The following is a 461,373-nucleotide window of genomic DNA, read 5'->3' on the forward strand; positions in this document are numbered from 1 at the left end:
CGCGTTTTTTTATATAGAATAAAATAAAACTAAGTTTTACTGTATAAAATAAATTGAATAAATTAAAAAAAAGAAATAAAAGCGGAGGATAAAATGGGGGAAGAAAGCAGGGGGAAGAAAATCGTAATAAGCGATTATTACTATGAAAATCTGGACTTGGAGCGTCGGGAAATTGCACAGATTAAGGATGCTGAGCTATTCGATTACCACTGTAAGACGGAGGAGGAAGTGATTGGGGCAGCCAGGGACGCAGACGTGCTGATTGTGCAGTTTGCTCCGATAACGAAAAGAGTCATAGAAAGTCTGGAGCACTGCAGGCTCATCGTCAGGTATGCGATTGGTGTGGACAACATTGATGTGAAAGCGGCTTCCGAAAAGGGAATCTATGTAGCCAATGTCCCTGATTACAGCCTGGATGAGGTGTCCAACCATGCGATAGCCCTCTTAATGGCCTGTGCAAGAAAACTGCCATCCCTGGCGTCGTTGGTAAAAGAGGGGAAATGGGATTACAGTCTCGTGAAACCGCTTTACCGCATGGAAGGAAAAGTTCTGGGACTGGTTGGTTTAGGAAGAATTCCGGCTCTTGTCGCAAAAAAAATGGCCGGTTTTGGCATGAGAATGATTGCATATGACCCCTATATGCCGGCTGAAACGGCAAAAAAGCTGGGCGTAGAGCTGGTGGCCTTGGAGACGCTCCTGGCGGAAAGTGATTACATATCGGTACACTGCCCACTGAACGGGGAGACGCGCCATCTGTTCGACTATGACAAATTTAAGAAGATGAAAAGAACCGCTTTTATAATTAATACGGCCAGAGGTGGCGTAATCTGCGAGGAGGATTTGATAAAGGCGCTTAAAGAAGGGGAGATTGCGGGCGCAGGAATTGATGTCTGTGAAAAAGAGCCAATCGATCCGGACAGTCCGCTGCTTAAAATGGAACAGGCCATCGTAACGCCCCATGTGGCTTGGTATTCGGAGGAGGCAGTTAAGAGCCTGCAGAAAAAGGTTGCCGAGGAGGCAGTCAGAGTACTGAATGGTGAAAAACCGCTGCATCCGGTCAATGTGCCGAAGTCTTAAAAGTCAGTTGAAAATGACGGGAGGGTTAAATATGTTTGCTGTAATTGATTGCGGAACAACCAATACGAGAATTTACATCGTGGATCGGAACAGAACAATTGCGGCCTGCGGCAGCCGGAAAGTAGGGGTCAGAGATACCTCTATTACGGGAAGCAGGGATGCCTTAAGGCAGGGAATCACGGAACTGTTTTTTGAAATCCTGAACGAATATGGAATCAGGGATGAGGATGTGGAATTTGCCGTGGCGTCGGGGATGATTACCTCTGAAATCGGCCTGATAGAGATTCCGCATTTGGTGGCTCCCGCCGGTCTGTCGGATTTGTCGGAGGGAATCCTGGAAGTCAATGATGAAACGGTGCTTCCAATTCACCGGCCGGTTTATTTTATCCGGGGCATTAGAAACCGGTATCCGGAGAATGCACGTGCGCAGGATTTGCGGGACGTCGACTTTATGAGAGGGGAGGAGGTGCAGTGCATTGGAATCATAGAAGAAAAAAAGATAAAAGAACCGTGCAGCATTGTTGCCTTAAGCTCCCATACTAAGGTGATGTATATTGACGAGGGGCAGAGAGTGACCGCCAGCAACACGACAATCAGTGGGCAGTTTTATGAGGCGCTTCTGAATTCCACGAACATCGGAAAAAGCCTGATTAAGGCAGAGGGGGAGGAAGCAGGCGGGTATTCCTTTGAAGAACTTGTGGATACGGCCGTTGACTGTGTGGAGCATGCGGGGCTTGGACGCACGCTTCTTATGCCACGTTTTTTGCAGGTACTTTTGAAAACGGACAGCCGGGAACGCGACATTTTTACCAATGCGGCGATTGCCGCCGATGATTTGAAAGCATTTGAGGAAATGAGAAATAAAGGGTATGACAGCAATCATTACATTTTTTACGGACATGAGAGCCGGTGCCGCATGTATGAGTATCTCCTAAAAAAAAGGTTTGGGGAGGAGCTTGTCATCGAATTTATTTACGATAAAGAGGAGATAGGAAAACTTACAGTTCGGGGTGCAGTTGAGATCGCTTTAGACAAGATAAGGGAAAGAGAAGGGGAGGGGAAGACATGTTTCAGATGAAAGGCGTTATTCCGCCGATGATTACTCCATTTAAGGAAAATGGAGAAGTGGATTATGAGGGAATCAAAACACTGGTCGGTTTTTTGCGCGGTAAAGTGGACGGCGTATTTATCACGGGCTCTTACGGAGGCGGAGCGCTCATGACTCAGGAAGAGAGGATGCGGGTAACGGAAACGGCAATTGAGGCGGCACAGGGGAAAATTCCGGTGATTGTCCAGGTGGGCACTGCGGACTCTTTAAGCACGGCAAAGCTTGCCGTACACGCCAGGACGGCCGGGGCTGCTGCGATTTCTGCCGTCGGACCATATTATTACAAGCATAACGAAGACGAAATCTGCTCCTTTTACCAGACGATCGTAAAAGCGGCAGGCGGGGAAATCCCGGTCTATGTGTATAATAACCCGCAGTTTCAGGGCTACCCGATGGAGTTAAAGCTGATTAAAAAGCTGAAAGAGGACGTGGGAGTTGGGGGGATCAAGGACGCTACCTTTGATATTATGCTCCATGCAAACTATATGCGTCTGTTAAAGGATGAAAACTTTGACGTGGTTCTGGGGACGGAGGCAATGTGGCTGTCTGCATGCTCCCTTGGCTGCAGGGCATTTATTCCGGGAATCGCCAACGCATTTCCAGAAATATGTGAAAAAATGTACCACGAGGGAATCGAAGGCCGGTACGCGGACTGCAGAAAGACACAGTTTGAAGTGAATGAAATGCGGGATATCATGTATCTGGCGCGCTCGACGCAGCTTGCAATATATGCCATGCTGGAAATCAGGGGGATTATCAAGTGCAGCCCGAGAGGCCCGTTTATTCCGGCTACAGAAGAAGAGAAGAGGGCGATAAGCGGCCGGTTAAAGGAGCTCGGGGTGATGAACTAATGCAGACTAACACAACCGTATAAAAAGGAGAGGGAATATGAGAAAAAAATCATTTGCATTATTGACCATTTTAGCAATAGCAGCAGCGCTTGCAGGCTGTTCTGGTAAAAAACAGGGCTCGGGGGAGACGCAGGCGCAGGGATCGGCAGAGAAGGGGGAAACAGGGAAAGAAGCAGCGGAGCAGGAGGCGGCAGGCAATGAAGCGCCAGGGACTAAGGAGACCGAGTATACCCTGAAAATTGCCGTCGGAATCCCGCAGTCCCATAAAGATATCGGAAATATCATGAAAGAAGTGATTGAAAAGGAGACGGGCGGAGCGGTCAAAGTCAACGTATTTGCCGACAACGCCCTGGGCTCCGACCGTGAAGTCCTGGAGGCCGTCCAACTGGGAGATATCGACATCACACTTTCCAACATGGCGCCTCTGGCGGCCGCCTACAGTGATCTTTACCTGTTTGACACGATGTTCCTGATCAGCGACAGGGACGAGGCATATGAAATCCTGGACGGGGAGATAGGACAGAGCATTGCAGAGGGACTGAAGGCAAAGAATTTGAAGACGCTGTCATATCCGGAGAACGGCTTCAGAAACCTGACGACAAACGACAGGGAGGTACATACCCCGGAGGATGTGAACGGTCTGAAGATCCGCGTGATGGAAAATGAAATCCAGATTGCCTACTGGAAGGCCCTTGGCGCCAACCCGACTCCCATGGCGTTTGGCGAGGTGTTCACGGCCCTGCAGCAGAAGACAATCGACGGTCAGGAAAACCCGGTGGAGCTCATCTATGACAACAAGCTGAATGAGGTCCAGAAATATATGATTATGACGCAGCATATTTACAATCCGTTAATTTTAGCAATGAATAATGAAAAATTCGATGCCATGCCGGAGGAATATCAGCAGGCCATCGTGAAGGCGGCAAAGGAAGCAACGGATTATGAGCGCAAGTCGGCTCAGGAGTATGAGCAGGACAGAATCAAAAAGATTGAAGAGGACAAGACGACGGAAGTGATTTATCTTACGGACGGAGAGAGAGCCCAGTTTAAGGAAGCGGTAAAAGAGGTCAACTCGGTCGTAAGGGAAAAGATGGATCACCCGGAATTGTTTGACAAGGCAATGGAAGTCGTGGGAGATTAAGCGCGGATGTAGTCTGGGGGAACGTAATATGTTGAAAAAAATAGATGAACATTTGGAAGATATCCTGCTGGTGACCTTATTATCACTGATGAGCCTGATTATTTTCGTACAGGTTATTATGAGATATCTGATGCATAACTCCCTGAGCTGGTCTGAAGAACTGGCGAGATATCTCTTTATCTGGTCGATCTACCTTTCTGTCAGTTATGCGGCGAAAGAACGCAAGCATATTAAAATTGATGCCGCCCTCTACCTGTTTCCGAAGAAATGCAGGCCGTTTATCCGAATCATCGGGGATATCATCGTTCTGTGCTTTGCCGGTTTTATCATAGCAACCTCATTCAGGCTGGTTCAGAAGATCGGGATGCTGGGGCAGGTATCGGCCGCATTGTCCATACCGATGAATTATATTTATATGGCCCCGCTTATTGGGTTCGTACTGACATTTTACCGGACGGCCCAGAATATACGGCTGCGGATTGTAAATCTGAGGAAAGGGGTGGAGATGGATGACTAGCGCTGTTTTGTTTGGAACCTTTGTCGTCATGATTATATTGAATGTCCCGGTGGGGATTGCACTTGGGATCTCCTCCCTTGCTACCGTCATGCTGAATGCGGAGCTTGGTCTTGGAGGCGGATATATTGCACAAAACCTCGTGACGGCGGTGGATTCGTTTCCTGTTATGGCGGTTCCGTTTTTTATCCTGGCAGGGGAATTTATGGGAGGCGGAGGAATATCCAGGCGTCTGCTGAACGTATGTAACGTTTTCTTTGGAAGAATCACGGGCGGGCTGGCTATTGTGACGGTCGTGGTGTGCATGTTTTTTGCTGCGATTTCCGGCTCCGGTCCGGCGACCGTGGCGGCTGGCGGAGGAATGATTGTGCCGACCATGATTGAGAAGGGGTATGACAGACGGTTTGTGCTGGGGCTGATTGCCGCCGCCGGAAGTATCGGCGTAGTGATTCCTCCCAGTATTCCGATGGTCGTCTACTGCACGTCCACCGGACAGTCGATTACGAAACTGTTTGCCGCCGGATTTATCCCCGGGCTGCTGATAGGACTGGCGCTGATCGGAGTTTCGTATTTTATCTGTAAAAAGCGGGGATATAAGGGTGACGCGGAGGCATTCACCTGGAAAGGGGCGGGCCGGGCAATCTGGGATGGTAAATGGGCCTTAATCAGCCCCATTATTATCCTCGGCGGAATCTACGGCGGTATTTTCACCCCGACGGAGGCTGCGGCGGTATCGGTTATTTACAGCTTTGTGATCGGCGTTTTCGTCTATAAGGAGCTGAAACTGTCGGAAGTGTTTTACGTTATCAGAAGCGCTGCCCTTACCACGGGGACGGTACTGGTGGTAGTCGGATGCGCGGCGGCATTTACGAAAATTCTGACGGTGGGCCATATTCCGCAGCAGGTAGCACAGGCGATCATGCAGTTTACCGACAATAAATGGCTGATTTTCCTTCTGATTAATCTGATGCTTCTGGTAGTGGGATGTTTTATGGACACGATGTGCTCGATTATGATTCTGGCGCCTCTGTTTCTTCCGATTATCCAGAGCTTCGGGATTGACCCGATTCACTTCGGCCTTGTCATGGTGGTCAACCTGGCAATCGGATTCATAACGCCTCCGCTGGGAATTAACCTTTTTGTGGCGGTCAGAGTGGGAGAGGCGACCCTGGACGATGTAATTAAAGGGGTGATTCCGTTCTTAATTGTCATGCTTGTGGTCCTGATGCTGTTGACGTATATACCGGCTATCACGATGTTTATTCCGGATTACTTCTTTTGACGGATGCGCCCGGAAACCGTGAGGGATAAGCGGAATATAGTTTAAAAAGAAAAAGCTGTTTCAAGGAGAAGTTTTCCCCGAAGCGGCTTTTTCTTTTTTTATGAAAATGAAAGATTCGCACTATGAGTTTCACATGGCCGGCATCCACGGCCTGTGTAAGGAGCGTATAGACATCAAAGGGTATTACCGGCTCTTCTTATGCAGCAGAAGCAGCCCTCCCCCATACAGCACACAGACAATCAGCGCCTTCACCACGATAAACAGGAACTCGGCGGGAAGCGCCTGCCGCAGTGTTTCCAGAGACGGTGTCGCGGCATACAGTACCCCGATGGAAACCAGGAGACAGAGGGTCGGTTTCACAATCATGGTGCCCGCATTCAGGCGCACGGGCACCTGGCCGGCCAGGGTGTGGATGTGCAGCCCTGCGAGAATCAGTTCGCTGACGAGGAGTCCCACCAGATAGGCATGGATTCCGTATAAGGGGATGCAGAACACGACGACGGCCAGTGTAATCAGCATGGAGACGGCATTGTGAAGAAAGATAGTGGACGTCATTCCAAGGCCGTTTAAGATGCTTCCCATAGTCGTGGAGAGGTACATAAAGGGACAGAGCCAGGCCAGTATCGTGATAAAGGTTCCGGCGTCCTCATTGTGGTAGACGCTGATTCCAAGGCCGTCGCCAAAGAGTGTGAAGATGCCGATACAGAGGATTCCCATGTAGAGGCTGTAGCGGAGGGCCATAGCGATGGTCCGCTCAATCTTGCGTTCGTTTCCCTCGGCCTGCGCCTCCGATACAGTAGGCAGAAGGACGACCGCCAGGGAGTTGGTGATAGCGGACGGAAAGAAGATAAAGGGCAGCGCCATACCGGTCAGGACGCCGTATGTACTCAGGGCCTCGGCATTGGTAAGGCCGAATTCCAGCAGCTTATTCGGGACGAAGATGGCTTCCAGGCTCTGCAGGCAGTTGAGGATCAGCCGGTTGCCCATCAGAGGCAAGGCCATGGCCATCAGGGGAGCCGCCAGGGAGAGAAAACTGTAAGACGGCCGCGCTGAATGCCCGTTCTTTTTATCTTCCGTTGTAAAGGAGTAGACAAGGAAACTGAAAACAGCGGATGCCGCTTCACCAATCAGCATACCCCAGACAGCCAGGGACACGGAGATTTCCTTGCCGTTTGTCGCCGCCACACTGGCAATCAGGAAGACGGCGCCAATGCGTATAAACTGTTCCAGGAGCTGCGAGAGCGCCGGAACGGCCGTTTTCTTCATACCGTAGTAATAGCCGCAGATACAGGCATGAATCGCCGAGAATGGGATGGACAGCGCCATCACGGGCAGAAGAGGGGCGCACTGGGGTTCCAGAAGGACGCGCTCGGCCAGAAATGGGGCGGTAAGGCGGATTCCAAACATCAGGATGACGGAAATCGTCAGTGATATCGCCAGCCCGGCCCGGAAGGTGCTCCGGCCTTTCTCTGCGTTGGCCGCGGCCAGACGTGAGATAGAGGTCTGGATCGGACCTGCACAGAGGGCAAATGCAATACCGTGGATGGGAAAAATCATTTGATAAATGCCCAGACCTTCCGCACCGATCGTCCGGGACAGGAATATGCGATAGAAGAAACCGAGAATCCGGCTCAGGAATCCGGCGGCTGTGAGCAGCAGGGTTCCGGTGATAAGTGGATTTTTTTTCATATGGACTCCGGAAAAGAGACTTATTATTATATATATTTTACGGAAGGAGAATTATTCGTTACTGTTCATAGGTAACAATAATTTGCTTCTGTTGAGAACTGATACGCCATGCGGTGAATCGAACCGGCCAAAACGGCGCCGCGTACCGTCCAGCGCAGGAAATTTATATATTTTCCAGGTGCAGAGGTAAAATGAGGATAATAAAGGATCGGTCAGGGAAACATAGAAGCGGAAAGTATGCTCTGCGGCGGATAGGATTTATGCTGCTAAAGCGCCCGCCTGCTTTAAATTGGGAAGATGCGGTTCTCCGCCCGGAAGGCACTGATTGTAACCTGTTTTCATACAATAATATAGTTACTGTTCACACCGCATTGCGCTGTGAACAATAACACGCTTCGCGATGCACAGAAACGGCAAAAAGCGCCGTTTCGCGCCGTGTAACTCGGGATTTTCACGCAAGATACGCGCGAAAACGCCTCGCGGGACATGACCTGTGAACAGTAACATAATATATGCCATCGGACACTTTTTGGAGGTAAAATATTATTTTTTTATAAATTAGTAATCATTCCTACTTGTATTTTCTGGATTTTACTATATAATAAGAAGCGTAGATGAAGCTTTTACCTTTATTACTACAAATAAGAAGAAAGGCGGATTTTTATTATGAAACAGATTATTTATCTGGACAATGCAGCTACAACGAAGACGAGACCGGAGGTTGTAGACGCGATGCTTCCGTATTTTACGGAATTTTACGGAAACCCATCCTCCGTATACGATTTTTCGGCAGAGCCTAAGAAGGCGATTGCGGTTGCGAGGGAAACGATTGCCGGAGCGCTCGGCGCAAAAGCGAATGAGATTTATTTTACAAACGGCGGTACCGAGTCGGACAACTGGGCGCTCATTGCCACGGCGGAGGCCTATCAGGCGAAAGGAAACCATATTATTACTACTAAAATCGAACACCATGCGATTATTCACACCTGCGAATATCTGGAAAGCCGCGGTTTTGAAGTGACTTACCTGGATGTGGATGAGTTTGGCGTTGTGAAATTAGATGATCTGAAGAAAGCGATCCGTCCTGAGACGATCCTGATTTCAGTGATGTTTGCCAACAATGAGATCGGAACAATCCAGCCGATCAAAGAAATCGGCGCGATTGCGAAGGAGCACGGAATTCTGTTCCATACCGATGCGGTACAGGCATTTGGCCATGTTCCGATCAATGTGGACGAATGCCATATCGACATGTTAAGTTCCAGCGCCCATAAATTAAACGGCCCCAGAGGCGTCGGATTCCTGTATATCCGGACCGGAGTGAAGGCAAAGGCCTTTATCCACGGCGGAGCCCAGGAGAGAAAACGCCGCGGCGGCACAGAGAACACCCCGGGAATCGTGGGATTCGGCAAAGCGGTAGAGATTGCCATGGCCACGATGAAGGAGAGGACGGAGAAGGAGAGAGCCCTCAGGGATCACCTGATCGAGCGTGTGATGAAGGAAGTTCCTTTCGTGCGTCTGAACGGCCATCCGTCAAAACGTCTTTCAAATAACGCCAACTTTGCCTTCCAGTTTATTGAGGGTGAATCCCTGCTGATTATGCTGGATATGGACGGCATCTGCGGTTCCAGCGGTTCCGCCTGCACATCGGGCTCCCTGGATCCTTCACACGTGCTTCTTGCAATCGGCCTTCCTCATGAGATTGCCCATGGTTCACTCCGTCTGACCCTGAATGAGGAGATCACGATGGAACAGATTGATTTTACCGTGGAGAGCATCAAGAAAATTGTGGAGCGTTTAAGATCTATGTCTCCATTATATGAGGACTACATGAAGAGACAGGCAGTGGCGCACGCATAAGCAGGCTTTTTATCCGCGGGCCGGGAGAAATCGGGTAAAACCGCGGATAGAAACATAACAGGCGCCGCCACATGCATAAAATTTGAGATACGGGCTGAAAGGAGCAAAATACATGTATTCAGAAAAGGTAATGGATCATTTCCAGAATCCGAGAAACGTCGGAGAGATAGAGAATGCAAGCGGAATGGGAACTGTCGGCAACGCGAAATGCGGTGATATCATGAGGATTTACCTCGATATCGACGACAATCAGATTATCCGCGACGTCAAATTTAAAACGTTCGGCTGCGGGGCCGCAGTGGCCACCAGCAGCATGGCAACAGAGCTCGTAAAGGGCAAATCCATACAGGAAGCAATGCAAATTACCAACAAAGCTGTGATGGAAGCACTTGACGGATTGCCCCCAGTTAAGGTACACTGTTCTTTGTTAGCAGAAGAAGCGATCCATGCTGCACTCTGGGATTATTCAGAGAAGCATGGCATTAAAATAGAAGGACTGACTAAGCCAAAGACAGATATCGGTGAGGAAGAAGTCGAAGAAGAGTACTGATACATGGAAAAGAAAAAAGTGGTAGTCGGCATGTCCGGAGGAGTAGACTCCTCCGTGGCGGCCTGGCTTTTGAAAGAACAGGGATATGACGTAATCGGCGTCACGATGCAGATATGGCAGGATGAAGAGCCGGAAGTTCAGGAAGAGAACGGGGGCTGCTGCGGCCTGAGCGCCGTGGACGATGCCAGAAGAGTGGCGGAGCGGCTTGGGATCCCCTATTACGTCATGAATTTTAAAAAAGAATTTAAAGAGAATGTGATGGATTATTTCGTGCAGGAATATATCGGGGGGAAGACTCCCAACCCTTGCATTGCCTGCAACCGTTTTGTAAAATGGGAGTCGCTTCTGAAGAGAAGCATGGATATCGGGGCCGACTATATCGCCACCGGCCACTACGCCAGAATCGAGAAACTGGAGAACGGCCGCTTTGCACTGCGCAAATCAGCGACGGCGGCGAAGGACCAGACCTACGCGCTTTACAATCTGACACAGCATCAGCTAGCCCATACGCTCATGCCGGTTGGTGAATATACAAAAGACGAGATACGTGCGATTGCGGAGAAAATCGGGCTGACAGTGGCGAATAAGCCGGACAGCCAGGAGATTTGTTTCATTCCGGATCACGATTACGCAAAATTTATTGAGGAAAATACCGATTGCCATCTACCGGAAGGCAATTTTGTAGATAAAGACGGCAACATACTGGGCCGTCACCAGGGCATTACCCACTATACGATCGGACAGAGGAAGGGGTTGAACCTTGCCATGGGCCGTCCCGTATTTGTGACGGCAATCCGCCCGGAGACAAATGAAGTAGTAATAGGAGACAATGAAGACGTTTTTTCCAGAAGACTTATCTGCAGTAAGCTGAACTGGATGGCAGTGGACGGACTTCCCGGGGATGGGATGAAAGTGTCTGCCAAGATTCGTTACAGCCATAAGGGCGCACCCTGCATGATCCGAATGATTGGTGAGGATCTGTTGGAGTGCGTATTTGACGATCCACAGAGAGCTGCAACGCCGGGACAGGCCGTGGTATTTTATGATGGGGAATACGTGGTCGGAGGAGGAACTATCTTATGATAAAAACAGCAGGACGCAGGGGGGCGGCATTACTGCTTGGTATGTTCCTGATAGCTTCTTCCGTGGCGGGCTGCGGCGGCAAGTATGAACCGATTACTTTGCAGGCGCAGGAGACCCAGGCTTCGGAGGAAGAGAGCAGGCAGATTCAGGCCGAGAGTGTTACGGATGACGGCAACTCACAGGACGCGGCAGATAAAGCAAAGCAGGAGCGGATGCTGGTGCTGGGGGATGCACAGGACGCGCAGGCGGCGAAAGAAGCCGACGGCGCTGCGGTGGCGGAGATGAGTTCGCTTGAGAATGAACGCACGACTGCCAACGGGTTTACGGACGTGGATGAAACTGTATTTGTAGTGGAGGACCATGTCAATCTCAGGAAGGGATGCGGAACGGAATTCAGTATTGTGACGCAGCTTAAGACGGGCGACAGCATTAAGAGGACCGGGTACAGCGACGGATGGAGCAGAGTCGTATATAAGGACACCACATGCTACGTTATGTCGGATTTTGTCTCCACGGAGGATCCTTCCGGAGAGAACGGGGAGAATGTGATGGCTCTTGAGAACCAGCCTGCCCCGGCCAGCGCCGACGGTTCGGCTGCCGTGAGTAACGGCCGTATTGTGGCAATTGACGCGGGACATCAGGCAAAGGGCAACAGTGAAAAAGAGCCAATCGGTCCGGGTTCCTCCACCATGAAGGCCAAAGTGGCGTCCGGCGCGGAGGGAATCAGCACAAAGCTTCCGGAATACAAGCTGACGCTGTCGGTGTCCAAGAAGCTTAAGAGGATTCTGGAGGAGCGCGGATATAGAGTGGTTATGATCCGTGAGACAAACGATGTGAATCTGAGTAATGCGGAGAGGGCGGAGATTGCCAATAAGAGCGGAGCCTCCATCTTTGTCCGTGTCCATGCCAACTCTCTGGATAATAACAGTGTCCACGGGACACTGGCCATGTGCCAGACATCGGGGAATCCTTACAACGGAAACCTTCATGAACAGAGCTATTCACTTTCTAAGAAGATCACGGACTATGTCTGTGCCGCAACCGGTTTCAAGAACCGGGGCGTGCAGGAAACGGACAGCATGAGCGGCATTAACTGGTGTACCATCCCGGTATCCATTGTGGAGATGGGATTCATGAGTAACCCGGAGGAAGACCAGAAGATGGCGCAGGAGGACTATCAGGAACTGATAGCCGCCGGTATTGCCAATGGTATTGATGCCTATTTCGGTCAATGATTAAGTGAAAAATAAAATGAGACGGCCTGCAGGCCCTGTGATTGTGATATACAATACTTTCGCGGGAGGCTTGCAGGCCGTCTTTAATTGAGCGCGGTGACCTGTGCGGGAAGTGTGCAGGTCACCATTCTCTAGCGATGAAACGGTTGTGCAGAGGAAATTTTGTATTTTGAAGGCGGCTTTACGATCCGGAGAATGCGGCTTCTTTCTTTTCCTCGGAAATCTGCTGTACAATCAGGTTAAACGGAACCTCCTGATTGCCCAGCCTGAATCGCAGACGGTAAGTGCCGGGGGCAATAGCCTCGGGTACGGTTACTGTGATTTCCTGACGTCCCTGGGTGTCCGTCAGGCTGGTATTGCCTGCCGACGTCCAGGAAGGGGTAAGCTCCGTATATGTCCCGTTTACCTTCTGCTCAGCGGCTACCTCGATGGAATGCTCCGACGGAACCGCATTTTGCATGGAATACATCACACTAAAGGTGAGATCGCTTCCCGGCGCAGCCGCACGGCTGCCTGAATCCAGAGAGACATGGAGGCCGTAGGAAGGATTCGGACGGACGGAATAGGCGGCGCTGACATTGAGGGTGTCAACGGCTGCCGCATTTTCTCCAAGAGGGAAAATCCGGGCGTTTAAAGTATATCTGTCTCCTGAAAGGCCGGCGGTTTTCCGGGTATCCATTTCCAGAGTGTAAGCCCCCGCTCCGTTCAGCGGTATATAAACATTCCCTCCATTCGGATAGTAATTAGAGCCGTTTACGGTAAATACCACATTTTCCGGGAAGGAGCTTCCGTCTTCGGGCGACAGGACGGCGGCTGCACCGCCGGAAAAACGCGTGTCACTGCCTGGTGTAACCGTCAGTGTGAATTTATGTGTGCCTTTAGAGAGGCCGTCTCCTCCGCTTCGGCTCAGAGAGGCGGAGGCGCTGCCGCCGTCTACGGTGAATCCAGCCCCCATATTGTCCGCTCCCATGCTGTCACGCAGGCGCAGGCTGTATTCCCCAGGCATGGGAGGTGTGGATGCAAAACCAAAGTCCAGGATTACGGTGAGTGTCCCGCTGAGCATTCCTGCCGGATTGCCCCGGCCGCTCATGGAGGTAAAATCGGCCAGCCTGATTTTTTGCTCCGCTTCCGTCCCTGTAGCCTGATAGAGGTAAAAATCCGTGCTTCCTAACAGTGTCACTTTGGTTCCGGCAGGTAGATTCTCTTTATTTCCATCCTTATCCTGCAGTTCCAGCCACAGTCCACCCGCGTCTGTCGACGAGGATACGGTAAAGGAAGCTGTTACCGCGCTTTTCTGGGATATGGCGGCGCTGCTGCCGGAGGGAGTTTGGTTGTATTGCCGTCCCGCTCCTGAGGTGACACTGGAAACGATGGATTTGCTCCAGTGTATGCGTACCAGGATAGTAAAAGCAGAATCAGATTCGTTTAAGTCCTCCAGCAAAAGCGTTACCACATCGGCAGATTCTTTCGGGTCGAAGCCGGGGGCATTTTTCAGGGTGAAATCAATCTTGGCTTCATGCCGGCTGTCGGTCGAGCCAATCCTGACCGGGCTCGTAAAACTGCCTAAATCACACGCCTCCTTCATCAGACCCGACGACAGCCATCCCTGTTCCTTTGAAGGCAGCATAGAGAGGGAGAAGAGCTGGTCTTTTATATCAGCGCCTTCGGCGGCAAGATTAGCTCCTTCGGAAGCCGTTACACTGTTTAAAATAAGATTTCTGCTTCCGGCCGGGATAAAGAGACTGCCCGTGTATGTTCCGCCTTGTGTCGCGTAAAGATCGACGGTCAGTGAGGAGAGGGACGATGCCGTGGTGACAATCTCTATGTTCATGACGGTCGTTTCCTGGCTCTGTCCGTCTACGGAACGTTCTATCACGACCTGTACCGTACCGAGGTTCTGGCTGGCGGTAATATCGTTCTTATAGGTTAGATAAAATTCTATCTGCGGTACAACATGGTCGCCGGAGAGCGTTCCGGTCGTGGACTGACCAATCACGGAATTTGTTCCGCCGCCGGATGAAGAGGCATTGGAAATGATTTTGCCGTCTGACGCCCCGGTGGTGAGAAAACCTGCGCCCGGTGTCATATAAAGCCCGAACACACTTAAAGGATTTTGGGATATCGCAGTTTTCTCGCTGTCCAAATCAATCGCCGTGCCGCCCTGCGTCTGATTGATTTCTGAAGTTACCCAGGCGCCGCTTCCGTCCCCTCCGTTTTTCGCAGCATCCGCCAAGGTAAAACCTGCGGCAGATGCAGGCAGGGTAATGCTCTTTATGGTATAAACAGAGCCGCTGTCAGCAGGAGAAAGTTCAATCACGCCTGTGGCAACGGAAAAACCGTCGCTGCCGTAACCCGGCTCATTTTCCGTGAGTGTCTTTGCCGTGAGTCTCGCATAACGTACCACCTCCCGGTCGCCGGTTCCCTGAACCTTCCAGTATCGGTATGGAGGAGTGGCCGCCGTCACAGAGGTAAAACCGATTTCCTGCCCCTCTCCGTCCGAAAAACCGCCGTCCGGTGTACTGTCTGATGGGCTGATCCGGCCGTAGACATATCCTTCTGTCGATTCACCGGCCAGCAGATAGGTGTAACCGGATACAGGGCCGTATACCGTGTTTCCAGATACGGCATCGGTATAGGAGATACGGAAAATAGTGCCTGTGTCGAGCAGCAGAGTATTGGGCGTTTGTGAAATTGTATCCAGTGAAACCCCATTTCCGTCTGAATTTACGCTTGCGAACCGCGCAAGCTCAATGGCGGCCGATTCTAAAACGAGAGTGCTGCCGTTTTGAAGCACCAGACCGTTTTCCAGGTTTCCCAGAGATACGGAGTTTCCGTGATCTCCGATTCGGTTCAGAGAATAGAGCGCCGTCTGGTTGGCATTGGCTACGTCAGACCGTCCGGTGAGGCAGACATGTGAGTTGACAAGCAGAACCCTGTCAGCCCTCTGGATTGCGGTGAGAGTGCGCGTCGCTCCCGTGGCTGCATTACCGTCATCCCTTATCTCACTGCCATAGTTAAATAATGTAACAATGCGTGTTTTTCCTGCGTCGCAGGAAGAGCCGCTTCCAAACACACCGCCTGCGATATTCATAGCCGGATTGCCTGTGCTGTTCCCGCCGCCGGTATCGTACCCTGTTCCGTCAATGTAGACATGTGAGGTGCCTGCTACCGTGATGGCATCGTAATCAACCTGCTCTCCTCCGAAGTCTCCGCCGGCGTAGACAGAGTTTTCAAGTGCTAAAGCAGAGGCAGAGAGAGTCGGTATTTCATCCGGATGCTGCCTGTAATAGCTGCATGCCTTCAATGCATTCAACCCCACGTGCACATGGGTGGAGCCGTTTACAGTACCCATGTAGCTGCCGCCGAATACGTTTTCCTGAACGGAGCCTCCCGTCAGGTTGACAAAGACTAAATCGGGGATTTCATTTTCGTCGCTCAGTGGTTTTCCGTCGTCACTCAGTTTGCTTCCGCCGTATAGACTCCCTATTACAAGACCACCTGTCATATTCAGCGTGGAGCCGCCGGTGACAAGCACGGAGCCGCTGGTACCCACTGCGCCTCCGAAAACAGACTGCTCCACCGTGCCCCCCGTGATATTTACGGTGGTGGATCCGTTAACAGGACCGTATTCGCCGCCGCCGTAAACATCGCCCTGAATGACAGCAGAGCCGGAGATTGTAATAGAAGAAGAGCCGTCAATGCGGGCACACGTTTCATAACCGCTTTCACCGATGCCTTTGCCTCCTCCGTAAACGTTTCCGGTAATGGTGCCTCCGCTTATAGTAACGGAACTGCTCCCTTTAACATAGGCATTTGCTTTGGTATTGTTGACGCTGTGATCCGGGCGCGGGACGCCTTCACCGCTGGAATAGATATTTCCGACCGTACCTCCGGTGATTTTAATAGCAGCGGTGCCGGTTAAGCTTCCGAGGTCGGAGGCAGGCCGATTCAATTCTTTGGGAACAGGAACCACATCGGTACTGAGGCCGAAGTTATTGGAAGGATCCCAGCCCCGGCCTGCGGCAAACAGATTTGCTACCGTACCGCCGTTTACAGTTACTTCAACAGAGGAGGCTGTATTGCCGCTGGTTATATAGGCGGCGGAACCGGCGCCGTATAGATCGGTTACCGTACCGCCGTTTACCGTAATTTTCAGTGCACCCTCATAGGTTGGAACGCTTAAATTTCTTCCGGAACCCGCCCCGTAGACAGTGGAAACCGTGCCGCCGCAGATGTTTATATCAGTGGTGCCTGTATAGGGGGACGCATTCGACTGATAGCCCTGGTTCCCTCCAATGATTTGAGGCACAACTCCGTTATAAACGTTGATTTTTACATTTCCGTTGAGGATAGCGCCGCTGGCGCTGCCGGCTACGATGGAATCCACCTGGGCATTTCCATCTATTGTGATCCTGGATTCACTGTTCAGGGCGTCAAGGCTGGTGGAGGATCGGATGTATCCAATCAGTCTGGTCACTCGGCTGCTGAGAACCGTAATATTTCGGCCCGCGTCGCTGCAAAGCTGGCTTTTACCGGCGCCATAGAGGTAGAAAGCAGAAGGGGCTGCAACATTTTTACCTATGGTAAGATTATGTCCCTGTGCGTAAATATGCAGGGGGGAGCCGAGCAGTGTGATGGATTCAAAACACAGATCGGAGTACAGGAAGAGTGCATAATCACTGGAATCCTTTGATTCTGTGATACACTGTAAGTTAGCATTGCCGTCATTTCCTGCAATGGTAACATTAACAGGGCAGGCCTGAAGGATATGGCAGCTGTCAATAGTATACGTTCCGCAGATTATAATTCTGTTTGTTGTAACAGTCCCGTCCGGATTAAGCGTTTTAAGCTTTTGGGCTGCCGTGTCAAACGTTTTTACGGCAGAATCCTGACTGCTTCCGTCGCCGGAATCATCCCCATTCTCCGAGTCCAGATAAACAGTATGGATTTCGGCCAACACATCGGCAGGATCGGAATACAGCGTGGGCAGTTCGGCCGTGGGAAGCGATCTCATAAGCCGTATTGCCATCACCCGGCACCGCAGCTGCATTCCTTTGTCCATTGGATCCAGCACGCGGCGGAGGACCGCCTCATTTGCGCCATCAAGATTTTCCCATTCGGCGGTCGTATCATCGCTTTTCGGAGCGATCTGCCACTGGTAAATAAATGAAAATCCGTCCGGGGCGGAAAATGTCCGTCCATCATTTTTATCGGTCAGGGTATAAACGGCAGTTTCCCCATCCAAATCCGTCATAACCTTGAACTGATACCTGGAAGTGGCTTCCCAGACGGAATAAAGATACAAATGTTCAGTTTCTCCGACCTCCAGATAGGCTCCGGCGGCAAGATAATCCCCATCTGCGAGAGGAAGTGCAGATGCGCCGGAAGGTGAATCTGCTTCGGAGGGAGAAGCGGTCTCAGGTGAGTAATTATTCCTGGCTGAGGAAACAGTCTCGGAGGGAGAAGCGGCTTCAGCCGAGGAAAAAGCTTCGATTGAGGAGATAGTCTCAGCCGAAACAGTCTCGGAGGGGGAAGCGGCTTCGGAGGGAGATGCCTGCCTGCCGGAGCGGGTTCCGGCCCAGCCTGAGAATACGTAGGTGATCAGGCCGCTTTCTTCATAAGGGCCTGAGAGTTCTTCCGGACAGTCCGGGAGGCGGAGCAGGCCGTCTGTCAGCGGAAGTTCCAGCTCCAGTCTGTCATCCAGTGTTACCAGAATAGTGTCGTCGCCAGGCTGGTATCCGGCAGCCATGGCGGCCTCTAAAAAGGTAAGATTATCATCAGAGCAGATTACGGTTCCTGACTGGCCCGGGTAAAAAAGAGTTTCCGGACGGGATATATCCTGCTCTGTAATGTCTTCGATTATGTAAAGGTCTTCAGGCTCTTCTTCCAGATCTTCCGGCAGTTCCTCCTGAGTTTCCTCTTCCGGCAATTGTTCGGGGGTTCCTTTGGATTCTTCCTCTATTTCTTCTGAGGGCTCTTCCTTTAAATCCTCCTGCGAATCTTCTTTCGATTCTTCCTGTGCAGGTAGCTCACCACTGCCGGGTTTGGAGGTTTCTCCGCCGCCACTGGAATCAGAGGAGTCGTTTCCGCCGGAATTACTGTCATTGCACCCGGAGGAGTCATTATCACCGGAATTGCTGTCACTGGACCCGGAGGAGTTATTATCACCGGAACTGACGTCATTAGAGCCGGAGGAATTATTATCATCGGAATTGCTGTTATTGGAATCAGAGGAGCCGTTTCCGCCGGAATTGCTGTCACTGGACCCGGAGGAGTTATTATCACCGGAACTGACGTCATTAGAGCCGGAGGAATTATTATCATCAGAATTGCTGTTATTGGAATCAGAGGAGCCGTTTCCGCCGGAATTGCTGTCACTGGACCCGGAGGAGTTATTATCACCGGAACTGACGTCATTAGAGCCGGAGGAATTATTATCACCGGAATTGCTGTCACTGGACCCGGAGGAGGAGTTTTCACCGGAACTGACGTCATTAGAGCCGGAGGAATTATTATCACCGGAATTGCTGCCGCTGGACCCGGAGGAGCCGGTATGCTCCGGTTTATCGCTGCCGGAGAAAGAATCTTCGGAGCTGTCTGAACTGCTGCCGGAAGATATGTGTTCATCGGATTCAGGGTCCGTCCCGCTCAGAGATTTAAAAGTTAATTGAGTTGGACGGTCTGTCACAGACACGGTTTCTGCGTTTGAATCTGTGGCAATCGGTTTGCTGTCTTCAGGATCTTTTACGGGATTATGTTTGTCGGGTTTCCTGCCGCCGTTTGCGTTTGTATCCTCCGAACCGTCTGTATCTTCCGTCTCCTCAAGCCGTGTAATTTCACCGAATTCAAATAGATTGCGGATTTTTGTAAAATGAGGCGCTGAATCCTGTGTGTCACCTGAAAAAGCGTAATCACCGAAGCCTATTATGCTTTCAGGAAGCAGCAGTTCACCTTCCAGTTCACCGAGGCCGTAAAACAGGTATGACCCGATGTAGGTAATCCCTTTCTCAATGACCAGGGTATGGATTTCTCTGCTATAGTCCAAAAACGGGGCTGTGCCTGCATGATAATCATCGGTGTCTCCGGTTCCGGAAAGAGTCAGAACACCGTCCCTCAGTCTGGCGGTAACATTTGTGCCGATATGGAAGATTTTAGATTTGCTGCCTGTTGCGTAGGCGGCCATGAAGCCGAGATTCAGATGGCTCAACAAAAGGCAGAGAATCACCAGGAACGCCAAAAAGCGGCGCCGCGGGCCTCTGCGCGAAATTTGTTTTTTCAGAGATGTTATCCTCATGGCTATTCCTCCATTAGAAATCGGAACGGACCGTTCCGGTTATGATAAATTTAAAGTTATTGAAGATTGATCTGCCCGGCAAAGAGTGTGCTGTCCCGGCTCAGATCAGCCGACGGGGTCAGTTTTAAAAGGACCAGTGAATAAACACCGGAACCGGGAGATTTAAAAATATAACTGCCATCCGCAGTTACGACGCGGTCGTCGGTGGCATCGGGAATCACATGGCCGGGGAGCAGAAGAGGGATGTCTCTTGCCGAGTCGGTACAGGTTATAATAAGTACCGCCGCTGTATCGCCTGCATGATCCTCCACCAGATATTGATTACCAAGGGTCATTTTAAATGTGGCTGTGAGTGTTTTTTTATAAGGGGACGAGGCGGTTACGGTAACGGTAACATCACTGCTGCCTTGTATTGGGTAAACCGTAATGAGCCCTGTATTTTCAACGCCACCCTGTAAAAGCCCGGAACCTTCCGATCCGGAGCTGCCGTCTGTTCCATTGACGATGGTGTAGGTATATCTGATGTCTGCGGAAGTAGTTCTTTGTGAATCGGCATAGTTATAGACATTTACCTGAAAACTTCCGGCTTCGGGATCCATATAATAAAATGCGCCTTCCGGGGGATTTTCTTTCAGCAGATCACTAGTGAAATAGAAATCCTGAGCCGATGCGATTCCGGCTTTCTGATGCTGTGCCATGTAACGGGCAGCGGTAATACCCGCGAAGGATATGAAAAGGATGACCCCCGACAGTACCGCTGCCGGCAGGAGGCGCCTTCTGAAAAAGGTGTCTGGAGCAGATTGTTTCATTCATTTTCCTCCTGTCCGTTACGGTGCGGCGTCCGGCAGAGCCTGTTTCGCATCAATTGTCATAGTTACCAGATCAATTTCGTCCGAGAGGCTTTCATCAGCGTAATCCAAAGGCCATATGACGGTTAAGACATAGATATGGGTGACACCGGATGAAGAATAGGGCAGCAGGCCTCCTGACCAGGAGAGCGCCCCGTCCTCTGCGGCATAACGGCCTTCCGGAGCGGAAGTACCTGCGCCCTGCAGCTTATAGGTAAGCGGAAGATTGCCGGTAGTGGAGATGGAGATGGAATACTCCTGGGCGACTTCACTGACCGTACTGTTTTTAGTATTTGTGACTGCAAAGGTAATCTCTTTTTCCTGTGACGGCCTCATACCGGCCAGTTCGGCGGTAAGATCCACCTGATTTTGATGAGAATCTGTTACATCCAGGGCAAATGCGGCCGTTATTGCATTTGCAGAACCGGAAACACTGCTGCTGTAAAAGGCATAGGTAGTTCCGATAACCAGCGCACCCGCCGCGGACAGACAGAACAGGTATGCGACAATTCTGATAGCCGACAGATGTTTTCTCATTTTCTGCACCTCTTTCCGTAACCATTCATTCTATTTATCAAACCGGGGAGAAACCAAATCAAAAGTCCCAGCAATAATATCATCAGTATACCAATCGGCGTGCGCAGAAAAAGCAATATATTTCCAGCGCCGGGGAGAACCAGAACGACACGCCCTGCAATCTGTTCCGGCCTCACAGGCGCTTCGTCCCGGGTATTATTGTTATCGCCTTTTGTGATACTTCCCTCATCGGTCTGTTCAACCAGGCGATGCGTAATCAGGATATCATCACTCCAGAAGCTTATTATATCGCCCGGTTCATATTGTGTTTTGCGCCGGATAATCAGTTGATCTCCGGCTGAAAAAGCAGGTTCCATGCTGCCGGATAATACCGTGACAGAAGAATAACCCAAAACAGAGGGCAGCTTTTGTCCCGAAACGGCAAATGCGGCAATCTGATAGAGGCACGCTGCCGAAAGGAGGATAAGGAGAAGGAAAATCAAGCGGCGTAAAAATCTGATTATTATTTTCATGGTATTGTCAGTTCTCCTCGGCATGAATTAAAAGCTGAAGCGTGTATATTCCGCCGGTTTCCCCTATTGCGGTATCAGCTGTGTCATTGCCAGCAAACGGCCATTCCCAATCCAACTGGTATGTAATAAATTCATTAGCGCCGATTGTATCCCGCAAGGTCAGTTTACCGTTCGTGACGGAGCCGGAAACTGCCTGACTGGTGATTTTGCCGCCATTTGTTTTTAATGGAGTCAGCGTAATTCGGAGAGGAAGATGAATCTCTCCCTCGGAAATATCCAATGTAAGATTTAACTCTGTGGAGAGCGTGTTTTTCAATTGAAAACGATAAAAACCGGATGAGCCCGGGGCTACTTTTTCCGTAAGTCCGCTTGTTCGGTTATAGAACAGATCGATTATATCGCCCTGGTTCCATGGGGTATAGTGAGCGGAATCTTTCACATTTCCCCAAAAAGTCAGTTCTCCGTCTCCACTTTCAGTGCTGTCCTCAGTACTTTCAGCGCTGGCTTCGGTGCTTTCAGTGCTGGCCTCGGTACTTTCGGCGCTGTCCTCAGTGCTTTCAGTGCTGTCTTCGGTGCTTTCAGTGCTGTCCTCGGTGCTTTTGTCTTCAGTGCTTTCAGTGCTGTCCTCGGTGCTTTCGGCGCTGTCCTCAGTGCTTTCGGTGCCGGGCTCGGGGTTTCCGGTACTGCCTCCAGTATTTCCGGAGTGGCTGCCGCCGTGTCCTCCGCTGCCGGGTTTGGGGCCGCTGCCTCCGGCTGAAGGTTCAGAGCCTCCTGATGGAGCCGGATCGGCAGGCGAAAGGGATGGCGTCGGATCGTATGGAAAAGCGTCAAGACCGGCATCGGTATTTGAATTGGCGGAGGGACTGTTTCCTTCGGGGACGCCCGCTGTCTCTGATGGGTTGTCGGCCTCTGACTGACGCTCTTGTATCGGTGAAGCGTTTCCGCCTATTGGTATAACTGCCTCATTATTAATAATCACTCCGTTTTCACCTGGCGCCTGTACTTCCGAACTGGGGAGCGTTATAGTCCCATCCGGGCTAATGAATGTTTCATCCGACAGGGTGACGGTCCCGTCCGGTTCAATGGTATAACCGTTTCCTGTTATTTGTCCGTTCGGATAAATTACAGTGTCATCCGGTAAAATAACCGCGGCGGCGTTTCCGCTGCTGTTAGGGATGACAATAGTCCCATCCGGCAGATGGACGGCGCCTCCCGGCGTTACAATAACGCCGCTGCTGGTAGATGCCGTGCCGTACGGTGTTGTGATCCATCCTCTGTCATCAGCATAAAGCTTGCTGTCAGGCTGAAGCGTGATTTGGCCGTCATCCAGCTCAATGACGAGTTCCAGGATTCTGATATCGACGGCAACGGTGATGGCGTAGTCCTGGTTAGAGTCTCTGGTGATAATCACGCCCTGCTCATCTTTATCGGGGGAAATGGTAACCGGCTGTTTCGCATCCACGGAGCCGTCCTGGTTATAAACAGTGATAGTGTGATCACCAAACGAAACATTGGGAAATAAAAAACGTCCGTCCGAATCGGTAACCGTAGAGACGGGATCACTGTGAAGTTCGATATGCCGCCCGGCTGCCGGGGAACCGTCTGAATAGAATATGCGCCCTGTAATATGGGTCCTGGTTCTGGCTGCAGTTTCATCCGGGGTAAGTAAAATCGTGTCGATGATTTGCCCCGCCGGCTTTTGTCCGGCGCGTTTTCCCAGTAAATAACCGGCAACACAGGAGGTAATAAGGGCCAGGAACAGCAGAAGAAGCAGAATCAGCCACCGCCTTTTCGTTTCATCTTCCTTCGGATCGGGGAGAGGTGTAGTATTATAAACTCGTGCCATTTTTCCTGTATCCTCCTTAATATGTATCGGTAACAATCTGATTTCAGCCTGCAGGAAAAGGCATCACCGTTTGTGATGCCCTTTCCTGAGGGCTGATTTCATCCCATGAGGGGACCGCCCCGGCACAGGGGGCGGAAAATGGATGGTTGATATGATATATGGTTTAAGGAGTGGGTGACGTAGGAGCAGTCTGTTTGCCGGTGACGGTGATATCCAAATCCCAGGTCTTTCCGGCATAGGCGTTGTCATTACCGGTTTTAGTATCGTTCTCTCCAAATCCCCATACCCAGTAGATTGTGATGTCCTTTTTCATATCATCGGCTGTAGTGGAATAGGCAATATTACCGGTTGGAATCGTTAAGTTATCCAGAGCGACACCTGGTTTTGAAGTGGTGATTTCTTCTGTTGAAAACAGTAAATCATCCGGTAAGTTGGTTCCGGATGCGTCAGGTTTTGTCGTCGAAGCTTTGATAGCTACATCGTAGTCAATGCCCACTTCACTGCCGCTGCCATCGATCTCAATCGTGAATTTTCCGCTTGCACCGGGAGCAATAACGCCCTCTTTCAGAGTCGTTTCATCATAACTGGTTCGATTTGCAGTGTCGCCCAGGTCAATAGGAGTAGTAGTGGTTACTTCAGCTCCGCCATGATTGGCTTTAAAACTCCAGGCGGCTACCGTAGCTGTGGCTGAGCCGGTTACTTCAGTTACATATCGGGCCATGGTTCCGCCCAGGAGACAGGTGGTGATTACAGTCAGCATCAGGGCAAGGGCGCCAAGGCGGCCTACATAAGACTTTTTCTTCATTATGTACTCTTCCTCGCTTTCTTTATTAGCTGGGAACCGTGTTGCGGTTATGTATCGCCCAGGCACGGTTCCCGCATGTGCCTGCGGCAGTCTGCACCCAGTCAGGAGTCTGGTTATTGATACAGCTTCAGTCTGCGCTGTGCCCGCAGGCAGAAGCTGGTGCATGAACAGTTATTCTTTTTGTTGCTCCGGTCCCTTTTGGGCGGCGGCCTGGCCGGAGCGGAGTTCTTCCAGTTCGGCTTCCAGCCTGGCGGTACGGGCGGCATCTGCTTTATCCAGGCGGCGCCGCTGCCGGATATCCCAGAGAATAAAAAGGAGGAGAGGACAGAAGATGAAAAGAATCATGCCCACGGGTGTTTGGATAAAGAGGATTACATTTCCCAGTCCGCCAATTCTTCCTCCTCTCCAGATACCTTCAATCTGTCCGTCGGTGACCGCCAGACGGTCAGCCGTATTATTGGCGTCGCCCTGAGTTACATACCGGGGTAAACCGTCCTCTCCGGCGGTAATGTCCATGATTCGGTGAGTCACGGCTTTTCCGGATGTAAGATAGCAGATGACATCACCTTCCCGAAGCGCCGACGGTTCCGTTTCGTGAATAAAAATCAGGTCGCCCGTATGAATTTCGGGTTCCATGGAACCCGAGAGTACGATGGCCGGTTTAACTCCGAATATCCCCGGAAGTTCATCGGGATTCAGATAGGTACGGGTGATTAGGATTATATTCATCAAAATAATCGGAACAAGAAGGATACAAAGTATGGTTCCGGTCATTGCCGACAGCGGAAGTTTGTTTTTTTTAATCATGTGCCTCCTCCTTCCGGTTCACCTCTTTTGGGGACAGAGTATTTTGGAGGTTCTGCCGGATTCGGAAAATATCACGGCAGTATTTGGCATAATTGAATGCCGCGTCGGTATTGCCGTTCATTTCCCCTTTCTCACAGGGAAGATTTATGTTTACATTGAGTTCAACTTGAACGGTTGCTGTTTCTTCCATGGCCGCCTATCCTCCTTATCGGTTTTTGTGGTTTTCCTATACAGGAACGCTGGCTTATCACATAATCGACATTATGTGATGAAACAGCGGCGGAACTCACATCCAACGGTACGCTTCCCAAATTCTCATCAAAAAAACAGCCGGTTTTTACCTGCTGTCAAGAAAAAATACAATATAATAGTGGAATTTTTACCAATAACAGAATATTCGGGCTGCGTTAATATTTGATTCAGCCGGAATCTTTTTTGAGTGCCGGAAAATTGCACGCGCTCAGCGCCTCTTCCCGTTTCGCATGCTGGTTTAACACGTTTCGCGTTATCTACTGATAAATGGGCACAAAAAGCCAGAGGTATACCATATATTTCTAAATATATCTTGCAAAAATCCCCTTACTGAGGCATAATAATTTGGTAAAGAGTTGCTTTTTTATGTAATTTCATCACATAATGTCGATTATGTTATATTTAAACCAGATTCTCTCTTGCAGTAAGATGGCTCATCTATAGAAGCAGGTTTAATCTGGACAGGGAGCGGATACATTCTTCTTCAGTTGTAGAAGTATAGATTCGGGTTGTTTCTATATTTGTGTGTCCCAGTATATCTGCAAGCCGTACAATATCCTTTTCCAGCCGGTAATAGGTCAGGGCGAAAAGATGGCGCAGATTATGAGGAAACACTTTTTTTGGCTCAATACCCGTGTTTTTACACAGCGCTTTCATTTCTGCCCAGATATTACATCGGTTGAGAGGCGTTCCATTCTTCGTCACAAAAACAGGACCTGTGCTGATGTGGTTTTCCTTACAGTATCTGGCCAGTATCTGTCTCAAATTTTTCGAAAGGAAAATGGTCCTTTCTTTCCCCTTATTCGATATGCGTACGCTGCCGGTGCGGAGCGATTCTGCCGTAATATAACGGTGTTCACTCACTCTGATTCCCGTGCTGCAGATTGTTTGGATGAGGAGGCAGAGCCGTTCATTTTTATTCCGTTTTGCTTCCAGGATTAGTTTCTTATATTCTTCTATGCTCAGTTCTTTGTCCTGCTCCCGGTAAGAGCGGCGTTGGATTTTTAGTAACTTCACCTGTAAATCGTGATATCCGCAAAAAGATAAAAATCTGTTTAAGGCAACCAGCATACTGTTGGCGCTGGTTGATTTGTATTTTTCAGACAGGATTTTTTTATATTCCAGAATCATGTCCTTAGAGAGCTCTGTCTTAAAAGCCGGGGAGCATAGAAAGGCGCGTATATCCCTCAGATATTTTTCGATGGTAGATGCAGCACACTCCTCGTTGATGAGATGCTGCTCAAATTGTTTTAACTGGATTTCGTTAAGCAGTGCCATTTCGTATCAAATGTCCTTTCGTTTTTTTATTATTATAACCAATATGCTCTTTATTCATTTGTAAATTTAACAAAAATTTACCAGCTGAAAGGGAAAGAGGGATTATTTCACCGCCCGGGAGCAAAATAATGGATGACAAATATCAAAATGTTTAGTATAATATCAGAGGTGCAGTAGCCGGGAATGTCTGCTGCTTCAAAATATGGAGATGTACCCAAGTGGCTGAAGGGTCCGCACTCGAAATGCGGTAGGTCGGGTAACCGGCGCGAGGGTTCAAATCCCTCCATCTCCGTTATATAATAACCTGGGTGTGCGGCACAGAGGTTATCAACATTCAAAAAAGGCTGCATTGCGGTTCTGTGGATACAGAATTGCAATGCAGCCTTTTTTGTGGATAACAAAATTTCAGCATGAATAAACATAGTCATGATGTGAGAGGGGAATGAACGTAAAAATACAGTCAATAATCATATATATGGAAGGATTACACCTATGCCAAACGGTCCGGAGATGTACAATGCGTCTGAACTTCATATTAATAGTATGTACCCGCTCAGGAAAACAGGTAATGCCGCAGTATATCCTGCAGCATTACCTGCCGGCTCAGATACCGGATACTTGTAAAAGTCTGTATCATAATTTGCTGTTACCGATACCTGGGCGTCAGTTTTCACCTTCCGCTACGATCTCTTCTAATACCTTGATTAGATCAAAAATACTTTCCAACCGGACATTGCGTTCCAGAATTGAATTTTTCAAATCAACAGACAGTGATTCGAATTTTTCCTGGACGGCCGGAGCTACATAGGATGCCATATTATCACCTCTTTGATAGGGTGTCACACAAGATAAAAAAATATGCACAAAAATTGTATATTTTGGTGGGACCAGAACTTAAATTTGGAGGAAACAATAAATGAACATAGAATCGGGAATTTTATCGGCGGCCGTGATACTTGTGATAGCGGTTTTAAACTGTTTTTACGGATATCGGTTAAAAGAATTGTGGATTGGCCTGTCGGGATTTATGGTGGGAGCGCTGTTTGGCGGCAATATCGCATGGAAGCTGAGCGGAAGCGGCTGGATTACCGCAATGGCGGCTCTGATTGCGGGGCTTATATTGGGTGCGGCTGCATTCCGGCTGTATTTTGCGGGGATTTTTATCCTGGCTTTTCTTATGGTATTTGAAACAGGAAAAATCCTGCTTCAGGAAGAAGGAACTCTGCTGTTCCTCCTTCCTGTTGTTTTAGGCATAGCTGCCGGATTTCTTGCAATTAAATTTACAAAAGCAGTGATTGTATTGACGACCGCACTTGGCGGCGGTTTTTCCATTGTGGACAGCAGCATGGGACTTTTTAATGTGCAGCACACGGGATTTTCTATTATTTCTACTGTGGTAGTGGGAATGACATTTGCGGTAATCGGGGTCTGCGTTCAGTTTTGTATTACAGCAAATGGCAGATAATCATTCTATTTGCCAAGCATCTTCCTTAAATCCTCTTCCGGAGTCCCTGTCGGTGAAATGTGGAAGTTCTCTACGAGATAATTTAGCACATTTTCAGAAAGGAAAGCGGGGAGCGTCGGACCCAGGTAAATTCCCTGCATGCCCAGATGAAGCAGAGACAGCAGAATGCAGACTGCTTTCTGTTCATACCAGGACAGCACCAGGGTCAGAGGAAGCTCGTTGACGCCGCAGCCGAAGGCATCAGACAGGGCCAAAGCCACCTTGACGGCGCTGTAGGCATCGTTGCACTGTCCCATATCCATCAGGCGGGGAAGTCCGGCAACGGTTCCTAAATCCAGATCGTTGAAGCGGTATTTGCCGCAGGCCAGGGTGAGAATTACGCTGTCGGCAGGGGCCTGTTTTACAAAGTCGGTATAATAATTTCTTCCCGGGCGTGCGCCGTCGCAGCCGCCCACGAGGAAGAAATGGCTGATTTGGCCGGATTTTACGGCTTCCACTACTTTATCTGCCACGGAGAGAACGGTTCCGTGACCAAAACCTGTAGTGACCTCTTTTCCTCCGTTAATGCCTGTGAATTCCCGGTCTTCCTCATAACCGCCGAGTTCCAGGGCTTTTTCAATGACAGGGGAAAAATCTTTATCATCCCCGATGTGAATGAGTCCCGGCCAGGCTACAACTTCGGTTGTAAATACACGGTCGGAGTAGCTTTCTTTTACCGGCATCAGACAGTTGGTGGTGAAAAGTACGGGAGCCGGGATGCCTGCAAATTCCTTCTGCTGATTCTGCCATGCCGTGCCGAAGTTTCCTTTCAGGTGTGAATATTTTTTCAGGAGAGGATAGGCATGGGCCGGGAGCATTTCACCGTGGGTGTAGATATTGACGCCTTTTCCTTTTGTCTGCTCAAGCAGCAGCTTCAGGTCATACAAATCGTGGCCGCTGATGACAATAAACGGTCCCTTTTCCACGGTAAGGGAAACCGTAGTGGGAGCCGGGGTTCCAAAGGACTCCGTATTCGCCCGGTCCAGCATCTCCATACAGCGTAAATTCACCTCGCCTGTCTCCATCACAATAGGGAGCAGTTCTTCCATGCCCCAATCCTCGCCGATGGCGAACAGGGCCTTTAAAAAGAAGCGGTTGACCGTGTCGTCGCCGTATCCCAGCACCATGGCATGGTAGGCATAGGCGGCCATGCCCCGGATACCGAACAGAATCAGGGATTTCAGGGAACGGACGTCCTCATCGGCATTCCAGAGGCTGTTCATGTCGTAATCGCTGTTATGGCCGCAGGGAGAACCGCAGGCCCGGCAGCCAGGCACGATGGAATTCTTTTCTTCCTGCACTTGTTTTATCATCTGCAGGATGGAATCCTCATCAAAACTTACGTTAGTAACAGTGGTAAAAAGTCCTTCCAGAATAATTCGGAAGGTTCTATCCGTGGCCGGATTGCTGGAACAGGATCTGGCAAGGCCTATCAGGGCGCAGGTCAGTTCATCCTGAAGTCCGGCCACTGAGGCAGTTTTTCCACAGACACCAGCTCTGCCGGTACAGCCGCTGCATCCTGCGGTCTGTTCGCATTGAAAACAAAACATTTTATCGTTCATCTATTTTCTCCTTATTATGTTGGTATGGCTGACTGCTGTGATGAGAGAAGACTGTTACGCTTCTTTATTAAATGGGAAAACTACGACAAGAAGCATCTTAAAGGGTTCTTGCGCATACACGGCATGCGGTTTTTTAGCCGGCATCACCAAAGTTTCACCTGCGTTCAGGACATGGATTTTGCCGTCCACGGTAAACTGGCCGGTTCCTTCAAGCACGGTGACCATAGCGTCACCCTCGGAATCGTGGGTGCTGATTTCTTCATCTTTGTCAAAGGCAAAGAGAGTGATGCTGACGGCGCTGTTCTGGGCCAGGGTTTTGCTGACAATCTGTCCCGGCTGAGTTGTGACCTGACCGCACAAAGTAACGGCTTCCTCATGGGCGATATTTTTAATATAGGGATATTTCATGTTTTTCTCCTTTCACACGGAATTTGCATGGAATTAAATTACCTTTTACTCTGCGCTCAGTCCAGAATCCTGCCGTCGGTTGTGATGGTTACAACCTGCCATGGAATGAATTTTCCGCTGGCCTGCAGCGCATTTCTAGCCGCGTGTTCGATTCCGCCGCAGCACGGAACTTCCATGCGCACTACGGTGACGCTCTTAATATCGTTGTTCCTGATAATTTCCGTCAGCTTCTCCGAGTAGTCCGCGGAATCCAGCTTCGGACAGCCAATCAGGGTGATTTTGCCTTTAATAAACTCGTTATGGAAATTAGCATAGGCATAAGCGGTACAGTCCGCTGCAATTAAGAGCTTCGCTCCGTCAAAGTAAGGCGCCCTGACCGGAACAAGTTTAATCTGAACTGGCCACTGGGATAACTGACTTGCCGGGAGAGGAATTTCCTCGCCGGAATGCTCCCCAGCCGGTGATTTTTTTGCGGCTTTAGCGGCAGTTCTTGCCTTAACGGCAGCTTCATCGTAGGGCGCCGCCTCTCTTTCTTCAAATGTGATGGCTCCTGTCGGACAGGCTGGGAGACAGTCCCCAAGACCGTCGCAGTAATCGTCCTTTAAAAGCTTTGCTTTTCCATCCACCATGCCGATGGCTCCTTCATGGCAGGCAGCGGCGCAGATACCGCAGCCGTTACATTTTTCTTCATTGATTTTTATAATTCTTCTTATCATAATAATTCCTCACTTTCTGAACCGGTTATATAACGGTAAGTTCTTTTTCCTGTACCTCTTGAACTTGTGGTTACAGTATATTAAAATGATTGCAATATGTCTGTTGTAATTACAACATAAAGGAGAAAAATTATGAAAAATAATTCGATGCCGGATAACTGCCTTTTTCGGGGTTTTACGGAGGAGGAGACGGAGAGTGTCCTGAAATGCCTGTCCGCTGTCAGCCGGTCCTATAAAAAAGACGAATATATTTTCCGAATGGGCGATACGATTACCACCGTTGGAATGGTAATTACCGGTTCGGTCCAGGTGATGCGGGAAGATTACTGGGGGGACAGACAGATCATTGCAGGGATCGGAGCGGGGCAGATATTCGGCGAGAGTTACGCCTGCGCCGTCGGGGAACCCCTGATGGTCAGCGTTATGGCGGCGGAAAATACGGAAGTTATGTTTCTGGAAGTCAGGAAACTTTTGACGGTCTGTTCGATGGCATGTCAGTTTCATTCCAGGGTAATACAAAACCTGCTTACCGTGATCGCGGGCAGAAATCTCACCCTGACGACGAAGATTGACCATATGAGCAAGAAGACGATCCGGGAAAAAGTACTTTCTTACCTTTCCTATCAGGCCGAGAAAGTGGGGAAAGGAAGCTTTGACATCCCGTTCAACCGGCAGCAGCTGGCCGACTATCTGGCCGTGGACCGGAGCGCCCTGTCTGCCGAACTGTCTAAAATGCAGAAGGAAAAGATCATATCATATGACAAAAACCATTTTGTACTGTTATAGCGCTGCGGGCGGATATGGAGAAAAGCTTCCGCATAAAATTCACAAGCCGGGAGCTCAGTTATTAATAATGTAAGAAAATAGTAATACGATTGGAATTGACAATATCGAATATCGATAATATAATAAATGTATAAATATCGATATTCGATATTTATGATTAAAGAACTCATTTAAACTTACAATTTAGGACTGCCGACAGCTGGAAAGTCAAAACAGAAAGGTCAAAACAGAAATTTAAAACGTAAAATCGAAATAGAAGCACAAAATCGAAACACAAAATCGAAACAGAAGCACAAAATCGAAACAGGAATCAAATTATAGAAGAAAGGGGGACGGCCATGGCAAGGGAACAGTTTCAGAGTCTTACGGAACAGATGTATTACATCCTGCTGGCTCTTTTAGAGCCGAGATGCGGAGTTGATATTTCCAGAAAGGCCATGGAGATATCAAGAGACAGAATCCAGATAGGGCCGGGAACCCTGTACACGCTTCTGGCGAAGTTTGAAAAAGAAGATATAATACAGGAAGTAAAGGTCGAAGGAAGAAAGAAATACTACCAGATAACTGTTCGCGGAAGAACGATGCTCCAGGAGGAATACAGACGCCTGGAGACGCTGGTGGAGGAGGGCCGTGAATATATGAAGGGAGGCAGTTTATAATGGCAGGAAGAAGATACCGGTACTGCAATTTCAGGGAATACGAAGGCGAGGCATTTGCCATATATCTTGAAAAGATGGCGGCAAAGGGCTGGTATATAGACAGGAGCATGTTAAATAATATCTGGTCTTTCAAAAAAGGGGAACCTTCAAAGCGCCATTACAATGTGGTTCTGATGCCGGGCAGCAGCCGGTTTGATATCGAAGAGAATGAAGGCAGCGGCCAGTTCCGCGAATTTTGTGAACAGGCCGGATGGAAACTGGAACATGGAGGCATCCTCTGGCAGATTTTTTATACGGAGGAGGAAGGCCTGCTTCCGGTGGAGAGCGATCCGGAGACAAAACTGGAATTAATCAGAGATATCATGATGGCGCCCTGGCGCCTGGTTCTCGATTTCCTGATTGTCTGCTGTCTGCTTGCTCCCTTGGTAAGTGTGCTGTGGAAAACAGGAATCGGCTCTTTGTCTATTTTACAGGCGGCAGGCTGCGGTCTTCTGGCTGTTTGGGCAATTTACAGGGCTTACAGCCGGTTCAGCATGATTAAATGGTACAAAAAGGCATGTCGAAGTGTGGAAAGAGGAGAGGGGATTCCGTCCGGAGATGTAAAACTGGTCATGTTCAGAAGCGGCTTGGAGCTTGTTTTTTCAATTATTATCATTCTGACGGCATTTCAGATATATTCACTGTTCATTACTCTCATTTGGATAGAAATGGTCAGAAGTGTCTGTAACGAAGTGTTCAGATACAGGAGGGACAATGAAGAGAATTCTGGAGTAGAGAAGAGCTGGGCCAGAATAACTCTCGTCATAATTGTCCTGACTATGGTGTTTTTCAGTGTCTTTTATTACATCACAAGGGTAACCCCCGAATGGCTTGAGCTTGGAAAACAGAACCGGATAAACATAGAAGAGACAATGGACTGATTTTCTATCTTTCTATCACAAAGAAGGAGGAAAATCAGCAGAGGGAGAGGAGGCGGCCTGCTGTGGCAAAGAAAAAGTATACATTTATAACATTCAAAGAATATGAGACGGAGGCCTTTGCCGAATATCTGGAAAAGATGGCGGCAAGAGGCTGGTTTCTGAAGAATATCCGCCAGAACTGCATTGAATGCTTTGAAAAGGGAGAACCAAAAAAACTTAAATTCTGTGTAGCGGTCCTGCCGGGCGGCTCGGAATTTGAGAGCGTGGAAAGCATAGAAGCACAGCAGTTCCGTGAATACTGCGAGGAGGGCGGCTGGAAATTACAGTACGGCGGAGCTCTCTGGCAAATCTTTTATACGGAAGAGGAAGACACGGTGCCGATAGAGACAGATCCCGGAATCCAACTGGAGATTCAGCGGAAAGTCACGCTTTCCTGGGGCAAGGTACTGTGCCAGCTGTTTATAATCGGCGCCTGGCTGTGGATGCTGAAGTCCATGCTGAAGAATCCGGGAACCCAGTTTTCATCCTACGAACAGCTGATAACCATGTTTTTTTACTTTCTGCTGATCCTCATAGTGGCAGGCCAGCTGCTGGGTCCGGTAATCTGGTATCACAGGGCCGGAAAAATGATTGATGAAACCGGGACACTTCCCCATACTTCCTGGCAGAAGGTGAAAAGAAGAAATACCCTGTATGGCCTGTTTATTCTGGCTGTTCTGTTACTGCTTGCATTTTCCCAGGGCAGAACGGGCGCACTGCTGTTTGTAACCGAGATTTTTGTCATGATACTTTTCATCCTCTACTGCGGCAAAGTCCTGGAAATGGTCAGAGAGACGCAGGAGACGACAAAGGCGGGAAAAGTCATGATTTATATAGGCGCTACAGTCATAGTGGGAACCCTGGCCCTGATTTATATTACAATGCAGATTATCTCTGTTTTTCCATACAGAGGCGAAGAAAAGCGGTACGAACGGATAGCCGGATTCCCCGTAGAATTCGAAGAGCTGGGCGGTTATACATTCGAAGAAAGCTGGGGAGAAAAGAGCCAGCAGACCATATTCTGTTTTTACCAGAGAGAGGGCGGCGTCAGACGCGACCCCTCCGGAAAAGAACAGGATCTCAGGATGGAGTATTACAAAAGTCCTTTCCCATGGATCATTCGCTCCACAAAAAAAACATACCCAATCAACAGAGGAAACGTCTGGAACATAGAGAAAAAAGAGACCTGGAAAGATGGTGACGCCGAAGTAATCCGGTACCACTACACCCTGGACCGTCACGACAACGACGCCGAACTGACAAACGCCATCGAAGAGTCCTGGAACAGCAGAGAGCGGGATGTATATATCATATCCAACCAAACCGAACTCCTGTCCCTGGAATTCTCCACCCCAACAGACCGCGACACAATAAAACCGGCAGTAGAATCCCTGAAAACCTCCAACACACAATAAGCCCTAAACTACTGTAAGTTCCAACAATCCTCAATAAGCCCCAGTAAATCCCAACAACTAAACCTTCAGCACCGCTAAGAATGTTTTATAGTCATTTCATATAATACAAATACGCTCCCTCAAATCTTTCTTCGCATTTCCCCCCTCTATTTCCCAAAAGAAAAACGAGGAATCAGCGATGCCAGGATGGCGGGCGGGGCAGCGCACTCCGCGTCTTCAGTCCTGTCATAACCTGCCCGAATCCCTCCGCCTCGATTCCCACCCCAGGACTGAAGACTCATAACCATCCACTCCCCGTCCGCCCTCCCCGCTCAGCGTCCTCATTTTTCATCCCTCCCCCACCCTTTACTTTCCCCCCTCAATGTAATATAATGACTTAAATTGGCTTTTTCTGCCCTGCATAAGAACGGAGGAATTCAGATGGAATTTGCAAAGAGAATGGACCGGTTTGGGAAAGGCGTTTTTTCCATGCTGGCCCAGATGAAACAGAGGAGACTGGAAGAAGGAAACATGATTGTGGATTTGAGCATCGGAGCGCCTAACATCCCGCCGGCCCCGCATATACTGAAAGTTTTGAGCGAAGAATGTCTGATACCGGAAAATTACATATATGCAATCAGTGACCGGAAAGCGCTTCTTAAAGCCGTTTCCCTGTGGTACAGGAACCGCTATGGAGTGGAGCTTGATCCGGAGACGGAGATATGTTCTCTTCTGGGTTCCCAGGAGGGACTTTCCCATATTGCCATGACAATTGCGGATGAGGGAGACCGGATTCTGGTTACGGATCCCTGTTATCCCGTGTTCGCGGATGGTCCGTCCCTTGCCGGCGCATCGCTCTATTACATGCCGCAGAGGAAAGAGAACCACTATATTATCGATCTGAAAGAAATTCCGGAAGAAGTGGCAATGGAAGCAAAACTGATGGTGGTATCCTATCCGAACAATCCGACCGCCGTCATGGCGCCGGACAGTTTCTATCAGGAGTTAATTGCATTTGCCAAAAAATATGATATCATCGTGCTTCACGACAACGCATACAGTGAACTGGTCTTTGATGGGAAAACCTGCGGAAGTTTTCTGCGGTTTCCGGGAGCCAGAGAGGTGGGTGTGGAGTTTAACTCACTCTCCAAAACATATGGCCTGGCCGGAGCCAGGGTTGGCTTCTGTGTCGGCAACCGTGAAGTAGTCGGCCGCCTTAAAACGTTAAAATCTAATATGGACTACGGCATGTTCCTGCCGATTCAGAAAGCGGCCATCGCGGCGATCACAGGAGATCAGAGCTGTGTGGCGGAGACAAGGGCGGCTTATGAGAAACGGCGCGACCTGCTTTGTGACGGCTTTAACGCCATCGGGTGGCAGATAGACAAGCCGGAGGCCACCATGTTCGTCTGGGCGAAGATCCCGGATCATTTTAATGATTCACTTGAATTTGTAACAGAATTATTTGAGCGGACCGGTGTCCTTGTGACTCCGGGGAGCGCTTTCGGCCCGTCAGGGGAAGGCTATGTGAGAATGGCCCTGGTCCAGGATGAAGAGGCGATTGGGAAAGCGGTGAATGCCGTAAAAGAGAGCGGCATTCTGGATGAAAACGGCAGATGCCGTACGGAGCAGGGAGGCAGAGGATAGAGGCAGTGACTTTTGTGAAAAAAAAGATGATTTGGCATGTCCTGTTATTTGCCTATATTATATTCATATTTTCAAATTCTTTGACCCCGGCGGACGAATCGTCTGCAGAGAGCGGCTTTGTGCTCCGTCTTGTCCATCAGGCAATCAATGCAGTTGGGCTCAGCGCCCCATGGCTGACGGAACATATCATTCGAAAATGCGCCCATTTTGGAGAATATACGGTTCTCGGCATCCTTCTGTTTAAAAGTATGAGGAATCTGGATTTAGGCGCCGCAGTCCGAAGGCAGATCCACATGCTCTTCATATTTTTCATCCCCTTTGTGGATGAGACACTTCAGCTTTTTACGGAGGGACGTTCCGGACAGATCAGCGATGTGTGGCTCGATATGAGCGGTGTTATTACGGGAACAATTTTGTACCTCTGTATGTGTTTACTCGTAACAGGGAAAGCTGAAAGAGGAAGGAAAGAAAAGAACGGGGAGAAACTTTGGAAGACAAAAATATAAAAATTATTTTACAATATGACGGCACACGCTACGACGGCTGGCAGAAACAGGGAAATACCGTGCAGACAATCCAGGGAAAGCTTGAAGCCGTCCTGGAACGGATGGCGGGGTGCCCGGTGGAAGTCCATGGTTCGGGCCGGACGGATGCGGGCGTCCATGCGCTGCGTCAGGTGGCTAATTTTCATCTGCCTATGTCATATTTTAGAGGGAAAGAAAATTCCTCCGCTTTGGCGTCCGTTAAAAATTATCTGAATGAGTATCTGCCGGAGGATATCAGAATCCTGGATGCACAGGAGGTGCAGCCCCGGTTTCACAGCCGCCTGAACGCCGTTTCAAAGACTTATATTTACCGGATCGAGACGGCGGAGAAAAAAGATGTATTTGAGCGCAAATACAGATACGGATTGGGAACCATGCCGGATCTGGAGGCCATGAGAAGAGCGGCGGACCTTCTGATTGGAACCCATGACTTCAGGGCATTCTGTTCGGTTAAGAAGATGAAGAAGACCACGGTTCGGACCGTCAGCCGGATTGACATCCGCAGGGAGGGGACACAGCTTGAACTTCTGTTTGAGGGAAACGGCTTTCTCTATAATATGGTTCGGATTCTGGTGGGGACGCTTCTCGAAGCAGGACTCCACGAGCGGAGCGTAAATTCTGTCAGGGAGGCGCTTTTAAGTCTTGACAGAAGTCAGGCGGGAAAGACGGCTCCTGCGGAGGGACTGTTTCTGGCAGACGTCGCATACGAAGAAAAAATTTCCCAAAGTATGCAATAAGAAACGGATCCTTTGCATTAAACTAATAGAAAGGAAATTTAGTCCATGTTTTTGATGGGGATATTTACAACCCTGGAAGAGGCGGTCGCTTATGATAAGATGAGCGATGAGAAGCTGCTTTTACGCGTTGCCACAGGTGACCGGGAGGCGTTTCAGAGACTCTATCAGAATACGGATAAAACCATATATGGCTTTATTCTGTCAATCCTGCGCAGTCCGCAGGACGCGGAAGAGATCATGCAGGAGACTTATTTAAAGATATGGACTTCTGCAGGAAGCTACAAGTCCCAGGGGAAACCGCTGGCCTGGATGTTTACGATTGCCAGAAACCTCTGCTACATGAAGTTCCGCGACCAGAAAAGGGAAGCCGATATAGGTCTTTCTGACCTTTCAGAAGGCGAGATGGGGGAATTCTGCCCGCAGATAGAAGACGCGGCGGATAAGATGGTGCTTCGCACAGCGCTCCAGATCCTGAATGAAGAGGAGCGGCAGATTGTGCTGTTACATACGACAGCAGGCATGAAACACAGGGAAATCGCGGCGGATCTCGAGATGCCGCTTGCAACTGTGCTGTCTAAATACAATCGTGCCATGAAAAAATTACAGAAACATCTGAGAGAGGAGGGAGAACATTGACCGATCACTCAGACTTACAATGGAATAACGATGAGATAGCAAAACATCTGAAATCGGCAGTGGACACCCTGACTCCCGATGTACTTGATAAAATTGATCTGACCACCCCCCAGGATATCTATACCGGACCGTCCAAGGTGACGAGGATATACCGGAGGATGCGCACTGCGGCAACCGTTATGGCCGCCTGCCTGTGCGTGGCTGTTTTAGGCGGAGGAGTTGCCAGATATCAGAACAGCCGGATCGATTCCGTCGTCGGCATTGATGTCAATCCGAGTATTGAACTTTCAGTCAACCGCAACGACAAGGTCCTGAAAGCCGAGGCGCTGAACAGCGACGCAGAGGAGATCCTGGATGACATGGATCTGAAGAATGTGGATGTGGACATTGCGGTAAACGCTCTCATCGGTTCCATGGTACGTCATGGTTATCTGAATGATTTGGATAACGCAATTCTTGTAACCGTAGCCAACGACGACAAGAAGAAAGCTTCCGAGCTGCGCCAGGATGTTGTTGTGGACATCGAGGCATCACTGGAAGAACATAAAGTACAGGCTGTAGTTTACGATCAGCAGGCCCCGGTTTCCAACGAAGTCAGGGAACTGGCCCAGGAATACGGAATTTCCTATGGAAAAGCATATTTCCTGCAGGAACTGATTGATGAAAATGATCTGGGCGAAGAGGATATGAAAGAATTCGCCGGGATGACGATGGAAGAGATTGCAAAGGAAATCACCGAGCGTTCCTACACCGTGCGCCGCGATGACAACGATGCAAATGAAGAGACTTCCGAGAAGAGCAGCGCCGATCACACAAGCACCGCCGCCACCAGGGCGGAGACTGCCGTCTCCACACAGGAGAGCCTGACCGAAGAAGCATCATCTTCCGAGACGAACGCAGAGACACAGCGTCCATCCACGGAACCTCACACCACCGCTCCGGCAGGAACGACGGAAACGGCCGAGGAGACGGAAGAGAGCAGTTCGGGGAAAAAGGCCAAGATCGATTATGTGGATTTTGAAGACGGTAAGCTGAACGTTGTATTTAAAGGGAAAGTCAAGTGGAAGAATCCAACTGTGTCCGTGAAGGATGAGAACGGGGGAAGTTATTCGGCGATGATAACCGATACCAGTCCTGACTCCTGTGAGATTACTATCAAGGGTCTGGATGGAGGAACCGACTACGAATTTATCCTGGCCGGCGTAGCCCCAAGGGACGGCGGTTCCTATGCAAGCATTACGGGATACTTTGATACACCCGATATTGCCGATGAGGTGACAGACGGGGATGACGAAGACGAGACGGAAGAGACTGAGACAGTCAAACCGACAGAACCTCAGGAAAGTGCATCCGTACCATCCGATACACCTCCGGCGCCGGAAACACTCCCTGTCACAGAACCGGAGAGCCAGACCACCGCTCCGGCAGGTGATCAGACCAGCCCGCCTGCCCAGATTGAAGCGGGTACGGGACAGTGAAGGGAACGAATTCAACATTTTGTTTAAAAAATTACAAAAAATGCTAAAAAAGCCCTTGACGAAATCTGGTAATATGATATAATAGATTCCGCAGCCAACAAAAAATGGTTGCGGAATTTTAAATATTGGGCCATCGCCAAATGGTAAGGCAACGGACTCTGACTCCGTCATTTTCAAGGTTCGAATCCTTGTGGCCCAGCTAACAGAAAGAGGGAAGCCCTGCATCGCATATGTGATGCAGGGCTTCTCTCTTTCTGTATATTCTATTTGTACTCTATTTCTATTCTCTTTCTGTATATTCCATTTCTGTATATTCTAGTTCTATATATTTATATAGGAAAGTTCTTGGAACTCTCCTATATAATATAAATCCCTTTGGTCGGTTATTTCATACAATCTTTTAAATATGTTACGAAGCCGCGGACCGCTTTTTCCGGAGTTGCCCATGAGGTGACAAAGCGGATCGCCATATCGCCGTTGTCGAATACCCGTTCCGTCTCATAGGTGTATTCTTCCGCCAGTTTTTCTGCAAGCTGTCTGCTGACAATCGGGAATATCTGGTTGGAGGAGGTATCGGACAGGAAGGAAAAACCGCAGTCCTTAAAACCCGTTCTGAGAATTTCGCTCATATCGTTGGCATGTTTGCCCAGCTCATAATAAAGTCCGTCGGTGAAGAGCGTTTCAAACTGCAGGCCCAGGAGCCAGCCCTTTGCCAGCATCGCGCCCCTTTGTTTTAATTGGAAACGGAAGCAGGATTTCAGTTCCGGATGGCAGATTACCAGCGCCTCCCCAAACAATGCCCCATTTTTAGTTCCGCCTATATAGAACATATCCGTAAGCTCTGCCAGATCTTTCAGAGTGAGATCATTGGCGGAACTGGTCAGAGCCGAAGCCAGCCGGGCGCCGTCCAGGAACAGATAGAGATGGTTCAGGCGGCATAAGTGGCTCAGTTCCTCCAGCTCCTGTTTTGTATACTGTGTCCCCAGCTCTGTTGTATTGGAGATATAAACTAATTTTGGTAGTACGGTGAACTCTGCGTTGTGTTTTTTTAGCATCTGTGCGACGTCGGAGGCATGAATTTTTCCGTCGGCTGACGGAATTGTGAGAATTTTATGGCCGGTCGCCTCCACGGCACCTGTCTCGTGACAGTTGATGTGACCGGTTTCAGCGGAAACCACAGCCTCGTGCGGGCGCAGAGCCCTTGCAATTGCCAGCAGGTTGGTCTGGGTGCCTCCCGGAATAAAATGGACGTCGATATCACTGCGCCCGCATTCCTTTTTAATCAGAGCGGCGGCGCGCTCACAGTGGCCGTCTTTTCCATATCCCGGATTCTGCTCCAGGTTTGTATTCATCATCGCTTCCAGTACGCGCGGATGGGCTCCTTCGCTGTAATCATTGGCAAAACTGTACATGTTATATTCCTCCTGTTGTCTCATCATTTTCTGCAATAATTCCTCTACCTGATATGGAGTCCGGCGCTCGGCCTCTTTTGCAATGACAGTCCGAATCGGCCGCTGGTGCCGTCTCTCTGTGTAGAAGATCCTATCCCTCTATTTTGAGTGCAGAAGGGGAGGTTGTCAAGTGGAAAACAGGGAATAGAAGGGAATGGTAATCAGGGACGGCAAAAGGAGACGCAGCGCTTTAATGTAAATCTACAGCCCCTATTTCTTTATCTCACGAATTAAATTTATCATTTCAATCGCACCTGCAGCACAATCATATCCTTTGTTCCCTGCCTTGGTTCCAGCCCGTTCAATAGCCTGCTCAATATTCTCGGTGGTCAGTACGCCAAACATAACCGGAAGGCCGCATTTTAATGAAACAGCAGCAATGCCTTTTGATACTTCATTGCAGACATAATCATAGTGGCTGGTAGAACCTCGGATAACTGCGCCCAGGCAGATGACTGCATCATATTTTCCGCTCTCCGCCATTTTCGATGCGATCAATGGGATTTCAAAAGCCCCCGGAACCCATGCAACCTCAATGTCCTCCTCCTTTACATCATGACGGAGCAATCCGTCCATGGCGCCGCCTAACAGCCTGGAGGTGATAAATTCATTGAAACGGGCGGCTACAATTCCTATTTTGATTTCCTTCGATACAAGCTTTCCCTCAAATGTTTTCATAACGGTTTCCTTTCTTTCATCTAATACTTTAAAATGTGACCCATGCGTTTTTGTTTTGTTTTCAAATAAAACAGATCATGGGAGGTGGCATCCATCTGAATCGGCACGCGTTCCGTGATATCAAGTCCAAATTCTGCAAGCTGATAGATTTTATCGGGATTGTTTGTTAAGAGACGTATACTTTTTACACCCAACGCTCTTAAAATCTGGGCGCCGATATAATACTCCCGCTGATCTCCGGCAAAGCCCAGCGCTAGATTTGCATCAAGCGTGTCCATACCCTGTTCCTGCAGTTCATAGGCTCTCAGCTTATTGATCAGGCCAATTCCACGGCCCTCTTGGCGCATATAGAGCAAAATTCCACGTTCTTCTCTTTCAATTTGAGCCATGGCGGCAGCCAATTGCTGACCGCAGTCGCAGCGCAGAGAACCGAATGTGTCCCCTGTTAAGCATTCAGAATGGACGCGGCATAAAACATTTTTTCCATCGCCGATATCTCCCCTGACCAGAGCCATATGGTGTTCCCCATTTAAACGGTTTACAAATCCATAGGCCATAAAATCACCATATTTTGTAGGCAGTTGTACAGCAGCCTTCTGGTCAATCAGCGTTTCATGGCATTTTCTGTAATTTTGTAAATCGCGTATTGTAATAAATTTTATGTCCCATTTTTTCGCCAGCTCCATTAATTCGGGAGTACGCATCATCGTTCCGTCCTCCCGCATAATCTCGCAGCACAAACCGCATTCTTTCAAACCGGCCAGCCGGCATAAATCAACAGTTGCTTCGGTGTGGCCGTTTCGTTCCAGTACACCATTGGGTTTTGCTAAAAGTGGAAACATGTGTCCCGGCCTGCGGAAATCTTCCGGTTTTGCATCATCCGATACGCAGCCTATGGCAGTTATAGAACGCTCTGCAGCAGAAATGCCGGTGGAAGTCGTTACATGATCGATGGAGACGGTAAACGCAGTTTCGTGATTATCTGTGTTCTGCGTTACCATTTGAGGAATTTTCAGCTTTTCTATGTATTCTTCTGACATGGGCATACAAATCAGGCCTTTGCCGTAGGTTGCCATAAAGTTGATATTGGCGGTTGTGGCATATTCCGCTGCGCAGATAAAATCTCCTTCATTTTCACGCTCCGGGTCATCCGTTACAAGAATTATTTTTCCGCTGCGAAGCTCATCAAGCGCTTCTTCGATTGAGTTGAACTGTGCCATTACTTTTCCTCCTTAAAATCCGTGTTGAGATAGAAATTCTCTTGTTAGTGTGCTTTTTTTCTTCTGTTCTTCAGCAGGAGAGAACAGCTTTTCTACATATCTGCCTATCAGGTCTGTTTCCAGATTGACAATATCGTTTTCCTTTCGTTCTTTTAAAACCGTCCTGCTTACTGTATGAGGAATAGCTGAAATAGAAAAGTCAGTTTGCGTGACCGCTGCAACAGTCAAACTGATGCCGTCTATGGTCACAGACCCTTTTTCTACAATATACCGCATAAGTTCCGGTTTTGCCTGCAGCGTAAACCAGATGGCGGTATCATCACGCTGTATACGGACAATTTTTCCGACTCCATCCGCATGTCCTGCAACAATATGACCGCCAAAACGACCGTTTGCCGGCATGGCACGCTCCAAATTGACATGACTTCCCTGTGCCAGATCCGCCAGGGCGGAACGGTTTAAGGTTTCGTGCATGATATCTGCGGAAAATCCATTGGGATACAACTTCGTAACAGTTAAGCAGATTCCGTTTACTGAAATACTGTCACCAATCCCTGTATCCTCCAGAACTTTTTTAGCGCGGATTAACAGTACGGCGGAATTTTGGCCGCGTTTTATTTGCTCCACCGTTCCAACTTCCTCAATAATCCCGGTAAACATCGCTGACCACCTCACTTTCTATCAAAAAGTCATCACCCAAACGTGTCCATGTACTGTTTTTCAGGTGGTATGCATTGGCAGGGGATTCAACACCCATCCCTTCTATCGGTGTCTTAGAAGCCTGGCCGCCAAATAGTTTTGGAGCGATATAGGCCTGTATTTTCTGTACAATACCGCTCTCTAAAGCGGACCAGTTCAGTGTGCCGCCGCCCTCCAGCAAAATGCTGTCGATTTGTTCCTGTCCCAGCTGCGTCATAAGGTGCCTCAGATCTACATGTCCGTCTTTTTCCCTCAGACGCAGAATGCGGCATCCGGCTGACACATAAGCAGACTGTCTTTTGGCATCTGGGCAGCAGGTTGCAAAGATAGTTGGAATCTGCCTTGCAGTCGTGACCACCTGTGCCGTAACCGGTGTACGCAGATGGGTGTCGCAGATGATGCGGATTGGATTTTTTCCTCCGGCGATGCGGCAGGACAGCATTGGGTCATCGGACAATACCGTCCCCGCACCAACCATAATAGCCGAATAACGATGCCTCTGCTCCTGCACATGATTTCGGGCGGTTTTTCCGGTAATCCATTTGGATGCACCCGTATAGGCAGCGATTTTTCCATCCAGCGTCATGGCATATTTCATCACCACAAAAGGACATCCGGTCTTAACATAGTGAAAAAACACTTCATTAAGCTGCTTGCAGTCTTCCTGAAGAACGCCTTCCGTTACTTCGATACCATAGGCCCGCAGGATTTGAATTCCTTTTCCGCGGACCAGCGGATTGGGATCCTCAGAGCCAACAACGACCCTCTGGATGCCGGCTTCTAAAATGGCGTCCGTGCAGGGAGGCTGTCTGCCATAATGGCAGCAGGGTTCCAGTGTGACATACATTGTCGCACCCTCAGGCGATAATTTACAGGAATCCAGCGCATTGCGCTCTGCGTGGGGCTGTCCGTATTTTTCATGCCAGCCCTGCCCGATGACTTCTCCGTCCTTTACGATAACAGCGCCAACCATAGGATTTGGCGTAACCCATCCGCAGCCCTTTCGGGCAAGCTGCAGAGCTAACTGCATATACTTTACATCGTTCACAGGTTCACCTCCATAAACAATGAAGAGCACGCTTCGCGAACTTTTCATTGCCACTCAATAAAAATGCCCTGAACAAAATCGTTCAGGGCAATGCAGAAAGGGCACAGGCCTGCACCTGTGCAAAAATAAAACTCCGGAATGTAAAAAACAATCCAGAGCACGCTTTCTGTACACAGAATGGTATACTCCATCCTGTGCATAATGATCTTCTTCTATCCAGACTATACTGTCGGTTTTGGACTTTCACCAAATCCTGACTTGAACCTATGTCAAGTCCTGCGCTCTCGCGCTCGCGGACTATACCGCCGATCGGGAATTTCACCCTGCCCTGAAGATTTTATTCAATTCATGAAATATAGTATATATATCTGCTTTGTCTTTGTCAAGTGAATTTGCTTGAGAAAATTCTGACACAGATGGCAATAAGATTGTTTTGTCAGACATATGGGCTGTGATTGCCGGAGAACACGGCCGAATAATATTAGTATGATGTTTCAGCGGAAGATGATCTTATGAAAGTGAATAGAAAATGGAAAAATGTAGCCGAAGAAAAAAGAACAAATGTTCCGCCTTGTGGCTATACATTTTAAACGTACCATGTTATAATTTTATTGTTCTTTAGGAATACTGATTCCGCCGGCTTTTATAGAGTGCGGTGGTGCTTCCGGCGGCAAGCTGCTGATGATTGAAAAGAAAGAATGAACTTTATAATTGAATATATGTCTGCGTATAAAGAAAAGATAAAAATGGTAAATAAGGGTAACATATAATAAATAATTATAGTTTTAATAATTAACATCCGCAGAAATTTGAAAGTTCGTCTATAAGCCCGCTTCCTGAATACGTGGTTTATGCATTATTATGAATTTCTGCCTAATAGCCGAACTTTTTCACTAGTCACCAAGGAGGTAAAACTGCATTATGGAGTTTAAATTACACAGTGAATTTCAGCCCACCGGCGACCAGCCGCAAGCCATCGAGCAGCTGGTGCAGGGCTTCAAAGAAGGCAACCAATTCCAGACGTTACTAGGGGTTACGGGCTCTGGCAAGACCTTTACCATGGCCAACGTCATCCAGCAATTACAGAAACCGACCCTCATTATCGCCCACAACAAAACCCTCGCTGCCCAGCTATACAGCGAATTTAAGGAGTTCTTCCCCGAGAACGCGGTGGAGTATTTTGTGAGTTATTATGATTATTACCAACCGGAGGCTTATGTCCCGTCCACCGATACCTACATTGAGAAGGACTCATCCATCAACGATGAGATAGACAAGCTGCGCCACTCTGCGACGGCGGCTTTGTCTGAGCGGCAGGATGTTATCATTGTCGCTTCAGTTTCATGTATTTATGGCCTGGGAAGCCCCATAGACTATAAGGAGATGGTCATTTCACTGCGTCCCGGCATGATTAAGGACAGGGATGAGATCATCCATAAACTGATCGACATCCAGTATACGAGAAATGATATGGATTTCAAGCGAGGCACCTTCCGCGTCCGCGGCGACGTGCTGGAGATCTATCCGGCCTACTCGGGCGGAGACGCCTACCGCGTCGAGTTCTTCGGCGATGAGGTGGATCGAATCACCGAGATTGACACGCTCACCGGGGAAATTAAGACCCAGCTGGGCCACATCGCCATTTTCCCGGCCTCTCATTACGTTATCCCGAGGGAGAAGATGGAACTGGCGGCAACCAATATTCTGGAGGAACTGAAGGTCCGTGTGGAGGAATTCAAGAGCGAGGATAAGCTCCTTGAAGCACAGAGGATCTCAGAACGTACGAATTTTGATGTGGAGATGATGCGTGAGACGGGATTCTGCTCGGGAATTGAGAACTACTCCCGTCACCTGACCGGCTCCCTTCCGGGAGAGCCGCCGTGTACCCTGATCGACTATTTTCCGGAAGAGTTCCTGATTATTGTCGACGAGTCCCATATTACCCTGCCGCAGGTGCGCGGCATGTACGCCGGTGACCGTTCCAGAAAAACCACGCTGGTCAACTATGGATTCAGGCTCCCGTCAGCCCTGGATAACCGGCCTCTCAACTTTTCAGAGTTTGAAAGCAAAATTGATCAGATGATGTTTGTGTCCGCAACCCCATCCAAATATGAGGAAGAACACGAGATGCTGAGGACGGAGCAGATTATCCGTCCTACGGGTCTTCTGGATCCGCCGATTGAAGTGCGTCCGGTCGAAGGACAAATCGACGATCTCGTATCAGAAGTGAACCGGGAGGTGGAGAAGGGTAATAAAGTCCTGATTACAACGCTGACGAAGCGCATGGCCGAGGATCTGACGGACTATATGCGCGAGGTGGGAATCCGTGTGAAATACCTTCACTCCGATATCGACACCCTGGAGAGGGCGGAAATCATCAGGGATATGCGTCTTAATGTGTTTGACGTCCTGGTCGGAATCAACCTTCTGCGCGAGGGGCTTGATATTCCGGAGATTTCCCTGGTGGCAATCCTGGATGCGGATAAGGAAGGGTTCCTGCGTTCGGAGACTTCCCTGATTCAGACGGTCGGACGTGCCGCCAGAAACTCGGAAGGCCATGTTATCATGTATGCCGACAACATCACGGACTCCATGCGCGCCGCCATCAGCGAGACGGAGAGAAGAAGGAAGCTGCAGCAGGAATATAATGAAGCACATGGAATCACGCCGACCACGATTAAAAAAGCGGTCCGTGATTTGATTACGATATCCAAGGCAGCAGAGGGAATCACGAACGAAGTGACCAAGGATCCTGAGTCCATGAACAAGCAGGAACTGGAGAAGATCGTAAAGGAGCTGACAAAGAAGATGCACAAGGCGGCAGCGGAACTGAACTTCGAGGAAGCCGCCGCGCTGCGTGACCGGATGACGGAAATCAAAAAAATGCTTCTGGAGCTGGAAGATAATTGACAAGGCCTGACGGGACGGTTACAATTGATAAAGCGATAGGGGAGGAGTGACTAACCATGAAGCTTTATGAAGGCGAAATAGGAAAAAGTTACATTGTCCAGGAAGTTATGATTGAGGAGCGTCTGACCAGGCGTCTGGAGGCTCTGGGAGTCAATGAGCATACAAAAGTAACCGTACTGAATAAGAAGAAAAGCGGAACCCTGATTATCAACGTCAGGGGAACGAGACTGGCTCTGGGCCAGAAAATAGCCGATGGAATCGAGATCAGAGAAGCAGCGTCGGCACAAGAACGGAGTCAGGGAGGGAACCGGCTATGAATGCAGCAAACGGACAGATAACAGTCGGTTTTGTCGGAAACCCAAACTGTGGAAAGACAACACTGTTTAATGCTTTTACCGGAGCCAAGCTGAAGGTGGCCAACTGGCCCGGCGTTACGGTTGAGCGCGTGGAGGGGGAGACCAGCTATAAAGGACGGCCCATCAAGGTAATCGATCTGCCGGGAATTTACAGCCTGACCTCCTACACGATAGAAGAGCGGGTCACCAGAAAATGCATTGAAGATAATGAAGTGGATGTGATTATCAATGTGGTGGATGCATCGTCCCTGGAGAGAAATCTCTATCTGACGCTGCAGCTTTTGGAACTCAAGAAGCCGGTTATCCTGGCCCTTAATATGATGGATATCGTGGAGGACCGCGGTATGGAGATCGATCTGCACCGTCTGCCGGAGATGTTAGGGCACATTCCGGTGGTACCGGTGTCAGCCAGGAAGAGGACGGGACTGGATGTCCTGATGCATGCCGTTGTACACCACTATGAGGAGGAACCCCAGGGAGTCGTTGTGCGGTATTCCGACGCGATAGAGGACAAAATCGCCAAGATAGAAGTAGTGCTGAAAGCGCACTTCGGCAGGCTTGACAACATGCGCTGGCATGCTATCAAGATGATGGAGTATGACGAAGAAGTCTGTAAGGACCACCCTGTGGACTTGAGTGATATCATCGATAAAAATTACGAGAAGAATATTATCAATGAAAAATACGATTATATAGAAGAGATTATTGATGAATGCCTGTTTAACAAAGCGGAAAAATCGGCTTTTACCGACAGAGTGGATCAGATTATGACGCACCCTGTATGGGGAATCCCCGTTTTTCTGGGAATCATGGCCCTTGTATTTTTCTTCACCTTTACGGTCGGGGATTTCCTGAAGGGGTACTTTGAGAGCGGCCTGAACTGGTTTTCAGCCTCGGTTCTTTTACTTCTCCAAAATCTCCATGCCACCGACTGGGTCATCTCCCTTGTAGTGGACGGTGTCATTGCCGGTGTCGGCGGAATCCTTACCTTTCTGCCCAACATATTTATCCTGTTTCTGGCTCTGGCTTTTCTGGAAGACAGCGGATATATGTCGCGCGTCGCTTATGTTATGAATGAGACGATGGGAATGGTGGGGCTGTCCGGCAAGGCATTTCTTCCGATGCTGCTGGGATTTGGCTGTACGGTTCCTGCCGTCATGGCGACGAGGGCTTTGGAGAGCGTGAAGGATCGAAGGAGGACAATCCTGATTACTCCGTTTATGTCCTGCTCGGCCAGACTTCCGATTTACGTCCTGTTTTCGGAGATGTTTTTCCCGAGGAAAGCGCTTTTGGTGGCCTACTCCCTCTATGTCATCGGACTTGCCGTGGCGATTCTGGTTGCTTATATTGTACATAAGAATTCCAATGAAAAGTATGAGAACATTCTTCTTATTGAGCTTCCTGAATACAAGACGCCGAACTTGAGGACGGTTACCATCTATGTGTGGGACAAAGTAAAAGACTATCTGACCAAAGCCGGAACCACAATTTTTATTGCGTCCATTATTCTCTGGTTTATCCTGAATATCGGACCGTCCGGTCTGATCAGCAATGTCACCGACAGCTTTGCGGCAATTATCGGCCACAGCCTGGCCCCGATTCTGGCGCCGGCCGGACTGGGAAGCTGGCAGATCGTAGTGGCTCTGATTTCCGGTATATCGGCGAAAGAAGTGGTCGTTTCCAGCTTCTCCGTACTGTACGGAATTAATAACATCAACTCGGCAGCCGGTATGACACAGCTTCATATCATGCTGGGCGGCGCGGGCTTCGGGGGAGTCAACGCTTATGCATTGATGATATTCTGCCTTTTATATACGCCTTGCATTGCTACGATAGCGACAATCAGGAGAGAGACACAGTCCACAAGATGGACCCTTCTGATGATGGCGTTCCAATTGGCGGTGGCATGGACTGCTGCGGTCCTGGTGTTCCAGATTGGCAGCAGAATATTCTAATCGGCGGCATGAGAGTGTACGCGGTCTCGCCGTTGAAAATTACTATAAATGGGGTACCGGGAGATGGATTATCAGGAACTGATAGAGATGGCTGTGCAGGCGGGGGAAATTATGCTGGTCAGCGGAGCCGAGGTATACCGTATCGAGGATACGGTCAGCCGGATTATGAAAAAGTCCGGTTTGGAGGGGATAGAGGTTTTTGCCCTAGCAACAGGGATATTTGCAACACTTTCCGATCCATCGATCAGCGCGATCACGGTTGTTAAGAGAGTCAATAAAAGATCGACGAATTTAAACAGGGTATATCGTGTAAACAATATATCCAGAAAGTTTTGCGCCGGTGAGATGACCGTAGAAGAGGCACGGGCAGAACTGAGGGAGATCAAAACCTCCATCGAGTATGGATTTCTTCATAAGTGCATCGGTTATATCATGACATCGGCTTTTTTTGCCATTCTTTTTGAAGGAAACTGGCTGGACTGTGTGGCGGCAGGCGTCGTGGGGCTGATTTTGGCCCTGGCCGTCACGGGAGCGTCACGCCTTAAGTTTAATGATTTCTGCCAGAATGCGGCCGGTTCTTTCGCCCTGGCGGTGACGGCGCTGCTGATTCAGAAGCTGGTGTATTTTGATATGAACATCGATGCTGTAATCATCAGCGCCATCATGCCGATGGTTCCGGGCGTGACATTCACCGCGGCAATCCGCGATACGCTGAACGGGGATTACAGTTCCGGCGTAGCCAGGATAGCCGAGGCAATTGTCGTGGCTCTCGGCGTGGCGTCGGGAGTCGGTGCAGCAATGGTTGTGTTTCAGATGATTGGAGGTGCCGTATGACAGCGCTTGCAGTGCAGAGTTTGTCTGCTTTTCTTGCTATATTCGGTTTCTCCATCATCCTGGATGTGCCAAAAAAGTACCTGGTTTATGCGGGGGCGGCCGGCGGAGCGTGCTGGTTTGTCTATCTGCTGGCGCTTCAGTCGGGCCGATCCCAGATTATGGCCGCCTTTCTTTCCAGTCTGGTGGTATCCATCCTGAGCCATATTTTTGCAAGACTTTTAAAGGCTCCGGTAACGGTGTTCCTGGTGGCCGGCATCCTTCCGACCGTGCCCGGAGCGTCCGTGTACCGCTGCGTCTATTTTATGATACAGGGGCTTGCCGATCTATCTACCTATCACCTGATACAGACGATACAGATAGCGGGGGCTATGGCTCTTGCCATTTTTATTGTGGATTCTCTGTTCCGCCTGGTTCAGAAGAGCTAGAGGAGAACGGCGTGGGAGGGCAGATGCAGTTCTGTTCCCTGGAATAGTAATAAATATGATCGGAGAGACGGTCCTCCATCGGGACTTCAGAACGGTTAATATAGTAGATCATTTCATTTAATTCATCGTAAGACAGCGCTTTTTTTGATGGCGCCAGCAGAACTTCGTGGATGCTGGAGGGCAGGATGACGAGATCGTCCCCCACCTGTTCTGCGAAGTTTTTTAATACGTCCCTGTATAAAAGGCAGGCTGCGCCGTTGATTCCCCTCTCATTCGACAGGACATAGAGATCAACAGGGAAGATGTCGGCCGCTTCATCGGACAGCTCATACACACCGCCGGGCAGTTCTTCCTCGTCGATGGCCAGGATTGCATCTTCGATTGGCGTGATCCGGCAGGGCAGCAGAGTGGCCATGTTCTTTTCCGCAAAATCGGACAAATCTTCCCGGGTAACGTTCCACATACCCAGATGTTCATTGTGAATCAGCGCTGTCATCTGACCGTCGTCGCTCTCGGAGACAATGATATAGAAGACAACGGCAAGATCCAGATAGCGGAAATGAGGTACCTCCGACAGCAGGACGGCGTTATCCTCCGCATTAATGAGCTTATAAGCGATCCGCTCCCTGATTTTCTCAAAATCCTTTAACTGCTGTGCCAGCTCCGACGGCAGTCCGTTTTCCTCCTCATAAAGAAGCAGTATCTGTTCGGCAATAACGGGAAGTGAAAGACCTTCTTCCTCCTCGTCATAGTAGGAGTTCAGATAAACGGTCGGTGAGAAGGCGGAGGACGGTGAAGAAATTGACAGTCCGTCCAGAAGAAGTCCATTATTCTTCAGCACACGGCGAAGGGAGACCTCGGCCCGGCCCTCCAGTTTTTCCTGGACAAGTGAGTGGATGGTGGTGAGAAATGTTTCATAGATCATAGAAATACCTCCTGAATAGATTATTATGTCAACTGCCATGGCGGCAGATGCATGAGATGTGAAAATAGACATGAGTATGAGAACAGGAATAGAATGCCGGTAAGCAGGCATGGAGACCTGAGAATAAAGAGAAGCAAAAAATATGAGAGAAATTTACAGATGAAAATAGAAAAAAGATGCAAGCAATGATATAAAAAAGAAGCAAAGAAAATAAAAAGAATAGTAAACAGAAAATTGTATATGAAGATATAAACAGATTGAGCCGTTAGGGGGATACCATGGAAATAAAAATTGTAAAAGAGGATAAAAAACAGTTTATGGATCTGCTTTTGCTTGCCGATGAGCAGGAATCTATGATAGATAAATATCTAGAACGCGGAGAGCTTTTTGCCCTGTATGACAAAGAACTGAGAAGTATATGCGTAGTCACAGAGGAAAGCCCGGATACATGCGAACTTAAAAATATAGCAACTTATGAAGCGTGGCATGGTATGGGATATGGCAGCAGCCTCATTCAATATATTTCTACATTTTACAAAGATAAGTATAAGACTATGACTGTCGGGACGGGGGATATGCCGTCTATTCTACGGTTTTATGAAAGAAACGGTTTTCATCTTTTCCACAGGGTTCATAACTTTTTTACAGATAATTACGATCATCCCATGTACGAAGACGGGGTACAGCTTGTGGATATGGTTTACTTAAAAAAAGACTTATAACCATAGTACTACAATCAACGGAAAATAAAAGGATTACAGAATATATACGATACTACTGATTGAAGAATAGAAGAGTGCCATAAGAATTAAATGTGATGCCTGAGTATCGGAGGTTGAAATGTCCGGAGGTTTTGGAATGCATTCTCCAAACGTATTACTCATTATAGCGGAAGAAGAGAAAATTTACAAGCCGCTTTTGTAATTAATTGTGCCTCCAGGTTTTTTAGTTACTGTACTCAGGTAATGTCCTGCGCGGTGTTTTTGGGCGTGTTTTACGTGAAAATCCCGAGTTACACTTTATTGAGGCGAACCGGGGAGAGGAAAACTGGACTGTGCAGCATAAAGCGCCGTACGCGTAGGAGTCGGCAATGACACAAAAGTCTGATAATATAGTAAAAGCTGAATAATTCTGAAAATATAGACAAAATACACTATAAATAATAGAATATAATAACGTTTTTAGATATAAGTATAAAATAATAGGACAAAAACTGTAAAAAGTATTGACAAAATGCCTGCTGGTAGCTATAATAAAGACATCAAAAGAAATAAAAAATCTTTTAAAGAACCAAACCAAATCTAAGTAAAGGAGGTACGGTCCACCAAAACAGTTAAGTTCGTCTGATTTATCTTTTTAAATCAGGCATAGGAAAAACAACAACCTTTAAAAAAGAAGTAAGAAAAGAAATAAAAAGTCAAACGATAAAATCTATATAAATGTCAAAGAAAAAGAGTCGGTTTAGTAATATGACGAGAAAGTATTATTAAAAAGAAGAGTATTCGGAGAAGATAATAGATACGATATGTAAAAGAAAAGTTTGATGAATAAATAAAAAGGTTGTTGGTAAAAAATTTCATATAGATGTCACTGGTAGATGTAAGTGAGGTAAAAACCAATGGACGAGATAGTTTGAAGTGGGTATCGATGAGAAATTAAGTAATCGGTACCCACTTCTACGTTGTTTTGTTTTGCAGATTTATGTTCTGATTTTCTCGGCACGGATGTGCTTCTCATTACCATTCCCTATGTGTTCGCTTTAATTTCTATGCGGCTTTTTCTTATTGTATACTTTATGAGATTCCCTATGTCATTCCCATCCGTAGCATATCCTTGTAACTTCCTCCGGGGGCCAGCCCGCCGCCCGGCTATATTCCTTCCAGTTCAAAGGGCGGTGTATATTCTTCCTTCGCACTGCTTTTTTCCTGCATGAATCCATCGGTCAGGCCAAGTTTTATGGCGGTATCCAGCACTTTTTGATATTCATATGTCGTGATTCGCCGGTTGATTTCGGGATATTCACTGCTTCTGTAAAAGGGGGTATACTGGCTCATCAGACTGATCAGGAACTGCCCTTCCGGCAGATTCCTGCGGAGCCAGTGCATCAAATTGATGGAATCATCTTTATGTCCGGGCAGAATCATATGGCGTATGATAACGCCTTTTTTCATCAGACGGCAGGCACAGCCGGTGTCCGGATCCTGATATTCTTCGAATACAGGAGGTCCTGACAGGTGGATCATGCGGCTGACGGCCCGTGAAGCGACTTCAAAATAGTCTTCTGCCTGAGAATACTTTTTTGAAAGAACGGGACTTAAATATTTAAGATCCGGGAGCCAGATGTCGACGAACCGGGCCAGGGCGTCTATGGTTTCCAGTGTCTCATATCCGCCGCAGTTGTAGACGACAGGAATCCTCAACTTCCCTTCTACGGAGGCAAGCGCGTCGAGAACGGAGGGCAGGTATTGGGTGGCGGTCACCAGATTGATATTATGGGCGCCCTGTGCCTGAAGTTCCAGAAAAATTTCAGAAAGGCGTCCGGTGGATATTTCCCTTCCAAAACCTTCGGAACTGATCTTGTAGTTCTGGCAGAAGCAGCACCGGAGCGTACAGCCGGTGAAAAAGACGGTGCCGCTCCCGCGGATACCGCTGATGCAGGGCTCCTCCCACTGATGAAGAGCCGCCCTGGCTGCGGTGATATTTGCAGGACTCTTGCAGTAGCCCGTGTGTTTAGAACGATCGATTCCGCAGCTGCGCGGACAGAAATTGCAGGATTCATAACGGAATGAATGATTGAAGTCGGATTTCATTTTCGATACTCCTATTGACATAATTATTAATCGCAGATAAAATTAAAAACTATAATATTATTTCAGGTTATACCGGAGGGAGTCTTCTGCTCGAAAACACCTCGGGGCATAAGACATGTGAACAGTAACCACAGTATAACAGTATCAGAATGAAAAATAAAGTGTCGGGGATGAAAAGATGAACGGGGAGAATGACGAAAGAGAACATAGTATGGAAAAAGAACAGGGAAGCACGCTGCGTTATGTTTTTCCGAAGACGGTGCCTGTTATGGTCGGATACATATTTTTAGGGACGGCGTATGGAATTTTAATGAGTGTCAATGGATTCGGAGTTGGTTGGGCGCTGGCGATCAGTATTATTGTATATGCGGGGAGCCTTCAATATGTGGGGATTAATCTGCTCCTGGCTGCGGTCAGCCCGCTTGCGGCATTTCTGATGGCTCTGATGGTTAATGCGCGTCACCTTTTTTATGGAATTTCCATGCTGGGAAAGTATCAGAATATGGGGAAAGCCAAACCTTATCTGATTTTCGGGCTGACGGATGAAACGTTTTCCGTTGTATGTAATGAAAAGATTCCGGAGGGTGTCCATGAGGAAAGGGCCTACTTTCTGCTGACCTTTCTGGATCAGTGCTACTGGGTGCTGGGGACGCTCATCGGAGCGGTTGCGGGAAGCGTCATCACATTCAATACGGCAGGCCTGGATTTTGCGCTGACCGCTCTCTTTGTCGTGATATTTACGGAGCAGTGGATGTCGCAGAAAAAGCATGGCCCGGCTTTAGCAGGGGTGGCATGTTCTGTGCTCTGCCTGTGGATATTCGGGCAGGATGCATTTATCATTCCGGCGATGATTGCAATTCTTTTTGTGGTGACCGCGGGGTATAAGAGAGAGGGGAGAAGCAGAGAATGAGCGACAGTTATATTTTATGGATTGTGATTGCGATGGCGGCCGGAACGGTGATTACGAGATTTCTTCCGTTCTTACTGTTTCCCCAGGGGAAAGAGATGCCTAAATATGTGGAATATCTGGGACAGACGCTGCCTTATGCCACAATGGGGCTTTTAGTGGTGTACTGTCTGAAGGGCGTAAAACTGTTTGCCTGGCCCTTTGGCCTGCCCGAGTTTATTGCATCTGCGGTCGTTGCGGCGCTCCATGTGTGGAAGAAGAATTCTCTTTTGAGCATTGGCGCGGGAACGGTTTTGTACATGGTATTGGTTCAGGCTGTATTTTAACAGTTCCATAGAATTACAGACGGCGAAAAGAACGCATTGCGGACTTTTCGCCGTCTTTTAAAATGGTGGAGTGGAGATTAGTCTTTTTCACTCTTATTTGTTGCCCTCGGCAGAAAGTGGTAGAGCTGTTCGTAAGACGTAATCTCGCTGTCGGACTGCGGCATGGCCGGAATCAGGCCGGTGCAGTCGGTGGCGGAGCAGATATCCAGATCGAACATGGTCTCACTCTCATCGAATTCGGGGGTTTTGTCAGCGGTAACATCGGCCTTGCCGTCTGCCTTATAATTTTTTTCCATATTTCTCACCTCAGTATTATTGTGGTGAGACCGGGTAAAACTATGTCAGGAAAATAGAGGCAGATGACGATTGACGCATTCCCATGACAAAATAAGTTTTTCAAGCGATGAGGCCGCATTAGCAGGACTGGTGGAGGGAAGTTTAACGGCTTCCATCCCGGTTAAAGGGAGACAGTACTTATCATAAAGCTTCCCTGAAACGCCGCCGTTTGTATAAATCTGCTTTACAGGCGCCGTTTTAAGAATCAGGTTCAGATTGTTGGGGACGGCGTTTTTAATGGAGCTGTCGCTGGAACCTTCGATATCACAGCTCTCTATCACATCCCAGACGGCAATCCGGTTTCTGAGCAGAAATGCTTTTTTTTCTCCCACGGAGACGGGCACCGGCTCTCTGCGGATAGCCGCGAGCACAGGCCAGAAGCGGTTCCTGGGGTGCCCATAGAAAAAATGGGCTTCCCGTGATTTTACGGAAGGGAAGGAGCCGAGAATTAAAATTGCGGAACGGCTGTCGAATACGGGTTCAATGCCGTGGATCACGTGGTTTAACATAATTTACCTCATCTTTAACTGATAATAATAGAAACATATATACCGGCCGGTAATTCTGCTTTGGTTTGTCATTTATAACCCTGCAAATCCATTTTATCACAGATAAGCAGGGGGATAAAGGAAAACAGGGGAAAATTGCACCAAAAACAATTATTTTGTTTATAACATTTTAATATTTCAGTTCTTGATTTATAAGGAATGTCACACTATAATGGTATAGAATAGATCGGGCTGTCTCTGCGATAATCAAGCCATGCATATGTCTGGCGGCGGAGATGCACTCAGGCCATAAAGAGCATGGCCTGGCGTCTGCCGGACCCGGTGAGCGCTTAGAATGCGCATGAATACACCAAACGGAAGCTGTCAGGCGGACTGTAATGTCTATTCGGAATGGAGAACACATATGGATAACAACAACAACCAGAATAAGAATGGTAAGAATCCCAAGGGCGGGCAAAATTACATGGTTCTTATCATTACTATGATTTTTACATTACTCTGTGTCAGCGCGATGCATAATCTCTGGCAGCAGAGCAGGACGCAGCTTGTGCCCTACAGTGAATTTAACCAGATGTTAAAGGATGGGGAAGTGGATTCGGTTGTCGTGAGCAGCAACAAGATTCAGATTACCCCTAAGAAGGATTCCAAGAAGTATACCGGAAGCCAGAGCAAGTACGGCGGACTGATTGGAATTGAGTATTATGCAATTCCCATGTATGACCCGGATCTCCAGGTGAAGCTGGATAAGGCGGGGGTAGCCCAATATGAACAGGCGCAGGTGGACGCTACGGCCAGCATTATCGTGCTGATTCTGGAATGGGTGCTGCCGATTGGTCTGATGGTTCTTCTCCTGAACTTCATGATGCGCCGTATGGGCGGCGGCAACGGCCTGATGGGCGTCGGAAAGAGTAACGCTAAGGTCTATGTCCAGAAGGAGACGGGAGTTACATTTAAGGACGTGGCCGGTGAGGATGAGGCCAAGGAATCCCTAACCGAGATTGTAGATTTCCTCCACAATCCCGGTAAGTATACGAAGATTGGCGCAAAGCTTCCTAAGGGCGCCCTTCTTGTGGGTCCTCCCGGAACCGGTAAGACACTTCTTGCGAAGGCAGTAGCGGGCGAGGCAAAAGTACCGTTCTACTCCCTGTCGGGTTCCGACTTTGTGGAGATGTTCGTCGGCGTCGGAGCTTCCCGTGTCCGTGATTTGTTTAAACAGGCACAGCAGTCAGCACCATGTATTATTTTCATTGATGAGGTGGATGCCATTGGTAAGAGCCGTGATTCCCGCCTCGGGGGCAACGATGAGAGGGAGCAGACTCTGAACCAGCTTCTTTCCGAGATGGATGGATTTGATTCCTCCAAGGGTCTTCTTGTCATGGCGGCGACAAACCGTCCTGAGATTCTCGATCCGGCGCTTCTGCGTCCGGGCCGTTTTGACAGACGTATTATCGTGGATAAACCTGACTTAAAAGGCCGTATCAATATTTTAAAGGTTCATTCCAAAGACGTGAAGCTGGATGAATCCGTTAACTTTGAAGAAATTGCACTGGCAACTTCAGGCGCAGTGGGCGCCGACCTGGCTAATATGATGAACGAGGCGGCTATCACGGCCGTTAAGCATGGCAGACATGCGGTAGCCCAGAGCGACCTGTTTGAGGCCGTGGAGTTAGTATTAGTCGGCAAGGAGAAGAAGGACAGAATTCTCAGCAAGGAAGAGCGCCGTATCGTTTCCTACCACGAGGTGGGCCATGCGCTGGTGAGCGCCCTTCAGAAGGATGCGGAGCCGGTTCAGAAGATTACGATTGTGCCCAGGACGATGGGCGCCCTCGGTTATGTCATGCATGTTCCGGAAGAGGAGAAATACCTCAATACGGAGAAAGAGATACGCGCCATGCTGGTTGGATATCTGGCAGGACGTGCGGCGGAAGAAATCGTATTCGATACGGTTACGACCGGCGCTTCCAATGATATCGAGCAGGCTACGAGAATTGCCAGAGCCATGATTACCCAGTACGGCATGTCGAAGAAATTCGGCCTGATGGGCCTTGAAACAAGGGAAAACCAGTATCTGAACGGCCGCACCGTACTGAACTGCAGTGATGTGACGGCAGCCGAGATTGACCAGGAGGTTATGGGCATTCTAAAGGATTCCTATGAGGAGGCTAAGAGGCTTCTTCTTGAAAACAGGGATGTAATGGATAAGATTGCCGCTTTCCTGATTGAGAAGGAGACGATCACGGGTAAAGAGTTTATGCAGATTTTCCGCAAGGTGAAGGGACTTCCTGAGCCGGAGGAGAAAAAGAGCGAAGCAGCCGGCTCCGACGGCAGCGAAAGTAAAGCAGATGCAGCAGTAAGCGCTGAGACTGCCGAGATTACTGAGACAGCTAACAACTCTGAGACGGCCGGAAATACACGGCAGGCGGAAGTTTCCGACAGCCTGGAAGCGGACCGGGAGACGGGGACTGTCGTAGAAAACGGAAAGAACGAACCGGAGGCAAAGGGTTCGGACGCACCGGCGGCAGAGAATGAGACAAAAGAAATTTAAAAGAAACAGGCCTGAATGTGATTCGGGCCTGTTTCTTTGATTCGTCCTGTTTTATAAAATTTAATGGTATAGTCTGTTATGTTCATACACCGGTTCCGATGTAAGTCCGATTCCCAGCTTCTGGAAGGTTTTGATATCAACTTCCGACAGCATGACGGAGGTATGAACCTGGCAGTGTTTCAGCTTGGGAAGCTGCTCCAGGGCAATCTGCGCATTTTTGTCGGTTGCGGCACACATGGAGAGGGCAATGAGGACCTCGTCCGTGTGGAGGCGCGGGTTTTTGCTGCCGAGGTAATCGACCTTCAGCTTTTGGATCGGCTCAATAGCGGTGGGAGAAATCAGGTGCGTGCCGTGAGGGATGTTCCCCAGGGCCTTCACTGCGTTGAGCAGAAGAGCGGCGGAGGCGCCCAGCAGGTTGGATGTCTTACCGGTCTCAATCCTGCCGTCCTGCAGTTCAATGGCAGCGGCCGGAGCGCCCTCCCTCTCGGCCTCGGCCAGGGCGGCCGGAACCACCTTGCGCATATCGGTGGAAATTTTAGCCTGTTTCATCAGAAGTTCAATCTTATAAACTTCCTCTTTGCTGCCTTCTTCCTTGGCAACACGGTTCAAAGCCTGGTAGTAGCGTCGGATAATTTCCTGTTTGGAAGCTTCGCAGCAGGCTTCATCGTCAAAAATACAGTTACCGGCCATGTTAACGCCCATGTCCGTTGGAGATTTATAGGGATTATCCCCATAGATTCCCTCAAAAATAGCGCTGAGTACCGGGAAAATTTCGATATCGCGGTTATAATTAACCGTAGTCACCCCATATGCTTCTAAATGGAAGGGATCAATCATATTGACATCGTTCAAATCTGCGGTAGCAGCCTCATAAGCCAGGTTAACCGGGTGCTTAATCGGAATATTCCAGATTGGGAAGGTCTCGAATTTGGCATAACCGGCCTTGATGCCGCGTTTATTTTCATGATAAAGCTGAGACAGGCAGGTAGCCATCTTCCCGCTTCCGGGGCCGGGGGCGGTCACGATCACGAGAGGTTTGGAAGTTTCGATATAATCATTCTTACCGTACCCTTCATCGCTCACAATCAGCGGCACATTGCCGGGATAACCGTCAATTGTATAGTGGCGGTAAACACGGATTCCCATATGTTCCAGTTTCTTCTTAAACGTATCAGCGCTGGCCTGCCCGGAATAGTGGGTAATCACGACACTGCCCACATAGAGCCCTTTATCCGTAAAAGCCTGGATGAGGCGGAGTACGTCCACGTCATAAGTAATACCGAGATCAGAGCGGATCTTATTCTTCTCAATATCCGCAGCGCTGATGGCAATTACAATCTCAGCCTGATCAGCCAGCTGCAGCAGCATCCGAAGCTTACTGTCTGGGGCAAACCCCGGCAGCACCCTGGAAGCATGGAAATCATCAAACAGTTTCCCGCCAAACTCGAGATAAAGCTTATCCCCAAACTGATCAATACGCTCGCGGATGTGATCCGACTGCGTCTTCAGATATTTGTCATTGTCAAAACCTAATTTCATAACGTCCCATCCTTATCTATAAGTAATATTTAAAAATACAAACCCACCCTATTATCCTACAAAAAAGAGGATTTGAGTAGGGGGAAAATGAAAAAAGTTAAAAAAAGTGCGGAAAACGGCGGAAAAGTTATAGAAAGTGATAGAAAAATGAGTTGGGGCTGGAAAAGATGGGGGGGAGGGTGGTATAATATCCGCGTAGGCAATGAGCCGGGTGAACAGAAAAATAAGCAAGTTCCCGAACGGGAGCTCGTTCCCGTTCGGGAACTTGCTTATTTTTCTGTTCATAGGGCGAAGCCCGTGATTCAGGAAAGCAAAGCTTTCCTGAATCCCCCCGGCCCAGTAGTGAAACGCGATGCTCGTTCCCGTTCGGGAACTTGCTTATTTTTCTATTCATAGGGCGAAGCCCGTGAATCAGGAAAGCAAAGCATTCCGGCTCCCCGGCCCCCGCCCCAGCAGTGAAACGCGCTCCTAGTTCACAGCCCGCCCTTTCCACCCCAGTCACCCTTCCACCCCCTCATTCCAAGAAAGAAGGTCTCCCATATGCGATACACAATCCAAATTCAAACCCCAATCGGCCCGCTCCTCCTTGCAGAGGAAAATAACGCCTTAACCGAGATATCATTCGCTGTAAAAGAACCAAAAACTTTTCAGGCCGGCCGCCAGGCGGAGTCTGTCGAACAGGAGACACCTTTGCTTTTGGAGACAAAACGCCAACTGGAAGAATATTTTGCCGGAACGCGAAGGACATTTGACATCCCGCTCTCCATGCGCGGAACCTCCTTCCAGAAACAGGTTTGGGATCAGCTTCTGACGGTCCCATACGGAGAAACGATCACATACGGAGAAATTGCAGCAAGAATAGGAAATCCGAGAGCCGGCCGTGCAGTCGGCATGGCGAATCATCATAATCCAATCCCGATCATTGTGCCGTGCCACCGTGTAATCGGCGCTGACGGCCGTCTGACAGGATACGGCGGCGGGCTGCCGATTAAAGAAAAGCTCCTCGAATTAGAACAGAAACACAGGGGAACCAAGTGATGAGAAAGTGGCTGATTTTAAGCATATGCGCCTGTCTGCTGACCGGGTGCACACGGTATAATCCGGCGGAAATGCCGGATATCGTCCAGGAAGAGACGGAAAACGGAGCCATGGAAAATGCTGCCACGGGCAGCGATGCCGTCGGAAACCCGGTTGAAACCGGGGCCGACGGAGAGCAGAGCCGGACAGGCCAGACCCCGGAAAATTCCGGCAGTGCGGAAAACACCCCCAAGGGACCGCTGGCGGTCAAGCTTGAGAAGATTCTTCAGATTACCGATGGGGACGATCTTCTCGATCAGCGCGAACCGGTAAAAGTAAAAGGCATCTATGTTTCTGCCTACGTGGCTGGGAATGAGAAGATGATGGATAATATTATAGCGCAGATCGATGCGACGGAACTGAATGCGGTAGTCATAGATTTCAAAAATGACGACGGCCGCATCACCGCGCCCACAGATTCGGAGATGTTCAGTGAGATAGACGCATGTAAAGCTTATATCCCGGATCTGGAAGCATTGCTTCAAAAACTGAAAGAACACGATATTTATACCATAGCCCGGATAGTGGCCTTTAAAGATCCGTATCTGGCTGAGAAAAAGCCGGAGTGGAGCCTGAAGAAAGCGGACGGTTCCCTCTACAGGGATAAAAAAGGCCTAGCCTGGGTAAACCCATACAGACAGGAAGTGTGGGACTATCTGGTGGAAGCCGGGACAAAAGCGGCCGATGCCGGTTTCGATGAGATACAGTTTGACTATATCCGCTTTGCCACCGATTCCACGATGCGCGAGGTCGTGTTCGATGAGGAGGAGACAAAAGGGCGTTCCAAGACAGATATCATTGCGGAATTTACCGAATACGCCTTTGATAAGCTGACGCCTCTCGGAGTATTCGTATCCGCCGATGTCTTCGGCGCGATTATCGGGAGCGAGGAGGACGCCGGCGCGGTAGGCCAGATTTACGGCGAAATGGCGCAGAATCTGGATTATATCTGTCCGATGATTTACCCATCCCATTACGGCGACGGTAACTTTGGCCTGGATCACCCGGATATGCATCCCTATGAGACAGTTCTCGGGGCGCTCAAGAAGTCGGAGGCCGAGCTTTCATCCTATCCTGAGGAGGAACGCCAGGCAATCGTCCGTCCGTGGCTCCAGGACTTTACGGCAACTTATCTGAAACATCACATTAAATATGGCAACGAAGAGATACGCAGGCAGATCCAGGCCGTATACGATGCGGGATATGAGGAATGGATTCTGTGGAATGCATCAAACAACTATCATTACGGAGGGCTTGAACAATGAATGCAGTTCCAAAACCAGGTGAATTTTACAGACACTTTAAAAATAAAATGTACCAGATCATGGCAGTGGCAAACCACTCGGAGACTGGTGAAAAAATGGTGGTTTACCAGGCGCTTTACGGAGATTACAGCGTCTGGGTCCGCCCTCTTGCCATGTTTATGGAAGAGGTGGACCAAAGCAGATATCCGGATGTTGTGCAGAAATACAGATTCGAGCGGGTATATCCCGGGCAGGAACAGGATGCCGCAAATCATGCTGCAGGGACGGCTGAAAGCCCGGCTGCGGACAGGGAAATGCACCCATATACCAGACCGGAGGAGGCGGCCGTCAGCCCGATGCTCTTAGAATTTCTGGACACGGAATCTTTTGAGGAACGGCTGGCTATCCTTCAGCGGATGAAAGGCAGGGTTGGGCAGAGAGAGGTAGACAGCCTGTGCCTTTGCCTGGACGCAAAACCGTCCGACGGAACCATCGAGGAACAGCTTGACGGATTGAAACAATATCTGAGAATGCAGCAGAGATACGACGCATCCAGACTGCGCCGGGGATAAGAAGATGTTTAATATTGAAGAAGAACTGAAGAAACTTCCGGCCCAGCCGGGAGTTTATATTATGCATGACATAAAAGACGAAATTATCTATGTAGGAAAAGCCATCAGCCTGAAAAACCGTGTGCGCCAATATTTCCAGAGCAGCCGGAACAAGACTTCCAAGATTGAGCAGATGGTGTCGAGGATTGCACGGTTTGAGTATATTGTGACAGACTCGGAGCTGGAAGCGCTCGTTTTAGAGTGCAACCTGATCAAGGAACACAGGCCCCGCTACAACACCATGCTGAAGGATGACAAGACTTATCCTTATATCAAGGTGACGGTGGCAGAGGATTATCCCAGGATCCTGTTTTCACGAATCATGAAGAAAGATAAAAATAAATACTTCGGGCCGTTTACCAGCGCAGGGGCCGTGAAGGACACGATTGAGCTGATCCACAAGATTTACCATATCAGGACCTGCACAAGAAAGCTGCCCCAGGACATCGGAAAGGACAGGCCCTGCCTGTATTATCATATCCACCAGTGCGACGCCCCCTGTCAGGGGTATATTTCAAAGGAGGAATACCAGCAGTCCGTAAAACAGGCCCTGGATTTTCTGGGTGGAAAGTACGAGCCGGTGATGAAATATCTGGAAGACAGGATGATGGCCGCCTCGGAGGAGATGGAGTTTGAAAAGGCCATCGAATACAGGGAACTGCTTGGCAGTGTCAGGAAAGTGGCGCAGAAACAGAAGATTACCAGTCAGAGTATGGACGATCGGGATATCATCGCCATGGCAAAGGACGACAGGGACGCGGTGGTCCAGGTATTCTTTGTCAGGGACGGCCGTCTGATCGGCAGGGAACATTTCCATATGTCCATTTCCTCGGCCGAGGAGGACCGGCAGATTTTGAACAGCTTTGTCAAACAGTTCTATGCGGGGACACCGTTTATTCCGCATGAGATATGGGTGCAGGAGGAGCTGGAGGACGAGGAGGTCATCAGCAGTTTCCTGACATCGAGAAGAGGGCAGAAGGTAAAAATCGTCGTTCCGAAAAAAGGCAGCAAGGAACAGCTCGTGGAGCTGGCTGAAAAGAATGCGAAAATGGTTCTTTCCCAGGATAAAGAGAAGATTAAGAGGGAAGAACTGCGCACCATCGGGGCGATGAACCAGGTGGGAGAATGGATTGGCTTAAAAGGCGTCAAGAGGATAGAGGCTTATGATATTTCCAATATCAGCGGTTTTGAATCGGTCGGTTCCATGATTGTTTATGAAGACGGCAGGCCAAAGAGGAATGATTACAGAAAGTTCCGCATAAAAACTGTTAAAGGACCCAATGATTATGCCTCCATGAGAGAGGTGCTGACACGCCGTTTTTCACATGGACTGGAGGAGACGGAAAAACTGAAGGCGGAGGGCGGCGACACGGCCTTTGGAAGCTTTACCAGATTTCCGGACCTTATCATGATGGACGGCGGAAGAGGACAGGTAAACATTGCCCTGGAAGTGCTTGAGAGCCTGCAGATCGTGATTCCAGTATGCGGTATGGTTAAGGATGACAACCACAGGACGCGGGGACTCTATTATAACAATGTGGAGATACCGATTGATCACCATTCGGAGGGATTCCGGCTGATTACAAGAATACAGGATGAGGCTCACCGTTTTGCGATCGAATATCACAGAAGCCTGCGCAGCAAGGAACAGGTGCGCTCCGTTCTGGATGATATAAAGGGAATCGGGCCTGCCAGAAGAAAAGCCCTGATGCGTCATTTTAAGACGATTGAGGCGGTCAGGGACGCGGGAGTCGAGGAACTGGCCGGAGCGCCGCAGATGAACCGGAACGCAGCCGAGGCCGTATATAATTTCTTCCATGGAGAAGAATAAGCGAAACAGTTTCCGTCCTCCGCAAGCTGTTTTTGGCAGCCTGTAAAACAGGAACGGGGAGTGAAACGGAACCGTCCTGCCGCAGTTGATGACAAGCGGTAAAAGTTGTGATAGGATAAAGGAAAGATTTCAAAGCTGCCGTACACGGGCGTGAACGGCCAGATTCTGAAAAAATGCCACAGAGAAGGAGAATGAGGACCATGTATGGAGTTACGATTACGGAACTGATAGAAAAACTGGGGCTTCGCAATATGACAATGGAGCTGGATACGGACGCGATTGTGTTGGTACATCCGGATATTAACCGCCCGGCTTTACAGCTGACCGGATTTTTTGACCATTTTGACAAGGATCGAGTTCAGATTATCGGATATGTGGAGCGCGCTTATCTCGATAAGCTGACCCCAGAGCGCCGCCATGAGGTATATGACGCCCTGATTTCCAGCCAGATCCCCTGTCTTCTTTACAGCCGGGGAATGATGCCGGATGAAGATGTGCTGGAGCTCTGCAACCATTATGAAGTTCCATGCATGGTTTCGGAGAAGACGACTTCAGATTTAATGGCGGAAATCATACGCTGGCTCAATGTCAAACTGGCTCCAATGATCAGCATCCATGGGGTGTTGGTGGACGTATTTGGCGAGGGAGTCCTGATTATGGGGGAGAGCGGGATTGGAAAAAGCGAGGCTGCGCTTGAACTGATTAAGCGGGGACACCGTCTTGTAAGTGACGACGTGGTGGAGATACGCCGCGTCAGCGACGAGACGCTCATCGGTTCGGCGCCCGATATCACCAGGCATTTTATTGAACTCCGCGGCATAGGTATCATTGACGTGAAAACACTGTTTGGTGTGGAGAGCGTTAAGGACACTCAGTCCATCGATATGGTAATCAAACTGGAAGAATGGGACAGAGAGAGAGAGTATGACAGACTAGGAATGGAAGATCAGTATACGGAATTCCTTGGCAACAAGGTAGTCTGCCATTCAATCCCGATTCGCCCGGGCAGAAATCTTGCCATTATCGTGGAATCGGCGGCTGTCAATTACAGACAGAAGAAAATGGGGTATAATGCGGCCAGGGAGCTTTACAACCGCGTCCAGGCCAACCTCGCGAGAAAAGATTGAAAACAGAAAACAGGCAGGATATAACATGAACAATTTTTTTGAGAGACTTTGTCTGGCAGCAGGAGACGGTCAGGTGAAAAAAGACGAGATGATGAGCGGGCATACCACGTTCCGCGTGGGAGGGCCGGCATCCTATTTCGTGTCGCCGGACGGTGACGAAGCGCTTAGAAATGTGCTTCTTCTCTGCCAGGAGGAACAGATGCCGTATTATATACTTGGCAACGGAAGCAATCTTTTAGTAAGTGACAAGGGTTATGACGGCGTTATGATTCTGATGGGGGAGAGCTTTTCGGGGATCCGTGAAGATGAGCCGTGTGAGATTACGGCCGGTGCAGGAGCGCTGCTCTCCAGAATCGCCAAAGAGGCAATGGAGCGTTCGCTGACGGGCTTTGAGTTTGCTGCCGGAATTCCGGGAACGCTAGGCGGCGCGGCTGTCATGAATGCAGGAGCCTACGACGGAGAGATGAAGGATGTCTTAAAGTCGGTCAGGGTCATGGATAAATCGGGCAGGATTCTTACTCTTACCAGAGATGAACTGGATCTGGGCTACCGTCACAGCTGTATCCCGGAGAGGGAATACACCGTCCTTTCCGCCGTTATTTCCCTGAAGAAGGGCGATCGGGAGAAGATTCAGGAAAAGATGGCCGAACTGGCGAAAAAAAGGCGCGATAAACAGCCGCTTGAGTATCCGAGCGCGGGAAGCACATTTAAAAGACCGGCCGGTTATTTTGCCGGTAAGCTGATAGATGATGCCGGAATGCGGGGCTACCGGGAAGGCGGCGCCCAGGTTTCCGAGAAACACTGCGGTTTTGTCATCAACTGCGGAGGCGCTACGGCGGAAGATATCCGTTCCCTGTGCCGTTCTGTGCAGAGAAAAGTAAAAGAGACATCAGGGGTGGACCTGGAGACAGAAGTACGTATGATAGGCTGGGATTAATACCATCAGCAGATACGGCGCTAAACGGACACAGGAATGACAGAAGGAGAAAAAAATGCGGCTTGTAATTGTTACCGGAATGTCGGGAGCAGGGAAGACGGCGGCTCTCAAAATGCTGGAAGATATGGGATTCTACTGCGTAGATAACCTGCCGATTCCGCTCGTCGGTAAGTTTGCGGAGCTGGTGGAGAGCAGCAGCGGAGATATAAAAAGCGGCGCGTTGGGAATCGACGTCAGGAGCGGCGAGGAGCTGTGTGAACTTGAAAAAACACTGTGTGAGTGGGATCGGCTCAAATTCCCGTATGAGATTTTGTTTCTGGATGCCAGCGATGAAATTCTGATTAAAAGATATAAAGAAACAAGGAGAGCGCATCCTCTGGCAGGCACCCAGCGGCTGGACCGCGGGATTGCCAAAGAGAGGGAGAAACTGAAGTTTTTAAAAATACGGGCGGATTACATACTGGATACCAGCAAGCTGCTGACAAGGGAGCTGAAGGTGGAGCTTGAGAAAATTTTTGTGGACCATGAAAGATTTTCCAGTCTGTTCGTAACCGTGCTGAGTTTTGGATTTAAATATGGAATTCCTTCCGATGCGGATCTTGTTTTCGACGTCCGTTTCCTTCCGAATCCCTACTATGACGACGCTCTCCGTTACCTCACCGGTAATGAAGAAGGGGTTCAGGAATTTGTGAAGCAGGGAGGAGCTGCCGATATTTTCCTTGATAAGCTTTATGATATGATTGGCTTTCTTCTGCCATACTATGTCCAGGAGGGTAAAAACCAGCTGGTTGTCGCCGTCGGCTGTACCGGAGGCAAACACCGCTCCGTTACCATCGCAAACATGCTGTATGAGAAGCTTGAAAGCCACAGGGATATCGGACTTAAGATAGAACACAGGGATATTGAAAACGATAGTAAGGTTAAGAAATAGAGGTGGAGAGATGTCATTTTCTTCCCGCGTGAAAGAGGAACTGTCGCGGCAGATCAGCTCGGCCAGACACTGCCAGATAGCGGAAATTGCCGCTATCTTAAGCCTGTGCGGCAAAGTGCATATTGATGAAGAGGATCATTACAGCATCCGTATCCACACGGAAAATGTGGCGGTTGCGAGAAAATACTTTACATTATTGAAAAAAGCATTTAATATAGGAACTGATATTTCTATCCGGAGAAACGCATTCCTGAAAAAGAACAGGACTTATACGGTGGTAATACGGAAACATGAAGACGCAATCCGCGTACTGGAGGCGTGTAAGCTTCTGGATGAACACGGGGAAGTGTGGGAGAATTTATCCGTAGTGAAGAACCTGGTTGTCCAGAATCCATGCTGCCGCAGAGCTTTCATAAGGGGTGCATTTCTGGCAGCTGGATCTATCAGTGATCCGGAAAAGTTTTATCATTTTGAGATTGTCTGCGCTTCGACGGAGAAGGCGGAACAGCTCAGGGCCATGATAGCAACTTTTTCAATTGATGCGAAAATAGTTGTCAGGAAGAAGTATTTTGTGGTATATATAAAAGAAGGAAGTCAGATTGTGGAGATTCTTGGCGTGATGGAAGCACATGTAGCCCTGATGGATCTGGAGAATATCAGGATTCTGAAGGAGATGAGAAACAGTGTGAACCGTCAGGTGAACTGCGAGACGGCCAATATTAACAAAACAGTTTCGGCTGCCGTAAAGCAGCTGGGGGATATTACGTACATCCGGGATACAGTGGGGCTTGACTATTTGCCGGAAACACTGGCAGAGATTGCTGAGGTCAGGCTGGACAGGCCGGATGCGACGCTAAAAGAATTAGGAGAGAGCCTGGATCCCCAGGTAGGTAAATCCGGAGTAAACCATCGGCTTAGAAAGATCAGTACAATCGCAGAAAACCTGAGAGCTCAGAAGGAACAGGTATAAGGAAGAAAGCGATGGTGTAAGTTCTTTTGGAAGATGAGGAGGATATTATGAAGAGTAAGGAAATCAAAATTCAACTTGAATCAGGTCTGGAAGCAAGACCGGCCGCTATGCTCGTTCAGGTTGCCAGTCAGTATGCCAGCAGCATCTATCTGATAGACGGAGATAAAAATATCAATGCCAAAAGTATCATGGGCATGATGACTCTCACTCTGCAGGCAGGCGAGGAAGTTAAGGTACAGGCCGACGGCGAGGATGAAGATACGGCAATTGAAGGAATCGAAAAATATCTGACGAACAGTTAAGTTTACAGTAGGGGCTGCTGCAGGGAAACCATTGCAGCAGCCTTTTTAATCGGCGGTGTATGGCCGGCTGAATCGGAATCGCCGCGGGAAAGGAGAACAGGGGAGTGGCATTTACTCATCTGCATGTGCATACGGAATACAGTCTGCTGGATGCGTCCAGTAAGATAAAGGAATTGACAGCCAGGGCCAAGGAGTTGGGAATGGACAGCCTGGCTATTACCGATCATGGCGTTATGTACGGAGTGATCGATTTTTACCGGGCCGCAAAGGAAGTGGGCATTAAGCCGATTATCGGCTGCGAGATATATGTGGCGCCGGGCTCACGTCTGGACCGCGAGAATGTGAACGGGGAGGATCGGTATTACCACCTGATTCTGCTGGCGGAAAATAATGTGGGCTACCAGAACCTGATGAAAATTGTTTCAAAAGGCTTTGTCGAAGGTTTTTATTATAAACCGAGAGTCGATTACGAGGTGCTTAGCCAATTCAGTGAGGGGCTCATCTGCCTCAGCGCCTGCCTGGGCGGTGAGGTGCAACGTTACCTCTCCCGCGGTATGTATGAGGAAGCATGCAAATCGGCGCTCAAATACCAGGAAATTTTCGGCAAGGGGAACTTCTTCCTGGAGCTTCAGGACCATGGAATACCGGCACAGAAGACGGTGAACCAGGGGCTTCTTCGCATGAGCCAGGAACTGGATATCCCGCTGACAGCCACGAATGACTGCCATTATATTTATAAAGAAGACGTGGAATCGCACGACATTCTGCTCTGTATCCAGACGGGCAAGAAGGTAACCGATGAAAACAGGATGAGATATGAGGGCGGCCAGTTTTACTTAAAATCGGAGGAGGAGATGAGGAATATCTTCCCATACGCCGCCGATGCACTGGACAACACTCATAAGATAGCCGAGCGCTGCAACGTGGAAATCGAGTTCGGCGTGACAAAGCTGCCGCAGTTCGACGTACCGGAGGGATACACTTCATGGGAATATCTGCAGAAACTTTGTTTTGACGGGTTCCATAAACATTACCCGGACGACGACGGGACGCTTAAGGAAAGGCTCGAATATGAGCTGGGGGTCATACAGTCCATGGGATATGTAGACTATTTCCTGATAGTCTGGGATTTTATCCATTTTGCAAAAGTACACGATATCATGGTGGGGCCGGGACGCGGTTCCGCTGCCGGAAGTATAGTGGCATACAGTCTGGGTATCACCGATATCGATCCCATCCGCTATCAGCTTCTCTTTGAGCGTTTCCTGAACCCGGAGAGAGTTTCGATGCCTGATATCGATATTGACTTCTGTTTCGAGCGCAGGCAGGAAGTTATTGATTACGTGGTGAGCAAATACGGCAAGGACAGGGTGGTGCAGATTGTCACCTTCGGTACGCTGGCCGCAAAAGGCGTGGTCCGCGACGTCGGACGCGTGCTGGACATGCCCTATGCCAAGTGCGACTCGATTGCCAAGATGATCCCCGGTGACCTGGGAATGACGCTCGACAAGGCGCTAAAAGCCAGTCCCGACCTCCGCAATGCCTATCAGGAGGATGAGGAAGTCAAATACCTGATCGACATGAGCCGGAGGCTGGAAGGCCTGCCAAGGCATACTTCCATGCATGCAGCAGGAGTCGTAATCAGTAAGGCGTCGGTGGACGAGTATGTGCCTCTTTCCAGGGCGGCTGACGGTTCGATTACGACCCAGTTTACGATGACGACGCTGGAGGAGCTTGGACTTCTGAAGATGGACTTCCTGGGACTGCGTACCCTGACGGTGATCCAGAATGCGGTCCGCCTGGCTGAGAGAACATGCAATAAGACAATCGATCTCTATCAGATTGATTATAATGATAAAAATGTGCTGAATTCCATTGGAACGGGAAAGAATGACGGCGTATTCCAGCTTGAGAGCTCCGGTATGAAGAGCTTTATGAAGGAGCTGAAACCGGAGAACCTGGAAGACATCATAGCCGGTATCTCCCTCTACCGTCCGGGCCCGATGGACTTTATCCCGCGATACTTAAAAGGAAAGAACGACAAGCAGTCCATCACCTACGAGTGCCCGCAGCTGGAACCGATTCTGGCGCCGACTTACGGCTGTATCGTATACCAGGAGCAGGTAATGCAGATCGTGCGGGATTTGGCCGGATATACGCTCGGACGAAGCGATCTGGTGCGGCGCGCGATGTCGAAGAAAAAAGGTTCCGTCATGGAGAAGGAGCGCCAGAACTTTGTTTACGGCAATGAGGAGGAAGGCGTTAAAGGCTGTATCGCCAACGGAATCGACGAGAAGACGGCAAACCACATTTACGACGAGATGATCGACTTTGCAAAGTATGCATTTAACAAGTCGCATGCGGCGGCCTATGCGGTAGTCTCCTACCAGACTGCCTATCTGAAATATTACTATCCGGTAGAGTTCATGGCGGCGCTTATGACTTCAGTTAAGGATAATGTCTCCAAGGTATCCGAGTATATCATGGCCTGCCGCCAGATGGGGATGAAGATTGTGCCTCCTGACATCAATGAGGGAGAGGGCGGTTTCTCTGTTTCCGGCGGTTCTATCCGCTATGGCCTGTCCGCGATCAAGAGTATCGGCCAGTCCGTTGTGGGAGAGATCGTGAGGGAGCGTGAGGAGAGAGGGTTTTATAAGAGCCTGGAAGACTTTGTCGACCGGATGAGCAGCAAAGAGGTAAACAAGCGGACGCTGGAAAGTTTTATCAAATCGGGCGCCATGGATTCGCTGCCCGGTACCAGGAAACAGAAATTCCTCGTGTCGGCCCAGCTTCTGGACCAGAAGAACAAGGAAAAGAAAAATTCCATGGAAGGGCAGATGTCCATGTTCGATATCGTAGGGGAAGAGGAAAAAGAAGATTTCCAGATTACGTTCCCTAATGTGGGGGAATATACAAAAGAGGAACTTCTGGCATTTGAGAAGGAGATGCTGGGCGTTTACATCAGCGGCCATCCTATGGAGGCCTATTTCGGCCTGTGGGAGAAGAATGTGACGGCTAAGACCTCTGACTTTATGGTGGATGAGGAGACCGGTGAGGCGGAAATCAGGGATGGTGCATTTGTGACTATCGGCGGCATGGTGACGGCTAAGACGGTGAAAACCACAAGAAATAATAAGATGATGGCTTTTGTGACGATAGAGGATCTGGCCGGAAGCGTGGAAGTCCTTGTGTTCCCGAGGGATTACGAAAAGAAACGGCAGTTTCTGGAGCAGGATGCCAAGATATTTATTACCGGCAAGGCATCCATCGGAGATGATCCAGTAGGCAAGCTGATCTGCGAACAGGTAATCCCGTTTGACGCGGTCCCAAGGGAAGTGTGGCTTCAGTACCCCGACAAAGAAACGTATTTTTCCAGTGAGCAGGAACTCCTGAATATGCTCAGGGGATATGAGGGCAGCGACCAGGTGATTGTCTATCTGGGAAAGGAAAAAGCCAAAAAAGCGCTTCCGCGGAACTGGAATGTGGAGGCGAAGGAAGAACTTCTGGCTGCCCTTAGGGAGAAACTGGGGGAAAAGAATGTGAAGGTGATTGAGAAGACGATTGATAAGGCGGCAAGGAGATAAAGGGGGAGTTAGTTGAGGTGTGAGGACGCCTCTGTAAGACGGCGGACGGGGGAGTGGGAGGGTGTTGATGAGTCTTCAGTCCCGGTTGGTAGGGTGTGGTGAGGGGGGGAATCCAGGAGAAAAAATTCCTACGGGGACTCGCTCTCGCTTGTGGAATGCGCAGCGGATGCTAGATTCGAAAAGACCTCATCAAGCACCGGCGGATTCCAAGGTCCCCTTCGGAAAGTTTTCTCCTTCCTTCCCCGGGCAGGTTGTCGGCGGGACTGAAGACTCAGCGAAGGTTGTTGCCCCGTCCGCCGGCTTCAGGGGCTGATTGTCTCTTTCGTCAAGGGGGAGGAGGTATTGTCGCTTCCACGATATAGTCGTGATTCTTTTACTTTCTGACGACATCCTGGGCGGCATAAAAAGAGTATCAGAATAAACACTCTAAGATTATAAGATTATAAGTTTACATGGTCTCATAGTGAACAGGATGTAGTTTTCAGGCAGCCTGAGAAACGTAGTGGCAGCGGCAAGCGCCTCCCTTTTTGAAGAAAGAGGACAGATCAGCCGCCGCAGGCCGGGGACCGGGCCGCTATCCTGGGCTGAGTCTTTCGTCCCGGTCATAACCTTCCCGCGGGGAAGAAGGGAGAAAAAGATTCCGGAGGGAACCTGGGAGTTCATTGGTACTTACCGAGGTTTTTTCGAGGTTAGTACCATTATGTACTCCAACGAGCGCAAGCGTTTCCCGGAGGAACTTTTTCTGCCCGGATTCCCCGCTCACGACAACTTGACGCCCGGGACGAAAGACTCATCGATCTTCCTCACCACCCCGGTCCCCGGCCTGACGGCGGCGTCCTCATTTCTCAATTAAATCCCTAGTTAAAAAAATATCACAAACCCCTTGAAAAGAAGCATAAAATGCATTAGAATAAGATGAATTGAGGAAAAAACCAGATTTGCTGACAGAAATAGCGGGATGGAGGAATATGCTATGACAAAAGAGGTAAAGACGATCGGTGTTTTAACCAGCGGTGGGGATGCGCCGGGAATGAATGCGTGTATCAGGTCGGTTGTGAGAACAGCCATCAACAAGGGAATGAAGGTAAAAGGCATTATGAGAGGTTATGCCGGACTGCTTCAGGAAGAGATTGTTGATATGGACGGTACAAGCGTTGCGGATACCATCGGACGCGGCGGCACGATTCTTTACACGGCACGATGTCCCGAGTTTACCACAGCCGAAGGACAGAAAAAGGGTGCTGAGATTTGCAAGAAACATGGAATCGACGGTCTGGTGGTAATCGGCGGCGACGGTTCTTACCGCGGTGCGGGAAAGCTTTCCGCCCTGGGTGTGAACACGGTAGGCCTTCCGGGAACCATCGATCTTGACATAGCCTGTACCGATTATACGATTGGTTTTGACACCGCAATTAATACGGCGATGGAGGCCATTGATAAAGTAAGGGATACATCCACATCCCATGAGCGATGCAGTATTATAGAAGTTATGGGACGTCATGCAGGTTATATCGCCCTCTGGTGCGGTATTGCCAACGGTGCGGAGGACATTCTTCTTCCGGAGCGATATGACGGCAATGAACAGGTTCTGATTAACAGAATTATAGAGAACAGGAAACGCGGCAAGAAACACCACATTATTATCAATGCGGAGGGAATCGGCCATTCGGCTTCCATGGCAAGAAGAATTGAGGCGGCTACCGGTCTCGAGACGAGGGCTACAATTCTCGGATATATGCAGAGGGGCGGTGCGCCGACCTGTAAGGACAGGGTTTACGCATCCATCATGGGCGCAAAGGCGGTGGAACTTCTGGCAGAGGGAAAGACAAACAGGGTTGTTGCTTACAAGCACGGCGAATTTGTAGACTTTGATATTCAGGAAGCGCTGAATATGACGAAAGATATTCCGGAAGATCAGTACGAGATCAGCAAGCTCCTGGTGAGATAAACGGTACGGTTTTAACGATAAAAAGAAAGAAACGGTGAAGGGAAGACTTTCAGACTTCTCACCGTCATCGACAAAGGCATGATGTCCGGAGGACAGAATGCCTTTTGATGTGTAACGGAGGCAGAAAAGCAACGGAGGACAGAAAAGTAACGGAGGGCGGAAAAATGGAACATATGGCAGGCCGGAACGAAGGGGAGAATATAGTTCTCTGCGGAGCCAACTCCTATGTGGAAAAATATTATTTTAACGAGCAGTTTGCAGGACTCCCGGAGGGAGTAAAAGAGGAATTGAGGATTATGTGTGTGCTCTTCACGGAAGATGTGGGAGGCACGATGATGCTGGAATTCACCCCGGAAGGGACACTGGAATTCCGGGTGGAGGCCGAGGAGACGGATTACCTTTTTGATGAGATAGGCAGCGGCTTAAAGATCAGGCAGTACCAGAGAGAAAAAAGGGAGCTTTTGGAATCGCTGGAACTCTACTATAAGGTCTTTGTCCTCGGAATGCCGGCGGACGGGCTGCTTGACGATACAGAGGAAACGGATTAAATAAAAGTTGCGATTCACATAATAAAGGCAGGACAGATGAAGTTAAAAATAGGAAATGTAGAGCTGGAGAATAATGTGACGCTGGCCCCGATGGCCGGTGTGACGGACCTTCCGTTCCGGCTGCTGTGCAAGGAGCAGGGATGCGGCCTGATGTGCACGGAGATGGTCAGCGCCAAAGCGCTTCTTTATAATAACAGAAATACGAAGCCGATCCTTGAGATGAGGGAGGAAGAACGCCCGATTGCAGTCCAGCTGTTCGGTTCCGATCCCGGCATTATGAGCGATATGGCTCTTAGGCTGGAAGAGGGACCGTATGATATCATCGACGTCAATATGGGCTGCCCGGTCCCGAAGATTGTGAATAATGGAGAGGGTTCGGCTCTGATGAAGAATCCAAAGCTGGCGGAGGAGATACTCACGGCAATGGTGAAAAAACTGCACAAGCCCGTAACAGTCAAATTCCGCAAGGGATTTAACGATGACTGCGTCAACGCGGTGGAATTTGCACGGATGGCGGAAAGCTGCGGAGTGGCTGCGGTCGCCGTCCACGGCAGGACGAGGGAGCAGTACTATTCCGGCAAAGCGGACTGGGACATCATCCGGCGGGTAAAAGAGGCCGTGAAAATACCGGTAATCGGAAATGGAGATATTTTCACACCAGAAGATGCCGGACGTATGATGGAAGAGACCGGCTGCGACGGAATCATGGTAGCCAGAGGAGCGAAGGGAAATCCATGGCTGTTCAGGCGCATTAACCATTACCTCGACACGGGAGAGCTTTTGCCGCCTCCGACTAAGGAGGAACTGAAGGCAACAATCATCCGGCACGGGGAACTGCAGACGGGATACAAAGGCGAAGAGATTGCAATGCGGGAAATGCGTAAGCATGTGGCGTGGTATACGGCGGGGTATCCGAATTCGTCTTCGCTGAGAAATGACATTAACAAGGTCAGTACGATGGAGGAATTAATCGCCCTGATCGAAGAACGGATTTAAATGCGGAGGACGATGGTAAACCCTTGTTACTGTTTACACAGGATGTATTCCGCGAGGTGTTTTCACGTTTTTTCGTGAAAATCCCGAGTTGTGCCGCGCGAAACGGCGTTTTGCCGTTTCTGTGCATCGCGAAGCGTGTTATTGTTCGCAGCACAGCTGCTTTCAGCTGGGATGTGAACAGTAACAAACCCTTGTAAATAAACGGAAAACGCCGTTTCCGATTCTTGACAAGGGGGACTTTATCAGTTATAATAATGCGATGCAATATTAGAACGATTTCGGAGACGAATTATCGGAAGGAAGGATAGTTGTCATGGCAGAGAAGAAAAATATTTTAACGTATGCAGGTCTTAAGCAGTATGAAGATGAACTGCAGGATCTGAAGGTGAATAAACGTAGAGAGATCGCCCAGAAAATTAAGGAAGCAAGAGAGCAGGGAGATTTATCCGAGAACGCGGAGTACGATGCAGCGAAAGATGAGCAGAGAGACATCGAGGCCAGGATCGAGGCCCTTGAGAAGCTTCTCAAGAACGCAGAAGTCGTTGTGGAAGACGAGATCGACCTTGACAAGATCAGCGTTGGCTGTAAAGTAAAACTTCTGGATGTGGAAGAGGACGAGGAGATGGAGTTTAAGATCGTCGGTTCCACAGAGGCGAACAGCCTTCAGAACAAGATTTCCAATGAGTCTCCCGTAGGCCATGCACTGCTTGGCAAGAAACAGGGCGAGACGGTAAAGGTAGAGACACAGGCAGGAATGATTCACTATAAAATCCTGGAAATTCAGAGAGTATCATAATCTAAGTTCACAAAGGAGTGGAAGAAATTGGCAGAGCAGAATCAGCAGAACCAGCAGAATAAGAAGGAAGAGCAGGATTTAAACCAGCTTCTTAAGGTGCGCCGCGACAAACTGGCGGAGCTTCAGGAGAGTGGCAGAGATCCGTTTCAGATTACGAAATTTGACGTGACGGCACACAGCGCCGACGTGAAGGATCACTTTGAGGAGATGGAAGGCAAAGAGGTAACCCTGGCAGGACGCATGATGTCCAAACGTGTCATGGGTAAGGCATCTTTCTGCAACATCCAGGACTTAAAGGGAAATGTTCAGTCTTACGTTGCCAGAGACAGTATCGGCGAAGAGTCCTATAAAGAATTCAAGAAGATGGATATCGGTGACATCGTAGGAATCAGAGGCACGGTATTTAAAACCAAGACAGGAGAGATTTCCATCCATGCGGAGGCCGTAACCCTTCTTTCCAAGAGCTTACAGATTCTGCCGGAGAAATTCCACGGCCTTACTAATACAGATATGCGTTACAGACAGCGTTATGTGGATCTGATTATGAACCCGGAGGTGCGTGATACATTTGTAAAGCGTTCCCAGATTCTTAAGGAAGTCCGCAACTTCCTCGACGGCCGCGGTTTTATGGAAGTTGAGACACCAATGCTGGTTCCGAACGCAGGCGGCGCAGCCGCAAGACCTTTCACGACACACTACAACGCACTGGACGAGGACGTGAAACTGCGTATCTCCCTGGAGCTGTATTTAAAGAGACTGATTGTAGGCGGTCTTGAGAGAGTATACGAGATTGGACGTGTATTCCGTAACGAGGGCGTGGATACGAGACACAACCCGGAATTCACCCTGATGGAGTTATATCAGGCATACACGGATTATTACGGAATGATGGAACTCGTGGAGACTATGTTCCGCGAAGTGGCGAAGAAGGTTCTCGGCACAGCGAAGATCGTGTACGACGGTGTTGAGATCGATTTGGAGAAGCCGTTTGAGAGAATTACAATGGTGGATGCCCTGAAGAAATATAAGGGAATCGACTTTACAACCATTAAGACGGACGAGGAAGCAAAAGCTCTGGCCGATCAGTACCATATCGAATATGAGGCCAGACATAAGAAGGGCGATATCCTGAGCATGCTGTTTGAGGAGTTCGTAGAGGAACACCTGATACAGCCTACCTTTATCCTGGATCATCCGATCGAGATTTCTCCTCTGACCAAGAAGAAACCGGAGAATCCGGAATACACGGAGCGTTTTGAGCTGTTTATCACAAAGAGAGAGATGGCGAACGCATATTCCGAGTTAAATGATCCTCTGGATCAGATTGAACGTTTCAAGGCACAGGAAGCGCTGCTGGCGGCAGGTGACGAGGAAGCCAACTCCATGGATGACGACTTTGTCAACGCGCTGATGGTAGGTATGCCTCCAACAGGCGGAATTGGCATCGGTATGGACCGTTTTATCATGCTGCTTACCGACTCCTATGCAATCAGAGATGTTCTGCTCTTCCCGACGATGAAGACGCTCGGCGGCTCCGACACATCTGCAAAAGCAGAGAAGACGGCACAGGAGGGCAGAGTGCAGGAAACTATCGATTTTTCAAAGGTAAAAATCGAACCGCTTTTTGAGGAAATGGTGGATTTTGAGACATTTGCAAAATCTGATTACAGGGCTGTTAAGGTGAAAGACTGTACGGCAGTTCCCAAGAGCAAGAAACTTTTAAAGTTTACTCTAGACGACGGTTCCGGCACAGACCGCACGATTTTAAGCGGAATCCATGAGTATTATGAGCCGGAAGAGCTGATTGGTAAGACTGCAATAGCAATCGTGAATCTGCCTCCGCGTCCTATGATGGGCATCGACTCCTGCGGAATGCTGATCTCAGCAGTTCATGAGGAGGATGGAAAAGAAGGTTTGAATCTTTTGATGGTGGATGACCGTATCCCAGCAGGCGCAAAGCTGTACTAAAATTTCCTGATTTTTATCTCTCAAATCGGATACCGAACAGGCATAGGCGAAAAGAACGGTAAATGAATAAAATTAATTCAGGACATTTCCTATTTTTGGGAAATGTCCTTTTTACTTATTTTACTTCATAGGACGTATGTACTATGAAGTAAAATAACGCTCCGTATAAATTGTACAGCGGCAGTGATTTCTCTTGCCAGGAGATGAAAACGGCGATGGATAAAGCCGAAGTCAAATGCCTACGTATCAAAAAAATCTCCCTGTATCTCATAGATATCATCAAAAAGGATTTTCGTATTGATAATTTTCAGGATCCGGCTGGTCAGTTCTAAAGAGGAGACCATGCCGGTGATTTTGATATATTCACCGTTCCGGAAATAGATAACCGTGATAATGTCGTTCTTTTTTATCTGACGGAGCCGCCGGTCGAGCTCTTCCTTGCTCTCTTCAGAAAGTTCGGAGCGGGGAACGATGATGCGCTCCTTCTGTGCCAGCGCCTCTCGGAATCCCTTCAGACAGTCGAAGGGAGCAAAGATTTTCGCACGTTCTGTTTTTTCACTGCTCACCGCTTTTGTGACCTCCTATCTGCTGATTGCGTTCCAGCGTTGTGGCTGCCTTCTGTAAATCCATGCCCTTTAAAATAGCGTTATTCCCGAACTTCTTTTTAATATTCAGGACGGCCAGCTGGACATCCCGGTCCTTCTGTAATTCGGCCGGATCTGTAAACAGATCATACTGTTCATAAGCCTCGTCCACCAGTTTATTAAATGAGATGCCGATCCGGCGGATGGGGATGAGACGGTTGACAATGTTCTGGTACAGTTGTGTAAAATGCTTTGTGATGACCTTCACCGAATTAGTCGTAACCGGCATTGTGACGCTGCCCCTTGACGATTTCATCCCTTTTTGGGTGTAGCCCACATAGAGGGACAGGGAGTTGGTAACGAGGGTTTTATCAACCAGATCCAGACAGAGCAGATCTACCATCTCTTTGAGAATCAGGAGGCCGTCGTCATAGCTGTATTCTGTCATAAGCACCTGGACCGTGGACAGGGAACTTTCCTTGGGACGGTATGCCTTGATCTCGGCAATGGTTGTAGGTTCACGGCCCCAGGCATGATCGATCAGGTATTCCGCGTCTACCCCAATCAGCTTATAGAGTATGGCTTCATCAACATGGGCGATATCCTTCATCGTATAAATTCCAACGCCTGCAAGACGGCTGGAAATGCCCTTTCCGATCCGCCAGAAGTCGGTGAGAGGCTTGTGGTTCCAAAGAGTCTTCTGATACAGGGACTCATCCAGGTAACCGATATTATCCTCCGCGTGTTTTGCTGTAATATCCAGGGCGATTTTACTAAGATATAGATTCGTACCAATCCCGCAGGTAGCCGTAATACCCAGGAAACTACGGATGTCGTCCATGATTCGCACGCCCAGCTCCTTTGCCGTAAGCTGGTAGAGCTCCAGATAGTCGGTGACATCCATAAACGCCTCATCCACGGAATAGACGTAGATGTCTTCTTTTGAGATATATTTCAGATAGATGGCATAGATCTCTGCAGAATATTCGATATAGAGCTGCATCCGCGGAGGGGCCATAATATACTCAATTCCCTGCGGAATCTCATATACCCTGCACCGGTTGGGAACGCCGAGCGCTTTCAGTGAGGGTGAGACGGCCAGACAGATTGTGCCCCGCTCGCGTTCGGGATCGGCGACCACAAGATTTGTTGTTAGCGGATCAAGGCCGCGCTCGGCGCATTCGACCGAGGCATAAAAAGATTTTAAATCAATACAGAGATAGATATGATCCGACATGGCATCCTCCCGTTGATACTTAATTATACACTAAAGAATAATACAGATTCTTTATACAGGAAATTCCCAAAGGAGTTCTAAAAATATTATAACAAACAAATGTTCGTATGTAAACAGGGAAACTTTTACTGTTCTATTTTGTCAGATTAAAGTCTAATTTGGACTAAATTACAAGAAATATAAGAATTTTACTTTTATTTAACGATATATTATTATGAATCCAAGTAAACGGAATGTGCACAATCTGCTTAATAAGACTTAATTATTAGATACAAACGAAAGGAGTTTCTCTTTGAAATCAGAAAATATAAAAATCCATAAGATTCTCGACGAGGCATATGAATCTGCAAATGCTTTGGTTGGAACTGGTCAGATGCCTGATTTTATTCCTGCTTTAGAAGACATTGACCCAAAAAGAATATCTATCAGCCTGACAGATATGAGCGGTAATACATACTGTGCCGGAAATTATGATGGCAAATTCTCTATTCAGAGTATATCAAAAATCATACTTCTTGAACTGGCTATAAGAGAGGTTGGTGAAGAAACAGTTTTTTCAAAAATTGGCGTTGAACCGAGCGGTACTGGGTTTAACTCTCTGTTTCGACTGGAACTTTTAGAGAAGAAACCGGCAAATCCCTTTATCAATCCTGGCGCGATGGTTTCAGCAAGCTGCATCAAGGGACGTAGTCTCGAAGAGAAGTACGAAAAGTTTCGAAATCTGGCGGGTGAATTGCTCGGTAATCCTGATATTTCTTACTCAAAAGAGGTTTGTCATTGTGAAATGACTACAGGCCATAGGAACCGGGCTCTGGCCAGTCTCCTGATTGCTAATGGCATCTATGACGGAGATCCTGAGGAATATCTTGAATTGTACTATCGCGGATGTGCGTTTTATGCCAGTACATCTGAGGTGAGTAGGTTTGGAGCTATTCTTGCTAATGACGGAATAAAGCCAGGCACGGAAACACGCCTCCTGCCTAAACATCACTGTGAACTATTCCGATCACTTATGGCGACCTGCGGAATGTATGATTCTACTGGTAAATATGCAGTGGAGGTTGGTATACCGGCGAAAAGCGGCAGTGGAGGCGGAATCATTGCGGCAGCTAGGGGAAAAGCAGGGCTGGCTGTATATAGTCCTGAATTGGACGGAAGAGGAAACAGTGTTTGTGGAATGCAGGCATTAAAGTACATTTCAGAACATCTGAATCTTAGAACATATTAATGATAGATGGCAAACTCAAAATACAGCAGACAAATCGGGGGAATATTTATGAAGGATAGGCCAGTATATGAAAAAAGTTCTCTGTCAACAAAATTAAAATCGATGGGGCCGGCGCTTGTAATTGTTGGTTCTTTCATCGGACCGGGTTCCATCACCAGTTCCACAAAAGCAGGAGCAAATTATGGATTCGCACTTATATGGTGCGTAACATTTTCAATAATTGCCGTTGTAGTTTTGCAAGGCATGGCTTCACGCCTGGGTATTGTGACCCATAAAGGAATCTGTGAAAATTTGATGGATGATTTTAGTGATAGACCTACATTAAAATGGATTGTGGCAATAGGGGTGACCGTACCAATCGCTTTAGGCGGACTTGCCTACATGGGAGGTGATCTTACAGGAACGGCATTGGGAATCAGCGCTTTAACAGGTGTTCCTATTAGAATTGTTGCAGCTATTTGGGGCGTTGGAGTTCTGATTATCAGCATGAAAAACAATGCACTGAAATGGATTGAAAAACTACTTGGCTTGTGTGTCGCGCTTATGTGTGTGGTTTTCACAGTTACTATGTTCGTAGTAAAGCCGGATTGGGGTGTAGTCTTCAAAGGTGCATTTGTCCCGTCTGTTCCCAAAGGTTCATTGATGACCTGTATCTCCATGATCGGAACAACAGTGGTTCCTTACAACCTGTTTCTCCATGCCAAGAGCTCCGCTGAAACTTGGGATAATCCTGCCCGTGATATCCCCATCTCTGAGTTTGGAGACAGGCTGACGATGATTCTTGGTGGCTGTGTAACCGCCGCCGTTGTAGTAACGTCTGGTGCGGTTATGCGCGGAATGCAGGTTGAGAATGCGATTGATATGGCTCAGCAGCTCAAACCAACCTTGGGAGGGTTAGCCGTTCCCTTTATGGCTACCGGTCTTATTGCCGCAGGCATTTCCTCAGCAGTTTGCACTCCTTTGGGCGTATCCTATGTTTGTGCAGGGCTTTTTGGATGGAAGTGCGATAAAAGCGATAAGCGTTTTGCCGCGACCAATATTATCGTGGTAGTATTTGGTATTTTTATTGCTCTGTCCGGCTTTTCACCGACCTCAATTCTCATGACTGCGCAGGCAGTCAACGGCATCTTCCTTCCTACAAGCGTTCTTGCCACAATATTTCTCACAAACAGGAGAAAGATAATGGGTGAATACGTTAATACCCCGCTCCAGATTGCGCTTGGGCTATTTGTGTTTGCGGTAGCTCTCATTATGGGTGTTAGCAGTGTAGTTTCGTTGTTCTAAAAATAGTCGCGACTCAAAGCACAATTTTTACTTCCGTCCGTCCGCCAGACAGTGAAAATTATGATCCCATATTGACAAAATACTTTTTGATTTCATCTATAAAAATAGGGGCAAACGCATTGTTCAAACGATTGTGATAGACTACGTAAACTTCGTGTTTAGGGCATGGAACATCAAGGTCATACGAAATAAAACTGCGCTCCTCAAGCTCATGGGCTATAGATGTCGGCAGAATAATCCAGCTCTTTTCTTTTTGCAAATAACGTTCGGCGGTATGCGTTACATTTACGCGGTTTTTGACCAATTCCATTTTCCACCACGTTTCATGCCAGTTCTTAAAAGTATTTCCAAAATCCTCGTAGATTTCATCTTTGGGCGAGAGCATACTTGGGTGAATACGTGTATTTGGGGCTGGAGAATTATTTGTTTTTCTCATCACAACACGATAAGATTCCTCATACAGCATTTCAGATTTAAGATCAGAAAAGGGAGCCGGTGCGTGGGTGATGCCAATCTCTACGATTTTGTCTTCTACAAGACTGAATATTTCATTTGTATGATGATCCTCCAGCGTAACGTGGAGCGTCGGATATAAATCCTGCAAAGAGTGTATCAGCGGCGGAAGAAGGTATTCCTGTACGCTGTTGATACAGGCAATCGAAAGAGAAAAAAGCCCTTCACGATACTTTAGGTTTTGCGCCTGTTCATAAAGAAGCAATATTTGAGACGCTATTTCTGCCAAAGATTCTCCTGCTGGCGTGGGGATGCAGGATTGCCCCCGGTTTCTTATAAAAAGGTCAATCCCAAGTTCATTTTCCAATTGCCGTAACCGCTTACTCAAGGCCGATTGGGATATAAACTGATGGACTGCCGCTTTTGTAATATTTTTACAACGATAAATGGACAGGAAGATTTCAAGATCATCCATTGTCATTTTATTCACCTCCAGCGGGAGTAATTAAATACTTATATATTATAACACAATTATCATCAATACAACTTTTTTATTGAAAGGAGCGGTTATTTAGCTGTTTTCTATAGACGGAATAAAGAAAGCACAAGTCAGAGTCAAACCATATATAGATGAAAACCCGTTTGTGCGCTTGCAGAATTTGGATGAATACTTCAGTTGGAAAAGTCTACGTAAAATTGGGCTGAATCAGATTTACGCTTTCGAAGATATAGTATTAGATGTCCATATTTTATCAGCATGTAAATAAAAACACCAAGGCTCTTGGTAATATAAGGAGGTAAAACAATGAAAAACAAACCAGTGTGTTATGAACCCGGAGTAATCCGCCCTGAGCTTTACCCTGGCATTCCGACTTTTATTGGGCTACCGGCAGCCAGAAGCAAAGACGATATCAAAGGTCATGATTTTTGTATCATGGGCAGCCCCTGGGAAGGCACATCCACCTATGGCGGAATCAATGGCGCCGATACCAGTACGCAGTACATTCGCTCCGTGTCTTCCCGCTACAGCGGATATCTGCCAGATTTTGATTTTGACATTTTTGATGAGCTCTCTGGCTGCGATTACGGCGACTGCGCGACAAAACACGGAGATCGTGATTTCACCTTCCGAAGTGTTGAAAATCATGTGACAGATATTCTTGAGGCGGGTGCAATTCCCATCATCTTTGGCGGAGATCACGGTCTTTCCTATCCTCAGTTTAAGGCATTTGCGAAGCATTATGGCGGTAATGTCGGGTTGATTCATTTCGACGCCCATATGGACAACTGCAACACCTTTGGCGAAGACCCCTATGCTCGATGCTGTCCGTTCCATCGCTGCTATGACATTGAGGGATTTGATCCCAAGAATATGGTTTCCATTGGTATTCGTGGTCCACGCAATCACTATAATGCTCTGAAAGAAGCGAAAAAGTATGGCGCTTCCGTTATTACCGCGTGGGAAGCCAGGGAAATCGGCATCAGGGAAACAATCCGAAGAGCAATTGAAATTGCTTCCAATGGCACTGAAACGTTCTATGTGACTGTCTGTTCCGATGCACTGGATGTGGCCAACAATCTGAGCGGTCCCAATGATCATTGCGGTTTCACGACTTATGATCTGGCTTATATGCTCCATGAGTGCGGTTTGAATGGCTGCAAGGGCTTTGACTTCATGGAAGTTCTTCCCTGTACAGATCTTCACAACGCATCCAGCCATGGCGCCTGCTGGATGGCCATTTACATGATGTCGGGTATGGCGAAACATATACTAAAAGAAAAGAAATAACCATGCTTTCTAAGATTATCAAGATCTTACTATAAAGTGAGGCTGCGTTTATTCTTTATTTTGCGGATTTGAAGATATCTATTAATGAGGTGTATAATGCAAGAATTGATTCAAGACGCAATCAAACTGACTGGCCGATATGCAAGTGAGGGCAGTCCGGCAGAGTATCTTTCCACTCTGTCAGATGGGGACTTCTCTCAGTTTGGAATATGTCTCACGGACTGTCTGGGAAACACTTACGCAGGAGGTGACAGCAATTTCCTGTTCAGTATCCAAAGTGTTATAAAGGTTCTTATTCTGGCAGCGGCCCTGCAAGACAGCGGACTTGAAAAATTACACAAAGCAGTCCGCTTTGAACCAACGGGCGATAGCTTTAATTCAATTTTACGTCACGAAGACGCCACACAACGCCCTTTTAATCCGATGATAAATGCTGGAACATTTGCTGCAATATCGGTTGTTGCCGGAAATGCTGAAACACGTTTCGGGAAAGTTCTTTCTTTGCTCCGTCAGATGGCTGATGATGACAGCATTGATTATGATCGTGGAATTTATCAGGCGGAGTACATCAGTGGTGACCGCAACCGTTCGCTTGCATATATTCTTCGTTCCGGAGGCATTTTTAAAGACTCAGTAGACGAAATTCTGGATGTTCATTTCAAAACATCTTCAATTCTTGTCAATTGCGTCCATCTGAGCAGGATTGGCGCTGTTTTGGCAAATGACGGCATATCGCCTCTTACAGGCCGATTGATACTGCGCAGTGAGCATGCCCGCCTGATACGTACGGTAATGGCAACTTGCGGGTTATATGACGGCTCCGGTGAATTTGCTGTTTCTGTCGGTATTCCCGCTAAAAGCGGTGTTTCCGGTGATATTATGGCATCTGTAAAAAACAAGGCCGGTATCGGGGTTTATTCCCCTGCTCTGGATCCGAATGGAAACAGCGTCTGTGGAATGAAAGCAATACAGTATTTAGCCGAACAGTTAAATCTGGCTATTTATTAAATATATTGAGAAGACCATGATTAGTATCTCCCGTCTTTCAGATTATCATTTAATTACGTTTCCAGACAGAGAATAATGATTGACAGATATATGGCTGCGATTATATCATAGGAATGGAACATCACTATAATAAGCTGATTTCCCGACATGGGAAGCGGCCTGGGAGAAGAAAATGGCAATGAAAGAGGAAAAAGACAAATCAAAAAACCTTCAAACGGTGGAGCGCGCGCTGGATGTGCTGTACCTGTTTCATAAGTACAATGGAATTACTCTAAGTTTTGTGGCGGAGGAGATGAATATGAGCACTACGGTGGCCTACCGCCTTTTGTATACATTGGCGGACAGTGGTTTTCTCAGGCAGGAGAAGGCCAGTAAAAAATATTACCTGGGCGAAAAGAGCCTGCTGCTAGGCTACCGGGCGATTCAGTCCCAGGAACTTGAGAAGACGGCATACCCTATTATGAAAAACCTGGTGAGGAAATGCGGACTGGGGGTAATTTTGACCTCCTGTGCGGACATGCAGAGCCTGTGCGTGGAAAAGATTGATGTAGAGGATGATCTGCAGCTCTCGATGAAAGTGGGAGGGATTTACCCGATCCACAAAGGGGCGTCGAACCGGCCCCTGCTTGCATTTATGGAGCGGGAGAAGGCCGACACTTATATTAATTCCCTGGACATCCCTGAGGAGGAGAAAGAAGCCATGCGGCTTGAGATGGAGGAAATCAGGAAAAGAGGCTTTGATCACACCCAGGGCCTGCTGACTCCGGGGCTTTTTTCGATCGGATTTCCTGTGTTTGGGATGAGAAACAAACTGATTTTTTGTATCAGTATCGGCGGGTACTGTTTTGATATGAAAGAAGAGCAGCGTCTGCTCTACCTTTATGAGACAAGAAAAGCGGCGGCGGAGCTGAGCCGTCTGTTCGGCGCGGAGGAATATCCGGGAGAGTGATGGTGTATAATCCGGGCGGGATGAAAGAACGCAAAATGCGTCCTTCATCCCGCTTTTTTCGTGCACCTCTGTCTCTAAAGCCGATAATTACATTCTATTCCCTGAGAGTTATTGCAAAAGTGACAAAAAACAAGGTAATTTTTTGTATAATTATTCAATAAAAATCGATTGACAGAAATGCTTTAGTGATTTATCATAATAACATAATTACGATTTAAGAAAATGATTTCCGCAAATAGGAAAAATAAAGGGGTGAAATAATGAGAGGAGGCAATGAAAAAGCAAAAGGCCTCCAGACGGTGGAACGGGCGCTGGACGTGCTATACCTGTTTCGTGAGTACGAGGGAATCACCTTGAGTTTTGTGGCTGAAAAACTCAATATGAGCCCGGCTGTGGCCTACCGTCTGCTTTATACGCTGACCGACAGCGGATTCCTGCGCCAGGAGAGAGCGGGGAAACGGTATTACCTGGGTGAAAAAAGCCTGCTGCTCGGCTATCAGGCAATACGTTCCCAGGAAATCCGGCAGACAGCATATCCCGTTTTGGAAAAACTGAAACAAAGGTGCGGCCTGGATGTTTTTCTCACGGTCAGTGTGGACATGCAGAGCCTGTGTGTAGAGAAGCTTGATGTGGAGGATGATCTGCAGCTGTCGATGCGGGTAGGAGGTATCTATCCTATCCATAAGGGAGCTTCCAACCGTCCGCTTCTGGCATTTGCAGAGGAGGAAGCAAGGAGGGAATATCTTTCATCCCTGAAGCTTGGGGAGGAAGAGTGTAAAAAGCTTGAGAGTGAGATGGAAGAGGTGAGAAAAAGAGGCTATGACTATACCAGAGGCCTCCTTTCACCCGGACTTTTTGCCATAGGATTTCCCGTATTTGGGATGAGAAATAAGTTGGCCGGCTGTATCAGCGTCGGGGGATACAGTGTCGCAATGAAAGAGGAGAAATTCGACTCTTACCTGAAGGAGATCGCGGCTGCGGCTGCGGAGATAAACCGTCTGTCGGGAGCCGAGGAGCAGGGTATGTAAAGAGCAAGAAAAATAGTTCAAGAGGAACAAGGAGGATATAATGGCTAAACTTAATTTGACAATGGAACATCTGGAGGCAGCGGTTTTAGGCGGCTGCGTTCTGGGCGGAGGCGGAGGCGGCTCCATGGAAAAGGGAATGCGAACGGCAAAACTGGGACTGGAGCTTGCTCCTGTAACACTGGTGGATCCGGAGGACATGGATGAGGATGCGGTTCTTGTGAACGTGTCAAACGTGGGAGCGCCGTCCGCTACGGAAGCCTGGGTGGATCCGATGGATTATGGACGCGTTGTCACCGTACTCTGTGAAAAGATGGGAATTCAGGCGGGCGGTATCATAACCAACGAGGCGGGAGGAAGCGCATCGGTCAATGGATGGCTCCAAAGCGCCCTGTTAGGACTCCCTCTGGTAGACGCCCCCTGTAACGGCAGGGCGCATCCTACCGGCGTGATGGGGTCCATGGGACTTCACCGGATTCCTGATTACTATTCCTACCAGGCGGCAGTCGGCGGAAAACGTGAGAACGGAAAACGGATCGAGATGGCGGCGGGCGGCAGTCTGGGCAGTGTTGCCAGACTTGTACGTGAGACGGCCGTGGAAGCGGAGGGCCTTGTGGCGGTAGCACGAAATCCGGTAACTCTCTCCTATGCGAAAGAGAACGGAGCCTGCGGTGCGGTAAGGCAGGCAATTGAACTGGGGCAGGCTATGATAGCCGCAAAACAGGAAGGCGCTGACGCAGTTCTGAAAGCAGTCTGTGATTTCCTGGGAGGCAGCATAATCGCCAGGGCAAAAGTAGAGCAGGTGGATTTAAAATGCAGCGGCGGATTTGACACGGGTGTTGTGAAGGTCGGAGATGTGGAACTGACTTTCTGGAATGAATATATGACAGCGGAAAAAAATGGTGAGAGGCTTGCAACGTTTCCAGACCTTATCATGACCTTTGATGCGGATACAGGAACTCCTGTTACTTCGGCGGAGGTAAAAGAAGGGATGACTGCAGCGGTTCTCGTAGTTGACAGGACGAAGATCAAGCTGGGAGCCGGCATGAAGGATCCGGAATTATTTGTTCCATGTGAGAAAGCGGTGGAGAAGGAGATAATCTCCTATGTCTTTCCAGCGGCAGAATGCAACAGCAAGTAATACGAAAGAGGAAGGTGGGTTAACAGTATGAAAGAAGAAAACAAGAATGTTGGCAAAGTGAAAAATGAACATATATCGGCATTTGAACCGCAGATTATCGGAATTGGCGTTCTTCTGGCAATCCTTTCCGCAATCATCTGTATGCAGATTATCGGAAAAGTCGGCGTAACTCCGAATACTTCCCTGATCGGGGCAATTTTTGCCATGCTGCTTGCGAGGGTACCGCTTGCATCCATGACAAAGTTCCGTTCCCTCGAAAGACAGAACCTGCTTCAGACAATCGTGTCAGGAGCCGGATTCTCCGCGGCAAACTGCGGATTTATCGCAGTCGGTATTTTGTACGGAATCGGTAAGGCCGAATACATCATGCCGATGGCAGTAGGGTGTATCGTGGGAACAGGTATTTCCGTTATCGTGGTTGGAAGACTTTTCGATTCCAAGATATTCCCGGCACGCGGAGCATGGCCTCCCGGAGTTGCCACAGCCAGCGCCATCCAGGCAGGTGATGAGGGCGGAAAGAAAGGAAAAAGGCTGATAGAAGGTCTTGCCTTAGGCGTAGTCGGAAGCTACTTTAAGATTCCGATGGCTGGAATCGGTATCGTATTTATTGCAAATATTTTCTCTATGGCAGGACTTGGAATCGGTTTAATCCTGAGAGGCTACTCCACCGTTATTTTCCGCGGGTTTAACATGGGAGCATCCAATATCCCACAGGGTGTTATGATTGGCGCCGGCGGCGTTGCTTTAATCCAGTCTCTTCTTATTATATTTAAAGATAAAAAGAAGGCAGACCCCGTGAAACCGGTTGTGGACGACGTGACGGTATCGGCGGGAGCCGCCAAGAAGACGATTTTCACAAGCTTTGGAGCCTACGCGCTTGGAGCAATGGTTACTGCGGCAGTGACAGGCATCATCGGAGGAATGGCTCCGGGAAAGATTGTTATCTGGGTCATCTGGGCGGCATTCTCCTCAACCGTAGCTATGATGCTCGTCGGCATGGCGGCCATGCACTCCGGCTGGTTCCCGGCTTTTGCTATAACGACCATCTTTATGACACTCGGAATTTTCATGGGCTTTGAGCCGCTTCCGCTGGCAGTGCTGACCGGATACATCGGTTCTGCGGGACCGTGCTTCGCAGATATGGGATACGATTTAAAGACAGGCTGGATCCTTCGGGGCGAGGGTAAAGACCGTGAAAGAGAACTCTACGGAAGAAAACAGCAGGTTATCATTGAATTTATTGGTGTTGTAATCGGTATTGTGGTGGTAATGTTCTTCGCCATGATGTTTATGAAACAGGATATCATGCCTCCGATCAGCAAGGTGTTTGCAACGGCCGTATCAGCAGGAGCCGATGCCGCTATTATCAGGGAACTTCTCATCTGGGCCGTACCGGGAGCAATTATCCAGCTTATTTTCGGAAACAAGATGGTGGGTGTGCTTTTTGCCACAGGACTTCTTTTAAACAACCCCACATACGGAATCGCAGTATTAATCGCAGTCGTGGTCCGCATGATTTTCGGTACGGAATTCATGGAAGTAAGAGACGCCGGTTTTATTGCAGGAGACGGACTCTTTGGATTCTTCTCCAACGTACTCAAGGCATTCTTCTGATAATGTGATATGTTTACATAGTTGATTACACAGCCGTGCTTCTGAAAAAGAAGCCGCAAAAGAGAAGCTGTATTTAATGAAAAAGTGCTGCATATTCTCCGGGCCAAACAGAGAGTATGCAGTATTGAGAATTTTACCATTTGGAGGGTATGCAGGATTAAGTATTTATAACCGGGAGGACAATGCAATGTTATTAAAACAGTTAATAGAATTATACGACATATTGGACAGCAGTACGGCCAGCGGAGCAGCGGTGAAAGATTATCTCTGCGGCGTCAATGAAAACGCCGATGTAACCGTCTATGAGCTGAAGGGAGCACGCGGGAAAACCGACATGATCCGGATCCGCGTCAGCGGCACAAATGGAAAGTCGGCCGGAAAAGACGCCCCTACAATGGGAATTCTCGGAAGACTCGGCGGACTGGGAGCAAGGCCGGAGAGGCTCGGCTTTGTGTCTGACGGCGACGGCGCCCTGGTTGCCCTGGCAGTGGCGGCAAAGCTTCTGGATATGCAGAAAAAGGGGGATTATCTGGACGGCGACGTAGTGATATCCACCCACATCTGCCCCAATGCACCAACCCAGCCTCACAAACCAGTGGCATTTATGGGTTCTCCGGTCGATATGGCCCAGGTGAATAAGGAGGAAGTGAACGGCGAACTGGATGCTATTCTTTCCGTAGACACGACAAAAGGCAACCGGATTATCAACCACCGCGGCTTTGCTGTTTCTCCGACGGTCAAAGAAGGCTATATCCTGAAAGTAAGTGATGATTTACTGGATCTGATGCAGATTACAACGGGAAAACACCCGCAGGTGTTTGCGCTGTCCCTACAGGATATCACACCTTATGGAAACGATGTCTATCACCTGAACAGCATTCTTCAGCCGTCAACGGCAACGGACGCGCCGGTTGTGGGAGTCGCCATAACGACCGAGACGGCGGTTCCGGGATGCGCGACGGGAGCAAGCCATATCACCGATTTGGAGGAGGCGGCCCGCTTTATGCTTGAGGCGGCAAAGGCGTTTGGCCGCGGAGAATGCAGACTGTATGACGAGGAAGAATACGGAAGGCTCAGGAAACTCTACGGTTCCATGAAGCGTTTTCAGACACTCGATGGGAAAGAGGCTCAGTAGAGGAGAGAGGGGAAGGCAATGAAAATAGGGGCGATTACCATTGGCCAGGCTCCCAGGGAAGATGTGACCTGTGATGTACTTCCGTTTCTGGGGGAAGGGGTTACCCTGATTCAGGCGGGAGGCCTGGACGGATTGACCAGAGAAGAGATTGAGGCATTTGCGCCGGAACCGGGAGACTATGTGCTTATTTCAAAGCTCCTGGACGGAACTTCGGTTGTATTTGCCGAAAAATATATCCTGCCGCGGCTTCAGTCCTGCATCGAGCGGCTGGAGGAACAGGGCGTCAAGTTCATCATGTTCTTTTGTACGGGCAAGTTTCCGGACTGTTTCCGGAGCCGTATCCCTCTGATTTTCCCCTGTGACCTGCTCAATGCCGTTGTGCCGGTCCTCACTCCGAACTCCAGCATCGGCGTGATTACCCCAAAGACGGAACAGATAGACCAGGCCAGAGGCAAATGGCAGGAGCTGGTGAAACAGGTGAAGGTACTGGCGGCCTCTCCCTACGGCGATCCGGCCGAGCTTACGCGGGCGGCGGAGCAGATGCGGGAGGAGCCGGTAGACCTGATTGTAATGGATTGTATCGGGTATAATGTTTCCATGAAACAGGAGATGGAGGCGCTCAGCAAAAAACCGGTGGTGCTTGGAAGAACGCTCCTGGCCAGGATAGCCGGTGAGATTGCCGGTTAACGCAGCAGAAAAGGGAGGCAGCAGATAAAATGGATATTATCAATTGTGCAAAAAGGATTCTGACCGGATGCATGGATGTAAAACCGGAAGAAACGGTTCTTGTGGTGACGGACGACAACAAAATTGCCATTGGACAGGCATTTTATGAGGCGGCGAAGCAGCTGGGCTGTGAAGCGCTGCTGATGACGATGAAGGAGAGGGAGTTCTCGGGCCAGGAGCCTCCGAAACCGGTGGCTGATGCTATGCTGAATGCCGATGTGGTTCTCTGCCCGACGGCGAAATCCTTGACCCATACAAACGCAAAAATTGCGGCGGCAAAGAACGGAGCACGTATCGGGACCATGCCTAATATTGCGGAAGAAATGCTCTACCAGGGAGCCATGACTGCCGATTATGCCCGCGTCGAGGAACTGACCGGACAAGTGACGGAGCTTCTGACGAGTGCAAAGACGGCCAGGATCGAAAAAGAGGGCTATGTCCTGACTATTGATTTGGAAGGCAGAAAAGGCGTGCCCAGCACAGGAGTCTACAGGACGAAGGGAGCCGCCGGCAACCTGCCGTCGGGTGAGGCATATATCGCTCCGCTTGAGAACGGTTCCAACGGAGAGATGAAGATAGACGGCTCCATGGTGGGCCTCGGCAAACTGGAAGATCCGCTCTTTGTGAAGGTGGAGAACGGAAAACTGAAAGAAATACGCGGTAAGAGAAGCGAGGAACTGTCCGTACTTCTGGCCAACGAAAACAACGCCACACTCGGAGAACTGGGAATCGGCACAAATGAGAAAGCTATTCTCTGCGGTGTCATTCTGGAAGATGAAAAGGTGTACGGGACAGTCCATATCGCCTTCGGAACCAACGTGTCCTTCGGTGGGACGGTGAAAGCGGACTGCCATATGGATGGAATTATCCTGAAACCGGATTTGTATCTGGATGACCGGCTGATTATTAAGGGCGGGGAGTTTCAGATTTAATCCGGGAAAATTAAGGAGAAATGCGTTCCGGAAATTTACTTTGTCATCAATAATAAAATACCGGTTTCCATGGGAACTCCCTCGGAAGCCGGTATTTTTTGTATCTTTTTTCTATCCGTTTTTTCAAGGTTCCTGCGTCCAGTGATCCTTCATCCAGCGGCAGACGGCCTGTTTTACGGCCGTCTGCTTTTTCAGGATCATGTAACTTCTAAGCTCCGGAACATTCAGCTCAGGGACCGGAATTTCAATCAGTGTTCCTTTAGCTAGTTCTTCGGAAACAGCGCTTTCCGGCAGAAAGCTGAATCCCATACCTTCTTCCAGAAATGAGATCAGTTTATTTCCCACATCGATTTCCAACGGGTAGACGGAGTGTTTTGGAAAAACCTGATGAAACCAAGAGGATTCGGTCGCCTCAACAAAGTCGGAATAGAAGAGCGGAAGGTTTCTTAGTTCTTCATTTGATACACCCTTTTGATACACCCCGTTATTCTGTCCTGTCACCAAAAGAATCCGTTCCGTTTGAAAGGGCAGGCACTGATAGTCAGGATGTGGAAAACGGCGATAGGTGAAACAAAGGTCGATAATATCATCATAGAGCATATTCAACAGGTTTCTGGAATGATCCAGTAAAACTTTGACCGATATATCCGGATACTTTTTAAGGTAAGGAACAAGGCAGCGCCCCAGGTGACAGTCATACAGCGTATGGACGGAACCGATACGCAGGGAATCGGAATAGACGCCAAGCATATTGACTCCGGACAGAGCGTAATCTTCTAGTGTGAGAATCTGCGTGGCATAGGTCAGAAAATACTCACCGGCTGGAGTAAGACGGACGTTTTTGCGCTCCCGGATGAAAAGAGGAGTTCCGATTTCACGTTCCAGTTCCCGGATCCGACTGCTGACCGTGGACTGAACGATCATATGCTGTTGGGCCGTCTGGGTAAAATTACCGAGATTTGCCAGAGTGACAAAGGTTTTCAAGTTTTCCAGGTCCATACTTTCTCCCTCTTTTATAATCGAAAAAAACGATAGTAACAACCATTTATTTGCGTTGTACAAATTATAACGGATGAAGTATAGTTATGTCAAGAGATAAGAAAAAGAAAAGGAGAAGAGCCATGAATACCAGAATAAGCAGGATGTACTGTATTCAATGTGGAGCTGTCCTGGAAACGGGGGATTATCCATATGGATGTCCGCATTGTCTGAAGGCGGGACATCCATCCAGCGTGTCTTTTCATTATGACGGAGAGTGGGAAGTGCGGGAAGAAGTTCGTGGAATGAAACGTTATGCCCGGATGCTTCCCTGTGATGATTTCCCGTCTCTTGGGGAGGGAAATACGCCCCTCATCTCAATCCCGCCGCTGGCAGATAAATATGGGGTGAAGGAGCTATGGTTTAAGAATGAGTTTCAGAATCCGACCGGTTCCCATAAGGACAGAATGAATCCGTTTATCGTTACCAGGGCAAAGGAGACGGGGCATAAAGTCGTCGCCGCGGCTTCCAGTGGAAATGAGGGCGTATCATTGGCCTGCTATGCGGCCCTTGCCGGGATTGAATGTAAAATTGTGGGGACGGATGCCATCAACCCTATCTGGAGAGCCGCGATTATTTCGGCGGGCGCCGAACTCATCATTATGCCTACGGCGTCCGGACGGTGGACGTTTCTCAGGGAAAAGATGGAGACGGCTGGCTGGCTCAGTGCAACGAACGTGATGGATCCGCCGGTGGGAAGCTGCTGCTTCGGTCTTCAGGGTTACAAGACGATATCCTATGAACTTTATGAAGAAATGGAAATACTACCCGACTACATCATGGTGCCGGTGGCCAGGGGAGATCTGCTTTGGGGCATTTATGAGGGATTTGCAGAACTGAAGGCGGCAGGACGGATAGGAAAAATCCCGCATCTGATTGCAGTAGAACCATTTCCGAGGATTGAAACAATAAATGGAGTGGAAGAATGTCAAAAAAATTTTGAGGGGGAATATGAAAAAACACCTTCCATTGGAGGTACGACAGCGACCGTCCAGTCTGTGACGGCACTTAGGGAAAGCGGAGGATTTGCTGTAAGCGTCCCGCAGGACCTGGTTGAGCCATCTATAAAAGAGTTGGGAGGATACGGCCTGTATCTTGAATCTTCGTCGGCGCTCCCCATTGCCTGCTTAAGGAAGCTCAGGCAGGAAGGAATGATACCGGAGGGGGCCGGAGTGCTGGTGATTGCGACATCGCACGGATTTAAAAATCCGCCGGAAATGATGTTAACGTAATATGGCAGTAAGAGGGATACTGTAAATACAGAGGAGGGGGAACCACTATGAAACGGGAAAAAACAAAGACATTTGAATTGCCGGATACAATTGTAATCTTGATAGGAATGATTGTGCTGGCCGCCATACTGACCTATTTTGTTCCATCCGGAACCTATGACAGGCTCGAAGATCCGGGCACACAGCGCATGGTAGTCAATCCGGAGTCTTTTCATTATATAGAACAGACGCCGGTCGGAGTCGGAGATATGCTACTGGCGGTGCCGGACGGAATTATTGCTTCGGCCAGTATTATCGTGCTGACCATACTCTCGGGAGCCGCCTTTCATATTATAAATAAAACGGGTGCCATTGATGCAGGACTTGGTACGGCCATGAAAAAATTGCAGGGCGGAAAAGTATATATCATGTTGTTCGGAATTATGGCAATGGGTGCCCTGCTGGGCCTCAGGGGCAGCGCGGAATCCCTTCTTCCGTTTATACCGATAGCGGTGACAGCGGCAATGGCAATGGGGTTCGATTCAATCACAGGCGTCGCCCTTATGCTGGTGGGAGGGATTGGAGGATATTCGGTGTCCTTTATCGATAGTGCATTTATAATAGGACAGGGAATTGCAGGCCTGCCGGCATTTTCCGGGATTCCCTTCAGGATGGCGGCTTTTGTGCTCTTGACACTCCCATGTGCCCTGTATATCTTCCTTTATTGTCGGAAGATACACAAAAATCCGTTATCCAGCTCCATGTATGAGGCGGATAAAAACCTGGAAATTGCAGTTGATACATCCCTGGCTCCGCCGTTAACCGGACGGAGAAAACTGGTTCTTTTTATTTTTCTGGGAAGTTTTGTAGTTCTTTTCTATGGAATATTCAAACTTGGTTTCAATGTAAGAAAAATATCAGCAATGTACTTTGCCCTTGCTGTTGTGGCAGGCGTTGCGGGCGGTTTTACCGCCAATGAATTTGCAGGGCATTTTGTGGATGGGGCAAAATCCATGATGTACGGCGTGCTTGCGGTAGGGTTGGCGAGAGTTATTTCTGAAGTGCTGACAAACGGCAATATTCTGGATACGATTACCCATTCGGCTGCAGACGTGGTGGGGAATTTGCCGGGCTGGGCCAGTGCCTCGGGCATGTTCATTGTACAGATGATCATCAATATTTTGATACCATCCGGTTCTGGTCAGGCTGCGGTTACGATGCCGATTATGGCCCCCCTGGCGGATCTGGTCGGGGTAACCAGACAGACTGCCGTGCTGGCTTTCCAGATGGGCGACAGTATTACAAACTTCATTTCCCCCACCGTCGGATATTTTATGGCAGCTATTGCAATCGGCAATATCCCCTGGCTTAAATGGGCAAAGTGGGTGTCTCCCCTTCTTATCATTTTAACGGTGGAATGCTGTTTGATTTTGTCCGTTGCCACAATGATTGGGTATGGGCCTTTTTAAATGGGGAAAGTAAGCGCAGTAATAAGAAAATAATTTACAGATGGATGTGATCAGTAATCAGAGTCGGAGAAGGAGACTTAGGATGGATATTACAAAGGCAGCAAAAGCATATCAGAATTATAACAGGGAACTCAGGAGGGAATTCCACCGTCACCCTGAAGTAAGCGGCAGTGAATTTGCTACGGCGGATCGGATTGAAAAGGAACTTAAGGAGCTTGGGATACCATGTGACCGCTGTTTGAAAAATGGGGTGGTCGGTATCATAAAAGGAGAAGGCTCGGGAAGAACTCTGGCTCTGCGCGCCGATATTGACGCACTGGCGGTCAGCGAGGACACAGGACTTGCCTTTGCGTCCGAGAACGAAGGGGTTATGCATGCCTGTGGCCATGACGGGCACATTTCCAGCCTATTGACGGCATCTAGAATTCTGAAGGAGACGCCGGGATGGAGCGGAACGGTGAAACTGCTGTTCCAGCCCAACGAGGAAAAAGCGCCCAGCGGAGCGCAGGCCTTTATCGATGCCGGGGTGATGGACGGAGTGGATGGAGTGATGGGCCTGCATCTGTGGAATGACATTGAGGTGGGGAAAATTTCGGTGGAGTCAGGAGTCCGGATGGCCACATCGGCTAGGGTGAAAATCCATGTGATAGGAAAAGGCGGTCACGGAGCGATGCCCCAGTCCGGCGTAGATGCTGTCTTAGCAGCATCTGCCCTTGTGATGAACCTGCAGGGGATGATAACGCGGGAGTTTAATGCGTTGGATCCGGTTATTCTGTCCGTCGGCCTCTTCCATGCAGGGACGGAATTTAATGTATTGGCTCAGGACGCCTGGCTGGAAGGGACCGTGAAATTTTTTAATGCGGAGCTGAGTCAGGCACTGGATGAAACGATTACCCGTGTGGCGGTGGAGACGGCAAAGACTTACCGGGCCGTCGCGGAAGTGGAGTTTATACCCGGCTCAGGCCATCCGATCGTGAACCATCCGATGATGTCGGCGGTTGCAGAGAAAAGTGTAACAAAACTTTTTGGTGAGCAGGCGCTGATCCGCTTTGAAAAAATAACGCCGAGTGATGATTTTTCCAGGCTGAGCAGCCTTGTTCCTGGGCTTTACGCCTTTATAGGCACAAAAAACACAGAGAAAAAAGAGTATTATCCACATCACCACGCTAGATTTGATATTGATGAGGACGCGCTGACGTATGCTGCGGGGCTGTATGCGCAGTTTGCGCTGGATTATCTTGGAAAAGAATGAAACAGACAGAAAGGCGGACGTCGAGAAGGAAAGGAAAAGACAGGCAGTATTGCAGAGGATGCCCATACCGCATCCTCTGCAATACTGCCTGTCTTTTTCTCTGGAAGAAACGTCCAGAAATCTTACAATTTCCTGAATATCGCGGAAATATATTGTATTTGAAGTAATCCTTTGCCATACTTCGTTTATTAGATTAGAAAACAAAAAATTTAAAAATAGAAAACGGGGAGCAAGATTATGTGGCATAAAAGTAAAAAAGATGAGAATGAAAGCATGTACGATGAAATGTATGATGAAACCGCTTCTCAGGAAGAGGCGGAAACAGAATTAGAGGAGAATACGGAAACAGAATCAGAGGAGAACGCAGAAACAGACGTAAAGAAATCGTCTGATGAAAAAATCCAGCCGGATTTCGCCGAGCAGAAAAATGAGGCGGTAGTCGAGCAGGAACTGGAAGAATATCTGAAGGAAGATCACAGCGGCGGCAAAAAGAAAAAGAAAAAATTCGGCCATTGGAGCAAAAAGAAAAAGCTGATTGTGGGCGGATGCGCCGTACTTCTGGTGTTCGTTGGAGGCCGCATTGTCCTGGGCGGCAATAAGCAGGTGGTTCCCGTTGTAGCGGCGATGCCTCTGGCAAAGGGCGATGTGATTGAAATGCTGAGCCTCAGCGGTCCTGTTTCCGGGACGGAGAGCGCGGATGTGGTTTCCAATCTCCATGCGGAAGTGCTACAGATTATGGTCCGGGAGGGCGACCGTGTGGAAAAGGGACAGACACTGGCTGTCATCGACAGCAGCGACGCCCGTAAAGCAGTCGATATCGCACAGAATTCCTATGACCTTGCCGTCAGCGAATACAATGAAAATATCAGGGATACGCAGCACAAATACGAAAAAGCGGTTCAGGATTACAATACGGCAAAGCTGAATTACGACAGAAATAAGGTTCTGTTTGACGCAGGCGATATCTCCTCGGCTGATCTGGAGGCGGCCAGCAACGCGCTTAAGGATGCCGCCAGGGAGAAAGACTCCTATACTGTGGAAAAAGGAAAGGCCCTTCCCGATAAATCCTATGAGTTAAAGGTCAAATCGGCACAGTTCGAGCTCGATCAGAAAAAGACGGATCTGGAAAATGCCGAAGTGAAAAGCCCGATCACGGGTACGGTAGTCCGCGTCAATTCCAAGGTGGGACAGTTCGCGGATAAACCGGAGGATGAAAAACCGATGTTTATCGTAGAGAACCTGGATAATCTGGAGATGGAGATTGCCGTCAGCGAATACTCTATTTCCAAGGTAAAAGTGGGGCAGAAGGCGCAGATAGACGCCGATATTTTAAACGGCGTGAGCCAGGAGGGAGAGATCATCTCCATCTCGCCGACCGGTGAGGAAAAGGGCGGCGGCTCCTCGGAACGAGTGGTTCCCGCAACGATCCGGATTGAAGGCGGAGCATCGAACGGACTGATTGCCGGAATTACAGCTAAGGCATCCCTTGTCACGGGAGAGGCCAAGGGAGTGTTTACGGTTCCTCAGACGGCCATTGTGACCGCCGAGGACGGCAGCATCAATGTGGCTTCCGTCGACGCTTCTACGAACACAATACATATGATCCCGGTAACAACGGGAGTGGAGAGTGATCTCGACGTCGAAATCATTCCTGTCGAGGAGGGCGCGCTTACGGAGGGGATGAAGATTGTCGTTTCTCCGGCAGGATTGATGGAAGGAATGGCGGTGACGGCCCGATGAGAGCAGTTGGAATGAGAAAAGTTCCGGTGAGAACGGCACTCTCGGAGATGGAACAGAATGAGGGAGGCGCAGACTATGTTTGACAGAGAAGAACTCCGGAGCAAAATCAGAAAAAGACTGGACCGGAAAGCGGAGCTGCCGGAAGTCGATACGGATGAGTTGATTAAAATTGTCAATCTCTGCAAGGTGTATGATACGGGCGCGGTCAAGGTAATCGGCCTTAAGAATATAAACCTGACCATCAAGAAAGGTGAATTTGTGGCAATCATGGGCCAGTCCGGTTCAGGAAAATCCACGTTGATGAACATTATTGGCTGTCTTGACAGACCGGTAATGGGACATTACTATCTGGACGGAATCGACATTGCCGCCCTGAACCAGGATCAGCTTTCCAGAATCAGGAACCAGAAGATAGGATTTGTATTCCAGTCCTTCAACCTGATATCCAGGACATCGGCGGAAAAGAATGTGGAACTTCCGATGACCTATGCGCATCTGCCGAAAAAACTCCGGCATGAACGCGCCGTGGAGCTGCTCGGCCGTGTGGGGCTCGGCGAGAGGACGGAGCACATGCCCAACGAGATGTCGGGCGGACAGCGTCAGAGGGTGGCAATCGCCAGAGCGCTGGCTAATGAGCCGCCTCTGATATTAGCAGATGAGCCGACCGGAAACCTGGATACGGCTTCGTCGGTTGAGATTATGGAACTCTTTTCCCAGCTTCACAAAGAGGGAGCCACGGTGGTTGTAGTCACCCATGAGGAAGATATAGCGGCGTTTACGGAGCGGATCATCCGGTTCCGTGACGGCGAAATCGTAAGCGATGTGAGAAACAAGAAGAAAGAGGATCCGGAGAGGGAGGTGGCGCCATGCTGTTAGAAAATATGTTCATGGCTTTTTCAGCCCTCAGGGCCAACAAGATGAGGTCGTTTCTAACCATGCTGGGCATTATCATCGGCATCGGATCCGTTATCTCCATTGTATCCATCGGCGATACGATGAGGGGAATGTTCTCAAGTCTTTACCAGGATATCGGTATTACCCAGGCATATCTGGGAATCGGTTACTGGGTTGATGATACAAGACAGAGCGATTACTTTACAATGGATGAATTAAGCCGCATCAAATCGGTCTTTGGCGATAAAATCAGCTACATAGACAGCGCCATGTCCACCTCGGCCGACGCTATTGCCGGACGCAATAAGATTAAGTTTAACTTTGAGGGAATCGACTATAATTACAACGATGTGCAGCCCGTGGACATTCTGTACGGAAGATACTTAAATGAGGGCGATGTCAAGGCAAGAAGAAACAATGCGGTCCTGGAAGTGGGCAGCGCCAAAATGCTGTTCGGAACGGATAACGCCGTGGGCCGGACCTTCAGAACCCAGCTTTATGGAAATGTCCAGGAGTTTACGGTGGTGGGCGTCTATGAAAAGAAACAGAGCGCCTTCCAGAAACTGATGATGGGCACTCCGAGTGATAAGGGAAGCGCATACATACCGTGGACTCTCTTAACCTGGCCCAATGATTATTTCTATTACTGCCACTTCTTTGCGGATACGACGATGAGTGAGGCAGAGCTGAATATCTTTTACGATGATCTTCTGACCTATGTGGCAAAGACAAAAGGGCGTGAGAAGTCAGAATTTTACATGGAGACGGCTATCAGCCAGATGGGGCAGGTAGACTCCATGATGGCGGGACTTTCCATGGCAGTGGGCGGCATTGCCGCTATTTCCCTGATTGTAGGCGGTATCGGAATCATGAACATCATGCTGGTATCCGTGACGGAGAGAACCAGGGAAATCGGTATCCGTAAAGCGCTGGGAGCAAGAACCAGGGATGTCCTAATCCAATTCCTTACGGAATCTGCGATTCTCTCAGCCTGCGGTGGGCTGATTGGAATCCTTCTGGGCGGCGGGCTGGTCACCCTGGTCGGAGCCGTAATCGGCGTGCCGACCATTGTTAAGCCGGGCGTCATTCTGGTGGCCGTCACATTCTCGGCTGTTGTCGGAATCTTTTTCGGCCTCTACCCTGCGTCGAAAGCGGCGAAATCTGACCCTATTGATGCACTGCGGTATGAATAAAAGCAAATTTTCATTATTTGTTACTATTCACAGCCCTGCAAAAACCGCAGTTCTGTGAACAGTAACACGCTTTGCGATGCACAGAAACGGTAAAAAACACCGTTGATTGTAATGAAAAGTCCGCATCGCGCACTTTTCGTTGCGTCGCGCCGTAGAACTCGGGATTTTCAAGCAAAATAAGCGTGAAAACACCTCGCGGAATAACGGCTGTGAATAGTAACCATTTTTTTACAATTTTATGAAAATTATTTAAGGCACTCGCCATTTACCTGAACTTATGCTATAATAAATTGATACGTTTATGGTAAATGGGGAGTGAACTTATGCTCAATGAAGAGAAGATCAGGCTGATGACCGACCTGGCCGTTTTTGAGAAAAAGAACGGTGGCCGGATGACATCCGTTACCAGCTACTTCAAAGGTGATTATATCAGCCGGAACATGATACGCGGTTTTATAAGCTACACTCTATGCTGCATGATGATTCTGGCCATATGGATTTTGTTTAATATGGATGTTTTCCTGAGCACCATAGGTATCGATGCTCTTACAGGCATTGCCTGGAAGGGAGGAGCATTTTACCTTGTGGGGCTTGTTCTGTATATGGCGCTAATCTGTGCCGTTTACAGCAGGAGATACGATTATCAGTCGAGAATGAACCGTATTTATATTGCGAAATTGAAACATCTGGACAAGCGCTATGACTACCACCGCCGCTCCAGGGAACTTGCGAGGGAGGGCAGACGCGTATGAAGGGACTTCTGGTTTTTAAAGAGAGGCTCAAAGCATTTTATGGTAAAAACAGCGCATTTGTAATCCCTGTACTGAAGTTTATTGTAGCCTTTACCGCTATATTTCTGATAAACAGGAATGCCGGTTTTATGCCTAAGATATCGGGCTCCCTGGTACCGGTGGCCATGGGACTTGTAGCCACCTGCCTGCCGTACGGGACCATCGCGTTTCTGGCCGGCGGTTTTCTTTTAATACAGCTGTATGCCGCATCCCTGGAGGTGGCGGTGATCACATGCATTTTCCTTTTTATTGTGGTCCTGCTCTATTACGGGTTTCAGCCGGGGGACAGCGTCCTTCTTCTGGTGACGCCGATCCTGTTCTTTTTTAAGATACCGTTTGCCATTCCGCTCTTAGTGGGACTGGCCGGCAGCCTTGTGTCGGTGATACCGATGAGCTGCGGGATTTTCGTTTATTACGTAATCATGTATGTGAAGCAGAACAGCAGCTTCCTGGCGGGAAGCGAACAGGTTGAGATGACCCAGGTCTTTGCCCAGGTTGTGAAAAGCCTGATTGGCAACCAGACCATGCTCGTCATGATTGCGGCAGGATGCCTGGGGGTCCTGGTGGTGCACGTTGTTAAAAATCTTTCAATTAACTATTCCTGGGGGGCCGCGATCACGGCCGGTTCCATTATCCAGTTAGTTGTAATCTTTATCGGTGATTTTAAGTTCGGCGTATCAGTATCGGTGCCGGGCCTTATTATTGCGATTTTATTGTCGGCTGCGGTCGCGGGCGTGTATCACTTTTTCGTATTTGCCGTAGACTATAGCAGGACAGAGTTTGTTCAGTTTGAGGATGATGATTATTATTACTATGTGAAGGCGGTTCCGAAGATCGCGGTGACAAAACCCGATGTGAAGGTGCAGAAGATTAACACGCGGAGAACGCCGAGACAAAAATAAAAAATAGATTAAAAAGATAAGAGGAGGTGAGCGCATGGCCGATATTATTAAGGAACTGTATTCCTGGATAGCATTTGTGCCGGAGATTACTTTCAAAAACTTCATAGAAATTGCAATTATTACGATAGTTGTATATGAGATGCTGGTATGGATTAAGAATACAAGAGCATGGACCCTCCTGAAAGGTATTCTCTTTATTTTTGCGTTCGTCCTTGTGGCCGCCATATTGGAACTTGATACGATCCTGTGGCTGCTGGAAAAGATTTCTTATATCGCGGTGACGGCTATCCTGATTATTTTCCAGCCGGAGCTCCGTAAGGCCCTGGAACAGCTTGGCAGCAAGAATGTCCTGACCAACCTGTTTACAGCGGATGACGTGAAGAAGAATGAAAGTTTTACTGAGAAGACAATTAATGAACTGGTGAGAGCCAGCTTTGAGATGGGTAAGGTAAAGACCGGAGCCCTGATGGTAATTGAGAAAGCGACCTCCCTGGGAGAGATCGAGAGAACCGGAATCGAAGTAGACGGCATCGTAACAAGCCAGCTTCTGATCAACATATTTGAACATAATACACCCCTGCATGACGGCGCCGTCGTTATCCGGGGAAACCGTGTTACGGCTGCAACATGTTATCTGCCTCTGTCCGACAACATGGCTATCAGCAAAGACCTGGGAACAAGGCACAGGGCTGCCGTCGGTGTCAGTGAATCTACGGACAGTGTGACGATCGTTGTCTCCGAGGAGACGGGACGCGTGTCGGTGGCATCGGGAGGCCAGCTGCGCAGAGTTGCAAGCGGAGACGAGCTGAGAAGCCTTCTGTCGACCCTGGTAAAACATGACGAGACGAGCGCAGGCAGATTTAAGATTTGGAAGGGAAGGCGGAAGAATGAAAGAAAAGCTGACTAAAAATTCCGGACTGAAGCTGATTTCCCTGCTCTGTGCATTTTTTGTATGGCTGGCTGTTGTGAATGTGGCCAATCCGGTGACGACAGATACGAAAGAGGTTCCGGTGGAACCGATCAACGAACAGGTTCTGGAAAAAGCAGATCTGACCTACGACATAGTTGGGAAGAAGACGGCGGTGATTACCTACCGAATCAGAACCAAGGATAAGTATAAGATAAAACCCAGTGATTTCAGGGCATATGCAGATCTTTCCGAGATGTATGATGTGACGGGGGCGATTCCGATCAAGGTTGAGGTTGTAAACAACAATGAATTGTTTGAGACGACTCCGACGGTTAAATCACCGGAGGTCATCAAGATACAGACTGAAGCATTGCAGACGAAGGATTTCCCGTTAAAGGCGCTGCCATACGGCAATCTGGCCGAAGGATATCAGCCGGGTGAGATTACGATGTCTCCGGATCATGTGAGCATCAAAGGACCGGTTTCAATGATTGGGCAGATCAACAGTGTCGGTATAGAGTTTAAGATTGACGGCGTCAGCAGCGATATTTCAGGGACGGAAACTCCTGTATTCTATGATGCCAACGGAAACAGCCTGTCAGAACAGCTGGGAGACAGTGTGAAGGTGCTGGGCGGAGATATCAGCTACACAATGCAGGTTCTCAAAACCAAGACGGTACCGCTCGATTTTGTGGTTACGGGCGAAGTTGCCCAGGGATACAAGTACACGGGCGTTGAGACAAGCGTCAAGAACGTGGAAGTGGCAGGACTTAAGTCGGATCTGGCGGGTATGAGCACGATTACGGTTCAGGATCCGCTTCTCAATATTGACGGCGCCACTACGGACAAGGTATGCGAGATCGATTTGAAGGATTTCCTGGAGCCAAACGTCACGATAGCCGGTATGAGTGATACAGTCATTAAGGTAGTTCTCAAGGTGGAGCCTCTGAGAGAGAAGACGTTTACGGTAGATACGAAGGACATACCGATGAACGGTAAGTCGGACAGCTACGCCTATACGTTTGACGATGAGAAAACGGAGATCAAAGTGCGCGGGCTCAAAGAGGATCTGGACAGCCTTTCCACGGCAAAGATGAGCATTAATGCCGATGTGACGGGGCTGGGAGTGGGAACCCACAAAGTCAGGGCAGCGCTTCAGTTGGATGATGCGTTTGAAGTAATCGCTTATCCTGAAGTGTCGATTACGATTGCCGAGAAGTCGCCGGCCGATGAAGTTTCCGGAACCGCGGCTGAGACAAAAGCGGGCGAATCGAAACCAAACGAAACGAAAGCAAATGAGACAAAATCAGCAGAAAGCAGCGCGGCTGAGACAAAACCTGCTGAAAGTAAGTCGGAACAACAGTAAAGAGGGGTTATTTTGTCATGGTTAAGGCAAAAATAAAAATTAGGAATCCAATCGGCCTCCATTTGAGGCCGGCCGGGATTTTCTGTAATGAAGCTGGAAAGTTTGACTGCTCCATTATGTTCAGTTTCAGAAATTCAGTATCGAATGCCAAGAGCGTGCTGAGCGTTCTGGGAGCCTGCATCAAATGCGGGGATGAGATTGAATTTATCTGTGACGGTAAAGACGAGGAGGAAGCATTGTCCGCGATGTTAAAGATCGTGAACGATGGCCTCGGCGAGTAAAATAATCCGGAAAGAGGAGGAACCACAATGGCAAGAGGAACAGGCGCATCAGCCGGTATCGGCATTGGCAGGGCTGTCATTCTGAAAGAAGAACAGCTCGTGATCGAGAATACCGCGATAGAAGATGCAGAAGCAGAGAAATTACGTTTTAAAAAGGCAGTGGAACAGAGTATCGCGGATGTGGGCGTCCTGGCAGAGGACATGGCATCCAGAATCGGTGAAAAAGAAGCTGAGATTTTAAACGGCCATTTAATGCTTTTACAGGATCCGATGCTGACGGGCGAGATCGAGAACCAGATTGAGAACGATAAAGTCTGCAGCGAATTTGCGGTGGAGACAGTCTGCAATATGTATGCGGATATGTTTGCTTCCATGGATGATGAACTGATGCAGCAGAGAGCTGCGGATATGAGAGACATTAAGACAAGAATGCAGAAGCTGCTTCTGGGAGTCCAGTCGGTGGACGTATCCCTTCTTCCGGCCGGGACAATCCTGATGGCGGAGGACCTTACCCCGTCCGTGACCGCGGGAATCAATCCTTCCAATGTGACCGGTATAATCACGGAACTCGGAGGACGCACTTCCCACTCGGCTATCCTGTCCAGAGCGCTGGAAATCCCGGCCGTTGTGGCGGCAGCGGGAATCCTTAGCGAGGTGAAGGACGGAGACGAACTGATCCTGGACGGTGAGACGGGGGAGATTTTTGTGAATCCCGACAGCTCCCTGCGCGCAGAGTACGAACAGAAGAGAAGTGTTTATTTACAGGAAAAAGAGGAACTTAAGAAATATATCGGCATGTCCAGCACCACGAAGGACGGCGTGACGGTGGAAGTGGCGGCTAACATCGGAAAACCGGAGGATGTGGACCGGGTGCTTGCCTATGACGGTGAGGGCATCGGCCTTTTCAGGACGGAATTCCTGTTTATGGACCGGAACGAGATGCCGACTGAGGAAGAGCAGTTTGAGGCGTATAAGAAGGTAGCCGTTGCCATGAAAGGCAAACCCGTGATTATCAGGACCTTGGATATCGGCGGTGATAAAGAAATCCCTTACATGGGGCTTAAGAAGGATGAGAATCCGTTCCTGGGCTACAGGGCGATCCGTTTCTGCCTCGACAGAAAAGACGATATCTACCGCCCTCAGCTTCGCGCCCTCTTAAGAGCCAGCGCCTTTGGCAATATTAAGATTATGGTGCCTATGGTTACCTGCATTGAAGAATTCAGGGAAGCAAAGGCTCTTGTAACCGACATCATGAAAGAACTGGATGAAAAAGGAATTGACTGCAATAAAGAGATTCAGGTCGGAATTATGGTCGAGACGGCGGCAGCATCCCTGATGGCGGATGTGTTTGCCAAAGAAGTTGATTTCTTCAGTATCGGCACCAATGACCTGACACAGTATACGATGTCGGTAGACCGCGGCAACGATAAGGTATCTTACCTTTATTCCACATTCAACCCGGCTGTCCTGAGAAGCATCCGCCACATTATCGAGTGCGGACGCAGCGAGGGTATCATGGTGGGAATGTGCGGTGAGGCTGCCAGCGATCCGCTGATGATTCCACTGCTTCTGGCCTTTGGGCTTAACGAATTCAGCATGAGCGCATCGGCTATTCTGAAGGCGAGAAAATATATTACCGAACACAGCGTGGAAGAGCTGAAAACGGTTGCGGATAAGGCCATGAGCCTTGTGACGGCGGCCGAGATTGAACAGTTAATGAGAGAATTTGTCAGGGGTTGAGAAAGTGGCCGAAACACGGGATACCGCCTTTTTTCCGACCGTGAATGAACGGATATTCTGCCGGTTGCAACACTGCCGTTTATAGCAGAGCTGTGAACCGTGACATTTATCTGACTGAGGAGAAGAGGTGCCGCATAATTATAATTGTATCATTACAAATTATGATTATGCGGCATTTGGCATTGAGTGGCAATGAAAAGATCGCGAAGCGCGCTTTTCGCTTTTGATGCCTTTAAAAAAATACAGAAATACCGTAAAGGATGAAATTATGACAGTTTACCTATTGTGTTACGCGGCCGCATGGCTGTTTTCATTAAGCGGCCATTACTATTTGTCCGGGGGCGGACTGATAGGGGCGGCCGTGTATCTCTATATGCAGGATTACAGAAAAACAGAAAATATGCTGAATCTGCGGGGGCTCTTTGCACTCTCCTGGGTGGGAGGGCAGGGACTGGCCTGTTTAAAGCTAAGCAGACTGGGAGCAAGCTGGTCCCCCATGACCTGGCTCTGCTTTCTGGCGGCGTTTGCCGGATTTTACTTCACCTACCTGTTCCTGGAGCATTACCTGGGAGTGGATCGGGTGAGTCCGCTGCGGTACAACGGGTTCGGCAATTATGAGCAGTCCGTTTTCTTCTGCGCCTGCGGTCTGACGATTGTCTCCTTCGGATGTTTCCTGATCGAGGCGGCGGCTTTGGGCTTTGTGCCGCTGTTTGTCAGGGGAGTGCCGCATGCCTATTCGGCCTTTCATCTGACGGGAATCCACTATTTTACCGTATCCTGTGTTCTGGTGCCGTCCATATGCGTAATATACTTTTGTATTAACAGGGGAAAGGACAGGATAAAAAGCATCATGATGGCGGTGATGGGCCTGCTGTCCTTGGCGGTTCCGATCCTCTGCGTTTCCAGGTTCCAGCTGATTCTTGCGGTGATTCTGGCCGTCCTGACTTACATACAGATGGACGGAAGGCTGAACCTCCTGTATGCGGTTTTTGCGATGGCGGCCCTGGTGCCTCTCTATCTCCTGCTGACCGTTGCGAGGAGCCATGACGTGTCCTATCTGAATGCGGTCTTTGAGATGAAGAATGAAAATATGCCGATTTTTATTACCCAGCCCTATATGTATGTGGCAAATAACTATGACAATTTCAACTGTCTGGTGGAAGGACTCGGCAGCCATTCCTGGGGCCTCAAGATGCTGGCTCCGCTGTGGACTTTAACGGGGCTTAAATTCAAATTCCCTTCGCTGACGAATTTCCCATACTTTGTCAACCGGGAGGAACTGACTACCCTGACCATATTTTATGATGCCTACTATGATTTCGGAATCATTGGAGTGCTCGGTCTTTCCTGCATTCTCGGGGGACTGGCTTTCTATTTGATGCAGAAGATGAAAAAGGTGCGCAATCCGATTACGTATCTGTTCTATTCTCAGATCGCAATTTACATGATGCTGTCTTTTTTCACCACCTGGTACAGCAACCCGACAACCTGGTTTTATCTGGCGGCCACGGGGGCGATTGCATTTGCGACGTCCAGGCGCTGGGGAACTATCTGATTACCACGAAGCAAAGGGGATATGAGAGATGATTTCAAAAAAAATGATACCGCTTATGCAGAACAACTCTGCAATTAGAATGATGTTTGAAGAAGGAAAAAAACTTGCCGCCATCCACGGAGCCGAAAATGTATTTGATTTCAGCTTGGGAAATCCCAGCGTGCCGGCGCCTGCCGAAGTAAATCAGGCAATTGCGGATATAATAAAAGAGGAAGATTCCCTTTTTATCCACGGTTACATGTCAAATGCAGGATATGAGGATGTCCGCGAGACGATAGCGGATTCCCTGAACAGGCGGTTTCACACGTCGTTTGGAGAGGCGAATATCCTGATGACGGTGGGGGCGGCCAGCGGCCTTAACGTGATTTTAAAGACTGTTCTGGATCCCGGCGACCAGGTCATCACATTTGCTCCGTATTTTGTGGAGTACGGCTCCTACGTGCGCAATTACGACGGAGAACTGGTGGTGGTTCCCCCGAACACGGCCGATTTCCAGCCTGATTTAAGGAAACTTGAGGAAAAGATTAACGGCAGGACGAAAGCCGTTATTATCAATACCCCCAACAATCCCACCGGCGTGATTTATTCTGATGAAACGCTGAAGAACATCGCCTCGGTACTGGAAAAGAAGGAGAAAGAGCTGGGAATTTCTATCGTCCTGATCTCGGATGAACCGTACAGGGAGCTGGCTTATGACGGAGCCGTGGTACCTTGGGTGACAACGTATTACCACAATACCGTGGTCTGCTACTCCTACAGCAAATCTCTGTCCCTGCCGGGAGAGCGTATCGGCTATCTGGTCATCCCGGACGAGATGGAGGACAGCAAGAGCGTGATTCAGGCCGCTACGATAGCGAACCGGGTTCTGGGCTGCGTCAATGCGCCTTCCCTGATGCAGAGAGTCATTAAACGCTGCGTGGATGCGGAAGTGGATGTGGCTGCCTACGACAGGAATAGAAATCTGTTATATAACGGGCTGAAGGAATACGGATTTGAATGCATCAAACCGGAGGGGGCATTCTACCTCTTTGTGAAATCACCGGTGGAGGATGAAAAAGAATTCTGTGAGACTGCAAAACAGTTTAACGTGCTCGTAGTTCCGGGAAGCTCGTTTGCCTGCCCGGGTTATGTGAGAATTGCCTACTGTGTTGCTTATGAAAGAATTGAACGCTCTATGGCGGCATTTAAAAAGATCGCGGAGCATTACCATTTAATTTAAGCCGGAGTAAGCCGGCTTCGGGAGGTGTCGTGCGTTGGAGGATATAAAAAAATATCTCAGGATGATTTTAAATATTGTAATTCCTCTGGCAGGACTTTGCCTTGTATGCTTTCTGGGGCCAAAGCTGCTGAGCTTCTTTATGCCCTTTGTGATCGGCTGGATTATTGCAATGATTGCCAATCCGCTGGTGAGGTTTCTGGAGCGCCACTTAAAGCTGGTGCGGCGCCACGGTTCCATGGTAATTATCGTGGGCGTGCTTGTCCTGGTAATCGGTCTTCTCTACCTGGCTATTACCTGGATTTACTCGGAGTTAGCCGGCTTTGTCGGAGATCTGCCGCTGCTCTATGAAAACGCGCTCAGCGAAATATCGAATGCGATTCAGAACAGCCAGAAGCTGCTCACCTATCTTCCGGACAGCCTCCAGAAACCCCTCCTGGAAATCTCCAACAACCTGGGAGGAACCATCGGCACACTGTTTTCCAAAGCCGCCGCCCCAACGGTGGAGATTGCGGGAAATGTGGCGAAACGGATCCCCAATGTCATGGTAAATACGGTCATCATGATTCTGGCATCCTATCTGTTCCTGGCGGAGCGTGAGAAGATTCTCCGCGTCCTGAGAGCGGTTCTGCCTCCTTTTGTATTCCGCTACTTGGATTATCTGAAAAAAGACGCCAGAGGCCTGATTGGCGGCTACTTCCTGGCGCAGTTCAGGATCATGTTCGTGGTGGCCGCCATCCTTGCGGCCGGACTTTTAATACTGGGAGTCAAATACAGTCTGCTGCTGGCAATCTTTATCGCCTTGTTAGACTTCCTGCCGATCTTCGGAACGGGAACCGTCCTGATCCCCTGGGCTGTTGTAAAGCTGTTTTCTGCGGAGTATCCTTATGCCGTGGGCCTGATTCTGATTTACATCACAACCCAGGTAGTCCGCCAGATTATCCAGCCAAAGATAGTCGGAGACTCCATGGGGCTGCCGCCCCTTCTCACGCTCTTCCTCCTCTACATGGGATTCAAGCTGAGCGGAATAGCAGGAATGATCCTGGCGGTGCCGATTGGGCTTGTGTTTATAAACTTCTATAAATATGGGGCATTTGACTCGATGATTGAGAATATGAAGATGTTGATTAAGGAGATTAGTGAGTTTAGAAAAGGGGGAGGGGATTGAGGAATGAGAACGCCGCCGGGACGGCCGGGGTTCGGGATGGTGAGGTGAGGTTGTGAGTCTTCAGTCCCGGTTTGCAGGTTGTCGCGGGTGGGGAATCCGGGCAGAAAAAGTTCCTGCGGGAAACGCTTGCGCTCTTTGGAGTACATAACAGTACTAAGGCGTCTGAGAAACGCCGCCTAAGTGCTGATGAACTCCAGGTTCCCTCCGGAATCTTTTTCTCCCTTCTTCCCCACGGGAAGGTTATTGACCGGGACTGAAGACGCGAAGGTTTTTGCCATCCCGTAGCCCGGCCTGCGGCCGCTGAATTGTTCTGTTTTTTCAAGGGGGGAGGTATTGTTGCGGTCACTACGTTATCTTGAGAGGCTGGAGAATGCCTCCTGTTTGGTATGGGATTTAGGGGATTGTTTTGGCTTATTCTGTTTCATTCTACGTTGTTTTGGTTTGATTTATTTCTATTTAGCCTTTTTGTCCTAAATGTTTCGGTTAAAGATATTTTGATTAAGCCATTTTGTTCTAAGTGGTTCGGTTTGAGTCATTTAGTTTAAACAGTTTTGTTCTAAGTGGTTTCGTTTTAAGCCGCTTCTCAAAAAGTCATTTCATAGTATTTCTTCTAATATTTATTTCTCTCTAAACATCATTAGAATCATCAAGAGAAAACGTCAGCACGTAAAAGTATTGCAATTATGTAGTGGCTGCGACAATACCTTCCACCGCACTTGACGAAAGAGACAATCAGCTCCTGAAGCCGGCGGACGGGGCAACACCCTTCGCTGAGTCTTCAGTCCCGTCGATGATCTGCCCGGGGAAGGAAGGAGAAAACTTTCCGAAGGGGACCTTGGAATCCGCCGGTGCTTGATGAGGTATTGCCGAATCTAGCATCAGTTGCGCATTCCACAAGCGGGAGCGAGTCCCCGTAGGAATTTTTTCTCCTGGATTCCCCCTCACCACAACCTGAAACCGGGACTGAAGACTCATCCACACCCTCCCACTCCCCCGTCCGCCGTCTTACAGAGGCGTCCTCGCATCTCAACTAAACTTACCCCCCTTTTTTCCCGCCTTAGGATTCTCCCCAAACGTCTTTTTATAGGCACGCAGAAATGCCGCATAGTTCCTGAACCCGCAGCGGTAACAGACCTCGGTGACCGGGACGCCGCGGTTTAGGAGTTCTTTGGCCATCAGGAGGCGTTTTTCGTTGATGTAGCCGGTGATGGTGTAGCCTGTCTCCTGTTTGAAGAGGCGCATCATGTGGTATTTGCTCAGGTAGAAACGGGATGCCAGGCTGTCTATTGTGTAGTCGGACGACGGGTTTTCGGAGATATAGCGCATTATTTCGAGGACTTTTTCACTGCCCGGGCTGGTGCTTACATATTCCAGATGGTTTTCTACGGCGGCCCTGTTCAGGTGGATCATGAATTCCAGAAACAGGATCCGGCAGTACAGCTCTTTGGCATAGCCATCCTCACGGCAGGCTTTTTCCAGGCGGAGCAGACTCTCGTACAGGGAGCTGATTTTCAGCGAACTGATACGCAGGACATCGGAGCAGTGCTCCCTGGCATCCTGAAAGCAGCGGCTTAGATCGCAGTTTTCGGAACGGAAGCTGTCCACGTAGTCGGGGGAGAGATATACGACAATGCGTTCATAGATTTCATCGGAGCCAATCACCGGTTTATGGATGGCGTGGTGGCCGACCAGGACGATGTCGTAGGGGTTCAGATGGTAGGAGCGGCCTTCGATAATATAATCCACGTCGCCCTTTAAAAAGATCAGGACTTTGTCAAAATCATGGTAATGGTAGTTGATGTCGTCGGGCAGACAGGCCGCCAGATGGAACAGCCGGAATTCCCGGTCCAGATAGCCGCGTTTTTCATAGGAATCCATATTTCCCCTCCTTTCTGATATTCGTAACCATTATAGCATTATTTGTAAGATTTGCAGCACAATAATTGTAGAAATTTATTTTTCTTCAGTATATAATGGATATAAACAGAGGTGTGTCTGTTAAGTCGGATGCCGAGAGCGCCGTGGAGAAGGACAACGCAGCCGTTACTTAAAAGTGCAGACATTGTGTAGTTAATAGCCGCCATAGAGCGCCGGAACCGGGAGGATACGTCAATGAAGAAGGTTACATTTGAGAAATACCATTGCATGGGAAATGATTATCTCGTATATGATCCGAATAAGAATGAGCTGGAACTGAGTGAGGAGAACATTAAACTGATCTGCGACAGGAACTTTGGAGTGGGTTCGGATGGAATTCTTGCAGGTCCCTATCTGGATCAGGAGAAGATGTATGTGAAGATTTTGAATCCGGACGGAAGTGAAGTGCCGAAGAGCGGAAACGGCATGGGGATTTTTGCAAAGTATTTGAAGGATGCCGGTTATGTGCAGAAGACCAGCGTTTCATGGATGACCATGAGCGGGGAAGAGAATGTTTTTTACCTCAATGAGGAGGGAACCAGGGTCAAGATATCTATGGGACGCCCGACCTTCTGGAGCGATGAGATTCCCGTGACGGGCGAGCGCCGTGAGATGGTCAACCAGACTATGATGTTTGGGAAGATTCCTTATGTGACCACCTGTCTTTCCATCGGCAATCCGCACTGCGTAATCTGGATGAGCGAGATTTCCAGGGAGCAGGTGTGCAGGATTGGTGAGCATTCCGAGAATGCAGACTATTTCCCTGAGAAGGTGAACACACAGCTTCTCAATGTGCTGGACAGGACCAATATCCAGATTGAAATTTATGAGAGAGGGGCAGGGTATACTCTGGCATCCGGAAGCTGTGCCTGTGCGGCTGCCTGCGCGGCGCTCAAACTGGGGCTGGCGGATAATAACATGTATGTCCATATGCCCGGCGGAGTCCTGGAAGTGGAGATTAAAGAGGACGGAACCGTATACATGGTAGGCGAAGTCGGCTATGTGGGAAGCATCACACTGGGAGCCGAACTGACCGAAAAACTGCGTGCGATGCACGGAAAAAAATAATTGACAGAGAAAAAACAGACTGCTATAGTTTAAGCAGGTCGGGGAGCTGTGCCGGAACCGGTACAGCTCCTTTTGACGTTATTTTGGAAAACGGTGTGAGGCGTACAGGGCGGCCGCAGCTCACGGGCAGCATACCCGATAAAGCGGGCGCGTTGTCCTGCGAAGCGTCTTGTTGTCTGCCCTGTATCGCATAAGGAGAAATAAACATGGATAAAGAGAGAATAGACGGATGTTTTTTAGAGGAAGAAGCCGACTTAATTAAATTGCAGTTTACGGATTTATTCGGCCGGCTCAAGATGGTGGAGATGACCCGCGGACAGTCCAAAAAGGTAACGGCGGACGGTTATCCAATCAACCGTTTCGCTCTGGGCGGCCTGAGAAAAGAAGGGGCGGTTCTTCCGTTTCCCACCGGTCTGCAGGACAAGGCGGAGAATACGGGGCTTTACCTGAAACCGGATATGGCTACATACCAGATGCTTCCCTGGGATTCGGGACAGGAGAATGTGGCCGGGGTAATCTGTGACGTTATGGACTCCAACGGCAGCCCTTCTCCGATTGATACAAGGAACCTTTTAAAAGAGACGATCAGCAGAGCCGAACAGTTGGGGCTTAGTCTTTATTTTGATTTTCAATGCGAGTTTTATTTATTTCATACAGATGATGAGGGGAGGCCGACGACGGTCACCCACGAGGTCGCAGGATATTATGATGCAGGGCCGATTGACCTGGCCGAGAGCGTCCGGCGCGACATAATGCTCAGCCTTTCGGAGGCAGGGATGGAGGTGGAGAGCAGCCATCACGGAACAACCCCGGGACAGCACTGTTTTCTGCTTCCCGTACGGTACGGTGTGGAAGCTGCGGACTACCTTCAAACTTTTAAGACGGCGGTGAAGAGAATTGCAAAACGCCACGGGCTCCACGCGGCATTTATGCCGAAGCCGAGCGGTAACGGAGATGGTTCCGGACTTCATACAGGCATTGTAATCCGCGATAAAAATGGCAATACTGATAAAGAGACTGCCATGCACTTCCGCTGTGGTATATTAAAACATTTACGGGACATGATGATATTTACCAACCCTTTAATTAATTCATACAAACGCCTTGCCGCGGAGAAATGCAATGCAGTCCAGCCCGAGTTCCCGGCGACCATCTGGGAGGAAGGCAATGACAAGGCGGTGCGCTATACGGAGGATAGAAACGGGATTGTAACTATCACAGCGCTCTTTCCCGATCCGTCGGCCAATCCTTATCTTGTCCTGGCTGCGCTTGCGGCCGCGGGGCTCGATGGAGTTGAGAAAAAGATGCGGACCCCGGAATGTGATGAAAACCCGAAATTCCCGGAGACGCTGGGCGTGGTCCTCAGAGAACTGGACAAAAATGCATTTGCCAAAACAGCGTTCGGGGAAACGCTCTGTAGAATGTACCGGGAGGGCAAACAGGAGGAATGGGACCGTTTCTGTTCCTTTGTGACCGACTGGGAGATTCAGGAATACCTTTACCGCTGCTAAACGCGTGTAAATGAGGACTTAAATATAGTGTAAATGAGGCCTTTTATCGCAGCAGGAGACCGGGGACACAGGGTGCGGCATGAAAACAGCGAGGTGAAACTGTGTGATCAACGTCATAGTGGCATTTTCCAGGCCGGAAGATGGAAGAAATATTAAAAATATACTGATAAAAAACGGACTGCAGGTGACGGCGTCCTGCACATCCGGTTCCCAGGTCCTCGCTCAGGCGGATGATCTGCAGAGCGGGATCGTGATCAGCGGTTTCAGGTTCGGCGACATGACCTGCCGCCAGTTGAGCCGTCAGCTTCCGCCGGGCTTTGACATGCTCCTGATCGCTTCACCCGCCAGATGGAGCGGTGAAAATATGGGAGAGATTGTATGTCTGCCGGCGCCGTTTAAAATGTGTGACCTGATGTCCACGGTGCGCATGATAGAGCGGATGCAGACGGAGAGGCGGAAGCTGAAAAGAAACCGTATGTCCATGAGAAATGAGGACGACAAAAAGGCCATTGACCAGGCAAAGGGACTCCTGATCAGCCGCAACAGCATGACGGAGCCGGAGGCGCACAAATATCTGCAGAAATGCAGTATGGACAGCGGAACGGGGATTGCGGAGGCGGCCAGGATGGTGCTGAGCCTTTACAGATGATAAATTGATTTGGCGTTTCACCGGATACGCGGAGAATCAGGGAGGATAATATGAAATTTACAAAGATGCAGGGAATCGGCAATGACTATGTATATGTGAACTGTTTTGAGGAGAAGGTGGAGGATGCGTCCGGGCTGGCGGTTGCGGTGAGCGACCGACATTTCGGAATCGGTTCCGACGGCTTGATTCTGATTAAACCGTCGGATGTGGCGGACTGTCAGATGGATATGTACAACCTGGACGGCACCAGAGGCGCCATGTGCGGCAACGGAGTCCGCTGCGTGGGAAAATATGCCTACGACCATCATATCGTAGACAGGCCCCAAATCAGCGTTGAGACGGCGTCCGGGATTAAATACCTCGATATGAAGGTGAAGGACGGAAAAGTGACGGCCGTCACCGTGGATATGGGAAAGCCGGTTCAGACCTCGGACCTGTTTGAAGAGATAGAGGTGGGGGGGAAGAAATATCATTTTATCGGAGTTTCCATGGGAAACCCCCACGCTGTGCTGTTCGAAAATGAATTCGACGCCCCGATTGAAAAACTGGATCTGGAGAAAATGGGTCCCGGTTTTGAACACCACGATAAATTCCCTGACAGGACGAACACGGAGTTTATCCGGGTGATTGACAGAAAACACATCAAGATGCGCGTCTGGGAGCGGGGGTCAGGTGAGACGATGGCCTGCGGAACCGGCGCCTGCGCCACCGCAGTGGCCGCCATTCTGGCCGGGTATGCGGACGACACGGTGGAAGTGGAGCTTTTAGGCGGCTGTCTTACAATTACATGGGACCGGGAAAAGGACACCGTGTATATGACGGGACCGGCCGTGGAAGTATTTAACGGCGAATATACGCAGTAACGGCGGCCTTGTAAATTTATATATCGGTTTTTCATCTTTAAAAGCAGGAATAAGGCAACTTTTAACTCTTTTCACATACTTTAATAGTACAAAGGTATGTGAGAGGAGTTTTTCTTTTGGATATAAGGAAGAGAGTGGTTATAGATGCCGGTCACGGCGGCGAATACGATCCGGGAGCGGTTTTCGAAGGAAGACAGGAGAAGGACGACAATCTGAGACTGGCGCTGGCCGTCGGAGATATACTGGAAAATAACGGTGTTGAAGTGATTTTCACAAGGGTCACGGATGTGTATGATTCGCCTTATGAAAAAGCAGATATGGCAAACGCGGCCGATGCGGATTTTTTTGTTTCCCTTCACAGAAATGCAGCCGCAGAGCCGGGAACAGGCTCCGGCACAATGACGCTGGTGTACAGAGAAGAAGGACTTGCCAAAGAACTGGCTTCTTCGATCAACAGAGAACTTGCCAAAACGGGATTCACGGACCTCGGAACCTTTGAAAGACCCGGTCTGGTGGTCCTTCGCAGGACGCAGATACCGGCCGTACTGGTAGAAGCGGGTTTTATCGACAATCCCGAAGATAATGAAAGGTTTGACGCACAGTTTGACGAGATTGCAAATGCGATTGCAGCCGGAATACTGAATGTGATCAGACAGCAGGAAGAGGAAGAGCAATTCTACATGATCCAGACGGGTGCCTACCGCATCCGCTCCCTGGCTGAGCAGCAGCTCGAAGAACTGAAGTCGGAAGGATTTCCGGCATATCTGGTATCCGAGGACGGCCTTTTTAAAGTCAGAGTCGGAGCTTTTAGCGACATTGACAATGCTGCAAAGATGGAACAGGAACTGAGGGAAATGGGATTCCCGACGGTAATGGTTCATGGACCGGCGGTGAATTAGGAACTGCCGGCTATCCCTGGCTTTCAATGATTTGATTAGAAATCTGCTTTGGCTGTTTGGCTATTGTAAATGAAGTGGGGGACTCCGGATATTCGGGGTTCCCGGTAAGGATTTAAGGTGTTTTTTAGCTGCGCCCTCCTGTGTGTAACGGGAGGGCTTTTTGAAATGCGGGTTGGGAAAGCAGGGGCTGATATTGTTGGTTTTAAGGATGTAATTGAAGCTGAGGGTAAGGTGTAGTATGATGGTAGGAGATAAGGGGGGATTTAGTTGAGATGCGAGGACGCCTCTGTAAGATGGCGGACGGGGGAGTGGGAGGGTGTATATGAGTCTTCAGTCCCGGTTTATAGGTTGTGGTGAGGGGGAATCCAGGAGAAAAAATTCCTGCGGGGACTCGCTTCCGCTTGTGGAATGCGCAGCGGATGCTAGTGCGCCCAGAAAAGGGTGTGATATTTAACAGGTGGAAACCCTGTCCGGCAAGGTGCTAACCACACCACCGGTAGCGAGTCTTGGGCTGACAACAGTAATGCGGCCAGTTAAGCGTAGACAGCCAGGTAATAGGGTTGAGTGATAGAGCACCGAAACGCTGTGAAAATCCAGCAGGCCGACGCTTTTAGTGTAGTGGAAGGCAATATGTGGGCTTATCGATAGGGTGAGATTTTCCACACTGCTGCGGTGTCCGAGAGCCAATCATGTTATACAATGATATCATGTCAACTGGGGAGAGCCTGCCGTCTCCCCTCCTTGTGTGGGGAAGGGGTATGCCGACCGGAAAGGGAGGCAAACGGGTGGCAGGCAGTCGGAAGGCCGAATAGTACCGAAAAGGCGGGGAACCGCACCGCTAAAGGGAAGTCGAGAGGGGGCCGGGGAATCCTCCCGGCCCTGCCTTATAAGGCAATATCAAAGAGGAAACATCAACTGCACACAGAGGTAGGAGAAAAAAAGATGGAAACGAAATTGGCGAGAATATCACAGATGTCAAGCGAAAATCCGGACATGGTATTTACGTCCATCGGGCATCTCATCAACAAAGAGCTGTTGAAGAGCTGCCATGAAAAGATGGATGGAAAGAAAGCAGTGGGAATCGATGGAGTGAGCAAAGCGGAATACGAAAAGAATCTGGAAGGGAATCTGGAAGATCTGGTACTGCGGCTGAAAAAGAAATCGTATAAGCCAAAGGCAGCCAGAAAAGTGGAGATACCGAAGGAGAATGGGAAAACGAGGCCGCTGAGTATCTACTGCTATGAGGATAAGTTGGTACAGGAAGCGTTAAAGGAACTGCTGGAAGCCGTGTTTGAACCCCATTTCTATGAAGAGATGATGGGATTCCGTCCGGGAAGAAGCTGCCATCAGGCAATAAAGAAACTGAACGGGATGCTGGAACGGGAGAAAACGAATTATGTACTGGATGCAGATATAAAATCCTTCTTTCAACATCTTGACCATGACTGGATTGTACGGTTTATAGAATCCAAAATCAAAGACCCAAATATCACGCGCCTGGTAAGGAGAATCCTGAAGAGTGGAATCCTGGAGGATTACCAGTACCATGAGACCGTGGAAGGATGCGTCCAGGGTTACGTATGCTCCCTTGTGCTGGCCATCTTGTATATGCATTATGTGCTGGTATGGTGGTTTGTGGAGAAGGTGAAGCCGGGGATGAAAGGCTACTGCGGCCTGGTGGTGTACGCCGATGATTTTGTAGTGTGCTTCCAAGATAAAGAGGAGGCGGAAGAATTCTATGAACGGTTGAAACGTAGGCTGGGGCACTTTGGGCTGAGCCTGGAAGAGGATAAAAGCCGCCTAATTGAATTCGGGAGGTATGCGAAGGAACGCAGCCAAAAAGAAGGGAAAAAGGCGGGGACATTCGACTTTCTAGGCTTTACACACTACTGTAGCGAGAACCGGAACGGGAAGTTCAGAGTGAAGAGGAAAACCAGTAAAAAGAAGTTGGCGAAGAAGAGCCGGGAAATGAACGCGCATATTAAGCGGAAGAGACATGAAGACCCCAAGGAGCTCATCAAAAAGCTGAACGAAATTTTAATTGGCTACTACCATTACTACGGAATCACAGATAATAGCCGAAGTATCTGGTGTTTCTACGAGCGTGTAAAAAGACGGCTGTACTACTGGCTGAACCGAAGAAGCCAGAGAAACAGCTATACGTGGGAGGGATACAGGGAGTTGTTAAAACAGTATCCCCTCAAACGGCCAAAAATCTATGTCAACGTATACGCATGATAGAAGTGAACGATGCGCCTTATAAAGAGCCGGATGCGGGAAAGCCGCACGTCCGGATTTCTGTGAGGGGTGTGCCCTGTAAGGGACACATCTACTCGACGATTCGAAAAGACCTCATCAAGCACCGGCGGATTCCAAGGTCTCCTTTCGGAAAGTTTTCTCCTTCCTTCCCCGGGCAGGTTGTCGACGGGACTGAAGACTCAGGGAAGGCTGTTGCCCCGTCCGCCGGCTTCAGGGGCTGATTGTCTCTTTCGTCAAGTGTGGGGGAGGTATTGCCGCTGCCACGATGTAGTCGTAACTATTTTACATTCTGACGACATCTTGGCTTGGGCTGCATAAAAAAGTATCAGAATAAACACTCTAAGATTATAAGATTATAAGTTTATAAGTTTGTAAGTTTACATAGTCTCATAGTGAACAGGAGGCAGTTTTCAGGCATTCTGAGAAACGTAGTGGCAGCGACAAGCGCCTCCCCCGTTGAAGAAAGAGGACAGATCAGGCGCCGCAGGCCAGGGGCCGGGCCGTTATACTGGCTGAGTTTTTCGTCCCGGAAATAACCTTCCTGTGGGGAAGAAGGGAGAAAAAGATTCCGGAGGGAACCTGGGAGTTCATCGGCACTTACCGAGGTCTTTTCGAGGTTAGTGTCCGTTATGTACTCCAACGAGCGCAAGCGTTTCCCGGAGGAACTTTTTCTGCCCGGATTCCCCGCCCACGATCACCTGACGCCCGGGACGAAAGACTCATCGATCCCCCTCACCATCCCGGCCCCTGGCCTGACGGCGGCGTCCTCATTTCTCAACTAACTCCCCAAATGATTAAACAGGAGGAATAAACAATGAAAGTACATAAAATAGCAGTAATACCCGGAGACGGAGTCGGACCGGAAGTAATCAGGGAAGGAGTGCGGGTTCTGGAGAAGGCAGCTGAACTGGATGGAAGTTTCCGGTTTGAATTCACCTGGTTTCCCTGGGGATGCGAATATTATCTGAAAAACGGCCGCATGATGGATGAGGATGGAATCAGCCAACTGGAGAAATTTGATGCAATCTATCTCGGGGCTGTGGGGTATCCGGGAGTTCCGGATCACATTTCACTGTGGGACCTTCTGCTTGTGATAAGGAAGAGTTTCGACCAGTATGTGAATCTTAGGCCGATTGTGCTTTTGAAGGGTGCGCCCTGTCCTCTGAAGGATGTGAAGCGGGAAGATATTGATATGATCTTTGTGCGGGAAAACAGTGAGGGTGAGTATGCAGGAAGTGGAAGCTGGCTGTACAGGGGGAAACCGAATGAAGTGGTAATACAGGACGGCGTTTTTTCGAGAGCAGGGTGTGAGAGAATTATGCGGTATGCTTTTGAGCTGGCAAGGGAAAAGAAGAAATCCCTGACCAGCATCAGCAAGGGAAATGCGCTCAACTATTCCATGGTATTCTGGGATCAGATTTTTAAGGAGGTCAGCGCGGAATATCCTGATGTGGAAACACACTCCTACCTGGTGGATGCAGCAAGTATGCTGATGGTAAAAGAGCCATGGAGGTTTGAGATTGTCGTGACTTCCAACTTGTTTGGTGATATCTTGACGGATCTCGGAGCTGCCATAGCCGGAGGAATGGGACTGGCCGCAGGAGCCAACCTGAATCCGGAGCGAAAATATCCCTCCATGTTTGAACCGATTCACGGCTCCGCCCCGGATATCGCGGGTCAGGGAAAAGCAAATCCCCTGGCGGCGATATGGTCTGCCAGCCAGATGATGGATTTCTTCGGCCATGAGGACTGGGGAAAAAAGATTTTGTCTTCCATTGAGGCAGTTTTGGAAGAGGGGAAATCCCTGACGCCGGATCTTGGAGGCACCGCAACAACGGAGGAGACAACAGGAAAGGTTATTGAGATGCTTTGCAGCAACATTAAATGCATGGGCAAATTGGAATAAGATGGAAAATTAATAGAAAACAAAAAGATAGTGTGATATAATGTAGTTACAATAAAATTGAATCAATGAGAAGGGGAGGCGTTACTATGGCAGGGAAAAAAGTAGTTATCACCATCGGCAGACAGTATGGCAGCGGCGGCGCAGATACCGGCAGACGGCTGGCGGAAGAACTGGGACTTGGTTTTTATGACAAGAATATCCTGAGGATGAATTCAGACGAGAGCGGAATCAAGGAAAGCTATTTTCACCTGGCAGATGAGAAGGCGGGAAATAAGCTGCTCTATAAGATTATCAGCAGTTTGACACCTGAGAAAGGTTCACCTTCCTTTGGCTCAGACCTGATTTCAGCCGACAACCTGTTCCGTTTCCAGTCCGAAGTAATCAGGAAGCTGGCGGCGGAAGAATCCTGCGTGATTATTGGAAGATGTGCTAATTACGTCCTGAACGGAATGGATGGGCTGGTGCGCGTTTACCTGTATGCGGATATGGAAGTGAGAGAGGCCAGAATCAGGGAAAAGGATCTCTATGATGAGAAAGAGATATTAAAGAACATCAAACGGATTGACAGAGAGCGCCGTGATTATCACAGATATTATACAGGATGCGACTGGGAGGATTTGGATAATTATGATTTGATCATCAATACGACCAAGATTGGCGTGGATGGTGCGGTTAAGATTATTAAGAATTATCTGACTGTGATGGGGTATGATTTGGAGAAGGATTTTCCGGCGGAATAAGAGATAAAAGTGTTTGAATGAAGGTATTTAAATGAAAGTATTTGAATGAAGGTATTTGAATGAAGGTATTTAAATAAAGGTATTTGAGCGGGGATATTTGCAGGAAGTTATTTGAATAAAGATATTTACATAATAACATTCAACTAAAAATACCTCAATGAAGATACGGCGTGATGAAAAAAGAGAGAAAACTATGCAGGCAGGGCTGGAATGCCCTGCCTGTAACTTTTACTAACGGTATTTTCTGCTTTTCTGCAGTATTCTGTATATTGGACGCCCTGGTTACGGCATTACCATTCCAGTTCCACCGGTGTGTATTCGTGATGGATGGCCGGAAGAATTTTCTTAAGCAGGTCTTCCGTCTTGATTTTCAGGCTGGTTGTGTTCATACACGGATGACAGCCGATATATTCATCGTTTAAAATGTCCTGGTCTATCACAAGGCGGACATGATTTTCATGGTCGTTCATCAGTCCCAGAACGCTGACGGAGCCGGGAGTGATGTCGAGATATTCTTCCATGTGTCCTGCATCGGCAAAGGAGAGGCGTGAGCAGCCTATTTTTTTCGAAAAAACTGCGGTGCGGAACTTCTTATCACCGGGCATCATCAGAAGGTAAAAATTAGTCTTCTGCGTGTTGCAGAGAAAGAGGTTCTTGCAGATGCGGATATTAAGAAGCTGCTCCACCTCGTGGCAGCTCTCGATGGTCTCCGTGGGATCGTGGTCGATTCTCGTGTAGGGGACATTTAAAGCGTCCAGCAGCGTATATACGCGCTGTTCCTTTTGCAGGCGGTCTGAAAAATTATCCGGGCGGCCTGTATATAATGTTCTATCAATGTAGATCTCCTGTGGGAGAACGGATGCTTGTGCGGCTTCTGTGTTCATTTTATCACTCCTGTTTTGTGGTTGATATCGCGGTGATACCGCTTTGTAAATCGGTATCGTATCCTTCTATTATACAAAGCTTTGCCTGAAAATCAATATTTAATTGCGGTTCATATTGATCTGGCAGAGCATTTCGACTATAATAACGAAGTTTGGAAAATGTCGAAAATATGGATAAAATAGAATGGATAAGGACGAAGAATGAGATATCAGACTGATATAGATAAAATGAATACCAACAGGAACCTGTTTTTTATGTCACTGCCGATTTTTGTGGAGCTGCTTTTACAGCTTTTGGTGGGAAATATTGACCAGATTATGGTCAGCCGCGTTTCCCAGCAGTCGGTGGCATCGATTGTCAATGCGAACCAGATAATGAATCTGGTGATTATCGTGCTCAGCATGGCGGCTACCGCAACAACGGTTATTCTGTCACAGTATCTGGGAGCGGAGGATAAAGATAATTCATCCAGAACATGCATGGTGTCACTGCTGATGATTGGAGTGGTCGGCATTCTGTCGACGGTCCTTGTGTTTGTGGGATACAGGCCCATATATAAGGCCATCCGTGTGCCGGAGGAGATATTTGACGAGGCATCGCTGTATCTGCTTATCGTAGGAGCGTTTATAACGGTTCAGGGACTTTATCTTACGTTTTCAGCCATTATCAGGGCCTTTGCCATGATGAAGGAAGTAATGATTGTTTCAATTGTCATGAACGTATTGAATATCATCGGAAATGCAATCCTGATCAATGGCTGGTTTGGTATGCCGAGACTAGGAGCGGTGGGAGCGGCCATTTCCACGGACATCAGTAAACTGGTGGGGCTGGGACTCATGATTCTGCTCTTTATGAAACGGACGAATGTAAAGCTGGGGATGCGTTTTTTGAAACCGTTTCCAACGCAGATTATGAAGAATCTCTGCTTCCTGGCGGTTCCTTCCGGAGTGGAGAGCTTTTCCTATAATATGTCACAAATGTGCATCCTGGGAATTGTCAATTCCTTTGGCACTATGGTTACGGTCACAAAGGGATATTGCAGCATATTTGCAAATCTGGCTTATGTTTATGCAATGGCGATTGCATCGGCGACACAGATTGTGCTTGGGTATCTGATTGGCGCAAAGAAAATCGATTTAATCCAGAAACGTGTGAACGCCACGATGAAGGTGGCGCTGGCGGCCTGTGTGGGACTGGCGATTCTGCTGTTTCTGGGCAGCAATTATGCATTTTTAATATTTACGGACAATCCGGAAATTATTGCCCTAGGGCGGAGAATTCTGTTTATCGAAATTTTCTTGGAAGTAGGACGGGCTGTCAATATTGTTATGACAAAGTGCCTGATTGCAGTCGGGGATGCCGTGACCCCGACCGCCGTAGGCGTCATCTTCCAGTGGGGAGTGGCTTTTGTGGGCGCCTGGGTATTTGGAATTATCTTCGGCTGGGGCCTGGAGGGCGTCTGGGTGGCCATGGCGATTGATGAGTGCCTCAGAGGTCTGATATTCGCCGTGCATTTTAAGAAAGAACGGTGGAAAAAGGTGTTCAGGAGTGTGGATGCCTGAGCGGGATACAGACAAAATTGTGGATTATCTGTTCGTGATTGATAGATGGAATGTGGAAAAGTGGATAAAACACGCGAAAAATGTGGATAAGATAAAATTTGAATGGAATTTTCTGAGAATTATGGGTTCATAGGGAAAATATAATGGGAATGTTTGGGCGTTGGGGAAAAGTGGGAGAATTTTATGAGAGAAATAACAAACCGGCTGCTGACAGGAGCGGATTTAGCGGCGGCTGGTAAGTAGATTGCAGTAAGTTATAACTCTGCATATTATGGGCTGATGGTGTATTGTAATTGAATGAGGAAAAGATTGAAGCTGGATTAAATGGACTTGGAATGTGAAATTTAGTAAGATGGATTTAGACAGATGAGCATGGATTGATGGAGCATGGATTGATGGAATATGGATTGAAGTTAGTGAAAAATGATTGGCGGAAATGACTATAACTAATAATAAGGCATTTGGATTCGGAGGCAGGAATGGAGAAAAGAGAAGTGGGAAATAGAAGCAGCCAGGCAGGAAGACAGGAGAGAACAGGCGGTCAGATGAGAAGGCAGACGAAAGCAGAGCCGGGAACTAAACGGTTTGGCGAAGACCGGAAATGGAATGAAAAGTCGGATAAAGATTTCAAAGCGGGAAAAAAGCAGGAGAGTCACGGGAAAAGAGAGTTTAAGGGCGATAAGGCTGTAGATAGAAAGGGATTTGGAGGAAATAGAGGGGAAGGCAGTACCGGGGATTTTGAAAGAAAGATGGGTGGAGAAGGCAGGACGGGAAGAGATGGAAAGCCTGCGAGAGAGATGAAGGCGGTAAGAGACGGAAAGTCTGCGAGAGAGATAAAGACAGCAAGAGATGGGAAAGATACTGATAGGGGAAGCGTATCTGAACGAAACGGCGGGAATAAAAATGCTGGAAGAAGAAAGTCTCCGTGTCCTGTTTACGAGCAATGTGGCGGTTGTCAGCTTCTGCATCTTTCCTATAAGGAGCAGCTTGCTAAAAAACAGAAAATGATGGAGGAACTTTTGAAAGGCATTTGTCCTGTTAAGCCGATTATCGGAATGAAGAATCCGCTGCATTACAGGAATAAAGTTCATGCCGTATTTGGACACGACAGGAAGGGAAATCCTCTTTCCGGTGTATATAAGGAAGGGACACATATTCTTGTACCGGTGGAATCATGTCTGATTGAGGATGAGAAGGCGGATGAAATTATCGGCACAATCAGAGGAATGCTGAAATCGTTTAAGATCCGGACGTATGACGAGGACACGGGCTACGGATTTCTCAGGCATGTGCTCGTAAGACGAGGATTTGCTACGGGTGAGATTATGGTTGTTCTGGTAACGGCCTCTCCGGTATTTCCTTCTAAAAATAACTTTGTGAAGGCACTCAGGGAAAAATATCCTGAGATTACGACCATTGTCCAGAATATTAACAATAGAAACACCAGCATGGTTCTGGGTAATAAGGAACATGTGCTTTATGGTAAAGGATATATCGAAGATGTTCTCTGCGGGCTGCGTTTCAGGATTTCATCCAAATCGTTTTATCAGGTAAATCCTGTTCAGACAGAGGTGTTGTACAATAAGGCACTGGAGCTGGCCGGGCTGACCGGCAAAGAAAGAGTGCTGGATGCATACTGTGGGATTGGCACGATTGGCCTTATTGCCAGCAGGAAGGCAGGAGAGGTGATTGGCGTGGAGCTGAATCCCGATGCGGTGCGTGACGCGGTTCAGAATGCCAGGATGAACGATGTGAAGAATATCCAGTTTTACTGCAACGACGCCGGACGTTTTATGGTGAATATGGCGGAGAAGGGCGAGACCGTGGACGTGGTACTGATGGATCCGCCAAGAAGCGGCAGCACGAAGGAATTTATCGATGCCGTTGCCAAGATGGGACCGAAACGGGTGGTTTACGTGTCATGCGGGCCGGAGACGCTTGCCAGGGATTTGAGGATGTTTGGCGGGAAAGGGTACCGGGCTGTGGAGGCTTGGCCGGTGGATATGTTTGGGGGGACTGGGCATACGGAAAGTATTGTCCTGTTGCAAAAGAGTGTTAAATGATGATTAGGTGAGGTTGGATAGTTGTCGTGTGTTGAGGCGTAAAGGCTTTTGGCTTTTGCGCCTTTTCTTTATGGATGAGACGAGGTGGGGTGTTGTGAAAAAGATATATTATATACCTGTGGAAAAAGAGAATACGGAACCGCTGCGTGTGGCGGCATATTGCCGCGTCAGCACTAAGAAAGAGACGCAGCTAGCCAGTTTGGCTCATCAAATTATGGCATATACAGAACAAATATCAGATCATCCTGGTTGGGTATTTTCAGGGGTGTTCTGGGATTGTGGAAGAAGTGGATTAAGGCAAAAGGGCCGTGACGGATTGAAACATATGTTAGAAAGTGCTACAGAGGGGAAAATCGATTACATAATCACTAAATCAGCAAAACGAGTATCCAGGAATACGGTAGAGCTATTGCAGATTATGAGATATTTGAAAGAAAGGGGTATTCAAATGTATTTTGAAATTGAAAATGTGAATTCGTTTGATCCGGATGCAGAAGCGGCAATAACCTTATCAGGAGCAATGGGACAAGAAGAAAGCAGAAACTTGAGTGAGAATATTCAGTGGGGTATTAAAAGAAAATTTGAAGAAGGATTATTTAGCAGCTACAAACATTTTATGGGGTATCGGTGTGTGGAAGGGGAATTGGTAATTGTTCCTGAACAGGCTAAAGTAGTACGATTAATTTTTGAGTTATATTTGAGGGGATACACATTTTCATAGATTAAAAAATATCTGGAAGGTAATGGTATAAAAACGGTTACAGGTAAAGAGGTATGGAGTGCAAATGTAATACAACAAATGCTAAAGAATGAGAAATATAAGGGAGACATGATGCTTCAGAAAACATTTACAGAGGATTATCTAAATGGTATACGAAAGAAAAATGTAGGACAGCGTACCAGATATTATGTAAAAGGAAGTCATCCGGCCATTATTTCTTCGGAAATATTTGATAAAGTGTAGGCAGAAATGTTTAATAGAGCCAGACTGCTCAGAACAGCTGACGGCAATCAGATTAGCAGTGGTAACCGATATAGCAGCAAATATTTGCTTAGTAATTTATTGGTATGTGGGGATTGTGGGGGAGGATTCAGGCGTAGAACGGAGCGTGGGAAGATTGTATGGAGATGCGGGACAAGGATGGAAAAAGGAAAGACGGAGTGTAAAAATTCACCTACCTTGAACGATCAATATGTAAGAGATATGCTGGGAAAAGTTGTGTGTAATGGGGAATATGATGAAAATGTCGTAAAGGTTAGAGTGAAGAGAATAGATGTTTATGATAAGCAGTTGATAATTTGCTATGCTGAAAAAGAGCGATATCAGATATGTGAATTAGAATAATAGACAGATGAGATTGTTTGATTGAAGAGGTACGGGTTAAGGGAATGAGAAAATTTTTCAGATGGTAAAGGCGGGGGGAGTATGGTAAAATTAAGAAAAATGGGTATTGGAAAAGGACTTTGCTCCAGATGATGAACGTTTAAAAAACTTTGCAGTGGAAATTATTTTGATGGGTTGTTGGAATGTATTCGGAATATAAGGTATTCAAGAAAACGTGATGAAAGTTTATACGATCAGTATTGATTATAATTCAAAAGTGGAAGAACTCGTTTTTGTATATATTCCAGTTTTTTCGTGGGAATTAAATGAATTTTTGTGGGAGGAAAAGAATGGCTATTCAAAAGATTGAACTTGGTTCAGAGGGTATAAAGCGTGTATTGAAAAAATATAAGCCAGAGGAAGCTATTGCTGAATATGTATGGAACGGATACGATGCAACAGCTACTAGTGTTAGTATAAGAATTTTACAGAATAGTATTTATGGTGTAGAAAAAATAAGTATTTCCGATAATGGATACGGTATTCCTTATGGTCAACTAAATACAAAATTCAAGCCGTTTTTTGAGTCAAATAAGATTATTATACGTAATAGCGAATCAAACAGTTCTAGTTATCATGGGAAAAATGGTGTTGGTAGATTGACATTTTTTACTTTTGCAGGTAAAGCGTTATGGGAAACAGTGTATAAGGAGGACGGTAAAAAGTATAAATATTCAATTAAAATAGAAAGAGATGGTCTAAATGATTACACTGCAACGGAACCAAAAGAGGTGGATAGTAATATTGAGTTGGGAACAGAGGTTATATTTTCACAAATTAATGAAGATTTCCAAGTTGGTGTTATGAAATATTTTTTAAATATTGAATTTTGCTGGTTTTTAGAGTTAATGAGAAAAAACAATTTTAAATTGCTGATTAACAATGAACCGATTGACTATTCTGAAATTCTTGAAGAGCGTGACGTAAGGGATTATAAATATAATAATCTGCAATTTAATGTAATTTTTTGTCGATGGTCACAAAAATTAAATGGCGAGTATTCCAAGTATTATTACTTGGATAGTAGCAACAAAGAGAAATTCAAGGAAAATACAACTTTGAATAATAAGGGAGACAATTTTTATCATAGTGTATATGTAACAAGTACATTATTTGATGATTTTGATTTTACTGTAGTGACTGGGCAAATGCGATTGAAAATTGCTGGAAGCAATAGGGAAGATGAAGCTTTTAAATATATAAAAAGGGAGATTGATAATTTAATAAGGGAAAAAAGGACACCATTTATAAAAAAATATGCAAAAAAATTTTTAAAGACGGTTGAAGAAAAAGAAGCATATCCCGATTTTGATGAAAATAGTCCTGTAGATAACTTTAAGAAAGAATGTTTAGATGCATTAATTTCAACAGTATATTATGTTGAACCCCAAATATTGTCAGGGTTGAATAAAACACAATTAAAGACTATTATAAGGATGTTTGCGTTAATAATGGAATCAGGAGAAAAAGACAGTTTTGTTAAAATAATAGACAGTGTTGTAAATATGTCAAAAGATGAAAGAGTAGAGTTAGCCGAAGCATTAGAATACACGACGATGTCGAATATTTCTAGAACTATTATAATGTTGAAGGATAGGGCGCAGGCTGTTGCCGATTTAAAGGAATTGGTTTTCAATAAGGATCTTGGTGCGGGTGAAATTAATGCAATACAACCTTTTATAGAGAAACATTATTGGTTGTTTGGTGAACAATATCATTTAGTTACGGCAGAAGAACCTGATTTTGAAGAGGCATTGAGAAGATATATTTATATTCTTGATGGTGATACATATACGAAAAAAGATATAATAATTAATGATCCAGATAAACGGAAACAAATGGATATTTTTGCTGTGCGCCAAATGAAAAATGGTGATGTCAAAAGTAGTATTATTGTAGAATTAAAGCATCCTAAAGTAACATTGGGTTATAAAGAATTAGAGCAAGTTAAAAGATATAAAGATGTTATACTTCAAGAACCGCGTTTTAATGCACCTAGTATAGAATGGAAATTTTATTTGGTTGGTAATAAATACAACAATCAAATTGAGAATGAAATAAGGAATCTAAAACATAATGGAGAGAGATCTCTTGTATATTCAGTGGATAATTTCAAAATATATGTTAAAACATGGAGTGAAATATTTACGGAGTTTGAACTCAATTATGATTTCTTGTTTGATAAATTACAAATTGAGCAAAAAAAGATAATTGATAGTAGAGGAAAAACAAAAGAAGAAATAGTTGCGGCACAGGAGAATAATTCGGCAAGAGCGGAAGAAGAATTAACCGTATGACAGGTCAAAATATATGAAGAAATTCAATTGTTATAGTGATTATACGTGGGAACTTATGTAGAGATAGGGAATTGACGCCAATGGGAATTCAAGCTTTAACTCAAAAATTGTCAACATTTGATGGCAAGGAAGTGAACAATAATAAATTGGTATAAAATGATGAGTGTTGATGATTATTGGAGACGTATTGTTACTAATTGCCATCAGTATTTTTAGGGGAGGAGAAGAATTGGAAAAATCAAGTATTTTAATGTACACAACCGAAGACGGAATTACTAAGGTTGAAGTTACATTTGACAATGATACAGTGTGGCTATCATTGGATCAGATTGCAGAGTTATTTCAAAAGAATAAGTCTACAATATCCAGACATATCAAAAATATTTTTTCAGAAGGTGAGTTGTTGGTGGAAGCAACTGTTGCAAAATTTGCAACGGTTCAAAAAGAAGGGAATAGAACTGTTGAAAGACAGATTGATTTCTATAATCTTGACGTGATCATTTCGGTCGGATACCGTGTAAAGTCCCTTAGAGGAACACAATTCAGAATCTGGGCCACGAATATCCTAAAAGAGTATATGAAGAAGGGGTTTGCTTTAGATGATGATCGCTTGAAGAATCTTGGAGGCGGAAATTATTTTGATGAACTGTTATCACGTATACGCGATATTAGATCTTCAGAAAAAGTATTTTGGAGAAAAGTCCTGGAAATTTATTCGACCAGTATTGACTATGATCCCAAGGCAGAAAGTTCTGTGTTGTTTTTCAAACAGGTTCAGAATAAAATGCATTGGGCAGCACATAGGCATACAGCGGCAGAGGTGATTTACCAAAGGGCAGATGCAGATAAAAATAATATGGGACTGACTACATGGAGCGGCAAACATATAAAGCGCTCTGATGTAGAAGTGGCGAAAAACTATCTTGATGAAAAAGAGCTGGATGCGCTTAATAAAATTGTTACGGCATATTTAGATATTGCGGAGGTACATGCTTTAAATCAGGAACCTATGTATATGAAAGACTGGCTGGAGACGATTGATGATTATCTTAGGATGACCAGACGCGATATATTAACCACAAAGGGAAAAGTAACACATCAGCAGGCCCTGAAGAAGGCCCATTCGGAGTATGAGAAGTATAAAAGAAATCAGGAATATATATTGTCTCCTGTGGAATGTCATTTTTTAGAGAGTATAGGGGAATTAGATAAGTTGGACGGGAAAAATAATTCTTAGGATTCTGACGAAAGGTTTCCGCTAAGGGAGAATTATATGTTTTCACCATCATTATTATCCACTCAACACATTGCGAGGTTTGTGTCGAATTGTGTCGAAAACAGGAACAATAGTTTTTGTTATAAGATAAATTGCACATAAGTAAAAAATATTTGGGGGTATACAAATGAATAAAGAAAAATTTTTAGCTGTTTCCGATTCGCTTCGACAATATAGGAGGGCAGAACTTAAAGATTTTGATAAAGATTTGGGTAATAGCCCTGCGATTGATTTGCTCTATACAGATCCATTGCCATCAAATGCTATTTTAGAACAGGTATTATCGTCTAATACTACTTTTTTATTAGGAAGAAAGGGGACAGGAAAAAGTACAATTTTTGCAGAAGCCCAGTCAGTAATAAGAAAAAGAGGGGATTGCCTTTCTATATACTTAGATGTAAAAGCGATACATGATTTGATAGGTAATTTTAGTGTACCAGTAAATGAAATTGATAATATTTCAGAAGGTGTGTTGTATGAGCATTATCTTAGGAAAACTTTTTTAGGAGAAGTATTGTCGCAGATATTAAATGAATTATCGGATACATCAAAAAAATTAAATATTTGGGAAAGGTTGAAAGGACGTAAGGGGGAACTATCCAAAGCCATAGAGCAATTTGAAGAATTACAAAAAGAAGTAAAAAAAGGAAAGCTAGATAGCACTGAGATTCCTATTTTACAGTTTATGTCTAAGAAGAAACATGATCAAACTAAACATACAGAACATTTGGATGATCATTGCGAAATGATGGGAGAAGTATCTAATAATGGATTAAAGATTACAGGCGGTTATAAACCAAATAATTTTGAAGAATTATTATTAGATAATGAGGTGTATCAAGATTATTCTGATGCAGTGTTACATTCTTTTCCTTTCGGTGATATTTTAAAGAAAATTAAATCATATTTGCTAAAAATAAACATGAATAAACTCATAGTTTTTTTTGATGATTTTTCTGAAATAGGCTATCTTGATCAGCGTTTATTTGTGGACGTAGTTTTATCACCATTAAATAACTCAAGTGATGAAAAAATAAAGATAAAAGTAGCAGGATATCCGGGAAGAGTATACTTTGGGAAAATAGATCCTGGTAAGGTCGATATTATATATCTTGATTTTTATAAATTATATAAAGATGCGGATATTCAAACGACAGAACGTAGATCTATTGAATACACGAAACGACTATTGATGAGGAGATTTGAAGCATTTGGTATAAAAATGGAAGATTATTTTGATTCACAAATAGATATCGATGAATTTGTAAGACTTTTGTTTGAGTGTTCGTTTAATGTTCCGAGAATAATGGGATTTATATTGAATTATTGTTACAATGATAGAATATCTCAGGGATTAAGAATAAATACTACAGCTATTAAACTAGCAGCGCAAAAGTATTATGAAACAGTGATAAAACAATATTTTGAAAGGCTGAATAGATTTGCTCTGGAACCATTTGAAAGAAAATTAGATAGACATATTCAGGAAGAATTATTAAATACAATAATTGCAGAAGTGAGAAATGTCAGAAAGAAAATTATAACAAATGAGATAGGTGGGAAGTATTTTGAGGGTATAAATAATCCACCAGCAAGTCATTTTTCGATTAGTAGGGATTTGGAAAACATATTATCATCATTGGAGTTCAATTTTTTCCTAACTAAATATCATGAAATGAGGGATAAAGATGGTAATGAAATATCAATATATGCCTTAAATTATGGTCTTTGTGAAATAGAAAATATTCCATGGGGATATCCGCGAGGAAGACGAGATGATAGAAGTTACTTTGTTCAAAGATGTTTTTCATATAATCGAGTGTTACATACTTTTTTGGCAAATCATCAGACTATAACATGTAATGAGTGTGGAGCCTCTTTTTCGGTGGATAAAAAGGAACACTTTGAGTTTTTTAAGTGGATCTGTCCTGAATGTAAAATAGGAGTCTGTAAAGTAGTTAATTTGTCAGAAGGATATATGCATGAATTAGAACAGTTAAATAAGGATTTAATGTTGGAAAAAGTTGAACTGGAAATTTTGGAGATTCTTATGTCGGAGAACCGATTCATGAGAGCGAGTGATATTTCCTCATTTATAGATCAAAATTATCAGTTAATCGGAAAACGGACAGGAAAATTAAGAGATTTAGGTCTTGTGGAAAAGAAAACTATAAATTATATATCTATGAATAAGATAACAGATATAGCCAAAGAAATGTATTTTGATGACTAATTGCATAATTAGGTAATGAGACAATACTGTAATATAGAGTTTGTATTCATGTCCGCCAAGGTCCAACTACGCCTTGCGGGAATCATTACCACAGCCTCAACACATACAGAATGCTGTGTAAAATTAGAGAAGACTAGAAAATAATTTTGAATAAAACAAGAAAGTGAGGACAGAAAAGTGAATATTGAAGCACAAAATCTGGACTCGCTTAGAAAACTTGTAAGAGAGTTACAGGAAGAAAATAAAAAATTAAAGATTCAGTTAAAGAAAGCCAATATTGCATTTCCTGAAAAAAGTGTTTTTGAAGAGAGAATGGAAGATTCTTCAGAGTATGATCCTGATCAGGGAGGGCGGATTATTAATCGATATATCACGGAAGATATGGCAAATCGTTATTTTGCTATGTTCTGGGGCAGAACGGATGTCTATGCCAAAAGAGGCAGGAGTGGAGGTTATTTTCCGCAGTGTGAGAACCGATGGAACGATAAGCTGTGTCCAAAACAACAAGGTGAGAAGATAAGATGTGAGGATTGCGAAAATACACAGTGGTCAAAGCTTACGGTAAAGAAAATTATGAATCATTTAGTGGGATATAAGGAAGATGCTTCTGACGTTATCGGTGTATATCCTGTACTTGCTGATGGTACATGCAGGTTTATCGTGTTTGATTTCGATAATCATGAAATGGGCGCCGAAGCTACAGATTTTGCTAATGTTGATGAAGAATGGCATAAGGAAGTGGATGCACTTAGAATGATTTGTGAAAAGAATGGGATTACTCCGTTGGTTGAGCGCTCCAGATCCGGCAAAGGTGCTCATGTATGGATTTTCTTTAAAAGGCCGATTTCAGCAGTATTGGCGAGAAACTTTGGATTCTTGTTACTTGACAGAGGACAGGCATCTATCAACATGAAGTCATTCCAATATTATGACAGAATGTACCCTTGCCAGGATACTACCAGCAGCCTGGGTAATCTTATTGCGCTTCCGTTGCAGGGACAGGCACTTAAGAAGGGGAATAGTGCTTTTGTAGATAAAAACTGGAATGCATATCCGGAACAGTGGGACATTCTTCTGAACCATACAGAAAAACTGTCGATTGAAGAGCTGAAAAGCCACATGGAAAAGTGGAGAGAGGGGATATCCGAAACCACTGGTATCACTTCTGTAAGTATTGCAGATCGGCCTAAGCCATGGAAGAAAAAACAAACTTTTGATAAGTCGGATGTGGTTGGAAAGTTACATATTATTCTTGGAAATGGTGTGTATATTGATACGCTGAATCTTATGCCTCGGATCCAGAATCAGATTAGGAGTATGGTAGCATTTGATAATCCGATTTTTTATAAGAATAAGAGACTTGGATATTCGAATTATAATAATTTCAGCGCGGTATATATGGGTAGGGATATTGATGGATATATCTGCATACCGAGAGGCCTCAGGGAGGTCTTAATTGGCAATTGTGAGGAAACAGGGATAGAATACGATATTGCAGACCATAGAGAGAAAGGCAGGCCGATCCGCGTTAAATTCAATGGAGAGCTGCGGACAGGTCAGGATTTGGCAGCAGACAGAATGCTCCGATATGATTATGGGATTCTCAGTGCGACTACAGCATTTGGAAAAACAGTGGTATGCAGTTATCTTATTTCGCAGAGAAAAGTAAATACTCTTATTCTGCTTCAAAACAAAGATTTGCTGGAGCAGTGGGTAGAAGAACTAAATGAATTTCTGGACATCAATGAAGAACCTCCTGTTTACAAAACCAAGACGGGAAGAGAGAAGAGACGAAACAGTGTGATCGGAGTTCTAACCGGAAATAAGAATACGCTTACCGGTATCATTGATGTTGCAATGGTTGGTTCCATGTATAGTAAAGGGAATTTCAATGAATTCATCAATTCCTATGGGATGGTTATCATGGATGAATGTCACCATTGTGGTTCGAATACTTCTATTGAAGTCATGCGGAAAGTAAATGCTAGATATGTTTACGGTGTATCTGCAACACCTAAGAGAGGCGATAACCTCGAAGAAATCATTTATATGCTGCTTGGTCCTATCAGGCATAGCTATACTGCAAAGGAACGTGCCAGAGAACAGGGAATAGATTACTTTGTATATCCAAGGTTTACCAGGGTGATTGATACAAATGAAGCCAAAACCGATATTAACGGTGCATATAGTCTGATCAGTGATAATTCCGTGAGAAATGAAATGATTATTGCAGATACAAAAGCATCTGTAGCAGCAGGAAGAACCCCGGTGATACTTACCAGATTGAAGGAGCAGGCAAAATATTTTTATGATAGTCTTTCAGATAGTGCAGATTATGTATTTATATTATATGGAGATAACAGTGACAAGGAAAATTCAGAAGTCCGCAGGAAGTTACGAGAAGTGTCAAATGATAAATCCCTTGTTTTAATCGCTACCGGGCAAAAGATAGGGGAAGGGTTTGATTTTCCAAGATTGGATACGTTAATGCTGGCTGCGCCGGTTTCTTTTGACGGACGTCTGGAACAATATGTTGGAAGGCTGCACCGTGATTACGAAGGGAAAAAGAACGTCATTGTTTATGACTATATTGATTCGCATATCAGGGCATTTAAGAATATGTATTTAAAGCGCTTGCGAACATATAGGCGTTTGGGCTATTCGCTAATTTCTGATATGACAGTTGAAAAACAGAATGCCAATACGATTTATGATTCCGGCAATTACACGGATGTTTTTGAACAGGATCTGGTGGAAGCTGAAAAACGGATTATTATTTCCAGCCCTTTGATTGAACAGGATAAGGTCGATAGATTCCTGTACATTACAAAGCCAAGGCAAGAGGCCGGTTGTAAGGTAACCGTTATTACTTCTGATCCGGAAACAAGCTGCTTTAGCGGTGCTGAATACTATTATTCTATGATAAGGCAAATGCAAGCGGTTGGAGTCCACGTAATAACAAAGGACAGGATTGACGAGCGATTTGCATTGATAGATGATGAGCTTGTATGGCATGGCGGTATGAATCTTCTTGGAAAAGAGGATGCCTGGGATAACCTGATGAGAATTAAATCCGCTCAGGTGGCCGAGGAACTGTTAGAATTATCGCTGGGCAATAAAAATTGATTGAACGGTAAATTCAAATAATCAAAGACTACGATGAAATTGGAGAGAACTATGCAGGAAAGGAAAAATGAAATAACGATCCACAGTTCGGCAGCGGAATATTTGACCTATGTAGCGTCTGTTGGTGACCAGGCGGACAGCATAGAAATGCGTTATGAAGATGAAAATATCTGGTTGACACAAAAAATGATAGCGGCGCTTTATGATGTAAGTCTTCCGACGATAAATGAGCATATAAAGAAAATTTATGATGATGGCGAATTAACTGAGAAAGCAACTATTCGGAAATACCGAATAGTTCAAACGGAGGGTTCGCGTCAAGTAACTCGAGAGGTCATCCATTATAATCTTCAGATGATTATTGCCGTTGGGTTTAAGGTAAATAATGAACGTGCAGTCCGTTTTCGTAAGTGGTCAGGAAATATCGTGAAAGATTATACAATTCAAGGCTGGACAATGGATAAAGAACGTCTGAAAAAGGGACATATGTTTACAGACGAATATTTCGAACGACAGTTGCAGAATATCCGTGAGATTCGTCTTTCAGAGCGTAAGTTTTATCAGAAAATTACGGATTTATATGCCACAGCTTTTGATTACGATAAAGACGCGAAGACTACAAGGCACTTTTTTCAGACAGTGCAGAATAAAATGCATTGGGCGGTTCACAGACATACGGCAGCAGAACTGATTGTAGAACGGGCGGATGCTGAAAAAGAACATATGGGACTGACAACATGGGAAGCGGCTCCTGATGGCAAGATTGTAAAAGCGGATGTTTCGATTGCTAAGAATTATTTAAGTGATAAAGAGATGGCCTATATGGAGCGAATTGTATCCTTGTATCTTGATTATGCAGAATTGCAGGCAGAACGCCAGATTCCGATGAGTATGGAAGACTGGGCGAAGCGGCTGGATGGCTTTTTGGAGTTCAATGGAAATGAAATCCTTACAGATGCGGGAAAAATCAGTGCAGAACAGGCAAAACTTTATGCAGAAACAGAATTTGAAAAATACCGGATTGTGCAGGACAGAATGTTCGTATCAGATTATGATAAATTTTTACTTGAACTAGAAGAAAAAGTAAAGGTATAATTTGATTTAGGATTGAAAAAGAATTGTTTACTCCAAGGCCCAACTGCGCCTTGCGAACATCTTTTTTACAGCCTCAACACATGTGAAAACAGTTACGCTTCTCGTGAAGAAACCTTGATTCTACGGGTGTTTGCGGGATTATTTGGACAAAATGGAGCTGTGTTTTTAAAGGAATAGAGATGGATAAGTTTCCGCAGATAGGGGATGGGATAACGCCGGACAGTTCAAAAATGAGGGTTTTGCTGGGCATAAGATATAATCTGGCAAAACCCTTATTATTTGGCAAAAGCACAAACTGTATAGTAAAAAATTTAAAAGAAAAGGTGAGAGGTATAAACAGTGTTCATAAAATAAATCTGTACTTACTTATAATTTTTATTGATTTGCGAGAATCTTTTAACAAATCTAAACAGATAAGTACCACAAGAGATTATTATATATAAATCTATTGAATATTATTTTTAAAGTGATATAATAAAGATGTCAGGAGAAATACACCTGTGGATTGAAAAAATAGTTTTATTTATATTGAATGAGGATAGTTGCCTGATCTATTATTGTAGTTATAATAATATCAGGCATCTTCATTATCGTTTCATAGTAATTAGGTTCCTAACATCTTGGCTTGATGTAGAGTATTTGTTTGTATTAATCGATATAAAATATTAAACGCTATATTTTGATACTGTGAAGTTTGAGTTGCAAAATAATAAAGGTAATAAATAGAACATATACTGGAATATTGGGAAAAGTATTGTGGAACAGCAGGATGGCTATGAAAAAGCAGAATATGGAAGCAGATTAATAGTGGAATTATCCAAAATGATGACTGCAGATTTTGGTAAAGGTTTTACGCCGACTAATCTAAAATACATGAGGCAGTTTTATCTGGCATTTCCAAATAGTCACGCACTGCGTGACGAGTTGAGTTGGACACATTATCGCCTGCTTATGCGCGTGGAAAATAAAAATGCCCGTGAATTCTATACAGAAGAAGCAATAAAATCAAGTTGGAGCACACGGCAGTTAGAAAGACAGATTAATTCGTTTTTTTATGAAAGGTTGTTGTCCAGCCAAAATAAAGAAAAAGTTTCGGAAGAAATCCAGAAATTGGAACCCACAAAAGTTCCAGAGGATATTATACGCGATCCATATGTATTAGAGTTTCTGGGCCTAAGTCCGAATGATGATTTTTATGAGAGCGATCTTGAGGAAGCGCTGATAACACATTTGCAGAAATTCCTCTTAGAATTGGGGAGAGGGTTTTCTTTTGTTGCCAGACAAAAGAGGATTACATTTGACGGACGGCATTTCCGAATAGATCTTGTCTTTTATAATTACGTTTTAAAATGCTTTGTATTAATCGATTTAAAAATTGGAGATTTGACACATCCGGATTTAGGGCAGATGCAGATGTATGTACATTACTACGAACGTGAATTGATGAATGAGGGCGATAATCCACCAATAAGTGGTGGAAATAGGCATCAAGCCCTATATACGTTGAATCAGTACCCTGTGATTAATGGTATCAGTGAGTTCCATCCTCTGATAACTAGAGATGATGTAGAAAGAATTGAGAAGGGAATACAGGAGTTCTCTTTTGGTCAAAATGTACTTGAGCTAAATACAGATAAGATTGAGTCTGATTTTGACTCTTTATGTGATCAAGTAATAGAATTTCTTGCTTAAGAGGAGCGGTAAAAATGGAAGAATATAGCAATATTAAAAAATCAAACAATCCGAAAGTAATTGCTATGTTATCTGGCGGAAAAGACAGCATTGCATCTATTGTTTTACTTAAGAAAAATGGAATTGATGTTACTGCTATTCATTTTGTTCATGATTGGGGAGCTGAAATTCCAACTGAAGAAGCAAAGAAGGTTTGTCTTGAATACGAGATACCATTAATTATAAAAAATTATACAAAGGAATTTTGTGATGCTGTCAACGGTTATGTAGCAGGAAGGCCATGTTTGCTCTGCAAAAAGCAAATGTATAAGGTGTTATTAGAATACTTAAACAGTGGCCAATATGGTTGGCTATGTATAGGGGATAATTCTAATGACAGAACAACAATAGCGAGAATCAAACAGTTTATTCAGGATGGGCATACGGAAGATAATTTAGTATGCAGTGGATATTTTGGTTTCGAGATGGGTATTGAACTTCCTGTAGGTATGAAGGTAATTCGACCTTTAATAGGTATGTCAGCAAATGATGTAGAAGATTTCTTGGCAAAGGCAGGTATTATTATAAAGAGAATTAATTCAACTGGTGATAAGTATTTTGAGTACCACCGGGAAGGTTGCCCTATTCAATTTGCTGATATCGGGGTTGAATTGAATGAATATTTATATGATGACTTGAAAAAATATAATGATTGTATTACAACATTTGCTAGAAAGAAAGGGATTCTTGCTTCGATTCATATGCCCTCAACATTTATTATTACAATCCCCAGAGGATATGAGGAGCAGGCAGCAGACTATTTAGAAAAAAATGGATTGGAAGTCAATCGAGATATTAATTCATCAGATGTCCCGTCTCGGAATGTTCTTATCGGGCATGTATACGATTTGAGAAGAAAACTATTAGAGACCAAGGCATATGAAAAAGTTTTTAACAGATTTCTAGAAAGATTGGAATTGTACGGCTCTAATAAATCCATTCGTAATATTGATGATATGGTGGTTGGAACGTATATGGAATGTGAGGCCTCTTTAGATATGGTATTGGACTTTGATAATGGAAAAGCAGATATAAAGTATTCGTTTGGTGATGCATCTAGTGGTCGCAAAGATAAAGCTGTTTTTGATAATTTGATTCTTGAAATGTTTAGGACAAACAAGTATAAGGTGCATATAGTAGACGAACGGTAAGTGTTTGATTACAGAGTGTCTTGTTAATATTGAAAGATATGTGCCGGATCTCCGGAACAATCCATTTTGAGCTGTTTTCCTGGATTGAGCGAGATATGCATGGTGGTTCTTCGTTTTTTCTCGTATCAAAAGAACGCCAGGTTGCTGCGCGGATTCGTTTCAAGCAGTGGGCATTGGGGATTCAGGACTGCATGAATGGTTCGAAAGACATGACTGTGGACGAATGGTGAAAACCCACCAACAGATTCGGATATGCCGCGCCGGTAGGAAACTTAGTATTTCCGCCAAGGTGTATATTCCGAGCCACTAGATTTGGCTGCGGCAAGAGTTATGAACACATATAACCTTGGATTTTTTATGATTTGAACGCTCAGCCCACCCCTTTCCCCTCTTCTAGCGGTGTGATTGACTTAACGGCAGATTTTTCAAGCGTATCCTCAAAAAATCTCACCCTTCCTGCCAGGGAGTCTACCCCAATCAGCAGGGCGCGCCCCTCTTTGTGTCGGATTACTACTGAAATGGTATCGGACGAGGTAGTGGCGCTGCCCAGGATATTAAGGCTGCTTTCCTCTGCCAACCCGTGGGAAATCACGAATTCCTTTGCTAACTCCTTTGCAGTTTCAGCTGAGACCGGCTTGCTTCTGTTTTCCCAATCCGTATAGCTTAAGTGTATGCCCTTTACGGTTCCCTGTTCCGTAAAGGTTACATCGTACATGGGCTTTGTATCGATATTTTCCATGTCAATCACAGCATCCTCAGAAACATCGCCTAAATTAAGTTCATCTGGAAGGAATGTTACGGCTATCTGCTGCTCCACATCGAATTCCGGCAATGCTTCCATGTGCTGCACATTGACTGTATATCCGGCCGTATCAGTCATATTGACGCCAAAATACTGATTCAGAGCCTCCTTTGCTAAAGCGGTAAAAGCCTCATCGGATGCTGCCTGATTCGTCTCGGCCGAGCTTCCGGCTGTTTCTCCGGAAGTTTGCTCCGAAGTAACGGTAGTTTGTGTAACGGTGGTCATCGTTTTCGTTTCCGTCACCTGGGCGGAAGCGGTCCCGCAGCCCGTCATGCTGAGTACAAGAACTCCCGCACAAATCATTCCCATGTTCTTTTTCACGTTTTTCTGTCTTCTCATAATCGATCTCCTTTTTTGCTTTGTTTACCATTTTCTGGTATGGGGTTATTCTAATCGGGAATTGTTTCATGTTTGCAACACGGGAAAATAATTTTGATCCGGGTTTCCTCGTGCTCTCTGCTTTTCAATTCTATTCTTGTGTGGTGGATTTTTACAATATCCGCACAGATAGAGAGCCCGAGCCCCACACCGTCATTGTTTCTGCCTCTTACCTTATCCACCAGGTTTCCGATTTCCATCGCAGATGCATTCGCACGGATACCCCGCCCGGTTAAGTCCCCGTGACAGGATATCCGCAATCATCTCGTCGTCCTCTACAATCAGAATTTTCATGTTCCAACAATCCTCCGGGCATTCCGCTTTAAACGTCTGATTCCTATTCGTTCCCGTTCACTCTTCTGGCGAACTCTTTGATATATGGCTTGAAGTTCTTATGTTCTGTGGGCTGTGTTGCAAGAGGGATAGCAAAATCAGTTACCGTCATTACAAAAAACTGGTTGCTGTCTTTAAAGTAAAAAGCCACTTTGCCTAACGCTCCAAGTTTTACTTCTTTCAACATGCTGGCCGTGATATGTAAAATAAAATCTGGATCGACTTCCATCTTTGTCATGGACGGGCAGGGAACCGCCATGATATACATCTCATCCTCCCGGTAACGGACGATAAGATTGGGAAGAGAAGCGTATCCGGTCTGAATCCGGTCATAGCCTTTCACCGTGGATACTGCGTCCTTCGCCCCCTGTGCCATCACAATCTCAAAACCTGCTGTTTCCGGAACCGCTCTCTCGGAACCTTCAATGATCGACTGAATAAGCATCGCATGTTTCCGCTGCGTTTTCTTTTCTGTGAGCTTAATGAGTACAAGCGCTAATATGAGTGGAACACAAAAAAATAAAATCAAATACATGTTTTTTCTCCTCTCTCCTTGTCACTTTGCCCGGACGGATGTGTTCCGCCTGACAGGACATAATAAATATATCACGGTTTTTAGCATTTATTGGCAACGTTTCATTACAATACCATATGTGTTTCATGACATATTCTTTGAATCAGGCCAGAATTATGGTAAAATTATATCCAATTTAACAAACGGATTAGGAGAACGATGATGTTGCGGATTGGTATTTGTGACGATGATCCTCATATGCTTAACTATCTCTCAGCTTTGTGTACCAAAATCCTGCCTGAAGCAGTCATTACAGAGTATCGAAGCGGTATGGAGATTTTAAGCAGTGCCGGAAGTTTTGAAATCATTTTAATGGATGTGCGTATGGAGGGCATGGACGGCTTAAACGTAATCAAACGGCTTCAAAGTAGAATTTCAAAGAAAACGCCGAACTTTCCGTCTGTCATTTTTATTACTGCTTATGATGAATATGTCTTTGAAGCGCTGGATTTATTCCCGTTCCATTATTTATTAAAACCTCTCGATGAAGAGAAGTTTGAAAGAGTACTGAAACGCGCCGCTGAAAAGCATGCCAAAAAGGAAAAAGAAGAAGCAGTCTTTTTTCACACAAAAACCCGCCATTTACATATTTATCCCAGTGATATTTACTTTGTGGAGAGTAATCTTCGAAAGGCGATTATCAATCTGGAGCATGCTCACTTTGAAGTGTATTCGACAATGGCAGAGTTGGAAAAACTGTTTGGAAACTCTTTTTTTCGCTGCCACAGGGGATACTTGGTGAACCTTGGAAAAGTCCAAAGTTATGACAGGGAGACAATAACACTTGTTAACGGAACGCGTTTGATTTTAACTAAGACGAAATATGCGGAATTTGTAGATGCCTATATGCGTTATTTAAAAATCAACGAGGGGTAGAAAGGGCTGCTGAATTGCAGCGTACATTATTGTTCCCAATTATTGTTCCCAAGATAATATTCTTCTTGACTTATGCATCACTTCATGTTATGTTTTATTAAACTGACCGTTGGTCTAAAAGGTGGTGAATGGATTATGCGCAGACATAAAGAGCCAGAAGTAAGAAAAAGTGAGTTATTAGATGCGGCACAAAAGCTGTTTGTCGAAAAAGGGTATGCCAAAACAACGGTTACTGATATTTTGAATGTACACGGGTTGTCGAAAGGCGTATTCTATTACTATTTTAAATCGAAAGAAGAAGTGATGGATGCGATCATTCAGCGTATGGTTGATGATATGGTAGATCACGCTGAAAAAGTTGTGGCAGATTCCAGCATGACTCCGCCTGAAAAGATACTTGCCATCTTGATAGGAAGAGGGCAATCCGAGGAAATGATAAAAGACAAGGAAAATATGACCCGCCAATTTCATGAAGTCCAGAACGCAGAAATGCACCAAAAATGTTTAGCGCTTAGTATAAAGCGCCTCGCGCCTGTTATGGCGCAAGTATTCAAGGAAGATGACGGCCAGGCTGCATGTTCCACTGATTATCTGTTAGAATCGTTTACTTTATTTCTGGCGGCAGGGCAAGTGATTTTTGATGAAGGTTTATTTCGGTGGAGTGAAGAAGAACGCACCCGGTACGCGGCTGCCCTCCTTGAAATGATGGAAAAAACACTTGGTGTCCCGGCTGGGTATTTTGATGAACTTAAGATAAAATTTGCATGATACGATCGTTCGTTTGTATCGTGCAAATTTTTAAACGAAAATATAAACTAACGGTCAGTCTAAATAGGAGGATTTAGAATGCCAGAGAGAAAAAGTGATATACCCTCACCTCATAACTTCAAGTTGATGGTGTTTGGCCAGATTATTTCAATTCTAGGGTCGGCGTTGCTGCGGTTTGCGCTTTCCCTGTACGTTTTAGATACAACAGGCAGCGAATCTTTATTCGCAACAATGTATGCCATATCTAATATACCGCTTTTGCTTGCCCCGTTGGGCGGAGCCGTTGCTGACAGATTCAATCGCCGCAACCTGATGGTACTATTTGATTTTACCAGCAGTGCCATTGTATTGTGCCTGATTATACTTATGAATGTGGGGAAGATTTCTATCCCTGCCATCGGAGTTACGATGGTGCTGCTGTCTATTATCAGCGCCTTGTACACCCCCGCTGTTACAGCAAGCATTCCTCTATTGGTGGAGAAACACAGACTGGAGGGAGCAAATGGTCTTGTTCAGGCGGTCCAGTCATTGTCTGCTGTTGCCGCCCCGGTTTTGGGTGGAATCCTGTACGGTATCATGGGCCTTAGTGTCGTTATCATGATTAGCTGTATTTCATTCTTCCTGTCGGCTGTCATGGAAATTTTCATAAAGATACCGTTTGAGAAGCGGCAATGGAATGGACGCATCGTGCCGACTATCACAAAGGATCTGAAAGACGGTTTTATATACGTCATGAAACAGAAGTTTATACGCAAGGTCAGCATCATTGCCGTCTTGCTGAATCTGGTGCTAATCCCATATTTCCTGGTAGGGGCTCCGATTGTCCTGCGCGTAACGCTGCAAAGCGGAGATACTTTGTATGGGATCGGAATGGGAGTGATTAACGCCGCCACCATAATAGGCGCATTATCCATTGGACTGCTTGCTCCTAAAATGAAACTGAAAACATTACACCGCTGGCTTTTTGCTTCCGCACTGTTTTTGATGCTCATGGCAGTATCCTTAATGCCGTTTATGCTTGGGATGGGGTATTGCCCCTCATTTATTCTGTTTATGCTGGGCGCTGTCCCTATCGCGGCAAGTATGACGATTATTTCCATTTTCATCATTACGAAGGTTCAAAAAATAACACCGAACGAAAATCTTGGAAAAGTCATGGCAATCATAACCGCAGTCGCTCAGTGCGCTGCGCCGCTGGGACAGATTCTATATGGCATTGTCTTTGAATCATGGGGGGCACAGATATTTATACCAACTTTTTTTGTTGGGATTGCGATCCTGCTTCTCGGGGGCTTGACGCAGCGGATGCTCAAATGTGAGGAAGAACTGTAAATTGAAGTCTGATCAAACAATGGAGAAGGGGGCTTAACAATGTATGGCAAACTGATTCTAAACGACATACGAAAAGGGAAGCTGATTGCAGTTACAATCGCGGTCTTTATCGCAATTGCGGCGGCTCTGACATCGTCTGCGGCTATGCTGGGGGTCAATCTGTCCGGCGCGGTTGGCCAGCTGATGGAGGAAACAAGGGCGATTGATTTTATGCAGATGCACTCCGGTGAAGTTGACGGGCAGCGGCTCCAAAACTTCGCGGATACTCAGGGTAATGTGGAGGCGTACCAACTGGCGAAATTCCTGAATATGGACGCTTCGGAACTGTTTATCAGGGGCAGATCACTTGAGGGAAGTATCCAGGATAATGGTTTTTCCATGCAGAATGAAGCGTTTGATTTCCTGCTGGATTTGAACGGTGAAATCATTCATCCCGCCGATGGTGAAGTATACGTTCCCCTCTGTTACAAGAAGAACGGCGCTGCAAAATTAGGAGACATACTGAACGTACACGGAGTGTCGTTTACTGTGGCCGGTTTTTTGCGGGATTCACAGATGAATGCCGACCTTGTCGGTTCCAAGCGGTTCCTTGTGAGCGGGAATGATTTTGCGCGCCTGGAGAGCTTTGGCAGTATGGAATACCTGATTGAGTTTCGCCTAAAAGACCGTTCCGCTTTCTCCGCCTTCCAGTCGGATTATTTTGCGCAAAGGCTTCCGTCCAACGGCCCTCCGGTCATAAGCCGCCCGCTGCTTATGATGGCCAACTCGATGACGGATGGGCTGATGATTGCGGTGCTGGTGCTAATCAGTATCCTTGTGGTTGTAGTGGCTTTCCTCTGTATTCGTTTCACATTGCTTGCAAAACTACAGGAGGATTACAGGGAAATCGGCGTATTGAAAGCTGTGGGTATGAGGGGTTCGCAAATCGCCAATCTATATGCCGTAAAGTACGGCGCGATTGCGGGGATTGCCTGTGTTTTGGGATTTCTGCTCTCCTTTCCCTTAAGCGGCCCCCTTATGGAAAATATACGGCTTTATATGGGAGGAAGCAGCAAAGGCGCGATTGCACCGCTTATAGGCGTTCTCGGCGCTATGATGATTTTTCTTGCAGTTATGCTGTATGTGAAAACTGTCTTACAGCGGTTTGGCAAAATCTCCGCGGCTGAAGCGGTGCGGTTCGGTGCGCCGCAGGAAGAATCAAATGCGGCGAGGGGCTTTCGTTTCAGCCAAAACAAGATTTTATCATCTGAAGTTTTTTTAGCTGTTAAAGACGTATTATGCCGAAAAAAACTTTATGCTACCATGTTCACCGTGCTCGTTATCTCATCATTCCTTTTCATTGTACCGCAGAATATTTATAATACCATTTCAGCGAGAAGTTTTATGACCTATCTGGGCGTTGGGGAAAGTGACATTTCTGTGCATTTGACGCAGACGCAGGCAGATGACTTGAGGCAGGCAGCGGCGGATATGATTGATGCGCTTGCGGCGGATGAAAGCGTTGCCAGATACACGGTTCTTTCCGACATGGTGTTTAATATACCAACAGAGGATGGACGGATGGAACGTCTGCGGGTGGAATTGGGCGACCATACCGCCTTCCCTGTCATGTATGCGCGGGGAGGCCCGCCTGTCACCGAAACGGAAATTGCTCTTTCCTCCCTAAACGCAGATGAGCTTGGAAAATCGGTGGGTGAGGAACTGACGTTGGTTGTGGAAGGCAAAGAAAAGCGTATGACGATATGTGGAATTTATTCCGACATCACCAATGCTGGAAAAACGGCAAAGGCAGCGTTTCAGGCAAAAGGCGCGGACTTCGTGCGGGTGGTCATACCGATAGAACTTAAGGACAGGATGGCAGCGTCACAGACAGCGGCGCGGTATCAGTCTGGGTTTCCGTTTGCCACGATAGCGGTTTCCGACGAGTATGTGCGCCAGACCTTCGGCGGCACCTTGGCTGCCATACAGAAAGCGGCTTTCGCTTCCATCGCCGCCGCAGTTCTGCTTACGATACTGATCACCTTGCTGTTTATGAAGATGATTGTGACGAAAGACCGGTACTCAATTGCCATTTTGAAATCTCTCGGTTTTTCTGACAGGGAAATCTGCTGGCAGTATGTGGCGCGTTCCATAATCGTGGCCGCACTCGGCGTAATCATCGGGGTGATTTTAGCAAACACATTGGGCGAACTGTTTGGTATGGCTCTGATTTCTACTCTTGGGGCCACAACATTCCACTTTGTTGTCAATCCGTTTTACGCATATCTGTTTGCGCCGCTTCTCATTGTGGTATGCGTATACTCAGCCACGTTACTGGGCATATCAGACATTCGTAAACTCAAAATTTCCGAACACATTAAGGAGGTATAAGCTGTGGCTCGAATCATTACAGGCAGAAATATAATAAAAACTTTTGGTACCGGCGATAAACAGGTGAGGGTGTTAAACGGAGTGAATATGGAAATAGAAAAAGGCGAGTTTGTGGCAGTCATGGGTCCGTCCGGCTCAGGGAAATCCACGCTGCTGTTCGCTCTTTCCGGAATGGACAGCATCACAAGCGGGTCTGTGATGTTCGGAGATACCGAACTGTCAAAACTCCGCGAAAATGATCGGGCAGATATACGCCGGAAAAGGATGGGGTTTATTTTTCAACAGCCAACCATGCTCAAAAATCTAAACCTTTTGGACAACATTATTCTCCCAACCGCTCAGGACGGTAAGAAGAATATGGCGAAACTCACACAAAAAGCTAAGTTATTGATGAAAAAGACGGGCATTGGCGGATTGGAAAACAGGGAGATAACGGAGGTTTCAGGCGGACAGCTGCAGCGGGCTGGTATCTGCCGCGCCCTGATGAACTCACCGGAGATTCTTTTTGCCGATGAACCCACCGGCGCACTGAACTCAAAATCAGCGGAGGCAATCATGGGATTGCTAACGGATATCAATCGGGAAGGTACTGCAATTCTGCTTGTGACTCATGACGCAAAGATCTCTGCCTGTGCCGACAGGGTCTTATTCACGAAGGATGGAGACATCGTCTCCGAACTTACGCTGCAAAAGTCCAGCAGAAAGAATATGGAAACAAGAACAAAAAAAATTCTTGCTGAGATGGCAGTTGTAGGAATTTAAGTACAGCAACGGGGACAACGGATTATCTGCTGCTCTGATTTTTCTGGGAAAGGGGGACGATATGCAGCAACAGATATTGATTATCGGTTCCTGCCTCACGAGCTGCAAAAATAACCAGTGGTATTGTTATTCGTGTTTTTTGAGAAATGTGACATGCTGATGTCGCATTTCTTTTGATAAAATCATCTGAGACAAAGGAGGAATAAGATATGCCGTTTACTGAGATATGTATTTATCAAGTCAAACCGCAAAAGGTTGATGAATTCGAGGCGCTGATGCTGGAAGCGAAAACGTTTCTGGAAAAGCAAAAGGGGCTGTTTTTACTGCGGTTTGTAAAGAGAGAGTACCACATCGACATGGAGCAGATTAAAGAAGGTCTGCCGCCGCCTAAGATCACGCGCATTGTAAAAAGCGTCAAGTATATGCTCTATTGGGAGTTTGATACGAAAGAAAGCTATGGAGCAGCACAAAAAACCCTCTGCGACAGCTATTGGAAGCCGATGGAAAGATGTCTGGCAGCGCCGCATGACAAATATTTAGGAGAGGGGATGTTTTCATGGAATTAGCGTATTGCGGTTTAAAATGCCTGAACAGTCTAAATTATCTTGCCGCAGCAGATAGACAGGCAGAGGAGTGATATGCAGATAGACAGGCTGATTCAAATTGTATTATTACTGTTAAGCCGTGACAACCTGACAGCGAAACAGCTGGCAGAGGAACTTGGTGTCTCCACACGCACGATCTATAGGGACATCAATATACTTTCCGTTGCGGGCATCCCGATCACATCACAAAAAGGATATGGCGGAGGGCTGTCCTTGCTGCAAGGTTTTTCATTGGACAAATCCTACTTCACCCAGGCAGAGCAAAGTAATATGATTCAGGCGTTACAGATCCTGAAATCTTCCAATTACCCGGATGCTGATAAAACTCTGAACAAGGTAGCCGGGTTGTTCAGCCACAACATGCAGTCAGAATGGCTAGAGATTGATTTCTCGTATTGGGGCAGCCCTGAAAAGGAACGGGTCAATATTACAGCGTTAGAGCGTGCAATCATCAATAAGTATGTGATTACATTCACTTATTTTAATACAGAGTTAACGGTAACGGATCAGACGGTCGAGCCGCTGAAACTGGTTTTCAAATCGCACGCCTGGTATCTTGTTGCCTGGTCTCTTCATAAAAATGCCATTCGTATTTATAAAATGTCCCGTATCAGAGAGCTTCAGGTTACAAACCAGTTGTTTGAACGCGTGCTGCCGCAGGATTTTTCCATTAATCCTGCGTACAAAGAAGAATATGATATACCGATCTTCAAATTGCATTTTTCTGAAAAGATCGCGTATAAAGTCTACGATGAATTTCAGGAGAAGTACATTAAAAAGTTAGATGACGGTACCTTGGAAGTATCGTTTAGATACCAGTTAAATGAGTGGACGTTTCTTTATCTGCTTTCCTTTGGCGAGTATGTTGAAATAATAGAACCTGCCCAGGCAAGGGAGGTTCTAAAAGAAAAGGCCCAAAAGATACTTTCTATGTACCAATAATGAAAACAAAAAGCAGGGGACAGATGCAGATGAATAAAAGATTTTTTGAAAGATATTGGCGGACAGTTGGAATCTTTATCTTATGGCTTTTTTTGGTAGCTTATGTCTTTGGGGTGGCGAAGGAGGCTATCAATTCACTTAACATATCGATCTGCCTGTTTGTTCTCATTGGCATGGAGTATGTATTGGGCTATGGACAGGATAAAAGAGTGATAAGAAGCAACCGGAGAAAAATGGAGTCTGATCGACAGCGGCGGGAAGCCATAGGGGAGGCGGCATGGAACGAATATCAGATTAAAAATAAAAGAATTGCCGAATACAGGAAAAAATTGATGTGGAAAGCGGTTTTTCTGGATTTAATCATGGGAGCTGCCTATATGACAGGGATGGGGCTTGCCTATGGAAAAGACCCCAAATGGCTCAAAGACGCGATTCCGGCGCTTCTTTGGTTTCTCATGTTTTTCCTTGTCTTATCTGCCTGGATCATCAGTTTTCCCAAAAGAATGCGGGAGGGAAAGATATTCATATGGGAAGTGCTTTTTGTAGTTCCTTTCATGGCTTTTCCGTTTTTTCCTCTGATTTCAGATCGGATGGCGTGCGGATTTACTGCTTTTACTGGTGGAATGATATTTTCTCTCTTAGCCATCGGGTATATGCGGCAGACACGCAAAAAAGAGAAGGTATGTACGGTAATGACTACCGCGAAGGTGATTGATAATAGAAAGAGTCCCGTGCGTCTTAAACGGCCCGGTGACATTCCTATCTACGCTTATCAGCCCGTTTTGGAGTATTGTGCAGGAGGGGAGCAAAAACAGGTGGTCTGCGGCGATGGTGAAGCGAATCCCTATCCCTTGGATGAAGTGTATACGATTTATTATAATCCGGAGAAACCTGAGGAATTTCGTTTTGCGGACCGTAGGCCCGCCGCAGAACGGTTGATAGGCCCTGTTTTCCTGGGGATAGGAATTGTTTTACTGGCAGGCGCCGTGGGAATCTGGGTGCTGACTTAAAAAAAGAATATTCGGATTATCGTTTTTGAAAGAAGGAGACAGAATTGAAGAAAATCAAAACTAGATTGATATTGATTGTCGTTGCAGGCAGCCTGGTGTGCCTAAATGGTTGCAGGAGCAAAGAAGTACCAGCAGAGGTTGCTGTAGAAAGTATTACTTCTACAGAAAATATTGCTCCCGTAGAAAGCATTACTTCTACAGAAGGTATTACTCCTACAGGTAAAACGGTGGAGGAGGAGGCACTTACAGCCCCCATCCCGTCCGAGGAAGCGGCAGGCAGCGGCAGCTCAGAGACGGAGAGCGCCGCGCAGGAAGAATCGAAGCTTCCGGCCGCGTTTCCCTTAGACTTCCGATTTAGCAGCGGGGCAGGCGCATGGTATACCGTCATTACACTGAATCAGGATGGCTCGTTTAGCGGTGAATATTGTGATTCTGATATGGGGGACATTGGGGACGGGTATCCTCATGGAAAGGAATATATATGCAATTTCAGCGGACGGTTTGATACCGTCGTGCAGATAGACAGCAATACATACTCCATGACGCTCTTTGAAATCACAACAGAAAAAGAATCCGGAGAGGAATGGATTGAAGATGGCATTCTTCACATAGCATCTGATCCGTATGGTCTTGAGGAGGGCACGGAATACCGTTTGTATCTGCCGGAAACAGAGAAAGAAGGGCTTCCGGAGGACCTCTTCAGTTGGTATCCGGGCTGGAATTTTGCGGATGCAGACGGAAATCTTCCTGACACATTGTCTTGTTTCGGGATTTACAATGTAAAAATGGGATATGGCTTTTTTGCATATTAGGTTTTCGTAACATTGGTATGATAAAACAAAAGTTACCACAGAAACGTATAACAGAAGGAGGAAATGGTAAATGGAAGCTCAGAACAAAGAACTGTATTTAAAACATATGAATGAAGAATATAGAGAAAAGTATTATCCGGAACGATCCGTATTCACGGCCCATAAGAAGACACAGAACGGAGCGAATGCGGTCCTGGGCCTGTTTTTTATAGGACTTTTTTTGGCGGGCAGCCTGGCCGGTTTTGTCTGGTCCATCAACAGGATACTGGAAATCATCAGGGATGCAGAGGAAGATATGCTGGGGGTAGGAATTGGAATTTCTGTCTTTTTCCTTTTGCTGGCTATTGGATTTGGAGCTCTTATCTATGTAATAGTAAAAGGCATGAGAAAAAACGCAGACGACTGGATCCGCATCGTTGCCAAAGCCGGGGGCTTAAGCGAACAGGAAGTGCGGGAATTCGACAGACAGGCGATGGAGCCGGACAGCCTGATTTTAATTCATCTTGGCAAGCTGAAATCCTTTGCGGCCGGACAGAAGGATGGAATTCTGACCAGGGATTATATCTGCCTTTACAACAATAATATGCCCCGTGTGCTGAAGCTTGACCGGCTTACAGAGGCTCATTTAAAGGATAATACATACTATATTAAAGTTGGAAAAACACATAAAAAGGCTCACTATCTGACAATCAATCTGATGAGCAGAGACAATAAGACTGCATGGGCAGAGACGTCCCAGGAATCAGCCAGGGCGCTTCAGGAAGAGCTGGTAAGCCGATGCCCCGGAATCGATACTGCGGGCGGCTCCGTACTGGCGGAATGAGAGTGGGGATAATCACATGAGAGATGAAAATACGGACAGGAGAACGGGGGAAAACGAATTGAGTATAGAAAAATTGATGTACATGGTAATAATCGAGAAGGGCAAGTCTTACGATGAGATGACAATGGAGATAATTTCCAAACATGTTGAGAACATTAAAAGGCTGGACGATCAGGGGAAACTGGAAATCTGCGGCGTGTTTAAAGATTATCCGGGGAAGGCAGGTATGTATATCTTAAAAACAGAAAGCCGTGAGGAAGCAGAAGAACTTTGTAAAATGGAGCCCCTGGTTACAAGCGGATATGCAACCTATCGATTAGTTACCTTGCAGATTGCAAATCGGGCAAATAATTATTTGTTGTAATCATGGCAGTGGTGGCGGAGTGCTGCTTTTGCCCCACGTACCAGCCATGGTCATGACTTTTTTGATAATGGTTTTGAGGTGAAGGAATTTAAACCTATGGATCAGGGCGATGTTCTGGAACCGGACGACAAGATTGGAACGAAACAGGCAGTTGTTTCCTGCACGATAAGTTTAGACGGCGTAAAGATGGGAACGGCATTTTTCAGCCGGACATCGAAATATGGGACTGATGCTGGGAAATGTTCCGTAAAAATCATAACCATACATGCAAATGATGAAAACAAGGACATGGTTTATGTAGAAGGGATTGAAGAAGAGGTGCGACTCTCCGAACTGACGATGGAACGCTTAACGGCTGCATTGGGTCAATATACAGATGCCACAGAGAGCCTAGGCAGCAATGATGTCATGGATTATACGTGGAAGAGGAAACATTATTCGTTGACCGTATCTTTTAATGCAGATGATACATTGTACGGAGTAAAGGTTGCGTATAAGTAAGCAGGCAGTGGGGAGTTCTGTAATGAACTGAAATACGGCAGAGGAGTAATGAATGATATATGGAAATGTAATGAAAAGAACTGCGGGCTTTTCTGGCAGACGGTATAATTACCTTATGAAATTCTGCCGGGAAATGGAAAACTTGCGATGAAATATGAATGGCCATCCGGGAAAGCTTTCCGGGTGGTTTATTTGTACTTTTACAAATAAACAATTGGAAGCGATTCAGTAACCCTGGCAATCCCTTAAAAATCGAAGAAAGGAACGGGAGTCATCATATGGAGCTATTTAAAACAACAGGAGTTCTTGATGAACCGATACTGAGAGAGGTGGCTAAAAGGGGAATTCCGAAATCAGAAAAATGGGCAGCAATTATTTGTTTCACAGGAAGCTTCGCCCTCAGTGCGGCAAGATACCCTGCACTTGCGGCGGTTTTCTTTTCTGTCGGTTTGTTTCTTGTGTTATGGCAGTATGTCCTGTTCCGCTGGATAACAGTAAAAAGGAATCTGCGCGATATGCAGGACTTCAATGGGGTAATGGGCTATCAATATACCACCTGGTTTGATGAAAACGGACTGGCAGTGATAAATCAAACCAACCATGGGGAAGGAAAGTTTAAGTATGCCTATTTAAAACGGATTTTTGAAACAGAACATATTTTAGCTTTACAGACGAAACGCAATCAGTTTGTTCCGATTTTCAAAAACGAGCTGAGCTTGGAAGAATTGGATGAGCTGACGGTATTTTTAAAATCGCGGAACAAAAAAATCAAAATTTGCCGTTTGAAGAAACAAAATAATAAAGGAACAACGGAAAATGAAAAGGAGGAGGTGTTCTAATGAAAATTGAAATGGGGAAAGAGTTTCCACAGTATTTCAAACCCTCATACCCAGAGGAATTTGAACTATTTTCACACTTTGAAACGACAGCAGGCATACCAACTGTCTTATTTGCAATTACGACATGGAAAGAAAACGGAAAGCCAAATGTCTGTTTTCACGCATGGAGTTGTTTTCATGGCGATAAGACAGCTTTTTTTGCTGTCATGGGAAACCTGTATCAGCATACCCATACCTATGCAAATATCCAAAGAGAAAAGTGCTTTTGTATCAATTTTCTTCCCATAAGCTACTACGATAAGCTGATAGATACAATTAACCATAATGACTATGAAACAGATGAATTTTCAGTGGGAAAATTTTCTCTTGTAAACGCCAAAACCATTCATGCCCCCATGATACAGGAAGCATTTGTAAACATAGAGTGTACTTTAAAAGAAACACAGGATTTAAGCGGCGCAGGTATTACCTCAATGATCATCGGACAGATACAGCATATTTCCGTGGAGGAAGAATATGCACAGGGTTATGAAAAACGATATGGAAAGGACGGTTTTATGATGTTAATTCCTGCCCCACAAGACTTGAAAACGGGAGAACCTAATCAATCAGCGATTGCAACGATAAACATTGAAAAATTTGATTGATAAAAAGGAAAATCACAAATGATGAGAACAACGCAGATGGAAGCGGTAAAAAATAAATCGTAAGAGGAATGGGATGAAAAAAAGAAAAAGGCGTCCAGGAATGCTGGAACACGCCGCGTATTATGATGAACTGTGTGGATGCTCCAATCTTCCCAGGTTTAAAATCGATGTTCAGGAGTTTATTAGCAGTCATCCGGATGAAACAGCATTCATGGTTAAATTTGATATCCGGGAATTCAAACTGATTAACCGGATATTGGGTGAGAAAACAGGGGATCAGATTCTGGTTCATATTGCTTCTGTACTGCGTCAGGTAATAAGACCAGGCTTTTTTTGCCGTGCCCATGATGATGAAATCGGTTAAAGCTGGTATCAGGCCGCTGTCAGATATCATTTGAAACGTGTAAAAACGCTGCGGAAGATTCAAAATAAGAAGGAGGCGGTGCTTGATAAAATGCGCCGGCATGGTAAATAGAAAAATCTATTCCACCTTGTCCGATAGACTTTCGAAAGGATGGAGTGAAATGCTTAAAAGCAGAAATACATTTGATCCGCTATCATACAAAAATGAGGAGAATGATATGGCTGTAACAATTACCAAAAAAACTGTTTTACTAATGTCTTTACCCCAGCGCAGAGGAAAGGGGCGATAAAATGGACACGATATTGATACAATCTTTCTCACTTTTGGAGGAATCCGAATCATCCGGTATCCCGGAAACCACCGGCTCTCTGCTGGTGCCTGATCCGGATTCGGAATACGGCTATAAGGCCCGCGAGATGCCGGAATCCTTCGGGACCACTTTGACGGAAGAGGAATTTTCCGAAATAACCAGCTCCTATCAAGCGATCAATAATGTGGCTCTCTCTAATTACCTATCGTTCCTGCTTGCGTTTACAGCAAGTATTTGCCTGGTATATCTGTTGAAACAGTTTCTGAAACCCAGACTGGACCGGTTTAAATGGGCGGCTCATCTCTTCTTGGCGGTACTCTTTTTTACATTATTCAAGTATCGGTGGTGGATTCGGCTGCCGCGGGGCCTTTACTATTTATTCCCTGTTATGGAAGTGATTCTGCTGCTGGCAGTGATTTATCTTGCCTACAGGGGAAAATTCAGCAAAAAGGTATATGCTGCGGTTACATTCGAGGCAGTTTTCGGATTGTGCCAGGCATTATACACCTATGGGCAGTTATTTTTTAAGGAAATTAGCAGTTACCTGGAACTTCCCCCAAACTCGGAGATATTTCGCCTGTACTCTTACGTGAAAGATCCCGCGTCCTCGATCCATGCGTCGGAGACGGTAAACATTTATTTCGATTGGGAGAAGTGCCTGATGCTGTTTCTTGCCTGCGCGGCGCTGGTTCTCTCGGTCAGAAAACTGGCCCGCATGGGGGAGCGTGACACGGAGGGAATTCCCCGGAGCGAACTGTATTTTCTGCTCATGCCATCATTTGCGGCGAATGTTTATTCCATCTTTACGGGAGCGGCCTATTTCCTGGTGTCGAATTCTGTATTCGTCGATTGGGCGACGTGGGACGACCCGCTTCAAAGCATGACGCTATATTTTATGATTCCATTTTTGGCGGTGGCTTCCCTTTTATGTATCCTGTACGCCTATGGGATTTATCAGAAACTTGTCAGCTATGTGGAAGAAAAGCAGCGGGCAGTCATCCTGGAAAACCAGGTGAATCAGATGCAGAGACATATCAAAGAAATTGAGGAACTTTACACGGGTATCCGCTCCATGCGGCACGATATGCAGAATTGTCTCTTTGATATCAAGAGCTTACTGGCGGCGCAGGGAATTGACGTGGAGGAGGAAGACAGCGAACTGGCAGGCTATTTTTCCGGGATTGGCACTGCGTTAAACACATTGAATTATTCCATCCATACAGGCAATCCTGTGACGGACGTGGTGCTCAACGGAAAAGCCAGACGTGCAAAGGACCGGGGGATACAGTTTGACAGTGAATTTCGTTTCCCGAAAGATTTTGGTATCGATGCCTTTGATCTGAGCATCATTCTGAACAATAGTCTGGACAATGCCCTGGAGGCCTGCGAGACGCTGCTTGAGAAGGATTCGGAGGCGAAGGCGTATATAAAGATACGGTCTTACTGTAAAAGCAATATGTTTTTAATGGAACTGGAGAATAGCTGCGATGGCTTGGTAATTGAAGCAGGGAACGGCGCCGCCCTGAGAACCAGAAAAGAAGATACCGTTCAGCATGGACTCGGATACCAGACTATTTTGCGGTGTGCAAAAAAGTATTATGGAGGTGCAGAATATACGTGCAGCGGACCGATGTTCCAACTTACTGTTATGCTGCAAAAGGCTGGCCCTGATGATTGAATATTTTCATGTATCGGTCCGCTGAATGTTACTGTTGACATTTCCATTAGAATATGATAACGTTATCGTTATTCAAAAAGGAGGTGCTAGTTTGTCGGTATTACTGTAAAGCATGAAACGAAGATTTTGCAATAGGAGAACCCTGTTGCTGTTTTTGTCGTGCCTTGCAGGATATGCTGAAAACACACCCTTTTTACAATCGTGTTTGTTTTGGCATAGCTTTGGCTATGCCTTTTTTGATGCTTTCTGCAAGAGCCTATTTGAATATGGAGGAAATTGCAATGAGCAATCAAAAAAACGCGCTTGCCCGGAAATTCACAATATTTTCGCTGCTGCGCTTTGCTATGCCAACGATTATAATGATGGTGTTCATGGGGCTGTATCAGGTCGTTGACGCCATGTTTGTATCCAATTATGTGAATACGGTTGGCCTGTCGGCTATTAATATCGTAACGCCTGTCATCTCATTTTTTTATGGGTTGGGGACCATGTTCGCTACCGGCGGCAGTGCCATCATCGCAAAAAAAATGGGCGAAGGAAAGGATTTGGAGGCCAAGCAAAACTTTACGGCCCTTGTTCTTATCGCGGTTTCAATTGGAATTGCATTCGCACTTTTAAGTACGATTTTCATGGATAACCTTATCTTCGCTTTGGGGGGCAGCGAACAAATTCTGCCGTATGCCCGCGAATATTTGGGCATTCTCATTCTGTTTGCACCAGCTTTACTGCTACAGGTCTTATTTCAAAACCTCTTTGTAACAGCGGGAAAGCCCAATTTGGGCCTTTGGCTGATGGTGGGTGCCGGAGTGGCAAATATTGTACTGGATTATATTTTCATGGTGCTGCTGCATATGGGTATGACCGGAGCCGCTATTGCAACAGGCATCGGGTACAGCATTGCAACCATCGCGGGGATTGTTGTATTTTCAAAACGAAAAGGCACCCTGCATTTTGTAAAGCCGCTCATAAAGCTAAAAGAATGGGGGCAATCCTGCTATAACGGCTCGTCTGAACTGGTGCGGGAACTGGCGCAAGGAATTACTTCGGCCATCTTTAATATTGTTATGATGCGGCTGGCAGGGGAACATGGCGTTGCCGCACTTGCCGTTTTGATATACACTCAGTTTTTGTTTGTAGGAGTCATTGTCGGCTTTTCCATGGGCGTATCCCCTGTTGTGAGTTACCAATATGGGGCCGGAAACAAAGAGGAACTGCGCCGGTTACTGAAACTATGCCTGTTTTGGGTATCGTTCATATCTGTGCTTTTATTCATCGTTTGCCAACTATGCGCAGGAGTAATGACCGGCTTTTTCGTCCCACGGGATTCCGAGGTGTATCGGCTGGCGGCAGGCGGGTTTAAGATTTATGCTTTTGTCTTTCTATTTAATGGATTAGGCATGTTCACATCCGCATTATTCACAGCTCTCTCCAACGGCAAAATATCTGCAATTCTGTCTTTTACCCGGACATTTGCACTGTTTACCGTGTTCTTGCTGGTATTTCCCAACATTTGGGGGATAACGGGTGCGTGGCTGGCTCCAGTAACAGCCGAGTTTCTTTCTATGCTGTTAGCAATCGCATTGCTGGTGAAATATAGATACAAGTATTTTCGGGGCGGCATGGCGACAAATTAGTATTTTCAATAATGTGACAAATCGTATAGAATACCGGGCGCAAAATGCCCGGTATTTTTGTATGCGTATGGGGAAAATGGTATGGCAGATAAGGGGAGTCATCATGCTGGAACATACAGAGAAATATCCATTGTTTTTATTGGGGGGCTATGCTACAATTAAGGCAAATTTTGGTGCATTTTGGTAAAAATGTGTACTAAGAAATAATCATGGGATTTGTTGAAACTTTCAGAAAATAAGATGTTGTTTTGTGAAAAAATTAAACATTAGCCAGCAAACGTCGATACTGACAACGTTTGCCGACGGGAGGAGCGATATTTTTTAATGGGTGAACGAAAAAGAAGCAGGGTGAAAGAGCTTGGATTGGCATTAATTTGTGTAATAGCTGTTGGATTGTCCGCGTTCAGTATTTATTCTACCTATCAGTTGTATCAGACAACATCAATAATTTATAAACATCCCTATACTGTTTCCAATGAATCCCGGGCAATGCGTACCCGTCTATTGGATATGAAGGGATTTTTGCTGAATATTATTGCAGAGTCCTCAGGGGATTTGGATACGGTACAGCAGTTGCTGGAGAAACGGTACGCTATGCAGTACGATGCAATTAAAGTCATTACCAGTCAATATCTGGGGCCAGTGGAAGATACAGCCCAATTATTGGCTGCAATGCAGGATTTGGAAGAAACACAAGCCGAAGCATTACCGCTTATCATTCCTATGAACCGGGAAGATACCACCCAATATGTAGAGGAGTATATATATCCTAAATACGACGCGGTGTATGATGCATTGACTATAATTATAGACTTTGCGGACAGTAAAGTTGAGGGGTTAGAGCACGGAGCAGCGAATACAGCTGTTAAGGCTATTGTATCGGCTGTAATACTCACTGTTTTTTTGCCCGCTTACTTCCTGTTTACCTTTTGGCATGAGCGGAAAAATATTCGGGAGATTCGATACCGTGAGAGCCTTTTCGACGTTCTTTCCGCCAATGTGGATGAGGTATTCCTGATTTTCGATCAGGAGAATAGCGTGTTGGAATATGTCAGCGCTAACTGTCAGCGTGTTTTGGGTATCCCAGGAGACGCGGTTATGGATGATATGCAATTGCTGGCGGGCAGGGTTACGGATGAGGATCAGACGGCCTTTGCGGAATTTATCCGGAAGCCGGATACAAAGGAGAACAATAGCGTTGACATTCAGATGCGTTTTAACAGCGGAGAGACCCGCTGGATCAAGATTCGCAGTTACCCGGTAATGTCGGGGAATAAAATCCTGCGCTATATTGTCACTCTCTTCGATCAGACCGAGGAGATCGTGAAAGAACAGGCGCTCAAAGACGCTCTGGTTAATGCGCAGAACGCCAATGCCGCCAAGCAGAATTTTCTCTCCCGCATGAGCCACGAGATTCGCACCCCCATGAACGCTATTATTGGCATGGCTACCATTGCAGGCGCCTACATAGAAGACCGAAAGAGGGTGGAGGACTGCCTGGAAAAGATTGGATACTCCTCCAAGCATTTGATGACACTTATAAATGATGTGCTCGATATGTCCAAAATAGATGAAGGGAAGATGTTAATCGTCCATGAGGCCTTTAACCTGGAAAGCGTAATGGAATCCATCACGTCAATCTTTTATCCGCAGGCAGTAGATAAAGGTATCCGTTTTTCCATACCATTGATTGATCTTACCGACACAATCCTGATCGGCGACGCCTTGCGCCTGAACCAAATTCTAATCAACCTTCTCTCCAACGCAATCAAATTTACACCGGAGAACGGAACGATCCGCATGGAAATCCGGCAAATCCAAAAGAAAAACAAACATGTCCGCCTGCGCTTTACGGTCAGTGATACCGGTATCGGCATGAGTAAGGAATTTTTAACCCGGATTTTCCGGCCGTTTGAGCAGGAAAGCGCCGCTACGAGCCAGAAATATGGCGGTACCGGTTTGGGAATGTCAATTTGCAAAAACCTGGTTACGCTGATGGGTGGCACTATTTCAGCTGCAAGCACATTGGGGAAAGGAAGTACCTTTACCGTAGAACTGGGCTTTGATACAGAATCGGTAGCAGGAGATGAGCTTTCCCACAATCATCAGGCATTGGATTCACTCAAGGTGCTGGTGGCCGACGATGACCGGGATTCCTGCATACATGCCTCGCTGCTGCTGAAAAATTTGGGAATTCGCTCTCGCTGGGTATTGACCGGGTTAGAGTGTGTGGAAGAGGTTCTGGAGGCCCATAAAACAGGGGAAGAATATGACGTGTGCCTGATTGATTGGAAGATGCCCGACATGAACGGGATTGAAGTCACGCGGCGGGTCCGTGAGTTTGTGGGACCGGACACGACCATCATTATCATTACGGCTTACGACTGGACCGCCATCGAAAAGAGCGCCAGGGAAGCGGGCGCAAACGCATTCCTTTCTAAGCCTATATTTGCTTCATCCCTCTACAACACCCTTCTTACCGTGACTGGCATTGAGCGTACGATGAAAAGAGGGACTACGGACAAAAAAACAAATTCCGTCCTAACCGGCCGCCGCGTGCTGCTGGTGGAGGATAACGCCCTGAACCAGGAGATCGCCGTGGAGCTGCTGAAAATGGCCGGCATGGAGATTGACTGTGCGGGCAACGGGCAAGAGGCCCTGGAGCAATTTTTGGCAAAGGGAGACTCTTACGATCTGATTCTGATGGATGTGCAAATGCCTGTAATGGACGGCTATCAGGCCACCATCGCCATTCGCCAGTCCGGGCATTCCAGGGCAAAGACTATTCCTATTGTCGCCATGACGGCGGACGCGTTCTATGAGGATATTGTAAAAGCGCAGGCGGCCGGTATGAACGACCATTTGGCCAAACCTATTGATCCTGAAAAATTTTACCAAATAATTGAATCGTTTTGTGCTACCCCAGTATCAGGTGATTAAAATTTAGTTCGGCATAAAAGACGTACTGAGCAATCAAGCTAAAACAGAGCGATGCAACAGGGAGTTATCACGCTTATCGAGGAATTACCCTGCCTTTTGCCGCCTGTTCAAAAGCATATCCAATATTAAGCAGTTTTACGTCCTCACCGTCTCGTGCGGCAAAGGTCACTCCCCGCGGGACACCTTTTGCGTCAACGCCGAATGGGATTGTCAGTTGCGGATATCCTGCCGCGGATACCTCTGTGGAACCGGCCGTACCTAAGAAGACAAGCGCATCAAGGCCATTTTCCAGAAACAGCCCTTCCAATGCGGTCTGCGCATTCTCAATCGATGCTTGGATTGGTTCTCTGTCCGGAGTTTCTACTGCCTCGGCCGCTTCCAGGAGGTCCTGTCCATACCGTGCCCGCCGTTTTATGTCTTCCCGGTTAAAAGCGATTAAATCTTCAAGACGGTTCACAGGAAGCCCGTACTGCCGGGCAAACAATTCAAAATCCTGTTTGAATGTCAGTTCAATGATATTCTGTACCTGTACACCTTCACCGCTGATCGAAACCTCTATGACCCGGGCTCCCGATTCCTCTAATCTCTCCTTTAAGGACTGGCGGAGCGTCTCATCATCGTAAGTATAAACCGCAAGGCCGATGACTGCTCCCGCCAAAGACTTTGCGTTTAGTTCTGACTGCATTTCCTGCCCGGAAAGGGCTGAATATGCCAGTGCGGCGTCCTGGACCGTCTTTGCAAGCGGTCCGGGGGTATCCACTTCCTGTATCAGCGGGAATATACCTTCACGGGGTACACTGTCCCGGGACGGTTTAAATCCCACTACTGAATTTGCGGACGCCGGTCCGGCGATAGAACCGGCTGTCTCTGTGCCGATAGAGATAGGCACCAGATTGACGGACACCGCCACGGCGCTGCCGCTGCTGGAGCCGGAAGGGGAAATTTTCAGGGGTGCAAAAGGATTGACGGTCTGGCCCTTTTTACTGCTGTATCCGTTGGGCATAACGCTGGACACAAAATAGGCGAATTCCGCCAGATTGTTTTTGCCCAGAATAACGGCGCCTTGCACCCTTAGGGCGGTCACCAGTTCAGCGTCCTCTTCCGGTATGAAATCCGCAAAGGCCACCGTTCCTACACTGGTGGGTATGCCGGCTGTGTTAATGTTATCCTTCAACATGACTGGGATACCGAAAAGAGAAGGGACATCTCCTTCATAATGTGAACGTTCCCGGTCACGCGCCCGTGCCTGTTCCATAGCGTCCGGGGCAATCTCCATCACAGAGTTGTATCCGTGTTTGCTCTGATCCAAAGCCTTGATTCTTGAGAGGCAGACCGCGGTAATCTCCTCGTATGTCAGCTCTGCCTGATCCACCGCCAGCTGAAGCTGCGCCACGGATTTCTCCACAACAGCGGCTTCCTTATCCGCCATGATACGGCCTATATCCAGGCCTGAGAGCTGGCGGTCTATGGAGTCGGTAAGTTCCCTATTATGATAGGAAATCCATTCTTCGCCCGGTGGGGCGGCACTTTTTATATAGAATAATACTCCGGCTATAATAAGCAGGAACAGCACTGCAATGCCGATGATATAGTTTCTTTTTTTCTGCATAAAACACCTCAATCATGATAGATTCTTTTTTGTATGAAATACCTCTTACATCAAGAATATCGAGATAGCATTCCACAAGGATGGTTATTCTATACTGCCTGCAGATTGCTCAACATGAAATTGATTTAGCCAATTGGAATATCCACGGTAAAAACAGCGCCTCTGCACCGCTTTCATAGGGACGATAAGGTAACAGCGATTGGGAGAGCAGAGAATTTTAAACGATTTGTAACAGCTATGGAAAAGTGACGTCATTTTCCAGACCGTCCATATACAATTATTTTCAGACCAAGGAAGAAATCTTCCTGGCAATTCTGAAAAAGGAATATGAGTTATGGATTGCGGACCTGGAGACAGTGATGAAGGAAAATGAGACGCTTAAGAGCAATGTTTTTGCTGAGAAGGTTGCAGAAAGCCTGGTGGAATTTAAGGTGGCATATGGCAGGTCACTGCAGACCTTTGCCACGCTGCTGGGGAAGTTTTTCCCGGAGATGACGGTGGAGGAACGGCAGAACTTTATTTATCGCTTTTTCCCCTTTATCTATGGGATCTATCCGTATACCTTTGTGACGGATAAGCAAAAGGAGGCCATGAGGCAGCTGACGCTTACGCGGTTTCAAAAGGGGTGCTGCCAATTATTGGCGTGACGCGTTATTAATGAGTAAAACGGTAGTATATTTCAGCGCCAGCGGCGGAAATACAGGCATAGCACAATGTGGATGAAGCGAGAAGGCGAGAAGGGAGTGATGTTATGGAGATTCGACTGCTCAAATACTTTCTGATGACAGCGAGGGAAGAGAATATCACAAGGGCGGCCCAGCTTTTGCATGTCACCCAGCCAACCCTCTCCAGACAGTTAATGCAACTGGAAGAGGAACTGGGAGTGCAGTTGTTTCACAGGAGTAATCACAGCATTGTCCTGACAGAGGACGGCATGCTCTTAAAGCGGAGAGCGCAGGAACTGATCGATCTGGCGGATAAAACGGTACGGGAATTATCACAGAGGGAAGAAATCCTGAACGGGGAAATCGCTGTCGGCTCCGGTGAGCTGCGCAGTATGGGCCTGCTTTCCGAGCTGCTGGCCGGGTTTCACCAGGAGCATCCACAGGTCTGTTATGACATTTACAGTGGAAATGCAGATAATATAAAGGAACGTTTAGAGCAGGGAACCCTGGATCTGGGCCTTCTTCTGGAGCCGGTGGAAATCGCAAGGTATGAATTTCTCCGGATGCCGGTACGGGAAAGCTGGGGCGTTCTGGTCAGGAAGGATTCGGAACTGGCGGGAAAACCATATGTACGCCCGGAAGACCTGATCCGTTTTCCGCTGCTGTTCACCAAGCGGGAGTTGCTGCGCCGTGAATTGTTAAACTGGTTCGGAGACAATTCTGACCAGATGAACATTGTGTCGGCTTACAATCTGATTTACAATGCCGCCATGATGGTTAAAAATGGGATTGGCATTGCGTTGTGCGTGGAACTGGAGAGCAGCTTTGAGAATCTCTGCTTTGTCCCGCTGTCACCCAGTTTAGAATTTTACTCTGTATTAGCCTGGAAGAAAAACAAGGTACATTCTCCGGCGGCAGCTGCGTTCATTTCCTATGCAAAGGAACAGCTGAAAAATATGGTGTAAAAGCAGAAATGCTTAAAATGCATGAAAACAAATGTGATTTAGGTATTAGACGCACAGGCGGCGTTGGATTAAAATAGGAGCATATCCGGACGGATTCAGAGGAATCGGCGGGTATGCTTATATTTTTTGTCTCAGGGTATACCAGGCGGAAAGGAGAATGGAGATGACAATTCATGAAGCAAGTGAGCGTTATCAGATTCCGATAGAGCTTTTACGGGAATATGAAAGCTGGGGATTGTGCGGCGCCGTCAAAAAAGTGATGGGCGACTGGCAGTATGACGATCAGGATCTGGAACGGCTCAGCATGATTATGACGCTTCACGATATTGGGTTTACCAGTGAGGAGGTGGAGACTTATATGCGTCTTCTGCTCTGCAAGGAGTCCACGGAACGGGAACGCTTAACGATGTTGGATAAAAAACGGGTTATGACCCTGGATGAAATCCATTTCCGGGAAAAACAACTGGACCGGATGGATTACCTGCGTCACCAAATCTGGAAATCACAGGAAAAAATAACAAGTAAGGACCTAGAAGGAGGCAGCTGACATGAAGAAAAATATCGGACCTGTATTGAGTTTATACCCCACTCCCCTGGTGGTGATTGGGGCTATGGTAAATGAGAAACCAAACTGGGTGCTTGTAGGGCATCTGGGCATTATGGGGCATAACCGCCTGATGGTGAGTCTGGCAAAGGCTCATTACACCAACCAGGGAATCAAGGCAAACGGCACACTGACCGTAAACATTGTGGATGAGGCCCTGCTCCCAAAAGCAGACCGGTCCGGCTGCGTGAGCGGCGCAAAAGCTGATAAGTCCAGGCTGTTTGAGTATGAGATGGGTGAGGCCGGAGCGCCGGTGATAAAAGCATCTCCGCTGACGATGGAGTGTACGGTAACAGATAACTATGAGACAGAAGGATTTGACAACTTTATCCTGAAAATAGAGAATACTTACGCAGAACCATCTGTGCTCAATGAGAATGGAAAAGTGAATTATCATGTGCTTAAACCGGTGCTTTTTGAGATGCCGACGTATGAATATCTGCGTACTGGTGAGGTGATCGGAAACTGCATGAAGATTGGAAAGGAGTAGGCAGATGAAACAGACAGCAGGAAGAGACGCCCTTGGGACATTTGCTCCCAAGTTTGCAGAGTTAAACGATGATGTATTATTTGGTGAAGTGTGGAGCCGGGAGAGCGGGCTTTCCCATCGTGACCGCAGCCTGATCACAATCACTTCCCTGATGACAAGCGGATTGGTTGATTCTTCATTCAAATACCACCTGGAGACGGCAAAAAAGAATGGAGTTACGAGAACAGAGATTGCGGAGGCACTGACCCACCTGGCATTTTACAGCGGCTGGCCAAAAGCCTGGGCGGCCTTCTGTATGGCGAAAGAGGTCTGGACGGAGGAAGAGGATATGGAAGGAAAGGGCGGAATCTTTCCGATTGGAAAGCCCAATGACGGGTTTGCCCGGTATTTTATCGGACAGAGCTATCTCTGCCAGTTAAACAGCCAGGGTACGCCCATCTTCAATGTGACATTTGAGCCGGGCTGCAGGAATAACTGGCATATCCACCAGGCCAAATCAGGCGGCGGGCAGCTGCTTTTATGCACCAACGGGCGCGGCTGGTATCAGGAGTGGGGCAGCGAAGCGAGAGAGCTCCATGCAGGTGATGTGGTGGAGATTCTGGCCGGAGTGAAGCACTGGCACGGAGCGGCAAAGGACAGCTGGTTCTCCCACCTGGCGGTGGAAGTGGCTGGTGAGGACACGAAAAATGAGTGGTGCGAGGCGGTTGCGGATGAAGAGTACAGCAGACTGCCGTAATATTGGTGTCCGGCAGAAAGCAAACCCTGATTCTCCGTTTTCTGACGTTTGCAGTTGCCGCATATGGTGCCTGGGCATTCTTGAAGAATGACCTGCTATCTTATATGCTTTTACAGAACCTGTTATAAGTCCATTTTTTAAGAATAAAATGGAATAGAACAAATGTTCTGAAATGCTATTGCACTCTTTTCCATGGTCTTGTATAATAGGATCAGAAGCAGGAAGGAGAAGTTTGCGTGATACGGTTGAGGTTTCAAGGTTCAACAGAGCATGACTGAAACAGAGACAGGAGAGAAAGAATACCTGATGATTTACGGTGAATCGGAATAGAGGTATATTTGAAAAATCATAGTAAAGACCGTTACCTGTGTTTTATAATTGTGGGACAGAACGATAAATTCCCATTTATCGGGAAGCTGCAGAGCATAAAATCGGAAGCTGAGGAGGAAATAAAATATGTGGATATGCCCCAAATGTGGAAGAGAGTTTAAAAAAACAAATCAGGGACATTATTGCGGAAAAGCACCTGAAACAGTATTAGAATATATAGATTCGCAACCATCAGAAACACATTCCCATTTAACAGAGATGATGATTTTACTGCAAAATAGTGTTCCATGTATAAATGAACGTATACTATGGAGTATGCCGTATTATGAAAAAGAAGGAAAGTCTATCTCCTTTTCTGCTTGTAAAAAGCATATTAGTTTTTATGTAGGGGAGGAAGCTATTGGAGAATTTGCATCTGAGTTAAATGAATTTGTCACAAAGAAAAATGCAATCTATTTTCCTTATAACAAAGAATTGCCAACAAAACTGATTACAAATATTGTAAAATGGTGTTTTAGCTGATTTGACAAATCATATGCACAAATGGACTAAGATTACAGGAGATGAAAACAATGATTGGAAAAGATGTTCAGATAGGTGTGAGCCTATTAGTGGTATCCGCAACTTTTATGTAGCTGACCCAGAGGGGAATTTGCTTGAAATCGGCAGCACAAAGCAAAAATTGATATAAACATCATACAAGACAAAAAATGAACAGTCAATTGAAATCAATAGCTCAGTCCTATGACAGAGCAATCGAATTAGGAAAAAAAGGTGTTGATTTATATAAAAATTTGCCGGAATATCTGAAAAATGATCCGGATTATAGTAAATTTCAAATGGCAAGAGAGTGTGGGATAGATTCAGACAGCGGACGTATAGAAATCAGATACTTTCTTTCGCCCGCTCAAAAGATGAAATTTGTTGACCTTGGGTGCTGTTTGAATCTTATGTTTAATGGCTATGATCAGTGGCCATCGACTTATTACGGAGTTGACATAAGCGACGAAACAATCAAGCTTCTCAAGCAGTATTCCCAAAAGAACAATCTCAATGTAGGTGCATTACACTGTGGAAGCATACATAAAACACCGTTTGAAGACAACTATTTCGAAATAGGGGCTTGTATAGGGGTACTCGAATATTTTGAAAAAAATTTTGTTATGGAAGCACTTATAGAAGCTCATAGGATCCTGAAGCCTCGCAGTAAATTTGTACTTGATGTTCCTGATAATGCAGGCAAAATGCGCCGTTTTATGAATTTAATTGAAACCTCTATGGGCAGGCCCGATAAATTTGATATATCTATTAAGGAATTTGAAGATATCCTGCTAAATCTTTTTGAAGTGGAAAGGAGAGAGGAAATGGAGGCCGTATCTATGATTCAATATTTTTTAAAGCGCAAAGCATAATCTTTAAAATATTTAATGGATGTGGTAAGTACATATTTACAGGCTGAACGTTTCCGTAAAAGACACCGGAAATGCCATGACGGACGATGAAATTATCGGCTTTTACTGCGGTTTGTAAAGAGAGAGTACCATATCGACATGGAACAGATTAAAGAAGGTCTGCCGCCGCCTAAGATTCGCGCATTGTAAAGAGCGTCAAGTATATGCTCTACTGGGAAATCTTCCTGACGCCTTGTCTTGTCTCGGGATTTACAATGTAAAAATGGGATATGGTTCTTTTGCCTATTAGGTTTTAAGGAGGAGAATACAGTGAGTAGTGGAACGTGTTCTTCTATTAAAATTGTTGTTGATTAAAACAACTCCTGTCTTATCGGCAGAAAAAACAGGAGTTATGAGGAAATCATATGTTAATACGAACGCTAACAAGTGAAGATTATGATGCCGTATGCAAAATTGTTAATGATAATTGGAGAGAAGTCTATGCAGGATATGTAAATCCGGAACTTTTGAATGATTTTGGATGCAGGCAAAGAGAAATTAATATAAAAAAGGATTTTTTATCGAGCCGATTATCTGAATATGTGCTTGAAAACGAAGGTAAAGTTGTGGCGCTATTGTCTTTCGGAAATACCGAAGATGAAGATAAAGCAGGAGCATTTGAAATATGGCGCATTTATATAAGTCAAAACGAGCAGGGAAAAGGATTTGGTGATAAACTCATTTCTTTCGCAGAACAAGAAGCCGAAAGAAATGGCTATAAAGAAATCATTATTTGGGCTTTTAAAGGTAATGTCCGTGCAATATCCTTTTATCTAAAGCATGGTTATATAATGGATAGGGAAAAAGATTTGGGCGCCCCATATATGGCGATCGGTGTAAGAATGACTAAGGATTTATAAATTACAAATCACAGTTTATAGAGGAGATTCATATGGTAATAAAAAGAATAAACCATGATTTTACGGTATGCAAGGTACCTGACTATTCACAGGTTGATATGGAACGTGAATATTGTTTCATCGGAAAAACAGATGAAGAAAAATCCCTGGTGTGCATAACAGAGCATGTACCGGATCATGCTGATGAGCGTGACGATGGCTGGAAAGCCTTCAGAATACAAGGGACTTTGGACTTTTCGCTTATAGGGATATTATCTAAAATATCTACGTTATTGGCAGATAATGAAATTGGAATTTTTGCAATATCAACATATAATACAGACTATATTTTGATTAAAAAAGAAAATTTTGAGAAAGCGCTGACTGTGCTGTCCGGCGCTGGCTATCAAGTAGTCTGAATACAGCGCAAGTGTAATAAATGATATATTAAATGTAATGAAAGGAACTGCGGATCTTTCATGAGAATAGAAGATGCTGCAGGTGTACATAGCAGGAGCCGGACTCGGCGTAGAGTTTTTTTCTCCGCCGCCAGCCTGCGCCCTTCCTCATTGAGCCTATCCATGGTACGCCTGTTATTAATAAAGTGTAGTAAGGCGCATTTTATTACAATAAATAGTTATTCTCCCGATTCGCAACTTGAAAATCAACCAATTTATAAGTTGCATATCCTCCAATAACCAAAGGCTCTGTTTTGCAAAGTTCCTCTGCTTCTTCCCGACTATCTGTTTTTAGAATATACATGCCCGCCATTCCTGGATAACCTTTAAACACGCCGCAGATTTTCAGTTTGCCTTCATCGTCCAGTTTCCTTATGTGTTCAACATGTTCAGTAACTACCTTCTTTGTTAACCTATTATAGGTTTTGCTCTTCTCAATCAACATCATGTACAGTTTTTCTTTCATAGAACAACCTCCTGAATCTTCGTGTAATCTTGCAATAACAGATTTACCAAACCCATTATAACATATAAACCTGTCCTCAGTGCTTTTTGTAACGAATTATATGAGGAGATGTTTTGAAAAGCAGAAAATGTTTTATTCCGAGGTTGTATAATTATTTTAGAGGCGGAATAACTCCATAGAAAAGGATTTCTGCTGGCGATGGATTTTTTAAACACTGCACTCCAATACGGGAGATAGGGGAATATAAATTGGGGGAAAGGTAATTGAAAAAAATTCCACCTTAATTTGTGATTAAACTTAAAAACTGAAAATAACCACTTTTTGTTGATATATTTAAAATATTATGATACTATAACAATATAAATCAGTGAAAAATGCGAATACGTGAAAACGTGTTCGCATTTCGTCGTTTTATGGATTATGAACGAATTTGTTCATCTTGGCGGTAGCATAACGGTTTCCGCAGAGGCATCAAGACGATAGGGAAGCCACAAGTTACCGGTATGATTGCGCAACCTGGATATGAAAAATGGATGCAAAAAATGGAGGGGAAGCGGATGAAGAAAAAATGGAGAAAAGGAATGGCTTTCATGCTGTCGGCGGCGCTGGTGAGCGGCAGCATATGGCCGGGCATGGGGATTACTGCGGGAGCGGCTGTCCAGAGCAGGATGATCGAGGAGTTTGAAGAGCTGCCGGAGGAGACTTTATTTCAGGCGGTTCCATTGGGAACCAAAAAGAGGGAGCTGAAGCTGCCAAACTACCTGAACGCCAAATTGGAGGCGGAGGAGAGCAGTGGCGGGGACGGCGGGGATGGTGAGGACGGCGGGGGCGCCGCGACGCCTTCCCCGGCGGCCGCGACCGGTTCGGAGGCGGACAAAACGGCGGGATGGAGAAGAGTAAAGGTAACCTGGGTTCTGGATGAAGATTTCAGCGAACAGGAAACCTATGACGGTCAGGTTCCCGGCATCTATGTCTTTGAAGCGGAACTCACAAGCGACCGATACGAACTGAGCGGGGCGGAGCTTCCGGTCATCGAGGTGGAGGTTTTAGAGGAAGCCGGAGAAGAGGGGCAGGAGGCCACGCCCTCCGATGCGCCGGAGGAGATACTGGTCACGGACTGGACGTATCTGGACGATGGCAATCTGTCCGACGACGGCAGCCTGACTTTATACGAGAGCGCCTATGGCTTTGATGAGGTGGTTTCCCTGCTCCCAGGCCGGATTCAGGCCGTGGTGGAGGAGGACGGAACCACGAAAACACTTTTGCTGACCTGGGACTCCCCGGATTACCGGGAGAGGCAGGAGAGACGGGAGGAAGCAGAAGAGCAGGAAGAATCAGGAGCGCAGATAGAAACAGGAGCGCAGGCAGAATCAGAAGATCAGACGGACGGCTCCTACCGGTTCAGATGGGAGCTGCCGGAGGGATATGTCCTGTCGGAGGAGGCGAAGGAACCGGAACTTACGGTAATCCGGAACACCGGGGAGCTGTCCTTAGAGGAACAGGCGGAGCGGATGGAGCGGCAGATGACAAGGCAGAGCGATTCCAACCGCAGTCTTTTCGCAATGGATCGGACGAACCGGGCAAACCAGGCGAACCGGACGAACCGGGCGGACAGCTTCCGGTTCACCGTCGGCAGCGAGGCGGTGCTGCGGGAACTGGAGGAGAAGGTGGCAAGCGGGGAGACGTGGGCGGACGGCCTCTTCACCTACGCGGAGAGCAGCTATGTGCTGACCGGCGATATCCGGCTGACAGAGGACTGGACACCCATTGGGACGGAGGAAAAGCCTTTCACCGGAACCTTTGACGGAGGCGGATACGTGATTTACGACATGACAATTGATGATCCTGCTCTGGAATCCTGCGGCCTGTTCGGGTACGTGAAGAGCGGAACCGTGGAAAACCTGGGCGTGCGGGATGCGGACATTCTGGGAAATAAGAATCTCGGAAATGCCGGAGTGGTGGCGGGAGTCTTATACGGGGGAACCGTAAACCGCTGCTACAGCACGGGGAATGTGGAGGCAAACGCGGCGGGAGGAATGGTAGGCAAGGCCGAGGAGGGCAGTTCTGTAACAAATAGTTATAGCACAGGAAAGGTATCGGCAGTCGTTGCGGGGGGAATTGCGGGGAGATTTTTAAATTCTGTCATGGAGCATTGTTACAGCACCGGAAATATAACCGTGCTTACATCTGCCACAGGCTATGACACAAGCAGGGGTGGAGGTCTTATTGGCCTTCTGATGGTTGAGAAAGAGAAAAGTCTGACATTTACAGACAGCGCGGCATTCAATCCCTCCGTAAATAGGAAAGCTGCCCTTGGGGGAAGCACGGAAACCGATGGAAGGGTGTACGAAAATGTTATGTTTTTGAATGGGGCGGATATGAGCAGCTTCACAGTTCAGAATCTTTATGCTTTTTCCGGTATGAAGCGTGGGGATGGGAGCTTCGGAGCTGTGGGAGCAGATACAAGAAACGGTGCAGACATCCGATATGATGCCGCCAACGGAACCTTTTCACCATCTCTGGAGACCCTGTTCGACGATTCGGACGTCTGGGACATCGCGGACGGGAAACTTCCGACGCTGAAAGATATCGGCGGGCAGGACGGGGAGATCCCGGACTGGCTGCTGGATGAAAATGCCGCCGACCTCTATATCGGCAGCGCCGAGGATCTGGCCGCATTCCGGGACTGGGTGAACGGCGTGGACAGGAGTCCGTACGATTCTAAGGGCAAAACCGTGCGGCTGACCGCGGATATCACGCTTTCCGGCAGAACGGACTGGACGCCCATAGGGGAGTATGCGACGCCATTTTCCGGAACCTTTGACGGAGGCGGCCATTTCATCCGCAATCTTAAGATAAACGATAGAAGCCGGGATTATCTGGGGCTGTTCGGATGGGTTGATAAAGGAACCATTCGGAATCTGGGTTTGGAGAATGTGCAGATCAGCGGCAAGAATTACATCGGAGGGATTGCCGCATACTTAGATAAGGGTTCATCCGTTTTAAACTGTTACAGTATAGGGAATGTGACGGGAAACGCCTACGTCGGAGGACTTGTCGGCAATGTACAGGGCAAATCTTTGGACGAGGAGGACAGCCGGAAATCAATCATAAATAACTGCTGGTACGCGGGTAATGTGGAAGCCGGAGTAGAGAAGGCAGGAGGCATCGCAGGAAGGATTTCTGCCGGCTGCGAAATAGAGCACAACTATAGCACCGGAACCACGGCTGCGGAGGTTCAGAGCGGAGGACTGATTGGAACTGTAGCGGATTATATTACGGTCGATAGCTATACCGGTCTTGTGAGATACAATGCGGCACTGATGAGAACCGTGGACGGCCAGAGCGAGATAGGAAGGATTTACGGCTGGTTGGCGAGCGCGTCCGCGGGCAGCGGCTGGAAAGAAAATTACGCGTGGTCAGGCATGACGGTGGGAGGAGCGGTGATACCGGGGAATGACGGAACCGGGAAGGACGGCAAAAGCGGCGCGGCAGGCGATATCGTCATGAACAGAGAGCTGTTCCCGTATTCGGATTGGATTCTCCGGGAGGGCTATTACCCAATTCAAAAGCAGTTTGGCGAGGGAGCGCAGTTTCCGCTGGATGCATGGCTGAGCGGCCAGGCGGACTCCGCGTTTGAAATGGCCCTGTCCCCGGCCGCCTATCGCTTCCCGGATGCCGAAGCCGGCTACGGGGCGCAGACGGCGGCAGCGTTCACGGTGAAGAATACAGGCAAAGTAAAAATCGACGGACTGGCGGTGAGCCTCATAAACCCGTGGACGGATGGCGGCACGGGGGCAGCCGGTACGGCCGAGCCATACTTTGTCCTTTCAGGGGCGGGATTGCCGGCGGACATAGCCTACGGGGAGACCGCGGCTTTCACCGTCACTCCGGCGGCAGGGCTGCCTGAGGGGAACTACCGTGTCACAGTCTTAGTCACCGGGAATCATGGGCTGAAGGCGGAGGCAGAGGTAGAGTTTACGGTGAAGCCGAAAACAGAGCCGGCTCCGGACCCGTCCCCAACTCCTCAGCCTCAGCCGAAACCGAAGAGAGATTCGGACAGGGGGATTACCGCTGTGAAACCGCCGGTTTATACTTACTTAGACGGCAATGTGCCGTCCTCGCAGGGAGACGGAGTATGGGAGAAGCAGCCGGGCGGCATCTGGAAGTTTTATAAGACCGGAAACGGTGGCGGGAGATATGCGGTAAAGGAATGGCTGTATATTGACGGCTTCTGGTATTTATTCGATGACGGCGGCCGGATGATCGTTGGCTGGGCGTGCGTGAACGGAGTCTGGTATTACCTGAGCACCGCAGAGTATGCGGCGGCGAACGCCGGCACGTCAGGCGAAGGCACCTATACGGCGGATGCAAACGCCGGTACAGCCGGAACATCCGCAGCGTCCGGCCTTAAGGAAGGCGCCATGGTCACCGGCTGGTTCCACGACCCGTTTACCGGGCAGTGGTTCTGGCTGGATGAAAGCGGCGCCATGGCGGCAGGCTGGCGGGAGATTGACGGAATACGGTACTATTTTAACCTGGAGAGTGACGGTAGCAGAGGGGCGCTTAAGGAGGAAGAAACGTGACGGACATCTGGCGATTAATAAGTAATTTTAAAATGAATGGCATGAGTAAGTTGAGGATGAAACGAAAACGAAGGCTGGCCTGGCTGCTCACCGCGGCTATGCTGACAGGGCTGCTGCCAACGGCTGTTTTTGCCAAGGAGGAGACTCTGTGCGAAAACCACCGGAAACACACATCGGAATGCGGCTATGTGGAGGGCCGCCCATGCGGACACCGATTACATACGGAGGCGTGCTATACGGATGAACTGATCTGCACGGAGACAGATAAGCCTGCCACCGGAAGCAATGCGGCATCAGACCATGATCACACCCGGGAATGCTATGCACTGGACTGCCCGCATGAACGGGGGGAGCACAATGGGGATTATGCAGAGCCACAGCCCTGCAGCCATGTCTGTGACTCCTGTTTCCCTGAGGACAGCGAACACCCATCCGAAGACCCTGACCTGACAATCGAAGCTGCAACAGACAGCAACGCATCGTTCAGGTTCCCCGCGAGGGACGATGTTATCTCCGAGAACGGCTTCCAGTTCGATTCAAGCCGCAAAGAATTGACCATCTCAAGTGATGACGGTACTACGGCATGGAAAAATACCTCTGGGATAAGCGGCACTATGATAAAGTCCGTTGTTCTGGAGAAGAGTGTGACAGTCATTAAGGAATCTGCATTTGAGGGTTGTGCCAATCTGGAAACCGTTGATTGGTCTGAAGCTGACAGGTTAAATGAGATTGAGCCCTGTGCGTTTCAGAACTGTGGAAGCCTGACGCTGACAAAACTTCCTGACGGTGTGACCTCAATCGGGGAGAAGGCGTTTAGCGGCTGTAAGAACCTGGCACTGACGTCTCTGCCTGGCAATGTGACCTACATCGGCAAGGAGGCGTTTAGCGGCTGTACGAACTTGGCACTGACAAAACTTCCTGAGGGCTTGACCTCCATCGGGGAGGAGACGTTTCGCGGCTGTACGAACCTGGCGCTGACGTCTCTTCCTGGCAGTGTTGACAGGATTGGAAATTCAGCGTTTAGTGGCTGCGCCAACCTGAAACTGACAGGACTTCCTAATGGCGTGACCACGATCGGGACAAAGGCCTTTTCTGATTGTGGGAACCTTGCATTGACCTCGCTTCCGGACAATGTGACTGAGATCCATAGCGAAGCGTTTCGGGGGTACACCGGCCTGGCCCTGAAAGAACTGCCAGGCCAGATAACCGAGATTGGTGATTCGGCCTTTCATGGCTGCACCGGCCTGAACTGGCTGACTATTTCCAATCCGATCGCGCCCGCACTGGGCCGCAATGTTTTCCCAGATGTACCTGATCTTGTGTTATTTGTACCCTATGGGGCCACAGGATACAATAACGGGTACTGGGCCGCAGAGAAGGTGGTATATGGCGCGGCACTTTCTGACCTGTCGATCAGCAGTGGAACCCTCGACCCTTCTTTCTTTCCCGGGACGAATACCTATTCCGTTTCTGTTGACAACAGCGTGGAGCAGGTAACTCTTACCCCCACCGCCCGCGTCTTGGAAGCCATCACCGTGAACGGGATACCCGTTGGCAGCGGCGATGTTTCAAATGCGATTACATTAAATGCCGGGAGCAATCCCGTTGACGTGGTTGCGAAGAATAGTGAAACAGACAGCCGTACCTATACGGTCAATATCATGCGGGCGTTTCCCGATCCTGTTTATGTAACGGGAATTACCTTGGATCAATCCGAACTGACGCTCTACACCGACAGAGATCCGGGTACTGCGTCGCTTGTCGCTGCGGTACAGCCGGATAACGCCACGGATAAGACCGTCACCTGGAGTTCCGGTTCTCCAGATGTGGCTGCGGTAGATGAACACGGTAAGGTGACTGCAATATCTCCCGGAACGGCTTTTATCACCGTGACCACAACAGACGGCGGGAAAACGGCTGTCTGCGCCGTCACCGTAAAAGAAGAGGCTCCGGTTTCCATCCCGGTGGAGGGCGTGACGCTCAATCATGCCAGTCTGCTCCTCTACACCAATAAGAGCCCGGGTACCGCGTCGCTTTCCGCTGCGGTACAGCCGGATAACGCCACAGATAAGACGGTGAACTGGAAATCCAGCGCGCCAGGCGTGGCTTCGGTGGACGGACAAGGCAACGTAACAGCGGTTTCACCCGGAACGGCTTCCATCACCGTGACCACAGCGGACGGCGGGAAAACGGCAGTCTGCGCCGTCACCGTCGAAACGGGCAGTTCTTCCGGCGGCAGCAGAGGCGGCGGTTCCTCAAACAGCAGTCCGAATTATGTTGATCGTGTCCTGACCGATCAGAAAACCGGCGTGAAGGTAACAGGAAGCCAGATAGATAAGTACGCCGCTATGGCTGTAAATCCGGGAACGCTCCATAATATGGGAGATGCCGGCTGCGGCCTCCTGCGGTCGGCACAGGCTGCGGGACGGGTGCTTTGCATCTATGATGTCTCCCTTTCCCGTGTATTTCTGGGAGATGTAACCGTTTCTATTCCCGTAGAAGGAAGGGAAGGGCAGATACTGACTGTCGCCCACTGCATCGACGGCAGGCTGAACCTCTGTGATGTAACCGTGAATGAGGGGGCGGCAAAAGTGACGGTGGAGAAGCTGTCGCCGTTTGTGGTGCTGGATGGCGTCTATAGCCTTGAAACTCTGGCAGCTCCCGTTGAGAAGATTTCTTTTCATGATGTGAAGGAGACCGACTGGTTTTATCAGGCGGTACTTGAGAGCTGTCAAAAAGGTCTTATGAATGGCACTACGGCAGATACCTTTGATCCAAATGGGGCTGTGACGCGGGCTCAGATCGCTGCTGCGCTTTACCGGTTGGAGGGTTCCCCGTCCGTCACGGCGGAGAATCCATTTACCGATATACGCCCTGGCCAGTGGTACGCACAAGGCGTAGTCTGGACGGTGGGCAGCGGGCTGGCGGACGGCTGCGATGCCGTCACTTACGCGCCCTGGGATTCTCTCACACGGGAACAGCTTGCAGTTATTCTTTACCGTTACGCCCAATACAAAAAGTGGGATGTATCCCATCTGGACAGCCTGGCCGCTTACACGGATGCGAAGGAGGTTTCTGAATGGGCGCAGGAGGCTGTAAAATGGGCGGTGGGAGCAGGATTCCTGAAAGGAAGCGCCGGAAACCTGACCCCGAAAGGCAGCGTCAGCCGCGCTGAATTTGCCCGGATTTTGCAGCAGCTCCAGGGGTAATGAAAAACACAACCACGGCAGCCCTTTAAATATGCCCCTTGTCCTGGCAGAGGCATATCGATTGCCGCAGAGGGATCAGGACGGATAGGAAACCGCAGGCTGCCGGCATGATTGCGCTGGCCCGGATGCGAATTATGGAGGGAAGCAGATGAAGAGAAGATGGAGAAAATGGAGAAAAGGAATGGCCGCCATACTGTCGGCGGCGCTGGTGAGCGGCAGCATAGGACCGGGCATGGGGATTACTGCGGGAGCGGCTGTCCCGGGCCGGATGATCGAGGCGTTTGAAGAGCTTTCAGAGGAGACTTTATTTCAGGCGGTTCCATTGGGGACTAAAAAGAGGGAGCTGAAGCTGCCAAACTACCTGAACGCCAAATTGGAGGCAGAGGAGGGCAGCGGCGAGGACGGATGGGATGGAGAAGACGGCGGGAACGCCGCGACGCCCTCCCAGGCGGCCGCGACCGGTTCGGAGGCGGACAAAGCGGGGACATGGAGAAAAGTAAAAGTAACCTGGGTTCTGGATGAAGATTTCAGCGAACAGGAGACCTATGACGGTCAGGTTCCCGGCATCTATGTCTTTGAAGCGGAACTCGCAAGCGACCGATACGAACTGAGCGGGGCGGAGCTTCCGGCCATCGAGGTGGAGGTTTTAGTGGAAGCCGAAGAAGATGGGCAGGAGGCCACACCCTCCGATGCGCCGGAGGGGATTCCGGAAGAGATACTGGTCACGGACTGGACGTATCTGGACGACGGCAATCTGTCCGACGACGGCAGCCTGACTTTATATGAGAGCACCTATGGCTTTGACGAGGTGGTTTCCCTGCTCCCGGGGCGGATTCAGGCCGTGGTGGAGGAGGACGGAACTACGAAAACACTTTTGCTGACCTGGGACTCCCCGGATTACCGGGCGGAGCAGGAAGAACGGGAAGAAGCAGGAGAGCGGGAAGAAGCGGAAGAACGGGAAGAATCAGGAGCGCAGGCAGAATCAGAAGAACAGACGGCCGGCTCCTACCGGTTCAGATGGGAGCTGCCGGAGGGGTATGTCCTGTCGGAGGATGCGAAGGAACCGGAGCTTACGGTAATCTCTGACACCGGAGAACTGTCCTTAGAGCAGCAGGCGCAGATTCTGGAGACGCAGATCGAACGGCAGCGGTATCTACGGAAAGGATCAGCACCGGCCAGCAGCTACCGGTTCCTCATCGGCAGCGAGGCGGTGCTCAGGGAGCTGGCGGAGAAGGTGAACGGCGGGGAGACCTGGGCGGACGGGGATATTTCCTACGGGGAGAATACCTACGTGCTGACAGAGAATATACGGCTGACGGATGAGTGGATACCGGTGGGGACGGAGAGCCATCCCTTTGCCGGGACCTTTGACGGGGACGGGTTTGTGATTGGCGGCCTGACCATAGACGACCCGGACATGGAAGACTGCGGTCTGTTCGGGTATGTGAAGGGCGGGACCGTGGAGGACCTCGGCTTGAAGGAGGTGGAGATACGGGGCGGAACCCGTGTGGGGGCAGTGGCGGGAACATTATATGAGGGAATCTTAAGACGCTGTTACAGCACGGGGAGTATTTCGGCGGAGTCGCTTGCCGGATATTCCGTGCCTGGTCAAATATTACTGACTGGTATCGCGGGAGGTCTGGCGGGCGTGGCGGACACCGGAAGCATTGTGAAGGATTGCTATAGCAGCATAGAGCTGGAGGCACATACTGCAGGGGGAATCACGGGAATCCTGGCAGATTCTTCCATGGAGAATTGCTACAGTACCGGAAAGATCACCCTGAACACAGAGACAGAAGCCAAGTACGCCCTCATGGGAGGCATGGCCGGATTCCTGAGCTATGGGAGGAAACCTGCAAAGCTCTCAAATACCATTGCGCTGAATCCTTCACTTGACAGCATGGATAAGGGGTATCCAAAACGTATATATTGTAGGGGAATCAAAATAAATCAAGAGGGTCAGGAGGGCGCCAATCTAATCTTCCAAAACAATTACGCCTTTTCCGGCATGAAAATAAATATGTCTTCCATTCCCGGGTCTTCTCCGGACATCCATGACGGCGAGGATTTCACCTATCATGCCGCAAACGGTATCTTTTCCACGCCTTGGGAAGACATCTTCAGCGACACCTCCGCCTGGGACATCAAGCCATACAGCCTCCCGGTTTTAAAGGACATCGGCGGGCAGTGCGGGGAGATCCCGTACTGGCTGGCTGAGGGGACGGAAGCGTACCTTTATATCGGCAGCGAGGAGGAGCTGGCGGCATTCCGGGATCGGGTGAACGGTACGGACGGGTCACCGGCAGATGCTTTTACGGGAAAGACCGTGCGGCTGACGGCGGATATCCGGCTGACAAAGGAGTGGGAGCCGATAGGGGTTTATCTGGGTGCCAACGATCCGGACAACTGCCCGTTTAAAGGCATCTTGGACGGTGATGGGCATATTATCAGCGGAGTGTCGATAACCCAGAATACCGAGAATGAGTCAATTTCCGGTCTGTTTGGCTATGTGGCTGGCGGGACAATCGAGAATCTGGGTGTAAAAGATGCGGATATCCACGGAAAGTACTGCGGAGCAGTAGTTGGTTTCCTGGACGGTGGAGAGATTCGTGCCTGTTACAGTACAGGGAAAGTGAATTCGGGAGTTATCGCAGGCGGCATTGTAGGAGCGGCAGAGGCCAACGGTGATGATGACTGTACCGTAAAAGATTGTTATAGTTTGGCAGATGTGAGTGCGAATGAGCCCGATGGTTTTGCTGGCGGTATAGTGGGCCGCTCAGTTATTGACAATACAACCATTAGCAACATCATGCGGTGTTATAGCACAGGAAGTGCATCAGGTTCATCTATAAAATGCGGCGGACTGGCAGGTATGGTACAGGGATCTATATCCTTAACCAACAGTGCGGCATTAAACAAATCCCTTTCCCAACGCGATGGAGGACGCGTTTATGGAGCCGCCACGCGAAGTAGTGGCAGCCATCCTGTCACCAAAAATAATTATGCCTTCTACGGAATGGAACTGGATGGGGGCACTGTTCCTGCAGGGACCGGCACCACTACCAATAAGCACGGAGCCGATCTCACATACAATCCGAGTACCCAGGAATTCAACGTATCATGGAAACACATCTTCGTCGATACCGGGGCGTGGGATATCACCCCCGGAAAGCTCCCGACCTTAAAGGGGCTGCGGGGACAGGACGGAACGATCCCGCAGTATATATGGACCAGGGAGGAACCCGAAGTTCTGGAGATCGGCAGTGAGGCGGAGCTGGCGGCGTTCCGGGATAAGGTCAACGGAGGAGACGATTTTGCGGGAAGAACCGTGAAGCTGACAAAAGATATCCGGCTGACCGGGGAGTGGACGCCGATTGGGGTTTATGCAGGTGATGCCCAACCGAAGGATAACCGTCCGTTTAAAGGTACCTTTGAGGGAAATGGGTATGTCATCAGCGGTATGCGCTTCCAGAGCGGTATGTCTTATCAGGAGCTGGAAGACGCCAATGCCGGCGATGTCGGATTGTTCGACCTGCTGGAAGGAACCGTCCGAAATCTGGGACTGAGGGATGTGGATGTTGTCGCTTATAATATTGCCGGAGGGATAGCAGCCCACATGGAGAACGCCGCAATTCAAAACTGCTTTGTGGAAGGAACGGTAATGGGCTACGTGGCGGCAGGTGGAATTGCAGGAATAATGTCGGATTCAACCATCAAAAACAGTTACTTTCGGGGCGTCGTGACATGGACAGAGCCTAACGCCGGGGTTTACGGAATCACAGGAGGAATCGCGGGATTCTTGAGCAGCGGCAAGAATGAACTGAGCCATTGTTATAGCGCAGGAAGTCTTGGAAAGCGCGGAGATCCGGGAATTGCTGGTGGACTGGTGGGTGCTGTGGATGACGCAAATGGGGGAGACCCTGCCGGAACCGTGCGGCGGAATGCGGCGTTGAATCATTCTCTGGAAGGAACAGATCGTGCCGTAATCGGGCGGATTTATTCTAGATCCGGCACAGGGTCAAGAGTAACATTTGCGGAGAACTACGCCTACAAGGGCATGAAGGCCGGAGGCAGTACGGCGGCGGGGGATGACGGTACCGGATTAAACGGGATGGACGGCACTGCGGCGGAGCTGGTCATGAACCGCTCGCTGTTCCCGGAATCGGACTGGACCCTCATGGAGGGCTGCTTCCCGGTGCTGAGCGTATTTGCCGGGGAGGAGCCGGTTCCCTTTGCCGGATGGCTGGAGGAGCAGGCGGAGGAACGGTTCGGGATGGAGCTGGAAGCGCCTCTGTCCTTTACCTTCCCGGCAGCGGAAGTGGGATATGAAACCCCGGCGGGAAAGACGGTTGCGGTGAAGAATACCGGGACGGCAGCCACCGGAGATTTGGCGGTAACGCTGACGGAGCAGAAAAAGGACGGCGTGGGGAAAGGACAGGGAGAAGCGGATTATTTTATCCTCCCGAAAGCGGCTGTGGACAGCATCGCGGCGGGAGAAGCCGGAGAATTTGTGATTGCGCCTGCGAAAGGATTGCCGGCCGGGAGTTACACGGCGGCGGTGAAGGTTGCAGGGAACTTCGGCCTGTCGGGGACTTATGATGTGAGTTTTACGGTAAACCCGGCTTCCCGCCCCGGCCGTTCGGACGGCGGTTCCGACAGGACTCCGGAGAAGCCGCCTTATACGATTCTGATCGGGGATGTCCCGTCCTCCGTCGGTACGGGCACATGGGAGCGGCAGCCGGACGGAGGCTGGAAGTTTTACCGGGTGCAGGAAAATGCAGCCGGCAGCGGCCCCGGCCTGGCATCCGGCGGCACCGTCCGCCCGGCCGTAAAGGAATGGCTGTGGATAGACGGCTTCTGGTATTTATTTGATGAAAATGGAAGGATGGTGTCCGGCTGGGCAAGCGTGAACGGCGTATGGTATTATCTGAGTACGGCAGGCCACTCCGCGGCAAACCCGCCCTACAAGGAGGGAGCGATGGTTACAGGCTGGGTCCGCGAACAGGATTCCTCCCTGTGGTACTGGATGGATGAAAACGGGGCCATGGCCACCGGGTGGCGGGAGATTGACGGAAAACGGTATTATTTTAACCCGGGGCCGGAAGGAACCGCAGGTGCTCTCCGAACAGATGAACAGGAATCCGGGAGTGTAATTTCCAACGGGAGAGCCGATGATATTTTCCTCTGGCATCCGTAATTTCTATGTTGCGTATCCAGAGGGCAACTTACTTGAAATAGTCAGCAAGAACGAAACGTAAATCGGTAAGGGATATGAACCAGGCGGGCATCCTACAAAATTAAATGCAGGAGCCCGCCTGGAATTATGTCCAATATGAATTAAATTCTTGTTTCCAAATCCCCAAAATTCTCTTGGAGCTTTTCTAAAAACAATTCTGCCGCAGAGGAAAACACCTGATATTTTTTCCAAATAATATTTAAACCCGAATCCAGTTTCGGCTCTAACGGAATAAAGCAGAGACTGCTGTGTTCCGTCGTATTTGCCAGTTTATCGATCGTTATCGCATATCCAATCCCTGCGTCAACCATGATAGACGCATTGTAAACAAGATTAAAGGTAGTCACTATATCCAGTCTGTCAAAATCTTCCCCAAACCATTCGGCAAACTCATTTTTCGACTGCCCCTGCAAAATAGCCTGCCGGGAGCAGATTAAAGGAACGTCCAGCAAATCCTCTTTTCGGATCGTTTCTTTACCGGCCAGAGGGCTGTCCCTTCTCATAACGACCCCCCATGTATCTCGGGCTGGAATATTGATGTAGTCATACTTTGATATGTCTGCCGGCTGAATCAGAATGCCGAAATCCAACAGGCCCTTATCCAGACGCTCTGTTACATCTTCTGAATTTCCACTGTACAGGTGGTAATGAATCCCGGGATGGCTGTCCCGTAAACTCTTTGCAATCTGCGCCACCAGTCTAATTGCATCCGTTTCCCCGCCTCCAATATAAATATCCCCGCTTACGATATCTTCCATTGAATTGAATTCTGCTTCGGTCTTATCTACCATAGAAATAATCTCTTCCGCCCGTTTGCGAAGAATCATTCCCTCGGCAGTTAAAGTCATGTTATGGCTGCCACGAGTGAATAACTTTTGCCCTAATTCTTCCTCCAAGTCTTTTATTTGTCTGGAAAGAGTGGGTTGTGTCACATGGAGAACGTTTGCCGCGTTTGTGATGCTGCCTTCTCTGGCGATCGCTAAAAAATAGCGCAAAACTCTGATTTCCATAAGAACCTCCTTGTTGTCTGTAACTATCTGCCACGATTATACAATTTCGCGATATGCCTGTAAAGCAAATCATTGATTTTGTTTTAGGAATTTGCTATTCAATTACCCACGTGTTTTATCAGCAGAGTGAGCTGCAAAAGGTATTGTCAGGGTATGGGACACATATGGAGGCGTGGAGCCCTTTTGCCGCCGGAAAAAACCACTTTTTTGAGAATCCGGTGCTGCAAGCGGCCGGAAGAAAATATGGATATCTTTGATTTTTGGCTGTCTGAACAAGAGTTAAAGCAAATTCGGGGGCTTGATAAGAGAAAATCCTTGTTTGGCTGGTACTCATAGTAGAAGGTTCACCTCCAAAACCAATGTACGGTCCGGGGGTGGAGGTGAACACTCTATCTGTTCGTACTAAACATAAAAAAATTCGGGTAGCGTTGGGAAGTGCATGAAAAATTATAATCTTTTTAAACATAAAGTAAAAACAGCGCCGCCCGATGCAGTATTTGCAGCGCTTAAACTCCCTCCCATTTTTTGTGCGGCTGAACGCGCAATCGCCAGTCCGATTCCGAAGTTACCGCCTTTCCCTTTGTAACATCGCTCAAAAATGTGAGGTAAATCCGTTTCTGATATGCCTTCCCCATCATCTGCTACCGAAATACAAAGCAGTTTTTGCTCGGATGTTACTGAGACAGTGACTGTTGTTTTCGCATAACGAATGGCGTTCGTCAATAGATTTTCAAGCACCTTACAGATTAATTCCTCATCGCCGCAGACACGGAGAGTCTCATCAAAGGATATCAGGGATACCGCGATTCCATGCTTTAAAGCAAGTCCATTCATCCGATCCAAACATTCTTCTATTGTGTCAATGATTAAAACCGAATTAAGGGTTGTGGAATTTGGCCCGCTTTCCATTCGCGAGAGAGTCAGCAGACTGTTCACCAACCTGGTGAGCCGCCCGCTTTCCGTTAGGATTGTGTGTGCGGCATCTTTTGGTGAGCTGAACCGTTCCTGCTCGATCCCCTGCGCATAACCGCTGATGGACATAAGCGGATTACGCAGCTCATGGGAAACATTTTGGAAAAAGTCACGTTGGACTTCGTCAGAATGACGAAGCTGACCGGACATTTGATTCATTGCAAGCCGTAAATCTTCTAATTCTTTTAGCTGAAAGGATGACTCAATCTCAGAAAAGCTGCCGCTGCCAATCTGGTCGGCTTCACGGCAGAGTTTATGCAGGGGATGCGTAATACTGCGAATTGCAAGCCATAAAACCACAAATATGAGCAGGACAAAAACCGATGAGATGATAAGCACTAAGATACTGGCATCCCGAACCCAGGAACCGATTTCAGAAACTGCACTGTAGGCAACCACATACTTTACCTGTGTGAACTCCATCGGCGCTTCATAAATATTGATTAGATAAGACTGTCCATCGCTGCTTTCCAGTTCCGTGACATTGGCTGCAACCGTATTTTCAGCTCCCTGAATGTATTTTATAAAATCCAATGCAAGTGGTGTAAGCGCCTCCCGTTCCTGTTCATCGCGGGGATAAATAACATGCATACGTGATTCGAAAATTATAAGTTTAGCATTGCCGTTGGGGGTTCGCATTAACGAGTTAATTTGGAACAGAAAGTTTCTTACAGATTCTGACAGATTGGCAATCGTGCCATCTGTTTTAGGTCTTGAGATATCCGGGGAACGTGTTCCCGGCCGGACTGAACCAGGTCTGGTGACATGGGGTGTTTTAACGTCGTCAGTATCAGAATCATTGCTAAAACTGTTTTGCATCAGAGGCAGAATATTCTGCTGCAGCAGTTCCAAGTCATGAACCGCTTCCGCATACGCATATTTTTCGGCAGCATGCCGGAAAATCAGGCAAGAAAGCGGCGGCAGCAACAGCAGTACAATCATTGTTGGCAACAGGATATGGCAAAAGATAGTTTGCTTTTTCACATCACATCCTCCTCTAATGCAAGCCGGAATCCAAAACCCCAAACCGTTTCAATACGAATATTACTCTGTCTCGCCCGTAGCTTGCGTCTGAGCCGTTTAACCAAATCGTCCGCAGCACGGGTGTCGGACTGCCAGTCCATCTTCCACAATGTCTGTAAAAGTTCATCACGGCTGACCGCCCGCTCCTGATGCATAATCATATACGAGAGAAAATCGAATTCCGTAGGCGTCAGGGTCAGCGGTTCATGGTTCAGTACCGCTGTGTGCAGATTGGGAGAAAGTGTCAACGTGCCAAAGGCAAGCTCGCATGGAACGATTCCATCTTTCAATGCCTTTTGGCTCCGCCGCAGAAGGGCCCGGACTCTGGCAACCAGTTCCTGCGGGAGGAACGGCTTAATCAGGTAATCATCGCTTCCGAGCGTGAGGCCGGTCACCCGGTCAAAAGGACTGTCTTTGGCTGAAACAATGATAATAGGCAGATCGGAGTTTTCCTGGCGCAGTTGTGAACAAATGCTTAAGCCATCCGTACCGGGCATCATAATATCCAGCATCACTAAATCCGGCAGTGAGTGTTTGCATGCTGACAATAAGGCATCTCCGTCCGAAAAAGTCTGAACCGAAAAACCTTCTTGTGAAAGAAAAAGAGCAATCAGGTCACGGATATTTTTTTCGTCATCTGCGAGATATATGGATTGAGGCATAACACACCTCCTTCATTCTTTAGAGTTTTGTATATGATTATGATAGCATTTTGCGTACCGAAGGTAAAGAGCTGCCGCAGGATTGCCGCAGTTTCACCCTCGTATCGCACGGACGGTTTCTATTATAATACGCTCATAGAACAGCCAGGCGTTCTAAAATAAAATATAAGGAGACTTTACTATGAAGATGATTAAGAAAGTGAGTTCTTTAGCAATCGCGGCAGTTATGTGTGCCACAATGGCTCCGACAGCCTTTGCGGCAACCGCTGACGGAGCATACGAAGAAACCGCCATTGTGCTGGAAGAAGGATTGAAAAACGGGTATGTCAATGGTGTAGTGGGCGGAATGAAGAATGGGTATGTCAATGGCGCAGCGGAGGGAATGAAAGACGGCCTTAAGGACGGCCTTAGAAACGGCCTGTCAAAAGGGCTTGTTAATGGCGCAGCCAATGGAATGGCAGGCGGAATGAAGAATGGGTATGTTAACGGTGCAGCAGATGGCATGAAAGGCGGTCTCAAGGACGGACTCAAAGGCGGTTTGCTTAACAACCTCGTAAACGGAGATATTAATGGCGTGGTAAATAATGAGTAATTGTATGATACGAGAACGGAAAATTCATCAATCAAATTTAGAGAGGGAAGTGGGACAGAATTAAATCTGTCCCGCTTTTACTTTTATTGAGTGGCAATGAAAAGTTCGCGAAGCATGCTTTTCGTTGTCACCAAACGGCGCCGCCATTTTCCCATGCTCATTCTCAGACAGCTTCCGGTTACGTGGAAATGGATGGTGGAGTTATACAGTTTGCTTGGTAAGCAGGAAAAAGTTTTATTAAAAATGAGACGCAGAGAAGCGGCATAACCTGTTTTTTATTAGACGCGGGCTATGTCAAAGTTGTGATGTTGTGCTATAATACAAATTACAAAATGATGTGCAGAGTTTAGAATATGAATTTTGCATAACAAATATAGAAAAGGAAGAACTATGATAGATACTATTTCTGCACTCATTGATCTATGCGTCATAATGTTTGATTTGATGGTATTTACCCGCATGATTACTTTGAAAAAAGATACTTCAATTGTTAAGATAATTATGTATAGCGGTTGTGCCTTGATAGTTGCGGCATACTTTATTGCGGCATATGTCATCCATGTTCCATCTTCAATTGCATCAGCATTTTGTATGAGTATTCCAAGCCTTTTGTTCTTTTTTATACTTTCCCAATATAAAGACGCGCGATTTTTTCTTACTTTCTGTTTCGTAGATTCCGTTACATTGATTCTGGCCTTCTTAGCCAGATATATAACGATCAGTACAGGTGCTTTGGGAAATGTAATTACACTGTTTCTTTTAATTGGTCTATTAGTTTTTATCTTTATAATCGGCCATACCTACTTCAGCCAATATAGAAGACTTTTAGAATATGTGGAGACTGGCTGGAGAGCAATGATGGTGTCAACTGTATTAATCTATTTTGCGTTGGTTTTTCTGGCAATTTATCCGGAGCCATTGGTGAATCGTGTAGAATATATGCCGGTTTACCTGGTTTTTTCTGTTGTAGTCTTATCTTGTTATGTGGTTTTTATTACATCCGTTGTAAAAACGAGTAAAATCTATGAGCAGAGTAAACAATTGCAGCAGGAGTGGAAATGGCATAAAATTGCATATGTTGACGGATTAACAGGCTGTGCAAATCGGATGGCATATATTGAAAAAATAAATGAATTAGAAAGAAACTCGTTAACGGATCATCTGATTTGCATTCTTGTATTTGACATTGATAACTTTAAAAAAGTGAATGATAGAAAGGGGCATATGGCAGGGGATATTTTATTGCAGCAAGTGGCAGATATCCTTATGAATACATTTCAAAGTGAAACCATTAGCGTTTATCGAATAGGGGGAGATGAATTTGTAGTGATTGCGTCAGATTTGTCAGAAAAGGAGATTAACAGTAAGCTGCAAGAAGCAGAAAATGCGGTTAGTATTCTACAAGAAGATATCCCAGTAACTCTTTCTTCCGGCTACGCATATGTTAATCCGGAAAATAACAATGCAATGGAAACGGCTTTTGAACAGGCCGACAATATGATGTATACATATAAACGGCAGAAAAAAATATCTTGTCCTGGAAATGAAAACAGCAGTAACTATCCAGACGAAAAAGATAAAGGGTAATAAATGAGCATATGAAGAAAAAAACGAGACAAAAATCAACCGAGAAAACAGGCCGATTTATGCCTCGTTTAAAAAGCGGAGCTTTGATATAGTTTTACTCTTCCATGATATCGTAACGCCGTTTCCCCTTGGAAATGGACTTATACTCAATAGCCTCGGCGGGGCATCCACAGATGCAGGCCATACAGTGGGTACAGTTTCCCTTCCATACAGGCTTTCCCTCCGCCATATCGATGTTATTTAAAGGGCACCGCTTTGCACATTTGCCGCAGGAGACGCAGGCATCCGAGACTGTAAAGCCTTTGTCCTTGATATAAAAACGGTAATAGAGCGGATTGAACGGTCCGCTGATGAAGCGGCCTAAAAGAGAAACCGGCGTTTTAGGGAACGGTTTGCCCAGGCTGATCTGACTGGCCAGTCTGGAAAAGACCGGCTTCGCCCGGGCGATCATGGATGCGCATTCGCTCTCACTGGGCGCTGCGGATAAGGCGATGTAGTTTTCCGGCATTTGCGCGGACGCAAGACCCTGGTAGATTAAACCGGTTTCTGCGCACAGCTTTGCGGCGTAGCCCGCTGCGTTCCCCTGGGTGCCGCCGCCTCGGGTCAGGACAAAGTAGGCGTTTTGATTCCCCTCAAACCTGGTGGCACGAATCCACTGTGCCACCACTTTGGGGATACGCCAGGCGTAAATTGGCGCAACAAATACCAGAGGACGTTCCGATTGGAACGTCTTTTTTTCGCCCTTTTTCAGGCAGTGGTTAATAGAAACCATTTCATCGTTAAGCTCCGCCGCTATCTGCTTTGCCGCGAGCTGGCTGTTGCCGGTGCCGCTGAAATAGAAAATCATATCAATATCCTCCTTTATTTTTGGTCAATTCCGCTGACCATCTGCGCTAAATATTCCTTTGCCTGTGTCTTGGAACACGCTTCTTTATCGAGGTATTTCCACTCCAGGATAAGCAGGATCACCTGGCTATAAAGGTTTGCGGCCATCTTTTGCGGCACCTTAAAGCGGTGGGAATCCGAATTGTCCTGAAAGGCCGCCGACATATTGGACAGCAGATAAAACCGGATCTGATTGATGAGATATAAATTGGGCGGGTTATTCTTTAGGATCGCCTGCACGGTCTCTATGTTTTCATCTAAAAAATCAAAGCAGTTCTCCATCAGTGTGTCCATCCGCTGCACACAGGTTATTCCGTCCTGATAGCCGCTGTCCAGCCGGTCACGGACGGTCATGAAGCAATATTCCAAAAGGTCGTATTTGTCATCAAAGTAATTATAGAAAGTAGCCCGGGGCAGCATGGCCATTTCACACAGCTCTCCAACAGCAATCTCCTCAAAGGATTTTTTGCAGAGCAGAGACTGCATTGCGTTCTGGAGGGAAAACAGGGTGCGGCTTGCTCCGATGGTCATCTTTTTTGATAAGTCATATTTCATGTTTTGTATCTCCTTTGACAAATTTTTATTTTTGTCTAAATATATACAATTGCTTTGTTTTATCAGTTGCATTCCTTCAAAAGCTATTATAGACTACAAATGAAATTTAGACAAGTGCAAAAATATAAACTTGTGTAGAATATTTTGTCAGAACAAATTTAGCCCTCTTAATTGTGAAGTGTTATGTGGCTCAGAGACAGACGAGACGAATGTATTATGTGCGGTCACTGCGTTGCTGTGTGCCCGAAAGCTGCCGTTTCCATGACAGGCTTTGACGAGCCGCCGATTGAAATTGATGAGCCAACTGTTTTAGATCCGCTCCAGTTGTTGAAGGCTATCCGAACGTGAATTACCGCCGCACCGCGCAGAAAGATCCGGCGGTTGTGCTGCTGGCTATGCTGGTTGTACGCCGTAAGATGGAAGGAAAGCCTGCAATACAGTTAAACGCCAAGGCGCTCGGGACTGCGGCGCTTAGCGCCTTTGGGGCTCTGGCGCTTGGTGTCGGGATGTGCTTGACAATGGTATGGGGCATGCTGGTGCAGGGGATCATTGTGGGAATTATCGGAATAATACTGCTTCTTTCTTTGATTCCAATCTGCCGGGGGTTAAAGTAAGATGGCCTAAAATGGGCCGTATCTACTTAAATATTGCTCTTACCGGAACCGTAGAGCGGGAAGATGCCGTCTATATTTATCCCGAGGCAGCCGGTACGGTAACAGATGTTTTTGTTAAAGCAGGGGATAGCGTCACACAAGGGCAAGAAATTTTAACAATTCTCAAACAAAAGGTATGGTATACTTTTATGTGAAACATTGCCATATGCAGATGATGGGAAGGAGATACGTAAAATGGTCCATATCCTGATTGTGGAGGATGATTCTAAACTGAATCAGTTCGTCTGTTCTTATTTGAATAACAACGGTTTTATGGCAACGGGCTGTTTGAGTGCCCAGGAGGCCTACGATGAAATGTATAACACACTTTATGATTTAATTATATCGGATATTATGATGCCGGGGATTGACGGATTTGAGTTTGCCAGGACGGTCAGGCAGGTGAACAGTACGATTCCGATTCTGTTTATGTCCGCAAAGGACGATTTAACCTCAAAACAAAAAGGGTTTCAATTTGGGATTGATGATTACATGGTGAAACCGATTGAGGTGGAGGAACTGCTGCTGCGCGTCCGCGCCCTTCTCCGCAGGGCTAATATTGAGGTGGAGCGGAAACTGGCGGTCGGCAACCTGCTGCTGGACGCGGATGCAGTGACTGCTGTTATTAATGGGGCAGAGATTCCGGTTACAACAAGAGAATTTAATATTTTGTATAAGCTTCTGTCTTATCCCAATAAAACATTTTCAAGAGGGCAATTGATGGATGAATTCTGGGGCCTGGAGAGTGATATCGGGCTGAGGGCGGTTGACGTATATATCACCGGAATCCGTAAGAAATTTTCCTCATGTGACGGTTTTATACTGAAGACGGTCCGCGGACTTGGATACAAGGCGGTGCTGCGATGAAGGAAAAGCCGGCAGAATTAAGCTATAAACGAAGTTTATTTTCAATAAAATCATATATATTCTATTTCCTTATCATTGCGTCGGCTATCACCTGCTGTATTCTGCTGTTTTTGAACCATCTTGAAGTAGAGTATGGAAGTGTTTATGAAAGCGGTAAACTTACTGCAATGAATGTAATCCTGATCAGTCTGATAGTTACCGTGTTAGACGGCATCTACCGAAAAATAACACTGGAGTATCCGATGAAACGGATTCTGAAAGCTTCGCAAAAAATGATAGAAGGCGATTTTTCCGTCAGGATTCCTCTGTCACACAATTATGACAGTACCAATGAGCTGGACGTTTTAACAGAAAATTTTAATCGAATCGCCGAAGAACTCTCAAGTGTGGAGACACTCCGTACTGATTTTGTTTCTAATGTTTCCCATGAAATAAAGACCCCTCTGTCCGTCATTCAAAATTATGCGGCCTTATTGCAGGATACCGATATACCGGATGAGAACAAGAGAGAATATGCAGGGGCGATTGTGGATGCGTGCCGAAGGCTGACCGGGCTTATTACCAATATTCTAAAGCTGAATAAGCTGGAGAATCAACAAATTTTTCCGGAGGCAAGGGAGTTTGATCTCAACACGCAGCTGTCGGAATGTATGATACGTCTGGATGATGTGCTGGAACGGATGGATTTGGATCTGGAAACCGATTTAGAGGAACGGGTTAAAGTAAAATCCGATGAAGAACTGCTTGAACTTGTTTGGAATAACCTTTTATCGAATGCCATAAAATTCACACAGCCGGGAGGAAAAATCAAGGTAAGTTTGAAGCGGGAAGAAACAGCGGCGGTGATTAAAATATCGGATACCGGCTGCGGAATCAGCAGTGATGTCGGTAAACGGATTTTTGAAAAGTTCTATCAGGGTGACAGCTCCCACGCCACACAAGGAAATGGTCTGGGGCTTGCTTTGGTAAAGAGAGTCGTCGATATTATCGGAGGCGATATTTCTGTAGAGAGCAAACTGGGAGAGGGCACCACATTTACCGTGCGGCTGAAGAATATACTGGCTGAAGCACAGCAGCATTAATCGAATCCAGCTTAACGATAACTGTCAAAAATGGAGGTCTGCTTTTATGGAAGAGAACGAAAAAAACTTCGTATATACTTATTCCGCCAAAGAACAGGAGGAAATCAAACGGATCCGCCAAAAGTATCTGCGTCAGGATGAAAATAAAATGGAGCAGCTGAGAAAACTAGATGAAAGCGCCACGAAAAAGGGGACTGTTGTATCATTGGCCGTGGGAACGCTCAGCGCCCTTGTTCTAGGTATCGGAATGTGCTGTACAATGGTCTGGGCTGACGAACTGTTTATTCCCGGTGTCGGAATTGGAATTGTGGGGATTGCCGGAATCGGAGCGTCATATCCGCTTTACAGGGTGATAACAAAAAAACAGCGTGAGAAGCTGGCTCCTAAGATTATGGAGCTCACAAATGAATTGATGAAGTAACATGTATCAGGTTTTGCCGTATTAATATCTTTCAAACAAAATCCAGACAAAACGCAAATAACAGTGTGATACATTTCTGTTATCAGTTTTAAAGGAGGAAAGGTTAAATGGCGGAGACGGCGGACCGTGAGACAAAGACAATTAAGATTCTGCTAACTAAATATTCGGACTGTATTTCATCGCTTTTGTATTACGTAGGCGGTAAAGGTTATACCCATGCCTCCATATCCCTGGAGAGCGGGAGGGACAGTGATTTTTACAGTTTCAATTATAATGGCTTTTGTGTGGAAACGGTTGAAAAGCACAGACAGCGGGGAGTCTCAAAAAGTAAATACTATGAACTTGCAGTTTCTCGGGCAGCATATGAAAGGATTCAGAAGCGTCTGCAATTTTTTAAAGAGCATAAGGAAAAATTTAAATATACCCGGCTGGGGGTGCTCTTTTGCCTGCTTCATGTCCCGTTTTGCTGGAAAAATCATTACTTTTGTTCTCAATTTGTAGCTGAGCTGCTGGGAAGCTCAGATGAGACAGCGCTGCCGAAGCCGGCAGGTTTATACCTGCCAAATCATTTTCAGCATGAGCTGGAGAGAAATCCGAATCTGATAAAGGTCGGTTACAATATTATCTGAGAAACGCCGCACAATCTGTCATACAAATAGTGCCGCACAAAAATTTTGGCTAAGATTTTTCTTTAAAACCATTTCAAAATTTCCGGTATTGCTGTAAAATATTACCAAATAACAATAAGCGGAGAGGGATGATTTGGGGTGGAAAATGAAATAAACAATATTAATGCAGTGGACGGAGGAATTTTCAACTGCCGCTATGATGAATATTTTACGCTTATCAATGCGGATGACAACCTCTTTCAATTTTTGGGGTATACCAGGGAGGAGTTTGCACGGCTGTTTCATAACCGCGTGCTGGACGCTATCTACGAAGGGGATCGTGAGATAATTCTGGCAGAGGTTGAAAGGCAGCTTTCCACCAGCAGGGTGTTCCGGTATGAAAACCGATTGGTAGTGAAGGGCGGCCGCACACGCTGGGTATGGGTTAGCGCCGAGCTGGTGGAGGATGAGACGGAGGGGGAAATGGTACACTGCATTTTCCATGACATCAGCCGGGATAAAAAGTCACAGGAGCAGCTAGCCATCAGTGAAAAACGCTACGATATTATACTGTCTCATATCCGGGATATTATATTTGAGCTGGACTGTATTACGGGCTCTATCTATTATTCGCCGAATTTCAAGAAAAGGTTTGGATATGAGATCCCGTCGCACGGTTTTCCTGATTCCATGTTTGCAACGGACATTATCTACGAAGAAGATAAACCGGTGCTTCGGGAGCGTTTCCAGGCAATTTTAAAGGGACAGGATGAAATGGAGTGCGAGTACCGGATTAAATCGAACGACGGTTCCTATCTTTGGGTGGATGTACATGCCTCGGCTATGAGGGATGAAGACAACCGCCTTCTTAAGATCCTGGGAATCATATCGGATATTGACCAGCGCAAGCGTGAAATTATAAAAGTGCAGAAGGAGGCAGTTTCTGACCCGCTTACGGGTCTTCTGAACCGCCGTGAATGTGTCGCGCAGGTAGAAGCATATATGAAACGGTGCCACGATCCGGCTGCTTTTATGCTCATTGACGTGGACAATTTCAAGAAGGTAAATGATACATACGGCCATCTGTACGGGGACAGCGTGCTCAATGAATTGGCCGTCAGTCTGCGTACCGCTTTCCGCAAAGAGGATATTATAGCGAGGCTCGGCGGTGATGAATTTGTAGTGTTTATGACCAATATAGATACCGGCAGAGCGCTGGAGGATAAGGTAAAACGGATCGAGTCTGTTTTCAGGAATTTTACTGTTGCAGGGGGAGAGGAAAAAGTGGGATGCAGCATCGGCATCAGCTTTTATCCGGGACATGGCAGCGATTTTCGATCCCTATTTGCAAAGGCGGACGCAGCTATGTACCATGTGAAGCAAAAGGGGAAGGGCTGGTTTTGCATATACGGTGAGGATATGGAAAAGACAGATCCCTCCGGGCTCACCCCACCGTCACGGATTATGAAGAAAAGCTTCCATGACCATATAATTGAACATGTGTTCCGGATCTTCCTGGAGCACCCGGAGACCGGCGCCGCCATAGCTATTCTGATGGACATGATTGGGCGCGTGTTCCATGCGGATCGGATGCTTATTTTTGAGAGAGATGAAGGGGGGCGGCTTGTCAGTACATATCAGTGGCAGAGTGAACATGTATCAGGCGGCAGTGAGTCTTCAGACGCGGTAAGGACAGATATCCGCGGACTGCCGCTCGAGAATGAACTTACCGTGTACCTGAATACAGACCAGATTGAAAATCAGGAGCTGCGCAGATGGTTTTCAGACCATGGCGCCAAGGCTGCAGTCACCTGCTGTATGAAAGAAGAGGATGAGTTCTCCACGGTTATCATTTATGAAGATTGTCACGGTACCCGAATCGGCAGCGGGGAGGAGCAGTATACGTTGATGATGGTCAGCCAGATCATTCACCTTTTCCTGGAAAAGCAAACGCGCCGCCCTTCAGAAAGTAGATAAGGCCGGCCTGTTTGCGCCGCTCATATAAAATATGCGTTACTGATATGGTAAACTTAAAAAATTCCAAGAAAATGGAAAAAATGTATCTAAATTGGAAGAATCAGTAACTGGGACTGGCAGCTGCACCTGGTGTTTGGTATAATAAAGCCAAAGAATTTTGGGATACCATAAAGAAGAAACAGGAAGCAGGTATTATGGAGGAGAGAATCATAAATAAAAACACGTTCCGGATTCTTATCTGCTCAATCGGATTCGTGTTAATTGCCGTCGTCAGCATAGTTTGTATGAATATTTATCACAGTATGATGAAGGACAGCGAGACAGTCGTATGGGAGATGACGGAAAAAGCGGCGTCGGCTCTGGAATGGCAGTATGATGATATTAGCGAGGGAGCCGGGCGCGTTGCAAAGCGTTCAGGAGAGTATGCTGATATTAAAGAATATATGGGCGTTTTGGAGAACTTCCGCCAGGATTATGACCTGTACCGTGTCATTGTTGACAGGGGAGGACAGGTGGATGCGCTTTCGGACAGCGGTCAGACACGGCAGGAAGAGCTGCCCGATATTACCCGGCTTTGTACGAAGGACGGACAGTTTTCAAACAGTTATCGGGGGGATACGGGAAAGTATCACGTCGTAATTCGATATCCGTATCAGACAAAAACGGAGCAAGGATATTTGTATGCGGAAAAAATGATTAAAAATGTGTACAACGACTCCTTTATGCAGTTTTACAACGGCCAGGGATACTCCTATCTGGTATCCGGCAGCAGCGGCCAGTTTTTATTATTCCCCAATAACCGTAAGGGGCAGGGACTTTACGGAGACCTTTTTCAGATGCTTCAGGAAGCGCCGGAGAATTCAAGGGACGCAATTTCTCAGATGAAAGCGCTGATGCAGGAAAAGCAGTCGGGAACCGTGCAGATGAAGTTCAGAGATGAAAACCAGTATTTTTGTTTTACCCCTATTATCAAAGGGACGGACTGCTACATTGTTTCAATTATTCCTTCCAGCATTACACAGCGCAACGGTACGGTTTCAATTGTGATCATATTATTGATGACTGCTCTGGTTATGGCAGGCATCCTCACGATCTTCTGGCTTGATTACGGAAGAAGGAAAAATCTGCTGAAAATGCAGGCGGCAGATTATGCCAACCGGGCAAAGAGCGATTTCCTCTCCAATATGAGCCATGAAATACGTACGCCAATGAACGGAATTACCGGAATGACGCAGTTGGCGCTGCTGAATCAAAACGATCCGGAGCGGGTGAAAGATTGTCTTGAAAAAATACAGATTTCTTCCAATTATATGCTGAGTCTGATAAACGATATTCTTGACATGTCCAAGATCGAGAGTGGCAAGCTGATACTGATGGAACATGATTTCAGTCTGACCAGACTGGCGGAAGAAATAAGAATTCTTCTCCAGTCCCAGATTGAGAATAAAAAACACGAATTTCACATCATAATCACGGAAAATTCAGCGGACTGGGTACGGGGGGATTTGACCCGGATTCGTCAGATTATGGTAAATCTTCTGTCGAATGCGGTTAAGTATACGCCGGACAACGGAAAGATAGAACTGCGTCTTGACAATCAGCCGCAGGAAGGCGGAGTCACAAGGCTGGTAATCCAGGTAAAGGATAACGGCATTGGTATGAGCGAGGAATATCAAAAAGTTTTGTTTGAACCCTTTTCTCAGGAGCAGACGGCCCACAGTAACGGAACAGGTCTTGGGATGGCTATCACAGACAGCCTTGTCCGCTTTATGGGGGGAACCATAGAGGTAGAAAGCAGGAAGAATGCAGGAAGTACCTTTACGGTTGTACTATATCTGAAGAAGGCAGAAGAAACAGAGACAGAAAAAGCAGGGGATGCTAAAGCAGCTTCTGCCCAGATGCGGGACGGAAAAAGCAGAAATGAAATATTGGCCGGCATCAGAATTCTTTTGGCCGAGGATAATGCTATGAACGCAGAGATTGCCCGGGAACTTTTGAAGATGTACGGAGCCGATGTGGAATGGGCAAAAGACGGCGAGACGGCGGCAGAACTTTTTACCGGGCAGGAACCTCATACATATGATTTAATACTGATGGACATTCAGATGCCGGGAATCAGCGGATATGAGGCTGCGGTACGGATCCGGGATTCAGGAAAAGAGGATGCACAGAGTATACCGATTGTCGCCATGACGGCAAATACATTTGCTTCAGATATACAGAAATCACTCTGGTCGGGGATGAATGCACATATTGGAAAACCGATTGACGCGGAGGCGCTGGTCGACACGGTTCTCAGGCTGTGCAGTGCATAATAAAGCGGTAAAAGATAATGGGGGACGAAGATGAGAAAGGCGATCGGAATTTTAACGGCGTTAACAATAATGGGGCTGGCGGCAGGATGCAGCCGGCAGGAGATTTCCGTCCGTGAAAAAGAGGCGGAACCGACCCACCTGACTTTTTTCGGATTCCGGACACGCTCTGCTAATGTCGAGGAGATCGACACAATCCTGAATAAATATATGGACGATCACCCGGATGTGGTCATTACCTATGAAGGACTTGAGGACGGCTATCCCGACGCTTTGGAAAACAGAATTGAATCAGGAAATGCGGATGATATCTTTATGATACATCCTTCTAATTTTGCGGATTATGAGGCAAAAGGCTGGGTTGGGACAAAGATATACGACTTGACGGATGCAGAGGTAATGGGGCGGTATAATGACAGTGTGAAGAGGCTTATTACGGTAAATGATAAGATATTTGCAGCTCCCATGTGTATGAGTGTAATAGGAATTGTGGGAAATATGGACATTCTCAAAAAATGCGGTGTGGATCAGATGCCGGAGACCTACGGCGAATGGGTGGATTCCATGGAAAAGGTGAAAAGGGGGGGACATGTTCCCCTGGTCAATTACCTCAGCAGCGATGCCAGCACCGGATTTCTGATGGCAGGACGTTCGATGGCTCCTTACGTACTGGGTGAAAAAGAACAAAATTCCGGCGACACGGCAGAAAGTGTATTTAAGAAAGGGATAGAGGATTTATCCGCCCTGATGGATGCCGGGTATATCGACAGAGAGCAGATGCTCGCCAGCCAGGACGGGGACGCGTTTGAGAATGTGCTCTGCAATGTATTTGCCAAAGGGGAAGCGGCTTACGCAGTCCTTCCGAGCTGGGGTATGATATCATTTCTTGAAGGGAAACCTTCTTTTGAATATCAGGTGGGCGGCCTGCCGTTAGGTGATACCGGCAGTGTGGCTATGGCAAGGGCATCCGTGCCGATTGCCATAAATAATGAAAGCCCCAATAGGGAAATAGCTCTCGATTTCCTGGATTTTTTATTGCAGCCGGAAAATATAGACGCCTATGCGGCAAACCAGCAGTCGGTGACGCCTTTAAAAGATTCTGATATGAAGGCCCCGGACTATGAAACTCTTATGGAGCTGGTGAAAAACGGGAAGGTAGTGGCGGACACTGATCCGGGAATTCCGTTTAATCTCGTAAAGGCACTGCGGGATGCCTCCCTAAAACTGGCGCAGGGGCTGCCGGCTGGTGAAGTGGCCGCGGACTTTTTGCCGGATAAACAGGTACGGTGAAATCACCAAATATTAGTAGATAATAAAAACTGCTGTCATATCATATGGCGGCAGTTTTTATGTTTGGAACCGTACACTACTTTTGAAACATTTTACCAAATATAAAACGTACCAACGGCCCCGCATAAAATATCTGCCAGAAAAATGCTACGGGAAAATTAAAGACGGTTGTCTGCAGCCATACGGCAATAATCTGTTCGCCGGGAGCTTTAAACAGCAAGGTCGCCGCAAAACTCATGAGAGGGCACATGAATACGACGGAGATTGCCGAGATGGATAAAATCAGGAGGAAAGGATTGTCTTTCTCCAGGTTGACGATACGAAATGACAGCATCAGACGGAAATGCTGCCAAATGACTGCTGTACGTTACTTAAAAACCGTTCCGCCGCCCCGGAAAAGAGCTGATACTTCTTCCACACCATATTCAGATGTGCCTCCATACGCGGCTCCAGCGGGCGGAAGCAGAGACGGCTGTTTTCCGAGGTGTTCACCAGCTTGTCGAGGCACAGGGCATAGCCCATCCCTTCTTCTACCATGAGGGATGCATTGTAGACCAGATTATAGGTGGCTACGATGTTCAGCTTCTCGTAATCAGTACCCAGCCAACCGGAAAATACATTGCCGGTCAGAGTCTGGCGGGAGGTGATGATAGGGATCTCCCTGAGATCCTTTGAGCGGATAGAAGAGCGGGAGGCCAGGGGACAGTCTTTTGGCATCAGCAGTCCCCAGGTATCGGTGGCGGGAAGTCTGATGTAGTCATATTTTTTCATATCGGCCGGCTCTATGAGGATTCCAAAGTCCAGCAGTCCCTTATCCAGCCGTTCAGTTACATCATCCGCATTGCCGCTATATAGGTGGTAACGGATCTGAGGACAGGACCTCTGCAGATCCGTGGCAATCCTGGCGATATAACGCATGGCGTCCGTTTCCCCTCCTCCGATATAGATATCTCCGCCTACGGCCTCATCGGGAGCCATCAGTTCGGCTTCGGTCTTGTCCACCAGGTCAAGAATTTCGGTTGCCCGCTTGCGCAGCAGCATGCCCTCCTCAGTAAGGGTAATCCTGCGGTTTCCGCGTATTAACAGTTTCTTGCCAATCTCCTCCTCCAAATCCATCAGCTGTCTGGACAGCGTGGGCTGTGTCATGTGAAGGGACTCTGCGGCCCCGGATATGCTCTCTTCCCTGGTCACTGCCAGGAAATACCGTAAAACTCGAATGTCCAATCTGATTCCTCCTTGTGTTTTGTGAGCTGTTATTGAAACATCTATATCGATTATAGTTTGCAAATCCATGCCTGTCAAGTATAGCTAATTATTTAATATAAGCATTTGATATGGGAATGTTTTGGCATTAGAATATAGATATCAAAGAAAAGAGGTGTATGATATGGAGAAAGCAGTTCAGACTGATTGCAGTAATAATGAAGAAAAAATGAGCAGGACAGCGGCAGGGGGGAAGAGGAAGGAAGGCGGGAGCGAAAGCCTGATGGGCACTATGCCGCTATCAGAATTTCCAGGATATAGGGAGATTTGGGAACTGGATTTTGAAAAAGACAGCAAAGAAGGCTACAAAAAATGATATGCCTTTCAGGTATAATACAATATGTAATATAAGTATTTGATATTATAGTTTCCGTGAATTATAATCATGCTAAGAGAGGTGATTATGAGATGGCGGACTATATTAGTGATACTAAAACAGTTGTACAAAACCTGAAAGACGCCGGATGCAGCGAAGAAGTAGTAGAGGAGTTTATCGAACTGGCAGAAGCCGGGGAGAAGCAGCGGCAGTTCAAACTTTTAGAAAAACAAAGAAGGACGCTGCTGGACAACGTTCATTGCAGGGAAAAACAGATTGACTGTCTGGATTATCTGGTTTTTCAGATGAAAAAAACACAGGAAAAGTAATTAGGTTATGACAGTATTGCACCTATTCGATATGAATCGGTGCCCTTATCAAGGAGGATTAAGATGTTAGGAAATTTCAGTTATTCAAACCCGACAAAATTGTATTTCGGTGAGGACTCTTTAAGGTACCTGAATGAAGAACTTCCCAAGTACGGCGATAAAGTTCTGCTGGTGTATGGCGGCGGCTCCATTAAGAAGAATGGCATTTACGACCAGATTATTCAGATACTGGCGGATAACAAAAAGACGGTCAGTGAGGTGCCGGGAGTGATGCCAAACCCTACCGTGGAAAAGCTGTATGAGGGGTGTAAGATTGCCAAAGAAAATCAGGTTGATTTGATTCTGGCGGTTGGAGGCGGCTCCTGCTGTGACTATGCAAAGGCGGTTTCCGTTTCCGCTTATTGTGAGGAAGAACCCTGGGAGAAATACTTTGCCCGCATGGAAGATGTGGACAACCCGATTATTCCGGTAGGCTGCGTGCTGACTATGGTGGGTACCGGATCAGAGATGAACGGCGGATCCGTGATCACGAATCATGAAGCCAAGATGAAGATTGGCCATATTTTCGGAGACAATGTGTTCCCCAAGTTTTCAATTTTGAATCCAACCTATACCTTTACACTTCCGGAGTACCAGATGGTGGCAGGGTTCTATGACATCATGAATCATATCACAGAGCAGTATTTCTCAGGTACAGATGATAACACTTCCGATTATATCATGGAAGGGCTGCTGAAATCCCTGATTCACAGCTCCAGGATTGCCAAAAAGGATCCAACCAACTATGAGGCCCGCAGCAATATCATGTGGATTGCCACCTGGGCGCTTAATACACTGGTTGCCTGCGGAAAAACCAGCGACTGGATGGTGCATATGATCGGGCAGGCTATCGGCGCCCATACCAATGCTACCCATGGCATGACACTTTCTGCCGTGTCCATGGCATATTACCGGCACATCTGCCCTTATGGCCTTGCAAAGTTCAAACGTTTTGCCGCCAACGTGTGGGACGTAAATCCGGAGGGAAAGACAGATGCGGAGGTTGCCGAAGAAGGGCTGAACCGCATGGAAGCTTATATGAATGAATTAGGTCTTGTCATGAATATTAAGGAGTTGGGCGTTACGGAGGATATGCTGGAAAGCGTTGCCGACAGTACCATCCTGTTCCAGACCGATTATAAACCGCTTACCCATGATGATGTGGTCCGGATTCTGAGAGAGAGTCTGTAATTGCATCAATGATAATGCAGGCATCTGTAGCAGGGTGTCTGTATTTTTATATGAAAACAGGCTATCTGAGTTATTTTGATACTGGTTTAGAAAAAGTTTATTATTTTGTTAGCCGGATGTTATTTTAATCGTTTATGATGGCTTATGGAAAGATGCAGCACAGGAAAATAAGAAAGATAACCCTGGCAAACAGGAATTCGGCATGAATGCTTTATAAAAGTGGAAGTATGTCTCTATATATGCTTGATAAGCATATTCAAGTATTTAATATAGGTATTTGATATTAAGTGCATAAGGAATTATAATAAAAATAACAAAAGAGCATCGCAAAAGACAATACAAAAAACACATATTAAATCATACGAATCAGACAAAAGAGCGAATAAAGGAGAGAGGAAAATGACCAAAAAAATTTTAGTTATTTCTACCAGCCCACGCATGGGAGGAAATTCAGAGACACTGGCAGATGAGTTTATAAGAGGGGCAAGAGAGGCCGGCCATGAGACGGAGAAGGTCTGTCTTTATGATAAGACCATTGAGTTCTGCAAAGGATGCCTGGCCTGCCAGCGGACAGAGACATGTATTCTTCACGACGATGCGGCTGCGATTGTGGAACGCATGCGGCAGGCCGATGTGGTGGTATTTGCAACGCCGGTCTATTTTTATGAAATGTCCGGACAAATGAAAACACTGCTGGATCGTACAAATCCACTTTTTCCCGGAGAATATTCATTCCGTGATGTTTACCTTCTGGCAGCTTCTGCCGATGAAGCGGAGAGTTCCATGGATGGTGCGGTAAAAGGTCTTGAGGGCTGGATTAGCTGCTTTGAACTTTCACGTTTGGCGGGAGTAGTACGCGGTACCGGAGCCGACAAAAAAGGTGATATAAAGGGACTGCCGGAGGTTTTGGCAGCGGCCTGGGAGATGGGAAAGAACGTTTAAATGATTTGATGACCGGGGAGCTAAAAATATGAAGACTGTTCTATTAAGTACGTGCCTGGCGGTTTCGCTGATTTTAACGGCATGCGGGAATAAGAAGGCTGCGGTAACTGAGCCGGAGGCAACTGCAAACCAGGAAACCTCCGCTATAGCTACGACAGGCGCAGAAAGCAGAGAGGAGCCAGCAGAAACGCTGCTGGCGGTGAATCTATCCGTTGGAGGCAGAGGCTATCCGGCAAAACTGTATGACAATGCAGCCGCGAGAGCGCTGGTGGACCGAATGCCTATGGAACTGGATATGAGGGAGCTTCATGGCAACGAAAAGTATTACTATCTTCCGGAAGAGCTCCCGACAGACACTGAAAATCCCGGCGTTATACATACCGGAGATCTCATGCTGTACGGATCGGATTGCCTGGTGCTGTTTTATGAAGATTTCCAGTCTTCTTTCAGCTATACACGTCTGGGATATCTGGAGGATCCGAAAGGATTATCAGAAGCTGCAGGCTCCGGCAGTGTAACCGTAACCTTTGAACCGGCAGAGAATGCCGGATAAAAGGATGTTCGTAACGGCGTAACAGACGGCATCAAGTATTAGCCGGGACTGCAGATAGAAGAATCTGCGGGGGACATATCAGAAAGGAAATATAATATCATGAGAGAGATCACACAGGAATTTTTAACAGGAGAGAGAGCTTTATTTCAGGGAAAGAACTTAAAAATTACCGATACCACCTTTGCCGACGGGGAGTCTCCATTAAAAGAGAGCAGCAATATAGAACTTTACCGCAGCATGTTTAAGTGGAAATACCCTCTGTGGTACAGCCGCAATATTAAACTGGAGGATTGCGTTCTGTTTGAGATGGGGCGCGCCGGAATCTGGTATACGGAGAATATATCCATGAAAAATTGTATCATTGAAGCACCAAAGAATTTCCGCCGTGCGGCCGGGATTGAATTAGAACAGGTCACCATGCCGAATGCAGGTGAAACGCTGTGGAACTGTGACCGGATTACAATGAAACAGGTGTCGGCAAAGGGCGATTACTTTGCCATGAACAGCAGCAATCTCCATATTGACGGCTTTGAACTGGTGGGTAATTATTCCTTCGACGGTGTGAAAAATATGGAAATCCATCACGCAAGACTGCTTTCCAAGGACGCTTTCTGGAACAGCGAGAATGTGACCGTATACGATTCTTTCATTTCCGGTGAGTATCTGGGCTGGAATGCAAAAAACCTGACCCTTATTAACTGTACCATTGAGAGTAACCAGGGATTGTGCTATATTGACAATCTGGTTATGAAGAACTGCCGGCTGTTAAATACAACCCTGGCTTTTGAGTATTCAACGGTGGACGCAGAGGTGGTAAATACCATTGACAGCGTATTAAACCCATCCGGCGGCAGAATCCAGGCAGCAAATATCGGGGAACTGATTATGGATGCATCCAAAGTGGATGTCACAAAGACGGTTGTCCGGACGGCGGCATTCAAGGAGGCGGTATAAATTGCCGTACAATTTTGACGCCGTGACGGACCGGCGAGGGACCAATTCCATGAAGTGGGATGTACCGGAACAGGAACTGCCCATGTGGGTAGCTGATATGGATTTTGAGACAGCTCCGGAAATCCGGGAAGCTATAAAAAATCGGGCGGATCATGGGATTTTTGGCTATACCGTTGTGCCGGATGCCTGGCGGGAAGCGGTTGCCGGCTGGTGGGACCGCCGCCATGGATTTAAGATGGAAAAAGACTGGCTTGTATTCTGTACCGGTGTGGTTCCGGCCATTTCCAGCGCGGTACGGAAGCTGACGACGGTTGGGGAGAATGTACTGGTCCAGACACCGGTGTATAACATCTTTTTCAATTCAATCCGGAACAACGGACGCAATGTGATTGAAAACAGGCTCTCTTATGACGGAACGAATTACCATATTGACTGGGAAGATTTGGAGAGTAAGCTGTCAGATCCCCAGACAACGCTGATGCTGCTCTGCAACCCTCAAAATCCGGCCGGCTGTATCTGGTCCAGAGAAGAGCTTGGCCGGATCGGAGAACTCTGTGCAGCAAACCATGTGCGTGTGATATCCGATGAAATTCACTGCGATCTGACGGACACGGGATACGAATACGTGCCTTTTGCCTCAGTATCAGAGGTAAACGCACAAAACAGCATTACCTGCATTGCCCCTACAAAGACATTTAATCTGGCCGGTCTGCAGACAGCGGCGGTCATTGTCCCAAATGCTGATTTGAGACATAAGACAGAGCGGGCACTCAATACGGACGAAGTGGCGGAGCCAAACGCGTTTGCTATCGATGCGGCGATTGCGGCATTTACCCGGGGAGATGAATGGCTGGATGCCCTGCGGGCCTATCTGGCGGATAACCGTCTGCTTGTAAGGGATTTTCTGGAAAAAGAAATTCCGGAGGTGGGACTTGTCCCCTCCCATGCCACCTACTTACTCTGGCTGGATTGCAGCAGGATAACCGGAGATGCAGCGGAGTTTTGCCGTTATCTGCGCAGCGAAACCGGACTTTATCTGTCGGCCGGCATTGCATATGGAAGTAATGGAAAACGGTTCCTGCGTATGAATATCGCCTGCCCGGCCTCGCTGCTTAAAGATGGGCTGGGGCGTTTGAAAGCAGGTGTGAAGGCGATGAATCTTGTGCAGCTATAACTGCGCCTGCCGCAATGAAGAGAAGTAACAGGCGGCGGACGGCTGTGGGAGACTGCGATTGAGACGGTTTATTCATTATATGTAAATCATGGAGAAGCTTTTGAGAAACTAAAATGCACACAGAAAATGCGGAACTCTGACTGGCAGGGGCCGCATTTTTCTGTGTGTATTTTATTATAGATAGAACGATTCCTCCGCCTGTAAAAGGGAAGGGATTCTTCTGCCGGGACCGCGCCGGTAAACGAGGCAGGACAAACTGTGTTCATAAATATAATAGATTTTCCTTGCCCAACATCCTAAAACGTGATAACATAAAAATCAAATATAAGTCCTTTTGTTTTAAAGAAATATTACGGAATGCCCATATGGCAGTGAAGAAAATTGAAGGGAGCGGACACAATGAAAAAGCAAAGTTATATCTGCCTTGGACTTTGTCTGGCGTTATTGATTTGCAGCACAGGCTGCCAGCAGCCGGCAGCGCAGGAGGAGGCGCCGTCCGGGAAGACCGTTGTTACTATGATGTACCCTATTGTATTAGACCACTTTGAAGAACTGGTGGAAAATACATATTCAGACATTGATCTGCAGGTGGAGCCTACTACCTCGGCGGTTATGAACGGAGACAGCGAACGCCGCCTGCGTAACGGCCACGGAACCGATTTGGTGGTTACTACGCTCCCAACAGGGGATGTCAGGAATTTTATGCTGGATTTGAGTGCGACGGAAGTCTCCACCAGCTATCAGGCTGCGGTAATGAACTCTATTCTGATTGACGGCAAGACACGCTATCTTCCTTTGCCGGGGCAGTATTCGGCCCATATTATTAATAAAACGTTTGCGGATCAGCTGACGGATACGGATACTCCGCCTGTTTCCAATGCACAGCTTATGGCCCTGTTGGATGCCGGCAGAGAACAGGGTGTCGGCATTGGTCCCGACGGGGCTATGTTCGGGATAGATGTAGTAAATTCGGCCGCCATCGGCGCCTATATCATCGGTACCCAGGTACCGGATTTTCTGGGCCAGATGGACGGTATCCAATGGATGAGCGGTCTGGATGCAGGTACGGCCTCTTTTAACGGAAAATGGAACAACTGTCTGGATCGTCTTTTGGATTGCGTAGAGAGAGGATACTTGAATACACAGACAATATCACTGAAACAGACCAATGCGCTTCCTGTGAGGGAACGGATGCTGGACGGTTCCCTGCTGTTTTGCTATGGCAATGTACGCCTGCTTTCACAGTTGGAAGAGATGTCTGATCAGTATGAATATGACATGATTCCTTTTCTGAGTGAGCAGGGGAACCAGCCCTGGGTTATTTCATCTCCGGATGGTTACATTGGAATCAACGCAGCCCTTAGCGCGGCGGATGCATCATCCAAACTGGATGCCAGTCAGAGAATTTTGGCATTACTCTCCACGCAGGAGGGGCAGGATGCCTGGATTGCGGATACGGAAGCTACCAACTCGTATCTGTCTGATTATGAAGATTCCCAGAATATCGTGCCGGAGGGGCTGAAGGCATGTGTTGCAGGCGGCTATGTCTATGATTTGCGAATGCCTTCCAATGTAATACAGTATTTTGGAAAGAACATGATTTCCGTTCTGAACGGTTCGGCGAAGATGGCGGACGCATTGGACGCGGTAGACGATTATTGCCGTAACGGATCGGATGAAGTGGACTATGATCAGTCTGTGGTCGGGAGCGTAGAGGCGGATTTGCTCTACGAAAACTACAATACACGACTGGAGGAAACGGCTATCGGTAATCTGGTGGCAGACGCCGTGGCGGAGTATGCGGGGGCGGACATCGCTGTGGTTAACGGCGGCGGCATCCGTGCCAGTCTCTACCAGGGAGATGTTCTGGGAGCGGATCTGGCTGCAGTCTGCCCTTACCCTAATATTATTTATCTGGTGGAGACGGACGGCAGCGTAATTAAAGAAATGCTCGAAAATGGAATTTCTATGACAAAACGGGACAACGATGTTCCCGCAGGCCGGTTCCTTCAGGTTTCCGGGATTTGTTATACTTACCGGCCCCAGAGCGGTGAGGCCCCGGCAGAGCTGCTGGCCGTCACGCTGGCAGACGGATCGCCGTTAGTTCCGGACACCCGTTATAAACTGGCAATCACCAACTATATGGCAGGTTCCAGTGGCTATATGGATAACAATGGAGACGGTTATACAATGCTGAATCTGCTCAGCGATGATGTCCCCAAAGCAGAGAATGTTATACTGCTGGAGGATACAAAGGCAACCTATGCCGATGCAATTAAAGCATATTTTAACAACCACAGGGACGAGCCTGTTACCGCAGAATTAGAAGGCCGTATCACCATGATTGATAAGGATGAATGACTATGCAGGATACAGAACAGCATACAAAGGGACAAGGCCCCCATTTCATGCTCATATTTGTCATATCCATTGTCACCGCCTGCACTGTGTGTTTCTGGGGGATGATACGGTCCTCCAATACAGCTTCGCAGGCGGCCGCGACAGAGATGAGCACTCTTTATTTACAGGAGTTGACCGCCCAGACGATTGGACATTTTCAAACAAGTATGAACTCCCAGTTCTCGCAGCTGAGGACAGCCGTGAGTGCGGTTTCCAGTGACAACCTGCAGGATCAGGATTCTCTGTCGAAATTCCTCACCCAGGTGCAGGAGTACAACAGCTTTTCCTTCCTGGCTTTTTTGGATGATCATGGGGAATACCATAGTACGCAGGGAGTATTTCCTGCTGCCTCAAAAATCAGCTTTCTGGGCAGTCTTTTGACAGGGGAAGGAAACTTAGTCTCCTATAATGAAACGATTCTGGGGGATAATATGCTTCTTTTAGGAACAGCCATTCCTCCGGAGACATATGGAGAACGGACATTTATTGCGGTGCTGGCCGGACTGGACACCAATTCCCTGAATCAGCAGCTCTCACTGGAAAAAGAGGATACGCAGACCTATTCCAGTATTGTTTCAATCAACGGAAATTATATTATCAATAACAGCAGGTACATTTCCGGTGTGCCTAAAGGAACCAATCTCTTTTCCAAACTGGAGCAGTATGCGTCTTTTGATAATGGGTATTCCATGGATCAGATTCTGAGGGACTTTGAGACCGGCGGTTCCGGTATGGCCGCTCTCTCCATAGGGAACAAGAACCGGTATATGTACTATGCTCCCATTCCCGATACGGATTGGTATATGCTTACAACGGTTCCATATGAGGTAGTCGATTCAACTGTCAGCAATTTGACTCATCGTTTGAACAGGAACGCTATCACCGGCCTTGTAATTATTCTATCCATCCTGTCGGCGGTTTTTTTCATTTACTATATCAGTATCAGACGGGGAGAACAGGCGTTGCTGCATGCCAATGAAGTTGCGGAAGCGGCCCGCAAACGAGCGGAGGAAGCAAATCTGGCAAAAAGCGAGTTTCTGAGCAGGATGAGCCATGAAATCCGTACGCCTATGAACGGTATCATCGGCATGAGCGCCATTGCCATGCAGAACATTGGTGATAATGAAAAAGTGGGAGACTGCCTGAAAAAGGTGACTTTCTCATCCAATCACCTGCTGGCCCTGATCAACGATGTGCTGGATATGTCAAAGATCGAGAGCGGAAAGGTGGAATTGCGCCTGGCTCAGTTTGATTTCCGGACCTTTTTGGAGAGTCTTGCTAATCTTTATTATACCCAGTCCAGGAGTAAAGGCATCTTTTTTGAGGCGAGCCTGCTGGGCGATGTAGATGAGACTCTGGTGGGGGATTCGCTGCGCCTTAACCAAATCCTGTCTAACCTTTTGTCCAACGCCTTGAAGTTTACACCGGCAGGCGGTTCAATCCGTCTCCGTGTCTCACGGATAGACAGTGACGGACAGGATGAAAAACTCTGGCTTCATTTTGAAGTAAGTGATACAGGATGCGGGATAGCCGCAGAGAATTTTGATAAAATTTTTGATGCCTTTGAACAGGAAACAGCAGATGTAACCCATAAATACGGGGGGACCGGCCTGGGGCTTGCAATTGTGAAGCGGTTTTCCGAGCTGATGGGCGGCAGCGTGCAGGTAAACAGTGTTCTGGGGGCCGGAAGTACTTTTACGGTGGAGCTGCCTTTCGGGCGCGCCGTTGGGCGCAGGGAACCGGTGCGGTATGAGGAATTGAAGGCGTTGATTGTGGATGATGATCCGGACGCCTGCGAACACATTACGCTTCTGCTGAACAAGCTGCACGTGCGGTCGGAGTGGGTGGATAACGGATACCAGGCTGTTTCGCATGTCGAGATGGCCCGCAGCCTGAACGATAGCTTTAATGTCTGCTTTCTGGACTGGAGGATGCCCAACATGGATGGATTGGAAACAGCCCGCCGCCTCCGTGCTGTTGCAGGCGATGAGATAGCAATCATTCTGATTACGGCTAATAACACATCTGATATTGAGGCCGCCGCGAAAGAGAGCGGTGTCAGCTGCATGCTGTCTAAGCCGCTATTTGAAAGCAGCATTGCAGATGCACTTTCTAATCTGCGGCAGAACGGTACGTACCCGGATAAAGGCGCCGGCAGCCAGGTGGATTTCGACTTTCACGGCAGGCACATTCTCCTGGCAGAGGACAACGAGATTAACATGGAGATTGCTGTGGAACTGATTCGTGTGACCGGAGCCAGCACTGATACGGCTGTGGACGGTATCGAGGCAGTGGAGAAATTTAAGGCGTCAGCGCCAGGATACTACGATTTGATACTTATGGATATCCAGATGCCGCGTATGGATGGCTATGAGGCGACCCGGTGTATCCGGGATATGGAGCGGCAGGATGCACGCACCGTCCTTATTTTCGCTATGACGGCTAACGCCTTTGCCGAGGATGCAGACAGGAGCCGGGAAGCCGGAATGAACGCCCATATCTCCAAACCGCTTGATATTAAGGCTCTCTATGTACAGATGAATGAGGTTTTGTCCTGCGGCAGAACGGAGGCATCTGGAAAAAAGCTTTAAATCTGCAAACGGCAATGGAGGGTGTCTGATAAAATATGCTCTTGACGGAATTCCGGTATTAGGATAAGCTGAGAAATATATTTTAGCGTTGGAGGTAGTTCAGGTGCTGTCTAGTGAAGAACTGATTTGCAGATCGGTTTATGATTATTTTGAGGCGCGTATTTTGATGGACCGGTACCATACAGGGGACAGGCTGCCGTCTATTATGGATATTGCGAAAGCGTTCCAGCTGGCTCCCGGGACGGTTCGGGCAGCGCTGTTAATGCTGGCCGGGGACGGATACATCCATATGGAGGCCAAGAGGGTCAGCGTGGTTGTTTACAATGCAAAGCAGAAGGAGCGGGAGAGTAATACAGCCCGCCATTATGCGCAGCGGTATGAAGGCGTCCTGGATCTGTTACAGTCCGGCACATATCTGATGCAGCCGATGCTGGCGTATGGGCTGCGCCGTATGGATGACGATTGCTGGGCGCGTCTGCAGGAGAAGTGGGGACAGCCGCCGGGAGAACAGATCGTTCCTTCCTCTATCCAGTTTTATGCCCAGGTATTTGCGTCATTAGACAGCACACTTATTTTAAATCTCTATTGGGAGATAGATCGTTACATACGGTTTTCCTATCTCTGTGACTGGGATGTCTATCAAACTTTGTCGCCGGCGCTGAATATAAAAGACCGGGAAGAGGCAGCAGTGCAGATTGAGTCCTCGCTTCAAACTGCCATCGGTGAAACCAGCCGTACGCTGCTTAACGTCTGCAATCAGGCAAGGACGCGGTATCAGGCAGAGGAGCAGATTCCACTCCGTTGGACCGTTTACCGGCAGCGCCGCCAGCTCTGCTATACACTTGTAGCCCGGATTATCCGAAAAATTGCGTCCGGTATCTATCCGGTGGGAAGTTTTCTTCCGGCGCTTCCCAGGATGGCGGAGCAGCTGGAGGTCTCTTTAAGTACCTTGCGGCGGACGCTCAGCATACTAGGCAGTCTGGGGGTGGTCCGTTCCTACCACGGGAAAGGGACGCTGGTGTGTATGGAAGTGGGAAATATTGATTTTTCCCGAAATGAAATCAGGGATGGGATGTTGTATTACTGGGAGAGTCTTCAATTTCTGGCTATTACTGCCAGAACCGTTACTCTCTATATGCTGCAGAACATCTCAGAGGGAGACAGGGCGGAGTTTACAACCCAGTTTATAAGGATGTGTGAACTGGAGCGGTGCCACCGGTGTTTTGACATTACCCTGGCCTTCATTGTGGAACGGTGCCCTCTGATGCTGGTGCGGGAGTGCTATGGGAAACTGCAGGAATTTTTGGCATGGGGCTATCCCTTTACCCTGAACCGTCTCAGAAGCCATAACCTTCAGTCGGAGTATGCCGGTGCGATCCAACGTGCGGCGGACTTCCTGGAGCAGCAGGACTGGGAGGGATTTGCACTGGAATTTGAGGCGCTTATGTTCAGGGAAGAAAAGTTTGCGAAGAGCGTTCTTGCAGATTCCTGCGGATGGAAAAGCGGTTATACAGATAAAAAGGACATTATGGCTGAAGAAGGGGTTGAAATAAAATAATCCCGGTTTTTGCGATGCCGGAAAACCAGTGCCGAATGGAATAAGGGTAGGATAATATAACTGGGTTCATCTCTCCCTGCTTTTTTATGCTGCAGACCCGGAGAAGAACCTGCTTGAAATTGGCAGTAAGGGCAAAACGCAGACGGAAAATATCAGGAAAAGAAAAAAAGAAAAGGTAAATAGACAAAAAGGTTCAGAGGATGGGCGGCACAAAAACCGTCCATCCCTTTTTGAGCTGTTTATTACCCGCGCCTGGCATAAATCCGGAGGAAAGCCGCAGGAGGTAATGTTAACGTCAGATCGGCTCCTAAACACGCTCTAGCGGATAGATTTATCCTGCCAATCTTTGATTGATTGTTTTTTTTCGTCTGAAAAATCTTTGTAAACCTCATCCTTCAGCCATGCCAGATTTTTGCCGGACAGATAAGACCGCATCTGCTCTTCAGCCTCATGCATTACTACTTTAATCAGGCAGGGTTTGCTGCAGTTGCAGGCATCTTTTTCATCAGCAAGAATATTATTTTGCCGGATCTCTGCGCACTGGAACATATAAGACGGTCCTTCAATCGCTTCCACAATATCCCAAAACGAAATGTTTTGAGCGCGTTTAGCAAGTTCATACCCGCCCTTTGCTCCCTGGATTGAACGGACGATACCGGCCTTTCTCAGTTTTGTAAAGATCTTGGAGAGATACGTTTCGGATAATTGGTTCAGTTCAGCAAGTTCTTTGATTCCTACCGTCGTGCCTACAGGCATATCGATCATATAAAAAAGCGAGTGAAACGCATACTCCACACCTTGACTTAATTGCATATAACCACTCCTTTGCAGATAATTTATATCTATTATAGCATGATATTTTATTCACATCAATTGACATTTTAAAATTAGTATGATATAGTCTCTATTGTAGATAATAGTTATCTGTAATATATTCAAATGGAGGACTTTATGTTTAATGAATCATTTTTAGAAGTGTTAAAGCACGAGGGAGTTGTTTCCGTAACATCCTGGTCAAATGGAAATACACATGTTGCCAACACTTGGAATAGTTATCTGCACATTACTTCAGATAATAGAATCCTGATTCCGGCGGCCTGGTTCAATAGAACTCAAAAAAATGTTGACGTTCAGAACAAAGTTATCATTACCTTCGGCAGTCATGAGGTCCAGGGGAAGATGGGGATGGGAACGGGTTTTGTCGTAGACGGAACAGCTAAATTCCTCACGGAGGGCGCTGATTTTGACATGATGAAAGAAAAATTTTCTTTCCTGACTCGTGTTTTAGAAATAACACCTGAAAAAGTCAGACAAACAATTTAAATTTGCTATTAAGTTTTGCAACCGCTGCGACTGAAGTTTGCGCAGCGGTTTTTTTAATTCACAGGAAATTTCGTCCGATGAATTTAAAACGCTGCGTGAGGATGCATATGCAAAAAAACTATCCCGTCAACTAGAAAAATAACTTCGTTTAACGACTCCTGGAAAAATCATGAAATATTTTTACGAAATGAATGTGGAACCGGAGGCTCCAAACAGCGGGGACAGAGAGCGTTTTGTGTTATCAAAAGGATACACGGCTCCCGCGTTTATGCGGCGCTGGCGGTGAATTGGGGAAATAATTACCTGCTGTAGTCGTGAAGGAAATAAAAAATAGAGGCAGTGCGAAAAACAGAATAAAAAGATGGTAATATAAAAGCAAAAATATACTGCGATATGTAAAAAGAGCCGCTATTCCGTAAAATTCTTTATTTATTCAACCTCCTATGATAAGATTAATTCATAATATAAAGAGAATTCAGGGTTATAATTTTTATAAAAAATTATAGCCTTAGTTTTATTTTCCAGTTTAGGCTTTATTCATATTAGAGCAAAGAGAATAAGAGGAATTGAATAAATTGATAGAATGGGGAAGTGAAGGGAATGGATACAGAGAAGGTTAGTCTGATGGAGACGGCGGAACCATATGGAAAGGATATCCGTTATTTGGTTGGGATTGGCGCATCGGCAGGTGGGGTAGAGGCTTTACAGGAGCTTTTCAGCCATATGCCGGTAGATACAAACGCCTCATTTATTGTAGTACAGCATTTATCTCCAAACGCAGTCAGCATGATGGATCAGATCTTAAGGAAGTCCACCGCTATGGAAGTAAAACTGGCGGAGGAAGGGGAGCGGCCCCTGCCTAACCATATCTATCTGAATGTACCAGGCAAAACATTGACAATCGTTAATGGACACCTTCATCTCGACGCAGCAGAATCCCAAAATCATTTATATTTACCTATTAATATTCTCTTTCAGTCGCTGGCATCGGCCCAGGGGGCTCATTCCGCAGCAATAGTCCTGTCGGGAAGCGGCTCGGACGGTTCGGTTGGAATTGGCTCCGTTAAGGAGAGCGGCGGGCTGGTCATTGTGCAGAAGCCGAACGAGGCCCAATATGCATCAATGCCGCAGTGCTGCATAACCACCGGGCTGGTGGATCTGGTTCTGGATGTGGCGCAGATTGGGGATGCACTGCAAAGTTACCTGAAAAACCCCCATATCAGGGAAATTCATGAAAATACCCAGGACAACCTGGAATTGGCGGAAGATTATGCCCGCATTTTAAACGCAATCAGCCTTTACTCGGGAATTGACTTCACAAAATATAAAACCAATACGATTTACCGGAGGATTGAACGCCGCATTGCGCTAAACAAATTTCATGGAATGAGTGAATATCTGGATTATCTGCTTTCGTTCGAGGAGGAGCGCGAGGCTCTTTACCGGGATCTCCTGATCGGCGTGACCTCTTTTTTCCGGGACGAGGAGGCATTCCGATGTTTGGGGGAACGCGTGATCATTCCGCTCATCAGAAAGAGAAAACCGATCCGGATCTGGAGTATTGCATGCTCCGCCGGCCAGGAGGCGTACTCTCTTGCAATTCTTCTTTGCGAATGTATGGACCGGTTGAAAATTAACGTGGATGTTAAAATTTTTGCAACCGATGTGGATCAGACCGCCATTACAACCGCACAAAAGGGAATTTATCCCGACAATTTGTTTGACGGAATGGATCAGAACATTATAAACCGCTACTTCGAATCCACAAACGGCGGCTGTATGGTGGGTGAAAAAATCAGGAAAATGATTGTATTCGCCAAACATGATATTTTCAAAGATGCGCCGTTTTCGCGTTTGAACCTGATTGTCTGCCGAAACATGTTCATTTATGTAAAGTCGGATGTGCAGCAGAATACAATAGCGTCGTTCTTTCATCTTCTGGCTGATGATGACAGCTACTTATTTTTAGGAAGCAGTGAATCTGTGGGTGAGTTGGACGATGCCTATTCATTGATCGATAAGAAATGGAGAATCTATTCTAAAAATAAAAACTATACGGCCAGTGCTTCTTTGACGTATCCGATGATTAATTTAAGCGGTGCGCTTGCCGTCGAACAGGGAGAGAAGAACAGCTGGGCAGGGGCCATAAAGCGTAAATACCGGCCTTCTGCTATCTCAGACAAGCTGCTGGCGGCCATAGCTGGGCCGTCCATCCTGATCGACGAGGACCGGAAGGTGATGCAGATTATTCAGGGCGGAGGACAGTATATGAGACTGCAGGATGGACAGTTTGACGGCAGCCTTGAATCTATTTTCTCCCCAAGCCTCTCCATCCTGATTAACCATCTTCTTACAGATGTGAAAAAATCTTTGGTAACGCGGCTGGAAAAACGCGTGGTGGGACTGGCGGATTATCCCAATGAAAGTCTGTTCGTAAGGATTCATTATCTGGATATACCGGAGGGGGAATTTTATCTTCTTCAAATCCAGGCGGAAAAACACACAGCTCCGGAGATTATTGTTGATTCGGTGGACCTCCGGGAACTGAAGGATCAGAGAATTCAGGAACTGGAACGCCGGCTTAAAGAGAGCGAATGGAACTTGAGACTCGCAGTTGAGGAATCAGAATCCCGCAATGAAGAGCTGCAGGCGACCAATGAGGAACTTCTGGCCTCAAACGAAGAGCTGCAGAGTACGAATGAGGAAATGCAGTCGGTCAATGAGGAACTTTATACAATCAATGCGGAATACCAGAACAAGATCGTTGAACTGACTACAGCAAACGCAGATTTTGACAATCTGCTTCTCAATGCGGATGTGGGCGCTCTGTACATAGACGGGAACATGTGTATCCGCAAAATAACACCCATCATGCTTCATCATACCAATCTGCGGATTACAGATTTGGAACGTCCCGTTACGCAGATTAACTTCCTGGACTCCTACCCGGACTTTATAAAGGATATTACCCGTGTATCGAAGCAGAATGAAATTATTGAAAGAGAAATTACAGATGATGACAATGTAATATGGCTGGTACGTATCCGCCCCTATTATGATCACAGTAATACGCCTGGGGGTGTTCTGGTTTCCATGTTTGACATCACAAAACGGCTGGAGAAAGCAAAATTTGAGCTGAAGAACCTGACCGACAGCATCCCGGGAGGCGTGCTGCGCCTGCGTTTTGATAATGCTCTGATTATTGAATATGCCAATGACAGCTTTTTTGACATGGTGGGCTATCATGCCGAGGAGATGCGCCATGATTTCCATAACTGCTTTGACAGGCTTTTGCAGAATGAGGAGTGGGAGGCATTAGAAACTGAAATCAGGCATGCCGATTCCAACGGCGGAGTTTTAAAGACAGAGTTCCGCTTGCGGCGCAAAGGAGGGAAAAGCCAGTGGTGTTCCCTTCAGGCCGTTGTGTTCCAGATGGACCGAAGAATCGAGCTTCAATGTATTGTAACCGATATTTCTCTGATCAAGGAATATGAGGAGCAGATGAGACTGGAGCGGGATTATTATAATTCCCTGTATGAGAATGTGGTCTGCGGCATCATGCAGTATGAGATCATGGATGACAGCCTGCGCTGCTGCAGCATGAATGAGGAGGCGGTGCGTATCCTGGGATTTGCATCGGAAGAGGACTTTAAGCGTCAGTCAAGGCAGACACTTCCGGAACTTACTTTCCCGGAGGATGTGGAGTATATCCGTAAAAAACTGCTCTCTCTCAAAGATGTGGGTGAGAGCGCCGGCTTTGAACACCGTATCATAAACCGGAAGGACGGGACGCACTGGATTACAGGCACGGCGAAAGTCATTCAGACACCGGACGGCCGCAGGCTGATACAGAATACATTTATGGACACAAGCGAGAAAAAGCATGCCCTTGAGGAGGTCGTGGCAGAGCGTGACCGGTATGATAAACTTTATAAGATGCTTTACCACACGGCTGTATGCGGCATTATCCAGGTGGATATAGAGGGAGAGAAGATCCTGAGCACCAACCGTGTTGCATTGGATTTGATTGGGGAGCCAGACAAGAAACAGATAGAGTCTTGCCTTTTCAGCAGGGAGCCGGCAACACAGTATCAGAAAAGCCTTGCCCGGATTGGAAATTTTATGCGCATGATGAAACAGGCGGGAGAAAAACGTGATATCCGCCTGACGCTTGAGAGGAAGGATCAATCGTCGGTCATTATTGAAGGTACGGCGAGCAGGATCCTGGAGGATGCAGGAGAGGGGATTATCCAGTTTACATTTATCGATGTAACGGAGCGGGAACGATTAAAGGAAGCTCAGTTGGATCTTGCGGTCGCGATACAGTCTAATTCTGCAAAAACCAAATTTCTTTCCAAGATGAGCCATGAGATACGGACGCCGATGAACGGAATCATGGGGATGATTGATATTGCCAAATTGAATTTGCAGAGCGGAGAGAAGGTATCGGAGTGCCTGGACAAAATGAAACTATCAATGAAACATCTCCAAATGCTCGTGAATGATGTGCTGGATATGTCAAAAATTGAGAGCGGAAAGATGGAGGTCAAAGCAGTTCCCTTTAATATACGGGAATTGTTGAGTGAGATTATCGAGGAATACGGTTTTTCAGCATCAAAAAACAATATCGGTCTTACGCAGGTAACCAGTTTTGACCATGACTCGGTTGTTTCAGATCCTCTGTTTATCCGTGAAATATTGGGGAATTTAATCAGTAACGCCATCAAATTTTCGGAACCCATGGGAATTGTCGCTTTAACCGCGAAAGAAGAATCTCTGAAGGAGGGGATGTCCCAATATACATTCTCTGTCAGGGATAACGGATGCGGGATCAGCGAAGAAAACCAGAAAGTGATTTTTGACGCATTTGAACAGGGCAGCGGCAGTGAAAGCGGAAAGATTCCCGGTACGGGCCTGGGGCTGTCGATTTGTAAAAACCTGATTGAACTTTTGGGCGGAACACTGAGAGTGGAAAGCACTGTAGGGAACGGATCAGAATTTTTCTTTACCATTCCGATGAAAATCGCCCATCAGGATGCCGTCGGAAAGGAAGTAAAGCCTCTGCAAAAGTCGGATAAAACCTTTGAGGGAAAGATGATTTTGCTGGCAGAAGACAATGAGCTGAATGCGGAAATCGCAGAAACACTCCTTTGCAGTTACCATTTCGGGGTGGAGCGCGTTGAAAATGGAGAAGAGGCGGTGAAGACGTTCCTTGAGAAGCCGGATTACTACTATGATTTAATCCTGATGGATATTCAAATGCCTATTATGGATGGATTGGCCGCTGCGCGAAAGATACGTACCAGCAAGCACCGCCAGTCCCTGACCATCCCGATTATTGCTATGAGCGCCAATGCGTTTGGGGAAGATATACAGCGTTCCCTGAGTGCCGGAATGAACGCCCATACTACCAAGCCTATTGAGATTGAGAAACTTGTAGCGCTGCTTGAAAACTATTTAAAAGAAGCACAGCAGCGTAAATAACTTTAGCGGCATGTGAATGCCGCATGATATCAGGGCCTTTGATTTTGAAAACACCAGGACTGCGCCGATTATTGTCCGGACAGCCAATGCCTTCACGGCGTGAAAGCCGATTATCCAGTACAGGAAGAGAGAGTATATGGAACATTTTGACTATAATGTGTGTAAACTATGTTTTGATAAGATGCCAATTGCTTTTACTATCATAGAAATACTTCTGAATGATAAACATGAGCCGATCGATTTCATTTTCCGCTATGCAAACCAGGCTCATGCCAGACTGGAGGAAGTGGATTTAGAGAATATGCTGGGACATCGTTTTTATAAAGAGCTTTTTCCGGAAAAACATGATAAAAAGTGGCTGAGATATTACTATTCATCTGCGTTCCAGGGAAAAAACCACGAACTTCATGAGTACAGCGCCGAGATAGATAAATACCTGAAAATTATATGTTATCCCTGGCATATCCCGGGATATTGCGCATGTGTCCTGATGGATGAGACAGATTTAGTTGAAGTGCAGAGACAATTGAATTTTTTGGCGGGGTATGACGCCGCGACCCGGGTCCAAAACAGAAACAGCTATGTTGAGTTTTGCGGTAACCTGGAAAATAACGGAAGCGTGGGGGTTGTATTTGTTGATGCGAACAACCTGAAACTGACAAACGATACATATGGACATGATATGGGGGACTATCTTCTGCAGCTGATTGTGGAACGTATAAACAGCAGGTTTGCTAAGGGGGAGGCTAATATATTCCGTATTGGCGGTGATGAGTTTGTCGTCATACTGAATGGGATCAGCAAAAAGAGCTGCCGGGAAAAAATCATGGCCCTGCGTCAAGATTTTAAAAACAGCGAATTGGTACATCTGCCGAAGGATTTAGCGGCGGTGGGGTGGAGCTGGACCTCACATCTGTCCTCTATCGAGGATTTAGTCCGGGAAGCAGATAAAGATATGTATATTGCCAAGCAGATGAGCCGTCAGTAAACGGGGATGAACCGGACGGCTGTGAAATGAGGGTATATGGCAGTGCGGGGTCCCAACTGCGTATTGTCAGAAAAATGGAGAATGTATATGAAAAGCAAAGTGGGAAGGCACAGATATACTGCGCTTGTTTTTGGTAATATTCTTATCGCTGTTTTCATACTGGTTCTTTGTGTGGACTATGCTCAAAATGTGCGAAGTGATAAAGAAGGCGCGGCGCGGGAATCTTTTACCGCAGCCGTGGAATCCACTTCCCAATTATCCTATGGATATATGCGCAGTCTGCAGAACGAATGTGACAGCTGGGCTTCTTACTTAGAGAATCACGGTTACTCAATGGAAGAGTCCATTGAATATCTGAAGGAAGTAAATATAAACGATAATGTTTCCGTACATATTTTGTATTACGACACTTTATCCGGTTTATCAACAGATGCGGGAACTGAAGGGAACAGCGTCGATTATTCGCATGTGGCGGAAGCCTTCACCTACATATTACCTCAAATGGTAAATGGAAGCAGGGGAGAAGGCGCTATTTATATTTCCTCCGCGTACATTAATCCGGCGGACGGTGTCAACAGCGTCGGTTTTTGCAGTCTTTTAACGCTCAAGGATGAAAACGGAGAAAATGCGAAGGCAATTCTTGTAAAGACGATTCCTGTGGAAATACTGCATTCCCAGTGGCTTTTTCCCGGTGCATACCGCGATGCGGAGGTTTCGCTGATTGATATTAACGGGCGGTATATCATCAGATCTGATTCAATGAGCGGAGATACCTTCTGGACATTTATTAAACAGAATAATGAGCTGTCATACGTGGATATCGGAGAATTCCAAAGCGAGTTCCAGAAAAGGGACAGTTATCTGGTTGAATTAAAGGATCAGGCTGGGGAGGCAGCCTACTACGTCAGCGCAAGGATTAGCAACACACCCAATTGTACGTTCGTAGGCTATATTCAGTCAGGGGCTCTGGTGAATATGGGATTTGACTGGCATATGCTTTTATATGTGACCGCCGGTTTCTTTCTTATTCTGCTGCTGGACGGAGGCAGCATCCTGTATATCAACAGCCAGCTCAGGAAGAGCATAGAGGAAACACGGAGAGCCAATATGGCTAAAACCCAGTTCCTCTCCTCCATGTCGCACGATATCCGTACTCCGATGAATGCTATCATAGGGATGACAGCCATCGCTACGAAACACATTGAGGATCGGGCACAGGTGCTGGACTGCCTGAATAAAATTGTGTTGGCCGGCAACCATCTGCTTACCCTGGTTAATGATGTGCTGGATATTTCAAAAGTGGAATCGGGCAAAATGGCCTTGCGCCCGGTAGTGTTTTCACTCTCTGAATTAAGTGCGAACCTTGTGAATATCGTCAGGCCGCAAATTAAGGAAAAGGGACTGGACTTTGACGTCCGCCTCCATCACCTGAATTACGAGTACTTGTATGCGGACGAACTGCGGGTAAACCAGATCTTCATCAATCTTCTTACCAATGCAGTAAAGTATACGAATCCGGGCGGGAGCATCGTCCTGGAGCTTGGAGAAGAACCCTTGCCGGAGGACGGCAGTAAGGTGGTTTTGACCTATATGGTTCGCGATACCGGGATAGGCATGTCCCAGGAATTTATGAAGAACATGTACCGGACCTTCACCCGGGCGGTTGACAGCCGTATTGACAAGGTACAGGGTACCGGCCTGGGGCTTGCCATTACCAGGCAGATGGTGGAGCTGATGCACGGCACTATCGACTGTGAGAGCGAGCTGGGGAAAGGAACGAAGTTTACGGTCAGGCTGACACTTTCCATAGCGGAACGAATTACAGATGATTTAATGCTGCCGCCGATTCGGCTGTTACTTGTAGATGACGACGAGGTGTTCCTCGAAACGGCAGAGGATATGCTGGTTTCCATGGGCGTAAAGGTTGATATAGCGGTCAATGGGCGTACAGCCGTTGAAATGGCGGCTGCAGGACATGAAAGCGGCCAGGATTATCCCGTCGTAATCGTGGATTTGATGATGCCGGATATGGACGGCATTGAGACAACAAGAGCCATCCGGGCCAGGATTGGGGACGAAGTTCCTATCATTATTATCAGCGCATACGACTGGACTGAAATGGAAGACGCCGCAAAGGAAGCTGGGGCGAACGGGTTTATCAATAAACCAATGTTTAAGTCAGCTGTTTACGAAAAAATGAACGAATTCCTGCATTTTTCAGAGGTGGAAACAGAGGCGCCCGATGACAGCGCGGACGGTCTTCAGGGGCTGCATCTCCTGATTGCCGAGGATAATGACCTGAACTGGGAGATCATAGAAGCGCTTCTTAAATTCCATGATATTGACTCCGTTAGGGCAGGGAACGGACAAATCTGCGTTGATATTCTGAACCGATCAAAAGCAGGGACATACGATGCCGTCCTGATGGATATACAGATGCCTGTCATGGACGGGCGTGAGGCAGCCATGGCGATACGCTCCTTCCGGGATAAAAAGAAACGTGAAATTCCCATCATTGCCATGACAGCGGATGCTTTTGCAGAAGACATCCAGTCATGTCTGGAGGCTGGAATGAATGCCCATATTGCAAAGCCGATTGATATGAAAAAGCTGCTCAGGGAGTTGCGGAACGCGGGGCTTGCCGATAAAGCGGGAAGGTGATTTTATGAATAAAAAAAAGCGGTTTTCGATTCTGCTGGTATCCATAACAGCTGTATTTCTTCTGTCATCCGGATGCGGCAAAACTTCAAAGACGGGGGTAAGCGGCACGGAGGTGCTCTACCATGCGTATTACTCTGAACCGTATATGACGCTGGACCCGAGTACGGAGCAGTCCAACGGGGTTAAAATTCTTTACAATGTATACGAAACCCTGACACACTACGATGACCGGACGGAAGAAGTCACGCCGCTGCTTGCAACCGGCTGGTCATCCAACGGGGAAGGCACAGAATGGACATTTAAGCTGAGGGACGATGTCAAATTTCACGACGGGGAAACGATGAATGCGGAAGCGGTCAAGAAGTCAATTGACCGGACCATCGCTCTCGGAACGGGAGCTTCCTACATCTGGGACAGTGTGGATTCCATCGAAGTGACCGGTGAGTATGAAGTGACATTTCATCTCCGCTACAGTGCATCCATCCCGCTGATTGCGTCGGCCGGCAATGCGGCTTATATCATGAGTCCCAATGTGATAAATAAGGACGCGGAATGGTTCAACGAGGGGAATGACGGCGGGAGCGGCCCTTACACAATCGCCACGGTTTCCGCGAGAGCGGTAACCATGAAGGCTTATGAAGATTACCGGGGCGGCTGGAAGGACAACCAGTATAAATATGTATATATCCAGGAGGTTGCCGATTCCGGCGCCCGCCGGGAACTTCTTGAGAGCGGGGAAGCACAGCTGGCGTCCGATTTTTCTACTGAAGATTTAAATATATTGCGCGGAAAGGACGGATTTACCATCCTCACTGCAAACACCTTTACTAATGTTATTCTGATGTTGAATACAAAAAGTTTACCCTGCAGTAATACGGACTTCCGAAAAGCCCTGGCATACGCCTTCCCATATGAAGAAGTGGTCAATGATATTCTGAAAGGAAGCGGAACCCAGTCACACGGCATGATCACAGCGGGGCTGTGGGGGCACAGTGATGAGCTGATGCAGTATAACTGCAGTCTCGAAAAAGCAGCGGAGTATTTGAAAAAATCAGGCATGGATAATGCCACCGTAACGGTTTCTTACATGGGAAGCAACGCCGTATATGGTGAAATGCTGAACCGGTATAAGGAAAACCTTGCAGGGATTGGTGTGACTTTAAAACTTCTCAGCATGGACTGGGACGCGCAGATGTCCCTGGCGGGGAGCCCCAATCCTGATGACTGCCAGGATATCATGGTTATGAAATGGTGGCCGGATTATGCAGATCCCGCCAGCTGGTTCTCAACGCTCCTGATGGATTCAGGGACTTCGGCGGGATGCAATTTCTGTTACCTGGATGGACATGTGTTCGCTGCTGAGAACAAAGAGGCGGTCGAGTTGACCGCAACAGACAGGGACGCTGCGGAGAGGACATACATTCAGATGCAGGAGAAAATTCTGGAGGAATGTTATATGATTTTTGCATATGATGCAGTGCAAAATTATGCCGTAAGTAATGCAATCGCCGGTGTTTATGAGAATCCGGCTTATCAGACCTGCGTGTCTTACTATGATATTACCAGGGTATCTCCAGACAGGTGAACCGGCGGGCGTAAACGGAGTTTTCAACGGCTGCTGAAGGAACCGGGATGCAAAATGGTTTAAAATACTTTGGCATAGGGCTGGAATTTTAACCCTTAAAGCCGAGTCAAATAAGGTAAAAAAGACGCGTTTATCAGTAGAAATATTGTCTACCTCTGGTGCGCATGATATAATATGGCAAATATAGGCAGAGATTTTAAGGACGTGCATATTCCGCGGCTTTTGATGCGCCGCACATGATGAAAGGAGGAGCGGATTATGATTCAGGAACGCTCCCTGTCCAAGGCTCAATTGATATCGGTGCTGGATCACGCACCGATGGCGGTATTGGTTGGTTCATCCGATAATCACACGCTGTTATATGCGAATGATCGGGCAAAAGATACATTCCTGGCAGATTTAGGAGACAGCGGGCTTTGCTCTCTACTGAATTCCACAGAGGGGCTGATTCGGGAGTACCGGAACCCGGCAAGCGGACATCTCTACCAGCTCAATGGACAAATTATTGATTGGGACGGGAAAACGGTTCATATCATATATGCCACAGATATCAAGGAAAAGAAGTGTGAAGAGGGTGGCATGAACGCGCAAAATGATGCCTGTTCTGATGTGAGCGAACAGCAGCGCCTGGAGGAAGAATTGAACTCCGTCAAAGAGAAGGCACGGGATATCATAAATGCGATTCCGGGAGGCGTTGCCATTTACAGAATCTCGGACATCTTTGAAACCATATACTTTTCAGACGGCGTTCCTGCCTTGACCGGCCATAGCAGGAAAGAATATGAGGCCCTGACAGCCGATGATTCTCTTGATGTTGTTTATGAACAGGATAAAGAACGGGTCAAAGCGGCTGTGAAAAAAGCCCTGTACAGCGGGGAAGTCCTGGACATCTCTTACCGGATGTATCACAAGAACGGAGGCCTGATTTGGCTGCATGTCAAGGGACAGCGCATGGGCCCCTTGACCGATTCTGCAAAGTTTTATGCGGTATTTATGGGGATGTCGGACGAAGCGCGCCTGTTTCAGGAGATGGCCAATGATACGGCAGACGGCATTTATGTGATAGGGAAAGAAAATAAGGAACTGTTTTATGTGAATGAGTCCGAGAAACTTTTTGTAAAGGGCCGTCCCTGTCTGGGAATGAAGTGTTATACCGCGCTTCACGGCAAAAGTGAGCCTTGTGAATTCTGCCACTTAAAGAGCCATGAGCCGGATTTGGAAAAGGGCGAGGCAGAGGTGGAGGATTCGGGCCGTGTCTATACGATACGCTTCAAGGAAGTCGACTGGAACGGAATACCGGCTTATGTGAAATATATCCGTGATACCACAGAGGAAGCAAAAACCCGCAGAGAGCGGGACCGGCTGGAACAGTATTTTCAAAATATGCTGAAAAATCTGCCGGGAGGGGTGGCAGTGGTCCGCTGTGAAAAGGATGGAGGGATGATTCCGGAGTATATCTCGGAGGGGCTTGCGGCCACTACCGGTATGACACTGGAAGAAGCGTGGAAACTCTACCAGGAAGACGCTTTGAAAGGTGTCCACCCGGATGACCGGGAACACACAACTCAGCAGCTGGCCGATTATATTGCCAGCGGGAAAAAACGCTGTGAGCTTGAGTACCGGCTTTTGAATGGAACCGGGGACTATGTATGGGTCAAGAATACCCTGTCTCTTATCCAGAGTGAGGGAGGGGAGCAGAAGATCTATTCCGTTTATAGTGATATGACGCTGGAACGTGAGGAGAGGGCCCATGTCTGGCAGCAGTACAATGATCTGATCCTGCAGCATTACCAGAGGCATGATCCCAACGCTCTGGTGCTCGGACACTGCAACATCACACAAAACTTTATAATAGAAATTATGGACCATACCGGCCTGGCTCTCCGGGAGACATTCGGCTCTGTCCGCGAGGAATTCTTCATCGGTCTTTCGACCCTGATCGATGAAAATGAACGGCAGGCATTTCTGGATATCTATTTGCGGGAACCTTCCCTGGCCGCTTTTGAGCGGGGGGAAACAGAGCAGACGAAGGAATTCTATGTGTATCTGCCGAATGAAGACAGCGGCCGGTATGTACAATTTGAGATGCACATGGTAACTACCCCCGACAGCGGAGACGTCACTGGTATTTTGACGGTGACGGATATCACGGAACAGGTGGTTTCCGACCGGATTCTGCACCAGCTTTCGGTTACCGGGTACGATTTTGCAGCGGATTTAGATTTAACGCGGGATACCTACAAAATCCTGTCACTGGATCCAAATGCCCGTTTTGTACCGCCCAAACAGGGAAAACATTCTAAATGGATGGAATATATGATGGAGCACAGAGTCGTTCCGAAAGACCGGGAACAATATTGGAACGGTTTAAATATGGGACGCATGGCCGAGCGCCTGGAACAGGGCGGAGCTTATACTATTGCCTTTTCCCTCATCGATGATTACGGGGATATCAGAACCAAGAATATGACGGTTTCACCGATTGATCTCCGGCTGGGCCGGGTCTGTCTGTCCAGGACGGATATCACTGATTCTATCCGGGAACAGCAGCGGCTGCTCCGGGTGATTGCCTATACCTGTGAGCTGGCAGGTTTCATCGATGTCTTTACGGGCAGTTTCACCATGTATACGAGACAGATGGTATTGGAAAACCTTCCGCCCTATACGGCGGAAGTCTATAATACGTCTTTAGAGAATTTAGCGGGTTATTACGAAACAGCCGCCGACCGTGAGGCGGTGAAGCAGCAGTTCCGCCTTGAAAACCTGAGCCGGCAGCTGGAAGAAAAGCCGGACGGTTTTGATTTTGTCCTGCCATATCAGTCATTGGAGGGAAATCTGCGGTATAAGCAGATCAACGTATTATGGGGGGATCAAAATCACAAGACGGTTTGTCTGGTGCGCTCTGACGTAACGGATATGCTGGCCGCAGAGCGGGATGCAAAAGCAGAGCTGGAAAAGGCGCTGGAGCTGTCACGGGAAGCCAGCCGGGCAAAAAGCGACTTTCTGTCTGCCATGAGCCATGACATCCGTACGCCGATGAACGCCATCATGGGTATGACTACGCTGGCGAACGCCAATGCCGGTGATCCGATCCGGGTGCAGAGCTGCCTGCAGAAGATATCCATGTCCTCTAAGCACCTTCTTAGCCTGATTAATGATATTTTGGATATGAGCCGGATTGAACAGGCCAAAATTGAACTGAACCGGGAGCGGCTCTATATGCCGGAACTGGTGGTCCAGGCTACGGAGATTATAGCTCCCCAGGCGGACGCGGCCGGACTGAAGTATGACGTTCAAATAGGCGGGATACACCACCCGTACTTCTATGGGGACGCCTTACGTACGAACCAGATTATGATAAACATTCTGGGTAACTCGGTAAAGTTCACGCCGGCGGGAGGCACCGTAAGGTTTTTACTGGAGGAAATTCCGGGGACAAAAGGGGACGGGTGGGTGCGCTACCGCTTTACCGTCAGCGATACAGGGATTGGAATCCCGGAGGAAACCCAGGTACATCTGTTTGAACCTTTTGCCCGAAGCAGCGCGGTATCCCGGTTGGAAGGCTCCGGACTGGGACTGAGTATTGTCAAGGGCCTGGTGGATCTTATGGGAGGAGAGATATCCGTACAGAGTAAGGTGAATCATGGCTCCACCTTCACAGTAGAAATGGAAAATGAGATAGCCCCGGTCCCGGAAGAAACTGAAACAAAAGTTTTTGAGGATCCGGTGGGGGAGCCTCTTGCGGGGAAACGGTTCCTTGTAGCGGAAGACAATGAGATTAATGCTGAGATTTTGTGTGAGATTCTCCGGATGTACGGCGCGGAATCGGAACTCAAAGTTAACGGAGCGCAGGCGGTAGAGGCGTTTTTCGCTGCGGAGCCGGCTGCTTTCGACGCGATTTTGATGGATATCCAAATGCCGGATATGAACGGCTATGAGGCGGCCCGCGCCATCCGGTCGGGTGACAGAGCCGACGCTGAGACGATTCCTATCATCGCCATGACCGCCAACGCTTTTGAGAAGGACATTCAGGCGGCTATGGAGTCAGGTATGGACGCCCACATTGCTAAACCTGTGGATATTGGGGTTATGCTTGAAACGCTTAGAAATACGCTGGACGGCAGAACCGGACGGAGGAGATGACAGACGGAAACGCCGGGCCGGTTCTTATCTGACAGATAATGTACCGCGTGGCGGCTTACGCTGCCCGGATTTAATCTTATAAGGAGCAGACCATGAAATCTATTCAGACAAAATTTATCGCGTTGATTTTAGGGTGTGTTTTGCTTTCCTCCACTGTTATCGGCGGCGTTGGAATTTTTACCGCAAAGCAGGTCAGCGATGAAAATTCAACCAAGATAATGAATCTGCTTTGTACGGAAAAAGCCAGGAGAATAGATACCCTTTTATCACGCATTGAGCAGTCGGTGGATACGCTGGCGGCGTATGCCATCGGGCAGATTACCAGTGCTGAAGTTCTGCAGACAGATGATGTCTGTCTGGAAACATATACAGAAAATATTTTGTCTGTTGCTATTAATGCCGCCGATAATACGGAGGGAGCGCTGGCTGTCTATCTCCGGTTCAATCCCGATTTTGGAAATCCGGTTGCCGGATTTTTCTGGGGAAAGACAGAGCTAAACGGAGAGTTTCAGGAATTTATGCCGACGGATTTATCAGAATACAGTCCGGATGATGTGGAACATGTTGGCTGGTATTATCAGCCGGTAAAAAGCGGAAAAGCCATCTGGATGGAGCCTTATCAGAATCAGAACATCAATATAGAAATGATTTCCTATGTGGTACCGCTGTATGCTGATGATGTGACGGTCGGAGTAATTGGGATGGACATAGATCTGGATGTTGTCAGGGATATGGTCCGGGATGTGGAGGTATACTCCAGCGGTTATGCCTTTTTATCAGACGCGCGGGCCAATATAGTGTACCATAAGGAGTTCCCGCCGGGTACATCGCTTGCGGGGCTGGAAAACGGCCTGCCGGCATCCAAAGAACTGATGGATGCGGGAGAGAACAACCGTCTGGTAACATACTTTATGAACGGCGAAAAAAAGAAGATGGCCCTATGCAGTCTGAGAAACGGAATGTGGCTGGGAGTTACGGCCCCGACGGCTGAGATAGATGCCGCTAAGAACCGGATGATACTGCAAAGCGGTTTTGCCCTGGTGTTTTTTTTGATTTTTTCTGTGTTTCTTACCATTTTTATGACACGCCGTCTCATCCGGCCTCTGAAAGAGCTGAATGAAGCGGCCAGGAAAATTGCCGGGGGTGATTTATCGATAGTAGTGACACATCGGACACAGGATGAAGTAGGGATGCTGGCGGACAGTTTTCAGCTGACGGTCAATCATTTGCAGAAATATATCCATTACATCAACAGCCTTGCCTATCTGGACGGTATGACGGGCGCAAAGAACAAAACAGCCTATCAGGAGGCGGTGGCTATGCTGGACAAGCAGGCCAGTCCTGAAAAGATGCAGTATGCGGTGATTGTATTTGATATCAATGATCTGAAGACCGTGAATGACACCCGGGGCCATGACTCCGGTGACAGGCTGATCATTAATGCGTGCAGGATTATATGTGAAGTATTTAAGCGAGGTTCCGTTTTCCGCATAGGCGGTGATGAGTTCGTGGCTATTTTAGACGGTCCGGACTGCGGGCATTACAGGGAATTTCTGATACAGTTCCAGGAGGCGGTAGAGGAATTCAACCGCTCTGAATCGCCTGGAGGACAGATTTTTATTGCCACGGGCGTCGCGGTTTATAACGAAGAGACCGATACATGTTTCAATGATGTGTTCAAACGGGCGGACGAGGCCATGTACCGGCAAAAAGCAAACATGAAACGGAAGAAAAAAGCGGAAAGTGAGAATCCTTTTCCGCAGGGATAGCAGTGAAACATGAACCTGACAAAGCCGGGGAATGGAGTTAAAGCTCCGTTCCCCGGCTTTGCCAGGGCTGCGGTCCGGCTGGGCGCCCCGCAGCGCTCCAGGCACATACAGTCCCCGCCCAATCATTAAATCATATCGCAGTTTTGAAAACTATGGTATAATGACCCGGCGGGGCATTATACCTGCGCATACCGTTTTCTGCGTCCACCGCAGAAATACGGGCGCTAAGTTCCGTCGGAGACACGTATTCACGCAGTGAATATGATATAATGACCCGGCGGGGCATTATACCTGCGCAGTCAAAAAAGTTAATAGGAGAGAATATGCAATTTAAAGAGCTGAATATCATGCCTGAAATCATAAAGGCACTGGAAAAAGAGAACTATGAAATTCCCACACCAATACAGGAAGAGGCCATTCCGGTTGTACTGGACGGCAGGGACTTGCTTGGATGCGCGCAGACAGGCACTGGAAAAACGGCGGCGTTTGCTATTCCAACGCTTCAAATACTCAGCAGGGAAACTGTGCCCAGGTGGGAGAAACGAAATATCCGGGCTCTGGTCGTAACGCCCACAAGAGAGCTTGCTATACAAATATTTGAGAGCTTCAATACTTACGGAGAGTTTTTGAATTTGAAAACCTGCGTAGTGTTTGGCGGTGTATCTCAAAAACCGCAGGAGACGAGTTTGCGGCAGGGAGTTGATATTCTGGTGGCGACGCCGGGAAGATTATTAGATTTAATGGATCAGAAGATCGTAAATATAGAGCACATTAAAATCCTTGTTCTGGACGAAGCCGACCGCATGCTGGACATGGGATTTATCCATGATATCAAAAAAATCATAGCCAAAACACCGACAGACAAGCAGACACTGTTTTTCTCGGCTACAATGCCGCCGGACATTGCGAAGCTGGCGGGGAAAATTCTGAAATCTCCGGTGAAGATAGAGGTGACTCCGGCGTCAACAACCGTGGATTTGATTGAGCAGTATCTGTATTATGTTGATAAGGGCAATAAAAAAGATTTACTTCTGCATATACTAAAGAATGAAAAGATCGATTCGACCCTGGTGTTTACACGAACCAAGCACGGGGCGGACCGTATTGTAAAACAACTGTCGAGAAGCAAGGTGGTAGCCCAGGCAATCCACGGCGATAAATCGCAGGGAGCGCGGCAGAAGGCATTAAACGATTTTAAAAATAAAAGGCTGCAGGTACTCATTGCAACCGACATTGCGGCGAGAGGCATTGATATTGATGAACTGTCCCATGTGATCAATTACGATCTGCCGGATGTGCCGGAGACCTACGTACACCGCATCGGCCGTACCGGCAGGGCAGGCCTCGGAGGCGTTGCAATTTCTTTCTGTGATTTTGACGAGAAGGAACAGCTTGCCGATATTGAAAAATTGATCGGAAAGAAGTTAACGGAAGTAAAGGAACATCCGTATCCGCTGGTCAATAATTTCCCGGCGGTAAAGGTGGCGCAGCCAAAAAGAGGAGCCAGGGGAGCATCCCAGGAACCGTCCTCAAAAGGTTCCCGGAAACCATCCGCAGCGGCTCCGGTATCAGGAGAACGGACGGCAAAGAAAAAACAGCGCACGGCGGAGGACAGGCCGCAGGACAGAATGCAGGACAAGCCGCAAAACAGGCCGCAAAGGAGCAGAAAACCGAAAGAAAAAAGGAACCAGAACCAACTTCAAAAATAACCCCACAGGAGGCAGCCATGATTAAGGTCCGGGATTTATCCTACTCATATCCGCAGAAGGATTTATATAAGAATGTTTCATTTACAATAGAGGATGATGTGCATTGCGCCTTAATCGGCACCAACGGCACGGGCAAAAGCACGCTGCTCGATTTACTGATGCATCGGGACGAGTATCTGTACGATGGAAAAATAGAATTCGGCAGCACGGACCGGATCGGATATGTCAGCCAATTTTCGCAGTTGGATCCCAAAGAAGATGTGACGGTATTTCAGTATATCAGTGAAGAGTTTGTAAAACATGAGCAAAAGATCATGGATTTTTGCAGGGAAATGGAAACGTCGGAAGATCTGGAAACAATTTTTCAGGAGTATCAGAAAGAACTGGACGAATGGAATGCAATTGACGGAGATTTCTACGAAAGCAATATTAAAAAGCAGTTAAAGCTTGCCGGCTTACAGAAGCTTAAAGAACAGAAAATAAACAGTCTGAGCGGCGGAGAATTTAAACTGATTCAGGTAATAAGGGAGATGATGCTGAGTCCCAAGTTCCTGATTATGGATGAGCCGGATGTATTTCTCGATTTTCAGCATCTGAATTCCCTGAGAAATCTGATTAATGCCCACAAGGGCACGCTTCTCGTCATCACGCATAACCGGTATCTGTTAAACCATTGTTTCAATAAGATACTCCATATGGAAAATATGGATATCCAGGAGTTTGACGGAAACTATACGGAATATAACTTTGAACTTCTCTCCACCAAAATTGCTTTGGAAGAGGCGGCGGCAGCCGATCAGGCGGAGATTGACCGCCAGAGTAAAATCCTGGCCAAATCCAGGGCCAGGGCGTCGGAATTTGACAATGCATCCCTTGGCAGAGCTGTCTATGCAAGACAAACCCTGGTGGACCGTTTAAAGGAAAGAAAAACAAAGGCACCTTTCGTGGATATTAAACAGCCTGAGATTCATTTTGAGACGGAAGGAGAAATAACGGACGAATACATTCTGGAATTGACGGACTACAGCGTCTCGTTCGAAGAGCAGCTTCTGGAACATGTGGATTTTCAAATGAAGCCCGGAGAGCATGTGGCAATTGTAGGCGGCAATGGAACCGGCAAAACCACACTGCTCTGCGAAATCTTTGAAAACAGGAAAGAATCCGTCAGGATAAGTGAAGAGGCGGAAACCGCTATGTTTTCACAGGTTACAGGCTCAGGGGATGACGATTCAAAAACACTGCTGGAAATTATGGCTGAAAAGGGGTTCGAAGCCCTAAACGACGCCTTGGAGTATCTGAAAAAATTTGGTTTCGAAGGCGATACGGTCCATCAGAAAATGAGTGGGTTATCGGGTGGTGAAAAAGATCTGTTTCAGCTGGCGGCGCTCTCATTAGGCAAAGCGAATCTTCTGCTGATGGACGAGCCGACGGGACACCTCGATATCTACGCCCAGATTGCATTAGAACAGGCAATTGCGGAATATAAAGGCGCGGTCCTCATGGTCTCCCATGATTATTATACGGTCGCAAATTGTGTGGATTACGTGCTCTTAGTGGAGAACAATACCCTGCGCAGGATGAGCAGCCGCAGATTCCGGCAGATGGTTTACGCCAATTACTTTGACAAAGATTACCTGCTGATGGAGCAAAAGAAGAAAGAGCTGGAAACCAGGATTCAGCAGCTGCTTCGGGCAAATGAGTTTGAAAAAGCCAAGGATTTGATGGAGCCCCTGGAAGAATGCATCAAAAAAATGAAACCGTTAATGGCGTAACATGGAGAGACCCTGCGGAACACATCCTGGGAGAACAGAAACGGTAACGGTCCGGTATAATTTACAATGAAAAGGGAGAACATAACAAGGAAAAGTAACTCCCATTTATCCAAAGAGGATATATTTGCACCCACAAATATATCCTCTTTTTTCAAAGAAAAGAAAGGAGGTGGTTCCGTGGACAATATGAACAATACACCCAATAGATTAATTCATGAAAAATCCCCGTATCTTCTGCAGCACGCATATAATCCGGTGCAGTGGTATCCGTGGGGAGAAGAAGCATTTGAAAAAGCAAAGAATGAAAACAAGCCTGTTTTCCTATCTATTGGGTATAGCTGACGCGTCTGACTAAAGCACTTGTCATTGGTGTCATGTGATGGAAAGGGAATCATTTGAAAACCCTGTGATCGCGGAGCTGTTAAACCGGGATTATATCTGCGTTAAAGTAGACAGGGAGGAGCGGCCGGATGTGGATGCGGTCTATATGTCGGTCTGCCAGGCCATGAACGGACAGGGCGGCTGGCCGCTGACGGTTATTATGACGCCGGAGTGCAGGCCGTTTTTCTCGGGAACGTATTTTCCGCCCAGGGCGCGTTACGGCCGGATGGGGCTGGAAGAACTGCTGACTGCGGTGGCGGTTCGGTGGAAGGAAAACAGAGAGGAACTGTCGGGCAGCGCGGAGCGGATAGAAGCTTATTTAAAAGAACAGGAGCAGATCACAAGGGCGGGTGAACCGGGAATGGTTGTGGTTCATCGGGCCTTCCGGCAGTTTGCACGCAGCTTTGATGCAAAGAACGGCGGATTTGGCGGGGCGCCGAAGTTTCCGACACCCCATAACCTGATGTTCCTGATGGAGTACGGCGTGAGGGAAAAGAACCGGGATGCGCTTGCCATGGCCGAACACACTCTGGCCCAGATGTACCGGGGCGGGATTTTTGATCACATTGGAGGTGGATTCTCCAGATATTCCACCGATGAAAAATGGATGGTCCCGCATTTTGAAAAAATGCTCTATGACAACGCGCTCCTTGTTATGGCTTACGCGGAGGCGTTTGCTATGACCGGACGGAAGATGTACGGATTCGTGGTGAAAAAAATACTCGGGTATGTGGAACGGGAACTGACGGATGAACAGGGCGGATTCTACTGTGGCCAGGATGCGGACAGCGACGGGATAGAAGGAAAGTACTATGTATTCACCAGGGAAGAAATAAAGAAAGTTTTAGGGAAAAAGGACGGAGATTCATTCTGCATCCGCTATGGAATCACCAGGGATGGAAACTTTGAAGGAAAAAGCATTCCCAATCTGCTGGAGAATGAAAAATATGAACTGAGCGGTGAAACGGAGGACGGTAAAAAGCTGTATGAATACCGCATCGGCCGGACAAGTCTTCACAAGGACGATAAAATCCTCGTTTCCTGGAACGGTTTGATGATCTGCGCCTGTGCGAAAGCCGGAGCCGTGCTGGGTGAAAAGCGGTATGTGGAGATGGCTGTCCGGGCCGAGACATTTATCCTCAAACATCTTGTGAGAGACGGGCGCCTGCTGGTGCGCTACCGCGACGGAGACGCCGCGGGGGAGGGAAAGCTGGATGACTATGCCTTCTTTATCCTCGGGCTGGTGGAACTTTACAAAGTAACGTTCCGGACGGAATACCTGAGCCGGGCGGCTGCCTGGGCAAAGACGATGCTGGAACAGTTTTTCGATTGGGAAAACGGAGGGTTCTATCTGTATGCGAAAGACGGAGAGAAGCTGATTGTGAGGACAAAAGAGACCTATGACGGCGCGATTCCGTCGGGAAACTCAGTGGCCGCCGGGGTGCTGCAGCAGCTCGCACAAATCACCGGTGAGACCAACTGGCAGGAGGCGCTTAATAAACAGCTTCGGTTTCTGGCGGGAGCCATGGAAGAGTATCCTTCGGGAAACAGTTTCGCACTGCTGACCATGATGAATGTACTTTATCCGGCCAGGGAACTGATATGTACGCTATCCAACAGACTGGATTCTGAAAACAAAGAAAAACTGTCTGCGCAGCTTGTCTGTCTGACCGAAACATCACCGGGACTGTCTGTCGTGGTTAAAACAGAGGAAAATGAAAGGGAGCTTAAAAGATTGGCTCCCTATACCGGTGATTATCCGTTGCCTGAGGACGGAGCCCGGTTCTATCTCTGCGCAGGCAGTAAATGTATGCCGCCCGTTTCAGAGCTTTCCGAACTCCTGGCGGAACTGGAGGGCGGAAGAACTGTTTGAAGCGCCGGGGGGATATCCGCGTGACGGAATAGATTTCACATGCGGGTAAAGACGGTTGGCCGGTTCAATTTACCCAAAGACATCAGAGCGGAATTTTGTGCGTAATCCTGAAGCCTGGCAGTGGTAATCCCGGATTCATCATAGGTTTTAAAATAGTATTCGGCCGTGGACAGGCTCATGAAAGCCGTATATTGAGTGTAATCTGTTGTCTGCCGGTTGGTCACGACGATTCCCTTTGGAATACTCACACCCGCCATGACGTGAAAACCGGAGATAACCGCCTCCCTGTCGTTTGCAGGCATGGGAATATGGCTTTTCTGATAAGCGGTTTTGACAAAACGGCCTGGTGGAGTGTAGTCTCCGGGCAGGCCGGTTGTACCGGCGCCCTGTCCGAAGGGGGTAAGTTTCACGGAATTCCATTTTGCTTCAGGTCTTTGAAATGGCTGTATATTCATATAATTGCGCAGGTTGGTCATATGCCAGGAAAAATCCGGACTGTTCGACAGAATTCCCAGAGGATTATTCCACAGGTAAAGGCCGCCTGCCGTTTTTTCTATTACGGCGCATCTGCCGCTCTGCTCGGCAACAATCCAGTGAAGAGGGGCAACGGATTGTGTTATGCTGTCCTTTGTACCAACAATACGGAGATTATCAAGAAGGCCGGCCGCCTGGTCCACGGATGAACAGTTCCCTAAAAGATAACCCAGAAGTTCATTGGCCGCGATCGATACGGCGGATGTATCGCGCGAATCATCCTCATCATATTGGGCATATCCGGGAAAGTAGAGGGCTGCGGCTGCAAATCCTTTTTCGTTTACCCCGTCCGCAAATGCAACATGAGAAATGTTCTGTCCAATGCCGATAAAACTGAAGCGGTTTTGGAATGATTGGTTACTCAGGATGCTGTTCCACTGATAGCCTGCGGGCACGACATATAACTCGGGATCAAGGGGATAGGAAAAATCCATGGTACGGCCCAGAAAAGTGTTATCCTGTAGGGTTTGTAATGTCATTGCTGTGCACATAAAAAGTCCTCCTGCGTGTCTGAATCTATTTATGTGTATTCCCGGATTTAAAAACTATGCGTGCAATTTATCACATTAATGCAGTTGCAATGCACAGATTTTGTCACAAGCGATTTTGGGAGGGCAGCCAAACAGGGCATCGTCAAATTTTAATATCTGTGATATAATCACTGGACAGGCCGTTGTGAACAGCCGGGATGCAGAGGGACTTTGCAGTTCTCTGCATTTATTTTTTCATAAGGAAGAGGCAGATGAATAAACAGGAAAATAGTCATTTTAATAATTACGAACTGTCTGATACAATTCTCAGCGCATTAAAAGTGCTGGGGTACCAGACACCGACGGAGATACAGAAGTCGGTCATACCGATTATGTTATCGGGCGCCAATGTATTAGCAAAGGCTCCCACCGGGAGCGGGAAAACGGCGGCATTTGCAATACCGGTTTGTGAGAATGCAGTCTGGGAGGAGAATCTCCCGCAGGTTTTAATTCTTGAACCCACCAGGGAACTGTCGGAACAGGTGCGGGATGAAGTTTTTTTTATCGGCAGGCTGAAGCGGTTAAAGGTTGCCGCCGTATACGGCGGTTTTCCTATTGATAAGCAGATTCAGACCTTGAAACAGAAGTCCCATATCATAGTGGGAACGCCGGGGCGTGTCATGGATCATATCCGCCGCGAAACTTTAAAGCTGAGCCGGGTGGAATGGGTTGTCATCGACGAGGCGGATTTAATGCTGGATATGGGGTTTGCCGACGAGGTAAAAGATATTCTGGCGGAAGTCCCGGAAAATGCGGGGATTTCTCTTTTTTCCGCCACACTGAAGCCGGAAATCTGCCGGTTGACGGAAGGATTCATGCAGGAAGCCGTCACCGTGACTTGTGATGCACAGCAGGAAGAGGAACCCGCCATTGCCCAGAAGCTGTATGAAACGGAACCGGACGGCAAATACGATACCTTCATCAGAGCGCTGAAGCTGGAGAATCCGGAGAGCGCTATCATCTTTTGCGGAACAAGGGAGATGGTGAATGTCCTGTTTCAAAAATTGAGGCGGAACCGGATTTTCTGCGGAATGCTGCACGGGGATATGGAGCAGAAGGAACGTTTGAAAACCGTCAATGCGTTTCGGAGAGGCGGTTTCCGCTTTTTGATTGCGACCGATGTAGCAGCCAGGGGGATTGATTTCAAGGACATTACCCACGTATTCAATTATGATTTTCCAACCGGAAGGGAAACCTATGTCCATCGGATCGGACGTACCGGCAGAAACGGAAAAACAGGGACGGCGGTAAGTCTGGTATGTGAAGAGGATCGCCGGATGCTCAAGATGGTGGAAGAGTTCACCGGCCAAACCCTTGAGATCGCAGCATGTCCGGAAGTGGAACAGGCGGACGAGAAAAAATTCTGGGCAAGCCAGAGGGCCAAAACGGAATTAAAAACGCAGAGCGGAAGCGGATTTACCAAAGAAATCATGAGACTGTCCATCGGCGGAGGCAGGAAATCGAAAATCAGGGCTAACGATATAGTCGCCACAATCTGCACTATTGAGGGTGTGGAAGTGACGGACATCGGAATCATCGATATCAGGGACAGCCTCAGCTATGTGGAAATCTTAAACCGGAAAGGCGCTCTTGTTCTGGAAGCTTTGCAGAACAAAACCTTAAAAGGAAAGGTGAGAAAGGTGAAAAGCGTCAGGGCTCCGGGGATGCTTTAACGCAGAAGACAACAAGTTCACTTTACATTTTCACTGGATGAAAATGTAAAGTGCGTTATTTTTCGTATAAAAACAATTTCTCATATTCCTCAACGGAAACAGGTTTGCTGAATAAATATCCCTGAACCAAATCAATGCCGCAGGAACAAAGTACGGAAAACTGTTCCTCCGTCTCTACGCCTTCAGCTATCAGGCAGACATTAAGATTATGGCAGACCTCAGAGATGGATTTGACAATAGCCAGGTTTCTCGGGTTATCCGCGATATGGTCGATGATACTCTTATCTAACTTAAGGACATCGAATTCCACCTCGGACAGAAGGACCACATTTGCACACTCCGTACCGAAATCGTCGAGGGCAACGGTAAAGCCCGCTTTCTGCAGCCGTGAACTCAGTTCTTTCACATCAAGGCCGTTGTTGTTCTGTATTTTCTCTGTGACTTCGATTTCCAGATACTCCGGTGAGATACCGCAGGAGACGCAGATATCCGTAAGCTGCTCGATAAAACCGGGCATTTTCAGGGAACAGACCGAAAAATTCACGGAAATAGGGAATAAACGCCGGCCGCTTTTTTTCCAGGAGCTCAGTTTGGAACAGACAAAGCGGAAAACATAAAAATCAATCAGGTTGATAATTTCAAATTCTTCCAGGAGCGGAATAAAATCTCCCGGCTCAACCAGCTTGCCCGGTATCGGAACGTAACGGACAAGCGCTTCCGCTCCTTCGGCCAAACGGCTGGAGGCCGAAATTTTAGGCTGCAGGTGGACAACAAAATGATTCTGTCCGATCTCTTCTTGCAGCGTAGAGGAGCTGGAGAGGTGAGAGAGGAGCTCATCATTATAATGGCGGTAGCGGCGTGATGCGGGATTTTTTCGGTAATATGCCTTTTTATCCTCATACATTCTGGCATCGGCAATTGCAATCTCGCGGCCGATATCGTCAATGCATTCGAGCCACTGGGAACCTATGGCAGCCTGACAGTCGGAATCCAGATCAAAACGGGCTTTCAGTTCATGCACCAGATTATGGAACTGTTCCTGCTTCATATCGGGACAGATAATGACAAATTCATCGCCGCCTATGCGGTAAAAATTTCCACAGGTAAATATGGATTTCATCCGCCTGGCGCACTCTACTAAAACCTTATCTCCAAATTCGTGACCGTAGCGGTCGTTGATATCTTTTAATCCGTTAACGTCCAGATAGACGATTCCTACGGGTTTGTCCGTGTGGGTCAGAGCCGTCGTGTCTTCTATATACTTGTTTCTGTTATAGAAATCCGTTAGTTTGTCGAAATAGCTTAAATGCTTCAGTAATTTCTGGCTGTCCGAGTGGCTTTTTGCAAGCAGAAGGAAATAGCACAGTGTCTGAAGGAGAGGGGCAATATTCTGAATCCGGTCGGTCGGCGGATTATCTACGCCGAAATAGCCGATCAATGTCCCTTCATGCTCCAGCGGGGCGACGACAAGGCTTGTGATCATCTGTGAATGAAGAATTTCATATTCTTTTGGGGCCGTCTTTTGAATCTGCTCCAAATCCTCGATAATAATACATTTTTTTTGGTTAAAATAAGGGATCCACCGCACAATCAACTCAACGGGAGTTTCCTGCAGAAATTCTTTCTGGGGTGCAATACCGTCTGCACACCATTCATAATCGTTATACATTCTGCCGTCCCGGATATATACGATATAAGTACGGGCGGCGGAGAGAAAACTTCCCAGATACTGAAGCACCTGGGAAATGGCCGCATCAATATCATCGGGCTGGTAAAGCATGCGCACGCATTCTGTGATCATTTTGTCGGCTTCCAGGTTGGATTTGAGCTGTATCTTTTCTTTTTCCGATTCGGTGGTGTCAAAAGCGAGTTCCATCCGGGCAATCCGCCCTTCCCACTCAATCAGGCTGTCTTTCAGGATATAATGGCGTTTGGTCAGCGGGTTCGTGAATTCCCATGTATAGATTTCCCCTTCTTTCAGCAGGGGAGTGGTGCAGAAATCACAGGGAGCGTCATTACCCTGAAGCGCCTTATAGCATTTCTGACCCTCCATGGTGTCTATGTGAAAGGATTCACGGCCGGCTTTGTTCAGAAACAGCAGTTCATGGTTTTCAATATCGGTAATATAGATTAGTTCGGAGATATCGTTGATCGGTCCGAGGAGGCTGTCGGTCATACGTGACAGACGTTCTTCTTTTCTGCGGTTTTCCTGCTCTGCTTCAAGGAGGGCTTTTCTTCGTTTTGCCTGGCTGGAGCTGAACAGGTAGAAAAGGAAAATCATTAAAATAAAGGAACAGTTTAAGATAAGCAGACTTTTTTCTGCCAGGTATTCCTTCTTTTCGGAGAACTGCTCTGCGGCAAGAACCGCCTGATCAGCCAGGTCAAAATAAGATTCACTGTCTTCAAAAAGCTGTTCCGTGCTTCCTCCGGCCCTGACGTCTTTAATTTCCTCTTTCATCTTCTGCCAGTCGGACTGCATCCGGAGAATGAGGGACTGGAAATCACTGCTGTCCATGCGGATTAGTCCGTATTCGCCTTTGCCGCTCTGAAGCTCGGACAGTATACTGTCCAGCTTCTTAATCAGGGCGTCATTCGGTTTATGGTTCAGCTCTTCTTTGATCAGACGCTGGGTGGCGCCGCGCACGATTCCCGCATAGTTGATTACCTTTGCATTACCCTGGAGGTTATGCAGGCAGAAAAGTGAAAAAAGGCTTGAAAGTATGAGGGCGAACGTTATAATAACAGGAAAAATTTTCTTTTGCATAAATGCCTCCGGGCGGCTTTTTATTATGTAGAATCCATGATGTCCGTTTTGTATTTAAAAGTCCATTTTCTCAAAAATATAGACGCTTGCTATATAGCTTTTATTTATAAGCGTACCATACTTATCCACAGTATGCAAGGTTCGGCGGCTAAAAGAATTGCACCGGGAATTTCCCCGTTACTGTTCACTCGGGATGTATTCCGCGAAGCGTGTTATTGTTCACTGCGCAATGCGGTGTGAACGGTAATTCCCACGTTAAGACGGTGGAATGGCGGGTTCATGCCCTCCCTGGTGCTCTTTCGGCGTCATGCCGGTCTGCTTCTTGAAGGTGCGGTAAAAGTAGTTTAAATTGCTGTATCCCACCATATCTGCGGCTTCCTTGACCGAACAGCCGTTGTGCAGAAGTTCCGTCGCCTTATTGATCCGGACGGAATTATAGTAGGTGGTGAAGCTGGTGTTCAGATAATGCTTGAATAATCTTGCCACGTTGCTTTCGCTGGTTGAAATAGCCGCAGCGCAGTCCCCCAGATGCAGCTCTTCCATATAATGCAGATCAATGTATTCCATAAGCTGGTTAAACAGAGGATTGTCGGAATAACGGTATCCCAGAACGCGCTGCATGGTCTCACAGAACTGTTCATAGAGTATCGGTTTCAGCAGAAAATCACGGGCTTTAAGCCGCAGCGCCTGCTGGGCGTAGGTAAAGGAATTATACGCCGTAATGATGATAAAAGCCACATCCCCCAAGGGCTCATGGCCGAGCTTCTCCATGACCTGGAGCCCATTTAAGCCGGGCATTTCAATGTCCAGGAATACAATGTCTGGGCGCAGCCGTTTGACCGCCTCCACGGTTTCATCGCCCCGGGTTGTCTCACCGACCACTTCCAGAGGAAGCTTATGTTTTTCTATAAAATAGCGGATGATATCGCTGGAGGCTCTTTCGTCGTCGGCCAGAAGAACCTTTTTCATGTTGCGTTCCCCCTTCTCCATGGAATCTTGATGGTCACGGTGGTTCCGTCGCCGCCGGAGCTGATTTCATAGCGGTATTTCTCACCGTACAGGGCATCCAGTTTCCGCGCAACCATTGCCGTTCCGTGGGAGGAGTCGCCGTTGCGCGTGATGGCCTTGAGGGCGAGAAGTTCTTCGGGTTCCATCCCTCTGCCGTTGTCTTTGATGCTTACGGTGAGAAAGTCCTCCGCCCCGTGGATGGAGACGGAGATTGCCATCAAATCCCCGGATGCGGCGAAGGCATGCTTAAAGCAGTTCTCCACAATCGGCTGGAGGAAGTTAAACGGAACCTCTTCATGCAGAAGCTGTTCGTCAATATCGTACTGAAGCTTCAGCCGTTTTCCGAAACGCATCTGCTGCAGCCCCGTATAATTCTTCAGGTAATTCACTTCCTCGCGAAGCGGGACAAAATAGCTGTCGCCGCGCAGCGTATATTGGAGCATCAGGGCCAGGCTGCTGATGGCCTGGTAGGTCTGTTCCGCGTTCTCACGGATGGCCGTGCCCATCATCATATTCAATGTGTTAAATAAGAAATGCTGGTTAATCTGTAAGTTGATGGCCTTTGTCTGGCTGGTCTGAAGCGAGGACTGCAGAAGCTGTTCCTGCTTCGTCTGGTCGGACAGGGCTTTTTTGCTGTCCTCCAGGGCCGCTTCCATCTGGGTAAAATGATAGTAATTGCAGATGATGTTTGAAAGTTTCTCCATAATCTGCAGGATGCCCGCCACGGTGCTGCTGGGGACATTATAGGGGAGCTTTCCCGGAAAATCCGTCACGGCGGGATCCATCGTCCTGACGTGGCCGGCCTTGATCGCCCCCAGGTAATCTTCGCCGGACACGATGGGAAGAATATAGAGGGATAGGCCGTACTGGCAGATAAAGGCCGAGGGCCTCGAATTGCAGGATGCGGGATAAGATTCCTTCTGACGGTAGAGGGGACAGTTCATCGGATCCTCCACGATGTCACAGCACGTCTTACAGAAGGCGGGATATTCCGCATTCTGATAGACCGCCGTTCCGTCACAGTCGTAGATAGACAGCGGCATTTTCAGCGGGTGCAGCATCTGGCCGGAGATTTCGGAGATGGTCTGTCTGAGAAAATGCCGCCTGTCAATTTCCCGGGGAGCGGCGGGGACTTCGGTTTCCTGCCCCTGCCAGGCCGGTCCGTCACTCAGCGCGGCGGGAATGGAGATCAGCAGTTTGACAATCTCTTCATCTCCGTCGTTGACCGCCTCATGGGACATGCCGGGGGAAATATGATAGAGCTTTCCGGGAGCCAGAGGGAGTTCTTCATCCCCGACTTTCTGGTGTCCGTAACCCTTCAGGACGTACATAAGCTGTTCATCCCCGATATGAATATGGCGGGGCTGCTCCCCGCCGGACCGTATGGTGCTGATTCCAACCTTCATTTTATCGTTTGATCCCGGGGCGGGTTCAAAGACCCAGTCGATATTTCCCCAGTCCAGTTCCTGTATATTTCCCATTGCATTCACCGCCTTTGCTCCATTATATCAGGAATCCCCTATGCCGTAAAGTTGACTTGAGAACCGTTATTTTATTAACGAATATAGGATATTATGTACAGGGAAAAGGAGAGGGAAACAGCCGGTTTTGTGATTATACACCATAAATGTAAAGAGAAAATGATAAAAAGTGTGATTTTGTTCAATAAAACAGCGGTTTAGTTCCTATAAAAAAACAGCCGGTTTATTATAATGGGATTATAGGAAAGTAACAGACAGGAACTTATAAATCGGGAATTTAAAAAATGGAGGAATGAAGATGTATCTGGATAACAGCTTTGAGAAAATTAAAAAATTTGACCCTGAAATGGCGGAACTGACCATGCAGGAGGAGGAGCGTCAGAAAAAAACACTCTGCCTGATCGCATCGGAAAACTATGCCTCACCTCTGGCGGCGGGCCTGGAAGGTTCCATCTGGGCCGACAAAAATGCCGAGGGTTACCCGGGCGGACGCTTCGTGGCAGGTTGTGAACTGGCCGACAGAGTGGAAAACCTGGCAAAGGAGCGTATTAAAAAACTGTTCGGCGCCGATCATGTAAACGTACAGTCCATGAGCGCTACGGTGGGGAATGTGGCGATTCTGCGCGCCCTGCTGAAACCGGGCGACACCGTACTTTCAATGGAACTGGATCAGGGCGGCCATTTAAGCCACGGCGCCAAATTCCATTATAGCGGGAAAATGTACCAGTCGGTATTTTACGGACTGAACAAGGAGACCGAGGAGATTGACATGGAGCAGGTGGAAAGGCTGGCCAAAGAGCATCAGCCGAAGCTGATCATCTGCGGAGCCTCCTCCTATCCGAAACAGATTGATTACAAGCGCTTTGGTGAGATTGCAAGGAGCGTCGGCGCTTATCTGATGGCCGATATTGCACATCCGGTCGGCCTGATTGCAGCGGGAATCATTCCTTCACCGATTCCTCACGCCGATGTAGTCAGCAGCTCCACCCATAAGACTTGGAGAGGCGCCAGAGGCTGCGGTATCATCATGTGCAAAGAAGAACTTGCCAAAAAGATTGACACCCAGGTATTCCCGGGACTGCAGGGAGCGCCCAAAATGGATATGATCGCAGCGCGCGCGGTGCAGGCGCTGGAGAGTATGACTCCTGTTTATAAGGCATACCAGCAGAAAGTATACGACAATGCCCAGGCGCTGGCGGATGAACTGTTAAAATGCGGTCTCCGGCTCGTTTCCGGCGGAACCAATACACACCTGATTCTCGTGGATGTCCGAAACTTAATCACATCCGGCAAAGAAGCCGAGGCGGTTCTGGAATCCGTAGGAATCGTAGTCAATAAAAATATGATACCTTATGATCCGCAGAGTCCCAAGGTGACAAGCGGCATTCGGATTGGCACACCGGCCCTGACAACCCGCGGCCTGGAAGAGGAAGAAATCCGTGAGGTTGGACGCCTCCTGGCGGATACTCTTAAAAACAGCGGCAATACGGAGGCTCTCGATAAGATCCGCACACGCGTGGCTGAGATTGCCGCGGAGCATCCTCTGTTTGATGAGGAAAAATGGCTTGCCTGATAAGTTCTTTACATACATACGTTCCGTCGCCCCGCCCGTTTAGGGAACCGGGGCGGCGGAACAGGATCCATGAGTGGACTGGGGAAGGGGATAAGAATGAAAGAAACGAAAAAAATGCCGATGTTTGCGAAAATCGCCATCGGTTTCGTCCTGGGAATTTTGTTTGGTGTTCTTTTGAGGGAAAGAGCAACCGTGTTTGAGCCGATTGGCGATCTTTTTATGCGTATGCTGAAGATGCTGATACTTCCTCTGGTTTTCAGTGCGATTATCAGCGGCCTGACCAGCATACCGGATATGAAAAAAATTTATAAAATGGGAATCAAGGCATTCATCCTGTTCGTAGTCATGACGGCGCTGGCGATTCTGACCGGTATTGTATTTGCAAATCTGCTAAAACCGGGAGTAGGCGCGGCGATCCAAATGCCGGTGACAGATACCGGGGATGCCACGGAGGTTTCCTTTATCTCGACGATTCTGAATATGTTCCCGACCAATGTGTTTGCATCATTTTCCGGTGACAACATGCTTCAGGTAATCGTTTTTGCATTCTTCTTCGGAATCTGTATCGTGATGTGTGGAGAAAAGGCGGAGCCGGTGAAGGTGTTCTTTGACAGAACCGCACAGGTTATGTATAAGATGACGGATATCGTCATTTCCTTTGCCCCGTTCGGCGTATTCGGCTTAATGTCCGGCATGATAGGAAAATACGGCCTTTCCACACTTCTTCCTCTGGGAAAATTTATTATTGTGCTGCATTTGGCGCTGATTGTATTTATATTTGTCATCCAGGCGGGCCTCGTGGCCATCGGCGTCAGGATGAACCCAATCAAATTCTACAAGGGTATCTTCGGGGCAATCAGCATGGCCCTGGCAACCGACAGTTCGGCCGCGGCCCTGCCGGTGGCAATCAAGGAGCTGCAGAATAATCTCGGGGTTTCCGAGGCGATTGCCAGCTTTATCATGTCGGTTGGAACGAATGTCAGCAAGAGCGGAAGCGCCCTGTATCAGGGTATGACGGTCATTTTCATCGCCCAGGTGGCGGGAGTGCAGCTTTCGATGGCGCAGCAGGTAACGGTTTTCGTCACGGCGCTGCTGGCTTCCCTGGGAACCGCCGGTGTTCCGAGCGCCAGCATTGTCATGTTGACAATGACACTGGGCAGTGTTAATCTTCCGTTAGAGGGCGTTGCATTGATGACGGGAATCGACCGTATTATCGGCGGTCAGAGAACACTTCCGAACGTAATCACCAATGCCGCCATATCGGCTATGCTGGATCGGCAGGAGAAAATAGAACAGGGACAGCAACCTGTGTAAGGAGGAGTTTAAATGGCTAAATTATTGACGGGAGCGCCCGTTGTGACAGCGCTGGGCGGGGAGCTTTCAAAGCGGGTGGAACGGCTTAAGGCGGCCGGGATTGTACCGACCCTCGCGATTGTCCGGATTGGGGAACGTCCGGCCGATCTGTCCTATGAGCGGGGCGCATCCAAACGGTGCGCCGCAATCGGGATTGAGGTAAAGCATATCTTTCTTAAACCGGATTACCGGCCGGAGGAGCTGATGGCCGTCGTACAGGAGATTAACGGGGATCCCGGAATTCACGGCTGTCTGATGTTCCGGCCTCTGGCACGGCGCGAGGACGAATTGGCCGTCTGCGCGGCCCTGAAACCGGAAAAGGACATGGACGGCATCACGGCCTGGTCCCAGGGAAACGTGCTTTCCGGCGAGGAGGGAGGTTTTGCACCGTGTACCGCCCAGGCTTGCCTGGAAATTCTGGACTATTACGGGTATTCTCTCAAGAGTTCACGCGTCACGGTCATCGGGGCCAGCATGGTGATTGGAAAACCGGTCGGCATTATGCTGTTAAACCGGTGCGCGACACTGACCATGTGCCATATCGACACCGTGGACACCGCTTCCCATTGCCGCGGGGCCGAGATCCTGATTTCAGCGGCGGGCTGTGCGGGGCTGGTAAGTAAAGATTATGTATCTCCGGGCCAGGTTGTGCTGGATGTGGGCATCAACACCAACCCGGAAGGGAAACTGTGCGGCGATGTGAGATTCGACGAGGTGGAGCCGATTGTGGAAGCCATCACACCGGTGCCGGGGGGCGTTGGAACGGTGACATCGACCGTATTAGCCAAACACGTGGTGGAGGCTGCGGAGAGAATGTGCCGAAAGTAAGTGGACAATCCAGATTGACGATTATTTGAGCGGGGCAGTGCGTCCATAGGGACGCGCTGCCCCGTTTGTCGAGCTCTTTCCCGTATCCGCCTACTGTTTCTTTAGTAAATCCAGTTCTTTCTTTATAAAAACAACGGTTACGGCAAAGGAGATCAAATCGGCGGCAGGGGTTGCCAGCCAGATTCCGGTCATGCCGGTAACTGCCGGAAAGAGAAGGGCAAAGGGAATCAGGAGGATGAGCTGGCGGAGGGAGCTCAGGATGACGGACTGTTTTGCCTTTCCGACGTACTGGAAGTAGTTTGCGCTTATCATCTGAAACCCGGCAAGGGGGAGTGTAAGGCTGAAAAGGCGCAGGCCGGGAACGGCCATAGCGGCCAGGGAGGGATCCCCGGTCCCTCCGAATGCCCCGACGATTGCACCGGCCGCAAGTTCGATGAGAAGAAACATAACGCCCGCAAAGGCGGTGGCATATGTAATGGAAAGCTTTAAGGTCTTTTCGACACGCAGGTAATTCCCGGCGCTGTAATTAAAACCGAAAATTGGCTGGATTCCCTGGCCGAGGCCGATTACCGGCATATAGACCGTCATCATCGTGTTGTACATAATTCCATAGGAAGCAACGCCGGCCGTTCCACCGTAGTATGCGGCGGTGTGGTTGAAGGTCAGGGAGACAAGGCTCAATGCGAACTGTACGATGGAGGCGGGAAGGCCGATGGACAGAATACTTCCTGAACCGGACGGCCTTATGCAGCTCAGCCGGAGATTTGCGGCGCATTTTCCGGAGAGGAGGAAGCGGAGCGCCATCATCATGCAGACGCCGTTGCCAATCACCGTTGACAGAGCGGCTCCGAAGACGCCCCAGTGAAAGACGAAGATAAAAACAGCGTCTAAAACCGTATTGGTCAATACGCTCATCAGGGAATTCAGGAAAGCCCTTCCTGCGTACCCCATCCCCTTTACGCAGTTGTTCATCGACTGCGCCATGATGAAGAAACAGGAACCGCTCAGAATAACGGAGATATATTCCACGGCGTATGGGAGGTTCTCCTCATTGGCCCCGTAGAGGCGGAGCAGGGGAGTCACGGTAAACAGCCCTGTGACGGTGATGGCCGCGGCAAACAGGAGGGAGAGAAAGAAGGCGTTTCCAATCACTTTTTCCGCTCCTGCTCTGTCGTCTTTTCCGAGCCTCAATGAGATGGAGGCCGATGCTCCGGCAGCAATCAGCAGTGAGAGAGCCTGGATAATGAGGACAATTCCAAATGAAACCGTTACGGCGGACAGGGCCGCGGTGCCAACGCTCTTTGCCACAAATACGCCGTCTATCGCCGCGTTTAACGCGTTTAGGAGCAGGGAAAGGATGGCCGGAGCCGATAACTCCCGGATTAATCCGGGAATCGCCCCGGTTTTGATTTTTTCTGACAGTTCCATGACAGATACCTCCTGATGTGATTTTATTAATATGAGTAATAACTCATGTTTATAAACGCGATTATATACTCATATTTTCTGTCTGTCAACAAAAATGTGAGTAATAACTCACTTTGATTCTTGACGTTTCAGGAAAGGGAGGATAGAATAAAGAGCAGGGAGGATGGACAATGGATACAGAAAAGACAATCAGACAGCCGAAACAGAAACGCAGTATGGAGATGAAGGAAAGAATCCTGAGTTCCGCCATGAGGCTGATCTGTGAAAAGGGATTTTTTCAGATGACGACCAATGAGATCGCAAAAGCGGCCGGAATTTCAATCGGCAGCCTGTACTCATATTTTTCAGATAAAGACACGATTCTGGCGGAGCTGCTTGAACGCCATCACAATCATTTTATGACGGTTTTCCAGACGCTGAATACGGAGATGAACAGGCGGCTGTATACGGAGAATCTGCAGGAATGGCTCCGGTGCCTGGTGAAAAAACTGATAGACCTGCACCTTTGTGTCAAAGATTTTAACAAGGCGTTGGAAGAGCTTTATTATGCAAAAAAGGATGTGGCCGCCGTGCTGGATCTGCACAGGGAAGAAATCAGGAAGGCCGTTCTCGAACTTCTGGGCCGAAACCAGGACAGGGTCAAGGCAGACGATTTGGAAGCGGCCTCCGTTGTGATTGTGGATTTCATCGATGCCCTTGTGGACCGCATCGTATTTAAAAGCACTCCGGTAAAGGAGGAAAGAATCCTGGATACCGGGGTTACGATGCTTTATGAGGCCTGCTTTTATCCCGCGGATGAGGAATAGTAAAGTTTCTGAGGATATCAAAGCCGTGTCCGCCATATGATTAAATAACAGGGAGCGGATCAGGTTGCAGGATATGCTGAAAGAAAAGGAATACCGCCGGGAGGCGGCTTTACAGTATGCCAAACAGTGGGCATTGGGAAGGAATCCGAGATATCTCGATTTTGAACATATGGGAGGAGACTGTACGAATTTTGCTTCGCAGTGCATTTATGCGGGGAGCGGAGTCATGAATTATACTCCGGTGAAGGGCTGGTATTACAACAGCGGCTATGACAGGACACCCAGTTGGACGGGGGTGCAGTACCTCTATAATTTCCTTGTGGGGAATAAGTCGGTGGGGCCTTATGCCGTGGTGACGGATGAGAAGGGGATACAGCCCGGAGACATCGTGCAGCTCGGCAACGGGAGCTGGTATTATCACAGCCCGGTGATTGTGGCCGTGGAGAACGGGCGTATTTTTCTGGCGGCACACAGTTATGATGCTTATATGCGGCCTCTGGATTCCTACCAGTATGAGCAGGCCAGATTTCTTCATATAAAGGGAGTCCGTGTTTGGGGGGCATAGAGAAAGCCGGGAGTGCCGGTACGGGGAAGGCAACGTCCTTTCCGTACCGGTACTTTACCGTTGAGTGGCAATGAAAAGTTCGCGAAGCGATGGCCCGGCGTCTGAATGTGCCAAAGCAGCAGGCGACAAAACTTGTGGATGCGCTTACTGCACATGAGTTTGTGGAACGTGTGCCCAGAGGAAAGACTGACGGAGCAGGAGCTTCAGAAACTGAATGAAGCCGCCGTGACCCTGGCACAGATTCTGCCGAAGCTGCGGCAGCCTGAATAATTCCCTCCAGTTTTTCCCAGTTCACTTGTGTTGAGAACCGGCATTTGCTATAATAAACTGATACCATTATGGACAATGTGCTTGGAAATGGGCAATTGGAATGAGCCGGGATGCGGGGGAAAACGAAATAATGAAGAAGGTATGTTTCATAATAATGTTTCTGTTGTTTATCACGGCAGGTTTCGGTTCAGGGGAGGCGACTGCTGCGCCGATCCGGAGTGCAGACACGTCCCACGACGCGGGGGTGGCACGGGAAGACCACGTGTTGGAGGAATATCTGGCGCCTCTGCTGACCGCCTTAAAAAACAGGGATAAAGAGGCAATGTGCAGTCTGTGGGTGGACATAACGGAGCCGGAAGAGAAAGAACAATTCTTTGAACTGTTTTTTGATATCTGGAACGGGAGAACATGGAATTCAGCCGAAAAACTGGAAGAGAAGAGGCGCCAGGCGGAAGGAGCCGCTCCGGGGGCGACCATATACAGTTATCTGGTGGACTGTGGGGATGAAAGTCCCAGGGTGGAATTGGCCGTCTCGGATGACAGCGGGAAAATCGACTGGATCCGCATAGTGGCTTCCCCAGTGGTAACCGGAACCCCGTCGACCTGGAGACAGTTCAATATGGCACAGTGGATTATGACAGTCATAGCGGCTTTAGAGGTTTTGTTTACAGTCTGGATGACCGTGCTCTGCGTGAAGAGAAAGCCGCGGCTCTGGGGGCTTTGGGTCATGTTTATCCTGTCCGTTTACTCGGGAATCATCTTTATGACAAAAGGAGATCTGATAATCTCATTTTTTATTTATACCTTTGCGTTCCCTAAAATACTGGACTATCAGAATCTGGGAATGAGGGTGTATCTGTCGCTGCCTCTCGGAGCAGCCGTTTACTATTTTAGTTATGGACGGAAGCAGCTGCGAAAAAGAAAAGACGAATCGGGAAAGATGAAAAAGGAAAGATGAAAAAGGAAAGACCTGGCGGAGAACGACGGGGTTTGAATCTGTTTTGGAGGCGTCCCGCAGTCGGGCCGCCTCCTTTTCGATATCGTTTACACCGTGGTTTTGATATGATACAATAAAAGAACACAGGTTCGCAGATACAGGGGCGGCAGTTACGGTAAATCAAGCCGGTAAATTCCCTTTTTAGAAAGCAAAGGAAGACTGAGCATGAGAACATACGATTATAATGAAAAATTGAGCTGGGCCGATTTTCAGAATCTGGCGTGTGAAGTGGTTCAGCAGCGTGAGCATGTCCGGCTTCAGACGTTTAAGGATACCGCTGACGGCGGGGCCGACGGACTGTGGTTTGACGAAACATCCACACTGGTGGTGCAGGCCAAAAAGTATAAGGACTTTAAGACATTATACAGGGAACTTAAAAACATTGAGCTTCTAAAGGTTAAAAAGCTGAATCCGGACCGCTATATCCTCGTTGTCTCACTGGAACTGGGGAAACATGAGGCCGATAAGATTTATCAGCTGTTTGAGGGGTATATCAAAACCAGCGGGGATCTTATCACGAAGAATGAGCTGAACCGCCTTCTGGCGGAAAAGGAATACAGCCGGATTGAGAAGGATTATACCAGGCTGTGGCTCCCTGACACGTCCGTCATAGAGGAGGTTCTTTCCGAGATTGTCAACAAGGGCGCGCGGAACCGCAATACGAACGCTTACCGCAAGGCTCTCGGTACCAGCAGGACCTTTGTCCAGACACAGACTTACAACCATGCGCTGGCTAAACTGAACGCCAACCATACGATCGTGATTTCGGGCGAGCCGGGGATGGGGAAGACGACGCTGGCTTATATTCTTGCGCTGGAATTCCTGTCTGTGAGGGGGTATGAAGGATTTATCTGGGCCGAGACAATAGAGGAGATTGAGGCCGGATGGGAGTACTCCGATCAGAGGCAGGTGTTTATTCTGGATGACTATTGGGGCAGCACATTCCACAAAGAGACTGGGAGAAAGGCTACAAGGAAGCTGGAGGAGCTGATTTACCTGGTAAAGGCCGATGAAAATAAAAGGCTGATTATTACGTCCAGGGAGTATATTGTCCAGCAGGAGATCAGCGGGAGCCCGGAGCTTAAGGACATCGTAAGCAGGCTGAAGCTGGAATGTGTCCTGAAGGATTACAGCGCTGCCGAGAAAGCGAAAATCCTGTTCGCCCATCTGTATGCGTCGGAGCTTGAGACGGAATATCTGGAGGACATTTTATTTCACTGTGATAATATTGTTGAAAATAAGGGATACAGCCCGCGTATCATAGAGAAATTTTTAAAACAGAGTGCCTGTGAGGAGTTTTCACCGCAGGAGTACACGGAGGAACTGCTGGGATATCTGGACTATCCGGAGAATTTCTGGAATGAAATATTTATGGAGCTTACGGAGGAGGCGAGAATGATCGCCCTGATCATCGCGATCTCCTATGTACCGATCAGTCTGCACGATATCAGAAATACGTTCGGAAAGTATGTTCAGTTGTATGCGGCCGGCCGGAAATTGAAGCCCTTTGAGGCATGCATCTCCGAGCTGGAAAAAACCTTTGTTACGACGTATTGGGACGAAGAGATTCTAATCACATTTGATAACCCGTCTAACATTGATTTCCTGTTCTCTTTTCTGGAAAAGAACCAGGAATATTATATTCCGAAACTATGCAGGTCGGCTTCCTTTTACAACCAGCTTCTGATGCTCCTGGAGCGGGATCTCTGCAAGGATGAGGAACTCATACGGGAGATTGAGCAGAGGGCTGTCGATGAATTTTATAACCTGCCGATGAAGCTTTCCGATTTTGGGGAAATTGAGATCGGGGAATCCGATATTGACGAGGGAAGTCACTGGGCCGGCCGGGCCTTTCAACTGCTGCGCGTCTCGAAGCTCTGTAAAAGGGGACCGGTGTGGTATTTCATCCGTGAGTTTGCCGATACGTTTTTTGAGCAGTTGGGCCGGAATGGGTCATTTGACGGAGTGGATGAGCTAATCGATTTTACCGGCTTGGTGCAGTTATGCGAAAAGAAAGGAATGCGTCTCAACGGGCGGGAAATCATGGAGCAGTATTGGTCCTGTTCATTCCTGGCCACACATTATGCATACTTTTTTGAGTTAGGCAAGATCTATCCGAACGAGTTTGAAGAACGGCGTGAGAGCTACGTTCAGTTTATGAAAAAGAACATCAAGGATATCATTCTTTATAGCCTTGATTACCTGGATGAGCTTGACTATCCCTGGCAGATGGACATGCTGGTGGATGATGTCCCGCGTATTCTAAAGGAATTCGGCCTCAGATACACACAGAAATATAAGATGCAGATTAAGCTGATCGCCGGACGGTATTACGAGGAGATTAAAAGAGACAAAAATTTCGATCATTCTTCCGACTGGACGCCGGAGCCGGAAGAGGAGGACTACGGTAAGGCCAAGCGGGAGGGGTATGAACTGCTGCTGGGGGAAAAGGAAGGAGCGCTCGATAGGGAAGAGTGCACGGAGCTTATCAGAAAGCTTAAGTTTTGTCCGGAGATGGAAGCGGAGCTGCTCTCCATTGTAGAGAGCGGAGAACCCTGGTATATCAGTGAGATGCTGGAAACCGAGGAGATGCTCTCGGCGGTAAAAGATATGACGGACAGTATAGGCCTCAAAATGATACCCCGCAGTGTGGATATCTTCATGAATCTGCTTATTTATCAGATACTGGATGGGGATGCTGATATCGCAGACGCCTTTTTGGGCTTTTGTACCGATTACATGCTGGATCTTTTGCTCTGCAATGTGAACTCACGGGTCAGTGAGACAAAATTCAGAAAACTGGAAAACTATGAAAAATACGTCGCCGGGAATCAGGAGCTGGAAGAACTGCTGCTTAGGACCGTTCTTGTGAAAAATGGAAAGTGGGTCGGGACCCGGAACGAGCTGCTCATGATATACTGCTGCGGCAGAGCCCTTGTGAATGGAGAAGATTTTGACAGAGGGCTTTTCTTTGAGTATGAGACGCTGCTTTCGGACTCTTTTGAAAATTACCGGGACGGCAGTCGGGCGGTTTATAGTCCTGTTTTGAATGGCGGTTTTAAACGCAATTTTGAATGGGAACGGCAGCTTGCCCTTTTATTCCGGGAGTTGGATAAAGAACGGTTTTACCGGAATTATGTGATTCCTCAGGTGGAACAATTTCTGGACGGTTACAGGCGGGGAGAAGAGCGCATAACCGGCTTTCTGAAAGAAATCCGTCTGCAGATTAAAACCGGGCGGGACGATGAGATTTACAGTGATGCGATGTCGGTTACTGATGTAATTATTCTGGTTGAAAATCTGGAGATAGCCCAAATAACCGGTGTGTTTAAAGATAAACTGACAAAGAAGGAAATAAAGTGTCTGACAGGCAGAAAGTCCATCTGCAATAAGCAAAAAGATAAGACGGTCATCTCCGTATTTCAGGAGAATAATGTGGAATTTTTGAAAAAATGCGGTGTTTATCGTATTGTCGATGAATTCTTCAATGATTTAGAATGTTTTGTAGAGCAGTCCCCAATCCGGACCGGGCTGCAGGACGAGTTACAAAACGGGTTATAAACCAAAAAATTCTCAGCCGTAATATTTTGTTTTGCGTATTTATGCGGAGTGTTTTGTTATAATAGTTCCATTCCGCCGGATGGGCAGGAAACTGATTCTGAATTTTGTCCGGTGAGTTTTTGTACAGAGGAGAAATAGGCATGGATGAGACACCGGTATGGAAGCAGTTAATCAGGCTGTCGGCCCCGGTTATGCTGGCATTGTTAATTCAATCGATTTATAACATCGTGGACAGTTATTTTGTTGCAAGGTATTCGGAGGAGGGGCTGACGGCCCTGTCTATTATATTTCCGATCCAGCTTTTGATGACGGCCCTGGCTACGGGCACGGGAGTGGGAATTAATATCCTGATTTCAAGGCTGGATGGGGAAGGTGAGACAAAGTCGCAGAAAAATATTATAGCGGCCGGATTCCTGTTGAGCGTATTGGGCGCTCTGCTTTTTATCTCCGCGGGAATGCCGGGGATCAGAATTTATTATCAGGTATCATCGGCACAGGCGCTTGTGAGGGAATACGGGATTCAGTATGCCCAGATTATATTTGCATTTTCACTGGGAATGTTTATCGAGGCGGCCGGAACAAAGGTATTGCAGGCCAGGAGTAATATGGTGCTGCCCATGTTCGCCCAGGTGGCGGGCGCGGCGGTGAATATCTTCCTGGATCCCATCCTGATATTCGGTTATTTCGGCTTTCCTGTGATGGGGATCAGGGGAGCGGCTGTTGCAACCGTGCTCGGACAGTGGACAGCCATGGCGATCGTGATGGCCGGATTTCTCAGACGGTATCCCATACCCTTTGGGCGGGTGAATCTGCATTGCTGCACCAGAGTCCTGAGGGCGGGAGCGCCTTCCATTATCATGCAGTGTCTGTATACGGTTTACATAGTGGGACTGAACCTGATTCTGAAAATTTTTTCCGAGGATGCGGTTACTGTGCTTGGAATCTATTATAAACTTCAGACCTTCTTTTTTATCCCGCTTTTAGGACTTCAGCAAGTTATACTGCCTCTGATCAGTTTCAGTTACGGCGCGGGGAGAAAGGACCGGGTGGACAGTATCCTGCGTTGTTCTTTTGCACTCTCAGGAGTGATTATGATAGCCGCGGCCGCGTGCTTTATGGCCATGCCGGAATTTTTACTGCGTATTTTTTCATCCAGGCCGGAGATTCTGGAAATCGGCGTCACCGCCTTCAGAATCATAGCGCTGAGTTTTATCCCGTCGGCCTTCGGGCTGATTTTTGTGGTCTATTTCCAGGGGGTGGACAGGGGAAAAGAGAGTATCTTCCTCATTTTGCTGCGACAGGTTGCTCTGCTTGTACCTGTAGCCTGGGCGCTGCATTTTCTGGGGCTGAACCGAGTATGGTTCACATTCCCCATCACGGAAGTGATCGTAGTGGCGGCATGTCTGATTTTCTATAAAAAACGGAAGCCGTTTAACGGCAGAACAGGAGAAATATGACGACAGAGTTTTTGCGGCAGCATATTTTTGATACTATAAAAGAATGGCAGATGAAAATCGGGAGCCGTGAGGAGAGTATCAGGCTCTATTATCCCGCAGCTTCCCTGATTAAGCTGCTGAGGTTTGAGGATGTGGCGGGAGACAAGAAGCCTGAGGGTGAAGCCGGACTTGGTGAACTTGACGGAGCGCTTCTGATTTTTGCTCAGGATGCCGAACCGTTGCTTGGAAAGATTCGGTTTTCAAGACAGGGGGAGCGGTACTGTATCGAGGTACCGGAAAAAGGATGCGCTTATATAGCCGATGCTGTTTCGGAACCGGAATTTCTGAAACGCTTTCTGTCCGTCATTACGGCGAAAGACAGTACACTGGAACAGATACGGGCGTGTTTCCGGGATTTTGCCGGAATGCATGAGCTTGGATATACAGAAGAGGATAGAGAAGGGGAGGGAGTCGGCCATGTGTTTTATTTCAGCAGCGGGGTTCCGGAACCTTATATTTATTGCGTGGAGGAGGACGAATTCGGTCTGACTTACCACCGTTTTACCAGAGAGGACTACGAAGACCTTTCCGGAGAGGACACTCACTGAGCTGTGAGGCAGGGGCAGTCCGGCAGGTAGTTGGATTCATACACATCTTTTAGGACAACAACATATTATGGCATTAGCAGTACAAACTGCTGACTAATAAGGATGTGATAATATGAATTGTAATGATAATTGTAGATTTGACAATACGAATACAAACTTTTTTACGCAGGGTGAAAATCTGGTTTTACGAAACCAGGGACTTTGCCCGGGAAATTTCCCGGAGCCAAGGTGTGGAAAGTGCTGTCAGGGGCCAACCGGTCCCAGAGGCTGTCCCGGCCCGATGGGTCCAAGAGGATGCCCAGGGGAACGGGGTCCCAGAGGCCCACAGGGGCCGACTGGTCCGACCGGCCCCAGAGGTCCGCAGGGTCCGATAGGTCCTCAGGGACCGCAGGGATTCCAGGGTCCAACCGGGCCAACGGGTCCAACGGGAGCCACCGGGGCAACTGGAGCGACGGGAGCTATGGGGTTAAGAGGTGTTACAGGCGCGACCGGCCCGACAGGAGCTACCGGCCCAACTGGAGCGACGGGAAATACTGGAGCCGCCGGAGTTACCGGTCCAACGGGAGCAACCGGAAATACGGGAGCTACAGGTCCGACTGGAGCTACTGGAAATACTGGTGTAGCAGGTCCAACAGGTCCGACCGGAGCGACCGGTGCTAACGGAGCAACGGGGGGCACAGGTCCAACTGGCCCAACGGGAGCAACAGGAACAGCGGGGGCAGCCGGAGCGACAGGCCCAACCGGCCCGACTGGAGCGACCGGAACAGCGGGAGCCGCCGGAGCAACCGGAGCCACAGGCCCAACTGGAACAGCGGGAGCCGCCGGAGCAACCGGAGCCACAGGCCCAACGGGAGCGACTGGAACAGCGGGAGCTGACGGAGCAACCGGGCCCACAGGCCCAACCGAGCCAATCATAATAAGAAAATGGCTAAATACACGTTATATTACATGGAGCGGCTGGACATTAATGAGGCGGAGGAACACTGTCTCTTGTCGGCAACGGCATTAAATCTAAAACGGATGGTAAACTGTCTGGAGTAACGCCAAGAGGCGTTCTTTTTTTGCTCTATTCCTCCCCTTACTCCTCATTCTTTCTTCATGAGTAAGATTTCACAGGGCTTTGTCAACACCTCGAACTTGGCCCGAAGATTGACGTGTTGTTCCGACTATTGTATACTTGCTTTGAAATTAATACGTATGCTTTTAGCAGATAAGGCGTACTCAACAAATTAGAATTTTTGGGGAGGACTTTATGGATAAACAAGTTGCAGATAATATAAATATTCTGGGAAATTTTTGTGGAAAAAGAGATATTGGAGAATTAACAACAGCAGCCTTACAAAACAAATATGGGATAAGCCAAGTGGACATTATGGTTTTGTTTGGTGGTAGTATCCTTTGTGGGGGAGATATTCTTGCTCAGGCAATAAAAAACGGTATTGCAAAAAAATATGTTATTGTAGGCGGCTTTGGGCATACGACAGAGACCTTACGTTAAAAAGTGCATAAAGAATATCCGATGATTATTACAAAAGACTTGTCTGAAGCTGAAGTTTTCAATAAATATCTGAAAACGGTCTATCATTTAGAAGCAGATTATTTAGAAACAAAATCAACAAACTGTGGAAATAATATTATCTACTTGCTGGAGCTGTTAAAACAGCATTCTATTCATTTTAAGAGCATCCTATTATGTCAGGACGCGACGATGCAGCATCGTATGGAAGCTGGACTTCGTAAATATATAGAAGAAGATGTAACGATTATCAATTATGCCGTTTACAAAGCTACAGTTATTACACAGGACGAAGAACTGGCGTTTTCAACAGATATATATGGTATGTGGGACGTAAATAAATATGTGGAATTATTGATGGGAGAAATTCCGAGACTTTCAGATAATAGTGATGGATATGGGCCAAATGGAAAAAACTTCATCTGCCATATTGAGATACCTTATGAAGTAAGACAAGCATTTGAATATCTGAAAAATGCATACGGAGTGGCTATTAGAGAAGCTAATCCACTCTATGCATCAAAATGACAACTTCCAGTTTGTCGGACTAAAAATCTGAAGTTTTGCATTTCTTGTTTTCCAGGGATAGAATATAAAGAAAAAAGCCGGCTTTTTAGCGTGAAATTTTTAGGAGGTGCTTCCCCTTTAGATTTCACGCTATTTTTGTTGGTAATGTCAGCAAAGAAGTATTTTTATGAATACAAAAAACAAAATGGCAACAATGCCCATTCGTCCACTACTATATACCATGGCTGTTCCACTGATGATGTCTTTACTGATTCAATCTTTGTATAACATTGTGGATAGTATGTTTGGTGCAAGATTATCTGAGGAGGCGTTAAATGATTCCAGCATTAAGGATCATCGCTGTTACATTTATGCTAGCAACGACAACCATTCTGAGTGGCTATTTTGCATCTGGCCTTGGAAATGGAACTCCTTTACAGCTTAGTTAGAACCAAAAGTCTGTTGCGCACGTTTGTATTGGAAAATAAGGTAGAAAAAATTGAATCCCATTCAGCAATTAGTATGCTTGGAATTACTTGTTTGGCTTGAATTTGCCTTGTCGGTAATAGATAAAGCAGAAACGCTCTTACTAGCTCCCGGCTATCGCGGAGTTTCTGATTGGGCTTTTAGACGAGCTGAACGATTCCCTCCGGCGGTTCATCACAAGCTGACAGGCCGGAGCTTTAGGCCAATTTGGCCCGAGGTTTGGCAGGGGTAGGGGCTGGCCCCAACAAGCGGGATTTTTCAGGTTTCGGCGGAGGCCGGAACATGGAAAATTCGCAAGTGTATAGACACTTGCATCGCTTGCCGCTTAGCGGTAGACTGATAGACGCATAATAGTAAGTACATATCATCAGTTTTGGTATTTAACTAATAAGCAAATTTTTTACTTATTAAGTTAGCTACGGCGTTATTGTACACCTTTACAAGATTTGCTATGATTATTATACAAACCTTTATCTATAATTATTTAGGAGACTGTCAATGAAAATAAATCAGATTATACGAGAAAAGCGCAAACAACAAGGTTTAACGCAAGAGCAGATAGCTGAATATTTAGGCGTGTCTACTCCATCTGTAAGCAAGTGGGAAAAGGGGAATACATTCCCGGATATAACAATTTTACCAGCATTAGCAAGGCTGCTGAAAACAGATCTAAATACGTTATTATCTTTTAAGGAGGATTTAACGGAGATTGAAATTCAGCACATATCCGTTGAAATATATGAACTGATTAAGGAACAAGGATTCGATATCGCGTTTCAAACTGCCATGCAAAAAATTGCTGAATACCCGACTTGTGAACGATTGATTTACACGGTTGCATTTGACCTAAAAAACGCTTTGGAGCTATTTGCAATAGAAGGCAAAGGGACTTATCAAGAAGATCTTAAAAAGCTCTTTGAGCGGCTTATCAAAAGCGAAAATTCTATGATTAGTAATCAAGCTATTTCTATATTAATTGAAAGTCATTTGGAATGTGGAGAATATCAACGTGCAGAAGATTTAATTAAGCAACTTCCAGATTCCGCTCTTGACCAAAAGAGAATGTTGGCGAGGTTTTATATGGAACTTGAACAATACGAGGATGCCTCAAAGATTTACGAGACAAAACTTGTGGAAACCGTAGCTGAAATGCAGGCTATTTTAATGGGTATGACAAGGGTAGCAATCCGTGATAAAAGATTTGACGACGCGCAATACTATGCTGATAAATATGAAATCTTAACGAAAGATTTTGAGATTATGGACTGTATCTCACACGCAGCCCATCTTGAACTTGCTATCAGTATGAATAATGCACAAGAGTGTCTTTCAATCTATAAAGAAGCACTCAATATCATACAAAAAAAATGGGATATAAACCAATCTCCATTGTATAAGCACCTTGAATTATCAGAAACACAAATTAAAAATTATAATACTGATTTGTTACCTGCAGTTATAACAGAAATGGAAACAGAAAAAGAGCTTTCGTTTTTGCGGGATACACCAGAATATAAAAGTCTATTGGCAGAATATAAAATGAGGTTTTACGCGAACAGAAATAAACATTAAAAAATCCTGCCTATTAGACGGGAGAGGCAGAATAGGAGATATCTACTTGATGAAAAGTGCCAAGATGATACAAGCATTAAAACAGGTTCAAGGACTCCTTGTATTGAAATATAAATATCAAGGAAATTTTCCTAATATTGAAAATTACCATTCACAAATAAAATATTCATTACCATTTAGCGGAAAATGGTTTGTCGCAAGTGGTGGTGTTACGAAAAAAACTTCTCACTCGTGGGAAATTCCTACACAAAGATATGCTTATGATTTTATTATATTAGACAAAATTGGAAATAGCTTTCGTGGAGAAGAAACAGAAGTGGAATCATTTTATTGTTACGGTAAAGATATTTTAGCCCCGGCAGATGGCATTATTGTAGAAGTTTACGCCGGAAATCCGAACAGCAATATTACGAAGGATAGAACTGTTTCATGTACTGCCTGTGATATACGAGGCAACTATATCTTGATTTGTCATTCAAATAATGAATATTCATTATTAGCTCATCTTAAACCGAATAGCATAATTGTATCGGTCGGACAATCTGTAAAAACCGGAGAGAAAATTGCTGAATGTGGAAATTCTGGCAATACAACAGAACCTCATCTTCACTTTCAAATACAGTTGGGAAGGAGCTTCTATTCTTCTCCAGGTTTGCCCATAAAATTTGAAAACATAATAGTTGAAGATACTCCAAATTATATAAACTTTGATGATAGTCACTTGAATAAACAAGATACAAGTTTTTATCCGCCGTATATAGAAGTCGGACAAACAGTTGGTAATATAAATTGTAATCCTAAATAATACTATAAAATTTAGTTTATTGTGCTGCCGATATAGCACTTCGAGCCAAGTTGGCCGAAGTTTGACGGATTGTTCTGGCTATTGTATACTTGATTTAAAACTAATAGGTACGTCTTTGGCGGAGAAGACGTACCTATTAGATTATAAATTGTTGAGGTATGTGACATGCTTGAAACGAAAGACCTGATCCTTGATAAAGCTGAATTTCCTGATTGGAAAGGAATGTATAAAAATGTCTGGTGTCATTCTGAGTGTGCGAAATATATGGCATGGCAGGTCACCCAAAATGAAGAAGATGCAAAAATAAGAATCCAAAGAACCATAGAATTTCAAAAAACACATGATACATATGTAGTCTATGAAAAAGCAACAGGAGAAGCGATTGGATTTGCTGGTGTCGAAAAGTTGACAACTGATGTATTTATGGAGACAGGAATATGTCTTGGTATCGATTATCAGAGAAAAGGTTACGGTACACAAATACTTAAATGTCTGATTAAATACTGTAAAGAGCAGTTTCACGCAAAAGAATTTATTTATTCAACAAGAGAAAACAATGAGGCTTCTAAAAGATTAGCTTTTTCTTTGGGGTTTGGACTCAAGATTTCAGAAGAAAAAACAGATGAAAGAAGTGGGCAGGCCTACATATTACAAAGGTACAGTTTAACACTATAGTAGGTGCTTGGGGACTGATTTATAGCGCCTTATTGGTAAATGCGTACTAGAAATATTCTTATTTAGAGAGGAAAAAGCGCTTTGGCTTTTTCCTCTTCTATGGACTTCGGGCCAAGTTGGCCCGAGGTTTGGCAGGGTTAGAGGCTGGCCCCAACATGCGTGATTTTTCAGGTTTCGGCGGAGGCCGGAACTTGAAAAATTCACAAATGTATAGACATTTGTATCGCTTGCCATTTAGCGGGCAGGCTAAAATCACGCAAAATTGTTCAGTCAGATTAAACCTTGGCAATGTGCTATAATACATAAAATTGGGCAAGAATTTGCAAGAAAGCTTTTCTGCGGTTTGTTATAATGGAACCAGAATAGGAGTACTTCAATGAAAAGTTATGGAAATATTTATTTGGATAAAGAGCTTAATATTGAGGCTTTTGAGGTTAAGGGTTATGCTGATGTATTCCCTACTCATTCGCATGAATACTATGAGTTTGGGTATCTCATATCTGAGGGGGTACGCGATGTTGTCTACATGGGAAATAACTTCCCTTTTAGTAAGGGTGAAATGGTTATGTTTAATCCCAATGAGTTTCATGGTTGCAGGGGGGAGTCCGACATGGATTTTTTGAGCATACATATTCCCTTGCCAGTGATACAAAAGGTTTTTGAAAAGGAAATATACCCGCTATTCTCTCCTTGTATCGCAACTGATAGTGCTGTAATCGGCCATTTTCTTAATCTGCATAGGTTAATTAAAGAGAGAGGGCCATTGTTTGAACGAGAGGAAAAATTATACTTCTTTCTTGATGTGATAATACACCGGTACAGTTCGGCAGATTTGTACACAATGATTGGTGGTAATGAACACAAAATAGAACAGATATGTGATTATTTAGACGCTAACTATGCTAAAAACTTGTGTCTTGATGATTTGAGCAGACTATTTGGCTACAGTAAATTTTATATATTACGAGAGTTCACAAAATACCGTAGCATTTCTCCATATAGCTACCTTGAAAATGTACGGATTAATAAAGCCAAAAAGCTGCTTGAGGCTGGAGTATCATTAGCTGATATAGCATTTGAAACAGGGTTTAGTCACCAAAGCCATTTTACAAATGCGTTTAAGAAGTATATGGGCATAACTCCTAAACAATATGCAACGACATACAAGTGACTTCGGCCAACCTGGCATGAAGTACTTAGAATTTGTAATAGAACTTATTTATACTGGAGGAATTACCAATGCAGGATTTTTTTGAAGCATTAGCAAGTGAAAGTAAAAACACAGCTTTACCAGAAGAGTTCAATTATTTTGGAAAACTGATCGGTAGTTGGGCAATAGACTATATTGAGAGTAGCAATTCCCTTGCAATTAAGGGCGAATGGCATTTTTCATGGGTTCTTGAAGGAATGGCTATTCAGGATGTTATTATTCTGTCTGATTATGAATATGGGTCATCACTGCGTATCTATAATCCCGGCACACACGCATGGGATGTAGTTTATGGTTATATCGGGAAAATAATACGGCTTGAAGCGAAAAAACAAGATAACATGATAGTGCTTACCTACATCAACGATGAAAGAAGAAAGTGGATTTTTACTAAGATTGAGGAGAAGTGTTTTCATTGGAAGAATGTTACTGTACAAGATAATAGTGAATGGTATATAAACGCAGAAATATTTGCCAAACGTATCAAGTAACCATAGACTTTAACGAGGTGAGAAAATGATAACAGGATATTACTGCACAAATATTTTTTCTAGGCAAGCGAAAGAACTTATAGCTTTTTATACCGAGGTATTAGGAATACCCTTTATTAAGACAGATATGGACGAATGAAAGGGGGGTTATCTTGGCTTTACAGAAAAAGCTCCCACTCTTTGTATATGGGATTGTAAAATATTCGACGCACAACCTAGGGCACATCAATCATTTGTTTTTCAGTTTGTCGAACCGGTTTGCTGCGCCTCATTGGAAAAGGGTATGATAAAGTCGCCCTTTTTAGAGGACACGGAGGTTCAAGGAGAGGAGCATCGTGAAGTTCTTTATTCGATCTAATCAGACAAACTTCTACTTCTCAAAAAAAGCCTGACCACTTATGTCCATAACTGTGTCCTTCCGTTTACCTATACACATCATTTAATAAGAACTAATAGCGTTTGTTCTTACGCTCGTTTGGCCTTGTGCCATTCGGGCGATTTTCTTTTTCTATGGGCAGCTTCGGGCCAACTTGGCCCGAGGCCTTTATCAGGCAGGGGCGGCCCCGGTGCAGTTCCCCGTCTATCTCCATTTTGGTTTCTCTGTCTATCCACAACCGAAATGGAGGTCTACTATGTCAAAAATCAAATTGCGAGAATTTTACCCGTTCTATCATGCATCAGGCCGTGAGCCGCCGCAGGTATTGAGAACACCTTGGCCGCCCTTTGTCATTTCCTCATAGGACAATCAGGGAATGACATACACATGGAAGAAAGGGGGCGGATATCCATGCAAAATCAAATTCATTTATCGGAGCTCGCGGGCGTTGATATAACGGCAGTCAACAAAGAGGACTTAGTTGACGTGTCCGGGCTGGCCTTCGATAACACGGTTCCGAAGGAACAGCGGGCGGCGCAGGTGCTCCGCAAGGTAAAAAATCCGTACTGCTTTCGGGTGGGCGACATGGGCGTAAAGCTGGAATTTCAGGATAGCGCCCCGCCCCTTGAGGATTGTTTTACCGACTTCCTGAAACGCAAAAAAAGCGGCCTGTAACAGTGTTCAGGCCGCTTATGTCGGCCTACGGACAAGATTTGCAAAGGCCGGGCAACATTGTTCACTCCACCTATAAATGGTATAATATAGGTGTAAAGTGATAAGGGAAGGAGGTTCACATGGCGCGAAAGAGCCGTGTTATCACTGAAACTCAAAAGCAGGAAAGTGCAAAATCATTTGAATGGAAAATCGGTATTTATATCAGACTTTCCAAAGAAGATTTAAGAAATAACGATGAATCCGAAAGTGTAACCAACCAGAGAAAAATCAATCTGGAATTTGTAGAAGAAAAGTTCTGCAACGAAAAGTATATCATTTATGATATTTATGTAGACGACGGACGCTCTGGAACGACGGAGGACACACGCCCTGATTTTCAAAGATTATCAAAAGATATTCGTGAAGGTAATGTTAATTGCGTTGTTTGTAAAACTCTCGCCCGGGCTTTTCGCAACTATGCAGACCAAGGTAAGTTTCTGGAACAATATCTCCCTACATATGGCTGCCGCTTCATTGCATTTGGCAATCCCTATGTTGACACATTCACCAATCCAGACTGTATGCAGAACATGGAAATCCCGATAAACGGCCTTATGAATGACCGCTATGCGGCCAGAACGTCAGAAGATGTGCGTAAGACGTTTCGGACAAAACGCAACAACGGAGAGTTTATTGGTGCATTTGCTCCATATGGATATTTGAAAAATCCAGAAAACAAAAGCGCATTTATCATTGATGAAAAAGCCGCAGAAATTGTAAAAGAGATATTCGAGAAATACCTGTCCGGCATGAGTAAGCTCGCCATTGTACGATACTTAAACGACCATAGTATCCCCTGTCCGACTGTTTACAAACAAAAGTGTCTGGGCTTGAAATACCAAAATCCCCATAGCGATCCGACCCAAAATCCTCTTTGGAGTGAAAAGACAGTTGGTAGTATACTAAAAAATCAAATGTACTGTGGTGATATGGTACAGGGGCGTTCCCGTATAAAGAGTTACAAAGTCCATATTCAGGAGCAGGTTCCAGAGGAAGAATGGTTTATAAAAAAGAATAAGCATAAACCAATTATTGACTGGGAAACGTTTGAAAAAGTCCAGCGGCTATTGAAGAAAGACACTCGTACTTCGCCCCAAAATGATACCCTATATTTGTTCAGCGGTTTCTTACAATGTGCAGATTGTCAAAAAGCTATGATAAGAAGCAAAGTAAAAGGGAACGTTTATTATTATTGCTCTACTTATAAGAGACGTTCAAAAAAAGCCTGTACGAAACATTCCATTAAGCATGAACGCTTGGAAACGGCTGTCCTGTTTGCCATTCAGCAGTATGTATATCTGGCAATCGACTATACAAAGACCATAGAGCAGATAAACAGGGCTCCAATCATCAAAAGTCAGGATAAGAAATTATTGGAGGCAATTACCCAAAAGGAGCGGGAGCTGGCAAAGGTAATTCGATATAAGCAGGCTATTTATCAGGATTGGAAAGACAATGAGATTAGTCAGACCGATTACCTCCGTATGCGGGAAGATTATGAGAAGCAGGAAAAAGATATAAATGCAACAATTAAGAAATTGCAAGACGAGAGAGCCGAACAGGAAAATGGGATGGATACCGAGAATCCATTTCTGATGGCTTTCCGAAAATACGAAAATGTCACCACACTATCAAGGGAAATTTTAATTGAACTGGTTGACAATATAATAGTTTATGAAGGCGGTAATATCAGTATTGTTCTTCGCTTTGCTGATGAACTCCGCCGGATGCAGGATTTCATTGAAGTCAACACCCATTCCGAAGCGGTTTGATTGACCGCATTTTAATTGATAGTTGGTTTTCTTATTATCTATGGCGCCACCGGAGCGACAGGAGCGACCGGAACAGCGGGAGCCGCCGGAGCGACAGGTCCGACCGGAGCGACAGGCCCAACGGGAGCGACCGGAACAGCGGGAGCTGACGGAGCAACCGGGCCCACAGGCCCAACCGGAGCGACCGGAGCGACAGGCCCAACCGGTTCGACAGGAACAGCCGGAGCAGATGGAGCGACAGGCCCAACCGGTCCGACCGGAGCAACGGGAACAGCGGGAGCCACCGGTCCAACCGGAGCAACGGGAACAGCCGGAGCAACAGGCCCAACCGGCCCGACCGGAGCGACAGGAACAGCGGGAGCCGCCGGAGCAACAGGCCCAACCGGCCCGACCGGAGCGACAGGAACAGCGGGAGCAGATGGAGTGACAGGCCCAACCGGTCCGACCGGAGCGACTGGAACAGCGGGAGCCGCCGGAGCGACAGGTCCAACCGGCCCGACCGGAGCGACAGGAACAGCGGGAGCCGCCGGAGCAACCGGCCCGACCGGAGCGACCGGAACAGCGGGAGCCGCCGGAGCGACAGGCCCAACCGGTCCGACCGGAGCGACTGGAACAGCGGGAGCCGCTGGAGCAACAGGCCCGACCGGAACAGCGGGAGCCGCTGGAGCAACAGGCCCTACAGGCCCAACCGGAGCAACGGGAACAGCCGGAGCAACCGGGCCAACAGGTCCGACAGGTGCAACTGGAACAGCGGGAGCCGTCGGAGCAACCGGGCCAACAGGTCCAACCGGAACAGCGGGAGCCGCTGGAGCGACCGGCCCTACAGGCCCAACCGGAGCCACGGGAACAGCCGGAGCAACCGGGCCAACAGGTCCGACAGGTGCAACTGGAACAGCGGGAGCCGTCGGAGCAACCGGGCCAACAGGTCCAACCGGAACAGCGGGAGCCGCTGGAGCGACCGGCCCTACAGGCCCAACCGGAGCCACGGGAACAGCCGGAGCAGCCGGGCCAACAGGTCCGACAGGTGCAACTGGAACAGCGGGAGCCACCGGAGCCACAGGCCCAACCGGAGCAACTGGAACAGCGGGAGCCACCGGAGTCACAGGCCCAACAGGAGCAACGGGAACAGCCGGAGCGACAGGCGCCACAGGAGCGACAGGTCCAACAGGAGCGACAGGCGCGTCAGTGACCAGCAACAGTATGAATGCCACCAACACGACGGGAGCAACGATTGCAGTTATTCTGGGCGGTACGGATGTGCCGCTGCCGAACGTACAGGTATTGGACGGATTTACTGTGAATGCAGCAAACACGACATTTACCGTACCGGCCACAGGAACCTATATGGTTTCTTACAGGGTTTCCACAACGGCGGCTTTACTGATGTCCTCCCGCGTACTGCTCAACGGAGTAACGCTGGCAGGTTCCGCCTTTGCCCCGATTGTATCGGTCAACGCGTTTGCCGCAACGACGTTTGCCGCACTTGCAGCAGGCGATACACTGGAACTTCAGCTCTTCGGTCTGCTGGGGGCTGCGGTTCTTCAGGGAGGCAACGGAGCCACACTTACAGTGATAAGGCTTGTTTAAACAGGGTACTGAGGATATGGAAATGAACGGAGCCGGAGAAATTTAAAAAAAACTAATTTGATAATTATTACCAAAAAGTGAGTCAAGAAAAAGGAGCAGTCCGCTTTCAGAAAAGGCCAACAGCCTGAACGCAGGAAGCGGGCTGCTTCTATGATTGATGAAATTTTTATGCCGCATTATAACTTCTGACAGAGTGTTTTTGGAAAGTCATGCGTTATTGCCGTATAACCAGCAGTAAGCGCAAACGGCAGAGCGTATTTGCAAATATGTTCTAATTTGTTACTTCAAATATATCCTCAATTGTACAGCCAAATACTTTTGCAATATTCCAAGCCAGCACAAGAGACGGATTATATTTTCCTTTTTCAAGATTTCCAATAGTTTCTCTTCGGACACCTACTCGTTTGGCTAAATCTTCCTGCTTCATATCATATTTGGCGCGGTATTCTTTAATCCTATTCTTTATCATTTCCTGCAACCCAACTTTCTCTGAATCTGAAATACCCAATGGAAAAGCCATGTACGGCGACAGAAACGCCCCAACCGGAGGCAAAACCGGTTAAGAGAGCAGCGTTCCCCTCCCGGCCGCCAATGAAGAAACAAACCAGGGTGATAATGGCGGTGGTTATCATACCGCAGTAAAATGCCGTCGAAGCCGACTGGTTCATATATTCTTCCAACATTTCATCTGATTTGATAAATAAATATTGAAATTCAACAATAAAAGCAAAAAAAGCCAAAAACTCTCTGTTTTCAGTAAAGACTCCAATAAATCCCAACAGCGAAAGCAGTCCTGTGAATCCGCATAAATTACGCCTTAATTTCATTATTATTAACCCCTTTTATGTGATGTATTTATAACTTTATGATAGAAATATATCACACGATTATTGAAATGTCAAGATACGCGTCAAAATACAAGATAAATACAAAGGCGAGGAAAAGCAACACACGAGTTTATTATTTTTTTATCATCTCTTTCATTTTTCTTTGTTTTTTTCTACACACGTACTTTTGTTTTCTTCGATATCCTCTTTTATAAGGAGGAGTCAAAATGGACATTCAGACATTAACAAGTTTTTTTCTACAATACGGAGCCATATTTATTTTCCTGATTGTACTGTTTGAGTACCTGAATCTTCCAGGTTTCCCGGCCGGGGTGATTATGCCTATGGCTGGAATCTGGGCGGCTAAGGGGAATATCAGTTTTCTGGCAGCCATGGTGATTACGGTCAGCGCCGGGTTATTGGGCAGTTGGATTTTATATTTTTTTGGAAGAATCGGCGGTGCGCTCTTTTTACCCTGGTATGTGAAGCGCTTCCCAAAACAGGAACTTCTTATTCAAAAGAATCTTGAACTGCTTCGGAAAAAAGGAGCAGCAGGGGTATTTATCAGCAAACTGATTCCTATGATACGCACGGTAATATCAATTCCGGCCGGAATGATTAAAATGGATTTTCTCTCATACAGCATCAGCTCCGCAGGCGGGATTTTTATCTGGAATTTCGTGCTGGTAGGCGCCGGATACTGGATGGGAGATGCGGCTTTAAACCTGTTTACATAGCGGGCAGGGAAATGAGAAATAGACGCAGGAGGATGAATTTATGAAAATTGCAATGTTTACCAATAATTATAAACCGTTTATCGCGGGAGTGCCGATATCAATTGAAAGATTGTCGGAGGGGCTGAGAAATGCCGGGCACGAGGTATATATTTTTGCTCCCGACTATGGAAACTGCGGGGAAGAAAAGTATGTAATCCGGTACAGAACGCTGTATAAAAAGGATGAAACCGGGATTGTGGTAGGCAACTGTTTTGAAGGCAGGATAGAGAAGGAGTTTGCCAGACTCAGATTTGATGTAATCCATGTTCATCATCCCCTGCTGTCCGGGCATGCTGCCCTCTACCTTAGTAAAAAATATGGCATTCCGGTGGCATATACGTACCACACCAGATATGAGGAGTATCTGCACTACTTTAAGCCGTTTCAATCGTTTCAAGCGCCTGGTCCGGCACACCGTCAGGGCGGAGGGGGAAAGTTCGGCAGTGAGGCTCTGGTGCGTCAATATATAAAATCCTTTGCCAACTCCTGCGATCTGATATTTGCGCCCACAAAGATGATGCAGGACTGCCTGGAGAGCTACGGTACGGACACCGAAATCGGAATTCTGCCAACGGGTCTGGAGGACAGTTCCTTCCTGGAGGATCCTGAGGCTGCCAAAGCAATCAGGACACGGTATAAAGGAGATAAAACCTATCTGTTCAGCACAATAGCCAGGCTGGAAAAGGAGAAAAACCTGGACTTTCTGCTGAAAGGAGCGGCGGCCTTAAAACGGAGGATTGGAGACTGTTTCCGTATTATGGTGATCGGGGAGGGCAGCGAGCGCGGACATCTGCAGGAGCTGGCCGGACGTCTGGGAATCGGTGATAATATTATTTTTACAGGAAAAGTTGAAAACCGGAGAATTAAAGACTACCAGTTTGCCAGTGATCTGTTCCTTTTTGCATCCAAATCGGAGACACAGGGCATTGTCCTTCTTGAGGCCATGGCGGCGGGAACGCCGGTGATCGCGGTCAGGGCCAGCGGCGTATCGGATATTGTAGAAAACGGCTTCAACGGATACATGACCCGGGAAGATGCGGAGCAGTGGGCCGAAGCCGCAGGACAGGCTCTCTGTGGCAGGGAGCATTACCTGGCGCTTTGCAGAAATTCGGTGAAGACCGCTTCCGGCTTCCGTACCACGGAGATTGCGGCCATGGCGGAAGCGTATTATTATCAGATGATGGATCGTGACAGAAAGAAAAGAAGTTCGGAAGCGCTGATGCAGTTTCTTTTGTACCTGAATCCGCGCAACCTGTTTAAAGAAAATAAGAATATGATTTAAAGACAGACGGCCGTTATTATGATTTCCCTGAAAACGGCACATACTATCGGAAAACAAGATCCGTTATGTGCCAGTGGCCGGAAAGGGAAAGATATGAAATTTGATGCGGTATACTATGAACCGGACAGCCTGAATTATGTTTTAGGAAAGGAACTTAAGGAAAAATACGGTGATTTACCCTGGCTGCCTATTGCCAGCCATAATTCCATTAAGGAAATGCAGGAAAAGCCAAACTCGGAATTTGGAAAAATGAAGAGAAACCTGATAGTCGGAATCAGAAAAACCCACAAATACACAGAAAACCATAAGGTATCGGACTACCTGGTGCCCTACACATCATCAGGCTGCACCGCTATGTGCCTGTACTGCTATCTGGTGTGCAATTATAATAAATGCGCTTATCTCCGCCTGTTTGTGAACCGCGAGCAGATGCTGGGCCGCCTGATTAAAAAAGGACGGGAGAGCAGCAGTCCCGCCGTATTTGAAATCGGCAGCAACAGTGATCTGGTACTGGAAAACGTCATAACAGGAAACCTGCTCTATACAATCCCCAAATTTGCTGAGGAGGGGAGGGGAAAACTCACATTCCCGACCAAGTTCGATATGGTGGATCCGCTGCTGACTCTGGAACACAGGGGGAAAATCATCTTCCGCATGAGTGTGAATCCCCGGGAGCTCATCAAACGCATTGAAATCGGCACCTCGGGTCTGGCACAGAGAATCGGCGCGGTCAATAAGATGTGCGAGGCGGGATATCCCTGCGGGCTCTTAATTGCACCGGTGATTTTGACGGAAGGATGGAAAGAAATGTATACGGGCCTTCTAAAAGAACTGGAAGAGGGGCTGACCGCAAAGGTGAAGAAGCAGATGTTTCTGGAAATCATTTTGATGACCTATTCCTATGTGCACCGGGCAATCAACAGTGAGGCGTTTCCGGCCGCGCCCGACTTATACGACGGCGAACTGATGACAGGAAGGGGCAGAGGCAGATACTGTTACCGCGAGGATTCCAGAAAAGAGGCTGAAGAATTCCTGCGGTCGGAGATAAAACGAATCATGGGTGACGTGAAAATACTTTATATCAGTTAGAAAGAACGCAGAAAAGCGCAAGGACTTTTCTGCGTTTTTATCATGGCACTCCGAAGACAAGAGGCTTATCAAGGTTCCGATACACTCTGGGCGGCAATAATCTTAACGCGGGCTTAACACTTATATCTGGTATCTAAATGGACAGGTGACATAAAATATGGTACAATTATTTTAAGTTAGCGCCCAATAACAAGAGTGCGCCTGTAACCGTTAACCGGGTATCTTCTCAGGAGGTATTCATTCAGGAAAGGGAGGTTATTTGAATAAGAAATTAAAAGAAAAGATACAGGAATCACTGACGACAGTCCTTCCAATCACAACGGTGGTATTGCTGCTGAGCATATTTTTACTGCCGATTGACGTGGGTACTGTTGCCCTGTTTTTAACAGGAGCTTTTTTTCTGATAGTAGGCATGGGATTTTTCCAGCTCGGAGCGGAAATCACCATGATGCCTCTTGGAGAAGGCGTTGGACAGCACCTGGTGAAAACGAAGAATTTAGTAATCACAATTGTAGTCTGCTTTGTTGTAGGCGTAATTATCACGGTGGCGGAGCCGGATCTTCAGGTTCTGTCCAATCAGGTTCCATCCATCCCTAATGCAGTTCTAGTCTGGACCGTAGCGTTCGGCGTCGGTATTTTTACCATTGTTGCAGTTCTCAGAATCTTGCTGAATATCAGCCTTTTGAAAATTCTGATAGTTTTATACCCTGTGCTCTTCCTTGTCTCGTTTCTGGTGCCGGCGGATTTTACGGCTATCGCTTTTGATTCGGGCGGGGTGACCACGGGTCCGATGACGGTCCCCTTTATTATGGCTCTCGGTATCGGCTTTTCATCCGCTAGGTGCGATAAAAACAGCGACAGCGACAGCTTCGGGCTTGTAGCCCTGTGCAGTATCGGACCGATTCTCATGGTACTTCTTCTGAGCCTCTTTTTCCATCCCGGGGATGCATCATATGATATGACTGAAATTGCAGAGCTTTTTACGATGCAGGATGTGGTTCATCAGTTCATTATTGCCTTGCCTGCGCAGCTGAAGGAAGTATCGGTTATTATTTTTCCCATACTTCTTGTCTTTGTCATCTTTCAGTTATGTACGAAACAGTACAGAAAAAAACAGATTTTGCGTCTGCTGATGGGACTTCTGTATACGTTAATTGGAACGACCCTGTTTCTTACGGGCGTCAATACCGGGTTTGCGCCGGTTGGAACCCTGCTGGGGGCGGAACTGGCCGGAAGCCCGTTTAAGTGGATGCTTGTTCCCGTCGGGGCGCTGGTCGGATTCTATATTGTAAAGGCGGAGCCTGCGGTACAGGTCCTGAATAACCAGGTTGAAGACATTACAAACGGTACGGTATCCAGAAACTCGATGAACCGCTGCCTTTCAATCGGCGTTTCGGCTGCGGTCGCCCTGGCTATGGTCAGGATTCTGACCGGCGTCAACATATACTGGATTCTGATCCCGGGATACATACTTGCCCTTTTTATGGCAAAAAGAGTTGAACCCATTTTTGTGGGGATTGCCTTTGACTCCGGCGGCGTTGCCAGCGGCCCGATGACATCCACGTTCCTGCTCCCGATGGCGATCGGCGCATGTGTGGGCGTCGGAGGCAATATCACGACGGATGCATTCGGCGTGGTGGCGCTTGTTGCCCTGGCTCCGATTATTGCAATCCAGGCCACCGGCCTGGTTTACGCATACAAAGCAAAACGGCTGCCGGTTACGGCTGTCTCTGATGAGACAGATTATGAGTTCATCGATCTGGAGGAGGAATAGAAAATGGAAGGGCACAGCGACAGCTTGTTATTGAGAATGCTTGTGATTATCACTGATAAACCCGTTGAAAAGAAGGTAGTAAAGATACTGGACGACTTTCGTGTGAAGGTCAGATATCAGTTCCGGGGAAAAGGCACGGCAAGTTCGGAGTTTTTAGAAATCTGCGGACTCAGCGAATCCGGCCGTATCATAACGGCGGGTCTGGTACTGAAAGGCAGTGTGCACGGCGTATTTGAAGCGCTGGAAGAGAAATTAAAGATCAGGGAAAGAGGAAGAGGCATTGCATTCACGATCCCTGTAAACGGTCTTCAGAGCTATCTGCTCAAACAATTGGAGGAGGATCAGGCAGAGAACGTATGCGGGGATACCGAGAGAAAGGAGGAGGAGATGAAAGAAGAGCTGAAGGAAGAGATTTCATATGTTATGATATTTGCGGCCTGCAACCAGGGATACAGCGGGGAGGTAATGGAGGCGGCCAGGAGCGCTGGAGCCACCGGGGGCACGATTCTGAAAAGCAGAAGACAGGGACTGGAAGAACCCGTCAAATTCATAGAAGTCTCCATCCAGGAGGAACAGGAGGTCATAAGTATTGTTGTTCCTAAAAGTATTAAGAAGGAAGTAATAAAAGAAATCAGTGAAAAGTGCGGATGCCGGACTCCGGCGGGAGGAATCATTCTCTCCCTGCCGGTGGATGAGATTATCGGCTTATCATAAATTCCAGCCCATTTAACCCGTCATTTCAAAAGGTTTGCTATCGCGGGAATCCTGTCTTTAATCACCAGGTTCGTTGTATTGAAACAGAAATCATAGTTTGATTTATCACCCCACACCTGGCTGGTGTAAAAGCTGTAATACCGGGAGCGGTTTTTATCCACTTTCTGTATATGCTGTTTCAGCTCCTTGTCGGACAGGGATTCCTGCGGCTCGGCTTTTTCCCGGCAGCGTTTCATCTTGCTTTCCATGCCGGCATATACGAATATGCGGATGGGATTTTGTTCCTGCAGGATGTAATCGGCGCAGCGGCCCACGATTACGCAGTCTGATTTGTCGGCCATTTCCCTGATAATGCGGCTCTGTTCCTGGAAGATGGTGCAGTTCTGCTCCAGGATAATATTTTCCCTGGGGTAAAAGCTCCGGCCGATGGTGATAGGAAACATGGTGGCCGGGCGCTGTTCCACAACCTGACTGATGTACGTCTCCGACAGGGCCGTCCGCTTTGCAATTTCCGCAACAATCTCTTTGTCGTAATAGGCAATCCCCAGCTCCTCGGCAAGGCGGCGCCCCAGTTCGCGTCCTCCGCTTCCAAATTCACGGCCAACCGTTATAATTTTATTCATTGTCAATCCTCCCTGATAGTTTTTTCGTGTAGCTGCCGATAAGGGCGGCGACGGCCACAGCCACGACAGCTTCCGTGATCGGCATGGCAAACCAAAGAGAATTGGCTCCCGCCGTCAGCGGTAGTGTGTAAATCAAGATTCCGCTTATAATAAGCCCTCTGGAGACCGATACAAAGAAAGAGGCTCCCGGTTTCATCAGTGACTGGAAATAATAGGTGGAAAAAATATTCAGCGGAAGCAGCAGGAAAGAAATTCCGTAGCTTCTCATAATAAACGGCGCAATGCGGTAAATCTCATCGGTCGGAGCCATGAAAATCCGGATAAACCCGTTGGGGAAGGCAAATATCAGGAGAGTCCAGATGACGCTGAAGAAACATACGGAATAGAGCGCGTATTTCAGCGTGTCTTTAATGCGGTTCCACTTCCCTGCGCCGAAGTTGATGGAGAAAATCGGCTGTGACGCCTGCCCTACACTGTATGCGCAGCACTGTACAATTGTGCTGATGTTGACAATGACACCGTAGACAGACAGGGAACCGGCCCCCAGATACTTCATAATCTGACGGTTAAACAGCATGGTCAGGATACCCATGGCAATATCGATGAAAAAGGTGGAAAAACCAGTCACGATGATTTGTCTGAATTTTATCATAAACTGAACCGGTTTGTCTATTTTAAGCGTGTTTCTTTTTGAAAAGAAATGGGTGAGCATAACGGCAAACGTTATCAGCGCCCCGGCGGCCGTAGCCAGGCCGGCTCCCATAATCCCCATATCCAGCATAAAAACAAAGAAGTAATCCCCGAACACATTGAAGATTCCTCCCGACAGCACCGCAGCCGTAGCCAGGCCGGGATTGTTGTCGTTTCGCAGAAATGCCGCCAGCATCTGGTTAAACAGAAAGACCGGAACAATAAATTTAACCGGCAGAAGATACTGTTTGGCCAGTGGGAGAAGCGTCTCCTCCGCCCCGAACAGAAGCAGCATCTGTGTGTCAAAGAGTACGATGACAAACCAGCAGGCCAGTCCAAGCAGTAACGTGGAAATCAGGGACGTTGTGAAATACTGGTTTTCTTTTCCCCGATCCCCGCTGCCCCTGGCGGCGCTGAAAAGTACGGAACCGCCGATTCCCGTCAGCAGCCCGAGGCTGTAGATGATGTTCCAGACCGGCGCAACCACAGCCAGCGCCGCGGTGCCGCCGGGCCCCTGGTACTGGCCGACCATGGCCATATCCACAAGGCCGTAGATAGAGCTTATCAAGGCGCTGCCGAATGCGGCGCTCAGATACTTAAAATAGATGTTTTTTACATTTCCCTGTAACAGATTCATGTCGTTTTGTCCTCCTTTTACACAAAAAAAGCCGGACAGGATAACAGGCTTCTCAGCCTGTCACCTTATCCAGCTCATCATTTCCAAACGAATGACTCACCCTCCGAGTGAACAGTGGTTAGTATACTAAATGAAATCCTGAAAGTCAAGTGTTTTTCTGCGGCATATGCACTTCCTTCCAGCCGGGGCGTGAAACATGATAAAAACATGAAAACAGGGAGGAAACAGCGCCTTGAAAGAGCGGTTTCCTCCCTGTCATAAATCGTCTGAAGGAATTTACGGCAGCCGCCGCAGATCCTTCATCGTGTCCGTGTTATATCTTAAGAACCGTAATTATCTGCGGCCTGTAAGAGCTGACGTATAAGGCAGATTTCTGGCATCGCTGATGCCGAGCTGTCCTGCAATTCTTGAGAGAAGGAGTTTGCACTCCGCCTCGGAAAGAAGGTTTAAGTCTTTCTGTGACCGGGAAGCCGGTGCTGATGTAACGGAATTGTCTCTTTTCATAGGAATTCTCCTTTCATACCATGTGTTGTGGGGGTGAACAGTAACCTTTTAATTCCCCGTCCTGATTTCTTGACAAATCAGGTATTGCAATATTATTATGGGGGATGAGGAATCAAAAGTGTTATTTATGTTGAAAATAATATAACACGATTGAATCATGATGCCTATTCCCGGTTCTGTCATAAAGATATAAGTAATTTGCAATATGAGAAACGGTAGATCAAAATCAATATTTTTCAGTCTGGGAGGAAAGTAAATGTACACGAAAAATCCGGAATATTTTTTAACGGTCGCCAGGGAGGGAAGTATTTCCAGGGCGGCGGAAAAGCTGTATCTGTCACAGCCGTATCTGAGCCAGTGCATCGGGAGGCTGGAACAGGAGCTTCAGATGAAGCTGTTTGATCGGAGCCACACACCTCTTGTCCTGACAGAGGCGGGGAGGCTTTATCTCAGCTATCTGGAAAGCGTGGGGACGCTCACCGGCAAGTTTGAATCGCAGGTGGAGGGGTTGAGGACGGGCAGCAGGCAGACCCTGAACGTGGGAATGACGCCGTGGCGCGGTTCCGTACTGCTCCCGGATATTCTCCCGGCTTTCGCCGCTTCTCATCCCGAAGTGCGGATTGTGCTGCACGAAAACCATTCAAATATCTTGTCGGGGCTGCTGGAGGAAGACAGGCTGGATTTTGCTTTAATGAATATCCCGAATAAGATGGACGGTTTTGTCTATCAGGCCGTTTTCTATGAAAAGATGTTTCTGGTAGCCAATAAGACCCATCCGGCGGTGCGGGATAAAAAGACTTCCCACGCCCATCCCGCGTATATCGATATGCAGGAACTGCGCGGCGAACGATTTATCCTTTTGCCGAATGAGCAGGTAATGGGACAGGCTATGGAGAATCTGTTTGTGAGAATGAATATGCAGAATGCGGATATTCTTTATACGACCAGCAGCACAACAGCGGTCAATCTGGTCAGCGCAGGATTCGGCATCACCTTTCTGCCGGAGGGCGGCATCCGCCATGTGCCGCACCTGGACCGGCTGGCGCTCTTCACTGTGGATGATCCGCCGTTCTGTGTGCCTTTACTGATTTTGTATAAAAAGAACGCGTTCCTGACGCCGCAGGCGGAGGACTTTATCAAAATGACGAAAGCTTTTTATGCGGGACTGTAGGGAAATTTCCAGTCCCGCTTAGGAACCTCCCGCAACTTTAGCCGGATACCATTTGGCAAACCAGGCCGTGAAGACGCCTAAGAGAGCCGTAATTACCCATACGCAGATTTCAAAGGCCGGAAGTCCTGACGCGCCCCTGGATGTAACGTAGAGTGAGGCCAGGCCCCACAGCAGATAGGCGGTACTCCACATTGCGGTCAGTATCCGGTTTGTCTTTATAAAGAGAGGATTTTTCCAGGCTTTTTCCCCGCCGTAATCCCTGCAGGAATAGTAAGCGGTGACGGGAACCTCTAAAAATGAGGACACCAGCCAGATGGTTCCGATTGCCAGGGAGGGGAGAGCGGCCTGCCACAGCGCTCCGCCGCCTGTCATCATCAAGAGCCCGATCACTGTGGCGGCAAAAGCGCCGATTCGTTCATAGGGAGTGGGCAGCCAGTGAAAATGCAGGAGCATCACAAGGCTGCCCGCCAGGATTCCAGCCGCCCCTCCTAAAACGGGTTCAATTTCCCGGCAGAAGCTGGTACGTTTTACCAAGATCCGTGAAATACATTTCCAAAACCATATCTTTCCGCCTTTCGGGCTGCCGTTTAATACGAGTATGTTCATTGTAATTTCTCCAGAGTTCTGATGGCTTCTTCCGCAAATTCAAGGCAGGCTTTGATATGAAGTTCCCCAAAGCGGGCGGTAAGTCCCCAGTATACGGGTTCCCGGTTTTGTGAAGTAAACTGTGAATAATGCTCGATACTGCCGCCCACTGTCTTCAGGGCATTCAGTTCCTCCAGGCATCTCACTTTATATTCCTTCAGCATTTCTATATTATCGCCGACGCTTTTTTCACCCGAAAAAAAGAGTTTCATTAAAAACGTGCTGCGCGTCTGGAATTCGTTGTCCAGATTGTTCTCAGAAAGCCAGTCATGCAGTTCTTTCTTTCCCGGTTCGGTGAGGGAATAGAGCTTCTTGTTCGGTTTATCGGTCTGGTAGACGATCTCCGATGTGAGCCAGCCGGACTGCTCCATTCTGTTCAGTTCGCGGTAAATCTGACTTGTCTGTGCCTTCCAGAACAGGAACAGGGAATCCTTAAACGTTTTGTCAAGCTCGTATCCCGTCATGCTGCCGTAGCTCAGCAGCCCCAGCAGTCCATGTTTTAATGACATACGAATACCTCCTGTTTATATTTTACTTTTAGTATATTCTACAAGTGTAATATAGTCAACCTGCATTTCAGAAGTTTTTATCTCGATCCGACTTTATTGAGAAAAGGAGTCATTTGGTTATCTTGACGGATATTGCATTCGGTTGTATTATAACAGTGTTATATAACGCTGTTACATTTGAGGAGATATCCGGATTATGATAGGAAACACAATTAAAAATACGGCCGACGCCATACTGGAGGCTGGAAAAAATGAATTTTTGACTTATGGGTATGAAAAGGCTTCCCTTCGGAGAATCGCTGCCGCCGCATCCGTTACCACGGGTGCCATATACGGCTGCTTTTCGGGAAAAGAAGCTATCTTTGAGGCGCTGACGGGGGAGGCGGCGCGGGGGCTGGTGGACCGGTATATTGAGGTTCACGAGGATTTTGCTTCGCTTACGCCAAAGGAGCAGGTGAGAGAGCTTGCAACCGTCACCGATGAATATGTGCCCTGGCTGATCGATTATGTCTATGACCATTTTGATGCGTTTAAGCTTCTTCTGTGCTGTGGCGCGCCGGGAAGCGCCGAGGCGTTTTTTGCCCGCCTGGCTAAAGTGGAGGAGCAGTCATGCCGGGATTTTGTCGCGGCGGTAAAGGAACTGGGCCGCGAAGTGCCGGAACTGGATGATACGCTGATCCACATTGTCTGTCGCTCTTTTTTTCAGCAGCTTCAGGAGTTTGTGTCCCATGACGTGCCTAGGGAACGGGCGCTTTCCTGCGCGGTGATTCTGGGCCGATTCCAGCATGCGGGATGGGCGAAGATTCTGAATCTTTAGAAGAGAGCGGGAAGGAGAGAAGGCATGACTAGGAGAAGAAACAGTTATGTTAGATGGTTAGTGATAACTAACTGCCTGGCCGAGGATGGTACGAAATGGCCAAAGCAATATGAAATCATTGAAGCAGTATGAATTGCTGAGGCAGTATGAAATCAATGAAGCAGTGCAAAATTATTTAAAAGGAGGAGAAATTAGTGGAAGACAGGTATAGAAATACGAAAAATATCATGACGGAACTGCCCGGGACGGGCAAAATCTCACTGATGACGTTTGCCGGGAAACACCGGTATCTCACGGCTCTTGGCTGTGTGCTGTCCGGTATCAGCGCCGTGGTGGGACTGTTTCCCTACATATGCATGTGGAATGTAATAAAGGAGACGGTGCTCGGCTGGACGTCGGGACCGGACGGAGGAAGTCTCGTGCGATTTGGATGGATGGCGGTCGCCTCCTCCCTTCTCAGCATGCTCCTGTATTTCTGCGCGCTTATGTGCACCCATATATCGGCATTCCGCACGGCCAGAAATCTGAAAACGGTGGCGCTCCATCATCTGTCGCGCCTGCCGATCGGTTACTTTAAACAGGCAGGCAGCGGAAAAATACGAAGAATTATCGACGATGGGGCGGGACTGACGGAAACGTACCTGGCGCATCAGCTGCCCGATCTGGCGGGAGCTGTTGTGACGCCGGCAGCCGTGCTTGTGCTGCTTTTTGTTTTCGACTGGAGATTCGGCCTGATCAGCCTGATTCCGATGGCGGCCGGCGTACTCTTTTTAAGCCGCATGATGGGACCGGGAATGGCTAAAGCCATGAAGGAGTATCAGAATGCATTGGAGGATATGAACAATGAGGCGGTGGAGTATGTGAGGGGAATCCCGGTGGTAAAGACATTCCAGCAGAGTATTTTCTCCTTTAAAAGTTTTCACGATTCCATCCTGCGCTATAAGAGCTGGGCGATGAACTATGCCGGTTCCCTGCGGATTCCGATGTGCTGCTACACCGTGAGTATCAACGGCGTATTTGCGGTTCTGATTCCGGCCGGGCTTCTGCTGGCGGGAGATATGGTATCACAGGCCGCTTATACGACGGTGGCGCTGGATCTCACTTTTTATATTCTGTTCACGCCAATCTGTGTGTCGATGATGGATAAAATCATGTGGACCAGCGAGAACACCATGAAGGCCAACGATGCGCTGAGAAGAATTCTCGAAATTGTGAATGAAAAACCTCTCCCGGAGCCGGAAAAGTCTGAGAAACCGGAAGATTCTGAGATTCGCTTCAGGGACGTTTCCTTTTCCTACCGCAAAGAAGCGCCCGGGGAAAATCCGGTTCCGGCTCTTTCCCATGTATCGCTTACCGTGCCGCAGGGGACGACGGCCGCTATTGTCGGCGCGTCCGGGAGCGGAAAGACGACGCTGGCAAGCATGATTCCGAGATTTTTCGATGTGAATCAGGGCAGCATTTCAATTGGCGGTGTGGATGTGAGGAATATCGGGACCGAGGAACTGATGAAGCAGGTCAGCTTTGTTTTCCAGGACAGCCATTTATTTAAGGACAGCCTGCTTAACAATATCCGCGCGGCCAGGCCGGACGCTGCAAAGAGCGAGGTGGAATACGCCATCTCCGCGGCCAGGTGTGAGGATATTATTGAGAAAATGCCGAATGGGCTTGATACGGTCGTCGGCACAAAAGGAGTTTATCTGTCGGGAGGAGAGGTCCAGAGGATTGCCCTGGCCAGGGCGATTTTAAAGGATGCGCCTATTGTGCTTTTGGATGAGGCAACCGCATTTGCAGATCCCGATAATGAGTATCTGATCCAGCAGGCATTCGAAAAACTGGTGGAGGGAAAGACGGTGGTGATGATAGCCCACAGATTATCCACCGTGTGCCGGGCCGATCAGATTTTCGTCATGGAGGAGGGACGCATTGCCGAACAGGGCAGGCATGAGGAGTTACTTGCGGCGGGCGGACTGTATGCATCTATGTGGAAAAATTACCAGATGTCGGTTGAATGGAAGGTAGGTGGGAAGGCATGAGCAGATATTTACAGAAAAAGTTTGCATTAAGTGATCAGGGAGGGAAAAACCTAACTAAGGCCATATTTTCCTGTGCCCTTACCAATATAGGGCTGATGGTTCCAATGGGCCTTTTACTTATTTTTATGGAATGGCTGTTTGCATCGATAGTGAATCTTAAAGCTCCCGGGATGGGACTGGGAGGCTATATCGCTTTCAGCGCGGTTCTGCTGGCCGTTCTCTTTGTATTTGAATATATCCAGTACAATGCCACGTTTATTTCCTCCTATGCGGAGAGCGCCAGCATGCGTATCCGAATGGCGGAACGTCTCAGGAAGCTTCCGCTGTCCTTCTTCGGGAAACGTGATCTGGCCGATTTGACAACCACAATTATGGCGGACTGCGCCTTTGTGGAGACGGCATTTTCCCATTTTATCCCGGAACTCATCGGAGCGCTTTTATCTACGGCACTGATTGGAATCGGTCTGCTTGCCGCGGACTGGCGCATGGCTCTTTCCGTACTCTGGGTGGCGCCGGTTTCTTTCCTGCTTGCGGCGGGTACAAGGCCTATGGTGGATCGGATGGAACGCCGTCAGAAGGAAAAAAAGCTGGCCGCCTCCGACGGAATCCAGGAGTGCATTGAGAATATTCAGGACATCAAAGCCAATAACCAGAGGGAAGAGTATCTGGAAGGCCTGACCGGAAAACTCCTGGATGTGGAGCGTGACACAATCCGTCTGGAACTGTTCAACGGCATCCTGGTGACGGCGGCTCAGATGTTTCTGAAAATCGGAATGGCGACGACGGTGCTTGCCGGGGCATCCCTTCTGGTGTCGGGCTCCATCGGATTTATGGTATTTCTCATGTTTATGCTGGCCGCCACAAGGCTGTATCTTCCCCTTGGCAGCTGCCTGCAGAATCTTTCCGCCGTATATTCCACTCTGCTTGTGGTGGAGAGGATGAAGGTGATAGAGGAACAGCCGATCCAGGGAGGCGGGGAGAATGCCCATTACCAGGGATATGATATTGTGTTTGACCATGTCGGATTTTCTTATGAAGGAGGGGAGACCGTTTTAAGAGATGTATCGTTTACCGCCAGACAGGGTCAGGTGACGGCCCTCGTAGGGCCTTCCGGCGGAGGAAAGTCCACCAGCGCCAAGCTGGCGGCCAGATTCTGGGATATCGACAGGGGAAAGATTACGATTGGAGGCACCAATGTGAATGAGGTGGAGCCGGAAACTCTGCTTAAGAGTTTTTCTATCGTGTTCCAGGATGTGGTGCTGTTTAATAATACAATTATGGAAAATATCAGGCTGGGCAGAAAGGGAGCCGGTGACGAAGAAGTCATGGCAGCCGCCAGGGCGGCCCGGTGCGAGGAATTTATCCTGCGTCTGCCAAAAGGGTACCAGACCAGAATCGGGGAAAACGGTTCCACCCTGTCGGGAGGGGAGAGACAGCGTCTTTCCATAGCAAGGGCGCTTCTGAAGGATGCCCCGATCATTCTGATGGATGAGGCCACCGCTTCCCTGGATGTGGAAAATGAGACACTTGTGCAGGAGGCGATTTCAAATCTTGTCAAGGAGAAAACCGTTCTGATTATCGCCCATCGGATGAGAACCGTGGCGGGAGCCGACAAAATTGTGGTATTAAAAGACGGCTGCGTAGCCGAGCAGGGAACGCCAAAAGAGCTGATGAGGCAAAACGGGGTATACAGGCACATGGCCGAGCTGCAGGGACAGAGCCTGAGATGGGGGATATAAAAAGGATAGCGGGAGGAGGCGTACTGTTCCGCCTACTACCGCCTTGAGTTTTTATTGTTTTTCCGTATATTGATATGACATGACAGACTGTTGTCATGTTTCCTCTGATATAATAAGCCATAAAAAGACAAAAAAGTGGAGGAATACAGTGATGGCTGAGTCGAGATGTGGTATTTTATGCGGGGAATGTGAATATAAAGAACAGATGGGGTGCAAAGGCTGCGTACAGATTGATAAACCGTTCTGGGGAGAAAGCTGCCCCGTAAAAGTCTGCTGTGAAGAGAAAGAACAGGAACACTGCGGACTGTGTGATGAATTTCCCTGTGACCTGCTGAAGCAGTTTGCCTATGATGAACAGCAGGGGGATGACGGTAAACGCATTGAACAGTGCAGATGCTGGGCAGAAAACGGAAGATAAACCGAATATCATATGGAAGGGCCTGTTTTTGCATACAGAGGATAAATGCCTGTACGGGGAACAGGCCTGTTTTATATTGGGGGAATACAGGTCCATGAGCGGAAGGCAAATCTGAGGTGGATGATATTGATAATAATTATTAATATTATTTCTTGACAAAATGAACGGCGTCTGATAGAATGACGATAAGTTAGTAATAACTAACTCGAAAAAACTAATGATTCAGGTTAAGCGAAGATATAGATTACAGAAAGAAAGGAAGAAAAACATGAAAGAATTAATGAACGATTTAAATCAGTTACTCGCAGACTTAAACCTCTTATACCGCAAATTACAGAATTACCACTGGAACGTACAGGGAAAGGAATTTTTCGTTCTGCATGGAAAACTGGAAGAATATTACAACGGAGTAAATGAGGAGATTGACCAGATAGCGGAGCAAATCCTGATGCTGGAGGGGCAGCCTCTCGGAAGGATGAAAGATTATCTGGAGATTGGTAAGATTGAGGAAGCTTCCAATGAAAAAGTGGGAGCAGCCGTTATCCTGGAAAATGTCCTGGCAGATTTCAGCTATGTGAAGAGACTTCTAATCAGCGTGAAAGAGAAGGCGGATGAAAACAAAGTATACGAGGTATCCTCGATGGCGGATTCTATGATAGCCCAGTACAGCAAGGCTGTCTGGATGCTCGAACAGTCAAAGTAGAAAACAAAAAATAAGACAATTATTTTAAGGAGGAATTACAATGTCATTAATTGGAAAAGAGATAAGCGACTTTACGGTACAGGCCTATGCGGACGGCAATTTTAAAGAAATCAGCAAAGCGGATGTAACAGGAAAGTGGGCGGTATTTTTCTTCTACCCGGCGGATTTTACCTTTGTGTGCCCGACAGAGCTGGAGGATTTAGCCAACAAGTATGAGGAGTTCAAGTCGGTGGGCTGCGAAATTTACAGCGTATCCTGCGACAGCCATTTTGTACACAAGGCATGGCATGATGCATCCGCAACAATTAAGAAGATTGGATACCCGATGCTGGCCGACCCGACGGGCAAGCTTGCCAGGGACTTTGATGTGATGATTGAAGAGAGCGGGATGGCAGAGCGCGGAAGCTTTATCGTGAATCCGGAAGGAAAGATTGTGGCCTACGAGGTCATTGCCGGTAACGTGGGCAGAAATGCGGACGAGCTGTTCAGAAGGGTGCAGGCATCCCAGTTCGTGGCAGAGCACGGCGACCAGGTTTGCCCGGCCAAGTGGCAGCCGGGAGCCGAGACCTTAAAACCCAGCCTGGACCTGGTGGGACTGATTTAAGGACCGGTTCAGACACCGGAAAAGATACAATGTAACCGAACAGGGGAGGAGGACGGAGACTTCTGAAAAGAAGAGGAAGTCTTCCTTCTTTTTTAACCGGAACAGAAAAAGGACGGCGCATTCCGTATGGGCGGCCATATGGTGAAAGGAGCAAAATTGGAACATTTATATGACGTAATCATTGTCGGCGGCGGTCCGGCAGGGCTGTCGGCGGCTATCTATATGGCCAGGGCCAGATATAAGGTCCTGGTGATGGAAAAGGAGAAGATCGGCGGCCAGATCACGATCACATCGGAGATTGTCAATTATCCGGGAGTGGAAAGAACAAGCGGAAAGGAACTGACGAATTCGATGAAGGAGCAGGCCGAGGCGTTCGGGGCCGAGTTTATCCTGGCGGAAGTATTTGACATGGAGCTTGAAGAGGATATCAAGACACTCCGCACGACAGCAGGGGAGTACAGGGCTTTGGGTATTGTTCTGGCTACGGGAGCAAATCCGAGAAAGCTTGGCTTTAAAGGGGAAAAGGAATTCCAGGGCAGAGGCGTGGCTTACTGCGCGACCTGCGACGGAGAGTTCTTTACCGATCTGGAAGTCTTTGTCATCGGAGGCGGTTTCGCAGCGGTGGAAGAAGGGATTTTCCTGACGAAGTATGCGAAAAAGGTAAATCTGATTGTCAGGGAGGATGACTTTACCTGCGCAAAAACCGTATCCGATCAGGTGCGGAAAGAGGAAAAAATCACGGTCCGGTTTCATACCGAGATTGTGGAGGCAGGCGGGGAATCGATGGTCTCCCGCGCACGTTTCAGGGATAATAAGACAGGGGAAGAGTGGACGCATGAAGCGGGAGAGGACGGAGGATTCGGAATTTTCGTCTTTGCCGGGTACGTGCCGAACACTTCCTGGATAGGCGGCAAGGTTGCCTGCAGCAGCCAAGGCTATCTCATCACCGATGAGAACCGGAAGACCAGTGTGGAAGGGGTCTACGGAGCAGGCGATGTGTGCATTAAGAACTTAAGGCAGGTGGTGACGGCAGTGTCGGATGGCGCTGTGGCTGCCACGTCTCTGGAAAAACACGTTTCCGCAGTCCACGAAAAACTCGGAATTCCTGAACTTTTAAGAAGAGACGCGCACATGGAAAAGCTGGGAACCCGCACCGAAAGCCAGAAGAAGAAAACGGCACGGGGCACGGGAGATTCTTTGCAGGAAGGTCGGAGCGGAGAAGGAAACACCTTCTTATCGGAGGAAATCAGGCGGCAGCTATCCGGCCTGTTCGAAAAGTTTGAGAGTAAGGTCATGATAAAAGCGGAGCTGGACGGCAGTCCGCTGGCGGGGGAGATGAGCGGCTTCCTGGGAGAACTGGAAGGGCTCACGGATCGGCTCATCTGCGTGAGGGAGAGAATGACGGAGCAGGAAAAGAGCAGGAGAGAGGCGGACGGCGAACTGTTTCCGGCCTTCCGGATTATGAGGGAGGACGGGAGCGGGGGAAACATCCTGTTCCACGGAGTGCCGGGAGGCCACGAGTTTAATTCCTTTGTTATTGCCTTGTATAATACGGCGGGGCCGGGGCAGCCGATCGATGGGGAATTGAAACAGCGTTTTTCATCGCTTGGAAAGGAAATGAATGTGAAAGTCATGGTATCACTGTCCTGCACTATGTGCCCGGAAGTGGTGATGGCTGTACAGAGAGCCGCCTCCCTTTCAGAAATGGTGACGGGAGAGATGGTTGACCTGATGCATTATCCGGAACTGAAAAAGAAATATAAGATTATGAGTGTTCCCTGCATGATTGTCAACAACAGCCGGGTTTATTTCGGAAAGAAGAGCCTCGAAGAAGTGGCGGGGATATTGGAGGAGACATGATTTTGTGAGTAAAAATAATAAATATAAAAGCGTCCGTCACAGCGGGCGCTTTTTCCGTCTTTATTCAGAGCAGGGCGGCCGCGCACGGAGAGAGCAAAATGCTCCACAAGGCCGCACCATGAATCCGTTTGGACATATCTATATTACCCTATTGATTTTTTCTTCATCAGCGGTTATATTATATATATGAACAAATGAATAAATGTTCATATGAAAAATATATTACATTCATACAGGAGGCAGATGCCATGAAAAAATCTATGAAACTAATGGATTTAGATTGTGCCTATTGTGCATCAAAAATCGAGGAAGCAGTCAACAAAGTGGGCGGTGTGGCAAAGGCGGAAATGAATTTCCTGAGCCAGAAATAAAGCCGCCTTTTCCATCAGAAAGGAGAGGAAATACCATGACAAAAAAACAGAAAAAACAGCTGGGCCGCATTCTTTCAGCCATTGCTATTTTTATTCTTTCGTCCCTGCTTCTGCCGGGACCCGGGGCAAAGACGGCCGGTTATCTCGTCTGTTATGCCGTGATTGGATGGGATATTGTGTGGAAAGCGGTAAAGAATATTCTGAACGGACAGGTGTTTGATGAAAATTTCCTGATGACCGTTGCGACGGTCGGAGCGCTCTGCCTGGGCGAATATGCGGAAGGCGTTGCGGTCATGCTGTTCTATCAGGTAGGAGAGCTGTTCCAGAGCTACGCGGTCAGCAGATCGCGCCGCTCCATCAGCAGCCTGATGGATATCCGTCCCGATTATGCTAATCTGGTGAGGGATGGGAAAACGGTCCGGGTGGATCCGGAGGAAGTGCAGGCGGGCGATACGATTGTCATCAGGGCCGGGGAACGGGTGCCGTTAGACGGAGTGGTGACGGACGGAACCTCATCGCTGGATACCTCGGCCCTGACCGGGGAATCCATGCCGCGGGAGTTGGCCGCAGGCGGTGAAGTGATCAGCGGGTGCATCAACCAGTCGGGAACTCTCAGGGTGCGGGTATCCAAGGTATACAGCGAATCTACCGTATCAAAGATTCTGGACCTGGTGGAAAATGCCGGAAGCAAGAAGTCGAAATCGGAGGCATTTATCACACGTTTTGCAAGGTATTATACGCCAGTGGTTGTAATAGCGGCGGCGTTGCTGGCCGTACTGCCTCCGCTTATCCTGGGACAGGGGTTTTCCATGTGGATTGAGCGTGCTCTCACATTCCTTGTCATCTCATGCCCATGTGCGCTTGTGATATCAGTGCCTTTAAGTTTCTTCGGAGGAATCGGCGGCGCTTCAAAATGCGGAGTCCTGATTAAGGGCAGTAATTATCTGGAGGCGCTTGCAGACACCGGGACGGTAGTATTTGATAAAACGGGCACGCTCACAAAAGGCACATTTGCCGTCAGCGGCCTGTACCCCGAGGGTATTACAGAGGAGGAACTGCTTTATCTGGCCGCCTGTGCGGAGAAGGATTCCGGACATCCGATTTCACGTTCCATCAGGACCGCCTGCGGCAGGGAACCGGACGGCAGCCGTATTACGGAGGTAAATGAAATTGCAGGCCACGGCGTTGCGATTGTAATGGACGGCAAGTCCGTACTGGCCGGAAATGCAAAAATGATGGAGCGGGAAAATATCAGCTTTACTCCTGTCAATGAACCGGGAACCGTTATTTACGTGGCAAACGGCGGAAAATATGCAGGAGCCATTCTGATAGAGGATGAGATAAAGGACGATGCGGCTTTTGCCATCCGCGATCTGAAGAATTCCGGCGTCAGAAAAACAGTGATGCTGACGGGGGATGCTGACGCGGTTGGCCGGAAAGTGGCTGAGAAGCTTAAGCTGGACGAGGTTTATACGGAACTTCTGCCGGCAGATAAGGTCAGCCATATGGAAGAACTATTAAAAGAGACGGGCGCTAATGGAAAACTGGCCTTTGTCGGGGACGGAATCAACGATGCACCGGTGCTGGCAAGAGCAGATATTGGCATTGCCATGGGCGGGCTGGGCTCCGATGCCGCCATTGAGGCGGCCGATGTGGTTATCATGACGGATGAACCGTCCAGAATCGCAACAGCCATGCGGATATCCCGGAAGACATTACGCATCGTCCGCCAAAATATCGTGTTTGCGCTGGGAGTTAAAATACTGGTGCTGATCTTGGGAGCCCTGGGCTTTGCATCCATGTGGGCGGCGGTATTTGCCGATGTGGGCGTGTCCATTATCGCAATCCTGAACGCAATCCGCGCTCTGAATGTGCCGAAGCAGGAGGAGTTTTCCTCCTGCGGGGAAACAAAAGTGAGCGGAACAACTGCGGCGGCATAGAAGAAGGGCAGAAATGAATTTAAAAAAACGCTCCGGGACAAAAAGGTGAAAGAAGGGGAGGAATGGAAATGGAAAAGTACGGCAGGGCAGGAATACACAGCGAGGAAAGCAGCTCCGTGGAAGTGTTTGAGGTTCTGCCGGGAATTAAACTTGTTTACAGCGACTTTACAGCGTGGGAACGCCCAAGCTGCCCGGAGGAGGAAGGCGGGATCCTGGAGATTGACTACTGCCATGAGGGCCGTGAGGAATGCAGATGGGTATGCGGAGATTATCTGTATCTGGGGCCGGGGGATCTCTGCATCACGAGGAGGGAGAGCAGCAGCCCCTCCCTCCGGTTCCCGACAGGACATTACCGCGGGATTACCGTGGTGTTGGACCTCACCGTTCTCAGGACGGTTCCCCTTCCTCTTGTAGACAGCCGGACCCTGGCCCTCGAAGGAATGGCGGATAAATTCTGCCCCGGCAGCCATTTCTTTGCAATGCGCGCCAATGCGTATATTGCCCACATTTTTTCAGAACTTTATGATATCCCGGAAGCGGTGCGGAATGATTATTTTAAGATAAAGGTGCTGGAACTCCTGATGTATCTGCGCCTGGTGGATCCGGAGGAACAGCGCCTCATTGATAAAGCCACAAGGAATCAGAGCGACGTTGTAAAAAACATAAAGGAACGGCTGTGTGAAGACCTGTCACAGGAATTTACTGTAGAAGAGCTGGCGAGAGAATTCTGTATCAGCAAAACTGCTCTTAAGTCAAATTTCAAACTGTTCTATCATGCTTCCGTCAAGGAATATCTGCGCCGGATCCGGATGGAGCGCGCAGCAGAACTTCTTATTCATACCGAAATTCCGGTGGGCGGAATTGCTTCGCAGTTGGGATATGCAAATCAGAGTAAATTTGCATCCGTTTTCAAGCAGCATCATGGAATCTCACCAATGGAGTACCGCAGAAAATGCAGACATGGAGAAAGATAGGATTTATTGATAATAATTCTCTTCTAAAACTATAGACAAGGAATACAGTGTTTGTGTATAATTCAGTTAGTTAACACTAACTCACAAAAATACAATATAACTTATCAGGACAGGAGAGTGAATTATGAGTGTAGTTATCGTAGGCGGACATGACCGTATGGTAGGACAGTACAAGAAAATTTGCAAAAATTATAAATGTAAAGCAAAGGTGTTTACGCAGATGCCGGCGGATCTCGACAAGAAAATAGGATGTCCGGACATCCTGGTGCTTTTTACAAACACCGTCTCCCACAAGATGATTAAATGCGCGCTGGGCGAAGTGGACAGCGAAAGGACGGACATCGTGCGCTGCCATACCAGCAGCGGAACAGCGCTTACGGAAATTCTGGAGCAGCGATGTTCTTGAGTGGCAATGAAAAGTTGGCGAAGCGTGCTTTTCGTTGTTAAAAAGCTTTGCAGCCGGTAAAGCGGAACATGGAAATTAAATAAATATAAGGCGGCGCAATAAACAGGTTGTGCCGCCCTTTTTCTTTAATCCGCTCAAACTGCATTTAAAACGTTCCATCGTACAAAATGAAAAAAATTATTGACATTTAGGTTATACAGTGCTAACCTAAAAATAGAAGTTAGTCAAGTATAACTCGGGAAATGTACATAAAACTATCATGACGGGAAGAACAAAGAAAAGGAGAATCCGTATGCCTTTGACAATGGCAAGAGAAGGGGATGTAACATCGATCAGGCGGCTCTGCGGAAAAGAAGAGGTGCGCAGCCACCTGAAAAGCATGGGCTTTGTGCCGGGGACGTGTATGAGAGTAATTTCCATCCGCGACGGCAACGTGATTGTGACGGTTAAAAATATACGGGTTGCAATCGGGAGAGAGATGGCGGACAAAATTATAGTACTGGCCGGGTAAGCGGCCGCGCTCGGTGTGAGAGTCCGGCGAAGCGGAACTCTTGGTTCATGATATTTGGTTAGTTTTGACTAATCTTATTCGGGCTGTTTTGGTATGGGAATAAGGAGGACCGATATGTGGCAGAAAGAACAGGTAATTGAAGAATTCCAGAAAAGGGGAAAGAGAATAACGGGACAGCGGGAAATGCTTCTGGACGTGCTCCTGGAAGGAAACTGGACCAGTTGCAAAGATGTCTATTATGAGGCAAAAAAAAGAGATCCCAAACTGGGGATGGCAACCGTTTACCGGACGGTCAACGCCCTGGAGGAAATTGGGATTCTGACCAGGACTTACCGCTATTCTTTCCCGCCCAGGGAGAACGAAAATACGGATAGTTGAGTAAATTTCTCAACAAGCCATATTAGAATTGACTAACCTGGAAAATATTGGTTATTATCCAGGGGACAAAGCAAAAGAAAATTCCCGTAAAGGAAGTGACACAAGATGAAGAATCACAGATTCTGGGCATGGGCCATGGTATTTTGTTTTGTAATGACAATGTACACAGGGTACAGGCACAAATAGGAGGACAAAAGAATGATGGATTGTTTAAACTGGAAAAAAGCAGGTCTGTTTTTGGGCGGCGTGCTGTTTGGAACAGCCGGTGTCAAGATTCTGGGAAGCAATGATGCCAAGAAATTTTACATAAACAGCCTGGCGGCAGGGCTTCGGGCAAAGGACTGCGTGATGGCTACGGCTACGAATATTCAGGAGAATGCGGAAGACATCATGGCAGAAGCAAAAGAAATCAATGAAAAACGCAGACAGCAGGAAGTATTTGAGGACGAAAGCGGTGAGGAGACCGTGGAAGATTTCAAAGAAACAGAAACCGCTCCCGCCGCCGCGGCAGAGGAGTAAAGAGGTATCCGCCCGGGGAGAAGAATTCCCCGGGCTGTTTTTTGCAGTAAAGATATATCGATGTCGGAATACATAAGAGGAGCGCTTTAATGAAATTTATAATCAGACATGAAATAAGAGGCAGGATCCGGATTCACCTGTACCAGAGAGAGATGAGCGTCCGCCAGGCCGACTTACTGGAACATTATCTCAGGGAACTTTCCGGAGTGACCGGGGTGAAGGTATACGACAGGACGGCCGATGCGGTAATTCTCTTCAACGGGAACAGGGAGACGGTTCTGAAAGGAATCTGCAAATTTACTTACGACGATGAACGGCTCTGTGAGATCGTTCCGAAGAACAGCGGACGGGCGCTGAACCGTGAATATAAAGAAAAACTGATCCAGAAAGTTATGATCCGTGCGTTTACAAGGATGTGTCTGCCCATGCGCCTGCGGGCCGTTTATACGACGGCGCGGTCGGTGCGGTATATGGTAAAGGGGATTGGCTGCCTGCTGAAAAGAAAGCTGGAAGTGGAGGTACTGGATGCAACGGCAATCGCCGTTTCCATCCTGCGCCGCGATTTCGGAACGGCCGGTTCGGTCATGTTCCTTCTTGGGATTGGCGAACTTCTGGAAGAGTGGACCCACAAAAAGTCGGTGGATGATCTGGCGAGGAGCATGTCCTTAAATATCACGAAAGTATGGCAGAATATGGACGGGACACAGGTGCTCGTGCCGGTCACTGATATCCGTGAAGGGGACATGGTGACGGTACATATGGGAAATGTGATTCCGCTCGACGGCGTGGTGGTTTCGGGCGATGCAATGGTGAACCAGGCGTCGATGACGGGAGAGTCGGTTCCCGTAAGAAAAGAGACGGGAATGTATGTGTATGCGGGTACGGCTATTGAAGAGGGGGAGATTACGTTATGCGTAAAGAAAGCGGCCGGCGCAACACGGTTTGAACGGATTGTCAGAATGATAGAGGAGTCGGAGCAGCTTAAGTCCACGGCGGAGGGAAAAGCCGCCACGCTGGCCGATGCCCTTGTGCCGTGGAGCCTTGGAGGAACGGCCCTCACCTATCTTTTGACCGGAAACGCGACAAAGGCGCTGTCCATTCTGATGGTGGATTTCTCATGCGCCCTGAAACTGGCCATGCCCCTCTCCGTACTTTCTGCCATGCGGGAGGCGGGCGGCTACCGCATCACGGTCAAAGGCGGAAAGTATCTGGAGGCGGTTGCCGCGGCGGACACAATTGTATTTGATAAAACCGGGACGCTGACAAAAGCAAAGCCGCAGGTGGCGGACGTAGTCGTGTTTAACGGGCAGGAAAAGAACGAACTTCTCCGTCTTGCTGCCTGCCTGGAGGAGCATTTTCCGCATTCCATGGCAAATGCCGTTGTCAGCGAGGCGGTGAAACGCGGCCTGGTGCATCAGGAGATGCACTCTAAGGTGGATTACATCGTAGCTCACGGAATCGCCACTTATGTAGGTGAGGAGCGGGTTGTCATCGGAAGCTACCATTTTGTCTTCGAAGATGAGGGCTGCCGTATCCCGGAGGATGGAAGAGAGGCATTTGACAGTCTTCCGGTGGAATACTCCCATCTCTATATGGCGATAGGAGGCACGCTGGCCGCAGTCATCTGTATCGAGGATCCGCTTAGGGAAGAGGCGGATGCCGTGATCAGCGCGCTGCACCGTCAGGGTATATCAAAGATTGTCATGATGACGGGAGACAGTGAACGGACGGCCCGGGCGATTGCCGGCCGGGTCGGCGTGGATGAATATTATTCCGAAGTCCTGCCGGAGGATAAAGCCGGATTTGTGGAAAGTGAGAAGAAAAAAGGCCGTAAGGTCATCATGATTGGGGATGGAATTAACGACTCCCCGGCGCTCTCTGCCGCAGACGCGGGAATCGCCATCAGCGAAGGAGCGGAGATTGCCAGAGAAATCGCCGATATCACGATCTCGGAGGACAGCCTCTTTCAGCTCGTCACACTCCGTGCCATCAGCGACGGCCTGATGCGCAGAATCGACAGGAACTACCGGTTTGTAATCGGCTTTAACCTCGGACTGATCCTCCTGGGCGCAGGCGGTGTGATTGCACCGGCCACATCGGCGCTTCTGCATAATACATCCACACTGGCGGTGAGCCTTAAGAGTATGACGAATCTGTTAGATTAAACCGGCAGAGATAACTGTCTTCTGCGTTTAATTCAGCAGTTTCCCGTAGGTTAAATCGATAAAAAAAGCTCCAAGCGGCGCGGTGATTAATATGGCCAGCACCGCTACCGTCAGTACGATATTCCCGCAGGACAGTCCCATTGCAAGCGGCAGTCCTCCGATTGCGGCCTGCACGGTCGCTTTCGGCATGTATGCGATCATGCAGAAAACGCGTTCTTTTCTGTTTAACTTTGTTTTAACCAGACAGAATAAAACGCCTGCCATCCGAAAGAGCAGGACTCCGGCGATCAGGAGAATTGCCGCGGGACCGGCGGCAGCGGCATATTTTAAATCGACGGTGGCTCCCACCAGCACAAAGAGCAGGACTTCCGCGCATACCCACAGCTTGTTGAATTTCATCGAAAGCCTGGCGGCCACAATCTCCCGTTTTTCTTTCAGCGCAATACCGACGCACATAACCGCAATCAGGGCAGAGAACGGGATCAAATCTGAAAAACGGTCCTCCAGCGATACAAGGATAAAGGAGAGGCTAAGAAGAATGATGACCTTCACCGTGTCCCTCATATGAAACCGTTTAAAATACCTGGACAGCACATATCCGAGCAGAAGCCCGGAAGCGATTCCAATCAGAATCGAGATGGGGATTTTTATAAAGGCGGCAGGGGAAATACTGCCGCCCTGGGCAAGGCCGGTGAAGGCGGAAAACATGACGATAACAAAGACATCATCCACTGAGGCTCCTGCCAGAATGAGCTGGGGGATCCCTTTTTTCGTGCCTCGATCCTCCTCAATCAGCTTCAGCATTTTAGGGACGATAACGGCCGGGGAAACGGCTCCGACTACGGCTCCCATAATCGCCGCGTCCAGAATGCTTATGCCCAGAAGACGCGGAGCCAGGATAATCATGCCCAGGATCTCGAAGCAGGCGGGAACAAAACACATCAGAACGGCCGGGCGGCCGACTTTCTTTAAATCGCTGATGTCGAGGGAGAGACCGGCTCTGGTCAGGATAATAATCAGCGCAATCCTCCGAAGCTCCGATGAAATGCCGAGAATGGAACCGTCTATCAGGTTAAAAGCATACGGCCCCAGGATAATCCCGGTAAAAATCATTCCCATCAGGGCGGGCAGATGCATTTTCTTACAAAGCCAGCCCGTAAACATCCCTACGATCATCATTAAAGCAATACTGAGTAACATAACAATCCTCCTGAATTTTATGGCGGAAAACCGCGCGGCAGCGCAAGAATCCCAAGAGCGGGATTCTTCGTTCTATCATAGAATTACGTCCTATGAATTAAAAAAGCCGATGGTTTCCGCGTAATCTACGCAGAAGTCATCAGCTTAATAAGCGGTTCCAGTATGTAACACACTGAGGGAGAACTTCATTCCCGTACGCTCTATCATAACTTTTCAGGGATGGATTGTCAAGCTTATATTGCCGGTGTTATTTTGCATTTTCTTCCGGCGGTTTTGTGATTCTTAAAAGAAGATCATGGGCCTCTTGCCCCTGTTTCAAAATCGATTCGCGGTCGGGAATCTCAATATCATGAATCAGAACATTTCTTAATTTCCTCAGCAGGACAATCTGGTTTAAGGTTTCCTGATTTAACAGTTCCATCCGTTTTAAGCGGTTAATATTAAAAGCGCCTTTGGTCTTGGGTGAATTGGGATAGGTGGCGCGGTTGAGATATTTCTCAAGGGGAACCCATTGCTCGAAGAAGTAGTGGATAGCCTGATCCAGTTCGGGATCCGTCTCATCCTGTCTGAGCCTGAGTTCCTGATAAGTCTGATAGCGCCGTTCACTTCCCGTAATAATCTGATCGATAATCTGCTGGGAGATATTCCGCTTGTCTTTTTCAAACTTGACGGATTTTAAAACGGGTTCGATCTCCCTGACGCTGACCATTTTTAAACGGCTGAGGAGCCGGTACAGCAGTTCGATATTTCCCATGCGGAGTTCAATGTCTTCCGGCCGGAAGTTATTGCTTAAGTAGTTATAGAGGTAAGAGGCCAGATCATACTGGCTGCCAAAGGCGGTGTTCTTGTTGCGGATCCGTTCGTTACCCGCGCTCTGGAGACGTTCCAGGGCAATTTCTCCGACGAGAAGAAGACCGTTCAGTTCATCGATAATAGCAAGCTCTTCATCGGACAGAGTCCCCTGCAGCGGCTTGTAAAGAAGATCGTGTTCCACCTCGGACCAGGCGTGCATTAAAACGGAAGCAACTTGAATTTCCAGCCTGGCGGAAGCGTACTTTTTCTGCTGAGGAGTCAGATTCTCTTCCTTCATGTTCGCGCGGTAATGATTTGCCCAATAGCCGGAAAAACGTTTATTGTAGGTCGGCGGTTTGGACTGCTCGGGAAACTGCCGGATCTCCTGGATGGTAAAAAGATCGGCAATCAGGGCATGTACTTTATCACGATCACCCGGAAAGTAAAGGGAAACCCGGACTCCGGACAGATCTGCGATATCCTCATAGATTTCCTTCATGTTTTTATAAGGGGCGGTACGTGACGCATTGCGGTGTAAAACCTTACTTTTTAAGCGTCCCAGATTTTTGGCGCGGGAAGTAACAATGGCTCGGATACCGGCAGCCTGCATGGCCTCCTCCAACTGAGCGGCGGCAAGGCGGCCCGCCGTGTCGTAAAAAGTCATTTTTTTCTTATAATTTTCTACAAATTGGTTAATTAAATCCATTGTGTGTTCCCTCCTTACTTACCTTAATTATATACGAAGAGAGGGACAGATTCAACCTGACATTTTCGGGAAGAAAAATGGAAAATAAGACTGATGTTCTCTTTGTCCCCGGCAACAAAAAAAATTCACCGAAAAATCACAGTTGGAACGCTCTGTTTTAAGCTCCTTTTCAGCTTTGCATGATAATTTTATAACCGGGCAGGTAACAACGAAAAGCACGCTTTGCGAACTTTTCATTGCCACTCAATAGGGGCGGACAGACCGCGCCTGAACCGCATGGCGGCGGGAACGGCATGAAATGTCTGCAGCCCAAGTAAGGAGGAGTTTTATGCACATTTTAAAGAGAACGGTAACTTTTGTCCTCGCGGGAATATTCCTGGCCGTCCCCATGACGGCGATGGCGGCCACGGGAACTAAAATCAGCAGCGTTTCACTGAAGGTTTCGTCCGACATAGAGGCGGGCAGCAGCGACAGCGATGTGACGGTCACGACGAGTTCATCTAAATACGGCGTCGAGGATACGGAGGTGACAAACGAGCCGGATGATGAGTGGGACGACGGCGACAAGCCCAAAGTGAAAGTGACGCTGGAGGCGGAGGACGGCTATTATTTTGCCTCGGGATTTGCAAAGAGCAGCGTAAGTCTCAGCGGATCCGACGCTACGGTCACATCGGTCAGCAGAAGCAGCAGTAAGCTGGTGGTCTATATCACTCTCGATGCCCTGGCCGGTGACGACGGCGACTACGATCTGGATGTGGACGGACTGGAATGGGATGAGACGGACGGCGCTGCCTCGTGGGATGACAGCGAGGATGCAGTGAAATATGAGGTGCGGCTGTACCGGGGCAGCAGTGCCGTGACGTCGGCCCTTACAACCTACAACACGAGTTATGATTTTTCCGGCTATATTACAACAAGCGGGTATTATACGTTTAAGGTCCGCGGGGTATACAACTCCTCCAACAAAGGAAGCTGGGAGGAGTCTGATTCCTGGTACGTATCATCCGGCGAAGCTTTAGAAATCAGCTCGGGCAGCAGCGCTTCCGGGACCTCCGGTTCCTCGGGAACATCGTCGGGACCGGACAGCACCTCGGGTGAAGGAGCCTGGCTTCAGGATGACGTCGGCTGGTGGTACTGCAATGCGGACCGGAGCTACACGGTGAATAACTGGCAGTATATCAATAATAACTGGTATTATTTTAACGGAACCGGATATATGGTGACAGGATGGGTGGATTGGAATTCCAACTGGTATTACTGCGGAAGTGACGGGGCGATGCTGTCGGATGCCGCTACACCGGACGGGTATTACGTCGGGAGTGACGGCATCTGGATTCAGTAGCGCTGCAGGGATTATTGAAAGAGAAAAGAGGAGATTACCATGAAAAATAAAATTACAGGAATACTATTAGGAGCCGGAATATGCACGGCTGCAGTAATGGGAACAGGACTGGTGAGCTATGCCGGTACAAATGTGTCCGGAGCCGGAGAACAAAGAACTCTGAAAGATGACGGCGGTTTAATGGCTAAGATTGTGTCGATCGACGACGATACGCTGACCGTCACACTGGCGGAACGGCCGGGAGCACAGAACGCGGATGGAGAAACTCCGCCGGAGAAGCCGGCAGACGGGCAGACGCCGCCTGAAAAACCGGCAGACGGGGAAACACCGCCTGAAAAACCGGCAGATGGAGAGACGCCGCCCGAGAGACCTGCGGACGGGGAAACGCCGCCTGAAAAACCTGCGGATGGAGAAACACCGCCCGAGATGCCTGCGGACGGCAAGGACACCACGGAAAAACCGGCCGGAGGAAGAGCCGGGAAGATAGAAATGAAATTTTCAGAAGAAACAAGTGTTGTGACGCTTACCTCTTCCACAACGGTTACAAAAGGAAGCGGGCATGAGAGCGCAGATACGGCGGCTCTGAGCGAAGATGCGGTAGTGCGTATCGTACTGGACGGGACTACGGTGGTAAGTATTGACATCATGGGAGAAACAGAATAAAATTGAGAAAATACGGAGCAAATCTCCTGAGAGCGGCGGTTCTCGGGAGATTTTTTCCCCTTTTAGGGAGAAATTACACAGGCTGCCTGAATCCCCTGTTAATAAAAATTTAATTTCGAGAAAGAGCGGAAAAGGAGGACAACAAATGCTTCAGGAAGTGCTTCACATTGGTCTTACCGTAAGTGATATGGACCGTTCCATTAATTTCTACAAAAATATCCTGGGACTTGATTTTCAGGGGGAACTGTTGATGGAGGGGGAAGAAACGGATCGTCTGTTTGCCGGAAAAAATGTCAGAGTCCGGGTGGCTTATTTAAGCGGCAGCGTAAACATCATTTCACCGCCGATAGAACTGATCCAATTCCTCGGAAAAGGGGCGGAAGCATCGGACTGCGATCTGCACAGGGTATCCATCTCAGAGGTCTGCTTCAAGGTGGAAGACATCGAAAAAGTCTATAAAGCACTGACGGCGCAGGGGGTTGAATGCCTCTCAGGACCGCAGGATTTTGATTTTACCGGTTATGGATTCGGAAAGAGCAGGGCGCTTTATTTTAAGGATCCCGATGGGATCATTCTGGAACTGATGCAGCCGGTCAGTGGTTGAAAGGAAAACAAAATGAAACTGAAACAATAAAGGAAGGAATGGTTAGTATGACAAAAACGGATGAAATAACTCGGGCGCTCATGGAAACACCGGTGCTTCGGGATGTGGCTTTGGAAAAGGAACTGGTATGGATCAATCCGGATAAAAAGGATTTCAATATCGGGGCAAAAGGGCAGGAGCTTACTATGGCTGATATTGACGATGCGGAGGAGAGGCTGAAACGGTTTGCCCCGTTCATCATGCAGCGTTTTCCGGAAACAAAGGAAAGAGGAGGCCTGATTGAGTCCGTGCTGAAACCGATCCCCAATATGCAGAAACTGCTAAACGATACGTATCATGCCGGTCTGGAGGGCAGACTGCTTTTAAAACAGGACAGCCATCTGGCGATTGCCGGATCCATTAAAGCGAGGGGCGGCATTTATGAGGTGCTCAAGCACACGGAGGACCTGGCTTTAGAGCACGGCCTCATTAACCCGGAGGAATCTTATGCCCGGCTTGCATCCGAAGAAAACCGCCGGTTTTTCAGCCGCTATACGATACAAGTGGGTTCCACCGGAAATCTGGGAATGAGCATTGGGATTATGAGCGCCGCTATCGGATACAATGCAGTTGTACATATGTCCGCAGATGCGAAACAGTGGAAAAAAGATCTGTTGAGAAGCCGTGGTGTAACCGTTATCGAATATGAGTCGGATTACAGCGAGGCGGTCGTCAATGGCAGGAAATTGTCAGACCAGAATCCAAACAGTTATTTTGTGGACGATGAGAATTCCAGGAATCTGTTCCTTGGGTATGCCGTAGCGGCAAAACGTCTTGTTACGCAGCTGGAGGAGCTGGGAATTACCGTGGATCCGGCTCACCCTCTGTTTGTTTACCTTCCATGCGGAGTGGGTGGAGCGCCGGGCGGCGTGAGCTTTGGACTGAAACAGGTGTTTCAGGATGCAGTACACTGTTTCTTTGTGGAACCGACGCAGGCTCCCTGCATGCTTGCCGGAATGGCGACAAAACTCCATAACGCCATGTCCGTACAGGATATAGGCCTCACTGGGCTGACCCATGCGGACGGACTGGCGGTAGGGCGGCCTTCCAGTTTCGTGGGAAAGGTAATGGAACCGATGCTGAGCGGCATTTTCACGATCCGGGACGGGAATCTCTATGAATATATGAGGGAGCTGCTAAGGGCGGAAGATATTTTTCTGGAGCCCAGTGCCTGCGCGGCCTTCATGGGTCCGGCCCATCTGAATGTCTATCAGGAGACGCGTAACTATATAAAGAAACAGGGACTTCAGGATAAAATGGCCCGGGCCATCCACATCGCATGGGCGACGGGCGGCAGCCTGGTTCCCGATAGTGTCCGGGAGGAGTATAAGAATATGTATCTGTAAAAATAGTGATTAGGTAGGAAATAACAAGGGAAAAGGCAGAGGGCATTTTATCCCGCCGCAGAGGCAGGTTGCCGGACAGCCGTTGCTTTTGCTGGATGAAAAAAAATATAATGATACCGTAACAGGATAACCAGTGTGCATCGGGAAGCGGTATCTACCGTCACATGCAGCTTATCAAGGAAGGCAGGAAACCGTGAAATTGACGCTTAACCAGGATAAACCTGACCCTGGCCTTTGCCATGATTATGGCGGCCGTCCACATCTATTTCTATTGGAGAGCCAGGAGCAGCGCCGATCAGATCAACAGGATGCTGACGGAGCGGAGGGATTAAGAATTATTTTTCGAAATCCCACCACAATCCTAACTTCTTTGATGGAGCTGCAGAGACAGAAAACCCGTTTACGGAGTGCGGGATGGCAGCGAAAGTACAAACCTGGCTCCGTGAGCCGGAGATTCCGCATTGAAGGCTTCGGCTCTGCCGCCCATATATTCCATGGCCGTGCGGACAATCGAAAGCCCGATGCCGAAATTTCCGCCGGGTCCCTTATAAAAGCGTTCAAAAACATGGGGGAGATCTTTCTCATCAAATCCCTGTCCGTCGTCGGTGATTACAATATGGACCCAGCCGTCATTTACACTTACCTCCGAAGTGACTTTTTCAGAGGCATACCTGACACAGTTGGAGATAACATTCCGAAACGCTTTGGATAACAGAGCCGGATCGGCGGATACGGTGATTTTTTCGCAGGGGGGAACAGCCTCAAGGCGGATATGTTCCATGAGTTCCATGCCCCGGAGGGCTGTCATTTCATTTTCTATAAAATCATTCAAATCCATGCATGTTTTTTCCAGCGCCAGGCAGCGGCTGTCCATTTTCGAAATGGTAAGGATACCGTCCACAAGTTCTTTCATGCGCAATGATTCCGTGAGGATGACACCGGCGGCTTCATTGTGGTCCGGAAATACGTTGCACTGGATCCCCTGGGCGTAGCCGCAGATGGACATAAGCGGTGTGCGCAGCTCGTGGGATGCATTCTGAAAAAATACATTCTGCTGACGGTTCATCCTCTCCAAATCCTCAGACATCCTGTTAAAAGAACATCTGAGTTCCTCAAGTTCCCGGATGGAGGAACGTTCGTCAATGGGGGAGAAGTTTCCCTTGCCAATGGCATGCGTATGGCGGCAGAGCGCCTGAAGCGGTTTTGAAATTCCGCCCGCGATAAACCAGACGGCAACCAGGGAGAGCAGACACAGAATTCCCGCGATAAGGAGCAGCAGTGTGCCGGTGTAGGAGATGAGGGCGTGGGTGTCGGGGACGGCCACATAACCGAACATATATTTATTGCGGACATTTCCGCGGCTTTCGGCCTCATACATACTGAGCAGGTAACGTGTGCCTCCGACCGAGATTTCTTCCACCCCGGCACCGTCCCCGCTCAGAGTACCATTATAGACAGCTTCCCTGCAGACCTGATAAAGCGCCTGGGTGTCGGGCTGTTCATTACCCGACTTTGGGTAGGTGAGCTTCATCCGGGAATTCATTGTCAGAAGCTGTGCTTCCGGCCGGTCCTTCCTGATAAATGACTTTACCTGGCTCATAAGTTCCTTCGACAGATCTTTTTCATCGGCCCGGTCCATATCATCGCTGCCGGAATACAGCGTCTCCGCTGTGGAGACGATGGAATCCATCAGAAACGACAGGCTCTTCCTGGACAGACGGTTCATATACCAGCCGGAGGTCGACGAGAAGATTCCCCAGGACAGAAGGGGAAAGATAACAATCACAACAAGCACTGGGATAAAAATACGCATACGGATCCGGGAAATCATCTTCATTCCTCTCTTTCGCAGTTCAGCCGGAAGCCGAAGCCCCACACCGTTTCAACGGAAACGCCGCAGCCTGCATCTTTCAGCTTGCGCCGCAGACGCTTTACAAGATCGTCCGCAACTCTTGTGTCAAGCGTATAATCGGGCAGCTTCCATACTTCTTTCAGAAGCTCCTGTTTGGATACGGCCTGGTTTTTATGCTCCATCATGTAAGTCAGGAAATCAAATTCCATCGGAGTCACGGAAAAAGACTGATTTCCGGCCGAAATGGAGCGGGAGCCGCGTTCCAGCCTGAGACTGCCGTACTCCAGAACTGTTTCAGGCTCAGACTGTCCGTACCCGGCGCGCCGGAATAAGGCCCTGACCCGGGTGACCAGTTCCAGGGGAAGAAACGGTTTAACCATATAATCATCGCTGCCCAGCGTAATGCCGGTAACGCGGTCGAGAGGACTGTCCTTGGCGGATACGATGATGATGGGAACCTGGCTTACTTTCCGTATTGCAGCACAGAGGGTAAGGCCGTCCGTGCCGGGCATCATGATATCGAGAATAATCAAATCAGGGCATGATTCGGTAAAAGCGGCAAACAGGCTGTCACCGTCCGAAAATGTCTCCACCTCATACCCCTCATTAGCCAGAAAGGTCTGTATTAAAGTACGTATATGAAATTCATCATCTGCCACATAGATGCGTTTTGCCATAGCCACCTCCGAAATTATGTCTTTAGATGTATATTACCATTCCGACAGGAATTCGTAAACGCCTGCCACAATTTTGCCACAGTTTCGGCCTTTTATAGCCGGGATGGAAAATGGTATCATAGGGATGTCAAAGAAACAGCACCACATTAAGAACTACATGACAGACATTGAAAGGAGAATGAACAATGAAAAAAACACCGTTAATATTATGCACCGCAGCCCTTGTCTGCATAATGAATTTTCCGGTATTTGCGGCGGAAACAAAGTCGGAGTATAAAAATGAATCGGCACAGATACGCCAGGAGATGGAGAATACGGGCAAAGAGATCAAGAGCCTGAAGTCGGAGAATAAAGCGGTTTCCGATGCGTGCAAGGCCGCAAAAAAGGCTCAGAAAGAGGCCGGGAAACTGAAAGAAAATAAGGAGCTGTGGAAACAGGTGAATGCGCTGAAGGATAATCTGGAGGACGTCCGCGTTTCCTATGTGGAAGCCGACAGCCAGGTGAAAGTCCTGAAGGCAAAGAACCGTCAGGATGCAAAAGATAAAAAATATGATGAGGCCATTTCAAAACTGAACCAGGCCCTGGAACAGAAAAAAGACGCTCTCGACAGCGCCAGACAGATGAATGAAATATGGGATCAGATTGAGCAGCTTATAAAGTAGGCGTGAAAGGCTCAGATCCGCTCAAGAAAATGATAATACTGATATAAAATTACACTTCGTAAACTCTTTACCTAAACACTTTACCTTCATAAAAAAGGAGAAAAAGACAGTCTCAGTCTTTTTCTCCAACCAACGGATGTCCCAGGGCCACGGCAGTATTGCCGGAAAGCTTTGGGACATTCTTACATCTTTTCCGGCTGTTTGATTAGAACAAGGTCGCAGTCCGTAAATTTCTGCACAGGAGAGAAAGCCTCACCCTTTTTGATACTCTCTATCAGGATATCCACGGACTGGACGGCAATTTCTTTCGGGCGCTGCGTGACGACGCTCACGATCTTATCATAAATATTCTTGTTGGAACCGGCGCTGTATTCGGTGAACGGTATCAGAAAATCGTCAAACACCCCAATCTCAAAATCATTATGCTCCAGATACTTAGTCTCATGAATCAGGTTGATAAAATTAGGGACATCCCATGCCGTATTGATGATAAATGCGCTGAACTTCTGTGAGGAATTTAAGAGCGAGAAGATCGGCTGCTGCCTGTAATCGCGGTCCGGATAAATAATCTCATTATATCCGGGAAGTCCGTGTTTGTTCATCGCGGCATAATATCCGTTTAAGCGCTCCAGGGATACATTGGTCAGGGTGGACTTGTCCTGGATGATGCTTAAAATATTCTGGTGGCCTCTGGCGATCAGGCTTTCAGTCAGGAGGCACATATAATCCCGGTTCTGCGAGGAGACGATGGAAAAACGTTTATCATTGGGATAACAGTCGATAAAGACCACGGGCAGTTCCCATTCATGCAGTTTTTCGATGTAATTCCTGTTATTGCTGTTGGCGAAGGAGTTCAGGATAATGCCGTTCACACCCAGAGTATGGCAGAGTTCCAGGTATTTTAATTCCAGGGCGCTGTCCTCTTTGCTGTCAAACACAATGACGGAATATCCGTTGTCATAGGCGTGTTCAATGACACCTTCCGTAATCTGGGCTAGGAACTGGAAGTTCAGGTTTGGCTGTATGAGGGCAATCGTCTTATTGAGCCGCGGTGAGGATACACCGGTAAGAATCTGTCCGGAAGGGATATAATCGAGTTCATTCGCAATCTTTAAAATCTGCGCCCTTTTCTGTTCGGACACTCTGACGGGTCTGTTGTTGAGCACTCTTGATACGAGGGCCTTGGAAACATGCGCCTTGTCGGCTATTACCTGCAATGTTACGTTTGCGTTTTTCATACCGTTGCCTCCTGATTCAGATAAAAGTTTATCATATAAAAGAATTTATCAATTTTTGAATGGAATGTCAATCTGATTTTATTAATATGTAAAATAATAATAGGATGTAAAAACATATTTTGATATAAAATTAAGAAGAATAAAATGGATAAATCAGGAAATTGTGGATATTAACCAAAAATTAACCGATAAATTTGTGAGATATGGCGGTGAAAAAGTTCTTGTGATAAAAGTTGCACCAATGATAGTATTGTATCAACGGATACAGGTAATGCAGTACGGCGGAGTAATAGTTCAGGATGGATCGAACCGATACACGGCGGGCGAAAGATAAGAGAGCAGGAGGTTTAATATGATTATTGACGCGCATATGCATTTGGCAGAGAGCAGCGGTTTTTCGGCGGAGACATACGGAAAATACGGGATGTCGTTTCCGGAAAAGACGACGGATGTGGATTTTCTGGTGGAGAGTTACAGGCGGGCAGGAGTAGAAAAAGCGGTCGCCATGGGACAGGCGATGCGGAGGATTTTTGACACTTCATTTGGAGAAGAGTATGTGATGGAATGTTATCACAAATATCCTGATTTTTTTATCCCGTTTTGCAGCGTGGAGGCGGTGGACAAAGGCGGACGGTTCAATAAGAAAGACTTTGAATATCTGAAACAGGCTGTTTTGGAAAACGGATGCAGGGGCGTTTTGATGGCTCCTCCGTTCAGCCATTACCACTCCAATGTGAACGCGGCCTATCCTTTCTACGAATTTGCAGATGAGCAGGGAATTGTGGTTCAGTTCCACCATTCCGCGCAGATCGGAAAGGCAATTCTGGCGCCGGCCGAGTACACCTCGCTCTACGATCTGAATGAGATAGTCCTGGATTTTCCGAACCTGAGAATCAATGTGGAGCATCTGGGATACCCCTGGGCGGAACAGCTCTTTACGCAGATGGCCACGGATGAGAATCTGTATACGGATCTGGCTATGTGCTACGACCGGGAAGTTTCGACGGTCTGGAACCTGGTTCTGGCAAAAGAATACGGCGTAATCGGCCAGGTGATGTTCGCCACCGACTTTGTGGCCTGCAATTTCGACTGTTTTGGGGCGGATCCCTATGACGACGTGATGCGGTGGGTAGAATACGTGACGAAAAAGATAAACGCCATATGTAAGGCCAGCGGATGGCCGCTGTTCACCGGGAAGGAAATCGACGGGATTATGTATCAGAATGCGGCAAGGCTGCACAGGATTCAGGTTTAAAACGGCCAATCTGAGGGAGTTCTATATGAGTGAAAACATTCTGGAAATGAGACATATTTACAAAAACTACGGTGGCATTGAGGCCCTGACTGATGTGAACCTGGAACTGGGAAAGGGAGAGGTTCTGTGCCTCTGCGGTGAGAACGGAGCGGGTAAATCGACATTAATGAAAATTCTGGCTGGTGTCGAGAAACCGACCTCGGGAGAAATCTTCATTGACGGCAGGAAGGTACAGATTGAACGCCCACTGGATGCCATCCGCCTGGGAATCAGCATGGTGCACCAGGAACTGGTGCAGATAGAGGAGATGACCGTGGCGGAAAACATTTTTGTAGGGCGGTATAAGGCGAATGCAGGAATTGTGGATGGGAAGGGACTGAAGAGGGAGGCTGAGGAGCTAATGGACCGGATTGGAATCCATTTTCCGCCGGATTCGCTGGTGCGGCAGTACAGTGTGGCTCAGCGCCAGTTGATTGAGATTGCTAAGGCCCTGTCCTACGACGCTTCGATTATTATCTTCGATGAACCGACGGCGGCCCTCACCACCGAGGAGACGGAAAATCTCTATCAGATTATCAGAAAACTCAGGGAAGAAGGAATTGCGGTAATCCTGATTTCCCACAGGATGGAAGATATCTTTGCCGTCGGCGATCGGGTGGAGGTGCTGCGTGACGGGAAACCGTCGGGTTCCTTAAGCGTCGGCCAGGCTACGGTGGACGGCATTGTCAGAATGATGATAGGAAGACAGCCGGACCAACAGTTTCCCGATAAAACAAACCGGGCCGGTGATACGATACTGGAAGTAAAACATCTGACCAACGGCCGAATCATGAATATCTCATTTGAACTGAAGAAGGGGGAGATTCTGGGCGTAGCCGGTCTGGTGGGAGCGGGGAGAACCGAGCTTCTCAGGGCAATTTTCGGAGTAGACGCCTGCGAGGGGGAATTGATTCTTGAAGGAGTTCCCATTAAGAACTGTTCGCCTGCGGAAGGGCTGAAAAGAGGATTCGCCCTGGTGCCGGAGGACAGAAAAGATCAGGGGTTAATTCTGGAACAGTCAATCCTGCAGAATTTGATCCTTAGCGTACTGAAGAAGATCTCCACATTTGGAATAATGAGTCGGAAAAAATCGCAGGAGCTGAGCTGGGAGTATATTAATAAACTGAAAATCCGCTCTTCCGGAAGCGGAATGATGGTCCGAATGTTAAGCGGAGGGAACCAGCAGAAGGTGGTACTGGGCAAATGTCTGGCCTCATCCCCATCCATCCTGCTTCTGGATGAACCGACCCGGGGAGTGGACGTCGGCGCAAAGGCCGAGATATACAGAATTATCAATGAACTGGCAGCGGGGGGGATGGCGATTATCGTGGTATCCTCGGAGATGACGGAGCTTTTGGGAATCAGTGACCGGATCCTGGTGATGCACGAGGGATATCTGTCCGGAGAGCTTGAAAGGGAAGATGCGACGGAGGAGGCGATTATGAAGCTGGCGATTTCGCATTCTCCCAAAATCTGTGTGTGAGGTGACGAACTATGAAGACAAAAGAAGAAACAGGAGTCAATATATGGCATCGGGTAAAGCACTCAAGATATTTTGAGCTGTCCGGCCTGCTTTGCCTAATTATCGTATTTTCGGCCATTGTTCAGAGCTACAGCGGTAATTTCCTGACACTGACCAATGCGAATAATGTCCTGAAGGAGATCGTGGTATATGGGATTCTGGCATGTGCCCTGGCGTTTCCGCTGATTAACGGCACATTCGATCTGTCCATTGAGTCCATCAGCGCCCTTGGAGGAACCTGCTGTGCGCTGCTTGTTACGGACGGACTCTTTGGAGTTAAGACAAATCTTTTCTGCGCGATTGTGATTTCAGTTTTTATCTGCTGTATCTTCGGGGCAGTGAATGGACTGATTGTATCGCGGACAAAAATTGACCCGTTTATTGTGACACTGGGAACGCAGACCGCCATCAGGGGGATTGTCTATATCGTCTGTAAAAATACAGCTGTGACTTCTCTGCCGAGAGCCTTTAAGAACTTAAGCTCCGGTAAGTTTGGGGGAATCTCCGTGTCCATCTACATTTTAATAGCGGTATTCGTGCTGGTGGCTGCTGTGCTGGGGAAGACGACCTATGGCAAAAAGATATATGCAATCGGCGGCAGCTATCAGGCAGCCTTTATATCCGGCATCAATGTAAGGCGGATCCGGTTTTCCACCTATGTTATAAGCGCCGGTCTGGCCTGCATCGCGGGAGTGCTGTCCACTGCGCGAGTAGGTTCAGCCACGCCGAATGCGGGGAGCGGTTATGCGGCTATCGCCATTTCCGCCTGCGCGATCGGAGGTGTCTCTCTCAACGGAGGCAAAGGGATGGTTTTGGGCGTCTTTCTCGGGGCTCTGATGATGGGTATGATTACGAATGGAATGAACCTGATGTTCATCGGCTCCAATTGGCAGTATGTGGTGAGGGGCAGTCTGATGGTACTGGCTGTGTTCTATGCGCAGTGGTTTAACAGAATATCAAGTAAAGAGACAAAGAAAAAGTAACTTTTAAAAGGAGATAAAGTAAAAAGCAAAGGAGAGGTGTATTATGAAACGAAAGATGATGGGTGTATTACTGGCGGCGGCAATGGCGGCATCACTGCTGAGCGGGTGCGGCAGCAAACAGGAAGAGACGAAAGAGGCGGCAAAGACGGAGGAAAATGCCGCCAAAGAGGCTGATGGTGAAGATACGAAAGCGGAGGAGCCAAAAACGGAGGAAGAGAAAAAAGCGGCGGGTGAGGAGCTTACGATCGCGATTGTTCCCTGGAATATGGCAATGTCTTTTGAGTCATCGTTTGCCTATACTGCGCAGGCGGAGATTGAATCCAGAGGATGGAAAGCAGTAATCATGGATCCGGCCGGGGACTGGGCATCCGAATATACGATTATTGAGAATCTCGTCACACAGGGAGTGGACGGAATCATTTATACGGCCATCGACACGGACGGTGCCAACGATGCGGTGGCAATCGCCAGAGAAGCCGGAATTCCGATTGTGGACTTCGACTGCCTGGCATCGGATGGTACGGCCGATGCATCAGTGTGCTACGACGATTATCAGGGCGGGATCATGGCGGCGGAACAGTGCATGGAGGCTCTTGACGGTAAAAAGGACGCACAGATTATCGTGTTTGAGGACGAGCCGTCCATCGCATCCAGCGGCCTGAGAATCAACGGATTTAAGGATTACCTGGCGGAGAATTATCCCGACGTGGAGGTAGTGATGAACCGTGCGTCGGACAGAACCTCCGACGGATGTTATATATGGGCAACCGATATGATTACGGCCTACCCGGATGCCGATGCATTTTTCTGCTATTGGGCCGAGTGTACGATGGCAGCATACAATGCACTTCAGGACGCCGGAAAGACGGATGTCTATGTAATCGGATACGACGCTACCGAGGAGCAGAAAGAGCTGATGGTGAATACGGGAGAAGACTGCAGACTGTACGCCAGCCCGGGTATGTCTTCCGTAAAGATGGCGGTCAAATGCGTGGAATTTATGGAACAGATATTAAACGGTGAATACACGAGAAGCGGCCCGGAGGATATCTTTGAATTCAAACCGGAACTGCTGACCGTGCATAATGCGAAGGAATTTGATATTGATAAGTAAATACTTTTTCGCCATAGGATTCAATATTTCATGGGCGAATACAAAGGATCAGGCCTGGAATGACCTCGCCGGATGTTTTGCATGAACCACATGTAAGCGGCTTAAATATAGCCGATGAGCGCCCGTATCAAAGGGAGGGGAGCAAAACCAGTTTATGCTGGCTTTGCATCCCTCCTTTTTATCACAAAGGACGGCTCTATTGAAGCGCCACATCCTTCATCCATGCAAACATCTGCTCCATATCATAATCACCGCAGTGCTCTTTTCCCCATGCAAACTGGAAGTCCACGTTTTTACCGTACTCTCTGAGCTTTTCAGCGAATATAAGCGGTATAGCCCAGGAGGTATGGCAGTCCAGGGAGCCGTGGCGGATTCGCCAATGACTGGCGGTGTCGGAGGTTTTACCGTCCAGATACTCCATGGGATTCATCATCCGTGTCAGTTCCGGCTGCGCCAGAGAGCCGCCGCCCGTATCATGGGCAAGACCGTACTTCGTGAAATGCTGAAATTGACTTTCCGCTGTTCCGAACAGCTCATTTTCTGCGGAATTGTTTTCCCAGACATCAAAAGCAGGAACCGGTTTCATCCTTCCGGCGGCTTTCACATGGCCGTCCAGATGGAAGGACACGACCTTCCCTTCTTCGATGTGAAGGTTCGGACAGTCCGACAGATCTCCGCCGCGGTCCAGGGCCGCCTGGGCGGATTCTCTCAGGAGATCCGACAGGTGCTCGCGGAAGCTGCCCAGACCGTCTGTGCCCAGCCTCAGTGGTGTCTTACTACCGGCTTTCAAATCAAGTCCATTTAGATAGGAAATAAACATCTGCCGCAGTTCCCTGGAAGCGTCCTTTTGGGCGGAGGTCAGGAGACCTTCGTACGGCTCTGGGATAAGTTTGCCGTTTTCCGTGTGGAAACGGAGGGAATGGAAATCATCCAGCCCTTCCAGCAGCCACTCATAGGCCATGTCGGCGTGCTCCAGGTTCATGATTGGGCAGAAACAGGAGGCGGCAAAGATATCATCCCTTTCATTTGCCGCGCCCAGTTTTTCCAGATAAGGCTCGTAATCGGAGCAGTTTCCTGTTGCGCCTAAAAGCGCTGACAGCGCTCCCCCCGCACTGGTTCCGTTGCTGATGATCCGTTCGGTATCACCGGGAAAACGGCCGCGGTTATGGCGGAGGAAGCGCACGGCTGCCTTGAGATCGATGATGGCTGCCGGAGCGCAGCCGGCAAAATGTCCCTGCCGGTCCTGGAGGCTGCGTCCTCTTGAGGCGGGAGCAGCAACGACAAATCCTTTTTGAAGCGCGACGAACAGGGCATTTACCTGATCCCTGGCCCAGAGACGGAAATTGAATCCTGGCTGGTCTGCGCGGCCGGCCGCATAAGCGCCCACAGCGTTGGGAAAAAAGATGGGAGCCGTTTCGGCGGAAAATCCGTTGATCATCTCACCCTGGTAGTAACCCTCGGGGACGAACAGATTCATTTTCTGAAACTCCGGATAGACGGGATTTTCCACATAAACCAGATCGCCGAATGAGCGGTATGTGATGGAGGAACCCTTAAGTTCCAGTGTTTTTACCTGATAGTGAGCCGAATTAAGCTCTAATGTATTTGACATAGTCTGTCTTCCTTTCTCTATTTAATATGACTTTCATAGATGTTATACACCGAAGTAAATAGGCATCCAGATAATGGATACGATCATTTCCACCAGAATAACCGGCGCTCCGAACAGGACGGCCTCCCGGATTGAATATTTTCCGGCTCCGAAGGCCACCGCGGCGGTCCCGGATGCCATTGGCGTCATAATTGCCGTTATGGAGGAGAGTTCCAGAGCGCAGATGACAGGGAGAGCGCTGACACCGCAGTTCATGCAGGCCAGAATCGCCAGAGGTGTCAGGATATTGACAAGACCTCCGTTTTCCATGAACTGTGTCATAATCACGCAGAACAGGAAGCAAACTGCGACCACCACCGTGGCGCTTTCGGTATTGCCGATGAATCTGCCGATCTGTACTGCGAGTATGTCGGCGGCCCCGCTGTTGGTCAGAGCTGTTGCCATAGAGAGCATGCAGCCGACCATAATCACCGGGCTGTGTACCAGGCTTTCCGTTACGGCTTTTCCGTCCATTACGCCAAGGATAACGACAAGAAGGGCAGCGGTTACGGAGATTTGGCCGGCTGAAAGTCCCAGGCGGCTGCTGAAGAAAAGAGCCGTCATGGAGAGGACAAAAATAATATAGACCGCATTTTCCTTCCATTTCGGAAGCGTGGATACGAGTTTGGACTGAATATCCGGGGTGGCGCAGGGGGCGGCGTCTGGATTCGATTTCGGCAGCAGTTTGTAGCCGATTAATATAACAAATACGATGGCAGCCAGGGCGCCGGGAATACGAGATGCGCAGATGTCGTAGATTTTCAGGGATTCCGTGCTGCCTAGATTAGCTAGAAACTCATTTTTCTGCAGAAACAGGACGGTGCTCATTCCAATGGGAAAGAACCCGATTCCAAGCTGTGCTCCGAGGGCAGCCGGCAAAATCAGTCTGGACTTCGGGACGCGGGAGACGGCGGCCAGCTCCGCCAGCAGCGGGAGACATATGACGAGAGCCGGTGTTGCGGCCATGAACTGGCACATGATAAACGGAAACAGAATTGCCGCCGCCACCATGACCCGGTCGCCGCCTTTAACCCGGATTAGAAAGTTGGAGATATTGCCCAGCAGTCCTGTCTTCTGAAGTGCACCGCCCAGAACCAGCATGCCGAGCATTGAGATGATTGTATTTCCGACAAAATTCCCCCAGGCCTCCTGGGTATTTAAAACACCCGAAACCCACAAAACAGTAATCGCACCAATACATCCGAGTTCCGTAGGGATTTTCTTCCAACTCAGCGTAACGCAGATAAAAATAAATGCGATAAGAACCAATACAATTTGAAACGTCATGGCTTTCCTCCTCTTTTTGAACGAAAATTAAAAAAACTGCTTTCGAAAGACTAAGAAAAATATACCACAGACTGCATTTGATTCCCATTCCCGATCTTATCATGTTGATTCTTATCTTATCTTGTATTATATTGAATGACGCTTTATTTCAATAAAATTTATCGTGATCTTACCATGGTACATTCCGTTCTTGCCATTCTGCTCTTGTCAGGCCGCAGAGGGTGGTTTATAATTAAGACAATCCCCATGTCCGTGAGTGAAAAGATAGGAGCAGTTTATGTGGAGTATAGACTTTCAGGAGGAATCGCAGGCATCCGGCAGCAACCGCCTGCCGGAACCGTTTATTAAGGCGTATCATTTCAGTTTTTTAGATTACCTGCCAAACTGGTATTTTTTCTGGCACCTTCACAAAGGTGAGGCCGAACTTGTGGTTATTACGGCTGGACATGGATTTTTAAATATTGGAAATAAGAAAATTCCTTTGACAAAGGGATATGTCTGCATCGTTCCGCCTCATATCCTCCATTACTATTCCAGTTCAGAACATGATGCCCTGAACTATTACAGTATCGGGATACGGACGGAGGATACAGATAATGAACTGGCTTCCTTTTTCCGGAATCTGGACTGTTCTGTGATACCGATGGAAAGTGAGAATTGTTTTCTGGAATCGAGCTGCCGGGCGCTGGCTGCCCAGCTTAAATCAAATGGGAATTATGCCGACGAAGTTTTTCAATCGGTGCTCTATGGAATGCTGATATGGATCCGCCGCCAGGCTCAGACGATGAGAATCGAGCCGGTAGTCCATTCCAAGTTTGCAATTCAGGATGTGCTGGCCTACATTTCGGAGCATTACCCGGAGAATCTGAACCTGAACCAGCTTTCCCACCGGTTCGGCATCAGCCCCGCGCACCTGAGCCGGCTGTTTAAACAGGTATGCGGAATTTCTCCGATTAATTACGTCATTTACTACAGAATTACGCAGGCAGTGATCATGCTTCAGAGAACGGATATGAGTATTGCGGAGATTACAAGTGCCGTCGGATACCAGAACCAGGCGCATTTTACCAAGTTGTTCAGCCAGCATATCGGGTATACGCCGACGGATTTCCGGACGAAAATAAAGGCGGAGCAGAAAAGTATACATAATAGTTCAGTCTTTTAAATGGGGATTTAGACAATAAGTAATGACCCCCAGTTTGTAAATTCGTGGATTTACCTGTATACTAAAGTTTGTTAAGAACAAAGGTAACAGGGATTACCGCATACAAATGGAGGTCATCAAATGAATTATAACACAGTTTACGTAGGAATGGATGTTCATAAGGAAAGTTTTTCACTTTGCAGCTTCACAATCGAAGAAGACAAAGCGTCCCATGCCCAGAAAGTCGAATCGGATTACAAACAAGTCCTAAAATATCTCGAGTTTCTACGTACCATTTACGGAAAGGATGCGTATTTCATATGCGGTTATGAGGCTGGCTGTCTCGGCTTCACTTTATACCATCAGTTAACGGAACATCATGTTAACTGCGTAATCCTCGCTCCGACTACCATGTTACAGCAGCGTGGGAAGAAAAAAATCAAAACAGACAAACGCGACGCTGCCCTGATTGGCCGCTGCCTGGCCCAGCATAATTACAGCCCGGTCCATATCCCCACAGAGCAGGATGAAGAAACCAAGGAATATCTCCGGATGCGAACCGACCACAAGCTGGCGCTTAAAAAGATAAAGCAGCAGATCCTGGCATTCTGTTTGCGCCATAATTATCGCTATGAGAGAGGCGGCAGCCGCGGGACTCAAACCCATATCAAATGGCTCAGGGCCTTGACCTCGGCTGGCCTGTACAAGGAGATTCTCGACGCATATCTGTTGACCTTCGATCATCTCAGCAATAAACTGGAACGTCTTGAACCGCGTATTGAGGAGCTTGGGTCCAGGGAGGAATATGGGGAAGATGTCAAAAAGCTTACCTGTTTACTTGGCGTCAAAACCCAGACCGCCTTGTCTGTCATAGTGGAGGTTGGAGATTTCAAGCGGTTTGCGACAGCAGACCGGTTTGCATCGTACCTGGGGCTGGTACCAGGCGAAGATTCCAGCGGGGACGGACGCCAGAGGCTTGGCATCACCAAGGCGGGGAACACCCACGTGCGTCGGTTGCTGGTTGAAGCGGCGCAGAGTTATAGCCGCGGGCAAATCGGGTACAAGTACAGGGAATTAAAAGCCCGCCAGAGGGGAAATACCCAACAGTTGATTGCATACGCAGACAAAGCCAATGAACGTCTAAGGCGGCGCTATTATAAAATGGTGCTTGGACAGAACAAGCGCAGCAATGTAGCAAAAACAGCAATCGCAAGGGAACTGGCCTGTTTCATGTGGGGAATGATGACAAATCACATAGCCTGATGCGGGTACAGCACCGTGCGGCTCCGGTCAAGGCTGCTGCGCACCGCCTGCGGCGTCAGGGCCCTGACAGTAACCGCCCGCTACTGTAGCGGGTAAACAAGCCGATGTAAGCTGGCCAGTGCCACATACATCTGGCCACAATCCAAAGTAACAACTGAAGACATCTTGAAAGGGTTTCGGCCATTTCAAGGTTTGGGCTATCTACGCCTCAACTATGTTGGCACAAATATCAGTGATCCACGCATTTAGACGGTAGAGCCCACGGCGGACCATTGACCTGTAGGTAACCAATCCACGTATATCAGAGTGGCCAATGCCGGGAACTGACACTCCGAAGCTCTTTCCAGATGTCTTCAGAAACAAAAAATAAAAGTTTGTGGTGATGTTCCGCAATTTACACTTGACAAAAGTCATTACATATCAGTTGAGATGTGAGGACGCCTCTGTAAGACGGCGGACGGGGTGGTGGGAGGGTGTGTATGAGTCTTCAGTCCCGGTTTGCAGGTTGTTGTGAGGGGGAATCCAGGAGAAAAAATTCCTACGGGGACTCGCTCCCGCTGGTGGAATGCGCAGCGGATGCTAGATTCGAAAAGACCTCATCAAGCACCGGCGGATTCCAAGGTCTCCCTTCGGAAAGTTTTCTCCTTCTTTCCCCGGGCAGGTTGTCGACGGGACTGAAGACTCAGCGAAGGTTATTGCCCCGTCCGCCGGCGTCAGGGGCTGATTGTCTCTTTCGTCAAGTGGGGAGGTGGTATTGTCGCTTCCACTATATAGTCGGAACTATTTTACATTCTGACGATATCCTAGGATGCATAAAAAGAGTATCAGAATAAATACTCTAAGATTATGAGGTTATAAGGTTACATAGTCTCATAGTGAACAGGATGTAGTTTTCAAGCATTCTTATAGAAACGTAGTGGCAGCGACAAGCGCCTCCCCCATTGAAGGAATAGGACAGATCAGCCGCCGCAGGCCGGGGACCGGGCCGCTTATCCTGGCTGAGTCTTTCGTCCCGGCCATAACCTTCCTGCGGGGAAGAAGGGAGAAAAAGATTCCGGAGGGAACCTGGAGTTCATTGGTACTTACCGAGGTCTTTTCGAGGTTAGTACCATTATGTACTCCAACGAGCGAAAGCGTTTCCCGCAGGAACTTTTTCTGCCCGTATTCCCCGCCCGCGACACCCTGACGCCCGGGACGAAAGACTCATCGATCCCCTTCACCACCCCGGTCCCCGGCCTGACGGCGGCGTCCTCATTTCTCAATCAAATCCCCAATAGGAAGAACAACCGTAAAACGGTTTACCCCCTTTTCCTCCGATTCAACCCGTATTTCTCCTCCATGTTCTTTCACTATACTTTCCGCGATAGACAATCCCAACCCATAACCGGCAACGTCGCTTCTGGATGGATCGGCCCGGTAAAACCGATGGAAGAGTTGTTTTATCTCGTGCTCGGTGAGGGCTTTCCCCTCATTAGCCACGGAGAGTACGGCCCCTCTGCCGGAGGAGGCAGTCAGGCCGACCGTGATTAAGCCTCCCTCCAGGCTGTATTTGCAGGCGTTATCAAGAAGTATATCGGCAAGCTGTCTCAGCTTTTTCTCATCTCCACTAATCCTGATATTGTTATCCACCTCATATGATATCCTTTTTCCCATTTCAAAAATAAGCGGCTCAAAAGTCATGATGCTGCTGTTGACAACAAAACTGAAATCCAGGGGTCGGAAGGCGGCCGAAGCGTTTCCGGAATCGCTGCGGGCGAGAGTGAGAAGACTTTCCACGAGCTGTTTCATGCGCTCCGCCTCGGCCCGGATACGTTCGATCCGCAGGCGGTTTGCTTCATCCGGCACCACATCCGGCTGAGACATTATACCGGCATTGGAGAGGATGACAGTGAGTGGTGTCTTCAGTTCATGGGAGGCATCCGCGACGAACTGCCGTTGCTGTTCCCACGCTCTTTCCACGGGTTTTACAGCCCATCCCGACAGGAAGAAGGAAAAGAGAAAGAAAGCGGCAAACGCGCAGAAACCAATCACAGCAGAATAGACAATTTGGCGGCGCAGGGAATTTTGTTCCGCGTAAATATCTGAAAAAACATACCTGATTCTGCCATCAGGGCTCTTGTTGCCCCGCAGATAACGCAGATGCTGTTCCTCCAGGATTCCGGCCGGCTTCCTTTTTTCATTGACCAGGGAGATTAAGGCTCCGGCATCGCTGCTGTCCGTGTCCGCCAGCCTGTTTTTTGTTATTGTGACCGTTCCGTCCGTGCCAACATCCGCTATGAGTACCGGGGTTTCCTCCCTGCGGGGCGGCGGAGGATTGTTGGCGGGAAAGTCTTCTTTCAGCGCGGTGTGCAGAGCATCCATGCTTCTCTGGCGGTATCCCGTTTTGGTGGAGTAGTAGAGTGTTACGAAAATCGATACCAGCAGGATTGTTACAATGATCATCGTGATAGTGATGAATTTCCATCTGAGTTTTTTTATCATCCAGGCACCTCCAGCCGGTAGCCGATATTCCTCACAACCGCAATGCGGACAAAGGAGTTTAGGAGCAGAAGCTTTTTGCGGAGAAAGGAGATATAAGCCTCCACACTGTTGGCATTTACGTTGCAATCATAACCCCACACCTTCAGCAGCAGGGTCTCCTTTGGAAGAAATTGGCTGCTGTTCTGGATCAGCAGGCGCATCATCTCATTCTCTTTTGCGCTCAGGGAAACCTCTCGCTCCCGGCAGCAGAGTTTTGAGGAGGACGGGGTGAGGAGCAGATCCCCAAAGGAGAAACTGTCCGGAACAATATCGGCCTGACGGCGAAGGACAGCGCGCAGGCAGGCCAGAAACTCGTCATTTTCAAATGGTTTTGTCAGGTAATAGTCGGCGCCCGCATCCAGTCCCCGCACCCTGTCGGCCAGTTCCGAGCGGGCGGTCAGCATGAGGACCGGGATCATAATATGTTCGTTTCTAAGACGTGTCAATATCTCGTAGCCGTTAAGTCCCGGCAGCATCACGTCCAGCACAATGGCGTCGTGAATGCCGCTCCTGGCAAAATAGAGTCCCTCCGTCCCTGTGTGGGAGATATCGGCGGAGTAACCGGAATTGTTCACAATATCAGCCAGAGTGGCGGCCAGCCGTTTTTCATCTTCGATGATCAGAATGCGCATATAAAATTCCTCCGGATGTTTTATCATATACTAGGTTCGAAAGGACCTCACCAGGTGTTCATAGTATATCTGCTCACTAAATTCGTAAGAAACCTCATTAAGTGTCCAGATATGACTCGCACTAGGTTCGAAAGGACCTCACCAAGTGCTCATAGTATACCACGTATCTTTTATGGAAAACTTTGAACTTTTTGTGAATTTCAGCCTCATTTCAGGATACATCTTTATACTCCCGTTAACAGATGAATATCTGAGGCGGCCGGTAAGGCGGGTGTGCCGTCATCAATAATAAGGAGAAATTTATGAAGAAAAAAGCAGTCTTTTGTGTACTTTTGGCCGGAGGGATTCTGATGGCCGGATGCCAGAACAAACAGAATGCCGCTGTAACGGATACGACAGCGGAGGCAGATGAAAATAGTGAAAAAGATACATCGGAGGTAACGGGCCGTGTTACGGAAATTTCGGATACGGAAATTACATTATCCACCGGGGACCCCGGCCGGGGAGACAGAGGCGGCCGGAATGAGGGAGGCGGAGAGCGGAACCGGAATGAAGAGAGCCGGAATCAGGATGGAAACGGCCCCAATGGGGATGAGGAGCATCGAAAACCAGCCGGAGACAGTCAGAAAACGGATGGAAATAATCAAAAAACGGGCGGAAGTAACCAGAAGCCGGACGGGGATGACAATAAACCGGGCAGAGATGGCCAGAGGCCGGAAGGAGATAACCGCGGCGGGGACGGGGACGTCCAAAACCAGATGGGGGAAAGCAGAGAAAATGAGAGCGCACCGGAACAGGGGAATGAAAATCAGGGGCGCGGAGATGGTAAAACTTCCGGAGAGTCGGGAGCAGAGCTGCCTGAGAGCAGGACGGTAACGGCTGTTCTGACCTCCGCCACCGAATTCATTAATGAGGAAGGCGGCATCATCAGCGCCTCTGATATTAAGACCGGAGATATTGTCACTGTGGAGATTGACCCGGAAAACACGGCCGTTAAAGTGACGGTCACCGGACTTTCCGGACGGATGGAGCCGGGCGGTTCCGGTGAAATGGGCGGCCCGGGAGGCGGCCATTCCGAGCCTGAGATTTATGAGGCGGCAACGGAATATTCCGAAGATACGGAGACTGAGGGAGAGACGTATTCCTCCGCAGGAAAAGATGAAAATGCCGTCCATATCTTAAACGGGGCAAATGTGTCAATGAGGGATTCCACGGTGACGAGAACCTCTTCGGACAGCACAGGGGGAGACAGCGCCAGCTTTTACGGAGTCGGAGCCGCGATTCTGGTTACCGACGGAACCGCTGATATAAGTGGGGCAGTGATTGATACGGATTCCGCCGGCGGAGCGGGAATCTTCAGCTATGGAAGCGGCACGGCAAATGTATCCGATTCGGTGATTACAACAAAGCAGGATACATCCGGAGGAATCCATGTTGCCGGTGGCGGGACTCTCCATGCCGAGAATCTGACGGTGGAAACATACGGGGAGTCTTCCGCGGCTATTCGGAGTGACCGTGGCAGCGGTGTCATGACAGTCAAAGGCGGCAGCTACATATCAAACGGAACAGGCTCCCCAGCCGTTTACTCCACGGCCGATATTACGGTCGAGGATGCCGTACTGACGGCGGGCGGCTCAGAAGCCGTCTGCATAGAAGGCCTTAACTCAGTGAAACTTATAAACTGCATACTGACGGGAAATATTCCTGAAAACGAACAAAACGACTGTAACTGGACCGTAATATTATACCAGAGCATGTCGGGAGATTCCGAGGTGGGAAACAGCACGTTTGAGATGACGGGAGGAAGCCTGACTTCGAAGAACGGAGGGCTTTTCTATACAACCAATACGGAAAGCACGTTTTATCTGAAAAGCGTGGATATAACACCTTCCTCCTCCAACGATTTTTTCCTGAAATGTACAGGAAATGCCAATAAAAGAGGATGGGGAACGAGCGGCGCCAACGGAGCCGACTGTACCTTTACGGCAGACAGTCAGATTATGGAGGGAGATATCATCTGGGACAGCATCAGCACGCTGGCCTGCACCTTTGGGGACAACAGCGTATTTACGGGAGCATTCGTCAAAGATGAGTCTCATGCCGGGAACGGAGGGGACGGCCGGGCGGAGCTTATTATTGACGCCTCCTCCGCCTGGAATGTGACGGGAGACAGCACTCTCTCTTCCCTGAAATGTTCGGGCAGGATTGTGGGAGCCGACAAAAAAACGGTTTCCATTGTGGGAACCGACGGTACGGAGTATGTGAAAGGAGATGGAAAATACACAATCACGGTGGATTCCTACAGCAGTTCCATCTGAATGCTATCGGAAGGAGCCATCTGGCGGAAATAATGCTACTGTTCACTCCGTGACCGGGGCCAAAACGCTTTTATATGCGTTTTGGCCCTATTTATGATCGCCGGACAGGGATCATGCAAGGCCCGCTGCAGAAGGCATCAGAGGCTCAGACTTGCCACGGATTCTGTAATTATGGTACAATGTCCGCAAAGCAGACATGATATTCCGGAGGAAATAGGGGGACAGATACATATGAAAGATTTTATAAGGGAGGATCGTTTATTTTCACTCTGCGGCCTGAACTGCGGTTTATGCACGATGCACATTGGCGGGTACTGTCCCGGATGCGGGGGCGGGGAGGGAAACCAGTCCTGCCGGATTGCAAAATGCAGTTTGAAAAGAAACAGTGAAAACAACAACAGGGAAAAGGGCAGGCCTGACAGGGAAAAAATCGATTACTGCCACCAATGTCCTGAATTTCCCTGCGAGAAATATGAAACTATTGATGAATTCGATTCATTCATCACGCACCGCAACAGAAGAAGTGATTTGGAAAAGCACCGGAACATTGGGAAAGAAGCATATCAGGAGGAGCAGAAGAGAAAGACGGAAATACTCGGCGAACTTCTGGCAAATTATAACGACGGACGCAGAAAAAATTTCTTTTGCCTGGCGGTTAATCTTTTAGAATGCGATGAGCTGCAGGCGGTTCTGGATCAGGTGAAAGCCGGATCGGATCAGACCGGCCAAACGATAAAAGAGAGGGCGGCCTGTGTGGTAAAACTGCTGCAGAGCGCTGCTGACGAACGTGGCATTGTATTGAAACTGAAAAAGAAGAGGAAAACGGAAAAATAAACTATATTAATTATATTATTTAAGGTATTGACATAAAATTTTTATTCAATTATGCTCAATTTAAGAGTTACCGGTGGCTCTCAAAACAAAAAAGGAGAGCAAATTATGTATCATGCGAGGTTTAAAGGAACACATCACGAAATTGGATTAAAATGGGGCGGCCTGCTGCTGAAAAACGGCAAGAGTCTGCTGGAAGGAGTTCCTTTTCCGATTACGGAGGAGAGAATATCATTCAGCAGTCAGTGTATTCCGTTTTATCAGGAGTATTATCCCGAAGCGCTGGAAGAGATAGAGGGAATCGCAAAGGGGCAGAAGATCTCTTCGGAGCAACTGCTGGCGGTGCTTCTGAGCATGTACTGCATTATGCCGGAAAATAAGTGTTCCTGTGTGGCATTTAAGAGTGAAGGCCATATCATTCTGGCCAGAAACAGCGATTTTCTGACTGCAATTGAGAAGCTGTATATGAACTGCATTTACAGGTTTGAGACATCTGGGAAAAGCGGACGCCCATACTCCTTCCAGGGTAACACCACCGCATTTGTGGAGATGGAGGACGGTGTGAACGAGCACGGCCTGGCGATTGGTCTGACGGCCGTGTACCCAGCTGTTCTGGGTGTCGGCCTGAATGCGGGTATGCTGCTACGGTACGGCCTGGAACGGTGCAGGACGGTGAAGGAGTTCACGGAGGCGCTGAAAGCGCTGCCTATTGCATCCAGCCAGACGTTTACCGCGGCCGACCGGTCAGGTGACATTGCCGTTATTGAGTGCAACTGTGAGAGTATGAACGTGGAACGCCCCGACGGGCGGGGCGGTTATGTTTCGGCTGTCAATTCATTCCACTCTGAGAAAATGCGTCGTTATTCATGTCGGGATATTGATGACTGGAATGCAGAAGAGCGGTATCAGACGATTGAAAAGGCATTTCATTCGGAGGAAATCCGGGATCCGGGATTTGCCGAGCGGATATTGTCGGGGCGCTGCGGCTTCATGTGCCAGTATGACCGCAGCACGGGAAAGGATACGGTGTGGTCGGTTGTCTATGATTTGGAAACATTGGAAATCCGACGCTGTGAAGGAAATCCCTCCAGGAAGAAATTCAGGCAGGATACACGCTTCCTGTTCTCAGGCCGGTAACAACAAAGTAAAGGAGCCTGCGGCAAGACAAAGAAATTTTACTCTTTGTCTTGCTCAGGCATTCTGGCTGTTTTTATAGGCAGTTCCCCAGGCCATCATGGAATCCAGAATCGGTTTCAGGCTGTAACCCGTCTCCGTCAGAGAATATTCCACCCTGGGCGGGACTTCGGCATAGACTTTGCGGTTGATAAGCCCGGCGCCTTCCATGGCGCGCAGATTGCTGGTCAAAACTTTCTGGGAAATGCCGGTAACGGAACGCATCAGTTCGTTGAAACGTTTTGTCCCGGTCAGCAGATCGCGGATAATGAGCACCTTCCATTTTTCACCGATGAGCTGCAGCGTCATCTCCACCGGGCAGTCGGGATAATTTTTTGTTGTATCCATATGTACATCAGCCTCCTTAATGACCATATCCGAACGTAACGACACTTTCAAAACATAATGACAGTATCAAAACGGGTATACATCTTATTTAAATGGTATATAACAATTTTATACTATTGAAGCATGATTTTCAACTTTATAAAAAAGAAATATGAGGATTTAGAGAATGATTCACATTTTAATAGTGGAAGATGACAGGGAAATCGCAGAAAATTTACTGTTTCTCCTGGAGAAAGAAGGTTTTTTGGCCGAGTTGGCCGCAACCAGGGAAGAGGCGCTTGAAAGAACCGCCCGGAAACGGTTTGATTTAATCCTTATGGATGTCATGCTGCCCGACGGAAACGGATATTCTCTCTGCACTACAATCAAAAGAGAGGCAGATATACCGGTTATTTTCCTGACGGCAATGGGGGATGAGGGCAGCATTGTTACGGGCTTTGATTTGGGCGCGGATGATTACATTGCAAAACCGTTCAAACCTCTGGAACTGATATCACGCGTGAAGAACACGCTCAGAAGAAGTGGAAAAAGCCGTTCCCTGTTTCTGATTGACGGCCTGGAGGTGGATACCGTAAAGGGCATTGTCAGGAGGAATGGAAAGGAGATTATACTGTCCGCATTAGAATACAGACTTTTACTCGTCTTCTTAAACAGACAGGGGGAAGTCCTTTCCAGAATGAAGCTGTTGGAGGAGATATGGGATATTGCCGGTGACTATGTGAATGACAACACGCTCACCGTTTATATCAAGCGCCTCAGAGAAAAGATAGAGGAAGATCCGGCCAATCCGCGGATTATTATGACGGTCCGGGGGAGAGGCTACAGAGTCGGGGAATGATGATGAAATTGTTAAGAAATCCGGAAATAAAAGTGTTCGGGGGAATTTATCTGTTGTTTTCCGTGGCGGCATCGGCTGGGGCAGCAGTGTGGAACCCGTTTTTTGCCCTGTATGCGGCGGGAATCTGTCTGACGGCCGGCCTTATTTTTCTGTGCTTCACGAAAAAAAGATATGACCGTCTGGCGGAGCTGTCCACCGAACTGGATGAAATACTGCACGGCGAAGGCGGAATTTCCATGCTACCCGATCGGGAAGGGGAGCTGGCGGTTCTCGGAAGCAAGATCTATAAGATGACGGTCCGTTTACAGGAGCAGGCGGAGGAACTGGGGAGGGAGAAGGTATTTCTTCAGAATTCATTGGAAGATGTTTCCCATCAGGTGAAAACGCCTCTGACTTCGATCCGGCTGCTCCTGAAACGCATAAAGGAAGCGGCAGATGAAGAGGAAAAACTGAAAGCATTTTATAATATGGACCGTCTTCTTACAAGGACGGAATGGCTGATTGCCACGCTGCTCAAAATAGCGAGACTGGAGTCCGGAACATTGGAGTTTAAAAGTCAATCGGAGTCTGTTTCGGAGCTTCTTAAAAGGGCTCTGGAACCTCTGGAAATACCGATGGAATTAAAGGGGCAGATCCTGCTTGAGGAAGGGACCGAAAAATCCTTTTATAAAGGGGATTTGCTGTGGTCTGCCGAGGCTATGGGAAATATCCTTAAAAATTGCGTGGAACACACGCCGGAGGGTGGAACCATCATGGTTTGTGCGGATGAAAACCCAGTCTATACCCGGATTCGGATAAGGGATAATGGAGAAGGTTTCGCAGAGGAAGATTTAAACCGTCTTTTCGAGCGCTTTTACAGAGGAAAGAATATCCAGCCGGGCGGCGCCGGAATCGGCCTGGCCCTGGCGGGTATGATAATCAGAAAGCAGAACGGAACTATCAGGGCCGGGAATGCGGAGGACGGCGGCGCAGAATTTGATATCCGGTTTTATAAGGGAGCTGTTTGAGACTCCCTTTTTCCATATTTATAGAAAAGTGATCCTATCCGCGTGCGGACTTTCTTCTCCGGGAACCGAAATATGACAATATTGTTATAATAGATTCACCGTGCTGTCACCGTGCTTCGAGTATAATATTGGCATCTGTACAGAGGATATTATACCTGCGCATGACCGCGGAACGGATAACGTCCCCGTGTGCATGGCGGCAGAGACAGGAGGAATGAATGGAAATACTAAAAGCGGAACATCTGTGTAAGGAATACGGAAAAGCTGGAAACAGGGTAGAGGCCCTGAAGGACGTCAGTTTCTCTGTGGAGAAAGGGGAATTCGTGGCAGTGATAGGACAGTCCGGTTCAGGGAAGTCTACGCTTCTTCACTTGGCCGGGGGAGTGGATTCGCCCTCTTCCGGGCATATTTATGTGGACGGCTGTGACATCTATACTAAGAGCAGAAAAGAGCTGGCGATATTCAGGCGCAGGCAGGTGGGGCTGATTTACCAGTTTTACAACCTGATACCGGTATTGAATGTGGTGGATAATATGACCTTACCCGTAAAGCTGGATGGACAGAAGGTAAATAAAGCGCGCCTGCAGGAGCTTTTGGAGATTCTGGACCTGAAGGATCGGGCCGGCCACCTGCCGGGGCAGCTCTCCGGCGGACAACAGCAGAGAGTGGCAATCGGCAGGGCGCTTATGAATGCCCCGGCCCTTGTACTGGCAGATGAACCAACGGGGAACCTCGACAGCGTGAACAGCCAGGAAATTATGGAGCTTTTTAAATACTCCAATAAAAAGTACCGCCAGACGATGATTGTCATCACTCATGATGAACAGATTGCGCTGCAGGCGGATCGGATTATACGGCTGGAAGACGGCAGGATTGTCTCCGACAGCTGGAACAGGATGTCTGCCGGAAACAGGGCGTCTGCGCGCGGAAGCCAGGAGCCGGCCGGTGAAAGGAGGGAGGGATGATATGCTTTGGAACGAATATTCCAGGAGTTATTTAAAACACAACAGGGCATCCAGCGTCTCTATTATGGCGGCCTCATTCGTAGCTTCCCTTTTTATCTCCTTTATTACGGTACTATTTTATAACATGCGTGCGGATCAGATTAGAAGGGCGGTGGACGGCAAAGAACAGGAGGCGGTCCAGCTTACGGCGCTGAGCTGGTTTTATATTGCCGTGATGCTTCTCGTGTGTACGGCGATGGTTCTTGTACTGTATCATTCATTTGTCATGGGAGCCAATGAGAGACTGCATCAGCTTGGAATTCTTCAAAGTGTAGGCGCCACACCTGGGCAGATTCGAATCTGTATATTACAGGAAGCTCTTGCGCTCAGCTTTTTTCCGATGCTCATGGGGATTGCCGCAGGAGCCGGATTAACTATTGTTTTTTTCAGGATGGCGGAAAATATGACGGAGCCTCTGGGAATTGAGCCGTCTGTGTTCGTATATCATCCCCTCCTTTTTTGGGGGACATTTACCGTCTGTGTGGCTACGGTTTTAATAGCCGGAGGGAGAGCGGCGGCCAGGCTCGGCAGGATCAGCGCCCTGGATGCGATCTGCGGAGGAAGGGAGCATCCGGACGGAAAAATCCCCTCTTATCTGATTTTGCCAAAGCTGTTTGGAATCAAATGGGAGATTGCGGGAAAATCATTATATTTACGCCGCAGAGCCTACAGAACATCGGCAATCTCCCTGACCATTTCTTTTTTTACTTTCGGGATATTTTTGATTTTTTGGTCTCTGTCCGGAGTGAGTACAAAGTATACGTATTTTGAACGGTACAGGAATGTATGGGATTTAATGGTGACTTTAGAAAAGCAGCCGGGAGAGGAAGGCGGGCTTCTGGAAGAAATCCGCGGCATCCCGGAAATTTCTGAATGCACTGCTTACCGGAAACTGGGTGGCCGGACGCTGATTGAGGAAGATATGCTGTCGGAGGAGCTTAAGACGGCAGGGGGCATCGAGGCGCTTAAGGACACGGGAATCTCAAAAAGAGAAGGGGGATACCTGGTGGACGTCCCCGTTGTGGTTCTGGATGACGGGAGCTTTCAGGCATATTTGAAGGAAGCGGAAATTCCCGGTACGGATGTGGAGACCGTGACGGTAAATAGAATCTGGGATAATATTAACAGCCACTTCCGGGATAAAAAATACCTTCCATATCTGACACCGGAAAACCATTCGCTTGATGTATGGGACGGCCGGGAGGAGCTGCAGCCGGAGGACGGCGGAGAAAGCACGGCGGATGAGAGCGGGATGCTTCGGTTGCAGCTTCAGGTATTCACGGATAAGCTGCCGGAGCTGAGGGAGGAATTTGAGGATTTTTCCCTTGTACAGATTGTACCGGAGAGTGTATACCAGAAGAAAATGGCGGCGGCCTTTCCCGATGAAACGATGTACTTCAAGATCAGGGCTGTTTCAGAGGGGGAAATTGAGGCGGCCGAAGAAAAACTGCAGCTCCTTCTCGATGGAAACAAGGGGTATCGGCTGGAGAACAGAAAGTCGGAAGAAGCGTTTGAGGAAAAGGTCAGGGAAGGATATAAAATTCTGGTGGGAACCCTGTGCGGCCTGCTGGCATTCGTCGGAATCGTCAACGTGTTTGCTAATACAATCGGAGGCGTTTACATGAGAAGACGGGAGTTTGCCAGATATCTTTCGGTGGGATTCACACCGGGCGGCCTGGCCGGAATTCTGGCGATGGAAAGTTGTATTACAGCGCTGAAACCCATTCTTATCAGCCTCCCGTTCCAAATCATGTTCGTCGTCTATGCGGTAAATGCCAGTAAACTTCGGTACAGCGATTATCTTTCGGAGCTGCCTCTGCTTCCCATGGCGGCATTTGCAGGCGCGATTTTTTTGTCGGTTGGAGCTGCCTATTTTTTGGCAGGAAGGAAAATTGCCGGCCTTAATATTGTGGAAGGTTTGAAGGATGATACGATGTTCTGACGGAAGCCTGCCGTCTGCATGTTTGCAGCAGCAGTTGCCCGCGGCGCTCCGCTTTTTTTGAGAGGGTGGACGGCAGCACGAGGATGCTTGCCATCTTACCCATAAGATGATAAAATATCATATTATGTCGTTGAATAAAAGAAAAAAGAAGCAGATCATATTTAGGGATAAAGACGCCGGGAGAGAAGAATGATAAAGGATTATTGGAGCCAGATAAAAGAGAACAGGGATGTGAGGCAGAATTTAAGCCGCCTGAGACAGGAAGTGAAGGAGCAGGGCAGACGAAATGCCCTGTCTGCGCTTATAGAAGGGGAGGAGGAGCGCCTGACGGCCCTGCTTCAATCTGAAGATGCAAAGACGAGGAAGAATGCCGCCCTGCTTATGGGAGATCTGGGCAGACAGGAGTTTTTGGAACCGGTGTACGAGGCATATAAATGCGAAGCCCAGCGGTTTGTGAAAAGTTCTTATTTATCCGCGATCGGCAGATTCGATTACAGCGGATATCTGGATGAACTGAAGGAACAACTTAAACTTCTGGAGCAGACTGAAGTGACGGACGAGAACAGGAAGCATCTGACTGAAGAGATGAGGGAGCTGTCGGCTCTGGTCGTCGGGATGGAGGGAATAAATACACACCGGTTCAACGGTTTTGACCACGCCTATGACATTGTTCTCCTGACAAACAGAAACTTTGCGGAGCTTACCAGAAGCCAGCTGGCCCTCCTTGATCCGGATGCAAAAACAAAGCTGTTCGGAGCCGGCGTCAGGGCCAGGGTGACAAATTTAAACTGGATGGATAAAATCAGGACATGGCAGGAAATTCTCTTTGTGGTAAAGGGGCTGGGAACCTGTCCGATGGATCCGCTTAAGGCTGCGGAGGTAATTACGGATTCGGGACTCCTTTCCCTGCTGGAGGAGAGCCACGAGGGAGGAGAACCCTGGTATTTCAGGGTGGAATTAAAGAGCAGGAAGACACTTCCCGAGAGAAGCGCCTTTGTAAAGAAGTTATCAGGATATTTGGAAAAACTGTCGGGCAGAAAGCTCATCAACACGGTCACGGATTACGAGGTGGAGCTGCGCCTGATTGAGAATAAAGAGGGGAACTGTAACCTGCTTCTTAAATTATACACGCTTAAGGATGAACGGTTCGCCTACCGGAAAGAGGCGGCTCCCGTCAGTATCCGCCCCGTCAATGCGGCGCTGACGGCGGTTCTTGCCGGAGATTATATGAAGGAGGGCGCCCAGGTGCTGGATCCGTTCTGCGGAGCAGGCACCATGCTGATAGAACGCAGCAGGGCGGTGAGAGCGTATACGTCTTACGGCCTGGACATCCAGGAGGAATATATCCTGAAGGCCAGAAAGAATACCGAGGCCGCCGGAATGACGGCTCACTACATTAACCGGGACTTTTTTGAGTTCCGGCATGACTATCTTTTTGACGAGATATTTACGGACATGCCGTTTCAGATCGGACGGGTAACGGACGACGAGGTATTTGAACTGTATGAGCGGTTTTTTGGCCGTGTCGGTGAATTTTTAAAGGAAGATGCGGTGATTATCCTGTATTCGCGAAACAGGGGATTTGTAAAACCGCAGGCCGTCAGGAACGGATTTACCGTGCTGAAAGAATATGAGATTTCGGTGAAAGAAGGTACTTATGTCTTTATTCTCTGCAGAAAAGGCGCGGAGACACTCATAAAGGAACGGGCGGAAAGGAAGAAAACCAATGGATAAAGAGAGGCAGGCCGGAAGAATGGAGAACGGAAAACCACGGGACGCGGAAACCGGGACCGGAGAAACGGTAAAAGAAGAGCCGGGGACCGGTAACGGCGGGCATAAACGCCGCGTCCGTTATAAAGGGACCCACCCTAAAAATTACAATGAAAAATATAAAGAACTCCAGCCTGATAAATATCCTGAGACGGTGGAGAAGGTGATTCGGAAAGGCAGTACACCGGTAGGAATGCACATTTCCATCTGTGTGAATGAAATATTGGAATTTCTTCAGATAAAACCCGGACAGAAGGGGTTAGACGCCACGCTCGGTTATGGCGGCCACACCCAGGCCATGCTGGAATGCCTGAAGGGGCAGGGGCACATCTACGGCCTTGATGTGGACGGAGTTGAACAGGAGAAAACAAAGAATAGACTGGAAGCGCTGGGCTACGGCCCGGAGATACTCACCGTCAAAAGACTGAATTTTGCCAATATCGATCAGGTGGCGGAGGAAGCCGGGACATTTGACTTTGTGTTGGCCGATTTGGGGGTCTCTTCCATGCAGATAGACAATCCGGACAGAGGCTTTTCCTATAAGAAAGAGGGTCCCCTGGATCTTCGCCTGGATTCCCAGAAAGGAGTATCTGCGGCAGAACGCCTGAAGGAGCTTTCCAGGGAAGAACTGGAAGGAATGCTTTGGGAAAACTCGGACGAGCCTTATGCGGCAGAAATTGCACGGACTGTAGTGGCAGAGAGAAGAAAAGGGGCTATTGACACGACTACAAAGCTTCGCCAGGCTATTGAAAAGGCCCTTGCCTTCCTGCCGGAGGCTGAGAGAAAGGAAGCGGTTAAGAAATCGTGCCAGCGGACGTTCCAGGCCCTTCGGATTGACGTAAACAGTGAGTTTGAGGTGCTGGAGGAATTCCTCGATAAGCTGCCGTACGTTCTTTCACCGGGCGGAAGGGCGGCTATCCTGACATTCCATTCCGGGGAGGACAGGCTTGTCAAAAAGTCGTTCAAGCGCCTGAAAAAGGAGGGGGTCTACAGCGAAGTTGCGGATGAGGTGATACGCCCGTCGGCAGAGGAGTGCGCCATGAACGGCCGCGCCCGTTCTACCAAGATGAGATGGGCCGTCAGGGCTCAATAAGAACGTCAGGGCTGTAATACAAAAGGGGAAAAGAGAGGGTGTCATGACAAAGAAAGAACTGGCTCTTGAAATAATAAAACGATTAAAAAAGGAGTATCCCGATGCCGGCTGTACGCTCGACTACAACCAGGCATGGAAACTTCTTGTCAGCGTCCGGCTGGCCGCCCAGTGTACCGATGCAAGGGTGAATGTGGTGGTGCAGAAGCTGTATGCTAAGTTTCCTGACGTAAAATCACTGGCTGAGGCGGATGTGGATGCGATCGAAGAGATTGTAAGGCCCTGCGGCCTGGGCCGCAGCAAAGCGAGAGATATAAACGCCTGCATGAAAATATTGTGGGAACAGTACGGTGGAAATGTTCCGGATGACTTTGACGCACTGCTTAAGCTGCCGGGCGTAGGCCGCAAGAGCGCTAACCTGATCATGGGGGACGTGTTCGGCAAACCGGCCATCGTGACCGATACACACTGCATCAGGCTGGTGAACCGGATGGGTCTTGTGGACGGCATCAAAGATCCGAAAAAGGTTGAGATGGAGCTGTGGAAACTAATTCCTCCCGAGGAGGGCAGTGATTTCTGCCACAGGCTTGTGTACCATGGCAGGGATGTCTGTACGGCAAGAACCAAACCTTACTGTGACAAATGCTGTCTGAATGACATTTGCGCGGGAAACGGAAGGTGATACGATGACCTGGAATATTGCGCCGGAAATTATTTCCCTTGTTTTTCTGGGAATTGTTTGGGTGTATTCAAGAACGGGGAGCCATCTGCCCTCGTTAAAAAACAGGACGTTCCAGATGTGCCTGCTCATCACGTTTATTGCGATGCTGAGCAACATCCTGTCCACGGTTATGATTTACTTTCTGGATAAGTTCCCCCTGTGGATTGTCTGGACGGTGACAACGGTGTATTTTGTATTTACGCCTCTGATGGGGCTCGTCTATTTCTGTTATGTGGTTGCAATTGTTTACGACGGAAGCAGATCCCTGAAATGGATCATCGGAATCGGGCTGATTCCCGGCGCCGCTTACATACTTCTTGTCCTGACCAATCCGTTTACCTGCATCCTGTTCTGTCTCAGCGAAGAGTGCGGTTATGTCAGGGGAGCGCATGTTTTTATTACCTACGTTATTTTCTATATTTACAGTCTGGCCAGTCTCATTGTGACAATCATGAACCGGCAGAGAATGGAGCGGAAGGTATACAATATCCTGGCCGTATTTCCACTTCTGGCCGTGCTGGTAATTGTTATACAGCAAATCGATCCGGAGATTATCCTGTCGGGGTCCGCGGCCACCTGCGCGATGCTGATTGTCTATCTTCATTTCCAGAACAGGCAGATCACGAGGGATTACCTGACGAACGTGCCGAACCGGCAGGAGCTTTTAGATATGCTGGGGCTGATGATTAAGAAGCACCCGGAAAAGCAGTTTACGCTGGCTGTCGTATCCCTCAGGGAGTTCCGCCAGATTAATAATATCTGCGGGCAGCATCGGGGAGATGAATTTTTGAAGGCGGTCTGCGGTTACCTCTGCCAGGTCGGACCCCGTGACGGAGTATACCGGTTCAGCGGTGATGAATTTGCCCTCCTGTTTACCAGGGAGACCGATGAGGAGATAGAAAAGTGCATCATTGCGATCCGGGAACGGATGAAACAGCCGTGGGAAATTGCCGACTTCCGTTTTGTTATTTTAACGGCCATGGGGATGATACGCCGCACCCGGCAGGATTATACGTTAGAGATGGCAATCAGTTCGATTGAATATGCAGTGTATCAGGCCAAAAATGATAAAAACAACTCTGTCTGCTACTGCGATGAGGCCATGCTTGCAAAGCTGGACCGCAGACGCAGCGTGATACAGATTCTGAAGGACGGGCTTGCCAGACAGAGTTTTGAAATGTATTATCAGCCGATTTACTTTGTGGAGGATGGTAATTTCCGCTGCGCCGAGTCGCTGATGCGGTTAAACAATACGCCGATCGGTCCGGTCTATCCCTCGGAATTCATTCCTGTGGCGGAGGAAACAGGCCTTATCATTGAGATTACCTATGTAATCCTTGACAAAGTGTGCAAGTACATAAATGACCTGGAGGAAGCGGGAATCCACATGGATGCCATTCATGTGAATTATTCTGCAATTCAGTTCTCGGAACCGGAGCTGGCGGAGAAAACGCTGGAAATCATCAGGCGGAATAAAACTCCGATGTCAACGATTAAAATAGAATTTACGGAGAGCACGCTGGCGGAGAATACCGAAGTAGTAACGGAATTCTGCGTTCGGATGAAGGCGTATGGAATTACGGTGGGCCTGGATGACTTCGGAACGGGCTATTCCAATATTGCAACGGTACTAAATGTCCCGTTCAGCCTGGTCAAACTCGATAAAAGCCTGGTGTGGGCCGCAATGGAAAAAGATACGGCTTACCATGCAGTAGAGTATATCATAAGCGCGTTCAAGGCTCTGGGGATGAGCGTGGTTGCCGAGGGGGTCGAGACTGAGGAACAGCGGAGACTGGTGGTAGACTTCCATGTGGATCAGATTCAGGGATTCTACTATTCCAGACCTATGCCGGGGGACGAGATGAAGAAGTTCATGCTGGGACACCGGGAGAATAAATCTGTGCCGCCGGAGAAGCAGATACAGCGGTAAGCAGAAGTACAGGCGGGAAGGGGGGATTTCAGTGGATACGGCTCTCGTTTGCATCGCACTCAGGGGTACTATCACCTGCATAGTGTTTGCCTATTTTGTTTTCATCCCGCTCGAAAGCCGCTATAAGCGGAGTATCCTTCAGACATGGCTGCTGGTATGCCTGCTGATTTGTATCACGGTGCTGGTAACTATCCTGTTTTTGACTTCGGAACGGTATTTTTGCAAATACAGTACGTTCGGCATCCTGCTTTGGATTACAGCGGCTGTGGTTATATTTCAGATGAGCGTCCGCTGCAGCTGTCTGGAGACTCTGTTCCTGGTACTTGTGGTGCTGAATCTTTACGTAAATATTATGGTGGTGTCAAAGGTCATGGGAATGGTGCTCCACCTTCCGTTTTCCAATGAATTATCAAAGCTGATTTACGCTTTAGCGGTGCTGGGCCTGTATCTGCCTCTGCTTTACAGCCTGTTTGAAAATCTGTACAGACGGGTGATTGAGATAAATGTTTCGTCCCTGCTCTGGCGCTTTATCTGGGCTATTCCTGCCCTTACGTATTTGATGTTCTATGTCAAATTTATCAGCGATTACTGGAAAAATCCGGTGCAGATGGGGACGGAGGACATCATATTTACAATTCTCTGGTCCTTTACAACTTATGCGCTCTTCTGGGTGACGCTTCAGATGATTGTCCAGACGCACGAGGGGATATCGGCGGCGGAACAGACGAAGCTCATCACGATTCAGCTCAGAATGCAGGAGGAGCAGTACGAAAGACTGTTTGAAAACATCGAGAAGACCAAAAGACTCCGCCACGATTGGAGACATCATCTGATGACGCTGAACGGAATTGCTGAGAGCGGGGATACACTGGAAGTGCAGCGGTATTTAAAAGAACTGATTCCTGAATACGAAGCAGGGAAAGATATCACCCTGTGCAAAAATCATGTGGTTGACGTGATATTGCAGCACTATGCGGGAATTGCGGAGAATTGCGGAATTGAGATGGAGATTACCGCGGACATCCCGCAGAACTCAGGAATCTCGGATACGGCTCTCTGTATCATATTCGGAAATCTGGTAGAGAATGCGGCGGAGGCCTGTATCGGCCAGAAAGAAGGCGCAAAGCATATCAAGGTCAGCGCCTGCATGAAAGGCTGCCAGCTGATTGTGATGGTTAAAAACACCCACAGCAATGCAATTGATAAGAGAGGGGAAATATTCTATTCCACGAAGCATGAGGGAGAAGGCGTGGGACTTCCGTCTGTGAGGAAAGTGGCGGAAAGATATCAGGGGCTCATGAAGGCGGAGTATGACAAATCACACTTCAGCGCCTATGTTATACTGAATGTAAAGAAAGAACTGCACGGAGCCGGTGTGGCTTCCGTCCATTAGAAAAGGATTTCTCTTAATAAAATTTAAGGGAAATCCTTTTTGAATGTAAGGTTGTTTGCTTACTATATGAATTAATGGGAATGAATTTTCAAACACGCTCAAGGCATGAAACGGTAGCCGAGCCCCCGGACCGTGACGATATGTTCCGGTTTCTGACGGTTCTCTTCGATCTTGCCGCGCAGACGGTTGATATAAACCATGATGGCATTGTCGTCAATGGCCACACTGGTTCCCCAGACGTGTTCATAAATCATGTCCTTGGTAAAAACCTGTCCCGGATGTTTCATAAACAGGAGCATCAGACTGTTTTCTTTAGAGGAGAGCGTAATTTCTTCCCCGCCCTTGTAAAAGCGCATCGTGGAAGTATTATAAGTGAACGGCCCGCACTCTAAAAGGTCGGACTGGCCGAGGACCATATTCTTATTACGGCGGATCAGGGCCTTGACCTTGGCTCCGAGAACTACGGGACGGAATGGTTTTGTTACATAGTCATCCGCGCCTACGGAGAGCCCGTACAGGGAGTCATAATCCTCATTCCTGCCGCTTACAATCATCACGGGAGTCTGGATGCCCTGGCTGCGGAGCTTTTTGATTACTTCAAAACCCTCCATGTCACCCAGTGTGATATCCATGAGGATCATATCGTAGGTGTGTGTCTTTAAAAGGTTCAAAGCAGCATTCCCGCTGTCTGCGACCGTAGTCTCCAGATCATAACTGCGCATGATTTTTTCCAGTAACCTGTAAATTGCCGGATCGTCATCTACGATCAAAACTTTATCCGCCATAGTATCCCCTAACCTTTTTTATTTTCGAAGTGTGCCGGTTAAAAATCAGATGTACTTATTGCTTGAATTATTATAATATTAAGGAGAGTGCAAGTCAATGATATGCTGAAATGAAAAATATGGCCGGTACAGGTAAAATTACTGTGTACGGTGAACAGTAACCAGGTAAGAGAGGAATGCAATATGGGGGAGCTTCGCAAACTGAGGGACAGCTTCATGAAAAAGTTGAAAGATGATAAAAAGGATAAGAAATATATCGCCGCCTTTATGGCGGTTGTGCTGCTCATCGTGGTCTTAATGTTTTCCGCTCTCGGATTCAGTATCTGGGAGGAGTATAAGAAGACGATTATCGACAACCAGAAAAAACAGATGCTTCTGACGGCACAGAGCTTGGGGGACAACCTGGAAATCTTTATCGAAGAATATGAGGCGGATCTGAACGCGCTATGTACGTTGGAATCCGAAAACCGCTGGATCGGAGGACATGAAGAATGGGATATCCTTCAGGGATATGTAGATTCCCATGAACGCTTTGTGTACGACGTGATCGTGGAGGAGACCGACGGCACCGTTATCAAAAGTACAAAAGGCCGGCAGGTTACGGAAGTTTTCTCGGTCACTGAGATTAACGACAGCCTCAGTTTCCGCCAATGCAGGCTGGATGACGGGGAGATTTATCTGGTTCTCAGGATGGAACGCTGGGGTGATACGTCGATTTCCATCGTAATCAATGAGACTGCTTATTACCGGTCCCTGATTTCGGGAATCCGCCTGGGAACTAACGGTTATGTCGTGGTGAAGGATTCGGATGGGATCATCCTGATGCACCCGCAGAAGGAGCAGTGGGGCATCGACGTCATAGACGGACGCCAGAAGATGTATCCGGACAAGGATCTGTCAAGTCTTGACAAGATGGTGGAGAGCCAGAATAAGGGAGAGGAGGGCGTTCTGGAATATTATTCCTACTGGTGGACCAAACCGGGGGCACCCAGGGTGAAAAAAATCAGCGCCTATTCCCCGGCTATCATTGGGGGAGGTTTCCTGGTGGTGAGCGCCGTCATCGACTACAGCGACATCTATATTCCGGTCGCTGAGGGCTTTACGAAGCTGGCGCTGGTGTTTGTGGGAATCATGGCGGCTATCCTTATCATGGCGTTCTACATGGCAAAGCTGCTGATGCAGAAAAAACGCGACACGGAGGAGATTGCCTATCTCCTGGAACTGAACCGGATTTTAGAGTCCATGCACCAGAGTGAGGAGAGGATCGCGCACCAGCAGAGGCTGCAGATTATGGGAACGATGACGGGAGGAATTGCCCATGAGTTTAACAACCTGCTCACGCCGATTATGGGATACGCGGATTTGATGATGATGGACCTGCCGGAGGGTTCGGAACTGTATGACAGCGCCTCCGAGATATATGAGGCCTCGGCCAAGGCAAAGGAGATTATCCAGCAGATATCCTCACTGAGCCGCAAGAATATGGAGACGGCCTACAAAAACCTGGATGCGGCCAGGGTGTTCCGCAGGGCGCTCAAGATGGTGCAGTCCGTATGTCCGGCGAATGTGCGTCTTACGGATGATATTGCCCTTAAGGAAGAACATTTCCTCGGCAATGAGACTCAGATGAACCAGGTGATTCTGAATATCTGCGTCAATGCCATCCATGCGATCGGCCATCAGGAGGGAATAATCACGGTCAGCGCCCGGGCGGCGGATTCAAAGGAGCTTGAAGAGTACCATCTTTCTGCGGTGCCCGGGGACTGGGAACATTATATCAGGTTAGATATTTCAGACAACGGCTGCGGCATGACAGAGGAGGTCTTAAAACAGATATTTGACCCGTTCTTTACGACAAAGAAAGGGGGCAAGGGTACCGGACTCGGCCTTGCCCTGGTGGAGCAGATTATCACCTCCCATAAAGGATTTATTTTTGCAAAAAGCCGCCCCGGTGAGGGCAGCATCTTCCACATCTATCTGCCTGTCAATGAGACAACGGAGGCGGAAGAGCAGGAGAACGCGGACGGAGAGGACAGGAACGGGAAGCTTTTAAGGATTCTGATTGTGGATGACAATGCCAAAGTGCTTAAGCTTTTGGAGAAGAACTTCGGGAAACTCGGTGTCCTGGCAGTGTCCTGCATGACCTTCGAGGAGGCCAGGAATCTGTTGAAAACACAGGAGTTTGACGCTGTGGCGGCGGAACAGAGCATAGGCGGCAGAAGCGCCGTGGACTTCTGCATGTCCATCCAGGGACAGAATCCGGGGCTGATCCGTATTGTGATGACGGAACAGGTTACAAAGGAAATCCTGGAGGCCAAACAGAGGAAGATTATAGATGAATATATTGATAAGCCGGTGTCGGATTCGGCTATATTAAAGGTCATAAGGGAAATTAAAGCAAAATTTTAGCAGCCGGTCCTTTACAGGTTGAAAGCAGATAGCCTGGACATTTAACAGTCTGAAATAGTAACGGATTGAATCTTAATATCTGCCGGAAGCAAAAGCCCAACCTTAACGTTTTTTAAGAGTTCTCTTACATGAATTTAAGAGAGAGAATGGAAACGTGTAAGGTTGGGCTTTTATAATGGATTCATAACAAAGAGATGAAAAAGAAAGAGGAGGAATAAAACATGAATGAGACCATGCTTGCTGCTTTAGGGTTTGCAACCATAATCATGATCATTGTTTTACTGCTGAGGAACGTTACGGTTCCGGCCATCGCTTTTATCGGGGTATCCACTGTAACGGCGGCAATTCTTGTGCTGACAGGTACATTTACTGTCAGTGAGATGGGGGATTTTATTAAGAAAGGTGTTTCGGGCGTGCATTCCACCGCAGCACTGTTTATTTTCTCCGTACTGTTTTTCGGTATCATGACGGATGCCGGTATGTTTGACCGTATTATCAATGCGCTTATGAAAAAAGTGGGCAATAACGTAGTGGGCGTCGCCATGATGTCATGTATCATTGCTATGATAGGGCACCTGGACGGCGGCGGGGCTTCCACATTTCTGATTACGATTCCCGCTATGCTCCCGGTTTATAAAAAACTGAAAATGCGGCCGACCACGCTGCTTTTAATCTGTGTAACGGCGATGGGCGTAATGAACCTTCTTCCCTGGGGAGGCCCTACAATGCGTTCCGCTTCCGTGCTGGGAGTGGAGGCAAACGTACTCTGGATGCAGCTTCTGCCGATGCAGATTGTCGGTATTGTAATCGCGCTTTTCACTGCCTTCTTCTGGGGAACCGTGGAGAAGAGAAGAGGCGCAGGGATTAACAGTACGCTTGAGATTGAAGACACGGAAATTACAGAGGAGGCGGCAAATGGCGCGGACCACAGCGAGCTGGTGCGTCCGAAACTGTTTTGGTTCAATATCTGCCTGACGCTGGTGATTATCGTCTGTCTGATTTTCCTTCCTGTGCCGTCCTACTTTACCTTCATGCTGGGCTGTGTTGCGGCCCTGCTGGTGAATTATCCCGGTGCAAAACTGCAGAATAAGATTATCAAATCACATTCCGGTCCGGCCCTCATGATGGCGTCCACGATTCTGGCAGCAGGCGTGTTTCTGGGAGTTCTGGAGGAAAGTGAGATTATGAACCACATGGCTAATATATTAGCCTCCTTTATCCCACAGGCCATGGGACGGTTCCTGCCTCTGATTATCGGAGTCCTGTCCGTGCCGCTGACCATGATGTTCTGTACAGACTCTTATTTCTACGGACTTCTGCCGGTTCTGATAGGAGTGGGAAGCAAGTTTGGGGTGGACCCGGCGCACATTGCAATCGCCATGGTAGTCTGCCGTAACTGTGCAACTTTCATAAGCCCTGTCGTGCCCGCCACCTTCCTGGGCGTGGGCCTGGCAGGAGTAGAGATTAAAGACCATATTAAAACGAGCTTCTTCTGGATTTGGGGCGTGAGCCTTGTATGCATGGTAGCCGGTCTTGTTCTCGGTGTAATAACGCTTTAATGACAAATTACTGATAGATACTTACTCCTTCACCTCAAAAGGAGAACTACCTCAAATGGGGCGGGGCTGTTGCAAAATGACCGGGATGCGGTTGTGGTGCGGCAGCCCTGTTCTGTGTGGGGATTTAATTGAGAAATGAGGACGCCTCTGTAAGACGGCGGACGGGGGAGTGGGAGGGGGGTTATGAGTCTTCAGTCCCGGTTGGTAGGGTGTGGTGAGGGGGAATCCAGGAGAAAAAATTCCTACGGGGACTCGCTCCCGCTTGTGGAATGCGCAGCGGATGCTAGCTTCGAAAAGACCTCATCAAGCACCGGCGGATTCCAAGGTCTCCCTTCGGAAAGTTAGTTACCGCGTACTTCGTACCCGGTAACCCGCTTCGCGATGCACAGAAACGGTATTAAAACCGTTTCGCGCCGCTACCCTCGGGTTTTCTGTGACTTACGCCGCGCTTCACTCACAAAAAACACCTCGCGGAATACATCCTGTATCTAGCAGCAGGCATGCCCACCCACCGTTCTTCATTCTAGTTGTCGGCGGGACTGAAGACTCAGGGAAGTTATTGCCCCGTCCGCCGGCGTCAGGGGCTGATTGTCTCTTTCATCAAGTGGGGGAGAGGTATTGTCGCTTCCACGATATAGTCGTATCTATTTTACATTCTGACGGCATTATGGGCTGCATAAAAAGAGTATCGTAAGCGTCAAATAACATAGTGTATTTCTTTTCCTGCCATAATCCGTGATAATTACTCTTAGAGTTTTTAGGGTCTACTCTTAAAAATCTAAAACACGGAGGTATATCATGGAAGAATTATCAGCAAAGACACAAATCAATATCCAGAAATGGCTGGAAGTCATTCACCGATGCCGCGACAGTGGGCTTTCTAACCAGCAGTGGTGTGAAGAGAATGGCATTTCTTTGAAAAGCTACTATTACTGGCTCGCAAAGATCAGAAAGTTGGCGATTAAGAACCTTCCGCATAAGCGAAATGCAGGATCTGTTTCCACGGAAGCACCGGAGACTGCAGTGTTTGCATCGATTCCGGTTATCAGCCATTGCCCTTCCAATCCCGCATCTGTTATCATCCGTTCCGGCAGTGCAGTGATTGAGATCGCTGTGAATACGCCAGACTCCCTGATTCAGTCCGTCATTCTGGCTGCATCCAGATGTTAGGGGATCTTTCACGGGCAGAAACGATTTATCTTGCCTGTGGTTATACCGATATGAGGAAATCCATCGATGGCCTTGCAGCCATCGTCCAGCAGAACTTCCGGCTGGATCCGTTCTCCAACAGCCTCTTTCTCTTCTGCGGTCATAAACGTAATCGTATGAAGGCACTGTTTTGGGAGGGGGACGGTTTCGTCCTACTGTACAAGCGTCTGGAAAATGGGAACTTCCAATGGCCAAGGACCCCGGCGGATGTACGCCGGATATCCGCTCAAGAGTTGCGCTGGCTGCTGGAAGGACTGTCCATTGACCAGCCAAAGGCGGTAAAGAAGCTGCATCCCAAATCTATCCTTTAAAGTGGCTGAAAAGCTTGTAAATACTGGATTCTCAGCCACTTTTATGCTATACTAAATACAGTTAGAATACGAAAAGGAACCGATTTCCATGGCCGACGGAACACCAATCTCAGCATTAGAAAACCGCATTACAGAGCTAGAAAAAGAAAATCTTCTCCTCCAGGAAAAGGTAGCTTTCCTGACCCGCAAGCTTTATGGCAGGTCAACCGAGCAGACATCCTCCCTTGATATCGAGGGACAGATGTCTCTTTTTGATGAAGCGGAAACGGAGGCCGATTCGAAAGCTGCTGAACCGGATATGAAGGATGTCGCTTCCTATCGGCGCAAAAGGTTCCCAGGTCAGAAAGAAGAACTGCTCAAAGACATCCCTCATGAAAAGAAACTCTGCACACTTGCAGAAGAAGACCGTTTCTGCCAGACCTGCGGTTCGTCGCTTGTTTCGGTGGGGGAGGAATTCGTCCGGACGGAAATCGAGCTCATCCCTGCCAAGGTACGTGTTATTGACTATTACCGTGAAACATTCGACTGCAGGGAGTGTCGTAAGAACGGGAAAGCATATATGGAGAAATCCCCCATGCCCTGTCCGGTCATCCAGCACTCTTATGCGTCCCCTTCCACGGTTGCCTGGGTCATCCATCAGAAGTATGAGCTAGCCGTACCGCTGTACCGTCAGGAAAACGAATGGAACGATCTTGGTGTGGCCTTAAGCCGGGCAACCATGTCCAACTGGATTCTTGCCAGTTACCGGGACTGGCTGTCTCCGATTGTCGGACTGTTACGGAAAAAACTTCTGGAACAGGGATATCTGCACATCGACGAGACGCCGGTACAGGTGCTGGGGGAAGCCGGAAGGAAGAACACCACGGATTCCTATATGTGGGTATACTGCTCCATAAAGGAAAGCAGCCATCCCGTCAGGCGGTTTGATTATAAGCCGGGACGCAGCGGAACTTTCCCCCAGAAGTTTCTGGAAGGTTACCACGGATACATCCACACAGATGCTTATAAAGGCTATGAAAAAGTATCTGGGATTACAAGATGTTTCTGTTGGACACACCTTCGCAGATACTTTGTGGATGCCCTTCCAAAAGAAACGGAAAGCCGGGAAACAACTATTCCGGCACAGGCCATCAGCTACATCAATCAGCTGTTTGAGATTGAGAAAAAACTGGAAGTCCTGTCTCCCCAAGGCAGGAAGGAACAGCGTCTGATACAAGAAATGCCTGTATTAGATGCCTTTTGGTTGTGGGCTGAAGATGCATCTGCCGGAATCCTTCCAAAATCCAAACTTGGAGAGGCATTTACCTATGCCTTCAACCAGAGAAAGGGGTTGATGAATTATCTGCTGGACGGGAACTGCGCTGTCTCAAACAATCTTGCCGAGAACTGTATCCGTCCCTTTACGATAGGACGTAAGAACTGGCTGTTTTCTGGAAGCCCCAAAGGAGCAGAAGCCAGCGCAGGTATCTATACGCTGGTGGAAACGGCAAAAGTCAATGGCCTAAACCCCAGAAAATACATTCAGTATATTTTGAGTGATATCCCCGGAACAGCATTCCAGCAGTATCCGGAATTTCTGGAAGACTATATGCCATGGGAACCTGTCATACAGAAAATATGTAGATAACCGCCAACCTTGAGAAGAGCAGAAGGCTGGCGATTTTTCTATACACTCTGTTATTTGACGGTTACAGAGTATCAGAATAAACAATAAACAGTCTAAGATTCTAAGCTTACATAGTCTCATATTGAACAGGGTGTAGTTTTCAGGCATCCAGAGAAACGTAGTGGCAGCGACAAGCGCCTCCCCCATTGAAGAAAGAGGACCGATCAGGCGCCGCAGGCCGGGGGCCGGGCAGCTGTCTTGGCTGAGTCTTTCGTCCCGGCCATAACCTTCCTGCGGGGAAGAAGGGAGAAAAAGATTCCGGAGGGAACCTGGGAGTTCATTGGTACTTACCGAGGTCTTTTCGAGGTTAGTACCATTATGTACTCCAACGAGCGCGAGCGTTTCCCGCAGGAACTTTTTCTGCCCGTATTCCCCGCCCGCGACACCCTGACGCCCGGGACGAAAGACTCATCGATCCCCCCAACCACCCCGGTCCCCGGCCTGACGGCGGCGTCCTCATTTCTCAATCAACTCCTCATAAGAAAAAGAACCCGCCTAACAGACAGGTTCCAGATGCCCGGTTTCCACATCCATAACAAAACCGGTGATTGTAATATCAGAGGGTATCAGGGGATGATTTTTCAGGAGTGAGACGGAGAGCTTTACCTCCTCCTCCGGTGTCTCAAATCCCTGGAACCAACGATTAAAGTCGAGTCCGCTCTGCTCCATTTGAAGGATAGCTTCTTCCGTAATGCCCCGTTCCTTTAAATGGGTCCTGATTATGTCCGGGGAGATGCCGGCCACGCCGCAGCAGGTGTGGGCGATGACCATCACCTCCGTCACTTTCAGTTCCAGAATAGCAATGAGCAGGCTCCGGATGGATGTGTCGAGGGGATCCGTAATCATTCCTCCGGCATTCTTTATCATCTTTACATCCCCATTCCTAATTCCGAGGGCGGCGGGGAGAAGTTCGACCAGGCGTGTATCCATACAGGAAAGGATGGCCAGCTTTTTGCGCGGGTATTTATCAGCGGCGTATGGCCGGTAAGATCCGTCTCTTACGAATTTCTCATTGTATTTTATCATCTCTTCAATCATTATTACCCTCCTCATCAGTATATTTCCGCTATTATAAACGACAAAACTTAATAAGGAAAGAAAAAAACCTTAAAGATTATTCAGGAAACATAAAAAATGGTGAAAAGGTAAGGATGTCCGGTTGACCATTGATGGAGCAGCTTTTAGAATGGATGGAAATCATTGAGGATATCAGGTAGCAGAGGGGGCACCACAGCATCAAAGAAATTTCCATTGTAAAAACGAAAAAAATGGTACCCCGATGATTACGTATATAGTGAAAGCAAATGAAATAGAAGGACAGAGTGTTACAACTGACGCAAGGGACCACAGAAGGCAATTGCAGAGAGCGTCTGCAGGTGGTGTGGGACTATGTTTTTTGGGGCATATTGTGCATATGTCATAATCGAAAAGTCTTGCTAATACACAGAAATCATGTTAAAATACAGTCGTTAGATAGGTATTGCCACATATATTTTGATATGATAATGAACAATGCCGCAAGTTGTGTGGGAACACTTTAGAGGGGAGCCTGTCCTTTGATAAAGAGATTTTCATCTCCACCTAGACCTGCTTTTTGTATATGTTGTTGACGTCTTTGGTAAATATTTTACCAGAGACGATTTTATTTCTCCGGGTGTATTTTAGTGATTCCATGTTGCAGGTTGGTACTTATAAGCTAAAGTCTGGTGATTTTGAAATAGATAGGAGGTAATACTTTGAATTTGAATCAGCTATATTGCTTCAAAATATTGGCACGTTCTGAACACCTTACAAAAGCAGCAGAAGAGCTCAATTATTCTGTTCCAGCATTAAGTGTTATCATATCCAGACTTGAATGTGAGTTAGGTGTTAAATTATTTAATCGTGTTGGCAGGAATATAAAACTCAACGAACGTGGATTATTATTTTTACAATATGTCGATCAATCCCTCAATGCATTAGACGAAGGAATTAAACGGCTTTCTGAAACACAAGAAAATGCAAACGAAGTTATTCGTATCGGAACATTTTCTCATCAATATTGGCTTGGTTTTTTAAACACTTTTTTAGCTACTAATCAAAACGTATTTATTTCTCGAATCAAACTTACTCTTCCCAGCCTTGCAAACGAGACTAATATAGATCAATATGATTTCATCATTTCGCCCGAAAGTGATTTCCATCACGCAAATTGGAATAGTTCAATATTAATACAGAATGAATCTCCAGTGATAGTTCTTAGCCCACAAATCCAGCTACACACAAAACAAGTATCACTAAAGGATTTAACAAATGAAAAAATAATTGTGCTTTCGAAGCAGGAATCCTTACGCAAATACTTTGATGAACTTTGCAAACGTAATAATGTTTCATTTAAAAATATAATTGAAAGCGATATTTTTTTTCGCAGAGAACTAATGTACGGTGCAGATAACTATATAGCTTTTACTACTGATTTAGCATTATCAATGGGTTTTTTGGCAGATTTACGATCAGTACCGGTCGAGACTGATATGCCAAAAAGAAAAATTGCTATTTATTGGCGAAAGGATCGCTACTTAACAAAAAATATGCAGAGCCTATTGGAATCAATTCAAGAGTATTCAAAGATTTTTGAGAAGACACATCTTAACAATCAAACTTCACAAACTGAAAAATGAGGCCTACCCTTTTAAGTGAAGATGGTGATTTGCTCGTAAACGTGTAGGATATCATTAAGGGCGGTGAAAGGTTCACAGAGTGTGCCTTTCATCGTTACACTGTCTCATTAAGGGCGTTATTTCCGACGCTGTTCTCTTCTATTTGCCCCCTTTTCCGCCTTCTAAGATGTTTGAGAAAAAACATCTTTTTCTCCGAAACCATAAATTAAAATAGCGATTTCAACCGGTAATGGCACAAAGAACGTCAGCAAACCTGTAAGGTTGCTGGCGTTCTTCAGATTGCTCTGAAAACAGTTGCATTCCGAGGCCTTCCTGCAAAAAAATCCATAGTATCAGGTATTCAATCTGTTCATCTGAGCGCTTTTGGGGGATAATTTTATAAGGTATGAACGAGCTTTCAAGAATTCGTGGTGAAAGATAATTTGATTCTATAAAGTCAATAAAGTGATTAATTGTTATATTATTTGAAAAGATACTGTTAACAAAGCTGAGATTGATCATAAGTTCGATTTTGGTATACTTTAAACAACGTAGCGCTGCGTAAAAATGAAAGAAACGGGAGGGGAAGAAAAAATATGTTCACAGCAATTGCAGAGGTAGTTGGCATTCCTTATTTTACTTTAATCGTTGTATTTATAACATTGATTATTTTTGCCAGAGATAAATGGCCGGCAGGTCTGGTTGCAATGGGGTCAGCCATCGTATTGGGCGTATTTGGATGTGTTGCAACTGATAAGGTTTTTTCTGGTTGGTCAAGTAATTTGACTCTGATGATTATGGGAATGATGATTGTAGGTAACGCTCTATTTAAAACTGGCGCAGTGCTGCTAGTTGGCAAGTCTATTATGAAAGCAAAATTTGCAAGTAATGAACGGGTCGTAATGGTTATTATCATGATTGCCTCTGGACTTTTAAGCGCTTTTCTTTCTAATACTGCTGTTGTTGCAACGTTTATTCCGCTAATTGGCGCTATGGTGGCGGCTTCTAACGGCAAGTTGAAAAACAAAAACTTATTGATGCCTCTGGGATTAGCTACAGCGATTGGCGGTGCGCTTACTCTGGTAGGCTCCACAGCACAGCCGATGGCTAACTCGATATTGGAACAACAGGGGCTGCCGTTGTTTGGTATGTTTGACTTTGTACCCATTGTTCTTCCTATGTTTATTTGTCTGATTGTTTATTTTGCAACGGTTGGATATAGCATGATGAACAAGCATTTAGACTTTGAAGATACGGTTGCTGCTATAGATGAAAGTACCTTTGAAAACGTAAATCTCACTTGGAGAACCTGGTTTTCTGTTGGTATTCTGGTATTTTGTGTAGCCGGTTTCGTAGCAGGTTGGGGGAAGACCGGTATTATTGCTCTGATTGGTGCGGCTGCCGCAATGCTTACCGGGTGCGTGTCTTTCAAAGAAGCAGTCAGGGAAGCAGTAGACTGGAATACAATTTTTGTTATGGCCTTTGCACAGACCATTGCAGCTGCGATGAATGATTCTGGCGCAGGTAAAATGGTGGCGGAAACAGCAGTTAATTTAGTGGGCACCAATCTATTGGCGCAGACTGCTGCATGCGTTATCGTGATTACCGTATTAACGAATATTATGTCCAATACTGCAACTGCGGCAATGATGACACCTATCTATATTGCGATTGCTGCTCAAATGGGGGTAAACCCTTACACATTTGTAATGGCAGTTGCAGTTGCTGCAAACCTGACAGCGGCTACGCCTATCGGCGGAACCGCAATCACTATGACATTACCAGCCGGTTACCGTTTTAAAGATTTTCTTAAAATCGGAACTCCGATTAACATTATGTGGGCGCTCCTGGCAATTGTACTGATTCCAATCGTATACAGTTTTGAATTTGTGGGTTAGAGGTACATTGAATGAGTATAAGCGGAAAAATATTTAATATACAAAGATATTCATTGCATGACGGACCTGGCATACGGACATTAATTTTTATGAAAGGATGTCCACTGCGGTGCCGCTGGTGTTGCAATCCGGAAGGATTGCAATACCAGGACGATATCTTCTATGATTCGACACTGTGTATTGGGTGTGGAAAATGCCTTGATGTATGTCAATTTGACGCGGTTCATCTTAGTCAGGAGGACGGATTTACGATCGACCGCGCGAAGTGTACACGTTGCGGAAGATGTGTAAATGTGTGTCCCTCCGGCGCCAAAACAGTTGCAGGGCGTGAAATCACAGTAAAAGAAGCGCTGGGTATAGTCAGACGGGATAAACCTTTTTATAAATCATCCCACGGTGGGGCGACACTGGGTGGAGGTGAAATATTAGAACAGCCTGAATTTGTGTATGAAGTTCTGAAGGCATGTAAAGAGGATGGAATCAACACTGCAATAGAAACCAGCGGATATGGACAGTGGGCCCATCTTGAAAAGATTTTAACAGTTACCGATACTGCGTTTTTGGATTTAAAAACAGTTAATCCCGCATTGCATTTGAAAACTACAGGAGTGAGCAATACCCGGATACTGGAAAATCTGCAGAAAGTAAATGATTTTATGGGAAAGGAAGAAAACCGGAAAAAGGTATTTACTGTTCGCATACCGGTTATTCCGGGCATGAATGATTCGACGAAGGATGCGAAGGAGGCCAGTTGTTTCCTTAAGAATCTGTATAACTGTACCAGCGTTGAAGTGCTGCCCTTTCATAACTATGGCGAGATGAAATACAAAAAGCTGGGACTAAGCTATGAATTTGCCGACTGCCCGAACAGTACGGTTGAAATGTTAATTACCTATCAAAACATGCTTAAGGAAAGTGGAAGAGACGTTGTTATAAAGAAAATGTAATTGCAAAGGAGGTTTTATCATGTATTATAAGGCGACAGATAGAGTAAAAAGATTGCGGCAAAGATTCATGACCTACAAACCTAATGTTGATATTGAGCGCGCTTTGATCTATACAAGAGTTTTTAAAGAATCTGATACAGTAAAGGATGAGCCGCGCATTATTGCTTTGGCAAAAGCGTATTCCATTTTTTTGAATGAGAGGTCAATTTATATCGAGGAGGATCAGCTGCTTGCCGGTTCATTTGGGCGTAAGCCGCGTGCATTTCCCATTTATCCGGAAACACTAGGGGACTCCCTCATTGGAGAATATCGAAAACTGACTACCAGGGAAATAGATAGATTTGAATATTCTGAAGAGGACAGGCTGGTGTTAGAAGAGAAGCTACATAAATGGCACGGTACAGGAATGTATAGTTATGTTTTTGGCGATATGCCTATGTATGCGAAAAAGTTGTTCCTTAGGGATCCGGAAAACACCGTCTCCGGAGGCACCAATATTTTTTCTTTAGATGTACCGCTCAACGGCCCTGCCGGACATATAACCCCGGATTACCAGACTGTGATGGCGATAGGTTTCCAGGGAATAAAAGCAAACGCGGAGAAAAGGCTTGAGCTTGCCGAGGCTCAGCATGATCAGGAAGGAATTAATTTTCTGAAAGCAGTGATTATTTGTGCGGATGCAATTACAAACTTTGCCCATAGATATGCAGATCTGGCAAGAAAAAAAGCGGAAACAGAGAGCGATAGTCAAAGGAAACAGGAGCTTTTAACAATTGCGGAAACCTGTGATCGTGTCCCCGGCTTACCGCCTCGAACATTTCAGGAATGTCTGCAGGCAGTCTGGTTCACTTTTATTGGTATTCAGATGGAAGCATATGAAAGATGTTTTGGCTGTGGGCGTTTGGATCAGTATGCATATCCGTATCTGAAGGCAGATTTGGAGACGGGACGGATTACTGAAAAGCAGGCCCAGGAGCTGCTCGACTGTCTGTGGATGAAATTCCCGGAGACGAATTATATTAATACAGAGTACCATTCGCAAATTGCATCGGGATTCCCTGCTCAGCAGCAGATAATGGTTGGAGGGCAGACCCCTGACGGTAAGGATGCGAGCAACAGGCTTAGCTATATGTGTTTACAGGCTTCAATGAATACATTACTTCACCAACCTTCCATTTCATTCCGTTATTTTGAAGGAACCCCGGATTCTTTGGTAGAGCAAGCCTGTCGGCTGGCCAGAAAAGGCGCAGGACATCCTTCGTTCTTCAATGATGGGAGATGTGTCCCCGCTTTGGTGTACAAGGGGATTTCCCTGGAAGACGCCAGGGATTATTCTTCTGTGGGCTGTGCGGGTATTCAACCGACGCGTAAAGACAAAGGCACGCACAACGCCGGATATCTTAATGTTGCATCTGCATTAGAATTGGCCTTGCACGACGGTTACTGGAAAAGGGGAAATAAACAGGTCAGTATTCATACCGGTGATGCCTGTCAGTTTAAGAGTTTTCAGGAAGTGCTGGATGCATTTGAAAAGCAGCTTTCTTATTTAATAAAGGTTTATTCCGAGGAGATTGTAAAAGTAGAAAAAGCGCATAGAGATGTTTGCCCGACGCCGTTTGTTTCCAGTTTTATTCAGGATTGCATTGGAAATGCGAGAGATAAAAGTGCAGGTGGAGCTCTGATAAACTCGGGCCCTACACCGAGAGGGATTGGACTGGCCGATGTGGCAGATTCCCTGTCAGCTCTTAAAAAGTGGGTGTTTGAGGAACAGAAATATACAATAGCGGAAGTGCTGGAGGCCATGGACCACAACTTTGAAGGTTACGAAGAAATGAGACAAATCTTATCCACTAAAACAGACGATTATGGCAATGATATTGATGATGTGGATGATATTGCCAGGAAAGTAGTTGAGATTTATGGTTTGGAAACAGATAATTACAGAAGTTTGTACGGTGGGCGGTTCCACCCCGGCTTTAGTTCTGTCTCTTCTAATGTGCCTTATGGGACAGCAGTGTGTGCGCTTCCGGATGGGAGAAAGGATTACACGCCCCTTGCAAACGGGAATTCTCCCTGCAATGGCGCTGATATCTCCGGCCCTACAGCGGTTGCTATTTCTTGCGGAAAATTGAATCATGACCTAATGAGTGGCGGCTCAATACTAAATGTTAAAATTACTCCTTCGTCAGTTGCGGGCGAAGACGGTTTGCAGCGATTTGTCGAATATGTAAAAGGTGCAATGGCTGCGGGAGTTTGGCATGTTCAATTTAATATAGTAGATCAGGCGACCTTGAAGGATGCACAAATTCATCCGGAAAACTACCGTGACCTTATTGTTCGGGTTGCCGGATACAGTGCGTTCTTTACGGGACTCAGCAAACAGCTCCAGGAAGATCTGATCAGGCGAACAGAGCAGGAATTACGGTGAAGTACATAAAACGAGCTAAATAAATATATAGGAGAAATAAAATGACCAGAAAAAATGCTGTATATATCACTCACGGAGTGAGAACTGCGATTGGTAAAATAGGCAGATCTCTTAAAGACGTAAGCGATACTGACCTTGCCATGATTGTCATTAAAAATCTTCTTGAAGAAAGAGCCAAACTGGATTTTCAAGAAATCGACCAGGTGATTTTCGGCGAGGTGAAACAAAAATCCGATTCAGCCAATGTTGCCAGAGCCGCAGCATTGCTGGCCGGGATTCCGGAGAAGGTTCCTGCCTATACGGTAAACAGGCAATGCGGCTCAGGATTACAGGCAGTTATTGATGCATTTGAGATGATTGAAACCGGTGAAGCGGATGTGATCGTTGCAGGCGGTGTCGAAAACATGAGCCAATCGGTCTATTATATGAGGAACGCAAAGGAAGGTCTGAAAAACGGTGATTTTTCTATTGAGGATTCGCTCACCGCCGGCGGGCCGGGAGCTGTTCCTATCGAAAAATATGGTGTCTGGCCAATGGGGATGACGGCAGAAAAACTTGCTGAATTATATCATATCACACGTGAACAGCAGGACGCTTTTGCCATGAACAGTCAGATTAAAATGCATCATGCCATGGAGGACGGACGGTTTAAGGAACAAATTGTGCCTGTTCCGGTGATTGATAATGGGCATGAAACATTATTTAGTACGGATGAGCACCCTTTCCTTTCCTCTATGGAAAAACTGGCGGCATTAAAGCCGGCGTTTAAGAAAGATGGCACAGTGACGGCGGGAAATTCTTCCGGGCGTAACGACGGAGCCTCCGCTGTGCTGGTTATGTCCGAAGATAAAATGAAAGAATTTGGATATAAACCGATGGCAAAGATAATCTCGGTGGGAAGCAGCGGATGTGATCCGACGGTTATGGGACTTGGACCTGTAGAATCCTCCATACTTGCGATGAAACGCGCCGGACTCACATTGCATGATCTTGACATTATCGAATTGAATGAAGCTTTTGCCGCACAGTCGATTGCCGTTATGAAAGAATGGGAAAAACTGGGTATTTCAGAAGAAGCGCTGCTCTCAAAAATCAATCCGAACGGAGGGGCTATTGCCCATGGCCATGCTCTGGGCAATACAGGAGCGGCATTGACTGTCAAGTGTATGTATGAAATGCAGCGACGAGAGACAGCCAGATATGGAATGATAACCATGTGCTGTGCCGGCGGTGTAGGTGTCGCAGCGATTATCGAAAAATGTTAGGAGAAAACCATGGAAAATGTATTTGTGGGCGGATTTGCCCGTACACCAATTGGTAAACTTGATGGAAACTTAAAAACATTAACTGCGGAAGCGCTCGCTGTCGAAGCAATACGTGCTGTATTGTCAGAAACAGGGCTATCTTCAGATGAAATCGGCGAGGTAATCATTGGCAATGCCAAACAGACCAGTACGCACTCCAACCTGGGCAGGTATGTCACTTTGGCTGCGGACCTTCCGGTAAAAACGCCGGCTTATACAGTACAGAGGCAGGACGCTTCTGGAATGCAGGCTATAATAAATGGATACGCTAAAGTAAAGTCAGGAAATGCAAGTATCATTCTTGCTGGCGGAACGGAAAGCATGTCTCAGATTCCTTATGAAATTTTAAATGCGCGGTATGAATTTGCCCCGGATAAAATCGTAATGCATCCAATTGAGGCAATGATTACCGGCGGCCTGCCCAGGGAGAAATACGGGATCGTTACCCTCGAAGCTATTAATAAAGCAATGGGTGAAAAATATGCAATTACCGAAGAGGAGCAAAAGGAGTTCGTTCAATTAAGCCAAAGAAAGGCAGCAGAATCACCCCTAAAAGAGAGCATTACTTCTATACAGGTAAAACTAAAGAAAATGACATTAGATATAACCCGGGATGATATTTATGACAGAATCGAGATGAAAGCCTTGCCTGCTGATGCTGCAGCAGTATGTTTGTTAATGAGTAAATCTGCGCTGGATGATAATAACCTTAAGCCGATTGCGGAAATTGTATCAATTGGGACTTCTGCTGGTGATCCATTAGGGGAAGGGCTCTTGGGAACTGCCGCGGCTAAAAAAGCATTAAATAAAGCTGGAAAATCGATTGAGAATGTAGACTTCATTGAGGTTAATGAAATAACCGCAGCACAGGTTCTTGCAACGGCACAAAGTCTCGGAATTTCAAAGTCAGATGTTGAAACAAAAGTAAATGTTCATGGAGGCGCATTGGCAACTGGCAATCCATGGGGCGCAGCTGGCGCAATTCTTTTGGAGCGGCTTATTTCCAGCCTGAAAAAAGCAGACAAGGAGTGGGGATTAGCACTCTGCGGAGCCGCCGGCGGCCAGGCAATTGCTGTTGTAGTAAGAATTGTGTAGGAAATGCGAATCATATTGTGAGAGGTCAGATTGCAATGAAGAAACCAATGGAAGGAATTATTGTCATAGAATTGGCAAACTATGTGGCAGGACCGGTTGTCGGCAGAATGTTGGCAGACATGGGGGCCAGGGTCATCAAGATAGAAGGAAGAGGCGGTGATGCCTGGCGGAAAACTTCGGCCAGCAATACACAGACAGATTGGGACGAAAATCCTTTGTTCGACCTTTTCAATATCGGTAAAGAATCGCTCAGTTTAAATCTCAAAACAGAAGAAGGCAAGGGAATCTTTTTCGAGTTGCTGGAAGAAGCCGACATTTTGATAACTAATACTCGTCAGAATTCACTGATGAAGCTTGGAGTGGATTACGATTCTATAAAGGAGCGCTACCCCTGTTTGATTTATGCGACGTTGACCGGATATGGCTACAATGGGCCAGATTGCAATGCCCCCGGCTTTGACAACACTGCGTTCTGGTCACGCTCGGGTTTCAGCGCAGACATGACAATCGGCGGATCGGAAAGTTATCCGGTCAACAGCCGTTTTGGGATGGGTGATACCATCGCGGGGACCACGCTATTCGGAGCGGTCATGGCGGCTTTATACAAAAGAGAAAGGACCGGCCAGGGTGAATTTGTGACCACGTCCCTGTTCAATGCAGGGATATGGGCTTTCGGTGGCGGTATCGTTATGGCTGAAAAGCCGTATGAACACCGTTTCCCTGAGACTCGCAACATGGGAATCCCAATGAATCTGGTCTATCGCTGTGCGGACGATGAATGGATCCGCTGCACCATATTTGAATTTGAACGCTATGCTAATAAATTTTTTGACGCGCTGGCTGTGCGTCAGGAAATGGAAGACCTGGGAGTTACATCGCTGAACTTCAGCATGGAAAAGGCGGCGGACGTCGTGCCACTCTTTGAGGAGAAATTCCTTGAAAAAACGTCCACAGAATGGATAAAACTCTTCGCTGAACTGGACATTGTCTGCGGTAAGCTAAATCATTTTCGTGATGTTCTGACGGATGAGCAGGCTTGGGCGAATGGCTATCTGCAGAAATATCACTGCACCAATGGTGCGGAACGTATCCTTCCTTCCTGTCCGGTGCGTTTCGGTGAGGGCGGTGCATTTCCTGTGGGTGAACCGGTTACGTACGGCGCCAGCAACGAGGTTATTCTGCAGCAACTTGGTTACACATCGGAACAGATCGGAGAATTTTTGATGAAAGGTGTGCTGGGTTAAAATAGATAATGAAGTTCCGGGGCAGCAAGGCACCTCATTCAGCAACTATCTTTTTTGTCAGGAAGGATAAAGAAAAATATTATGAGCGAGAATAAAAAATGCGCCGTTGTTGGCGGCGGCACTATGGGCCGGCAGATTGGTTTAAACGCGGCCATTCATGGCTATATGACCACGGTCTGTGAGACCGTGCCGGCTGTGCGGGAAAATTTTCTGAAGTGGGAAGAGGAGTATCTGGCGGGACGGGTTACCAAGGGCAGAATGACACCCGAACAGGTCGACGGCATCAAATCCCGACTTTTGGTGACGGATGATCTAAAGACCGCAGTAAAAAATGCCGATATCATCATTGAATCTATCATTGAGGATCGTGAGGCAAAGACAACCGTATTGCAGCAGATAAGCAAGTTGGCTCCAACGGACGCGATAATTGGGACTAACTCTAGTTACATGGTTTCTTCCTTATTCAAGGACGTTGTGAGTAATCCGGAACGCCTGACGAATTTGCATTTTTTTGCCCCGGTACTTGCGATGAAATTGGTCGAGGTCGTAAAGGGCGAGCATGTTTCAGATGTAACCATAGAAAAGGCAATGGACTTCTGTCGTGCGGTGGATAAGACACCGGTGCTGGTGCAAAAAGAGGAGGACGGCTTTATTGTCAATAATATTCTGAAGGTAATCAAGGAAGAAGCATACCGCCTGATTAATTCCGGTGTCTGCTCCATAAAGGATTTGGATACGGCTGTAAAACTTGGGCTGGGTCACCCGCTGGGCCCGTTTGAATTGGACGACCTCAGTGGAATCGATGTCCGATATCATGTTCTGAAGCGTCGCCTGGAAGAAAACAGCATCAAGTCTGAAGGATATGAGATGATCGAAAAACTGTACAGGGAAGGCCGATACGGGAAGAAGACTGGCCATGGCTTTTACGATTATAGGTAAGCCATTTAAATTCTAGTGAACCCGGGAGATACCCCCAATATGCTCCTTATGTGATAGACCTTTAAGTATTCTAGGTATCTAATATATAGGGAGCATACAAAACCAGACTATTTCGCGGTTTATCAAAATGGACCTGAAGAGATTGGAAGCCTTGATTTTTTAGATGCGAACTGAACGCTTTCTGTTGCGCCACAGGGTAATAACGAAAACTGTAAATTCAGTTTTCACTGAAGCTATTATACCACTAGCCATGAAAATTGCACAAATTAATGGTCCGATGTTTGACATACGCATGAATCCTCATCCTTCTCTAATTATATTTTTTCCGTTTTAAACTTTAATAATCTCATCTATAAACGAACCGGATGAAATGCCAACATAGAATCTTTCCTTTCCTCAAGGACATCTTCTGTCCCCTTAATTCCCATTTACATCAATAACATAGGAGTAGATCTACTCTTTTTTTCTTAATTTATTTACTCTTGTGTTTCTTGTGAGTTGACGGTAACATCCGTTGAACTGACCGAAATATGATGATATAATGACTTACAGAATGCCGGAAAATGTGAGTGTACGGTGAAAGATTAAAAATACTAGTAGAAGACGGGAATTGGAAATGAAAGAGCGTGACAGGAAAATTAAAAACAGAATGTACCGGCTATATGCCGCTCTGCTGGCGGCAACGGTCGCGGTGGGGCTTTTGTGTATGCTTTTAGTATCGCAGAGCAACCGGGTTGTGTCAGCGGAGGCGAAACGTTATCTGTCGGAATTATCGCAGCAGACAACGAATAAGGTGGACTCGGGAATCAGGAATGAACTCGATATTCTCCAGAATGTCAGCATTACGCTGACGGCATTTGACAAGGATCCGGAGGAGAACGGCGAATACTTTCACCTTCTGACGGAGAAGAGCCCGTTTGACTGGATTGGATATGTGGATCTGGAAGGGACGCTTTATGACAATTATATAGAGGACGTAAGGAATGTCAGCAGTTTTACCGTAATCCGGAATGCCTTGAACGGCATATCCGGAGTCAGTTCAGAGCTTACTTCGGTTTATGATGAAAGACGGGGAGCGTTGTATGCCGTCCCGTTTTACATGGAAGGCGAACTGGTGGGAGCCGTGGCGGGCTGGATTCCCACGGAGACAATGGTGCTTCTGCTGGATACGGATACGTTTAAGGGATATGGATACTCGCATATTGTCACAATGACCGGTGATTTTATTCTGCATTCAAGCAACGCCAATGTGGTGGTAGAAGGAAAGAACTACTTTGAAACACTGGAATCCATGAATGCAGAATACAACAGAGATGAGCTGAGCCGCGTCAGGGCGGACATGCTGGGGAAGAAGAGCGGGGCGTTTGAGTTTACCGTTTCCGGGGAAAAGCGAATGATGCACTATGTGCCATTAGCCGAAGGGGATTGGTATCTGTTATCGCTCGTCTCTCCGTCCGTCTATATGAGCCGCATCAACCAGCTCAAGTATTTTGCCCTTGGCAACAGTATCTGTATCGTTTCCTTGTTTCTGGCGCTGATTATTTATATACTGTGGACAAAACGGCGCGAGGTGTCGGAGATCACCCAGGTGGACCCTGTCACGGGCGGTTTTACGGCCCTGCGTTTTGAAAAAGAAGTGAACCAGATTAAAAGGGGCGGTCAGGCGTTTGCATTTATTACACTGGATATCAGGCGGTTTAAACTGATTAATGATTCCTACGGTAAAGACGACGGAAACCGGGTATTGAAGCATGTCCACGATGTGCTCTCCTCCCAGCTTAAAGCGGGAGAGTGTGTATCGCGTATTGAGTCGGATATCTTTAATCTCGTCATCAGGGAGACGGAGCAGGAAGAGATAAGGAAACGAATGAAACATATCGTAGATGAAATCAATTCGTTTAATGAAGGACAGCTGATCCCATATTATCTTCAAATCAACTGCGGAGTTTACCTGGTTACCGACCGTTCCGAGGATGTCATCACGATACGCGACCGGGCTAATGTGGCGCGGAAGGGGAGCAGGGAGGCGGGAGACCATCTTCTGAACTGCATGTTCTACACGGATATGGAACGCCGGAAGCTGCATCAGGAGATAGAGATGGAAAATACGATGGAAGTCGCCATGAAAAACGGTGAATTCCAGGTTTACCTCCAGCCCAAAGTCAGCCTGACAACGAGAAAGACGAGCGGAGCAGAGGCGCTTGTGCGATGGAATGTGCCGGGAAGGGGAATTGTGCCGCCCGGAGAATTTATCTCTTTGTTTGAGAGGAATGGGTTTATTGTAAAAATCGATCAGTATGTATTCGAGAAGACATGTGAGATGCTGCGCAGGTGGATGGATGAAGGAAGAGAGTTGGTTCCTATCTCGGTCAACCTTTCCAGAAGACACCTGGAAGATCCTGATTTTCTGAAACCTTATATTGAAATCAGGGAACGTTACGGCGTACCGGCAAGATTCCTCGAGATTGAGCTTACGGAGGCCATGGTGTTTGAAAACCTGGGACGTATCAAAGGCGCCATAGCGGAGATACACAAGGCTGGATTCCACTGCTCCATGGATGATTTCGGGAGCGGATATTCTTCACTGAATGTATTAAAAGAAGTACCGATGGACAGCCTGAAAATGGACCGGGGATTTTTCGTCGGAGAGAACGGGCCGAGGGGCACCGATGTCGTAAAAGCGGTTATTGGACTGGCCAAAGGTCTGGGAATGACGGTGGTGGCCGAAGGAGTCGAGTCGGAAGATATGGTGGAGCTCCTTACCGGAGCGGGCTGCGATATGATACAGGGATATATTTTTGCAAAGCCGATGCCTGTCGCCGGGTTTGAGGAATATGTGGAACGCGGAGGCCGTGCTTAGGCTGTAACATGAATGTCACATTGCTTTGCTATGCTGTCGGTGCACCCGGCAAAGGCCGGGAAAATTGAAAGAGTGAGGAGACTTACGGTAAATGAGGATACTGATAGCGGAAGATGATCCGGATATGCAGAAGATTCTTACGATGTACCTAAAAAAGGAAGGTTATGATGTGACGGCGGTTTCAGATGGAAAAGCGGCGCTCGGATACCTGATGGAACACAGGATGGATCTGGCTGTCCTGGACTGGATGATGCCGAGGATGAGCGGCATTGATGTGTGCCGGGAGCTGCGGAACTATGGAATACCGGTAAAGGTGCTGATGCTGACCGCAAAGAGCGGATCCGAGGATGAGATTGCGGGACTCAGCGGAGGGGCTGACGAATACATCCACAAGCCCTTTGATCCGCGCATCCTGATGCTGAGGATTAAAAAGCTGTGCGGCCTGGAAAGCGTGCTCCGGTGTGCCCGCCTCTCACTGAACCAGGAAAACATGACGGTATCTCTGGACGGTGAGATGCTGAAGCTGACAAAGAAAGAATATGAACTGCTCCGTTACCTGATGGCAAACAGGAAGATTATACTGTCGCGGGAAAAGCTGCTTCAACAGGTCTGGGGAATAGACTACGAAGGTGACGACAGAACCGTTGATACCCATATCAGGAGACTCAGAAGCAAGATAGGGGAGGGATTTATCACCACCCACGTCGGTCTCGGATATTCCCTGGAGGAGCCGAATGACTAAGCTGGCCAAAAAGTTTTTATTTAGTATTTCCCTGGTTCTGCTGGCCGTGATTGGAATATCGGTGGCGGTGAACAGCCGGTTCGTAAATCGCTATTACATCCATCAGAAGAAAATACTGCTGGAGCAGATTGCGGATAAGCTGCTGGCCGGAAAGGAAGAGACGGAGGAGACGGTTGCATCGCTGGAAGAAACGTATGACGCCGTGATTGCAGTTGCGGATACTTCCGGTGATATCAATGAGGTAAACGAGGAACTGAAGTCTGCATTTCTTGAAAAGGGCCTCGGCCTTGCCAAATACTGGCTATGGGATCAGGACTATGAGAGAACTCTGAAGGAAGGGCGCTTTATGCGGATATACCGGCAGGAGCGCATGAATTACAGTCTGGCGGTGGAGTATGTGGAGCTGGGCGGACGTCTGGCCGGAATCGCCATTGTAATTCCCGATATGGAAGAAATGATTGCCTTGATTAACGTCTGTACGATGGTTATCTTTGGCGGCGCCCTGATTGTCATCATTCTTCTATGCGGATTTCTCGTTCGGAAGATCACAATTCCCCTTGCCGGGATGGAGAAATTTGCGAAGGAGATAGCCGGACAGAATTACGGAAAGATAGAAGTACACACCGGGGATGAACTCGAAACTGTGGCGGAGAGTATGAACCAGATGAGCGCTGCAATCCGTGAGAACCTGAGAGGGCTGGAGGAAAAGAACCGCCAGATGGAGAGCCTCCTGAACAACGTTTCCCATGACCTGAAAACACCGGTCGCATTGATCAAAGCATATACTGCCGGAATCAGGGACGGGATGGACGACGGCACCTTTCTGGATACAATTATCAGACAGAATGAGAGGATGGAAGATATCATAGAAAAACTCCTGTATCTGTCGAGGCTCAAATCCGGCGGGAAGGAGTCGGAGACCGTCGATGTGGGGAGCCTTATGGAAGAACAGCTGGAGGGACTCGCTATTGAACTCCGTAACAGGGGGCTGGCGGTCAAAACCTCAAAAGAGGGATGTGCCGTAATACAGGGCGACCGCGGGGCGATCGGCTGCATGATTGAAAACCTGCTTACCAATGCCGTAAAATACGCTTCGGGAACTTTTGTTGAGGTAAGGCTGTTGGAAAAAAACGGCTCGCTCGTGTTCTCCGTGTCCAATGAGACGGAACAGGAATTTGACGATCCGGAGCAGCTCTGGGAACCCTTCTATGTGGGGGAGGAGTCGAGGAACAAAAATATGTCGGGAACCGGGCTGGGACTTTCAATGGTCCGTTCTATTGCAGAAAAGTACGGTTACGGGTGCACCTGCCTGGCGGGAAAAGGAAAAATTGAATTTATCATTACATTTTAGGCCGGGATTCCCGGCCTTTTTCCATTGTCACACCCCTGTAACACCGTTCTGCTATACTTTCCTCACCACGTAAAAGGAGGACAATCAATTGCAGAAGAAAATAATAAGCGCGGTGCTGGCATCCGCCATTCTCATAACCGGCTGCGCCGGAAATGGGATCACGGAGAAAAGTATAAAAGAAAACAGTATAAAAGAAAACGGAACCAGAAAAAGCGCTGAAGAAAACGGAAACACAGGAAACGGCCGGCCGGTGCGCTTCGAGGTAGAGCCGGCAACATTGGCGCTGACTCTCTTTGACGGAGAAGAAAAGCTGGAAGCTTCCCTTCCGGGGGAACCAAAAGAAGTGGAAGCGGTAAAGGAGAGCGGGGAAGGGACGGAATGGCTCTATCCGCAGCAGAATATGAGAGTAACAGTTACACCGGAAACGGATTATCTGGCAGTTACCTTTATCTCAGATTCAGGAAAGGATAATACCGCAAACTGGCCGGTTGTAAGGGGGGATTATTTCTATCTTCCGATGGGAGAGGGAAAGAGAGTGCCGGGAAAGGATAAAGGATGGGCAAAATATCTGACAGATATGGATTTTACCGTGATGGAGAGCCTGTCCATGCCGTTTTTCTCGGTTTCCCAGGGGGATAAGGCGCTGGTATACATCATAGAAGATCCCTACCGGACGGAACTGCATTTTGAAGATCCGGACGGACTGGAAGCGGAACTGCGCCACAGCTATCCTGAGATTGATCCCAACAAGTCCAAACGGTTCAGAGTCTATGTGACGGACAATGAGCCGATCCGGATTGCAGGTGTCTATAAAGATTACCTGAAGGAGACGGGACGTTTTACCACACTGGAGCAAAAGGCCGGACGGAACCCGGAGGTTCGGAAACTGTACGGCGCGCCCCATTTTTATCTCTGGTGCAGCCGGGCGGTTGAACCGGAAGACATCAACTGGGCGGCGTTTCGCAGGGCGGCCGGGGAACCGGCAATGACGTATGTGGCTGAATACGTGAAAGGGCTGGAAACGGGCGGAGAGTTTGAAAACGTGCTGAATGAAATCCGTTCCCAGGACTATGTGAGCCAGTACCAGCAGAATGAAATCTGCCGTGGAATCACGGAGGCGGTCGCAGGCCGTGACTTTTATGACAGCGGGAAACTGCCGGAGCCGGTAGAAACCGCAGAGGGGCTATCCGGGGCGGAAGAACTCAATGAACCGGAGCGGATTGCATTAAATAAGGCGGCCCTGTATGCAAATCTGCCGGGAGTATTTGTTACGGAACCGGAAAACTGGGGAACAAAAGGCAGCGCCGGCCTGATAGAAGAAATGAAGGCAGGCGGCATCGATAAGGCATGGACAGGGCTTGACAACTGGGAAAATGCCTGGCGGAATCCCAAACTGGTTCAGGCAGCGGCGGATGCGGGTTATCTGATTGGGCCGTATGATTCCTATCATTCTATCCATGAGCCGGGTAAAGAAGAGTGGAATACGGCGGCATTTAAAGACATCTCGCTTTATGAGGAGGCTGTGATCGAAAACAGGGGAGGTGAGAAAGTGGCGGGATTTAATAAGGTGGGAAGAAAGCTGAATCCTATGTTAGCCCTGCCGTCCGTCAAGGACAGAACCTCATGGATTCTGGGTACCGGAGTTCCCTTTAATTCATGGTTTGTGGATTGTGACGCGGCCGGAGAACTCTACGACGACTATACGCCGTCCCGCCGGACGACCATGGAACAGGATACGGCGGCCAGGATGGAGCGTCTTGATTATATCGGGGAAGAACTGGGCATGGTGGTTGGTTCCGAGGGAGGTAACGACTATGCGGCACAGCACATTGCCTTCGCCCACGGAATCGAACTCCCCTCCTTTTCCTGGCGGGATCAGGATATGAAGAAAAATAAAGAGAGTAAATATTACATTGGAAAATATTACAGCGCTTCCGACGGCGTACCGGAGCATTTTGGTAAGAAAATTCCATTAAAAGAGGAGTGGAGCCACATTTTCACGGATATTTCCTTCGATGTCCCTCTGTACCGGCTCGTCTACAACAATTCAGTGATTACGACCTACCACTGGGACTGGTCTACCTTAAAGATCGAGGGGGAGGAGACGGCCAGGATGATGAGGGAAATCCTCTATCATGTGCCGCCGCTCTATCATCTGGACCGCGAAACCTGGGACAGGGAGAAAGAGACCATCACGGCCCATGTTAAAGTCTGGTCGGAATTTGCCGGGAAGGCGGTGCGTGAAGAGATGACGGACTTTGAGTATCTGTCCGAAGACGGAAAAGTCCAGAGAACCGCGTTTGGAAAAGATTTGGAGGTGGCGGCCAATTTCTCGGAGGAGCCGTTTCTCTATCAGTCGACGGAGATCCCTCCGGGAAACGTACTGATTCGATCCGGTGAATCCGTACAGCTTTACTGCCCACAGGTTTACTGAGAAGACAGGTAGTACTGGCAAGAAAGAAGTATTGACAAAACAGGAAATATTTTCAAATCATGATGATACCGTTTGCAGGGGACCAGGTTATTTAGTATAATGGTAAAAGAATAACAAAAATAGAAAAAATAGTGACAGAAAGGTATAAAGCCAATAAATTACCGGGACAGGGTCAATCATGAGAGCGAAAAGAGGAAAACTGACAACAAGCCTGATGTTATTATCAGCGGTGCCGCTGCTGACATTCGGCTTGATTGTCATGTTAATAACGTCAGAGATAATATACAGCAGCCTGCGTGAGGAAGTAAGATACAGCCTGGGGGTTCTTGGAACTTTTTCCTACCGGACTTTTGAAGTATCGTACCCCGGAGATTTTGAAATGCCGGGAACGGTTCTGTTCAAAGGGGGGAAGAGCCTGGAGGGCCGCGATGAGCTGGTGGATGACCTAAAAGAGACGTCAGGTGTGGATGCCACCCTGTTTTATGGGAAAGAGCGGTATCTGACCACGATTATAGGCAGCGACGGTGCAAGAGCCATCGGGACAGCGGCGGAGACGGTGGTTACGGACAAGGTGCTGGGAAGAGGAGAAACTTATTTTTCTGATCATGTTCTTGTAAACGGAACGCCTTATTTCGGCTACTACCAGCCAATCCGTAATTCCGACCAATCCATAGTGGGAATGATGTTTGTCGGGAAGCCCCGCAATGTGGTGATGAAGCGGATTAATACCAATATTTTCATGGTCTGCGTATCGGCGCTCGTGATGATTGGCATTGCAATCGGAGTCTCCTATTTTTACAGCAGGAAGGTGATCGATCTGTTGAAAAAGACGGAGAAATTCCTCGGGGCCGTGGCCAGGGGAGATCTCACGGCCGGTCTGGAACCGGAGATTCTGGAACGGTCCGATGAGCTTGGGGAGATGAGCCGCTTTGCCGTTATCCTGCGGGATTCCATTGAAGCCATGGCGGGAAAGGACGCGCTGACCGGTCTCTATAACAGAAGAAGCTGCGATGTGGTTCTGAACAGTCTCGTGGAAAAGGCGGGGCGTGAGAATGGGATGTTCTCGGCCGCAATGGGAGACATCGATTATTTTAAAAGGATTAACGACACTTATGGCCACCAGGCGGGGGATGAGGTGCTGAAAATGGTCGCACATGCAGTTGCGGAGCATATGGAACACCTGGGTTTTGCCTTCCGCTGGGGCGGGGAAGAGTTTCTGATGGTATACGAAGAGCTGGACAGGGAACAGACTTTTGCACGTGTCGAAAAGCTGAGAACGGTTATAAACGGCAGAGAGATGGACTGGCGTGGAGAAAAAATAAGAATTACAATAACGTTTGGAATCGCGGACTACGGGGAAGCGAAGAACGTGAAGGAGCTGATACGGCTGGCCGACGCCAGGCTGTATTCGGGGAAAAGCAGCGGAAGAAACAGAACCGTTGTCTGTTGTGACGGACAGGACGGGGAATAGAAAAACTCACCATTAAAATCAGGATTTTTGATCGGCGGTTACCTCAGATCGGGAATTCTGATTTTTTAATATCAATAAGAACCCTTTTTTCCTTTTCTCAGACTTTTGAAGAGCATCGTTCATCTAAATAACAGGACAGAAAAGTAAGAAACTAAGAGAGGTGATCAACATGTGTGATGATGTACGCAGGGAGCTTGTTGCATATATCACGGAAAATCAGGAGCGGCTTTACCGATTTGCCGTCGGCCAGACAGGAAACCGGGAAGATGCAATGGATATTCTCCAGAATGCCATTGTAAAAGCGCTGGAGAATTATATGGCCATCAGGAATCCGGAGTATATGAAGACGTGGTTTTTCAGGGTACTGCTCAACGAATGTTACGGATATATGAGAAAAGGGAGACGGGAAGTCGCCTTCGAACCGGAACAGGTGTACAGGATGCAGGAGAGTGAACCGGAGCTGGAACCGTATGACTGGGATATGTACCGCCGGATACAGGAACTGCCGGAGAAAATCAGGACGGTGATTATTTTAAGATTCTATGAGGATTTTTCCCTGGAAGAAATCAGCCGGGCGACGGGGAGCGGGCTGGGTTCTGTAAAATACCGTCTGTATTCGGGGCTCAGGCGTCTTGAAAAGAAGCTGAAGGAGGAAATCAGATGAGGCGGAGAAAACTGGAACAGGATATAGGAAGAACGAAGAAAATTTATGAGTCGATGGAAATTCCCGAAGAACTCGGCCAGGCCGTACAGAAGGCTCTGGAGCAGGGCACGGGAAGACAGAATAAGAGAAAGGTGGTTCCAATGAGGAGAAGAAAGCATTATGGAAGGACTGCAGCCGCAGCGGCCGCAGCTCTGATGATATGTTTTATCACAGGACTTAACACGAGTGAGGCGTTTGCCGCGACGGCAAAGCAGCTTCCTATCATCGGCGCCGTCTCCAAAGTGCTGACGTTCAGAAATTATGACATGGCCGACGTAGAGAAAGAAATTCATGTGGAAATCCCTGAGATTCAGGAAGAATCGGGCAATGAGACCTCCGGACGCCTTGCCGCCGACGTGAACCGTGAAATTGAAAAGATTATGGAAGAATATAAGGCCGGCGCCGAAAAGAGGATTGCGGAGTACAAAGAGGCATTCCTGGCTACGGGAGGCACCGAAGCGGAATTTGCGGAAAAAGGCATTAAGGTGGATGCGGGTTACGAGGTGAAATATGAGACGGAAGATATCCTTTCCCTGGAGGTGACGGCGAATGAAAACTGGACCTCCGCATACGGAATCCGCTATTACTATAATCTGGATTTGAAGAACGGGAAAAAGATTACGCTGGAGGATTTACTGGGCCCGGATTACGTGAACAGAGCTAATGAGAGCATTCAAACACAGATGAAAGAGCGCATGGCCCAAAACCGGGATCTCGTATATTGGGATGGAAGCAGCGGGATAGACGGATTCAGTACGGTCGATGAAACGACAAAGTTTTATATCGGCCGGAGCGGCAACCCGGTGATTGTATTCGACAAATACGAGATAGCGCCGGGAGCGTTCGGAGCGCAGGAGTTTGAGGTTGCAAGAGAGTGAATAAAGTGAAAAGAGGAAGCGGCAGTCTGCATCAGCAGGCGGCCGCTTCCTCTTTTTGCTGAGCGGCAATAAAAAGTTCACGAAACGTGATTTCCGTTGTTTTACGGGAACGTCTTAAGATTTCTTCAGATTTACATGATATATTTTTTGAGTTTTTATCCTGTAAGATTCCGCTATAACAACGGGAGGAAAATAATGGAGAGAAGAGAACCGGCAATACAGGTAAAAAATGTCAGAAAAGTATACAGGATGGGTGATGAGGAAGTGGTTGCCCTAAACAGAATCAATCTTACTATCTATAAAGGAGAAATCTGCTGTATCTTCGGCACCTCGGGTTCGGGAAAGAGCACGCTGCTGAACCAGCTGGCGGGAATGGAAAAACCGACGAGGGGGGAGGTCCTGATCCAGGGGCACTGTGTGTCCAGGATGAGCGAGGAGGAACTTGCGGCCTTCAGACAGAAGTATATCGGGTTTATCTTTCAGTCCTATAACCTTCTTCCTTCCATGACGGCTATTGAGAATACGGCCATGCCCCTGATGTTCCGGGGAATGGAGAAAGACAAGAGAGAAAAAATAGCGGAAGGACTCTTAAGGAAGGTCGGCCTTTCCCACAGGCTGCATCACTATCCCGGACAAATGTCGGGAGGACAGCAGCAGAGGGCCGGAATCGCCAGGGCGTTTGTGACAAGGCCACAGGTTGTTTTTGCCGATGAACCGACGGGTAACCTGGATTCAAGGACAACGGCGGACATTATGAAAATGATAACGGGATTTGCAAGGAAGTATGAGCAGACCATAATACTGGTTACCCACGATCCGGGCATGTCGCGGTACGCAGACCGGATTGTGACACTGGTAGACGGAAATATAATCGGAGATGAAAGGAAAAGATAGAGATGAAGGGTAAATTGGCGGCAAAACGGACAGTTACATGGATTCTGAGCCTGATGATAGCGCTCGGGACATGCGGCCCGGTGAGGGCGGAGGAGTTATCTGCTCCTGCGGCGGCAGAGGCAGCGGCAGGAAGTGGAAGTATGGACGCAGGAAGTACGGCAGCGGGAAATACGGAGCAGGGAGGCAGGGAGAAAGGCCCCTCGGGAAGTGAGGGCGGTGAGGAATCCGGCAATCTGACAGTGGACGGATACGAGGTATACACGGCGGGGAGCAATAAGACCTCGGTGAGCAATATCAGAAAAGGAAAGCAGGTCAAACTGGTTGTCTCCGTCAGGGCTGACGGACTAAAGACAGAGGAAGTGGGAAAGAACGGCGTTTCCGTCTCTAAGCTGTCGGACAGCTTCAGAAATGCCGGTGCGGCGAAAGTAAAGGTTACCTCGGAGCGCGACGAACCGCTGGAATTCACGGTGACCATCCCGAAAACCACCTATTCAGGAAAGGGAAATACACTCCGCCTGAAGGTGAATTATAAAAAGTCGGGCATTCCGTCGGAGACAGTGGAAGCCGAGATCAGCGAGTGCGAGGAATATGATGGCGGCAGCGACGACTCCGAGACGACGGGGCAGCCGGTCATCCGGGTAAAGCGGATAAGCCCGCAGACTTCCATCGGGCCGGGAGAACCGTTTTCACTGGAATTGGAGCTTGAAAACACCAGCGGAGATTCCGACATCCAGGATATGGTGGTCAGCGTGACGCCGGGCAATTCTCTTTTTATTACCGATGATACCAGTTCCCAGATAGTCAATTACATCGGTACGAAGCAAAAGAAAAAAATCACCGTGAAGATGACGGCGGGACAGGAACTTCCGGGCCCGTCACAATCTCTCGACGTGGAGATGAAATACAATTATTACTCAGGGGGCAACCTGACGAGCGGTTCGCTCTCCCAGAAAGTACAGATACCGGTTCGCGGCGGGATATCCGGCCAGCCGGTGATCGGGATCAGCCGCATTGGGGCGGCAGGTCCCGTAAAAGCTGGGGAAGCGTTCAACGTGTTGATAAGGCTTGAAAACACCAGCAAAGATAAGGACATCCGCAATCTCTCCGCAGTCATGGAACCGAACGACCAGATTTTCCTGCTGGATACGACCGATACAAAACAGCTTGGGGAGCTGAAGGCCGGTGCGGCGATTGAGGTTCCGGTGCGTCTCCAGGCGGGGAGCGAGTTAAACGGAGCCGCCTCCCAACTGCTGGGCCTGACCCTTAAATTTGATTATGATTCGGATAAGGGAGCCACGCAGGGCAGTGTTTCCGAAAAGATCGTAATACCAACGGAAGGAAAGGGCGGGAAAATGAATATCCCCACCCCAAATATCATAATCCGTAATTATTCGTACGGTGAAAAAGTCACCGCCGGCCAGGTCTTTGATCTGGAAATGGAGATGGCCAACACAAGCAGCCTGGCCGCTGCCGAGAATGTGGTGGTGTCCCTGGATACGGGAGAGGGTATTTCCATCAACTCCTCCTCCAACACCGTGTACATACCGAAGCTGGGAGCGGGAGAAGCAAGTAAACAGACCGTGAAAGTGCAGGCGCTTTTCCAGTCCAAACTCCAGTCACCCAAAATCACCATCACGTTCAAGTACGAATATGTGGACGGTAAGGAGAGAAAACAGGCGACATCCACGGAGACCATAGCAATCCCGGTCTATCAGCCCGACCGTTTTGAACTGAAAACACCCGTTTATTCGGAAAATTTCCGTCAGAATGAGGAGGGCACAATTTCCGTTCCCTACGTCAATAAGGGCAGGGGCCAGGTCTTCAATGTGGAGGCAAAACTGGTGGGCGACATAAACGCCCTGGAAAAAGACCTGACTCTCGGGAATTTTGAGGCGGGTAAGAGCGGAACCATCGACTTTGTGGTGACGCCGCAGAATCAGGGAGTATTTGAGGGAAAGATCATCGTGACCTATGAGGATGAGGCGATGCAGGTGAAAACGGAGGAAGTGCCGCTCAACGTCACCGTTGCCGAGGCACAGGAACAGATGACCGATGTTTTCCCGGAGGAACCGGAAGGAAGAAAAGGCCTTCCGCTCATTCCTCTGGCAGCGGCGGGAACGGCTCTGCTTATCATCATCGCCGCCGCAGTAAAAGCCGCAAAGAAAAGAGCGGGAAAAGAAGAGGAGCAGGAAAAAGATATGGACGAGGACTGGGAAAAAGCCTTCTTTGGTGATGAGCCGGGGGCAGAAGAGGAGGATGAGCCGAGACAATGAGAATAAAGGATCTGATTACGGTCTGCTTACAAAACCTGAGCCGCCATAAGGCCAGGACCATGCTGACCGTGCTGGGAGTCATCATAGGCTGCTGCTCCGTTGTCATTATGATATCAATCGGAATCGGGATGAAGCAGGCGCAGGAGAGTGCATTGGCCCAGATGGGAGATCTGACTATCATCACAGTCTATCCGACCGGGAAAAATGCAAACAGTTCCGGAATCAATACCCAGGCAATCGGTAAGATGAAGCAGATAAAGGGGGTGGAGGCCGTTTCCCCCAAGCTCACGGCACAGAATGTCACGGTAACACTCTATGCGGGCAAAAATAACCGGTACCGCACCACTTACGCCGAAATCGCCGGCATTGATATAAAAGAGGCGGAAACGATGGGATATAAGCTGTCCGAAGGGAGCTTTGAACAGTGGAAACCGGGAAAAATCTTTGCAGGACAGGATTTTGCATACAATTTTGAAGATACAAAACGGCCGGAGGGAAGAAATACGATTGACATGTACGGCGGCGAATTTGACGCAAATGGAATGCCGGTTAAACCGGCGCCCTATTTTGAACCGATGAAAACGGAAATAACCGCGGAGTTTTCCGACGGTGGTGAAGACGATAAAAAGGTAACAAAGAAATTTGAGACGGCCGGAGTTATGAAGGAAGACTACGGCAAAGGAATGGAAACTTCCATGGGGCTTATCATGAGCCTGGGCGATTTACAGGATCTGCTGGACCAGCAGGCCAGGCTGAGCGGAAAAAAGGTGAAGAGGAAGAAGGGGTATTCAAGCGCCATGGTCAAGGTGAAAGACATCAAAGACGTGGCCGGGGTGGAAAAACAGATTAAAGCGCTTGGGTTCCGTACCAGTTCCATGGAAAGTATCAGAAAGCCGATGGAGCGGGAGGCGAGGCAAAAGCAGATGATGTTTGCCGGAATCGGCGCGGTATCCCTGTTTGTCGCCGCCCTCGGCATCACCAACACCATGATCATGTCCATATCCGAACGGACCAAAGAGATTGGAGTGATGAAGTCCCTGGGATGCTTTGTGAAGGATATTAGGAAAATCTTTCTGCTGGAAGCCGGCTGCATCGGCTTTGCCGGAGGCGTGGCAGGCGTTATTTTAAGCTACGGGGTTTCAGCCATCATGAACCTGGCGGCAGGCCAGGCGTCTTCATCTGCCTTTTCGGATATGGGTGGCGATATGATGGGACCGGCAGGAGGCCTGTCCGTGATTCCCTGGTGGCTGGCCGTCTTCGCCGTTTTGTTTTCCGTCTTCATCGGAGTGGGAGCCGGTTATTATCCTGCGTCGAAAGCAGTGGAAATTCCGGCATTGGAGGCGATAAAACACGATTAAAAGGGGCGCGGTTTCTGATGATATTTGATTGAGAAATGAGGACGCCGCCGTCAGGCGGGGGTCGGGGGGGGGAGGGGGATCGATGCGTCTTTCGTCCCGGGCGTCAGGGTGTCGCGGGCGGGGAATCCGGGCAGAAAAAGTTCCTGCGGGAAACGCTTTCGCTCGTTGGAGTACATAGCGGTCACTAACCTCGAAAAAACCTCGGTAAGTGCCGATGAACTCCCAGGTTCCCTCCGGAATCTTTTTCTCCCTTCTTCCCCGCAGGAAGGTTATGGCCGGGACGAAAGACTCAGCCAAGATGCTGCCCGGCCCCCGGCCTGCGGCGGCTTCGCTGTCCTCTTTCTTCAATGGGGGAGGCGCTTGCCGCTGCCACTACGTTTCCCCGGATGCCTGAACACTACATCCTGTTCACTATAAAACTATGTAAACTTATAATCTTAGAGTGTTTATTCTGATCCTCTTTTTATGCATCCCAGGATATCATCAGAATGTAAAATAGTTACGACTATATCGTGGCCGCGACAATACCACCACCACACTTGACGAAAGAGACAATCAGCCCCTGAAGCCGGCGGACGGGGCAATAACCTTCCCTGAGTCTTCAGTCCCACCGACAACCTGCCCGGGGAAGGAAGGAGAAAACTTTCCGAAGGGAGACCTTGGAATCCGCCGGTGCTTGATGAGGTATTTTCGAATCTAGCATCCGCTGCGCATTCCACAAGCGGGAGCGAGTCCCCGAAGGAATTTTTTCTCCTGGATTCCCCCTCACCACAACTTACAAACCGGGACTGAAGACTCATACACACCCTCCCACTCCCCCGTCCACCGTCTTACAGAGGCGTCCTCACATCTCAATTAAATACCTATAGCAAACCGCATGACCTCCGCATATGATACAGAGAGCAGGCAGCGTTTTAAACCAATGCCGGGCCGCATTAAAGCGGCAGCAGACAGTGCATCAGCACATCTGCGGGACAGTTAATTGTTCCGCAGGTGTGCTTTTTTTATATCAGAGGAAAGTGCTCCTATGATATAAAAAAGCCCTCCGTTCAGGATGGGCAATCACCAATATCACATGAATCAGGAGGTTTCTATGGCAGACACAGACAGAGAGCAGGCAGGGCTTACCTCTGCCGAAGCTGCAGCGTTGCAGGAACGATTTGGAAAAAACGAGCTGACAACCGAAAGAAAAGGGAAATTTATAAAGAAAGCAGTCCACATTTTGAAAGAACCGATGTTTCTTCTGCTCTTTTTCGCGGCGATTGTATATTTCATCCTGGGGGAGCCGGGGGATGGGGCCGTCATGTTTGTATTTATCACGGGTGTCGTCGGGATTGACGTAATACAGGAATGGAAAACGGACCGCACACTAGCCGCCCTGAAACGGATGACGGCGCCCCGTGTTAAAGTGATCCGGGATAAAAGAGAACAGATAATTCAGGGCGAGGAACTGGTGCCGGGAGATGTCTTCTTCCTGTGCGAGGGAGACCGTGTGCCGGCCGATGCGGCAATTATTTCATGCAGTGATTTCTGCGTGGATGAATCCATGCTGACCGGTGAATCGGAAGGCGTCTGGAAGAGGGCGGCAGGCAGTGATAACCCTGGCAGCGCCGGAAACTTCTGTTATGCCGGGACACTCATCACCCAGGGAAATGCAGTCTTAAGGGTAACGAAAACGGGAAACAACACGGAATATGGAAAGATAGGTCTTGGTGTCGCTTCCGCGCCGGAGGAGCCGACCCCGCTGCAGCGTCAGACAGCCGGTCTGGTACGGATCTGTGCCGTGATAGCGGCGGCGCTGTTTTTCCTGGCGGTGGTTTTTTCTTATCTGAATCTTCCGGGAACCGGAATGCAGGAGAGGATAACGCGGAGCGTCCTCTCGGGCGTGACGCTCGCTATGGCCCTGATTCCCGAGGAATTTCCTGTGGTGCTCACGGTGTTTCTCTCAATGGGAGCCTGGAGGCTGGCGAAAAAGCATTCCCTTGTGCGCCGTCTTCCGTCCGTGGAGACGCTGGGGGCGGTAACTGTCCTCTGCTGCGATAAGACGGGGACGCTCACGATGAATAAGATGAGCGTACAGGAAACCTGGGCAGTGGAAGGGGACGGGAGAAAGCTCATTAAGACCATGGGAATGGGATGCGAGCCGGAGGCCTATGATCCGATGGAGAAGGCGATGCTCGCATACTGCCGGGAAAACGGAATTGACGAGGGAGAGCTGTTTGAGGGAACCCTTGTAAAAGAGTACTCCTTTAACAACCTGAAAAAGATGATGGGCCATGTCTGGCGGCGGAACGGCCGGCTTGAGGCGGCGGTGAAGGGGTCGCCGGAGAAAGTGATTGCCATCTGCAAAGACGGCGCTGAGAAGGAGGAGGCCCTAAGCGTATGCGCCTCCATGGCGGCAAGGGGCCTCCGTGTCATCGCAGTAGCCGCGGCATGCAGGGAGGAGCTGGGAATGGGAGAAGCGAATTTTCCCGAAGAACCGGAGGACTGGGAACTTGCCCTCTGCGGCCTGATCGGCCTTTCCGATCCTCCGAGGGAGGGGATCCGGGAAGATATTGAAGTGTGCCGGAAAGCCGGTATCCGTGTCGTCATGATCACCGGCGATAACGGGGAGACGGCGGCCTCGGTAGCCGGACAGATTGGAATTGAGGGCGGATCCGTCGTCACAGGAGATGAACTTTCGCAGATGACGGAGGAAGAGCTGTGCGAAGCGGTGAAAAAGTCGTCCGTTTTCTCAAGAGTAATTCCGGAGCATAAAATGCGGATTGTTAAGGCATTTAAAAAGAACGGTGAGGTGGTAGCCATGACGGGAGACGGCGTCAATGACGCCCCGGCCCTTAAGTATGCCGATATCGGAATTGCGATGGGAATGAGGGGAAGCGAAGTATCGAGAGAGGCGGCCGACCTGATCCTGATGGATGACAATTTTACGACGATCGTGGAAACCGTCAGGGACGGACGGCGTATCTATGATAATATCCGCCGGGCCGTCGGCTATATTCTCACCATCCATCTGCCTATCATATTTACCTCCCTCCTTCCGCCTCTTCTTAAAACATCCCCGGACGCCCAGATGCTGCTGCCCGTCCATATCGTGCTGCTGGAACTGATTATCGATCCGACCTGTTCCATCGTGCTGGAACGCCAGCCCGCCGAGAAGGGGATTATGGAACGGAAACCGGGACAGTCGTGCGGCAGGCTGCTGACGCGCCATGTATTGGTAAAAAGCGTACTTCAGGGACTTGCGATTTCTCTGGCATCCTTTGCAGTTTATTACTGCCGGATGGGAGGGTGCCCGGAAAAGGCGGCGGCCTCCCGTTCCATGGGGCTGATGGTTATCATGATTTCAAACCTGTTTCTGGTGCTTGTCAACTGCTCGGACACGGAGCCCGCATTCCGGTCCCTGTTTCGCCTTTTGAAAGACCGTGGGATGCAGGCGGCGTTTGCTGGAATGCTCGTCATGCCAGCGGTGATATTTTATTCTCCCGCAGGCAGCTTCCTGAAACTGGAGCCGCTCACGGCGTGCCAGCTTGCCGTTACCGCGGCGGTTTCCGCGGTTTCTGTTTTCTGGTATGAGGCGGTGAAATTCGCGGCCCGGCTCCGGATGAAAGGAAAGAGCGGTGTCTGAATATATGCTTGAATATGTTCGTTTTAATGCTATAATAATTGTATCAGACTGTAAGAATTTTCAAAAACTGTGAAAAAGGATGGTGCCCCCGTGAACAAGAGCGAAAGATGTCTGGCCATACTCGACATTCTGCAGAAGCAGCATAAGGTAGAGGTGAATGAACTGGCAGCGCGGTTCGGAATTTCCGAGATGACGGCGCGAAGGGATTTGAATCTTCTGGCCCGGCAGTACAATATTACAAGAACCCATGGAGGGGCGCTGATGGCGAACCAGCCTGTTGTCAGGATGATTTCATTTGATGAATCCCGTATTTCCAACAAAGAGGCCAAAGAGAAGATTGCGGCAAAAGCGGCCACCCTTATAAAAAACGGACAGAGGATTTTCATCGACGCGGGCTCCACGACGAGAATTATTCTGAACTATATGGACGACGAGACGCGGGCGGTGATTGTGACGAACCATCTGAAGGTGGCGGAACATGCCCTTTCCTTTGACAATCTCTCCGTCATTATGCTGGGGGGTGAGATGATACGCATCACCAATTGCAGTTCCGGCAGCGTGGCCGAAGAACAGATCAGGAAGTATCAGCTCGACACGGCATTTCTCGGCGCCGCAGCCATTGGAACAGACGGCAGGCTCTATGACGGATACTCCCCGGAGGCCAGATTCAAAAGCTCTATTTTTTCCGTGGCCAAGAGGATTTATCTGCTGACGGATTCCTCCAAATTCAACACCTACGACTTAAACGAATTTGCCGCCCTCTCCCAGGTGGATGCGGTAATCACCGACGCCGGGATCGACGAGGAGGGAATGAACCTGCTCAGAAAGTATAATGTGGAAGTCATAATCGCGTAACGCATGACAGAGCGCTGCGGGCATAGCCTGCAGCGCTTTTTGCACCTCTGTAACCACCGTCCTTCCGGCCGCCTGCTGTCTATTCCGGTGTTGCGGCGCCGAAAAAATCTGTTTTTCTCTCCTAAAACCAATCATTTCCCCTGAATGAAACGAACTGAAACGAACATCGAACAATCCGAAGGATCCCTTTGAAACGCAAGCGGTTCTCATTTGTCTTAGAAAAATTTTCAATATCGAACATAAAAGAACAAAAATCAATAAAAAATCGAACGTTAACTGTACAATTATGACAAAAAAAGACATTTAAATTTAGGCATAATTGGCATTGAAGTACAAAAACCGATGTGCTAATATGTTCGTACAATCAAATAGAGCTCAGCTAATTCAAAAAAAGCGAGAAGGAGGATATTTTTATGAAAAAATTATTATCTGTAATTTTAGCAGGTGCAATGGTGCTTTCCATGACAGCCTGCGGCGGACAGAAAGCAGCCGAAACAACGGCGGCTCCGGCAGAGTCCACAGCAGAAGCAGCTGCAGATGCAGTGACGGAGGCAGTGGAAGAAGCAGCAAAAGAGGGGAACTACACAATCGGCTTTTCTCCATACACATTGACAAATGAATATTTCACCGCAGTTTTAACAGGTGTCCAGACGGCATGTGAGGAGCTGGGATGTGAGCTGATTTATTTTGATCCGCAGAACGACCCGACCAAACAGGCTTCCCAGATTGACGATATGATCGCAAGCGGAATCAACGCGCTCGTATACATTCCATACGATTCCGCAGGAGCACAGACCGTACTTCAGACATGTAAAGACGCAGGCGTAAAAGTCATCAACGTAGACAATGTTATCAAAGAAGAAGATTACGAACTGGTAGACGGAATCATCGCTTCCGACAATACACAGCTTGGATACCTTTCAGGACAGTGGGTTGCAGAGAACCATCCGGACGGAGCAAATATCCTGATCGTGCACCTTCAGACAGCTGAATCCTGCATCATCAACGTAGACGGATTCTGGCAGGGAATTAAAGAAAACGTAGAAAACCCGGATGCATTCGTAGAAGTTCAGGTAGTAGAAGGCAAAGGCGCCACAGACGCAGCATTCGAAGTTGTATCCGATGCCCTTCAGGCTCATGACAACATCGACGTAATCTACGCAATCAACGATACATCCGCGTTAGGCGCAGTACAGGCAGTAGAAGAAGCAGGCAAGACAGGAACCATCGATATCCTCGGCAAAGACGGCGCTCCAATCGGAAAACATGCCATCAAAGACGGCACAATGGTACAGAGCTCCGCCCAGAGACCTACATACATGGGATACATGGGAGTAAAAGAAGCCGTTGATCTTTTAAACGGAAAAGAAATCACATTTAATACAAGCATCGAATCCTACAGCATTACGGCAGACAATATCGACAAATACGATCTTGACGCATGGGATTCCCTTGACTAACCACAGTCAGACAGAGAACCATTTTGTAACAGGATGACAAAGAATGACATAGAATTGGCTGACGTGTAAAATATGTTACCTTTCAGCGCCGCCCCCCACGGGAGCTGCCGGCCTGGAGCGTAACAGCAGAGTTTTTGATTACGTGGTTCGGCTCAAAACAAGATTTGAGCCGGACCATTTATTGACTGCAGATAGAAACATTTCAGGGAATACGAGGTATCATATGGGCGAAACAAAACTCTTACAGATGCAGAATATAACGAAAGCATTTGCTTCAAACGTAGTACTGACCGGTGTAAACCTCTCTGTCGGAGAAGGGGAAGTGGTAGCCATCCTCGGTGAAAACGGAGCCGGTAAATCAACATTAATCAAGATACTGGGCGGAATCTACAAAGCGGATTCCGGCGAAATACATATAAACGGAGAATTGAAAAATATACATTCTGCCGCCGTGGCGGGGGCGAACGGAATCAGAATTATCCATCAGGAAATCATTCTGGTGCCGGCCAGGACAATTGCGGCGAATGTTTTTATGGGGCGTGAGCTCAAAGATAAATTCGGGCTTGTCGATGCAAAACGGATGGAACAGGAGACGCAGAAGGTCATAGACGATCTGCACTTAAACCTCCGGGCGGAACAGCTGGTGGAGGACTTGTCTATCGGTATGCAGCAGCTTGTGGAGATTATCAAAGCCGTGTCGGCCGAGGCCAGAATCGTGGTCATGGATGAGCCGACCTCCTCCCTTTCCCAGGGCGAGGTGGAGACGCTGTTCGACATTATCAGGCTGCTGAAGAAAAAAGGGGTGGGAATCATTTACATTTCCCACAGGCTGGAAGAACTCTTCGCAATTACCGACCGGATCGTGGTCCTGCGTGACGGCAAGATGATTGGAGACGTCCCGACGCCCGAGGCGGACAAGGATGAGCTGATCAAGATGATGGTAGGCCGCGAACTGAGCAGCTACTATACGAGAAACAAACACGAGATTAAAGGAATTTCCCTCGAAGTAAAGGGCCTGGAACATGAGAAGTATTTCAAAGACGTGAACTTCCATGCCAGGTACGGTGAGATTGTCGGTTTCGCAGGACTTGTCGGAGCCAGGAGAACGGAACTGATGAAGACCATATTCGGAGCTTACCAGAAATCCGGCGGCGAGATTTTCCTGGACGGCAAAAAGCTGGAAATCAGGAGGCCCCAGGACGCTATCGACAACGGCATCGTCTATGTATCCGAGGACAGAAGGGATGAGGGACTGATTCTCAAAAATGATGTTAAGTTCAACATGGGCCTTGTCTGTCTCAGCGATTTTATAAAGGGAGTCGGTGTAAAACAGGCGGACTGGGATAAGATGGTGGAGGATTACAGAAAGAAATTCTCCATTAAAATCACATCGGCCAAACAGCTGGCCGGCAACTTAAGCGGCGGCAACCAGCAGAAGGTGGTTTTGAGCAAATGGCTGGCAAAGAATCCAAAGGTTATTATTCTGGATGAACCGACGAGGGGTATCGACGTAGGCTCCAAGGCGGAGATATACGCCATCATCGACGAGCTGGCGGCAAACGGCGTTTCGATTATTATGGTTTCTTCGGAACTCCCGGAGATTATCAATATGTGCAACAGGTGCTATGTCATGTGTGAGGGAAAAATCACCGGCGAACTGTCCGAGGAAGAATTCTCCCAGGAATCCATGATGACGTATGCTACAAACAGAGAATAAGGAAAAATTTTAGGAGGTACAACTATGGAAAAGAAGAAGGAACTGGGGGTTCCGTTCACAGGCTCTGCTTATCTGAAGCGTAATATCGGAACGATCATCGGCCTGATCCTGCTTATCATCATTGTTTCGGTATCAACACCGAAATTTTTAACGTCATCGAACCTTTTAAACCTTTTAAAATCCAACTCGGTTAACGCAATCATCTGCTGCGGCATGCTGCTTGCGATTCTGATGGGAGAGATTGATATTTCCGTCGGTTCCACCGTCGGCCTTACGGGTGTTATCGGCGCCTATATGATTACCAACTTAAATGCGCCGGTATGGGTAACCGTGATAAGCTGCCTGGCGGTGGGCGCCCTGGTGGGAACCATCAACGGTTTTGCCATCGCGTATCTGCAGGTTCCCGCATTCGTCGCCACGCTGGCGACGCAGTGTATCGGGCGCGGACTCACCGAGATTATCTCCGGCGGCGTGACAATCCGTGTGCGCAACGCCACCTATACGGGGCTCGGCAATACGAGCCTGGGCGGAGTGTCAATCATCATTATTTACGCGGCCGTTATCCTGATTGCGACCTGGATTTTGTTAAATAAGACACGGTTTGGGTATTATATCTATGCGCTGGGCGGCAATAAAACGGCGGCGAAATACTCCGGCGTCAATGTGAAAAAATACAACATGCTTCCCTACATCCTCATCGGCCTGCTCTGCGGCGTGGGCGGAATCGTGTGGTCGGCCCGTCTCGGTTCGGCGGCGGCGACACTAGGCAACGGATTTGAGATGGACGCCATTGCAGCCGTTGTAATCGGCGGAACGAGCATGTCGGGCGGCGTAGGAACCGTGGGCGGCACCTTTATCGGTATTCTGATCATCGGCGTTATCACAAACGGCCTCAACCTGATGGGAATCAACTCCTTCTGGCAGGGCGTATTCAAAGGAATCATCATCATGGTAGCCGTGGTCATCGACGTATTCAAGAAGAGCCGTTCTAAACAACAGTAATGAAAGGCAATTCATAAAAGGAGATACTATGGCATTTGCAGGACTGGATGTCGGAACCAGCGGAAGTAAGATGCTGGTCTATGACCTGGATGGGAACGTACTTTTTACAGCTTCCAGAAAATATGAGGAGCTGGGCGGCGGCGGGCACAGGGAACTGAACCCGGAGACCGTCATGAAAAATGTAAAAGAGGTGCTCCGTGAAGTGGGGGAGCGCTGTCCTGAAAAGATAGAGGCCATGGCCGTCACAAGCCTTGGAGAATCCGTGGTCTGCCTTGACAAAGAGGGGAATACCCTGGCTAATTCCATGCTGACGGGCGATTCCAGAGGAATTAATGAGACGGAAGAAATTATAGAAAAAATGGGAGCGCAGAGAATCTTTGAAATCACAGGCCTCCCTCCCAACGAGCTTTACGGCCTTCCCAAATACATGTGGCTGAACCGGAATACGGATGCGGTGAAAAAGGCGGACGCCATTCTTTACTATGAAGACTTTATCGGATATATGCTGACCGGGAAACGGATGGTGAGCTATTCCTCGGCGGCCCGCAGCATGGCCTTCGACATCAGGAAGATGGACTGGTCGGAAGATCTGCTGGGCTTTGCGGGAATCAGGAAGGAACAGATGTCAGCGCCGGTGAAACCGTGTACCGTGATTGGGACGATACTTCCCGGAGTGGCAAAGGAGCTTCATCTAAATCCCGATATGAAACTGGTGGTCGGGGGCCACGACCAGAGCTGCGCGGCCCTGGGAAGCGGCCTTTGTACAACCGGGGCGGGAGAATGCGGGATGGGAACATGCGAGTTTCTGTTCACAATGCTTCCGGAGGCCATGATGACGCCTTATATGATAGAAAATGATTTTACCTGCATTCCCTATATTCTGCCTGGGACTTACCTTTCAAGCCTGGAGGTGACAACCTGCGGAGCGCTCAAAAACTGGGCGAGGGACAACATTTTAAAAGGATTTAAGATGGAGTGCGATGCAAAGGGAGAGAATTTCTATTCCTGCATCGACAGAGCCGTCAGGGATATCCGCACGGACGTCATGGTGCTTCCGCAGTTCGGTTCGTCCGGAAATCCGGATCTTTCCATGGACGCCAGAGGAACCATCACCGGCCTCACCATCCATACAAGGGCGGAGGAAATTTACCGGGCGATTCTGGAGGGAATGGCGTTCCAGATGTATTTGTCCTATGAGCGCCTGAAAACATTGGGGACAAAGATGAACCGCATTGTGGCGACGGGAGGAGGCGCAGCCTCCGAACTGACGCTTCAGATACGGGCCGACATATTTAATATGAAAGTTCTTTCCCTGGAAAATGAGGAATCGGGAACCGTGGGCTGTATGCTGATGGCCGCTTCAGGCACGGGGGCCTACACTTCCCTGGAAGAAGGAATCAGAAGAGCTGTAAAGATTAAAAAAGAATTTTTACCCGATCCCGCCATGCATGGATATTATATGGAAAAATTCGCGAAATACAAAATCCTGTACGAAAGAATGTATGACTTCAAGTGACAACCCGAAAATTGAGATAAAAAAGAAAGATGGAGGAGAGAATTATGAAACTTGTGAATGGTTTTGACCTTATGGAATTTGCCAAGAAATATCATCATGTATTACCGGCGTTTAACACGACCAACCTGGAAATGACTTATGCGATTGCAAGAGGACTGCAGGAGGCCGATTTGCCTGGATATATTCAGATATCCTCCAATAACCTGCGGCTTTCCAATCCGCGCATCATTGCCATGATAGCGCAGGATGCCGTTAAAAATTCGGATACGCCGATCGGGCTTCACCTGGATCACGGCAAGTCCTTTGAGGACGTTAAAGCATGCGTGGATGCCGGATTTACCTCCATCATGATTGACGCCTCCCACTTACCGTTTGAGGAAAATGTAAAAGAGTGCCGCCGCGCCGCCGAATACTGCCATTTCTACGGTATTCCGGTGGAAGCGGAACTCGGCGCCCTCCAGGGAAAAGAAGAGGATGTGGTAAATGAGGCGGAGTGCAAGACTGATCCGGCGATGGTGGCCGACTTTGTGGAGCAGACGGGCTGTGATACCCTGGCCGTATCCGTGGGTAATGTCCATGGGCTGTGCCTGAATCCCCAGATTGATATCCCGCTGCTGGCAAAAATAAATGAAGTTTCCTCCGTTCCGCTGGTGCTTCACGGCGGTTCCGGAATCCCGAAGGAAGTAATATGGGAGGCGAAGAAACACGGCCTGATTAAGATTAATTACGGTTCGGATTTGAGAAAAGAATACATACGCACATTTGGTGAGGCTTATGAGACGAACCACAATGAGCACGACGTAATTCATCTGAGCGTTGAATCAGTTGAGAATGTCAGCAGAAAGGCCAGGGAACTGGTCACGATGATTAACGAAAACTAATCATTTGATGGCGGTGAGAGACGGGCAGATGCTCCCCGCCGTCATCCGTAAAGGTGGATTGCAGTATGGAACAAACAAAACATACATTTTTAGGCATAGATTTAGGAACCTCTGCAATGAAGCTGGTACTGATAGACGGAAATAAAAATGTGCTGGCACAGATCACGGAGGAATATCAGGCGGTCCAGCCGGAGAGAGGTTTCAGTGAAATCGATCCGGAGATTTGGTACGATTGTATGATGAACGCCATGGAACGGATTTTTAAGCAGTGTGACCGGAGCCAAATCAGAGGGATTGGAGTGACGGGGCAGATGCACACGCTGGCTGTTCTGGACGAGGAGGGGAAATCGGTCCGTCCCGCGCTGATGTGGAATGATATCAGGACGAAAGATCTGATTCCGGAACTCAAAGAGCGGATTCGGGATTTTCCGGAGGGAGAATATCTGGCCAGAACCATTTCCACCGGAAGTCCGGCGGCCAATCTCTATTGGCTGAAGGAGAATGAGCCTGAAAATTTTAAAAAGATCAAAAAATTCCTGATTGGCCCGGATTATCTTGTGTACCGTCTGACCGGTCATTATGGAACGGATTACTGCGAGGCCTCTACGTCCTGCCTCTACCAGATTAAACAGCGGAAATGGTCGCCCGAGATGAGGGAGTTAATCGGCCTGGATGAAGAGATGTACCCGGAGGTGCGGGGCAGCGTTCTTGCAGCCGGGACGCTTAAGGAGGAAATTGCGGAACAGTTTTCCCTGAGCCGTCAGATAGACGTTCTGACCGGGACCGGAGACAATCCTGCGACGGCTATTTCCACGGGCTGTCTGGGCCGGGGATATCCCGTCATTTCCCTGGGGACATCGGGCGTGTTCATGATGCCGGTGGCAGAAATCAGGGACAATGCAAAGGGGAAAATGATTTTGTTTTCCTTTGACGATAAGAGCTATTCCTATCTGATCCAGGGGGCCGTGCAGTCCAATGGAAGCACGTTTGACTGGTGGGTGCGCGGAATCATGGAGGCGGATTATTCCGAGGTGGACAATCTGGTGGATGTAGAGAAATCCGCGGGGAGCGGTGTGCTTTTCTATCCTCATTTAATGGGGGAAAAGACGCTCTATGCGGATCCCGATATCAGGGGTTCGTTCATCGGGCTGAGCACGGAGACGGACCGCTCCGATATGCTGTATGCAGTGATTGAGGGACTCTGCTTCAGCTTTCGGGAGCTGGCCGAGAAGATGCGTCTTCCGCTGTGCCGGTTCGGCAGCGTGAAGGTGGTGGGCGGAGGCGCGAGGAGCCGGGTGTGGATGCAGACCCTGGCTAATGTGCTGAATATCCGCATCGAGCAGATGGACGGAATGATAGGTCCGGCTTTCGGCATCGCCCTGCTGGCGGCATACCACTGCGGCTGTTTTGACTCCCTGGAGCAGATATCGGAGGGGACGGTAAAAATCCAGAACTGCTTTGAACCCCAGCCGGAGGCGGCAGCGGTCTGCAACAGGCAGTACGGCAAATACCTGAGGATACAAAAGGGCCTGCAGTACATAACCGAGGGGGCAGAGGAGTAAAGCGCAGAAGCGCGGCAGAGGATAGGATGCGGTGTGGCGCCGGAGAGCGGCTCCATGCCGGGAGCGAGGCCGGTCATGGTGACCGGCCTCTTTGCTGATACGGACACTTAGCGGCCTGCGGCCCCATCGGCTCATAAGGTAAGGAGGAGAAGATGAAGACAGCTGAGAAACAATATTACCTGGCGGCAGACTTCGGCGCGTCCGGGGGCAGGCACATCCTGGCCGTCCGGGACGGGGAAAGGATTAGAATGCAGGAAGTCTACCGTTTTTCCAACAGTCCCGTGATAAGGGATCATATGATGTGCTGGGATATGGAATACCTGACGATGCAGCTTATAGAAGGAATGAAACGCTGCCGTGATGCGGGAAAAATTCCGGCCTGCATGGGGATTGACACATGGGGATTAGATTATGTGTTTCTGGATCGGGAAGGGCGGATTCTGGGGAATGCGGCAAATCACCGCGACAGGAGGACCCGCGGGCTCTACCGCAGTATATGGGACAATGTTTCCGAGCAGGAACTTTATAAGAGAACGGGAATCCAGATGGCCGAATTCAACACGCTCTGCCAGTTAGCGGCGGACGGGCGGGACAGACCGCAACTCCTCCGGCAGGCCGGGTGCATGCTCATGATTCCGGATTACTTTGGCTATTATCTGACAGGGCGGAGAGCCCAGGAATATACGAACGCCTCCACAAGCCAGCTCCTCGATCCGAAGAAAAAGGACTGGGACCGGGAGCTGGCCGTAAAGCTGGGGATACCGGACCGTCTTCTTTTGCCGGTCAGAATGCCGGGTGAACGGCTGGGGAGTCTGAGGGATGAAGTGAAAGAAAAGGTGGGGTTTGACTGTGACGTGATCCTTCCCGCCACCCATGATACGGCCTCCGCCCTGATGGTTATGCCGGAATGCGCCAAAGGGAAAACAAGAGCCGTCATCAGTTCCGGGACCTGGTCGTTAATGGGGATGATAACGGAGGAACCGGTCATCTGTGAAGCGGGAAGGAAACTAAAATTTACCAACGAAGGCGGATTCGGGGGGAAGAACCTGCTGCTCAAAAACAGCATGGGACTGTGGATGATACAGAATATAAGGAAAGAGACGGCCCCTGAGATGTCGTTTGAGACGCTGTGCACGGAGGCGGAGAGAACGGAGATTGCCTCCTTTGTGGACTGCAACAGCGATGAATTCCTGGCGCCGGATAGTATGGTAAAGGCGGTAACTGGATTCTGCAAAAGAACGGGACAGCAGATACCGGAAACACCCGGGGAACTGGCGGCGGTTGTATACCGGAGCCTGGCAAAATCCTATGCCGCGATACGTAAAGAGCTGGAAACGGTGACCGGGGAGGTCTGCACGGAGATCCGCATTGTCGGCGGGGGGTCCAATGCAGGATACCTGAACCAGCTTACGGCCGACTATTCCGGAGTACCGGTACTGGCCGGACCGGCGGAAGCTACGGCGGCCGGTAATATCATGGCGCAGATGACGGCAGACGGCGTATTTAAGGATCTGGAAGAAGCGCAGGCGTGCGCCGCATCGTCGTTTGAAATAAAGAAGTATCTGCCGCGGGAGCGGCCGGAAATTTGAAGTTTAAATGATTATTCAAGACAGAAAATGTTTATTTCAGGGAGAACGGGAACAGGAGGAAAGAGAATGAAGGTACTGGACAGCAATGCGGCAAAAGGTTTTATCAGAATGTCGGATGACGGCTGGAGGCTCGGCTGGCACGAATGCCACGGCGGGAACTTAAGCTTCCGTCTGACGGAGGAGGAAGTGGATGAGGTACGGGAGGAGCTGAAAACGGATGGCGCATGGAGTGCGCTCCCGGTGATTGTCCCAGAACTGGCGGGAGACTTTTTATATGTGACCGGAAGCGGAAAATTCATGCGCAACATGACGCTTGACCCGGAAGATTCCTTCGGAATGATAGAAATAAGCAAAGACGGAGGAGCCTACCGGATTGTATGGGGACTGGCAGGGGGCGGCCGGCCCACCAGTGAACTGCCGGCCCATCTGATGAACCAGGCCGTAAAGAAGCGGTTGACGGACGGGAGATACCGCGTGATTTACCACGCCCATCCGGCTAATATCATCGCCCTTTCCTTTATCCTCCCTCTGAAAGACGAGATATTCACGAGGGAGCTTTGGGAGATGGAGCCAGAGTGTGCAATGACATTTCCGTCGGGAATGGGCGTGCTCCCGTGGATGGTTCCGGGCACGGCAAAGATAGCGGAACTTACCTGCGGCATGATGGAGGAATACGATGTGGTGCTCTGGGCGCAGCACGGCCTCTTTGCGGCCGGGGACAGCTTAGACAATACCTTTGGTTTAATGCATACCGTGGAGAAGGCCGCAGAGATGCTTATCAAGGTACTGTCCGTGACAAAAGAAAAACGGCAGATCCCGTCGGTCCAGGACTTTAAGGATATGGCGGCTGTGTTCCGGCTGGAACTGCCTGAGAAATTCCTTTACGAAAAATAAAACCGGATTCAGGGACGCTCCAACAGGACTGCAATGGTTGGGGCGTCTTTTTGTAAGGGAGAACCGGCCACATCGCTGTACCGGCCACAGACCTTAAAACCGGCTTCGGCCGCTTCCGCGGCCAGGGTTTCTACCGTAAAATACGTATTCCACAGATAATAAACCGCCGTTTCCCGCTCCGAGATAACCGCAGTCTGTTCCAACGTCACGCCGTCCGGATATTTGCAGGCCCTGTTCAGGGCAGCGTACTTCGACCCGCACCAGAACCCGCCGTTTTCACAGACTTCCCAGGTCTGCTCTTCTTTAAAACGGTTAAATGCAGCCATAGAGAACACATCCAGCAGAAACCTGCCCCCGGGCCTCAGGCAGCAATAAACATTTTTAAGCAGACTCTGCCTGTCCTCGGGAGAAAGCACACCGTAGTCACAGTAAATCATCGTAGCGGCATCAAACGCTTTCTCAAAATCCATTTTCAGATAATCGAGGCACAGATAACGGATGTCTAAACCGTGCCGTTCTGCCGAAGCCTTGGCATAGCTGATCGACCGTCTTGAAAAATCGATTCCGGTGACGCGGTATCCCGCTGCGGAAAACCGTTCGGCATAGATTCCGGGACCGCAGCCCACATCGAGGAGAGAAGGGTATCGGGAGGGCGGCAGGATATCTTTAATCCAGGCGGCCGAATGTTCAATAAATCTCAGATTTCTGCTGGCGCCCTCAAAGTCGGGATCCAGATGGGCCCTTAGCATCTGCTCTGAGATATAGTCGTCATCCCAGAATGCATGCTCCATTTTTGTGTAAGCGGGCGGTTTTTCTAAAAGTTTCATCAAATTGTCTAACATAAACATTCTCCTTTCAATTTTCATTATAAGAATCAGGAGCTCCTGTTGCAGAAATCCCCGGCCGGGTGGCTGCAGAGAGGCATACGGTCTCTTCCTGCGGGTGCTCATTCTTCCCGCAGCCGTGATTCCGCAGGAGATTTCTCAGTAATACAAAAAGCCGCAGATTTTACTCTGCGGCTTTTTCTGAAAAGAAGAAAAACAGGTAAGAGTAAAATAAAATCAAAATCAGGCATAACAACAAGACTGCCGGGGCAGCCGTTTTTCCTGTTAAATTGATTTTATCTACTCTGTTCCAGCCATATCTGCGCCGGTGAATGCAAGACGCCCGGTATGCCGGATGTTAACCACCTCTTCCTTAATCCTTATAATGATAGATTTATAGTATAGCAGAAGAAGGCGGATGTCAACCATTAAGGGATTATCAAAATTCAGCGTGGAACCGCATAAAAATATAAAATGTCGAAAAGCAGGACTTCCTGTGATATACTCAGAATATAGAAAGCAATTAGAAGCAGTTATTACAACATAGCAGAAAGCGGGAAGAAAACTAAAATGGAACATAAAATACGCAGCGCAAAGTTTATGAATGTTACGGCAATGGCAGCATTTGGAACCATCGGTATTTTTGTGGCGCAAATTCCTCTTTCCTCGGAAGAGATTGCTTTTTTCCGGGCCGCAATTGCAATCGCAGTGATTTTTGCCTGGCAGCTTATCAGAGGCAGGAGATTCCACTTTCCAGGGAGTAAGAAAAGCCTGGTTCTCCTGATGGCATCCGGGGCGATGATCGGTTTTAACTGGATTTTTCTTTTTGAAGCATACCGTTATACATCGGTTTCCGTGGCAACGCTCAGCTACTATTTTGCCCCGGTGATTGTGACGGCGGTCTGTCCGTTCCTGTTTCATGAGAGGCCTTCCTTTCGCCAGATTATCTGCTTTATTTTTTCCACAGCCGGACTGGTCCTGGTGATTTCCGCGGGCGGGCTTTCAGGAGGCAGCAGCAATATTACAGGCGTGGGGTATGGTCTGGCTGCCGCGGCCCTGTATGCAGGAATCATCCTCATCAATAAGTCGCTCCCGGACATAGAGGGGATTGACAGGACGTTTCTGCAGTTTATCGTCGGATTGATCGTCATGTTTCCGTATGTCCTGTTTAAATCAGGTTTTCACGTGGCGGAGGCGGGAAGGTTTGGAATATTAAACCTCCTTATCCTGGGCGTGGTACATACCGGAATCGGCTACTGCCTTTATTTTTCCTCGTTAAAAGACCTGAAAGGCCAGGAGGCTGCGATCCTGAGCTACATTGATCCCCTGGTGGCATGCCTCATGTCCGTATTTGTGCTGGGGGAAACGATGAGTCTGATGCAGATGGCGGGAGGTCTTATGATTCTCGGATTTACCCTCTATAACGAGCTGGGAGGAGCGCACGGTAAGACGGGAAGAAAAGTGAAAGACACGGCTGCCTGAAGGGCCGATAATAATTGGTTCAAATAAAAAGTTTAGAATGAAAAAGGCTACTTGACAAACAAGAAAATTATGGTAAAATAAAAACAGTAATCATTATTGATTTTGGAACGTCACAAACGTATCCATGAATTTCAGGAGGTGTAGATGAATCATTTACCAATGAACGTGCGCGTGCCCATTGAGAAAGACAACCCGTCCATCTGCAGAGATGAAGAGCTCTGTATCAAATGCGGCCAGTGCAGGGATATCTGTACGGACTACATAGGAGTCCACGGGACTTATACGCTGGAACAGACGGGAGGAACGGCGGTCTGTATTAACTGCGGCCAGTGTGCAAATGTCTGTCCGGTGTCCAGTATCACGGAAAAATACGAATATCACGATGTTAAAAAGGCGATTCTGGACCCGGAGAAGATAGTGATATTCAATACCTCACCGTCGGTGAGGATATCGCTCGGTGAAGAGTTTGCCATGGAAGACGGAAGCTTTGTCCAGGGAAAGATGGTCGCCCTTCTTCGGAAACTGGGGGCCTCCTATGTGCTGGATACCAACTTTGCCGCAGATCTTACGATTGTGGAGGAAGCCAGTGAGCTGATTGAACGTATCACAAAGAAAACCAGGCCGCTCCCCCAGTTCACAAGCTGCTGTCCATCCTGGGTAAAATATGCGGAAACCTATCATCCGGATATGCTGCCGCACCTGTCGACCGCCAAAAGCCCAATCGGAATGCAGGGGCCGACGGTCAAGACATATTTTGCACAGAAGATGGGGATTGACCCGAAGAAAATTGTCAATGTAGCCGTAACACCGTGTACCGCGAAGAAATTTGAAATTCGCAGGGAAGAGATGAATGCGGCGGCGCAGTATCTGGGTATTGATGATATGCGAGATATGGACTACGTGATCACGACCAGAGAGCTGGCAAAGTGGGCGAAGGAAGAAGACATTGATTTTGCCGCACTTGAGGATTCATCTTATGACAGGCTGATGGGTGAAGCATCGGGAGCCGGCGTAATCTTCGGCAATACAGGAGGCGTTATGGAAGCCGCCCTGCGGACTGCATATGAATATATTACCGGTGAGAAAGCTCCGGCTGTTCTTTACGATTTGGAGCCGGTGAGGGGAATGGAGGACGTCAAGGAGGCCCAGGTGACCATAAAGGGAATCGAAGTGAATGTGGCCGTTATTTACGGAACAAAGGCTGCCTCCCGATTTATTGATAGAATAAAAAATGGCGGTAAAGAATACCATTTCATAGAAGTGATGACCTGCCCCGGAGGATGCATCGGAGGCGGCGGACAGCCAAAAGGCACGCTGTTAAAGGGCGATGAGCTGAGGAAAAAGCGGATTGCCGGCCTTTACCGGAAGGACAGCGGAATGGAACTGCGCGCCAGCCATGAGAACCGGGAAATCATCGAACTTTATAAGGAATTTTACAAGAAACCGCTCAGTGAGCTGGCAGAGCAGATGCTGCATACCGGCTACAGAGACAGAAGCGAAGATTTAGGAGGAAAAAATATGAACAGTTCAGTAAAATACCGTTGTACAATCTGTGGATACATCCATGAGGGAGAGCTTCCGGAAGGATTTACCTGTCCGGTATGCCATCAGCCGGCTTCCGTATTTGAGAAGATCGAAGAAAAGCCTGAGAACCCGGAAAATAAGTATGCGGGAACCAAGACGGAGAAGAACCTGATGGAAGGTTTCGCAGGTGAGAGCCAGGCAAGGAATAAGTATACATATTTCGCCATGATTGCCCAGAGAGAGGGTTACGAGCAGTTAGCCGACATTTTCTTAAAGACAGCCAGAAATGAGCAGGAACATGCCAAGCTCTGGTTTGAGGCGCTCGGACATCTGGGAACAACTGCGCAGAACCTGCTGGCTGCCGCAGAGGGTGAGAATTACGAATGGACCGATATGTACGATCGTTTTGCAAAGGATGCGGACGAGGAAGGTTTCCCGGAGATGGCGGAGCTCTTCAGAAAAGTGGGTGCAATTGAGAAATCCCATGAGGAACGTTACCGCAAGCTGCTTCACAATGTCGAGATGCAGCAGGTTTTTGAGAAAGCGGAGGAGAGCATGTGGGAGTGCCGTATCTGCGGACACCTTGTAATTGGTAAGAAAGCTCCGGAAGTATGCCCAGTCTGCAAATATGCCCAGAGTTATTTTGAAATCAGGAAAGAAAACTACTAAAGGCAGGGATGACGGTGAACTGCGAAAGCGGCTCACAGTCGCATTCCATATAAATTAAGAACAGCGGCGATTCTCATCACATGTCTGAGACGCCGCTGTTTTTATTAATTGACAACGAATGGTTTTAAAGGATCATTCCCCCGATGAATCCTGCAATCGCCAATGGGATATTGTAGAAGAAGAAAGTTGGAACACAGGTATCCCATATGTGATCATGCTGTCCATCTGCATTAAGTCCGGACGTCGGCCCCAACGTACTGTCCGAAGCAGGAGAACCGGCATCACCCAGAGCGGCTGCACATGCGATAAGGCAAGCGGTAGCAGCAGGGCTCATATTCATTTTCATACACATCGGAACGTAGAACAGAGCAATAACAGGAATTGTTCCGAATGAAGTTCCGATACCCATGGTGATCAGAAGACCGATAATAATCAGTATAGCGACGAACATTGCCTTGCTATTCCCCAAGATAGCCAGTGTTGCATCGATCAGAGTATCAACGGCGCCTGTCTGATTTACTACATAGGCATAACCACCTGCAATCAACATGATAAATGAAACCATACCCATCAACCGGATACCTTCGGCGATTGTTCCGTCACTGTTTCTAAGCTTGATAGCGCCGCCGAGAACCATGATAACGATTCCGAGCAGTGCGCCCAGAGGCATGGAATCCCAGTATAACTGACCGAATAAAACACCTGCGATAGCAACTAAAGATACGATATGGTCTTTGTTCATGTGGATCGCTTCACCCTCCAGAGAAACTCCCTCCAGATCGATATCCTGATAGTCTCTTGGTTTACGGAAGAACCACCATGAGGCGATCAGACCGCAGAGCATGCCAGCGCCAAGGATAATTGTATGCGGCCATACTTCTATCATCTGCATCGGCATACCATTGGATGTCATATTCTCTGCTACGAGACCCTGGAAGATAACGCCATATCCAAGAGGAATGGTAACATAGGGAGCCACCAGACCAAACTCAGTCACACAGGCAGCCTGACGACGGTCCATTTTCATCTTGTTCATCATTAAAAGCAGCGGCGGAAAGAGAACAGGGATGTAAGCAATATGTACCGGAATAATAGTTCCTGAGATAGCGGCGCAGAACACAAGCGTCAGCAGTAAAATCCATTTACGTTCTTTTACAACCGATGCAATCCACCTGGCCAGAATCGTTGCAAGGCCGGTTTGAGCCAGGGCGGCGGCAAATGTTCCCAGAAGCAGATATGCTATGGCATTTGTTCCGTTGCCGTTAAGGCCCGTAATAATTCCCCCCATAATGTCGGCCGGTCCCATGCCAGCCGCAAATCCTGCCACCATGGCTGAGATAAGCAACGACAAAATTACATTGAGCTTACACAGACACAGCACGCACATCACGATGACTGAGAGCGTAACCGGGTTACTAATAATTTCCCACATAAGTAAAACCTCCTATAGTTTTTACTTAGTATATTATGATGCCGTCGATAAAATAACGAAAAGAACCGGATGTTTAATCATATTCCGATACTATGACGCATCGACACTTTATCGACGCTTTGCGACGCTTTTAAGTGCCGGAGAAAGAGGGAAAATAAATATGGAAAAGGATAGCGGATTTCAGTGTGGTTTAGCGCTGTTATTTCTTATTATTAAGGAACCAACCGGCTCTACGGTTTCAAGGTGTCGAATTAAAAGGAAATCAGAATTCGGGGAGAGGAAGATTAAAAAGAAATCGGAATGAATGGAGGCCGGGGAATTACTGCAAAGGGGTGGGGGAAGGACACAGGAGATAGAAGGATGGAATGAAAGCAGCCTTATATGCTGTAATACGGCATTCTTCGCCGGCAGATTCTAAAACATGAAAGCCGGATCAAATCAGCACAAATGGGGTCGATTACGGTCGCTTTAAATAGAATTTAAAAAAGTTTAAAAAAAAGGTTGACTTTTCCTTTGCGGTTTGTTATTATAATACTCGCCCTTGCAAAACGGGGCAGCAAATCAAAACAAAGATTTGAAAAAAATGTAAAAAGTTGTTGACAAACAAAAGCAACTGTGATAAGATATAAAAGTTGCTGCTGAGAACAAACGACAGCATCCAACAACAAAGAACCTTGAAAACTGAACAGTATGTAAAACCTTGAAAATTCTTAAAGAACAAAGGCTTTTGGTTAAGCCTAGAAGTTCGAGAGAACATTCAGAACAAAACCAAGTAAAAACGTGATACACTTGCGGAGCACGAAAGTGCTACAAAAGCGAACACAAACGGACAAAAATAGCCAAGCGATTTTTGAACGGAATCAAATCTTAAACATGAGAGTTTGATCCTGGCTCAGGATGAACGCTGGCGGCGTGCCTAACACATGCAAGTCGAACGAAGCGATTTAGCGGAAGTTTTCGGATGGAAGCTAAGTTGACTGAGTGGCGGACGGGTGAGTAACGCGTGGGTAACCTGCCTTGTACTGGGGGACAACAGTTAGAAATGACTGCTAATACCGCATAAGCGCACAGCATCACATGATGCGGTGTGAAAAACTCCGGTGGTACAAGATGGACCCGCGTCTGATTAGCTAGTTGGTAGGGTAACGGCCTACCAAGGCAACGATCAGTAGCCGACCTGAGAGGGTGACCGGCCACATTGGGACTGAGACACGGCCCAAACTCCTACGGGAGGCAGCAGTGGGGAATATTGCACAATGGGCGAAAGCCTGATGCAGCGACGCCGCGTGAGTGAAGAAGTATTTCGGTATGTAAAGCTCTATCAGCAGGGAAGAAAATGACGGTACCTGACTAAGAAGCCCCGGCTAACTACGTGCCAGCAGCCGCGGTAATACGTAGGGGGCAAGCGTTATCCGGATTTACTGGGTGTAAAGGGAGCGTAGACGGTACTGTAAGTCTGAAGTGAAAGCCCGCGGCTCAACTGCGGGACTGCTTTGGAAACTATGGAACTAGAGTGTCGGAGAGGTAAGTGGAATTCCTAGTGTAGCGGTGAAATGCGTAGATATTAGGAGGAACACCAGTGGCGAAGGCGACTTACTGGACGATAACTGACGTTGAGGCTCGAAAGCGTGGGGAGCAAACAGGATTAGATACCCTGGTAGTCCACGCCGTAAACGATGAATACTAGGTGTTGGGGAGCAAAGCTCTTCGGTGCCGTCGCAAACGCAGTAAGTATTCCACCTGGGGAGTACGTTCGCAAGAATGAAACTCAAAGGAATTGACGGGGACCCGCACAAGCGGTGGAGCATGTGGTTTAATTCGAAGCAACGCGAAGAACCTTACCAGGTCTTGACATCGATCCGACCGGGGAGTAACGTCCCCTTCCCTTCGGGGCGGAGAAGACAGGTGGTGCATGGTTGTCGTCAGCTCGTGTCGTGAGATGTTGGGTTAAGTCCCGCAACGAGCGCAACCCTTATCCTAAGTAGCCAGCACGTAAAGGTGGGAACTCTTGGGAGACTGCCAGGGATAACCTGGAGGAAGGTGGGGATGACGTCAAATCATCATGCCCCTTATGATCTGGGCTACACACGTGCTACAATGGCGTAAACAAAGAGAAGCGAGACCGCGAGGTGGAGCAAATCTCAGAAATAACGTCTCAGTTCGGACTGCAGGCTGCAACTCGCCTGCACGAAGCTGGAATCGCTAGTAATCGCGAATCAGAATGTCGCGGTGAATACGTTCCCGGGTCTTGTACACACCGCCCGTCACACCATGGGAGTCAGTAACGCCCGAAGTCAGTGACCCAACCGTAAGGAGGGAGCTGCCGAAGGCGGGACCGATAACTGGGGTGAAGTCGTAACAAGGTAGCCGTATCGGAAGGTGCGGCTGGATCACCTCCTTTCTAAGGAAGAAGAAGTAAAGGTTTTATATACTGTTGAGTTTTCGAGGATATCGAATATAATTTAATATCGAAGTCCTGGAAATGAAAGTTTCCGGTGTCGATGCGCTCAGGGGTCACACCCGTTCCCATCCCGAACACGATGGTTAAGACCTGAGCGGCCGATGATACTATATTGGTAACGATATGGGAAAGCAGGTGGATGCCGGATTTTTTTATGGGGGTGTAGCTCAGTTGGGAGAGCACCTGCCTTGCAAGCAGGGGGTCAAGAGTTCGAATCTCTCCATCTCCATTTGCGCGAGCTGAAGGAAGAGTGCGCATGATGAGTCAGGGCTGTGTGGAAAGTTTACTTTCCTAAGCAGACATGAGGAATCAAGCATAGGCGTGAAACGCCGTGAACGAAAGGTCGTAGACCTTGAGTGGCACTCTGGACTAGGTAAACGCATTGCATGTACCTTGAAAACTGCATATTGAAATAATATCTAGATAGAGTTTTAAAACTCTTCTGAGTGGCTTGCCACAAGGAAGGGAAGAGAGACAAAATCAAGACATCCGAGGTGTTACACGAAAGTGTAACCGAAAAAACAAACCAAAACGAATTTATTTGTAAACCTAAACCAAAGATTCAACGCTATGAATCTTAGACAAGAACCCGCACCCGCAGGTTTGAGTCAATTGGTTAAGCTAATAAGAGCGCAGGGTGGATGCCTTGGCACTAAGAGCCGATGAAAGACGTGATAAGCTGCGAAAAGCTTCGGGGAGGAGCAAATATCCTTTGATCCGGAGATATCTGAATGGGGAAACCCACTTGAGAAGACCTCAAGTATCCATACGCCAATACATAACGTATGGAAGGGAACCCGCTGAACTGAAACATCTAAGTAGGCGGAGGAAGAGAAAGAAAAATCGATTTCCTGAGTAGCGGCGAGCGAAAGGGAAAGAGCCCAAACCAGAGTGCGTGCACTCTGGGGTTACGGACTGCATACGTGAGCCGATTTGTTAATGGAACGGTCCTGGAAAGACCGGCCAGAGAGGGTGAAAGCCCCGTACATGAAAACAATAGGCAGCAGCAGGATCCAGAGTACCGCGAGACACGTGGAACCTTGCGGGAAGTCGGGGGGACCACCCCCCAAGGCTAAATACTTCTTAGTGACCGATAGCGCATAGTACTGTGAAGGAAAGGTGAAAAGGACCCCGGGAGGGGAGTGAAAGAGAACCTGAAACCCTGTGTTTACAATCTGTGGAAGCACGTTAAGGTGCGACCGCGTACTTTTTGTAGAACGGTCCGGCGAGTTGCGGATGCTGGCAAGGTTAAGCACTTAAGGTGCGGAGCCGAAGCGAGAGCGAGTCTTAATAGGGCGTCAAGTCAGCATGTGCAGACCCGAAACCGGGTGACCTATCCATGTCCAGGTTGAAGTTTCCGTAAAAGGAAATGGAGGACCGAACGCACATCCGTTGAAAAGGGTGGCGATGAGGTGTGGATAGGGGAGAAATTCCAATCGAACCCGGAGATAGCTGGTTCTCCTCGAAATAGCTTTAGGGCTAGCCTCGTATTAGTTTAGCGGAGGTAGAGCACTGAATTTCCTAGGGGACGTCAAAGTCTACCGAAGAATATCAAACTCCGAATGCCGCATAAATGATGTACGGGAGTCAGACTGCACGAGATAAGTTGGGTAGTCAAAAGGGAAAGAGCCCAGACCTACAGCTAAGGTCCCAAAGTGTGTGTTAAGTGGAAAAGGATGTGGGATTTCAAAGACAACTAGGATGTTGGCTCAGAAGCAGCCACACATTCAAAGAGTGCGTAATAGCTCACTAGTCGAGAGGTCCTGCGCCGAAAATGTCCGGGGCTAAAACACAACACCGAAGCTTAGGAATTGTCGTAAGACAATTGGTAGAGGAGCATTCTTAAAGGAGTGAAGCAGTACCGATAAGGAGCTGTGGACTTTTAAGAAGAGAGAATGCCGGAATGAGTAGCGAGATGGAGGTGGGAATCCTCCAGGCCGAATATCTAAGGTTTCCAGAGTAAAGCTGATCTGCTCTGGGTAAGTCGGGGCCTAAGGCGAGGCTGAGAAGCGTAGTCGATGGACAACAGGTTGAAATTCCTGTACTGCATATCATCAGAACTGTGGGGACACAGAACCGGTGCCAAACCCGGGAATGAAAAGACCGGGGCAAGCGTAGGACTGGTTGAGCTGGCAAATCCGCTCAACAACAGGAGGACGTGACGCGTAGCGAACTATTAGTAGCGAAGTTGGCGTAGGGGCTGTCGAGAAAAGCCGCTATTGTGTGATATGTACCCGTACCGTAAACCGACACAGGTGGATGAGGAGAGAATCCTAAGGCCGGCGGGAGAAGCATTGTTAAGGAACTCGGCAAAATGACCCTGTAACTTCGGGATAAAGGGTGCCCACGAGAGTGGGCCGCAGAGAATAGGCTCAAGCAACTGTTTAGCAAAAACACAGGTCTATGCAAAACCGTAAGGTGAGGTATATGGGCTGACGCCTGCCCGGTGCTGGAAGGTTACGAGGAGAGGTTAGAGCAATCGAAGCTTTGAATCTAAGCCCCAGTAAACGGCGGCCGTAACTATAACGGTCCTAAGGTAGCGAAATTCCTTGTCGGGTAAGTTCCGACCCGCACGAAAGGCGTAATGATTTGAGCGCTGTCTCAACAATGCACCCGGTGAAATTGAAATACCAGTGAAGATGCTGGTTACCTGCGCCAGGACGGAAAGACCCCATGGAGCTTTACTCTAGCTTGATACTGGGATTCGGTATTGCATGTACAGGATAGGTGGGAGACGAAGAAGAGAGGACGCCAGTCTTCTTGGAGTCAATGTTGGGATACCACCCTTGTGATACTGGATTTCTAACCAGCCACCGTGATCCGGTGGTGGGACAATGTCAGGTGGGGAGCTTGACTGGGGCGGCCGCCCCCGAAAGGGGATCGGAGGCGCTCAAAGGTTTTCTCAGTATGGTTGGAAACCATTCAAAGAGTGCAAAGGCATAAGGGAGCTTGACTGCGAGACTGACGGGTCGAGCAGGTACGAAAGTAGGACTTAGTGATCCGGTGGTATGAAAGTGGGATTGCCATCGCTCAACGGATAAAAGCTACCCTGGGGATAACAGGCTTATCACTCCCAAGAGTTCACATCGACGGAGTGGTTTGGCACCTCGATGTCGGCTCATCGCATCCTGGGGCTGAAGTAGGTCCCAAGGGTTGGGCTGTTCGCCCATTAAAGCGGTACGCGAGCTGGGTTCAGAACGTCGTGAGACAGTTCGGTCCCTATCCGGCGCGGGCGTAGGATATTTGAGAGGAGCTGTCCTTAGTACGAGAGGACCGGGATGGACTGACCTCTGGTGTATCTGTTAGGTATCAAGCCTATGGCAGAGTAGCCAAGTCGGGACGGGATAAACGCTGAAGGCATCTAAGCGTGAAGCCCCCCTCAAGATGAGATATCCCATCGCAAGAGTAAGACCCCTTGAAGACGACGAGGTAGATAGGGCAGAGGTGGAAGCATGGCAACATGTGCAGCTGACTGTTACTAATCGGTCGAGGGCTTAACCAAAAGGTTAGGTTAGGATAGAGGAAACAAAGTTTAAAACGGATGAATTTCAATATGTGGTTTTGAAGGTATATGATTTTTCATAACTGAATATGATTATATCAGAAACGGATGACGGGGTGTGGCTCAGCTTGGCTAGAGCGCCTGGTTTGGGACCAGGAGGTCGCAGGTTCGAATCCTGTCACCCCGATTCTAAGATATGCGCGAGTGGCTCAGTGGTGGAGTATCGCCTTGCCAAGGCGAGGGTCGCGGGTTCGAATCCCGTCTCGCGCTCTTTTTATTACCAGAATTATCTTAACATAAGAGGAATTCTGGTTTTTTGTTATTTAAAGTGCAATTTTGATATACAAAGTGCGAATATTTGCCCATATATTCTTTTTTCTGTAACCGTCAAATAACAGAGTGTATAGAAAAATCGCCAGCCTTCTGCTCTTCTCAAGGTTGGCGGTTATCTACATATTTTCTGTATGACAGGTTCCCATGGCATATAGTCTTCCAGAAATTCCGGATACTGCTGGAATGCTGTTCCGGGGATATCACTCAAAATATACTGAATATATTTTCTGGGGTTTAGGCCATTGACTTTTGCCGTTTCCACCAGCGTATAGATACCTGCACTGGCCTCTGCTCCTTTGGGGCTTCCAGAAAACAGCCAGTTCTTACGTCCTATCGTAAAGGGACGGATGCAGTTCTCGGCAAGATTGTTTGAGACAGCGCAGTTCCCGTCCAGCAGATAATTCATCAACCCCTTTCTCTGGTTGAAGGCATAGGTAAATGCCTCTCCAAGTTTGGATTTTGGAAGGATTCCGGCAGATGCATCTTCAGCCCACGACCAAAAGGCATCTAATACAGGCATTTCTTGTATCAGACGCTGTTCCTTCCTGCCTTGGGGAGACAGGACTTCCAGTTTTTTCTCAATCTCAAACAGCTGATTGATGTAGCTGATGGCCTGTGCCGGTATGGTTGTTTCCCGGCTTTCCGTTTCTTTTGGAAGGGCATCCACAAAGTATCTGCGAAGGTGTGTCCAACAGAAACATCTTGTAATCCCAGATACTTTTTCATAGCCTTTATAAGCATCTGTGTGGATGTATCCGTGGTAACCTTCCAGAAACTTCTGGGGGAAAGTTCCGCTGCGTCCCGGCTTATAATCAAACAGCCTGGCGGGATGGCTGCTTTCTTTTATGGAGCAGTATACCCACATATAGGAATCCGTGGTGTTCTTCCTTCCGGCTTCCCCCAGCACCTGTACCGGCGTCTCGTCGATGTGCAGATATCCCTGTTCCAGAAGTCTTTTCCGTAACAGTCCGACAATCGGAGACAGCCAGTCCCGGTAACTGGCAAGAATCCAGTTGGACATGGTTGCCCGGCTTAAGGCCACACCAAGATCGTTCCATTCGTTTTCCTGACGGTACAGCGGTACGGCCAGCTCATACTTCTGATGGATGACCCAGGCAACCGTGGAAGGGGACGCATAAGAGTGCTGGATGACCGGACAGGGCATGGGGGATTTCTCCATATATGCTTTCCCGTTCTTACGACACTCCCTGCATTCGAATGTTTCACGGTAATAGTCAATAACACGTACCTTGGCAGGGATGAGCTCGATTTCCGTCCGGACGAATTCCTCCCCCACCGAAACAAGCGGCGAACCGCAGGTCTGGCAGAAACGGTCTTCTTCTGCAAGTGTGCAGAGTTTCTTTTCATGAGGGATGTCTTTGAGCAGTTCTTCTTTCTGACCTGGGAACCTTTTGCGCCGATAGGAAGCGACATCCTTCATATCCGGTTCAGCAGCTTTCGAATCGGCCTCCGTTTCCGCTTCATCAAAAAGAGACATCTGTCCCTCGATATCAAGGGAGGATGTCTGCTCGGTTGACCTGCCATAAAGCTTGCGGGTCAGGAAAGCTACCTTTTCCTGGAGGAGAAGATTTTCTTTTTCTAGCTCTGTAATGCGGTTTTCTAATGCTGAGATTGGTGTTCCGTCGGCCATGGAAATCGGTTCCTTTTCGTATTCTAACTGTATTTAGTATAGCATAAAAGTGGCTGAGAATCCAGTATTTACAAGCTTTTCAGCCACTTTAAAGGATAGATTTCGGATGCAGCTTCTTTACCGCCTTTGGCTGGTCAATGGACAGTCCTTCCAGCAGCCAGCGCAACTCTTGAGCGGATATCCGGCGTACATCCGCCGGGGTCCTTGGCCATTGGAAGTTCCCATTTTCCAGACGCTTGTACAGTAGGACGAAACCGTCTCCCTCCCAAAACAGAGCCTTCATACGATTACGTTTATGACCGCAGAAGAGAAAGAGGCTGTTGGAGAACGGATTCAGCCGGAAGTTCTGCTGGACGATGGCTGCAAGGCCATCGATGGATTTCCTCATATCGGTATAACCACAGGCAAGATAAATCGTTTCTGCCCGTGAAAGATCCCCTAACATCTGGATGCAGCCAGAATGACGGACTGAATCAGGGAGTCTGGCGTATTCACAGCGATCTCAATCACTGCACTGCCGGAACGGATGATAACAGATGCGGGATTGGAAGGGCAATGGCTGATAACCGGAATCGATGCAAACACTGCAGTCTCCGGTGCTTCCGTGGAAACAGATCCTGCATTTCGCTTATGCGGAAGGTTCTCAATCGCCAACTTTCTGATCTTTGCGAGCCAGTAATAGTAGCTTTTCAAAGAAATGCCATTCTCTTCACACCACTGCTGGTTAGAAAGCCCACTGTCGCGGCATCGGTGAATGACTTCCAGCCATTTCTGGATATTGATTTGTGTCTTTGCTGATAATTCTTCCATGATATACCTCCGTGTTTTAGATTTTTAAGAGTAGACCCTAAAAACTCTAAGAGTAATTATCACGGATTATGGCAGGAAAAGAAATACACTATGTTATTTGACGCTTACTTTTTTCTTATTTCCAAAATATTCTAAATCCTGTCATCCCAATTGTAATATCCCTGATTCTGTGGTATCCTTTCTTATGTATACAATAAAATGAGTCGTCAATAATGTGCTTCCTATTACAGAATTCGACTATTTTTATAGTGAAAAATGAACCAAAACAGCCAAGGAGGTAGTAAGAATGGCTATTGTTGATGTGATAAAATATAATGGGAACCCGGATATCTTTGCATGGAAATATCCAAGCGAGGAGTTGGGAACATGGACACAGCTTATTGTGAATGAATCCCAGGAAGCGATTCTGTTTAAGGGCGGCCGGGCGCTGGATGTTTTCGAAAGCGGCCGTCACACTTTAGATACAGCCAATATTCCGTTTCTGAACAAAATAATCAATCTGCCCTTCGGCAACCGTTCCCCTTTCACCGCAGAGGTATGGTTTGTCAATAAGGCATATAATCTTGATGTAAAGTGGGGAACACCGACACCGATCCAGGTGCAGGATGCAAAGTACGGGATTTTTGTACCGGTCAGGTCAAATGGTGCGTTTGGAATACAGATTGAGGATTCAAAAAAGTTTCTGGTAAAGCTGGTGGGAACCCTTCCGGCGTTTGGAAAGATGGATATTATCAAATATTTCAGAGGTCTTTATATAACGAAGGTAAAGGATTCCATTTCCACCTACCTGATACATAAACAGATCAGCATCCTAGAAATCAATGCGTATCTGGATGAACTGTCTGAATTCATGAAAACACGGATGGAGCCGGTTTTGGAGGAATATGGAATCAGGCTGGCAACATTTTACGTCAATGATATAAGCGTCCCCGAAGAAGATACGGCCGTGAAACAGTTAAAGGCGGCTCTCGCAAAGAGAGCGGAGATGAATATTATCGGATATAATTACCAGCAGGAACGTTCCTTTGATACCCTGGAGGGAGCTGCGAAAAATACGGGTTCGGCGGCCGCTCCCCTCATGGGGGCAGGCATGGGACTGGGAATAGGCCTCGGAATGGGGCATGGCGTAGGCGGAGCTTTTACTGAAATGACGCAGGGATTGAAGACGGACGATGGCGGAACGAAAGAATGCCCCAAGTGTCATGCGGTTATGACGGGCAAGCAAAGATTCTGCGGTATGTGCGGCTTTGATACCGATCAGGAGTTGAAAGAAGAACCGGCGGAGGCGAAATGTTCGGCCTGCGGATGCAAAATTACAAAAGCTGTTAAATTCTGCCCTGAATGCGGCAGAAAGATCAATCACTGTCCGGAATGCGGTAATGATATGGCGGAGGGAGCCGCTCAATGCTCTGCCTGTGGGTACGAACCGAAAAAGACGTGTCCCGGATGCGGAGCCACAATTACTGCAGAGATGAAGTTTTGCCCGGAGTGTGGGGAAGCTTTGGCAAAGAGATGTCCGAAATGCGGCACGGCATTTGAAGGCAGTCCGAAATTCTGTCTGGAATGTGGAGAAAAGCTCTAAAGGAGACGCATATGAAATATAGAAAAACATATGGGATATTGGCAGCGTTAACAATTATTTTGACCCTGATCCTGTGCGGATTGTTTATAAGGGACTGGCATGGTGTAACGGCTGTGGCGCTATTTTTCATGGTTTTGTCGGAAGGGGTCCTGTTTGGCGGATTAATATTCCTTGATGCAATTGCAGATAAGACATCCCAGATTATAGCGAGAGTCGGTATCGGTACGGTCATCATTACATATTCTTTTTTAACATTTATAAGTTCCCTGCTCTTTATGACGGTGCTAAAGGAGGCGGTTAAGGGGTTTATCGCAGTGGAAGCGGTACTATTAATTGTGGGGATGATGGCCGGAATTATATTTTATACCGCTTCAAAGGCAATGAAACGATGAATTGCGCCTTTTGTACATAGGGTGCAGACATCTCAGTAACAGAATTGAAATGAGTAATAAATCGGATTTTGCAGTATAACAGAATAATTACAGCGTGGAGGTATATGAGGTGAACAGTTCCAAAACAGCCCTGGTAATAAACCAGATTATCGAAAAAGTTCAGTTGGTGGCAGGGATTATTATCTTGCTGCTTTTCGGTTTATGTACGATTATGTCGCTTTACGATCAAGAACTGGGGGCCGGTGGATTTTTACAGTTTTGTCTTGTTTGCGACGTGATAGGACTGGTTCTGATTTTCTTCAGCAGAAAAAGGCGTAAGCTGACCGTGGACTTTAAGAAATATGTGACGGCTTTGTCGGGTAACGAGACGGGAAACATCGATTATCTGGCGGCAGCGCTCAATACTTCCCCGGATACTGTCAAGTCTAACATCGAGAAAATGATCAAAAAGAATTTATTTGCTAATGCTTACATTGATGCAAATTCCAACCGTCTGATAATTGGCGGAAAGAACCAGGCCGCCGCACAGGCACGGCCGGTTCCTCCGGTTAAAAACCAGGCGCCGGTCCAGCAGAAGATAGAATATATGACGGTGAACTGCAAAGGATGCGGAGGTGTGAACAAGGTGGCAAGAGGAGCAGTAACGGAATGCGAATATTGCGGTTCTATGATAAAAGGCGAGTAGCCAAGACGTGTGATTTAGAGTCGGATTTACTGATGGCATCGTAACTGAGGATCCCGGTTTCGGTGCTTCTTCTACCCGTAACAACTTTTTAGGTATAATCAATCAAGGTAAAAGGAGGAATCATATGCCGGCGTATTTCTCAATGGCGGTGCAAAGAAGAACGGACAAAGTGACGGATGATTATGTAGAACAGATTTATTCGGCAGTGATTGAATCGGGATTTCCGTTTAAAAGCGGCTATTGGTTTCATGAGGATGCCGGTTATGATGAAATTGTTGCATGGAACCGGAAAAAGCTGGCACAGGGATTCCGGCTCGGATTCACGGAACATGTACAAAACGACTACATGCAGATTCTCTTTAATGCGCCTGCCTATAAGGAAATGCGCGGGTTCTGGATGTACGGTAAAAAAGAAGTTGCATTTGACCTGATTATTCCCGAGTCTGATATCATGAGTCACGACAAAAATCATTTGGAACGCTGTACGGCTTCAGAAGACAAGGTATCACCGATACGGGCAATCGGCGCGGCTATTTGGAACCGGGGACTGGCAGATGTAATCCAGACCAATTTCGAACTGGACGGCGGTTACTACAGTATGGGTAAAGTTCTGGGCGGTGAAAAGCTGATGGCTCACCCTTTTGCGATTATTCCGGAGGATATTGTTGTGAGATTCGGCGAAGATTATCTGACGGGAAAACGGATTACCAGAATTGGAAATAATGGGATCATTATAGACAACGATGCTTACCTGTCCGGCAGACATACGACGGACAGATAAGCATGTGGCCTGATTCGATCGGGCTTTAGGTAGTAAGATAACTTCAGCATCCCATTACCGTATTTTTCAAATATAAGTTAAATGAGCTGTATTCTGTTTCATCAAGCGGCTCCGGGCAGGACATCACAACCAGGCGGTGTCCCTGGTGTGTCTCATGGTACGGCGGGTGAACGTGATTGAAGCTGTTTACCCTGAATCCGGCTCTTTCATAAAATCCTTTTCGATGGATGGAAACATCATCAACGGGAGGATCAATTTCCAGAATTACAGTCTTTCCCCGCTGTCCCAGAAGCGCAAGGGTTTTTTGGCCATACTGCCGATTGCGTTTGTCAGGATCGATACAGAAATGTTCGATGTAAATAAAACAATCCGTTTCCCAGCATAAAAGAATTCCTACAAAATCCTCTTCATCATAAATAAGGTTAAACTGATACTCCCTGTTTTCCATGATTTCCGTCTGAGAGGCGGCGATTCTCTGCTCATGATAAGGAAAGCTGATTTTGTAGAGTTCCATGGCTCTTAAATACATTTCATTGTCAACGGCCGTCAAACGTTCAAAGCGCATATTTTATTCCTCCAGTTCCAACTCTGCCAGTCCGACAGGGATATTATTTTCATAGACCCACTGCGAGATTTTCCGTATCCTGATGAGAAAGAAAACTTCGTCGTCCTGGATGAATTCGTCATCTTCTGAGAACGATTCGGGATACCGCTCCCTGTATGCTTTTTTAATTTCCTCATTTTCAGGAAGAGTCACTTTTCCGAGCAGTTCCGAATGACCGGTAAAATAAAAATTACCCACACAGACGGCAACATTCGGGTTTTCCAGCATCTGTATTGCTTTTCTGGAAGAAAGAGAGGTTCTCACATAGAGAAGCAGGCCGATGGACAGGGGACTGACCTGACGGACGGTGACCAAATCGTTTGCGCTGGTAGCCAGTGAGATTACTTCGGTTTCAGCCAGTGTCTTTTGCAATTCGCTTAAATTTACATTCATTTTTATCCTCCGTTCTGACATTATCTATTATTTTGTCATTTATAGTATAGCAGATAAAACATGACAACTGGTTGTCATAATAGATTTATTTATAAGAAAAGGCCGCGAAAGCAAAAGGCATTATGCCAATCGTTCTCGCGGCCGTTCTTTTATCGCTTTTTATCGGATTTTTTATTCAGGCGTTCCACCAGCGCAGCAGTGCGCGTGCGGTAATCGTCCAGTTCGGTTACAATACCCATAAAGGAGGAAACCATATCCAGGGAGGAGCGGAGCGTACTCTGCTCACTCTGATAGATAGCCCTTTTTGTCAGGCGCATAGCCTGCTGGGGTGCTTCCAGAAGTTTCTGCATGTAATTTTCTACATATTCATCAAGCTCCTCAGAGGGAACCGTGCGTGTTACCAGTCCGATCCGTTCCGCTTCTTCTCCTTTTAATACCCTGGCGGTCCAGAACATATCAAGCGCTTTATCGCGTCCAACCAGACGTGGGAGGAAATAGGCGCCGCCGTCTCCCGGCACGATTCCGGCGTTAAAATAACTCTCCGACAGAGTTGCACTTTCCGAGGCGATTCTAACGTCACACATCAGGGCCATATCAAGTCCGGCGCCGACAGCGGCTCCGTGGATTTTGGCAATTACGGGCTTGTCGATCTCTTCCAGAATGAGCGGTATCCTCTGAATTCCCGTCCACAGGGAGTTCTTTCTGGCAAGGGCGGTGGACGTGATATCGTCGCGGCTTTCAAAAAAACCATCACCGGCAGCCATAGCCTTTACATCGCCTCCGGCACAGAATGCCTTTCCATTGCCTGAAAGCAGGACAGCATAGACATCATCCCTGTCTCTTATATCCTCCAGCGCCGCTGTCCAGAGCTGTATCATTTCTTCACTGAAGCAGTTGAGGTGCTCAGGGCGGTTCATCGTAATGCGGGCCAAATGGTCTTTTACTTCATAAATTAAATCCGGCATAGCCTTATTCTCTCCTTGTCTCTCCTTATGTCAATCAGCCGCAGCTTTCCTGCGTTTTCTATTCAGCAGGAAACAAACCTGAAAAAGGAAAAATCCTGCCGAACGTTGATTCCCTACCATTATAGTGAGCGTATCCGTTACTGTCAATGTTGCATCTGTCCTGTAACAATCTCTTAACAACATACCCGATCCGACTCTGAATTATTCCTCCATATATTGCGGCTTTCATGTGAAAATGACAGGGTAGGGAGAAGCCCGGGCCGTTCAATCGTAAGAAAAAAGCAATGATTTCGACAGGCCGATCGGATGGAAAGGACAGTTTACCTATGGTAAAATAAGTAAAAGAAATCACCGGGACAGAAGGAGATGCGGATATGGATGGAAGATGGGGACAGAAGTGTCTAATCCGGAAGACAGCGGAGTTTTTCAGGTGAGAAAAGGAAAAGAGGGGAAGCTATATGAAAAAAACGAACAAATTTATTATATTAATGCTCTCTGCATTACTGCTTAGCGCCTGTTCTGCGTGCGGGAAAAGCGAAACACCGGTAAGTGAAAGCGGAAGTGAAAACCAGGAGCGTCTGGAAAGTACGGCGGAAGAAAACGGAGCGGAGCCGGATAAGAACGGCGGCGTCTCCGGCCAGGGAACGGAGTCTGAACCCGGGGGAACTACGCAGGATTTAGGGGATAACGAATTCCCGGCAGGCGCTTCGGCGCTTTGCAGTTCTTATTTTAAAGCAGGGGACTTTCGGTACACCATGGAGATCCTTCCGGGAGGACCGGGGGAGCGAAATACATTAAGTGTAACGGTCAATAAGAGGAGCACGGAGCCTCAGGATATAGAGCGTTCGAATGCCGCTCTGGGACTGGGCGTGTACCGTCTGCCGTACAGCAGCCAAACCTCATCTTACAGCCTCACAAACGAAATGAACGGAGCGGCCGGTAATACTGCGGCTGCTATGGAACTGAGTGTGAACCGGGATGGAACCGTCTCCCTGAATGGAAACGGCGAGGCGGCGGGGGTATATTATACATGCAAAGGAAACCTGGAACTGCCGGAGGCCTTTTACAGACCGTTAAACGGTACCGATCTGATAGGACTTAATAAGGAACAGATGAGAATCATCAGAAATCAGTTTTATGCGGTTTACGGGAGAAAGTTCCAGAATGAAGAACTGAATGCATACTTTGGGGCAAAGCCCTGGTATCAGGGCACAACGGAGCCGGCTCAGTTTGACGACAGGCTGCTGGGGAACCTGATAAAAAGAAATATTTCCTTTTTACAGGAAGCCGAGAATGAATATGATGTAAATAAGGCAGAAAAGCAAAAAATGGAGTACGATGCGCTTTCTCCGGCGCCCTATCTGTCACTGCTGCCGGAGAGCGGTGAGATCCTGGTAACGCTGGCCTCGGACAGGGAGCATGCGGAAGATAAAGGCATTTATTATAGGGCGGAAGGTACAATTTCAGTTCCTATTACACTGACACAGGAGCAGTACCGTAAGCTTTTAGATGGGGAGGAACTTGCGGTCTCCACCGATGAGCTTACGGGAGAGCAGAAAAAACTGAAAAAGGCAAAAGAACAGGACTACGGAGAATTTGTATTCGGAGATGAGGCGGAAGGCGATTATGTCATGAGCTCCTATAATTCGGAAACAGGACTTTACAGCCTGTGGGCGGACAGCGCCGATACAAGGTTTAAGAGAGTGTATCAGGGAGACGTCTATGTTTTGAAGGGAGCCTGTGAAGAGTATTACGGATATTTTAATATGAAGCGGGAAGAACTGAAAGAGTCGGCCGGGAATTACAGGGTGATGGATTTTGACGAACAGGGTCCGTATGGACCTCAGGAGTATTCTGGGAATGTGCTGGTCAGAGATCTAAAAGGGTATGTGAAGGCGCTTTACTTCTGGGGAGATTAGGGAGTGGGGTGAGAAACGAGGACGCCGCCGTCAGGCCGGGGACCGGGATGGTGAGGGGGATCCATGCGTCTTTCGTCCCGGGCGTCAGGGTGTCGTGGGCGGGGAATCCGGGCAGAAAAAGTTCCTGCGGGAAACGCTCGCGCTCTTTGAAGTACATAGTGGTACTAACCTCGAAAAGACCTCGGTAAGTACCAATGAACTCCAGGTTCCCTCCGGAATCTTTTTCTCCCTTCTTCCCCACAGGAAGGTTATGGCCGGGACGAAAGACTCAGCCAGGATAGCAGCGGCCCGGCCCCCGGCCTGCGGCGGCTGATCTATCCTCTTTCTTCAATGGGGGAGGAGCTTGCCGCTGCCACTACGTTTCTAGAGAATGCTAGGAAACTATATCCTGTTCACTATGAGACTATGTAAACTTAAAATCTTATAATCTTAGAGTGTTTATTCCGATACTCTTTTTATGCATCCCAGGATATCGCCAGAATGTAAAATAGTTACGACTATATCGTGGCCGCGACAATACCACCTCCACACTTGACGAAAGAGACAATCAGCCCCTGAAGCCGGCGGACGGGGCAACACACTTCCCTGAGTCTTCAGTCCCGTCGACCACCTGCCCGGGGAAGGAAGGAGAAAACTTTCCGAAGGGAGACCTTGGAATCCGCCGGTGCTTGCTGAGGTCTTACACGAAGCTAGCATCCGCTGCGCATTCCACAAGCGGAAGCGAGTTCCCGTAGGAATTTTTTCTCCTGGATTCCCCCTCACCACACCCTACAAACCGGGACTGAAGACTCATAAACACCCTCCCACTCCCCCGACCGCCGTCTCACAGAGGCGTCCTCGCCTCTCAATTAACTCCCCCCAAATAACCTCCCAAGCGGCCGCACAATATTCGCCAGATCCCGTATCGCGCTGTTGAGCGAATCGAAATCAATGGAGTTCAGTTTGTCCACTGCGTCCCGGATGCTGGATTCGCTTGTGGTAACGAGGCTGTCCATGTTGTCAATCATCTGCGGCAGATCGGCGTCGGACAGGTCCTGGGATATTTTTTGAATATTGGACACGGATACCTGGATGTCGTCAAACAGGGTGGTGACTTTTGGAATGACGGTGGCGGCCGTGTAGAGGACGATACAGAGAATGAGGATGCTGGCGGCCGCGGTGATCTGGCTCATTCTGTATTGAAGCTTGGCATATTTCTCCTGACCTGCGTTGGAGCGCTCCAGACGCTCCATAAAATGTTTCATTTCTTCCGGTTTCTCCGGCATAGTGATACCTCCTGACAAATTGTGTTTTAATGTTTTATGATTGCTTTACCAATGTGTTTATCAAGCCGCCACTGCGGGGCGGGGCCGTCATCACCCCAGTATTCATCGACCGAGATGATCTTACCGTCCTCAATCCGGATAAATGAAACAACATGGAACGATAACGTATGGTCAACGGAATGTACATGGGTGGCGGTGATGGTTAAATTACCGTTTGTTTCGATTTTTTCTATTTTTCCGTCCCATTCTCCGGGATATTCACAGTTGGCCCGTATAAATTCCTCCACTGTAAAATCTTCATTTGTATTGTGCCATCTTACATGAGCTTCCGGATGGAAAAAAATTCTGATGGCGCCGGCGTCCTGTTTCAGCACCGCACGCCAGAAATGATATAGGTCCATAACTTCTCCTTTCAACGCTGATACGGCTATTTTACCATAATATGAGTAGGTATTGTACCGGCATATTGATATTCCGCCAAACGGCACCGCAGGTCATGCTGTCTTAGCTGTACTCCTTCCGGCAGGTACGCCGCTTATTTCTGAAAATCTTCCCAACAGAAAAATCACCACAGTCCGTCTGTTTCACCAATTCGTCAATAAAAAACAAAAATACCACCCAGCGGCTCGGTTAAAGTGCATAAAAAACCCCCTATAAGAACAATCTTTACCCCCTTATTTGTACAAAAACCCTCTGATATAATAGAACCATAACGATGATATGAAAAACAAGCAGGGAAGAAAAGGGAAAGACAGGTGTCAGAAAATGAATGAGACAATCGTTTCTATGGAAAATATCAGCAAGAGCTTTCCGGGAGTTAAAGCGCTCGATCACGTCCATTTTGAGCTTCGTTCAGGCGAAGTTATGGCGCTTCTGGGGGAAAACGGAGCAGGAAAAAGCACACTGATGAAAATCCTGAGCGGTGTTTACACAAGGGACGAGGGCAGCATGACAATCTTCGGCCGGGAGTACGGGGATTTGAACCCGAAGCAGGCCCAGGAAGTCGGAGTGGCAATCATCCATCAGGAATTAAACATGTGCCGCCATCTCTCGGTAGCGGAAAATATGTTCCTTGGAAGAGAGAAGAGAAAGGGCATTATGCTCTCGAATTCGGAGATGGAAGCCGAGGCCCAGAGGATTCTCGATGATTTAAAAATTGATTTAAGGCCGCAGCAGGTAGTCGGAGAGCTGCCGGTATCCATGCAGCAGATGGTAGAGATTGCCAAAGCGCTTTCCACCAATGCAAAAATCCTGATCATGGATGAGCCGACATCGGCCCTGACAGCCAGGGAGATTGAGGACTTATTCAGAATCATCCGGGAACTGAAGGAGAGGGGCTGCGGAATCGTATATATTTCCCACCGTCTGGAAGAGCTTCAGCACATTGTGGACAGAGTGACGATCATGCGCGACGGCCAGTACATCACATCCATGAATTTTAAGGATGCGACGATGGATGAAATTATCGCCAATATGGTGGGGCGTGAGATTAAAGAGAAGTTCCCGAGGGTAGAGTGTGAGAAAGGAAAGCTGGTCCTGGAGGTTAAGAATTTAAACGCCGGGCGGCTGGTCAGAAATGTGGAGTTTTCCCTCTATGAGGGTGAGATAGTCGGTTTTGCCGGCCTGATGGGAGCCGGACGGACCGAGACGACGAGGGCGATTTTCGGTGTTGACCCGAAAGAGAGCGGCGATATTGTCCTTGATGGTAAGGAAGTTGTGATACATAAGCCGGAGGATGCAATCAAGGCGGGCATCGTACTGGCGCCGGAGGACAGGAAGAAAGACGGTCTCTGCACAAAGTTAAGCATCCGCCACAACATAGCGCTTCCGAACCTGGATCTCCTCTGCAACAAGCTGGGCGTTGTCAGCAGTGTAAAAGAGCATGAGATGTGCGACCGCGTTGTGGAAAACTTAAAGGTTAAGACGCCGACCATGGAAGTGGAGGCGGGAAACTTATCGGGCGGAAACCAGCAGAAGGTCGTTGTAGGCAAATGGCTGGCGAGAAACTCGAGGGTTGTCATATTTGATGAACCGACCAGGGGAATCGATGTGGCGGCTAAGGTGGAAATCTATAACCTGATGAATGAGTTAAAGCAGCAGGGCATTGCGGTTATGTTTGTTTCATCTGAGATGCCGGAGGTTATGGGAATTGCGGACCGGATTATCGTTATGTGCGACGGCCGCATTACCGGAGAACTGAAGTCGGAAGAAGCAACGCAGAATCAGATATTGACACTGGCAACACAGTTTGAGAAAAAGATTGCCAGCGGTGAGTGATAAGGGGGAGAAAAAATGAACCAGACGAAACAAAATCCGATTAAGAGAATTCTTAATGTCCGCGGAATGCGCGGGGCGATGACGGCATTCGCCGGACTGATTGTAATTTATATCGCATTCGGAATCATTAACCCGACGGTATTTTCAGGCCAGAACGTGATGAACCTTCTGCGTTCCATGTCCAAATACCTGATTATCGGTATCGGCCAGAGCTACATACTGATTACCGGAAACATCGACCTTTCCATCGGTTCCGTGGTAGGCATGAGCGCAATGATTTCAGCAACGCTTATGACTCATGGTGTGACGCCGGCGGTGGCGCTTCTGATTACTCTGGCATGCTGTCTCGTAATCGGCGTGATTAACGGTATTCTGGTAGGAAAGTTCCAGCTTCCTCCCTTTATTGCAACACTGGGAACCATGTTTGTAGCCAGAGGCGTGGCATACATGGTAAACGGAAACCGGAACACGGACGCCATCAGCTCCGGTATCGGCAAAGAAGCCGCAGATAAATTCCAGAACTTCTTCTACTATGGGAAGACTGCGGGCGTGTACAATACATTCTGGATTGCAATAGCCCTGTTCCTCGTATTTTTCTTCCTGCTCTCCAAGACGAGAACGGGACGCCACATCTACGCGGTAGGTTCCAACGTGGAGGCTGCGAAGCTCTCCGGCGTCAGCGTAGTGGGGACGATCACAAAGACATACATCGTCAGTGCATTCTGTTCCTTCGTAGTTGGTTTAATCCTCTGCGGCCAGGCCAACATGGGTAATATGGAGGCAGGCAACATGTATGAGATGTATGCGGTTGCGGCAGGCGTTATCGGCGGTATCTCACCGCTCGGCGGCACGGGTATCCTTCTCGGAACACTGGCAGGAGCCTCCGTATGGCAGACACTGGAAAACGGTCTTAATATGATCGGCGTACAGGTAGGTATCCAGCGTCTCGTAATCGGTATCATTGTAGTATTTGCCGTACTTCTGGATGTTGTATTCAGAAAAGGCCTGTTTAAGAAAAAACGCGCCAATTAGTTTTACCGGAGTAAACTGGAATTAGACGCTGTGAAGCAGCGCTGATTATAGAATGAAAAAGAGAATGCGGCCCGCGGCTGATCCGTCGGATCAACGTGGCGGACTGCGAAAAAAGGAGGAAGTTACATGAAGAAAATGAAGAAGCTCGCTGCTCTTTTCTGTGCATCCTGTATGGTTGTCACAGCGCTTGCAGGCTGCGGCAAAAAGGAAACTTCACAGACGGTGGAAACAGGCAGCGCCGAGGCGGAGAAGGCTGCGGAGGGCTCAGGAGACCTGATTGCCCTTATCACAATGGATTCTATCGACCAGCACTGGGTAACCCTGAATGAGGGAGCTCAGAAGGAAGCAAAGGCGCTGGGCGTAACCGTTCAGTTCATGGCTCCGAATACAAAAGACGACGCACAGCAGATCGAATGTGTAAACAACGCGGTATCAGCCGGTGCGAAAGCAATTATCGTAGCGGCCAACGGCCCGGACGCCATCTCTTCCGCACTGAAAGAGGCGGCATCGGCAGGCGTAAAAATTGTCTATGTTGACTCACCGGCCAACGTAGAGGCAGAAGCAACCTTCTCAACCGACAATAAGGCGGCAGGAAAGACGGCCGGCGACGAGATGTTAAAGGCTCTTAAGGCAGCAGGCGTAACAACCGGTTCCATCGGCGTTATCAACGTAAACGCAGCAACCGATTCCTGTGTTATGCGTGAAGAGGGATTCCGCTCCGCATTTGAGGGAACAGACTATACAATTCTTGAAACACAGTACGGCGAAGGCGATGCAGCCAAATCCCAGAGTATCGCAGAGAACTATATCACTCAGGGCGTAGTCGGCATCTTCGGCTGCAACGAAGGTTCCACAACAGGCGCAGGCAATGCCATCAAAGCTTCCGGAAAAGACGGAATCATCGGCGTTGGTTTTGACAAATCAGATGCAATCCTTGGCTTAATTGATGACGGATACTTACTCTGTACAATGGCCCAGAATCCCGACGTAATGGGTTCAGAGGGCGTAAAAGCAGCAGTTGCGGCTATCGGCGGAGAGAGCCTGGGCGGAAAAGTGACAGATACAGGCGTTTCCGTATTAACGGCAGGTGCAGCGGCAGGCGCGGCGGCAGCAGCTCCGGCAAAAGCCAGCAAAGAATGGAAAGTTGCCCTTATTACCATGGACTCTATCGACCAGCACTGGGTAACATTAAATGAAGGCGCACAGAAAAAGGCGGCAGAACTGGGCGTGTCCGTAACATTTATGTCCCCGAACACAAAAGACGATGCACAGCAGATCGAGTGCGTCAACAATGCAGTGGCAGGCGGCTACAATGCAATCATGGTAGCAGCCAACGGCCCGGACGCCATCTCTTCCGCACTGAAAGAGGCGGCATCGGCAGGCGTAAAGATTGTCTATGTCGACTCACCGGCCAACGTAGATGCAGAAGCAACCTTCTCAACCGACAACAAGGCGGCAGGAAAGACAGCCGGAGAAGAAATGTTAAAAGCTCTCAAAGATGCAGGCGTGACAACCGGTTCCATCGGCGTTATCAATGTAAACGCAGCAACCGATTCCTGTGTTATGCGTGAAGAGGGATTCCGCTCCGCATTTGAGGGAACAGACTATACAATTCTTGAAACACAGTACGGCGAGGGCGATGCAGCCAAATCCCAGAGTATCGCAGAGAACTATATCACTCAGGGCGTAGTCGGCATCTTCGGCTGTAACGAAGGTTCCACAACAGGCGCAGGAAATGCAATCAAGGCAGCAGGTAAAGACGGCATTATCGGCGTAGGTTTCGATAAGTCGGATGCAATCCTCGGCTTAATCAACGACGGATACTTACTCTGCACAATGGCTCAGAATCCAGACGTAATGGGCTCCATGGGTGTTGAGGCATGCGTACAGGCTCTGGAAGGCAATTCCCTTGGCGGAGTTGTAAAAGATACAGGCGTTTCCGTACTTAAAAAGTAATTACATAACCGTTTTGTAACTATCATTTCCCGGATTCCCCTTAAGGGGACGGAGAGTGAACAGGCAAAAACGCCGAACCGGAGGCTCGGCGTTTTTGTTGAATTGTGATATCAGCCATGGTATGATGAAAAGAGAGATTAAGGAGGTTTTTTATATGAAACGAAGCGAGATCAATGCAGCCTTAAAAGAGATGGAAACAATGGTGAAGGAGTACCGTTTTGCGGTTCCCCCCTTCTGCAATTTTACACCGGAGGAATGGCGGGAGAAGGGGCATGACTACGACGAGATCCGTGACAATATGCTGGGGTGGGATATCACGGATTATGGCCTTGGTAATTTTGATAAGACCGGATTTTCCCTGATTACAATCAGGAACGGCAATCTGAAGATGCGCGACAAATACACAAAATCTTATGCGGAAAAGCTTCTGTATATCAAAGACGGACAGTATTCCCCGATGCATTTCCACTGGTCTAAGATGGAAGATATTATTAACCGCGGCGGCGGCAACGTCCTGATCCGCGTTTACAACTCCACCCCGGAAGAGGATTTAGATAAGGTAAATGACGTCCATGTCCATATCGACGGCAGGGAGATTGTCGTACCGGCAGGAACCCAGGTGCGCCTGACGCCGGGAGAGAGTATCACGATCTATCCTTATATGTATCATGATTTTGAGGTAGAGAAAGGAACCGGCGCCGTGCTTCTCGGCGAGGTGAGCCAGTGTAACGATGACAATACCGACAACCGCTTCTACGAGGAGATGGGACGTTTCCCGAAGATCGAGGAGGACGAGGCTCCATACCGCCTGCTCTGCAACGAGTACCCGGCGGCAAAATGATGGATGGCGGCAAAATGATGGATGACGGTGAAGTGATGGATGGCGGCAGGGAAGAGCTTTTGCACTACTGCGGCAGCATGGAGCAGGCAGCAGGCGTGAGGCGGATTACATATGAGGACGGACGGGCCTCCGGACTCAGGTGCGCCCTGGTTCAAAACGGAGCTCTGGAATTTCCGCTGATGCTTGATAAATGCCTGGATCCGGCCTGGATCCGCTACCGGGGAATCAACTTAAGCTTCCTTGCCAAACCGGGCCTGCAGGGAAGAAATTCCTACGATACGGCAGGAGAGGAGGCGGTGCGCTCCATCATGGGCGGCGCCATGTTTACCTGCGGCCTCGACCATGTCCACGGGTGCAGGATGGTAGACGGAACGCAATATCCGACCCATGGCAGGATGAGGACGACACCGGCCGAAAAGGTCGGGATGGACGCCTTTTTCGACGGGGACAGGTACACGGTGCGTGTGACGGGAGAGATGCGTCAGGCAAGGATTTTTGGCGAGAACATGGTTCTTCGCAGAACGGTGGAGACGGTGTACGGGTCCGGGGAGATCCTGTTTCACGATGAAATAGAAAACCAGGGTTTTAAACCGGAACCCCTTTGTTTTCTGTACCATTGCAACGCCGGATATCCCTTTCTGGCGCCGGGCAGCCGTCTGATTCTGCCGGAATCTTCCTGCGTTCCACGGGACGAAGCGGCAGCCCGGGGGATGGCGGACCGGCATACTATGGGACGGGCCGTGGACGGGGAGCCGGAGCAGGTGTTTCAGCATACGCTGGCGTCGGATCAGGATGGGAATACCTTCGGTGCATTTGTAAACGACGGTCTGGGACTGGCGCTCTGCATCAGGTGGAACGTGAAGCAGATTCCGTTTATGACCCAGTGGAAGAGCAGCGCATCGGGCGACTATGCGATGGCCATGGAACCGACCAACTGCGGCTTTGACGGAAGGGCCGGGCAGACAAGGATGCTGGCGCCTTTTGAGAAACACTGTAATGAGATCCGTTTCTGCATCGCCGACGGGCGTGAGCAGATAGCAGATCTGGAAGAAGAATGCAGGGCTTTGATGGATAATAAAAAAGGCAGACGGGGTGAGAATCATGTATGATGTAACGGCAATTGGAGAGTTATTAATCGATTTTGCGTCGCTTTCAACGGATGAGGCGGGATACCCGACGATGAAAGCCAACCCGGGCGGGGCGCCGGGGAACTTCCTGGCGGCGCTGAGCGCCTATGGGGCAAAAACCGCATTTCTGGGAAAGGTCGGTGATGATGCCTTCGGAAAACTTCTTCGGGAGACTATGGCCGATGCGGGAATCGGGACAAAAGGCATTGTGACGGACGGTACGGTATTTACCACCCTTGCTTTTGTCACATTCAGCCCGGATGGGGACCGCTCCTTCAGTTTTGCCAGAAAGCCGGGAGCCGATACAAGGCTTTTCTTTGAAGAACTTAATCTGGCGCTGATTGACGAGGCGAAGGTGTTCCATTTCGGAAGTTTGAGCCTGACGGACGAACCGGTCCGCACGACGACGCAGAAGGCGGTGGCCTATGCAAAGGAAAAGGGAAAGATTATTACCTTTGATCCAAATCTGCGTCCTCCGCTGTGGAGTTCCATGGAAGAAGCGAGAGAGCAGATCCTGTGGGGGCTTTTGAACGCGGACGTTGTCAAGATCAGCGATGAGGAAGTGGAATTTCTGTGGGGAATTACCGATGAGAAGGAAGCGGCGGCCAAACTGCTGGATGAATACGGGGTTAAGCTTGCGATGATAACGCTGGGGCCGAAGGGAGCTTATCTGGCGAACAAGAACGGCGGAGCATCGGCGGTATGTCCGGCTGTAAAACCGATTGATACGACGGGAGCGGGAGATATCTTCGGCGGAAGCGCCGTTTCGCGTCTCTTAAAGATAGGAAAGGAACCGGACTGTCTTGAAGTAAAGGAACTGGCGGCAATCGCGGAATTTGCATCAGCCGCGGCCAGTCTTTCCACCCAGAAGACGGGAGGGATTCCGAGTATCCCGGCGGAGGCGGAAGTTCTCGCTGTTTTATAATTGTTATTGGGGAGGCGCAGTATGATAAGAGTGATTATAGCGGATGATGAAAAGCTGATCTGCCGCCTCGTGCAGGCCCTGGCCGACTGGGATGCGCTGGGTATGGAAGTGGCGGGAACTGCCGAAAACGGATTGGAGGCCCTGGAACTGGTGGAATCTCTGGAGCCTGATATCCTGATCACGGATATCAGAATGCCCGGGTGCGACGGCCTGGAGCTGATCAGGCGTGCAAAGGAGCTCAGGCCGCAGCTGGAGGTCGTGATTATCAGCGGATATGCTCATTTTGAGTATGCGCAGAGCGCGATCCAATACGGCGTCGGCAATTATCTTTTGAAACCGATTAAAAAGGATGAGCTGATGGAAACCCTGCGGAAGATGGGAGAACGGTGTGAGGCGCGTTTTCGGAGGGAAGAGGGAGCGGCAAAACATCATCAGAACAGCCAGAAGGATTTGAGGCGCCTCCGAAGCAGCCTGGTGAAGGATCTGCTCTCACAAAACCCGCCTCATCTGACGGAAGAAACGCTGCGCGATACCTACCATTTTCAGACGCAGGGTAATACCTATCAGGTTTTCATGCTGAAGATCGACTGCGATATCAGGAAAATGGGAGGTTCCCCATATGAGATACTGCAGGAAAAGGCACGAGAGATATTTGAAAACGGCCTTTCCGGCATCTGTCCGGAATACCATCTGTATTTCCAGGATTATACGGGATATGGGATTTTAAATTATGATTTGGAAAAAAGGGCGGAAGTCAGGCGGAGCCTGAGGGAGTGCCTGAATCTTCTGGATGCGAAGAAAAGTCTGTATGGGGAAGTGGAGTTTTCCCTTTCCCTGGGTACTGCGGTGGATGACTGCGCCGGGCTGGCCGGTTCTTTGGAGGAGGCGGGAGGCGCGATGATGGAACGTCTTGTGGAGGGTCCCGGCCGCCTTTTGGAGGGAATCCCGGACAGCTCGGGAATTGAAAAGCAGAATCTTCTGGATAAGTATGTGAAAGCAACGGAGCATGCAATTGAAGTCTTCAGTGTGGAGGAGGCCTCGGCCGCCTGCAAAACATTATGGCAGTCCGCCATAGAAACCCATAAAATCTGCGGCCGGGAGCTCTTTGAACTGGTGCTATCAGCCGGACATCTCTTCGTGGCGCGCTGCGCCGTCAGCAATGTGGAGGGAATTAAGCAGGATTTCGAATACTGCTGCCGCCAGTGCTGCAGGGGAGAGGAGCTGTTTAAACAGCTGGAAGAGATACAGGAAATACTGATTGCGGAAACAGGGGAGATGCGAAAGAGTGAGGCGGGACGGCCCGTCAGAATTGCCAAACAGTATGTAATGCAGCATTTTCATGAGCCGATTACGCTGGAGGATGTCTGTGAGGCGGCCGGGTTCAGCGTCAGCTATTTCAGCGTCCTGTTTAAAAAGGAAACCGGGGAAGGTTTTGCAAAATACCTGACCAGGATCAGGATGGACGAGGCAAAGCGGCTTCTGCGGGAGACGAATATGCCGGTGGCGGAGATTTGTGAGAGAGTGGGATACAGTGACAGGAAACATTTTACCCATACCTTCCACAAGGTTGCGGGGCTGAATCCCGCGGAATACAGGAAACTGTACGGATGAGAGAAAGCAAATGGAATCTATGACAGTTATATATGCTGGAGATATCCGGTTAAAGGAAAAACCCGGAGAGAAAAACGGATTCTTTTGTGAACGGTAACAGGAGGCTTAAATGGATAGAAAGAAGACAAAATTTCTGTCATACAGAGTATCGGCGCTGGCCGTATCGGGAGCGCTTCTGATCCTCTTTTTGCTGCTCATGTGCCTGAAAATGATTATTTTTGAGGAGGCGCCCCTGTGGCCGTTCTTTCTGGCGCTGGCCGTGTTCCTCTGTCTGATTGGCGCGTCTTTTTATTATGTGGTCAAACCGTATCTGAGGTTTGAGAAGACGATGAGGCTTTTTACGGATGGTTATACGACCATGGAGATAGGTGATTTGTATGACGTTGCGCCTACTCCGGCCGGATACCGCCTGCTGGAGCGCATGACGGACATGATGGATTCATCGGAGCTTTTGAAGCTGAATAAGAGGCAGGCCCAGTACCTGGCCCTGCAGAACCAGATAAATCCCCATTTCCTTTACAATACCCTGGAGAGCATCCGGAGTGAGGCGCTCATTGCCGGGCTTGACAGTGTGGCGGAGATGACGGAAGCGCTCGCTACATTTTTCCGATATACCATCAGCAAGGTGGAAAACCTGGTGTCCGTGGAGGAAGAGCTTCAGAACTGTGAGACGTATTTCAGGATCCAGCAGTACCGGTTCGGCACGCGCCTGAGCCTGTCGGTGGAGTGCGATCCCGACGATCGGGAGGAGATTTACTGCTGCCGTCTGCCGAAGCTCACGATGCAGCCGATTCTGGAAAACAGTATTATCCATGGGACGGAGTGCAAAATCGGGAGCGGCCATCTGACCATCCATCTGGAGCGCAGCGGAAAACGCCTGCTGATCCGGATCTCCGACGACGGGGTCGGGATGGACGAGGCGTCCCTGGCCAGGATGAACGAACGGCTGGAGAAGAGCGGACGGGCTTTTGCATCGCAGAATTCGGAGACCAAGGGAGGAATTGCCCTTGTCAATGTAAATAACAGGATTCATCTGCTGTTTGGCGAGGAATACGGACTTCACGTATTTTCCATGCCCGGAGTGGGAACGGATGTGGAGATATCACTTCCTGCCATCACGAGTGACAGGGAAATCAAGAACAAAGAGGCATTGAAATAATGAGGGAAGAAACACTGAGAATGGAGCGGGTCACATATCGGGAAAACGGCGTGACCCAGTTGGAAAATTTCAGCATGTCGATCCGGGCGGGTGAGATTCTTGGACTCATGCCCGTGAACCGCCATGGGATTTCTGCGCTCATCAAGCTTCTCAGGCAGAACCTTCCGCTTCATTATGGATATGTTTATTATCACGAGAAAATGGTGAACCACTGGCGATTCTCCGACTCGGGGACGAACCGGATCAGCATAATCCAGAACAAGAGCTGCCTGGCCGAGGGTCTCACGGTGGCCGACAATATTTTTGTGCTGCGTCCCGGGTTCAGAAAGCGGCTGATGCAGCCGAAGATTCTGAAACAGCAGCTCCAGCCGTTTCTCATGGACATTGATATGGACATTGACGCGGATGCCTATATTGAGGAATTGTCCCCCTTTAAGCGGTTTGTGGTGGAGCTTTTAAAAGCGGTTGTGGCGGGAAATTATCTCGTGGTCCTGGACGATATCAGTTCCTTTATCAGTGACGTGGAGCTTCAGAAGCTGCACCGGATTATCCGCCATTATGCCGATCAGGGGATGTCGTTTCTCTATGTCGCTCCCCATTATGAGGAAGTAAAGCGGATCTGCGACCGCACGGCCGTGATGCAGAACGGTCAGATTATCAAATATTTCATGTTCTCGGAGCATATTCCGGATACCTATATGTACCGCTGGACAAAAGGGTTTGACAGGCGCGTCAGCGAGCAGATTTCAAAGAAAACGGTACATCCAGATACGGAGGAACCGGCCTTCCGGGCGGAGAATCTCTGTTACGGCGAGGTAAAGGACTTGAGTTTTGCCGTGGCTCCGGGGGAATGCCTGGTTTTACAGGATCTCGACAACCGGATTCTGCCGGATCTCCTGGCCGTGCTGTCCGGGGGAAAAAGGGCGGACCTGGGAAAAATGTGGATTTGCAGCGAGGAGTTTAAACAGAAACCGGATCGCCGGATTGCCGTGATACAGGAGGTTCCGGTGCAGACAATGCTGTTTCCTAACTTAAGTTATCTGGATAATCTCTGTTTTACCCTGGATCACCGGTTTCACGATGTTTGGCTCAGAAATAAAATCAAGAAGAGCCTGAGACAGGAATATGCCGGTCTGCTGGGGGAGGAGGTTTTTGACCTGAGGGTGGAGGAATTGTCCCATAAGCAAAAATATGATTTGATATACATGAGAATCCTGGTTCAGAATCCGAAGGTGGTTTTCTGCGTCCAGCCCTTTAAGAGAGCGGAGGTAGCCATCCGAATCCATGTATGGGAGCTTCTCGAACGCTTTCTGGATAAGGGGATCGGCGTGGTGATACTGGCGGTCAACCTGGCCGATTCACTGGCTCTCGCCGACCGTCTGATCCGTGTGGGCCGGGGCCGGAGGATGGAAGAGTACGGCAGGGAAGACTTCGGGAACCTTCCGGTTGACGCGCCGTGGCTGTATCTTTATCAGAGCAGGGAAAAACAGGATTGAGAACAGGGGGTTCTTTTGATGGTATCTTTTGGATACTATAAAACTCCGCGGTAACTGTCTTACTTTTGGGTACCTATCCCACTTTAAAGTGCGTTCTTTGCAAACGAAGCCGGCTGCTTTATTATGGAATCATAAGAAGCGGCCGCTTTTATTGAATGGCAACGAAAAGTCCGCGAAGCGTACTTTTCAACAGTTTTGAGGGAAGGAAAGGAAGTAATCTATTATGAATAAGACAGTAGAATTTTTACAGGCAAACCCGGTTCAGTATCTGGCAACCGTTGGAAGGGACGGGAAAGCAAAGTGCCGTCCGTTTATGTTCTGTTTTGAAAAAGAGGGTAAGTTATGGTTCTGCACCAATAACCGGAAGGATGTATATAAGGACATGCAGGCAAATCCTGAAATTGAAATCAGCGTTTCCGATTCTAGTTTTGCCTGGCTCAGGCTGCACGGCCGGGCGGTATTTGAGAATAATATGGCAATCAAAGAAGCATGTATGGCAAACCCGATTGTGAAGGGACAGTATGAAACGGCGTCGAACCCGATCTTTGAAGTCTTTTATCTGGAAAATCCCCATGGCGTGATTGCGGATTTTTCGGGAAACCCGCCGTATGAATTCTAACAGGGGGTGATTGTCATTGAGAACGGAGGACTATCTCAGAATCTTAAAGGATGAAATCCACTCTGCCGTATTTGCCACGACCGATGGGGAAGGACTGCCTGTAACGAGGGTGATCGACATTATGCTTGTGGATCGAGACAGTCTTTATTTCATTACGGCTAAGGGGAAGGAGTTTTACCGTCAGCTGATGGATACGGGATATGTGGCGGTCAGCGGGATGACGGGCGGAGCGGGCTCGATGGAAAAGAAGGCTGTTTCCGTGCGGGGAAAGGTGAGGAATACCGGCGGCAGACTGCTTTCTCAGGTTTTTGAAGAAAACCCCTATATGGCTGAAATTTACCCGGATGAGGACAGCAGAACGGCCCTGGAAGTGTTTCAGCTCTATGAAGGCCGGGGAGAATTCTTTGATTTGTCCACGAAACCGATTACGAGAGACTCCTTTCTACTTGGAAAGACGGACAAAGAGGAGGTTCCTGGTGCTGCAGGAGGTTATTTGATTACAGAACGGTGCCGCGGCTGCCGGCTCTGTTATTCCAAATGTCCTCAGAAATGCATTAATATAGAAGCGTCCCCCTGCGTGATTTTGCAGGAGCACTGCCTGCACTGCGGAAACTGTTATGAAATCTGTCCCTTTGAGGCGGTTGTAAAAAGGCGGGTGTGAGATGAAAGAGAAGGAACTTTTAAGGTGGATCGATGCTGCGGATGCGGTTGTCATCGGCGCGGGTTCCGGGCTTTCCACGGCAGCGGGGCTATCCTATTCGGGGGAGCGGTTTATCCGATATTTCAGCGACTTTATAGAGCGGTATCACATGAAAGATATGTATTCCGCCGGGTTCTATCCCTTTGCCACCCAGGAGGAGAAATGGGCATACTGGAGCAGGCATATATACTGTAACCGGTACGATCAGCCGGCGGGCGGGGCATACCTGGATTTGTTTGAGCTTGTGAAAAAGAAAAATTATTTTGTGCTGACCACCAATGTAGATCACCAGTTCTGGCTGGCCGGGTTCGAACCGGACCGTATTTTTGCCACCCAGGGGGATTACGGCAAGTTCCAGTGCCGGAAAGCCTGCCACAATAAACTTTATGACAATGAAGCCCAGGTCCGGGCTATGGTCAGGGAGCAGACGAACTGCCGCATTCCCGCGCATCTGGTGCCGAAATGTCCGGTGTGCGGCGGAGAGATGGAAGTGAATCTGCGCTGCGACGGCTTTTTTGTGGAGGATGAGGAATGGCATCGGGCGGCGGAAAGATATAAACACTTTCTGGCGTCAAATCTGCGGGAGGATCTTCTGTTTCTGGAACTGGGGGTGGGGATGAATACTCCGGCTATCATCAAATATCCATTTTGGCAGATGACATATCAGAATCCGAAAGCACGCTATGCATGTATCAATCTGGATGGAGGTGCAGTACCCGGGGAGATAGGGGAGCGTTCTGTCTGTATACGGGGAGATATTGCTGCGGTTCTGACGGAAATGAGAAGACAGGACGCGGAACCGGAGTGAGGAGAAACGATAATACAAAGGGGGAAGAGTAAAAGGAATGGAGGCGGCAGAAGATGATAAAAAAGGAACAGGCATATTTCCTGATTCAGAGTTTGATAAACGATATGCCGGAATATGGCAGTATAAAAGTTCCGGATAATGAAAAAGAGCAATGGACTGTAATACGCTCACTTATGAATGTTCGGCCTCCACGGCCGGTATCTCAATCCTTTTTAGAGGTTCAGAATGAATATTTATCGGAACTTGTCAGACAGCGTGGGGTGATTGACTGCTGCAGTTTTGAACCGTCACATCTGAATAAGAGAATTTTTCTATGGCAGGGAGATATCACGCGGTTAAAGGCCGATGCAATCGTAAATGCGGCAAACAGCTCACTTTTAGGATGTTTTCAGCCATGCCATTCCTGCATTGACAATATGATCCACTCGCTCTCAGGGGTGCAGCTCCGTCTTAAATGCAATGAAATTATGCAGCAACAGGGCAAAGAGGAACCGTCCGGCGCCGCAAAAATCACACCGGGATATAATCTTCCCAGTCGGTACGTATTACACACGGTAGGTCCGATTATAACCGGCCCACTGCAGAAACGGGACTGTGACTTATTGGCAGGATGCTATCGCTCATGTCTTGAACTTTCAGTGGAAAATCATTTGGAAACGATAGTATTTTGCTGCATTTCAACAGGAGTATTTCAGTTTCCCCAGGAGAGGGCGGCAGAAATTGCGGTGAAAACGGTCACCAGTTTTCTGGAGCGGAACTCATCTGTCCGCCGGGTTATTTTTAATGTATTTACAGATAAGGATAACAAGATATACCAGAAGTTGTTGAACAACTAAATATATAATCATAAGGCAGACATTCAAAAAGGGATGTCTGCCTTATTCAACCACATTTCTAATATTGATTTTTTATATCAGTATCTCTTCCACGATATATTTATCTTAAATTTCCTCTAATATTCAATATTTTAGAATCAGTCTGTTCGGGTTTGCAAATAAAGATCTGTAATATAGACATATCAAATCATTTACTCATGAATAGAATGGTAAAATAAAGCATTACACAAATCTTACATAATCTTTACAAGGCCTGATTTATTTGATATAGTTGACTTGTTTCGGTAAAATATAAACAATTTTGGTAAAAAACAAGGAAAGATGAAGGAAGGGCAGGATTATGGCAGAGTTTTTAGATGTTCTGCGCACTGAGAAAAAATATCAGGTTTCTCCTGCTGTGGCAGGGCAGATTGCAGCCAGGCTGTCGTATATTATGCCATTTGACAAAAATTGCAGAAATGCACGGCCTTATGTTGTGAATTCACTCTACTTTGACTCTTTGTATAACAGGGATTACCGCGAAAAAGAAAGCGGAGTGGAATTCAGAAAGAAAATCCGTCTCCGGGTTTACGGGGAGGGCGATACAATAAAGCTGGAATGGAAGCGGAAGCAGGGAGCGAAACAGAGAAAGCAGAGTTTGCTTCTTTCGAAGGCAGATGCCGAGAGCATGATAAAGGGAGATTACCGCTGCCTTATGAAATATGAGGGGGAACTTCCAAGATTGTTTTATACAATGATGGAGGAGGAAGTATACAGGCCCAAATGCATGATACGGTATCAACGCCTTGCATTCACAATACCAACCAATGATATCAGGCTCACACTGGACAGTCAGATATCATCGCAGGAAGGGCAGTTTAATCTGTTTCAGAAGTCAATTCCATTTTATCCGGTCACAACTCCCGGGGAAACGACACTGGAAGTAAAATACAATCACTTCCTGTTGGATTACATCAGGACTGCGCTTTCTCCGTTTGAACTTACGGAGTCAGCCAGCAGCAAATATACGGCATCACGTTATTTTGGATTAGGAGGAACTATTTCATGAATGAAGATCTTTTATATTACATAACAAACCATGCGGGAAGCCTGTCGGTACAGGAACTGCTGATTAACTTTTTCAGTGCGCTGGTAATCGGGTTTATTATCTTTTTGTCATACCGTTTTTCACACTCGGGAGCGGTCTATAATGCACGGTTTAATGTATCTCTTTGGATGCTGACAATCGTCACGACAATGGTTATGTGCGTAATTGGAAATAATATAGCGCTGTCCCTTGGTATGGTCGGTGCATTGTCGATCGTCAGGTTCCGTACTGCAATCAAGGATACCAGGGATACAGCTTATATTTTCTGGTGTATTGCAGTGGGAATCTGCTGCGGGATTTCTGATTTTGTGACTGCATCTATCGGCAGTGTAATCATATTTCTTCTGATGCTGGTAATCGGCGGCGTGCGCAGCAATACAAGGTATCTGCTGATTGTGAGGGGCCAGTCGGATATGGCCGGTGAGGTGGAGAACATGATTCAGGAGCCTCTTAAGGGAAAAGCACGCCTCTGCGTTAAAAACCAGGGCAGGGAAAGCATGGAGTATATCTATGAGCTGTCTGAAAAACAGGTAAAAATCTGGCAGAATGGAAAAGTGAGCCAGAAGCTTCTGGAACAGAAAGGGGTTATGGAAGTAAACCTTGTAGGCCAGAACGATGAAATTTCTGCATAAATGACAGAAAAACGGACAAAAAAGAAAGAGTGACTTAAGTATGGGTGCAAAGTGGAAAGCGGCCTTTGCCATGATCTTGTTCAGCGTGGCGGTCTGTGCGGGATTCGGAATGTGGAAATATCAGGCAATCGACAAAAAGGAAGAGCGGGTGTGGCATCATGAACTGGCGTCCGCGGCCGATCCGACGCTGGGGACTGACTCGGTTCCCGAAGACTTTATGGTGGATGGGAATTTTACTTCGCATTTGCCGCTCGTTATTATTGATACGGGTGGGGAAGAGATTGTGAATTATAAGTACTATGACAAAAAGACGGATGCCATGTTATATCCGGAGGGAATTGATGTGTATACCCAGATACAAATATCAGTTATTGATAACAAAAATTCTGTGAATCATATCGGAGATTTGCCTGGAATCACATCATCCGGAAAAATAAAAGTAAGAGGCAACCATTCGGCGCTGCTCCCAAAACATCAGTACAGAATCAAACTGCTTAATGAAGCAGGCGAAAAATCCGGAAAGCCACTTTTAGGAATGGATACTTCGGATGATTGGATTTTGAATGGAACTCAGGTTGACCGTTCTTATCTTCGAACTTACCTGGCCATGAATTTGATGGGAGAAATGCAGCCTTATACACCTGATTTAAGATACTGTGAGGTTATTATAAAAAACGGCGGCACATATCGTTATGATGGTTTGTATATGATGATGGAGCCTATCGAGCGTGGAGAAGGAAGGGTAGAAATCAGCCGGTATTCTCCTGGCGCTGTTTCAATTCCCTATCTCCTGAAACGCGATCGTTACGATGCGTCTGCAGTATCGATTCCTACATATCTTGACAATTTCCCGGAAAAAAGAAAAAGCTGGGAACTGGAATGGGAGAATGATGCGGTGGTCAGTGCCGTTTATCCTAAAGAGGATAAAATAACAAAACAATCGATACAGAAAATTTCGGAAGAAATATCAGAACTGGAAAAAGCGCTGTACTCCGATGATTGGTTAGAGTTCATTCAATACAGGCAGATGATTGATATGGAATCATTTTGTGATTACTTTATAATTAATGAATATCTGACCAGTTATGACGCTGGGCTACATTCTACCTATTTTTATAAAGATATTGGCGGAAAAATAAAAATGGGACCTGTCTGGGATTTTGATGGTGCCTTGGATAACGGCTCGCATTTTTTAACAGATTATAATTATATAGTTATGAAGCAAAGGCCATGGTTTGAGCGTATGATTCAGGATCCGGTATTTGTAAACAAGCTTTGCGAACGGTATGGAGCATTACGCAAAAATATATTATCGGATGAATATGTAGAGAAGGTGTCAACAGAAGCCCTCATATTTCTGGGAAATGCAGTTAAAAGAGATATTTCAAGATGGGGCGAAGAGTACGAAAAAAACCCTTTGGATGATTTAACTGAAAAAGGCACAGGATTGTCGGTGCAGAGAGTACGCAGTGACACAGATGGGGAAGTGCAAAGACTTATCGATTTTGCATCCCTGCACGCATCATACATGGATCAGCACATACATGAGATTTATGTACCCTGGGAAGGAAAACAATGGCGGAGTAACAGTTTAGCTGTATTATTAATTTTGAGTTTTTTTGTATCAATCATTCTGGTTCAGAGAACCAGAGATGGACTCAGATAGAAGGTGGCAGGAATGGGAAAGAAGATTAAAATATCAAAACAGAACCAGAAGGGGACTAAGGAAAAATTCTGGATTGTGGTGGCACTTGTCAGTATGACAGTCTATATCATCTGGCGTCTTTTCTTTACCATCCCGGATCATAACGTTTACGGATGGCTGGCGACTGTCTGCGGGATTTTTCTGGCAGTTTCAGAAACGATTTCCATGTTGGAAGGAACAGAGCATTTTGCCAGGCTGGGGAAAAAATCGGCTCCGGATATGCCCATAGTACCGCAGGAATGGTATCCCGATGTAGATATACTGATTGCAACCCACAATGAGGAGACGGAACTTCTTTATAAGACTGTGAATGGCTGCAGGCATATGGACTATCCCGATAAAAAGAAAGTACATATTTATATCTGCGATGATGGAAACCGTCCTGAGATGGCAGAATTGGCAAAAAAAATGAAGGTGGGATATTTTGGGCTGGCTGACAATAAAGAAGCCAAAGCTGGAAACTTAAATCATGCGCTGAGTAAAACATCTTCCCCATGGATAGTGACATTTGATTCAGATATGATTCCTACCCATGATTTTCTAATGGAAACGGTTCCTTATATTTTTCTTCCGCGTATGAAGAAGATGGATGACGGAACCTGGGCGGAGCGCACGGAAGAGGAGATGGATGAAAAGTACAAAATCGGCTTTATCCAGACTCCCCAGAGTTTTTATAATCCTGATATGTTCCAGTATAATTTCTTTAGTGAAACGAGAATCCCCAATGAACAGGATTTTTTCTTCCGTGAAATTAACGTTGGTAGAAATAATGCCAATGCACCGATTTATGCAGGTTCCAATACGCTGATTTCAAGAGATGCCTTGGATGCGGTTGGAGGAATTGCAACTGGTACAATCACAGAGGATTTCGAAACGGGGATTAAAATCCAGGCAAAAGGCTATTCGTGCTATGCGGTCGATAAAACGCTTGCACACGGGCTTGCCCCGACAGACATTGATAACCTGATTAAGCAGCGTGTACGGTGGGGGCGAGGATGCATCACTTCCCTGCGCCGGACGAATCTACTGTTTAACCCTCATATAAAGTTGAATGCAAAGATTAGTTATCTGGCATGTTGGATGTACTGGTGGACATTTTTTAGGAGATTTATCTACATCATCTCCCCGATTCTGTTTATTTTGTTTGGCATTCCGGTTGTAATCTGCAGTCTTAAGGAATTAATTTTCATCTGGCTGCCCTCCTATGTCCTTTACAATCAGGCCCTGAAAGTAACATCCGGCAAGATAAGAAACAAGCGATGGAGTAACACTGTAGATACCGTAATATTCCCATATATGATTATACCCGTCTTACTGGAGACACTGTTTATCAGGCAGAAGAAATTTAACGTCACAAGTAAAACGAGGGATACGGCCAGACATTCGGATATGATGCTGGCAATACCGCAGACGATTCTGCTGGTCTTTGATGTAGTGGCGCTCGTCATTGCGGCAAGGAGTGCTTTCCAGTCTGGCAATTTTGGTGCAGCTGTGTTAATATACTGGCTGGCCTTAAATGCACAGCATCTTGTTATGGCTCTTTTCTTCATGTCGGGGCGTCGGAATCTCCGGACGACAGACCGATTCTATGTCCGCGTCCCGGTTGAAATTTCCTATCAGGGGAAACAGTTTTACGGTGTAACCACAGACCTGTCCGAGACGGGGCTGGCAGTGCTGTGTGATAAATCCATCTATATGCCCCATGGCGAAGAGCAGATGACGCTCCGGCTTAAGACGGAACGGTATGAATCGGAGTTGGGAGCACACTGTGTACATGTCCAGAAACAGGGTGATAAGTGGAAATACGGAATTCAGATTACCGATGTGGACGATCAGAACAAGGACAGCTATTTCCAAATCCTGTATGACCGCGATCACAGCCTGGCGAAAACAATGAGCCCGTCAGTAAGTATCATTGATGATATCTTCCTGAATGTCCAGAAGCGTTCCGCCCATGCGGAAAATTCTAAGAGACAGCTTCCACGTATTGAGCTGAACAGGATGATGGATACTGTGGACGGAAAACAGGTATATGTACAGAACTGTAATTATGAGTATTTACTGGTTAAAGAAGAAACAACTCTGCCTGAGGTGTTGGAGATACGGATTCCAGGAAGCGATTCCCTTATGAAATGTGTTAAAATGGGGAACAAGGCCGGACTTTACCGACTGGATAACTGGAAAGAACTGCTTTTCTCAGATGCCTTTGATCTGTTATTTGCCCAGGTAGAAGAGAAACGTGATAAAGTAAGCTGAAAGGGGTAAACAAATTTGGTTTTCTCCAGTATTGTATTTTTATTTTATTTTCTTCCTGCCGTACTGGCACTTTATTATACAGTGTTCCGGTTTAGTGTAGGGTTAAGAAATGCCTTCCTGCTGTTGTCAAGCCTGATTTTTTACGCATGGGGAGAACCATATTATGTTGTACTCCTGCTTGGATGCTGCGTATTTAACTGGGCTGTGGCTCTTGCGCTTGCAAGATGGAGGAGCGCCGGGAAATTATGGCTCTTTGTCGGCTGTACCGGCAATCTTGGAGCATTGTTTTTATTTAAATATTGGAATTTTGTGCTATCTGTCCTGAATGGGATTCTGGGGACGGAGCTGAACTTTTCTATGGCTTTGCTGATGCCGATTGGAATCTCGTTTTTTACATTTCAGGCGCTTAGTTACGTAATTGATGTTTACCGGGGAACGACCCCAGTTCAGAAAAATTTGATGAATGTGGCTCTGTATATCTCCTTTTTTCCGCAGTTGGTAGCAGGACCGATTGTGCGGTATAATACGGTTGAACAGCAAATAAAACACCGTACTCATTCATGGGAACTATTTTCTTCCGGATGTGTACGGTTTGTCCAGGGGCTTGCTAAAAAATTGGTTTTGGCAAATTCTTTTGCTATCGTTGCAGATAATATTTATTCGATGACAAATGCGGGACACAGGATTATGGCTATACCGGTTACACTTGCCTGGTTGGGGTCTATTGCCTATACACTACAAATTTTCTTCGACTTTTCCGCTTATTCGGATATGGCAATAGGCCTAGGAAGAATGTTTGGCTTCCAGTTTGAAGAAAACTTTTCTTATCCTTACATCTCACGTTCTATAGGGGAATTCTGGAGAAGATGGCACATTTCGCTTGGAACATGGTTTAAGGAGTATGTTTACATTCCCCTTGGAGGTTCACGGGTAGAAAATAAAAGCAAGATGATAAACAACATGCTGATTGTCTGGATTTTGACCGGACTGTGGCATGGCGCCGCGTGGAACTTCCTTTTTTGGGGACTTCTTAATTTTGCATTTCTTGTATTGGAACGCCTGTTTGAACTGGAAAAGAGAGAAGGAAAATCGATATGGAGACACATTTATGCTCTTTTCGTAATTAATATGGGCTGGGTACTGTTCCGCTGTGAGAGTTTTTATCAACTGAAGGAATATCTTGGAAATATGTTTTGGATGAATCAGAACGGATTTTTTAGTCCATATACCTGGATGTTTTTGAAAGAATATGCGGTATTGTGGGTAGCCGGTATTCTGCTGTGTACGCCTGCCATAAAACAGGCCGGTATGCGATGGTATGGCAGGTATCCGAAACGGGCCCAGCTGCTGTATCCGCTGGGAATGACGGTGGTGTTTGTAATATCGGTAATCTATATTTCCAAGAGTGGTTATAATCCTTTTATTTATTTTAATTTCTAATCCGGAGAGAGGAGAAATATGGAAGAAAACAATAAAAAGGGAAAGTCCCTATTTTCCGTATTATTTTTAATATGCCTGTTCTCCTTTTCAGCTCTTAATCTTATTTGCAAGGGACCGGTGGTGATGAAAGAGCTGAGGGAGGAGAAGCTGGACTTTCATAAACCGAAACAGGCAATTACTGCGATTGAAGAAGAGATGAGTGAGGAATTGCTCTTTCGTTATCCTTTAATTGAAGGATATGGGGCGTTGCAGCTTATGATGGGGAAAAAAGAAGAAAATGCTTTTTCAAATGTTATTGGAAAAGATGGAATGCTTTATGGAGGCAATTTTTGGAGTGGTTTTGGTGATGATCAAAAGGAACTGGCCGTAAGAACCCGTAGATTACACGATTTATTAGAGGAAAAAGGAACGAAAATGGGTGTCGTGATTTTTCCAATGAAGTTACCTGAAGAATCAGAGCGATATTATGGGATACCCTATAATGATTTTTCAAAATTAGCTGGTGATTATGTTTCATGGCTCCGTTATTATCAAGTACCTATGCTGGATTTAAGTGATATATGCGGAGCAAGTGGACTTACAAGAAAGGAAGCTTTTTTCCGAACAGATCACCATTGGACTCCTATTGCAGCTTTTTCCGGATATTGTATGATTCTGGAATGGATGGAAAAATCTTTTAATGCTGTCCCAGATCCTGATTATGAATTACGTAACCTTGACAATTATAATAAAATAACACTTCCTGGTTATATGCTGGGTTCACAGGGACGTGAAACGGGTAGAATATTTGCTGGCGGGACAGAAGATTATACGGTAATTTATCCGAAAAATGAGGGGGATTATCTGTTATACCGTGGGAGGTTGAATAACTATTTAACATACACAGGAAATTTTGAGAAATCCTTGCTCGCAATTGATAAGAAGAAAAAGAACTTTAAGGATATCTATAATGGAAGCGCGGAAGGGGTTTATTTGCATAACGGTGTTGACGAATATGTTTCAATTCAGAATTTAGAAACGGAATCTAAAGAAAAAATCCTTTTACTACGGGATTCATATGCAACACCAGTGGGAGCTTTTCTGGCCCAATCCTTTAAACAGGTTGACATGCTCTGGACACTGCGGATAAGTGAGAAAGAGTTGGATGAATTCTTGGGAAAAAATCACTATGATTATGTGATCCTCTCACTTTTTCCTGAGGATCTGAAGGGGGAAGCACTTCCTTTTGGAATGGAGAAAACACCATGAGATATTTAAAAAATGTGTTGCTATTAAGCGGTTTTACAGCAGCCTTGGCCATACTTTGCGGATGTAAAACCGCTGAAGGGGCAGAAGGTCCGGGAGTCAGCTCCCATGGCGCCCTGCATGTGGACGGTGCCGCCCTGAAGGACGAAAAGGGAAATACGATGGTTTTACGTGGAACCAGCAGCCATGGGATCACCTGGTATCCCAGATATCTGAACGGGGGTGCCATGGAGACACTGGCCGGAGCAGGAGCCAATGTGCAGAGGATTGCGATGTATACGGAGCCTCATAGCGCATATATTGAAAATCCTGAACAGAGCCTTGACTATCTCTATATGGGTATAGAAAGTGCTCTGTCTGCGGACATGTATGCAATTGCAGACTGGCATATTTTGAAGGATGGCAATCCCAATGAGTATGTGGAAGAAGCGGTATTATTTTTTGATGAAATCAGCCGCCACTATGGTGACAATCCAGCGATTCTGTATGAGATATGCAACGAACCAAATGGTGATACGAGCTGGGAAGATATCAGAAGTTATGCGGATAAAGTAATACCGGTGATACGCGCCAATGCGCCGGGAGCGGTAATCCTGGTTGGAACTCCGAAGTATTGTACCGATTTTTCAGGACCAATAGAAAAGCCTTTGGAGTATGGTAATATTATGTATACGATGCACCGGTATATCGATGTATCAGAGGAAAAAGCCTGTGAGAACCACCTGATCGAATCAATCGTAGAAAGCGGAGTTCCAGTGTTCGTCAGCGAGTGGGGAACTTCCGTTGGGGAACAGGCTTATCTGCAGGACGGAGGGCCAGGAAGTGGAGCGATAACATATCAGGAAAATGCCCGTCCGTTCATAGATTATATGAAGGAGCATGGAATCAGCTGGACTGCCTGGTCACTGAGTAATAAAGATGAGGCGCATAGCATGCTTAAAAGTGATTGTCAAAAGTACAGTGGATGGACAGAGGAGGATTTAACTGATTTTGGCATACTTATTTTCTCTGCATTTCGATAGGTCTATGCACAAGTTCGTCTACAGGGAGGTATGAATGGAAACTGCTCGTAAAATTGCCGTACTATTTCTGCGCGTACTCGGCGTATGCGCATTATGCGCCGCCATGATTGGCGGCTGGTATTTGCTGGAGAACCGGGGAGTAACAAAAGACGCCGAGTTTATTTTTGCAGGGACTCAGGAGGATGCGGATTGTGCAGTTCTTTTAAGCGGAGAGGACTGTGTCGTGATCGACACCGGAGAAGAAAAGGACGGCGCCCATATTCTGGAAATACTTAAGGACAGGAATGTGGATAAAATCGACTGCCTGATTCTGACCCATCCCGATAAGGATCATATCGGAAGCGCTTCTTTTCTTGTGGACAATATTCCTGTAACGGAGGTTATCACTCCCTATTATGAAGGGGAAAAGCCACTTTACCGGGATCTGCTCGACAAACTTGAGACGGAGCATATCCCCACAGAATCGCTGTCCCGCGACCGCCTTTTCACCTTTGGCGAGCTGGATATCCGCGTCTTCCCGCCGGAGGAATTCTATTATGATGAATCGAACGACTATTCTCTGGCGGCGCTGGTGAAACACGGAGACGTGACGCTGTTTTTTGCAGGAGATGCCGAAAAGGAGCGCCTGGGGGAACTTCTGAAACTGGAGCTGCCCCAGGTCAATGTATACAAGACGGCTCACCATGGAAGAAATTCCAAAAGAGGGGTAAAACTGATTGAAGCATTGAAACCGGAATACGCGGTGGTGACCGCGCAGGAGCCGGAGGACGAAATCAGGGAAGCGTTCCGGGCAAGCGGAACAAAAGTCCTCAGTACGGTTACACAGGATATCTGCTTTATGAGTGACGGAAAAAAGATTTCACCTGAAAATAAATGAGCCGGCCTGTAAAAATAAAAATAACCAGCAGAAATCAACAATTTAGCGGTATTTTCGCGTATAAACCACTTGCAGAAAAAATTTACCTGTGATATAGTATAAAGGCTAAAAAATCACGCCGGACGGATTCTTAAGGACGGTGCTCCGATGAAACAGGATGGAAAACGGCTGTAACAGGCCTTTTTGTTCTGCCAGGAGTCCCCGAGGAAGCAAAGAAGACGGCGGAAGAAGAAAACCAAATGGAGGAAAGAAACATGAGCGTTATTTCAATGAAACAGTTACTGGAAGCTGGTGTACATTTTGGTCACCAGACAAGAAGATGGAACCCTAAGATGGCTCCGTACATCTACACAGAGAGAAACGGCATCCACATCATCGACTTACAGAAATCCGTAGGTTTAGTGGATGAAGCTTACAAGGCAGTAGCAGACATCGCAGCAGACGGCGGCACAATCCTGTTCGTAGGAACAAAGAAACAGGCTCAGGACGCTATCAAGACAGAAGCTGAGAGATGTGGAATGTTCTTTGTAAACGAGAGATGGTTAGGCGGTATGCTTACAAACTTTAAGACCATCCAGAGCCGTATCGGAAGATTAAAACAGATCGAGACCATGTCTGAAGACGGAACATTTGATGTTCTTCCTAAGAAAGAAGTTATCGCTCTTAAGAAAGAGTGGGAGAAGCTCGAGAAGAACCTTGGCGGTATCAAAGAGATGAAGAGAGTTCCGGACGCTATCTTCGTAGTAGATCCTAAGAAAGAAAGAATCTGCGTACAGGAAGCACACACACTGGGAATTCCGTTAATCGGCATCATCGATACCAACTGCGATCCGGAAGAGCTTGACTATGTAATCCCGGGTAACGACGACGCTATCAGAGCCGTAAAATTAATCGTTTCCAGAATGGCAGACGCCGTTATCGAAGCAAGACAGGGCGAAGCAGAAGCTCCTGTATTCGAGGGCGAGGATGTTGCTGAAGCAGCAGAGGCATAATTACCGCTGAATGTTTCAGGACAGGCAGAACACCACTGAAATTGGAAATGAAAAAATATACGGAGGGAATTAAAAATGGCAGCAGTAACAGCAGCAATGGTAAAAGAATTACGTGAGACGACAGGCGCCGGCATGATGGATTGCAAGAAAGCTCTTGCAGCTACAGACGGTGATATGGATAAAGCAGTTGAGTTCTTAAGAGAAAAAGGACTTGCAGGCGCAGCAAAGAAAGCCGGACGTATCGCAGCAGAGGGTATCGTAGCTACTACATTATCCGCTGATGAGAAGAAGGCAGTAGTTGTAGAGGTTAACGCAGAGACAGACTTCGTAGCAAAGAACGAGAAGTTCCAGACCTACGTTGCAGACGTTGCGGCACAGGCTCTCAATACAACAGCAGCAGACATCGACGCTTTCTTAAATGAGAAGTGGGATAAGGAACCTTCCTTAACAGTTGCAGAAGCTCTTTCTTCCCAGATTTCCATTATCGGCGAGAACATGAAGATCAGAAGATTTGCACAGATCGAAGAGGCTAACGGTTTTGTTGCTTCCTACATCCATGCAGGCGGAAAGATCGGCGTTTTAGTTGATGTTGAGACAGACGTAGTAAACGACGCTCTCAAAGAGATGGCTAAGAACGTTGCAATGCAGGCAGCTGCATTAAAACCATTATACACAAACAGAGACGAAGTTGATGCCGATTATATCGAGAAAGAGACAGAGATTCTCACGGCAGCAGCTAAGAACGAGAAACCGGACGCCAATGACAAAATCATTGAGGGAATGGTAAGAGGACGTATCAACAAAGAATTAAAAGAGATCTGCTTACTTGATCAGGTTTATGTAAAAGCTGAAGACGGCAAACAGACCGTATCCCAGTACGTGGCAGAAGTTGCTAAGGCTAACGGCGCGAAAGTGGCAGTTAAGAAGTTTGTACGCTTTGAGACAGGTGAAGGCCTTGAAAAGAAAGAAGAGAACTTCGCAGAAGAAGTAGCTAAACAGATGGGAATGTAATGCTAGATAACAACGAAAAGTAGGAACGATGAACTTTTCATTGCCAATCAATAAAATCCCATGGCGGATAACCATGGGATTTTATTTTTTAGCAGACAATGTCCGCACACGGGTGACAAATGTATTTCATATGTCCATTTTTTGCCACCCCGACTCACAGGAAAGGAGAGATATCATGGCAAAATATATTGCAAAGCGTATTGGTCTGGCCGTTGTTACATGCTGGCTTGTAGCCACTCTTACATTTTTCCTGATGAACCTGGTACCAGGCGGCCCATTTATGGCTGAGAAAGCCCTTACACCCCAGGCCCAGCAGGCGATGATGGAAAAATACGGATTGGATAAACCACTTCCGGAGCAATACACAATTTATATGGGAAAAGTACTTCACGGAGATTTAGGTCCCAGCGTAAAGCAGAGAGGCCGTACCGTGAATTCGATTATTGAAACAAAATTTCCGGTTTCGGCAAAATTGGGAGGAATCTCTATTTTGATTGCCGTACTGGTTGGTATTCCACTTGGGAGTATCGCAGCATTTAAGAGAGGCAAGATGACGGATAACATTATCATTATTTTCAGTACCTGCGGAATTGCGGTGCCGAGTTTTGTTATCTCCACCCTGCTTATGTACGTACTGTCGTTTCAACTTGAATGGCTGCCTACATATGGACTGACATCGTGGAAACATTATATTATGCCCGTTACAGCGCTGGCGCTATACCCGGCCTCCTATATTTCACGTCTGATGCGTTCTTCCATGCTGGATGTCCTGGGACAGGACTACATGAGAACCGCCAGGGCGAAGGGAGTTACCTGGTTTTTCAGCGTGTTTAAGCATGCGCTCAGAAATGCCGTACTGCCGGTTGTTACATATCTGGGTCCCCTGCTTGCCTATACGGTTACAGGAAGCTTTATTGTAGAGAAGATCTTCACGATCCCGGGCCTTGGTTCCGAATTCATCGGCGCCATCACAGGCCGTGACTACCCTCTGATTATGGGTACTACAATTTTCCTTGCTACATTGATTATTACAATGAACGTGGTCGTTGATATCTTATATACCGTTATCGACCCGCGTATAAAACTGAAATAGGGAGGCACATGTGATGGACAATAATAAATTATCATTTCAGATGGATGTAAGCGACTTCCTCCCGGCAGATGAAAGTGAAAAACAAAGCCTTGTCGTGATGAGAGAGAGCGTCGGCTTCTGGCAGGACGGAATGCGCCGTTTAAAGAAGAATAAGATCGCCATGGTCAGTCTGATTGTTGTACTGGTTATCTTCGTGCTTTCATTCATTGTACCAACGGTTTATCCTTATAAATATGAGCAGCAGATTAAGACAAGCGTCAACCTGGCTCCAATGCAGTATTCGGAGGCGGAGCAGGCGCAGATAGACGCGGGGGAGAAAGTATTCCCGCACATTCTCGGCACCGATAACCTGGGACGTGACTATGCGGTCCGCGTTATGATGGGAAGCCGTGTTTCCCTGCTGGTAGGACTTGTGGCATCGGCAATCATTCTTTTGATTGGTTCCCTGTACGGTTCCATTTCCGGATTCTTCGGAGGATGGGTCGACATGGTGATGATGCGTATTGTAGATATTATTTACACGGTCCCCGATGTACTGATTATCATTCTCCTTGCGGCGGTGCTCAATTATCCCCTAAAGGATTTGGCGCAGAAGCCCGGATTTGAATGGATCGGCGTCATCGGTGTAAACCTGATCAGTATTTTTATCGTGTTTGCCCTCCTTTACTGGGTCGGCATGGCGCGTATCGTGCGAAGCCAGATCATGATTCTGAAAGAGCAGGAATATGTGACGGCAGCCAGGGCGCTGGGAGCTTCCAGCGGCCGTATTATCAGAAAGCATTTGTTAACTAACTGTATCGGTACTCTGATTGTTACGACAACGCTTCAGATTCCGTCCTCCATCTTTACGGAGAGCTTCTTAAGCTTCCTGGGACTTGGCGTAAATGCGCCGATGCCGTCCCTGGGCAGCCTTGCAAGTGCCGCTATTAATGGTCTCCAGAGCTATCCGCACCGCCTGTTTGCTCCGGCTTTTATGATTTCCATCATTATCCTGAGCTTTAACCTGTTGGGTGACGGCCTGCGCGATGCATTTGACCCGAAGATGAAGAACTAGGGAGGAACGAAGAATGAGCGAGTATTTAGTAGATATAAAGAACGAACGCCTTTCTTTCTTCACCCCGGCCGGTGAGGTAAAGGCATTAAACGACGTCTCCATCCATCTGAAGGAGGGCGAGGTTTTGGGAATCGTAGGCGAGTCCGGTTCCGGTAAATCCGTTACCGCGTACAGCCTGATGGGACTGACCGCATATCCTGGAAAACTGATCGGCGGCACCCTGGAATTCAACGGACACCGTATTGATGAGATGAGCGAGAAACAGATGAGAAAAATCCGAGGAGAAGAGATTTCTATCATTTTCCAGGATCCGATGACCAGCTTAAATCCCGTATATACCATAGGAAACCAGATTTGTGAGATGGTTCTTTTACATACAAAGAAGTCGAAACAGGAGGCAAGGGAGAGGGCAAAAGAGCTTCTGACACTGGTTGGAATTAATGAACCGGAGAAGAGGCTGAAACAGTATCCCCACGAACTCTCAGGCGGTATGCGCCAGCGTGTCATGATTGCCATCGCACTGGCCTGCGAGCCGAAGCTTTTGATTGCCGATGAGCCGACGACGGCTTTGGACGTTACCATTCAGGCCCAGATTCTGGAGCTGATGATGGGACTGAAGGAGAAGCTGGGCATGGCCATCATCATGATTACTCACGACCTTGGCGTAGTGGCCAGCATGTGTGATAAAATTGCTGTCATGTATGCCGGAAAAGTGGTAGAATATGGTACAACGGACGATATCTTCTACAGTCCGTCCCACGAATACACAAAGGGACTGTTACGGAGCATTCCGAAGCTCAATGAAAAAGAGCACAGCCGCCTTGTCCCGATCGAAGGGAGCCCGGTCGATATGCTGAATCCTCCGGCAGGATGTCCTTTTGCACCAAGGTGTGATTCCTGTATGAAGATCTGCCTGCGCCAGATGCCGGAATATACCGATCTCTCGGATATTCATTACAGCGCCTGCTGGCTGCTTCAGAAAGCAGAATTTGAAAAAGCACAGGGAGGTAATAAGTGATGGAAGATAAGAAATTAGTTGAGGTCCAGAACCTGAAGCAGTATTTCCCTGTTGCCAGCAGTAAGATGTTTGAGAAAAAAGTGGTAAAGGCCGTGGATAATGTGTCTTTCTACCTCAATAAAGGAGAGACGCTGGGATTGGTTGGAGAGTCCGGCTGCGGAAAGACGACGACAGGACGTACGCTTCTGCGTCTTCATGAGCCGACCAGCGGCCGTATCCTCTATGACGGGGAGACTATTTTCGACAGCGGCGACGTGCCGGTGTACGGGGAAGACGGAAAGCCTCAGATGGCGGACGGAAAACCGGTATACGGCAAAAAGACGGCGGTCAACATGCTGCCCTACCGCCGGAAAATGCAGATTGTATTCCAGGACCCCTATGCAAGTCTGGATCCGCGTATGACCGTGGCCGACATTGTAGGAGAGGCCATTGATATTCATAAACTGGCATCAGGAAAGAAGGACAGACAGGAGCGCATTATCGAAATGCTGCGCCGTGTCGGCCTTAACTCCGAGCATGCGAACCGTTACCCTCATGAGTTCTCCGGCGGACAGAGACAGCGTGTCGGCATTGCCCGCGCACTGGCCGTGAACCCGGAATTCATCGTCTGCGATGAGCCTGTATCGGCTCTGGACGTATCCATCCAGGCCCAGGTTGTCAACATGTTTGAGGAACTCCAGGAGGAGATGGGCCTGACCTACCTGTTCATTGCCCATGATCTTTCAATTGTAAAGCACATTTCCAACCGAATCGGTGTTATGTACCTGGGCAATCTGGTGGAGCTGGCCGACAGCTATGAGCTGACGTTCCACAGCGTCCATCCATATACAAGGAGCCTGATTTCCGCAATTCCGGTTGCGGATCCGAAAGCCAGCAGGGAATCGAAACGTATCGTGCTGAGCGGTGACGTTCCAAGCCCGGTTAATCCGCCGTCCGGATGCCGGTTCAGAACGAGATGCCCGTATGCGGATGAGCAGTGTGCGGCACAGGAACCCGTATGGCAGGAAGTGTCCAAGGGTCACTATGCGGCCTGCCACCACCTGGATCGGGTAAACTAGTAAGCGGCTGCCAAGAAGCAGCGGAGAGGAATTATGCCGCTAAAGGGAGTCTATTTTATGCAATTAACCGACAGACCGTCGTCTTTCGGCGGGAAGCCGGTTAAAATATAAATCCAAAGGAGGATATTATGAAGAAAAAAGTAGCATTACTGGTAGCAGCAGCTATGCTTTCCACCACAGTTCTCGCGGGCTGCGGCGGCGGTTCTAAGGGAACTGACACGACAAAGGGAAGTGAGCAGGGAAGCGAACAGGGGACAGCAGCAACAGGTGAATCAACAGGCGGGGTGGACATTGCAGTCCAGATCGGACCTGATCCGGAGACTCTTGATCCGGCGTTAAACTCCGCAATTGACGGAGCCAACATGATTATCCACGCATATGAGACGCTTCTGACCTTCGATGAGGAGAACAACATTGTGCCGGGACAGGCAGAATCCTTTGAAGTATCAGATGACGGCTTAACCTACACATTCCACCTTCGTGACGGCTTAAAATGGAGCGACGGTTCCGACCTGACGGCAGAGGACTTCGTATATTCCTACAAACGTCTTGCAAACCCGCTGACAGCGGCTCCATATGCTTACGACATGCTGAATGTAGTAAAAGGTTATGACGCAATCATGGCTTTAGGCGAAGATGCAACAGAAGAAGAGTCACTGGCTGCAGTAGACGGACTTGGTGTATCTGCACCTGATGCAAAGACATTTGTTGTTGAGCTTGCAAGCCCATGTGTTTATTATGACAAGATTTCCGCTTTTGCCGTACTTAGCCCTGTAAAGAAAGACATCATCGAGGCGAATGGCGATCAGTGGGCAATCAATCCTGAGACATATGTCGGAAACGGTGCACTCAGAATGAAAGAATGGGTTCCGGGATCCTATATCCTTTATGAGAAAAACCCATACTACTGGGATGCAGACAGGGTTACTGTCAATACTGTTAAATTCGTATTAATGGAAGATGCCAACGCATCTTACAGTGCATATAAGACAGGCGAGATTATGATGGCAAAAGACATTCCTTCCGAGGAAGTTCCAAGCCTGGCAGGAACAGAAGATTTCCATATTGCTCCAATCATGGGAACCTACTATATTTCCTTTAATCTTCAGAAAGCGCCGTTTGACAATGCAAAAGTGCGTGAGGCATTAAGCCTTGCAATCGATCGTAAATATATTGCCGAGACAGTAACACAGGGAACATATTCTCCAGCTACCAACTTCGTAGGTCCTGGTGTTTCTGATGTCGAGGCAGGTTCTTCTTTTGAGGAAGTTACAAGAGCAAACAACGGCGGCGATTTCTTTAACGTAGATAACTACGAGGCCGATCTTGAGAAGGCAAAACAGCTTCTCGCAGAGGCAGGTTATCCGGACGGACAGGGATTCCCTACCATCGAGTATATGACAAACGAAGCTAAATACCACAAACCAATCGCCGAGTATTTACAGAGCGCATGGAAAGAGCTTGGAGTTAACACAGACATCAAGATCGTTGAGTGGTCTACCTTCACACCAACCCGTCGTAACGGTGACTTTGAGATCGCACGTAACGGCTGGGTATATGACTACGATGATCCATCCAACATGATCAACCTGTTAGAGACAGGCAACGGCAACAATGATGGTAAATACAGCAATCCTGAATTCGATGCCCTTGTTAAAAAAGCACGTGAAACAGCTGATAAGGAAGAGCATTATAAACTGCTTCACGAGGCAGAGAACCTGGCATTAAAAGACAGCGCTATGGCGCCTGTTGCATACGAGAATGACTTCTGGGTACAGAGCCCGAAATTAAAGGGTACATGGCATTCTCCTTACGGATACTGGTACTTTATGTACGCTACGGTTGAAGAATAAATGAATGAGACTCCCCCAGTCTGCATGATGTGCAGCCCCGGGGGAGTTTTTTTGCGCTTTAGCCGGTTGAGTCCATGGGGAAGTTGAGATGCGAGGACGCCTCTGTAAGACGGCGGACGGGGTGGTGGGAGGGGGGGGATGAGTCTTCAGTCCCGGTTTGTAGGTTGTCGTGAAGGGGAATCCAGGAGAAAAAATTCCTACGGGGACTCGCTCCCGCTTGTGGAATGCGCAGCGGATGCTAGTGCGCCCAGAAAAGGGTGTGATATTTAACAGGTGGAAACCCTGTCCGGCAAGGTGCTAACCACACCACCGGTAGCGAGTCTTGGGCTGACAACAGTAATGCGGCCAGTTAAGCGTAGACAGCCAGGTAATAGGGTTGAGTGATAGAGCACCGAAACGCTGTGAAAATCCAGCAGGCCGACGCTTTTAGTGTAGTGGAAGGCAATATGTGGGCTTATCGATAGGGTGAGATTTTCCACACTGCTGCGGTGTCCGAGAGCCAATCATGTTATACAATGATATCATGTCAACTGGGGAGAGCCTGCCGTCTCCCCTCCTTGTGTGGGGAAGGGGTATGCCGACCGGAAAGGGAGGCAAACGGGTGGCAGGCAGTCGGAAGGCCGAATAGTACCGAAAAGGCGGGGAACCGCACCGCTAAAGGGAAGTCGAGAAGGGGCCGGGGAATCCTCCCGGCGCTGCCTTATAAGGCAATATCAAAGAGGAAACATCAACTGCACACAGAGGTAGGAGAAAAAAAGATGGAAACGAAATTGGCGAGAATATCACAGATGTCAAGCGAAAATCCGGACATGGTATTTACGTCCATCGGGCATCTCATCAACAAAGAGCGGTTGACGATCTGCAATGAAAAGATGGAAGGAAAGAACGTAGTGGGAATCGATGGAGTGAGCAGAGCGGAATACGAGAAGAAGCAGGAAGGGAATCGGGAAGAGCTGGTACTGTGGATGAAAAAGAAATCGTATAAGCCAAAGGCAGCGAGAAAAGGGGAGAGGCCGAAGGAGAGTGGGAACACGAGGCCGCTGAGTATCTACTGCGATGAGGATAAGTTGGTACAGGAAGCGTTAAAGGAACTGCTGGAAGCCGTGTTTGAACCCCATTTCTATGAAGAGATGATGGGATTCCGTCCGGGAAGAAGCTGCCATCAGGCAATAAAGAAACTGAACGGGATGCTGGAACGGGAGAAAACGAATTATGTACTGGATGCAGATATAAAATCCTTCTTTCAACATCTTGACCATGACTGGATTGTACGGTTTATAGAATCCAAAATCAAAGACCCAAATATCACGCGCCTGGTAAGGAGAATCCTGAAGAGTGGAATCCTGGAGGATTACCAGTACCATGAGACCGTGGAAGGAAGCTGCCAGGGCTCCGAATGCTCCCCGGTGCTGGCAAACCTGTATATGCATTATGTGCTGGTATGGTGGTTTGTGGAGAAGGTGAAGCCGGGGATGAAAGTCTACTGCGGCCTGGTGGTGTACGCCGATGATTTTGTAGTGTGCTTCCAAGATAACGAGGAGGCGGAAGAATTCTATGAACGGTTGAAACGTAGGCTGCTGCACTTTGGTCTGAGCCTGGAAGAGGATAAAAGCCGCCTAATCGAATTCGGTAGGTATGCGAAGGAACGCAGCCAAAAAGAAGGGAAAAAGGCGGGGACATTCGACTTTCTGGGCTTTACACACTACTGTAGCGAGAACCGGAACGGGAAGTTCAGAGTGAAGAGGAAAACCAGTAAAAAGAAGTTGGCGAAGAAGAGCCGGGAAATGAACGCGTATATGAAGCGGAAGAGACATGAAGACCCCAAGGAGCTCATCAAAAAGCTGAACGAAATTTTAATTGGATACTACCATTACTACGGAATCACAGATAATAGCCGAAGTATCTGGTGTTTTTATGACCGGGTAAAAAGACGGCTGTACTACTGGCTGAACCGAAGAAGCCAGAGAAACAGCTATACGTGGGAGGGATACAGGGAGTTGTTAAAACAGTATCCCCTCAAACGGCCAAAAATCTATGTCAACGTATACGCATGATAGAAGTGAACGATGCGCCTTATAAAGAGCCGGATGCGGGAAAGCCGCACGTCCGGATTTCTGTGAGGGGTGTGCCCTGTAAGGGGCACATCTACTCGACGCTTCGTGTAAGACCTGCCACCGCACGCTTTTGCACTAAGCTCGATAGGACCTCGCTAAGTGCTCAATGTGTCAGCAAGCACCGGCGGATTCCAAGGTCCCCTTCGGAAAGTTTTCTCCTTCCTTCCCCGGGCACGTTGTCGGCGGGACTGAAGACTCAGCGGAGGTTATTGCCCCGTCCGCCGGCTTCAGGGGCTGATTGTCTCTTTCGTCAAGTGTGGTGGTATTGTCGCGGCCACGATATAGTCGTAACTATTTTAGATTTTGATGATATCCTGGGATGCATAAAAAGAGTATCAGAATAAACACTCTAGATTATAAGTTTACATAGTCTCATAGTGAACAGGATGTAGTTCTCAGGCATTCTTATAGAAATGTAGTGGCAGCGACAAGCGCCTCCCCCATTGAAGAAATAGGACAGAGCAGCCGCCGCAGGCCAGGGACCGGGCCGCTATCCTGGCTGAGCCTTTCGTCCCGGCCATAACCTTCCTGAGGGGAAGAAGGGAGAAAAAGATTCCGGAGGGAACCTGGGAGTTCATTGGTACTTACCGAGGTTTTTTCGAGGTTAGTACCATTATGTACTCCAACGAGCGCAAGCGTTTCCCGGAGGAACTTTTTCTGCCCGGATTCCCCGCCCACGACACCCTGACGCCCGGGACGAAAGACTCATCGATTCCCCTCACCCCCCGGCCCCTGGCCTGACGGCGGCGTCCTCATTTCTCAATCAAATCTTTAGTATATTTCCTCCCCCCAGGGCATATTGTGAGATAAGACAACCTGTCACAGAAAGGGAGAGATAGATGTACGAAAACAGAACAATCGAAGAAGTGTGCAGACAGTTTGAATGCAATGGCCGGACAGGTCTTACACAGGCAGACGCCGATGAACGCCTCAGGCATTATGGGAAGAATATGCTGAGGGAGGCAAAGAAAAAGACTTTAATACAGAGATTTGCAGAGCAGCTCTGCGATTCTCTGATTTTTGTTCTTTTTGCGGCTGCGGCGATCTCGATTATGCTTCATGAGTACAGTGATGCCGTAATTATTCTGGCTGTGGTGGCGATGAACGCCGTGGTAGGGGTGATTCAGGAGGGAAAGGCGGAGAAGGCGCTGGAGTCTCTGAGGAAGATGACGAAGCTGGAAGCGGTGGTAATCAGGGACGGCAGGGAACGGATCATTCCGGCGGAAGAGCTGGTGCCGGGTGATCTGGTGATGCTGGACGCCGGACGTCAGGTACCGGCCGATTTGAGGCTTGTCCAGGGAGCCAATCTGAAGATTGAGGAGTCGGCCCTGACGGGGGAATCCGTTCCGGTCTCCAAGAGCAGCACTTTTATTGCGCCGTCGGAGGTTCAGGCGGGAGACAGAAAGAACATGGCGTTTATGACGTCCTACGTGACAAACGGAAGAGGCACAGGTATCGTCATTGCTACGGGCATGGATACGGAGATAGGAAGAATTGCCGCATTAATCCACGAGGCACCGGAGGAGGAGACGCCGCTGCAGAAACGGCTCTCGGATCTGGGGAAGGTACTGAGCCTGACGGCCGTTTTCCTGTGCGCTCTGTTGTTCGCGCTGGCGGTGATCCAGAAGAGGGATGTCATGGAGATGCTGATCACTGCCATTTCCCTTGCCGTGGCCGCGGTTCCGGAAGGTCTTCCGGCGGTCGTGACGATTGTGCTGGCGCTCAGTGTGACAAGAATGGTAAAAGCCGGTACGATTGTGAGACGCCTGCCCTCTGTTGAGACGCTGGGAGCGGTCAGCGTAGTGTGTTCCGATAAGACGGGGACGTTGACGAAGAATGAGATGACGGTTACGGCCTGCTATCTGGACGGCCGGATCAGGGAGGCCCCGGCCATTGAATATGGGAAGACGGGAAACCGGCTGCTGACCTGTTTCTGTCTGTGCAACGACGCGACGGAGGATACGGGGGATCCGACGGAGACGGCCCTCATCCGTTTTGCAGAGACCGGCGGGATCCGGAAAGAAAAGGAGGAGAGGGAGAAGCCAAGACACGGTGAGCTTCCTTTTGATTCCGACAGGAAGATGATGACAACCCTCAATAAAGAGGGAAAATCTTACGTTTCTTACACAAAAGGAGCCCCGGATGAGGTTCTGAAACGATGCAGCATGATTATGAAGGACGGAAAGATACAGCCCCTCGAAAGCAGGGACAGAAAGCGGATTCAGGACGCCATCACGGAACTGTCCGGCAGGGCCCTCCGCGTTCTGGCCGGGGCAATGGCGGAGGGCGTTTTAAAGCCGTCGGAGAAAAATCTGGTATTCCTCGGAATGGCAGGCATGATTGACCCTCCCAGAGAGGAAGCCAGGGCTGCGGTGGAGGCGTTTAAACGGGCGTCGGTGAGAACGGTAATGATTACGGGGGATCACGTGGATACGGCGCTGGCGATTGCAAAGCAGCTTGGAATTGCGGAGGATAAGGAGCAGTGCATATCCGGTGAGGAACTGGAGCGGATGGGGGACGGTGATTTGAAGAAACGGATCAGAAATGCCGCCGTTTTTGCCAGGGTTTCCCCCGATCACAAGGTCCGGATTGTCAGAGCTTTAAAGGGGGACGGTAATATTACCGCCATGACAGGGGACGGAGTAAACGACGCGCCGTCACTTAAGAGCGCCGATATTGGAATTGCCATGGGAAAAACGGGTACGGACGTGGCAAGGCAGGCCTCGGACATGATTTTGACGGATGATAATTTTGCCACAATTGAGAGGGCGATTGAAGAGGGCAGGGGGATTTATGAGAACATTAAAAAGTCGGTTATTTTCCTGCTTTCCTCCAATTTCGGAGAGATAGCGACGATGTTTGCGGCTATTGCCGTGGGGATACCGTCACCGCTCAAATCCAGCCATATCCTGTGGATTAACCTGATTACAGACTCCCTCCCGGCTCTGGCTCTGGGAGTCGATAAGAATGACGGCAAGCTCCTGATGAAGAAACCGCCCAGGAAACCGGGGGAGAGCCTTTTTGCAGGAGGAGGCTGGTTCTATACGGTATTTTATGGACTGCTGATTGCAGCAGTCAGCCTGGCGGCATTTTTCCATGTGCCCTGGGAAGTAGTGACAGGAAGAGGACTTCACTTCTCCATGTCGGCGTTGTCGGCGGTGCTGAAGGAAGAGCCGGTGCTCTGCAGGGCACAGACTTATGCATTTACCGTGCTTGGGTTGTCTGAGCTTTTCCATGCCGTGGGAATGCGCAATGTGGATGTATCGGTTTTTAAAAGCGGTCTTTTTACAAATCCTCTGATGCTTGTGGCTTTTGCAGCAGGCCTTTTATTACAGTTTGCGGTCACGGAAATCCCGTTTTTAGTTACGGCATTCAGGACCTCGGTTCTCTCAGCCGGAGAGTGGAGCTTTTTGCTGCTTCTGGCGGCGGTTCCCTTGCTGGCGCATGAAGTCATCGTTCTGGTGAAATCAATAGGCAGCAGAGAAGAGTGACGGAGACGGCCGGAAGAGAAGAACTGTGTCCGGGAAGGAGAATGCGGGAGGAGAAGGAAAACCGCCCACTATAAGAGTTTTCCGATGGCCAGCCCGATTAAGAGCAGACCGCTGAGCCAGGATAAATCGAGGCTGGAACGTTTGGCGAGTATCCGTCCGAGCCCGCTTCCGATGAGGACTGCGGCTGTGTTGAGAACCAGGGACAGGATGATAGTGAGCGGCATGTGGGTGACCATCATGCCGGCGCCAAAGCCGGCCGCCGCACTGTCTAGAGAGAGCGCCAGGCCGAGGGACAGAGCCTCCGCAGGAGAAAGAACCGCGATGTCCTCCCCGTTGGCTGCCGACGGATCGGCATAGACAGTCAGGATGAAATTCAGCTGTGAGATGGAAAAGCAAACCTTCCGTTCAAAAAACTCTGATTTCCTGATTACGGATTTGATCGTGCTGTCGAACAGTTTGACAAATCCCAGAATAAATAAAATCAGGAAGCAGAGTAGGGAGGTTGCCCTGGCAGGTATCAGGCTGCCGAACCCCTTGCCCAATAAGAGAAAGAGGACGAGAATCCCGGTGGACAGCGCTGTGATGACAGCTACTGAGGCAGCCGGGATTTTTACGCGGTCTGTTCCATAAACAAAGCTGGCGGCAAAAGCATCCAGCGACAGGGCGGTTATCAGCAGAAAGAGTTGGGGAAAGGTGGTATTCATGGATAATTCCTTCTAAAAATTCCTGTTATTTTATACTATTCGTGAAAAAACAGGCGGTTACAGAAGGAAGTTTTGGAATTAGTGGTTGTTCTTTAAGATGAAATCTCCTATAATGGTAAGAGACATGCTCTGCCTGCGGCAGAAATATACTGATGACAAAAGGGGTATGAAATGGAAGGTAGAGAGGAAGGCATACTGGATAACACTCAGGAAATTAAAACAGAGAATATGCCGGAAAATAAACCGGGTAGCCAGTCTGAAGCTGCTCAGAACCAGCAGACAGAACACGTTTCGGAAAGCCGAGCAGTGAATGAATCAGATAACCGGACGGAAGGCGGACGGGAAGGCCAGCCGGAGGGAACTCAGCCGAATACGCCGGCCACTGGCGGACAGCAAAGACAGCGGAAGAGCAGAAAAGATAAAAAACATGAGATAAAGCAGCAGAAGAACCTTAAAAAGCAGGAAAAAAAGAAAAAGGAGGACAATTCCAAAGGTCTGTGGAGATATATAAAGATTGTGTTCCGTTCTATGTTTAAGGTCCTTAAAGTCATGTTTATGACGCTGTTCATCATATGCGTGTTAGCCCTTCTGGCGGCAGCCGGGATTGGGGCATACAAGGTCTATCCGATGTATAAGGAATACAAAACCCAGGTGGCTGGGATTGTGGAGGCCAGCACTCTTGATACGTTCCGCCTGCAGGAGGCCAGCTTTATCTACGATGCCAACGGCGACGTTCTGGCGAAACTGACCGGGGATGAAGATTCCAGTTATCTGCCCTATGAGGAGATACCGGAATACGCGGTAAACGCTTTTATTGCGATAGAGGACAGGACATTCTGGGACAATTCGGGAATCGATCTGAAGGGGATTTTCCGTGTTGCCATTAACTACTTTAAGACGGAAGGGGAAGAAATGCATGGAGCCAGCACGATTACCCAACAGCTTGCACGAAACAGGTTCCTGACAAGGGAAGTCTCCATTGAGCGTAAGGCTAAGGAGATGCTTGTCGCCATGGATCTGACGAAGAAGTATACAAAGAAACAGATCATGGAATTTTATATCAATGATATCAGTTTTGCCAATACATATTACGGCCTACAGGCGGCGGCCAGGGGATATTTCGGCATGGATGCCGGGGATTTGAGCCTCAGCCAGATTGCATATCTTTGTGCGATACCGAACTCGCCGTCGTACTATAACCCGTACAAGCATCCGGAGAACGCGATTAAGAGGAGAGACAAGATCCTGGGCGATATGAAGGATATGGGATTTATCTCGGAGTCGGAGTATACGGAAGCGCTGAATGAGACTATCAACGTGCAGAGGCAGAAGACGCCGATGAGAAATTATGAGACGACGTATGCTATTGACTGTGCAATCCGCTATCTGATGCGGATGGACGGATTTGAATTCAAGTACGGTTTCCAGGATAAGGAAAAGTATGTGGAGTACAAGAAACAGTATGAAGAAGTCTATAATCAGGAGAGGGATAACCTCTATACCGGCGGTTATACTATCTACACTTCCCTGGATCCCGCCAAGCAGCAGATGCTGCAGGAATCGGTGGACAGCGTCCTGACCTTTGACGAAGCGGTGGCGGCCAACGGAATCTATTCCCTACAGGGAGCTGCGACCGTGGTTGACAACAGCAACAACAAGGTGGTTGCCATCGTAGGCGGCCGGAGCCAGGAGACGGATACTTATACGCTGAACCGTGCATTCCAGAGCTTCCGTCAACCGGGAAGTACCATCAAACCGCTGATCGTCTATGCACCGGCTTTGGAGAACGGATATAAATCCACGACGATGGTGAAGAACATCAAGGTGGAGGACGCCAAGAAGAAGGATGCAGTGGTAAAAGATCTGCCGGGTGACATGATGCCTCTGAGGACCGCGCTTGAGAAGAGCCGGAACGGTGTTGCATGGTATATCTACGACGACATTACACCGGAGCTCGGGATGTCCTACCTCACACAGATGAGATTTGACAATATCGTTCCCGACGACTATTATCCTGCTTCGGCTCTCGGCGGATTTACATATGGAGCCACAACGGAGGAGATGGCCGGAGCGTATGCGGCCCTGGCGGACAGCGGACGGTATAAGGAACCGACCTGTATCATGAAGCTGATCGACAATACGGGAAAAGATGTTTTTGAAGAATATCCGGTTATCCAGGTTTATCAGGAGAATACGGCCAATGTGATGACGGATATCATGAAAGGCGTTATCTCAAGGGGTACGGCCGCTTCGATGGGCTGGAGAGGTGATATAGAGGCTGCCGGTAAGACCGGTACGACCAACAGCAGTAAGGACGGCTGGTTCTGCGGCATGACGCCGTATTATACGGTTTCCGTGTGGGTAGGTTATGATCAGCCGAAGATGCTGTCGAACCTGTACGGCGCAACTTATCCGGCATCTATATGGAAGAAAGCGATGCAGCAGCTGGTGGACGGCTTGGAGCCGGCGTCATTTACAAAGCCGGGACCGGAGACTGGGATCGGAGACGGCAGCGAGTATCTGCCGGGCCGTGACGATGACGAGATTCTTTCCGAGGGATATACGGTAGGCGATTTCCGCAGGGATCACGCGCTGGCCGATACAGCACAGGAACTGATAGATCAGATGAGAAAATCAGGCTCCAGCACGAGAAAACAGCTTAAAGGCGAGGCCGAAGCCCTGATTAACCAGATCAGCGGAACTACGCTGAGAAACAGGATGACGGGAATTCTGAATTCATCGGGAAGCAGCTCGGGAGGAGCAGCGCCGCCGCCTGTCCTGCCTCCGGCCGAAGTGCCGACGCAGGAGGAAACACCGCCGGAGACGGTTCCTTCCGGTCCTGGAAGCGATACCAGTAACAAGGGGAAACAGGATATACCGCAGGGTCCTGCGATGGAGATTGTAGAATAAAGAGGAGAGGTTATTTTGAAAATACAGCAGTCAGCAGAAGATTACCTGGAGACAATACTTGTTTTAAGCAGGCGCAAACCGATGATACGCTCTATCGATATTGTGAATGAACTGGGGTATTCCAAACCCAGCGTCAGCATTGCGATGAAGAACCTGAGAGAGAACGGTTACATCTCAATGGATCATGAGGGATATATCACGCTGGAGCCTTCCGGCCGGGAGATTGCCGAGACGATTTATGAGCGTCATACGATGCTCACCGATCTGCTCGTTGCGCTCGGCGTGAGCAGGGAGACAGCGGTTGAGGATGCCTGCAGGATTGAACACGTTGTAAGCTCGGAGAGCTTTGCGGCAATCAAGAAGCATGTGACGGAGAAAACAAACCCGTCGCCGGGAAATAAGTAAAAGTGAGAAGCATGATTCGTGTACTTTTCGCCACCTTCAGTAAAAACGGACAGAACCCTGATTATTTCAGCGTTCTGTCCGTTTTTTGTCGAAGGCGGCGACCTGTTCTAGAAGCGCACTCATGCCGGGCGCGACTGCCATTTTAAGCGGTTATAATCTGTACGGAGAAGTTGTTTACTGTTCCGAGGATAGCCAGTGTATAGCTGTTTCCGCCGCGGAACTGAACGCCTGTGTCGATAATCGGAACGCCCGGATTCGTTCTTCTGTAAATAGTCAGCCGGTATACGCCCGGAATAATGTGAAGGTATCTTGTATAATTCATGTAGTCCAGATTCGACACGACGAGGCGTCCGTTTAAGTAAATGTCAAGGGGTTCACGGATGGCCGATGCATTGTAGAAGCGTACATGGGCAATATCGGAGGTCGTGGAGAAGAATGGAGAGAGTGTTCCCCAGGTCCAGAGAATTCCGGTTGGGGAGTTTGGCCATACCACTGTACCGGTACAGTTAATGCAACCCTGATTGTTGTTTGAAGGGAGAGAAGGGGTTACAGGTCCGATGGGGCCGAAACCGGGAGTAGCCGGAACGTCGTTTCCGCCGCCGGGAAGAGAAGGGGTAGACGGGCCTTCCGGACCGAAGCCGGGAGTGGCCGGAACGTCATTTGCATTTCCTGTGTCCGGGACAGAAGGAGTAACGGGACCTTCCGGGCCGAATCCGGGGGTTGCAGTCGTATCGTCATAGTTGTAGGTTTCCATATATCTGATACCTCGCTTGTTTTTTATATATTATTATATGGAAGGAAGAGAAAGAAGTTCATAGGTAACAGAAAAAAGAGAGAGATATTTCTATTGAAACAAAAGCTCAGATCATATATAATTATGTACTATAATGTCTGGTTATATCAGATATAGCTTTTACTTACTAAATAAACAGGGGGATTTCCATGAGTCAGAGTGAAAATAAGGGAAGAGCGTCGGCGCTTCTTCCTATTATCGTGTTTCTTTTAATTTTTCTTGGATCAGGATTTATAACAGGGGACTTTTACAGTATGCCTGCGATTGTAGCATTTCTGATAGCGCTGGTGGTGGCCTTTGCCCAGAACCGCAGCCTCAAATTTTCTGAAAAAATCAAGCTGGCGGCAGCGGGAGTCGGGGATGAGAACATTATTACGATGTGCCTGATTTTCCTTGCGGCAGGCGCTTTTTCCGGTTCGGTTAAGGCGGCAGGCGGCGTGGAGAGCACCGTGTCGCTGGGACTCTCCATTATGCCGTCAGGAATGGCAGTGGCGGGTCTTTTTGTCATCGCCTGTTTTATTTCTATTTCCATGGGTACGTCTGTGGGAACAATCACGGCGCTTGGCCCTATTGCCGTGGGAATCAGCGATAAGACCGGTTTTTCCCTGGCGCTCTGCGCGGGAGCGGTGGTCGGTGGAGCGATGTTCGGCGACAACCTTTCTATGATTTCCGATACAACGATTGCGGCGGTGAAAACACAAGGCTGCGAGATGAAGGACAAGTTCCGCGAGAACTTTATGATCGTGCTTCCGGCAGCGGTAGTGACCGTGATTATTTTCCTTGTTTTGGCAGGGAAATCAGAGTATGACGTGGGAGCTCTTTCTTACAACATATTCAAGGTTCTTCCGTATCTGGTCGTGCTCATAGGCGCCCTTGCAGGAATTAACGTCTTTATTGTGCTGATATCAGGGACTGTGCTCTCCCTTATTGTGGGACTGGCTACCGGGGCTTTCGGTCCGGCGGAGATGTTTGTACATGTGGGAGACGGAATCATGGGGATGTATGATATTACCGTTATTTCTATGATTGTAGCCTGTATCGTGGCCCTGGTGAAGGAATATGGCGGTATCGATTTTGTGCTTTCTGTCATTCGCAAGAGAATTAACAGTGAGAAGGGCGGAGAGCTGGGAATTGCCGCTCTGTCGCTGCTGGTGGATATGTGTACGGCCAACAACACGGTTGCCATTGTAATGGCCGGCCCTATTGCAAAAGAAATCAGCAATGACTTCGGTGTGACTCCCAGGCGTTCGGCATCTCTCCTGGATATGTTCAGTTCCATGGGACAGGGGCTGATTCCTTACGGCGCGCAGCTTCTGGCGGCGGCCAGCCTGACGGGGCTTACACCGTTTGACATTATACCATACTGTTTTTATCCGATATTAATGGGAGTCAGCGGACTGGTTTTCATTTTTATTAAAAAGAGACAGCAGGGATAGAATGCAATTTAATGAGAAAGTAAGAGGACACAATTTATGAATACGAGAAATCAATGGGCCAGCAAGCTTGGCTTTATCATGGCGACGGCAGGCGCTGCCATCGGCCTTGGAAATCTGTGGAAA

General features: G+C 48.1%; 372 protein-coding genes, 5 tRNA genes, 3 rRNA genes, 2 pseudogenes and 3 riboswitches (1 of these 385 cut by a window edge). Of the genes and pseudogenes, 303 read left to right on the top strand and 79 right to left on the bottom strand.

The window, feature by feature from the left end; all coding sequences use genetic code 11:
- The first annotated feature begins 93 nt into the window (after positions 1-93).
- The 6 genes from EJL91_RS11885 to EJL91_RS11910 are packed head-to-tail and all read left to right on the top strand — an operon-like array spanning position 94 to position 5,973.
- Complete coding sequence (locus EJL91_RS11885) at positions 94-1,077, top strand: C-terminal binding protein (protein WP_125142201.1); 984 nt, start codon at positions 94-96, stop codon at positions 1,075-1,077.
- A 31-nt stretch (positions 1,078-1,108) separates the two neighbouring features.
- Positions 1,109-2,155 (top strand): 2-dehydro-3-deoxygalactonokinase, encoded by a 1,047-nt coding sequence (locus tag EJL91_RS11890; RefSeq protein WP_164516826.1) that lies wholly within the window; start codon positions 1,109-1,111, stop codon positions 2,153-2,155.
- Positions 2,143-3,036, top strand: coding sequence for a dihydrodipicolinate synthase family protein (locus EJL91_RS11895; RefSeq protein WP_125142203.1), 894 nt, complete (start codon positions 2,143-2,145; stop codon positions 3,034-3,036). Before EJL91_RS11890 ends, EJL91_RS11895 begins: the two co-directional genes overlap by 13 nt.
- A 37-nt stretch (positions 3,037-3,073) precedes the next feature.
- Positions 3,074-4,177 carry a DctP family TRAP transporter solute-binding subunit gene (locus tag EJL91_RS11900; protein ID WP_125142204.1) on the top strand — a complete coding sequence of 368 codons (1,104 nt, stop codon included), beginning with the start codon at positions 3,074-3,076 and terminating at the stop codon, positions 4,175-4,177.
- Between the two features lie 28 nt (positions 4,178-4,205).
- Positions 4,206-4,694, top strand: a complete 489-nt coding sequence (locus EJL91_RS11905) for a TRAP transporter small permease (RefSeq protein ID WP_125142205.1) — start codon at positions 4,206-4,208, stop codon at positions 4,692-4,694.
- Positions 4,687-5,973 carry a TRAP transporter large permease gene (locus EJL91_RS11910; protein WP_125142206.1) on the top strand — a complete coding sequence of 429 codons (1,287 nt, stop codon included), beginning with the start codon at positions 4,687-4,689 and terminating at the stop codon, positions 5,971-5,973. The genes EJL91_RS11905 and EJL91_RS11910 overlap by 8 nt, the downstream gene beginning before the upstream one ends.
- 183 nt (positions 5,974-6,156) lie before the next feature.
- Here EJL91_RS11910 and EJL91_RS11915 read toward each other — a convergent pair whose 3' ends face one another.
- A complete protein-coding gene (locus tag EJL91_RS11915) occupies positions 6,157-7,662 on the bottom strand; it encodes a putative polysaccharide biosynthesis protein (protein WP_125142207.1) in 1,506 nt (501 codons plus the stop codon).
- A gap of 666 nt (positions 7,663-8,328) precedes the next feature.
- Here EJL91_RS11915 and nifS point away from each other — a divergent pair.
- The 4 genes from nifS to EJL91_RS11935 all read left to right on the top strand — a co-directional run bounded on the left by nifS (position 8,329) and on the right by EJL91_RS11935 (position 12,390).
- A complete protein-coding gene (nifS, locus tag EJL91_RS11920) occupies positions 8,329-9,522 on the top strand; it encodes a cysteine desulfurase NifS (RefSeq protein WP_125142208.1) in 1,194 nt (397 codons plus the stop codon).
- A gap of 112 nt (positions 9,523-9,634) precedes the next feature.
- Entirely contained in the window at positions 9,635-10,072 is a 438-nt protein-coding gene (gene nifU, locus EJL91_RS11925) for a Fe-S cluster assembly scaffold protein NifU (protein WP_125142209.1), read from the top strand.
- 3 nt (positions 10,073-10,075) lie between these two features.
- A complete protein-coding gene (mnmA, locus tag EJL91_RS11930) occupies positions 10,076-11,155 on the top strand; it encodes a tRNA 2-thiouridine(34) synthase MnmA (RefSeq protein ID WP_125142210.1) in 1,080 nt (359 codons plus the stop codon).
- A complete protein-coding gene (locus EJL91_RS11935) occupies positions 11,152-12,390 on the top strand; it encodes an N-acetylmuramoyl-L-alanine amidase family protein (protein ID WP_125142211.1) in 1,239 nt (412 codons plus the stop codon). Before mnmA ends, EJL91_RS11935 begins: the two co-directional genes overlap by 4 nt.
- A gap of 181 nt (positions 12,391-12,571) precedes the next feature.
- Here EJL91_RS11935 and EJL91_RS11940 read toward each other — a convergent pair whose 3' ends face one another.
- The 9 genes from EJL91_RS11940 to EJL91_RS11980 form a co-directional block, all read right to left on the bottom strand.
- Entirely contained in the window at positions 12,572-19,684 is a 7,113-nt protein-coding gene (locus EJL91_RS11940; RefSeq protein WP_125142212.1) for a beta strand repeat-containing protein, read from the bottom strand.
- Between the two features lie 56 nt (positions 19,685-19,740).
- Positions 19,741-20,493, bottom strand: a complete 753-nt coding sequence (locus EJL91_RS11945; protein ID WP_125142213.1) for a hypothetical protein — start codon at positions 20,491-20,493, stop codon at positions 19,741-19,743.
- A gap of 18 nt (positions 20,494-20,511) precedes the next feature.
- Positions 20,512-21,069: a hypothetical protein gene (locus EJL91_RS11950; RefSeq protein WP_125142214.1), complete on the bottom strand. Its 558-nt coding sequence runs from the start codon at positions 21,067-21,069 to the stop codon at positions 20,512-20,514.
- Positions 21,066-21,581, bottom strand: coding sequence for a signal peptidase I (locus EJL91_RS11955; RefSeq protein ID WP_164516827.1), 516 nt, complete (start codon positions 21,579-21,581; stop codon positions 21,066-21,068). The genes EJL91_RS11950 and EJL91_RS11955 overlap by 4 nt, the downstream gene beginning before the upstream one ends.
- Before the next feature lie 7 nt (positions 21,582-21,588).
- Complete coding sequence (locus EJL91_RS11960; RefSeq protein WP_125142216.1) at positions 21,589-23,427, bottom strand: carboxypeptidase regulatory-like domain-containing protein; 1,839 nt, start codon at positions 23,425-23,427, stop codon at positions 21,589-21,591.
- A 163-nt stretch (positions 23,428-23,590) separates the two neighbouring features.
- On the bottom strand, positions 23,591-24,232 hold the full coding sequence (locus EJL91_RS11965; protein WP_125142217.1) for a hypothetical protein: 642 nt from the start codon (positions 24,230-24,232) through the stop codon (positions 23,591-23,593).
- 171 nt (positions 24,233-24,403) lie between these two features.
- Positions 24,404-25,039 carry a signal peptidase I gene (locus tag EJL91_RS11970; protein WP_125142218.1) on the bottom strand — a complete coding sequence of 212 codons (636 nt, stop codon included), beginning with the start codon at positions 25,037-25,039 and terminating at the stop codon, positions 24,404-24,406.
- Positions 25,032-25,229 carry a hypothetical protein gene (locus EJL91_RS11975; protein ID WP_125142219.1) on the bottom strand — a complete coding sequence of 66 codons (198 nt, stop codon included), beginning with the start codon at positions 25,227-25,229 and terminating at the stop codon, positions 25,032-25,034. The genes EJL91_RS11970 and EJL91_RS11975 overlap by 8 nt, the downstream gene beginning before the upstream one ends.
- 500 nt (positions 25,230-25,729) lie before the next feature.
- Positions 25,730-26,569, bottom strand: a complete 840-nt coding sequence (locus EJL91_RS11980; RefSeq protein WP_125142220.1) for a tyrosine-type recombinase/integrase — start codon at positions 26,567-26,569, stop codon at positions 25,730-25,732.
- Between the two features lie 204 nt (positions 26,570-26,773).
- Here EJL91_RS11980 and EJL91_RS11985 point away from each other — a divergent pair.
- Positions 26,774-26,861: transfer RNA gene (locus EJL91_RS11985), tRNA-Ser, on the top strand.
- 371 nt (positions 26,862-27,232) lie between these two features.
- Here EJL91_RS11985 and EJL91_RS24585 read toward each other — a convergent pair.
- Positions 27,233-27,385, bottom strand: a complete 153-nt coding sequence (locus EJL91_RS24585; RefSeq protein WP_164516828.1) for a hypothetical protein — start codon at positions 27,383-27,385, stop codon at positions 27,233-27,235.
- A gap of 100 nt (positions 27,386-27,485) precedes the next feature.
- Here EJL91_RS24585 and EJL91_RS11990 point away from each other — a divergent pair, with 100 nt between their 5' ends.
- The gene (locus EJL91_RS11990) at positions 27,486-28,034 is read left to right on the top strand and encodes an ABC-2 transporter permease (RefSeq protein WP_125142221.1); all 549 of its coding nucleotides are present in this window, start codon (positions 27,486-27,488) and stop codon (positions 28,032-28,034) included.
- Positions 28,035-28,039: 5 nt separating this feature from the next.
- On the opposite strand, the gene hcp is transcribed toward EJL91_RS11990, so the two are convergent.
- From hcp to EJL91_RS12005, 3 genes are read right to left on the bottom strand one after another with little or no spacing between them, the layout of a single operon-like run.
- A complete protein-coding gene (gene hcp / locus EJL91_RS11995; protein WP_125142222.1) occupies positions 28,040-29,635 on the bottom strand; it encodes a hydroxylamine reductase in 1,596 nt (531 codons plus the stop codon).
- A gap of 54 nt (positions 29,636-29,689) precedes the next feature.
- On the bottom strand, positions 29,690-30,043 hold the full coding sequence (locus EJL91_RS12000) for a cupin domain-containing protein (protein ID WP_125142223.1): 354 nt from the start codon (positions 30,041-30,043) through the stop codon (positions 29,690-29,692).
- Positions 30,044-30,099: 56 nt separating this feature from the next.
- Positions 30,100-30,759 (bottom strand): ATP-binding protein, encoded by a 660-nt coding sequence (locus tag EJL91_RS12005; protein ID WP_125142224.1) that lies wholly within the window; start codon positions 30,757-30,759, stop codon positions 30,100-30,102.
- Positions 30,760-30,891: 132 nt separating this feature from the next.
- Here EJL91_RS12005 and EJL91_RS12010 point away from each other — a divergent pair, with 132 nt between their 5' ends.
- The 10 genes from EJL91_RS12010 to EJL91_RS12055 all read left to right on the top strand — a co-directional run bounded on the left by EJL91_RS12010 (position 30,892) and on the right by EJL91_RS12055 (position 39,799).
- Complete coding sequence (locus EJL91_RS12010) at positions 30,892-31,545, top strand: Crp/Fnr family transcriptional regulator (RefSeq protein WP_125142225.1); 654 nt, start codon at positions 30,892-30,894, stop codon at positions 31,543-31,545.
- A gap of 338 nt (positions 31,546-31,883) precedes the next feature.
- Positions 31,884-32,204 (top strand): PadR family transcriptional regulator, encoded by a 321-nt coding sequence (locus EJL91_RS12015; RefSeq protein WP_125142226.1) that lies wholly within the window; start codon positions 31,884-31,886, stop codon positions 32,202-32,204.
- Complete coding sequence (locus EJL91_RS12020) at positions 32,204-33,124, top strand: DUF2812 domain-containing protein (RefSeq protein ID WP_125142227.1); 921 nt, start codon at positions 32,204-32,206, stop codon at positions 33,122-33,124. Before EJL91_RS12015 ends, EJL91_RS12020 begins: the two co-directional genes overlap by 1 nt.
- Before the next feature lie 62 nt (positions 33,125-33,186).
- Positions 33,187-34,578 (top strand): DUF2812 domain-containing protein, encoded by a 1,392-nt coding sequence (locus tag EJL91_RS12025; RefSeq protein WP_125142228.1) that lies wholly within the window; start codon positions 33,187-33,189, stop codon positions 34,576-34,578.
- Between the two features lie 420 nt (positions 34,579-34,998).
- Positions 34,999-36,204 carry an aminotransferase class I/II-fold pyridoxal phosphate-dependent enzyme gene (locus EJL91_RS12030; RefSeq protein WP_125142229.1) on the top strand — a complete coding sequence of 402 codons (1,206 nt, stop codon included), beginning with the start codon at positions 34,999-35,001 and terminating at the stop codon, positions 36,202-36,204.
- A 14-nt stretch (positions 36,205-36,218) separates the two neighbouring features.
- The gene (locus tag EJL91_RS12035) at positions 36,219-36,710 is read left to right on the top strand and encodes a VanZ family protein (RefSeq protein ID WP_125142230.1); all 492 of its coding nucleotides are present in this window, start codon (positions 36,219-36,221) and stop codon (positions 36,708-36,710) included.
- Positions 36,692-37,486, top strand: coding sequence for a tRNA pseudouridine(38-40) synthase TruA (truA, locus tag EJL91_RS12040; protein WP_125142231.1), 795 nt, complete (start codon positions 36,692-36,694; stop codon positions 37,484-37,486). Before EJL91_RS12035 ends, truA begins: the two co-directional genes overlap by 19 nt.
- A 45-nt stretch (positions 37,487-37,531) precedes the next feature.
- Entirely contained in the window at positions 37,532-38,122 is a 591-nt protein-coding gene (locus EJL91_RS12045; protein ID WP_125142232.1) for an RNA polymerase sigma factor, read from the top strand.
- Positions 38,119-39,600 (top strand): anti-sigma-I factor RsgI family protein, encoded by a 1,482-nt coding sequence (locus tag EJL91_RS12050; protein WP_125142233.1) that lies wholly within the window; start codon positions 38,119-38,121, stop codon positions 39,598-39,600. The genes EJL91_RS12045 and EJL91_RS12050 overlap by 4 nt, the downstream gene beginning before the upstream one ends.
- A gap of 126 nt (positions 39,601-39,726) precedes the next feature.
- A tRNA-Gln gene (locus EJL91_RS12055) sits at positions 39,727-39,799 on the top strand.
- Between the two features lie 184 nt (positions 39,800-39,983).
- On the opposite strand, the gene EJL91_RS12060 is transcribed toward EJL91_RS12055, so the two are convergent.
- The 5 genes from EJL91_RS12060 to ribD form a co-directional block, all read right to left on the bottom strand.
- Positions 39,984-41,012, bottom strand: coding sequence for a threonine aldolase family protein (locus tag EJL91_RS12060; RefSeq protein ID WP_125142234.1), 1,029 nt, complete (start codon positions 41,010-41,012; stop codon positions 39,984-39,986).
- A 249-nt stretch (positions 41,013-41,261) separates the two neighbouring features.
- On the bottom strand, positions 41,262-41,729 hold the full coding sequence (ribH, locus tag EJL91_RS12065) for a 6,7-dimethyl-8-ribityllumazine synthase (protein ID WP_125142235.1): 468 nt from the start codon (positions 41,727-41,729) through the stop codon (positions 41,262-41,264).
- Between the two features lie 20 nt (positions 41,730-41,749).
- The gene (locus EJL91_RS12070; protein ID WP_125142236.1) at positions 41,750-42,949 is read right to left on the bottom strand and encodes a bifunctional 3,4-dihydroxy-2-butanone-4-phosphate synthase/GTP cyclohydrolase II; all 1,200 of its coding nucleotides are present in this window, start codon (positions 42,947-42,949) and stop codon (positions 41,750-41,752) included.
- A gap of 12 nt (positions 42,950-42,961) precedes the next feature.
- Positions 42,962-43,609 (bottom strand): riboflavin synthase, encoded by a 648-nt coding sequence (locus tag EJL91_RS12075; RefSeq protein ID WP_125142237.1) that lies wholly within the window; start codon positions 43,607-43,609, stop codon positions 42,962-42,964.
- Entirely contained in the window at positions 43,590-44,696 is a 1,107-nt protein-coding gene (gene ribD, locus EJL91_RS12080) for a bifunctional diaminohydroxyphosphoribosylaminopyrimidine deaminase/5-amino-6-(5-phosphoribosylamino)uracil reductase RibD (RefSeq protein WP_125142238.1), read from the bottom strand. The genes EJL91_RS12075 and ribD overlap by 20 nt, the downstream gene beginning before the upstream one ends.
- Positions 44,697-44,896: 200 nt before the next feature.
- Positions 44,897-45,036: riboswitch (FMN riboswitch) on the bottom strand.
- 581 nt (positions 45,037-45,617) lie between these two features.
- On the opposite strand from ribD, the gene uvrB reads away from it, so the two are divergent.
- The 5 genes from uvrB to EJL91_RS12105 all read left to right on the top strand — a co-directional run bounded on the left by uvrB (position 45,618) and on the right by EJL91_RS12105 (position 51,176).
- Positions 45,618-47,606 carry an excinuclease ABC subunit UvrB gene (gene uvrB / locus EJL91_RS12085; protein WP_125142239.1) on the top strand — a complete coding sequence of 663 codons (1,989 nt, stop codon included), beginning with the start codon at positions 45,618-45,620 and terminating at the stop codon, positions 47,604-47,606.
- A 56-nt stretch (positions 47,607-47,662) separates the two neighbouring features.
- A complete protein-coding gene (locus tag EJL91_RS12090; protein WP_125142240.1) occupies positions 47,663-47,923 on the top strand; it encodes a FeoA family protein in 261 nt (86 codons plus the stop codon).
- Entirely contained in the window at positions 47,920-49,917 is a 1,998-nt protein-coding gene (gene feoB, locus EJL91_RS12095; RefSeq protein ID WP_125142241.1) for a ferrous iron transport protein B, read from the top strand. The genes EJL91_RS12090 and feoB overlap by 4 nt, the downstream gene beginning before the upstream one ends.
- A 63-nt stretch (positions 49,918-49,980) precedes the next feature.
- Positions 49,981-50,751 (top strand): threonine/serine exporter family protein, encoded by a 771-nt coding sequence (locus EJL91_RS12100; RefSeq protein WP_125142242.1) that lies wholly within the window; start codon positions 49,981-49,983, stop codon positions 50,749-50,751.
- The gene (locus EJL91_RS12105) at positions 50,748-51,176 is read left to right on the top strand and encodes a threonine/serine exporter family protein (RefSeq protein ID WP_125142243.1); all 429 of its coding nucleotides are present in this window, start codon (positions 50,748-50,750) and stop codon (positions 51,174-51,176) included. Before EJL91_RS12100 ends, EJL91_RS12105 begins: the two co-directional genes overlap by 4 nt.
- On the opposite strand, the gene EJL91_RS12110 is transcribed toward EJL91_RS12105, so the two are convergent.
- Positions 51,136-52,101, bottom strand: a complete 966-nt coding sequence (locus EJL91_RS12110) for a DUF5688 family protein (protein WP_125142244.1) — start codon at positions 52,099-52,101, stop codon at positions 51,136-51,138. The genes EJL91_RS12105 and EJL91_RS12110 overlap by 41 nt on opposite strands.
- 278 nt (positions 52,102-52,379) lie before the next feature.
- On the opposite strand from EJL91_RS12110, the gene EJL91_RS12115 reads away from it, so the two are divergent.
- Positions 52,380-52,823, top strand: a complete 444-nt coding sequence (locus tag EJL91_RS12115; protein ID WP_125142245.1) for a GNAT family N-acetyltransferase — start codon at positions 52,380-52,382, stop codon at positions 52,821-52,823.
- Positions 52,824-53,969: 1,146 nt separating this feature from the next.
- Here the strand turns inward: EJL91_RS12115 and EJL91_RS12120 are convergent.
- Positions 53,970-54,911, bottom strand: coding sequence for a radical SAM protein (locus tag EJL91_RS12120; RefSeq protein ID WP_125142246.1), 942 nt, complete (start codon positions 54,909-54,911; stop codon positions 53,970-53,972).
- 211 nt (positions 54,912-55,122) lie between these two features.
- Here EJL91_RS12120 and EJL91_RS12125 point away from each other — a divergent pair, with 211 nt between their 5' ends.
- Positions 55,123-55,821 (top strand): AzlC family ABC transporter permease, encoded by a 699-nt coding sequence (locus tag EJL91_RS12125; protein ID WP_125142247.1) that lies wholly within the window; start codon positions 55,123-55,125, stop codon positions 55,819-55,821.
- On the top strand, positions 55,818-56,144 hold the full coding sequence (locus EJL91_RS12130) for a branched-chain amino acid transporter permease (RefSeq protein ID WP_125142248.1): 327 nt from the start codon (positions 55,818-55,820) through the stop codon (positions 56,142-56,144). Before EJL91_RS12125 ends, EJL91_RS12130 begins: the two co-directional genes overlap by 4 nt.
- Before the next feature lie 77 nt (positions 56,145-56,221).
- Here the strand turns inward: EJL91_RS12130 and EJL91_RS12135 are convergent, their stop codons facing one another.
- A complete protein-coding gene (locus tag EJL91_RS12135) occupies positions 56,222-56,440 on the bottom strand; it encodes a hypothetical protein (protein WP_125142249.1) in 219 nt (72 codons plus the stop codon).
- Positions 56,441-56,485: 45 nt separating this feature from the next.
- Positions 56,486-56,989 carry a DNA-deoxyinosine glycosylase gene (locus tag EJL91_RS12140; protein WP_125142250.1) on the bottom strand — a complete coding sequence of 168 codons (504 nt, stop codon included), beginning with the start codon at positions 56,987-56,989 and terminating at the stop codon, positions 56,486-56,488.
- A 403-nt stretch (positions 56,990-57,392) separates the two neighbouring features.
- Between EJL91_RS12140 and ftsH the strand changes: the two genes are divergently transcribed.
- Positions 57,393-59,534 (top strand): ATP-dependent zinc metalloprotease FtsH, encoded by a 2,142-nt coding sequence (gene ftsH / locus EJL91_RS12145; protein ID WP_125142251.1) that lies wholly within the window; start codon positions 57,393-57,395, stop codon positions 59,532-59,534.
- A gap of 60 nt (positions 59,535-59,594) precedes the next feature.
- On the opposite strand, the gene EJL91_RS12150 is transcribed toward ftsH, so the two are convergent.
- Positions 59,595-61,073, bottom strand: coding sequence for a DUF1846 domain-containing protein (locus EJL91_RS12150; RefSeq protein ID WP_125142252.1), 1,479 nt, complete (start codon positions 61,071-61,073; stop codon positions 59,595-59,597).
- A gap of 87 nt (positions 61,074-61,160) precedes the next feature.
- Between EJL91_RS12150 and EJL91_RS12155 the strand changes: the two genes are divergently transcribed.
- From EJL91_RS12155 to lysS, 17 genes are all read left to right on the top strand, one after another.
- Positions 61,161-61,469 carry a hypothetical protein gene (locus EJL91_RS12155; RefSeq protein WP_125142253.1) on the top strand — a complete coding sequence of 103 codons (309 nt, stop codon included), beginning with the start codon at positions 61,161-61,163 and terminating at the stop codon, positions 61,467-61,469.
- Between the two features lie 144 nt (positions 61,470-61,613).
- Positions 61,614-62,111, top strand: a complete 498-nt coding sequence (locus tag EJL91_RS12160; protein WP_125142254.1) for a methylated-DNA--[protein]-cysteine S-methyltransferase — start codon at positions 61,614-61,616, stop codon at positions 62,109-62,111.
- Positions 62,111-63,415, top strand: a complete 1,305-nt coding sequence (locus EJL91_RS12165; protein WP_125142255.1) for a putative glycoside hydrolase — start codon at positions 62,111-62,113, stop codon at positions 63,413-63,415. Before EJL91_RS12160 ends, EJL91_RS12165 begins: the two co-directional genes overlap by 1 nt.
- Positions 63,412-63,966: a DUF1653 domain-containing protein gene (locus tag EJL91_RS12170; protein ID WP_125142256.1), complete on the top strand. Its 555-nt coding sequence runs from the start codon at positions 63,412-63,414 to the stop codon at positions 63,964-63,966. The genes EJL91_RS12165 and EJL91_RS12170 overlap by 4 nt, the downstream gene beginning before the upstream one ends.
- Before the next feature lie 4 nt (positions 63,967-63,970).
- Positions 63,971-65,836, top strand: a complete 1,866-nt coding sequence (gene uvrC, locus EJL91_RS12175) for an excinuclease ABC subunit UvrC (RefSeq protein WP_125142257.1) — start codon at positions 63,971-63,973, stop codon at positions 65,834-65,836.
- A gap of 200 nt (positions 65,837-66,036) precedes the next feature.
- The gene (gene hprK, locus EJL91_RS12180) at positions 66,037-66,963 is read left to right on the top strand and encodes an HPr(Ser) kinase/phosphatase (protein WP_125142258.1); all 927 of its coding nucleotides are present in this window, start codon (positions 66,037-66,039) and stop codon (positions 66,961-66,963) included.
- 25 nt (positions 66,964-66,988) lie between these two features.
- Complete coding sequence (gene murB, locus EJL91_RS12185) at positions 66,989-67,900, top strand: UDP-N-acetylmuramate dehydrogenase (protein ID WP_125142259.1); 912 nt, start codon at positions 66,989-66,991, stop codon at positions 67,898-67,900.
- Positions 67,901-67,955: 55 nt separating this feature from the next.
- Positions 67,956-68,831, top strand: a complete 876-nt coding sequence (rapZ, locus tag EJL91_RS12190) for an RNase adapter RapZ (protein WP_125142260.1) — start codon at positions 67,956-67,958, stop codon at positions 68,829-68,831.
- Between the two features lie 10 nt (positions 68,832-68,841).
- Positions 68,842-69,801, top strand: coding sequence for a DNA-binding protein WhiA (gene whiA / locus EJL91_RS12195; RefSeq protein ID WP_125142261.1), 960 nt, complete (start codon positions 68,842-68,844; stop codon positions 69,799-69,801).
- A 47-nt stretch (positions 69,802-69,848) separates the two neighbouring features.
- On the top strand, positions 69,849-70,103 hold the full coding sequence (locus tag EJL91_RS12200; RefSeq protein WP_125142262.1) for an HPr family phosphocarrier protein: 255 nt from the start codon (positions 69,849-69,851) through the stop codon (positions 70,101-70,103).
- Between the two features lie 104 nt (positions 70,104-70,207).
- A complete protein-coding gene (locus EJL91_RS12205) occupies positions 70,208-73,687 on the top strand; it encodes a DNA polymerase III subunit alpha (RefSeq protein ID WP_125142263.1) in 3,480 nt (1,159 codons plus the stop codon).
- A 502-nt stretch (positions 73,688-74,189) separates the two neighbouring features.
- Positions 74,190-74,540, top strand: coding sequence for a hypothetical protein (locus EJL91_RS24590; RefSeq protein ID WP_164516829.1), 351 nt, complete (start codon positions 74,190-74,192; stop codon positions 74,538-74,540).
- Positions 74,541-74,660: 120 nt separating this feature from the next.
- A complete protein-coding gene (pfkA, locus tag EJL91_RS12210) occupies positions 74,661-75,635 on the top strand; it encodes a 6-phosphofructokinase (protein WP_125142264.1) in 975 nt (324 codons plus the stop codon).
- 164 nt (positions 75,636-75,799) lie between these two features.
- The gene (locus EJL91_RS12215) at positions 75,800-76,183 is read left to right on the top strand and encodes a DUF6145 family protein (protein WP_125142265.1); all 384 of its coding nucleotides are present in this window, start codon (positions 75,800-75,802) and stop codon (positions 76,181-76,183) included.
- Positions 76,184-76,219: 36 nt separating this feature from the next.
- On the top strand, positions 76,220-77,179 hold the full coding sequence (dusB, locus tag EJL91_RS12220; protein ID WP_125142266.1) for a tRNA dihydrouridine synthase DusB: 960 nt from the start codon (positions 76,220-76,222) through the stop codon (positions 77,177-77,179).
- Positions 77,180-77,492: 313 nt separating this feature from the next.
- Positions 77,493-77,975, top strand: coding sequence for a transcription elongation factor GreA (gene greA / locus EJL91_RS12225; RefSeq protein WP_125142267.1), 483 nt, complete (start codon positions 77,493-77,495; stop codon positions 77,973-77,975).
- A 27-nt stretch (positions 77,976-78,002) separates the two neighbouring features.
- Complete coding sequence (lysS, locus tag EJL91_RS12230; protein WP_125142268.1) at positions 78,003-79,943, top strand: lysine--tRNA ligase; 1,941 nt, start codon at positions 78,003-78,005, stop codon at positions 79,941-79,943.
- A 239-nt stretch (positions 79,944-80,182) separates the two neighbouring features.
- Here the strand turns inward: lysS and EJL91_RS12235 are convergent, their stop codons facing one another.
- Both EJL91_RS12235 and EJL91_RS12240 read right to left on the bottom strand, forming a co-directional pair.
- A complete protein-coding gene (locus tag EJL91_RS12235; RefSeq protein WP_125142269.1) occupies positions 80,183-80,509 on the bottom strand; it encodes a YolD-like family protein in 327 nt (108 codons plus the stop codon).
- Positions 80,499-81,764, bottom strand: a complete 1,266-nt coding sequence (locus tag EJL91_RS12240; protein ID WP_125142270.1) for a Y-family DNA polymerase — start codon at positions 81,762-81,764, stop codon at positions 80,499-80,501. The genes EJL91_RS12235 and EJL91_RS12240 overlap by 11 nt, the downstream gene beginning before the upstream one ends.
- A 292-nt stretch (positions 81,765-82,056) precedes the next feature.
- On the opposite strand from EJL91_RS12240, the gene glsA (EJL91_RS12245) reads away from it, so the two are divergent.
- Together glsA (EJL91_RS12245) and EJL91_RS12250 are read left to right on the top strand one after the other, a co-directional pair.
- Complete coding sequence (glsA, locus tag EJL91_RS12245) at positions 82,057-82,992, top strand: glutaminase A (RefSeq protein ID WP_125142271.1); 936 nt, start codon at positions 82,057-82,059, stop codon at positions 82,990-82,992.
- 48 nt (positions 82,993-83,040) lie between these two features.
- Positions 83,041-84,276 (top strand): Nramp family divalent metal transporter, encoded by a 1,236-nt coding sequence (locus tag EJL91_RS12250; protein ID WP_125142272.1) that lies wholly within the window; start codon positions 83,041-83,043, stop codon positions 84,274-84,276.
- Positions 84,277-84,334: 58 nt separating this feature from the next.
- Here the strand turns inward: EJL91_RS12250 and EJL91_RS12255 are convergent, their stop codons facing one another.
- Positions 84,335-85,210 (bottom strand): LysR family transcriptional regulator, encoded by an 876-nt coding sequence (locus EJL91_RS12255; protein ID WP_125142273.1) that lies wholly within the window; start codon positions 85,208-85,210, stop codon positions 84,335-84,337.
- A 324-nt stretch (positions 85,211-85,534) separates the two neighbouring features.
- Here EJL91_RS12255 and EJL91_RS12260 point away from each other — a divergent pair, with 324 nt between their 5' ends.
- From EJL91_RS12260 to EJL91_RS12300, 9 genes are all read left to right on the top strand, one after another.
- Positions 85,535-86,518 carry an agmatinase family protein gene (locus tag EJL91_RS12260; RefSeq protein WP_125142274.1) on the top strand — a complete coding sequence of 328 codons (984 nt, stop codon included), beginning with the start codon at positions 85,535-85,537 and terminating at the stop codon, positions 86,516-86,518.
- A 96-nt stretch (positions 86,519-86,614) separates the two neighbouring features.
- A complete protein-coding gene (glsA, locus tag EJL91_RS12265; protein WP_164516830.1) occupies positions 86,615-87,526 on the top strand; it encodes a glutaminase A in 912 nt (303 codons plus the stop codon).
- Between the two features lie 172 nt (positions 87,527-87,698).
- Entirely contained in the window at positions 87,699-88,475 is a 777-nt protein-coding gene (locus EJL91_RS12270; RefSeq protein ID WP_243125326.1) for an IclR family transcriptional regulator, read from the top strand.
- 260 nt (positions 88,476-88,735) lie between these two features.
- Positions 88,736-89,503, top strand: a complete 768-nt coding sequence (locus EJL91_RS12275; protein ID WP_125142276.1) for an IclR family transcriptional regulator — start codon at positions 88,736-88,738, stop codon at positions 89,501-89,503.
- Positions 89,504-89,543: 40 nt separating this feature from the next.
- Entirely contained in the window at positions 89,544-90,641 is a 1,098-nt protein-coding gene (locus EJL91_RS12280; protein WP_125142277.1) for a DUF917 domain-containing protein, read from the top strand.
- Positions 90,642-90,668: 27 nt separating this feature from the next.
- On the top strand, positions 90,669-92,255 hold the full coding sequence (locus tag EJL91_RS12285; protein ID WP_125142278.1) for an OPT/YSL family transporter: 1,587 nt from the start codon (positions 90,669-90,671) through the stop codon (positions 92,253-92,255).
- A 187-nt stretch (positions 92,256-92,442) separates the two neighbouring features.
- On the top strand, positions 92,443-93,390 hold the full coding sequence (locus tag EJL91_RS12290; protein WP_125142279.1) for a DUF1177 domain-containing protein: 948 nt from the start codon (positions 92,443-92,445) through the stop codon (positions 93,388-93,390).
- An 18-nt stretch (positions 93,391-93,408) separates the two neighbouring features.
- Complete coding sequence (locus EJL91_RS12295) at positions 93,409-94,077, top strand: AroM family protein (RefSeq protein ID WP_125142280.1); 669 nt, start codon at positions 93,409-93,411, stop codon at positions 94,075-94,077.
- Between the two features lie 29 nt (positions 94,078-94,106).
- On the top strand, positions 94,107-95,048 hold the full coding sequence (locus tag EJL91_RS12300; protein ID WP_125142281.1) for an aminopeptidase: 942 nt from the start codon (positions 94,107-94,109) through the stop codon (positions 95,046-95,048).
- Positions 95,049-95,171: 123 nt separating this feature from the next.
- Here the strand turns inward: EJL91_RS12300 and EJL91_RS12305 are convergent, their stop codons facing one another.
- Positions 95,172-96,047 (bottom strand): LysR family transcriptional regulator, encoded by an 876-nt coding sequence (locus EJL91_RS12305; RefSeq protein WP_125142282.1) that lies wholly within the window; start codon positions 96,045-96,047, stop codon positions 95,172-95,174.
- Between the two features lie 122 nt (positions 96,048-96,169).
- Here EJL91_RS12305 and EJL91_RS12310 point away from each other — a divergent pair, with 122 nt between their 5' ends.
- From EJL91_RS12310 to ytvI, 15 genes are all read left to right on the top strand, one after another.
- Positions 96,170-97,318 carry a threonine synthase gene (locus EJL91_RS12310; protein ID WP_164516831.1) on the top strand — a complete coding sequence of 383 codons (1,149 nt, stop codon included), beginning with the start codon at positions 96,170-96,172 and terminating at the stop codon, positions 97,316-97,318.
- 47 nt (positions 97,319-97,365) lie between these two features.
- Entirely contained in the window at positions 97,366-98,766 is a 1,401-nt protein-coding gene (locus tag EJL91_RS12315) for a YfcC family protein (protein ID WP_125142284.1), read from the top strand.
- Between the two features lie 82 nt (positions 98,767-98,848).
- Positions 98,849-100,018, top strand: a complete 1,170-nt coding sequence (locus EJL91_RS12320) for an amidohydrolase (protein ID WP_125142285.1) — start codon at positions 98,849-98,851, stop codon at positions 100,016-100,018.
- Positions 100,019-100,255: 237 nt separating this feature from the next.
- Complete coding sequence (locus EJL91_RS12325) at positions 100,256-101,758, top strand: efflux RND transporter periplasmic adaptor subunit (protein ID WP_243125327.1); 1,503 nt, start codon at positions 100,256-100,258, stop codon at positions 101,756-101,758.
- Positions 101,759-101,833: 75 nt separating this feature from the next.
- On the top strand, positions 101,834-102,634 hold the full coding sequence (locus EJL91_RS12330; protein ID WP_243125328.1) for an ABC transporter ATP-binding protein: 801 nt from the start codon (positions 101,834-101,836) through the stop codon (positions 102,632-102,634).
- Positions 102,625-103,845 (top strand): ABC transporter permease, encoded by a 1,221-nt coding sequence (locus EJL91_RS12335; RefSeq protein WP_125142286.1) that lies wholly within the window; start codon positions 102,625-102,627, stop codon positions 103,843-103,845. The genes EJL91_RS12330 and EJL91_RS12335 overlap by 10 nt, the downstream gene beginning before the upstream one ends.
- 323 nt (positions 103,846-104,168) lie before the next feature.
- On the top strand, positions 104,169-104,597 hold the full coding sequence (locus tag EJL91_RS12340; protein WP_125142287.1) for a hypothetical protein: 429 nt from the start codon (positions 104,169-104,171) through the stop codon (positions 104,595-104,597).
- Entirely contained in the window at positions 104,594-105,538 is a 945-nt protein-coding gene (locus tag EJL91_RS12345) for an ABC transporter permease (RefSeq protein ID WP_125142288.1), read from the top strand. Before EJL91_RS12340 ends, EJL91_RS12345 begins: the two co-directional genes overlap by 4 nt.
- A 34-nt stretch (positions 105,539-105,572) precedes the next feature.
- Positions 105,573-106,445, top strand: a complete 873-nt coding sequence (gene cdaA, locus EJL91_RS12350) for a diadenylate cyclase CdaA (protein ID WP_125142289.1) — start codon at positions 105,573-105,575, stop codon at positions 106,443-106,445.
- A complete protein-coding gene (locus EJL91_RS12355; RefSeq protein ID WP_125142290.1) occupies positions 106,426-107,814 on the top strand; it encodes a CdaR family protein in 1,389 nt (462 codons plus the stop codon). Before cdaA ends, EJL91_RS12355 begins: the two co-directional genes overlap by 20 nt.
- 17 nt (positions 107,815-107,831) lie before the next feature.
- Positions 107,832-108,095 carry an HPr family phosphocarrier protein gene (locus EJL91_RS12360; protein WP_125142291.1) on the top strand — a complete coding sequence of 88 codons (264 nt, stop codon included), beginning with the start codon at positions 107,832-107,834 and terminating at the stop codon, positions 108,093-108,095.
- A 27-nt stretch (positions 108,096-108,122) separates the two neighbouring features.
- Positions 108,123-109,835: a phosphoenolpyruvate--protein phosphotransferase gene (gene ptsP, locus EJL91_RS12365; RefSeq protein WP_125142292.1), complete on the top strand. Its 1,713-nt coding sequence runs from the start codon at positions 108,123-108,125 to the stop codon at positions 109,833-109,835.
- 268 nt (positions 109,836-110,103) lie between these two features.
- Complete coding sequence (locus tag EJL91_RS12370; RefSeq protein WP_125142293.1) at positions 110,104-111,390, top strand: O-antigen polymerase; 1,287 nt, start codon at positions 110,104-110,106, stop codon at positions 111,388-111,390.
- A 28-nt stretch (positions 111,391-111,418) separates the two neighbouring features.
- Entirely contained in the window at positions 111,419-112,609 is a 1,191-nt protein-coding gene (locus tag EJL91_RS12375; protein ID WP_125142294.1) for a pyridoxal phosphate-dependent aminotransferase, read from the top strand.
- A gap of 34 nt (positions 112,610-112,643) precedes the next feature.
- Positions 112,644-113,774 (top strand): sporulation integral membrane protein YtvI, encoded by a 1,131-nt coding sequence (gene ytvI, locus EJL91_RS12380; RefSeq protein WP_125142295.1) that lies wholly within the window; start codon positions 112,644-112,646, stop codon positions 113,772-113,774.
- 1,026 nt (positions 113,775-114,800) lie between these two features.
- On the opposite strand, the gene EJL91_RS12385 is transcribed toward ytvI, so the two are convergent.
- Positions 114,801-115,652 (bottom strand): AraC family transcriptional regulator, encoded by an 852-nt coding sequence (locus tag EJL91_RS12385; RefSeq protein WP_125142296.1) that lies wholly within the window; start codon positions 115,650-115,652, stop codon positions 114,801-114,803.
- A 234-nt stretch (positions 115,653-115,886) separates the two neighbouring features.
- On the opposite strand from EJL91_RS12385, the gene dapF (EJL91_RS12390) reads away from it, so the two are divergent.
- The 9 genes from dapF (EJL91_RS12390) to EJL91_RS12425 all read left to right on the top strand — a co-directional run bounded on the left by dapF (EJL91_RS12390) (position 115,887) and on the right by EJL91_RS12425 (position 125,586).
- Positions 115,887-116,759 (top strand): diaminopimelate epimerase, encoded by an 873-nt coding sequence (gene dapF, locus EJL91_RS12390; RefSeq protein ID WP_125142297.1) that lies wholly within the window; start codon positions 115,887-115,889, stop codon positions 116,757-116,759.
- A gap of 206 nt (positions 116,760-116,965) precedes the next feature.
- Positions 116,966-118,270, top strand: coding sequence for a glutamine synthetase family protein (locus EJL91_RS12395; RefSeq protein WP_206429497.1), 1,305 nt, complete (start codon positions 116,966-116,968; stop codon positions 118,268-118,270).
- A gap of 103 nt (positions 118,271-118,373) precedes the next feature.
- Positions 118,374-118,919, top strand: a complete 546-nt coding sequence (locus EJL91_RS12400; RefSeq protein ID WP_125142299.1) for an ANTAR domain-containing response regulator — start codon at positions 118,374-118,376, stop codon at positions 118,917-118,919.
- A gap of 50 nt (positions 118,920-118,969) precedes the next feature.
- Positions 118,970-119,782 carry a diaminopimelate epimerase gene (gene dapF / locus EJL91_RS12405; RefSeq protein WP_125142300.1) on the top strand — a complete coding sequence of 271 codons (813 nt, stop codon included), beginning with the start codon at positions 118,970-118,972 and terminating at the stop codon, positions 119,780-119,782.
- Positions 119,783-119,898: 116 nt separating this feature from the next.
- Positions 119,899-120,681, top strand: coding sequence for an N-acetylmuramoyl-L-alanine amidase (locus EJL91_RS12410; protein ID WP_125142301.1), 783 nt, complete (start codon positions 119,899-119,901; stop codon positions 120,679-120,681).
- Positions 120,682-121,623: 942 nt separating this feature from the next.
- Entirely contained in the window at positions 121,624-122,919 is a 1,296-nt protein-coding gene (gene ltrA, locus EJL91_RS12415) for a group II intron reverse transcriptase/maturase (protein WP_125142302.1), read from the top strand.
- Between the two features lie 650 nt (positions 122,920-123,569).
- Complete coding sequence (locus EJL91_RS24595; protein WP_164516832.1) at positions 123,570-123,722, top strand: hypothetical protein; 153 nt, start codon at positions 123,570-123,572, stop codon at positions 123,720-123,722.
- Between the two features lie 32 nt (positions 123,723-123,754).
- Positions 123,755-124,846, top strand: coding sequence for a tartrate dehydrogenase (locus tag EJL91_RS12420; RefSeq protein ID WP_125142303.1), 1,092 nt, complete (start codon positions 123,755-123,757; stop codon positions 124,844-124,846).
- An 86-nt stretch (positions 124,847-124,932) separates the two neighbouring features.
- Complete coding sequence (locus tag EJL91_RS12425) at positions 124,933-125,586, top strand: cytidylate kinase-like family protein (protein WP_125142304.1); 654 nt, start codon at positions 124,933-124,935, stop codon at positions 125,584-125,586.
- Between the two features lie 290 nt (positions 125,587-125,876).
- On the opposite strand, the gene EJL91_RS12430 is transcribed toward EJL91_RS12425, so the two are convergent.
- Positions 125,877-126,470: a prolyl-tRNA synthetase associated domain-containing protein gene (locus EJL91_RS12430; RefSeq protein ID WP_125142305.1), complete on the bottom strand. Its 594-nt coding sequence runs from the start codon at positions 126,468-126,470 to the stop codon at positions 125,877-125,879.
- Positions 126,471-126,671: 201 nt separating this feature from the next.
- Here EJL91_RS12430 and EJL91_RS12435 point away from each other — a divergent pair, with 201 nt between their 5' ends.
- The 12 genes from EJL91_RS12435 to EJL91_RS12490 all read left to right on the top strand — a co-directional run bounded on the left by EJL91_RS12435 (position 126,672) and on the right by EJL91_RS12490 (position 144,389).
- Complete coding sequence (locus EJL91_RS12435) at positions 126,672-128,033, top strand: MATE family efflux transporter (protein WP_125142306.1); 1,362 nt, start codon at positions 126,672-126,674, stop codon at positions 128,031-128,033.
- Between the two features lie 479 nt (positions 128,034-128,512).
- Positions 128,513-130,096: a 23S rRNA (uracil(1939)-C(5))-methyltransferase RlmD gene (gene rlmD, locus EJL91_RS12440; RefSeq protein ID WP_243125329.1), complete on the top strand. Its 1,584-nt coding sequence runs from the start codon at positions 128,513-128,515 to the stop codon at positions 130,094-130,096.
- A 94-nt stretch (positions 130,097-130,190) separates the two neighbouring features.
- Entirely contained in the window at positions 130,191-130,817 is a 627-nt protein-coding gene (locus EJL91_RS25255; RefSeq protein ID WP_341466996.1) for a recombinase family protein, read from the top strand.
- A gap of 12 nt (positions 130,818-130,829) precedes the next feature.
- Complete coding sequence (locus tag EJL91_RS25260) at positions 130,830-131,060, top strand: recombinase family protein (RefSeq protein WP_341467014.1); 231 nt, start codon at positions 130,830-130,832, stop codon at positions 131,058-131,060.
- 6 nt (positions 131,061-131,066) lie between these two features.
- Entirely contained in the window at positions 131,067-131,441 is a 375-nt protein-coding gene (locus EJL91_RS25265; protein WP_341466997.1) for a recombinase zinc ribbon domain-containing protein, read from the top strand.
- 329 nt (positions 131,442-131,770) lie between these two features.
- Positions 131,771-133,777: an ATP-binding protein gene (locus EJL91_RS12460; protein WP_164516833.1), complete on the top strand. Its 2,007-nt coding sequence runs from the start codon at positions 131,771-131,773 to the stop codon at positions 133,775-133,777.
- Between the two features lie 250 nt (positions 133,778-134,027).
- A complete protein-coding gene (locus EJL91_RS12465; RefSeq protein ID WP_243125366.1) occupies positions 134,028-135,014 on the top strand; it encodes a virulence RhuM family protein in 987 nt (328 codons plus the stop codon).
- 166 nt (positions 135,015-135,180) lie between these two features.
- Positions 135,181-137,286, top strand: a complete 2,106-nt coding sequence (locus tag EJL91_RS12470; protein WP_125142309.1) for a transcriptional regulator — start codon at positions 135,181-135,183, stop codon at positions 137,284-137,286.
- A gap of 177 nt (positions 137,287-137,463) precedes the next feature.
- Positions 137,464-140,412, top strand: a complete 2,949-nt coding sequence (locus EJL91_RS12475; RefSeq protein WP_125142310.1) for a TOTE conflict system archaeo-eukaryotic primase domain-containing protein — start codon at positions 137,464-137,466, stop codon at positions 140,410-140,412.
- 51 nt (positions 140,413-140,463) lie between these two features.
- A complete protein-coding gene (locus EJL91_RS12480) occupies positions 140,464-141,507 on the top strand; it encodes a virulence RhuM family protein (RefSeq protein ID WP_125142311.1) in 1,044 nt (347 codons plus the stop codon).
- Between the two features lie 741 nt (positions 141,508-142,248).
- Positions 142,249-143,199 carry a PDDEXK nuclease domain-containing protein gene (locus EJL91_RS12485; RefSeq protein ID WP_341467015.1) on the top strand — a complete coding sequence of 317 codons (951 nt, stop codon included), beginning with the start codon at positions 142,249-142,251 and terminating at the stop codon, positions 143,197-143,199.
- Between the two features lie 14 nt (positions 143,200-143,213).
- On the top strand, positions 143,214-144,389 hold the full coding sequence (locus EJL91_RS12490) for a tRNA lysidine(34) synthetase (RefSeq protein WP_125142312.1): 1,176 nt from the start codon (positions 143,214-143,216) through the stop codon (positions 144,387-144,389).
- Between the two features lie 370 nt (positions 144,390-144,759).
- Here EJL91_RS12490 and EJL91_RS12495 read toward each other — a convergent pair whose 3' ends face one another.
- The 3 genes from EJL91_RS12495 to EJL91_RS12510 all read right to left on the bottom strand — a co-directional run bounded on the left by EJL91_RS12495 (position 144,760) and on the right by EJL91_RS12510 (position 146,347).
- Positions 144,760-145,530, bottom strand: a complete 771-nt coding sequence (locus tag EJL91_RS12495) for a hypothetical protein (protein ID WP_125142313.1) — start codon at positions 145,528-145,530, stop codon at positions 144,760-144,762.
- Positions 145,531-145,580: 50 nt separating this feature from the next.
- The gene (locus EJL91_RS25370; protein ID WP_125142314.1) at positions 145,581-145,769 is read right to left on the bottom strand and encodes a hypothetical protein; all 189 of its coding nucleotides are present in this window, start codon (positions 145,767-145,769) and stop codon (positions 145,581-145,583) included.
- 137 nt (positions 145,770-145,906) lie between these two features.
- On the bottom strand, positions 145,907-146,347 hold the full coding sequence (locus EJL91_RS12510; protein ID WP_243125330.1) for a hypothetical protein: 441 nt from the start codon (positions 146,345-146,347) through the stop codon (positions 145,907-145,909).
- 291 nt (positions 146,348-146,638) lie between these two features.
- Here EJL91_RS12510 and EJL91_RS12515 point away from each other — a divergent pair, with 291 nt between their 5' ends.
- The 18 genes from EJL91_RS12515 (at position 146,639) to EJL91_RS12600 (ending at position 166,053) form a co-directional block, all read left to right on the top strand.
- Positions 146,639-147,352 carry a LytR/AlgR family response regulator transcription factor gene (locus tag EJL91_RS12515; protein ID WP_125142316.1) on the top strand — a complete coding sequence of 238 codons (714 nt, stop codon included), beginning with the start codon at positions 146,639-146,641 and terminating at the stop codon, positions 147,350-147,352.
- 135 nt (positions 147,353-147,487) lie between these two features.
- Complete coding sequence (locus EJL91_RS12520; RefSeq protein ID WP_125142317.1) at positions 147,488-148,120, top strand: TetR/AcrR family transcriptional regulator; 633 nt, start codon at positions 147,488-147,490, stop codon at positions 148,118-148,120.
- Positions 148,121-148,198: 78 nt separating this feature from the next.
- Positions 148,199-149,452, top strand: coding sequence for an MFS transporter (locus EJL91_RS12525; protein WP_125142318.1), 1,254 nt, complete (start codon positions 148,199-148,201; stop codon positions 149,450-149,452).
- Positions 149,453-149,491: 39 nt separating this feature from the next.
- Complete coding sequence (locus tag EJL91_RS12530) at positions 149,492-151,822, top strand: FtsX-like permease family protein (protein WP_125142319.1); 2,331 nt, start codon at positions 149,492-149,494, stop codon at positions 151,820-151,822.
- 3 nt (positions 151,823-151,825) lie between these two features.
- A complete protein-coding gene (locus tag EJL91_RS12535) occupies positions 151,826-152,584 on the top strand; it encodes an ABC transporter ATP-binding protein (protein WP_125142320.1) in 759 nt (252 codons plus the stop codon).
- Between the two features lie 209 nt (positions 152,585-152,793).
- Positions 152,794-153,150 carry a hypothetical protein gene (locus tag EJL91_RS12540; RefSeq protein ID WP_125142321.1) on the top strand — a complete coding sequence of 119 codons (357 nt, stop codon included), beginning with the start codon at positions 152,794-152,796 and terminating at the stop codon, positions 153,148-153,150.
- Between the two features lie 72 nt (positions 153,151-153,222).
- Positions 153,223-154,131, top strand: a complete 909-nt coding sequence (locus tag EJL91_RS12545; RefSeq protein ID WP_125142322.1) for a helix-turn-helix transcriptional regulator — start codon at positions 153,223-153,225, stop codon at positions 154,129-154,131.
- 29 nt (positions 154,132-154,160) lie between these two features.
- Positions 154,161-155,141: a DUF3592 domain-containing protein gene (locus tag EJL91_RS12550; RefSeq protein ID WP_125142323.1), complete on the top strand. Its 981-nt coding sequence runs from the start codon at positions 154,161-154,163 to the stop codon at positions 155,139-155,141.
- A gap of 44 nt (positions 155,142-155,185) precedes the next feature.
- Complete coding sequence (locus EJL91_RS12555) at positions 155,186-155,953, top strand: hypothetical protein (RefSeq protein WP_243125331.1); 768 nt, start codon at positions 155,186-155,188, stop codon at positions 155,951-155,953.
- A gap of 70 nt (positions 155,954-156,023) precedes the next feature.
- Entirely contained in the window at positions 156,024-156,776 is a 753-nt protein-coding gene (locus EJL91_RS12560) for a hypothetical protein (RefSeq protein WP_125142324.1), read from the top strand.
- A 16-nt stretch (positions 156,777-156,792) separates the two neighbouring features.
- On the top strand, positions 156,793-157,140 hold the full coding sequence (locus EJL91_RS12565; protein WP_341467000.1) for a YciI family protein: 348 nt from the start codon (positions 156,793-156,795) through the stop codon (positions 157,138-157,140).
- Between the two features lie 96 nt (positions 157,141-157,236).
- Positions 157,237-157,641, top strand: coding sequence for a hypothetical protein (locus tag EJL91_RS12570; RefSeq protein WP_125142325.1), 405 nt, complete (start codon positions 157,237-157,239; stop codon positions 157,639-157,641).
- Positions 157,642-157,919: 278 nt separating this feature from the next.
- Positions 157,920-158,480 carry a YcxB family protein gene (locus EJL91_RS12575; RefSeq protein WP_125142326.1) on the top strand — a complete coding sequence of 187 codons (561 nt, stop codon included), beginning with the start codon at positions 157,920-157,922 and terminating at the stop codon, positions 158,478-158,480.
- A complete protein-coding gene (locus EJL91_RS12580; protein WP_125142327.1) occupies positions 158,480-159,127 on the top strand; it encodes a flavin reductase family protein in 648 nt (215 codons plus the stop codon). The genes EJL91_RS12575 and EJL91_RS12580 overlap by 1 nt, the downstream gene beginning before the upstream one ends.
- A 73-nt stretch (positions 159,128-159,200) precedes the next feature.
- Positions 159,201-159,491: a GGDEF domain-containing protein gene (locus EJL91_RS12585; RefSeq protein WP_125142328.1), complete on the top strand. Its 291-nt coding sequence runs from the start codon at positions 159,201-159,203 to the stop codon at positions 159,489-159,491.
- 290 nt (positions 159,492-159,781) lie between these two features.
- The gene (locus EJL91_RS12590; RefSeq protein WP_125142329.1) at positions 159,782-161,479 is read left to right on the top strand and encodes an ATP-binding protein; all 1,698 of its coding nucleotides are present in this window, start codon (positions 159,782-159,784) and stop codon (positions 161,477-161,479) included.
- Positions 161,480-161,760: 281 nt separating this feature from the next.
- Positions 161,761-163,113 carry an MATE family efflux transporter gene (locus EJL91_RS12595; protein ID WP_125142330.1) on the top strand — a complete coding sequence of 451 codons (1,353 nt, stop codon included), beginning with the start codon at positions 161,761-161,763 and terminating at the stop codon, positions 163,111-163,113.
- A gap of 324 nt (positions 163,114-163,437) precedes the next feature.
- Entirely contained in the window at positions 163,438-166,053 is a 2,616-nt protein-coding gene (locus tag EJL91_RS12600) for a response regulator (protein WP_243125332.1), read from the top strand.
- 73 nt (positions 166,054-166,126) lie between these two features.
- Here EJL91_RS12600 and EJL91_RS12605 read toward each other — a convergent pair whose 3' ends face one another.
- Complete coding sequence (locus EJL91_RS12605) at positions 166,127-167,662, bottom strand: amidase family protein (RefSeq protein WP_125142331.1); 1,536 nt, start codon at positions 167,660-167,662, stop codon at positions 166,127-166,129.
- A 359-nt stretch (positions 167,663-168,021) separates the two neighbouring features.
- On the opposite strand from EJL91_RS12605, the gene EJL91_RS12610 reads away from it, so the two are divergent.
- From EJL91_RS12610 to EJL91_RS12660, 9 genes are all read left to right on the top strand, one after another.
- Positions 168,022-168,309, top strand: a complete 288-nt coding sequence (locus EJL91_RS12610) for a hypothetical protein (RefSeq protein WP_164516834.1) — start codon at positions 168,022-168,024, stop codon at positions 168,307-168,309.
- Between the two features lie 104 nt (positions 168,310-168,413).
- Positions 168,414-169,292 (top strand): LysR family transcriptional regulator, encoded by an 879-nt coding sequence (locus EJL91_RS12615; RefSeq protein WP_125142332.1) that lies wholly within the window; start codon positions 168,414-168,416, stop codon positions 169,290-169,292.
- A gap of 163 nt (positions 169,293-169,455) precedes the next feature.
- Positions 169,456-169,839: a MerR family transcriptional regulator gene (locus EJL91_RS12620; protein WP_125142333.1), complete on the top strand. Its 384-nt coding sequence runs from the start codon at positions 169,456-169,458 to the stop codon at positions 169,837-169,839.
- Position 169,840: 1 nt separating this feature from the next.
- Positions 169,841-170,386, top strand: a complete 546-nt coding sequence (locus tag EJL91_RS12625) for a flavin reductase family protein (RefSeq protein ID WP_125142334.1) — start codon at positions 169,841-169,843, stop codon at positions 170,384-170,386.
- 4 nt (positions 170,387-170,390) lie between these two features.
- A complete protein-coding gene (locus EJL91_RS12630; RefSeq protein ID WP_125142335.1) occupies positions 170,391-171,122 on the top strand; it encodes a carboxymuconolactone decarboxylase family protein in 732 nt (243 codons plus the stop codon).
- 456 nt (positions 171,123-171,578) lie between these two features.
- On the top strand, positions 171,579-171,974 hold the full coding sequence (locus EJL91_RS12640) for an iron chaperone (protein ID WP_125142336.1): 396 nt from the start codon (positions 171,579-171,581) through the stop codon (positions 171,972-171,974).
- A gap of 188 nt (positions 171,975-172,162) precedes the next feature.
- Positions 172,163-172,864 (top strand): class I SAM-dependent methyltransferase, encoded by a 702-nt coding sequence (locus tag EJL91_RS12650; protein WP_125142337.1) that lies wholly within the window; start codon positions 172,163-172,165, stop codon positions 172,862-172,864.
- A 404-nt stretch (positions 172,865-173,268) separates the two neighbouring features.
- Positions 173,269-173,763, top strand: a complete 495-nt coding sequence (locus EJL91_RS12655; RefSeq protein ID WP_125142338.1) for a GNAT family N-acetyltransferase — start codon at positions 173,269-173,271, stop codon at positions 173,761-173,763.
- Positions 173,764-173,795: 32 nt separating this feature from the next.
- On the top strand, positions 173,796-174,161 hold the full coding sequence (locus EJL91_RS12660) for an ACT domain-containing protein (protein WP_125142339.1): 366 nt from the start codon (positions 173,796-173,798) through the stop codon (positions 174,159-174,161).
- A 205-nt stretch (positions 174,162-174,366) separates the two neighbouring features.
- Here EJL91_RS12660 and EJL91_RS12665 read toward each other — a convergent pair whose 3' ends face one another.
- Positions 174,367-174,666, bottom strand: a complete 300-nt coding sequence (locus tag EJL91_RS12665) for a YciI family protein (RefSeq protein ID WP_125142340.1) — start codon at positions 174,664-174,666, stop codon at positions 174,367-174,369.
- A 557-nt stretch (positions 174,667-175,223) separates the two neighbouring features.
- On the opposite strand from EJL91_RS12665, the gene EJL91_RS12670 reads away from it, so the two are divergent.
- The 3 genes from EJL91_RS12670 (at position 175,224) to EJL91_RS12680 (ending at position 187,658) form a co-directional block, all read left to right on the top strand.
- Positions 175,224-179,252 (top strand): hypothetical protein, encoded by a 4,029-nt coding sequence (locus EJL91_RS12670; protein WP_164516835.1) that lies wholly within the window; start codon positions 175,224-175,226, stop codon positions 179,250-179,252.
- A gap of 56 nt (positions 179,253-179,308) precedes the next feature.
- Complete coding sequence (locus EJL91_RS12675) at positions 179,309-182,461, top strand: leucine-rich repeat protein (RefSeq protein ID WP_164516836.1); 3,153 nt, start codon at positions 179,309-179,311, stop codon at positions 182,459-182,461.
- A 148-nt stretch (positions 182,462-182,609) separates the two neighbouring features.
- The gene (locus EJL91_RS12680; RefSeq protein ID WP_125142343.1) at positions 182,610-187,658 is read left to right on the top strand and encodes a GLUG motif-containing protein; all 5,049 of its coding nucleotides are present in this window, start codon (positions 182,610-182,612) and stop codon (positions 187,656-187,658) included.
- A gap of 140 nt (positions 187,659-187,798) precedes the next feature.
- Here the strand turns inward: EJL91_RS12680 and EJL91_RS12690 are convergent, their stop codons facing one another.
- From EJL91_RS12690 to EJL91_RS12700, 3 genes are all read right to left on the bottom strand, one after another.
- Positions 187,799-188,707 carry a LysR family transcriptional regulator gene (locus EJL91_RS12690; protein ID WP_125142344.1) on the bottom strand — a complete coding sequence of 303 codons (909 nt, stop codon included), beginning with the start codon at positions 188,705-188,707 and terminating at the stop codon, positions 187,799-187,801.
- A 447-nt stretch (positions 188,708-189,154) separates the two neighbouring features.
- A complete protein-coding gene (locus EJL91_RS12695) occupies positions 189,155-190,663 on the bottom strand; it encodes a sensor histidine kinase (protein ID WP_125142345.1) in 1,509 nt (502 codons plus the stop codon).
- On the bottom strand, positions 190,660-191,364 hold the full coding sequence (locus EJL91_RS12700; protein WP_125142346.1) for a response regulator transcription factor: 705 nt from the start codon (positions 191,362-191,364) through the stop codon (positions 190,660-190,662). The genes EJL91_RS12695 and EJL91_RS12700 overlap by 4 nt, the downstream gene beginning before the upstream one ends.
- Positions 191,365-191,545: 181 nt before the next feature.
- On the opposite strand from EJL91_RS12700, the gene EJL91_RS12705 reads away from it, so the two are divergent.
- The gene (locus tag EJL91_RS12705) at positions 191,546-191,956 is read left to right on the top strand and encodes a FliH/SctL family protein (RefSeq protein ID WP_125142347.1); all 411 of its coding nucleotides are present in this window, start codon (positions 191,546-191,548) and stop codon (positions 191,954-191,956) included.
- A 390-nt stretch (positions 191,957-192,346) separates the two neighbouring features.
- Positions 192,347-193,543 (top strand): GGDEF domain-containing protein, encoded by a 1,197-nt coding sequence (locus EJL91_RS12710; protein WP_125142348.1) that lies wholly within the window; start codon positions 192,347-192,349, stop codon positions 193,541-193,543.
- Between the two features lie 94 nt (positions 193,544-193,637).
- Here EJL91_RS12710 and EJL91_RS12715 read toward each other — a convergent pair whose 3' ends face one another.
- Entirely contained in the window at positions 193,638-194,390 is a 753-nt protein-coding gene (locus EJL91_RS12715; protein WP_125142349.1) for an EFR1 family ferrodoxin, read from the bottom strand.
- A 14-nt stretch (positions 194,391-194,404) separates the two neighbouring features.
- Positions 194,405-194,983, bottom strand: a complete 579-nt coding sequence (locus EJL91_RS12720) for a TetR/AcrR family transcriptional regulator (protein ID WP_125142350.1) — start codon at positions 194,981-194,983, stop codon at positions 194,405-194,407.
- Between the two features lie 183 nt (positions 194,984-195,166).
- Here EJL91_RS12720 and EJL91_RS12725 point away from each other — a divergent pair, with 183 nt between their 5' ends.
- The 10 genes from EJL91_RS12725 (at position 195,167) to EJL91_RS12770 (ending at position 204,193) form a co-directional block, all read left to right on the top strand.
- Positions 195,167-195,331 carry an NADH-quinone oxidoreductase subunit I gene (locus tag EJL91_RS12725; protein WP_125142351.1) on the top strand — a complete coding sequence of 55 codons (165 nt, stop codon included), beginning with the start codon at positions 195,167-195,169 and terminating at the stop codon, positions 195,329-195,331.
- Entirely contained in the window at positions 195,328-195,597 is a 270-nt protein-coding gene (locus EJL91_RS12730) for a hypothetical protein (protein WP_206429498.1), read from the top strand. The genes EJL91_RS12725 and EJL91_RS12730 overlap by 4 nt, the downstream gene beginning before the upstream one ends.
- An 11-nt stretch (positions 195,598-195,608) precedes the next feature.
- On the top strand, positions 195,609-195,791 hold the full coding sequence (locus tag EJL91_RS24925) for a biotin/lipoyl-binding protein (RefSeq protein ID WP_125142352.1): 183 nt from the start codon (positions 195,609-195,611) through the stop codon (positions 195,789-195,791).
- A gap of 40 nt (positions 195,792-195,831) precedes the next feature.
- A complete protein-coding gene (locus EJL91_RS12740) occupies positions 195,832-196,503 on the top strand; it encodes a response regulator transcription factor (protein ID WP_125142353.1) in 672 nt (223 codons plus the stop codon).
- Positions 196,500-197,585, top strand: a complete 1,086-nt coding sequence (locus tag EJL91_RS12745) for a HAMP domain-containing sensor histidine kinase (protein WP_125142354.1) — start codon at positions 196,500-196,502, stop codon at positions 197,583-197,585. The genes EJL91_RS12740 and EJL91_RS12745 overlap by 4 nt, the downstream gene beginning before the upstream one ends.
- A gap of 46 nt (positions 197,586-197,631) precedes the next feature.
- Positions 197,632-198,006: a hypothetical protein gene (locus tag EJL91_RS12750; protein ID WP_125142355.1), complete on the top strand. Its 375-nt coding sequence runs from the start codon at positions 197,632-197,634 to the stop codon at positions 198,004-198,006.
- 107 nt (positions 198,007-198,113) lie between these two features.
- Complete coding sequence (locus EJL91_RS12755) at positions 198,114-198,635, top strand: hypothetical protein (RefSeq protein WP_125142356.1); 522 nt, start codon at positions 198,114-198,116, stop codon at positions 198,633-198,635.
- A gap of 138 nt (positions 198,636-198,773) precedes the next feature.
- Entirely contained in the window at positions 198,774-200,591 is a 1,818-nt protein-coding gene (locus EJL91_RS12760; protein WP_125142357.1) for a sensor domain-containing diguanylate cyclase, read from the top strand.
- 194 nt (positions 200,592-200,785) lie between these two features.
- Positions 200,786-202,906, top strand: a complete 2,121-nt coding sequence (locus EJL91_RS12765) for a hybrid sensor histidine kinase/response regulator (protein ID WP_125142358.1) — start codon at positions 200,786-200,788, stop codon at positions 202,904-202,906.
- A gap of 30 nt (positions 202,907-202,936) precedes the next feature.
- Entirely contained in the window at positions 202,937-204,193 is a 1,257-nt protein-coding gene (locus EJL91_RS12770; protein WP_125142359.1) for an ABC transporter substrate-binding protein, read from the top strand.
- 76 nt (positions 204,194-204,269) lie between these two features.
- Here the strand turns inward: EJL91_RS12770 and EJL91_RS12775 are convergent, their stop codons facing one another.
- Together EJL91_RS12775 and EJL91_RS12780 are read right to left on the bottom strand one after the other, a co-directional pair.
- The gene (locus EJL91_RS12775; RefSeq protein WP_125142360.1) at positions 204,270-204,527 is read right to left on the bottom strand and encodes a DUF2798 domain-containing protein; all 258 of its coding nucleotides are present in this window, start codon (positions 204,525-204,527) and stop codon (positions 204,270-204,272) included.
- Positions 204,527-205,417: a LysR family transcriptional regulator gene (locus EJL91_RS12780; RefSeq protein ID WP_125142361.1), complete on the bottom strand. Its 891-nt coding sequence runs from the start codon at positions 205,415-205,417 to the stop codon at positions 204,527-204,529. The genes EJL91_RS12775 and EJL91_RS12780 overlap by 1 nt, the downstream gene beginning before the upstream one ends.
- A gap of 163 nt (positions 205,418-205,580) precedes the next feature.
- Between EJL91_RS12780 and EJL91_RS12785 the strand changes: the two genes are divergently transcribed.
- The 10 genes from EJL91_RS12785 to EJL91_RS12830 all read left to right on the top strand — a co-directional run bounded on the left by EJL91_RS12785 (position 205,581) and on the right by EJL91_RS12830 (position 217,503).
- Positions 205,581-205,772, top strand: a complete 192-nt coding sequence (locus EJL91_RS12785) for a hypothetical protein (protein ID WP_125142362.1) — start codon at positions 205,581-205,583, stop codon at positions 205,770-205,772.
- A gap of 92 nt (positions 205,773-205,864) precedes the next feature.
- A complete protein-coding gene (locus EJL91_RS12790) occupies positions 205,865-206,101 on the top strand; it encodes a hypothetical protein (RefSeq protein WP_125142363.1) in 237 nt (78 codons plus the stop codon).
- A 63-nt stretch (positions 206,102-206,164) separates the two neighbouring features.
- Positions 206,165-207,331, top strand: a complete 1,167-nt coding sequence (locus EJL91_RS12795; RefSeq protein WP_125142364.1) for an iron-containing alcohol dehydrogenase — start codon at positions 206,165-206,167, stop codon at positions 207,329-207,331.
- A 399-nt stretch (positions 207,332-207,730) separates the two neighbouring features.
- Positions 207,731-208,273: a flavodoxin family protein gene (locus tag EJL91_RS12800; RefSeq protein ID WP_125142365.1), complete on the top strand. Its 543-nt coding sequence runs from the start codon at positions 207,731-207,733 to the stop codon at positions 208,271-208,273.
- Between the two features lie 28 nt (positions 208,274-208,301).
- Positions 208,302-208,826, top strand: a complete 525-nt coding sequence (locus EJL91_RS12805) for a cyclophilin-like fold protein (RefSeq protein ID WP_164516838.1) — start codon at positions 208,302-208,304, stop codon at positions 208,824-208,826.
- A gap of 99 nt (positions 208,827-208,925) precedes the next feature.
- Complete coding sequence (locus EJL91_RS12810) at positions 208,926-209,780, top strand: DUF3737 family protein (protein ID WP_125142366.1); 855 nt, start codon at positions 208,926-208,928, stop codon at positions 209,778-209,780.
- Between the two features lies 1 nt (position 209,781).
- Positions 209,782-210,954: a MalY/PatB family protein gene (locus EJL91_RS12815; RefSeq protein WP_125142367.1), complete on the top strand. Its 1,173-nt coding sequence runs from the start codon at positions 209,782-209,784 to the stop codon at positions 210,952-210,954.
- 399 nt (positions 210,955-211,353) lie between these two features.
- Complete coding sequence (locus tag EJL91_RS12820) at positions 211,354-213,315, top strand: 5'-nucleotidase (protein WP_125142368.1); 1,962 nt, start codon at positions 211,354-211,356, stop codon at positions 213,313-213,315.
- Between the two features lie 2 nt (positions 213,316-213,317).
- Positions 213,318-215,945 (top strand): response regulator, encoded by a 2,628-nt coding sequence (locus tag EJL91_RS12825; protein WP_164516839.1) that lies wholly within the window; start codon positions 213,318-213,320, stop codon positions 215,943-215,945.
- Between the two features lie 103 nt (positions 215,946-216,048).
- Positions 216,049-217,503: a GntR family transcriptional regulator gene (locus EJL91_RS12830; protein ID WP_125142370.1), complete on the top strand. Its 1,455-nt coding sequence runs from the start codon at positions 216,049-216,051 to the stop codon at positions 217,501-217,503.
- 318 nt (positions 217,504-217,821) lie between these two features.
- Here the strand turns inward: EJL91_RS12830 and EJL91_RS12835 are convergent, their stop codons facing one another.
- Positions 217,822-218,316 carry an RrF2 family transcriptional regulator gene (locus tag EJL91_RS12835; protein ID WP_125142371.1) on the bottom strand — a complete coding sequence of 165 codons (495 nt, stop codon included), beginning with the start codon at positions 218,314-218,316 and terminating at the stop codon, positions 217,822-217,824.
- Positions 218,317-218,454: 138 nt separating this feature from the next.
- Here EJL91_RS12835 and EJL91_RS12840 point away from each other — a divergent pair, with 138 nt between their 5' ends.
- From EJL91_RS12840 to EJL91_RS12895, 11 genes are all read left to right on the top strand, one after another.
- Positions 218,455-218,826 carry a pyridoxamine 5'-phosphate oxidase family protein gene (locus tag EJL91_RS12840; protein ID WP_125142372.1) on the top strand — a complete coding sequence of 124 codons (372 nt, stop codon included), beginning with the start codon at positions 218,455-218,457 and terminating at the stop codon, positions 218,824-218,826.
- A 600-nt stretch (positions 218,827-219,426) separates the two neighbouring features.
- Positions 219,427-224,310 carry a chemotaxis protein CheB gene (locus tag EJL91_RS12850; protein ID WP_243125333.1) on the top strand — a complete coding sequence of 1,628 codons (4,884 nt, stop codon included), beginning with the start codon at positions 219,427-219,429 and terminating at the stop codon, positions 224,308-224,310.
- A gap of 136 nt (positions 224,311-224,446) precedes the next feature.
- Entirely contained in the window at positions 224,447-225,298 is an 852-nt protein-coding gene (locus tag EJL91_RS12855) for a GGDEF domain-containing protein (RefSeq protein WP_125142373.1), read from the top strand.
- A gap of 87 nt (positions 225,299-225,385) precedes the next feature.
- Entirely contained in the window at positions 225,386-227,959 is a 2,574-nt protein-coding gene (locus EJL91_RS12860) for a hybrid sensor histidine kinase/response regulator (RefSeq protein WP_125142374.1), read from the top strand.
- 4 nt (positions 227,960-227,963) lie between these two features.
- Positions 227,964-229,544, top strand: coding sequence for an ABC transporter substrate-binding protein (locus EJL91_RS12865; protein WP_125142375.1), 1,581 nt, complete (start codon positions 227,964-227,966; stop codon positions 229,542-229,544).
- Between the two features lie 258 nt (positions 229,545-229,802).
- Positions 229,803-233,687, top strand: coding sequence for a PAS domain-containing hybrid sensor histidine kinase/response regulator (locus EJL91_RS12870; RefSeq protein ID WP_125142376.1), 3,885 nt, complete (start codon positions 229,803-229,805; stop codon positions 233,685-233,687).
- A 92-nt stretch (positions 233,688-233,779) separates the two neighbouring features.
- Positions 233,780-235,456 (top strand): sensor domain-containing diguanylate cyclase, encoded by a 1,677-nt coding sequence (locus EJL91_RS12875; RefSeq protein ID WP_125142377.1) that lies wholly within the window; start codon positions 233,780-233,782, stop codon positions 235,454-235,456.
- A 323-nt stretch (positions 235,457-235,779) separates the two neighbouring features.
- Positions 235,780-237,165 carry a DEAD/DEAH box helicase gene (locus EJL91_RS12880; protein ID WP_125142378.1) on the top strand — a complete coding sequence of 462 codons (1,386 nt, stop codon included), beginning with the start codon at positions 235,780-235,782 and terminating at the stop codon, positions 237,163-237,165.
- A 17-nt stretch (positions 237,166-237,182) separates the two neighbouring features.
- Positions 237,183-238,937, top strand: a complete 1,755-nt coding sequence (locus tag EJL91_RS12885; protein ID WP_125142379.1) for an ATP-binding cassette domain-containing protein — start codon at positions 237,183-237,185, stop codon at positions 238,935-238,937.
- A 66-nt stretch (positions 238,938-239,003) separates the two neighbouring features.
- Entirely contained in the window at positions 239,004-239,279 is a 276-nt protein-coding gene (locus tag EJL91_RS25135; protein WP_279230044.1) for a DUF255 domain-containing protein, read from the top strand.
- Positions 239,280-239,316: 37 nt separating this feature from the next.
- Positions 239,317-241,191, top strand: coding sequence for a thioredoxin domain-containing protein (locus EJL91_RS12895; protein WP_125142380.1), 1,875 nt, complete (start codon positions 239,317-239,319; stop codon positions 241,189-241,191).
- A 35-nt stretch (positions 241,192-241,226) separates the two neighbouring features.
- On the opposite strand, the gene EJL91_RS12900 is transcribed toward EJL91_RS12895, so the two are convergent.
- Positions 241,227-242,216 (bottom strand): linear amide C-N hydrolase, encoded by a 990-nt coding sequence (locus EJL91_RS12900; RefSeq protein ID WP_125142381.1) that lies wholly within the window; start codon positions 242,214-242,216, stop codon positions 241,227-241,229.
- Between the two features lie 251 nt (positions 242,217-242,467).
- Here EJL91_RS12900 and EJL91_RS12905 point away from each other — a divergent pair, with 251 nt between their 5' ends.
- Positions 242,468-243,928, top strand: a complete 1,461-nt coding sequence (locus EJL91_RS12905) for a DEAD/DEAH box helicase (protein ID WP_125142382.1) — start codon at positions 242,468-242,470, stop codon at positions 243,926-243,928.
- A gap of 55 nt (positions 243,929-243,983) precedes the next feature.
- On the opposite strand, the gene EJL91_RS12910 is transcribed toward EJL91_RS12905, so the two are convergent.
- From EJL91_RS12910 to EJL91_RS12920, 3 genes are all read right to left on the bottom strand, one after another.
- A complete protein-coding gene (locus EJL91_RS12910) occupies positions 243,984-246,692 on the bottom strand; it encodes an EAL domain-containing protein (protein WP_125142383.1) in 2,709 nt (902 codons plus the stop codon).
- 255 nt (positions 246,693-246,947) lie between these two features.
- Positions 246,948-247,661 carry a response regulator transcription factor gene (locus EJL91_RS12915; protein ID WP_125142384.1) on the bottom strand — a complete coding sequence of 238 codons (714 nt, stop codon included), beginning with the start codon at positions 247,659-247,661 and terminating at the stop codon, positions 246,948-246,950.
- The gene (locus EJL91_RS12920) at positions 247,658-249,181 is read right to left on the bottom strand and encodes a histidine kinase (protein WP_125142385.1); all 1,524 of its coding nucleotides are present in this window, start codon (positions 249,179-249,181) and stop codon (positions 247,658-247,660) included. The genes EJL91_RS12915 and EJL91_RS12920 overlap by 4 nt, the downstream gene beginning before the upstream one ends.
- A gap of 304 nt (positions 249,182-249,485) precedes the next feature.
- On the opposite strand from EJL91_RS12920, the gene EJL91_RS12925 reads away from it, so the two are divergent.
- The 3 genes from EJL91_RS12925 (at position 249,486) to EJL91_RS12935 (ending at position 252,935) form a co-directional block, all read left to right on the top strand.
- Positions 249,486-250,754 carry a serine hydroxymethyltransferase gene (locus EJL91_RS12925; protein ID WP_423243445.1) on the top strand — a complete coding sequence of 423 codons (1,269 nt, stop codon included), beginning with the start codon at positions 249,486-249,488 and terminating at the stop codon, positions 250,752-250,754.
- A 96-nt stretch (positions 250,755-250,850) separates the two neighbouring features.
- Positions 250,851-252,068, top strand: coding sequence for a dicarboxylate/amino acid:cation symporter (locus EJL91_RS12930; protein ID WP_164516840.1), 1,218 nt, complete (start codon positions 250,851-250,853; stop codon positions 252,066-252,068).
- Positions 252,069-252,080: 12 nt separating this feature from the next.
- Entirely contained in the window at positions 252,081-252,935 is an 855-nt protein-coding gene (locus EJL91_RS12935; protein ID WP_125142388.1) for a bifunctional 5,10-methylenetetrahydrofolate dehydrogenase/5,10-methenyltetrahydrofolate cyclohydrolase, read from the top strand.
- Between the two features lie 90 nt (positions 252,936-253,025).
- Here EJL91_RS12935 and EJL91_RS12940 read toward each other — a convergent pair whose 3' ends face one another.
- A complete protein-coding gene (locus EJL91_RS12940) occupies positions 253,026-254,363 on the bottom strand; it encodes an MATE family efflux transporter (protein WP_125142389.1) in 1,338 nt (445 codons plus the stop codon).
- Positions 254,364-254,533: 170 nt separating this feature from the next.
- On the opposite strand from EJL91_RS12940, the gene EJL91_RS12945 reads away from it, so the two are divergent.
- The 16 genes and pseudogenes from EJL91_RS12945 (at position 254,534) to EJL91_RS13035 (ending at position 274,317) form a co-directional block, all read left to right on the top strand.
- The gene (locus EJL91_RS12945) at positions 254,534-255,169 is read left to right on the top strand and encodes a TetR/AcrR family transcriptional regulator (RefSeq protein WP_125142390.1); all 636 of its coding nucleotides are present in this window, start codon (positions 254,534-254,536) and stop codon (positions 255,167-255,169) included.
- Between the two features lie 73 nt (positions 255,170-255,242).
- Positions 255,243-255,734, top strand: coding sequence for an amidase domain-containing protein (locus tag EJL91_RS12950; protein WP_125142391.1), 492 nt, complete (start codon positions 255,243-255,245; stop codon positions 255,732-255,734).
- Between the two features lie 400 nt (positions 255,735-256,134).
- On the top strand, positions 256,135-256,962 hold the full coding sequence (locus tag EJL91_RS12955) for a hypothetical protein (RefSeq protein WP_125142392.1): 828 nt from the start codon (positions 256,135-256,137) through the stop codon (positions 256,960-256,962).
- A gap of 204 nt (positions 256,963-257,166) precedes the next feature.
- Positions 257,167-260,562 (top strand): nSTAND3 domain-containing NTPase, encoded by a 3,396-nt coding sequence (locus EJL91_RS12960; protein ID WP_125142393.1) that lies wholly within the window; start codon positions 257,167-257,169, stop codon positions 260,560-260,562.
- Positions 260,563-260,702: 140 nt separating this feature from the next.
- A complete protein-coding gene (locus tag EJL91_RS12965) occupies positions 260,703-262,019 on the top strand; it encodes an MATE family efflux transporter (protein WP_243125334.1) in 1,317 nt (438 codons plus the stop codon).
- Positions 262,016-262,606, top strand: a complete 591-nt coding sequence (locus EJL91_RS12970) for a DUF3877 family protein (protein WP_125142394.1) — start codon at positions 262,016-262,018, stop codon at positions 262,604-262,606. The genes EJL91_RS12965 and EJL91_RS12970 overlap by 4 nt, the downstream gene beginning before the upstream one ends.
- 247 nt (positions 262,607-262,853) lie before the next feature.
- Positions 262,854-263,510 (top strand): annotated as a pseudogene (locus EJL91_RS25375) (hypothetical protein); the annotation flags it as partial.
- Between the two features lie 348 nt (positions 263,511-263,858).
- Positions 263,859-264,650: pseudogene (locus tag EJL91_RS12980) on the top strand (YdcF family protein).
- Positions 264,651-265,613: 963 nt separating this feature from the next.
- Entirely contained in the window at positions 265,614-266,687 is a 1,074-nt protein-coding gene (locus EJL91_RS12990) for a helix-turn-helix domain-containing protein (protein ID WP_125142396.1), read from the top strand.
- A 49-nt stretch (positions 266,688-266,736) separates the two neighbouring features.
- Positions 266,737-267,492: a M23 family metallopeptidase gene (locus EJL91_RS12995; RefSeq protein ID WP_125142397.1), complete on the top strand. Its 756-nt coding sequence runs from the start codon at positions 266,737-266,739 to the stop codon at positions 267,490-267,492.
- A gap of 165 nt (positions 267,493-267,657) precedes the next feature.
- Positions 267,658-268,167: a GNAT family N-acetyltransferase gene (locus EJL91_RS13000; protein ID WP_125142398.1), complete on the top strand. Its 510-nt coding sequence runs from the start codon at positions 267,658-267,660 to the stop codon at positions 268,165-268,167.
- Between the two features lie 376 nt (positions 268,168-268,543).
- Positions 268,544-269,338, top strand: coding sequence for an AraC family transcriptional regulator (locus EJL91_RS13010; protein WP_125142400.1), 795 nt, complete (start codon positions 268,544-268,546; stop codon positions 269,336-269,338).
- Between the two features lie 68 nt (positions 269,339-269,406).
- Positions 269,407-269,868: a hypothetical protein gene (locus tag EJL91_RS13015; RefSeq protein WP_125142401.1), complete on the top strand. Its 462-nt coding sequence runs from the start codon at positions 269,407-269,409 to the stop codon at positions 269,866-269,868.
- 787 nt (positions 269,869-270,655) lie between these two features.
- Positions 270,656-270,919, top strand: a complete 264-nt coding sequence (locus EJL91_RS13025; RefSeq protein WP_125142402.1) for a DUF6870 family protein — start codon at positions 270,656-270,658, stop codon at positions 270,917-270,919.
- Between the two features lie 119 nt (positions 270,920-271,038).
- Positions 271,039-272,730 carry a recombinase family protein gene (locus EJL91_RS13030; protein WP_125142403.1) on the top strand — a complete coding sequence of 564 codons (1,692 nt, stop codon included), beginning with the start codon at positions 271,039-271,041 and terminating at the stop codon, positions 272,728-272,730.
- A 15-nt stretch (positions 272,731-272,745) separates the two neighbouring features.
- Entirely contained in the window at positions 272,746-274,317 is a 1,572-nt protein-coding gene (locus EJL91_RS13035; protein WP_164516841.1) for a BclA C-terminal domain-containing protein, read from the top strand.
- A gap of 271 nt (positions 274,318-274,588) precedes the next feature.
- Here EJL91_RS13035 and EJL91_RS13040 read toward each other — a convergent pair whose 3' ends face one another.
- Together EJL91_RS13040 and EJL91_RS13045 are read right to left on the bottom strand one after the other, a co-directional pair.
- On the bottom strand, positions 274,589-274,786 hold the full coding sequence (locus tag EJL91_RS13040) for a helix-turn-helix transcriptional regulator (protein WP_125142785.1): 198 nt from the start codon (positions 274,784-274,786) through the stop codon (positions 274,589-274,591).
- Complete coding sequence (locus EJL91_RS13045) at positions 274,773-275,144, bottom strand: DUF3796 domain-containing protein (RefSeq protein ID WP_125142404.1); 372 nt, start codon at positions 275,142-275,144, stop codon at positions 274,773-274,775. Before EJL91_RS13045 ends, EJL91_RS13040 begins: the two co-directional genes overlap by 14 nt.
- A 227-nt stretch (positions 275,145-275,371) precedes the next feature.
- On the opposite strand from EJL91_RS13045, the gene EJL91_RS13050 reads away from it, so the two are divergent.
- The 5 genes from EJL91_RS13050 (at position 275,372) to EJL91_RS13070 (ending at position 280,779) form a co-directional block, all read left to right on the top strand.
- On the top strand, positions 275,372-275,881 hold the full coding sequence (locus EJL91_RS13050) for a DedA family protein (protein ID WP_125142405.1): 510 nt from the start codon (positions 275,372-275,374) through the stop codon (positions 275,879-275,881).
- Positions 275,882-275,921: 40 nt separating this feature from the next.
- Entirely contained in the window at positions 275,922-277,202 is a 1,281-nt protein-coding gene (locus tag EJL91_RS13055) for a glycosyltransferase (protein WP_125142406.1), read from the top strand.
- 93 nt (positions 277,203-277,295) lie between these two features.
- Complete coding sequence (locus EJL91_RS13060) at positions 277,296-278,291, top strand: SPL family radical SAM protein (RefSeq protein WP_125142407.1); 996 nt, start codon at positions 277,296-277,298, stop codon at positions 278,289-278,291.
- Between the two features lie 259 nt (positions 278,292-278,550).
- Entirely contained in the window at positions 278,551-280,065 is a 1,515-nt protein-coding gene (locus EJL91_RS13065; RefSeq protein ID WP_125142408.1) for a DUF1538 domain-containing protein, read from the top strand.
- Between the two features lie 3 nt (positions 280,066-280,068).
- The gene (locus EJL91_RS13070; protein WP_125142409.1) at positions 280,069-280,779 is read left to right on the top strand and encodes a P-II family nitrogen regulator; all 711 of its coding nucleotides are present in this window, start codon (positions 280,069-280,071) and stop codon (positions 280,777-280,779) included.
- 20 nt (positions 280,780-280,799) lie between these two features.
- Here EJL91_RS13070 and EJL91_RS13075 read toward each other — a convergent pair whose 3' ends face one another.
- From EJL91_RS13075 to EJL91_RS24605, 3 genes are all read right to left on the bottom strand, one after another.
- Entirely contained in the window at positions 280,800-281,402 is a 603-nt protein-coding gene (locus tag EJL91_RS13075; protein ID WP_125142410.1) for a cytidylate kinase-like family protein, read from the bottom strand.
- Positions 281,395-282,729 carry an MATE family efflux transporter gene (locus EJL91_RS13080; protein WP_125142411.1) on the bottom strand — a complete coding sequence of 445 codons (1,335 nt, stop codon included), beginning with the start codon at positions 282,727-282,729 and terminating at the stop codon, positions 281,395-281,397. The genes EJL91_RS13075 and EJL91_RS13080 overlap by 8 nt, the downstream gene beginning before the upstream one ends.
- Positions 282,730-283,062: 333 nt before the next feature.
- Positions 283,063-283,233 carry a hypothetical protein gene (locus EJL91_RS24605; protein ID WP_164516842.1) on the bottom strand — a complete coding sequence of 57 codons (171 nt, stop codon included), beginning with the start codon at positions 283,231-283,233 and terminating at the stop codon, positions 283,063-283,065.
- A 256-nt stretch (positions 283,234-283,489) separates the two neighbouring features.
- Between EJL91_RS24605 and EJL91_RS13085 the strand changes: the two genes are divergently transcribed.
- Positions 283,490-284,404 (top strand): LysR family transcriptional regulator, encoded by a 915-nt coding sequence (locus EJL91_RS13085; protein ID WP_125142412.1) that lies wholly within the window; start codon positions 283,490-283,492, stop codon positions 284,402-284,404.
- 18 nt (positions 284,405-284,422) lie between these two features.
- Here the strand turns inward: EJL91_RS13085 and EJL91_RS13090 are convergent, their stop codons facing one another.
- Both EJL91_RS13090 and EJL91_RS13095 read right to left on the bottom strand, forming a co-directional pair.
- Positions 284,423-285,010, bottom strand: coding sequence for a hypothetical protein (locus EJL91_RS13090; RefSeq protein WP_125142413.1), 588 nt, complete (start codon positions 285,008-285,010; stop codon positions 284,423-284,425).
- Positions 285,007-285,558 (bottom strand): PadR family transcriptional regulator, encoded by a 552-nt coding sequence (locus EJL91_RS13095; RefSeq protein ID WP_125142414.1) that lies wholly within the window; start codon positions 285,556-285,558, stop codon positions 285,007-285,009. The genes EJL91_RS13090 and EJL91_RS13095 overlap by 4 nt, the downstream gene beginning before the upstream one ends.
- A gap of 196 nt (positions 285,559-285,754) precedes the next feature.
- On the opposite strand from EJL91_RS13095, the gene EJL91_RS13100 reads away from it, so the two are divergent.
- The 15 genes from EJL91_RS13100 (at position 285,755) to EJL91_RS13170 (ending at position 300,996) form a co-directional block, all read left to right on the top strand.
- Positions 285,755-286,375 carry a TetR/AcrR family transcriptional regulator gene (locus EJL91_RS13100; RefSeq protein WP_125142415.1) on the top strand — a complete coding sequence of 207 codons (621 nt, stop codon included), beginning with the start codon at positions 285,755-285,757 and terminating at the stop codon, positions 286,373-286,375.
- A gap of 227 nt (positions 286,376-286,602) precedes the next feature.
- A complete protein-coding gene (locus tag EJL91_RS13105; protein ID WP_125142786.1) occupies positions 286,603-288,408 on the top strand; it encodes an ABC transporter ATP-binding protein in 1,806 nt (601 codons plus the stop codon).
- Positions 288,405-290,147, top strand: a complete 1,743-nt coding sequence (locus tag EJL91_RS13110) for an ABC transporter ATP-binding protein (RefSeq protein ID WP_125142416.1) — start codon at positions 288,405-288,407, stop codon at positions 290,145-290,147. Before EJL91_RS13105 ends, EJL91_RS13110 begins: the two co-directional genes overlap by 4 nt.
- A gap of 151 nt (positions 290,148-290,298) precedes the next feature.
- Positions 290,299-290,565, top strand: a complete 267-nt coding sequence (locus EJL91_RS13115; protein ID WP_125142417.1) for a DUF3795 domain-containing protein — start codon at positions 290,299-290,301, stop codon at positions 290,563-290,565.
- A gap of 268 nt (positions 290,566-290,833) precedes the next feature.
- Positions 290,834-291,268, top strand: coding sequence for a Dps family protein (locus EJL91_RS13120; RefSeq protein ID WP_125142418.1), 435 nt, complete (start codon positions 290,834-290,836; stop codon positions 291,266-291,268).
- Positions 291,269-291,308: 40 nt separating this feature from the next.
- The gene (ahpC, locus tag EJL91_RS13125) at positions 291,309-291,872 is read left to right on the top strand and encodes an alkyl hydroperoxide reductase subunit C (RefSeq protein WP_125142419.1); all 564 of its coding nucleotides are present in this window, start codon (positions 291,309-291,311) and stop codon (positions 291,870-291,872) included.
- A gap of 156 nt (positions 291,873-292,028) precedes the next feature.
- A complete protein-coding gene (locus EJL91_RS13130; RefSeq protein ID WP_125142420.1) occupies positions 292,029-293,732 on the top strand; it encodes an FAD-dependent oxidoreductase in 1,704 nt (567 codons plus the stop codon).
- Positions 293,733-293,980: 248 nt separating this feature from the next.
- A complete protein-coding gene (locus EJL91_RS13135; RefSeq protein WP_125142421.1) occupies positions 293,981-294,103 on the top strand; it encodes a cation transporter in 123 nt (40 codons plus the stop codon).
- 35 nt (positions 294,104-294,138) lie between these two features.
- On the top strand, positions 294,139-296,043 hold the full coding sequence (locus EJL91_RS13140; RefSeq protein ID WP_125142422.1) for a heavy metal translocating P-type ATPase: 1,905 nt from the start codon (positions 294,139-294,141) through the stop codon (positions 296,041-296,043).
- A 68-nt stretch (positions 296,044-296,111) separates the two neighbouring features.
- The gene (locus tag EJL91_RS13145) at positions 296,112-297,017 is read left to right on the top strand and encodes a helix-turn-helix transcriptional regulator (protein WP_164516843.1); all 906 of its coding nucleotides are present in this window, start codon (positions 296,112-296,114) and stop codon (positions 297,015-297,017) included.
- A gap of 124 nt (positions 297,018-297,141) precedes the next feature.
- Positions 297,142-297,423 carry a DUF2325 domain-containing protein gene (locus tag EJL91_RS13150; protein ID WP_125142424.1) on the top strand — a complete coding sequence of 94 codons (282 nt, stop codon included), beginning with the start codon at positions 297,142-297,144 and terminating at the stop codon, positions 297,421-297,423.
- Between the two features lie 292 nt (positions 297,424-297,715).
- Positions 297,716-297,934 carry a FeoA family protein gene (locus EJL91_RS13155; RefSeq protein ID WP_125142425.1) on the top strand — a complete coding sequence of 73 codons (219 nt, stop codon included), beginning with the start codon at positions 297,716-297,718 and terminating at the stop codon, positions 297,932-297,934.
- 114 nt (positions 297,935-298,048) lie between these two features.
- A complete protein-coding gene (locus tag EJL91_RS13160) occupies positions 298,049-298,312 on the top strand; it encodes a Fur family transcriptional regulator (protein WP_125142426.1) in 264 nt (87 codons plus the stop codon).
- Between the two features lie 198 nt (positions 298,313-298,510).
- Positions 298,511-298,831: a DUF6110 family protein gene (locus tag EJL91_RS13165; RefSeq protein WP_125142427.1), complete on the top strand. Its 321-nt coding sequence runs from the start codon at positions 298,511-298,513 to the stop codon at positions 298,829-298,831.
- An 89-nt stretch (positions 298,832-298,920) separates the two neighbouring features.
- The gene (locus EJL91_RS13170) at positions 298,921-300,996 is read left to right on the top strand and encodes a heavy metal translocating P-type ATPase (protein WP_125142428.1); all 2,076 of its coding nucleotides are present in this window, start codon (positions 298,921-298,923) and stop codon (positions 300,994-300,996) included.
- Positions 300,997-301,023: 27 nt separating this feature from the next.
- Here the strand turns inward: EJL91_RS13170 and EJL91_RS13175 are convergent, their stop codons facing one another.
- Both EJL91_RS13175 and EJL91_RS13180 read right to left on the bottom strand, forming a co-directional pair.
- Positions 301,024-302,196: a cation:proton antiporter gene (locus tag EJL91_RS13175; protein WP_125142429.1), complete on the bottom strand. Its 1,173-nt coding sequence runs from the start codon at positions 302,194-302,196 to the stop codon at positions 301,024-301,026.
- A gap of 123 nt (positions 302,197-302,319) precedes the next feature.
- Positions 302,320-302,398: riboswitch (Fluoride riboswitch) on the bottom strand.
- Positions 302,399-302,443: 45 nt separating this feature from the next.
- A complete protein-coding gene (locus tag EJL91_RS13180; protein WP_125142430.1) occupies positions 302,444-303,694 on the bottom strand; it encodes a RelA/SpoT domain-containing protein in 1,251 nt (416 codons plus the stop codon).
- A gap of 328 nt (positions 303,695-304,022) precedes the next feature.
- On the opposite strand from EJL91_RS13180, the gene EJL91_RS13185 reads away from it, so the two are divergent.
- From EJL91_RS13185 to EJL91_RS13200, 4 genes are all read left to right on the top strand, one after another.
- Positions 304,023-305,036: a hypothetical protein gene (locus EJL91_RS13185; protein WP_125142431.1), complete on the top strand. Its 1,014-nt coding sequence runs from the start codon at positions 304,023-304,025 to the stop codon at positions 305,034-305,036.
- A gap of 39 nt (positions 305,037-305,075) precedes the next feature.
- Complete coding sequence (locus EJL91_RS13190; protein ID WP_125142432.1) at positions 305,076-305,699, top strand: hypothetical protein; 624 nt, start codon at positions 305,076-305,078, stop codon at positions 305,697-305,699.
- 145 nt (positions 305,700-305,844) lie between these two features.
- Positions 305,845-306,303: a VOC family protein gene (locus tag EJL91_RS13195; RefSeq protein WP_125142433.1), complete on the top strand. Its 459-nt coding sequence runs from the start codon at positions 305,845-305,847 to the stop codon at positions 306,301-306,303.
- A 47-nt stretch (positions 306,304-306,350) separates the two neighbouring features.
- Entirely contained in the window at positions 306,351-307,688 is a 1,338-nt protein-coding gene (locus tag EJL91_RS13200; protein ID WP_125142434.1) for a D-serine ammonia-lyase, read from the top strand.
- A gap of 400 nt (positions 307,689-308,088) precedes the next feature.
- Here EJL91_RS13200 and EJL91_RS13205 read toward each other — a convergent pair whose 3' ends face one another.
- A complete protein-coding gene (locus tag EJL91_RS13205) occupies positions 308,089-309,519 on the bottom strand; it encodes a HAMP domain-containing sensor histidine kinase (protein WP_125142435.1) in 1,431 nt (476 codons plus the stop codon).
- 2 nt (positions 309,520-309,521) lie between these two features.
- Positions 309,522-310,217, bottom strand: a complete 696-nt coding sequence (locus EJL91_RS13210; protein WP_125142436.1) for a response regulator transcription factor — start codon at positions 310,215-310,217, stop codon at positions 309,522-309,524.
- A 185-nt stretch (positions 310,218-310,402) separates the two neighbouring features.
- Here EJL91_RS13210 and EJL91_RS13215 point away from each other — a divergent pair, with 185 nt between their 5' ends.
- A complete protein-coding gene (locus EJL91_RS13215; RefSeq protein ID WP_125142437.1) occupies positions 310,403-310,879 on the top strand; it encodes a hypothetical protein in 477 nt (158 codons plus the stop codon).
- 182 nt (positions 310,880-311,061) lie between these two features.
- Here the strand turns inward: EJL91_RS13215 and EJL91_RS13220 are convergent, their stop codons facing one another.
- Positions 311,062-312,117: a LacI family DNA-binding transcriptional regulator gene (locus EJL91_RS13220; RefSeq protein ID WP_125142438.1), complete on the bottom strand. Its 1,056-nt coding sequence runs from the start codon at positions 312,115-312,117 to the stop codon at positions 311,062-311,064.
- Between the two features lie 352 nt (positions 312,118-312,469).
- On the opposite strand from EJL91_RS13220, the gene EJL91_RS13225 reads away from it, so the two are divergent.
- Genes EJL91_RS13225 through EJL91_RS13240 form a run of 4 tightly spaced genes read left to right on the top strand, consistent with a single transcriptional unit; the run spans position 312,470 to position 317,030 of the window.
- Entirely contained in the window at positions 312,470-313,372 is a 903-nt protein-coding gene (locus EJL91_RS13225) for an amidohydrolase family protein (protein ID WP_125142439.1), read from the top strand.
- A 25-nt stretch (positions 313,373-313,397) separates the two neighbouring features.
- Positions 313,398-314,894 carry a sugar ABC transporter ATP-binding protein gene (locus tag EJL91_RS13230; RefSeq protein ID WP_125142440.1) on the top strand — a complete coding sequence of 499 codons (1,497 nt, stop codon included), beginning with the start codon at positions 313,398-313,400 and terminating at the stop codon, positions 314,892-314,894.
- A gap of 11 nt (positions 314,895-314,905) precedes the next feature.
- On the top strand, positions 314,906-315,916 hold the full coding sequence (locus EJL91_RS13235) for an ABC transporter permease (RefSeq protein ID WP_125142441.1): 1,011 nt from the start codon (positions 314,906-314,908) through the stop codon (positions 315,914-315,916).
- Positions 315,917-315,959: 43 nt separating this feature from the next.
- Positions 315,960-317,030: a sugar ABC transporter substrate-binding protein gene (locus EJL91_RS13240; protein ID WP_125142442.1), complete on the top strand. Its 1,071-nt coding sequence runs from the start codon at positions 315,960-315,962 to the stop codon at positions 317,028-317,030.
- A gap of 196 nt (positions 317,031-317,226) precedes the next feature.
- Here the strand turns inward: EJL91_RS13240 and EJL91_RS13245 are convergent, their stop codons facing one another.
- Together EJL91_RS13245 and EJL91_RS13250 are read right to left on the bottom strand one after the other, a co-directional pair.
- On the bottom strand, positions 317,227-318,642 hold the full coding sequence (locus EJL91_RS13245; protein ID WP_125142443.1) for a subtype B tannase: 1,416 nt from the start codon (positions 318,640-318,642) through the stop codon (positions 317,227-317,229).
- A 42-nt stretch (positions 318,643-318,684) separates the two neighbouring features.
- On the bottom strand, positions 318,685-319,968 hold the full coding sequence (locus EJL91_RS13250) for an SLC13 family permease (protein ID WP_125142444.1): 1,284 nt from the start codon (positions 319,966-319,968) through the stop codon (positions 318,685-318,687).
- 277 nt (positions 319,969-320,245) lie between these two features.
- Here EJL91_RS13250 and EJL91_RS13255 point away from each other — a divergent pair, with 277 nt between their 5' ends.
- Entirely contained in the window at positions 320,246-321,133 is an 888-nt protein-coding gene (locus EJL91_RS13255; RefSeq protein ID WP_125142445.1) for an AraC family transcriptional regulator, read from the top strand.
- Positions 321,134-321,253: 120 nt separating this feature from the next.
- On the top strand, positions 321,254-322,375 hold the full coding sequence (locus EJL91_RS13260; RefSeq protein ID WP_125142446.1) for an IS110 family RNA-guided transposase: 1,122 nt from the start codon (positions 321,254-321,256) through the stop codon (positions 322,373-322,375).
- A 1,251-nt stretch (positions 322,376-323,626) separates the two neighbouring features.
- On the opposite strand, the gene EJL91_RS13265 is transcribed toward EJL91_RS13260, so the two are convergent.
- Together EJL91_RS13265 and EJL91_RS13270 are read right to left on the bottom strand one after the other, a co-directional pair.
- The gene (locus tag EJL91_RS13265; protein ID WP_125142447.1) at positions 323,627-324,856 is read right to left on the bottom strand and encodes a sensor histidine kinase; all 1,230 of its coding nucleotides are present in this window, start codon (positions 324,854-324,856) and stop codon (positions 323,627-323,629) included.
- On the bottom strand, positions 324,853-325,527 hold the full coding sequence (locus EJL91_RS13270) for a response regulator transcription factor (protein ID WP_125142448.1): 675 nt from the start codon (positions 325,525-325,527) through the stop codon (positions 324,853-324,855). Before EJL91_RS13270 ends, EJL91_RS13265 begins: the two co-directional genes overlap by 4 nt.
- Before the next feature lie 302 nt (positions 325,528-325,829).
- Here EJL91_RS13270 and EJL91_RS13275 point away from each other — a divergent pair, with 302 nt between their 5' ends.
- The 3 genes from EJL91_RS13275 to EJL91_RS13285 all read left to right on the top strand — a co-directional run bounded on the left by EJL91_RS13275 (position 325,830) and on the right by EJL91_RS13285 (position 329,813).
- Positions 325,830-327,845 carry an ICP22 family protein gene (locus EJL91_RS13275; RefSeq protein WP_125142449.1) on the top strand — a complete coding sequence of 672 codons (2,016 nt, stop codon included), beginning with the start codon at positions 325,830-325,832 and terminating at the stop codon, positions 327,843-327,845.
- A 231-nt stretch (positions 327,846-328,076) separates the two neighbouring features.
- Complete coding sequence (locus EJL91_RS13280; RefSeq protein ID WP_125142450.1) at positions 328,077-328,679, top strand: DUF3795 domain-containing protein; 603 nt, start codon at positions 328,077-328,079, stop codon at positions 328,677-328,679.
- 105 nt (positions 328,680-328,784) lie between these two features.
- Positions 328,785-329,813 carry a C45 family autoproteolytic acyltransferase/hydrolase gene (locus tag EJL91_RS13285; RefSeq protein ID WP_125142451.1) on the top strand — a complete coding sequence of 343 codons (1,029 nt, stop codon included), beginning with the start codon at positions 328,785-328,787 and terminating at the stop codon, positions 329,811-329,813.
- A gap of 54 nt (positions 329,814-329,867) precedes the next feature.
- Here the strand turns inward: EJL91_RS13285 and EJL91_RS13290 are convergent, their stop codons facing one another.
- Positions 329,868-330,197: a winged helix-turn-helix transcriptional regulator gene (locus EJL91_RS13290; protein WP_125142452.1), complete on the bottom strand. Its 330-nt coding sequence runs from the start codon at positions 330,195-330,197 to the stop codon at positions 329,868-329,870.
- A gap of 166 nt (positions 330,198-330,363) precedes the next feature.
- Between EJL91_RS13290 and EJL91_RS13295 the strand changes: the two genes are divergently transcribed.
- The 9 genes from EJL91_RS13295 (at position 330,364) to EJL91_RS13335 (ending at position 341,892) form a co-directional block, all read left to right on the top strand.
- Positions 330,364-331,035 (top strand): response regulator transcription factor, encoded by a 672-nt coding sequence (locus tag EJL91_RS13295; protein WP_125142453.1) that lies wholly within the window; start codon positions 330,364-330,366, stop codon positions 331,033-331,035.
- Positions 331,032-332,042 (top strand): sensor histidine kinase, encoded by a 1,011-nt coding sequence (locus EJL91_RS13300; protein ID WP_243125335.1) that lies wholly within the window; start codon positions 331,032-331,034, stop codon positions 332,040-332,042. The genes EJL91_RS13295 and EJL91_RS13300 overlap by 4 nt, the downstream gene beginning before the upstream one ends.
- A 218-nt stretch (positions 332,043-332,260) precedes the next feature.
- Positions 332,261-333,007 (top strand): ABC transporter ATP-binding protein, encoded by a 747-nt coding sequence (locus EJL91_RS13305; RefSeq protein ID WP_125142454.1) that lies wholly within the window; start codon positions 332,261-332,263, stop codon positions 333,005-333,007.
- A 1-nt stretch (position 333,008) separates the two neighbouring features.
- Positions 333,009-334,988, top strand: a complete 1,980-nt coding sequence (locus EJL91_RS13310; RefSeq protein ID WP_125142455.1) for an ABC transporter permease — start codon at positions 333,009-333,011, stop codon at positions 334,986-334,988.
- 189 nt (positions 334,989-335,177) lie between these two features.
- The gene (locus tag EJL91_RS13315; RefSeq protein ID WP_125142456.1) at positions 335,178-336,722 is read left to right on the top strand and encodes a methyltransferase domain-containing protein; all 1,545 of its coding nucleotides are present in this window, start codon (positions 335,178-335,180) and stop codon (positions 336,720-336,722) included.
- Entirely contained in the window at positions 336,715-337,851 is a 1,137-nt protein-coding gene (gene rsmH, locus EJL91_RS13320; RefSeq protein WP_243125336.1) for a 16S rRNA (cytosine(1402)-N(4))-methyltransferase RsmH, read from the top strand. The genes EJL91_RS13315 and rsmH overlap by 8 nt, the downstream gene beginning before the upstream one ends.
- A gap of 43 nt (positions 337,852-337,894) precedes the next feature.
- A complete protein-coding gene (locus EJL91_RS13325; RefSeq protein WP_125142457.1) occupies positions 337,895-338,530 on the top strand; it encodes an endonuclease III domain-containing protein in 636 nt (211 codons plus the stop codon).
- 4 nt (positions 338,531-338,534) lie between these two features.
- Complete coding sequence (locus EJL91_RS13330; RefSeq protein ID WP_125142458.1) at positions 338,535-340,499, top strand: EAL domain-containing protein; 1,965 nt, start codon at positions 338,535-338,537, stop codon at positions 340,497-340,499.
- Between the two features lie 31 nt (positions 340,500-340,530).
- Entirely contained in the window at positions 340,531-341,892 is a 1,362-nt protein-coding gene (locus EJL91_RS13335; RefSeq protein WP_125142459.1) for a sensor histidine kinase, read from the top strand.
- Between the two features lie 98 nt (positions 341,893-341,990).
- On the opposite strand, the gene EJL91_RS13340 is transcribed toward EJL91_RS13335, so the two are convergent.
- Positions 341,991-342,677 carry a response regulator transcription factor gene (locus EJL91_RS13340; protein ID WP_125142460.1) on the bottom strand — a complete coding sequence of 229 codons (687 nt, stop codon included), beginning with the start codon at positions 342,675-342,677 and terminating at the stop codon, positions 341,991-341,993.
- Between the two features lie 183 nt (positions 342,678-342,860).
- On the opposite strand from EJL91_RS13340, the gene EJL91_RS13345 reads away from it, so the two are divergent.
- The 5 genes from EJL91_RS13345 (at position 342,861) to tnpC (EJL91_RS13365) (ending at position 349,792) form a co-directional block, all read left to right on the top strand.
- On the top strand, positions 342,861-345,086 hold the full coding sequence (locus EJL91_RS13345; protein WP_243125337.1) for an ATP-binding protein: 2,226 nt from the start codon (positions 342,861-342,863) through the stop codon (positions 345,084-345,086).
- Positions 345,087-345,307: 221 nt separating this feature from the next.
- The gene (locus EJL91_RS13350; protein WP_125142461.1) at positions 345,308-346,645 is read left to right on the top strand and encodes a CitMHS family transporter; all 1,338 of its coding nucleotides are present in this window, start codon (positions 345,308-345,310) and stop codon (positions 346,643-346,645) included.
- A 798-nt stretch (positions 346,646-347,443) separates the two neighbouring features.
- A complete protein-coding gene (gene tnpA, locus EJL91_RS13355) occupies positions 347,444-347,815 on the top strand; it encodes an IS66 family insertion sequence element accessory protein TnpA (protein WP_125142462.1) in 372 nt (123 codons plus the stop codon).
- Positions 347,809-348,165, top strand: coding sequence for an IS66 family insertion sequence element accessory protein TnpB (gene tnpB / locus EJL91_RS13360; RefSeq protein ID WP_125142463.1), 357 nt, complete (start codon positions 347,809-347,811; stop codon positions 348,163-348,165). The genes tnpA (EJL91_RS13355) and tnpB (EJL91_RS13360) overlap by 7 nt, the downstream gene beginning before the upstream one ends.
- Positions 348,166-348,253: 88 nt before the next feature.
- A complete protein-coding gene (tnpC, locus tag EJL91_RS13365) occupies positions 348,254-349,792 on the top strand; it encodes an IS66 family transposase (RefSeq protein ID WP_125142464.1) in 1,539 nt (512 codons plus the stop codon).
- 534 nt (positions 349,793-350,326) lie between these two features.
- Here tnpC (EJL91_RS13365) and EJL91_RS13370 read toward each other — a convergent pair.
- The gene (locus tag EJL91_RS13370; RefSeq protein WP_125142465.1) at positions 350,327-350,869 is read right to left on the bottom strand and encodes a beta-class carbonic anhydrase; all 543 of its coding nucleotides are present in this window, start codon (positions 350,867-350,869) and stop codon (positions 350,327-350,329) included.
- A 698-nt stretch (positions 350,870-351,567) separates the two neighbouring features.
- On the opposite strand from EJL91_RS13370, the gene EJL91_RS13375 reads away from it, so the two are divergent.
- From EJL91_RS13375 to rhaD, 28 genes are all read left to right on the top strand, one after another.
- Complete coding sequence (locus EJL91_RS13375; protein ID WP_125142466.1) at positions 351,568-352,491, top strand: LysR family transcriptional regulator; 924 nt, start codon at positions 351,568-351,570, stop codon at positions 352,489-352,491.
- A gap of 575 nt (positions 352,492-353,066) precedes the next feature.
- A complete protein-coding gene (locus tag EJL91_RS13380; RefSeq protein WP_125142467.1) occupies positions 353,067-354,368 on the top strand; it encodes an SLC13 family permease in 1,302 nt (433 codons plus the stop codon).
- Positions 354,369-354,379: 11 nt separating this feature from the next.
- Positions 354,380-355,315, top strand: coding sequence for a glycyl-radical enzyme activating protein (locus EJL91_RS13385; RefSeq protein ID WP_125142468.1), 936 nt, complete (start codon positions 354,380-354,382; stop codon positions 355,313-355,315).
- 19 nt (positions 355,316-355,334) lie between these two features.
- Positions 355,335-357,743, top strand: coding sequence for a glycyl radical protein (locus tag EJL91_RS13390; RefSeq protein ID WP_125142469.1), 2,409 nt, complete (start codon positions 355,335-355,337; stop codon positions 357,741-357,743).
- A 41-nt stretch (positions 357,744-357,784) separates the two neighbouring features.
- On the top strand, positions 357,785-359,008 hold the full coding sequence (locus EJL91_RS13395) for a thiolase family protein (protein WP_125142470.1): 1,224 nt from the start codon (positions 357,785-357,787) through the stop codon (positions 359,006-359,008).
- 9 nt (positions 359,009-359,017) lie between these two features.
- Complete coding sequence (locus EJL91_RS13400) at positions 359,018-360,142, top strand: thiolase family protein (protein WP_125142471.1); 1,125 nt, start codon at positions 359,018-359,020, stop codon at positions 360,140-360,142.
- A gap of 35 nt (positions 360,143-360,177) precedes the next feature.
- Positions 360,178-361,386, top strand: a complete 1,209-nt coding sequence (locus EJL91_RS13405; protein WP_125142472.1) for a CaiB/BaiF CoA transferase family protein — start codon at positions 360,178-360,180, stop codon at positions 361,384-361,386.
- A gap of 81 nt (positions 361,387-361,467) precedes the next feature.
- Positions 361,468-362,325 carry a 3-hydroxyacyl-CoA dehydrogenase family protein gene (locus EJL91_RS13410; protein ID WP_125142473.1) on the top strand — a complete coding sequence of 286 codons (858 nt, stop codon included), beginning with the start codon at positions 361,468-361,470 and terminating at the stop codon, positions 362,323-362,325.
- 616 nt (positions 362,326-362,941) lie between these two features.
- The gene (locus tag EJL91_RS13415; RefSeq protein ID WP_243125374.1) at positions 362,942-365,185 is read left to right on the top strand and encodes a bifunctional diguanylate cyclase/phosphodiesterase; all 2,244 of its coding nucleotides are present in this window, start codon (positions 362,942-362,944) and stop codon (positions 365,183-365,185) included.
- A 91-nt stretch (positions 365,186-365,276) separates the two neighbouring features.
- Complete coding sequence (locus tag EJL91_RS13420) at positions 365,277-365,927, top strand: response regulator transcription factor (protein ID WP_125142475.1); 651 nt, start codon at positions 365,277-365,279, stop codon at positions 365,925-365,927.
- Positions 365,920-367,278, top strand: coding sequence for a sensor histidine kinase (locus tag EJL91_RS13425; protein WP_125142476.1), 1,359 nt, complete (start codon positions 365,920-365,922; stop codon positions 367,276-367,278). Before EJL91_RS13420 ends, EJL91_RS13425 begins: the two co-directional genes overlap by 8 nt.
- Before the next feature lie 88 nt (positions 367,279-367,366).
- Positions 367,367-369,712, top strand: a complete 2,346-nt coding sequence (locus EJL91_RS13430) for a glycoside hydrolase (protein ID WP_243125339.1) — start codon at positions 367,367-367,369, stop codon at positions 369,710-369,712.
- Positions 369,713-369,890: 178 nt separating this feature from the next.
- A complete protein-coding gene (locus tag EJL91_RS13435; protein ID WP_125142477.1) occupies positions 369,891-371,183 on the top strand; it encodes a sensor domain-containing diguanylate cyclase in 1,293 nt (430 codons plus the stop codon).
- 169 nt (positions 371,184-371,352) lie between these two features.
- Positions 371,353-371,847, top strand: a complete 495-nt coding sequence (locus EJL91_RS13440; RefSeq protein WP_125142478.1) for an RNA polymerase sigma factor — start codon at positions 371,353-371,355, stop codon at positions 371,845-371,847.
- Complete coding sequence (locus EJL91_RS13445; protein WP_243125340.1) at positions 371,844-372,764, top strand: DUF3298 and DUF4163 domain-containing protein; 921 nt, start codon at positions 371,844-371,846, stop codon at positions 372,762-372,764. The genes EJL91_RS13440 and EJL91_RS13445 overlap by 4 nt, the downstream gene beginning before the upstream one ends.
- Positions 372,765-372,959: 195 nt before the next feature.
- On the top strand, positions 372,960-373,658 hold the full coding sequence (locus EJL91_RS13450; protein WP_125142479.1) for an ABC transporter ATP-binding protein: 699 nt from the start codon (positions 372,960-372,962) through the stop codon (positions 373,656-373,658).
- A 2-nt stretch (positions 373,659-373,660) separates the two neighbouring features.
- Complete coding sequence (locus EJL91_RS13455) at positions 373,661-375,931, top strand: COG1361 S-layer family protein (protein WP_243125341.1); 2,271 nt, start codon at positions 373,661-373,663, stop codon at positions 375,929-375,931.
- Positions 375,928-377,289 (top strand): ABC transporter permease, encoded by a 1,362-nt coding sequence (locus EJL91_RS13460; protein WP_125142480.1) that lies wholly within the window; start codon positions 375,928-375,930, stop codon positions 377,287-377,289. Before EJL91_RS13455 ends, EJL91_RS13460 begins: the two co-directional genes overlap by 4 nt.
- 888 nt (positions 377,290-378,177) lie before the next feature.
- Positions 378,178-378,269: riboswitch (NiCo riboswitch) on the top strand.
- A gap of 113 nt (positions 378,270-378,382) precedes the next feature.
- Positions 378,383-380,917: a cation-translocating P-type ATPase gene (locus tag EJL91_RS13465; protein WP_125142481.1), complete on the top strand. Its 2,535-nt coding sequence runs from the start codon at positions 378,383-378,385 to the stop codon at positions 380,915-380,917.
- Between the two features lie 90 nt (positions 380,918-381,007).
- Positions 381,008-381,772 carry a DeoR/GlpR family DNA-binding transcription regulator gene (locus tag EJL91_RS13470; protein WP_125142482.1) on the top strand — a complete coding sequence of 255 codons (765 nt, stop codon included), beginning with the start codon at positions 381,008-381,010 and terminating at the stop codon, positions 381,770-381,772.
- A gap of 413 nt (positions 381,773-382,185) precedes the next feature.
- Entirely contained in the window at positions 382,186-383,232 is a 1,047-nt protein-coding gene (locus EJL91_RS13475; RefSeq protein ID WP_125142483.1) for a substrate-binding domain-containing protein, read from the top strand.
- A gap of 223 nt (positions 383,233-383,455) precedes the next feature.
- Positions 383,456-384,949, top strand: a complete 1,494-nt coding sequence (locus EJL91_RS13480) for a sugar ABC transporter ATP-binding protein (RefSeq protein ID WP_125142484.1) — start codon at positions 383,456-383,458, stop codon at positions 384,947-384,949.
- Positions 384,950-384,973: 24 nt separating this feature from the next.
- On the top strand, positions 384,974-385,951 hold the full coding sequence (locus EJL91_RS13485) for an ABC transporter permease (protein WP_125142485.1): 978 nt from the start codon (positions 384,974-384,976) through the stop codon (positions 385,949-385,951).
- 28 nt (positions 385,952-385,979) lie between these two features.
- Complete coding sequence (locus EJL91_RS13490; protein ID WP_125142486.1) at positions 385,980-387,467, top strand: FGGY-family carbohydrate kinase; 1,488 nt, start codon at positions 385,980-385,982, stop codon at positions 387,465-387,467.
- Between the two features lie 44 nt (positions 387,468-387,511).
- Positions 387,512-388,348, top strand: a complete 837-nt coding sequence (locus EJL91_RS13495; RefSeq protein WP_125142487.1) for a class II aldolase — start codon at positions 387,512-387,514, stop codon at positions 388,346-388,348.
- Between the two features lie 65 nt (positions 388,349-388,413).
- Positions 388,414-389,910 (top strand): xylulokinase, encoded by a 1,497-nt coding sequence (xylB, locus tag EJL91_RS13500; protein WP_125142488.1) that lies wholly within the window; start codon positions 388,414-388,416, stop codon positions 389,908-389,910.
- Positions 389,911-390,062: 152 nt separating this feature from the next.
- The gene (locus tag EJL91_RS13505) at positions 390,063-391,499 is read left to right on the top strand and encodes a rhamnulokinase (protein ID WP_125142489.1); all 1,437 of its coding nucleotides are present in this window, start codon (positions 390,063-390,065) and stop codon (positions 391,497-391,499) included.
- Between the two features lie 66 nt (positions 391,500-391,565).
- Entirely contained in the window at positions 391,566-392,393 is an 828-nt protein-coding gene (rhaD, locus tag EJL91_RS13510; RefSeq protein WP_125142490.1) for a rhamnulose-1-phosphate aldolase, read from the top strand.
- A gap of 8 nt (positions 392,394-392,401) precedes the next feature.
- On the opposite strand, the gene EJL91_RS13515 is transcribed toward rhaD, so the two are convergent.
- Entirely contained in the window at positions 392,402-393,235 is an 834-nt protein-coding gene (locus tag EJL91_RS13515; RefSeq protein WP_125142491.1) for a class I SAM-dependent methyltransferase, read from the bottom strand.
- A gap of 552 nt (positions 393,236-393,787) precedes the next feature.
- Between EJL91_RS13515 and EJL91_RS13520 the strand changes: the two genes are divergently transcribed.
- Both EJL91_RS13520 and rbr read left to right on the top strand, forming a co-directional pair.
- Positions 393,788-394,699 carry a DMT family transporter gene (locus EJL91_RS13520; protein WP_125142492.1) on the top strand — a complete coding sequence of 304 codons (912 nt, stop codon included), beginning with the start codon at positions 393,788-393,790 and terminating at the stop codon, positions 394,697-394,699.
- A 144-nt stretch (positions 394,700-394,843) separates the two neighbouring features.
- A complete protein-coding gene (gene rbr, locus EJL91_RS13525) occupies positions 394,844-396,892 on the top strand; it encodes a rubrerythrin (protein ID WP_125142493.1) in 2,049 nt (682 codons plus the stop codon).
- Between the two features lie 124 nt (positions 396,893-397,016).
- Here the strand turns inward: rbr and EJL91_RS13530 are convergent, their stop codons facing one another.
- Positions 397,017-398,324 carry a Na+/H+ antiporter NhaC family protein gene (locus tag EJL91_RS13530; protein ID WP_125142494.1) on the bottom strand — a complete coding sequence of 436 codons (1,308 nt, stop codon included), beginning with the start codon at positions 398,322-398,324 and terminating at the stop codon, positions 397,017-397,019.
- A gap of 869 nt (positions 398,325-399,193) precedes the next feature.
- Between EJL91_RS13530 and EJL91_RS13535 the strand changes: the two genes are divergently transcribed.
- The 6 genes from EJL91_RS13535 (at position 399,194) to EJL91_RS13560 (ending at position 404,557) form a co-directional block, all read left to right on the top strand.
- Positions 399,194-400,725, top strand: a 16S ribosomal RNA gene (locus tag EJL91_RS13535).
- A 90-nt stretch (positions 400,726-400,815) separates the two neighbouring features.
- A 5S ribosomal RNA gene (rrf, locus tag EJL91_RS13540) occupies positions 400,816-400,933 on the top strand.
- 8 nt (positions 400,934-400,941) lie between these two features.
- Positions 400,942-401,014: transfer RNA gene (locus EJL91_RS13545), tRNA-Ala, on the top strand.
- 385 nt (positions 401,015-401,399) lie between these two features.
- Positions 401,400-404,287: ribosomal RNA gene (locus EJL91_RS13550) — 23S ribosomal RNA — on the top strand.
- The 16S, 23S and 5S rRNA genes sit together here with 3 tRNA genes alongside, the layout of an rRNA operon.
- Before the next feature lie 112 nt (positions 404,288-404,399).
- Positions 404,400-404,474, top strand: a tRNA-Pro gene (locus EJL91_RS13555).
- An 11-nt stretch (positions 404,475-404,485) separates the two neighbouring features.
- Positions 404,486-404,557 (top strand) — tRNA-Gly (locus EJL91_RS13560).
- A gap of 175 nt (positions 404,558-404,732) precedes the next feature.
- On the opposite strand, the gene tnpC (EJL91_RS13565) is transcribed toward EJL91_RS13560, so the two are convergent.
- The 3 genes from tnpC (EJL91_RS13565) to tnpA (EJL91_RS13575) all read right to left on the bottom strand — a co-directional run bounded on the left by tnpC (EJL91_RS13565) (position 404,733) and on the right by tnpA (EJL91_RS13575) (position 407,081).
- Positions 404,733-406,271 carry an IS66 family transposase gene (gene tnpC, locus EJL91_RS13565; protein ID WP_125142495.1) on the bottom strand — a complete coding sequence of 513 codons (1,539 nt, stop codon included), beginning with the start codon at positions 406,269-406,271 and terminating at the stop codon, positions 404,733-404,735.
- Positions 406,272-406,359: 88 nt separating this feature from the next.
- Positions 406,360-406,716, bottom strand: a complete 357-nt coding sequence (gene tnpB / locus EJL91_RS13570; protein ID WP_125141120.1) for an IS66 family insertion sequence element accessory protein TnpB — start codon at positions 406,714-406,716, stop codon at positions 406,360-406,362.
- Positions 406,710-407,081: an IS66 family insertion sequence element accessory protein TnpA gene (gene tnpA, locus EJL91_RS13575; RefSeq protein WP_125140623.1), complete on the bottom strand. Its 372-nt coding sequence runs from the start codon at positions 407,079-407,081 to the stop codon at positions 406,710-406,712. Before tnpA (EJL91_RS13575) ends, tnpB (EJL91_RS13570) begins: the two co-directional genes overlap by 7 nt.
- A gap of 286 nt (positions 407,082-407,367) precedes the next feature.
- Here tnpA (EJL91_RS13575) and EJL91_RS13580 point away from each other — a divergent pair, with 286 nt between their 5' ends.
- From EJL91_RS13580 to EJL91_RS13595, 4 genes are all read left to right on the top strand, one after another.
- A complete protein-coding gene (locus EJL91_RS13580) occupies positions 407,368-408,663 on the top strand; it encodes an SPFH domain-containing protein (RefSeq protein WP_125142496.1) in 1,296 nt (431 codons plus the stop codon).
- An 11-nt stretch (positions 408,664-408,674) separates the two neighbouring features.
- Entirely contained in the window at positions 408,675-409,055 is a 381-nt protein-coding gene (locus EJL91_RS13585) for a hypothetical protein (protein ID WP_125142497.1), read from the top strand.
- Positions 409,056-409,164: 109 nt separating this feature from the next.
- The gene (locus EJL91_RS13590) at positions 409,165-409,740 is read left to right on the top strand and encodes a hypothetical protein (protein ID WP_125142498.1); all 576 of its coding nucleotides are present in this window, start codon (positions 409,165-409,167) and stop codon (positions 409,738-409,740) included.
- Between the two features lie 124 nt (positions 409,741-409,864).
- Positions 409,865-410,521 carry a hypothetical protein gene (locus EJL91_RS13595; RefSeq protein WP_125142499.1) on the top strand — a complete coding sequence of 219 codons (657 nt, stop codon included), beginning with the start codon at positions 409,865-409,867 and terminating at the stop codon, positions 410,519-410,521.
- Positions 410,522-410,564: 43 nt separating this feature from the next.
- Here the strand turns inward: EJL91_RS13595 and EJL91_RS13600 are convergent, their stop codons facing one another.
- The 3 genes from EJL91_RS13600 to EJL91_RS13610 form a co-directional block, all read right to left on the bottom strand.
- Positions 410,565-411,086 carry a GNAT family N-acetyltransferase gene (locus EJL91_RS13600; protein WP_125142500.1) on the bottom strand — a complete coding sequence of 174 codons (522 nt, stop codon included), beginning with the start codon at positions 411,084-411,086 and terminating at the stop codon, positions 410,565-410,567.
- A 3-nt stretch (positions 411,087-411,089) separates the two neighbouring features.
- Positions 411,090-411,518 carry a pyridoxamine 5'-phosphate oxidase family protein gene (locus EJL91_RS13605; RefSeq protein WP_125142501.1) on the bottom strand — a complete coding sequence of 143 codons (429 nt, stop codon included), beginning with the start codon at positions 411,516-411,518 and terminating at the stop codon, positions 411,090-411,092.
- Between the two features lie 149 nt (positions 411,519-411,667).
- The gene (locus EJL91_RS13610; RefSeq protein WP_125142502.1) at positions 411,668-412,483 is read right to left on the bottom strand and encodes an enoyl-CoA hydratase/isomerase family protein; all 816 of its coding nucleotides are present in this window, start codon (positions 412,481-412,483) and stop codon (positions 411,668-411,670) included.
- 458 nt (positions 412,484-412,941) lie between these two features.
- Here EJL91_RS13610 and EJL91_RS13615 point away from each other — a divergent pair, with 458 nt between their 5' ends.
- Entirely contained in the window at positions 412,942-414,402 is a 1,461-nt protein-coding gene (locus EJL91_RS13615) for a DUF4454 domain-containing protein (RefSeq protein ID WP_125142503.1), read from the top strand.
- Between the two features lie 848 nt (positions 414,403-415,250).
- On the opposite strand, the gene EJL91_RS13620 is transcribed toward EJL91_RS13615, so the two are convergent.
- Both EJL91_RS13620 and EJL91_RS13625 read right to left on the bottom strand, forming a co-directional pair.
- Positions 415,251-415,667 carry a hypothetical protein gene (locus tag EJL91_RS13620; protein ID WP_125142504.1) on the bottom strand — a complete coding sequence of 139 codons (417 nt, stop codon included), beginning with the start codon at positions 415,665-415,667 and terminating at the stop codon, positions 415,251-415,253.
- Positions 415,668-415,693: 26 nt separating this feature from the next.
- On the bottom strand, positions 415,694-416,068 hold the full coding sequence (locus EJL91_RS13625; RefSeq protein WP_125142505.1) for a nuclear transport factor 2 family protein: 375 nt from the start codon (positions 416,066-416,068) through the stop codon (positions 415,694-415,696).
- A 364-nt stretch (positions 416,069-416,432) separates the two neighbouring features.
- Here EJL91_RS13625 and EJL91_RS13630 point away from each other — a divergent pair, with 364 nt between their 5' ends.
- The 31 genes from EJL91_RS13630 to EJL91_RS13775 all read left to right on the top strand — a co-directional run bounded on the left by EJL91_RS13630 (position 416,433) and on the right by EJL91_RS13775 (position 455,002).
- Positions 416,433-417,944: a sugar ABC transporter ATP-binding protein gene (locus EJL91_RS13630; RefSeq protein ID WP_125142506.1), complete on the top strand. Its 1,512-nt coding sequence runs from the start codon at positions 416,433-416,435 to the stop codon at positions 417,942-417,944.
- A 15-nt stretch (positions 417,945-417,959) separates the two neighbouring features.
- A complete protein-coding gene (locus tag EJL91_RS13635; RefSeq protein ID WP_125142507.1) occupies positions 417,960-418,976 on the top strand; it encodes an ABC transporter permease in 1,017 nt (338 codons plus the stop codon).
- Between the two features lie 126 nt (positions 418,977-419,102).
- Positions 419,103-420,932 (top strand): substrate-binding domain-containing protein, encoded by a 1,830-nt coding sequence (locus tag EJL91_RS25270; protein ID WP_125142508.1) that lies wholly within the window; start codon positions 419,103-419,105, stop codon positions 420,930-420,932.
- A gap of 154 nt (positions 420,933-421,086) precedes the next feature.
- The gene (locus EJL91_RS13645) at positions 421,087-421,773 is read left to right on the top strand and encodes a D-lyxose/D-mannose family sugar isomerase (protein ID WP_125142509.1); all 687 of its coding nucleotides are present in this window, start codon (positions 421,087-421,089) and stop codon (positions 421,771-421,773) included.
- Positions 421,770-422,882 (top strand): aldose 1-epimerase family protein, encoded by a 1,113-nt coding sequence (locus tag EJL91_RS13650; RefSeq protein ID WP_243125342.1) that lies wholly within the window; start codon positions 421,770-421,772, stop codon positions 422,880-422,882. Before EJL91_RS13645 ends, EJL91_RS13650 begins: the two co-directional genes overlap by 4 nt.
- The gene (locus EJL91_RS13655; RefSeq protein ID WP_125142510.1) at positions 422,875-423,825 is read left to right on the top strand and encodes a carbohydrate kinase family protein; all 951 of its coding nucleotides are present in this window, start codon (positions 422,875-422,877) and stop codon (positions 423,823-423,825) included. Before EJL91_RS13650 ends, EJL91_RS13655 begins: the two co-directional genes overlap by 8 nt.
- A gap of 21 nt (positions 423,826-423,846) precedes the next feature.
- Positions 423,847-425,436 carry a response regulator gene (locus EJL91_RS13660; RefSeq protein ID WP_125142511.1) on the top strand — a complete coding sequence of 530 codons (1,590 nt, stop codon included), beginning with the start codon at positions 423,847-423,849 and terminating at the stop codon, positions 425,434-425,436.
- A 109-nt stretch (positions 425,437-425,545) separates the two neighbouring features.
- Positions 425,546-426,595 (top strand): sensor histidine kinase, encoded by a 1,050-nt coding sequence (locus EJL91_RS13665; RefSeq protein ID WP_125142512.1) that lies wholly within the window; start codon positions 425,546-425,548, stop codon positions 426,593-426,595.
- Positions 426,595-428,091: an ATP-binding cassette domain-containing protein gene (locus tag EJL91_RS13670; protein WP_125142513.1), complete on the top strand. Its 1,497-nt coding sequence runs from the start codon at positions 426,595-426,597 to the stop codon at positions 428,089-428,091. Before EJL91_RS13665 ends, EJL91_RS13670 begins: the two co-directional genes overlap by 1 nt.
- Positions 428,092-428,314: 223 nt before the next feature.
- Positions 428,315-428,710 (top strand): pyridoxamine 5'-phosphate oxidase family protein, encoded by a 396-nt coding sequence (locus tag EJL91_RS13675; protein WP_125142514.1) that lies wholly within the window; start codon positions 428,315-428,317, stop codon positions 428,708-428,710.
- A gap of 16 nt (positions 428,711-428,726) precedes the next feature.
- A complete protein-coding gene (locus EJL91_RS13680) occupies positions 428,727-429,371 on the top strand; it encodes a 4Fe-4S binding protein (RefSeq protein WP_125142515.1) in 645 nt (214 codons plus the stop codon).
- A gap of 1 nt (position 429,372) precedes the next feature.
- Entirely contained in the window at positions 429,373-430,218 is an 846-nt protein-coding gene (locus EJL91_RS13685; protein WP_125142516.1) for an SIR2 family NAD-dependent protein deacylase, read from the top strand.
- A gap of 53 nt (positions 430,219-430,271) precedes the next feature.
- Entirely contained in the window at positions 430,272-431,054 is a 783-nt protein-coding gene (locus EJL91_RS13690; protein WP_125142517.1) for a protein-ADP-ribose hydrolase, read from the top strand.
- Positions 431,055-431,394: 340 nt separating this feature from the next.
- Entirely contained in the window at positions 431,395-432,102 is a 708-nt protein-coding gene (locus EJL91_RS13695) for a polyphosphate polymerase domain-containing protein (protein ID WP_125142518.1), read from the top strand.
- Positions 432,099-432,773: a DUF4956 domain-containing protein gene (locus EJL91_RS13700; RefSeq protein WP_125142519.1), complete on the top strand. Its 675-nt coding sequence runs from the start codon at positions 432,099-432,101 to the stop codon at positions 432,771-432,773. Before EJL91_RS13695 ends, EJL91_RS13700 begins: the two co-directional genes overlap by 4 nt.
- A 40-nt stretch (positions 432,774-432,813) precedes the next feature.
- On the top strand, positions 432,814-434,439 hold the full coding sequence (locus tag EJL91_RS13705) for a CotH kinase family protein (protein WP_125142520.1): 1,626 nt from the start codon (positions 432,814-432,816) through the stop codon (positions 434,437-434,439).
- Between the two features lie 12 nt (positions 434,440-434,451).
- Positions 434,452-436,734, top strand: coding sequence for a glycosyltransferase family 2 protein (locus EJL91_RS13710; protein ID WP_243125343.1), 2,283 nt, complete (start codon positions 434,452-434,454; stop codon positions 436,732-436,734).
- 15 nt (positions 436,735-436,749) lie between these two features.
- Complete coding sequence (locus tag EJL91_RS13715) at positions 436,750-438,174, top strand: MBOAT family O-acyltransferase (RefSeq protein ID WP_125142522.1); 1,425 nt, start codon at positions 436,750-436,752, stop codon at positions 438,172-438,174.
- Positions 438,175-438,192: 18 nt separating this feature from the next.
- The gene (locus EJL91_RS13720) at positions 438,193-439,422 is read left to right on the top strand and encodes an alginate O-acetyltransferase AlgX-related protein (RefSeq protein WP_125142523.1); all 1,230 of its coding nucleotides are present in this window, start codon (positions 438,193-438,195) and stop codon (positions 439,420-439,422) included.
- On the top strand, positions 439,419-440,441 hold the full coding sequence (locus EJL91_RS13725; RefSeq protein ID WP_125142524.1) for a glycoside hydrolase family 5 protein: 1,023 nt from the start codon (positions 439,419-439,421) through the stop codon (positions 440,439-440,441). Before EJL91_RS13720 ends, EJL91_RS13725 begins: the two co-directional genes overlap by 4 nt.
- A gap of 34 nt (positions 440,442-440,475) precedes the next feature.
- Positions 440,476-441,318: a ComEC/Rec2 family competence protein gene (locus EJL91_RS13730; RefSeq protein WP_125142525.1), complete on the top strand. Its 843-nt coding sequence runs from the start codon at positions 440,476-440,478 to the stop codon at positions 441,316-441,318.
- Positions 441,319-441,572: 254 nt separating this feature from the next.
- On the top strand, positions 441,573-442,310 hold the full coding sequence (rpsB, locus tag EJL91_RS13735; RefSeq protein ID WP_164516844.1) for a 30S ribosomal protein S2: 738 nt from the start codon (positions 441,573-441,575) through the stop codon (positions 442,308-442,310).
- A gap of 75 nt (positions 442,311-442,385) precedes the next feature.
- The gene (gene tsf / locus EJL91_RS13740; protein ID WP_125142527.1) at positions 442,386-443,321 is read left to right on the top strand and encodes a translation elongation factor Ts; all 936 of its coding nucleotides are present in this window, start codon (positions 442,386-442,388) and stop codon (positions 443,319-443,321) included.
- A gap of 175 nt (positions 443,322-443,496) precedes the next feature.
- Positions 443,497-444,414: an ABC transporter permease gene (locus EJL91_RS13745; protein WP_125142528.1), complete on the top strand. Its 918-nt coding sequence runs from the start codon at positions 443,497-443,499 to the stop codon at positions 444,412-444,414.
- 13 nt (positions 444,415-444,427) lie between these two features.
- On the top strand, positions 444,428-445,468 hold the full coding sequence (locus EJL91_RS13750) for an ABC transporter permease (RefSeq protein WP_125142529.1): 1,041 nt from the start codon (positions 444,428-444,430) through the stop codon (positions 445,466-445,468).
- A 13-nt stretch (positions 445,469-445,481) separates the two neighbouring features.
- On the top strand, positions 445,482-446,486 hold the full coding sequence (locus EJL91_RS13755) for an ABC transporter ATP-binding protein (protein WP_125142530.1): 1,005 nt from the start codon (positions 445,482-445,484) through the stop codon (positions 446,484-446,486).
- The gene (locus tag EJL91_RS13760) at positions 446,486-447,544 is read left to right on the top strand and encodes an ABC transporter ATP-binding protein (RefSeq protein WP_206429500.1); all 1,059 of its coding nucleotides are present in this window, start codon (positions 446,486-446,488) and stop codon (positions 447,542-447,544) included. The genes EJL91_RS13755 and EJL91_RS13760 overlap by 1 nt, the downstream gene beginning before the upstream one ends.
- A gap of 128 nt (positions 447,545-447,672) precedes the next feature.
- Positions 447,673-449,397, top strand: a complete 1,725-nt coding sequence (locus tag EJL91_RS13765) for a peptide ABC transporter substrate-binding protein (RefSeq protein WP_125142532.1) — start codon at positions 447,673-447,675, stop codon at positions 449,395-449,397.
- A gap of 758 nt (positions 449,398-450,155) precedes the next feature.
- A complete protein-coding gene (gene ltrA, locus EJL91_RS13770; RefSeq protein WP_125142533.1) occupies positions 450,156-451,451 on the top strand; it encodes a group II intron reverse transcriptase/maturase in 1,296 nt (431 codons plus the stop codon).
- A gap of 675 nt (positions 451,452-452,126) precedes the next feature.
- Positions 452,127-452,252 carry a hypothetical protein gene (locus EJL91_RS25140; protein ID WP_279230045.1) on the top strand — a complete coding sequence of 42 codons (126 nt, stop codon included), beginning with the start codon at positions 452,127-452,129 and terminating at the stop codon, positions 452,250-452,252.
- Positions 452,253-452,350: 98 nt separating this feature from the next.
- Positions 452,351-455,002, top strand: coding sequence for a cation-translocating P-type ATPase (locus EJL91_RS13775; protein WP_125142534.1), 2,652 nt, complete (start codon positions 452,351-452,353; stop codon positions 455,000-455,002).
- 68 nt (positions 455,003-455,070) lie between these two features.
- Here EJL91_RS13775 and EJL91_RS13780 read toward each other — a convergent pair whose 3' ends face one another.
- Complete coding sequence (locus tag EJL91_RS13780; RefSeq protein ID WP_125142535.1) at positions 455,071-455,706, bottom strand: MntP/YtaF family protein; 636 nt, start codon at positions 455,704-455,706, stop codon at positions 455,071-455,073.
- Positions 455,707-455,877: 171 nt separating this feature from the next.
- Here EJL91_RS13780 and EJL91_RS13785 point away from each other — a divergent pair, with 171 nt between their 5' ends.
- Positions 455,878-458,616, top strand: coding sequence for a transglycosylase domain-containing protein (locus EJL91_RS13785; RefSeq protein ID WP_125142536.1), 2,739 nt, complete (start codon positions 455,878-455,880; stop codon positions 458,614-458,616).
- Positions 458,617-458,631: 15 nt separating this feature from the next.
- Complete coding sequence (locus tag EJL91_RS13790; protein WP_125142537.1) at positions 458,632-459,021, top strand: metal-dependent transcriptional regulator; 390 nt, start codon at positions 458,632-458,634, stop codon at positions 459,019-459,021.
- A gap of 142 nt (positions 459,022-459,163) precedes the next feature.
- On the opposite strand, the gene EJL91_RS13795 is transcribed toward EJL91_RS13790, so the two are convergent.
- Positions 459,164-459,775 (bottom strand): DUF4397 domain-containing protein, encoded by a 612-nt coding sequence (locus tag EJL91_RS13795; RefSeq protein WP_125142538.1) that lies wholly within the window; start codon positions 459,773-459,775, stop codon positions 459,164-459,166.
- A 188-nt stretch (positions 459,776-459,963) separates the two neighbouring features.
- On the opposite strand from EJL91_RS13795, the gene EJL91_RS13800 reads away from it, so the two are divergent.
- Positions 459,964-461,250, top strand: a complete 1,287-nt coding sequence (locus tag EJL91_RS13800) for a Na+/H+ antiporter NhaC family protein (protein WP_125142539.1) — start codon at positions 459,964-459,966, stop codon at positions 461,248-461,250.
- Positions 461,251-461,286: 36 nt separating this feature from the next.
- Positions 461,287-461,373 carry the 5' end (the start) of a sodium-dependent transporter gene (locus EJL91_RS13805; protein WP_125142540.1) on the top strand. Its footprint extends 1,239 nt past the window's final position, so 87 of the gene's 1,326 nt are visible here — the first part of the coding sequence; its start codon is at positions 461,287-461,289; the stop codon falls past the right edge of the window.

This window comes from Clostridium transplantifaecale (genome assembly GCF_900626075.1).
Taxonomy (GTDB): domain Bacteria; phylum Bacillota; class Clostridia; order Lachnospirales; family Lachnospiraceae; genus Otoolea; species Otoolea transplantifaecalis.

What these genes read in the sequence shown, in the direction of transcription:
- EJL91_RS11885 (WP_125142201.1), top strand. Translation starts at nt 94, where the DNA reads ATGGGGGAAGAAAGCAGGGGGAAGAAAATCGTAATAAGCGATTATTAC.
- EJL91_RS11890 (WP_164516826.1), top strand. Translation starts at nt 1,109, where the DNA reads ATGTTTGCTGTAATTGATTGCGGAACAACCAATACGAGAATTTACATC.
- EJL91_RS11895 (WP_125142203.1), top strand. Translation starts at nt 2,143, where the DNA reads ATGTTTCAGATGAAAGGCGTTATTCCGCCGATGATTACTCCATTTAAG.
- EJL91_RS11900 (WP_125142204.1), top strand. Translation starts at nt 3,074, where the DNA reads ATGAGAAAAAAATCATTTGCATTATTGACCATTTTAGCAATAGCAGCA.
- EJL91_RS11905 (WP_125142205.1), top strand. Translation starts at nt 4,206, where the DNA reads ATGTTGAAAAAAATAGATGAACATTTGGAAGATATCCTGCTGGTGACC.
- EJL91_RS11910 (WP_125142206.1), top strand. Translation starts at nt 4,687, where the DNA reads ATGACTAGCGCTGTTTTGTTTGGAACCTTTGTCGTCATGATTATATTG.
- EJL91_RS11915 (WP_125142207.1), bottom strand. Translation starts at nt 7,662, where the DNA reads ATGAAAAAAAATCCACTTATCACCGGAACCCTGCTGCTCACAGCCGCC.
- nifS (WP_125142208.1), top strand. Translation starts at nt 8,329, where the DNA reads ATGAAACAGATTATTTATCTGGACAATGCAGCTACAACGAAGACGAGA.
- nifU (WP_125142209.1), top strand. Translation starts at nt 9,635, where the DNA reads ATGTATTCAGAAAAGGTAATGGATCATTTCCAGAATCCGAGAAACGTC.
- mnmA (WP_125142210.1), top strand. Translation starts at nt 10,076, where the DNA reads ATGGAAAAGAAAAAAGTGGTAGTCGGCATGTCCGGAGGAGTAGACTCC.
- EJL91_RS11935 (WP_125142211.1), top strand. Translation starts at nt 11,152, where the DNA reads ATGATAAAAACAGCAGGACGCAGGGGGGCGGCATTACTGCTTGGTATG.
- EJL91_RS11940 (WP_125142212.1), bottom strand. Translation starts at nt 19,684, where the DNA reads ATGAGGATAACATCTCTGAAAAAACAAATTTCGCGCAGAGGCCCGCGG.
- EJL91_RS11945 (WP_125142213.1), bottom strand. Translation starts at nt 20,493, where the DNA reads ATGAAACAATCTGCTCCAGACACCTTTTTCAGAAGGCGCCTCCTGCCG.
- EJL91_RS11950 (WP_125142214.1), bottom strand. Translation starts at nt 21,069, where the DNA reads ATGAGAAAACATCTGTCGGCTATCAGAATTGTCGCATACCTGTTCTGT.
- EJL91_RS11955 (WP_164516827.1), bottom strand. Translation starts at nt 21,581, where the DNA reads ATGAAAATAATAATCAGATTTTTACGCCGCTTGATTTTCCTTCTCCTT.
- EJL91_RS11960 (WP_125142216.1), bottom strand. Translation starts at nt 23,427, where the DNA reads ATGGCACGAGTTTATAATACTACACCTCTCCCCGATCCGAAGGAAGAT.
- EJL91_RS11965 (WP_125142217.1), bottom strand. Translation starts at nt 24,232, where the DNA reads ATGAAGAAAAAGTCTTATGTAGGCCGCCTTGGCGCCCTTGCCCTGATG.
- EJL91_RS11970 (WP_125142218.1), bottom strand. Translation starts at nt 25,039, where the DNA reads ATGATTAAAAAAAACAAACTTCCGCTGTCGGCAATGACCGGAACCATA.
- EJL91_RS11975 (WP_125142219.1), bottom strand. Translation starts at nt 25,229, where the DNA reads ATGGAAGAAACAGCAACCGTTCAAGTTGAACTCAATGTAAACATAAAT.
- EJL91_RS11980 (WP_125142220.1), bottom strand. Translation starts at nt 26,569, where the DNA reads ATGGCACTGCTTAACGAAATCCAGTTAAAACAATTTGAGCAGCATCTC.
- EJL91_RS24585 (WP_164516828.1), bottom strand. Translation starts at nt 27,385, where the DNA reads ATGGCATCCTATGTAGCTCCGGCCGTCCAGGAAAAATTCGAATCACTG.
- EJL91_RS11990 (WP_125142221.1), top strand. Translation starts at nt 27,486, where the DNA reads ATGAACATAGAATCGGGAATTTTATCGGCGGCCGTGATACTTGTGATA.
- hcp (WP_125142222.1), bottom strand. Translation starts at nt 29,635, where the DNA reads ATGAACGATAAAATGTTTTGTTTTCAATGCGAACAGACCGCAGGATGC.
- EJL91_RS12000 (WP_125142223.1), bottom strand. Translation starts at nt 30,043, where the DNA reads ATGAAATATCCCTATATTAAAAATATCGCCCATGAGGAAGCCGTTACT.
- EJL91_RS12005 (WP_125142224.1), bottom strand. Translation starts at nt 30,759, where the DNA reads ATGATAAGAAGAATTATAAAAATCAATGAAGAAAAATGTAACGGCTGC.
- EJL91_RS12010 (WP_125142225.1), top strand. Translation starts at nt 30,892, where the DNA reads ATGAAAAATAATTCGATGCCGGATAACTGCCTTTTTCGGGGTTTTACG.
- EJL91_RS12015 (WP_125142226.1), top strand. Translation starts at nt 31,884, where the DNA reads ATGGCAAGGGAACAGTTTCAGAGTCTTACGGAACAGATGTATTACATC.
- EJL91_RS12020 (WP_125142227.1), top strand. Translation starts at nt 32,204, where the DNA reads ATGGCAGGAAGAAGATACCGGTACTGCAATTTCAGGGAATACGAAGGC.
- EJL91_RS12030 (WP_125142229.1), top strand. Translation starts at nt 34,999, where the DNA reads ATGGAATTTGCAAAGAGAATGGACCGGTTTGGGAAAGGCGTTTTTTCC.
- EJL91_RS12045 (WP_125142232.1), top strand. Translation starts at nt 37,532, where the DNA reads ATGTTTTTGATGGGGATATTTACAACCCTGGAAGAGGCGGTCGCTTAT.
- EJL91_RS12060 (WP_125142234.1), bottom strand. Translation starts at nt 41,012, where the DNA reads ATGTACAGTTTTGCCAATGATTACAGCGAAGGAGCCCATCCGCGCGTA.
- ribH (WP_125142235.1), bottom strand. Translation starts at nt 41,729, where the DNA reads ATGAAAACATTTGAGGGAAAGCTTGTATCGAAGGAAATCAAAATAGGA.
- EJL91_RS12070 (WP_125142236.1), bottom strand. Translation starts at nt 42,949, where the DNA reads ATGGCACAGTTCAACTCAATCGAAGAAGCGCTTGATGAGCTTCGCAGC.
- EJL91_RS12075 (WP_125142237.1), bottom strand. Translation starts at nt 43,609, where the DNA reads ATGTTTACCGGGATTATTGAGGAAGTTGGAACGGTGGAGCAAATAAAA.
- uvrB (WP_125142239.1), top strand. Translation starts at nt 45,618, where the DNA reads ATGGAGTTTAAATTACACAGTGAATTTCAGCCCACCGGCGACCAGCCG.
- EJL91_RS12090 (WP_125142240.1), top strand. Translation starts at nt 47,663, where the DNA reads ATGAAGCTTTATGAAGGCGAAATAGGAAAAAGTTACATTGTCCAGGAA.
- feoB (WP_125142241.1), top strand. Translation starts at nt 47,920, where the DNA reads ATGAATGCAGCAAACGGACAGATAACAGTCGGTTTTGTCGGAAACCCA.
- EJL91_RS12100 (WP_125142242.1), top strand. Translation starts at nt 49,981, where the DNA reads ATGGATTATCAGGAACTGATAGAGATGGCTGTGCAGGCGGGGGAAATT.
- EJL91_RS12105 (WP_125142243.1), top strand. Translation starts at nt 50,748, where the DNA reads ATGACAGCGCTTGCAGTGCAGAGTTTGTCTGCTTTTCTTGCTATATTC.
- EJL91_RS12110 (WP_125142244.1), bottom strand. Translation starts at nt 52,101, where the DNA reads ATGATCTATGAAACATTTCTCACCACCATCCACTCACTTGTCCAGGAA.
- EJL91_RS12115 (WP_125142245.1), top strand. Translation starts at nt 52,380, where the DNA reads ATGGAAATAAAAATTGTAAAAGAGGATAAAAAACAGTTTATGGATCTG.
- EJL91_RS12120 (WP_125142246.1), bottom strand. Translation starts at nt 54,911, where the DNA reads ATGAAATCCGACTTCAATCATTCATTCCGTTATGAATCCTGCAATTTC.
- EJL91_RS12125 (WP_125142247.1), top strand. Translation starts at nt 55,123, where the DNA reads ATGGAAAAAGAACAGGGAAGCACGCTGCGTTATGTTTTTCCGAAGACG.
- EJL91_RS12130 (WP_125142248.1), top strand. Translation starts at nt 55,818, where the DNA reads ATGAGCGACAGTTATATTTTATGGATTGTGATTGCGATGGCGGCCGGA.
- EJL91_RS12135 (WP_125142249.1), bottom strand. Translation starts at nt 56,440, where the DNA reads ATGGAAAAAAATTATAAGGCAGACGGCAAGGCCGATGTTACCGCTGAC.
- EJL91_RS12140 (WP_125142250.1), bottom strand. Translation starts at nt 56,989, where the DNA reads ATGTTAAACCACGTGATCCACGGCATTGAACCCGTATTCGACAGCCGT.
- ftsH (WP_125142251.1), top strand. Translation starts at nt 57,393, where the DNA reads ATGGATAACAACAACAACCAGAATAAGAATGGTAAGAATCCCAAGGGC.
- EJL91_RS12150 (WP_125142252.1), bottom strand. Translation starts at nt 61,073, where the DNA reads ATGAAATTAGGTTTTGACAATGACAAATATCTGAAGACGCAGTCGGAT.
- EJL91_RS12155 (WP_125142253.1), top strand. Translation starts at nt 61,161, where the DNA reads ATGAAAAAAGTTAAAAAAAGTGCGGAAAACGGCGGAAAAGTTATAGAA.
- EJL91_RS12160 (WP_125142254.1), top strand. Translation starts at nt 61,614, where the DNA reads ATGCGATACACAATCCAAATTCAAACCCCAATCGGCCCGCTCCTCCTT.
- EJL91_RS12165 (WP_125142255.1), top strand. Translation starts at nt 62,111, where the DNA reads ATGAGAAAGTGGCTGATTTTAAGCATATGCGCCTGTCTGCTGACCGGG.
- EJL91_RS12170 (WP_125142256.1), top strand. Translation starts at nt 63,412, where the DNA reads ATGAATGCAGTTCCAAAACCAGGTGAATTTTACAGACACTTTAAAAAT.
- uvrC (WP_125142257.1), top strand. Translation starts at nt 63,971, where the DNA reads ATGTTTAATATTGAAGAAGAACTGAAGAAACTTCCGGCCCAGCCGGGA.
- hprK (WP_125142258.1), top strand. Translation starts at nt 66,037, where the DNA reads ATGTATGGAGTTACGATTACGGAACTGATAGAAAAACTGGGGCTTCGC.
- murB (WP_125142259.1), top strand. Translation starts at nt 66,989, where the DNA reads ATGAACAATTTTTTTGAGAGACTTTGTCTGGCAGCAGGAGACGGTCAG.
- rapZ (WP_125142260.1), top strand. Translation starts at nt 67,956, where the DNA reads ATGCGGCTTGTAATTGTTACCGGAATGTCGGGAGCAGGGAAGACGGCG.
- whiA (WP_125142261.1), top strand. Translation starts at nt 68,842, where the DNA reads ATGTCATTTTCTTCCCGCGTGAAAGAGGAACTGTCGCGGCAGATCAGC.
- EJL91_RS12200 (WP_125142262.1), top strand. Translation starts at nt 69,849, where the DNA reads ATGAAGAGTAAGGAAATCAAAATTCAACTTGAATCAGGTCTGGAAGCA.
- pfkA (WP_125142264.1), top strand. Translation starts at nt 74,661, where the DNA reads ATGACAAAAGAGGTAAAGACGATCGGTGTTTTAACCAGCGGTGGGGAT.
- EJL91_RS12215 (WP_125142265.1), top strand. Translation starts at nt 75,800, where the DNA reads ATGGAACATATGGCAGGCCGGAACGAAGGGGAGAATATAGTTCTCTGC.
- dusB (WP_125142266.1), top strand. Translation starts at nt 76,220, where the DNA reads ATGAAGTTAAAAATAGGAAATGTAGAGCTGGAGAATAATGTGACGCTG.
- greA (WP_125142267.1), top strand. Translation starts at nt 77,493, where the DNA reads ATGGCAGAGAAGAAAAATATTTTAACGTATGCAGGTCTTAAGCAGTAT.
- EJL91_RS12240 (WP_125142270.1), bottom strand. Translation starts at nt 81,764, where the DNA reads ATGTCGGATCATATCTATCTCTGTATTGATTTAAAATCTTTTTATGCC.
- EJL91_RS12250 (WP_125142272.1), top strand. Translation starts at nt 83,041, where the DNA reads ATGAAGGATAGGCCAGTATATGAAAAAAGTTCTCTGTCAACAAAATTA.
- EJL91_RS12255 (WP_125142273.1), bottom strand. Translation starts at nt 85,210, where the DNA reads ATGACAATGGATGATCTTGAAATCTTCCTGTCCATTTATCGTTGTAAA.
- EJL91_RS12260 (WP_125142274.1), top strand. Translation starts at nt 85,535, where the DNA reads ATGAAAAACAAACCAGTGTGTTATGAACCCGGAGTAATCCGCCCTGAG.
- glsA (WP_164516830.1), top strand. Translation starts at nt 86,615, where the DNA reads ATGCAAGAATTGATTCAAGACGCAATCAAACTGACTGGCCGATATGCA.
- EJL91_RS12270 (WP_243125326.1), top strand. Translation starts at nt 87,699, where the DNA reads ATGGCAATGAAAGAGGAAAAAGACAAATCAAAAAACCTTCAAACGGTG.
- EJL91_RS12275 (WP_125142276.1), top strand. Translation starts at nt 88,736, where the DNA reads ATGAGAGGAGGCAATGAAAAAGCAAAAGGCCTCCAGACGGTGGAACGG.
- EJL91_RS12280 (WP_125142277.1), top strand. Translation starts at nt 89,544, where the DNA reads ATGGCTAAACTTAATTTGACAATGGAACATCTGGAGGCAGCGGTTTTA.
- EJL91_RS12285 (WP_125142278.1), top strand. Translation starts at nt 90,669, where the DNA reads ATGAAAGAAGAAAACAAGAATGTTGGCAAAGTGAAAAATGAACATATA.
- EJL91_RS12290 (WP_125142279.1), top strand. Translation starts at nt 92,443, where the DNA reads ATGTTATTAAAACAGTTAATAGAATTATACGACATATTGGACAGCAGT.
- EJL91_RS12295 (WP_125142280.1), top strand. Translation starts at nt 93,409, where the DNA reads ATGAAAATAGGGGCGATTACCATTGGCCAGGCTCCCAGGGAAGATGTG.
- EJL91_RS12300 (WP_125142281.1), top strand. Translation starts at nt 94,107, where the DNA reads ATGGATATTATCAATTGTGCAAAAAGGATTCTGACCGGATGCATGGAT.
- EJL91_RS12305 (WP_125142282.1), bottom strand. Translation starts at nt 96,047, where the DNA reads ATGGACCTGGAAAACTTGAAAACCTTTGTCACTCTGGCAAATCTCGGT.
- EJL91_RS12310 (WP_164516831.1), top strand. Translation starts at nt 96,170, where the DNA reads ATGAATACCAGAATAAGCAGGATGTACTGTATTCAATGTGGAGCTGTC.
- EJL91_RS12315 (WP_125142284.1), top strand. Translation starts at nt 97,366, where the DNA reads ATGAAACGGGAAAAAACAAAGACATTTGAATTGCCGGATACAATTGTA.
- EJL91_RS12320 (WP_125142285.1), top strand. Translation starts at nt 98,849, where the DNA reads ATGGATATTACAAAGGCAGCAAAAGCATATCAGAATTATAACAGGGAA.
- EJL91_RS12325 (WP_243125327.1), top strand. Translation starts at nt 100,256, where the DNA reads ATGTGGCATAAAAGTAAAAAAGATGAGAATGAAAGCATGTACGATGAA.
- EJL91_RS12330 (WP_243125328.1), top strand. Translation starts at nt 101,834, where the DNA reads ATGTTTGACAGAGAAGAACTCCGGAGCAAAATCAGAAAAAGACTGGAC.
- EJL91_RS12335 (WP_125142286.1), top strand. Translation starts at nt 102,625, where the DNA reads ATGCTGTTAGAAAATATGTTCATGGCTTTTTCAGCCCTCAGGGCCAAC.
- EJL91_RS12340 (WP_125142287.1), top strand. Translation starts at nt 104,169, where the DNA reads ATGCTCAATGAAGAGAAGATCAGGCTGATGACCGACCTGGCCGTTTTT.
- EJL91_RS12345 (WP_125142288.1), top strand. Translation starts at nt 104,594, where the DNA reads ATGAAGGGACTTCTGGTTTTTAAAGAGAGGCTCAAAGCATTTTATGGT.
- cdaA (WP_125142289.1), top strand. Translation starts at nt 105,573, where the DNA reads ATGGCCGATATTATTAAGGAACTGTATTCCTGGATAGCATTTGTGCCG.
- EJL91_RS12355 (WP_125142290.1), top strand. Translation starts at nt 106,426, where the DNA reads ATGAAAGAAAAGCTGACTAAAAATTCCGGACTGAAGCTGATTTCCCTG.
- EJL91_RS12360 (WP_125142291.1), top strand. Translation starts at nt 107,832, where the DNA reads ATGGTTAAGGCAAAAATAAAAATTAGGAATCCAATCGGCCTCCATTTG.
- ptsP (WP_125142292.1), top strand. Translation starts at nt 108,123, where the DNA reads ATGGCAAGAGGAACAGGCGCATCAGCCGGTATCGGCATTGGCAGGGCT.
- EJL91_RS12370 (WP_125142293.1), top strand. Translation starts at nt 110,104, where the DNA reads ATGACAGTTTACCTATTGTGTTACGCGGCCGCATGGCTGTTTTCATTA.
- EJL91_RS12375 (WP_125142294.1), top strand. Translation starts at nt 111,419, where the DNA reads ATGATTTCAAAAAAAATGATACCGCTTATGCAGAACAACTCTGCAATT.
- EJL91_RS12385 (WP_125142296.1), bottom strand. Translation starts at nt 115,652, where the DNA reads ATGGATTCCTATGAAAAACGCGGCTATCTGGACCGGGAATTCCGGCTG.
- dapF (WP_125142297.1), top strand. Translation starts at nt 115,887, where the DNA reads ATGAAGAAGGTTACATTTGAGAAATACCATTGCATGGGAAATGATTAT.
- EJL91_RS12395 (WP_206429497.1), top strand. Translation starts at nt 116,966, where the DNA reads ATGGATAAAGAGAGAATAGACGGATGTTTTTTAGAGGAAGAAGCCGAC.
- dapF (WP_125142300.1), top strand. Translation starts at nt 118,970, where the DNA reads ATGAAATTTACAAAGATGCAGGGAATCGGCAATGACTATGTATATGTG.
- ltrA (WP_125142302.1), top strand. Translation starts at nt 121,624, where the DNA reads ATGGAAACGAAATTGGCGAGAATATCACAGATGTCAAGCGAAAATCCG.
- EJL91_RS24595 (WP_164516832.1), top strand. Translation starts at nt 123,570, where the DNA reads ATGTACTCCAACGAGCGCAAGCGTTTCCCGGAGGAACTTTTTCTGCCC.
- EJL91_RS12420 (WP_125142303.1), top strand. Translation starts at nt 123,755, where the DNA reads ATGAAAGTACATAAAATAGCAGTAATACCCGGAGACGGAGTCGGACCG.
- EJL91_RS12425 (WP_125142304.1), top strand. Translation starts at nt 124,933, where the DNA reads ATGGCAGGGAAAAAAGTAGTTATCACCATCGGCAGACAGTATGGCAGC.
- EJL91_RS12430 (WP_125142305.1), bottom strand. Translation starts at nt 126,470, where the DNA reads ATGAACACAGAAGCCGCACAAGCATCCGTTCTCCCACAGGAGATCTAC.
- EJL91_RS12435 (WP_125142306.1), top strand. Translation starts at nt 126,672, where the DNA reads ATGAGATATCAGACTGATATAGATAAAATGAATACCAACAGGAACCTG.
- rlmD (WP_243125329.1), top strand. Translation starts at nt 128,513, where the DNA reads ATGGAGAAAAGAGAAGTGGGAAATAGAAGCAGCCAGGCAGGAAGACAG.
- EJL91_RS25265 (WP_341466997.1), top strand. Translation starts at nt 131,067, where the DNA reads ATGTTTAATAGAGCCAGACTGCTCAGAACAGCTGACGGCAATCAGATT.
- EJL91_RS12460 (WP_164516833.1), top strand. Translation starts at nt 131,771, where the DNA reads ATGGCTATTCAAAAGATTGAACTTGGTTCAGAGGGTATAAAGCGTGTA.
- EJL91_RS12465 (WP_243125366.1), top strand. Translation starts at nt 134,028, where the DNA reads ATGTACACAACCGAAGACGGAATTACTAAGGTTGAAGTTACATTTGAC.
- EJL91_RS12470 (WP_125142309.1), top strand. Translation starts at nt 135,181, where the DNA reads ATGAATAAAGAAAAATTTTTAGCTGTTTCCGATTCGCTTCGACAATAT.
- EJL91_RS12480 (WP_125142311.1), top strand. Translation starts at nt 140,464, where the DNA reads ATGCAGGAAAGGAAAAATGAAATAACGATCCACAGTTCGGCAGCGGAA.
- EJL91_RS12490 (WP_125142312.1), top strand. Translation starts at nt 143,214, where the DNA reads ATGGAAGAATATAGCAATATTAAAAAATCAAACAATCCGAAAGTAATT.
- EJL91_RS12495 (WP_125142313.1), bottom strand. Translation starts at nt 145,530, where the DNA reads ATGAGAAGACAGAAAAACGTGAAAAAGAACATGGGAATGATTTGTGCG.
- EJL91_RS25370 (WP_125142314.1), bottom strand. Translation starts at nt 145,769, where the DNA reads ATGGAAATCGGAAACCTGGTGGATAAGGTAAGAGGCAGAAACAATGAC.
- EJL91_RS12510 (WP_243125330.1), bottom strand. Translation starts at nt 146,347, where the DNA reads ATGCTTATTCAGTCGATCATTGAAGGTTCCGAGAGAGCGGTTCCGGAA.
- EJL91_RS12515 (WP_125142316.1), top strand. Translation starts at nt 146,639, where the DNA reads ATGTTGCGGATTGGTATTTGTGACGATGATCCTCATATGCTTAACTAT.
- EJL91_RS12520 (WP_125142317.1), top strand. Translation starts at nt 147,488, where the DNA reads ATGCGCAGACATAAAGAGCCAGAAGTAAGAAAAAGTGAGTTATTAGAT.
- EJL91_RS12525 (WP_125142318.1), top strand. Translation starts at nt 148,199, where the DNA reads ATGCCAGAGAGAAAAAGTGATATACCCTCACCTCATAACTTCAAGTTG.
- EJL91_RS12530 (WP_125142319.1), top strand. Translation starts at nt 149,492, where the DNA reads ATGTATGGCAAACTGATTCTAAACGACATACGAAAAGGGAAGCTGATT.
- EJL91_RS12540 (WP_125142321.1), top strand. Translation starts at nt 152,794, where the DNA reads ATGCCGTTTACTGAGATATGTATTTATCAAGTCAAACCGCAAAAGGTT.
- EJL91_RS12545 (WP_125142322.1), top strand. Translation starts at nt 153,223, where the DNA reads ATGCAGATAGACAGGCTGATTCAAATTGTATTATTACTGTTAAGCCGT.
- EJL91_RS12550 (WP_125142323.1), top strand. Translation starts at nt 154,161, where the DNA reads ATGAATAAAAGATTTTTTGAAAGATATTGGCGGACAGTTGGAATCTTT.
- EJL91_RS12560 (WP_125142324.1), top strand. Translation starts at nt 156,024, where the DNA reads ATGGAAGCTCAGAACAAAGAACTGTATTTAAAACATATGAATGAAGAA.
- EJL91_RS12565 (WP_341467000.1), top strand. Translation starts at nt 156,793, where the DNA reads ATGAGAGATGAAAATACGGACAGGAGAACGGGGGAAAACGAATTGAGT.
- EJL91_RS12570 (WP_125142325.1), top strand. Translation starts at nt 157,237, where the DNA reads ATGGATCAGGGCGATGTTCTGGAACCGGACGACAAGATTGGAACGAAA.
- EJL91_RS12575 (WP_125142326.1), top strand. Translation starts at nt 157,920, where the DNA reads ATGGAGCTATTTAAAACAACAGGAGTTCTTGATGAACCGATACTGAGA.
- EJL91_RS12580 (WP_125142327.1), top strand. Translation starts at nt 158,480, where the DNA reads ATGAAAATTGAAATGGGGAAAGAGTTTCCACAGTATTTCAAACCCTCA.
- EJL91_RS12585 (WP_125142328.1), top strand. Translation starts at nt 159,201, where the DNA reads ATGAAAAAAAGAAAAAGGCGTCCAGGAATGCTGGAACACGCCGCGTAT.
- EJL91_RS12590 (WP_125142329.1), top strand. Translation starts at nt 159,782, where the DNA reads ATGGACACGATATTGATACAATCTTTCTCACTTTTGGAGGAATCCGAA.
- EJL91_RS12595 (WP_125142330.1), top strand. Translation starts at nt 161,761, where the DNA reads ATGAGCAATCAAAAAAACGCGCTTGCCCGGAAATTCACAATATTTTCG.
- EJL91_RS12600 (WP_243125332.1), top strand. Translation starts at nt 163,438, where the DNA reads ATGGGTGAACGAAAAAGAAGCAGGGTGAAAGAGCTTGGATTGGCATTA.
- EJL91_RS12605 (WP_125142331.1), bottom strand. Translation starts at nt 167,662, where the DNA reads ATGCAGAAAAAAAGAAACTATATCATCGGCATTGCAGTGCTGTTCCTG.
- EJL91_RS12610 (WP_164516834.1), top strand. Translation starts at nt 168,022, where the DNA reads ATGAAGGAAAATGAGACGCTTAAGAGCAATGTTTTTGCTGAGAAGGTT.
- EJL91_RS12615 (WP_125142332.1), top strand. Translation starts at nt 168,414, where the DNA reads ATGGAGATTCGACTGCTCAAATACTTTCTGATGACAGCGAGGGAAGAG.
- EJL91_RS12620 (WP_125142333.1), top strand. Translation starts at nt 169,456, where the DNA reads ATGACAATTCATGAAGCAAGTGAGCGTTATCAGATTCCGATAGAGCTT.
- EJL91_RS12625 (WP_125142334.1), top strand. Translation starts at nt 169,841, where the DNA reads ATGAAGAAAAATATCGGACCTGTATTGAGTTTATACCCCACTCCCCTG.
- EJL91_RS12630 (WP_125142335.1), top strand. Translation starts at nt 170,391, where the DNA reads ATGAAACAGACAGCAGGAAGAGACGCCCTTGGGACATTTGCTCCCAAG.
- EJL91_RS12640 (WP_125142336.1), top strand. Translation starts at nt 171,579, where the DNA reads ATGTGGATATGCCCCAAATGTGGAAGAGAGTTTAAAAAAACAAATCAG.
- EJL91_RS12650 (WP_125142337.1), top strand. Translation starts at nt 172,163, where the DNA reads ATGAACAGTCAATTGAAATCAATAGCTCAGTCCTATGACAGAGCAATC.
- EJL91_RS12655 (WP_125142338.1), top strand. Translation starts at nt 173,269, where the DNA reads ATGTTAATACGAACGCTAACAAGTGAAGATTATGATGCCGTATGCAAA.
- EJL91_RS12660 (WP_125142339.1), top strand. Translation starts at nt 173,796, where the DNA reads ATGGTAATAAAAAGAATAAACCATGATTTTACGGTATGCAAGGTACCT.
- EJL91_RS12665 (WP_125142340.1), bottom strand. Translation starts at nt 174,666, where the DNA reads ATGAAAGAAAAACTGTACATGATGTTGATTGAGAAGAGCAAAACCTAT.
- EJL91_RS12670 (WP_164516835.1), top strand. Translation starts at nt 175,224, where the DNA reads ATGAAGAAAAAATGGAGAAAAGGAATGGCTTTCATGCTGTCGGCGGCG.
- EJL91_RS12675 (WP_164516836.1), top strand. Translation starts at nt 179,309, where the DNA reads ATGAAACGAAAACGAAGGCTGGCCTGGCTGCTCACCGCGGCTATGCTG.
- EJL91_RS12680 (WP_125142343.1), top strand. Translation starts at nt 182,610, where the DNA reads ATGAAGAGAAGATGGAGAAAATGGAGAAAAGGAATGGCCGCCATACTG.
- EJL91_RS12690 (WP_125142344.1), bottom strand. Translation starts at nt 188,707, where the DNA reads ATGGAAATCAGAGTTTTGCGCTATTTTTTAGCGATCGCCAGAGAAGGC.
- EJL91_RS12700 (WP_125142346.1), bottom strand. Translation starts at nt 191,364, where the DNA reads ATGCCTCAATCCATATATCTCGCAGATGACGAAAAAAATATCCGTGAC.
- EJL91_RS12705 (WP_125142347.1), top strand. Translation starts at nt 191,546, where the DNA reads ATGAAGATGATTAAGAAAGTGAGTTCTTTAGCAATCGCGGCAGTTATG.
- EJL91_RS12710 (WP_125142348.1), top strand. Translation starts at nt 192,347, where the DNA reads ATGATAGATACTATTTCTGCACTCATTGATCTATGCGTCATAATGTTT.
- EJL91_RS12715 (WP_125142349.1), bottom strand. Translation starts at nt 194,390, where the DNA reads ATGATTTTCTATTTCAGCGGCACCGGCAACAGCCAGCTCGCGGCAAAG.
- EJL91_RS12720 (WP_125142350.1), bottom strand. Translation starts at nt 194,983, where the DNA reads ATGAAATATGACTTATCAAAAAAGATGACCATCGGAGCAAGCCGCACC.
- EJL91_RS12725 (WP_125142351.1), top strand. Translation starts at nt 195,167, where the DNA reads ATGTGGCTCAGAGACAGACGAGACGAATGTATTATGTGCGGTCACTGC.
- EJL91_RS24925 (WP_125142352.1), top strand. Translation starts at nt 195,609, where the DNA reads ATGGGCCGTATCTACTTAAATATTGCTCTTACCGGAACCGTAGAGCGG.
- EJL91_RS12740 (WP_125142353.1), top strand. Translation starts at nt 195,832, where the DNA reads ATGGTCCATATCCTGATTGTGGAGGATGATTCTAAACTGAATCAGTTC.
- EJL91_RS12745 (WP_125142354.1), top strand. Translation starts at nt 196,500, where the DNA reads ATGAAGGAAAAGCCGGCAGAATTAAGCTATAAACGAAGTTTATTTTCA.
- EJL91_RS12750 (WP_125142355.1), top strand. Translation starts at nt 197,632, where the DNA reads ATGGAAGAGAACGAAAAAAACTTCGTATATACTTATTCCGCCAAAGAA.
- EJL91_RS12755 (WP_125142356.1), top strand. Translation starts at nt 198,114, where the DNA reads ATGGCGGAGACGGCGGACCGTGAGACAAAGACAATTAAGATTCTGCTA.
- EJL91_RS12765 (WP_125142358.1), top strand. Translation starts at nt 200,786, where the DNA reads ATGGAGGAGAGAATCATAAATAAAAACACGTTCCGGATTCTTATCTGC.
- EJL91_RS12770 (WP_125142359.1), top strand. Translation starts at nt 202,937, where the DNA reads ATGAGAAAGGCGATCGGAATTTTAACGGCGTTAACAATAATGGGGCTG.
- EJL91_RS12775 (WP_125142360.1), bottom strand. Translation starts at nt 204,527, where the DNA reads ATGCTGTCATTTCGTATCGTCAACCTGGAGAAAGACAATCCTTTCCTC.
- EJL91_RS12785 (WP_125142362.1), top strand. Translation starts at nt 205,581, where the DNA reads ATGGAGAAAGCAGTTCAGACTGATTGCAGTAATAATGAAGAAAAAATG.
- EJL91_RS12790 (WP_125142363.1), top strand. Translation starts at nt 205,865, where the DNA reads ATGGCGGACTATATTAGTGATACTAAAACAGTTGTACAAAACCTGAAA.
- EJL91_RS12795 (WP_125142364.1), top strand. Translation starts at nt 206,165, where the DNA reads ATGTTAGGAAATTTCAGTTATTCAAACCCGACAAAATTGTATTTCGGT.
- EJL91_RS12800 (WP_125142365.1), top strand. Translation starts at nt 207,731, where the DNA reads ATGACCAAAAAAATTTTAGTTATTTCTACCAGCCCACGCATGGGAGGA.
- EJL91_RS12805 (WP_164516838.1), top strand. Translation starts at nt 208,302, where the DNA reads ATGAAGACTGTTCTATTAAGTACGTGCCTGGCGGTTTCGCTGATTTTA.
- EJL91_RS12810 (WP_125142366.1), top strand. Translation starts at nt 208,926, where the DNA reads ATGAGAGAGATCACACAGGAATTTTTAACAGGAGAGAGAGCTTTATTT.
- EJL91_RS12820 (WP_125142368.1), top strand. Translation starts at nt 211,354, where the DNA reads ATGAAAAAGCAAAGTTATATCTGCCTTGGACTTTGTCTGGCGTTATTG.
- EJL91_RS12825 (WP_164516839.1), top strand. Translation starts at nt 213,318, where the DNA reads ATGCAGGATACAGAACAGCATACAAAGGGACAAGGCCCCCATTTCATG.
- EJL91_RS12835 (WP_125142371.1), bottom strand. Translation starts at nt 218,316, where the DNA reads ATGCAATTAAGTCAAGGTGTGGAGTATGCGTTTCACTCGCTTTTTTAT.
- EJL91_RS12840 (WP_125142372.1), top strand. Translation starts at nt 218,455, where the DNA reads ATGTTTAATGAATCATTTTTAGAAGTGTTAAAGCACGAGGGAGTTGTT.
- EJL91_RS12850 (WP_243125333.1), top strand. Translation starts at nt 219,427, where the DNA reads ATGGATACAGAGAAGGTTAGTCTGATGGAGACGGCGGAACCATATGGA.
- EJL91_RS12855 (WP_125142373.1), top strand. Translation starts at nt 224,447, where the DNA reads ATGGAACATTTTGACTATAATGTGTGTAAACTATGTTTTGATAAGATG.
- EJL91_RS12860 (WP_125142374.1), top strand. Translation starts at nt 225,386, where the DNA reads ATGAAAAGCAAAGTGGGAAGGCACAGATATACTGCGCTTGTTTTTGGT.
- EJL91_RS12865 (WP_125142375.1), top strand. Translation starts at nt 227,964, where the DNA reads ATGAATAAAAAAAAGCGGTTTTCGATTCTGCTGGTATCCATAACAGCT.
- EJL91_RS12870 (WP_125142376.1), top strand. Translation starts at nt 229,803, where the DNA reads ATGATTCAGGAACGCTCCCTGTCCAAGGCTCAATTGATATCGGTGCTG.
- EJL91_RS12875 (WP_125142377.1), top strand. Translation starts at nt 233,780, where the DNA reads ATGAAATCTATTCAGACAAAATTTATCGCGTTGATTTTAGGGTGTGTT.
- EJL91_RS12880 (WP_125142378.1), top strand. Translation starts at nt 235,780, where the DNA reads ATGCAATTTAAAGAGCTGAATATCATGCCTGAAATCATAAAGGCACTG.
- EJL91_RS12885 (WP_125142379.1), top strand. Translation starts at nt 237,183, where the DNA reads ATGATTAAGGTCCGGGATTTATCCTACTCATATCCGCAGAAGGATTTA.
- EJL91_RS25135 (WP_279230044.1), top strand. Translation starts at nt 239,004, where the DNA reads ATGAAAAGGGAGAACATAACAAGGAAAAGTAACTCCCATTTATCCAAA.
- EJL91_RS12895 (WP_125142380.1), top strand. Translation starts at nt 239,317, where the DNA reads ATGGAAAGGGAATCATTTGAAAACCCTGTGATCGCGGAGCTGTTAAAC.
- EJL91_RS12900 (WP_125142381.1), bottom strand. Translation starts at nt 242,216, where the DNA reads ATGTGCACAGCAATGACATTACAAACCCTACAGGATAACACTTTTCTG.
- EJL91_RS12905 (WP_125142382.1), top strand. Translation starts at nt 242,468, where the DNA reads ATGAATAAACAGGAAAATAGTCATTTTAATAATTACGAACTGTCTGAT.
- EJL91_RS12910 (WP_125142383.1), bottom strand. Translation starts at nt 246,692, where the DNA reads ATGCAAAAGAAAATTTTTCCTGTTATTATAACGTTCGCCCTCATACTT.
- EJL91_RS12915 (WP_125142384.1), bottom strand. Translation starts at nt 247,661, where the DNA reads ATGAAAAAGGTTCTTCTGGCCGACGACGAAAGAGCCTCCAGCGATATC.
- EJL91_RS12920 (WP_125142385.1), bottom strand. Translation starts at nt 249,181, where the DNA reads ATGGGAAATATACAGGAACTGGACTGGGGAAATATCGACTGGGTCTTT.
- EJL91_RS12930 (WP_164516840.1), top strand. Translation starts at nt 250,851, where the DNA reads ATGAAAGAAACGAAAAAAATGCCGATGTTTGCGAAAATCGCCATCGGT.
- EJL91_RS12935 (WP_125142388.1), top strand. Translation starts at nt 252,081, where the DNA reads ATGGCTAAATTATTGACGGGAGCGCCCGTTGTGACAGCGCTGGGCGGG.
- EJL91_RS12940 (WP_125142389.1), bottom strand. Translation starts at nt 254,363, where the DNA reads ATGGAACTGTCAGAAAAAATCAAAACCGGGGCGATTCCCGGATTAATC.
- EJL91_RS12945 (WP_125142390.1), top strand. Translation starts at nt 254,534, where the DNA reads ATGGATACAGAAAAGACAATCAGACAGCCGAAACAGAAACGCAGTATG.
- EJL91_RS12950 (WP_125142391.1), top strand. Translation starts at nt 255,243, where the DNA reads ATGCTGAAAGAAAAGGAATACCGCCGGGAGGCGGCTTTACAGTATGCC.
- EJL91_RS12955 (WP_125142392.1), top strand. Translation starts at nt 256,135, where the DNA reads ATGAAGAAGGTATGTTTCATAATAATGTTTCTGTTGTTTATCACGGCA.
- EJL91_RS12960 (WP_125142393.1), top strand. Translation starts at nt 257,167, where the DNA reads ATGAGAACATACGATTATAATGAAAAATTGAGCTGGGCCGATTTTCAG.
- EJL91_RS12965 (WP_243125334.1), top strand. Translation starts at nt 260,703, where the DNA reads ATGGATGAGACACCGGTATGGAAGCAGTTAATCAGGCTGTCGGCCCCG.
- EJL91_RS12970 (WP_125142394.1), top strand. Translation starts at nt 262,016, where the DNA reads ATGACGACAGAGTTTTTGCGGCAGCATATTTTTGATACTATAAAAGAA.
- EJL91_RS12990 (WP_125142396.1), top strand. Translation starts at nt 265,614, where the DNA reads ATGAAAATAAATCAGATTATACGAGAAAAGCGCAAACAACAAGGTTTA.
- EJL91_RS12995 (WP_125142397.1), top strand. Translation starts at nt 266,737, where the DNA reads ATGAAAAGTGCCAAGATGATACAAGCATTAAAACAGGTTCAAGGACTC.
- EJL91_RS13000 (WP_125142398.1), top strand. Translation starts at nt 267,658, where the DNA reads ATGCTTGAAACGAAAGACCTGATCCTTGATAAAGCTGAATTTCCTGAT.
- EJL91_RS13010 (WP_125142400.1), top strand. Translation starts at nt 268,544, where the DNA reads ATGAAAAGTTATGGAAATATTTATTTGGATAAAGAGCTTAATATTGAG.
- EJL91_RS13015 (WP_125142401.1), top strand. Translation starts at nt 269,407, where the DNA reads ATGCAGGATTTTTTTGAAGCATTAGCAAGTGAAAGTAAAAACACAGCT.
- EJL91_RS13025 (WP_125142402.1), top strand. Translation starts at nt 270,656, where the DNA reads ATGCAAAATCAAATTCATTTATCGGAGCTCGCGGGCGTTGATATAACG.
- EJL91_RS13030 (WP_125142403.1), top strand. Translation starts at nt 271,039, where the DNA reads ATGGCGCGAAAGAGCCGTGTTATCACTGAAACTCAAAAGCAGGAAAGT.
- EJL91_RS13040 (WP_125142785.1), bottom strand. Translation starts at nt 274,786, where the DNA reads ATGATAAAGAATAGGATTAAAGAATACCGCGCCAAATATGATATGAAG.
- EJL91_RS13045 (WP_125142404.1), bottom strand. Translation starts at nt 275,144, where the DNA reads ATGAAATTAAGGCGTAATTTATGCGGATTCACAGGACTGCTTTCGCTG.
- EJL91_RS13050 (WP_125142405.1), top strand. Translation starts at nt 275,372, where the DNA reads ATGGACATTCAGACATTAACAAGTTTTTTTCTACAATACGGAGCCATA.
- EJL91_RS13055 (WP_125142406.1), top strand. Translation starts at nt 275,922, where the DNA reads ATGAAAATTGCAATGTTTACCAATAATTATAAACCGTTTATCGCGGGA.
- EJL91_RS13060 (WP_125142407.1), top strand. Translation starts at nt 277,296, where the DNA reads ATGAAATTTGATGCGGTATACTATGAACCGGACAGCCTGAATTATGTT.
- EJL91_RS13070 (WP_125142409.1), top strand. Translation starts at nt 280,069, where the DNA reads ATGGAAGGGCACAGCGACAGCTTGTTATTGAGAATGCTTGTGATTATC.
- EJL91_RS13075 (WP_125142410.1), bottom strand. Translation starts at nt 281,402, where the DNA reads ATGAATAAAATTATAACGGTTGGCCGTGAATTTGGAAGCGGAGGACGC.
- EJL91_RS13080 (WP_125142411.1), bottom strand. Translation starts at nt 282,729, where the DNA reads ATGAATCTGTTACAGGGAAATGTAAAAAACATCTATTTTAAGTATCTG.
- EJL91_RS24605 (WP_164516842.1), bottom strand. Translation starts at nt 283,233, where the DNA reads ATGAAAAGAGACAATTCCGTTACATCAGCACCGGCTTCCCGGTCACAG.
- EJL91_RS13085 (WP_125142412.1), top strand. Translation starts at nt 283,490, where the DNA reads ATGTACACGAAAAATCCGGAATATTTTTTAACGGTCGCCAGGGAGGGA.
- EJL91_RS13090 (WP_125142413.1), bottom strand. Translation starts at nt 285,010, where the DNA reads ATGAACATACTCGTATTAAACGGCAGCCCGAAAGGCGGAAAGATATGG.
- EJL91_RS13095 (WP_125142414.1), bottom strand. Translation starts at nt 285,558, where the DNA reads ATGTCATTAAAACATGGACTGCTGGGGCTGCTGAGCTACGGCAGCATG.
- EJL91_RS13100 (WP_125142415.1), top strand. Translation starts at nt 285,755, where the DNA reads ATGATAGGAAACACAATTAAAAATACGGCCGACGCCATACTGGAGGCT.
- EJL91_RS13105 (WP_125142786.1), top strand. Translation starts at nt 286,603, where the DNA reads ATGACGGAACTGCCCGGGACGGGCAAAATCTCACTGATGACGTTTGCC.
- EJL91_RS13110 (WP_125142416.1), top strand. Translation starts at nt 288,405, where the DNA reads ATGAGCAGATATTTACAGAAAAAGTTTGCATTAAGTGATCAGGGAGGG.
- EJL91_RS13115 (WP_125142417.1), top strand. Translation starts at nt 290,299, where the DNA reads ATGGCTGAGTCGAGATGTGGTATTTTATGCGGGGAATGTGAATATAAA.
- EJL91_RS13120 (WP_125142418.1), top strand. Translation starts at nt 290,834, where the DNA reads ATGAAAGAATTAATGAACGATTTAAATCAGTTACTCGCAGACTTAAAC.
- ahpC (WP_125142419.1), top strand. Translation starts at nt 291,309, where the DNA reads ATGTCATTAATTGGAAAAGAGATAAGCGACTTTACGGTACAGGCCTAT.
- EJL91_RS13135 (WP_125142421.1), top strand. Translation starts at nt 293,981, where the DNA reads ATGAAAAAATCTATGAAACTAATGGATTTAGATTGTGCCTATTGTGCA.
- EJL91_RS13140 (WP_125142422.1), top strand. Translation starts at nt 294,139, where the DNA reads ATGACAAAAAAACAGAAAAAACAGCTGGGCCGCATTCTTTCAGCCATT.
- EJL91_RS13145 (WP_164516843.1), top strand. Translation starts at nt 296,112, where the DNA reads ATGGAAAAGTACGGCAGGGCAGGAATACACAGCGAGGAAAGCAGCTCC.
- EJL91_RS13150 (WP_125142424.1), top strand. Translation starts at nt 297,142, where the DNA reads ATGAGTGTAGTTATCGTAGGCGGACATGACCGTATGGTAGGACAGTAC.
- EJL91_RS13155 (WP_125142425.1), top strand. Translation starts at nt 297,716, where the DNA reads ATGCCTTTGACAATGGCAAGAGAAGGGGATGTAACATCGATCAGGCGG.
- EJL91_RS13160 (WP_125142426.1), top strand. Translation starts at nt 298,049, where the DNA reads ATGTGGCAGAAAGAACAGGTAATTGAAGAATTCCAGAAAAGGGGAAAG.
- EJL91_RS13165 (WP_125142427.1), top strand. Translation starts at nt 298,511, where the DNA reads ATGATGGATTGTTTAAACTGGAAAAAAGCAGGTCTGTTTTTGGGCGGC.
- EJL91_RS13170 (WP_125142428.1), top strand. Translation starts at nt 298,921, where the DNA reads ATGAAATTTATAATCAGACATGAAATAAGAGGCAGGATCCGGATTCAC.
- EJL91_RS13175 (WP_125142429.1), bottom strand. Translation starts at nt 302,196, where the DNA reads ATGTTACTCAGTATTGCTTTAATGATGATCGTAGGGATGTTTACGGGC.
- EJL91_RS13180 (WP_125142430.1), bottom strand. Translation starts at nt 303,694, where the DNA reads ATGGATTTAATTAACCAATTTGTAGAAAATTATAAGAAAAAAATGACT.
- EJL91_RS13185 (WP_125142431.1), top strand. Translation starts at nt 304,023, where the DNA reads ATGCACATTTTAAAGAGAACGGTAACTTTTGTCCTCGCGGGAATATTC.
- EJL91_RS13190 (WP_125142432.1), top strand. Translation starts at nt 305,076, where the DNA reads ATGAAAAATAAAATTACAGGAATACTATTAGGAGCCGGAATATGCACG.
- EJL91_RS13195 (WP_125142433.1), top strand. Translation starts at nt 305,845, where the DNA reads ATGCTTCAGGAAGTGCTTCACATTGGTCTTACCGTAAGTGATATGGAC.
- EJL91_RS13200 (WP_125142434.1), top strand. Translation starts at nt 306,351, where the DNA reads ATGACAAAAACGGATGAAATAACTCGGGCGCTCATGGAAACACCGGTG.
- EJL91_RS13205 (WP_125142435.1), bottom strand. Translation starts at nt 309,519, where the DNA reads ATGATTTCCCGGATCCGTATGCGTATTTTTATCCCAGTGCTTGTTGTG.
- EJL91_RS13210 (WP_125142436.1), bottom strand. Translation starts at nt 310,217, where the DNA reads ATGGCAAAACGCATCTATGTGGCAGATGATGAATTTCATATACGTACT.
- EJL91_RS13215 (WP_125142437.1), top strand. Translation starts at nt 310,403, where the DNA reads ATGAAAAAAACACCGTTAATATTATGCACCGCAGCCCTTGTCTGCATA.
- EJL91_RS13220 (WP_125142438.1), bottom strand. Translation starts at nt 312,117, where the DNA reads ATGAAAAACGCAAACGTAACATTGCAGGTAATAGCCGACAAGGCGCAT.
- EJL91_RS13225 (WP_125142439.1), top strand. Translation starts at nt 312,470, where the DNA reads ATGATTATTGACGCGCATATGCATTTGGCAGAGAGCAGCGGTTTTTCG.
- EJL91_RS13230 (WP_125142440.1), top strand. Translation starts at nt 313,398, where the DNA reads ATGAGTGAAAACATTCTGGAAATGAGACATATTTACAAAAACTACGGT.
- EJL91_RS13235 (WP_125142441.1), top strand. Translation starts at nt 314,906, where the DNA reads ATGAAGACAAAAGAAGAAACAGGAGTCAATATATGGCATCGGGTAAAG.
- EJL91_RS13240 (WP_125142442.1), top strand. Translation starts at nt 315,960, where the DNA reads ATGAAACGAAAGATGATGGGTGTATTACTGGCGGCGGCAATGGCGGCA.
- EJL91_RS13245 (WP_125142443.1), bottom strand. Translation starts at nt 318,642, where the DNA reads ATGTCAAATACATTAGAGCTTAATTCGGCTCACTATCAGGTAAAAACA.
- EJL91_RS13250 (WP_125142444.1), bottom strand. Translation starts at nt 319,968, where the DNA reads ATGACGTTTCAAATTGTATTGGTTCTTATCGCATTTATTTTTATCTGC.
- EJL91_RS13255 (WP_125142445.1), top strand. Translation starts at nt 320,246, where the DNA reads ATGTGGAGTATAGACTTTCAGGAGGAATCGCAGGCATCCGGCAGCAAC.
- EJL91_RS13260 (WP_125142446.1), top strand. Translation starts at nt 321,254, where the DNA reads ATGAATTATAACACAGTTTACGTAGGAATGGATGTTCATAAGGAAAGT.
- EJL91_RS13265 (WP_125142447.1), bottom strand. Translation starts at nt 324,856, where the DNA reads ATGATAAAAAAACTCAGATGGAAATTCATCACTATCACGATGATCATT.
- EJL91_RS13270 (WP_125142448.1), bottom strand. Translation starts at nt 325,527, where the DNA reads ATGCGCATTCTGATCATCGAAGATGAAAAACGGCTGGCCGCCACTCTG.
- EJL91_RS13275 (WP_125142449.1), top strand. Translation starts at nt 325,830, where the DNA reads ATGAAGAAAAAAGCAGTCTTTTGTGTACTTTTGGCCGGAGGGATTCTG.
- EJL91_RS13280 (WP_125142450.1), top strand. Translation starts at nt 328,077, where the DNA reads ATGAAAGATTTTATAAGGGAGGATCGTTTATTTTCACTCTGCGGCCTG.
- EJL91_RS13285 (WP_125142451.1), top strand. Translation starts at nt 328,785, where the DNA reads ATGTATCATGCGAGGTTTAAAGGAACACATCACGAAATTGGATTAAAA.
- EJL91_RS13290 (WP_125142452.1), bottom strand. Translation starts at nt 330,197, where the DNA reads ATGGATACAACAAAAAATTATCCCGACTGCCCGGTGGAGATGACGCTG.
- EJL91_RS13295 (WP_125142453.1), top strand. Translation starts at nt 330,364, where the DNA reads ATGATTCACATTTTAATAGTGGAAGATGACAGGGAAATCGCAGAAAAT.
- EJL91_RS13300 (WP_243125335.1), top strand. Translation starts at nt 331,032, where the DNA reads ATGATGATGAAATTGTTAAGAAATCCGGAAATAAAAGTGTTCGGGGGA.
- EJL91_RS13305 (WP_125142454.1), top strand. Translation starts at nt 332,261, where the DNA reads ATGGAAATACTAAAAGCGGAACATCTGTGTAAGGAATACGGAAAAGCT.
- EJL91_RS13310 (WP_125142455.1), top strand. Translation starts at nt 333,009, where the DNA reads ATGCTTTGGAACGAATATTCCAGGAGTTATTTAAAACACAACAGGGCA.
- EJL91_RS13315 (WP_125142456.1), top strand. Translation starts at nt 335,178, where the DNA reads ATGATAAAGGATTATTGGAGCCAGATAAAAGAGAACAGGGATGTGAGG.
- rsmH (WP_243125336.1), top strand. Translation starts at nt 336,715, where the DNA reads ATGGATAAAGAGAGGCAGGCCGGAAGAATGGAGAACGGAAAACCACGG.
- EJL91_RS13325 (WP_125142457.1), top strand. Translation starts at nt 337,895, where the DNA reads ATGACAAAGAAAGAACTGGCTCTTGAAATAATAAAACGATTAAAAAAG.
- EJL91_RS13330 (WP_125142458.1), top strand. Translation starts at nt 338,535, where the DNA reads ATGACCTGGAATATTGCGCCGGAAATTATTTCCCTTGTTTTTCTGGGA.
- EJL91_RS13340 (WP_125142460.1), bottom strand. Translation starts at nt 342,677, where the DNA reads ATGGCGGATAAAGTTTTGATCGTAGATGACGATCCGGCAATTTACAGG.
- EJL91_RS13345 (WP_243125337.1), top strand. Translation starts at nt 342,861, where the DNA reads ATGGGGGAGCTTCGCAAACTGAGGGACAGCTTCATGAAAAAGTTGAAA.
- EJL91_RS13350 (WP_125142461.1), top strand. Translation starts at nt 345,308, where the DNA reads ATGAATGAGACCATGCTTGCTGCTTTAGGGTTTGCAACCATAATCATG.
- tnpA (WP_125142462.1), top strand. Translation starts at nt 347,444, where the DNA reads ATGGAAGAATTATCAGCAAAGACACAAATCAATATCCAGAAATGGCTG.
- tnpB (WP_125142463.1), top strand. Translation starts at nt 347,809, where the DNA reads ATGTTAGGGGATCTTTCACGGGCAGAAACGATTTATCTTGCCTGTGGT.
- tnpC (WP_125142464.1), top strand. Translation starts at nt 348,254, where the DNA reads ATGGCCGACGGAACACCAATCTCAGCATTAGAAAACCGCATTACAGAG.
- EJL91_RS13370 (WP_125142465.1), bottom strand. Translation starts at nt 350,869, where the DNA reads ATGATTGAAGAGATGATAAAATACAATGAGAAATTCGTAAGAGACGGA.
- EJL91_RS13380 (WP_125142467.1), top strand. Translation starts at nt 353,067, where the DNA reads ATGTTCACAGCAATTGCAGAGGTAGTTGGCATTCCTTATTTTACTTTA.
- EJL91_RS13385 (WP_125142468.1), top strand. Translation starts at nt 354,380, where the DNA reads ATGAGTATAAGCGGAAAAATATTTAATATACAAAGATATTCATTGCAT.
- EJL91_RS13390 (WP_125142469.1), top strand. Translation starts at nt 355,335, where the DNA reads ATGTATTATAAGGCGACAGATAGAGTAAAAAGATTGCGGCAAAGATTC.
- EJL91_RS13395 (WP_125142470.1), top strand. Translation starts at nt 357,785, where the DNA reads ATGACCAGAAAAAATGCTGTATATATCACTCACGGAGTGAGAACTGCG.
- EJL91_RS13400 (WP_125142471.1), top strand. Translation starts at nt 359,018, where the DNA reads ATGGAAAATGTATTTGTGGGCGGATTTGCCCGTACACCAATTGGTAAA.
- EJL91_RS13405 (WP_125142472.1), top strand. Translation starts at nt 360,178, where the DNA reads ATGAAGAAACCAATGGAAGGAATTATTGTCATAGAATTGGCAAACTAT.
- EJL91_RS13410 (WP_125142473.1), top strand. Translation starts at nt 361,468, where the DNA reads ATGAGCGAGAATAAAAAATGCGCCGTTGTTGGCGGCGGCACTATGGGC.
- EJL91_RS13415 (WP_243125374.1), top strand. Translation starts at nt 362,942, where the DNA reads ATGAAAGAGCGTGACAGGAAAATTAAAAACAGAATGTACCGGCTATAT.
- EJL91_RS13420 (WP_125142475.1), top strand. Translation starts at nt 365,277, where the DNA reads ATGAGGATACTGATAGCGGAAGATGATCCGGATATGCAGAAGATTCTT.
- EJL91_RS13425 (WP_125142476.1), top strand. Translation starts at nt 365,920, where the DNA reads ATGACTAAGCTGGCCAAAAAGTTTTTATTTAGTATTTCCCTGGTTCTG.
- EJL91_RS13435 (WP_125142477.1), top strand. Translation starts at nt 369,891, where the DNA reads ATGAGAGCGAAAAGAGGAAAACTGACAACAAGCCTGATGTTATTATCA.
- EJL91_RS13440 (WP_125142478.1), top strand. Translation starts at nt 371,353, where the DNA reads ATGTGTGATGATGTACGCAGGGAGCTTGTTGCATATATCACGGAAAAT.
- EJL91_RS13445 (WP_243125340.1), top strand. Translation starts at nt 371,844, where the DNA reads ATGAGGCGGAGAAAACTGGAACAGGATATAGGAAGAACGAAGAAAATT.
- EJL91_RS13450 (WP_125142479.1), top strand. Translation starts at nt 372,960, where the DNA reads ATGGAGAGAAGAGAACCGGCAATACAGGTAAAAAATGTCAGAAAAGTA.
- EJL91_RS13455 (WP_243125341.1), top strand. Translation starts at nt 373,661, where the DNA reads ATGAAGGGTAAATTGGCGGCAAAACGGACAGTTACATGGATTCTGAGC.
- EJL91_RS13460 (WP_125142480.1), top strand. Translation starts at nt 375,928, where the DNA reads ATGAGAATAAAGGATCTGATTACGGTCTGCTTACAAAACCTGAGCCGC.
- EJL91_RS13465 (WP_125142481.1), top strand. Translation starts at nt 378,383, where the DNA reads ATGGCAGACACAGACAGAGAGCAGGCAGGGCTTACCTCTGCCGAAGCT.
- EJL91_RS13475 (WP_125142483.1), top strand. Translation starts at nt 382,186, where the DNA reads ATGAAAAAATTATTATCTGTAATTTTAGCAGGTGCAATGGTGCTTTCC.
- EJL91_RS13480 (WP_125142484.1), top strand. Translation starts at nt 383,456, where the DNA reads ATGGGCGAAACAAAACTCTTACAGATGCAGAATATAACGAAAGCATTT.
- EJL91_RS13485 (WP_125142485.1), top strand. Translation starts at nt 384,974, where the DNA reads ATGGAAAAGAAGAAGGAACTGGGGGTTCCGTTCACAGGCTCTGCTTAT.
- EJL91_RS13490 (WP_125142486.1), top strand. Translation starts at nt 385,980, where the DNA reads ATGGCATTTGCAGGACTGGATGTCGGAACCAGCGGAAGTAAGATGCTG.
- EJL91_RS13495 (WP_125142487.1), top strand. Translation starts at nt 387,512, where the DNA reads ATGAAACTTGTGAATGGTTTTGACCTTATGGAATTTGCCAAGAAATAT.
- xylB (WP_125142488.1), top strand. Translation starts at nt 388,414, where the DNA reads ATGGAACAAACAAAACATACATTTTTAGGCATAGATTTAGGAACCTCT.
- EJL91_RS13505 (WP_125142489.1), top strand. Translation starts at nt 390,063, where the DNA reads ATGAAGACAGCTGAGAAACAATATTACCTGGCGGCAGACTTCGGCGCG.
- rhaD (WP_125142490.1), top strand. Translation starts at nt 391,566, where the DNA reads ATGAAGGTACTGGACAGCAATGCGGCAAAAGGTTTTATCAGAATGTCG.
- EJL91_RS13515 (WP_125142491.1), bottom strand. Translation starts at nt 393,235, where the DNA reads ATGTTAGACAATTTGATGAAACTTTTAGAAAAACCGCCCGCTTACACA.
- EJL91_RS13520 (WP_125142492.1), top strand. Translation starts at nt 393,788, where the DNA reads ATGGAACATAAAATACGCAGCGCAAAGTTTATGAATGTTACGGCAATG.
- rbr (WP_125142493.1), top strand. Translation starts at nt 394,844, where the DNA reads ATGAATCATTTACCAATGAACGTGCGCGTGCCCATTGAGAAAGACAAC.
- EJL91_RS13530 (WP_125142494.1), bottom strand. Translation starts at nt 398,324, where the DNA reads ATGTGGGAAATTATTAGTAACCCGGTTACGCTCTCAGTCATCGTGATG.
- tnpC (WP_125142495.1), bottom strand. Translation starts at nt 406,271, where the DNA reads ATGGCCGACGGAACACCAATCTCAGCATTAGAAAACCGCATTACAGAG.
- tnpB (WP_125141120.1), bottom strand. Translation starts at nt 406,716, where the DNA reads ATGTTAGGGGATCTTTCACGGGCAGAAACGATTTATCTTGCCTGTGGT.
- tnpA (WP_125140623.1), bottom strand. Translation starts at nt 407,081, where the DNA reads ATGGAAGAATTATCAGCAAAGACACAAATCAATATCCAGAAATGGCTG.
- EJL91_RS13580 (WP_125142496.1), top strand. Translation starts at nt 407,368, where the DNA reads ATGGCTATTGTTGATGTGATAAAATATAATGGGAACCCGGATATCTTT.
- EJL91_RS13585 (WP_125142497.1), top strand. Translation starts at nt 408,675, where the DNA reads ATGAAATATAGAAAAACATATGGGATATTGGCAGCGTTAACAATTATT.
- EJL91_RS13595 (WP_125142499.1), top strand. Translation starts at nt 409,865, where the DNA reads ATGCCGGCGTATTTCTCAATGGCGGTGCAAAGAAGAACGGACAAAGTG.
- EJL91_RS13600 (WP_125142500.1), bottom strand. Translation starts at nt 411,086, where the DNA reads ATGCGCTTTGAACGTTTGACGGCCGTTGACAATGAAATGTATTTAAGA.
- EJL91_RS13605 (WP_125142501.1), bottom strand. Translation starts at nt 411,518, where the DNA reads ATGAATGTAAATTTAAGCGAATTGCAAAAGACACTGGCTGAAACCGAA.
- EJL91_RS13610 (WP_125142502.1), bottom strand. Translation starts at nt 412,483, where the DNA reads ATGCCGGATTTAATTTATGAAGTAAAAGACCATTTGGCCCGCATTACG.
- EJL91_RS13615 (WP_125142503.1), top strand. Translation starts at nt 412,942, where the DNA reads ATGAAAAAAACGAACAAATTTATTATATTAATGCTCTCTGCATTACTG.
- EJL91_RS13620 (WP_125142504.1), bottom strand. Translation starts at nt 415,667, where the DNA reads ATGCCGGAGAAACCGGAAGAAATGAAACATTTTATGGAGCGTCTGGAG.
- EJL91_RS13625 (WP_125142505.1), bottom strand. Translation starts at nt 416,068, where the DNA reads ATGGACCTATATCATTTCTGGCGTGCGGTGCTGAAACAGGACGCCGGC.
- EJL91_RS13630 (WP_125142506.1), top strand. Translation starts at nt 416,433, where the DNA reads ATGAATGAGACAATCGTTTCTATGGAAAATATCAGCAAGAGCTTTCCG.
- EJL91_RS13635 (WP_125142507.1), top strand. Translation starts at nt 417,960, where the DNA reads ATGAACCAGACGAAACAAAATCCGATTAAGAGAATTCTTAATGTCCGC.
- EJL91_RS25270 (WP_125142508.1), top strand. Translation starts at nt 419,103, where the DNA reads ATGAAGAAAATGAAGAAGCTCGCTGCTCTTTTCTGTGCATCCTGTATG.
- EJL91_RS13645 (WP_125142509.1), top strand. Translation starts at nt 421,087, where the DNA reads ATGAAACGAAGCGAGATCAATGCAGCCTTAAAAGAGATGGAAACAATG.
- EJL91_RS13650 (WP_243125342.1), top strand. Translation starts at nt 421,770, where the DNA reads ATGATGGATGGCGGCAAAATGATGGATGACGGTGAAGTGATGGATGGC.
- EJL91_RS13655 (WP_125142510.1), top strand. Translation starts at nt 422,875, where the DNA reads ATGTATGATGTAACGGCAATTGGAGAGTTATTAATCGATTTTGCGTCG.
- EJL91_RS13660 (WP_125142511.1), top strand. Translation starts at nt 423,847, where the DNA reads ATGATAAGAGTGATTATAGCGGATGATGAAAAGCTGATCTGCCGCCTC.
- EJL91_RS13665 (WP_125142512.1), top strand. Translation starts at nt 425,546, where the DNA reads ATGGATAGAAAGAAGACAAAATTTCTGTCATACAGAGTATCGGCGCTG.
- EJL91_RS13670 (WP_125142513.1), top strand. Translation starts at nt 426,595, where the DNA reads ATGAGGGAAGAAACACTGAGAATGGAGCGGGTCACATATCGGGAAAAC.
- EJL91_RS13675 (WP_125142514.1), top strand. Translation starts at nt 428,315, where the DNA reads ATGAATAAGACAGTAGAATTTTTACAGGCAAACCCGGTTCAGTATCTG.
- EJL91_RS13685 (WP_125142516.1), top strand. Translation starts at nt 429,373, where the DNA reads ATGAAAGAGAAGGAACTTTTAAGGTGGATCGATGCTGCGGATGCGGTT.
- EJL91_RS13690 (WP_125142517.1), top strand. Translation starts at nt 430,272, where the DNA reads ATGATAAAAAAGGAACAGGCATATTTCCTGATTCAGAGTTTGATAAAC.
- EJL91_RS13695 (WP_125142518.1), top strand. Translation starts at nt 431,395, where the DNA reads ATGGCAGAGTTTTTAGATGTTCTGCGCACTGAGAAAAAATATCAGGTT.
- EJL91_RS13700 (WP_125142519.1), top strand. Translation starts at nt 432,099, where the DNA reads ATGAATGAAGATCTTTTATATTACATAACAAACCATGCGGGAAGCCTG.
- EJL91_RS13705 (WP_125142520.1), top strand. Translation starts at nt 432,814, where the DNA reads ATGGGTGCAAAGTGGAAAGCGGCCTTTGCCATGATCTTGTTCAGCGTG.
- EJL91_RS13710 (WP_243125343.1), top strand. Translation starts at nt 434,452, where the DNA reads ATGGGAAAGAAGATTAAAATATCAAAACAGAACCAGAAGGGGACTAAG.
- EJL91_RS13720 (WP_125142523.1), top strand. Translation starts at nt 438,193, where the DNA reads ATGGAAGAAAACAATAAAAAGGGAAAGTCCCTATTTTCCGTATTATTT.
- EJL91_RS13725 (WP_125142524.1), top strand. Translation starts at nt 439,419, where the DNA reads ATGAGATATTTAAAAAATGTGTTGCTATTAAGCGGTTTTACAGCAGCC.
- EJL91_RS13730 (WP_125142525.1), top strand. Translation starts at nt 440,476, where the DNA reads ATGGAAACTGCTCGTAAAATTGCCGTACTATTTCTGCGCGTACTCGGC.
- rpsB (WP_164516844.1), top strand. Translation starts at nt 441,573, where the DNA reads ATGAGCGTTATTTCAATGAAACAGTTACTGGAAGCTGGTGTACATTTT.
- tsf (WP_125142527.1), top strand. Translation starts at nt 442,386, where the DNA reads ATGGCAGCAGTAACAGCAGCAATGGTAAAAGAATTACGTGAGACGACA.
- EJL91_RS13745 (WP_125142528.1), top strand. Translation starts at nt 443,497, where the DNA reads ATGGCAAAATATATTGCAAAGCGTATTGGTCTGGCCGTTGTTACATGC.
- EJL91_RS13750 (WP_125142529.1), top strand. Translation starts at nt 444,428, where the DNA reads ATGGACAATAATAAATTATCATTTCAGATGGATGTAAGCGACTTCCTC.
- EJL91_RS13755 (WP_125142530.1), top strand. Translation starts at nt 445,482, where the DNA reads ATGAGCGAGTATTTAGTAGATATAAAGAACGAACGCCTTTCTTTCTTC.
- EJL91_RS13760 (WP_206429500.1), top strand. Translation starts at nt 446,486, where the DNA reads ATGGAAGATAAGAAATTAGTTGAGGTCCAGAACCTGAAGCAGTATTTC.
- EJL91_RS13765 (WP_125142532.1), top strand. Translation starts at nt 447,673, where the DNA reads ATGAAGAAAAAAGTAGCATTACTGGTAGCAGCAGCTATGCTTTCCACC.
- ltrA (WP_125142533.1), top strand. Translation starts at nt 450,156, where the DNA reads ATGGAAACGAAATTGGCGAGAATATCACAGATGTCAAGCGAAAATCCG.
- EJL91_RS25140 (WP_279230045.1), top strand. Translation starts at nt 452,127, where the DNA reads ATGTACTCCAACGAGCGCAAGCGTTTCCCGGAGGAACTTTTTCTGCCC.
- EJL91_RS13775 (WP_125142534.1), top strand. Translation starts at nt 452,351, where the DNA reads ATGTACGAAAACAGAACAATCGAAGAAGTGTGCAGACAGTTTGAATGC.
- EJL91_RS13780 (WP_125142535.1), bottom strand. Translation starts at nt 455,706, where the DNA reads ATGAATACCACCTTTCCCCAACTCTTTCTGCTGATAACCGCCCTGTCG.
- EJL91_RS13785 (WP_125142536.1), top strand. Translation starts at nt 455,878, where the DNA reads ATGGAAGGTAGAGAGGAAGGCATACTGGATAACACTCAGGAAATTAAA.
- EJL91_RS13795 (WP_125142538.1), bottom strand. Translation starts at nt 459,775, where the DNA reads ATGGAAACCTACAACTATGACGATACGACTGCAACCCCCGGATTCGGC.
- EJL91_RS13800 (WP_125142539.1), top strand. Translation starts at nt 459,964, where the DNA reads ATGAGTCAGAGTGAAAATAAGGGAAGAGCGTCGGCGCTTCTTCCTATT.